We start from the raw sequence: 461,373 nt of genomic DNA on the forward strand, positions 1-461,373 counted from the left end.
GCTGGCCGGTTACACCCGGACCATGCACGACAACCGGTTCACCCATAACGATTTGAAGTGGCGCAACCTGCTGATCGACGATGACGCCAAGCTGTTCCTGATCGATTGCCCCAACGGCGATTTCTGGCGCGGCTTCTGGCTCAAGTACCGGATTACGAAGGACCTGGCCTGCCTCGACAAAGTGGCGAAATATCACCTGTCGGCGACCCAGCGCCTGCGCTTTTACCTGCAATACCGCCAGCGTGACCGGCTGAATGCCGACGACAAGAAACGCATCCGGCACGTGGTGAGATTTTTCGAGGGACGCGAATGACTGATTTCCTGGCCGCTGAAGACCGTGCGCTGCTTGAGCGTCATGGCCTCGGCACGTTCGACGCACTGTGGGCCAAGCAGCTCGACGCGGTGGATGAGCCCAACACCGTCGGTGGTGGCTGGAGCAGCGTGTTTCGGCTGGATTTGGAAGGTCATGGCTACTACCTCAAGCGCCAGAGCAACTACCTGACGCGCACCTTCCATGCGCCGTTCGGCGAGCCAAGTTTTGCCCGCGAGTTTCGTAACATCAGTCGTTATCAGAAGCTGGGCATACCGGCGCTGCAGGCGGCGTTTTTTGGTGAGCGCAAAGTCGACGGGGAAGTGCGGGCGGTTCTGCTGACCCGTGCGCTGGACGGTTGGGATGACCTGGATTCGCTGTTGCAGCGCTGGTCGGACCTGAGCGAAGCGCAGCACGTGGCCATTATGAAAGCCTGTGGCGAACTGGCGCGGCGCCTGCACGGCGTGCGCCAGCTTCACGGGTGTTTCTACCCCAAACACATTTTTCTGCAGGCCACGGGCGACGGTTATCAGGCGCAGTTGATCGACCTGGAAAAAACCCGGCCGTTGCTGTTCGGTCAGCGTGACCGGATCAAGGATCTGGAACCGTTGCTGCGTCGTGCGCCGGAGTGGACCGAAGCGCAGTTGCGCGAATTGCTGGCGGTCTACGTGGATCAGCCACGGGACAGTTCGCTGGTGGACAGTTGGGTTTCGCGCCTGACCGCGCGACGCAGTCGCAAGGAGACGCGCTGATGCGCTTGTCTGAACTGAAAAACGCCGGTCGCAGCCCGAGCCTGCCGCTGAGCATTTCGCTGGCCGATGCCGCCGGTCCCGCCGAGTTGCAGTTGCTGAGTCTGCTGCGCGTGTTGCCGGGGCAGCGTTACGTTGGTGCAGGCGTATGGCGCGGCCGTCCGGTGCTGGCCAAGTTGTTGGTCGGCAGCAAAGCGGCGCGGCATTTTCAGCGTGAGCGGGACGGCGTGCGTTTGCTCGCCGATCAAGGCCTGACCACGCCACAGCTGCTGGCGGACGGTTTGAACGAGGGCGAGGGCGGCTGGCTGCTGTTCGATTTCCTTGAAGGCGCCGAGAGCCTGGGGGATACCTGGAAAAAAGTCGAACATCTGCCGGTGCTGGCGGATATGCAAGGCGCTGTGCTGGCCGAGGCGCTGGGCGCCATTGGCCAAATGCATCGCAAGGGGCTCTGGCAGGAGGACCTGCACCTGGACAATCTTTTGCGCCAGCGCGGTCGGTTGTACTTGATCGATGGCGGCGGTGTCTGTGCTGAAACCCCGGGCCAGCCGCTGTCACGGCAGAAAGTCCTGGAAAACCTCGGCGTATTTTTCGCCCAGTTGCCCAAATCGCTGGAGCCGTTCACCGAAGAATTGCTGGTGTATTACCTGCTGAGCAATGGCGAACACGCGTTGCCGATGGAAGCGTTGCAGAAGCAGATCGACAAGGTTCGCAGCTGGCGCTTGAAGGACTACCTGATCAAGGCGGGCCGTGAATGCACGTTGTTCAGCGTTCAGCGCGGGGCGTTTGGCCTGCGGGCTATTCGTCGCGAGGAAGAAGCAGCGATGCTGCCGGTGCTGGAGCAGGCCGATGCCTTGCTCGACCAGGGCCATCTGTATAAGACCGGCGGCGCGGCGAGCGTAGGAAAAGTCGAGGTTGATGGTCGGACGCTGGTGATCAAGCGCTACAACATCAAAGGCTTTGCGCACTGGCTCAAACGCTTCTGGCGCCCGAGTCGTGCCTGGCACTCGTGGCGCGAAGGCAATCGCCTGGAATTTCTCGGTATCGCCACGCCAAAACCGCTGGCGTTGCTGGAGAAGCGTTTTCTCTGGTTGCGCAGCCGGGCGTACTTGATCACCGAGTATCTGCCGGGGCCGGACATCATCGAACGCTTTGCGCCGTACGTTGAAAGGGGGGATGCGCCCGAGGCCGAGCTGGTGGCGCTGGATCATTTGTTTGCCGAGCTGATTCGCGAGCGCATCAGTCATGGGGATTTCAAGGGCCATAACCTGTTCTGGCAGCAGGATCGCTGGGCGCTGATCGATCTGGATTCGATGTGTCAGCATGGCACTGTGGGCAGCTTTGCCCCGGCGTATGCACGGGACCGGGCGCGGTTCATGCGTAACTGGCCTGAGAGCAGCGCGCTGTATCAGGTCATTGACCAGCGTCTGCCCAAAGACATCTCTGGCGCTGGCTGAATCGGGTCTTCGACCCTATCGCGAGCAGGCTCGCTCCTACATTGGTTCGGTGTTCGCCGCAGATCAAATGTAGGAGCGAGCCTGCTCGCGATGGGGCCAGAACAGACACCCGAGATTAAGAGGACAAGTTCTTGTGAATCGTCCTACATGATCCACAGACCCCATGAACTGTGCCCTGAATAGCCATGATGCTAGTTTGCCTGACGTTCACGGAGGGCAAATCTTGACCATAAAAATGGCTGTTGCGATCGGTACTTTCTCATTGGCTTTATCCGGCTGCGGCACCGCTCTGACGGTGCTGCAGGATGACGAAGACGCCGCTCGCGGCCTGCGCAAGCAAAAAACCTACTGCCAGTCCATCCCCCGCATCTACAGCGGCCTGGCCTACGACTTCTGCATCCTGAACGCCCCGCCCGATCCCACCGGCGTTCTCGTCCCCTTCGTATTGCTGGACCTGACCTTATCGGGTGTCATGGACACCGTTTCCTTGCCCTATACGATTTACCGCCAGGCTATCGACGGCAATCTGAGTATTTACTGGCGAGCAGGCCGCGGGTAGCGCTTTTGTAATCCGGCGGGTGATGTGTCTAGTCCTGAAACAGGTTTTCCCTGTTTCAGAAAGCGAAAAGCCCCGATGAACTCACCGAGGCTATAGCGCCGACCGGGATCTCCCAGTCCATTTGAGCAGGAGCCTATGTCGACGTCTTTCTGCTGTCAACGCGTGAGCTTGCTGCTTGCCACTTCCCGCTAGAGGCTTGCCGCCGCTTTTACGCTATAATCCCGCCCTTTAGCTGTCTCTCGCCCCTTGCGAGGGGCACATCAATTTTTGAGGCGCTTGTCGCCTGCATGCAGACAAAAGAGGCTAGACCCCTGTGGCATTGACGATTCTTGGCCTGTCCGGCGCCCTTAGCCATGATCCTTCCGCAGCCTTGTACATCGACGGCAAGCTGGTCGCGGCGGCTGAGGAAGAGCGCTTCGTACGCGATAAACATGCAAAGAACCGCATGCCCTACGAATCGGCGAAGTTCTGCCTTGAACAGGCAGGCATCAAGCCGTCCGACGTTGACGTGGTGGCGATTCCCTTCGCGCCGATCAGCCTGTTCGGCAAGGCGCGCTGGCACTACGCCAAGCGTTACTGGTACGCCCCGGACCGCGCCCTCGATGCGATCCTGATGGGCAACCGTCGCTACAAGCGCTATCGCAACAAGATTGTCTGGTGCCTCGAGCAACTGGGCTTCGATCCGAAAAAAATCAAGATCGAGCCGGTCGAGCATCACCTGGCCCACGCCTCCAGCGCTTACCACTGCTCCGGTTTCAAAGAGAAAACCGCGATCCTCGGGATCGACGGCAAGGGTGAGTACGCCACGACCTTCTTCGGTTACGGCGAAAATGGCAAGATTCACAAGATCAAGGAATTCTTCGATCCGGACTCCCTCGGCGGCCTGTACGGCGCGATCACCGAGTTCCTCGGTTTCGAGATGCTCGACGGTGAGTTCAAGGTCATGGGCATGGCGCCGTACGGCGACGCCAGCAAATACGATTTCTCGCGCCTGGCTTCGTTCGAGAACGGCGAGCTGGTGATCAACACCGACTACGCCAACGTCATCGGCCTGCGTCGTTATAAAGAGAAGGGCAAGGGTTTCTACTTCTCGCCGAAGTTGATCGAGTGGCTGGGGCCGAAGCGCGAAGGCGATATCGCCGACGAGCCGTACATCCACTACGCCGCGAGCATGCAAGCGCTGTTCGAAAAGATTGCGCTGCAGATGATCGACTTCTACCTGGGCGACGTGCTCAAGGAAACCGGCAAGCTGGCCTACGCCGGCGGCTGTGCCTTGAACGTCAAACTTAACCAGAAAATCATCGCGCGCGATGACGTGAAAGAATTGTTCGTGCAGCCTGCGTCCGGCGATGCCGGCACCGCTGTCGGTGCAGCAGCCTACGTGTCTCACGCCCGTGGCGTGCCGGTCGAGAAGATGGAACACGTCTATCTCGGCCCGTCGTACAGCAACGAAGACGTGGTCGCTGCGTGCGCCCGTCACCCGAGCAAGCCGGTCTGGCGCAAGCTCGAAAACATGCCGGAAAACATCGCCAAAATCATGGTCGACGGCAACCCGGTGGCCTGGTTCCAGGGCCGCATGGAGTTCGGTCCGCGGGCCTTGGGCGGTCGTTCGATCATCGGTTGCCCGAGCGCTGTCGGCGTGGCTGACCGGATCAACCACCAGATCAAGTTCCGCGAGCGCTGGAGGCCTTTCTGCCCGTCGATGCTCGACACCGTCGCACCGCAGATGATCAAGATCGATCACCCGGCGCCGTTCATGACCTTCACCTTCGAAGTGGCGGAAGAGTGGAAGACCCGCGTGCCGGAAGTCGTTCACGAAGACGGCACGTCCCGGGCCCAGGTGCTCAAGCGCGAATACAACCCGCGCTACTACGACATGATGAAGGCGCTGGAAGTGCTGACCGGCAACGGCGTGTCGCTGAACACCTCGCTCAACCGTCGTGGCGAGCCGATGATCTGCTCGCCGACCGACGCACTGAACATGTTCTTCGGTTCGGATCTACAGTATCTGATCATGGAAGACATCCTGGTGGTCAAAGAGGGCGCCAACGCTTATGACACGCTCGGCTGAACGCCATGTGTTGCAGTTCTGCCACGGCTATGACGGGCCGTTCCTGGACTGCGCCCGGCAGTACGCCAGCCTCTTCGCGGGGACTGGTTATCGAGTGACCACGGTCTTTTTGACCGGGGCCGCCGATAGCGAAGTGGCCGCGAACTGTGCTTCCGATGAAGTGCTGTTCATGGAATACAGCTCCAAGGCCATTCGAGGCCTGAAGCTGGGCGCCATCAGCGATCTGCGCAAGATCGCCGCCTCGCGCAACTTCAGTTTCTGCATTGCTCACCGCTTCAAGCCGATCTACATCGCCTTGCTCGGCACTTCGCTGCCGGTGATCGGTGTGCATCACGCCTTTGGCGATTACAAGCGCGGCACCCGCAAACTGTTCGCGCATATTTTCCGCAAGCGCCTGAGCCTGCTCGGGGTCTCCGATGCGGTGCGCGACGACATGCGCCGTTGCCTGCCGAAATGGCCGGCCGGGCGGATTCAGACGCTCTATAACCGTGTCGATGTGCCGGCGTTGCAAACCAGCCAGGTGTCGGTGCGCGAGGCCCGGGAAACCCTCGGCCTGTCGGCGGATGCCTGGATTGTCGGCAACGTCGGACGGCTGCACCCAGACAAAGACCAGACCACGCTGCTGCAAGGTTTTGCCGAGGCATTGCCGGGCCTGCCGGCCAACAGCCAACTGGTGATTCTTGGCAGCGGTCGTCTGGAAGAGGACCTCAAGGCCCTGGCCCGGGAGCTCGGTATCGGCGATCGCGTGCTGTTTCTCGGTCAAGTACCGGATGCCCGTCGCTACTTCCGGGCCTTCGATGTGTTTGCCCTGAGTTCGGATCACGAACCCTTCGGCATGGTGCTGCTGGAAGCCATGGCTGCCGGTGTACCATTGCTCGCCACTGCGTGCGGTGGGGCCAAGGAAGTCGTCGAGGGCGTGGGTATTCTGTTCCCGCTGGGCGATGCCGAACACCTGGCCCAAGGGCTGCAACACCTGGCCGCGATGGACGACCAGCAACGTCACCAATGTGCGGAGCTGATGCTCGATCGCCTGCGTGAGCGTTTCTCCGACCGCGCGGTACGTGATGCTTTCTGGCATTTGCCGCACGTCACCGAACTGGCACCGAGGGGCTGATGCTCAACCGATTTCAAGGCTGGCGCGAACGGGGCTGGGCGGTGGTCGATGCCTCGACTTATGCACAGGCCTGGCAGCGTTTCGGCGGCAGCGTCGCGACCCATCCCCTGGTAGTTGAACGCCTGGCACAGTTGGCCGAGATCCCGGTGCGTTACCTGGCCTGGGAGCAAAACGGTGAAGTGAAAGCCGCCATCCCGACCTGGGGGCGCGACCTGGCACTGTCCAAAGACGTGCTCAAACGCCGCGGTAAAAAAGGCTTGTTCGACCTCGGCAATGCCGAGTTGATCCTGCCGGCCGCCGCTGATGCCCAGGCGCCACTGCGCCATCGTGGACGATATTTGTCGGCGCTCAGTGAAGGCCGTTTCACCGACATCAAGTTGCAGACCGAACAACTGGCCATGGCCCGCACGCCTGAAGAGTTGTCGAAGAAGTTTCGCTATAACCAGCGCCGTGAATTGCGTCTGCTGGAAGAGGCGGGCGGGGTGGTGCGGCCGGTCGCCGAGTTTTCCAGCGCTGAGCTGGGCGCGATCTATTGCGACCTGTTCCAGCGTCGCTGGGGCTTCCCGGCCACCGGTGCCGAACGCATGGCGGAGGTGATCGAGCTGCTGCAAGACTTGTTGATCGGCTCGGTGATTTTCCTCAACGATGCGCCGATTGCGATTCAACTGGTGTACCGCGTCGAGGCGCCAGAATGGATCAGCGTCGAGTACATCAACGGCGGCGTCGATCCTGAAACGCGCGAATTCAGTCCCGGCAGCGTGCTGAGTTTCCTCAACACCCAAAGTGCCTGGGAACACGCCCGTGCCCTGGGTAAACCCTTGCGGTTTTCCTTCGGCCGCGCCGACCGGGAATATAAGGACCGCTGGTGCAATCCTGTGCCGGTCTTCACTGTGTGAGTGAACCCATGAGCCGCAAACAGCAACTGCTCAAGCGCCATCGGCGCAACAAACGCATCGGCTTGTTGATCGCGCTGGTGCTGTTGATTGCCATCGGCCTGCTGGTGGCCTGGTGGTTGCCGCTGGTGCTGGCGGTGCTGGGCTGGATTGCCCACGAAGCCTGGTTCGCCGATCACCTGTTCTACTCGCCCAAAGACGATTACCAATACAGTTTCCCGCCGTACACCCCGCAGCCCAAGGTGCATCTGGACGGGGAGCGTTTGCGCCTGGACGAAGGCGTGATGCTGGTCGACGACGCAACGCTGGTGTTGGCGCTGCGGGTAAAAAGCACGTGGCTGGGGCGCTTTATCGATCCGGTGGTCGAATTGCTGGGTGGCGAAAATCCGGATCAACAGACGTTTGAGCGCGGTGTGAACGGCCTTCGCTACCTGAACCTCAGCGGTCAGGCGCAAGTGTTGTCGCGGGGCGAGTTACGCCTCCAGGGACGCTTCTGCCGCTTAGTCGGCGAGCCGGTGCTGTGGGCGCTGGAGCAACCGGATTATCGCCGTCAGCGAGTGATGGTGATCGCGCCCCACGCCGACGACGCCGAACTGGCCGCCTATGGGTTGTACAGTCAGGCCGATGAGGCCTGGATCGTGACCCTCACCGCCGGTGAAATCGAAGCCGAACATTATCAGCAGATCGGTTTGAGCAAGGTCGAGGCGGCCCGACTCAAGGGCCGTTTGCGCGCCTGGGACAGCATCGCTGTGCCGCGCTGGGCGGGCGTGCCTGAAGCGCATTGCGTGCAGCTGGGATATTTCTGCCTGCAGCTGGCGGCGATGCAGGCTGCACCGACGAAGCCGATGGGTTCCCGTGAAGCCGAGTTGAGCGACACCCGCGTGTATCGCCAGTTGAATCCATTTGCCCTGCCGGGCGACGTCGACGGTGCGCCGACCTGGAACAATCTGCTGGCCGATCTGCGTGAGCTTTTGTTGCGCGCGCGTCCCGAAGTGATCGTGCTGCCACACCCGACGCTCGATCCGCATCCCGATCATCTCTGCGCCCAGCAAGCGGTCCTCGAAGCCTTGAGCGGTCTTGAGTGGCAGCCGACCACCTTGCTCGGCTACGCCAATCATCTGCACGATAACGATCGCTGGCCGATGGGCGATGCGGGGCATGGCATCGCGCTGCCGCCGGCCTTCGACCCGGCGACGCCAATGCAGCCTTGCTGCCTGCCGCTGTCGCTGGACCTTCAACGTGACAAAGCCATGGCGCTGGGCATGATGCACGACCTGCAACCGCCGATGCCGTTCAAGCGACGTTTGCGTCGGTTGATACAACGGTTGCTGGCCCGTAGAGTGCCGCCCCTTTATGGCGAGAACGAATTTTTTCGAAAAGCGGTCAGACGCCATGAATTGTTGTGGCTTTTGAAGCATGGTGAAACATCTCGACAGCAGAAATGAAGCACTTCGCGGCCTAGCATGGCCGCGTCTTAAACAACTGCAGTGATTCTTCTGTGATCAACCCACGCCCGCGCATTGTTTTTCTGATCCCGTATTTCGGCCAATGGCCGTTCTGGGTGCCGTTTTTCCTGGAGAGTTGCCGTCGCAACGCCGATATCGACTGGTTGCTGTTCAGCGATTGCGGCAGGCCTGAGAATCTGCCACCCAACGTCACCGTCGAGTGCATGACGTTCAAAGATTACTGCGGGTTGGTCTCACAACGGCTGGATATCGACTTTGCACCGGATGCGGCTTACAAGCTCTGCGACATCAAGCCGGCGTTGGGGCATATTCATGCCGACCGGTTGCAAGGCTATGATTTCTGGGGGTTCGGCGATATTGATCTGGTGTATGGTGACCTGCGAAGTTATTTCACCCCTGATCGGCTGGCCGGTTATGACCTGTTCTCGACTCACGAGCGACGAGTAGCAGGGCATCTCTGCCTGATGCGCAACAACGCCCGCAAGCGTGAGTTGTTCATGCAGATGAAGAATTGGCGAAAGCGCTTCACCGATCAGGAGCATCATGCGCTGGACGAGGGCGCATTCAGCCGGATCTTCCTCTGGCGCAAGAATTTCCCCGAGCCGTTGTTCACCTTGGTGGGCAAGCTCAATCCGTGGCGTCGGCGCAGCGAGTTCACCGAAGCGTTCAGCACGCCGGGTGGCTGCATCAAGTGGCACGACGGCACGGATGATTTTCCGCATCACTGGTATTGGCGTAATGGCTGTTTGAGTAATGATCGCGATGGCGATCGCCGGTTTCCGTACTTCCACTTCGTTTGCTGGAAACGCAACGAGTGGTCACGGTTGCCTCCACCCGATCCAGCCGAGGTCAGGCGTATCGCCGCCGAACCGGCCTGGGTCATCGATGCGACAGGTTTTCACCGAGGAGCGTTATGAGTCAACGGTCAAAGGTTCTGCAATTGCAGCCTGACTACAATGTCAAAGCCCATGATTTTGCCGACCTCGCGGAGCAGATCGTCAAGGCGCTGCCAAATGATCGCTACGAAGTCACTGCAGCGTTCCTGCGGGGCAAGCCCGGGCCGGGCGAGGCTGTGAGCCGGGCCGACCGTTCGGTGTATTTCGAGTTTTCCGACAAGTCTCTCAAGGGCATGCGCCTGCGCGCGATGTGGACGTTGTACAAGTTTTGCCGTGCGGAAAAGTTCGATGTGGTGATTTGTAATCGCTTCAAGCCAGTGAACATGATGCTGACGCTCAACCGCTGGTTGAAGGTGCCGCTGTGCATCGGCATTTCCCACGGTTTTGGCGAGTACGACCGGTTTTACCGGCGCCGCCAGACCCAGCGTCTGATCGATCGTCACTGGCGCTTCGTCGGCGTGTCGCCGGCGGTCAAACAGTACCTGCTGGATTGCGACTGCGGTTTCACTGACCAGAATACCTACGCCATTACCAATGCCATCGACATCGAGCAGGCGGAAGGCTTGCAGCACAGCCGCGAGCGCGCCCGCGAATTGTTGGGTATCGATCCGTCGGTGCGCTTGATCGGGGCGCTGGGTCGCCTGGTGCCGGTCAAGGGCCACACCTATCTGTTGCAGGCGTTTGCCGCCCTCAAGGACAAATACCCGAACACCCAGTTGGCGATCATCGGTGCCGGTCGCGAAGAGTCGCGCCTGAAAGCCGAGATCGAAAGCCTGGGGCTGACCGGTCGCGCACACCTGCTGGGCTTCAAGGAAATTGCCTTGCAGTACATCCGCGCGTTCGACGTCTGGACCATGCCGTCCCTGGCTGAAGGCCTGGGACTGGCGCTGCTCGAAGGCATGAGCGGTCATCTGCCGGTGATCGCCTCCAACGTGCCGGCCATGCTGCCGCTGATCGAAGGTGCGGGCGGGCTGGCGATTACGCCGAAGGATGTGCCGAGCCTGGTCGCGGCGCTGGATAATTACCTCGGGCTGTCGGATGACGAGCTCAAGGCCAAGGGCGAGCAGTCCTTCCGTTATCTCCAGAAAGAACATGACATCGAGGTGTTCCGTCAGGAATACCTGAACCTGATCGACTCCGGCCTGGAACAGGCCCGCAAGGAACAACCATGAGCGACGCGCAACCTCTCGTCACTGTCATCATCGCGTCGTATAACCACGCACCCTACATTGAGGAAAGCATTCTCAGCGTCCTCGACCAGACCTATCCGAACATCGAGTTGCTGGTGGTCGATGATGGTTCAAAGGACGACAGCGTTGAGCGCATCAAGGCATTGCAGGAGAAGCACGGTTTTGATTTCCGGGTTCAACAGAACCAGGGGCTGACCAACACTCTCAATGCTGCCATTGCCCGTTCAAAGGGCAGCCTGATCGCTCCATTCGGTTCTGACGACATCATGCTGCCGGAGCGCATTGCGACGCAGGTGGCGTACATGGATGGCAAGCCCGAGGTCGGTATCTGCGCCGGCAACATCGAGCTGATCGACGCCGACGGCAATCTGTATCCCGAGAAGCGTCAACGCCGTGATGTGCCGTTCCGTCGTCTGGATTTCGATGACATGTTCCTGGAGCGCAAACCCTATCCACCTGCGCCAACTCTGATGATCCGCCGGGAAGCGCTGGACAAGGTGGGTGGATTCGATCCGAACATTCGCCTGGAAGACTTGCTGATCGAGCTGAAGGTGACGCGTGCCGGTTACTTTATCGATGGCCTGAATGTGCTGATGGCGCGCTATCGCAAGCACGCCACCAACTCTTACAAGAACCACCGTTTCATGGTCGATAACATCCTGCGCTCCTACGCGCTGTTCAGCGATCATCCGCTGTACGACGAGGTGCGTTACAAGTTCCTCAGTTCGATGTTCCTCAAGACCGCCAACCGTGATCGCAAGCTGGCCCGCGAGCTGCTGGCGCAGATCCCGTTCAAGGCCTGGAACAAAAAGACCTGGCGTGGTCTGGGGCGACTGTACTTCTCGCCGCTGGAAAAAGACTAAGGCCTAACGCGATCGGTGTAGCAGCTGGCGCAGCCTGCGTTCGGCTGCGCAGCAGTCGTAAACCCTGAGTGCACGGTCTTCCTGATACACCGCGTGCTCTGGTTTTACGACTGCTGCGCAGCCGAACGCAGGCTGCGCCAGCTGCTACATAGGGCGTTATCAGCTTCAGTTCAGCGAGCGATCTTCTCCGCCAGGCCCTTGTCGGCCTTTTTGCCTTGGCGCAGCCACTGCAAGACTTTCTGGCCCGCTGCCATGCCCGGCTTCTCTACGTACAAGAACGTCAGGCTGCTGATGACAATCAGCAGGCACGTGCACACGGCAATCAGCGACAGATAGGTCCAGGTGTCACGAGCGTCCAGGTGCAGCACCAGCGGCAGGCGTTGCACCATCACCCAAAGCACGAAACCGTGCAGTAAATAGGTGCTGTAGCTGATTTCCCCAAGCCAGCGGATGCTGCGCGGTTTGAGTGCGCCGAACAGGGTGTTTCCGGAGGCCACGATGACAAAAAACAAGGAAAGCAGCAGCAGTGGCAACAGGTTGAACGCGCGGTTGAATGCCGTAAATGCAATCGTCACCGCCAGCAACGCGATAATCCCCGCCAGTCGCGTCTGACCCCAGGTCTTCAAGTGTGGCCGGCGTATCCAGTACGCCGCACCAATGCCGCCCAGGAAGCTCGCCAGAAAGTGCTTCTTCAGCGAGTGTTCCCAGCCGACCAATTGGTACAGAGCGTAAATGCCGATCAGGCACAGCACCACTTGCAGCCAGCTGCCGCGATAGATGAAGACCATGCCGGCCAATGGCAACGCCAGATAGAAAAACACCTCGTAGCCCAACGTCCAGGTGACGTTGGAGATCAGCATGCCGGTCTGGTGGTACTGGTTGACGTCCGGCCGGTCGAAGGTCAGCCATGCCAGAATCTGCCCGGCCAGGCGGATGCCGGGCTCCTTGAGTTCCCAGTTCTGCAGATAGAACACCGTGACAAATACAATCAGCATCAACGGCAAGTACAAAGGATAGAGGCGGAACACCCGGGAAACGGCGAAGGCCAGCCAGTCGTGTTGACGTCCCTGGGTGAGCAATCGGTTCCAGAACAGGAAGCCGGTGATCATGAAAAACAGCGCGACGCTGCCTTGACCAAGCTGTGAGTAGAGATTGCTCGGCGGAAATTCGATAACGCCGGTGCGCAGGAAGATCCAGGTAATGACCGAATGGTGCACGAACACACCAAACGCCAGATAGCCACGCAGCCCATCAATGCTGGCATAGCGGCTTTCGCCGGAATGCTCCAGGTGCCGGGCGATTTTCGGAACGGCGCGCAACAACAGGGCGGCGGTCACGATGGCCAGCAGGTAGGCTGCCAGCGCAATGAACGGGTTGGTTTCAGTCATCAATGAGCCCGGGCCGGGGAACTCCCGGCCAGTACTTGCCTGTGCAGGTTATCGACAGCGGATTTCGACGCCGTCATGGCGTATCCCTGGAGCAGCGCTTCGAAATGGTCTTCGAACAACCAGCGCTTATCCACCGTGTAGCGCTGCATATGGCGCAGATTACGCTTACGCAGGGACAGACTCAGCGAGGAAGGATAGATGCGCAAGTCGGCCACATCGATCAGGCCGAACTCGCCATCCTCCAACACCAGCACGTTACCCAGATGCAGCGAGCGGAAATAGACACCTTGCTCATGCAGTTGAGCCATGAACTTGCCGAAACGCTCCACCAGCGCCTGACGCACTGCTGGCGCGGTAATGCCTTGCAGCACCTGGCGCAGCGTGTTGCCTGGCAGTGGGGAATAGTGCACGGCGCTGCTGCCATCGTCGAGCCGGTACAGGTCAAGGATCTGCGGCGTTGGAATACCCAGGTCGCGCAGTTGAATGCTGTTAGTGGCGAAACGCTCGGAATACGGATTGAAGCTGCCCGAGGTGTACCAGCGACGGCGGCGGAACAGCTTGAGGAAGCTGCCATCGACCAGACGCAGCACTTTGGGGCCCAGGCCATCCTCTTCAATCACCTGCGCATTGGCAGTCATCGTGTGCATGACGGTCGATTTCAGTGACTTGACCGGCATCGCCAATAAACGTTTGGCACGCTGGTTAATGCTTAGCGCGGCGATCAGCGCCAGCGGAATCCACAGCAGGAACCAGTGTTCCTTCGGTCGGGAAATGATCCCGCCACCTTCAGTCAAACCTGCGCCGATGCCGAATATCAGCCAGGTGGACGCAATGATGAACAGCGGTTGCACGCGATTGCGCCAGCTGCTCAATAATCCCCAAGCCTGGAAAAACAACCACGGCAACAAACCGAAAATACCGACGTAATAGAGCACGCCCAAGGCAAAACTGTGCGGCTCCTGCAAAGAGTAGCCAATGCCGGGGTCGAGGGTCAGATCGGCGTTGTAGCCATGACCGATCCATGGGTGGTCGGCAATTTTTTGCAGGGCCAACTGCCAGATTTCGATGCGATAGGAATCGCCGCGTTCGATGATCATATGTGAAAACAGTACCGCCACGGCCGCACTGCTGACGATCAGGGTGCCCAACAACACAACGGAGCGGCGGTTCCAGCAGATGAAACCCAGCCATAGCGCAGCCAGTGTCAGGGCAACCAGAGGGGTTCTGGAGCCGGTGGCGATCACGGCAGCGAACATGATGGCCATTGCGGGGATGCTCAGCCAGAGCATCTGTCGGCGCTTGCAGCTCATGCTCAGGCTCAGCCAGTAAGCACAGAAAAAGCCGTACATGTGGGAGGCAAGCAGCGGGTTATCGAACGCACCGCCGCCGATGAGCCGCAAGTTTGGCTCGTAAATGCGGGCGTACATGAACAGGTTAACGACCGTACCGATCAGCCCGACCATCGCTGCGCTGAACAGCAAAGGCTGGACGATTTCGCTGCGATAACGCACCAGCAAGTAACAGCCGGCGAACAGCAACAGCGTATGAAGCGGTGGTTTGAACTGGGCGGCAATGCGGTCGCTGCCAGGCCCCCAGCACAAACTGAGCAGCGCCCAGGCGGCAAACAGTAGCACCGCAATGAAGATCGGCTCTCGGAGCAACTCCTTGAGCTCGCGAGGGCGCAGGCAAAGTGCAATCAGCGACGGAATGCTGAACAGGCCATAAAAAAGCTTGTGATGCAGACTTCGACCCGGCAGGAAAAACAACGCGCACAGGAGCAAGAGATAGCCGAGTGGAAGAATCCAGAGGCAAATGAAATCGAAGACTCGATTGGACACGCTATTGAAACCGCTGAGTTGCATGCTGAGAGATTCAATCCTGAAGTTGGTCGGCCATTTTGGGGTGATGGCTATTTGATGCTTAATCTGACGCGTAACAATAACAGCCTTTATGCGATTGCCAGAACCCTGAGGAAGCTGTGCTAAAGTCAGCGTCCTTTTTATCGACATTCGCGTGATATGACCGACTCCAGTCTCTCCGCAAGCCCTTCGAGCTTGAAAATCTACTTCCGCCTGCTCGGCTATGTCCGGCCCTACATCAGTCTGTTTCTGATCAGCATCGTCGGATTTCTGATTTTCGCTTCGACGCAGCCAATGCTCGGCTACATCCTCAAGTACTTCGTCGACGGCTTGTCCAACCCCGAGGCGGTGCTGTTTCCAACCGTGCCTTACCTGCGTGACCTGCAACTGCTGCAGGCGGTGCCGCTGCTGATCATCCTGATCGCCGCATGGCAGGGGCTGGGATCTTATCTGGGCAACTACTTTCTGGCCAAGGTTTCCCTCGGGCTGGTGCATGATTTGCGTGTGCAGTTGTTCAACAACCTGCTGGTTTTGCCTAATCGGTATTTCGACAAGCATAACTCGGGTCATCTGATTTCGCGTATCACCTTCAACGTGACGATGGTCACCGGGGCGGCCACAGATGCGATCAAGGTCGTAATCCGTGAAGGCATGACAGTGATCTTCCTGTTCGCCTCGCTGCTGTTCATGAACTGGAAGCTGACCCTGGTGATGGTTGCGATCCTGCCGTTGATCGCCGTGATGGTGCGTACCGCCAGCAAGAAATTCCGCAAGCAGAGCAAGAAAATCCAGCTGGCCATGGGCGATGTGACGCATGTGGCGTCGGAAACCATCCAGGGTTATCGCGTTGTGCGCAGCTTCGGCGGCGAAGTCTACGAAGAAAAACGCTTCTACGATGCCAGTCAGGGCAACACTGACAAGCAACTGCGCATGACCCGTACCGGCGCCATCTACACGCCGTTGCTGCAACTGGTGATCTACAGCGCCATGGCGGTGCTGATGTTCCTGGTGCTGTACCTGCGCGGCGATGCGTCGGCCGGTGACATGGTCGCCTACATCACCCTGGCCGGTCTGCTGCCCAAGCCAATCCGTCAATTGTCCGAAGTCAGCTCGACCATCCAGAAAGGTGTGGCGGGTGCCGAGAGCATCTTCGAGCAACTGGACGTCGCGCCTGAAATCGATACGGGCACCGTCGAGCGCGATGCCGTCAGTGGTCGTCTGGACGTGCGCAACTTGAGCTTCACTTACCCTGATACCGATCGCCAGGTGCTCGATGACATCAGTTTCTCGGTCGAGCCGGGGCAAATGGTCGCGCTGGTCGGGCGTTCGGGCAGCGGCAAGTCGACGCTGGCCAACCTGATTCCGCGCTTCTATCACCACGACAAGGGCGAGATCCTGATCGATGGCGTTGAAGTGGAGCAGTACAAACTGCTGAACCTGCGCAAGCACATCGCCCAGGTGACCCAGCACGTGACCCTGTTCAGCGACACCGTGGCCAACAACATCGCCTACGGCGACCTGGCTGGCGCACCCCGTGAAGACATCGAAAAAGCGGCGAGAGACGCTTATGCGATGGACTTCATCGAGCAGTTGCCCGAAGGCCTGGATACTCAGGTCGGCGAGAACGGGGTGTTGCTGTCCGGCGGTCAGCGCCAGCGTCTGGCGATTGCACGGGCCCTGTTGAAGAACGCTCCGTTGCTGATTCTCGACGAGGCCACTTCAGCCCTCGATACCGAGTCCGAGCGGCATATTCAGGCCGCACTGGACCAGGTCATGAAAGGCCGGACCACCCTGGTGATCGCTCACCGGTTGTCGACCATCGAGAAGGCGGACCTGATTCTGGTCATGGACCAGGGGCGGATCGTCGAGCGCGGCACCCATGCCGAACTCCTGGCGCACAACGGTTACTACGCCCGGCTGAATGCCATGGGCCTGGACGCCCCGGCGGAAGACATCGCCTGACCTTTGTTCACCGGGCGTGCAATGCGCCCGGTGATTTGTATCAAGTCCCTTACCCTTCTTGACCAAACCTGAATAAAACTGCGCACCCTGCTTGTTAAGGTTCCTGAACGAACTTTGACTTCAATCGAGAGGGTCATCCCTTTCGCGCGGGTGCTGCCATGTTGCAACGTTATCTCTGGAAACTCCTGCCCAAACCGCAACGTGCCTTCCTGTTGGGGCGTCTGTCGGTGGTGGACCGTCAGGTGGTGAACAAGTCTATGTCGGCCAATCTGCGTTTTCCCCTAGCCTTCGAGCAACGTTCCTGCCTGTTCATCCACGTCCCCAAGTGTGCCGGAAGCAGCGTCTGTGCGGCGCTGTTCGATGACTGGAGCCCGGGACATTTGCCGTTGTACTGGTACGAGCAGCAATTCCCCGAGCAGTTCGCCGCCAGTTTCAAATTCGCTTTCGTTCGCGATCCTTTGGAAAGGGCTTACTCGGCCTACGCTTTTCTGCGGGGCAACGAGTTGGGGCGGCGCGATCACGCGGCGCAGAAACTGGTCAGCCACTACCGCGACTTCGACGACTTTGTCGGGCGCTGGCTGCACCCGGAAACGATCCAGCGGCAACTGCATTTCGCCGCGCAAACGGATTTCCTCACCGATTCCCTGGGGCGCCTTGCCTTGGACTTCATGGGATACCAGGAACATCTGGAGCGGGATTTCCAGCTGGCCTGCGAACAGTTGGGCCACTCGGCGGTGCTGCCGCACGTCAACAGTTCCCGGCAGCGGCAGACAATGCAGGCCCGCGACTTCTGCTCGGTTCGTACCCGTCGGCTCGTGCGGCGCGCGTACCAGCGTGATTACGAGATGCTCGGTTATGAATGAGGCGCTGTCGATGCCGGTTTGCGCGATCAGACCCTATGCTTTGTCGCTGCCGAATGAAGCCAGGGCCTCGATCAAATCCCAACGACCGCGTTGCCTCTGGCTGACGGGGTTGTCCGGGGCGGGCAAATCGACGTTGGCCAATGCCCTTGAGGTGCTGCTCAATCAGCACGGGCTGCACACATTTCTTCTCGATGGCGACAACCTGCGCGATGGGCTGTGCCGTGATCTGGGAATGGGAGCGGACTGCCGCCGGGAAAACATCCGGCGCATGGCCGAGGTGGCGCGGCTGATGGTCGATGCCGGTCTGATTGTGATCGTTGCGGCGATCTCTCCCTTTCGCGCCGAGCGTGAGGCCGCACGCCGGTTGTTCGCCGAGGGCGATTTCATTGAAGTGTATGTCAGCACGCCGTTCGCGGTGTGTGCGCAACGCGACCCGAAAGGTTTGTATCAAGCGGCACGGGAGGGGCGCATCAAGGACTTCACTGGCATCGACAGCCCATACGAGGCGCCGCTGTCGGCCGAATGCGAGATCGATACCGAGGAGCTGGACTTGGCAGACGCTTGCCTTCGGCTAACGGCATTTTTGCTCAATAAATGAACAGTTTTGCCCGGCGAATCATCCCGTTGCAGCCGTCGCGCAAGCCAGCGCCAACCCTGTGGTAATATCGCGCCCCTGTTCATTTTGTATGTGGGTTGCTCCATGAAGTTGTCCATGCCGCGATTCGATCAAGCCCCTGTCTTGGTGGTCGGCGATGTCATGCTCGACCGTTACTGGCATGGTGGTACCTCACGGATTTCCCCTGAGGCGCCGGTACCGGTAGTCAAGGTCGAGCAAATCGAGGACCGCCCGGGCGGTGCCGCCAACGTTGCGTTGAACATTGCCGCTCTCGGCGCACCAGCTTCGCTGGTCGGCGTGACGGGCGACGATGAAGCTGCCGACAGCCTGGCCAATAGCCTTAAGGGCGCTGGCGTACGGGCGTTGTTCCAACGCATCGCGCACCAGCCGACCATCGTCAAGCTGCGGGTCATGAGTCGTCACCAGCAACTGCTGCGTATCGACTTCGAAGAACCCTTCGCCACTGACGCCCTCGCGCTTGGCGAGCAAGTCGACGAACTGCTCGAAGGCATCAAGGTGCTGGTGCTGTCCGACTACGGCAAAGGCGCGCTGAAAAACCATCAGGTGCTGATCCAGGCCGCCCGTGCCCGTGGCATTCCGGTGCTGGCCGATCCAAAAGGCAAGGATTTCTCGATTTATCGTGGTGCAAGCCTGATCACGCCGAACCTCAGCGAGTTCGAAACCATCGTCGGCGGCTGCGCCGATGAGCACGAACTGGTGAGCAAGGGCGCGCAGTTGATGCACGACCTCGACCTCGGCGCGTTGCTGGTGACCCGTGGCGAACACGGCATGACTTTGCTGCGCCCGGATCATCCGGCGCTGCACCTGCCTGCCCGTGCACGTGAAGTGTTCGACGTGACCGGTGCTGGCGACACGGTGATTTCCACCTTGGCGGCGGCGATTGCCGCAGGCGAAGAACTGCCCCACGCGGTGGCCCTGGCGAACCTGGCGGCGGGCATCGTCGTCGGCAAACTCGGTACGGCAGCGATCAGCGCCCCGGAACTGCGTCGTGCCATCCAGCGTGAAGAAGGCTCCGAGCGCGGTGTGCTGGGCCTTGAGCAGTTGTTGCTGGCGGTCGACGATGCGCGTGCGCATAAAGAGAAGATTGTCTTCACCAACGGCTGCTTCGACATCCTGCACGCCGGCCATGTGACCTACCTCGAGCAGGCGCGCGCCCAAGGAGATCGACTGATTGTCGCGGTCAACGACGATGCGTCGGTCAGCCGCCTGAAAGGGCCGGGTCGTCCGATCAACAGCGTCGACCGTCGCATGGCTGTATTGGCGGGTCTGGGTGCTGTGGATTGGGTCATCAGCTTCCCTGAAGGCACGCCGGAAAACCTGCTGCGCGAGGTCAAGCCGGACGTGCTGGTCAAGGGCGGGGATTACGGGATCGACCAGGTGGTCGGCGCGGACATCGTGACCGCTTACGGCGGAACCGTGAAAGTGCTGGGGCTGGTGGCAAACAGCTCGACCACCGCGATTGTCGAGAAAATCCGCAAGTCTGAGTGATGCCATAAAAGATCGCAGCCTCGTTTCACTCGACAGCTCCTACAGGGAATCGGATCTCATGTAGGAGCTGTCGAGTGAAACGAGGCTGCGATTTCTTGCTTCTAAGAGCTGACTTTCTTGCGCGGCACAATTTTCTTCAGCAGTAGCTTCGCCTTCCCACGCAACCGCGCTAAACTGGAATCCTTCCCCGGCAAGCTCAACCCCTGCTGCCGTACCCAATCCTTCCAGCGTATCCGTTCATCGCGCACCAGCCAGCCTTCCTGCTGGGAAAAGCTCTCCGCCAGATACAACCCGCGCGTACTCGCCGGGTACAGCTGATCCTTTTTCAAGGTGTACAGCTCGGCCATCGGCTGGCCGTCCTGCAGTGGCATCAAATACAGATCGGGGCGTTTGCGATCGAGCCGGGCCACCAGTTGATCGCCTTCCAGCCGCTCATCGACATGAAACAAGCTCAGGGACTTGGCTTCCTTGGGCACGTCCAGGCGCAAGTCATAGATCAATTGCAGTGACGCCGTTGGCAAATGCACGTAGGCCCGAGGACGTTCGATCAACTGCATCTTGGCGCAACGCACCGGCCGCGCCGAGCCAGACAGCGGCGTCAGGCGAAAGGGCAGCGCCTCGCGATAATGCAGCGCGGACGAGTAGGGCGCCGGCAGCCAAGTGTCATTGAAACGTCCGCCGAGCCAGCCTTCCGGGGTTTCCAGCAGGCACTCTTCGGCAATTTCCTGGATCGCCGTGTGCAGCGGCAGGTTCAGCTCGTGGGCCGGCACGTAACCGGAGATCAGCTTGAGCACCACATCGCCGCGGTCTTGGCGGCGCTGACGCACCAACACCCAGTAATCGCGATTTTGCCAATGCAGGGTCAGGCGCACCGAGACCCCGAGGTTGGCCAGTTCCAGGGCGAAGCGCTCAGTGTCGGGCACCGTCACCGGGCGGCGACGTTGCAGGGTCTGGGAGAAATTGAGCGGCATCCCGACGCTCTGGTAACTCAAGCCTTCGGGAGTCGCTTCGACGTACAACGGCAGGGTCTTGAAGTTGCTCGGGTTCTTTCTTATGAGCGTACGCGGCATGTCGGCTCCTGCTTAAGGCCGCGTGGGCGGCATCAGTTTCTACGTAGGACCTGGGCAACGGTCGCGACGTTATGGGCGAGGTGCAGCGGATTGATGGTCCCGACAATAGCACTGGCAACGCCCGGATGTTCAAACAACAACTCGAAGCTGGCGCGCACCGGGTCCACACCCGGACTCAGGCAGACGTGACCGCTGGCGAGGGCTTTCTTGACCAGAATGGCTTTACCGTGAGCAGCAGCATAGTCAATGACCGGCTTCTCGCTCTGTTCGTTCAGATTGTAGGTGACCATGGCGCAATCACCTTGTTCTAGAGCCTTCAAACCGCCTTCGACGGTTTTCCCGGAAAAACCGAAGCCGCGGATCTTGCCTTCGGCCTTGAGCGCGGCGAGGGTCGCGTAGACCTCGCTGTCATTGAGGATCGCCAGGTCGTTGCCGTCGGAGTGCACAAGCACCAGGTCGATAACATCCGTTTCCAGGCGTTGCAGGCTGCGCTCCACTGAACGTCGGGTGTGGGCGGCGCTGAAATCGTGGCTCGACTGGCCGTCGGCAAACTCTTCGCCGACCTTGCTGACGATCACCCACTCCTGACGCTGCCCTCGCAGCAATGGGCCGAGGCGCTCTTCGCTGCGGCCATAAGCCGGGGCGGTGTCGATCAGGTTGATGCCCATGTCACGTGCGAGTTTGAGCAGCATGCGTGCTTCGTCGTCGCCGGGAATCTGGAAGCCGTTGGGGTATTTCACCCCTTGATCGCGGCCCAGTTTTACCGTGCCCAGGCCCAGAGGCGAAACCAGCAGGCCAGTGCTACCCAGGGGGCGATGCAGGTCGTGCAGGGTCTTTACGCTCATGGCAGCAGTTGCTCCCAGGCCGGAATGCAAATAGGTGGTTTTGGCAGATCGGGCAACGGCGCCGGATGGCTTGGCTGGATGCCGTCGCGCTGCAAAGACGTGATAACCCGGTCGGCAAAGTCCGGCGCCAGCGCCAGTTTGGTCGGCCAACCGACCAGCAGCCGGCCTTCTTCGGCAAGGAATGCATTGTCGGGACGGGTCAGTCCCGATTGCAGCGGTTCGGCGCGATCCACGCGCAAAGTCGCCCATTGCGCGGTGCTCAGGTCGATCCATGGCAGCAGCTGGCCGAGTTCTTTCTGCGCGGTGGCGATTTGCTCGGCCGGTTCGCGGGCAACCCCTTCGGCTTCGGCGATATCGCCGCCCATGTACCAGACCCATTGGCCATCGGCAGCAGGATGGGTGGTCACGGTCAGGCGCGGTTTGGTGCCGCCGCCCAGGCAGTGCGCGTACAGCGGTTTGAGACCTGGGCCTTTGGCGATGATCATGTGCAATGGCCGGCGCTGCATGGCCGGCTGGCTCAACCCCAGGGCTTCGAGCAGCGCCGCCGTGCCGGCACCGGCGCTGAGCACGATGCGCTGGGCGCGGATCTCGCGCTCGTCGACCTTCAGGCCCACCAGCACGCCGCCTTCCAGCAACGGTTCGATCGTCTGACCGGCGAGCAGGCCATCACCGGCCAGATCGGCCAGGCGCTGAATCAGGCTCGGCACGTCGATCACCAGTTCTGCCAATCGGTAAACCTTGCCCTTGAAGCGCTTGTCCTGCAGGGCCGGCGGCAGTTGGTCGCCCTTGACCTGATCGACACGGCCGCGCACCGCTTTGCTGGCGAAGAAGCTGGTGAGGTTGCCGGCGAGGGTGCCCGGGGACCAGAGGTAATGCGCTTCGGAGAGCAGGCGCACGCCGGACAGATCCAGCTCGCCGTCACCGGCCAACGCTTCACGCCAGCGGCGCGGCATGTCGGCGATGGCTTCCGAGGCGCCGGTCAAGGCGCCATGCAGCGCGTACTTGGCGCCGCCGTGGATGATGCCCTGGGACTTCACACTCTGCCCGCCGCCCAGGCTGGCGCTTTCCACCAGCACGGTCGAAAAACCCTGGCGGCGCAGGCGCGCATTCAGCCAGAGGCCGGCGACACCAGCGCCGACAATCAGAACGTCGGTGGAAATAACGGATGGCATGCAGCGACCTCAGTGTTCAAGACGAGGGCGCAGTATACAGACTCGAAGATTGGAGGTTTTATTGCTGATCAACAGAGGCTATACGCAGGACCTGTGGCGAGGGAGCTTGCTCCCGTTGGGTCGCGAAGCGGCCCCAAAATCTAACGATGCGGTTATTCAGATAAACCGCATCAGGCTATTTACGACTGCTTCGCAGCCGAGCGGGAGCAAGCTCCCTCGCCACAGGGGATTGGTGGTGCCAGTTAGTGCCCCGCGGTTTTGGAGAAGAGCTGGATGACCACGACACCCAGCACGATGAGCGCCATTCCGAGCATCGCAGGCACATCCAGTTTCTGCCCATAGATAAACAGCGCCGCGACGCTGACCATCACAATCCCCATGCCCGCCCATACCGCGTAAGCCACACCCACCGGAACGCTGCGCACCACCAGGGTCAGCATCCAGAAGGCAATCCCGTAACCGACAATCACCAGAATCAGCGGCAGCGGGGTGCTGAAGCCTTTGACGGCTTTCATCGAAACGGTCGCGATCACTTCGGCGCAGATGGCAATGGCCAGGTAGTAGTAAGCGGTCATAGGTGCATCCTCATGTGAAGTGTTGCTCTCTGAGGTCGGCATTTTAGAGATTCTCCAGATGCGGTAAAGTCATTACCTATCTGTTTTGAAGATGGGTTGTCTCATGAGTACGCAATGGAATCTGGAACAGCTGCGCTTGTTTGTCAGCGTAGCGGAGCAGCGTTCGTTTTCCGCCGTGGCGCGGGATCAGCGCAAGGCGCAGTCGGCGGTCAGCAGTTCGATTGCGCTGCTGGAGGAGGACCTCGGCGTCTGCCTGTTCGATCGCAGCAGCGGTCGTCAGCCGAAACTCACCGAGGCCGGCAATGCCTTGCTGGAAGAGGCGCGCGAGGTCTTGCGCCAGTGCGAACGCCTGAACGGTCGGGCACTGGCGATGATGCGCGGGCAGGAAGCGCGTTTGCGCGTGGCTCAGGATGAGGCGATGCCCTATCAGCCGATCATCGAAAGCTTCGAGGCTCTGGCAGAGAAATTTCCCAGCCTCGAAGTGCAGCTGACCAGCGCCGCCCAAGGTGATGTGGCGCGCAAACTGGTGGAGCGTCGGGCCGATCTGGGGCTGCTGTTTTATCACGACCAGATTCCCGAAGCGCTTGAGCGCCGGGTGCTGGGCAGCGTCGAGATGGTCACCGTGTGCGGCGTCGGTCATCCGCTGGCGAAACAGGCGCAAGTTGATTGTCAGCAACTGGCGCAGCATCGTCAGTTGCTGATGTCCACGCAGTCCAGTGTTTATCCCGGCAGCGAGCCGGCCAGCCCGCAGGTCTGGCGGGCCGACAGTTTCTACGTGATGGCTGAATGGCTGGTGCGCGGCCTCGGTTGGGCCTGGCTACCGCGCCACGTGGTGCAATACCCGGCGTATCAGGACCTGATGATCGAGCTGGACAGCGAATGGACCCCGCCGGCGCTGGTCGTGGAACTGGTCTGGCGTCGCGACGAACCCCTCGGCCCGGCGGCTCGCTGGCTGGCTGAACGTTTTGCCGTGCACTTGCAGGCGATTGGTGAAAAAACCGATAAACTCCGCCGCCATGAATAGAACTCTCTACACCGCGCTGTTTTACCTGGGGCTGCCATTGGTAGCGATTCGGCTGTGGCTGCGTTCGCGCAAGGCGCCGGCGTATGCCAAACGCATTGGCGAACGTTTTTCCCTTGGCTTGCCGGTGATGAAACCGGGCGGCATTTGGGTGCACGCGGTGTCCGTGGGCGAGAGCATTGCCGCGGCGCCGATGATTCGCGCCTTGCTGCAACGTTATCCACAGCTGCCGATTACCGTGACCTGCATGACCCCGACCGGTTCGGAGCGCATCCACGCTCTGTTTGCCAACGAGCCGCGCATCCAGCACTGCTATTTGCCTTACGACTTGCCGTGCGCGGCGGCGCGGTTTCTTGAGCGGGTCCAGCCGAAACTGGCGGTGATCATGGAGACCGAACTGTGGCCGAACCACATCCATCAGTGCGCCAGACGCGGGATTCCGGTGGCGTTGGCCAATGCGCGATTGTCCGAGCGTTCGGCCAAGGGTTATGGCCGCTTCCGCAAACTCACCCAGCCGATGCTGGCCGAGATGAGCCTGTTCGCCGTGCAGACCGAAACCGAGGCCCAGCGTTTCCGTGACTTGGGTGCGCGTACGGACACCGTCGAAGTGACCGGCTCGATCAAGTTCGACCTGACCATCGACCCTGCATTGCTCCAGCGTGCCACCGAGTTGCGTGAGCAATGGCAGACGCAGGAACGCCCGGTGTGGGTCGCCGCGAGCACTCACGAAGGTGAAGACGACGTAGTGCTGGCGGCCCATCGTCAGTTGCTGGCCAATCATCCTGATGCCTTGCTGATCCTGGTGCCGCGGCATCCGGAGCGCTTCAATTCGGTGTTCGAGTTGTGCCGGCAGCAGGGATTCGCCACGGTGCGTCGTTCTTCCGGCGAGCCGGTCACGGCAAATACTTCGGTGCTGCTGGGCGACACCATGGGTGAGTTGCTGTTTCTTTACGCCCTGGCGGACAGCGCATTTGTCGGCGGCAGCCTGGTACCGAACGGCGGGCATAACCTGCTGGAACCGGCGGCGCTGGCCAAACCGGTACTGAGCGGCCCGCACCTGTTCAACTTCCTCGAAATCGCCGCGCAATTGCGCAGCGCCGGGGCGTTGCAGGAAGTGGAAGATGCCGAAGGCCTGGCGCTGGCGGTGCAGCGGCTGTTCGAATTGCCGCGCGATGCGCAGCGGATGGCGGAAGCAGGGTTGAAAGTGATGCGCACCAATCAGGGCGCGTTGCAGCGGTTGCTGGATGGGTTGGGGCGGTTGATCAACTGACTGACTCCTGTGGCGAGGGAGCTTGCTCCCGCTCGGCTGCGAAGCAGTCGTCAGTCCGGATTTCTCGGTGTGTCAGGAAACTCTGAGTTGCCGGAGTTGGGGCCGCTTCGCAGCCCAGCGGGAGCAAGCTCCCTCGCCACAGAACTGCTGTCTATTGCGTTGGATTAGCCTTCAACTGCGCCGCCGCAGCCTTGGCCAGATCCGGCGGCAAGAAGTCCTTGTCCGGGTTGTAGTCGGCCTTGAGATAACGCGCCAGGTCCTGCAAATCCCCCGGGTTCAACGTGCCGGCGGCCTGCTTCAGGCGCAGGTTGTCGAGGATGTAGTCGTAGCGCGTGTTGTTGTAGTTGCGCACTGAGGTGTACAGCTGGCGCTGGGCGTCCAGCACATCGACGATGTTTCGTGTGCCCACCTGATAACCGATTTCGGTCGCTTCCACCGCGCTCTGGTTGGAGATGATCGACTGCTTGCGCGCCTGCACCTGTTCAACGTCAGTGTTCACCGCGCGATGCAGGTTACGGGTGTTTTCCACCACCTGGCGACGCAGGGATTCACGCTGCTGCTCGGACTGATCCAGCTGTGCATACGATTGGCGCACCTGGGAGTTGATCAGGCCACCGCTGTAGATCGGGATGTTCAGTTGCAGGCCCACCGTCGTTTGCTCGACGTTGCCACCATAAGGTTGGCCAAAGGCATTCGGGTTGCTGAAGCCCAAGGCGTCGTTATCACCTTTCTCGTACTTGGCCACGGCGTCGACGGTGGGTGCGTGTCCAGCCTTGCGCTGCTTGAGCGTTTCCTCGGCAGCACTGACGGCGTAGTTGCTGGCCAGCAGGTTGAGGTTCTGTCTCGCCGCCGTGTCGACCCAGGACTTGGCGTCGTTCGGCGCCGGCGGCAGGATCGGCAGGGTGTGGACGATGCCCTGGATCGAGTTGTACTGACGGTTGGTCAGGGTGATCAGCGCTTCGAACGCGTCATCCACCTGGCGCTGGGCGACGATCCGGTTGGCCCGTGCAGTGTCGTAGCTGGCTTGCGATTGCAGCACATCGGTCTTGTCCGACAAGCCGACATCGAAGCGTTCGTTGGACTGATCGAGCTGGCGTTTGAACGCGGCTTCTTCGGCCTTGGTCGAGGCCAGGTTGTCCTGGCTGCGCAGCACGTTGAAGTAGCTTTCGGCGGTTTGCAGGATCAGGTTCTGTTCAGTTGCCGAGAGTTGCAACGCGGCCTGTTCGTTGACGTCCTTCGCGGCCTGGAACTGGAACCAGCGGTCGGCACGGAACAGCGGTTGAGCCAACGTCGCTTGATAGGAATGAGCGTTACGGTTGGCGGTGGCCGAAGGCTGATCGATCGAGGTGCGCACGTTGGCGAGTTCGGCACCGCCCGAGAGATTGGGCAGCAGCCCGGCACGGGCCTGGGGCACCACTTCTTTCTGGGCGCCGTATTGGGCGCGGGCGGCAGCCAGGTCGGCGTTGTTGTCCACCGCTTCCTGGTAGACGCTGACCAGATCAGTCTTGGTCGATAAGGGCGCTTCTGCTGCCCAGGCCATTCCATTGGACGCACAAGACACGGCAAGGGCCAGTGAGAGTTTGCGCAGCATGAGGCCATCCCTAAAAATTACGCTGATAATTTGAGCGCCAAGGCTACGGCGCGGCCCATACAGCGTCAAGGCGCAGCATGGCTTGGCGAGTGTAGTTGTCGCCACGCACGGCAACAATCCTGTAATTGCGCCATTCATCATGGTGTTTGCCGCGGTGTTGGCGTTCTTTGCCAGTTGTGTCTAGACTGGCCGGGTTCTTGTCGGGGTGCCTTGCTATGAGGCTGAGATCGAATAATTTCGGATCCCGTTGAACCTGATCAGGTTAGCGCCTGCGTAGGGAACAAGATTTCTCGTCACCCGGCGAGTCCTCTTGTGCTTCGTCCGGGATGTTGTTCGACAATCGAACACCCCTCGAGTACTGAGCACAGCACCAACGGCTTCGTTATGGCTGATTGGTCGCGTCCATTCGTTACAGGTTCGCTCCGACAAAATTCCACTGCCTGGATGCTGTCTGGAGAGCCCGTGATGACGATAAAACTAAAAAACACTACGAACCTGAGTGACTCGGCCCAAGTCGATCAACAATCGGTTCAACCGTTTACCCGCTCGCAAAAAATCTATGTCCAGGGTTCTCGCCCGGACATCCTCGTGCCGATGCGCGAAATCAGCCTCGACGTGACCCCGACCGACTTCGGCGGCGAGATCAACGCGCCCGTAGTTGTGTACGACACCTCGGGTCCGTACACCGACCCCAACGTCATCATCGACGTGCGCAAAGGCTTGGCCGATGTGCGTTCGCCGTGGATCGAGTCCCGTGGCGACACCGAGCGCCTGCCCGGCCTGAGTTCGAACTTCGGCCAGGAACGTCTTGCCGATGCCGAGCTGACCAAGCTGCGTTTCGCCCACGTGAACAACCCGCGCCGCGCCAAGGCCGGGGCCAACGTCAGCCAGATGCACTACGCCCGCAAAGGCATCATCACCGCCGAGATGGAATACGTCGCCATCCGCGAAAACATGAAGCTCGAAGTGGCTCGCGCTGCCGGGCTGCTGGACCAGCAACACGCCGGTCACAGCTTCGGCGCCAGCGTGCCGAAAATCATCACCCCTGAATTTGTCCGTGACGAGATCGCTCGTGGTCGCGCGATCATTCCGGCCAACATCAACCACACCGAACTGGAACCGATGATCATCGGCCGTAACTTCCTGGTGAAGATCAACGGCAACATCGGCAACAGCGCTTTGGGTTCGTCCATCGAAGAAGAAGTGGCGAAACTGACCTGGGGCATTCGCTGGGGTTCGGACACGGTCATGGACTTGTCCACCGGCAAGCACATCCACGAAACCCGCGAGTGGATCATCCGCAACTCGCCGGTGCCGATCGGTACGGTGCCGATTTATCAGGCCCTGGAAAAAGTCGGCGGCGCAGCCGAAGACCTGACCTGGGAGCTGTTCCGCGACACGCTGATCGAACAGGCGGAGCAGGGCGTCGACTACTTCACCATCCACGCCGGTGTGTTGCTGCGCTACGTGCCGCTGACCGCCAAACGCGTGACCGGCATCGTCTCCCGCGGTGGTTCGATCATGGCCAAGTGGTGCCTGGCGCATCACAAGGAAAACTTCCTCTACACCCATTTCGAAGACATCTGCGAAATCATGAAGGCCTACGACGTCAGCTTCTCGCTGGGCGATGGCCTGCGTCCGGGCTCGATTGCCGACGCCAACGACGCCGCGCAATTCGGTGAGCTGGAAACCCTCGGCGAGCTGACCAAGATTGCCTGGAAGCACGACGTGCAATGCATGATCGAAGGCCCGGGCCACGTGCCGATGCAGTTGATCAAAGAGAACATGGACAAGCAGCTGGAATGCTGCGACGAGGCGCCGTTCTACACCCTCGGCCCGCTGACCACCGACATCGCGCCGGGCTACGATCACATCACCTCCGGTATCGGTGCGGCGATGATCGGCTGGTTCGGTTGCGCCATGCTCTGCTACGTCACGCCGAAGGAACACTTGGGCCTGCCGAACAAGGATGACGTGAAGACCGGGATCATCACCTACAAGATCGCCGCGCATGCCGCCGATCTGGCCAAGGGGCATCCGGGCGCGCAGATTCGCGACAATGCCTTGAGCAAGGCGCGTTTCGAATTTCGTTGGGAAGACCAGTTCAACCTGGGCCTTGATCCGGATACCGCGCGTTCGTATCACGATGAAACCCTGCCGAAGGATTCGGCCAAGGTCGCGCATTTCTGTTCCATGTGCGGGCCGAAATTCTGCTCGATGAAGATCACCCAGGAAGTCCGCGAATATGCGGCCAACCAGCGCATCGAAACCGTCGACGCCGAAGTCGCCCAGGGATTGGCGGAACAGGCCGAGCGGTTCAAGCAGGAAGGCAGTCAGCTGTACAAGAAGGTTTGATCTGACCTGAAAAGGTGGGGCCTGCACAGGCCCCATCGCCAGCAGGCTGGCTCCCACATTGGATCTGTGGCGCTCACAAGTCCCCTGTGGGAGCCAGCCTGCTGGCGATAGCGATCAACACAACAAAAAATGTCCCTCTGAGATAACACCCTTGAGCATTCAACCCAGCACTTATTCCCCTGACATCGCGGTGCCAATCGACAAACGTGTCTTCGGCGGTCGCGATCTGTTTTCCCTGTGGTTCTCCCTCGGCATCGGCCTGATGGTGCTGCAGACCGGCGCCTTGCTCGCGCCAGGTCTGGGCCTGTCGGGCTCGTTGCTGGCGATCTTCCTCGGCACGCTGGTCGGCGTTCTGCTGCTGGCCGCTGTCGGCGTGATCGGCAGCGACACCGGCTTGTCGTCGATGGCCGCGCTCAAACTCAGCCTCGGCAAACATGGCGCAAGCCTGCCGGCGGTGCTGAACCTGTTGCAACTGATCGGTTGGGGCTCGTTCGAAATCATCGTGATGCGCGACGCCGCCAGCCTGCTCGGCGCGCGGGCGTTCAGCGAAGGCAGCCTGCTGTCGAATCCGCTGCTCTGGACTCTGTTCTTCGGTGGTCTGGCGACTTTGCTGGCTGTGAGCGGTCCGTTGACATTCGTCCGTCAGATCCTGCGCAAGTGGGGCATCTGGCTGCTGCTGGCCGCGTGCATCTGGCTGACCTGGAACCTGTTCGCCAAAGCCGATCTCGCCGCATTGTGGGCGCAGGCCGGTGACGGTTCGATGCCGTTCGCCGTGGGCTTCGACATTGCCATCGCCATGCCGCTGTCGTGGCTGCCGCTGATTGCCGACTACTCGCGTTTCGGCAAGCGTGCGAAAAACGTCTTCGGCGGCACGGCGATTGGTTTCTTTATCGGTAACTTCTGGCTGATGAGCCTTGGCGTGGCTTACACCCTGGCGTTCGCGCCGAGCGGTGAAGTGAATGCCTTGCTGTTGGCATTGGCCGGTGCCGGCCTGGGGATTCCGCTGCTGCTGATTCTGCTGGACGAGTCGGAAAACGCCTTCGCCGATATTCATTCGGCGGCGGTTTCCAGCGGGATTCTGTTGCGCTTGAAAGTCGAGCATCTGGCATTGGCGATTGGTGTGATCTGCACTCTGATCGCTTGCCTGGCGCCGTTGGCCCAGTACCAGAACTTTCTGCTGTTGATCGGTTCGGTGTTCGCGCCGCTGTTCGGCGTGGTGCTGGTGGATCACTTCATCCTGCGCAAACGCAGTGCTCAGGTGGCGTCAGCCGCATTGCGCTGGCCGGCGCTGCTCGCCTGGTTGGGCGGGGTGAGCACTTATCACTTGCTGGCGAATCTGTATCCGGACATCGGCGCAACCCTGCCGTCGTTGATTCTGGCAGGGTTGCTCCAGCTGGTGCTGGGCCGGGCCTTCAGTTACGGCCGGGAAACAGCTCGGGCTTGAGAATGCCATTCAGGCGTGGGTAGGGGATCTTCAGTTCGACGTGGCCCAGCGCGTAAGGCGCCATGGTGCTGGTTTCGTACTTGAGGATCACCCCGCCGTAGGTCAGCGCCACGTTCTGGGTTTTCTGGAAATGCCATTCCTTCAGGAACTCCGGTTCCTGATCGAGCTTGGTGCTGATCAGCCAGCTGTTGTGCGCCACTTGCGCGGCTTTCCAGAACGCCTCTTCCTGCCCCGGCACCAACATGTCGGACAAGGTCAGCACTTTATGCTGCTGGCGCGAATAGTTGATGAAACTGCGGCCCGGTGTGCCATGCGCGCCGCCGGTGTCCAGGTAGCTGGAAAATTCGACGATCACCAAGCCGTCATGCTGCTCACGTACCTTGGCTTGCAGGTAGCTGCTGTTGCGTGGGCCGGCGGTACGCAAAAACTCATCGCGATAGGCCGCCAGCGTCGGTGCCGCAGGGGCGTCGGGCGAGGTGCGGGTCATTTGCAGCAGGCGTTTTTCGATAATGCCGTCCAGTTGAGGCTCGTCCGGGAAGCGTAGCGTATCGATATTCACCAGTGGGCATTCAGGTGTCGTGCAACCCGGTTTCAGTGTTTCGGTGGCGTCGCGGGTGGTTTCCAGCGGCGCCCGGTAGTTGGGTTGGAACAAGCTCTGGCAGGCGCCCAGGGTCAGGGCGATTGCGGCCACGGAGGCGATTTTAAAAAGCGACATGGGCGTCCTTCATAAAACAGGGAAAGGCAAAAAGTTATCCGCTTCGACTCTCAACGAAGCAGTCAGTTCGCCACTAAGCTAATTAGAGTTGGTTTCGCCCTCACCGTCTATCTCGCTGACGGAAAGGGGCTGCATCAAACGGCGCGAGCGCGTTAGGATGGCGCGAAGTCGAGGTTGCAAGTAACAAAAAGCAACCTCCTCACGGATTTGCAGTAAACGAGGATTGTCATGACTGATTTTGCCAACGCCATTCCGACCGCCGTTGATATCGTTCGGCGCGAAAAGTGCTACGAGGGCTTCTACAAGCTCGATCGTGTGCACTTGCGCCACGAGTTGTTCGCCGGTGGCATGAGTCGCGAGATCAATCGTGAAGTGTTTGTTCGCCATGATGCGGTGTGCGTGCTGCCGTACGATCCGCAGCGCGATGAAGTGGTGCTGATCGAGCAGTTTCGCGTCGGCGCCATGGGCAAGACCGACAACCCGTGGCTGATCGAGCTGGTCGCCGGTCTGATCGACAAGGATGAAGTACCGGAAGAAGTTGCTCACCGCGAAGCGCAGGAGGAAGCTGGGCTTGTGTTCGGGGCGCTCTGGCCGATGACCAAATACTTTCCATCGCCGGGCGGCAGCAACGAATTTGTGCACTTGTACCTGGGGCGTTGCGACAGCACCGGAGTCGGCGGCCTGCATGGGCTGGAGGAAGAAGCTGAAGATATCCGCGTCACGGTCTGGGCGTTCGAAGATGCCCTGCAGGCCGTACGCGACGGACGAATTGCCAACGCGCCAAGCATCATTGCCTTGCAATGGTTGGCCTTGAACCGCGCTGAAGTGAGGGGGCTATGGTCGTAAACAAGTTGCGCGATCGGTACAGGGTGGACCTTGTGGGGCTGCAAGCCTCTTGCGAGGCCAACTACGCGCGCCTGATGCGACTGCTGCCGGACATGCGCAACGAACCGGAGGCTCGGCGCATTGCCGTGACCCACGGTGACCAGATGCTTGGCGTACTGGCCCTCGAAGTACTGCAAGTCTGCCCGTACACAACGACCCTGCAGGTGCGCCAGGAACACAGCTTGCCGTGGCTGCCGGTGCCGCAACTGGAAGTGCAGGTCTATCACGATGCGTGCATGGCCGAAGTGGTCAGCGCCGAACATGCGCGACGCTTTCGCGGCATCTATCCTTACCCGAATGCCTCGATGCATCAGCCCGATGAAAAGGCCCAGTTGAATATGTTCCTGGGTGAATGGCTGAGCCATTGTCTGGCGTGTGGGCATGAGTACGCCGTCGTCCGTTAACCGTTCATGCCTGACAGTCTTGTTTTTGACTTCTGTAGGAGTATTCCGCATGCATTGTGGGAATGGTCTCCGAGTTTTGTAGCACCTGTAATTAACCCCTGACTCTTTCCTCTAGCGGCTACGTCCATCGCACATCGCGAGGCGCTAGTCAGGGGAATGGGTGTATGAAAATCGGGATTGTCGGGGCTGGCTGGAACGGTTCCCACTGTGCACTGGAATTGATGAGCGCGGGCCATCAAGTCGTATTGCTGGAGAAGCACCCGGACATTTTTCAGGGCGTTTCCGGCGACTTCGGGATCCGCTTGCACAAGGGGCCACATTACCCTCGCTCGAAGACCACAAGGGACAGTTGCCTGGAGGCGTTTGATCGTTTCTGTGCGGCGTATCCCGAGTTGGTGGTCGCTCACGAGTCTGCGATCTATGCGCAAGGCACGACGGATGCGCTGGGTTTGCGCTCCAAGGTGAGCAACGACACCTTTGCCAAGGTGTGCCATGAATCCCCCGAGTGTCGCGAAGTGGACATGAGTGCCAATGGCTTGGAGGCACTGGAAGCCGCGTTCAATCTCGATGAGCCGAGCGTGGTATTGGGCGATCGACTTCGCCGCTTTTTCCGCGACAAACTGGCTGCGGCGGGCGTTGAGGTGCAGACGGGTTTCAGTGTCGAGAAAATCATCCGTAGCGCAGGCCAGAGCCTCGTATACAGGGATGACGGGAGTTGCCTGGCGTTTGATCTGGTGATCAACACGACGGGGTTCCAATCGTTGCTTCCTGCCTTCTTTGAACGGGATTTCCCGTTTGATGTGGAGGTGGTTTACCAGCCTTGCCTCGCGCTGTGCTACGAAGACCAACAGCCGAGTGAAAAACCGCTTTCATTTATCGTGATGGACGGATGGTTTCCGTGCCTGATGCCCGCCGTCACGACCCATGAACCTTATCCCGCCGACTACATTCTTACGCATGGCAGCTACACCATCATGGGCTCGTTCTCCACGGCCAGGGAGGCAGATGCGCTGCTTGAAGAACTGACCGAAGACTTCATCGAGTCGACGGTCAAGGCATTGACCGAGGCTCAGATGTGTCGATTCTGGCCCGGTTTTCTCCAGCGCTTCCACTACACCGGCTGGAAGGGGGCCGTGCTGGCGAAACTGAAAACCCGGTCCGAGTTCCGCAGCGCCATTACGTTCGAGCAGGACGGCGTGATTTACGTTTTTCCGGGCAAGGTCAGCAACGTGTTCAATGCTGCTGACGAGGTACTGGCCCTGATTGCCAATCAACGGTGTATCGATCAGAACGGATTCAGGTATGTGGAGGAGGGCGTTCTGGACATCGCGCGCCGGGAAATCCAGCACAAACCCGGAGCCGGCGAGGAGAGCACCTGTAACTTGCAAACGTACTCACTGTTGCGTGGACAGAAAGACGCGTGTTGATGACAGACGGCAAAAAATAAAGTGTCATATGTGTGAACTCTCCCGCGTCTCCGGTTTGCCGATACGCTGGCCTGCCACCATAATCCACCTACTTTTATCTGACGAACATTGTGCCGAGCATGCCTGATCTTCCCGCTGATGCCCCGGTTTTGCTGGTGCAGCTCTCTGACAGCCATCTGTTTGCCGAAGCGGACGGGACGTTGCTGGGCATGAATACACGGGACAGCCTGCAAAAGGTCATTGAGCTGGTGCGCGTTCAGCAGCCGCAGATTGATTTGATCGTTGCCAGCGGTGATTTGTCTCAGGACGGGACGCTGGAGTCTTATCAGTTGTTTCGTGACCTGACCCGTCAGCTCGATGCGCCGGCGCGCTGGATTCCTGGCAATCATGATGAGCCGCGGATCATGGCCGAGGCGGCTGTGCAAAGCGCGCTGCTGGAGCCGGTGGTGGATCTCGGTAACTGGCGGGTCACTTTGCTGGATTCGGCGGTGCCGGGGTCGGTGCCGGGGTTTTTGCTGGATGAGCAGTTGCAGTTGCTGGCGCGTTCGTTGAGTGAGGCGCCGGAGCGGCATCATCTGGTGTGTTTTCACCATCATCCGGTGTCGATCGGCTGCTTGTGGATGGAGCCGATCGGGTTGCGTAATCCTGAGGCCTTGTTTGCGGTGCTGGATCGCTTTCCGCAGGTGCGTGCTGTTTTGTGGGGGCATGTGCATCAGGAGGTTGATCAGGAGCGCAATGGGGTGCGGTTGATTGCTTCGCCTTCGACGTGCATTCAGTTTGAGCCTGGGAGTGATGATTTCAAGGTTGGGGAGCAGGCGCCCGGCTACCGCTGGCTGCGGCTTTTGCCTGATGGGCGGTTGGAGACTGGCGTGGAGCGTGTTGTCGGGTTCGATTTTCAGGTTGATTACGGCTCGAACGGGTATTGATCGTTGTGGTCTTGGCGGCCTTCGGGCCGACCAGGTTGTTGTTGATCGGGTACATATCCATTTCTGCGGTAACGGCGGCTGGCGGTTTCGCCCTTACGGCGAGGCACTTTTTTCAAACGCCAAAAAAGTACCCAAAAAGGCTCGCCCCAAACGTCCGGCCCCTCGCCTGGGCTCGGCGTACCTTCGCTCCGGTATCCATCCGGGGACACTGCCCTCCGGTCTGCTTCGCGACCTACATGCAGCGTGTTCGACTGCGTCGAACGGCGCTGCGCGCCACTCCCCGGATGAACACCTCCACTCAGCCTCCCGAAAGGGGCGGGTGGATCAAGATCAAAAGCTGCAGGCGAGCTAACGCTCGGCCTGATGAGTGGTGAAAAGCGAAGCGTATACGCCGGTCCATTGTGGGAGCTGGCCTGCCAGCGATGGCGGCCTGACAGCCGACCAATACTTGCTGATGTAAACCAAACCCTTGTGGGAGTTGGCCTGCCAGCGATGGCGGCCTGACAGCCGACCAGTCTCTTGCTGATGTACACCGAACCCCTGTGGGAGCTGGCCTGCCAGCGGCCTGACAGCCGACCAGTCTCTTGCAGATGTACCCCAACCCTTGTGGGAGCTGGCCTGCCAGCGATGGCGGCCTGACAGCCGACCAGTCTCTTGCAGATGTACCCCGAACCCCTGTGGGAGCTGGCCTGCCAGCGATGACGGCCTGACAGCCGACCGATTTCTTGCAGATGTACACCAACCCCCTGTGGGAGCTGGCCTGCCAGCGATGGCGGCCTGACAGCCGACCAGTCTCTTGCAGATGTACCCCGAACCCCTGTGGGAGCTGGCCTGCCAGCGATGACGGCCTGACAGCCGACCAGTCTCTTGCAGATGTACCCCGAACCCCTGTGGGAGCTGGCCTGCCAGCGATGACGGCCTGAAAGCCGACCAATTTCTTGCAGATGTACACCAACCCCCTGTGGGAGCTGGCCTGCCAGCGATGGCGGCCTGACAGCCGACCAATATCTTGCTGATGTACAAATTCCCTGTGGGAGCGAGCCTGCTCGCGAAGACGGCCTCACTGACGACGCTGTTTAATGGTCAGCAAAAATTTCAGAACCTTCCCACGAAGTTTTCAGGTTGCCCGTCAGACGTGGCTTCACTAGCCTTTTCCCTGTCGCTGACACATTCAGCGATCGGGCTTCGCGGCCCGTTTTCTCAGGCATAATCGCCCCCGCCTAACGACAGCGCTTTCGGCTGACTGTCGTTTCGTGTCATGGCGGCTGTGCGCGGGATACCTTCGGGTATGCCGAGTTGCCAGAGGATCGGTCCGCGAACCTGCGTACAGCTGCCACCCAAATTGCTTCGCGGTAATTTGCAAGTGGCTCCACTCTTCCTCTGGAGTACTACCATGTTCAAACCAACCCCCAATCCCCCCGCCCGCAAACCCAGCACGATGTACATGATCGTCCCCGACATGGACACGGAAAGCCTATTGGCCCATTCCTGTGAGTCACTGGCTTCGGCGAGTGTCATGGCCAGCGATTTTGCGGCGCGCCTGCTTGGGCCTGACCGGCATGCGGCGATGGCGATTCAGCAGTTGGTCATGCTGGCCGAACTGGCGGTGAATCGGGCGCTGGATAATGTCGATCCGGCGTAATTTTTTCAGATAGACCGCGTTATCGTTCATCGCGAGCAAGCTCGCTCCCACATTGGGCCGCGTCCGTCTGGACAACTCGTTTACCTGTGGGAGCGAGCTTGCTCGCGATGGCGCTCGTTCGGGCAACCTGATTCCTGCCTATATCCCCGATCCCCCCGACTCCCTGTAAACTCCGCCTTCTTTACCCGACGCACAGGGAGCCAAAATGTCTGGTTCGATCCTTTATATCCACGGTTTCAACAGCGCGCCGGCGTCTAAAAAGGCCACGCAGTTGATGCAAGTGATGGAGCGGCTGGGCTTGAGCGATCAATTGCGTGTCCCGGCCCTGCATCACCATCCGCGTGAGGCCATCGGTCAGCTGGACAAGGCGATTGAAGAGCTGGGGCGGCCACTGCTGGTCGGCAGCTCACTCGGCGGCTACTATGCGACTCACTTGGCCGAGCGCCATGGCCTCAAGGCCCTGTTGATCAACCCTGCCGTCAGTCCGCACCGGATGTTCGACGGGTATCTGGGGACGCAGAAAAACCTGTATACCGATGAGGCCTGGGAATTGACCCACGACCATGTGACGGCCCTGGCCGAGCTGGAAGTGCCGGCGCCCCAGGATCCGCAGCGGTATCAGGTGTGGTTGCAGACCGGCGATGAAACGCTGGACTATCGCCTCGCCCAGCAGTATTACCGCGCCTGTGCCTTGCGTATCCAGGCCGGCGGCGACCATAGTTTCCAGGGTTTTGCCGCACAACTGCCGGCAATGCTGAGTTTTGCCGGTATCGGCGCAGATTTGTACCAGGCGATCGATTTCACAGCACTGTGAATGCTCGCCTCTTTTTCACAGAACACTTTTTATACAGGCGGACGACGAGACCCCATGGCCACTCCCAGCGCTAGCTCTTATAACGCAGACGCCATCGAAGTCCTCTCGGGCCTCGACCCGGTGCGTAAACGCCCCGGCATGTACACCGACACCAGTCGGCCGAACCACCTCGCCCAGGAAGTCATCGACAACAGCGTCGACGAAGCCTTGGCCGGGCACGCGACGTCGGTGCAGGTCATCCTGCACGCCGATCACTCCCTGGAAGTCAGCGATGACGGCCGTGGCATGCCGGTGGACATTCACCCGGAAGAGGGTGTTTCCGGGGTCGAGCTGATCCTCACCAAGCTTCATGCGGGTGGCAAGTTTTCCAACAAGAACTACCAGTTCTCCGGCGGTCTGCACGGGGTGGGTATTTCCGTGGTCAACGCCTTGTCGACTGAAGTCCGGGTGCGCGTAAAGCGTGACGGCAACGAATACCAGATGACGTTCGGTGACGGTTACAAGAAAACCGAGCTGGAAGTGGTCGGCACCGTCGGCAAGCGCAACACCGGCACCAGCGTATTCTTCGCACCGGACCCGAAATACTTCGATTCACCGAAATTTTCCATCAGCCGCCTCAAGCACGTGCTCAAGGCCAAGGCCGTTCTGTGCCCGGGGCTGCTGGTCAGTTTTGAAGACAAGGCCACCGGCGAGAAAGTCGAATGGCATTACGAAGACGGTCTGCGCTCCTATCTGGTCGACGCGGTCAGCGAATTCGAGCGCCTGCCGGACGAGCCGTTCTGCGGCAGCCTGGCCGGTAACAAGGAAGCGGTCGACTGGGCGCTGCTGTGGTTGCCGGAAGGTGGTGACAGCGTGCAGGAAAGCTACGTCAACCTGATCCCGACGGCCCAGGGCGGTACTCACGTCAACGGCTTGCGCCAGGGCTTGCTCGACGCCATGCGCGAATTCTGCGAATTCCGCAGCCTGCTGCCTCGCGGCGTGAAGCTGGCGCCGGAAGACGTCTGGGAACGCATCGCCTTTGTCCTGTCGATGAAAATGCAGGAGCCGCAGTTCTCCGGCCAGACCAAAGAGCGTCTGTCGTCCCGCGAAGCAGCGGCCTTCGTGTCCGGCGTGGTCAAGGACGCGTTCAGCCTGTGGCTCAACGCTCACCCGGAAACCGGCATGCTGCTGGCGGAACTGGCGATCAACAACGCCGGTCGTCGCCTGAAGGCCAGCAAGAAGGTCGAGCGCAAACGCATCACTGCCGGGCCGGCGCTGCCGGGCAAACTTGCCGACTGCGCCGGGCAGGACCCGATGCGTTCCGAGCTGTTTCTGGTGGAAGGTGATTCCGCCGGCGGTTCCGCCAAACAAGCGCGGGACAAAGAGTTTCAGGCGATCCTGCCGTTGCGCGGCAAGATTCTGAACACCTGGGAAGTCGACGGCAGCGAAGTGCTGGCCAGCCAGGAAGTGCACAACATCGCCGTGGCTATCGGTGTCGATCCGGGCGCGGCGGACATGAGCCAGCTGCGCTACGGAAAAATCTGCATCCTCGCCGACGCCGACTCCGACGGTCTGCACATCGCCACCTTGCTCTGCGCCTTGTTCGTCCAGCATTTCCGTCCGCTGGTGGATGCCGGTCACGTCTACGTCGCGATGCCGCCGCTGTACCGCATCGACCTGGGCAAAGAGATTTACTACGCCCTGGACGAAGCCGAGCGCGATGGCATTCTCGATCGCCTGGTGGCCGAGAAGAAACGCGGTAAGCCGCAGGTCACCCGATTCAAAGGCCTGGGTGAAATGAACCCGCCGCAGCTGCGCGAAACCACCATGGACCCGAACACTCGGCGTCTGGTGCAGTTGACGCTGGACGATTTCGAAGCAACCTCGGAAATGATGGACATGCTGCTGGCGAAGAAACGCGCCGGTGACCGCAAATCCTGGCTGGAATCCAAAGGCAACCTCGCCGAGGTCCTTGGCTGATGCGGGTTGGCTTTGCCCTGGCGTGTGCGTTACTCCTGACCTCCGTTTCGGCGCTTGCCGAACCGGCACCGGAGTTGCGCCTGTTGTCCGAGCATCCCGTCGACGGCATGCGCGGCGGCAACCTGTCGGGGCTGGCCCAGTGCGGCAAGGACCTGTGGACGATCTCCGATCGCGATGATGATCAGATCTACCGCCTCGATACCCGTGACACGGTCTGGCAGGCCGAAACCGTGGGCATCGGCGTTCCTCCGGTGCCGGACAGCGGTTTGCCCTGGGGCTTGCGCTCCCGGGCCTGGGTCGCGGCGTTTGTACGGGGCGGCGACCTGGACTTTGAAGGCATCACCTGCGACAGCGCCGGTAATCGCTACATCGTCAGCGAGTCCCATGCCGCGGTCCTGCAAGTGCCGCCTGTTGGGCCTTCGTCCTGGCTGAAAATCTCGCCCATGCTGGTTCGCGAAGCGCGGGCCAGCGGCATGCTGTTGCAATTCAATGGACTCTTTGAGGGCCTGGCAATCAATCCGGCGGGCGATCAAATGTGGCTCGCCGCCGAGCGTCAAAGCCGTGGCTTGCTGCTGATCAAGCGCAAACAGACGGTGTGGGATTGCGACGGTGGCTGCGTGCTGCTGAGCGAGGCGGGGAAAGAAATGCAGCCGGCACAGTTTCCACGGGCCAAAGCCGTTACTCGGGACTTCGCCGATGTATCGCTGTTCAACGGCAAGCTGTTTACCCTTGAGCGCAACGCTTACCAGATCTGCCGCCGCGACCCGGTGACGGCCAAGGTCGAGCGCTGCTGGTCGTTTGCCGATGAAGCCTTGCAGGAACACCGGCGCTACCAAAATCCGTTTGGCCTGACTGAAGCGTTGATTGTCGATGCCGAGGGTGCCTGGGTCGGCACCGACAACAACAACGATGCACGCGCCGATGGCGAGGTTCGCCCGGTGGTCTGGCGCTTCGCCGCGCCTGAAGGTGGCTGGAGTGCCAAGCCGTGAGCCAGCAAACGCCGGGAAAGCGCGCCGGACGGGTGTTCATGGTGCTGGCCTGGTGCGCGGCGCTGTTTCTGGCGACACGGTTTTTCGGGCAGTGGGAAGATCGGCAGCAAAATCCCAATGTGGTCGTCAGCTCGGAACAGGGCGACGGTTTTATTGAAGTGAAACTGGCCAGCAACACCCAGGGGCACTTCGTCGCCAGCGGCCAGATCAACGGCCAGCCGGTGGATTTCATGGTCGATACCGGGGCGACCGATGTGGCGATCCCGGCGGAAATGGCAGAACGGTTCAAACTGGAAAAAGGCTTCGGGGTGACCCTGAGCACCGCCAATGGTCGCACCGAGGGTTATCGAACCCGCGTCGACCGGCTGCAACTGGGCGACATTGTGCTGCGTGATGTGCGCGCCATCGTCGTGCCAGGCCTGGATGGCAAGCAAGTGCTGCTCGGTATGAGCGCGCTGAACAAACTTGAATTTACCCAGCGCGGTGGCACCATGCTGCTGCGCCAGACAACGAACCGATGAGGCCCGCATGAGCGACTCCCTTGATCTCAGCCTGGACGGTGTAGAACGCCGGTCATTGGCTGACTTCACCGAAAATGCCTACCTCAACTACTCCATGTACGTGATCATGGACCGTGCCTTGCCGCATATCGGCGACGGCCTGAAACCGGTACAGCGGCGCATCATCTATGCGATGAGCGAGTTGGGGCTGGACGCCGATTCCAAGCACAAGAAATCGGCGCGTACCGTCGGTGACGTGCTCGGTAAGTTCCACCCGCACGGCGACTCGGCGTGCTACGAAGCCATGGTCCTGATGGCCCAGCCGTTCAGCTACCGCTACACGCTGGTCGACGGCCAGGGTAACTGGGGTGCGCCGGATGATCCCAAGTCCTTCGCCGCCATGCGTTACACCGAGGCGCGGCTGTCGCGTTATTCCGAAGTACTGCTCAGCGAACTGGGCCAGGGCACGGCGGACTGGGGCCCGAACTTCGACGGCACGCTCGACGAGCCGCTGGTGTTGCCGGCACGTTTGCCGAACATCCTGCTCAACGGCACCACTGGCATCGCCGTTGGCATGGCCACCGACGTACCGCCACACAACCTGCGCGAAGTCGCGACAGCGTGCGTGCGTTTGCTCGATGAGCCCAAAGCCACGGTCGAACAGCTCTGCGAGCACATCCAGGGTCCGGATTACCCGACCGAAGCGGAAATCATCACGCCCCGCGCCGATCTGCTGAAGATGTACGAAACCGGCAAGGGTTCGGTACGCATGCGCGCCGTGTACCACATCGAAGACGGCGACATCATCGTCACCGCGCTGCCGCATCAGGTGTCCGGTGCCAAGGTGCTGGAGCAGATTGCTGCGATGATGCAGGCCAAACCGTCTAAAGCCCCGCAGATCGCTGACCTGCGCGACGAGTCCGACCACGAGAACCCGTGCAGGATCGTGATCATTCCGGGCGCGCGGAAGAACTTCGACCACGATGCACTGATGCAGCACCTGTTCGCCAGCACCGAGCTGGAGTCGAGCTACCGGGTCAACATCAACATCATTGGTCTTGACGGCAAGCCCCAGCTGAAAAACCTGCGTGCGCTGCTGGTCGAGTGGCTGGAATTCCGGGTTCAGACCGTACGTCGTCGTCTGCAATTTCGCCTCGACAAGGTCGAGCGTCGCTTGCACCTGTTGGACGGTTTGTTGATTGCCTACCTCAACCTGGATGAAGTGATCCACATCATCCGCACCGAGGAGCACCCGAAAGCCGCGCTGATCGAGCGTTTCGCCCTGAGCGAAATCCAGGCCGATTACATCCTCGATACCCGTTTGCGTCAGTTGGCGCGACTGGAAGAAATGAAGCTGCGCACCGAGCAGGATGAACTGCTCAAGGAACAAGCCAAGCTGCAAGCCCTGCTGGGCAGCGAAGCCAAGCTGAAAAAACTGGTGCGCACCGAGCTGATCAAGGACGCCGAGACCTATGGCGACGACCGTCGCTCGCCAATCGTCGAGCGCACCGAAGCCAAGGCCTTGACCGAGCACGATCTGCTGCCGAACGAGAAAGTCACCGTCGTGCTGTCGGAAAAAGGCTGGGTCCGTTCCGCCAAAGGCCACGAGATCGACGCCACCGGGCTTTCCTACAAGGCCGGGGACGGATTCAAGGCGCTGGCGCCGGGTCGCTCAAACCAGTTTGCGGTGTTTATCGACTCCACCGGTCGCAGTTATTCGGTGGCCGCGCACACGTTGCCATCGGCCCGTGGCCAGGGCGAGCCGTTGACCGGCCGTCTTACGCCGCCGCCAGGGGCGACTTTTGAATGCGTGCTGATGCCGGAAGACGATTCGCTGTACGTGATCGCCTCCGACGCCGGTTACGGCTTCGTGGTCAAGGGTGAAGACCTGCAAGCCAAGAACAAGGCCGGCAAGGCGCTGTTGAGCTTGCCGAACAACTCGAAGGTCATCCTTCCGCGTCCGGTAACGGATCGCGAGAATAACTGGCTGGCCTCGGTGACCACCGAAGGTCGCCTGCTGATCTTCAAGATCAGTGATCTGCCACAATTAGGTAAGGGCAAAGGCAACAAGATCATCGGGATCAACGGTGAGCGTGTGGCCAGTCGCGAAGAATATGTCACGGACATCGCCGTACTGCCGGATGGCGCCACCTTGGTGCTTCAGGCCGGAAAACGTACGTTGTCGCTGAAAGCGGACGACCTCGAACACTACAAAGGTGAGCGTGGACGTCGTGGTAACAAACTGCCACGTGGCTTCCAGCGGGTCGATGCGCTGCTCGTCGAAAACCTCAATTAAGCGTCCTAGAGCGCTCGATCTACGATTTAACGCGTAGATCGACGCTTTGGCGCTGGAGTCGGAACGCATATTCACGGATGATATGGCCTTTCAAGCGCCGGCGTGGCCGAGCGTTCTTCATATTTATTGAGTATTTTCACTGTGGTGAGCCTTGTGGCAACCACCTGGATGGGACGATGACTGCTCTGCGCCTTCCTTTTATTTTGATGCTCGCCGGCGTTCTTGGCCTGGCGGGTTGCAGCGTTCACCAACCGGTGTCGCTGTATCAGCTGGACAGCGGAAGTCCGGCTCAGCCTGCGCAAAGTGCGGGTATGGCGGTTTTGCTGGGCCCGGTAACGGTTGCGGATTACCTGCAGCGCGAAACCCTGTTGCAGCGACAACCCGATGGCAGCCTTCAAGCATCGCAGGACGGTCGTTGGGCGGGGAGCCTGTCTTCCGACATCGATCAGCTGTTGCTGCGTCAGGTAGCGGGCCATCTGGACAGCCAGCGCGTGGTGCTGGCACCGGCAACATTGGGCTTCACACCGGATGTTCAGGTGCTGCTGACGATTACTCGCCTGGACTCGGGCGAATCGCAGCCGGCGATCCTCGATGCGCAATGGCGTCTGATCGATCGTCGTGGTCAAGTTCGCGATAACCGCATCATTCACCTGCAGGAACAGCATGCAGGCGGCACGGCCGCCCAGGTTCAGGCTCAGGGCGTTTTGCTCCAGCGTCTGGCCGAGCAGTTGTCGGTGGCGCTCAAGCCGCTGGCTAATCAGCCGCCGATTGCAGAAGCGCCGAAGAAGCCTGCTCCGAAGCCTGTTGCACCCGCGGCCGAGCAAGAGAAGCAGCCGAAAATCCCGATGGCTTCGCCGATCCGGACCGATATGGAAGTGTTCAGGTTCTAAGCCTGGATTGATTCAACACAAAGCCCGCCGTGATGCGGGCTTTGTTGTTTCTGGAGGTTGGAGATCTCTGGTGCTGCTGATGGCCTCTTCGCGGGCAAGCCCGCTCCCACAGGTCCGGCGTCGTTCGCGCGATAGGTGTACGACACAAAACCTGTGGGAGCGGGCTTGCCCGCGAAGAGGCCGGAACAGCAACAAAAAAGCCCGCAGACGAGTGATCATCTGCGGGCTTCTCTTTACATCAGGGGCTAAGGCTTACGCCCGACGCTCATGCATCCGCGCCAGTTGCCGCTCCAGCATCGACGGATAAGGCTCCATCAACCGCTCCACACAACACGCGCCCTCAGGACTCGCAATCGGGCGAATCCGCGCACGCTGACGAATCAGCGCGTCGTCACTGATCTTGCGCTCCACCAGCAGCAGGTTGCGGCTGTGTTGCGAAAGGGCTAAGGCATCCTGAGCGGCTTCGGTCAGCAGCAGGTCGATCTGGCTCAGACCGAACAACTCGTCGCCCAGCGTCAGGCCCAGCTGCAATTGCAGAGTGATGCCACTGTCCGCGACTTCGATCTGCAACTGATGGCCCAAGGCTCGCAGCAACTCACCGCAGCAGATCGCGTTAGTCAGGTAATCGTCGCCGCTGTCTTCGGTGTGGAACAGCATCAGCGTGCTGCCATCGTTCAGGGTGTGCAGTTCGCTCTGATAGAGCGAAGCCGCCTGATCGAGGCAATCGCGATAGCGTTTCAGCAATTCTTCCAGGCGGGTGCGAGGCAGACGACGCAGCTGATCCTGAGCGCCCAGTTGCACGGCCAGGACGGCGCTGTGTTGTGGCACGTTCGAGATCACCGGTTTTGCGATCGGTTTAGGCGCAACGTCGGCCGATTCATCGCGCAAGTCGGCAAACGCATCATCGTCATCGTCGTCTTCAACGGTGCTGACACTGCGCCGCGGTGCAGGCTTGAGGCCGGCCACCGGCTTGCTTTCATCGAAACTCGGATCCCGCAGGTTGCGCACTTCGAAGGTCGGCTCGTTATCGTCGGCCTCTTCGTAGTCGCTTTCGTCGTATTCCGGCTCCGGCACAGGTTCCGGCTCGGCCGGCTCCGGCGCGAAGTTGGCGTGCAGCTGACGGGCCAGGTCGCCGATCTCGTCCTGGCGCTCGGTGGCCGGGGTGTATTCGTCGATATTGCGCAGCCACACCCGCAGTTGCAGCAGCGGCGTGGAGATGTGCCGACCCAGGCGCAGGCTCAAGGCCAGGGACAGGGCTAGCAGGATTGCACTCAAAATGCCCATGCTTTGCAGGCTGATGGTCATCGGCTGCTGGAACTGATCCATGTCCAGACTGATGCGCAGTTGCCCGGCGGTCACGTCCTGGAAGGTGATCTTGCTCTGGTACATGCCCTCGGCTTCGCCCAGCAGGCTGTGCTTGGGGCGCTGACCGGCTTCGGCGAGGATGCGGTTATCCACGCTATAAATCGCGGCGTGGGCCACCAGCTTGTTTTTGGTCAGGTTGTTGAGCAGCACGTTGAGGCTGAGGATGTCGTTGGACACCAACAGCTCCGTGGCGGAGGTGGCGGTCTGCGTGGTCAGGCTTTCGCCCAGCGCATCGGCCTGCTCGTGCATGGCCTGCTTGAACTGCAAACCCATCACACAGGCGTAGATCACCAGGGCCAGAGCGACCAGGATCACGTTATGGCTGGCGATGCGCAATGCAATCGGTACACGGCGGTGGCGCAGTGCACGGAAGATCAGCAGAAAGAAGTTATCGGTTTTTACTGGCGTGGGCCGGTTCACTTGAGCTCGGCTCTTTTGTCCGTGAAGTTGACGCGCAGTATAGCGACAGGCCCTAGACCGGCAAAGCGCTCACGGTGCCCGATGGTCACTGAAAGTGGGTAGAATGCGGTTTTTTTCCACTTGCGGGGGTGCGCCTTGCGCGAAATCGTCCTGATAAACATCACGGGAGTCGACCGACCGGGTCTGACTGCGGCCATTACCGGCGTTCTGGCCCAGGGTGGTGTGAACATTCTCGACATCGGTCAGGCGGTGATCCACGACACCTTGTCGTTCGGCATCCTGGTTGAAATTCCTGATACCGAGCAAGGCAAGTCGGTGCTCAAGGACATCCTGTTCAAGGGTTACGAGCTCGATCAACAAGTGCGGTTCACCCCGGTTTCCGAAGAGGATTACCAGCAGTGGGTGGGCAACCAAGGCAAAAAGCGCCACATCGTGACGCTATTGACCCGCAAAGTGACCGCCGGGCAATTGCAGGCCGTGAGCTCCATTACCGCAAAATATGGCCTGAACATCGATCACATCGATCGTTTGTCCGGGCGCATGCCATTGGACACCCCGGCCGACAAGGGCAAGGGCTGCATCGAGTTTTCCGTGCGCGGCGAAGCGGCTGATCCGCAAGCGTTGCGGGCCGAATTCCTCAGCGTCGCCCAGGAACTGAACGTCGACATCGCCTTCCAGGAAGATTCGCTGTTCCGCCGTAACCGTCGCTTGGCGGTATTCGACATGGACTCGACGCTGATCGAAGCCGAAGTGATCGACGAACTGGCCAAGGCCGCGGGCGTGGGCGATCAGGTGTCGGAAATCACCGAGCGAGCGATGGCCGGTGAGCTGGATTTTCGCGCCAGCTTCAAGGAGCGTCTGGCCTTGCTCAAGGGGCTGGACGTCAGCGTGCTGGATTCCATCGGTGCTTCGTTGCGTCTGACTGAGGGCGCTGAAACCCTGTTCGCCGAGCTCAAGCGTCTGGGCTACAAGACCGCGATCCTGTCAGGTGGCTTTACCTACTTCGCCAAGCAATTGCAGGCCAAGCTGGGTATCGATTACGTGTTTGCCAACGAACTGGAAGTGGTCGACGGCAAGGTCACTGGCGTGGCGGTCGAGCCGATTGTCGATGCGCAACGCAAGGCGGATCTGCTGAAGGAATTGGCGCACAAGGAAGGTTTGCGCCTGGAGCAGACCATTGCAGTCGGTGACGGTGCCAACGATTTGCCGATGCTGGCGATTGCCGGGTTGGGCGTGGCGTTCCGGGCCAAACCGTTGGTGAAGCAATCGGCGAAGCAGGCGATTTCCACCCTCGGGCTGGATGGCGTGCTTTATCTGCTGGGCTTTCGGGATCGTGACGGGCAGCTCTGAAGCCTGACTGGGCCCTCGCCACAGGTATTGGATTCACCTTCAAAGCGACTTCCACAACGAATCAAAATCCTCCTCAGCGCCGCTCCCTGCGGCGTTGTCGTTTCTGCTTGCCTCCAGCGAGCGATAAGCAAACTGATTAAAGCTGTTGGTGCTTGCCACCCGCCGATCCAGCCCGGCGCGGCGTTCCTGGCCGTTGGTGTTGATCAGCACTTTGTTGCCTTCCTGAAAGGGCAGGCGCGGGGCGAGTAGCGTGGCGGGCAGGTCGATGGCGCTGATTTCCGGCAGTAACAGGCCACGTAAATACTGACTATGATCGTCCCGCGTTCGCACCAGTTGCAGTCCGCAAGGCTCCGCGTACGGCGCGACCTGTTCGATCCCCATTTGCGTACCACCGCCCCGCACCTGACGAATCCAGCGCACCACCGCAATACTCCAGCCCAGATTGACAGAATCCTGGATGCCGACCATCTCGCCAGCCTGCAACTCCGCGGGCACTGCGTTGGGCCACGCCAGGCAATAACCGCCGGGGCTGTGGTTGATGACCGGCAGCGCGTACGTTGGAAAATGCCGATTGCTATCAGCCGCTTCATTGCTGTCGTCGTTCTGAAGGTGCGGGTATTCGATTTCTTCGTAGGGCAGCAAGGCATCGGCGGTGGCGTGGGGCGCCGCGTCGAACGCCTTGCTCCATTGATCGCTTTCCCGCCCTGTCGGAGACGTTGCCGAGAACTGCGCGATCCGGGTGCCGGGGTTTTTCAGAATATCGCTGAACGAACGCTCCCCGCCCAGATAGAAGTGCAGCGCGCTCATGCCCACGCACAGGGTCAAGGTGCCGTGGCCGACGGTGCGTTGAAAACTGCGCTCGGCCGCCTGTCCCCAGGCGGCATGCAGATGTTGCAGCGTATCCAGGCTGAGCCCGGACGGCACGGGCAGCGGCGGTGTGCCGACAGCGCCTTGCAAATGCGCTTCGATGGCGTCGACCAGTGGCTGCGGATCAATCCCCAGCAAACTGTCCTGCTGCTCGGCCCTGAACTTCGAACGATAGCGCGGCCCGGTGTCGAGGTCCGGCGCGACGGCAAACAATCCGTCAGCGGGCTGGCCGGGCTGCAACTTGATCCATCGGCTCCAGGGCTCCAGTACCTCGGCGAGCCGGGCGATCTGGTTCTGGCGCAGCTGATTGCAGCGTGAGGCGCCCAGCAGCAGGGCGGTCACGTACGTCTGTTCGATGCTCAGGGTTTGCGTCTGGCTGGCCAGTTCATCGCGCAGGCTCAGGTGCTGGAGTTTATGTGCGCAAGCGATCCGATACAGCTGATGCAGCTCCAGCCACAGGCCTTCCGGCACCGGGCAATACAGTTGAGTCGAGCGAATCAGCGGGCCGTTGAGGCAATGGATCGCCCGCTGCAGCGCTTGGGTAAGCAACGAGGCTCGATCCTTGCTGAAGCGCGGAGTGATGCGTACGACGATCTGTTTGTAGCCAATCGCCAAGTGGCTTTGCAGGGCCTGGCAGAGGTTGGCGATCTTGCGCGAACGCTCGTCGAGCACAATCGCCTGATGCAGGAAATGCCGCTCCAGGTGTTTGCAGACGTAATACACCTCGGGTCGCAACAGTTCGAGCAGTTGCAGGCGATTGTCGCTGGGGGTGAGCAGTTGGTTGAGTTCGCTCAAGCCTTGATAGAGCAGGCGAGCGGTTTCGCCGATGTTGGCTTTGGGCAGGTTGGCGATCCAGCGCTTGAGGTCGCGTGGCGTCGGTTCACAGAATGTCAGGCGCAACTGCGTCGGGATCGGCGCACGCAGCAGCAGGTGAGGACTGGTCTCATTCATGCCGTGGAAAACTCCAACCGGGAAATGGGCAGTGAATGACCTGACTGTAGCACCTACGGATGTCGACCGTTTGTCTGTCAGCCGAGTCCCGCTCGTGCGTACTACTAATCTGACACACGTGCGACTGGATACGCACGGTCGTGCGGCCTGCTGCCTACGCAGGGCAGGTCTCTTGTAACTTCAAGGAGATGAAGTTTATGTCTAGATACGTAGTGGCAAATCAATGGGGCGGTAGTTCGGCACCCTGGCATCCGGGCGGAGACTGGACGTTAGGCGCGCGGGACAACCAGAACGTGGTCGCGATCGAGATCAAATCGGGCGATGGCGGGAAGAGCTTCACCGGCACCATGACTTACGCGGGTGAAGGTCCCATTGGCTTCAAGGCTCAGCGCACGGGCCAGAACCAGTACAACGTGGAAAATCAGTGGGGCGGCAACGACGCTCCATGGCATCCGGGTGGCAAGTGGGTCATCGGCGGCCGTGATAATCAGAACGTTGTCGCGTTGAGCGTCACCTCCAATGATGGAGGGAAAAACCTCAGTGGCACCAATACCTACGCCAACGAAGGGCCGATCGGCTTCCGTGGACAGATAGAGTAACGGCGCTACCGAAATGTCCGCCCCTTCGAAGACGTTCGACGGGGCGGATTAGCCAGATCAGGCGTTCGGCAGGCCCAGCGCCTGGCCCATTTGCACGGGCGACAGGGCGCCAAGCCCTTCAACCCATTTCACCTGGTCCGGCCCGAACAGCACGACAGCGGTCGAACCCAGTTTGAAGCGACCCAATTCCGCACCTTTTTCCAAATGGATCGGCGCGCGGGCGGCTTCGTCGTAACGGAAGGTTTTCAGCTCGCGTTTCGGCGGCGTCACCAGCCCGGCCCACACGGTTTCGATCGACGCCACGATCATCGCGCCCACCAGCACCACGGCCATCGGCCCGCGCTCGGTGTCGAAAATGCACGCCACACGCTCGTTGCGAGCGAACAGTTCCGGCACGTTTTCGGCGGTGGTCTGGTTGACCGAGAAAATCCGGCCCGGGATGTAGACCATCTCGCGCAAGGTGCCGGCCAGCGGCATATGCACGCGGTGGTAGTCCTTCGGCGACAGGTAAATCGTCGCGAAATCGCCGCCCATGAACGGCGCCGCATTCGCGGCATCACCGCCGAGCAACTCCAGGACGCTGAAGCTGTGGCCCTTGGCCTGGAACACACGGCCGTGTTCGATCGGGCCGAGCTGGCTGACCGCGCCGTCGGCCGGGCTGAGGATCGCGCCCGGGGTTTCGTCCAGTGGGCGAGCGCCGTCTTTCAAGGCGCGAGTAAAGAATGCGTTGAAGTGCTCGTAAGCCGTCAGGTCTTCGACCAGCGCCTGGGACATGTCCACCTGGTAGCGCTTGGCGAACCAGGCGGTGAAGGCGTTCTTGAACCAGCGCACGCGGCATTCGGCAATGCAGCCGGCCAGTCGCGAGAGCAAGTGGTGAGGCAGCAGGTATTGGCTGAGGATAAACAGACGCTTATTCATTAACTGTCCTTAAAAACCTTAAATCTCTACGGGCGTGTCGGGATGGTTGCCCCATTCGCCCCAGGAACCGGCGTAGCCTTTGACCCGCGGATAACCGAGGGACTTGGCCACCAGATAAGTGAAGCCAGAGCGATGGTGAGTCTGGCAGTGGGTAATGACTTCTTTGTCTTTGGTGATGCCGAGTTGTTCCAGGATCTGCGGCATGTCCGTGCGGATGCGCAAGTTGCGCGCCTGATCCATGCCGGCCGTCCATTCGAAATTCACTGCGCCGGGAATGTGCCCGGCCTTGGCTGCCAGGACTTTCTCGCCGGAGTATTCCAGTGGGCCGCGCGCGTCCCATACTGCGAGGTCGGCGGCACCGAGACGGCTTTGCAGGTATTCACGGGTGGCGGTCGGTTCGTCGTGCAGGGTCAACGCAACCGGGCCGCCAACGGGGGCCGGGATCTGGATCGACATGGGCATGCCTTCTGCCAGCCAGGCCGTCAGGCCACCGTCGAGATAGTGGTAGTTGCGGTGGCCGATGACATCGAGCAGCCAGATAAAGCGCCCGGCCCAGCCGCCACCTTCGTCGTCATAGACCACGTAGGTCGCATTGGCGTTATGTCCCAACTCACCGAACAATGCTTCGAGTGCCGCTTGCGGCGGCATCAGCCCCGGCGCGGGCGCTTGCCCGAGTTGCGTGCGCTTGGGGTCGACAAAGCGCGCGCCGGGTAGATGCCCTTCGGCATAGCGGGCGCTGCTGGTCAGGTCTACCAGAATCAGTTCGCGGGACTCAAGGCGAGGGAGCAAGTCGCTCGGCTCGATGACCAGCGCCAAGCCAGAGAAGTCAGACATGTGAGGTCTCCAGAGCACAAAGGGGAGGATTGTAGCGCAGCATTCATTGACCGCGTTGGCTAAAGCTATGGAGTGCCTTTTCAATGCACTGCGCGGTTTTGCCAAAGGCTTGTACGGTAATTTCCGAAAAGGGCCCGCCGCCCTGATCCGCCACAACCACCATGATCACCCGACCGTTGTTGACCAGCGAGCGCAGCAGCAGGTGTTCGCCGCGAAACTGTGCGCGCAGGCTGGCGGGTAGCAACGCCGAGAACTGGGCGTTGTTGGCCGGGGTCAATCGCACCTGGGCCTGTTGCGAGAGCAATCGTTGCAGCACGGTGCTCTGACTCACGACCAGGTTCAGCCCCGCCGCTTCCTTCGGCAGTCCGGCGGTTTGATGAGCGCGCAAATTGGCGTGGGTGCGGTCGGCCATCAAAATCATCACCCGCCGCATGCCGCAGGCGACCAGCGCGTCCCGGGCCGAGGTGGTCAAGTGCATGGCGTTGGTGAAGCGGCTCGGCTCGACCAGCAGCTCGGCACATTGTTTACGCCATGCCGTCAGATCTTCGGCGGTCGGTGCCGCTGCCGGCAGCAAACCGGCGTGAATACGGTTCATGCCCGAAGGCCAGATCAGCGATACGGCGGGGTGCCAGATGTCCGGCATTGCATGTTGGCGTGCGCTGTTGGCAGCTTGTTGGTGCAATTGCTGCTGCACGTCGCTCATCGGCATTTGCAGGTAAAGGCTGGTCAGGTATTGCCAGCGCTCACTGTGCGGGCTGTCCCAGGCCTGTTGCGCCGACAGTGCCAGGCCGTTGGCCAGCAGCACGGTATTGGCCGGCTGATTGAGCCAGCGACGCAGGGTCGGATCGTCATCGAGACGGTTTTGCTGGCGCAGAGGGTGCTCGCTGTCCCGGGCAATGCGCAGCACTTTGACCAGTTCGCGCTGCTCGTTGAGCAGCAGTCGATAACCTTGTTGCACCCAGATCGGCAGGCGCCAGACATCCACCAGCGCCTGGCAGATGTCCAGCAGGCGAACACCGAACAATTCCTTTTCGACTTTGCGTGCTGACTCGCCTTTATGAATGACCCGCAGCTCCCACTCTTCGAGCAATTGCGGATGAGTCAATGCCATCGGCCACAGCGGCGAGAGGAACAACAGGCTGCCCCAATGGATGTCCTGCCAGAGCCGCGCCAGGCGACCGGCGAAAAAGCCGTTGGCCTGTTGGGTTGCATGCTGGCTGATCAGCTGGAGCTGACGCAGCGCCACGGGTATCTGTGATTGGGGTTCGGCAGGCAGCCGGGCGAGCAATTCTTCGGTGCGTTTCAACCCGAGGCGATTGATCGCCACCTCAAGGTTCTCCGCCGGCTCGGTCATGCTGCCGTGGGTGTGGCGATTGGCTTCGCGAATCACGCTCAAGGCCAGGGCCGGGCTGTCCTGCAACAATTCGGCGATGTCGCGCAGTGAGCTGCGGTTGTCGCCGAGGGCTTTGCAGACACGGTCGTGACTGTCTTGTGGAACCGGCAGGCGCACGCCGTCGAGAAGCTTTACCCAGCCTTCAAGCGTGGTCGGTTTTGGGGTTGGGGTGTTCGTTTCGTTAGCCATGGTTGGACGTGATCATCGTCTGCATTACCTATGCCCCCAGAGGGCTAAATTAGCTTTTCGCTTGAACGGGCTATAGTCTGGCGCAGTTTTGCCGATAAGTAGAAGAAGAGATTTTTTAACTTCCGAATATGACCTTGAACCCGACTCAGTAAGTGCTCTCCTACCTATGGCTAAAATAATCGGCATCATCGTCGTATTCGCGAGCGTGCTCGGCGGATACGTGCTCTCCCACGGCAAGATTGCCGCCCTGATTCAACCTTTCGAGGTGATGATTATCGGTGGTGCGGCCCTCGGTGCATTCCTGCAGGCCAACCCTGGTCACATGTTCAAACTCGTTCTCAAGAAAGCCCTGGGAATGTTCAGCTCGCGGTTCAACCACACGTTCTATCTGGAAGTGCTGGGCCTGATCTACGAGATCCTCAACAAGAGCCGCCGCGAAGGCATGATGGCGATCGAAGGCGACATTGAAGACGCCGCCGCGAGCCCGATCTTCGCCAAGTACCCGGCGGTCCTGAAAGATGACCGCATGACCGCGTACATCTGCGATTACCTGCGCATCATGTCCTCCGGCAACATGGCTCCCCACGAGCTCGAAGGCCTGTTCGACATGGAGCTGACCAGTCTCAAGGAAGATTTGGATCATCCTTCCCATGCGGTGAACGGCATCGCCGACGCCATGCCCGGCTTCGGTATCGTCGCGGCCGTATTGGGTATCGTGGTGACCATGGCCTCCCTGGGTGAAAGCGATCAGAAAATGATCGGCCTGCACGTGGGGGCGGCACTGGTGGGTACCTTCTTCGGTATTCTCGCCGCCTACGGTTTCTTTGGCCCATTGGCCCATGCCCTGGCCCACGATGCCAAGGAAGAACTGAACGTCTACGAAGCCATCAAGGCCTCGCTGGTCGCTTCGGCTTCCGGCATGCCGCCATCGCTGGCGGTGGAATTCGGCCGCAAGGTTCTGTACCCGGCGCACCGTCCTAGCTTCGCTGAGCTGGAACAAGCGGTTCGCGGTCGCTAAGTCATGGAAAATAACCAGCCGATAATCATCAAGCGCGTAAAAAAATACGCGGCCGGGCATCACGGGGGCTCATGGAAAATCGCCTTCGCTGACTTCGCGACGGCGATGATGGCGTTCTTCCTGGTGCTGTGGCTGCTGTCCACCGCCACGCCGGAACAGAAGATCGCCATCGCCGGTTACTTCAAGGACCCGGTCGGTTTTTCCGAAAGCGGCACGCCGTACATCATCGATTTGGGCGGCTCCCCGACCCTGGCACCGGAGAACACCCTCAACCCCGAGGTGAAGTCTCAGCCGCAGCCGGACCGAGTCACCGTCGACACCGACCAGGTCGAAGGCATGGCCGAGCAGGTGGAGAAGGAGCGCTTGGAACTGTTGCTGCAAGAGTTGCAGAACAAGGTCGATGAAAACCCGCTGCTGCAAAAATTCAAGGACCAGATCCAGTTCGAAATCACACAGGACGGCTTGCGCATCCAGATCATGGACGCGGAAAACCGGCCGATGTTCGATTCCGGCAGTGCGCGCCTGAAACCGTATTTCGAAGACATCCTGCTGGCCATGGCCGACACCATCAAAGCGGTGCCGAACAAGATCAGCATCAGCGGCCACACCGATGCCAAGCCGTACTCGGGCACCGGTGATTTCGGTAACTGGGAACTCTCGGCCAACCGTGCCAACGCCGCCCGCCGCGCGCTGGTCGCCGGCAGCTATCCGGATCAGCAAGTGGCGCGGGTGGTCGGTTATGCCTCGTCCGCGCTGTTCGACCGCGAGAACCCGTTCAACCCGGTCAACCGCCGGATCGACATCGTGGTGCTGACCAAAAAAGCCCAACGCGCCATCGAAGGTTCGCAAGGCGCTGAACCTGCGCCGGAGCCAACGCCAGCGCAAGGCCAGGGTGGACCGGGCGAAGTGCCGCCAACACCAGTCGATCCAAACGCATTGCCGGCGGATAAACAACCGCTGCCGGCGCATGAGCTTCGTGAGCGTTTGAATATCTTCGAAGACCCGGCGCCGAAACCGGGTGAGCCGCCGAAGCAGTGATCCACAACAATCAAGCCGACAGAGATGTCGGCTTTTTTGTGCGGCTTTCACAGGATTGGACGTCACTGCATTTTTAGCGTGGGCATGGTCCCTGTGGGAGCGAGCCTGCTCGCGAAGGCTTTGTGTCAGGCGACGGGGGGAGGGCGGTGTACATATCCATTTCTGCGGTAACGGCCGCCTATGGTTTCGCTCTTACAGCGAGTCACTTGGAAAAGCCCCAAGTAACCAAGGGCTCTTGCCCCTGACGTTCGGTGCCTCGCTCCGGTCCTGCTCCGTGGGCCCGCCGCCATCGGCCATCCATGGCCGGGGGCGGCTAACCCGGCATCCATGCCGGGTTGCCCACTGCGCAGAACCTCCACTCGGCCTCTCGAGGGGGCGTGCAACGCAACAGCATCCCGAGGCGGCCTAATAGCCGACCTGACTTTCTGGGGGTGTTTCCCTGTTGGAACCGGTTTGCTGGTGAGATTAGAAGTTGTAGGAACGGTCTGAAATTTTGTGGCGGGGTTCTCAGACTTGCAGGCATCTGCCTATAGTTTCGCTGTCGCCGACAAATCGGTGATCGACTTTAGCCGGTCGTATCAGATGATGCACAAGCGCCCGTATAATCGCGGCGTTTTTGCTGCCTGGCATCTATGTCTATGGTGGCTGTGCGTGGGACACCTCAGGGTGTGCCGGGTTCATCTGTCCGGTCGGCTAACCCGCGCACAGCTACCACCCCAATTCGTTTAGCCGCGAAAGGGTGGGAGTTTCACCTATCAGATGAGATTCAAGTCATGTCCAAATATCACCCGCTCCAAGGCAATTTCAGCGTCGGCCCGACGCTGTTCATCGACACCGAAGCCAAAGTTTCCGACCTTCTTGAAACCGCTACTCACCGAATCAAAGCCGCCCGTAACCTGCTCAACAGCGTCGTGTGCCTGTGTATAAAAGACGCCGAAGGTCACGACCTGGAGCATTTCGCCAATGCTGCGCACATGTTGATTCAAGACGGCTGTGACGCCTTGGATGCCTTAGGCTGGAAGCTGGAAAAAGCCGTACTCTGAAGAACAGAAAGCCGCGAGATGATCGCGGCTTTTTTGTGCCTGTCAGAAGCCGCGACGAATGCGGTTCTTGAGCTGGTCGTGAAATAGGTCGGCATCACTCTTGTAGGTGCCGCGAACGGATTCGCTGAAGGACTCCATTCCTATTGAACGTTTGGACATGGACTCTTTGCGGTAGGCATCGATGAAAAAGTTGAGGTCGACATCGTTGCTCAGTTTCGGCCATTTATCGAGGTACAGCGGCAGCGCGCTGGCCCCGATCTTGTAGGAGCAGATCCGTCGATCACTGATGGTCGCTTCTCCGATTTCGAACGGCACCCACCAGGACATGGCCGTCTCCTGCGAGACCACCGCCAGCAAGTGCGTGCATTCGGTAATGTTGCGGGTGATGACGGCGGTAATGTCGTCGGTCTGCTGGGATTCGGTGTCCAGCACATCGAGATAGGTTTTGATGTTTGCCTGTTTCAAGCGCGCATTGATGACCATTGCCTGGGCTCGGTCGGTGTGGCGATAGCTGATAAACACAGGCATCAGAAATGTCCCTTGATCGCGAGTTCGCGGTAATAGGTGCCGAGGGCCGTGAGGCGGCAGCCGGTGGAATGGAGGGCGGCGTAGTACATGTGCTCGGCGTCCACCGGTTCGATCAGGCTGTGGCGATTGCACTTTTGCAGCTGAGCGAAGACTTCGCCGTGGTCCGGGTCGAACGATGTTTCGGTGGGTTCGTAGCTGGGGTCGAGCGCAAAGACATGGCTGGGCTCCGGGAACCAGTCTTTGAGTTTGCGCAGAGTCTCTTCGGCGATCAGTGGCGTGACCTCGCGCAAGGGGACAAATTGCGAGACGTTGGTCTTGAACACTGGCCGTTGTTCCCACGCGCCCAACGCATTGTCGACGAACGAATACACGCTGCCGGGGGTGACCTTGCCCAATACGTTGGCGGCCCCGCCATGCAGCGCTTGCAGCAGCAGATCGGTAAACACACCGTGGCCGCGACCTTCGAGTGCAACCTGATCTTTTTTGCAGGCGGTGAGAATGGTCATGCCTTCGCCGATCACGCTGCTGCCGCCGCGTAACCCGCGCATCGCGGCGGCTGCGCCGGCCTGGCAACAGTCGAGGATGATGATTTTGTTCTTGATGTGTGGGGCGTTGTCCGCCCAACTCAATATGTCGCTGATGCGAATGCCGTCGCCACCCGGTGCAAAGTCCTGAGGGATCAGCAGCCCCTCGTCGATGCTGGTATCGAACTGGCCATGGCCGGCGAAATACAGCAGCGCCACATCACAATCGCCGGAAAACAGGCTTTGGATGTGCTGCTTCATCGCCGTCAGCGAAAGGTCATCTTCGGCTGAGGTCAGCACCTTGCTGCTGAAGTTCGGCCGCCCGTTGGCGTGACGCTCCAGCACCGAGGCCATGGCCATCGCGTCGTTGTTGCATCCGCTCAATGGGGAAACGTGGGCGTAATGGTTGATCCCGATGAACAATCCCTTGCGCATGACTTACCCCGCCGCGTGAGTGCGAATGGCACTGATGATGCTGTTGGTGTTCCAGGCGCATTCGGCATGTGCGGCCTGGCGCACTACGGCAGAAATCCGCTCTGCACCAAAGGGTTTGACCGCAATGATCACCTTGCCCATTCGTTTGGCGATCTCGATTTCCTTGTTGATCCACTTGCTGTAGGTGGAATACATGCCCGCCATGATCAGCACCGCCGAGCACGGCCGGATCTTGTTTTCGATGGCTTCTTCCAGTTGTTTGTCGGTCTGGGCGCCGATGATCGGGTTATGCGGCGGTACGGAGAAATTCTTGAAGGTGAACGTTGGGTGCGCTGTCAGTAGCTTTACCAGATTGTCGTGGGCATCGGAGTAGTTCCACGAATGGCTGATGAACAAATGATAGGTTTGCATGGATATCCCTCGGTATCGCCGGAGTGCGAAGAGGGCTTGAATGTATGCACTTGGATGGCCGCAACAAGGGCTGCGCGGTTAAAGAGACGGGTCCTTCAAACAGGCGCGAAAATGCCCTACAGATCAGTCTGACGTTTAATCGGCGGGGGATTTGCAGGAAGCAACGAACAACCCGCCGCCCCGTCTGCATCGGAGCGGCTGGAGTGTCTGTTTAGTAGCTGGTTTCGGGCAGGCTGGCGATGATCGAGCGGTAGCTGTTCATCCGTTGCTGCTGCACGCGGCCCTCTTCCAGCGCCTTGAGCAATGCACAACCCGGTTCGCGGTCGTGTTTACAGTCGCGGAAGCGGCAGGTGCCAATCAGGTCGTTGAACTCGATGAAACCGGCTTCGACGTCGGCGCGGCTGACGTGGCCAAGGCCGAATTCGCGGATACCCGGGGAGTCGATCAACTCACCGCCACCGGGGAAGTGGAACAACCGCGCGGTCGTGGTGGTGTGGGTGCCCTGGCCGGACAGCTCGGACAACGGACCTACCCGCGCTTCGACTTCCGGCAGCAGGCTGTTGACCAGCGAGGACTTGCCGACGCCGGACTGGCCGACAAAGACGCTGATGCGTCCGTCCAATTGTTTTTGAAGTTGCTCCATGCCGTTGCCGTGGTGCGCCGAGACTTCCAGCACCGGGTAACCCAGCGTGCGGTAAACCGCCAGCAAGGCATTCAGGGCGGGGGCGTTCTGCTCGTCGATCAGGTCGAACTTGTTGAGCAGCAGCAGTGGACGAATCCCTGCGTGCTCGGCGGCGACCAGATAACGGTCGATCAGGTTCGCGTGAGGCTCGGGCAGCGGGGCGAAGACGATGACAATCATGTCGACGTTGGCCGCGACAGGCTTGAGCTGGCCCCGGCTGTCCGGACGGCAGAGTTCGGTTTTACGCGGCAGTTGCGCCACGATCACACCGATGCCCTGGTTGCCGGCACGCCAGACCACCTGATCGCCGGTCACCAGCGCAGGCAGGTTGGCGCGCAAGTGACAACGGAACACTTCGCCGGCCAGTTCGCCTTCAAGGGCTTCGACTTCGACCTGCACACCGAAGTGAGCGATCACCAGGCCGGTCTGTTCCGGACCCAGGTCGCCGCCCTCAAGTGCCTCGACAGCCGAGGACTCGCGTTTGGCGGCGCGGGCAGCGCGTTCGCCTTGAATCTTTTCGATGCGCCAGTTTTGACGACGATTGAGTTGGCGTTTGGCCATGGGTGTTCCGTATCAAGAATGCAGCGATTAGGTAAAACGGCCGCGAGTTTAGCACGCCCGGGCGCCGCCCTAGGCTAAACTGCGCAGCATTGCCTAGGAGCCGACACATGCAAAACCCACAGAATCTGATCTGGATCGACCTGGAAATGACCGGTCTGAACCCGGATACCGACGTCATCATCGAGATGGCCACCATCGTCACCGACAGTGACCTGAACACCTTGGCCGAAGGGCCGGTGATCGCCATTCACCACAGCGACGAGATCCTCGCCGGCATGGACGAGTGGAACACCCGTCAACACGGCGGCTCGGGCCTGACCCAGCGAGTTCGCGACAGCCGTATCAGCATGGCTGAAGCGGAAGCCGAGACCATCGCCTTCCTGGAACAATGGGTGCCGAAGGGCAAGTCGCCGATCTGTGGCAACAGCATCTGCCAGGACCGTCGCTTCCTTTATACCCACATGAAATCCCTGGAGAGCTTCTTCCACTACCGCAACCTCGACGTGTCGACGCTCAAAGAGCTGGCCGCACGCTGGGCGCCGGACGTGCGCGACAGCTTCAAAAAAGGCAGCACCCACTTGGCGCTGGACGACATCCGCGAATCCATCGCCGAGCTGCAGCACTACCGCAAGCACTTCATCAAGTTCTGACCCGGCGGCGCCTTTGTGGCGAGGGGATTTATCCCCGTTGGATCGCGTAGCGGTCCAAAAACCTGCAACTGCGGTGTATCAGACGTACCGCAGGCTATGGATTTACGACTGCTACGCAGCCGAACGGGGATAAATCCCCTCGCCACGGGTTGCGTGTAGTGCTTTCTGTTGCCCTCTTTTGGTGCCGGGACTAAATGGCTAGACTGCGCGCCTTCCTGCAAGGACCGCCACCATGTTGCTGATGCTTTACCTGATCGCCATCACCGCCGAAGCCATGACCGGTGCCCTGTCCGCCGGACGTCGCGGTATGGACTGGTTTGGCGTGGTGCTGATCGCGTGCATCACGGCGCTCGGCGGCGGTTCGGTGCGTGACGTGTTGCTCGGTCACTACCCGCTGACTTGGGTCAAACACCCGGAATACCTGGTGCTGACCTCGATAGCGGCGATGTTCACCGTCTTCGCTGCACGTTGGATGCGCCACCTGCGGTCACTGTTTCTGGTGCTCGACGCCGTGGGTCTGGTGGCGTTTACCCTGATCGGTTGCATGACCGCCCTGGAAATGGGCCACGGCATGTTGGTGGCGTCGGTCAGCGGCGTGATCACCGGGGTGTTCGGCGGCATCCTGCGCGACATCTTCTGCAACGACATCCCGCTGATCTTCCGCCGCGAGCTCTATGCCAGCGTCTCGTTCGCTGCGGCGTGGTGCTACATGCTTTGCATTTATCTGCAATTACCCGGCGAACAGGCGATTCTGATCACCTTGTTTGGCGGTTTCCTGCTGCGGTTACTCGCGATTCGTTTTCACTGGGAAATGCCGAAGTTCGTTTATAACGACGAGGCCTGATTTACGCACGGGCCCTGTAGCAGCTGCCGAAGGCTGCGTTCGAGGCCGCAGGACTCGCTTTGCAGGATGACGACTGCTCCGCAGCCGAACGCAGCCTTCGGCAGCTGCTACAGGAGTCCGTGTTGTTTCAGAGCCCATTCGACGTGTTCGCGGACTAACTCTGATGGGGAGTCGCGGCGCGCCTTCAACGCTTCCAGCACCGGAATGCTCGACGGCGCATTCCCCAATCCCACCGCCAGATTGCGCAACCACCGCTCGTAACCGGCGCGGCGCAGCGGTGAACCTTCGGTGCTGCTGAGGAATTTATCCTCGTCCCACATGAACAGTTCGGCCAACTCGGCGTTGTCCAGGTTATGCCGTGGCTTGAAGTCGCTTTCGCCGGACGGGCGGGCGAAGCGGTTCCATGGGCAGACGATCTGGCAGTCGTCGCAGCCGAACACCCTATTACCGATCAGCGGCCGCAAGTCTTCGGGGATCGCGCTTTTCAGTTCAATGGTCAGGTAAGAGATGCAGCGCCGGGCGTCCAGCACGTACGGGCCGACGAAGGCGTTGGTCGGGCAGATGTCCAGGCACGCCGTGCAGCGTCCGCAATGTTCGGTGCTGTGCGGCGGATCGACAGGCAGCGGCAGATCAACAAAGAGCTCGCTGAGAAAGAAGTAACTGCCAGCCTTGCGATTCAAGACCAGGGTGTTTTTGCCGATCCAGCCCAGGCCGGCCTTTTCCGCAATGGCCTTTTCCAGCACCGGCGCGCTGTCGACGAAGGCGCGGTAACCGAACGGCCCGATGACCGCCTGAATTTTTTCTGCCAGTTGTTGCACACGTTTACGGATCAATTTGTGGTAATCGCGGCCCAAGGCATAACGCGATACGTAGGCTTTTTCCGGTTGGGCCAGCAATTGCGCCATTTGGGTGTCGCCGGGCAGGTAGTCCATGCGCAGGGAAACCACGCGCAGCGTGCCGGGGACAAGCTCTTCGGGATGCGAGCGTTTGCTGCCGTGGGCGCCCATGTACTCCATTTCGCCGTGGTAGCCGGCCGCCAGCCAGCGCTCCAGGTGCTGTTCATGCTCAGCCAGGTCGAGGCCGCTGATGCCGACTTGCTGAAAGCCCAGCTCGCGGCCCCAGTCCTTGATGGATTGGGCGAGGGCGGGCAGGTCTGTGGTAATAGCGGGCATGAGGCGAGAGAAACCGGAGCTGAGGTGCGTATAATTCTGCCAGACATCGGAGCCCGAAGACGCATGCCGCACACTAAAGATGATTTACCCGACGCGCTGTACAGCGCCGCGCACGTGCGAGCCCTCGATGCGAACCTGATCGCGGCCGGCACGCCGGGCTTCGAATTGATGCAGCGCGCAGCGCGGGCGACTTGGCGCGCGTTGGTCCGTCAGTGGCCGTCGGCGAATGAATTGACGGTGGTCGCCGGTCATGGCAACAACGCCGGAGACGGCTATCTGGTGGCGGTATTGGCCCGGCGAGCCGGATGGCATGTGCGGGTGTTGGCGGCGGGTGATCCCCAACATTTGCAGGGCGATGCGGCATTGGCCCATGCCAAGGCCCTTTCTGAAGGCGTTGCCGTTCAGGGTTGGAGCGCGCAGTCCGAGTTGCGTGGAATTGTTCTGGACGCCTTACTGGGCACCGGTTTGACAGGCGAAGTGCGAGAACCTTACGCGAGCGTGATCAAAGCGATCAATGCCAGTGGCCTTCCGGTGGCGGCGGTGGATATCCCGTCGGGTTTGTCTGCCGATACAGGTCGCGTGCTTGGTTCGTCAGTTCGAGCTGATCTGACCGTGACCTTCATTGGTCTGAAGCTAGGGCTGTTCACGGGCGACGCTGCGGATGTGGTCGGCGAGTTGGTGTTCAACGATCTGCAAGCCTCCCCCGAGTCCTTTAACGGGGTCGACATTGATGCTCTCCGTCTGACGGCCGGTAACCTGCCGCGTCTGGCAGGCCGCGCGCCGACGTCTCATAAAGGTAAATTCGGCCACGTCTTGCTGATCGGCGGTGACCGTGGCTTCGGCGGCGCCATTCTGCTGAGTGCACAAAGTGCCCTGCGCAGCGGTGCGGGCATGGTGTCCGTGGCAACCCGCAGTGAACATGTGCCTGCGGCACTGGCGAGAATCCCCGAAGCCATGGTGCTGGGCACTTCCTCGGCCAATCAGTTGATGGAACTGCTGCAAAAGGTTTCCGTACTGGTGGTCGGCCCAGGCCTCGGGCAGGCTGCCTGGGGGCGCGGTCTTTTGTCGGCGGCGGCCAACGCACCGTTGCCGCAAGTCTGGGACGCCGATGCATTGAATTTGCTGGCTTCAAACCACGTCAGCTTGCCCAAGGACAGCGTAATCACGCCGCATCCGGGTGAAGCGGCGCGTTTGCTGGGGATATGCACTGCCGAGGTTCAGGCTGATCGCCCGGCTGCCGCTCACGCTTTGAGCAAAAAATATACAGCTGTCGTGGTGCTGAAAGGCGCCGGCAGCCTGATCGCCAGCCCCGATGGGCGGTTGTCGTTGTGTCATCAGGGCCATCCGGCCATGGCCACCGCCGGTTTGGGTGATGTGCTGGCCGGTCTGGTCGGCGCATTACTGGCCCAGGGCATGGACGCGTTCGACGCCGCCTGCCTGGCGGTCTGGTTGCACGCCAATGCCGGCGCGCAAGAAGGTAAATCGGGCCGTGGGCTGGCGGCCAGTGATCTGATCCCTGCCATTCGTCAGTTGTTGGAGGAGCAAACACCGTGTCTGAAGTAACCCTGTACCTGGCCGATGAAGAGGCGATGACCGCATTTGGCGCGCGCATCGCACAAACCACCCAAGGGCACGGTCTGATTTTTCTGGAAGGTGATCTGGGGGCAGGGAAAACCACGCTGTCGCGGGGCATCATCCGTGGCCTGGGGCATGTCGGGGCAGTGAAAAGTCCGACGTTCACCCTGGTCGAGCCCTACGAGATCGGCGACATCCGGGCCTTCCATTTCGACCTCTATCGACTGGTCGATCCGGAGGAGCTGGAGTTCCTCGGCATCCGCGATTACTTCGAGGACGACGCGTTGTGCCTGATCGAATGGCCCCAGAAGGGTGCAGGCTTTTTGCCAAAGCCCGACCTGACCATTACCATTAGCCCGCAAGACAGCGGGCGTTCGCTGAAAATTTTGTCCCAAGGCTCGCGCGGCGAGTCCTGGTGTGCCGCTTTGGCATTGGAAACCAATTAAATGATGGGGTCAGGTATGCGCTTTCGCGCGATGGTAGCTGCCGTAGGAATGTTGTTTTTGGCGGTGACCGTCGACGCTGTGGCCGAGACTAAGGTCAACAGCGTTCGCCTGTGGCGGGCGCCGGACAACACACGGTTGGTGTTCGACTTGACCGGGCCGGTGCAACACAGTGTTTTCACCCTGACCTCCCCGGATCGGCTGGTGATCGACATCAATGGCGCCACCCTTGGCGCGCCGCTGAACGTCAACAGCGCCAATACCCCGATCACCGCCATGCGCTCGGCTCAACGCACGCCGACCGACCTGCGGGTGGTCATCGACCTGAAAAAAGCCGTCACACCAAAAAGTTTTACCCTGGCGCCAAACGCCCAATATGGCAATCGCCTGGTGGTCGACTTGTTCGATAACGCCGCCGATGCCGCGCCGATACCGCCGCCGACCAACGTCGCGACGGTGGCCCCGGTGCCGGTGACTCCGGTCGAACCCGCCGTTAAGCTGCCGCCTGCGCCTGCCGGCAAGCGCGACATCATCGTGGTGATCGACGCCGGCCACGGCGGCGAAGACCCGGGTGCCTCCGGCTCTCGCGGTCAGCGTGAAAAAGACGTGGTGCTGGCCATCGCCCGCGAACTGCAACGCCAGGTCAACGGCATGAAAGGCTTCCGCGCCGAACTGACCCGCACCGGCGACTACTTCATTCCGTTGCGCGGCCGTACCGAAATCGCCCGCAAGAAGGGCGCCGACCTGTTCGTCTCGATCCACGCCGATGCCGCGCCTTCGGCGGCTGCGTTCGGTGCGTCGGTGTTTGCCCTGTCTGATCGCGGCGCTACATCGGAGACGGCGCGTTGGCTGGCCGATAGCGAAAACCGCTCCGACTTGATCGGCGGTGCCGGCAACGTCAGCCTCGACGACAAGGACCGCATGCTCGCGGGCGTGCTCCTCGACTTGTCGATGACTGCGTCCCTCACGTCCAGCCTGAACGTTGGCCAGAAAGTCTTGAGCAACATCGGTCGCGTCACGCCGCTGCACAAACAGCGCGTGGAGCAGGCCGGGTTCATGGTGCTGAAGTCGCCGGACATCCCGTCGATCCTGGTGGAAACCGGGTTCATCTCCAACGCCAACGAAGCCTCCAAACTGGCCGCAGCGAACCACCAGCAAGCGCTGGCGCGTTCGATCAGCAGCGGCGTGCGCCAGTTCTTCCAGCAGAACCCGCCACCGGGCACCTACATTGCCTGGCTGCGTGATTCCGGCAAGATCGCCCAGGGTCCACGTGACCATCGGGTGAATCCGGGCGAGACGCTGGCGATGATTGCCGTGCGTTATCAAGTGTCTCCGGCCACCTTGCGCAGCGCCAATAACCTGAAAAGTGACGAGCTGAAGATCGGTCAGACCCTGACCATTCCCGGCACAGAACTGGCGTCCAAAGAATGAACCAGGTGGTGACCCATACGGCTCGCATCGAGCTGCTCAGCCCGCGACTGGCGAACCAGATTGCTGCCGGTGAGGTGGTTGAGCGTCCGGCTTCGGTGATCAAGGAATTGCTGGAGAACAGCCTCGACTCGGGCGCCAAGCGTATTGATGTCGATGTGGAGCAGGGCGGCGTCAAGCTGCTGCGGGTGCGCGATGACGGCAGCGGCATTTCTGCCGATGACCTGCCGCTGGCCCTGGCGCGACACGCTACCAGCAAGATCCGCAACCTCGAAGACCTTGAACAGGTGATGAGCCTCGGGTTTCGCGGTGAAGCCCTCGCCTCGATCAGCTCCGTGGCGCGTCTGACCCTGACGTCCCGCACCAAGGATGCGGATCAGGCCTGGCAGGTCGAAACCGAAGGCCGGGACATGGCGCCTCGCGTCCAGCCCGCGGCCCATCCGGTCGGCACCTCGGTGGAAGTGCGCGACCTGTTCTTCAACACCCCGGCGCGGCGCAAATTCCTCAAGACCGAAAAAACCGAATTCGATCACCTGCAAGAAGTGATCAAGCGTCTGGCGCTGGCACGTTTCGACGTGGCGTTCCATTTGCGCCACAACGGCAAGACCATCCTCAGCCTGCACGAAGCCCATGACGACGCGGCCCGCGCCCGGCGAGTGGCGGCCATCTGCGGTTCGGGTTTCCTCGAGCAGGCCATGCCGATCGAAATCGAGCGCAATGGCCTGCACTTGTGGGGATGGGTCGGGTTGCCGACGTTTAACCGCAGCCAGGCGGACTTGCAGTATTTCTTTGTGAACGGCCGTGCCGTGCGCGACAAACTGGTGGCCCACGCGGTGCGCCAGGCGTATCGCGACGTGCTGTTCAATGGTCGGCACCCGACGTTCGTGCTGTTTTTCGAAGTCGATCCGGCCGGTGTCGACGTCAACGTGCACCCGACCAAGCACGAAGTGCGCTTCCGTGACGGGCGCATGGTTCACGATTTCCTCTACGGCACCTTGCACCGTGCCTTGGGCGATGTCCGTCCGGATGATCACCTGGCTGCACCGGTGGCGACGGCGATCGTTCGACCGAGCGGTATCGATGCGGGCGAGTTCGGTCCGCAGGGTGAAATGCGTCTGGCGGCCAACGCGTTGCTGGAGCAGCCGCAGGCGCAACCTTCGTTCAATACGCCGGCAGGCTCAGGCGCAGGCGCCGGTTATCAGTATCAATACACGCCGCGTCCTCAGTCCGGCGTACCGGCGGCTGAGGCTCAGGCGGCGTACAAGGAGTTTTTTGCGCCGCTGCCAGAAGCCAACGCTGCTGCACTTCCAGCCGGACAGGACGATATTCCACCACTGGGCTACGCCTTGGCGCAGCTCAAAGGGATCTACATTCTCTCGGAAAACGCCCAAGGGCTGGTGCTGGTGGACATGCACGCCGCCCACGAACGGATCATGTACGAGCGCCTGAAAATCGCCATGGCCAGCGAAGGCCTGAGCGGCCAACCGCTGTTGGTGCCGGAATCGTTGGCGGTGAGCGAGCGCGAAGGCGATTGCGCGGAGGAAAACGTCGCGTGGTTCCAGCGTCTGGGCTTTGAGTTGCAGCGACTCGGCCCGGAAACACTGGCGATCCGGCAGATTCCGGCCTTGCTCAAGCAAGCCGAAGCCAATCGCTTGGTGAGTGATGTGCTGGCGGACCTGATGGAATACGGCACCAGTGACCGCATCCAGGCGCACCTGAACGAATTGCTCGGCACCATGGCCTGCCACGGCGCGATTCGGGCGAACCGGCGTCTGGCGCTGCCGGAAATGAACGGTCTGCTGCGTGACATGGAAAACACCGAGCGCAGCGGTCAATGCAACCATGGCCGACCGACCTGGACCCAACTGGGCCTGGACGATCTGGACAAACTGTTCCTGCGCGGTCGTTGATGAGCCAGCTCCCACCTGCGATTTTCCTGATGGGCCCGACCGCAGCGGGCAAGACTGATCTGGCGATCGAGCTGACCAAGGTCCTGCCGTGCGAGCTGATCAGTGTCGATTCGGCACTGGTCTATCGCGGCATGGACATCGGCACCGCCAAGCCTTCGAAAGAGATTCTGGCCGAATTTCCGCACCGGTTGATCGATATTCTCGACCCGGCGGAGAGCTATTCGGCGGCGGATTTTCGTCGTGATGCGCTTGAGGCGATGGCCGAGATCACTTCTCGGGGCAAAATTCCGCTGCTTGTAGGCGGCACGATGCTCTACTACAAGGCTTTGGTCGAAGGACTGGCGGAAATGCCGGCGGCCGATCCCGAGGTTCGCGCGCAGATCGAAGAAGAGGCTGCACGCCTTGGCTGGCAAGCCCTGCACGAACAATTGGCGCTCGTTGATCCAGTATCGGCGGCGCGAATTCATCCGAACGATCCCCAGCGACTCAGTCGAGCACTGGAAGTTTATCGCGTCAGCGGTCAGAGCATGACCGAGCTGCGACTGAGACAAAGTGCGCAAAGTACTGAAGCAGCCGCTTCGGGACTGCAACAATTGCCCTATACTGTCGCGAACTTGGCCATTGCTCCGGCAAATCGCCAGGTACTGCACGAGCGAATTAAACAAAGATTCACAGTTATGTTGGAACAGGGATTCATTGACGAGGTCGTAGCCCTGCGTAAGCGCAGTGACCTGCATTCAGGGTTGCCGTCGATACGTGCGGTAGGCTACCGACAAGTCTGGGACTACCTGGATGGCAAGCTGACACAAGCCGAGATGCAGGAGCGTGGAATCATTGCCACGCGCCAATTGGCAAAACGTCAGTTCACCTGGCTGCGCAGTTGGGCTGATTTACACTGGCTGGACAGCTTGGATTGCGACAATCTGCCGCGCGCCTTGAAATACCTTGGGACCATCTCCATATTGAGCTGAGTCCTTGCAATTGCCGTCTATCCTTGGGGGTGTGACGGCCACAAGCCATCTGTTTACCTATTTTTTATATTGAATCCTTAAAGGAGTGCGGCACATGTCAAAAGGGCATTCGCTACAAGACCCTTACTTGAATACTTTACGTAAAGAGAAAGTTGGGGTGTCCATCTACCTGGTCAACGGGATCAAACTGCAAGGCACGATCGAGTCTTTCGACCAGTTCGTTATCCTGCTGAAAAACACCGTCAGCCAGATGGTTTACAAACACGCTATCTCTACAGTGGTGCCGGTTCGTCCAATTCGTCTGCCTAGCGCAACCGAATCCGAAGCAGGTGACGCTGAGCCAGGTAACGCCTGATAGGAGTCTCCTTTGTTCTTTGAGCGCCACGGTGGTGGTGAGCGAGTGATCCTCGTTCACTTGGATGGACAGGACCCTGAGGCGCGCGAAGATCCGCAGGAGTTTCAGGAATTGGCTAATTCGGCCGGCGCCGAGACCGTTGCGTTTTTTAACGTGCCGCGTCATCGGCCAACCGCCAAATTCCTGATCGGTAGCGGCAAGGTCGAGGAACTGCGCGACCTGGTCCATGCCGAAAAGGCCGATCTGGTGATCTTCAATCACATCCTCACGCCCAGTCAGGAACGTAACCTCGAACGTGTTTTCGAGTGTCGCGTGATCGACCGCACCGGTCTGATTCTCGATATTTTCGCCCAGCGCGCCCGTACCCATGAAGGCAAGCTCCAGGTCGAACTGGCCCAGCTTGACCACATGAGCACCCGGCTGGTTCGTGGCTGGACTCACCTTGAGCGTCAAGGTGGCGGTATCGGCATGCGTGGCCCGGGTGAAACCCAGCTGGAAACCGACCGCCGCTTGCTGCGGGTTCGCCTGCGACAGATCAAAGGTCGGCTGGAAAAAGTGCGCAGCCAGCGCGAACAGTCGCGACGTGGCCGTATGCGTGCGGATATCCCTACCGTGTCTTTGGTGGGGTATACCAACGCCGGTAAATCCACGCTCTTCAATAACGTGACGAAATCCGACGTTTACGCGGCTGACCAGCTGTTTGCCACGCTCGACCCGACCTTGCGCCGTCTGGAACTGGACGACCTGGGGCCGATTGTCCTGGCCGACACGGTGGGCTTCATTCGCCACTTGCCCCACAAGCTGGTCGAGGCATTTCGGTCTACCCTCGAAGAGTCGAGCAACTCCGATCTGTTGTTGCATGTGATTGATGCGGCCGAACCAGATCGGATGTTGCAGATCGAGCAGGTGATGGTGGTGCTGGGCGAGATTGGTGCCCAGGACTTGCCGATCCTCGAGGTCTATAACAAACTCGATTTGCTTGAAGGCGTTGAGCCACAAATCCAGCGCGACGAAAACGGCAAGCCTCAACGGGTTTGGCTGTCGGCGCGTGATGGCAGTGGTCTGGAATTGCTTGAGCAAGCCATTGCCGAGTTGCTGGGCAGTGAGTTGTTTATCGGTACCTTGCGCTTGCCTCAGCGTTTTGCGCGACTGCGTGCACAGTTTTTCGAGCTGGGCGCGGTTCAGAAAGAAGAACACGACGAAGAAGGTGTCAGCTTGCTGGCCGTTAGATTGCCGCGCTCAGAGCTCAATCGACTGGTCAGCCGTGAAGGCGTTGTGCCGACGGAGTTTATCGAGCAACACACTTTGCAATAAAAGCCTGAGAAAGCGGTTGTGCCGCGGTGACAGGCATTCTGTAGCATTGGTCGGCGCGCCGTGGGTGCGTCTTTGCTTTATCAGATGGAGAGCGCTATGGCTTGGAATGAGCCGGGTGGCAACTCGAATAATCAGGATCCTTGGGGTGGCAAGCGCCGCAATAACGGCGACCGCAAGGGGCCACCGGATCTCGACGAGGCCTTCCGAAAGCTGCAGGAAAGCCTGAATGGGTTGTTCGGTGGTGGTAAGAAACGTGGTGATGACGGTGGTGGATCGGGCAAGAGTGGCGGCTTCGGCGGCCTGCTCGGCATCGGCCTGGTCGTGTTGGCGGCCGTGTGGCTGTACAGCGCGGTCTATGTAGTCGACGAGCAGGAGCAAGCTGTGGTGCTGCGCTTCGGCAAGTACTACGAAACCGTCGGCCCGGGCCTGAACATCTATTTCCCGCCGATCGATCGAAAGTACCTGGAAAACGTCACGCGTGAGCGTGCGTACACCAAGCAGGGTCAAATGCTCACTGAGGACGAGAACATCGTCGAAGTGCCGCTGACCGTGCAGTACAAGATCAGCAACCTGCAGGACTTCGTGCTGAGCGTCGATCAGCCGGAAATCAGCCTGCAACACGCGACTGAAAGTGCCTTGCGCCATGTGGTGGGTTCCACCGCGATGGACCAGGTGCTGACCGAAGGTCGTGAATTGATGGCCAGCGAAATCAAGGAGCGTCTGCAACGCTTCATGGATACGTATCGCACCGGCATCACCGTCACTCAGGTCAACGTACAGAACGCAGCTGCGCCGCGCGAAGTTCAGGAAGCCTTCGATGACGTGATTCGTGCCCGTGAAGACGAGCAGCGTTCGCGCAACCAGGCTGAAACCTACGCCAACGGTGTCGTGCCGGAAGCCCGTGGCCAGGCCCAGCGTATCCTTGAAGATGCCAATGGTTACCGCGACGAAACGGTATCGCGCGCCAAGGGTGAGGCCGATCGTTTCACCAAGCTGGTGAGCGAGTATCGCAAGGCACCTGAAGTCACCCGCGAGCGTCTGTATCTGGACACGATGCAGGAAGTCTTCAGCAATACCAGCAAGGTGCTCGTGACCGGCAACAAGAATGGCCAGAGCAATCTGCTGTACTTGCCGCTGGACAAGATGGTCGAAAGTGGTCGCAGCACCAGCGCTCCGGTGACCGGTGCGGCAGCCACCAGCAATGAAGCGAATGCGCGTGCGGCAGCTGATCTGCAGCAACAGCCATCTCGTACCAGGGAGAGTCGCTGATGAGCAATAAATCGCTGATCGCCCTTATTGTCGGCGTCGTCGTGGCCATCGCTGCCTGGAACTGCTTCTACATCGTGGCTCAGACCGAGCGTGCGGTGTTGCTGCAGTTCGGTCGCGTGGTTCAGGCCGATGTTCAGCCGGGCCTGCATGTGAAAGTGCCTTACGTTAACCAGGTGCGCAAGTTCGACGCCCGCCTGATGACACTGGATGCGCCAACACAGCGCTTCCTGACGCTGGAAAAGAAGGCCGTCATGGTCGATGCCTACGCCAAGTGGCGCGTGAAAGATGCCGAGCGCTTCTACACCGCAACTTCCGGTCTGAAGCAGATTGCCGATGAGCGTCTTTCCCGTCGTCTGGAATCGGGTCTACGTGACCAATTCGGTAAGCGCACGCTGCACGAGGTGGTTTCTGGTGAACGTGACGCGTTGATGTCCGATATCACTGCTTCGTTAAACTCGATGGCGGAAAAAGAGCTGGGCATCGAAGTTGTCGATGTCCGGGTCAAGGCCATCGATCTGCCGAAGGAAGTGAACCGCAGTGTGTTCGAGCGTATGAGCTCCGAGCGTGAGCGTGAAGCTCGCGAGCACCGCGCCAAGGGTAACGAGCTGGCGGAAGGCATCCGTGCCGACGCCGATCGTCAACGCCGCGTGCTGCTGGCTGAAGCCTATCGTGAATCTGAAGAGGTTCGCGGTGACGGTGATGCCCAGGCTGCTGCGATCTACTCCAAGGCCTACGGCCAGGACCAGGAGTTCTACGGTTTCTACCGTAGCCTGCGCGCCTACCGTGAAAGCTTCGCGAACAAATCCGACGTCATGGTCCTGGACCCAAGCAGCGACTTCTTCCGTTACCTGGAAAAAGCCAAGCCTTGATACGGCGTTGACCTGAATCATCCCCCGCCTGGCGGCTAAAGCCTCGGGCGGGGTGATCCTTTGGGAAAACGTGTGTATGATGCGGCAGCCGGGAAATTCCCGGCTTTTTTGCGTCTGCACGTTTGATTGCTGTTTTTAAGCGGGCGCCCGAGTTGAATGACTCGACAGGTTTTTCGAGGAAGGTGGTTGGCGAAGCCGGTTTCAGGCTTTTCGCCACGTTGTTTATGCGCGTGGTTTGCACATGAGCCGATCATTTTCTGCTTCACTCAAGGCTCGCCCAACGGCTGGCCGCCCGGATCATAGGGGAATGGCGTAATGGCAACGGTAGACCGCTGGCTGCTGCCAGATGGCATCGAAGAAGTACTGCCACCAGAGGCGGCGCGCATTGAAGTCGCGCGTCGTCAGGTGTTGGATCTGTTCCAGAGCTGGGGTTACGAGTTTGTCGTGACTCCCCATATCGAGTACCTGGAATCCCTGCTGACCGGCGCGGGCTCGGACCTCGATCTGCGTACCTTCAAGGTCATCGACCCGCAATCGGGCCGGCAGATGGGTTTCCGTGCTGACATCACGCCGCAAGTGGCGCGCATTGACGCGCACACCCTGCGTCGCGAAGGCCCGAGCCGCCTGTGCTATGCCGGCAGCGTGCTGCATGCCCAGCCGCGCGCCCTGTCGTCCTCACGCAGCCCGATCCAGCTGGGCGCCGAGTTGTACGGCGATGCCAGTCCGAGCAGCGACGTGGAAGTCATCAGCCTGATGCTGGCCATGCTGCAACTGGCCGATGTGCCGGATGTGCACATGGACCTCGGTCATGTCGGCATCTACCGCGGCCTGGCCCGTGCGGCCGGTTTGTCCGGTGAAGTTGAACAACAGTTATTCGATGCGTTGCAACGCAAGGCAATCGACGAGGTCATTACCTTGACCGAAGGCTTGCCTGCCGATCTGTCGGGCATGCTGCGCGCGTTGGTCGATTTGTGTGGCGGTCGTGAAGTATTGACCGCTGCCCGCGAGCGTCTGGCGAATGCGCCGGCGCCGGTTCTGGCGGCGCTGGACGATTTGCTGGCGATTGCCGAGCGTCTGTCAACGCGTTTCCCGGAATTACCGCTTTACTTCGACCTGGGCGAGTTGCGCGGCTACCACTACCACACCGGTGTCGTGTTTGCGGTGTTCGTGCCGGGTGTTGGCCAGTCCATTGCCCAGGGCGGTCGTTACGACGACATCGGCGCCGACTTCGGTCGCGCTCGTCCGGCAACCGGCTTCTCCACCGATTTGAAAACCCTGGTGACCCTGGGGCGTGCTGAGATCGAGCTACCGTCTGGCGGTATCTGGATGCCTGACAGTACGGATGCGGCACTCTGGCAGCAGGTTTGCCAGTTGCGCAGTGAGGGTCAGCGTGTCGTTCAGGCATTGCCTGGGCAACCTTTGGCCGCCGCCCGTGAAGCGGACTGCGACCGGCAATTGATCCAGCAGAACGGGCTTTGGCAAGTATCGCCACTGGCTTCTTGAGTTTTCCTGCCGGCCGCGGCCGGCACCAAGTTTGCGCGAATGAGGACAAGTGTTATGGGTAAGAATGTCGTAGTCCTGGGCACCCAATGGGGTGATGAGGGCAAAGGCAAGATCGTTGATCTGCTGACCGAACATGCTGCCGCCGTAGTGCGCTACCAGGGTGGCCACAACGCTGGTCACACCCTGGTGATCGATGGCGAAAAAACCGTTTTGCACCTGATCCCGTCGGGCGTGCTGCGCGAAGGCGTGCAGTGCCTGATCGGCAACGGCGTGGTGGTTGCACCCGACGCTCTGCTGCGGGAAATCATCAAGCTGGAAGAGAAAGGCGTACCGGTGCGTGAGCGCCTGCGTATCAGCCCGTCCTGCCCGCTGATCCTGTCCTACCACGTAGCGCTGGACCAGGCCCGTGAAAAGGCCCGTGGCGAGCTGAAGATCGGTACCACCGGTCGCGGCATCGGCCCGGCGTACGAAGACAAGGTTGCACGTCGTGGCCTGCGCATCGGTGACCTGTTCCACCGTGAGCGTTTCGCCGCCAAGCTGGGCGAGTTGCTGGACTACCACAACTTCGTCCTGGTCAATTACTACAAAGAACCTGCGATCGACTTCCAGAAGACTCTCGACGAGTGCATGGAATACGCCGAGCTGCTCAAGCCGATGATGCTCGACGTCACCGCCGAGCTGCACGAGCTGCGTCGCGCTGGCAAAGACATCATGTTCGAAGGCGCCCAGGGCTCCCTGCTGGACATCGATCACGGGACCTACCCGTACGTCACCAGCTCCAACACCACCGCGGGCGGCATTGCCACCGGTTCGGGTTTCGGTCCGATGTACCTGGATTACATCCTGGGTATCACCAAGGCCTACACCACTCGCGTCGGTTCGGGTCCGTTCCCGACTGAGCTGTTCGACGACGTTGGTGCATTCCTGGCCAAGCGTGGCCACGAGTTCGGCGCTACCACTGGCCGTGCCCGTCGTTGCGGCTGGTTCGATGCCGTCATCCTGCGTCGCGCTATCGACGTCAACAGCATCTCGGGCCTGTGCCTGACCAAGCTGGACGTGCTGGACGGTCTGGAAACCATCAACATCTGCGTTGGCTACAAGAACCAGGATGGTGCAGTGATTGACGCACCGACTGACGCCGACAGCTACATCGGCCTGGAGCCGGTGTACGAAGAGATGCCAGGCTGGACCGAATCCACCGTCGGCGCCAAGACGCTGGAAGAGCTGCCGCAAGCTGCTCGCAACTACATCAAGCGCGTTGAAGAGTTGGTCGGTGCGCCGATTGACATTATTTCGACGGGCCCGGATCGCAACGAAACCATCGTTTTGCGTCATCCGTTCGCTTAATAAGTCGTTGATGTAAAAAGCAAAGGGTCCTTGATTGGACCCTTTGTCGTTTCTGTCTGCCGGACGGCATGACCTTTGCTGTGATGTTGAATAAAAGCATCGCTTCCAGTGCGCCATCAATTTAATGGCGCCAAAGCAGAGGGATTCCAAGTGTCGGCCGTTCTCTCATTGTTACAAAGCCGTTTGTTGCGGCCTGTGTTCGTTACCCTTGGTATCGCCCTTTTGGTGCAGGTGCTGGTGGCTGTTGCCCTGACTCGGAGCACGGTGACTGCGCTTGAAGCCGATTTGGCTGCTCGCCTGGGTGCTGACAGTCAAAAGCTGTCTGGCGAACTTGAGCAGGCAGGGCGTGAAGTCACGTCGAGCCTGGACAATCTGTCCACCAGTACCCGCCAGCGACTCACCGCTGGCCTTTCTACGCGATTGAAAGACGAGCAGATGCAATTGCGTGCGACGTTGGAGAAGGATCTCAAGGATTCGGCCAACGACATGGCGCAACTGCTGGCGTCGGTCGCCCCGCGTGCCATGTGGGACAGCGACGTTCCAACCCTGTCCGAATTCGCCCGTCGGGCCCAGCGCAATCCCAACGTGTTGTTCGTGGTGTATGACGACGCGACGGGTCAGCACCTGACTCGCTACCTCAATCGCGAAAACCCGATCAACAAGGCGCTCCTCGAGAAAGGCCAGGGCGAGCGTGCGCTGGACAAAGTGCTGGATGCGGCGAAGAACGATCCGTCGGTCTACTACCTCGAAGCCTCGATCAACCCCAACGGCGTGGAAATTGGCAAAGTCTTGATGGGCGTCTCGACCGCCTCGGTGGAAACCGATCTCGCGGCCCTGGATAAACGGTTTGCGGCGCTGATCGCCAGCGGTGATCAGCTGGTCGGCGACAGCCTCAAAGGCGCGGCTGCCGACAGTGCCACCGCAATGCGTGCTCGTCTGACGTCCGCGCAGGCCACGGCTTCTGAAATGAAAGCCAATACCACCAGCACCGTGCAGGAAGCGGCGTCGACGTTGCGCTGGCGCATCGGGATGTTCCTGGCGCTGGTCGGTTGCGGTGTGCTGCTGTTGCTCGCTGTTGTGCTGGGCCGTCGAGTGGTCAATCGCTTGAAGATGCTCATCGCTGCAATGGATGATCTGGCTGCGGGCGAGGGCGACCTGACCAAGCGTGTGCAGATCAACAGCAAGGACGAAATCGGCGACATGGCCGCGGCGGTCAATCGCTTTGTGGATAAGTTGCAGCCGATCGTGCGCGAAGCGGGTGATGTGGCCCAGCGCACTGGCGTGGAAATCGGCGCCATGACCCTGCGCAATGCCGGTGCCGATGCGGCGGCGGGCATGCAGCGCGATGAAGTGGCCGAGAGCCTGCGCGCGTTGTCGCAGATGGCGGATGAAGCGCAGTCAGAAAGCCATGCCATGCAGGCCGCCTTGCAGCAGGTGGTGGACATTCGTTCGGCCACCGATGAGAACACCCGGACCTCGGCGAAAGTCGGCAGCCTGATCGAGGCGTTGGCCGGGCAGGTCGATACCGGATCGAAAGTCATCGAGCGGCTGGCGCAGCAAAGTGAACAGATTGAAGTGGTACTGACAGTGATCCACGGGATCGCCGAACAAACCAACCTGCTGGCACTGAACGCCGCCATCGAAGCGGCGCGTGCCGGCGAAACCGGTCGCGGCTTTGCGGTGGTGGCGGACGAAGTCCGGGCGCTGGCGAGCAAGACCCAGAGTTCGACCGGCGACATCCAGGCGCACATCGTGGCCTTGCAGCAAGGTGCGCGAGAAGCGGTGGCTGCGATTGGTCAGGCCGGGCGTCAGGCCAATGAAGGCTTGCTGGTGTTGCGTGACAGTGCGCGGTTGCAGCAATCGGTGCAGGCGTCGGTCGAGCAGGTGCATGCGGCGATTGGTCTGGCGACGCAGGCAGCAGCGCATCAGGCGCAAGGCGCGCAGGCGGTGCGCGGTCGGGTTGAGACCATTCATGCGCAGGCCGAGAAAGCGGCTCAGGCGGTGGTAGAGACCACGGCCAGCGGCAAGGTGCTGGATGGGTTGGCAGCGCAGTTGAAGGCTAGCCTGGGGCAGTTCAGGGCGTAAGACTTGTGTTGGTTGAGCTGACGTCATCGCGAGCAGGCTCGCTCTCACAGGATTGTGGGTGGGCACAGAATTTGTGACCACCTCAGATCAAATGTGGGAGTGAGCCTGCTCGCGATGGCGGTCTTAACGGCTCAAATACATCCGTGTCGTCAGTAAATAAACCGGCAACCCCGACACCAGAATCAACAACGCTGCATAGGGCGCCGCCGCCGCAAACTCCACGTTCGCGGTATGCGCCCAAACCTCCGTTGCCAACGTGTTGAGTCCGGTCGGACTCAACAACAGCGTCGCCGTCAGTTCCTTCATCGCATCCAGAAACACCAGCGCGAACGCTGCACCCAGCGCCGGGAAGATGATCGGCAGCGTCACTCGACAAAACGCACTGAACGACGACGCCCCGAGCGTGCGTGCAGCCTCTTCCAGTTGCGGTGCCGCCTTGTTCAGTGCTGTGCGAATCGGCGCTTGGGCCAATGGCAAAAACAGCAACGCATAAGCGATCAACAGCAACGCCGAAGTCTGGTAAAGCGCAGGCACGTAGTGCAGGGCGAAATACACCAGCGTCAGCGCAATCACCAGGCCTGGCAGCGCGTGCAGCAGATACGGCAAGCGCTCGGCCCAGATCGCCAGTCGGCCTTTATGGCGCACCACCAGCAAACCCACCGGCACCGCCAAAACCAGGCATAGCGCAGCGCCGCCCAGGGACAACGCCAAGGAAGACAGCAGTGCTTCGCTGATCGCCGCCATCGGAAATGCCGCCGAAGAACCTACTGCCAGCCAGTACGCCAACATCCCCAGCGGAATGCCGCTGCCGATGAGCGCCAGTGCCAGACAGTAAACCTGTCCGGCGACCGTCCAAGGCCCCAGTCGAACCTGCTCCGCACGCCGCGCGGCACCCTGGCCGGTGCGCACATGCCGACCTTTGCCGCGTACTCGCAGCTCAAGCCACAACAACACCAGGCACAGCGCCAGAAGCACCGCCGACAGCATCGCCGCATTGGCGTTGCTGAATTCCAGTTCGAATTGCTGATAGATCGCGGTGGTGAAGGTTTGCAAGCCGATGATCGACAGGGCACCGAATTCAACCAGCATGTGCAGGGCGATCAGCAGCGAGCCGGCCAACAATGAAGGCCAGAGCAGCGGCAGGGTGACTCTGAAAAACACACCCCAGCGATTCTGCCCAAGGGTCCGTGCGGACTCCTCCAGGGATGGATCAAGATTGCGCAGGGTTGCCGCGACCGGCAGGAATATCAGTGGATACTTGGACAGGGTCATCACCAGGATCGCCCCACCCAAGCCTTCGAAATGCGCGCTCAGGGACACCCAGGTAAAACTGCTGACGAACGCGGGCACGGCGAACGGCAAACACAGAATTACGCCCCACAAACGCCGGCCCGGCAGATTGCTGCGCTCCAGCAGCCAGGCAAGGGATAGGCCGATCACGCCGCACGCAACGGTCACGCCGATCATCAGCGCCAGCGTATTGCGCAGCAGCCCGAACACATAAGGCCGCCACAGCAGGTGCAGTGCCTCGGCCCAGCCGGCTTGCCAGGTCTTGATCCCGACATACGCCAGCGGCAAAAGGCTGAGCACCACCAGCAGCAACACCGGCAGCAGCAGCCAGATAGACGGGCGCTTGCGCCGTGGTACGTAACCCCCGCGCGAGGCGGGGGCGGATAACGATGCGCTCATCAGTTCAAGCCAACGTCACGTTCCAGGTCCAGGGCTTCTTCGGCATTGCCGAGGTCGGCCGGGGTGACTTTCGGCGCTTGCAGTTCGCTGAACGGCTTGAGGCCGCGATCCGATTCCATGCCTTTGTGCAGTGGGTATTCGGCGGTGGTCTGAGTGATCACGCGCTGACCTTCTTCGCTGGCCATGTAAGCGAGGAATTGCTGGGCTTCTTTTGGATGTTTGCTGGATTTCAGCACGGCGGCGCTGGAAACAGTGATCAGCCCGCCGACGTCGCCGCCGGTGAAGTAATGCAGTTTCGAATCGAGCTGGCCTTTTTCCCGCTGCAAGGCGAACCAGTAGTAGTTGTTCACCAAGACAGTGGCGACTTCGCCATTTTCCACTGCTTTCAGCGCAACCATGTTGTTGCTGTAAGTCTTGCCGAATGCGCGCAGGCCAGTCAGCCATTCTTCAGCCGCGTCCATGCCATGCACTTTGATGATAGCCACGGCCTGTTCCTGGAACGCGCCGCTGGTAGGCACAAAGCCGACCTTTCCTTGCCATTTCGGGTCGGAGAATTCCATCACCGATTTCGGCAGATCTTTTTCATCGATCAGTTTCGGGTTGAACGCGACCACGCGAACCCGGGCGGTGATGCCGATCCAGGTGTCATTGCCGGCAACGTAGTCTTTCGGCAGGACGGCGAGGGTGGCGGCGTCGGTCTGGGCCAGCAGGCCTTGTTCGCCGAGTTTGTTGAGAGGTGGCGATTCTTCGGTGTAGATCACATCGGCAGGGGAGCGATCGCCTTCTTCGACGACCTGGCTGGCGAGCTGGTTACTGCTGCCTTTGCGCACGTTGACGTGAATGCCTGTCTTGGCTTCGAAGGCTTTGGCGATGGCGTCGCCGACTTCCTTGTGTTGGCCGTTGTAGAGGGTCAGGGAAACTGGATCAGCAGCCTGGGTGAGGGGAGTGGCGAGTGCCAGGCCGAGCAGGGTAAAGGTCAGGCCTCGGCGCAGGGTATTTCGAAACATCATTCGCAGGGTTCCTCACTGTCGCATTGCAAAAACTTGAAACAATGATAAACGATATTGTTTCTCAAGTGCGCCTTGCGGGGCGCTGAGGGTTTTGCTAGAGGGGGTGCGAACTCTGTGGCGAGGGAGCTTGCTCCCGTTCGGCTGCAAAGCAGTCGCAGGTCTGACAAGGTGTTGCCGGGAAGAGTGAAGAGGGCTGCTTCGCACCCCAGCGGGAGCAAGCTCCCTCGCCACAGGAGAAGTAATGGCTTGAGGTCTTGAAAGCCAGAAACGCAAAAACCCGCTTTCGCGGGTTTTTGTGAAATTCAAGATCGTGACCTTGAATTTGAATTGGTGCCCAGAAGAAGACTCGAACTTCCACGACCTTGCGGTCACCAGCACCTGAAGCTGGCGTGTCTACCAATTTCACCATCTGGGCATAATCTTCAGCGTCTCCGCTGTTGATGTGGCGCACTATACGGAGCGAGTTTTGATCTGTAAACCCCTGATTTAGATTTAATAAATCAGATGCTCGGAATGCAAAAAACCCGCTTTCGCGGGTTTTTGTGTGAGCCTTGAAATTGATCTAATCTCAAGCTCGAAATTGGTGCCCAGAAGAAGACTCGAACTTCCACGACCTTGCGGTCACCAGCACCTGAAGCTGGCGTGTCTACCAATTTCACCATCTGGGCAGTATCGGCAACGCTAGTGCGTCGTCGATGGCGCGCACTATACGGAGCGTCTTTTTAACTGTAAACCCCTGGCATCAAAAAAACCTGGGAAATTTTACCAGCGGCATTTAAATCAGCTTTGCGCTGTCGATATAAGGCTTCAGATAGGCTGTCATAGCCTGAAATTTCCCGTTTCATTACGCCTATGCCAAACTAACCCGCATATAGACAAGGTGAAAACTCTCTAATGGCCGATTGGCAGTCCCTCGATCCCGAGGCCGCTCGTGAAGCGGAAAAATATGAAAACCCTATTCCTAGCCGCGAACTGATCCTTCAGCATCTTGCTGATCGGGGTTCGCCTGCTAACCGCGAGCAGTTGGTGGAAGAGTTTGGTCTGACCACAGAAGACCAGATCGAAGCCCTGCGTCGCCGCCTGCGCGCCATGGAGCGCGATGCCCAGCTTATTTACACGCGTCGCGGCACGTATGCGCCGGTGGACAAGCTCGACCTGATCCTCGGCCGCATCAGTGGTCACCGTGACGGCTTCGGCTTCCTGGTCCCGGACGACGGCAGCGACGACCTGTTCATGAGCCCGGCGCAAATGCGTCTGGTGTTCGATGGTGACCGTGCCCTGGCGCGTGTTTCCGGCCTCGACCGTCGCGGTCGCCGCGAAGGCATGATCGTCGAAGTGGTGTCCCGTGCCCACGAGACCATCGTCGGCCGTTACTTCGAAGAGGGCGGTATCGGCTTCGTGGTAGCAGACAATCCGAAGATCCAGCAAGAAGTGCTGGTCACCCCGGGTCGCAACGCCAACGCGCAGATCGGTCAATTCGTCGAAGTGAAGATCACTCACTGGCCGACGCCACGCTTCCAGCCGCAAGGCGACGTGGTCGAAGTCGTGGGCAACTACATGGCGCCGGGCATGGAAATCGATGTCGCCCTCCGCGCGTACGATATCCCGCACGTCTGGCCTGAAGCGGTCTTGAAAGAAGCCGCCAAGCTCAAGCCTGAAGTCGAAGAGAAAGACAAAGAGAAGCGCATTGACCTGCGTCATCTGCCGTTCGTGACCATCGACGGCGAAGACGCGCGCGATTTCGATGACGCCGTTTACTGTGAAGCCAAGCCCGGCAAGCTGCGCCTGTTCTCCGGCGGCTGGAAGTTGTACGTGGCGATCGCCGACGTTTCCAGTTACGTGAAGATTGGTTCGGCCCTGGACAACGAATCCCAGGTTCGCGGCAACTCGGTGTACTTCCCCGAGCGCGTCGTGCCGATGTTGCCCGAGCAACTGTCCAACGGCCTGTGCTCGCTGAACCCGCACGTCGATCGCCTGGCCATGGTTTGCGAGATGACCATCTCCAAATCCGGCGAGATGACCGACTACTGCTTCTACGAAGCGGTGATTCATTCCCACGCCCGCCTGACCTACAACAAAGTCAGCGCGATGCTGGAAACGCCGAAACTCACCGAGGCGCGTCAGCTTCGCGGCGAGTACAACGATGTTCTGCCGCACCTGAAGCAGCTTTACGCTCTGTACAAAGTGCTGCTCGGCGCTCGTCACGTGCGTGGCGCGATCGATTTCGAAACGCAGGAAACCCGGATCATCTTCGGTACCGAGCGCAAGATTGCCGAAATCCGTCCGACCGTTCGTAACGATGCGCACAAGCTGATCGAGGAATGCATGCTGGCGGCCAACGTGGCCACCGCCGAATTCCTGAAAAAGCACGAAATCCCTGCGCTGTATCGCGTCCACAACGGCCCGCCACCGGAGCGTCTGGAAAAACTGCGCGCCTTCCTCGGCGAGCTCGGCCTGTCCCTGCACAAAGGCAAGGACGGCCCGTCGCCGAAGGATTACCAGGCGTTGCTGGCCAGCATCAAGGACCGTCCGGATTTCCACCTGATCCAGACCGTCATGCTGCGTTCGTTGAGCCAGGCTGTGTACAGCGCCGATAACCAGGGCCACTTCGGCCTGAATTACGAAGCCTATACCCACTTCACCTCGCCGATCCGCCGTTACCCGGACTTGCTCACGCACCGGGCGATCCGCAGCGTGATCCATTCGAAACAGGACACCCCGCACGTTCGCCGTGCTGGCGCGATGACCATTCCGAAAGCGCGCATCTATCCGTACGACGAAGCAGCGCTGGAACAGCTCGGCGAGCAATGCTCGATGAGCGAACGCCGTGCCGACGAAGCGACCCGCGACGTCGTGAACTGGCTCAAGTGCGAGTTCATGAAAGACCGCGTGGGCGAATCGTTCCCGGGTGTGATCACCGCCGTGACCGGTTTTGGCCTGTTCGTCGAATTGACCGACATCTACGTCGAAGGCTTGGTGCACGTCACCGCGCTGCCGGGCGATTACTACCACTTCGATCCAGTGCATCACCGCCTCGCCGGTGAGCGCACCGGTCGCAGCTTCCGCCTTGGCGACACCGTTGAAGTGCGCGTCATGCGCGTTGACCTCGACGAACGCAAGATCGACTTCGAGATGGCTGAAAAAACCATCAGCGCGCCGATCGGTCGCAAGAAGCGCGGGACTGAAAAAACTGAACCAGCCGCCAAGACGACGGCTGCTAAAACCGCGGCTAAAACCGCTGTAGAACCCGCTCCGGCGAAAACCGGTCGTCGTCCTGCCAAGGAAAAGGCTGCCGAAGCCTATCGCCCAAGCGATGCGGCGGCGAAAAATGCCGAGCTGCGTAAGAGCCGTGAATTGAAGCAGGCGTTGCTGTCTGAAGCGAAAAGCGGCGGTAAAGCGGCGTCTGGGGGAAAGACCGGACGGTCGGCGCCTGACAAGGCCCCCGGCAGCAAGCCAAGCAAACACCGTAAAGGCCCGCCAAAAGCGGGTTCGGCCCCAGCCAAAAGCGGCGGGGCGCGTAAACCTAAGGCCAAGCCATGAGTCAGTTAGAAAAGATCTACGGCGTGCATGCTGTAGAAGCGTTGCTGCGTCACCACCCGAAACGCGTCAAGCAGATCTGGCTGGCTGAAGGCCGCAGTGATCCGCGGGTTCAGACGCTCATCGAACTGGCTGCGGAAAATCGCGTAGCCGTCGGCAACGCCGAGCGCCGTGAGCTGGATGCCTGGGTTGAGGGCGTACACCAGGGCGTAGTGGCGGACGTGAGTCCGAGCCAGGTCTGGGGCGAGGCGATGCTCGACGAGCTGCTCGATCGCACCGAAGGCGCACCGCTGTTGCTGGTGCTCGACGGCGTGACCGATCCGCACAACCTCGGTGCTTGCCTGCGTTCGGCCGATGCAGCAGGCGCGCTGGCAGTGATCGTTCCGAAGGACAAGTCGGCTACCCTGACTCCTACGGTACGTAAAGTGGCCTGCGGCGCGGCGGAAGTGATTCCGTTGGTTGCCGTGACCAACCTGGCGCGCACCCTGGAAAAGCTCAAGCAGCGTGGCTTGTGGGTCGTCGGTACGGCGGGCGAGGCTGAGCAGAGTTTGTATCAGCATGACATGACCGGCCCGACCATCCTGATCATGGGGGCGGAAGGCAGTGGCATGCGTCGCCTCACCCGTGATCTGTGTGACTACCTGGTGCACTTGCCGATGGCCGGTAGCGTCAGCAGTCTCAACGTGTCCGTGGCGACTGGCGTTTGCCTGTTCGAAGCCTTGCGCCAGCGCGGCGTAAAAGCCGCCGGAACCGCGAAGAAGTCCTGATCTGCACGCGATTCAAATGTGGGAGCGGGCTTGCTCGCGAAGAGGGAGTGTCAGTGAGCATCAATGTTGACTGATGCACCGCTTTCGCGAGCAAGCCCGCTCCCACAGTGGTTTGTGGTGTGGTGAAATCAGGTGTTTGAACGAACTGTTCAAATATTCACCAATTGCCTTGCACCTCTCCTGTCCCTTCTCTACAATTGCGCCCCTTGCTGTGACGGCAGGCACGCATGTGTCTATCGCAAGCAAGTCCATAAGTGTCATTCACTCCTTGTCTGACCGCTTTTGAGCGGCAGGCTACAACCCGTAAGGAGCATTCATGCGTCATTACGAAATCATCTTTTTGGTCCACCCGGATCAAAGCGAGCAAGTCGGCGGCATGGTTGAGCGTTACACCAAGCTGATCGAAGAAGACGGCGGCAAAATCCACCGTCTGGAAGATTGGGGCCGTCGTCAACTGGCCTACGCAATCAACAATGTTCACAAGGCTCACTACGTGATGCTGAACGTTGAGTGCACTGGCAAGGCCCTGGCCGAGCTGGAAGACAACTTCCGCTACAACGATGCAGTGATCCGTAACCTGGTCATCCGTCGCGAAGAAGCCGTTACCGGCCAATCCGAGATGCTCAAGGCTGAAGAAAACCGCAGTGAGCGCCGTGAGCGTCGCGACCGTCCTGAGCACGAAGGCGCTGAAAGCGCTGATAGTGATGACAGCGACAACAGCGATAACGCTGACGAGTAATCCACGGACCTTTTAAGGAGCCTATCAAATGGCACGTTTCTTCCGTCGTCGTAAATTCTGCCGCTTCACCGCTGAAGACGTGAAAGAGATCGATTACAAAGATCTCAACACTCTGAAAGCCTACGTATCCGAGACCGGCAAAATCGTTCCAAGCCGCATCACCGGTACCAAAGCTCGTTATCAGCGTCAGCTGGCCACCGCTATCAAGCGCGCCCGCTTCCTGGCCCTGCTGGCCTACACCGACAGCCACGGCCGCTGAGACCGGGCAGTCGACACGTAGCAAAGGATTGAATGCATGCGCGCCTTAGCTGAGTTCATCATGCGCGGCCGTATGCAGGCCACTCTGGTAGTGGCCGGATGCGCAATATTGCCGTTGTTGTATTGGTTGGGTGCTGCCGCTGGATGCCTTGTGCTCCTGCGGCGTGGATTGAAGGACGCCATTGGCGTACTTGCTCTGGGACTGCTGCCGGCGTTGATCTGGTGGCTTTACTCCGATGACCCACGGGCACTTCTGGTGCTGCTGGGGTCTTCGAGCCTTGCGTTGGTTTTGCGCGCAAGCGAGTCCTGGAACCGCGTGCTGCTGGTCAGCATAGCGATGGGAGTGGTGTTTGCAGTGGTGCTGGGGACAGTTTTTGCTCCCCAAATCGAGATGCTGGCGCAGGCTTTGATAAAAGTCATGCCGTCGCTACTCGGTGATGTCTACCAGAAGTTGTCGGTAGACGAGCAAGCGCATTTTGCGTCCCTGATTGCACCGGTCCTGACCGGCCTGATTGCGGCCTTGTTGCAAATCGTCAGTGTGCTGAGCCTGATTGTCGGGCGCTACTGGCAGGCGTTGTTGTACAACCCGGGTGGTTTTGGTCGCGAGTTTCGCGCCATCCGATTCCCGCTTTTACCAGCGATGTTGCTGCTGGCGTTCATGCTTCTGGGGCCGAACATCGGTCCACAGATGGCCATGTTGACGCCGTTGTGCAGCGTACCGCTGGTGTTCGCCGGGCTGGCCCTGATTCACGGGCTGGTGGCGCAAAAGCGACTGGGCAGATTCTGGCTGGTGGGGTTGTACGTCACGCTGTTGCTGTTCATGCAGCTGATCTATCCGTTGCTGGTGGTCTTGGCCATCGTCGACAGCCTGATTGATTTTCGCGGTCGTTCGACGCCGAAAGACGTCGATAGCGCGAACGGTGAAGGTTAAAAGTTAAGAGGATTTTCACATGCAACTGATCCTTCTGGAAAAAGTCACCAACCTGGGCAACCTGGGTGACAAAGTAAACGTCAAGGCTGGTTACGGTCGTAACTACCTGCTGCCTTACGGCAAAGCTACCGCTGCGACCGCTGCCAACCTGGCTGCGTTCGAAGAGCGTCGCGCTGAGCTGGAAAAAGCCGCAGCAGACCGTAAGACTTCGGCTGAAAGCCGTGCCGCCCAACTGGCTGAGCTGGAAGTGACTATCACTGCCACCGCTGGTGACGAAGGCAAGCTGTTCGGTTCGATCGGTACTCACGACATCGCTGATGCACTGACCGCCTCTGGCGTTGAAGTGGCAAAAAGCGAAGTTCGTCTGCCGAACGGCACCATCCGCAACGTAGGCGAATTCGACGTAGCCGTGCACCTGCACGCCGAAGTTGAAGCCACCGTACGCGTTGTCGTGGTAGCAGCTTAAGCAGCACTTGTCGGCTGGCACCCTCGGGTGCTTGCCGGTAACATCGGGCACGATCCTGTTTACAGGTCGTGCCCTTTGTCTTTCTGAAACCCCTGCTTTTCATAAAATAACCAAGTGGCCATGAACGATATCTCCGCTCCCGAGCAATACGATCTGCAAACCGCTGCCCTGAAGGTGCCGCCGCATTCCATCGAGGCCGAACAGGCCGTGCTCGGTGGTCTGATGCTGGACAACAACGCCTGGGAGCGCGTGCTGGATCAAGTCTCCGACGGCGATTTCTATCGACATGACCACCGTTTGATCTTCCGTGCGATCGCCAAGCTCGCCGACCAGAACTCCCCCATCGACGTCGTGACCCTTGCCGAGCAATTGGACAAGGAAGGTCAGACCTCGCAAGTGGGTGGCCTCGGTTACCTCGGTGAGCTGGCGAAAAACACCCCGTCCGTCGCCAACATCAAGGCCTATGCGCAGATCGTCCGCGCGCGGGCGACCTTGCGACAGTTGATCGGCATCGCCACCGAAATCGCCGACAGCGCTTTCAACCCGGAAGGGCGCACGGCTGAAGAGATTCTCGACGAAGCCGAACGGCAGATCTTCCAGATCGCCGAGGCCCGGCCAAAAACCGGCGGCCCGGTCAGCGTCAACGATCTGCTGACCAAGGCGATCGACCGCATCGACACCTTGTTCAACACCGACAACGCCATCACCGGCCTGTCCACCGGCTACACCGACCTCGACGAGAAGACCAGCGGCTTGCAGCCCTCTGACTTGATCATCGTCGCCGGCCGTCCATCCATGGGTAAAACCACCTTTGCGATGAACCTGGTGGAAAACGCCGTGTTGCGCAGCGACAAGTGCGTTCTGGTCTACTCGCTGGAGATGCCAGGTGAATCGCTGATCATGCGTATGTTGTCGTCCCTTGGCCGTATCGACCAGACCAAGGTCCGTGCCGGTCGCCTGGACGACGACGATTGGCCGCGCCTGACCTCGGCGGTCAACCTGCTCAACGATCGCAAGCTGTTCATCGACGATACGGCCGGTATCAGCCCGTCGGAAATGCGTGCACGGACCCGGCGTCTGGTGCGTGAGCACGGCGATGTCGCCCTGATCATGATCGACTACCTGCAATTGATGCAGATCCCGGGTTCTGGCGGCGACAACCGGACCAACGAGATTTCCGAGATCTCCCGTTCCTTGAAAGCCCTGGCCAAGGAATTCAACTGCCCGGTGGTGGCGTTGTCCCAGCTCAACCGCTCCCTGGAGCAACGACCGAACAAACGCCCGATCAACTCCGACCTCCGGGAATCCGGAGCGATCGAGCAGGATGCTGACGTGATCATGTTCGTGTACCGGGATGAGGTGTATCACCCGGAAACCGAGCACAAAGGCATCGCCGAGATCATCATCGGCAAGCAGCGGAACGGCCCGATCGGTACGTCGCGACTGGCGTTCATCGGCAAGTACACCCGCTTCGAAAACCTCGCACCGGGCAGTTACAACTTCGACGACGAATAACCCAGAAGAAACCTGTGGCGAGGGAGCTTTTGTGGCGAGGGAGCTTGCTCCCGCTTGAGTGCGCAGCGCTCACAAAATTTTGGGGCTGCTTCGCAACCCAGCGGGAGCAAGCTCCCTCGCCACAAGGGTGATGGTGCCTCCAGGTTTTCAAACAGGCGGTGTCGCAATTTCCGACCATAGCCGTCGGAATTGGTTATTTTTTGTGCTATATTCCGCGCCCGCGATTTTTCATCTCAACACCGGTCATCGTCATGCAAACAGCCAAGCCGTTATTTGACTATCCCAAGTACTGGGCCGAATGTTTCGGTCCGGCGCCATTCCTGCCGATGAGCAGGGAGGAGATGGATCAGCTTGGCTGGGATTCCTGCGACATCATCATCGTCACCGGTGATGCTTACGTTGATCACCCGTCTTTCGGCATGGCAATCATTGGCCGGCTGCTGGAGTCCCAAGGCTTCCGCGTCGGGATCATTGCCCAGCCAAACTGGCAGTCCAAAGACGACTTCATGAAGCTCGGCGAGCCGAACCTGTTCTTCGGCGTCGCGGCCGGCAACATGGATTCGATGATCAATCGCTACACCGCCGACAAGAAAATCCGTTCCGATGACGCCTACACCCCCGGTGGCCTGGCGGGCAAACGTCCGGACCGCGCAAGCCTGGTTTACAGCCAGCGCTGCAAGGAAGCCTACAATCACGTGCCGATCGTTCTCGGTGGCATCGAAGCGTCCCTGCGCCGCATCGCCCACTACGATTACTGGCAGGACCGGGTGCGCAACTCGATCCTGATCGACGCCTGCGCCGACATCCTGCTCTACGGCAATGCCGAGCGCGCGATCGTCGAAGTCGCCCAGCGTCTGTCCTACGGTCACAAGATCGAAGACATCACCGACGTGCGTGGCACCGCGTTCATCCGTCGTGATACACCGAAAGACTGGTACGAAGTCGATTCCACGCGCATCGACCGTCCGGGCAAGGTCGACAAGATCATCAACCCGTACGTCAATACCCAGGACACCCAGGCCTGCGCCATCGAGCAGGAAAAGGGTCCGCTTGAAGATCCGGAAGAAGCCAAGGTCGTGCAGATCCTGGCCAGCCCGAAGATGACCCGCGACAAGACTGTGATCCGTCTGCCGTCGGTTGAAAAAGTCCGTGGCGACGCCGTTCTTTACGCTCACGCCAACCGCGTGCTGCACCTGGAAACCAACCCGGGCAACGCCCGTGCACTGGTTCAGAAGCACGGCGAAGTCGACGTCTGGTTCAACCCGCCGCCGATTCCGATGACCACCGAAGAAATGGACTACGTGTTCGGCATGCCTTACGCGCGCATTCCGCACCCGGCGTACGGCAAGGAAAAAATCCCGGCCTACGACATGATCCGCTTCTCGGTGAACATCATGCGTGGCTGCTTCGGTGGCTGCACGTTCTGCTCGATCACCGAGCACGAAGGCCGGATCATCCAGAACCGTTCCGAAGAGTCGATCATTCGCGAGATCGAAGAGATTCGCGACAAGGTCCCGGGCTTCACCGGCGTCATTTCCGACCTCGGCGGCCCGACCGCGAACATGTACCGCATCGCCTGCAAGAGCCCGGAAATCGAATCCGCGTGCCGCAAGCCGTCGTGCGTGTTCCCCGGCATCTGCCCGAATTTGAATACCGACCACTCGTCGCTGATCCAGCTCTATCGCAGCGCCCGTGCCTTGCCGGGTGTGAAGAAGATCCTGATCGCTTCCGGCCTGCGCTACGACCTCGCGGTCGAGTCGCCGGAATACGTCAAGGAACTGGTCACCCACCACGTCGGTGGTTACCTGAAGATCGCCCCGGAACACACCGAGGAAGGTCCGCTCAACCAGATGATGAAACCGGGCATCGGCAGCTATGACAAGTTCAAGCGCATGTTCGAGAAGTACTCCAAGGAAGCCGGGAAAGAGCAGTACCTGATTCCGTACTTCATCGCCGCCCACCCGGGCACCACCGATGAAGACATGATGAACCTGGCCTTGTGGCTCAAGGGCAACGGCTTCCGTGCCGACCAGGTGCAGGCGTTCTACCCGTCGCCGATGGCCACCGCCACCGCCATGTACCATTCGGGCAAGAACCCGTTGCGTAAGGTCACTTACAAGAGCGACGCCGTGACCATCGTCAAGAGCGAAGAGCAGCGTCGTCTGCACAAGGCGTTCTTGCGTTATCACGACCCGAAAGGCTGGCCGATGCTGCGTGAAGCGCTGACCCGTATGGGCCGCGCCGATCTGATCGGGCCGGGCAAGAACCAGTTGATTCCGCTGCATCAGCCGGCGACCGACAGCTACCAGAGCGCCCGTCGCAAGAACTCGACGCCGGCCGGCAGCCACAAGGTTGCAGGGGAAAAGACCACCAAGATCCTGACCCAGCACACCGGCCTGCCACCGCGTGCCAGCGATGGCGGTAATCCGTGGGACAAGCGTGAACAGGCCAAGGCAGCGGCGTTCGCCCGCAACCAGCAGGCGGCCAAGGAGCGCAAGGACGCGGCCAAAGGCAAAGGGCCCAAGCCTGCGCGCAAGCCGGTTGTGCCGCGTTAAACCTCGCTTGAACTGAACAGAACGCCAACCTTCGGGTTGGCGTTTTTGTGTCTGCGGCTAGGTGAGCGGATGTGTACCTGAGCCAGATCAGTTGTGGCTACTGGCGCTATCGCGAGCAGGCTCGCTCCCACAGTGATTTAGTGTTTTCCAGCAAAATTGCATTTCGCCGCAGATCCCTGTGGGAGCGAGCCTGCTCGCGATGGGGCAGGTGCAGCCGCTGCAAATTCAGTTTGTCCGCAACATTTGCGTGCAACTCCCTCGAACCAATTTCCCGCATCGCCCGATTTTGGTGCTGTACTGCCTCAAGCAACCAAAGAAAGCGCCGTTGCCGCTGGATGGCATAAGTCTTGCGCGCTTTCCCGATACGCTTAAGGCTCGCAGGAGGCACGCCGTGTCGATTCATGTCGCATTGCACCACGTCACGCATTACCGCTACGACCGCGCCGTCGAGCTCGGTCCGCAGATCGTTCGTCTGCGCCCGGCTGCCCACAGTCGCACGCGGATACTCTCCTATGCGCTGAAAGTCTCTCCCGAGCAGCATTTCATCAACTGGCAGCAGGACCCTCAGGGCAATTACCTGGCGCGGTTGGTGTTCCCGGAGAAAACCAATGAGCTGCGGATCGAGGTCGATCTGCTCGCGGAGATGGCGGTCTTCAACCCGTTCGACTTTTTCCTCGAGCCATACGCCGAAAAGATCCCGTTCACCTACGCCCCGGACGAGCGCAAGGAACTGGCACCGTACCTGGAAACCTTGCCCCTGACGCCGAAGTTCAAGGCCTATCTGGATGGCATCGACCGCACACCGCTGCCGAGTGTGGATTTCCTCGTGGCGCTCAATCAGCGCCTGAGCGAAGACATCGGCTACCTGATCCGTATGGAGCCCGGCGTACAAACCCCCGAGCACACCCTCGAACACGCCTCCGGTTCCTGCCGCGACTCGGCGTGGTTGCTGGTGCAACTGCTGCGCAACCTCGGGCTGGCGGCACGTTTCGTCTCCGGCTACCTGATTCAACTCACCGCCGACGTCAAAAGCCTCGACGGCCCCTCGGGCACGGAAGTGGATTTCACCGACCTGCACGCCTGGTGCGAGGTCTATTTGCCCGGTGCCGGCTGGATTGGCCTGGACGCGACGTCAGGGCTGTTTGCCGGTGAAGGACATATTCCGTTGGCGTGCAGTCCCGATCCGGGCTCAGCGGCACCGATCAGTGGCCTGGTGGAACCGTGCGAGTGCGAGTTCAGCCACGAAATGTCCGTGGAGCGAATTTGGGAAGCGCCGCGAGTCACCAAGCCTTACACCGAAGACCAGTGGCTGGCGATCCAGGCGCTGGGCCGGCAGATCGATGCCGACCTGCTGGAAGGCGACGTGCGCCTGACCATGGGCGGCGAGCCGACCTTCGTGTCCATCGATGACCCGGACGGCGCCGAATGGAACACCGCCGCGCTAGGGCCGGACAAACGTCGCCTGTCCGCTGAGCTGTTCCAGCGCATGCGCAAACACTACGCGCCCAAAGGCCTGGTGCATTTCGGTCAGGGCAAGTGGTACCCCGGCGAGCAACTGCCGCGCTGGTCACTCAACTGCTACTGGCGCCGCGATGGCGTGCCGATCTGGCACAACAGCGCGCTGATTGCCGATGAACAGGAAGACTACGGCGCCGATGGCGAGCTGGCCGGGCGTTTTCTCTCGAGTGTTGCCGAACGCCTGAAAATTCCGACACGCTTTGTGTTCCCGGCCTACGAAGACAATTTCTATTACCTCTGGCGCGAAGGTACGTTGCCGCTGAACGTCAGCGCCGAAGACTCTCGTCTCGAAGAACCGCTGGAACGGGCGCGCCTGCGTAAAGTCTTCAGCCAGGGGCTGGACAAGGTGATCGGCCAGGTCCTGCCGCTGGCACGCACCGCCAGGGGTGATCAGTGGCAAAGCGGTCGCTGGTACCTGCGTGACGAGCATTGTCGATTGGTGCCGGGGGACTCGCCTCTGGGTTATCGCTTGCCGTTGGCTTCGCAGCCCTGGGTGAAGGCGGCCGAGTATCCGTTCATCTACCCGAACGACCCGAACCAGGAATTCCCCGCGCTTCCGGACACTCAGCAGTTGAACAGCCCGGGTGCAGCGGCCGAAGCGGTCGAGCGGAATCTGGAGGTCGATGAGTCCGCCGATTGGCTGACCCGCACCGCGTTCTGCGCCGAGGCTCGGGAAGGCCGGTTGTACCTGTTCATGCCGCCGCTGGAACGGGTCGAGGATTATCTGGAACTGGTCACTGCGATCGAGGCCACGGCGCAGGAACTGCATTGCCCGGTGTTGCTGGAAGGCTACGAGCCGCCGAGCGATCCGCGCCTGAGCAACTTCCGCATCACCCCGGATCCGGGCGTGATCGAGGTCAACGTGCAGCCGTCCGCCACCTGGGATGAGCTGGTCGAGCGCACCGAGTTTCTCTACGAAGAAGCACGCCAGACCCGACTGACCACCGAGAAATTCATGATCGACGGCCGGCACACCGGCACCGGCGGCGGCAACCATTTCGTTCTGGGTGGCGCGACACCGGCTGACTCACCATTCCTGCGCCGTCCCGACCTGCTGCGCAGCCTGATCAGTTACTGGCATAACCACCCGTCCTTGTCCTACCTGTTTTCCGGATTGTTCATCGGCCCGACGTCCCAGGCGCCGCGCGTCGATGAAGCGCGCAACGATGCGTTGTACGAACTGGAAATCGCTTTTGCGCAGATGCCCGAGCCGGGCGAGGAGTGCGCGCCATGGCTGGTCGATCGATTGCTGCGCAACTTGCTGATCGACGTGACCGGCAACACGCACCGCTCTGAGTTCTGCATCGACAAGCTCTATTCGCCGGATGGCGCCACAGGCCGCCTTGGATTGCTCGAGTTGCGTGCCTTTGAAATGCCACCGCATGCGCGGATGAGCCTGGCGCAGCAGTTGTTGCTGCGGGCACTGGTCGCCCGGTTCTGGCGCGAGCCTTATGCGCCGCCGAAACTGGCGCGCTGGGGCACTGAGCTGCATGACCGATTCCTGTTGCCGCACTTTATCGAGCAGGATTTCGCGGATGTGATCGTCGATCTCAATGCCGCCGGTTATCCCGTGCGGGCGGAGTGGTTTGCCGCGCACCTGGAATTTCGCTTTCCCAAGGTCGGCGATTACGCCGTCAGCGGCATCGAGCTGGAAGTGCGGCAGGCGCTGGAGCCTTGGCATGTTTTGGGTGAAGAGGGCGCTGTCGGCGGCACGGTGCGCTACGTGGATTCATCGCTGGAACGCTTGCAGGTCAAACTCACCGGCCTGGCGCCGCAGCGTTATTTGCTGACGTGCAACGGCGTTCCGGTGCCCTTGCAGCCGACTGGGCGAGTCGGCGAGTTCGTCGCTGGCGTGCGTTTCCGTGCCTGGCAACCGGCGAACTGCCTGCAACCGACCATTCCGGTCCACGCGCCGTTGGTGTTCGACCTGCTCGACACCTGGATGCAGCGCTCGCTGGGAGGTTGTCAGTACCACGTCGCCCATCCCGGCGGGCGCAACTACGACAGCCTGCCGGTGAACGCCAATGAGGCCGAAAGCCGTCGAATGGCTCGTTTCTTCCGCATCGGACACAGCCCGGGGAAACTTCCTGTACCGATCCTGGAAATTAACGACGAGCTACCGATGACGCTCGATTTACGACGTTTCTAAACCGTACGCGACGCTCGGATTTTTCGTCTATCCGGGCGTCATGAGCCTGCGTTAGTCTGACCGTTCTTTGCTGTCTGCCGAGCTTTCCATGCCTGACCTGCTTGACCGCTACCCGCTGACGGCGGGCACTTATCACGAACTGCTCGACGACAGCGGCGCGGTGCGCCCGCACTGGCGCCGGTTGTTCGACCAATTGCAACGCAGCACGCCAGCGCAATTGGTGCAGCGTCAGGCACTGTTGACCCGGCAGATCCAGGAAAACGGCGTCACCTACAACGTCTACGCCGACCCCAAGGGCGCCGATCGGCCGTGGGAACTGGACTTGCTGCCGCATGTGATTGCTGCGGATGAGTGGCAACAGTTATCGGCCGGAATAGCTCAGCGGGCGCGGCTGTTGAACGCCGTGTTGGCTGATCTGTATGGCCCGCAACGTTTGATTGCCGAAGGGCTGCTGCCGGCTGAACTGGTGTTTGGTCACAACAATTTCCTCTGGCCCTGTCAGGGCATTACGCCGCCGGACGGGGCCTTTCTGCATTTGTACGCCGTCGATCTGGCGCGTACGCCGGACGGCCGTTGGTGGGTGACGGCAGATCGGACTCAAGCACCCTCCGGTGCCGGTTATGCGCTGGAAAACCGCACCATCGTGTCCCGGGCCTTTCCCGAGTTGTACCGCGACCTGAAGGTGCAGCACTTGGCCGGATTCTTCCGAACGCTGCAGGAAACCCTTGCCCGTCAGGCACCAAGCGATGACGACGCGCCGCTGATCGTGCTGTTGACGCCGGGGCGTTTCAACGAAAGCTATTTCGAACATCTCTATCTGGCGCGCCAGCTCGGTTATCCACTGGTGGAAGGCGGCGACCTCACGGTGCGTGATGCCACGGTCTACCTGAAAACCCTCAGTGGCCTGCGCCGGGTCCACGCGATCATGCGGCGGCTCGACGATGACTTCTGCGATCCGCTGGAGCTGCGTACCGATTCCGCCCTTGGCGTGCCGGGCTTGCTCGAAGCCGTGCGGCAGGGGCGGGTGCTGGTCGCCAATGCTCTCGGCAGCGGTGTGCTGGAGTCGCCGGGGCTGCTGGGATTCTTGCCGAAGATCAATCAATTCCTGTTTGGCGAAGAACTGATCCTGCCATCCATTGCGACCTGGTGGTGCGGCGAGGCGCCGGTGCTGGCACAGGCACTGGAGAAGCTGCCGGAGTTGCTGATCAAACCAGCCTTCCCGTCGCAAAGCTTCGCCCCTGTCTTTGGACGCGATCTGAGTGAAAAACAGCGCCAGGCTTTGGCTGAACGCATGCAGGCGCGACCTTACGCCTATGTGGCGCAAGAATTGGCGCAATTGTCCCAGGCACCGATCTGGCAGCCCGAGGACGGTCAGCTGCAACCGCGCGCTATCGGAATGAGGGTGTATGCGGTGGCCAGTCGCGACGGCTATCGAGTTCTGCCCGGCGGTTTGACTCGAGTTGCCGCTGAAGCAGACGCCGAAGTGGTGTCGATGCAGCGCGGCGGTGCGAGCAAGGACACCTGGGTGTTGGGGGATCGTCCGCCCAGCGGCGAGCAATGGAAAACTCAACGCACAATCGGCGTGCATGACCTGGTTCGACGCGATCCGTACCTGCCGTCGCGGGTGGTGGAGAACCTGTTCTGGTTTGGCCGCTATTGCGAGCGTTGTGATGACAGCGCGCGACTGCTTCGGATCATGCTGGCGCGCTACGTCGATGGCGATGACCCGCAGGCGCTGGAAGCGGCGGTCGATCTCGGCGAGCGCCTGAACCTGTTGCCGGACGAAGGCGAGTTGGCCGAGCGGTTGTTGGCCGCGTTACTCGGCGATGATTGGCCCTTCAGCCTGCGTTCCAACCTGCAGCGCTTGCAGTGGGCCGCCTCGCAAGTACGCGGCAAGCTCTCGCGGGAAAACTGGCAGGCGCTGGTGGAATTGCAGCGCGAAGCCATGGAGCTGGAAACCGAAGAGCCGGATTTCGGCGAGTTGCTGGATTTCCTCAACCGTCTGGTGATGTCACTGGCGGCGCTGTCCGGTTTCGCTCTGGACGACATGACCCGGGATGAAGGCTGGCGTTTCCTGATGATTGGCCGGCGGATCGAGCGCCTGCAATTTCTCAGTGCCAGCCTGGCGGCGTTTCTGCGCGGTGCCGGTGCTTTTGATCAGGCCGGGCTGGAATGGCTGCTGGAACTGGGTAACAGCAGCATCACTTACCGCTCGCGGTATCTGGCGGTAGCGCAGTTGATTCCGGTGCTGGACCTTTTGCTGCTCGACGAGCAAAACCCGCATGCGGTGCTGTTCCAGTTGAAACTGGTGACCCGCACGTTGAAACGCTTGAACGATGATTTTGGTGCACCTCGGGAAGCGGGTCTGCCGCAATTGGTGGAGCGCCTGGCGCGTTTCGATCTGGGCTGCCTGGAGAATTCGCTGTTCGGCGAAGCCAGCGTACGCGCGGCCATCGAGGGGCTGGCCGATTTGCTGCAAGAGATCGCCGATGCCAGCGGGCAAGTGTCGGATCGTCTGGCCCTGCGCCATTTCGCCCATGTCGATGATGTCAGCCAGCGCACGGTGTCCGTCTGATGAGCGCCCATTACCAGATTCTCCACGACACCCATTATCACTACGACAGTCCGGTGTCCCTGGCCCAGCAACTCGCGCACCTGTGGCCGCGGGCCTGTGCCTGGCAGCGCTGCACCGAGCAGCACTTGCAGATCAGCCCCGACCCGACCTCGCGCCGGGATGAGCTGGATGTGTTTGGCAATCCGCTCACCCGGTTGGCGTTTGAGCGGCCGCACGACGAATTGCTGGTCAACGCCCGGCTCACCGTCGATGTGCTGGCCCGGCCAGCGCTGGATTTCAATCAATCCACCGCATGGGAAGAAACCCGCAACGCGCTGACCTATAGCAGTCAGCCACTTTCACCCGAGTTGCTGGAAGCCTGCCGTTACCGCTTCGAATCGCCCTACGTGCATTTGAAACGCAACTTTGTCGATTTTTCGGAAAGTTGTTTCCCCGCAGGGCGGCCTTTGTTGCTGGGCGTCCAGGCGTTGATGGAGAAGATTTTCAGCGAATTCACCTTCGACGCCGAAGCAACCCAAGTGGCAACGCCGCTGGTGGAGGTGCTGGAGCGGCGGCGCGGAGTTTGTCAGGATTTCGCTCACCTGATGCTCGCTTGCGTGCGTTCACGTGGACTGGCAGCGCGTTACGTCAGTGGCTACCTGCTGACCCAACCGCCGCCCGGCCAACCGCGACTGATCGGCGCCGATGCGTCTCATGCCTGGGTTTCAGTGTTTTGCCCGGCGCTGGGCTGGGTGGACTTCGATCCGACCAACAATGTGCAGCCCGCGCTCGAACACATCACTTTGGCCTGGGGGAGGGATTTCTCCGATGTTTCGCCGTTGCGTGGGGTGATTCTGGGGGGCGGCAGTCATGATCCCGAGGTGCGCGTCACCGTGATGCCATTGGATTGACGAAAATCCCCTGTGGGAGCGAGCCTGCTCGCGATTACGGTGTGTCAGTCGATATTAATGTTGAAGACACACCGCAATCGCGAGCAGGCTCGCTCCCACAGGGGGCTGTGCAAAGTCAGTTCGGGATGGGGTATTTCAGATTGGCCTGTGAGGGTCAGCAAGGAACTGCTGACCCTGGACACAGATCCGGTGGGCCTGATCAGATCATCGGGCCCTGAGGGTCTCAGGCGTCGGGCGCCTGATCTTTCGGTGCTTCAGTTTCGTCTGTAGCCACTTCGCCTTCGGCATCCGGGTTCAGTGCTGCTGCTTCTTCTTCAGCTGTAGCTTTCTTGCGCTGAAGCTTTTCCTCTTTCTTCTGCTCCTTGGCCAAGTCTCTCTGACGTTTGGCGAAGGAATAATTAGGTTTAGCCATGGGCGATCCTCTGGGGTCGAAGGTGAGGTTGAGCGGCGCATATTCTGCCCTGTATCGGTACCGAGCCGTTAGCTGGGTTTTTGCTCTGTCCATTTGGGCACCACTGTCGGCTGCCAGGCGTCCAGAGCATCGAGCAGGGTTTGCGGCGATTCGCTCACTTGCAGCATGTCACGGTGCGCTTCGCGAACGAAGCCTTCGCCGACGATATGATCAAGAAAACCGGTCAATTTGCTGTAGAAACCGTTCACTTCCAGCAATCCGAGCGGTTTGCCGTGATAACCGAGCTGGCCCCAGGTCCAGACTTCGAACAATTCTTCCAGAGTGCCCAGGCCGCCGGGCAGCGCGATGAAGGCGTCGCTGAGCTCTGCCATCCGCGCCTTGCGCGCATGCATGCCGTCGACCACTTCGAGGCGAGTCAGGCCGCAGTGGCCGATTTCCTTATCTTTCAAGCTTTGCGGGATGATCCCGATCACTTCACCGCCGGCCGCCAGTGCCGCATCGGCGACGATGCCCATCAGCCCGACGGCGCCACCGCCATAGACCAGGGTCAGCTTGCGCTCGGCCAATGCTCTCCCGAGGGCGACAGCCGCTTCACGATAAGCCGGGTTGGTGCCGGTGCTGGCACCGCAAAATACACAAACGGACGTTAAAGACATGCCTTACTCCATGGTCAGGATGGCCACAGAGTAAAGGCAGGCGCGCGGCGCTCCAAGGTCTAAACTTCGCGTTCAGGTGCTTCGTAGCTGCCGCTGGCGCCACAGGCATAAGCGGCGAGCAAGCTGCACAAAAAGCTGTTGATGGACATGACAGGCGCTCCAGATGAGGGTTGACGCCCTGATGATAGGGCCGGGCCAGACGTCTGGCTGGTAGATTGTTTCGATAGGTGTCATAGCCCGAAAGTTGTATACAATTTTTGATTCAGGTCATAGGAACTTGCGTAGTTTTCAGGCAGTCTTCTGTCCATTCGCACTTTTGTTAACCCTGCCTTGGAGATTCACCATGTTTGCCAAACTTGTTGCGGTATCCCTGCTGACACTGGCCAGCAGCCAACTGATGGCTGCCGAATGCAAGGTCACTGTCGACTCCACCGATCAGATGTCCTTCAACACCAAGGCCATCGAAATCGACAAAAGCTGCAAGACGTTCACCGTCGAGCTGACTCACTCCGGCAGCTTGCCGAAAAACGTCATGGGCCATAACTGGGTGCTGAGTAAAGAAGCTGACATGCAGCCGATCGCCACCGATGGCCTGGCTGCCGGCATCGACAAGAACTACCTGAAAGAAGGTGATGCACGCGTCATCGCCCACACCAAAATCATCGGTGCCAAGGAAACCGACTCGGTGACCTTCGACGTGTCGAAGCTCGATGCCAACGAGAAGTACGGTTTCTTCTGCTCGTTCCCGGGCCACATCTCGATGATGAAAGGTACGGTTACGCTGAAGTAATTAAATCGCGCTCATAAAAAAGCGTCCTGCGAGGGACGCTTTTTTTGTGCCTGACATTTGACCGAGTCATCGTTCATCGCGGGCAAGCCACGCTCCCACAGGTATTGTGCCGGATGCCGATAATGGGTCCGACCACAATACCTGTGGGAGCGTGGCTTGCCCGCGAAGGCGTCGGTACAGGCGCAGACGTCCTTATGGCGCGAACGGCATCACGCGCTTGTGATGAGTCTTTTTGTACGTATCGCAAATGATCTTGAACGCTTCCTCACGCACCGACTGGCCGTGCAGGAATGCGTCGATCTCGGCATAGGTCACGCCGTGGGACGCTTCGTCCGGTTTACCCGGCGACAGGTCTTCAAGGTCGGCCGTAGGGATTTTTTCCACCAGCGATTCCGGCGCGCCGAAACTGCGGGCGATGTCTCGAACCTGGTTTTTCACCAGGCCACTCAGTGGTGCCAGGTCGCAGGCGCCATCACCGAACTTGGTGAAGAAACCCATCACCGCTTCCGCCGCGTGGTCGGTGCCGATCACCAAGCCCTGCGCCGCACCGGCGATGGTGTACTGGGCGACCATGCGCATCCGCGCCTTGGTGTTGCCGAGCACGAAATCCACCGAGACCGCGTGCTTGCCTTCGAAGGCGGCCACTTCGTTGGCCAGGGATTTCACTGCCGGACCGATGTTCACGGTGTGGCGTTCGTCCGGGGCGATGAAATCCACCGAGGCCTGGGCGTCGTGTTCATCGAACTGGGTTTCGTACGGCAGGCGCACGGCGATGAACTTGTAGCTTTTGTCGCTGGTTTGCTCGCGCAGCTCACGCATGGCGCGTTGGGCCAGCAGGCCGGCGGTCAGGGAATCGACGCCGCCGCTGATGCCGAGCACCAGGGTCTTGAGCCCGGAATTGACCAGGCACTCCTGAATGAAGCTGACCCGTCGGGCGACCTCGGCCTCGAGGGCGGCATGGTCGGCGAACGGCGGTTGAACGTTGAGCTGCTCAGCAATCTCACGCTGTACGGCTTGCATGAATTCACTCCTTGCTAGTGGTGCCAGATGGACTGGAAAGGGCGGCAGGTACTTTGAAAACATGTCGCAAATAGGCGACGAAATTCGGGTCTTTGCAGTGAGTCTTGCCAGGCTCATCGGAAATCTTTGCCACGGGCTGGCCGTTGCAGGCTGCCATTTTAAGCACGATGCTCATCGGTTCGACACCCGGAATATCGCACGTCAGGTTGGTGCCGATCCCGAAACTGACATTGATCCGACCGCGTAACGCCCGGAATATTTCCAGGGATTTTGGCAACGTCAGGCTGTCGGAGAACGTCAGGGTCTTGCTCATCGGGTCGATGCCCAGCTTTTGATAGTGGGCGATCGCCTTTTCTGCCCAGATCACCGGATCCCCGGAGTCATGGCGCAGGCCGTCGAAGAGCTTGGCAAAGAACAGGTCGAAGTCGTTGAGGAAGGCATCCATGGTGATGCAGTCGGTGAGAGCGATCCCCAGCAGGCCCCGGTATTCGCGCACCCAGCAATCGAGTGCGGCAATCTGGCTGTCAATCAGCCGTGGACCGAGTTGCTGGTGCGCCATGATCCATTCGTGGGCCATGGTGCCCAAAGGCTTCATGTCCAATTCCCGTGACAGATGCACGTTGCTTGTGCCGACGAAACGCCCGGGGAAATCGTGCTTGAGCACGTTCACCACTTCTTCCTGCACGCGGAACGAGAAGCGACGGCGTGTGCCGAAATCGGCTACCTGCAATTCGGACAGTTCGTCGCTGCTGGCGTTGGCGGTCAACCAGTCGAATTTGCGGTAGAGCTGCTCGCGAGCCTGTTCCAGAACGATTTCGCGGTAGCGATAGCGGTTGCGCACTTCGCTGACGATGGACAGCAGCGGCACTTCAAACAGGATCACATGCAACCACGGCCCGCGCAGGCGGATGAACAGTTCGCCGTTTTCAATGCCGGTGTGGACGTAGCGCAGGTTGAAGCGGAAAAGCCCGAGAAAGCGCAGGAAATCCGGCTTCATGAAGCTGATGCGTTCCATGAAGCTCAACTGGTCGGCACTCAGACTCAACTCCGCCAGACGTTCGATCTGGAAGCGGATCTCTGCCAGATACGGGCGCAAATCCTCGCTGTTACGGCAACGAAACTCCCATTCGACTTCCACGTTCGGGTAGTTGTGCAGCACCGCCTGCATCATCGTCAGTTTGTAGAAATCGGTGTCGAGCAGGTTCTGCACGATGCGATCGCCAAACACGCTCTCGCTCATAACGGGGTTCTCCAGGCTTGACGCGGCCCGTGGTCGCGACGTTTCAGCTGTTCAATGAATGGGCTAGTGGCGCATATCAGCAGTAAGGATTGCCAGCAATTTTTTTATCGCCGCATAACCTTGTGCGGAGCTTCAAAGGGGGGACGTGTCAGGGCTATCAATCTGCTCCAGCATCCACTTCACAAAATCCCGCACCTTGGGCACTTCCGCCGAATGCTCGGGGTACGCCAGGTAATAGGCATCGGTGCTGGGCATCGCGTGCTGCCAGGGTATGACCAGTTTGCCGTCGGCCAATTCCTCTTCCACCAGAAAACGCGGGAGCAGTGCCACGCCGCAGCCGACCTGGGCGGCGCGGATGCACATGTAAAAGGTTTCGAAGCGCGGGCCGTGGTAGCTGTGTTCGGTGTGGTAGCCCTGGCTGTCGAACCAGTCGTGCCAGGCCTGGGGCCGCGAGGCGTTTTGTAGCAGGACGAGGTCGGTGAGCTGTGTCGGATCGGTGAATGGTGTGTCCGGCTGGCTGCCCGGTGCGCACACAGGAACAAGCTCCTCGCCAAACAGCTTCAGGCATTCGGTGCCGGGACGGGAGCCTTGGCCGAAATAGAACGCCAGGTCGCTGCGACCTTGCAGCAGGTCGTCGGCTTCCTGTTCGCTGCACAGGTCCAGATGGATCGAGGGATGGCGCAGGCGCCAGCCTTTCAAGCGTGGCACAAGCCAGCGCGCGCCGAAGGTCGGCGGCGTCGAGACGCGCAGGACTTCGGTTTCGCCGCCGTAGGAACGCAGGTAATGGGTCGACATCTCGACCTGCGTGAGGATTTTTCGTACTTCCACCAGGTACAAATCACCAGCCGGGGTCATTTGCAGGCGTCGGCGCACCCGGCGGAACAGCAGGTGCTGCAGCAACTCTTCAAGTTGCGCGACCTGTTTGCTGACGGCGCTCTGGGTCAGGTTCAGCTCTTCGGCGGCCCGGGTGAAGCTCAAATGTCGGGTGACGGCCTCGAAACACTGGAGGGCAGTGATCGACGGCAAGTAGCGTTTATTCAGCATGGACGGTCCTTTTTCTTGTTTCTTTTACTGCCAGCAATTCAAAGCATGAATAAACGGAATGATATCTCTCTTAAAGGTCGTTTGTTGGGTAACCTCCGGGGAGCTAAAACTACAGGTCTGATCAGCCGTGAATATCCGGCTGCACGTTTTCTGTTTTTTGCTTGAGGAGTGACCCATGGTTGCCGCATTGCTTGATCGTCTTGGTGTGAACCCGGCCCTGTACCAGAACGGCAAAGTGCCGGTGCATTCGCCGATCGATGGCAGCCAGATTGCCGCCGTGAACTGGGAAGGTGCCGCTGAAGTCGAGCAGCACATCAGTCGTGCAGATCATGCGTTCGAATTGTGGCGCAAGGTCCCGGCCCCGCGCCGTGGCGAACTGGTGCGTCAACTGGGCGACATCCTGCGTGAATACAAAGCGGATCTCGGTGAGCTGGTCTCCTGGGAAGCCGGCAAGATCACTCAGGAAGGCCTGGGTGAAGTTCAGGAAATGATCGACATCTGCGACTTCGCCGTCGGCCTGTCCCGTCAGTTGTACGGCTTGACCATCGCTTCCGAGCGTCCTGGCCACCATATGCGCGAAACCTGGCACCCGCTGGGCATCGTCGGCGTCATCAGCGCCTTCAACTTCCCGGTCGCGGTCTGGGCCTGGAACACTACGCTGGCGCTGGTTTGCGGTAACCCGGTGATCTGGAAACCTTCGGAAAAAACCCCGCTGACCGCACTGGCCTGCCAGGCGCTGTTCGACCGCGTACTGAAGAATTTCAGCGACGCACCTCCACACCTGAGCCAAGTGATTATCGGCGGCCGCGATGCCGGCGAAGCCTTGGTCGATGACCCGCGTGTAGCGCTGATCAGCGCCACCGGCAGCACCCGCATGGGCCGTGAAGTGGCGCCGAAAATCGCCGCACGTTTCGCCCGCAGCATTCTGGAACTGGGCGGCAACAACGCCATGATCCTCGCCCCGAGCGCCGACCTGGACATGGCCGTTCGCGCCATCCTGTTCAGCGCCGTCGGCACCGCCGGTCAGCGTTGCACCACGTTGCGTCGCTTGATTGCCCATGAGTCGGTGAAGGAAGAAATCGTCACCCGCCTCAAGGCTGCCTACTCCAAGGTTCGCATCGGCAATCCGCTTGAGGGCAACCTGATCGGTCCGCTGATCGACAAGCACAGTTTCGAAAACATGCAGGACGCGTTGGAACAGGCCTTGAGCGAAGGCGGCCGGGTGTTCGGCGGCAAACGTCAGCTGGAAGACAAATTCCCTAACGCTTATTACGTCTCGCCGGCCATCGTTGAAATGCCGGAGCAGAGCGATGTGGTCTGCAACGAAACCTTCGCGCCGATCCTGTATGTGGTTGGTTACAAGGACTTCGACGAAGCGCTGCGCCTGAACAACTCGGTGCCACAAGGCCTGTCCTCGTGCATCTTCACCACCGACGTGCGTGAAGCCGAGCAGTTCATGTCAGCGGTTGGCAGCGACTGCGGCATCGCCAACGTCAACATCGGCCCGAGCGGCGCGGAAATCGGTGGCGCGTTTGGTGGCGAGAAAGAAACCGGCGGTGGCCGTGAGTCGGGCTCCGATGCATGGCGCGGATACATGCGTCGCCAGACAAACACCGTGAACTATTCGCTGGAGTTGCCGTTGGCTCAGGGCATCACGTTCGACTGATAGGCCCCTTCGCGGGCAAGCCTCGCTCCTACAGGATCACTCAACACCTGTAGGAGCGAGGCTTGCCCGCGAAGCTTTTGCTTTGTTGTTTGTTAGGTTTCTGTTGGAGTCTGGCAATGCCGTTACGCGAAGAGTGTCTGTGGGAAAAACTGACGCCGCAAAGGCCTGACAACGCGGCGCTCAAGGGCGAAGTGAAGGTCGATGTCTGCGTCATCGGCGCCGGTTTCACCGGTCTGTCGGCGGCCGTGCATCTGCTGGAAAAAGGCAAAACGGTGTGCGTGCTCGAAGCCCATCGCGCTGGTCACGGCGGTTCGGGGCGCAACGTCGGGCTGGTCAATGCCGGGATGTGGATTCCACCGGACGAGATCGAAGCCGGGTTTGGCGAAGTGGTTGGCAGTCAGCTCAATCGCATGCTGGGTGCCGCGCCGTCCCTGGTGTTCAGCCTGGTCGACAAATACAACATCGATTGCCAGTTACGCCGCGAAGGCACGCTGCACATGGCGCACAACGCCCGTGGCGAAGCCGATCTGCGCAGTCGTGAAGCACAATGGAAACGTCGCGGTGCGCCGGTCGAACTGCTGACCGGACAAGCCTGCGAACAAGCGACGGGCACCAAAAAAATCGCCGCCGCGTTGCTCGACAAGCGTGCCGGCACGATCAATCCGATGGCCTACACCACGGGGCTGGCCAAAGCGGCCATCAGCCTCGGCGGTCAGTTGTTCGATCATTCGCCGGTTACCCGACTCGAACGGCAGGGCCAACGCTGGTCGGTACAAACCGCTCAGGGTTCGGTGCTCGCCGAGCAAGTGGTCATCGCGTCCAACGCCTACACCGAAGGCGACTGGACGGAGCTGCGGCGCAATTTCTTCCCCGGCTATTACTATCAAGTGGCTTCGGTTCCTCTGACCGAAGACTTCGCGCAGCAAATCCTGCCCGGTGGCCAGGGTTCCTGGGATACACGCCAGGTACTGAGCAGTATTCGTCGCGATAAGGACGGTCGCCTGTTGCTCGGCAGCCTCGGCAATGGAAATCAGAAACCGACCTGGTTCCTCAAGGCATGGGCCGATCGGGTGCAGCAGCACTATTTCCCTTACCTCAAACCTGTGGAATGGGAATGCACCTGGACCGGTTGCATTGCGTTTACCCCCGATCACTTGATGCGTTTATTCGAGCCAGCGCCCGGTTTAGTGGCAGTCACCGGGTATAACGGCCGGGGCGTAACGACGGGAACGGTGGTAGGCAAAGCTTTTGCCGATTATCTGTGTAACGGAAATCCTCAGGCGCTACCGATTCCCTTCGCTCCCATGCAGCCACTGGCGGGGGTGGGTTTGCGCAGCTGTCTGTACGAGGCCGGTTTCTCGCTGTATCACGCAGGCCAGTGCTTGCGGATCGTTATTTGATTGTTGAAATTTGTTGCTGGAAGCGGCGCTTTTTCGCGCAGCGACTAGCCTGTAAAAGGTGCGGGTTGTAGCAGTACCGCACCAGCAGTGTGCACTTCGGTGACGCACGTTGTTACAGGCTGGTTGCACGTCGTTTGGCGCCGCGGTTGCAATGATGGCGCGTGCGGGTTGCGCCTTTATAAATAAATGGTTTCACCTTCCGCGGTTTAGACGGTTGCACGCCCAATGAAAATGGGATCGAAACAGTCGAAATAACAATAAAGCAGCGACTTTTCTCAGAATAAAAAACCGATGGCACGGCCCTTGCTCTGAGCATTTAGAGAAGTCGCAGTGCCAACTAAAAAAAAACCTTGGAGCACCACCTCATGTCCCAGACGTTTTACAAGAAAGGCTTTCTGGCCCTCGCAGTGGCAACTGCGTTGGGTGTTTCTGCGTTTGCACAGGCTGATGTGAAAATCGGTGTGGCGGGTCCGATGACAGGTGCCAACGCGGCATTTGGCGAGCAGTACATGAAGGGTGCACAGGCTGCAGCCGACGCGGTCAACGCGGCGGGCGGCGTCAACGGGGAAAAAATCGTACTGGTGAAGGGCGATGACGCCTGCGAACCGAAACAGGCTGTGACGGTCGCCAAGGACCTGACCAACCAGAAAGTCGCCGGCGTGGTCGGTCACTTCTGCTCCTCGTCGACCATCCCGGCCTCCGAGATCTACGACGAAGCGGGCATCATTGCAATCACCCCTGGTTCCACCAACCCGGCAGTCACCGAACGCGGCCTGAGCGCCATGTTCCGTATGTGCGGGCGTGACGACCAGCAAGGCATCGTGGCCGGTGACTACATCGTCGACGTGCTCAAGGGCAAAAAAGTCGTCGTCCTGCACGACAAGGACACCTACGGTCAGGGTCTGGCGGACGCTACCAAGGCCCAGCTGGAAAAACGCGGCGTGAAGCCTGTGTTGTATGAAGGCCTGACCCGTGGCGAGAAAGACTTCAGCACCATCGTCACCAAAATCCGCGGCGCTGGCGCCGACGTCGTCTACTTCGGCGGTCTGCACCCGGAAGCCGGTCCTCTGGTTCGTCAACTGCGTGAGCAAGGTCTCAAAGACGTCAAGTTCATGTCCGATGACGGCATCGTGACCGACGAACTGGTAACCACCGCTGGCGGCCCGCAATTCGTTGACGGCGTGCTGATGACCTTCGGCGCCGACCCACGCCTGCTGCCAGACAGCAAGACCGTGGTGGACGAGTTCCGCAAAAAAGGCACCGAGCCTGAAGGCTACACCCTGTACGCCTACGCTTCGGTTCAGACCCTGGCTGCAGCTTTCAACGGCGCCAAGTCCAACAGCGGCGAAAAAGCTGCCGAGTGGCTGAAGAAAAACCCGGTCAAAACCGTGATGGGCGAGAAGACCTGGGACGCCAAGGGCGACCTGAAAGTCTCCGACTACGTGGTTTATCAGTGGGACAAGGATGGCAAATACCACCAACTGGAAAAGCAGAAGTGATATGAACTGCTGATTTGCCCGGTGCCCTGTGCGCCGGGCAATCAAACAACATGTCCGTGCAGTACCTGTCTTTTCTCGTAGAGCTGCACACAACCGAGTTGCTTCGGCGGCTGAACCCCGGTCCGTTGCACCCGGCTTCTGTGCAGTCTCTCAAATGCGTGAGATTGCGTTATGGATGGTATTTTCCTGCAGCAACTGGTCAACGGCCTGACCCTCGGGTCGGTCTATGGCCTGATCGCCATCGGCTACACAATGGTCTATGGCATCATCGGCATGATCAACTTCGCCCACGGCGAGGTTTACATGATTTCCGCTTACCTCGCGGCAATCAGTCTGGCTCTGCTGGCATACTTCGGTATTGAATCCTTCCCGCTACTGATGCTCGGCACCTTGATCTTCACCATCGTGGTTACGGCGGTGTATGGCTGGGTCATCGAGCGCGTCGCCTACAAGCCCCTGCGTAACTCCACCCGGTTGGCACCGCTGATCAGTGCCATCGGGATTTCGTTGATCCTGCAGAACTATGCCCAGATCGCCCAAGGTGCCAAACAACAAGGTGTTCCGACCTTGCTGACGGGAGCCTGGCGCGTCGAAATCGGCACCGGTTTCGTGCAGTTGACCTACACCAAGGTCTTCATCCTGATTGCTGCATTCGCCGGTATGGCGCTGCTGACCTACATCATCAAGTACACCAAGCTCGGCCGCATGTGCCGCGCCACCCAGCAAGACCGCAAGATGGCCTCGATCCTGGGGATCAACACCGACCGCGTGATTTCCTACGTGTTCATCATCGGTGCAGCGATGGCGGCCCTGGCCGGCGTGCTGATCACCATGAACTACGGCACGTTCGACTTCTATGCCGGCTTCATCATCGGCATCAAGGCGTTTACTGCGGCGGTACTCGGCGGCATCGGTTCGCTGCCTGGCGCGATGCTCGGCGGGATCATTCTCGGGATTTCCGAGTCGCTGTTCTCCGGTTTGGTCAACTCGGACTACAAAGACGTCTTCAGCTTCTCGCTGCTCGTTCTCGTTCTGGTCTTTCGGCCCCAAGGCCTGCTCGGCCGTCCTCTTGTGTCGAAGGTGTAAGCGATGTCTTCAACCACTAAAAAAACCATTGATCTCAAAAGAAGCCTGGTTGACGCGATTCTTGCCGGCCTTGTCGCCCTGATTGTGTTCGGCCCGATTGTCGGCGTGGTCCTCGACGGCTACGGCTTCAATATGGAAACGACCCGGGTGGCGTGGATTGTCGCCATCGTCATGGCTGGCCGATTTGCCCTGAGCCTGTTCCTGCAAACGCCCAAGGGCCTGAAGATTCTTGAAGGCTTTGAAAGCACCGGCTCCGGGGTTCATGTACTGCCGCCTGATTACAAATCCCGGTTGCGCTGGATCATCCCGCTGGTGATCCTCGTTGCTGTGGTGTTCCCGTTTTTCTCCAACTCTTACCTGCTGGGCGTGGTGATCCTCGGGCTGATCTACGTATTGCTGGGCCTGGGCCTGAATATCGTGGTCGGCCTGGCCGGTCTGCTCGACCTGGGTTATGTGGCGTTCTACGCCATCGGTGCCTACGGCCTGGCGCTGGGTTATCAATACCTCGGGCTGGGTTTCTGGACGGTGCTGCCGCTGGCAGCGATCACCGCGGGCCTGGCCGGTTGCATCCTCGGGTTCCCGGTGTTGCGGCTGCACGGTGATTACCTGGCGATCGTGACCCTCGGTTTCGGTGAAATCATTCGCCTGGTGCTCAACAACTGGCTGTCCCTGACCGGCGGCCCGAATGGCATGGCAGCTCCGTTGCCGACGTTCTTCGGCCTCGAGTTCGGCAAGCGTGCGAAGGAGGGCGGTGTCCCGTTCCATGAGTTCTTCGGCATCGCCTATAACCCGGACGTGAAGTACTACTTCATCTACGCGGTGTTGTTCCTGGTGGTGCTGGCCGTGCTGTACATCAAGCATCGTCTGGTCAAGATGCCGGTCGGCCGCGCCTGGGAAGCCCTGCGTGAAGACGAAATTGCCTGCCGCTCCATGGGCCTGAACCACGTACTGGTCAAGCTCTCGGCGTTCACCATTGGTGCATCGACTGCCGGCCTGGCCGGAGTGTTCTTCGCCACCTATCAAGGCTTCGTCAACCCGACCTCGTTTACCTTCTTTGAATCGGCCCTGATCCTCGCCATCGTGGTACTCGGCGGCATGGGCTCGACCATCGGCGTGGTGATTGCAGCCTTCGTGCTGACGGTTGCCCCGGAACTGCTGCGCGGCTTTGCGGAATATCGCGTGCTGCTGTTCGGCGTGTTGATGGTGTTGATGATGATCTGGCGACCGCGCGGCCTGATTCGGATCAGCCGTACCGGTGTGACCCCGCGTAAAGGAGTAGCGCCATGAGCGAAGTCGTACTCTCGGTCGAGAAGCTGATGATGCACTTCGGCGGCATCAAGGCGTTGAGCGATGTCAGCCTCAAGGTGCATCGCAACTCGATCTTCGCCCTGATCGGCCCCAACGGCGCCGGCAAGACCACCGTGTTCAACTGCCTGACCGGGTTCTACAAGGCCTCCGGCGGCAAGATCGAACTCAATACCCGTGGCGAGCGCACCGATGTCATCCAGCTGTTGGGCGAATCGTTCAAAGCCACGGATTTCGTTTCGCCGAAAAGCTTCATCACCCGGATGCGCTACAAGATGTTCGGTGGCACCCACCTGGTGAACCGTGCCGGGCTGGCGCGTACGTTCCAGAACATTCGCCTGTTCAAGGAAATGTCGGTACTGGAAAACCTGCTGGTGGCCCAGCACATGTGGGTCAACCGCAACATGCTGGCCGGCATCCTCAATACCAAGGGCTACCGCAAAGCCGAAAGCGATGCGCTGGACCACGCCTTCTACTGGCTGGAAGTGGTGGATCTGGTGGACTGCGCCAACCGTCTGGCCGGTGAACTGTCCTACGGCCAACAGCGTCGTCTGGAAATCGCCCGGGCCATGTGCACCCGGCCGCAGATCATCTGCCTCGACGAACCGGCTGCCGGCCTCAACCCTCAGGAAACCGAAGCGCTGAGCGCGATGATCCGGCTGCTGCGCGACGAGCACGATCTGACCGTGGTACTGATCGAACATGACATGGGCATGGTAATGAGCATTTCCGACCACATCGTGGTGCTGGACCACGGCATCGTGATCGCTGAGGGCGGACCTGATGCGATTCGCAACGACCCGAAAGTGATTGCGGCCTACCTGGGCGCTGATGAAGAGGAAGTGGTGCTATGAGCCAACCCATCCTCGAACTCAAGGATCTGGATGTATTTTACGGGCCGATCCAGGCCCTGAAAAAAGTCTCGCTGCATATCGAAGAAGGTGAAACCGTCAGTCTGATCGGCTCCAACGGCGCCGGTAAGTCGACCCTGCTGATGTCGATCTTCGGCCAGCCGCGGGCGGCTGACGGGCAGATCATTTATCAGGGCGTGGACATCACCCACAAGTCGTCGCACTACATCGCGTCCAACGGCATCGCTCAGTCGCCTGAAGGCCGGCGGGTGTTCCCCGACATGACCGTCGAGGAGAACCTGCTGATGGGCACCATCCCGATCGGTGACAAGTACGCTTCCGAGGACATGCAGCGCATGTTCGAGCTGTTTCCGCGGCTCAAGGAACGCCGTAACCAGCGCGCCATGACCATGTCCGGCGGCGAGCAACAGATGCTCGCCATCGCCCGTGCATTGATGAGCCGACCCAAGCTGCTGTTGCTTGATGAGCCGAGCCTGGGGCTGGCGCCGATCGTGGTGAAACAGATCTTCGCGACCCTGCGGGAACTGGCGAGTACCGGCATGACCATTTTCCTGGTCGAGCAAAACGCCAACCACGCGTTGAAACTGTCGGACCGGGCGTACGTGATGGTCAACGGTGAGATCCGCATCACCGGCACCGGCAAGGAGCTGCTGGTCAACGAGGAGGTGCGTAACGCTTATCTCGGCGGGCACTGAAACGCTGCCGGAATATCCACAGCCCCGACGAGCAATCGCCGGGGCTTTTTACATCCTCTATACACCTCAATTCCCATGTGGGAGCGGGCTTCTCGCGAAGGTGGCTTATCAGTCACATTGATGCCAGATGTGCCGCCGCTTTCGCGAGCAAGCCCGCTCCCACAGGTGTCCACGGTGTGCTTTCCGGAAATTGTGGAAAACAATATTCACAAGCTCTCAAAGCGCGACATAAAGCCGCTGCAAATAGTTGTTTTGTCACGGTTTTGACTTGTCCCCGTTTACTGTGGAACTGGCTGTGAATAACGTGGGAGTAGCTGCTTGAGAGCCTTTGAATCCGTGGCTTGCAGCGATGTGGTTGTTTTTTGATCAGGCGTTTTTGCTTGACCCGGAGCAGGCTTTGTCAACCTTTTTGTTGGTGACTAAAGTGGCCCGAAATGTGCTCAGCCTGCCTGTGGATAAGTCTGTGGTTAAACTCTGGAAAGACTCGGCTGAGGGCCGTAGTTACTGGCTTGGCGCCATCGTCGGTTTGATCGGCCCATCGTGCAAAATGCCATGGGCTACACCGCTGGCACCTGAGGGTCAAGCGAAAAACTTTGTAATCTGCCCGCAAAGCCTTGTGGATAGCGGCTCCCAGCTTTTCCACTTGCCCCCGGAAATTGTGGACCTGCCTGTGGATAACGTGCGCGTACATAGCTGCAGGCCACGCCGGGCAAGGCGTTGCCATGATTGATTACTTTTCATACAAAAATACGATGGTTGCCCGTGAGAGCGGGGCCGGGCATGCTGCCAGCTGATTTTCTATTCCAATGGCTGACCGTCAGCCGAAGCAAGGAGAACACGATGTCCAACACCCTGTTTATTACCGGCGCGACTTCCGGTTTTGGTGAAGCCTGTGCCCGTCGTTTTGCCGATGCCGGCTGGAAACTGGTGCTGACTGGGCGTCGTGAAGAGCGTCTCAACGCCCTGTGCGCCGAGTTGTCGAAGCAGACCGAGGTGCATGGCCTTGTGCTCGACGTGCGTGATCGCAAGGCCATGGAGGAGGCGATCGCCAACCTGCCGCCGTCCTTCGCCAAGCTGCGCGGGCTGATCAACAACGCCGGCCTGGCACTGGGCGCTGACCCGGCGCCGAAGTGCGACCTCGACGATTGGGACACCATGGTCGACACCAACATCAAAGGCCTGATGTACGCCACTCGCCTGCTGTTGCCACGCCTGATTGCCCACGGTCGCGGTGCCGGTATCGTCAACCTCGGCTCCGTCGCCGGCAACTATCCGTATCCGGGCAGCCATGTTTATGGTGGGACCAAGGCATTCGTTGGACAGTTCTCGCTGAACCTGCGTTGCGACCTGCAAGGCACTGGTGTGCGCGTCAGCAATATTGAGCCGGGCCTGTGCGAGAGTGAGTTCTCGCTGGTGCGTTTCGCCGGTGACCAAGAGCGCTACAACGCGACCTACGCCGGTGCCGAGCCGATCCAGCCGCAGGACATCGCCGAGACCATTTTCTGGGTGCTCAATGCGCCGGCGCACATCAACATCAACAGCCTGGAGCTGATGCCGGTGAGCCAGACGTGGGCCGGGTTTGCGATTGAGCGTAATAACAAGGCTTAATTGTGGCGAGGGGGCTTGCCCCCGTTGGGCTGCGCCGCAGCCCTAAAACCTATTGGCCGCATGCTTTCCGGCAGATTTTGATGGCTGAATTGCGGCTGCTTCGCAGCCGAACGGGGCGATGCTGCGTTCCGACAAGCCCCCTCGCCACAGAGTCAACCGAGATAATCGACCAGCCCGCGATAGCAAGTCGCCAAGTGATAAGGCGTGGTCGACGGCATGTCCTTGCGGCTGACTTCGCCCTGCTCATCACGACACTCATACCAGCCGCCCACATGCAGAAAGCGCTGTTGCAACGCCTGCAATTGGCGTTGCACGGAGGCTTCGCTGTCCGGTCGCAAAGTCAGCGCACGCAGGTATTCAGCCTGGGCCCAGATGCGTTGGGTGGCATCCTTCGCCGAGCCATTCAGATCGAGCATCGCTGCCACTGCACCCGTTTGCGGATCGACGCCCGATTGTTCGGTCAGCACAAACGCACGCTCCAGCGAAGCATGCAGTTTTGAGCCGCGCAGCAACGACGAAGACTCCAGCAGGAAATACCACTCGAACTGATGACCCGGCTCAAACCAGTTATCCACAGCACCCAGCGGTTTCTCCATTAACACGCTGTGTTGCGGGTCGATAAAACGCTTTTGCATGGCTGTGCATAACTCGACCAGCGCCCGTTGCACGGCGGTGTCTTCGCGCACCGACAGGGTTGCGAGGAACGCTTCCGCCAGATGCATCAAGGGATTTTGCAGGGGGCCGGAGTCGAGCGAGGACCAGTCACGGTCGAGGCAGGCTTCATACAGGCCGTCGCCCGTGGCGAAGCGCTGCGCCAGCACTTCCAGCGTGGCATTGAGCACCGATTCCACCAGCGGATCGCGAACCTTTTCCCAGTAATGGGCGCACGCGAACAGGATGAAGGCATGGGTGTAGAGGTCTTTGCGCTGATCCAGCGGCGCACCTTGCGGGTCGATGCTGTAGAACCAGCCGCCGTGCTCGGCGTCGTGGAAATGCTGTTGCAAGGAACGGAACAGCGCCGCGGCGCGCTCCTCGGCGGCCGGCACCTGGCCGATCAGACTGGAAAACAGATACAGCTGCCGCGCGCACGCCATGGCCCGGTAACGCTGAGGGGGCAGCGGCTGGTGCCCGGCGTCCAGCGCTTCATAAGGCAACGCCATGTCGGCATTCCAGCCGGGGCCTTGCCAGAGCGGCACGATCACGTCCTGGAAATGCTGCTGCACCGAGGCGAACAGGGCGGTCAATTCAGGCTGGGAGGCGGAGCGGGAAACAGGCGGCATTGGCTGGCGTCGTCACGGCAGGGTTGATTGCGCGACATGTTAGCAGGCCTGAGAGAGGCGGTGTCTGTTCGGACGATATCGCGGGCAAGCCCGCTCCCACAAGGATCATCGGTATTCACACGAGCTGTGCTGGCGGCGAATATCCTGTGGGAGCGGGCTTGCCCGCGATGAGGCCGGTTCAAGCCTTAGAGAATCAGCCCGCCAACAACCACACACCAGTCGCCGCCGAAGCCGCCCCCGCCAATCGAACCAACGGCGCCGCCGCTTGCGGCAGCACGCGCACCACCGCATAACCCGCTGCATGCAACGCCGCCGTCGCCGCCACAAAACCTGCGGCATAGGCCCAAGGACTCGACATGTCCGGCAGCTCCAGCCCATGCGCCACCCCATGGAACAGCGCAAACAACGCAGTCGCACCGACCGCCACGCTCAATGGCGGGCGCACCGCCAAGGCAACGGCCAGGCCCAACGCCAGCACCGACGCCGCGATGCCGCTTTCCAGCGCTGGCAGGTTAAGTCCTTCAAAACCCAGCAACCCGCCAATCAGCATGATGCCAACGAACGTGCACGGCAGCGCCCAGCGCGCGGCGCCTTTCTGCTGCGCCGCCCACAAACCCACCGCCACCATCGCCAGCAAGTGATCGAGGCCGCCAATCGGGTGGCTGATGCCGGCGAGCAAACCGTTATCGCCATGGCCTGGGTGAGCGAAGGCGATGGCCGGGGTCAGCAGCAGCGCCATGGCGCCCAGGATGCGTTTCAGTGTCATGGATAAGCTTCCTTGTTGATAAGTCGTCATCAGGCTGCGGTCAGCAGGCCTTGGCGTTCGATGAAGGCGATGATTGCTTCCAGGCCCAAACCGGTTTTTTGGTTGCTGAAGACAAACGGCTTGCCGTTGCGCATGCGTTGAGTGTCGCTGTCCATCATCTCCAGCGACGCGCCCACTAGCGGCGCGAGGTCGACTTTGTTGATCACCAGCAGGTCGGATTTGCAGATCCCCGGCCCACCCTTGCGCGGCAGTTTGTCGCCGGCCGAGACGTCGATCACGTAGATAGTCAGGTCGGACAGTTCCGGGCTGAAGGTCGCCGAGAGGTTATCGCCGCCGGACTCCACCAGAATCAGATCCAGGCCCGGAAAACGGCGGTTCAGTTGATCCACCGCTTCGAGGTTGATCGAGGCGTCTTCGCGGATCGCCGTGTGCGGGCAGCCGCCGGTTTCCACGCCGATGATGCGCTCAGGCGCCAGGGCTTCATTGCGCACCAGGAAATCGGCGTCTTCGCGGGTGTAGATGTCGTTGGTGACGACGGCCAGGTTGTAGCGGTCGCGCAGGGCCAGGCAAAGCGCCAGCGTCAGGGCGGTTTTGCCGGAGCCGACCGGGCCGCCAATGCCGACGCGCAGGGGTTGTGTGTTCATGTGGTTCTCCAAATTGAAAGGGCCTAGGAACGGAACAGACGGCTGTACTGGCGCTCATGGGCCATGCACGCCAGGGACAGGCCGAACGCAGCGCTGCCGTAGTGTTCGGGATTGATTCGGGTGGCGTCTTGCTGGGCTTGTTGCAGCAGCGGCAGCAATTCGCTGGTCAGGCGCTGCGCGGCTTGCTGGCCGAGCGGCAGGGTTTTCATCAGCACCGCCAGCTGGTTTTCCAGCCAGCTCCAGAGCCACGCGGCCAGCGCGTCCTGGGGGCTGATTTGCCAGGCGCGAGCGGCCAATGCCCAGCCGAGCGCCAGGTGCGGTTCGGTGCGCTGTTCGAGAAAGGCGCGGGCCGGCGCATCGAGTTCCGGCAAGCCGTTGAGCAGTTGTTGCAACGAATAGCCCATCTGCCGGCTCTCCTGATGCAACTCGCGGGTTTCCCGGCTGGCGCGGTGTTCTTCGCAGCGTTGCAGCAACTCAGCCCAGTTCTCATCAACGGCGGCGGTGCAATGGGCGAGCAGCAGCGGCGCTTCGAAACGAGCCAGGTTCAGCAACAACTGATCACTGATCCAGCGTCGCGCGCTGTCTGCATCGTTCACCCGGCCGTTATCCACAGCCATTTCCAGGCCTTGCGAGTAGCTGTAGCCGCCAATCGGCAGTTGTGGGCTGGCCAGGCGCAGCAGCGCCCAGGCCGGGTTCATAAACGGACGCCGAACTGGTGCAGTTTCGGCGGGTAGTTGAAATCATCGTCGCCGTGGCGGGAATGGTGATGGCCGCCGCCATAGGCGCCGTGTTCCGGCTGGAACGGGGCCTCGATGTGTTCGACCCTGGCTTCCAGCTGTTCGAGCATCGCCTTGAGCACGTAATCGTCGAGCAGGCGCAGCCAGCGATCACCGACTTGCAGGGCGACGTGGCGATTACCCAAGTGATAGGCGGCGCGGGTCAGTTCGAAGGCGTTGGCGCAGGTGACATGCAGCAGTTGTTCGGGCCGCGCGCAGACACGGACGATACGCCCGTCTTCGGCTTGCAGGCATTCGCCGTCATACAGCGGCGGCTGGCCGCGCTCCAGAAACAAACCGACGTCCTCGCCTTCGGCACTGAAACAGCGCAAACGGCTTTTGCTCCGGGCTTCGAAGGTCAGGTGCAACTCGGCGGCCCAGACGGGTTGAGGGTCGATTCTGCGATGAATCACCAGCATCGGGAGGCTTCCAGCAATGGACAATGCTCAGGCTAGAGCAAGGGGCTTGCCAATCGGGCGATACGTAGGAAATACCTGTCGGAGCGTAGTGGATGTTTCAGAATGTTGCAGGATTTTGAACTGGAATGGTGCGGGGATTTTTCTGTAGCACCAAATTGATGCTTTGCCTTGTTTTGTGTGGGAGCGCGCTTGCTCGCGAAGGCGTCGTGTCAGTCAACAGATGCGTTGAATGTATCGACTTGTTCGCGAGCAAGCCCGCTCCCACATTTTTATTCGGTGCTGCCCAGGCCTTGCCAGTGCTTGAGGCCGATGAAGATAAAGCGCAGTTGCTGAGTGATTTTCGCCTGGGGCGTCAGGTGCTCGGGCAGAGCCTCGGCTGGCGGATCGATAATGTCCGGCAAGGTCGCAAACACGCTTTTGACGATCAGATCCGCCATCACGCTCAGGCCGGCGATGTCCAGATGCTGCAGTTTTGGCATCAGGGACAAGTCAGCTGCGAGGTCCGAGCTGATGTCTTCGCGCAGACGTCCGATTGCCTGGCGCACCGGCAGCGATCCGCCGTACTGTTCGCGGGCCAGAAACAGAAACTGCGAGCGATTGGCTGAGACGACGTCGAGAAAGATTCGTACCGAAGCGTCAATGATGCCGCCCATGACGAACTCGTTATGGCGCACCAGGCGAATGGTTTCGCGAAAGGTCTGGCCGACTTCGCTCACCAGCACCAGGCCCAGTTCATCCATATCGGCAAAATGCCGGTAGAAACCGGTGGGCACGATCCCGGCGGTTTTCGCGACTTCGCGCAGGCTCAGGCTGCCGAATCCTCGGCCGCATTCCATCAGGTGACGGGCAGCGTCCATCAGGGCGTTGCGGGTTTGTTGTTTCTGTTCGGCGCGGGGCAGCATCGCAAGGGTGTTTTCTGGACAGGGACAGCGGCGCACTCTAGCAAATCGGCTTCGCTGGCGTCGAACGACTATCGGGGGATCAAGCGGGAGGATGTGCAACTTCTAAGGGTCAAACCCTATAAAGTCAAAAGCCCAATCCGGGGATTGGGCTTTTTTTCAGGGCCACCATGGGCTCAGCTCACAGCGCTGTTGCGTTCGATTACACGGTCACCACCACCTTCGGCAAGTGTTTGACCTTGTGGAGTGCGGTCGGAACCACCTTCGGCAAGTGTTTGACCTTGTGGAGTGCGATCAGAACCACCTTCGGCCAGGGTTTGACCTTGTGGGGTGCGATCAGAACCACCTTCGGCCAGGGTTTGACCTTGTGGAGTGCGGTCGGAACCACCTTCGGCCAGGGTTTGGCCTTGTGGGGTACGATCCGAGCCGTCCTGAGTGATCAGGCCTTTTTCTTTCAGGCGATCGTTACCACCTTCGGCAAGGGTCTGGCCTTGTGGGGTGCGGTCCGAACCATCGGCAGCGACGGTTTGGCTGAACACCGAGCGGCTGTCTTTGACTTGTGGAGTGGCCTGGTCAGCAGCAGGCAGAGCGAAAGCGGTGCTGGCCAGCATTGAGAGGGTAAGGCTAAGCAGTAATTGGCGTTTCATGATGGGTTGCTCCTTGGGAGGGCGATAAAGTGGGTACGAGGGCAATGCTACTCTCGATAAGTCGATATAAAAGTTCATAAACGCAATGGTAATAATCAACGGAATTGATTGTTCTGCCGCAGCGCTCTAGAACGGGCGTTTCCGGCGAACGTTTTTGCCCTGTGGTGGGTATTTTCGACCCACTCGTGCCGCACAAAAGTGCGGGGCCGGTAACGCCGGATTCGGGGGCAGTCTCTCCCCGGTCGATTATTTGAGGATTAATCGGCGTTTCGGTTAAACCTGCGGGCGGTTTTTCAGTCGTAGATTTCATGGCAGGCCGGTTCTGGCCTAACGTTTCACACGTGCGTCGCAGTCAGGGCGCTCAGTCGTATCAGGAGCCCTGTGCAATGACGCGCACTCGTAAAATTGTTACCTGGACCTTCGCCAGCCTGATTGTCTTGCTGGCGGTATTGGTTCTGATCATCGTGTTCTTCGATTGGAACCGGATCAAACCGCCCCTTAATGCCAAAGTCTCCGAAGAGCTGCATCGCCCGTTCGCCATCAATGGCAACCTTGCGGTGGTCTGGCAGCGCGAGCCCGACGAGGGCGGTTGGCGGGCCTGGGTGCCGTGGCCGCACGTGGTGGCCGAAGACTTGAGCCTGGGCAACCCGGACTGGTCGAAGAAGCCGCAGATGGTCACCCTCAAACGCGTCGAACTGCGCATTTCGCCTTTGGCTCTGCTGGCGCAGCGGGTGGTCATCCCGCGTATCGACCTGACTGAGCCAAATGCAGACCTGCAACGCCTCGCCGATGGCCGCGCGAACTGGACGTTCAAATTCGATCCGAAAGACCCGGACGCCGAACCTTCCAGCTGGGTGGTGGACATCGGTGCCATCGGCTTCGACAAGGGCCACGTCACTCTTGACGACCAGAACCTCAAGACGCAGCTCGATGTGTTGATCGATCCGCTGGGCAAACCCATCCCGTTCAGCGATATCGTCGGCGACAAAGCCGCAAAAACCGCGCAGGAGAAAGGCGCAGCCCCGCAGGATTACGCGTTCGCGCTGAAGGTCAAAGGCCAGTACCACGATCAGAAACTCGCAGGCGAAGGCAAGATCGGCGGGTTGCTGGCGTTGCAAGACGCGGCCAGGCCGTTCCCGCTTCAGGCGCAAGTGAAGATCGCCGATACCAGCGTCGAACTGGCCGGTACGCTGACCGATCCGCTGAACCTCGGCGCTTTGGACCTGCGTCTGAAACTGGCCGGCACCAGCCTGGCCAATCTCTACCCGCTGACCGGTGTGACGCTGCCGGATACGCCGCCGTACGCGACCGACGGGCATTTGATCGCCAAGCTGCATGAGCCCGGTGGCGCGGTGTTCCGCTATGAGGAATTCAACGGCAAGATCGGCGAAAGCGACATTCATGGCAGCCTGGCCTATGTCGCCAGCCAGCCGCGACCGAAACTCAGTGGCTCGCTGGTTTCCAATCAACTTTTGTTTGCCGACCTGGCGCCGCTGATCGGTGCCGACTCCAACGCCAAGCAAAAGGCCCGTGGTGGCGAAAGCAAGCAGCCGACGGACAAGGTGTTGCCGGTCGAGGAGTTCAAGACCGAGCGCTGGCGCGACATGGACGCCGACGTCGAATTCACCGGCAAGCGCATCGTCCACAGCGAAAAACTGCCGTTCAAGGACCTCTACACGCACCTGGTGCTGACCGACGGTGTTCTGAGCCTCGAACCCCTGCGATTCGGCGTGGCGGGCGGCACCCTGGATGCACAGATTCGCCTCAATGGCCGCACGGAACCGTTGGAAGGCCGGGCCAAGCTGACCGCACGCAAGTTCAAGCTCAAACAGTTGTTCCCGACCTTTGAGCCAATGAAAACCAGTTTCGGCGAGCTCAATGGCGATGCCGACATCACCGGCCGTGGCAACTCGGTGGCCAAGCTGTTGGGCAGTGCCGATGGCAATCTGAAAATGCTGATCAACGATGGCGCCATCAGTCGCGAGTTGATGGAACTGGCGGGGCTCAACGTCGGCAACTATGTGGTGGGCAAAATCTTTGGCGACAAGGAAGTGAAGATCAATTGCGCGGCCGCCGACTTCGACATCAAGACCGGTTTGGCCACCACTCGACTGTTTGTCTTCGATACCGAGAACGCGATTATCTATATCGATGGCACCGCGAACATGGCGACGGAGCAACTGGACCTGACCATTACCCCGGAATCCAAGGGCTGGCGGTTGATTTCATTGCGGTCGCCGCTGTACGTGCGAGGCAAGTTCATCAAGCCGGATGCAGGTGTGAAGGCGGTGCCGCTGATTTTGCGTGGCGCGGGGATGGTGGCGCTGGGTGTGATTGCCGCGCCGGCTGCAGGGCTGCTGGCATTGGTGGCGCCGAGTGGGGGTGAACCGAATCAGTGCGCGCCGTTGCTGGAGCAGATGAAGGCGGGCAAGGCGCCGGTGACCGTCAAGCCTACAAAATAATCGGGGTGTTAGTGAGGGCGCCTTCGCGGGCAAGCCTCGCACCTACAGGGGAATACTGATCCCATGTAGGAGCGAGGCTTGCCCGCGAAAGCAATTTAACAGGCGCTAAAGATCTTTCAGAATGTCAGCCATGTCGTCCGCATGCTCTTCTTCCTGAGCCAGAATGTCTTCGAAGATGCGTCGGGTCGTCGGGTCTTTTTCGCCGATGTACTGAATGATCTCGCGGTAGCTGTCGATGGCGATCCGTTCGGCGACCAGGTCTTCGTACACCATCTCTTTGAGTGAATTGCCGGCCACGTACTGTGCGTGGGAGTTTTTGGATAGCAGGTCGGGGTTGAACTCCGGCTCACCGCCCAGTTGCACGATACGCTCCGCCAGGCGGTCGGCGTGCTCGGCTTCCTGGGTCGCGTGCTCGAGGAATTCATCGGCGGCGACGTTGGCTTTCAAGCCGCTGGCCATGAAGTAGTGGCGCTTGTAGCGCAACACACAGACCAGTTCAGTGGCCAGCGATTCGTTGAGCAGGCGCAGCACTTCTTCACGGTCGGCGCTGTAGCTTTCGGTCACCGCGCCGTTCTCGACGTTCTTGCGGGCCCGTTCTCGAAGGGTGGTTACATCAGACAAATGCATGTCACTCATCTCGTTCTCCTGGAGACTAATTCGGTTTGCGTCACCTTCTAGGGAAGTGATCGGTACTTAAGGTGTGAGTGACGGGCGTTGCGAAAAGTTTTATGTAATTTGCCAATCGCTAAAAGTGTCAAAACGATCACGCCAGCACATGTCCGGACAGCAACGCCTCCTCGCGCAACCACGCAAAAAACGCCCGCACCGGCGGATGTCGTTCACGTCCCGGCACGCAGAGCGCGCTGTAGCCGGCGCCATCCACCTGAATGTCGCCCCGGTAAGGCACCAGCAAACCGCTGGCCACGCTTTCCGACACCAGAATGTTGCTCGCCAGCACCAGGCCTTGCCCGGCGATCGCCGCTTGCAGGGCGTAATGCTCTTCGTCGTATTCACGGACCGCCGGTTGACCCGTTAGCCAGGTCTCGCCGGACTGCGCGCACCAGGCTTCCCAGCCATGGGCGTACAGTTTGGAGTTGTGCCAGCGCACGCTGATCAGCGTGGGCACCCGGTCAGCCGCCAGGGCAACCTGCTCGGGCGACCCGTAGACGCCGAACGATTCGTCGAACAGGCACAGCCCATAAAGGTTCGGGTAGTCATCAAGGCTGTAGCGCACCACCAGATCGACACTGGCGTCCTGATGCAAATCGATGACTTCGCAATGGGTATCCAGGCGCAGGCTGATGTTCGGATGACGGGCGTAGAACCGACCCAGGCGCGGCACCAGCCATAGCGCGGCGAAGGCGGCCGTGGTGGAAATCGTCAGGCTCGCGCCGCTGCGTTGCGGGCGCAGGGTGTCGACGCTTTGGGCCACTTCCAGCAAGGCGCCGTGCAAGCTGCGGAACAGACGTTCGCCGCAGTCGGTCAGGCGTACTTGCCGCGGCAGGCGCTCGAACAGCGGCACGCCGAGCCAGCTCTCCAGCGAGCGGATCTGATGGGACACCGCCGTCGGCGTCACCGAAAGCTCTTCGGCGGCCGCCTTGAAACTCAACAAACGCGAGGCGGATTCGAAAGCGCGCAGGGCGGTCAGCGGCAACGAGGCAAACATTGGAAACTCCATAGATGAAATGGATTCATCCAGACTGATTTCTGCTCATTTGAAGAGTGGCGCTTGCAGGCTTCAATCTGCAGGCCACAAGCAGTTTAGCCCTTAAGGAGATTCAGATGAGTAAGATTCTTGCTATCCACGCCAGCCCGCGCGGCGAGCGTTCTCACTCCCGGCGTCTGGCCGAGGTGTTTCTTTCAGCCTGGCAGGCGCGTAACCCTCAGTCGCAGCTGACCCGTCGCGAAATCGGGCGGGCGCTGATTCCGCCGGTCAACGAAGCCTTCGTCGCCGCTGCGTTTTACCCCGAGCCCCATGCCCGCCCGTTATCGATGCAGGCCGACCTGGCGTTCAGCGATGAACTGGTCGGCGAGTTGCTCGGCCACGATCTGCTGGTGATTTCCACGCCGATGCACAACTTCAGTGTCCCCAGCGGCCTCAAGGCCTGGATCGATCAGATTGTGCGGCTCGGACTGACCTTCAATCACACCCTGGACAACGGCGTGGCCCAGTACGAGCCGCTGGTGCACGGCAAAAAAGCCCTGATCGTCACCAGTCGCGGTGGCTTCGGTTTCGGGCCGGGTGGCGAACTGGAGGCGATGAACCATGCCGATCCATTACTGCGTACGGCGCTGGGGTTCATCGGCATCACCGACATCACCGTGGTGGCGGCTGAAGGCGAAGAGTCTGCCGCACGAACCTTCGAGATTTCGGCGGCCGAGGCTGAACAGCAACTGCTCGCGCTGGCCCGGGAGTTCTAGATGGCCTGGCTGTTTCTGCTGATCGCCGCCGGGTTCGAAGTCACCTTCGCCATGGGCATGAAGTACGCCGAAGGCTTTACCCGGCTCTGGCCATCGCTGATCACGGTGGTGGCCGCCGTCGGCGGGATTTACTTCCTGACCCTGGCCATGCGCGAGTTGCCAGTGAGCATCGCCTACCCGATCTGGACCGCCATCGGTTCACTGGGCACGGTGTTTCTCGGCTTTGCGCTGCTGGGTGAAAGCCTGACGGCGCTTAAGCTGGTGTCGGTGGGGCTGATCGTGGCGGGCGTGGTGGGGCTGAAGTAGGGCGGATGCCATAGACTGGTCGTCGAGTTGTCATCTTGGGTGGCGATGCTTGGCTGACGTCTTGCATCGCGCCTTGCTTCATCTCACCGATCACAAGGATGTTCGCCCATGTCGCAAGGTTCCGCTACGCGTTACCCGTTGGTGCTGGTCCCGGGAATGCTCGGGTTTATTCGTCTGGTGCTGTATCCCTACTGGTACGGGATCATTTCGGCGTTGCGCCGGGGTGGGGCGACGGTGTTTGCGGTGCAGGTCTCGCCGCTCAATTCCAGCGAGGTGCGCGGCGAGCAGTTGCTGGCGCGGATCGAGGAGATCCTGCGGGAAACCGGGGCCGAGAAGGTCAATCTGATTGGCCACAGCCAAGGCTCGCTGACGGCGCGTTATGCGGCCGCCAAACGCCCGGATCGCGTTGCGTCCGTGACTTCGGTCGCAGGGCCGAATCATGGCTCGGAGCTGGCGGATTATCTGGAAAAACACTATCCGGCGGACACCGCCAAAGGTCGTCTGTTGGCGGTATTGCTGCGGTTTATCGGCGCGTTGATGAGCCTGTTGGAAACCGGTTATCGCGGGCCGAAATTGCCGGTGGATATCCACGCTTCCCACGAGTCCCTGACGAGCGTCGGCGTGGCGGCGTTCAATCAGCGTTATCCACAGGGCTTGCCTGAAACCTGGGGCGGTCACGGGCCGGAAGAGGTCAACGGCGTGCGCTATTACTCCTGGTCCGGGACCTTGCAGCCGGGCAAGACGGATCGCGGCGGTAATCTGTTCGACGGGACGAACCGCAGTTGCCGGCTGTTTGCCAGGACTTTTGTGCGCGAAACCGGGCATTGCGACGGGATGGTCGGGCGCTACAGCTCGCACCTGGGGACGGTGATTGGCGATGAATATCCGATGGATCACTTCGACATCGTCAATCAGTCGCTGGGGCTGGTGGGGAAGGGGGCTGATCCGGTGCGGTTGTTTGTCGAGCATGCGGCCAGATTGAAAGCGGCTGGCGTGTAAACGTCCTGTGGCGAGGGGGCAAACCCCTCGCCACAAAGGATTACGCCCGGCCCAACACGGTAGTCCACCGCTCCGAGAGCACTACCCCGCCCAACGTCAACAGCCCGCCCACCAGGTGATACATCGCCAGCTGTTCATGCAGCACCAGCGCCGCAATCAGCGCGGTAATCAACGGCAGCAAATTGAAAAACAGCGTGGTCCGGCTCGGCCCCAGGCGCACCACGGCCTGCATCCACGCCAGCGGCGCGACCATCGAAGCCAGCAGACAGGCGTAAAGCACCAGCGGAATATTCTGCAAGGTCGGCCCGACCTTCGGTGAAGCGACAAACAATGGAAACAGCACCACCACCGCCACCAGCACCTGCAAATACAACAACACCAGCGGCGGCAGGCGCAGCTGCCATTTCTTCAGCAGGGTGCTGTAGATCGCGTAGGCCAGGGTGGCGATCAGCATCATCGCATCGCCAAGGTTTATCCCGTGCTCGAGCAATGCGCCCAGGCTGCCGGTCGACACCACCACCAACACCCCGGCAAACGACAGCACCGCGCCAGCCAATGCACCCGCTGTCAGGCGTTGACCGAGGCTGACAATCGCCATGGCCAGCGACATCAACGGCATCAGCGACAGAATGATCCCCATGTTGGTGGCCGACGTCAGCGTCGCGGCGAAGTACGCCAGGCTCTGATAGACCGCCATGCCCAGCACGCCAAGGATGAAAATCCTGCCCAGGTTCGGGCGGATCTGCGGCCAATGCGCGATCACTGGTTTGAGCATGAACGGCGTGAACAGAATCCCGGCCAGCAGCCAGCGGTAGAAACCAATCTCGGCGGGGAAGATCGCCCCGGCTGACATCTTGGTGATCACGGTATTGCCGGCCCAAATGAAAATGGCCAGCAGGGGATAAGCGTATTGCATCAGAAAAAACCGGAAACGTTAGTGAGGAACGATTATCCGCTTGTCTGGATGCAAGCCTATACTTCAATCCAGACAACCTGCCCCTGATGACGGACAGCATGACCAGTAAACACATCGACCTGCTCGATTTCGCGGAGTTGCCGTCCCCGGTCTATTTCCGTTATGCCGACTTCGACACCCATGAATACGCCTCGGCCCACCGTCACCCGTGGGGCACTCTTGAATATTCGGCCAACGGTGTATTGCACATGGAAATCGGCAGCAGCCGCTTCATGTCGCCGCCGCAATACGCGGTGTGGGTGCCGCCACACACCGAGCACAGTTTCTACAGCAATCAACCGATCAACTATCGCGCGGTCTGCCTCGCACCGGCGCTGTGCCATGCGTTGCCGCAGCAAGCGTGCACCCTGGCGATCAGCGACATTCTCAAGGCGATCCTCAAGGATTTCGCCGCCCGCGACGTGAAAATTCCCGAACACGATGCGGACCAACGTCTGGCGCAAGTGTTGGTGGACCAGTTGCAACAGGCGCCCATCCAAGAGTGTTATTTGCCTTATGCCAGCAGTTCGGGATTGCTCGTCATACTTGAAGCCCTGCAAGCCGAGCCTGGGGACAATCGGCCGTTGGCGCACTGGGCCGCGCAGATCCATGTCAGCGAACGCACCTTGGCGCGGCAGTTTGTCCGTGAGCTGGGCATGAGTTTCGGCGAGTGGCGGCAACGCTTGCGTTTCCTCGCGGCGATCGAAGCGCTGGACAGTCAGCGCAGCATTCAAAACATTGCCTTCGACATGGGTTACAGCACGGGCTCGGCATTTATTGCGATGTTTCAACGTCAGGCCGGGTGTACGCCAGAGCAGTATCGGCGGCAACGAATTGCCTGAGTTGAAGAAGTAAGTGGGTGTTAGAAATTTTAAGTGGTGAAGTTTCTTACAGGCTAATCGGAATTGCACTTCATTTGATCGACTGATTAACGTTGTACGCTAGTTGCATAAGCCGTTCCTGTTTAGCTTACTTATGCAGAGTATAAATGTGACCACTTTAATTCAGATCGATGAAATATCAGCAACCGCAACACAACAAAAAAGCATACATCAAGAACTTATAGAGAACGCTATCCCGGAATGGATGCGCCAGACTTCACCCCACAGGATCAGTGCGTTAAAAAGCGCGATAGCCCCTCTTCCAGAATGGATTCTCGCCGCTTCACCGATGCAGCTCGCGGCCCTGCAGCGCGCCTCGGAGGAAAGCTGGCGCGCACAAAACGACGTCGATCAGATGCTGAGCGAGGCACAAGATGTCTACACCTTTGCTGAACCTCTGCTGCGTCAGGCGTTGAAAGACCAATACGGTGTGGACGTCGATGTGAAAGAAACTTTTTTGCAGTTGTTTTCTCCGCCTCACTTATCGCCATGGGCCAATAATTTCAATAACGGCGTGGAGTCGCGCATTGTTTCGATGCTGGATGCGGCATTGCATAATTTTTCGGACAAAGAAGTATTAACGTCTGATTCGCAGTTTATTTCCCTGCCCGACAATTCGAATCGATTCGACATCACCGGAGTTCGCAACAATATGAGTATCGATCAGTTCAAGACGCTTTGCCGCCGTCTGGATCTCGGTGCTCAATATAAAGTGCATCTTGAAGACTATGTGCGTCCGGTCGATGGGCTGGCGCGTGGTGTGGTGCAGCAAAAAGTTATTAAAAGCCAAAAGGCTGCGTTGAAAGCAGCCCTGTATCTGGCCAGCCTTAAAAATGACATCTCGGCAAGTGGCTACCTGGCCGTACAAAGCCTGCTCAAGGATATTAAAGAATGGAAGATGGATGGCCTTCCCGTCCATTACTATCAGCTGAAAATCCTCGATGTTCAGTTGAGAGGCATCGTACTGATCGCCCCTGATCTGCATATCCACGACGGCGCTGCCCGGCGAGTCATTGCCTATGTACCGCACGATCCGGAACACCCACTGAAAGAGTATGCCTCGAAGGCCGAGTTCGCCCGCGAGCTCACTCGCCAATTGCGTGACACCCCCAAGGATTCGGCAAACAGCTATCAGCAATTCTTCAGCCGTTTTGTCGATCATCAACAACGGGGGCGCTTCTTCGCCGCACTCAACGCCGCGCTGGTAGAAATCACTCAGCACGACAAAGTCCCGGGCGTCGATCAGCCGGTATGGCGCGAAACGCCCATCGAAAATCCGCGCCTGCACCTTGACCACATCCGGTTCGAGAACGATACCCATACATTGTTTACGGGCGATCCTTGGCTTTATCTCTACCAGCAACAGCAAAACAAAATCCTGAACGATTCCCGGGAGATGGTCATCTCGACGCAAGATGCCGATCGCATGGAGCGCTGGGCGTGGTTCGACAACCTGGAAAAAATGCTTTCCGACATCTTCAATGCCGCGTTAATGGTTGTGGGGCCATTCATACCCTTCGTTGGCGAGATCATGATGGGTTACATGGTTTATCAGTTGGTCAATGAAGTCGTCGAAGGCATCGTCGATCTGGCTGAGGGGCTTTATCTGGAAGGGGCCGAGCACATCATTGGCTTTTTCGAAAGCGTGATCCAGTTGGTGGCCTTCGCCGGTGGGATGAAAATAGGCAAGAAGGTCGTACTGCCCAAGCTGTCATCGTTCATCGAGTCGACTACACCGGTCACGCTTGCCAACGGCGCCAAACGCCTTTGGAGCGGGGACCTGGAACCCTATCAGAAAAAGAACCTGACCCTGGCTGCGGATTCGAAGCCGGATGAAACCTGGATGCACCAGCATGAGGGCAAACCGATTCTCAAGCTGGACACCCGGCACTTCGAACTGACGAAAGATCCACAGAGCGGTAAACACAGGGTTAAACATCCGACCCGCCCCGATGCCTATCAACCCGTGGTGGACAGCAACGGCGAAGGTGCCTTCGTGATTGAAGGCGAGCAGCCTCACACCTGGGATCACACGACCCTGATGGCACGACTCGGGCCAGACTTGGGTGAGCTGGCCGAATCCTACGGGGACATCCGCACGGTCAGCCAGACCGACGCCAGCGCGATCCGCCGAATGTATGCCGACAATGAGCGGCCTCTGCCTTTACTCAGCGACACGGTGACCCGGTTCCGCATCGACCGCGACATTCAGACCTTCATCGAGCAGATGGGCAGCGAACGTGCGCAAGATTACTCAAGCGCCGATCCCGAGATGCAATTTCAGCTGCTCGACGGTCTGTGGCCCGGCAATGCGATTGAGCTGGTAGACGCCAGGGGTGAAGTGCTCCGGGTCGTCGGTCATGCGGGTGCGCCGCGTGTCCGGATAAACAGCAATCGTCTGGCTGACGTCGATCTGCTCAAGACCCTGCTATCGCACCTGGATGACGCACAACTGAACACCTTGTTGAACGTCGAATTTCGGATTGCGCCCAGCACGCTGGAAATGAACGTCAAAAATCTGCGGGCCGAGTTGGCGAAACTGGGCAGGAGCAAGCGCACGTCGCTGTTCGACACACGTTATCGTCGTATCGAGGCCGCCATGAGTGACAGCGCAAAAGCCATCCAGGCCAAAGTGCCGGGCCTGCCTGGCACTGTCGCCCGCGAGTTGCTGTCCATCGCCACACCCTCCGAAGTCCAGGCGATTGAGCGCGGGCAGTTGCCCGCAAGGCTGGAGAACCTTGCGCGTTGGGCGCTTCGAGACGTGCGCATTAGTCGTGCTTATGAAGGTTTTTATCTGGACTCGGTCGAGAATCCTGACCTGGACAGACTGGCGCTGCACTCCCTTGAGCATCTTCGCGGCTGGAATCCCGATGTGCGCATTGAAGTCCGACGGTTCGAGTCTGACGGTCAACTGCTCGACAGTATCGGCAAGGACGACGCGGGGATTCGGCGCACGCTCGTCGAGCTTCACGACTCGACGTTCGTCGCTTATGACGAAGACGGTAACGCCCTGCATTCAGGCATGGATTTGTTTTCCGCTATTTTGCAGGCGTTGCCGGATGCCGAGCGTAATGCGCTGGACATCCACATCGGCCAGGGGCCCAAACTGAAGCTGGCCCTGCGCGACAATGCATTGAAGCCCTATCAGTTGCTGAAGGTTCTGGACGCTCTCCCGATCCTTGACCTGCTCACTTACGATCCTCAATTAATGCGCCTGCGTGGCGGCGCGCCGGGTGCTGGCGGCGAACGTGCAGCCCTTGAAGAAATCCGCGGCCAATACAGCGACCTGGTCACGGTAGCGTTCCATCCTTCTGTTTCAGCGTTCAAGCAATTCGATTATCTGCGTGGCCTGAAACTGATTCACGACAGCTTTCCACAGGATTATCTCTTCGATCTGTTCGAGGCTCTGAACGCAGCCAATGCGACCGGCGAGGCCGGGCCAGGCCAGGAAATCGTCCAAAGTATCGAGGCGTTGCCCGATCTGCAGACGCTGATGCTGCCAGAGCAGTTCAACGCGTTGACCGGGCGCCTGTTCACCGAAGAGGGCCTGGTGCCGCTCACGGAACTGGAACGAAACCTGGGTTTGAATGCGCGCAATCTGGAACAGACCGGGCGGGCCAATGCCTACCAGGCGCTGTTACGTTCAGTCCGGGAAAACGGTGTAACGCCAAGTCCGGAGCTGACGGATTTAAGTGAATATGGAGAGTTGCTGTCCGCAGATGTCATCACGCCCGGGGAACCGATTCAGGTGACGACTCAAACTATGGCCAACCTGAAAATGGCACAGGAAGCGATCTACCGCGCCAAGGAGCTCTTGCCGATGTCGGGGAATCAGTTGCCGAGCATGTGGGAAAAGGGCGGTTCGGCCATTGCGAAAATCAAAGGCCTCAGAGGCATGGACCTTGAGGAGGGCGGATTCTCCGCCAAACTGACCACCGCCGAGGCCGCTCGTAAAGCCATTGATATCAAGGGGGGCAATTGCTCTGAGAACTCGAAAGTGACGTTTTCGATCCTCGCCAGCCAGCCCCGGGCGTCCAGCATTCATATCGTCAAAGTCACCGATTTTGATCATCAATATGTGGTGATGGGTGATGATTTGAACAATCCCGATGGACTGGTCGTTGCTGACTCCTGGCCGGAATTCCCCGCTGCGCACCTGGCCAGCAAAGGGTACTTCCAGTTTGACCGGTCGCCATTGATGACACTGCCTCCCGGACCCGCCCTGGCCGAGTACAACTTTATCAATGAAGCACCCCCCGGCCCGGCGACATTGCCGGCGGTTTCCGAGACGAACACGTACCGGCAGATAAAAATCAACAAGCTCTATGAGGAGGGGGCGGCATACGCTCAATGGACGTCATTGAGTGAGCTTGGCCAGACTTATGCTGTCCAGGGGGGCACGCCGGTCTTGTTCGAGCGGGTGCCCGCATCGGTCATTGATAACCGGATTGATGCCTATCAGCGATACCGGGAAGCCTTCAAGGATCTTCTGGAATCGGAGGTTGATTGAGGGTCATCTGTTACGTCGCTGGATGAAGGTGTAACAGGGGTTGTCTACACTCCAGATTGAGGCCGCACCCCTCGGTGCGGCAACAAGGAGAAAACTCCATGAAGATGTTGCGTGTCCCTTTGTTGATGATCGGTTTGCTGCTTTGCGCCCAGGGCTTCGCCGCCACTGAGCAACAGAACAAGATGACCACCTGCAATGCCGACGCCACTGCCAAAAGCCTCAAGGGCGACGAGCGCAAAGCCTTCATGAGCACCTGCCTCAAGGCGGCCCCGGCCGCCAATGACGCCAAGACCCTGACCCCTCAGCAAGAGAAAATGAAAACCTGCAACGCCGATGCTGCGACTAAAGCGCTCAAGGGTGACGAGCGCAAAGCATTCATGAGTGATTGCCTGAAGAAAAAATAGATAACTGAGTCATAGGGGGCGGCAGATTGTGGCGGCTGTGAGGGCCCCTTCGCGAGCAAGCCCGCTCCCACATCAGCCCTGCGAACACCGCGCCATTGTGGGAGCGGGCTTGCTCTCGAAGGGGCCAGCATGGCCGCTACAAAAATTCACCCACGCCCCACGAAGGTCGACCTATACAATCCCTAGTGCTGGCCTCCGAACGCTGGCAGACTGCCAATCCTTTTACGCCGTTCGTTTTGAGGCTGTATGCCAACGTTTTCTCAACGCCAAGTTTTGCTGCTGATCAGTTGGGTCATCATCTTTGGTGGTTTGCTGCTGGTGATCCCGCTGCGACTGCTGCCCAGCCTGCTGGCCGGGTTGCTGGTGTTCGAACTGGTCAACATGCTCACCCCGCAATTGCAGCGACTGATCGAAGGCCGGCGCGCGCGCTGGTTGGCGGTGGCGCTGTTGGGGACTCTGGTGGTCAGTGTGTTGACGCTGATCTTCGCCGGTGCCATCAGCTTTCTATTGCACGAAGCGGAAAACCCCGGGGCGTCCCTCGACAAATTCATGCATGTGGTTGACCGCGCGCGCGGGCAACTGCCGCCGTTCATCGATGCCTATCTGCCCGCCAGTGCCGCCGAGTTCCGCGTGGCCATCGGCGAGTGGATGAGCAAACACCTGAGCGACTTGCAACTGGTCGGCAAGGACGCGGCGCACATGTTTGTGACGCTGCTGATCGGCATGGTGCTCGGGGCGATCATCGCCTTGCAGCGCATACCGGACCTGACCAAGCGCAAGCCGCTGGCCGCCGCGTTGTTCGACCGCCTGCACCTGCTGGTCCAGGCGTTTCGCAACATCGTGTTCGCGCAGATCAAGATTTCCCTGCTCAACACCTTCTTCACCGGGATTTTCCTGGCGGTAATCCTGCCGATGTTCGGCATCAAGCTGCCGCTGACCAAGACCCTGATCGTGCTGACCTTCCTGCTCGGCCTGTTGCCGGTGATCGGCAACCTGATGTCGAACACGCTGATCACCATTGTCGGGTTGTCGCTGTCGATCTGGGTCGCCATGGCGGCGCTGGGTTATCTGATTTTTATCCACAAGCTCGAATACTTCCTCAACGCGCGCATTGTCGGCGGGCAGATCAGCGCCAAGTCGTGGGAGTTGCTGTTGGCAATGCTGGTGTTCGAGGCCGCGTTCGGCCTGCCGGGGGTGGTGGCGGGGCCGATTTATTACGCGTACCTGAAGAGCGAGCTGAAGCAGGTGGGGATGGTTTGATCCGAGAGATGTGTTGCCTGATCTGACGCCATCGCTAGCAGGCTAGCTCCCACACTGGTTTTGTGAACACCACAGATCCGATGTGGGAGCTAGCCTGCTAGCGATGGGTGCACCCCGGTTTCGGGTCAGTCCATCGGGCCGTAACGCTTGGCCGCCTCGATCGCCAAGCCACTGCCAATACTGCCAAAGATGTTCCCTTCCACATGCCGAGCATTCGGCAACATCGCTGAGACGCTGTGGCGCAGTGCCGGAATCCCGCTCGAACCTCCGGTGAAGAACACCGTGTCGACCTGGTCGACGCGCACGTTGGCGTCGTTCAGCAGTTGGGTAACGCTGTTGCGCACCCGCTCCAGCAAATTGTCGATGGCCGATTCGAACAGCGCCCGGCTCAGCTCCACGCTCAATCCCGGTTCGATGCGGTCCAGCGGCACGTGGCGGCTGTCGGCGTGGGTCAGCTGGATCTTGGTTTCTTCGACTTCCATGGCCAGCCAGTGGCCGGCGCGCTGGTCGATCAGCTTGAACAGACGATCGATCCCGCCGGTGTCTTCGATGTCGTAACGCATGCTGCCCAGGGCCAAAGTCGACTTCTGCGAGTACACCGAGTTGATGGTGTGCCAGGTCGCCAGGTTCATGTGGTGGCTGGTCGGCATGTAGGCGCCGCTCTTCATGCGGCTGCCGTAGCCGAACAGCGGCATCAGGCCTTGCAGGCTCAGCTGCTTGTCGAAATCGGTCCCGCCGATGTGCACGCCGCCGGTGGCGAGGATGTCATCGTGACGGTTGTCGTGGGTGCGGCGCTCCGGGGACAGGCGCACCAGCGAGAAGTCGGAGGTACCACCGCCGATGTCGACGATCAGCACCAGCTCTTCTTTTTCGATGGTTGACTCGTAATCGAACGCCGCTGCGATTGGTTCGTACTGGAACGACACATCCTTGAAGCCGATGGCGCGGGCCACGTCCACCAAGGTGTTCTCGGCTTCCTGGTCGGCCATTTCATCGTCGTCGACGAAGAACACCGGCCGACCCAGCACCACTTCCTCGAATTCCCGACCAGCGGCCGTCTCGGCGCGCTTCTTCAACTGGCCGATGAACAGGCCGAGCAGGTCCTTGAACGGCATCGCCGTCCCGAGGACGCTGGTGTCGTGCTTGATCAGCTTGGAACCCAGCAGGCTCTTGAGCGAGCGCATCAGCCGGCCTTCATAGCCTTCCAGGTACTCGTGCAGCGCCAGACGGCCGTATACCGGGCGGCGTTCTTCCATATTGAAGAAGACCACCGAGGGCAGGGTGATCTTGTCGTCCTCCAGCGCGATCAGCGTTTCCATGCCGGGGCGCAGCCAGCCGACGGTGGAGTTGGACGTGCCGAAGTCGATACCACAGGCACGGGCTGGAGATGCGTTTTTCATGTCTTTCGAGTTCCGGTTAAAAAACGGCCGCGCAGTGTATGTCAGTGCGGCGAATATTCGAAGGCCGACTATCCGCTAAATCTCGTTGATTGGCGCCTTGTAAAGACGGCGAGATGCCCCAAACTTGTCTGCATTGCACTTGGCAGCCATCGGACGGTCGCAAGAACCATCCTGCGCTGCCGATAAACTTCTGATGCGCTACCCGGTCACAACCTTGAGATCGGTCAACCCGCCGTCTGCCAATGAGCGCAGACTGCCGGTAGTGGCGCGATTTTGATAACGGATGGTGATGCCCTCGATGGACTTCAAAGACTATTACAAGATTCTCGGTGTGGAGCCGACTGCGGACGATAAGACCATCAAGGCGGCTTATCGCAAGCTGGCGCGCAAATACCACCCCGATGTCAGCAAGGAAAAGGATGCCGAGGCCAAGTTCAAGGACGCCTCGGAGGCCTATGAAGCGCTGAAAAGCGCCGACAAACGCGCCGAGTATGACGACTTGCGCAAATACGGCCAGCACGGCCAACCGTTCCAGGGCCCGCCGGGTTGGCAGGGTCGTGGCGGCGGTGGTTTCGGTGGCGGTCAGGACACGGGCGATTTCTCGGACTTCTTCAGTTCGATCTTCGGCAACCGTGGTCCTGGTTTTGGTGGTGGACAGTCGGGCCGCAGCGCCGGGCGTCGAGGGCAAGACGTGGAAATGGAACTTGGGATTTTCCTGGAAGAAACCCTCTCGAACGAGTCGAAGAAGGTCACTTTCCAGGTGCCGCAGTACAACGCTGCCGGCCAGCATGTCAGCAACACCAGCAAAAGCCTGAACGTGAAAATTCCGGCCGGCGTGACCGACGGCGAGCGCATCCGCCTCAAGGGCCAGGGGGCACCGGGCACCGGTGGTGGCGCCAATGGCGACCTGTTCCTGATCATTCGCTTTGCGCCGCACCCCAAGTTCGACGTTGAAGGCGAGAACCTGATCATTACCTTGCCGCTGGCGCCGTGGGAATTGGCACTGGGCACCGAAGTGGCAGTGCCTACACTGACAGGCAAGATCAACCTCAAGGTGCCGGCCGGTAGCCAGAACGGCCAGCGCATGCGCGCCAAGGGGCACGGTCTGCTGAACAAGGCGGGCGAACGCGGCTTCCTGTTCGTGCAATTGAAGGCGGTCATGCCCAAGACCTCGAGCGATGAGGTCAAGGCGTTGTGGCAGCAGTTGGCAGAAAAAGCTGCGTTCAACCCGAGAGAAAACTTCTGATCCAAGAGACGGAGTAGCCCATCATGAGCAACCCCCTGATCGTTCAACTGGACATGGCAGAATTCTGTGAGGCGACCGACCTGTCGGACGTCTACGTGATCGAAATCGTCGAGCACGGCATCCTCGAACCTCAGGGCAAGCAGCCCAAGGATTGGCGTTTCAACGATTACGAACTGGCCCTGGCCAAGCGCGCCGCCAAGCTGCGGCGTGATCTGGAGCTGGAGTGGGAAGGCGTCGCCCTGGCGCTAGACCTGCTGGAAGAGGTCCAGCAACTGCGGGCCGAGAACCGGATGCTCAAGCAGCGGTTGGGGCGGTTGGTGGTCGAGTAGCTGGCCTGAGGTTTTGTGTCGTTTGACATGGGCCATTCGCGAGCAAGCCTGCTCTCACATTATTCGACTGCATTCCACCTGAAGGACTCGGTTCAATGTGGGAGCGGGCTTGCCCGCGATGAACGATGACGCGGTCTCATGCCGTCAGATCTTGCGTGGCAACACCACGGTAAACAACGTGCCATCCGCCTCACTGGAACTGACCTCGATCGTTCCTCTGTGCGCATCGACCACTTCCTTGACGATAAACAATCCCAGGCCAAGGCTCGTGGAGGGCTGGCCGAGTTCCTCGTCAGCGCTGCGTACCAGCGGATCGAAAATCGTGCCGATCGCGTCTTCGGAAATCGGCGCGCCGTAGTTATGCACCGTCAGGCGAACCGTGTCTGGCTCGCCTGTCAGGGTCAGCGTCACATCACGTGTGTTCAAGCCATGCTGCAAGGCGTTGCCGATCAGGTTCTGCAGCAGTTGAGCCACCCGCCCGGCATCCCAGGCACCTCGGGTATCGCCCTTTACGTTGACCGTCGGATCGCACTCCGGATTACCGGCGCAGGCTTCGGCAATCGCCGCCTGTACGGCATCGGCCAAGTCCATCGGCGCCGGTTCGATCGGCAGGCTTTTACCCAGGCGACTGCGCACCAGTTCCAGCAAATCACTGACCATCGCCGCCATGTGTCGCGCGCCATGCTTGATATTGACCGCGCAGGCCAGTGCATCGCCTTCAAGCGTGGTTTTGCGTAGCAGCAATTCGGTGGACATGCTCACCGCTTGCAACGGTGCCCGAAGGTCGTGCCCAAGGATCGCCAGAAAGATGTCCCGTGAGCGATTGACCTGTTCGGCATAAGCGGCGGTCGATTCGGCAAGGGCTTCGTCGATCGCTTCGTTGAAACGGATCATGTCCTGGAAGTAAGTCAGGTCCGGCGACTCCAGGCTGCCGACCCACAACCGAATCACACAGGCCCGCAGATGACGGAATTCGCTGGTCATCTGCACAAGGTCGAAGCCCACGGTGTGCCGCAATTCGCCATGGCTGGCGCCCGCTTCATCCAGGCTCGGGGTTTTTTCCGGGCCTTCGCCCTTGGCCTTGGCCATCTGTTCGCTGGTGGTTTGCGCGGTGGTCATGTCTCGCGCCGCGGCCAACAAAATGGCCTTGGCGTGATCGCGCAAGGCGACCCGGTCCATGGTTTCGGCGGCCGGGGTGATCGTTCTGGCGAATTGTTCCCATTCATCGACGATACGGTCCACGTGTTGCCTGATGAATTCGGATAAGCGCATGGCCGTTACCTGGCTGGAAATTCTGGGCATCTTATCCCCTTTACCGACGGGTAAGAACTACCGCTGACAAACCGGATCATGCCTGCGCTTTGTGCGGGTGGTATTTAGTTGTTTTTTAGATTCTGAACCTGGATGTTGTTGTATGTTTTGTCGCTGTTTTTCAGCAGTAATTTAAACTTTTGTTTTTGTTGGTATTGACTAAGCTGGGTGCTCTTTTGGCCGCATAAGGATATGCGCAATGAATGAGTTATCAGAAGATCCACTTGTTGATGTTTATCCGGAAGTAAACACCAGAGAGAACGTTTATGCGAATTATCTTGCAACTAAAGTTCCCGGTGTCATTAAAAAACCGTCCATAGCGAGACAGGTATTGATTGCAGATCTGAAGCCGGTCTTTCCCGAGTGGTACGTAAAGGCCAGCGCTATCGATCGTCACTATCTCAAGGAACTCATCGGTGAGCGTTGGCGATTGCAAGACACTCTGGATGACACCCTGGGAGATTTACAAAAGGACATCAATGCCTTCGCTGAACCCTTACTCGTCAAGGCGCTGAAAGAAAAGCTGAACCTGACACTGGATGTCCACGCAACGACGGTGCGGCTTTATATTCCCGCGCTGCTGGGTTTTGGCATCGACACCCATGCCAGCCGGCTCAGGCAGTCCACCCTGCTGGAGGCTGCGCTGCACAACTTCGAGGAGGCCGAAACCCGTGCAGGCGCCTTTCGCGATGGCTCCGGTGTTTTCACCACCGATGCCGAAGGGGCCCTGAAGCGCCATCCGTTGACCATCGAGCGCTTTGCGAGCCTCTGCCGGAGTCTGGATCTCGGTGCGCAGTATCAGCGGCACATTAGCGGTTTGCTGGACCCTGCCGGGGTTGATGCAAAGGCGTCCCTCGAGCGGCATTTCATCGGCACCGAAAAGGCCGCGTTCAATGAGTCAGCGATGATTGCGTATTTGAAGGGCGATATCACTTCTTATGCGTATGGCAAATTACAGCAACTGCGGGATAACCAGGCGAACATCACGCTGAACAATCGCCCGTTACACACTCATCGATTGTCCCTGTTGGGTGTGAAACTGTCGGGAGTTGTGTTGTTCAGTGCGGTGGCTGATCCATCGCGAATCAAACAAATCTACGATGACCTGGTTCCGGCACATCAACAAACCATGCTGGAGTGGTCGCGCAAACTGGCTGTTTTGCCCGGGCAGGAGTTTGATCAGTTCAAACTGCTCAAGGCGTTTTTTTCCAACGGTCCTTCCGGTGTCGTCGAAGAGATGCTGCGCAGGGACGATATCGACAAACAAAGTCGACTAGACGGAACCTTGATCGCCTACGTGCCCGACGACCCCGATCATCCCTTGAAAGAATATGCCTCCTTCACCGATTTCATGAAGGCGCTGACGAGCCAGCTTCGCTCGGCGGACTATCAACAATTTTTCAGCCGATTCGTACCGCAAAAAGACAAGGGCGTGTTTTTCGCTCGCGTCAGAGAGCGCTTCACTACCTTTACCTGGCATCAGCGCGAACCGTTGAGCATGGGGCCCTGGTGGCGGGAAACTGCAGTTGAAAACCCCCATGCGGAGCCGATCACCAATGTGATTGATGGCGCGCTGTGGCCTCAGCTCAGTCGATGGCGCTGCGACAAGGCCATCGCGGATGCGCGACACATTGCCGTTCCCACTGATGATGAAGATGCCAATGCTCGCTGGAGGCGACTGAGCAGCTATCTGAACATCGGCTGGAACGTGTTCAACTTCGGCGCGATGCTGGTGCCGGGCCTGGGAGAGGCCATGCTGGGCATCATGGTCGGGCAAATGCTGCTTGAAACCATGGAGGGCATTGAAGACTGGAGCAAAGGTGACAAGGAAGAGGCGGCGGCACTCCTGACCGGTGTCCTGATCAATGCTGCCCAGTTGGCAATCATGGCGGCAGGGCATGTGTTGCCGACGGGCGCAGCGGCAGCGGTCAAGCCTTCGCCTTTTGTCGACCAGTTGAAGCCGGTCGTGCTCTCTGACGGCAACCCCCGTCTCTGGAACCCGGACCTGAGCGCTTACGAGCATCCCGTCAATTTGAGCCCTGATTCGAAGCCAAACGAACGCGGCCTTCACCTGCACAATAACCAGGAGTTTCTGTCGCGCGACGGCAAGGCCTTCGCGGTGCAAGACGATCCACTCACGGGCGAACCGCGAATCCGTCATCCACAGCGCCCGACCGCTTATCAGCCGAAACTCGAGCACAACAATGCCGGTACCTGGCACACCGAACTCGACCGTCCTTTTGAATGGACCACTGCCGAACTCATGCGCCGATTGAGTGCGAAGGGCGAAACGTTCGATGAGGCGACGCTTGAACGCATCCGCATCACCAGCGGGGTCGAGGCCGACGTATTGCGGCGCCTGCACGTCGAAAACGAAGTGCCACCGGCGTTGCTGGTCGACACAATCGATCGGTTCAAGGCCTGGGCGGATACGGGGAAGCTGCCTGAGAACGGTGTGCCGCGTTCAAACAACGCCGGCGTGCTGGTGCTTCAGAATGCTTTTGCGCAACTGCCCACCCGCGTTGCCGAGGAGCTGCTGGCCACCGCTGATCCGGCTGATTTGCGAGTACTTGCCGAACACAAGCGTATTGGCCTGCACCTCAGGCAACAGGTACGCACCGCCTTACTGGAGGTGCGCCTGGCGCGTGCCTATGAAGGGCTGTTCCTTGATTCCCTGCGGGCAGCGGATACGCAAAGGCTGGCGCTGCACACCCTGGAAACCTTGCCAAACTGGCCCAGCGATGTGCGCATCGAAATTCGCGAACATTCGTTCACTGGCCACCTGCGTGACAGCATTGGTGCCGAAGACGCGCCCATACGCAAAATCCTGGTCAGCACGGATGAGGGTTATGAAGCGCGCAATGCTGAAGACCATCACCTGCATGGTGTCGACGACCTGTTTTCCTCGGTTTTGCATGCCCTGCCTGACGCCGAACGCAAAGCGCTGGGGTATGAAATCAATCAAGGCGCGACACTCAAGCGCACCGTTCAAGATGCACCGTTGGCGCGAGACACGCTGCGCCCGCTGCTGGCGGACAACCCTTTGCGCAAGCCCGTCTATGATCCCGATACTATGAAGTTGCGCGGCGGTATGCCGTTAACTCAAGGCATTCGACAGCTCACCGGACGACTGACGCCACAGGAGCGGGTCAGGAGTGTGCGGCCTGGGTGGACGGAGACTGAGGCCCAGGCTTATCTGGACGGCGGTGGCAGCGAAGCTGATCCGGAACAGCGGGCAAGCGCACTGGAAGCGGAATTCAACCGCCTCAACGCCAACTTCCAGCGCTGGCTGAAACTGCCGACCGACGCGTTCAGGTTCAGCTCTGCCGGCATTGCCGAATGGCAGTCCAGAAACAAACTCTACAAGGCCATTCGGCAGTGCTGGCAGCACACCGGGCCAAGAGACGTGGACTCTTTCGGAAATCTGCAAGGTGCGGCACTGGACCTGAGCAATATCCCCCTGGACAGGCATCTGGGGACCCTGCCCACTCTTGAAGCCAATTTCGAACATGTCACCAGCCTGAACCTGCTTGACACCGGACTGATCGATGTACAGGTGTCTTTTCTTGATCATTTCCCAAAGCTCCGTTTGCTGAATCTCACCCGTAACAAGCTGACGAGATTTCCTCGTGCAGTGGGAAAAATGCGGGGGTTGACGGAGTTGTATCTTGGCGATAACCGGATTGTGCTGGATATGCAGGGCGCTTCGTACTTGAGATGGCTTACCCAACTTCAAAGTCTCGATTTGCAGGGAAACCCGTTAGGGCGAGTGCCGGATATCGGCGGTATGCGCATGCTGCATACGGTGATGCTGGGTGAGACCGGTATCAATACCTGGCCGGCCGGACTGTTTTCTCAACCCCGATTCAGACATTTTTACTTGAACCTGCAGCGCAATAAGCTGACGGTCATCCCCCAGGTTACGGCCGGCTCTGTGGAGGCGGAGCTGGTCGCGCGAACGGTATTGAGTCGTGACCCGCAATGGCTGTCGCCCGAGAATCTAGACACGCTAAGAGACCATATCAGGTCCGTCGGTCTGGACCCTGATCGACCTTATCCACCCCGAGGCGTGCGTGACAGTCTTGACTGGGAGGAAGGATTGACGCGGCCCGAATGGGTTGCCCGGCAGCGGATATGGAATGAGGTGGAGGACGAGTTCGGCTCGGTGCCCTTTTTCAATCAGATCAGGAAGCTCACTCAATCAACCCATTTCATGACCGACAGAGTCTTCAGGGTGGACATGACCCAAAAGCTCTGGCGAATGCTGGAAGCCATGTCCAAGGACAGTGAGCTGCGACGCAATCTGTTTGTCATGGGCAGGGATGAGGTCACCCAATGCGTTGATGCCGGGGCGCAGTTGTTCAATGCGATGGGCGTAGAAGTGCTGATCCATGAGGCCTACGCGTTGGCCAACCCGGGCCTGGTGGAGACCGAACTGGTGCAGTTGGCCAGAGGCAAATCCCGGCTTGATGAGTTGAGCCGGATCGCCCGTAAAGTGGTCGCCGAGCGCTTGGCGAGCGGTGAGCAATTCAGGGTTGTCGATGCCAACGGCCGAGTCTCGGGAAGCATCGATGAGGTCGAGGTCCACCTGGCTTACATGACGGATCTGGCAGAACGACTCGACCTGCCCTGGCAGTCTCGTGACTTGCAGTTTCGTACACACACGGGCGTCACCTCGCAGATGATCGAAAGTGCCTATCGGCGGGTACTGGATCTGGAAGCCGGCGATTTACTGCGTGACTCGATCATCGAACAGCCGTTCTGGGAGACTTACATCCAGGGCTCGAATCGAAGCGCGCTCAAGGTTTTCAGGCGCCGAATCAATGCGACAACGGAGTTTTACATGGCGCTTGAGAGGCGAGCGACCGAACCGGATCTGTCGCTTGAGGCGAAGGCCGATCTCAAGCAGGAACTCAGGGTACTCGCCGCCGAACTGGGTAAACCTGAAAGCGCGATTGCCCCGGGGCAGGTCATGACCGACGAGGCTTATGCTGCCGAGTTGAACGTGATCGACACCGAGATGAAAACGCTGCTGAAAACCCTGACCCAGCAGGCGATGGATCGGGCGAAACTGCAAAGGGTGGAGATTCCCTTTACGGTCGAAACAGCAACTGATTGACCTGACAATACAACCGTCCCGGCACGAAGATTGATGACCTTCGTGCCGGATTTTTTATGCCTGGCCGGGTATCAGAACAGGAAGTAACGCTGGGCCATCGGCAGCACATCCGCTGGCTCACACCAGAGCAAAACCCCATCAGCCTTGACCTGATAAGTCTGCGGGTCGACATCAATGTTCGGCAGATAGTCGTTGTGAATCAGGTCGGTTTTCTGCACCTCGCGACACCCTTTGACCACAGCGATTTTCTTCTTCAAACCCAACGCTTCAGGCAAGCCAGCCTCCTGCGCCGCCTGGCTGATAAAAGTCAGGCTGGTGGCGTGCAACGAGCCGCCGTAGCTGGCAAACATCGGTCGGTAGTGCACCGGTTGCGGCGTTGGAATCGAGGCGTTGGCATCGCCCATCAGGCTGGCGGCGATGGCGCCACCCTTGAGGATGAGCGTCGGTTTGACACCGAAAAACGCTGGACGCCAGAGCACCAGATCGGCCCATTTGCCCACTTCGACCGAACCCACTTCATGGCTGATGCCGTGGGTGATCGCCGGGTTGATCGTGTACTTGGCGATGTAGCGTTTGGCGCGGAAGTTGTCGTTGCCTTCGCCATCGCCCGGCAGTGGGCCGCGCTGTTTTTTCATCTTGTCAGCGGTCTGCCAGGTGCGCGTGATGACTTCGCCGACACGGCCCATGGCCTGGCTGTCGGAGCTGATCATCGAGAACGCGCCGAGGTCGTGCAGGATGTCTTCGGCGGCGATGGTTTCGCGGCGGATGCGGCTTTCGGCGAAGGCCACGTCTTCGGCGATGCTCGGGTCCAGGTGGTGGCAGACCATGAGCATGTCGAGGTGTTCGTCGATGGTGTTGCGGGTGAACGGCCGGGTCGGATTGGTCGAGCTCGGCAGCACATTGGCAAAACCGCACGCCTTGATGATGTCCGGGGCATGACCACCGCCCGCACCTTCGGTGTGATAGGTGTGAATGGTGCGGCCCTTGAAGGCGGCGAGGGTGGTTTCGACGAAGCCCGACTCGTTGAGCGTGTCGGTGTGGATCGCGACCTGCACGTCGTATTGGTCGGCGACGTTCAGGCAGTTGTCGATGCTCGCCGGGGTGGTGCCCCAGTCTTCATGTAGCTTGAGGCCGATCGCGCCGGCCTTGACCTGCTCGATCAACGGCTGCGGCAGGCTGGCGTTGCCCTTGCCGGTGAAGCCGATGTTCATCGGGAAGGCATCGGCTGCTTGAAGCATGCGCGCCAGGTGCCACGGCCCGGAGGTGCAGGTGGTGGCGTTGGTGCCGGTGGCCGGGCCGGTGCCGCCACCGATCATGGTGGTGACGCCGCTCATCAGCGCTTCTTCGATCTGCTGCGGGCAGATGAAGTGGATGTGCGTGTCGATGCCGCCGGCGGTGAGGATCATGCCTTCCCCGGCAATGACTTCGGTGCTGGCGCCGACCGCGATGGTCACGTTCGGCTGGATGTCCGGATTGCCGGCCTTGCCGATCGCGGCGATGCGCCCGTCCTTGAGGCCGACGTCGGCCTTGACGATGCCCCAGTGGTCGATGATCAGCGCGTTGGTGATCAGGGTGTCGACGACCTCTGCGGCTAAAAGCTGGCTCTGGCCCTGGCCATCACGGATGACTTTGCCGCCGCCGAATTTCACTTCTTCGCCGTAGGTGGTGAAGTCTTTTTCCACTTCGATCCACAGCTCGGTATCGGCCAGACGGACCTTGTCACCGACGGTGGGGCCGAACATGTCGGCGTAGGCCTGACGGGAAATCTTCATCACAATTCCTTGCACAAATTTATTGTGGCGAGGGGATTTATCCCCGTTCGGCCGCGTAGCGGTCGTAAATCTGCCACTTCGGTTTATCCGCAATACTTCGTTGGCTGGATGGCGGGTGCTTCGCACCCGAACGGGGATAAATCCCCTCGCCACAGGGGTCGATCAGTCAAGGTCACCCATGATCCTGCCGGCAAACCCGAACACCCGGCGATGCCCGGCCAGGTCCACCAGTTCGACCTCGCGACTCTGCCCCGGCTCGAAGCGCACGGCGGTGCCGGCGGGGATGTTCAGGCGCATGCCGCGACTGGCCGCACGGTCGAAAGTCAGGGCGTCGTTGGTTTCGAAGAAGTGGTAATGCGAGCCGACCTGGATTGGCCGGTCACCGCTGTTGGCCACTTTCAGGCTGACCGTGCGGCGGCCCACATTGAGTTCGATGTCGCCGGGCTGGATCTGGTATTCACCGGGAATCATCAATGGGCCCCCTGAAGAATCTTGTAGTAGAGGGCGGTCGGTTTGTACTGGCCGCTCGGGTCGCAGGCGTAGTCGGGGATTTGACCGGCCTTGGTGTAACCCAATGCCTTGTAGAAATCCTCGGCCGGTGAGCCGGCCTCCGTGTCGAGATAAAGCATGCCGCGCTTGTGCTGGAGCGCGGCCTGTTCCAGCGCGCTCATCAACTGTTGGCCCAGGCCACGACGGCGCGCATGCTCGCGCACCAGCAGTTTCTGCACTTCAGCGCGGTTCAGGCCATTGGCTTTCTGGCACAGGGTCAACTGCACGCTGGCCTGCACTTGCTCGTCCTTGACCACCACCCACAGCAGCACGTTGCCTTTGTTCAGGTTGTCCTGAACGTCATCGAAATAGGCGCGGGCCGCAGCGGCGTCCAGATTGGCCATGAACCCGACACTGGCGCCATAACCGACGGCGTCGAGCAGCAGATCAATCAAACCCTGACGATAGTGCGCAAAGCTTTCAACATTGACGCGGCGTAGTTGGGCAGCGTTCATCGGCAATTACTCCTTGTGGGCGGGCGGCGGCTCCGCGCCAGGATTGAGGGTCAGTTGCATGAAAGTCAGGTCCAGCCAGCGGCCGAATTTGGTGCCCACTTGCGGCATCTCTCCAGTGATCACGAAACCGGCCCGTTCATGCAAACGGATGGAAGCGGCATTGCCGCTTTCGATGGCCGCGACCATGACGTGTTTGTCACAGCCTTTGGCGCGTTCGATCAGCGCCGTCATCAGTAGCGGGCCGAGACCGTTGCCTCGTTGATCGCTGCGCACGTAGACAGAATGCTCGACGGTATGGCGGAAACCGTCGAACGGCCGCCAGTCACCAAATGAAGCGTAGCCCAGCACCGTGTTATCACCGTCGACAATCACCAGGATCGGATAAGCCTGGGCTTGCCGGGCACTGAACCAGGCCTGACGGTTGCCCAGGTCCACGGCCTGTTCGTTCCAGATCGCCGTGGTGTTGAGCACGGCGTCGTTGTAGATGTCGCGGATCGCCGGCAGGTCGGCGTGCAGCGCATCACGGATTTGATAGGTCATGACGCGTCCTCAGGCGATGGGTTGGTGAACGGTGACCAGTTTGGTGCCGTCGGGGAACGTCGCTTCGACCTGGATCTCCGGGATCATTTCCGGGATGCCTTCCATCACTTGTTCGCGGTTGAGCAGGGTGGTGCCGAAGTGCATCAGCTCGGCCACGGTCTGGCCGTCACGGGCGCCTTCGAGCAGCGCCGCGGAGATGTAGGCCATGGCTTCCGGATAATTGAGTTTCACGCCGCGCGCCAAACGCCGCTCGGCCACGAGGCCGGCAGTGAAGATCAGCAGCTTGTCTTTTTCGCGTGGGGTCAGGTCCATCGTTTGGAATCCATCTGGGCAGATAAAAAGTATTCGGATCTGTAAATACAAAACCCTGTGGGAGTGAGCCTGCTCGCGATGGCGGTGTGTCAGGCAACTGATGTGTTGAATGTGCCGACGCTATCGCGAACAGGCTCGCTCCCACATTGGATTGCATTTCAGGTGCTCCATATTCGGGGTGGGACGGCTTCTCGGCCGAGTAACGCAGGCCGGAGCAATCGCCATAAATCTATCAACCAACCTCTCGCCAACAACGCCTCACCGGCCAGGCAACGGGCGACGAGCAAACCAGGCAATTGGGTAAGATCCCCGCGCACTGCATTGGGTAGCGAGCGGCAGGTTTCCAGCAGTTCGCTATCAATCTCCCCCGTCACCAGCAACGTCGCAAACACCGGCTGCCCATCCAGGCCAATCGGCGAGTCGAGCAAACCATCATCCCCGACAATGCGCTGGCGTTCGTGCCAGAGCAACTGGCCGTCGCGGCGGATGTCCAGCTGCGCCTGAAAATGACCGAGGTCGAAGCGCTCGCCGCTGGCTGGGCGACCCAGGGCCACAACGTCCCAGTAAAACAAACGGGCGTCGCCCTCCAGATCAATGGCGGTGCTGAGCTCGGCCTGAGCGTCGCTGAAAATAATCGTCTCTTGCGGCAGCCATTCCAGTGTCGCACCGCTCGCCACTTTAAGATTCAGGTGCTGATAGGCGGGCCCTGCGGCGCGATACCACTTGGCCGCACCCGGGCTGGTGATTTGTGCCCAGGCCTGGCTGCCGACGCTGGCGCTGATATCCAGCCGATCACCGCCGGCAATGCCGCCCGGCGGGTGGACGATGATGTGTTGGCACACCTCGGGCCCTTCGGCATACAGGTGCTTCTGCACCCGCAGCGGGCCTTTATGCCGGCGCAGGACCGGGCGCGTGCTATCGCCGAAACGGGCGTAGCCGAGCTCCAGTTCAGCGTGCCAGCTCGGGGTAAACAGGGCAGTGGGGAGAGGTAAATTCATATTTTCTGATTATCGTCAGGACGCTGCAGATTAGATCGTAACCAGGCCACGCACACCCTCGGCTTCCATGTTTTCGCCGCGACCTTGCTGCACGATCTCGCCCCTGGACATCACCAGGTACTGGTCGGCCAGTTCGGCGGCGAAATCGTAGAACTGCTCGACCAACAGAATCGCCATGTCGCCCCGGGCGGCGAGCTTCTTGATGACCGCACCAATCTCCTTGATCACCGACGGCTGGATGCCTTCGGTAGGCTCATCGAGAATCAGCAGCCGTGGACGACTGGCCAATGCGCGACCGATCGCCAATTGTTGTTGTTGGCCGCCGGACAAGTCACCGCCGCGTCGTTGCTTCATTTGCAGCAACACCGGGAACAGCTCGTAGATGAATGCCGGGACTTCCTTGGCTTCAGAGCCAGGAAATCGCGACAGGCCCATCAGCAGGTTTTCTTCGACGGTCAGCCGGCCGAAAATCTCGCGTCCCTGTGGCACATAAGCGATCCCGGCATGCACTCGCTGGTGTGGTTTGAACGTGGTGATCGGTTTGCCTTCCCAGTTCACCGCGCCTTCCTTGGCCGGCAGCAAACCCATCAGGCATTTGAGCAGGGTGGTCTTGCCGACACCGTTGCGCCCCAGCAGGCACGTGACTTCACCGACCTTCACGTCAAACGTCAGGCCCCGCAGGATGTGGCTACCGCCGTAATACTGGTGCAGCTTGTCGACTTGCAGCATGTCCAGATTCCTTAAATTTCAAACAGAACCCCTGTGGGAGCTGGCCTGCCAGCGATGGGGGCGGCACATTCAGCATTGATGTTGTCTGACCTACTGCTATCGCTGGCAGGCCAGCTCCCACAGTGACCGTGTTGGCAGGTTCATCGACCGAGATAAACCTCGATCACCCGCTCGTTTTCCTGCACCTGCTCCAGCGACCCTTCGGCCAGCACGCTGCCCTGGTGCAACACGGTGACGTGGTCGGCAATGGAGCCGACAAAACCCATGTCGTGCTCCACCACCATCAGCGAATGCTTGCCCGCGAGGCTCTTGAACAGCTCGGCGGTGAACTCGGTTTCGGCATCGGTCATGCCCGCTACGGGCTCGTCGAGCAGCAGCAGTTGCGGGTCTTGCATGAGCAGCATGCCGATCTCCAGAAACTGCTTCTGACCGTGGGACAACAACCCCGCCGGGCGATTGACCGAGCTGGTCAGGCGAATGGTTTCCAGCACTTCGCTGATGCGGTCTTTCTGTTCGCCACTGAGGCGAGCCCGCAGGCTGGCCCACACCGACTTGTCGGTTTTCTGCGCGAGTTCCAGGTTCTCGAACACGCTCAAGGCTTCGAACACCGTCGGCTTCTGGAACTTGCGGCCGATACCGGCCTGGGCGATCTGCACTTCACTCATCGACGTCAGATCGAGGGTTTCACCGAACCAGGCTTTGCCGTGACTGGGGCGAGTCTTGCCGGTGATGACGTCCATCAACGTGGTCTTGCCAGCGCCGTTGGGACCGATGATGCAGCGCAGTTCGCCGACGCCGATGTACAGGTTCAGATCGTTTAGCGCCTTGAAGCCATCGAAGCTGACGCTGATGTCTTCCAGGGTCAGGATCGTGCCGTGGCGCGTATTCAGGCCGGGACCGACTCGTTGCCCGAGGCCGATGGCGTCGCGGCTACTGCCGGCGTCCTTGTTGGGCTCCACTGGGAAAAACGCCGGTTCGAGCATGAATTCAGCCGTCGCAGTGACTCTCATTGTTCACCTCTTTTTTTCAGCAGGCCGATCACGCCTTTGGGCAAGTACAGGGTCACGACAATGAACAGCGCGCCGAGGAAGAACAGCCAGTATTCGGGGAACGCCACGGTGAACCAGCTCTTCATTCCGTTGACCACACCGGCGCCGAGCAGTGGGCCGATCAGCGTACCGCGCCCACCCAGTGCGACCCAGACGGCGGCTTCAATGGAGTTGGTCGGCGACATCTCACTCGGGTTGATGATCCCGACTTGCGGCACATAGAGCGCGCCCGCGAGTCCGCACAACACCGCGCTCAACACCCAGACAAACAGCTTGAAACCTCGCGGGTCGTAGCCACAAAACATCAGGCGGTTTTCCGCATCCCTTAGCGCCGTCAGCACGCGACCGAACTTGCTTTGCGCCAGTCGCCAACCGATAAACAGACTCGCCACCAGCAACACCACCGTGGCAAAAAACAACACCGCGCGTGTGCCCGGTTCGGTGATGCCAAAGCCGAGAATGGTGCGAAAGTTGGTGAAGCCGTTGTTGCCGCCAAACCCGGTTTCGTTGCGGAAAAACAGCAGCATTCCGGCGAAGGTCAGGGCTTGGGTCATGATCGAGAAATACACGCCCTTGATCCGCGAACGGAAGGCGAAGAACCCGAAGACCAGCGCCAGCAACCCCGGGGCCAACACCACCAGGCACATCGACCACAGGAAGCTGCTGGTGCCGGTCCAGTACCACGGCAGTTCGGTCCACGACAGGAAGGTCATGAACGCCGGCAAGCCATCGCCCGACGCCTGGCGCATCAGGTACATGCCCATCGCGTAACCGCCGAGGGCGAAGAACAGACCGTGGCCGAGTGACAACAGACCGGCGTAACCCCAGACCAGGTCCAGGGCCAGGGCGACGATGGCGTAGCACAGGATCTTGCCCACCAGCGTCAACGTGTAGGCCGAGACGTGAAACGCGCTGTCCGGCGGCAACAACGACAGGAGCGGCAACGCCAGCAGCAGAACCAGAATCACCGCGCCGACAGCGATGGTGACTTTGGGGCCGGCCTTTTGCGTGGCCGTGAGCATCAGGGGCTGGTTCATCAGTCGATCACCCGTCCTTTCAGTGCGAAGAGGCCTTGCGGACGCTTCTGGATGAACAGAATGATCAGCGCGAGGATCAGGATCTTGCCGAGCACGGCGCCGATCTGCGGTTCGAGAATCTTGTTGGCGATACCGAGGCCGAACGCGGCCAGGACGCTACCGGCCAACTGTCCGACACCGCCGAGCACCACCACCAGGAACGAGTCGATGATGTAGCTCTGGCCAAGGTCCGGGCCGACGTTGCCGATCTGGCTGAGGGCCACGCCGCCGAGCCCGGCGATGCCTGAGCCGAGGCCAAACGCGAGCATGTCCACGCGCCCGGTCGGGACGCCGCAGCAGGCGGCCATGTTGCGGTTCTGGGTGACGGCGCGCACGTTCAAACCCAGGCGCGTCTTGTTCAGCAGCAGCCAGGTCAGCACCACCACAAACAGCGCGAAGGCGATGATCACGATGCGGTTGTACGGCAGCACCAGATTCGGCAACACCTGAATCCCGCCCGAGAGCCACGCGGGGTTGGCCACTTCAACGTTCTGCGCGCCGAACACCAGTCGCACCAGCTGAATCAGCATGAGGCTGATGCCCCAGGTTGCGAGCAAGGTTTCCAGCGGGCGGCCGTAGAGGTGACGAATCACCGTGCGTTCCAGCGCCATGCCGATCGCGGCGGTGACGAAAAACGCCACCGGCAAGGCGATCAATGGGTAGAACTCGATGGCTTGCGGGGCGTAGCGCTGGAACATCAGCTGCACCACGTAGGTTGAGTACGCGCCGAGCATCAGCATCTCGCCGTGGGCCATGTTGATTACGCCGAGCAGGCCGAAGGTGATCGCCAGGCCCAGTGCCGCGAGCAGCAGAATCGAGCCCAATGACATGCCACTGAAAGCCTGACCGAGCATCTCGCCGATCAGCAGTTTGCGTTTGACTTGCGCCAGGCTGGTTTCGGCGGCGGTGCGCACGTTGGCGTCGGCTTCGGTGCCCGGTTCCAGCAAGCTTTCGAGGCGGGTGCGGGCCAGCGGATCGCCGGTTTCGCCGAGCAGACGCACCGCAGCAAGGCGCACAGCCGGGTCGGTGTCGACCAGTTGCAGGTTGGCCAGGGCCAGGCTCAATGCGGCATGGACGCTTTCATCTGTTTCGCCAGCCAGTTGCTGGTCGAGGAATTTCAGCTGCGCGGGTTTGGCGCTTTTCTGCAATTGCTGCGCGGCGGCCAGACGGATTTTGGCGTCGGCGGCGAGCAATTGGTGGCTGGCCAGTGCGGTGTCGATCAGACCCCGCAGGCGGTTATTCAGGCGCAGGGTTTTCGGTTGGCCGTCGACGGTCAGCTCGCCTTGTTGCAGGGCGTTGATCAGTTCGATGCGGGCTGGATCGGGCTGCGCGGCCCAGGATTCGAGAAGCTTGGCTTGCTGCATGGGATTGGTGGCGACGAAGTCTTCGGCGTCGCCTGAATGCGCGGCCATCGGCAGCAAAAGCGCGATGGCGAGGATGACGCGGTAGAGGGCAGTGGGCATTGGTGGTGTTCCTGTTAAATCGACCCTTCACCCCAACCCTCTCCCCAAAGGGGCGAGGGGACTGACCGAGGTGTTTGGCCAATTTGCTGCGACCTGCAAAATCGAGTCGAACTCAGGCTTTGAAAAGCATGAAGATCGGCTCCCTTTCCCCCTCTCCCCATTGGGGAGAGGGCTGGGGTGAGGGGTGGATCTCAGACCCACCCCAAACCCCAGATCCGCCTCAGTTGCTCTTCACCGCATAATCCGGCTTCTTGTCGTTACCCGAAATGAACGGGCTCCAAGGCTGGGCGCGGATCGGCCCTTCGGTCTGCCACACCACGTTGAACTGACCATCGGCCTGGATCTCGCCGATCATCACCGGTTTGTGCAGGTGGTGGTTGGTCTTGTCCATGGTCAGCGTGTAACCCGACGGCGCGGCAAAGGTCTGGCCGGCGAGGGCTTCGCGGACTTTGTCGACGTCGGTGGACTTGGCTTTCTCCGCCGCTTGCGCCCACATGTGGATGCCCACGTACGTGGCTTCCATCGGGTCGTTGGTCACCGCTTTGTCGGCGCCCGGCAGGTTGTGTTTCTTGGCGTAGGCTTTCCAGTCGGCGACGAACTTCTTATTCGCCGGGTTTTCCACCGACTCAAAGTAGTTCCAGGCCGCGAGGTTGCCCACCAGCGGTTTGGTGTCGATGCCGCGCAGTTCTTCTTCGCCGACCGAGAACGCCACGACCGGAACGTCAGTGGCTTTCAGGCCCTGGTTGGCCAGCTCTTTATAGAACGGCACGTTGGAGTCGCCGTTGACGGTGGAGATGACCGCCGTTTTGCCACCGGCCGAGAATTTTTTGATGTTGGCCACGATGGTCTGGTAGTCGCTGTGACCGAACGGGGTGTAGACCTCTTCGATGTCTTTGTCCGCCACGCCTTTGGAGTGCAGGAACGAGCGCAGAATCTTGTTGGTGGTGCGCGGGTAAACGTAGTCGGTGCCGAGCAGGAAGTAGCGTTTGGCGCTGCCGCCTTCTTCACTCATCAGGTACTCGACGGCTGGGATCGCTTGCTGGTTCGGCGCGGCACCGGTGTAGAACACGTTCGGCGACATCTCTTCGCCTTCGTATTGCACCGGGTAGAACAGCAGGCCATTGAGTTCTTCGAACACCGGCAACACCGATTTGCGCGACACCGATGTCCAGCAACCGAACACCACCGCAACCTTGTCCTGAGTCAGCAGCTGACGACCCTTTTCCGCGAACAGCGGCCAGTTCGACGCAGGGTCCACAACCACCGGTTCCAGCATCTTGCCGTTCACGCCGCCCTTGGCGTTGATTTCGTCGATGGTCATCAACGCCATGTCTTTGAGCGAGGTTTCGGAGATCGCCATGGTGCCGGACAACGAATGCAGAATACCGACCTTGATGGTCTCGGCGGCCTGGACGGTCCAGGTCATGCCCATCGCGGCAATGCTTGCCGTGAGTGTGAAAGCCTTGATCAAACTGCGACGCTTCATTGTGCGATCTCCATGAACTTATGAGTTTTCTTGGTTGGCAGATGCGGACTACTGAAGGCTGTTTTGCAAAGGCTGTGCCCGGTCGGTAAAAGGCACGGAAATGTCGTGTTAGAGCGGTTGCGCAGAGGGGGCGGCGCACCATGAAGGATCGTGTCTGGCGCGTTGGTGCGTAGGGGTGCGCCACATTGGGGCGCAGAAAATCTCTAGTGAACACAAAGCCTGTGGCGAGGGAGCTTGCTCCCGCTGGGGCGCGAAGCGGCCCCAAAACCTGCAAGCACGGTGCATCAGGTGTACCGCGCGCAATGGTTTACGACTGCTTCGCAGCCGAGCGGGAGCAAGCTCCGTCGCCACAGAGGCTCATTCCCACAATTTTTTGCAAGGTTTCTAGGTGGGAACGACGTTATCCACCGCGCGGTTCACCGCCAGTTCCGCGAGCATGATGATTTGCTGGATTGCCATCGCCTTGTGACGTTGCGGGCCGATCAGGTCGGCGGCGAAATCGCTGGCCATCACACTGGCGGATGCCAAGGATTCACAGGCATTGACCAACAGGCTTTCGGTGTCGTTGTCGGGGGCAATCATGAACATGGTGCTGGGGCGGCGGGGTTTTTCGGCGTAGTGGGTCGCGGGATCGAGGTAGTAGTCGAGGGCGCGGTTGATGGCTTCGCGGTCTCGAAGCAGGTCGTCGTCGCGTGATGTTTCGGGTTCGGGCGTGGTGGTGTCGATGGGTGGATCGGGTACGATTTTCTTAGTCATGGCAATGATTCCCTTGAAGCAATTGGAGCCATCACTTGTCGTTTCTCACGCGACGAAGGGGTGGCAGCTATGTGCGGAGTGAGAAACCGGTAGGAATCAACCCGGCCGAACCGAAGTCCGCCCGCACACAGCCGCCATAGAACATTGCAGGCAGCGAATAAGCTGGCGGCAATTATGGTGGTGCTTGCGATAGATTGAAACCTGGCCGGGTTCTCACACCCGATCACTGAGTCTTCAGTGACACCCCCAGACTAGACAGCCCACGTCCGACGAACAACCTGAAAAAGTCGTGGGAAACGTCCGGTTTTTTTGCATTCGTATAAACACACCTAAACAACCCCAGAATCACGCTCCCACAGTGGGTTTGTGTCGGACACGGAGCCTGTGGACAACGATAAACCCCTGTGGGAGCGAGCCTGCTCGCGATAGCGGCATTTCAGGCGAAGTGATGCTGGATGTGCCGCCGTCATCGCCAGCAGGCTAGCTCCCACAAGGTTCGGTGGTGTGCTGACAGGCTCAGCGGCGGCGCATGAGGCCGATGAAGAACAGGCCGCCGATGGCCGCGGTGGCGACGCCGATGGGCAGGTCTTCCGGGGCGATCAGGGTGCGGGCGGCGACATCGACCCAGACGAGGAAAATGCTGCCCAGCAACACGCACACCGGCAGCAACCGACGGTGTTCGGCGCCGACCAATCGTCGCGCTATGTGCGGCACCATCAGCCCGACAAACCCGATGGAACCACTGATCGACACCAGTACCCCGGTCATCAGCGATGCAATCAAAAACACCCGCAACCGAACGGTTCGAGCATTCAAACCGAGGGTCACGGCGGTCTGTTCACCAGCCATCAGCGCATTCAACGGTCGGGCCATGCCTAGCAGCAAGACCAATCCCAGCAACACGCTGGCGGCCGGCACCGCAAGCAACTCCCAACGCGCCAACCCGAGCCCGCCGAGCATCCAGAACATCACCGCGGAACTCGCCCTGTGATCGCCGAGAAACAGCAGCAAATTGGCAATCGCCATCATCACGAACGACACGGCCACGCCGCACAGCAGGAGGCGGTCACTGTCCAGTCGGCCGTTGCGATTGGCGATCATCAGCACGATCACCATGCTCAGCAGTGCGCCGATGAACGCTGCGATCGGCAAGGTCAGCAGACCGACGATTTCACCGACATGCAGCACCACGATTACCGCGCCAAGGGTCGCGCCGGAAGTGACCCCGAGCAGATGCGGGTCAGCCAACGGATTGCGCGTCACCGCTTGCAACACGGCGCCGATCAGCGCCAGCCCAGCACCCACCAACGCACCGAGCAGCATGCGCGGCACACGGATCAACCACACGATGTGTTCCTGCCCGGCGGTCCAGTCCGCAACGCCGACACCCAAAATCTTGTGCAGCAAGATCCGCCACACCACGTCCACCGGAACCCGCGCCGGGCCGAAGCCCAGCGACACCACGCACGACACCAGCAACAGCGCGCCGAGCATCACCAGCAGCAAGACATAGCGACGATCCATCATTCGCCGTGGAAACCTTTGGCCAGGGTTTCAACCGCCAGCACGTTGTCGATGCCCGGCGTGGCCTGCACGTAGGGAATCACGATGAAGCGCTGGTGCTTGATCGCGTCCACCGATTCCAGCGCCTTGTTGTCGAGCAGGAATTGCTCCTTCTGTTCGGCGGTGACGTCGCCGTAGTCGACGATCACGATCACCTGCGGGTTGCGCTCGACCACATTTTCCCAGTTCACGCGGGTCCAGCTCGCCTCGACGTCGTCCAGAATGTTGCGCCCGCCTGCGGCGTCGATCAGTGCCTGCGGCATGCCGAGGCGGCCGGAAGTCATGGCGCGGTCTTCACCGCTGTCGTAGAGAAACACGCGCGGTTTGTCGGCAGGCAGATCCTTGCGCACCTCGGCGACTTGCGCCTGCATTTGGGCGATGAGTGCATTGGCGCGATCCTGCACGTCGAAGATTTTGCCGAGGTTGCGCAGGTCGTTGTAGGTGTCTTCCAGGCTGGCCGGCGGACGCTTCATGACGAAGGCGCAGGACTCGGTCAGCTCATAGACATTGATGCCCAGTGGTTGCAACGTTTGCGGCGTGAGGTCGCCGCCTACGCGCATGCCGTAATCCCAGCCGGCGAAGAAGAAATCGACATTGGCGTTGAGCAGTGTTTCCACCGACGGGTATTTGGCTGCCAGTTCGGGCAAGCCGTCGAGGATGGTCTGCATCTCGGGCGTGACCGACTTCCAACCCGTGACGCCGCTGTAGCCGGCCATGCTCGGTTTGAGGCCGAGGGCGAGCATCATCTGGGTCATGTTGATGTCGTGGCTGACCGCGTGTTTCGGCGCTTGCTTGAACGTCACTTCGCGGTTGCAGCTGTGGATCGTCAGTGGGTATTTCGTGGCTTCGGCAAAGGCTTGGGCACTGCCCAGCAACAGAGCGACGCAGAGCAGGGAACGCAAATTCATCATTGGGTTATCCAGGTGATTCGTGGGTAGCCGTGCAAGGGGTGTTCATCGATCAGCGCTTCGACGCCGAACACGTCGCGCAGCAGCGGGGCGGTCAGGACTTCTTTCGGGGTGCCGCTGACGACGATGCGACCGTGATTGATCACGTACAAACGATCGCAGAAAGCGGCGGCCAGATTGAGGTCGTGGATGCTGGCCAGGGTGCCGATTTTCAGGCGTTTGACTAGCTGTAAAAGCTCAAGCTGAAAGCGCGGGTCGAGGTGGTTGGTCGGCTCGTCGAGGATCAGCAATTGTGGTTGTTGCGCCAGTGCGCGGGCGAGGATCACGCGCTGTTTTTCACCGCCGGAGAGCGTGGCGAAGGCGTGGTCTTCAAAGCCTCTGAGACCGACAGATTCCAATGCTTGAGTCGCCAGATTTCGGTCTTCAAGCGTGACGCCGTCGAACAGGCCTTTGTGCGGCGTGCGGCCCATGGCGACCACCTCGTCGACGGTCAGGCCGAAGGCATCCGGGAACTCCTGCAGCACCACGGCGATGCGTTGCGCGCACCAGCGTGAGGATTGCTTCCAGACGTTGTGGTGGTCGAGCCGGACCTCGCCGCTCTCGGGCTTGCTGAAGCGATAAGCGCAACGCAGCAGGCTGGTTTTGCCGCTGCCGTTGGGACCGATCAACCCGACGAACTCACCGGCGGACACCTGCAGGGACGCGTCGCGCAGCTGGAACTGGTGATGGCAGTGGCCGTGGCCCTGGGGTGTCCAGGCGAGGGTTGTGAGGTTCAGCGAGGTCATGCATTGGCTCTGAGATCATGGGTGATGCTGATGACGCAATCGCGGGCAAGCCCGCTCCCACAGGGATCGCGAAAATCCTGTGGGAGCGGGCTTGCCCGCGATGGGGCCTGCTGATTAAAACGGTACGCTTGAGTTATACAGTAACGCTAAGAATGATGCTGAGCCAAGCGCGGAAAGTCTACAGGGCTCTCTGATCCGCGCATCTCGCCTGTTTCACGATGAAGATGAGGCCGATTCAGTTGGTCGGGTGAAGCGCGACAACAACACGCGATCCAATACCCAGACCACCACCAAGGATGCACCTACCAGCGGAAATATCACCGCCAATGCAAACATGATCACCATGGCGGTTTTCCATTTCGGCAGGTCGTGACGCAGCGGCGGCACACCGATTTTTCCCTGTGGCCGACGCTTCCACCAGATCACCACGCCGCTGACCGCGCTAAGCAAAATCATCAGGCAGATCAGTAGCACGATGATCTGGTTGAACACGCCGAACATCTTGCCTTCGTGCAGCATCACGCCGATTTCCGTGGCGCGGGCGACGGTGCCGTATTGCTCGAAGCGCACGTCGGCGAGGACATCGCCGGTGTACTGATCGACATGCAGCGTGGCGTCGTTGCGCGGGTCGTCGGCAAACACGGCGATGGTGAACACGCCGGTGTCTGTGGTCGGGAAGGTGATGCTGTAACCCGGCTCGACCTGGCGTTGCACGGCGATGTTCTGCACGTCTTGCAGGCTGATGGTTGGCGCCGCTGGGCCGGATTTCGCGCCGTCGTGGGCCATGTGTTCGGCGTGGTCACCGGACATTGGCATCGGCGTGTTTTCCATGGCCCACGGCACAGTCTGGCGAGTGGCGGAGTTGAGGCTGCGGGCCTCGACGTCGGACTTGGGCACGTTGTCCCACATCGCCGCCGGGAACACGTTCCACACTTGCGCGTATTTCTGGCCCCAGAACCCGGTCCAGGTCATGCCGCTAAGCAGCATCACCAGCAGCAACGAAGCGCCCCAGAAGCCGGTAACAGCATGCAAATCACGCCACAACACTCGACCGCGACTGGTCAGGCGCGGCCACAAAATGCCGGCCGCCTGGCCACGCGGCCACCACAGGAACATGCCGGAAACCACCAGTACCACGCCCCATCCAGCGGCCAGTTCGACCAGCCGATCACCGACGGTGCCGATCATCAATTCACCGTGAATCGCTCGCGCCACCGCTTGCAGATTCTTCTTGGCGTCTTGCTCGCCGAGGATGTCGCCCTGGTAGGGATCGATGAATACGTTGAGCTCGGTGCCGCCATTGATCACGACAAACTGCGCGCTGCGCTCGGCGTTGACCGGCGGCAGGTACTGTTTGATCGTGGCGTGTGGATACGCCTGTTTCACCCGCTTGAGCAGGTCCTCGGCCGGGACGCTGTGATGCCCGGCCGGGACGTTCATCAGGCTGCCGTACATCAACGGATCGAGTTGCGGCTTGAACAGGTAAATGATGCCGGTCAGGGCCAGCATCACCATGAATGGCGCGACGAACAGACCGGCATAAAAATGCCAGCGCCAGGCCAGGTTGTAGAAATTTACTTTGGGTTGTTTCATCACATGTGCTCCGCTTTGGCATGGATCTTTTAGTTGTTTGTTTTGCGGTTGCTGCGCAACCGATCGCGAGCAGGCTCGCTCCCACAGGTTCTCCACGTCCATGTGGGAGCGGGCTTGCCCGCGATGCTCTTAGAAGCTCATGTCCACCTTGGTCCAGAGCGTTCGCCCCGGTTCTTTAATGGCCTGCGGGTCGTTGGCCGGGTAGCCAAAACCGGCGTTGCCGGCCAGGTTCAAATGCTCGGCGTACGCCTTGCCGAACAGGTTGTCGACGCCACTGCTGACCTTCCAGTTTTTGTTGATGCGATAGGCGCCATTGAGCGAGAACACGCCAAAACCGGAGGTCTTATCGAAGTCCTTGCCCACCACGTTGCCCTTGTTCTGGTCGATGCGGTTTTGCGCCGCGACCACGCGCCACAAGGCCCCGGCGCTCCAGTTGTCTTCGCTGTAGGTCAGGCCGAAACGCGCATCCAGCGGCGGCATTTGCGGCAAGGCGTTGCCATCGCTGCTGTTCTTGCCCCAGGCGTAAGCCAGGGTCGCGTCGGCTTTCCAGTTGGAGGTCAACTGATAGGCCGCGCCGAGTTCGCCGCCCATGATTCGCGCGTCGATGTTCTGAGCTTGGGACGTGGTGCCCATCATCGTCGGGGTGTAGTTGAACAGGATGTAATCGCGCACCTGGCCGACGTAACCCGAGGCCCAGGCTTCGAGGTCTTCGGTCTTGTATTGCAGGCCGACATCGAGCTGGGTGGTTTTTTCAGGCTTGATCGAATCGAAGGCATTCACCGACCCGGCGGGGCCGGATTTGGGTGAAAACAGTTCCCAGTAATCCGGGAAGCGCTGGGTATGACCGAGGCCGGCATACAGCGTGGTCGGGCTGTCGGCGAGGTCATGCTCGTAGCGCACGAAACCGCTTGGCAAGGTGTCAGCGCGGGTGTCGTCGGCGGTCGGGTTGGGGCGGGTCATCATCCCGGAACCGGTGGTCTGCCGATAATCTTTGGCCGAGGCGCGGTCCAGGCGCGCACCGGTAATCAGCCGGTCACGGTCGGCGGCGTACCAGGTCAGCTCGCTGAACACACCGTAGTTATGGAAGTCGGCATCCTTGGTGTACGGCAGGTCCTTGTAGGTATCGATGCCCATGCTGCCGCGTTGGCGATGCTCGTTGGTCTGCGCATCGAGGCCGCTGATCAACTGCACATCAGCCCAGCGCCATGTGGCCTTGATTCGCCCGCCGAGGGTGCGGCGGTCGACGTTGGAGGCCATCGGGCCGGCCATCATCCCGGTGCCGGACGGTGTGCGCAGGGTGTAGTTGTCCATCACGTGGTCGGCGTAGTTGTAGTAGATCTGCGCTTCAACCTTGTCCAGCACCTCGCCGATGTTGGACTTCTCGAACCGCAAGCCCAGGCTTTCACGCTTGAACTGTGAACCGTCCATGCCGCGCCCGGCGTAACGCGCTTCGCCATCGCCCTTGCCGGCGGTCAGCTCCAGCAGGGTGTCGGCGTCCGGCGTCCAGCCGAGTGCCACGTCGCCGTTCCATTTGTCGTAGCGCGAGGGCACGGTGTCGTTGTTGCCATCCCGGTAGTCGTCGGAATGTGCGGTGTTGCCGATCACGCGCACGTAACCCAGCGGTCCGCCGGCAGCGGCGTCCACCACTTTGTCAAAGCGGCCGTTGGAGCCGGCCAATACGCTGGCGTTCACGCGCGTACCGAGTTCGCCGAAGCTTTCCGGCTCTCGTTCGAAAAGGATCGTCCCGGCCGATGCGCCCGGTCCCCAGAGCACGGTTTGCGGGCCTTTGATGACCGTGAGTTTGTCGTAGGTTTCCGGTGAAATATAGGAGGTGGGCGCGTCCATCCGACCGGGGCAGGCACCGAGCAATTGGCCGCCGTTGGTGAGGATGTTCAGTCGCGAACCGAACATGCCGCGCAGCACCGGATCACCGTTGGTGCCGCCGTTGCGTACGAGGGCGAAGCCGGGGATGGTTTTCAGGTAGTCGCCACCGTCGCTGGCCGGCACCGGTTGGCGCGGGTCCTTGGGGTTGGTGACGATGGTCAGCGGCGAACTTGGCGCGATGGCGGTGATCACCGTCGGGCTCAGTTCTTCACTGTGGCCCGCGTGTTCGTCGGCCAGCACCGTGGGTGCCAGTAATGCGCCGCAAAGGATGGCGGTGGCGCGCCTGAAACGAATACTCGATTCGTTCTGGGCAAAAGAAGCTTGGGCAGGGCTCAAGCGTGTGTCAGCAGCAAACCTGGACATGACAATTTCCATCGAACAGTCGTAAACGACACGGCCGGCAACCAACGCAATCCCTTGTGGGAGCGAACTTGTGTGGCGAGCGAGCTTGCTCGCGCTGGGCTGCGTAGCGGCCCCTTTTGTGAGTGCTGCGCACTCAAGCGGGAGCAAGCTCCCTCGCCACACTAGTCCACCGCCACAGGTTGCTATGGTTGTCTTCGAAACCGTGTGAAATCAGAGGTGGGTGTTTACGCGACGACAGGTGGGGCGCGGGTGCGGGCGCCGGGGAAAAAGGTTTGCCGGGCATGGCCCAGGCGGGGGGAGGGAGAGGTGAAGGTGGTGGCTGTTGGTGTATCGAACGCGACGAAGGTCTGGCCACCGGTCAGCGCCGGGCAATTGAACAGCAGACTGCAATAGCCGCATTTTTCCCAGAGCGCGTGGTGCGAGGCTTTGGGCGGGCAGTGTTCGGCGGTGGGTTGCGCGCCGTGGCCGGCGTGCTCCATGGCCGACATGTCCATGCTCATGTCCATCGACATGCTCATCGACATCGACGAGGCGCGTTGATCCATCGGCATCGACTGAGAAATCAGCGGGCCGATAAAGATCATCAGCATGGCGAACAGGCTGATCCAGCTGCCGCGCGTCAGGCCAGACGACTGACGACGGTGTGCGGATGACCTGGCGCTAAGCGGGCGCATGGCGTGTACTGCTCAGGCGATTACTGGGCGTGGACGTGCATCTGCATGTCTTCCGGCGGCTTCTTCTGCACCGAGACTTCGACCGTCACATCACCGGCCTTTTCGAAGTGCATCGTCAGCGGGAAGCGTTTGCCGTCGCTCAGCAGGCTACGGTCTTTCAGGTTCACCAGCATCACGTGATAGGCCATTGGCGCAAAGGTGACGTTGCCACCGGCAGGAATCTCGACACTCGGCACTTGTTGCATTTTCATCAGATCTTTTTGCATGACGTGCTCATGCAATTGCGCTTCACCGGCAATCGGCGAGTCGACGCTTAGCAGGCGGTCGGCCGTTTTGCCTGGGTTCTGAATGACAAAATAGGCCGCTACGGTTGGCGCGTTGGGCGGCAACTCTTGCGACCAAGGGTGAGCGATCTCCAGTTCGCCAGCCTTGTATTCGTGGGCATTGGCAAAGCAGGCAGGCAGCAGCAACGCAGCCAGAACGATGAGTTTGTTCAACATGGCAGTTCTCCAGAGCGATTCAAGACGCAGGTCAATTGCGAGAAAGAATCACACCAGAGGGGACGCTCGAGGGTTGAGGCTCGGCCATTGCTGGCGCGGGGTGGGTGTATCGAGAGAGGTGGCAGGCACGCTTCGATTGGCCTCGAAACGGGCGAAATACAGCTGCGGCACATGCCCGGGCAACGCCACCAGCGGAGCGGAACCTGAGCAGCACCAGCAATGCTGCATGTTGGAATGATCGTCGCTCTGCGGAGCTTTCTGCTCGAGGTCGCCCAGGGAAATCGCCACCATCTTGGTGCCGCTGGACGTGCAGAAACTGCCCCACAACAATTGCTCGGCGGGTGACTTCGCCGATTGCGCCATGGCTCCAGTCATCGGCATGGCGAGCATGTTGAACAGCACTGCGAAGCAGGCGATCCAGGCAATTGCGAGCCGTTGTCGGGACATGGGACAAAATCCGTTGGGTGGGCGATCAGGCGCGGCTATTTAGCCTGATCAGGGCCGATAAGTAAAAAAGCGGCGTGCGGTGTGGTGTCGCAGTGCGATCAGAGAGCCGTGGCATGCAAGCGCAGGCCCAAGGCTTTCATAACCTTCATGATAGTCGCGAATTCCGGATTGCCAGTGCTTCCCAATGCTTTGTACAAACTTTCACGACCCAGGCCTGCGTCACGGGCAACCTGGGTCATACCCTGTGCGCGGGCAATGTCGTTGAGTGCGGCACGTATGAGCACTCCATCGCCTGCATCTTCGTCAAAGCATGCATCCAGATAAGCGGCCATTTCCTCAGGTGTTTTGAGAAATTCGGCAGCGTCGAAACGGGTGAATTGTTCGGTCATGATGACTCCCCATTACCGATGTTTTGCGCTAGTTGAATGGCGCGTTTGATATCTCGTTTTTGTGTCGACTTGTCACCGCCCATCAGCAGCAGATAAACCACTTCACCTCGTCGGGTGAAATAGATCCTGTAACCGGGACCGTAATGCACGCGCATTTCATAAACAGTGCCGCCTACGGGTTCGCAATCTCCGAAATTCTCATGTTCGGCTGCTCGAAGCCTCGCGATGATCCGAGCTTTGCCAATGACGTCTCTCAGTGAATCAAGCCAATCACCAAATGCTCGGGATCGTTCAAAGTCGATCATGTTCGATCGTATTCCTTGGGATACAGGTTGGCAAGCCGCACTTTCCTCGGGCCGAATTTGATCGTCCCTAAGATGTTGGGTTGGTGTGCTTGTTAGAATTTGAGAACCCGGACTATAGGATTGAAGCCATAGCGTGAATAGCCAGCTCCGTCCGAGAGTGTTGCCGGCAGATTCGCAGGGTTAGGCAGAAATCAGGATTCGTCTGACACCGACAGGGCTTTCAGCACTTCACCCACCGACCCAAACTCCCGATCCACCCCCGGCAACACCGGCCGCCGCAACACAATCACCGGCACCCCGCGTTCCCGCGCCACTTCCAGCTTCGGCTCGGTCGCGGTGCTGCCGCTGTTCTTGCTGATTAGCACATCAATCTGTCGCCGCTCAAACAACGCCCGTTCATCCTCGATCAGGAACGGCCCGCGCGCGCCGATGACTTCGCAGCGGTCGTTGCCGGGGTAAACGTCCAGTGCGCGCAAGGTCCAGAATTGCTCCGGCGGGATTTCATGCAGGTGTTGCAAGGGCTCGCGGCCGAGGGTGAACAGCGGTCGGTGGAAGGGTTGGAGGGCGGCGATCAGTTCGGCCCAATCGCTGACGTCCCGCCAGTCATCGCCGGTCTGTGGTTGCCAGGCCGGGCGCCGCAATGCCCAGCATGCGATGCCGGTCAGCTTCGCGGCGGTGGCGGCGTTGTGGCTGATTTGTGCGGCGTAGGGATGGGTCGCGTCCAGCAGCAAGTCGATGCCTTCATCGCGAATGAACTGCGCCAGGCCTTCGGCGCCGCCGTAACCGCCAACGCGCACCTGGCAGGTCAGATCCGTCGGCACGCGACCGACGCCGGCCAGGCTGTAGATGTGTTCCGGCCCGAGGGTGCGGGCGATGGCCAAGGCTTCGGTGACGCCGCCCAGCAGCAAAATACGCTTCATTGAAAAGCTCCCGCGTGGCCGACAATCCCGCCCTGGCGATCGATGGCAAACACTTCAACCTGAACCTGCGCCGGCACCACGCTGCGGGCAAAATCCAACGCGTGCTGACATACCGCATCACCAAGGGCGATGCCCGCCGCGCTGGCCATCGCCAGGGCTTGCTGGCTGGTATTGGCTTCGCGAATGCCTTGCTGTAACACCTCGTCGGCGCCGATCGCGGCGGCCCATTCGGCCAGTTGCGGCAGGTCGATGCTGGAGTGCCGACTGTGCAAATCCATGTGCCCGGCCGCCAGTTTGCTGATCTTGCCGAAGCCGCCGCACAGGCTGAGTTTTTCTACCGGCACTTTGCGCAAGTGTTTAAGGACCGCGCCGACGAAGTCGCCCATTTCGATCAGGGCGATTTCCGGCAGGTCGTAGACACGGCGCATGGTGTCTTCGCTGGCGTTGCCGGTACACGCGGCGATGTGCAGGTAACCGTTGGTTTTGGCGACGTCGATGCCCTGGTGGATCGAGGCGATGTAGGCTGCGCAGGAAAACGGCCGGACGATGCCGCTGGTACCGAGGATCGACAGTCCGCCGAGAATGCCCAGGCGCGAGTTCATGGTTTTCAGCGCCAGCGCCTCGCCGTCCTCGACGTTTATCGTGACCTCAAAGCCGCCGCCGTAGCCGAGCTCTGTGGCCAGCAACGTCAGGTGCTCGCTGATCATTTTGCGCGGCACCGGGTTGATCGCCGGCTCGCCAACACCCAACACCAGCCCCGGCCGGGTCACCGTGCCGACGCCGCGACCGGCGTTGAAACGGATGCCCGGCGCGGCACTCAATCGCACCTGGGAATACAACAAAGCGCCATGGGTCACGTCCGGGTCATCCCCGGCATCCTTGATCGTCCCGGCTTCGGCGCCGTCGTCGATCAGTCGGCAGAACTCCAGGCGCATCTGCACCTGCTTGCCCTTGGGCAATACGATTTCGACGGCGTCCGCAGTCATCCCGCTCAACAACAAACGCGCCGCCGCGAGACTGGTCGCGGTGGCACAACTGCCGGTGGTCAGGCCGCTGCGCAGTGGGGCGGGTTGTTCGGCGGTTTCGTCACGCATCGAGAGGCTTCGTCACGTCCAGCAAGGTGATTGGCAACGCCTGGCGCCAGGTGTCGAACTCCCCGAGTGGCTGGGCCTGGGCGACGTGAATGCGGGTCAGCTCACCGCCGTGGCGCTCGCGCCAGGCCATCAGGGTCACTTCGCTTTGCAGCGTGACCGCGTTGGCGATCAGTCGGCCGCCGGGTTTGAGTTGCGTCCAACAGGCGTCGAGCACGCCCTTGCGGGTAACGCCGCCACCGATGAATATTGCATCCGGACGTTCAAGCCCGACCAAGGCTTGCGGCGCACTGCCGCGAATCAGCTGTAAACCCGGCACGCCGAGGGCATCGCGATTGTGTTCGATTAACAGCTGCCGGCATTCATCGGCTTCGATCGCCAGCGCGCGGCAACCGGGGTGAGCGCGCATCCATTCGATGCCGATCGAGCCGCTGCCGGCGCCGACATCCCACAGCAGTTCGCCGGGCACTGGGGCGAGGCGCGCAAGGGTGATCGCGCGGACGTCGCGTTTGGTCAGTTGACCGTCGTGCTGGAAGGCCGAGTCTGGCAGGCCGGCCAGTCGCGAGAGACGCGGTGAGTTCGGCTCGGCGATGCACTCGATGGCGATCAGGTTCAGGGCGGCGACTGCTGGATTGTTCCAGTCATTGGCCACCCCATCGATGCGCCGTTCGGCGGTTCCGCCCAGATGTTCCAGCACGCTGAGACGGCTCGGACCGAAACCGCGCTCACGCAGCAACGCAGCGATGGCGGCCGGGCTTTGGCCATCGTTGCTCAGCACCAGCAAACGCACGCCGCTGAACAACTGCGCGTTGAGTGCGGCGAGGGGACGGGCGACCACCGAAAGCGTCACCACCTCCTGCAACGGCCAGCCCATTCGCGCCGCTGCGAGCGAGCAGGAAGAGGGCGCGGGCAGGATCAGCATTTCAGCGTTGGGCACTTGCCGGGCCAGGCTGGCACCGACGCCGAAGAACATCGGGTCACCGCTGGCCAGTACGCAGACCGGTTCGCCACGCAGCGTCAGGACCGGTTCAAGGGAAAAAGGGCTGGGCCACAACTGCCGCTCGCCACGGATGCAGGCCGGCAGCAAATCCAGTTGGCGCTGACCGCCAACGATCCGCGAAGCGCGCAGCAGGGCGTGCCGGGCGTTTTTGCCCAGGCCCTTGAAGCCGTCTTCGCCGATTCCCACTACTGTCAGCCAGGGTGACATCTGTAGCCCTCAAAAATAGTCTTCAAACGCGCTGTTCCGACGGGCAGGCTTTTCATGCCGCCTGACAAAGCAGGCATAATACCGCGCCTTCGCCCGCGAAGCGTCTTTCCCCATTGCCGGTCGCCCCCTTGAACGAACGCCCGATGTCCTCAGCCTTACGCCCCTCGGCCTGCCCGGGGTTGCTGCGTATTGTCCAGGCACTGGATGGCGGCATCTGCCGGATCAAATTGACAGGCGGTTCCATCAGCGCGGTTCAGGCGGAAGCGGTGGCCGATGCGGCCGAGCGTTTTGCAGGCGGAGTGATCGAGGCCACCAACCGCGCCAACCTGCAGATTCGCGGGATCGGCAGTGAGCACGACGCGTTGATCGACAGCCTGATGGCCGCCGGGCTCGGCCCGACCAGCGCGGCGGGCGATGATGTGCGCAATCTGATGCTCAGCCCCGGCGCCGGCTTTGATCCGCAGATGCTGATCGATACGCGCCCGCTGGCTGAACAGATCCTCGTCACGCTGCAAATCGATGAACGCTTCCACGACCTCAGCGCCAAGTTCGCCGTGCAACTGGATGGCGGTGAAGGGTTGGCGATGCTCGAACACCCTCATGATCTTTGGTTGTCCGCCACTGAACGAGACGGTGAGCGAGTGTATGTGTTCGGCCTGGCGGGTTGCCTTGTCGACTCGCCCGTAGGTGCGGTATCGCTGGAGCGGGGGCATACACTGGTGGTCGCAGTGCTCGAGTTGTTCCTTGAACTGGCGCGCCCCGAGCAGACCCGCATGCGGCATCTGCTTGCCGAATGCTCACTCGACGGGTTTGTCGCGCTACTCGCCGAACGTGTGCCGTTAATGCCCATTGAGGGTTGGCAACGCCGGGCTAATCCAGATGTGCTGCACATCGGCGCTCATCCGCAGCGTGGTGCCAATCGTGTGTACATCGGCGCAGTGCCACCGCTGGGCCGCCTGAATCCGGCGATGCTCCGGGGCGCCGCACACCTGGCCCGCGAACAGGGCGACGGCTCTTTGCGTTTCACGCCCTGGCAAAGCCTGTTGATCCCCGGCGTTCATGCCGACGACGCGGCTCACGTTATCCACAGCCTCGAACATCTCGGCCTGCGCTGCTCAGCCGACGATGCCCTGGCGCATCTCATCGCCTGCACCGGCGCGACCGGATGCGCCAAAGGCCTGGCCGACACCAAGGGCGATGCCCGGCAACTGGCGGCACTGCTGCAACGCCACGGTCAGACGCTGAATGTGCATTTGTCCGGCTGCCCGCGTTCCTGCGCGGCCGCACACGTTGCGCCAGTGACCTTGCTGGCGGTTTCTTCCGGTCACTACGACCTCTATTTTCGCGATGCAGCGCAGCCGGGTTTCGGCACGCTGCACGCACGCAACCTTACTATTGAAGCGGTCGCGGCCTTGCTCGACGCCCGCTCACGGAGCCCCTTAGATGCTTGATTACATCCGCGACGGTCAGGAGATCTATCGCAACTCCTTCGCGATCATTCGTGCCGAGGCCAACCTTGAGCGCATCCCGGCCGATCTGGAAAAACTCGCGGTGCGAGTGATACACGCCTGCGGCATGGTCGATGCCATCGACGGTCTGCAGTTTTCCGAAGGCGCGGGCAAGGCCGGGCGCGATGCGCTGGCCGCCGGTGCGCCGATCCTGTGCGACGCGCGAATGGTCAGCGAGGGCGTGACCCGCACGCGCTTGCCGGCCAACAATCAAGTGATTTGCACCCTGCGCGATGAAAGCGTTCCGGAGCTGGCCCGTGAGCTGGGCAACACCCGTTCCGCCGCCGCGCTGGAGCTGTGGCGTCCGCATCTGGAAGGCAGCGTGGTGGTGATTGGCAACGCGCCGACCGCGTTGTTCTATCTGTTGGAAATGCTCGACGCCGGCGCACCGAAACCGGCACTGATCCTCGGCTTCCCGGTCGGCTTCGTCGGCGCCGCCGAATCCAAGGCAGCGCTCGCGGCAGACAGCCGCGGCGTGCCGTTTGTCATCATGCAAGGCCGGCTGGGCGGTAGCGCCATGGCCGCCGCCGCCGTCAACGCCCTCGCCACGGAGATCGAATGATGCAGTCACCTGGACGCTTGATCGGCCTGGGCGTCGGCCCCGGTGATCCGGAGCTGATTACCGTCAAAGCCCTGCGCCTGCTGCGCGAATCGCCGGTGGTGGCGTACTTCGTCGCCAAGGGCAAGAAGGGCAACGCTTTCGGCATCATCGAAGCGCATTTGCAGGACGCACAAACGCTGCTGCCGCTGGTGTATCCGGTGACCACCGAAGCGCTGCCGGCGCCGCTGTCGTACGAGCAAGTGATCAGCGATTTCTACGATGCGGCCGGTGAAGAACTTGCCGCACACCTCGACGCTGGCCGTGACGTGGCGGTGATCTGCGAAGGCGATCCGTTCTTCTACGGCTCCTACATGTACCTGCACGATCGCCTGGCCGAACGCTACGAAGCCGAAGTGGTGCCGGGCGTGTGCTCGATGCTGGGCGGCGCTTCGGTGCTGGGCGCGCCGTTGGTCTATCGCAATCAGAGTTTGTCGGTGTTGTCCGGCGTTCTGCCGCACGAGGACCTCAAGCGTCGACTGGCCGATGCCGATGCGGCGGTGATCATGAAGCTGGGGCGCAACTTCCCCAAGGTCCGTCAGGTGCTCGAAGAGCTTGGTCTGGCGGAGCGTGCGCTGTACGTCGAGCGCGCGACCATGGCCAATCAGAAAATCGTTCCGCTGGATCAGGTCGAGCCGATGTCCTCGCCGTACTTCTCGCTGATCATCGTTCCCGGTGAAAGGTGGCAAGGCTGATGGCCCGTCCAGTTCCGGCGATTGTCATTCTTGGCAATGGCAGCCTCGCGACCGCACGCAAGATCCAGCAGATTTACCCCGGTGCCTTGATCCATGGCCTGGACGAGCGGGTTGAGGGCGCGGACCGTGTCTATCACGAGTTCGGCGCGACCTTGCGTGAGTTGTATCTGCACGACACACCGATCATTGCCCTGTGCGCTGCCGGGATCGTGATTCGCACCCTGGCGCCATTGCTGCTGGAAAAGGGCGCCGAACCAGCGGTGCTGGCCGTCGCCGAAGACGGCAGCGCCGTGGTGCCGCTGCTGGGCGGACTCGGTGGCGTGAACGTCATGGCTCGGGAAATTGCTGCCGGTCTCGAAGTGGGTGCGGCGATCACCACCAGCGGTGAATTGCGCTTCGGCACTTGCCTGCTCAATCCACCCAGCGGCTACGCCCTCGGCGATCTGGAACTGGGCAAGCGCTTCGTCTCGGATTTGCTCGCCGGACAAAGCGTGCGCATCGAAGGCGCCGCGCCGTGGCTGGCGCAAGCGCAGTTACCGGAAGACCCACTGGCGTCGTTGTCGATCCATGTCGGCAGTGCCGAGCGCACGCCGGCAGCCAATGAATTGCTGATCTATTCGCGCAACGTGCTGGTGGCGGTGAACGCCGAGGTGACGGATCTGCCGGACGCGATTCGCACGTCGCTGCATCAGGCGAACATCGCCGTGCAGTCGCTGGCGTGTTTGTTGGCCAGCGAACTGCACATGGTCAATCCTGCGTTGCGTGAAGCGGCACTGGAGCTGGGCGTGCCGCTGCGATTTGCCTCGGTCAGCGGCGACGTCAGCGAGTTGGCCCGCCACACTGTGCCGAACGCTGCCGTCGTGTCGGCTGAAACCGGCATTGCCGTCGCGGTGGCCAACCAGCCACTGGAGGTTGCGCAGATCGGTCGTGCGCGTGGTCGCTTGGCCGTGATCGGCCTGGGCCCTGGCGCCGCCGAACTGATGGTGCCGGCGGTCAAGGCCGAACTGGCGCGTGCCAATGACGTGCTGGGTTATGAAACCTACGTGCGCATGGCCGGGCCGTTTCGCGAGGATCAAGTACTGCATTGCACCGACAATCGCGAGGAAATGCAGCGCGCTCGCCACGCCTTCGAGCTGGCGGCCCAAGGGCGGTCGGTGGTGGTGGTGTCGTCGGGGGATCCGGGCGTGTTTGCCATGGCTGCGGCGGTGCTTGAAGCATTGCACGAGTCGAGTGAGCCGGGTTGGCACAGCGTTGATCTGGAGATTCTTCCGGGCGTCTCTGCCTCCCTGGCAACGGCGGCTCAGGCCGGTGCGCCACTGGGTCACGACTTCTGCGTGATGTCCCTGTCGGACAATCTCAAGCCATGGTCGATCATCGAGAAACGGCTGGACCTGGCGTCGCAGGCTGACCTGGCGCTGGCGTTCTACAACCCGATTTCGCGGTCGCGTCCCTGGCAATTGGGGCGAGCACTGGAGATCGTCGCGCAGCACCGCACCGCTGAAACGCCGGTGGTGTTGGGGCGCGACATTGGTCGTCCGGGCCAGACGTTGCGTGTCACCACGCTCGGTGAACTGACCCCTGATCAAGTCGACATGCGCACCATGGTGTTGATCGGCTCTTCCACCACCTGCGTGTTCCCTCGCGCGGAGGGTGGCCAGTGGGTGTATACGCCACGCTGGTACGGCGACAAGCCTGCCGGGTAAGCCATCGCGGCCAGATCTGCTGGCCGCAGTCCCCCCTTCCGGAGCGTAAGATTTTTCACCGCGCATCCGCAGAAAAACGTCCGCATGCCCGCAGTACATTGACCGGACACGCGTGGAAAGTGCTCGCGGACGTATCAGACAATTCGCGATCCGGCTCCTCATGTTCTGAAACAACCCACGCAGGCCGTTTGGTTTGCGGCCGCGCGCGGTTTGTTAATAAGCGTTTCCGTCAAATATAAAAGTTACACTTGTTTGGCGAGCTTAAGTGTAATTATTTAATTGGCTGGTTGTTCGATTGAGGTTGTTAATTTTATCGCTTAGTATTTTTTGGGTCTTATAGCTTAATTAGTGTTTGTTGTGTCTTGTGTTCGATAGAGGCCTCGTTAGAGCAACTGTTCAGGTTGTTTGGAGTGCCATCACCGCCAGAGCCTTCAGCGCTGGTTTTCAAAGTTAGTTCAGGGTCGCAAACGTCGACGGATGGACCGTGCGCGACGCTGCTGACGGCGCGTATTTAAAAATTCTTATAAGGACATGGATGTTATGAATCAATCTCAGGTACCAGCCTTGGCGGGTAAGTCGTTTCTTCAGCATTTCCAGTCAGACGATGTTCAAACACTCGCGAGAGAGTTTCACGCCGCGCCTGAATATGACGCGTTGGTTGGCTATTACACAGCGTGCGTAAAGGATCAGCGATGGACTGACCTGATGGCGCCGTTGTTATTGTTCAAAGACACGCTGGACGCTCTGATTGGCCAGCGAACCGCGCCGATATCGCCAGCGTTGGCCGACCTCTCTGCGCGGCTCGAGAACTATTCAAACCGACTCGTCCAGACTGTTCGGATGTTGAATCCGGTTGCATCGCCAGTGCCGAAAATAATGCACTTCGTCTGGGTGGGCGGGAGCGCAGTAGGCGCTATTCAGCGAGACTACATCAACATCTGGAAAGAGGTCATGGTCAAGGAAGGCCATACGTTCAACCTGTGGTACGACAGTGACGCAGTGCTGGCGTTCGAGATGAATCGAGTGATTCTGGAAAGTGCCAGGGCGCATGCCATGGAGTCGGGGGGAGCGACAATCGCCACGCCGGCAGAACTGGCCCGGATGATCGAGCATCGGGCCCGGGTGCTGAAGGTGCAGATGGCGGCCCATCTCAGTCAGGAACGCTGGGCTGGCAAGGCAGATGAGGCGCGTATTGATCTGATGGTCCGTGCCTATGGCAAGGATGAGGCCACCCTCATCGCGTTCAGACAAAAATGCCTGGACAGTCACTTGGCGATGATTGATGAGCATCTGAGGCTGCGCGACGTTCGTGAGGTGTTCAAAGAACACCTTTTATGGGACGTGTATGAGCGCGAGGTGGCAGGACGAGGGAACTTTGCAGCCGCCAGCGATGTGGTTCGTTTGCAGGTCGAAGCGCTGGAGGGCGGCCGCTACAGTGATGTGGACTACTTGCCGCAATTGAAGAACAGACTGGGCGGTGTCGATATCACGTCCTTCGACGAACGTGCGCGAATTGGCGTATTGCAACTCCTGCTCAATCACAATGAGTCGTTGATGCCCGGCCGCGACCCCGGTCGATACCCTGACCGCACGATGATTATTCCTGAACAACACAGGAAAGCATTAACCGAGTTTGCGCTGCAGCGTCCGGGTGTTAACGACATATTCTCGGTACCGGTAAATAGTGAAACGCCCATGGACGGTATTCGCATGGCGATTCAGAACAACGGTGAAATGAATTCCCATATCGTGGCGCATGCCGGCGCTGGCTCGATCCAGGCAATTATCGAATTTATCAGGTTCAACTACGATTTCCTGTCAGCGTTTGAATCTCGATTGAGCACGGAGGGTGCAGACTGGAACAGTAACGCGGCCGTAGAAGATATTCTCGTGGCGATGGTGAATGAAAAAAATGCCGAGGTGCCTGCGCTGTCACAAACGCGCCGAGAGTATTTAGGCAAATTGGTTGCTGCCATTGGTACTTACTACCGTGACGGTATTCGTTATGACTCCCGAGGGACCATTGATTTAACCGGGCCCGGGGCTGCTATTAAAGGGCTTGAGGAGTACGTGGAGAAGCATCTCCTGTTTGAGGGGAAAGACGAAGTTCGAGATCGGTTGAAATTATCGGATGGCTACAACGTGGCCACCGAAGAAGAGAAGGTTTCTGGCTGGACGATCAATGCAACACCGCAAGAATGGTTGCAAAAGGAGCAAGCAAACTGGGCCGAAGGGAAACTGAAAACACGCTACAAGGGGAATTTTTCCGAGCTGTTGAGAGGGCAAACCCTAAGCTTCGAAAAGGGCTGGCCGCTCATCGAGGGACGACCGGTTTTGCTGACTGGAACCCTGCAGCGGTTGATGGATGAGCTGGGGGAACCCTTCATCCGTGCGATGAACGAAAAGCTCAGCGGTGAGTTGAGTTTTGATAAACCTTTTTCCCTGGACTTCGATGAACGTCAACGAATTCTGAACCAGCCCCTTGCAGAACTGCCGGTTTCCCTTGGTTTCGATCCGATTGGCAATCTGAATGAAATGATCGTTCGCATTGCCCGTGGGTCTCTGCCGCTCGAACAATTGAGTCCGGTACATCGGGTGGTGTTCGGCGGTCTGTTCGGCGCTCCGACCCTGGACAATGCCGGTTTCACCACCGCCTGGCAGCAGCTTGGCGCGCTCGCGCAAAATACGTCTGACCGGGGCCTGTCCGAGCGTTACATGGCGATCGAACAGGTGTTGCTCACGCAGAAAAGCCCCGCGTTCGAAGCGGCGTTTGCCGCTGTCAAAGCGCCGTTTGAACCCTCCAGGGAAAGCGCTCAGGTACTTAAGGTTCTTTCATTCGAGAAACCGCTGACGCTTCGGCAATGGGGCGAGAGTGTGGCTCGCATCAGACATCAGACTGAGTACGAGCTGCGCACCTACATTCTTCAGCGCAGTGCCTCGGTGCGTAAAACACTCCTGGAGGCGGGTGCGTCGATGGCTCGGTTAATGCCGCAGGGTTTGCTGGTCCGGGGCGACGGCGACCCCGGCAGGCGCTGTTATCCACTGGCCTTGCTGATGGCGGCGGCGACTCATCAGGGCCGCGAAGCCGTACAGGCACTGAGCGGCAGATTGGCCAATGCGCATTTCTCGCCCAGTGAAAGTGATACCCATGCCTTTCTTCAGGCGCTCGACGATTTACGCGCCATCCCCCAGTCCGATTTTGGCGACAAGCTCGGCGCGTTGAGTTTCGACGGAATCTTCGAGACGTTGGCGGCTAAATCCGCACCTTGCACGTTGATGCTCAATACCGAAAACCATTCGATGATGGTGGCCAGGACCGGGACGGCCGAACACAGTAGCTGGTCTTTCTACGATCCCAATTTTGGTGTCTTCGGTTTTGATCGGTTAGACCATCTCAAGCTTGGCATGAAGACACTGTTCAGCACGTCCGACCTGGCCAGGCAGTATGCGATCGAGTCAACGAATCGCTCACCTTTCAATGTGATTGAACTGGATGGCAAGCGCCTTGCCAGCAAGCACCTGCCATCGAAACTGCAAGTATCGACGCTGTTGGGCAATGAATCCTTGAGCTCGGGAAAAAGCGTCGCGCCGTGGTCTCATCACGCCCAATTGCGCACGCGCGCGCTGTCCGAAAACGCTCGATTGGGACGTGGCCTGTCCGAAAGGGATGCCAGCGTCTGGGCGACGAAGATGGATCAGGTCACAAACCGAGTGAGAGCGGCGAATGAGCTGGGGAGTGAGTACGTGCCCGTATTCGCCACCCTGCAAGCCCAACCGGATGACGGCTACACACTGTCGTTCATGGATGTCAAAACGCAACGAATCCGCGAGGTGACAACCAAAGAGCCGTTCCTCAAGCAGATCAAATCGTTTCTGGACAAGAGTATCGAGTACCTGGCGGGCCCCGGCGATGGACATAAACCTGTCGATCCGACGGATGTTTCCGAGGGTAGCCGGCTGAGTTTTGCGTTTGGTTTCCAGGCGTTGATCACCGAACTTCGCAATCGCGACCACAATGCGTCGCCTGGAACAGAGTCGAACCTGGCCGTCGCCGTTCGTCTTCATGGCTACCTGGGTTACGCGCAGTTAGCCCACGGTATCGCGCTCGACACGCTGCAAATGGCGAACCTGATTCGCCAGCTGGTGACTGCCGAGCGAGCGATCGCCGTCAGGACGGCTTCGGCGGGCGGGCGGCTGCTGACGCGTGTCGCCGGCCCGGGGTTGGGGCAGGTGTTGGGCGTGGTCAATATCGGTTTTGATATTTATGAGCTCTACAACGCAGAAAACCACGAACAAAAAGCGCGTTTCGGCACTCAGCTGTTGTTCGATGTCAGTGCGGTTGTGCTCGATGGCGTCGCGCTGGTGGTCGGCGGGACAGCAGGTGCAGTCGCAGGGTTCTTGTCGGTGCCGCTGCTGGGTATCGGCATCGGCGTCACGGCGATTGCCGGCAATCTCGGACAAATCATGGACAAGGCCGAGAAAGTGGCCGAACTGTTTACCCGGTTCAAAACGGCGTATAGCCCGCAGGCGTTTTCGGTCAAGGAGGGGGTTGTATCGATAACGCCCGAGTCGGTGGTGGAGATGCTTGATCTTCGCGAAGGGGTGATGGTGTTCGGCAGTCAGGGGCTCTTTCGCTCTTTGGGTGGCTCAGGGCTCCCGCGGCCCGATGGCAACAAACAGAACGCCATTATTGTTCGCGAAAGCATGGGGCTGCCAAAACAGGTCGCGATTCCCGGTCCGCGCGTTCATGGTCGATTCAACGCTGTCACGGCAGATTCGGCCTTGCTGCTTCCGGGTACACCCACGTGCTATTACGGTTATGAGTATCAGCTGGGTTCCGATCCGGAAGTCTTTGAGTGGAGCGACCTGCTCTTGAGCGTGGTCGGCAGCTTATCCCTCCTGCCCCGTAAATCGTATCCACAATATGACGTTTTACGGGATCTTGAGGCCAGGGAAGAAGGTTTCTACTTCACCCACGCCAGACCTTTCCCGCACATCCTCTACAAACTCAATCCTGTTTATGAGCCCACGATCATTACCGTGCGCGTAGGAAATGAAACGCGGGCGCTGTACGTTCCTGAATTACCGCGAGAGATGAGGGGCAAGGTTTCTTACCGTATCGACACGATGAGGGGGGCTTACTCACTCGCACTCAGGCCAGGACTCGTGGCGGTCCAACTCAGTGCGCGCCCGGGTGACGAGGCGGTGAGCTGGGTGTTGATCGCCGACTGGATCACACCACAACAAGTCAGTATCGGCGACGCGGGATTGAACATCGACGGTATTGAGCTGAGCATCGATACCGGCACCGAAGTGTATGTTCGAACAAAAAACCTCGAAACCTACCGCGTTGACCGCGAACACCGGCAACTGAATCTGGCATCACTTCAGGCGGCCGACGGACGTTACTCGCAGGCTGAACTTGACCGTTTGAAAGTGCTTCACCGGCAGCAGCGCATAACCAATGCTCTGATACCTGCGGGCAAGTTTTTGCTGCCTTTTGGCAATCTGGAAAAACCGCAATACACCGTGGGTTGGTACGAAGTGGCTAAAGAGCGGTTCGTTTATGGCCGCCAATTCCAGGGCTCCGTCAGCGACAAACTGCAACTGGCCGGGGTGCAAGACGATCACGCTTATTTCTATCACCCGGACCAGTCCCTGATATGGCGAGTCAATGCCATCACGGGTTTGACCACCTGGCGCTACAGCGTCTTCAACCGGGGAAGTGAGGAGGCACAGATCATCGGTTGCCTGGATCGGGGGGCCGGCGTCGTTCAAGTGACCCAACGGGTGCGCCTGACCAAGACCCAGCGTTACCTGGTGGTTTATCTGATTCATGGCCTGGAAATCACATTGGTATCGGTGTCGAGCGAGCCACCTGACTATTTCGATACTTTGAAAGATGTCGTTGCGCTGTTACAGCAGCTCGATATGCCGGTCGCCGCTGATGTCGGCGGCGCCGAAGGGCAAGCGTCCTGGAAACCTGCGTCCTTTGTGACGGTGACGTCAGGCGACCTCGACAAGCCGTCGCTGCCAAGATGGATCAACGGTCAGAGCCGCCAGGTGTTGACGCCGCACCTGCCCGTTAGCGAAACCGCTGCGGCGCAACCCCAATTGAGCCTGCTACCACTGAATGACCCGGACGCTACAGCGTTCCTTTTTCACGATGCGCTCAGTCAACACCTCTATCACCAAGCCTTTACCGGCACTGAAGCGCAACGGGTTCCAATTCCAGGCAACGTCATGCTCAGGATCAGCGACGGCGGGTATCTGGTCGTCAACGAGTCCGGGTTGATGTTTGACGTTCGCCAGGACGCGAGCTTTTTCCTTAACGGCGTAACGGGGGAGTGGCTGGATGCTCACCCGATGTGGATGAGCGATCTGGAAACCCTTGGCAAGGAATATGCGGTTTCGCTGATGTCGCTCTCCGGACTGTCGGACATCACCGGCCAGTTGCCTGTCTTCGCGCGTTATCTGAGCAACAAGCTGTTGATAGCGGATATCGCGGCTGAAAAGGGTTGCCGTCTGCTGTCCGTCACTCGTGATGGCAAGCACGCCTGGTTACTCGGCCTGAGCACCGGCCACCTCTACCGTCAGGCGTTCATCGAACCCGAGCAGTTGAGCCGCGCGTTTGGCAGCGGCAGGCGGTTGATCAATGCTGACGCGCTACCGCGACCGGAAAAAGTGTGGGGGCCATGGACATTTTCGCAAGTGCTGCCCTATGGCACCGGTTTGCGTGGCCGTACCCGTGAGGGGGTCAATCTCGAACTGATTGAAGGCGAACCGGCCCGGATTGTCAGTGTCGAGAACGCCTGGTCCTATCGTTACATGGAGTCGACGGAAGCGCTGACAGAACGCCTGAAAAACCTGGTGTCCGGTCAGGCCCATGCACCTTACCTGCCGATCGGGTACTCGACCGGCCGTTATGCTTATTACGTGCCTGAACTCAATCGTGTATTTGAGGTTTCCGGCAGGGCCGACGGACAGTGGGCGAACTTCCTCGGAACCCAGCGAGGGAGTGTTCCGCTGCTGTTTGATCCGGTGGAGGGCTTGATCTTCAACCGCAATACCAAAGAGGTTCTGTGGGTTGCAGCGAACAAGGCCAGCCGTGAGGGGGATGTCATGACACTGGAGGTGGCGGGAGAGGTGAAAGACCTTCTGGCCCTGGTGCCCGACGGTGTCAGCACAGTGATTCTGGGAGGCGCGGTCACGGGGTCGATTTATCACGTGTCGGACGCGGTCTGGCAGCACTTCGATTGCATTGTGGTTGATTGCACTGACTGGCCTGGCGTTGACGCAATGTCCACGCGCCTGATTCTGGCAACCGGGGCGCAGGATGACTGGCGTGTCGACAGGGCGGACACGCACCTGCTGTTCACCGATCCGGACAACGGCAGCAGCCTTGTTTTCCGATCGGCTCAATCTGAGGATTGGGCATTGACCCAGTCGCTGAAACTGAGTGTGCAAGTCCTTGGCGGTACGCTTGAGGTCGGCGTCCATGAGCTGTGGCAAACCCTGTTCGATCAGGGCGAAAGCAGCCTTGAACTCAAGGTGCTCGTCGAGAAGTTGAACTCGGTCTGAACAAACCGGGTGCGGCCATTGGGTCAATACACTCGTTGATACGCGACACGCCATTTCCGTGAGTGTTTTGCGGCCTCCTCTTGAGGCCGCTTTTATAACGGCCGGTCATTTTTTATTTTTACAGGGAAGTCTCTTTATGGGTGAGCAAGCAGCTCGTCACGTGCACGGCTACGTCAATTTTATTGATCTGTTTAAACTGTCCGAGCTTGAACAGGCGTTACAGGAACATAAAGGTACAAACGAATACGACGCGGTATTTCGATATTACTTCGCGTGTATCGCGGTACTCGATTTCCCGAGAATGCTTGCGCCGCTGAGTTTGCTGCGCGAAGCCCTCGGGTCTTTTGTTGAACCCGGACGCCGGCGTCGACGCGCCGCGGAAATGGAACGGCCAACGGCACAGCCAAGCGACGTTGTTCCGGGTCTGACCGAGATCCGAAACAGGGTCGAAGGCTTTCAGGAACGCCTGTCCAGCAGCGTTGAACAGCTGAGTGCCGCGGCCATCGAAGTGCCGAAAAATCTACACTTCGTCTGGCTTGGCGGTGGCATCGGCGCTATCCAGCGCGACTACATCAATGTCTGGAACAAGGTGCTGGCCGGGCAGGGCTATACCGTCAAACTCTGGTACGACAACGACGCCTTACTGGCCTATGAGACCAACCGGATCATTGTCGAGGCTGCCAAGGCCGATGCGATGGTTAATGGCGGGCATGGCAGCGAATCGTATCTTGATCTTGTTGATAAGTATGAGGAACGGGCGATTGTTCTCAAACAACAAATGTTCGCCCATATCAACAAAGCGGTAGAGCGCGGTGTTAGCGCTGATGAGGCGCGAATTGATCTTCTGGTCCGTGGGTATGGCCAGAATGAAACGACCTTGAAAGCGTTGTGGGAAAAGAATCGCCAGAGTCTCTCGGCCATGGGCGAGGCCGGCGTGGAACTCCGTGATCTTGCAGCGAATGAAACACCGTTGCACATGCAGGCCATTTACCAACGGGAAATCAGTCTGCGAGGCAACTTTGCTGCGGCCTCCGATGTGGTGCGCATTGAGGCCTTGATGGCCGAAGGCGGAAGCTATGCGGATGTCGATAACCTGCCACCGCTTCTGGAGAAGCTGGGTGATGTGGATATCAGTCAATTCGGCACTGATGCGCGCCTGGGCATAATGCAGTTGTTGCTGGATAAAAACCCGCAATGGATGCCGGGTCGTGAGGCATCAAGAAGCAAGTACACCGATTACTTTGGGCGCATTCCTGTCGAACATCGCCCGGCGCTGGAGCGTTTCGCTAAAAGTCGCCCACAGTTGAATAATGTCTTTCGCACGCCTTCAGAACGCCTTGTTCGTCCGGATGGACTGCGAGCGGTTGCCGAGCGGAGCAGCCTGAGTAATGCGTTTCTCATGGCTCATCCCGGATCGACAATGTTGAGGGCCGTGATCGACCGCTACAAACTCAACTATGAGATTGTCGACGCTACGGCCCGCTTGGCCATCGAGAACCAGATCGCGTTGATCGATGCCGAGACCATGAGTGGTTTTGCACGGGAGGTGGTTGAGAGAACATTTGGCCCGCTGGATGTTCTTTCGCCGGAAGAAGAAATCGCCCTCACTTTTTTGATTCAAGCCGCAGCGACTTACTACAGTGACGGCATTCGCCCCCAAAGCGAAGTGACCATCTATCTGACCGGGCCCGCCGCGATGCGTGATGCGCTCGGGGATTACGCCAAACTGCACTTCACCCCTCGTGCCGCGGTTGCCTGGCGTGCGGACGTGGCTATTGACTCCACCACCACGGTGAACCTTGCCACCGAGGAGGAGCAGGATCACTCCTGGAAAGAAAACGAAAGTGACACCGTCGAATGGCTCAAGAACGAAAAAAAACGTTGGGAGGCCGGACAATTCAAAGCGCGTTACGTAGGTAAAGTGGATCAGTTGTTAAAGAGTCAGACGATCCATTTCGACCAAGGCTGGCCAATCATCGAAGGTCGACATGTGTTGTCGACCGAGTTGCTGCAATCCCTGGCGCACCACCTTGGCGAACCCTTTTGGCGAGCGATGAGTCGGCGGACCACGGGTGAGGTGACGTTCGACAAGCCGTTGCCGCTGGGTTTTGACGAGCGTCAATCCATCCTTGCGCAGGAGATCGCGCTACCGTCGTCGTTGGTCGGTGAGCCGGCCACCGGGGATTTGCCTCTGGATGAGTTGCTTCACCGCATTGGCCGAGGGACTTTGCAGGTTGAGCAGCTTGACCCCCGGCAACGGTTGCTGATCGGCTCGATACTGGGGGCGCGAGCCATGGATCAACGCAGCTTTGATCAGGTTCGCGCACGGCTGGAGAACCTTGCCAACAACGTGTCTGAACTGGGCGTGTCACACCGTTACGGAGCCATTGAGCGGGAGCTGTTCAAAGAAAATCCCCCAACGTTCGTTGCCGGTCTGGCCAGTGCCTCGATTCCCACTGTAGCGTTGTCCGAGAGCAGTATCGAGCTGAAGAAACAGGCGTTGGAGCAATCTCTGACCTTGCGGCAGTGGGGGCGCCAGGTCGCCCGGATTCAGCAGGTGGCAAAACTCGAATTCCGCGACCGCATCAGCGAGCGCATGACCGACGTGTTGGAAAGCTTCGATCAAGGCAGCTTCAAGCTGGTGCCACAGGACTTGTTGCTGATGGGCACCGGTGACCGGATCGCCGGGCGTTGCTACCCATTGGCATTGGCCATGGCGGCGGCGATCAGCAAGGGGCGCGATGCGGGCAACATTCTTCGTGAGCGGTTTTACCTGGCGGTCATTGAACCCGAGAGCCGCGATTCGAATGCATTCGTCAGTACGCTCGAAGAGCTTCGCGATGTCGACGTGCATGAGCTCGGCGGGCCGGTGGTGCGCTCCGATCTGGCACAGGTGATCACGGCGCTTGAAAGGAAAACCGGCAGCGGCACGTTGATGCTCAACTCGGATAACCACTCGATGCTGCTGGCTAAAAGTTTCGTAGGCGAGCGCAGTACCTTTCATTTCTATGATCCGAATTTTGGCGTTTTCGAGTTCGATACTGCTCAAGCGCTCAGCGCAGCGTTGACCCATTTTTTCGTTCATCAAGAAATGGCAGGGCCTTACGCTGCTTACGGCGAGCCAGCTCGTCCGACCTTTGATTTGATTGAACTCGACGCCGCTCGACTCAATGCAAAGGTACTGTCATCGGGTGTCCGAGTGTCGAGTCTTTCCGACTCGGGCAGCCTGCCAGAACAAGCGCCCCGGACAAGGCAGCGACTGGCCAGCGCGCGAGGGCAGTCGCTGGTCAATAACGGGGTGCTGGGCAGTTCGTTACTGGAACTGGACGCCCACTGGTGGGGCGGACAGATCGCGCAGGCAACACGCCAGTTGCAGGAGCAACACGGACTGTCGTCGGGTGCCGTTGCGTTGTTCGAGACATTGGAGATCACTCCGGCAGGCGAGTACAAAATCAGTCTGGTCGATACCGATCCAGCGCAGACCCTTGTGCATGTCACCACCGAGGATCCGCGGTTCCTGAGGATCAAGAACTACCTCTCGGACACCTTCCATGCGTTCGCAGCGCAACCGCATGAGACGGTCGGCTCGCCTGACCCCACGGACGCCGGTAGCATCCATACGCTCAATGCCGGTTTCACCGTGCAAGCCTTGATGAACGCACTGCGCCATCATGAAGGCGCGGCCAGCGGTGGTGACAAGGCCCTGACCACTGCCATTCGCTTGCATGCCTACGTCAACTACGCCCAGCTGGTACACGGCAACGTAGTGGATGTGATTGGTGTGGTGACACTGGTGCGTCAGGCACTGGACGATGAAAAGCTGATCGCCCGCACCAGTGCGCCGTTGGTACAAAAGGCGTTGGGTCATGTGGCCAATGAAGGCGTCGGTACGGTGTTGGGGATGGTGAATGTCGGGTTTGATATTTACCAGTTGAGCCATGCCACCAATGACATTGAAAAGGCGCAGTTCGGGACGCAACTGGCGTTCGACTCCGCAAGCGTCGTGTTGGGTGCCGCCGGGCTGGGTGCGGCATTGGCGGGCGCGGGTACTGTGTCTGCGGTGTTGGGCGGTGTCGGGGTGATTCTGGGTGGGTTGGCGGTGGGCGTCGCTGCGCTGGCCGAAGGGTTTGCCACCATTGCCGGGGAAGCCAAAGAGGTTGCCCTGTTTTTTGAGGGGCTGGAAAAGGCTTATCTACAGGGCGGTTATCGTCTGGACACGGTCTCGAATGCCTGGATTGCGCATCCCCTGCTGGTCTTCGCCGATCTTGATCTGCGCGCATCGACAGTCCGTTTTGACAGCCCGAAACTGTTCCCGCTTCGCGACCATTTAGGGGTTCCGGATTTCGATGTGGATTACAACCGCGCCATCGATATTCGTGTCGGCCTTGGCTTACCCGACTCGGCGTCTTTTTCACCGCGGCCTGGGCAGCCGATCGTTTTGCCCGGCACCCCAAAAACCTGGTACGGCTATGAGTACAAGCTGCTGCCGTTTGTCACGTTCCGTCATGCCGGCGGCTTCGATACGGCACGTCGGCTGGAGAAAAAGAATGAGCAGGGGCAATGGCAGTTCCTGTTTTCGTTCTACTCGTTTCCCGGCGAGTACGTGGTCAACCGGCTGAACCCTGTCTACAAACCCACGGTGTTCAAGGTTCGTCTCGACAACATCAAACGCTCGCTGGTCGTGCCGGCTCTGCCGAAGTCATGGCACGGCCTGATTTCCTACCGGATAGAAGGGGCCGGTGCCCACTGTTCCGTGCTGCTCAATCCCGGGGTGAACGTTGAGCTCAATGCGCCCGGTCACGTAGCCATGCGCTGGGTACTGCAGGCTCCGTGGATGGCGGAGTCAGACATTCTGGTAGCCCCTGAGGGTAGCCTCGTTTCGGCTACGTTGGGTGTGAAGTTCACCGGTAGCGGCGTTCACGAGGTGTTGCTCAAGCTTGCGGGGAACACAATCATGCGCGTTGATCTTGTTGCGCTGAAACTGGAGGTGGTCGAAGTAGAGGCCGATCCGCAGCTCGGGGAGCAAGCGTTGCTGGATCACTTCAAGTCATTGGCCCGTGAACATCGACTGGCGATGCCTTATACCCCCGTTCACAACTTTGTGGTGCCATTTGAAAAGCCGGACGAACCGAGGACGGTGGCCGCGTATTACGACTCGGCTCAGGACCGTTTTCTGTATATCCGTGACCCGAATGTCCTGTTGGCCGATGAGGCAGTGCTGGGAGCCGTGGTCAACGGCTCGGCCTATTTCTATCACCCCGACGGTTTCGATGTCTGGCAGGTCGACGCGATCACCGGCACGCTGGTTCAACGCTATCGTTTGCTTGTCAGAGAGGGGTTGAACATTGTCCGCTGTGAGGCTGTGGCCAGCGGCGGCATTCAGGTTGTTCAGCAGTCCACTCCAAACGACGGCCGGCACGATGAGCTGACCTTCCTTATCCATGAGCGTGCAGTGATACTCGGCTCGATCACTCTCGGTCAGGATCCTGCTTTGCAGGCTGCTTTGGAGGTCGACACGCTGACGGACTGGACGCAGGTACTGGGCAATTATGTGTTGCCGGCCAATTCCATCGATACCGTGAATTGGCGCCCCGGTGCGCTGGTTTCGATTTGTTGGCAGTTGGAAGACAAACAGCGTGATCTGGTCTGGGTCCGCGATGTTGACGGGTTGATCATCCGTGCAGCTGCCCGGCGTCACCATGCGCGGGGATGGAAGGATTCGATCAAGGCCCTGAACTCTCTTTTGCTGATAGCTCCCTCAGGTGCCGAGGGCGAAGTGTTCGTGACTTATGACAAGGACATTAACAGCCTTGTGCGACAGCAAAGGTCGATGGTCGAAGGGCTTGTGCAATGGTCTTCCAGAGAAATATCACCCGCGGGACTGAAAAATGTTGTCGCCGTTGAGCACGGGCATCTCGCCCTGACCGATTCCGGCCTGTTCTTCAATATGACGCCGGACGGGTCTCTGCGCCTGGGCGGATTGACCGAAACCTGGTTCAAGGATCGAGCCCGGTGGTGGTCCGACCTGCCAGCGGTGTCGACGCAGTACCCGGTGTCGAGTTTCGCCCTCGTTGGGTTGACCAACTTTACCGGGGACGCCGGTTTGTGCGCCTGGTACCTGGAGGATCGGCTGTTGCTCGCGGATCTTGGCCATGGCAAAGAAGTGCGGTTGCTGAGTATCGCCCCAGACAATCAGGCCGCTTGGTTGTTCGATCTTTCTACGGGCAAGATTTTCAGCCAGCGCTTTATCGATACGAAACACTTGAACGCTGCATTCGGCCAGGGCACCAGGCTTTTGCAACCGCAGGCATTGCCCGCCCCGGTGCAGGAGTGGGCGCCCTGGGTCTTTTCCGACGTGAAGCCGGAGGGCGCGGGCCTGAGGGCAACGACGCTTGATGGTATCGAAGTGGATTTACAGCACAACCAACCGGTGCAGATGACGGGTGTGGACAGCCGCTGGGTCACGACATTGGTGGGCCCATTGAGTGAGGGGTTGGCGGCGCTGGCGAACGAACATCGATGCGCCGATTTTCTGTCCGTCAAAGACCCTGAGAGCCTTCAATGGTATGTGGTCCGGACCGGGCGATTGATCCGGATTCCTAAAGCCGCCATTACGGCGCAATACACGCTGGTGGGCACCCGGAATCAAACCAGTGTGATGCTGCACGAAAGCGAGGATGGTCTGTTGCATACCTATCCGCAGAATAGCTCGGTCGGGCCGCTCGACTATGTCCAGCGAAATGCCGAAGTGCTGGTGGTCGAGGGACCGAAGACTGCCAACGACCTTCTGCCGTTGATTGCCGATGATGTCAGCATCCTGGTGCTCAAAATGGGGCAAGGGGCAACGACCAGCCGGTTGACCCGAGCGGCCTGGATGAAACTTGAATCGGTCATCGTCGATTGTCGTTATCCGCTTGAGCGTCCACCCTTGATTCCGGGGAAACTGATTCTGGACGCCTCAGTCATGGATCAGCTATGGGTCAGCCTGGTTGAAGAACATTTGGTGATGAACGGCCTGGACAGCGGGCACAGCCTGATCTTTCGCGGCGTTTGCTCAAAGGATGTCGGGCTGCGTGGTGATGTGTTCCTTACGCTCAATGGCTATCGATCGTGTGCGGTTTCGCAAATAGTGAGCGAGTTGCTGAGGCAAAAGGGCGCTGCCGGCAGTGCAACGTTAACGGAGCTGATGTCGAATTATCAGGTCGAGGTGATCGCAGAGCCGGCTATTTAGAACACGTGTTCGCTGGCGGGCTACGGCACCAGATAACCTTTCACGCCCGTGAAGATAATCTGTGCCGCCAGCGCGCACACAAACAATCCCATCAATCGGCTGACAATCTGCAGGCCCTGGTCACCCAGAATCCGTTCGATGCGGTTGGACAGATAAAGGACGACGCCAACCGTAAAACTGGCCAGGGCAATACTGAGAATGGCTGTGAGTTTGTCGTCCCAATGCGGTTGGCTCACGCCCATCACCAGCAAGGCACCGATGGTGCCGGGGCCGACCGTCAATGGAATAGTCAGCGGGACGATGGTCACGTCCTGCTGCACATTGTCGGTCTGCACCGCCGACTTGCCTTGTGCCATGCCCAGCGCCGAGATGAACAGCACGCTGCCGGCGCCGATGCGGAATGCATCCACGGTAATGCCGAAGACGCTGAAAATCACTCGCCCGAACAGGTACAGCAATACGCTGGACACCAGGGTGGCGGTGGCCACTTTCCAGGCCAGGCGTCGCTGTTCCTTGCGTGAATAACCGCGGGTCAGGCTGATGAAGCAGGACAACACGAAAAACGGGCTGTAAAGCACCAGCATTTTCAGGTAAACGCTGAACAACACGTGGAGCATGGTGGTCGCTCTTGGGTCAGGGAAGTCCAGGGGAGTCTATCAGGCACTACGGGGCCTGTCGGCTAACAGGTGTGGAGTTGTTAAGCGTTTTTTCAATCGCAGGAGAAGATTCTGCGCAGCTTCAAATCAATCAATGGAATGTAAAAAGGAGCATCAAAATGGAATTTGCATCACAAGAAAAAACTCAGGGCATTACGCCGCAAAATGGCGCCGCGGTTTTGCACAACAGTTTGCTGGGTTTAAGCGCTCAGCTGTCGAGTCAGGACAGGCAGTTCGTCAAAAACAGCATTCGATACGCCAAAGCCCGGGCAGACCAAAAATACAACAGCGTCAAACAGGCGGCTGACTGGTTCGAATACTACTCCGGGGTAATGTGGTCTATCGGCTGGGGGCTTGATCAACCCCTGGTTCAGGTGATTGACAAAAAATTCTCTGGAAGTGTGACGCGTGCGTATCTGGATGTCATGTCCAGCAGCGTTGCGCGCAGCAAGCTTGCGTCGCTTGAGAGTGCTTTAAACATGCTGCAGAGCGATGAAGTGTTGCAAGGAACGTTCGCCGCTAGAGTAAGAGCCTCCGGCGAGTTTGAAGTATTGCCCGCCGACCGTGAGCCGGACGGCGCCTTGGGGATATTTTTGAGCCATGTTCGCCTGCTAAAACTGGATTGGTCGACGGGCTTCTGGAGCGTGGGGCATTCGATGGCACAATTAGATATCCGTGTTCGACAATTTACCATTCGACAGCGGGTCATTGAGCAAAACCGGAAGGAACTGCAGGACGCGATAACCGAGTTAGAGGATAAGGAATTTATCGATTTATTATCTCATGGCTAACTCATCAAGCGAGTGGGTTGGGTTTGTGTTGAGTTGCTTGTGTGTTGTTGGGTGGTTGTAATTATTTGTACGTGTTCCGAGTTGAGTCGCGAGGTTGGATTGGGTAGTGTTGTCTTTGAGCTGGATTGGCTCTTATTAATAACAGGAAGTTGAATTGTGAATGAAGTTCAAGTGTTGACTGAGTCGGAACAAGTTGCGTTTATTTCTGATTTGGTAAAAAGTTACCCTGCTTCAAAGGCGAAGCTACGTGTCGCCGGTTTTTCCGCGCGTTCTGGGTCGAGCATTATCAATCTCGACGATATTCAAGCGGTTGTCGACGGCCCTAACGTCATTGGCATGTTTGACGGGATGAGTCGGCGCAACAAACGAATCGCGCTCAATACTTATCGGTTTGCCGAAATCATGGCAACTAACAAGTACCCTGCCAAGCATCAGATCGAGCAACGTTTTCAGTTTTTGATCAGTGTGCTTACAACGATGAAGTGGGCTAAAGTCGTTCAGGTGTCGAAAGCGTATGAAAAGAAGACGCAAAGTCTGACCATGGCTAATGTAGCGGTCGATATTATTAGCGGCGTAGTGAAGGGTGTCGCTGGAGGTGTTGGTATCCCCTCGCTTGTCGCTGACACACTTGGATCCCTTAAACAGGATGAAAAGGCGCTCAATCTTTTCCATCGCTCTGTAGAGAAAGATCAGGGCCGTCGCTTTGGCATGGCATCCTGCGCACAGGACAAGGATGGTTCCATCAACATGGCTGTCGCAGCAGTCAACTATTCCAAAGAGCCTGGTAAGGATGGCGGTGTGCTGTTCTTTGAATGGAAAAGTTCCGAGGTGGAGGTTTACCAGGATACGGCGTATTTGGTCATTCATGAGGAAGATTACCCTAGTGCAAGGGAGGCGACGGTGAATGCCTATCTGGACGAGCTTGATGAACGTGCATTTCAAGCCATTTTAGCCAGTAAGTAACAATAAAGCCGGAGGTATTTATCTCCGGTTTTTATTCCGGAAGTGAATTTTATGCTGGGTTTTAATTACGCCATTTATATTGATGGTGGGAGCGTTTTACTTCTATCGCATGAACTCGATGCGCCTGTACGTGCTGATCTGCTGGACTCAACGTTATTTATGCAGCTTGCTGCGGCAGCCAAGCAGCCTGGGTTGGTCGGGTATGAGCAATGGTGGGGGTTTTATCGATCGCAGCTCAATCAATTCGGCTGGTCGCGTGTTCAGGACTTTGAAGGCTCGTTCGGGTCTGATCCAGACCACTTGTCCCAAAAGATCGCCCTAGTTGTGGCGTCCAAAGTCCGTCGTTTTCTTTCCGCTGAATATGTCGATGCTGTTGATCGCGCGTTTATCGAACTGTCCAGACTTTCACCGCAGCACTTGGCTCGTACGTTACTTCGACATTATTCGATAGCCGAGGATCCGGCCTCTAAACTGACCACGGTTCGGTTGCAGGTTGGAATTGTTGTGACTGGTGCTCGGTTAATCTATCTGACGGTAAGTTTCATTACCCGTGAAGCGCTTTCGAACTCGATCATCGAGCAAAACTTTCAAACCGATGGCATCGTTGGGGAAATCGAGTTTAAAGGGTGTGTAGCTGTGCTGGATTCGGCTGCTTTTGACTCGTGGCGAGAACGGATTGCGATGGCGGTGGCTCCTTTTCGCGAGGAGCAGATACGGGTGGTGTCCTCGTCAAATACCGGGTGGTAAGGCAAGCCTGCTGACGAAAGAGGTTTTGTCACTCGGCACTGCACTGACTGATCAGGGCGTATTAACGGCTACCCGGTTCTGTTGATCTCGCTGCGCTACCCAATGCTCAATCAAATCACGCAACTGCGAAAGCTCGACCGGTTTGGCCATGTGCCCGTCCATGCCGGCCTGGCGCGCGCGCTCTTTGTGCTCGGCAAGGATGTGTGCGGTCAATGCCACCACCGGGGTGCGAATCCGCTGATTGCCGACTTCCCAGGCACGTAACTGCTGGGTGGCAGAGAAGCCATCGAGGATCGGCATTTCACAGTCCATCAGGACCAGGTCGTAACGCTGGGCTTTCATCGCCTGCAAGGCTTCTTCGCCATTGCTGGCGGTGTCTGGTTGCAGGTTGAGCTTGCCGAGCATGCCGCGAATCACCTTGGTCGAGATATTGTTGTCCTCGGCCACCAGGATACGGAAATCACTCGGGACCTTGACCGGAAGTGTCGGGCCTGTGGGCAGGTGCGGCGAGACGGCCGGGCCCTTGTTGCGTTGGTTCAGCTCGTCGGCCAGGGTGGTCTTGAGGGTGTAGCCGGCCACCGGTTTGGCGAGGATGCGCTTGATCCCGGAATTGCGCGCGATGATCTTGCTCGGCGCGTTGCTGATGCCGGTGAGCATGATCAGCAGGATGTCGTGGTTCAGGCTCGGGTCTTCCTTGATCTTGGCCGCCAGTTGCATGCCGGTCATGCCGGGCATGTTCTGGTCCAGCAGGACCACGTCGAAATAGTCACGCAGGTGAGCCTTGGTGCGCAGCAGCGCCAAAGCCTCTTTGCCGGATGGCACGGCGCTGACGTTCAGGCCCCAGGCGCTGCACTGTTGCACCAGCACTTTGCGGCAGGTGTCGTTATCGTCCACCACCAGCACCCGCGCACCTTGCAGCGGCCCATCGAGGTCGGAGGTCGGGTGTTCGAGACGATCAGGGTCCAGGGGCAGGGTCAGCCACAAGGTGCTGCCCTGGTTGGCGCCGCTCTTGATACCGAACTCCCCTTGCATCAAGCGGATCAACTGACGGGCAATCACCAGCCCCAGATTGCCGCCCAGGCTGGTCGCCGAGAGGAAGTGTTTGCTGTGCAGTTCGGCGTGCATCAGGGCGTCGCGTTCTTCGGCCTCCATCGGCACGCCGCTGTCCTGCACGGCGATGCGCAGGCGCGGTTTGGCGCTGCGTTCGTCGAGGGCGACGACGATCAGGATTTCGCCCTCGTCGGTTTTTTTCAGGGCGTTTTCCAGCAGGCTCAGCAAGGTCTGGCGCAGGCGCGTCGGGTCACCGCTGATGACACGCGGCACTTGCGGCTGGATGAAGCTGATCAGCTCGACGTTCTGCTGTTCGGCCTTGGCGCGGAAGATGCTCAGGCAGTCTTCGATCAAGGCGTTGAGATCGAACTGCACGTCGTCCAGTTCGATCTGCCCGGACTCGAGCTTGGAGATGTCGAGAATCTCGTTGATCAGGGTCAGCAGTTCATTGCCGGCGCTGTGGATGGTCTGCACGTAGTCACGCTGCTTGACCGACAGTGGCGTGCCCAACAACAGCTCGGTCATGCCCAGCACGCCGTTCATCGGGGTGCGGATTTCGTGGCTGATTTTCGCCAGGAATTCGGCCTTGGCGTTGATCTCGGCATTGCTGGCCGCCAGGTCGCGGCTGACACTGAAGCGGTCTTCGGTGATGCTGCGTTGACGTTCGCCCAGCGCAATGCTCATCAACAGGCCACTGATGCAGATGAACGCCAGCAGCGTCATGATCAAGCCTTGAGGCGCGACCAGGGTCAGCCCCAACAGCGCCGGCAGGATGATCAGCGTGCCGATGTTGAACACCACCATCGCCGCCACGAACAGGCGCGCCGGGCGATAGCCTTTTTGCCAATGATAGGCGCCGACGAACAACATGCTCAGGCCCGCCAGGGCGACCAGGGCATAGGTAATGATGTTCAGCGGCAGCGTGTTGACGAACAACAGCAGCAAGCCGCAGACCACGATGAACAGAATGTCGCCCAGCAACAGCTTGTTCAGCGGGTGCGAGCCGAGCGGGGCGAAGAAACGATAGGCGAACATCAGGCCGCACGGCGCCGTCATCAGCAAGGCGAGATACGCGCCGGGCGTCTGCACCGCGTGCCAGTTGGGTAGCCAGGGCCCTGCCAGATTCAGCAACAGCAACAGGCTGAGCATCAACAAGGCTTCGCATCCGGCCAGCCAGAGGCTGCTGCGCGAGCGGGTGTAGGCATAGCGGACGAGGTTGTGCAGGATCAGCATGCCGATACAACCGAACAGCAGGCCGTAGATCAGCATCTGGTTCTGATTGGCCGCGGTCATGATCGCCGATTGCAGGGTGATATACGGCCGCAACTGGTGATCGGACACCAGCCGCAGGTAGACGTCGAGGGGTTTGTCGCTTTGCGGCAGCGGCAACATGAAATCGCTGCTGGGCAGGGGGCGGTCAGCTTGGGGCTGCCCGGTGCCAGTGTTCAATTGATCGATCAGCGTGTCGCCATCGAGCACATACAGATTGAGGTGCGACAGGTCGGGGGCAAACACTCGCAGCAGTTGCTCGTGCTTGCCGGGCGCCAACCTGAAACGCAGCCACAAGGCACCTTCAGGCTCGGCTGCGGTGAGGCGGTCGAGTTCGATGGGGCTGAATTGATTGGTGTAGCGAGTCGAGCGGATGTCGCTCAGCTGCAGGTCGCCCTGTTCGTCAAGCAATACCGCCCAGCCACTGCCTTGCGCGGCCTGGGCCGGTAGCATGCAGAGCAAGGTCAACAGCGTGACTGTGAAACCTATGGCAATCCTGAGCCAGCGCACGGCGAAATCCCTTCGTAGGTTGATGCCAGATTATTACTATGCGCGGCGCCGGAACAGTCCGGCAAGGGCCTGAAGCCCAAGCCCTGCCGAACGGATCGCTTATTCCTGATTTTCGCCGCGCTCACGGGCAATGGCACGGTAGCCAATGTCCTTGCGATAGAAACAGCCTTCCCAATCAATCTTTGCCGCCAGTTTGTAAGCCTGCTGCTGTGCCGCATCAACGCTGGCACCCATGGCGGTTGCGCAAAGCACCCGTCCACCGGCCGTTACTACGTTACCGTCCTTGAGCGCCGTGCCGGCGTGGAAGACTTTGCCTTCCAGTGCCGCGGCTGCATCCAGACCGTTGATGGCAACGCCTTTAGCGTAGTCGCCAGGATAACCGCCCGCAGCCAACACAATGCCGACGCTCGGACGTGGATCCCATTGCGCCTCGACCTTGTCCAGGGCTTGCGCCAGGGCCGCTTCGACCAGCAACACCAGGCTCGACTGCAAACGCAGCATCACCGGTTGGGTCTCAGGATCACCGAAACGGCAGTTGAACTCGATAACTTTTGGGTTACCAGCCTTGTCGATCATCAGGCCGGCATACAGGAAACCGGTGTAGACATTGCCTTCATCGGCCATGCCGCGCACGGTCGGCCAGATCACCAGGTCCATGACCCGTTGATGGACGTCAGCGGTGACCACCGGGGCAGGGGAGTAAGCGCCCATGCCGCCGGTGTTCGGACCGGTGTCGCCGTCGCCGACGCGTTTGTGGTCCTGGCTGGTGGCCATCGGCAGCACGTTCTTGCCGTCGACCATGACGATGAAGCTGGCTTCTTCGCCGTCGAGGAACTCTTCAATCACCACGCGCGAACCGGCGTCGCCGAACGCATTGCCCGCGAGCATGTCGCGCACGGCGTCTTCGGCTTCGGCCAGGGTCATGGCAACGATCACGCCTTTACCGGCGGCCAGGCCGTCGGCCTTGATCACGATCGGTGCGCCTTTTTCACGCAGATAAGCCAGGGCCGGCTCGATCTCGGTGAAGTTCTGGTAGTCGGCGGTCGGGATCTTGTGGCGCGCCAGGAAATCCTTGGTGAAGGCTTTCGAACCTTCCAGCTGGGCAGCGCCGGCCGTCGGACCGAAGCAATCCAGGCCACGGGAGCGGAACAGATCGACGACGCCTGCGACCAGCGGCACTTCCGGACCGACGATGGTCAGGGAAACGTTCTTCTCGGCAAAATCTGCCAGCTGCTCAAGGGCCAGCACGTCGATAGCGACGTTCTCGCACTTGGCTTCAATGGCGGTGCCGGCGTTGCCCGGGGCAACGAACACTTTCTGCACACGCGGATCCTGAGCCACTTTCCAGGCCAGTGCGTGTTCACGGCCACCGCTGCCAATGATCAAAACATTCATTTCAAAAACCTCGGATGACGCTAATTCTGTTGAGCGCCGCAGGGACGCTTTTCTGTGGGAGCTGGCCTGCCGGCGATGCAAACAACTCGGTTTATCAGCTAAGCCGAGGGGATGCTATCGCTGGCAGGCCAGCTCCCACAGTTGATCGTCGTATCAGTGACGGAAGTGGCGCATGCCGGTGAAGACCATGGCGATGCCGGCTTCATCAGCCGCAGCAATCACTTCCGCATCACGCATCGAGCCGCCCGGCTGGATCACTGCGGTAATGCCAACCTTGGCCGCGTTGTCCAGGCCGTCGCGGAACGGGAAGAACGCATCGGAGGCCATCACCGAGCCTGCCACCTGCAAACCGGCGTGTTCAGCCTTGATCGCGGCGATACGCGCAGAGTTCACACGGCTCATCTGGCCAGCGCCGACGCCGATGGTCTGACGGTTCTTGGCGTAGACAATGGCGTTGGATTTAACGTACTTGGCGACTTTCCAGGCGAAGATCAGGTCGTTGATTTCCTGTTCGGTCGGCGCTCGTTTGGTCACGACTTTCAGGTCTTCGCTGCCGATCATGCCGATGTCGCGGCTCTGTACCAGCAAGCCGCCGTTGACGCGCTTGTAGTCCCAGGCAGCGGCGCGATCCGCCGACCATTCGCCGCAGGCCAGCAGGCGCACGTTGGCTTTGGCGGCCACAATGGCGCGGGCTTCTTCGCTCACGGACGGGGCGATGATCACTTCGACGAACTGACGCTCGACGATGGCCTTGGCGGTTTCAGCATCCAGTTCGCGGTTGAACGCGATGATGCCGCCGAATGCCGATTCAGTGTCGGTGGCATAAGCCAGTTCGTAAGCCTGACGAATGCCGCCTTCGGCGTCCGGGCTGACCGCAACGCCGCACGGGTTGGCGTGCTTGACGATCACGCAAGCCGGTTTGACGAAGCTTTTCACGCATTCCAGCGCGGCGTCGGTGTCGGCCACGTTGTTGTACGACAGTTCTTTGCCTTGCAGTTGGGTCGCGGTGGCGATGCCGACTTCGGCAGGCTTGGCTTCAACGTAGAACGCCGCGCTCTGGTGCGGGTTCTCGCCGTAGCGCATTTCCTGGGCCTTGACGAACTGGCTGTTGAAGGTGCGCGGGAACTCGCTGCGACCTTCAGTGCTGAGGGTCTCGGCAGCCTGGTTCACGGTGCCCATGTAGTTGGCGATCATGCCGTCGTAGGCGGCGGTGTGTTCGAAGGCCTTGAGCATCAGGTCGAAACGCTGAGCGTAGGTCAGGCCGCCGGCCTTCAGGCTTTCCAGCACGCTGGCGTAGTCGCTGGCGTTGACCACGATGGCCACATCTTTATGGTTTTTTGCGGCCGAACGGACCATGGTCGGGCCGCCGATGTCGATGTTTTCGATAGCGGTCGGCAGGTCGCAGCCTGGCTTGTTGATGGTGGCTTCGAACGGGTACAGGTTGACCGCAACCAGATCGATCGGCTTGATGCCGTGCTCGTTCATGATGGCGTCATCGATACCGCGACGACCGAGGATCCCGCCGTGGATTTTCGGGTGCAGGGTTTTCACCCGACCGTCCATCATTTCTGCGAAACCGGTGTAATCCGCGACTTCCACTGCGGCAACACCGTTGTCGCGCAGCAGCTTGAACGTTCCGCCGGTGGAGAGGATCTCGACGCCCAGGGCTTCAAGCTCTTTGGCGAATTCGAGGATCCCGGTCTTGTCGGAAACGCTGATCAAGGCGCGGCGGATCGGCAGGCGGGTAGTCTGGTCGGTCATTTCAATTTCCATCAAAAGCAAAGGAGTCAGCAAAAAAGGCGACCGTTTTTACGCGGGCGCCTTTCTGGTTTGATTGAATGCTTACAGCAAATCGTACTGCTTGAGTTTCTTGCGCAGCGTGCCTCGGTTCAGCCCGAGCAGCTCGCTGGCCTTGGTCTGGTTGCCCTTGACGTAGTTCATCACGCACTCGAGCAGGGGCGCCTCGACTTCGGAGAGCACCAGGTTGTACACATCCGTGACGGCAGCGCCCTCAAGGTGGGCGAAATAATTGTGCAGCGCCTTCTCGACACTCCCGCGAAGGGTCTGACCTTCTTCGCTCGGCGTATTGAGGTGCTGTTTCAAATTCACGTTGTCGCTCACGGGTGTTGTTCCACTCACTAAAGTCTCGGTCATCATCGTCATGCGGCCACCCCTTCTCCGTCCCCTGTCAGGCTCTTGTAACGTTCGGCGAAGAAGCCCTGAACGTTGGCGCATTGTGCTTCCGTATCTTCCAAACGATTGAAGTGGGCGCGAAACTCCCTGGCGCCCGGCAAGGTTGCGAGATACCAGCCCACATGCTTTCGAGCGATACGGACGCCCATGACGTCTCCATAGAAGACGTGCAGCGCAGCCAGATGCTCTAGCAGAATGCGTTCCACCTCGATCAATTCCAGCGCCGGGAGTTTTTCGCCGGTACGCAGGAAGTGATCGATCTCACGAAAAATCCACGGCCGCCCCTGAGCGGCCCGGCCTACCAGCAGGCCATCGGCACCGGTCGCGTCGAGCACGTACCGGGCCTTCTCAGGGGAATCGATGTCGCCGTTGGCGAAGACCGGCATCGACACCGCCTGCTTGATCGCAGCGATGGTGTCGTACTCGGCTTCACCGGTGTACAGGTCGGCTCGGGTACGGCCATGGACCGCCAACGCCGTAATGCCCGCCTGCTCGGCGATCTTCGCCACCGTCAAACCATTCTTGTTGTCCCGGTCCCAGCCGGTACGGATCTTCAAGGTAACCGGCACATCGACTGCGGCCACTACGGCCTGCAGGATCTCGGTCACCAATGCTTCATCCTTCAACAGTGCGGACCCGGCGGCCTTGTTGCAGACCTTCTTCGCCGGACAGCCCATGTTGATGTCAATAATCTGTGCGCCCAGTTCAACGTTGGCCCGGGCCGCATCCGCCAGCATCTGTGCATCACCCCCGGCGATCTGGACCGAGCGCGGCTCGGGATCACCTTCGTGGATCATGCGCATCCGCGATTTGCGGGTGTTCCACAAACTCATGTCGCTGGTAACCATTTCCGAGACTACAAGCCCTGCGCCCAGTCGCTTGCACAGCTGACGAAAGGGCTGGTCGGTGACTCCCGCCATGGGGGCGAGAATCAAACCGTTGTGCAATGTATATGGACCGATGCGTACCGCCGACATAGGACTTCCCTGTTGTGGGGCCGGATCATGAGAGTTCGAAAAAGGGTTGGCATGATACCCGCTCTCGATGACTGGATAAAGGCTGAATTGAACAAAATCTGAACAGTAATTCTGTTATCGCCAGCGGTTTGGTATGAGCGGTCAAAGTCAGAAATATGCCGTCAACGCTGTAACACTGAACCGTTTCACTCGGGCGAATGGAAGCTCAGGCTGTAATTCACCGCTTTGGCGCCTGGATCGAGGATATCCAGTGCGATGTGGATCGGCGTCTGCGGCGGCATCTCCGCCATGCCTTCGAGATCGCCGTTGAGGTACTCGCCGGGCTTGAAGCGACGGCTGGCGATCAGGTGGCCGTTAAGGTCGGCGAAGCGCAGTTCCAGCAGCGGAAAAGGCTGGGAGAAGGGTGCTCGGTTGTAGATGATCGCATCGACCACCAGCGCACCGTTGAATTCAGGGTGACTGCGAACCACCAGGTTGCTGCTTTTGATTTTCGCGATGTCGACTTTCGATGGCACCGTGCAGCCGACCTGCGGGCACAGTTGCTGGAACCATGGACGGTATTGGTCCTGGCGCGCCAGTTCGTCGAAGTGGTACGCGACGTATTGGCCGGCGAGTGCGGCGGCACCGAGCAGCACCAGCAGCAGCCAGAAAAGCCGCCGTCCCCAAGGGGAGCGACGTCTTTGCCAGTCCAGTTGCAGCGGATCGTCGGTCAGGTCATGCAAGGCGTCGGCACGTTCGGTCGCCTCGCTGCGTTCGTGTCGCTTGCGCAAGGGGGCAATCGGGGGCAGGTCGTCGTCAGGTGCATCGGTTGCCGACAGACGATCATGGCGCAGGGGCATGTCCAGCGGATCATTCAGGCGTAGTTGCGGCACCTGGGGCTCGTCGTCCAGATCAACCGGTTCCAGCGAGAATGAAGGTTCGGTGCGCGAGGGCTTGACCGGATCTGGCTGCGTTTCCCGTGGGTCGGCTTCGACCGCCTGGGCGCGATCGGCTGCCGATTCGCTGAAGAGGCTGTCGGACCAGGGTTCATCCTCGTGCTCGGCGGAGTCGCGCCGAGCGCTGATGCCGTTTTCGCGGTGCCGGCCGAATTCCGTGGTCGGCTGGATTTCCCGCTGTTCGAGCCGGGCGAGTTCTTCGTCCAGGTCCAGGCTGTCCAGATCCAGTTCAGTGGCGGACCACTGCTTTTGGCTGATGGCGCGCGGGGCCGGCGGTTCGACAATGGCCGGGGCAACCGGTGTGACGGCTTCGTTGCCGCCCCGTTGCTCAAGCAACTGCTTGGCGGCGTTGAACACCTGCAAGCAGGAGCCGCAACGAACCACTCCACGGGCCACGCTCAATTGAGCATGGCTGACGCGGAAGCTGGTTTGGCAATGCGGGCACTGGGTGACGAAGCTGTCGGTCATGCGGCGATCCGGTTTGTGCAGGCGCTCATTCTAGCGCCGACGGCCAGTGATGCGCACCCAGCCATCGCGATTGGCGATCGGGTCCAGATCGAAGTCTTGAGCATAGGCTTTTGCGACGTCTTCACCTTGCTCGGCGAGGATGCCCGACAACGCCAGACGACCACCGGGTTTGACCAGACTGGACAATTGCGGCGCCAGGGAAACCAGCGGGCCGGCAAGAATGTTGGCCACCAGCACGTCGGCTTTAACCTGCGGCAGATCTTCCGGCAGATACAGCGGGAAGAGTGCGTCGGCGATGTTGTTGCGCCCGGCGTTGTCGCGGGAGGCTTCCAGCGCCTGCACGTCGATGTCGGTGCCGACCGCTTCCTTGGCCCCCAGCAGCAGGGCGGCAATCGCCAGAATCCCCGAGCCGCAACCGAAGTCGAGCACATTGCAGCCTTTGAGGTCCTGGCCGTCGAGCCATTCCAGGCACAGCGCGGTGGTCGGGTGGGTACCGGTGCCGAACGCCAGGCCCGGGTCCAGCAGAATGTTCACGGCGTCGGGTTCAGGGGCCGCGTGCCAGCTTGGAACGATCCAAAGGCGTTGACCGAAGCGCATTGGCTGGAAATCGTCCATCCAGCTGCGTTCCCAGTCCTGGTCTTCGATCACTTCGCTGTGATGCTCGGGCAGCGGGCTGCCAGTCAGCAACTCAAGGTGGGCCAGCACGCTGGCGGCTTCGGTGCCACCTTCGAACAGGGCCAGCAGGTGCGTGTGCGACCACAGCGGCGTGGTGTTGAGTTCAGGTTCGAAGATCGGCTGGTCTTCGGCGTCCATGAAGGTCACCGACACGGCGCCCACTTCAAGGAAAGCGTCTTCGTAGGTTTCGGCTTGTTCTGGGCTGATGGCGAGACGGACTTGCAGCCAAGGCATGGCGGGCACCTTTGAAAAATATTGATTGCAGCCTAGCGGGCTGCGAGAAGCGCGCAAGTTTACGCGAGCGGGGAGGGTTTGTGGGAGTGGCTTGCCCTGCATCCATCACACGGCTCCAGAATGACACCGACCCTGTGGGAGCGAGCCTGCTCGCGATGAGGCCATCACATTCAGAATCAATGTTGACTGTCATGCCGCCATCGCGAGCAGGCTCGCTCCCACAGGGGTATGGCAGCAACTCGGATGAAATGTCCAGATACAACAAAGCCGCCCAAAGGCGGCTTTGTTGATCAGGCTAAAGCTTAGTGCTTTTCGCCAGCCAGCTTGTGTTCCAGGTAGTGGATGTTGATACCACCTTTGCAGAAGCCTTCGTCGCGGACCAGGTCGCGGTGCAGCGGGATGTTGGTCTTGATCCCGTCGACAACGATTTCGTCCAGTGCATTACGCATGCGCGCCAATGCTTCGTCACGGGTTGCGCCGTAGGTGATCAGCTTGCCGATCAACGAATCATAGTTCGGCGGAACGGCATAACCGCTGTACAGGTGCGAATCGACGCGAACGCCGTTGCCGCCTGGAGCGTGGAAATGCTTGACCGTGCCCGGGCTTGGCATGAAGGTTTTCGGGTCTTCGGCGTTGATCCGGCATTCCAGTGCATGACCGCGGATAACCACGTCTTCCTGGGTGTACGACAGCTTGTTGCCAGCGGCGATGCTGAGCATCTCCTTGACGATGTCGATGCCGGTGACCATTTCCGAAACCGGGTGCTCAACCTGAACGCGGGTGTTCATTTCGATGAAATAGAACGCGCCGTTCTCGTACAGGAACTCGAAAGTGCCTGCGCCACGGTAGTTGATGTCGATGCACGCCTTGACGCAGCGAGCGAGGACTTCAGCGCGAGCCTTCTCGTCGATGCCCGGTGCCGGCGCTTCTTCGAGAACCTTCTGGTGACGACGTTGCAGCGAGCAATCGCGGTCGCCCAGATGGATGGCGTGGCCCTGGCCATCGGAAAGCACCTGGACTTCCACGTGACGTGGGTTGGTCAGGAATTTTTCCAGATAGACCATCGGGTTGCCGAACGCCGCGCCAGCTTCGGTGCGGGTCAGTTTGGCGAAGGAGATCAGGTCTTCTTCTTTATGCACAACGCGCATGCCGCGACCACCACCGCCACCAGCGGCTTTGATGATCACCGGGTAACCGACTTCGCGACCGATGCGCAGAGCGGTTTCTTCGTCTTCAGGCAACGGCCCGTCGGAACCCGGAACGGTTGGAACGCCTGCAGCGATCATGGCGTGCTTGGCCGAAACCTTGTCGCCCATCAGGCGAATGGTGTCGGCTTTCGGGCCAATGAACGCGAAGCCGGAGTTTTCGACCTGTTCAGCGAAATCAGCGTTTTCCGCCAGGAAACCGTAGCCTGGGTGGATGGCGGTGGCGCCGGTCACTTCAGCCGCGGCGATGATGGCCGGAATGTGCAGGTAAGAATGGGCGGCCGAGGCCGGACCAATGCAGACGGACTCGTCTGCCAGGCCCAGGTGCATCAGCTCTTTGTCGGCCTTGGAGTAAACGGCGACAGTCTTGATGCCCATCTCTTTGCAGGCACGCAGGATCCGCAGGGCAATCTCACCGCGGTTGGCGATCAGAACTTTTTCCAACTTCGCAGTCATCAAAGTTTCTCCGCGGTTCAAACGATGGTGAACAGCGGTTGGTCGTACTCAACCGGCTGGCCGTCTTCGACGAGGATGGATTCGATCACACCGCTGGTTTCAGCTTCGATGTGGTTCATCATCTTCATGGCTTCGACGATGCACAGAGTGTCGCCTTTCTTCACGGTCTGGCCGACTTCAACGAAGGACGGCGAGCTTGGCGAAGACTTGCGATAGAAGGTGCCGACCATCGGCGAACGGGCAACGGTGCCGTTCAGCACTGGCGCGGCCGGAGCAGCAGGTGCTGCAGCGGCAACCGGAGCGGCAGCAACTGGCGCTGGAGCCGGAGCGTGCATTGGAGCCGGTGCGTAGTACTGCTGAGCCGGGGTCTTGCTATGACGGCTGATGCGTACGGACTCTTCGCCTTCCTTGATCTCGAGCTCGTCGATGCCGGACTCTTCCAGCAATTCGATCAGTTTCTTAACTTTACGGATATCCATGAATCATCAACTCCCAAGGGTCGGTCAGGGGCGTTACGCTTGTTGTTCAAGCCGTTGCCGGTCTTTCAAGCTGTTCCAGGGCGGCCTCCAGGGCCAGTCGATAACCGCTGGCGCCAAGGCCGCAGATCACTCCCACCGCTACGTCGGAGAAGTAAGAGTGATGGCGGAAAGGTTCGCGTTTGTGCACGTTAGACAAATGCACTTCGATGAATGGGATGCTCACCGCCAGCAGCGCGTCACGTAATGCGACACTTGTGTGCGTAAAAGCTGCTGGGTTGATCAGAATGAAGTCCACACCTTCGCCTTTTGCGGCGTGGATGCGGTCAATCAATTCGTACTCGGCATTGCTTTGCAGGTACAGCAAATGATGGCCGGCTTCACGGGCACGGCGTTCCAGGTCCTGGTTGATCTGCGCCAGCGTCGTAGCGCCATAGGTGCCCGGTTCACGGGTGCCGAGCAAGTTCAGGTTGGGGCCGTGCAGAACCAATAGCGTCGCCATCTGCTGTTCCTTGTTATCTGTGTGCAATTGTCAGAACCCGGCGACTATGCCGCAAAGCCTTTGTGACTGTCCAGTTCTATGCAATAGCCAGCACGATGGCCGATGTTTGCGCGAAATATGTGACCGGGTGATTAAATCCGGTCATTTGCTATGGCAACACGTTCGGCGAAGTCTTTCGCGTTGATCTCGCCGATTACTCGCACATTGGCGCGTTCGACGCCGTCCTTGCCGAAAAACATCAGGGCCGGAGGGCCGAACAGTTTGTAGCGATCGAGCAGCGCGCGTTGCTCGGCGTTGCTGGCGGTGATATCGAAGCGGACGAGGCGATAGCCTTTCAGGCGATCGACGACGGTGGGGTCGTTGAGCACTTCGCGTTCGATGACTTTGCAGCTGATGCACCAGTCCGCGTACCAGTCGAGCAGCAGCGGAGTGCCAGCGGATTTGGCCTCGGCGAGGGCGCGATCGAGGTCGGTCGGGGAGCTGATGGTTTGCCAGGCGCTAGTATTTTGCGGCTGTTCGTTGCTGGCGGTGATGCGTGGTTGGCCGATCGGGTTGAACGGGTCGGTCTGACCGCTGAACGCCCCGAACCAGCAAGCCAGTGCGTAAAACAGCAAGAACATCCCTAGCAGTTGGCTGAGGCGTTTTCGAGGAGGTTTGTAGACGAATTCCAGCGCGCCCATGAACAAGCCCACGCCACCGGCCAGCAGACCAATCAGCAACAAGGTGATCTGCCCCGGCAATACGCGACTGACCAGCCCGATGGCCAATCCCAGCAACAACACGCCAATCGCGTTTTTCACATAGACCAGCCACGGCCCGCTTTTCGGCAGCCAGGCCGCGCCGCCGGTGGCCACGAGCAGCAGCGGTGCGCCCATGCCCAGGCCAAGCATGAACAGTTTCAATCCACCCCCCAGCGCATCGCCGCTGGCGCTGATATAAAGCAGCGCACCGGCCAGCGGCGCCGAAACGCAGGGCGATACCAGCAAGCTCGAAACCACGCCCAGCACTGCGGCGCCCCACAACGATCCGCCTTCGGTGCGCCCGGCGATCCGGTCAAGGCGACTGCTGATGGCCTGGGGCAACTTGAGTTCGAACACCCCGAACATTGCCAGGGCAAACAGCGCAAAAAACATCGCGAACGGTACCAGCACCCACGCCGATTGCAGGCGCGCCTGAAGGTTGAGCTGAGCGCCGAACATCCCCATCAACGCCCCCAGCAGAGCGAAGCAGGCAGCCATTGGCAGCACGTAAGCGAGCGACAGATTGAAGCCGCGCAACCCGCCGACCTGGCCGCGCAATACCACGCCGGAGAGAATCGGCAGCATCGGCAGCACGCAAGGGGTGAAGGTCAAGCCCAACCCGGCGAGAAAGAACAAGGCGAGCTCGCGCCAGCTCCAGCTCTGGGCCGTGGTGGGTGTCTGTGCGCCGATGCCATCAATGTTCAGGCGTTCGGTTTCGGGTGGATAACACAGGCCTTTGTCGGCGCAGCCCTGATAGGTCACAGCCAGCGTGAAGGCGCGCGGATCGGTGCGCGGTACTTCGACGTCGAGAATGCCGTGATAGACCTCGACATCGCCAAAGTATTCATCGTGCTTTTGCTCGCCCTTGGGCAATTGCGCCGCGCTCAGGACAACCTCGGCCGGATCGGCACGAAACTGAAAGCGATGCCGATAGAGGTAGTAACCCTCTGTGGCGACAAAACGCAGCTTGATCGATTGCGGCGTGCTGTCGACCAGACTCAGCTGAAACGCCTCGCGCACCGGCAGGAAGTCGGCGCTGTTGTTGATCGAGCCCAAGGAGGAACTGGGTCGACTCTCCAGCAACCCGGCGGCGTTGGCCGGCAGGGCGAGCACTAAAAGCAGCAGGCAAAGCAAACGGCGCATGACAATCTCGCGTATCGGAATTGGGGGCATGATAGCGGACGTCGGGCGGCAGTGCAGGGCGGGGAATGTGTGGTGATTGTTCTGGCGTCTTCGCGAGCAAGCCCGCTCCCACAAGGACCGCGAAAAACCTGTGGGAGCGGGCTTGCCCGCGATGGCGATTTGTCAGACGCGGAAAGCCTGAACGGCTGTATGCAATCGCCCGCCCAACACCAAGAGATTCTCCCCCTGCACACGTCCCTCGCCGATACGCAGCAAGTTATCCCCACCCAGCTTGTGAATCCGCTCACTGTGATCACGGATTTCACTGACCGCGCCACTCTGCTGAGCGGTGACATCGGCAATGCGCACCGCGGTGTCGGAAATGGTCTGGATCGCCCCGACGATTTTATCCAAAGCGCCGTCGGCAGCCTGAGCCTGATTGGCTGTGGCTTCGGCGTGTTCGACCTGGGCGCGCATGCCTTCCACCGATTGCCGCGCGGCAGTTTGCAGGCCGGCGATCAAGGTCTGGATCTCCGCCGTGGCGCCGGCCGTGCGTTGCGCCAGTGAGCGAACCTCTTCCGCCACCACCGCAAACCCGCGGCCCATTTCACCGGCGCGGGCGGCTTCGATGGCGGCGTTCAGGGCCAGCAGGTTGGTCTGGTCGGCAATCGAGCGGATCACCGTCAGCACGCCGCCGATAGTCGCCGACTCTTCAGCCAGGTGCTCGATCATCTGCGCATTGCCTTGCACTTCACCCACCAGCGCGTGCAGGCCGGTGAGGCTCAGGCCGATGACTTTCTGTCCGTGCTCAACCGCCAGTCCGGCATGGCGACTGGCGTCGGCCGCCTGGCTGGCATCGCCGGCGACTTGTTGAATCGTCGCCTCCAGTTCACCGAGGGAATCGCGGATCAGCGCGGTATCGCCGGCCTGGTGTTCGGCGCCGCTGTGCAAGTCGTTGCTCAACTCGGCCAGGGTGCGGCTGCTGCCGGCCACCTGCTCGGCATTGAGGCGAATGGTGCCGACGAGGTCCACCAAGTACGCGCGCAAGCGATTGAGCGACGCTTCAATGTCGTGCAGTTCGCGGTTGGTTTTGCCCAGTTGAATGTCCTGGCTGAAGTCGCCTTCGGCCCAGGTCGACAGGGCGGGGGCGAGATTGGTCAACGTCCGGGCCAGTTTCCTTTGCAAGGTGTCGATCAGCAACGCGATCAGCAGAATCAGGCCGATCATCACGCCTTGCATCAAGCGCACTTCGCCCTGGATCTGCCCATGCTGGGCGCGGACTACCGGCTCCAGCCCGGCGATGGCTTGCTGCACGTCGGCGATTTTCAGGTGCGTCGCGGTGCTGAGGTCGGTGCGTTTCTGGATCTGATCCCGAGTCCGCGCCAGTTCAGCCGGGTAACGCGTCAGCAGACTGTTGAGTTCCCGTTTGAGGCCGACGCCGGCATCTTCGGCGACGGCTTTTTCGGTGTTCTCCAGCCCCATCATCGCCGCGAAATCATCCGTGCCGGATTCGTTGCTGGCGGCCACGCCGAGCAGTGGCAAGGCGCCGATCAGATCGGACTGGGCGCGGATGCTGGCGACTTCGCGCTCGACATCGGCGGCCAGTTCACTGCGCCCGCTGCTGACCAGTTTGTTCCGGGCCAACGACAGTTTGCCCAGGTGCTGGGATGCGGCGAGCAAGGGCGCGAGGTACGCCGCGTTGCCGCTGGCATATTGGCTGAGTTGGTCGAGGCTGGCGCCGAGCTCGCGTTCGGCTTGCAGCAACAGCGCCTGAGGATCACCGGCGAGTTTGCCGGCGGCCAGCAGGTCGGTTTTGCTGAATTCATCGAGGTTCGACAGGCTTGGGCGCAAGGTGTCGGCCAGCTCCGGCGGCAATTCACCCAGTTGCTTTTGCAAGCCGTCGATGGCCTGGCTGGCGCTGCTCAGGCGCAGGGCATCGCCGCTGGCGAGGTAATCCTCAACGTTGCGCGCCACTTCATTCTGAAATTGCTGGGACAACCCCAGGTAACGCTCCATCAGCAGATAAGGGCGTTCGAGGGCTTTTTGCGACCACCAGAGCGTCGCGCCAAGGGCCACGCACACGGCGACTAAAAGGAGGGTATTGAGATTGGTCAGCAGCTTCAGGCGCATCGCGGGTCTACCAACGGCAGAATGGTAAGCGCCTGAAGTTATTGCGTTTCTATTACAGGGTTATGACCGAATGGGTCCATTCCGATGAAAAAGTGGCACTTTGCTTTGACGTCCGCGCAGCCTGCACGCGGTTGCGTCCACCGTCCTTGGCGCGGTACAGCGCTTCGTCGGCCTGGCTGGCCATCATCAGGCTGTCGGAGTGGTCACACAGCTCAACCACCCCGGCGCTGAACGTGCACCACAGATCCTGAGGCTGGGCGGGATAGTGGATTTCGGCAAAGCGTTGGCGGATCTCATCGAGCACTTTATGGGCCGCTTCGAGATCGGTGTCCGGCATGACAATGGCGAATTCTTCACCGCCGTAGCGGCCGATGAAGTCGGTCTTGCGCAACCGCTGCTTGAGGAACAGCGCCAGGCTCTTGATGACCCGGTCGCCCATGGGGTGGCCGTGGCTGTCGTTGACCCGTTTGAAGTGGTCGATGTCGAGCATCGCAAAGCTCAGCGGCTTGCTCTCGCGGCGGGCGCGGAAGCTGCAGTCTTCGAGCAATTGCAGAATGTGAGTGTGGTTATACAGGCCGGTCAGGCTGTCGCGGACCATTCGCGCCTTCAGATTGCGTGCCCGCGCCGCGCGGTTGCGCACGGTGGTGATCAGGTGCCGCGGCTTGATCGGTTTGGTCAGGAAATCGTCGCCGCCTTCGCTCATGGCGTCGAGTTGCTTGTCCAGGTCATCTTCGGCAGACAGGTAAATGATCGGTACGCTGACATAACGGTCGTTGTGCCGGATCACCTTGGCCAGTTCCGTGCCGGTGCAGGTCGGCATGTACATGTCGAGGATGATCAGGTCCGGCTGAAAGTCCGCCAGTTCGGCCATGGCCTGAATCGGGTCGATCAAGGTTCGGGTGACGATCCCGGCGCTGTTCAGCAGGCGCTCGGTGTGCAGGGCCTGGGCGCGCGAGTCGTCGATGATCAGCACTTTATAAGGTTCGTACTGGGCGACGCAGGTCAGGACTTCGATCTTCTCCAGCAAGCTCGAGGCTTCGAGGGTGCCGGTGAGGAATTCCTGGCCACCGGCACGCACGGCGGCGAGGCGGGTAGGGGTGTCGGTTTCGTGCAGACTGAAGAACAGCAGCGGTAACGGTTCGTCCAGTCCGACCTGGGCTTCGGCGGCCAGTTTCAGGCCGATGCCGGTGCCACTGAAGTCCACGTCCATGACGATCGCCGCCGGCAGGCGCTCGACCATCGAGGAGCGAAACGCCGCGACGCTGTCCAGGGATTGGGCGCTGAGGCCGAAAAATTCCAGCTGTTTGGCCAGGCGCTCGGCGCGGTCGTGATCCTGCAACATCACGTAGATCGGCTTGCGCAGCGGCGGCAGGAAAGTTTGTTCGAGTTGATCGCCGTGGCGCAGGCCGGTGCGCGACAGGCGCTGCATCAAGCGATTGAGGTCGGTGATCAGGCCGCTGCTCAGGCGTCCGCGATTGGCGTCGACAGCCTCCAGCGACAGGCCGATGTGGCGCGCCAGTTGCGTGTGTTCCGGTTGTTCGAAACGCTCGGCAAAGCGCAGCAGGCGCAGGTTGGCCTCGCTCAGTTCGGACAAATCTGTGGTGGACCACTCGCTGCGTTGCAGGCGCTGCCATATCTCAAGAATCTGACGTGCCTGATGAATTACCCGCTGGGCAAAGTGGTGCTTGAGGCGCTCACGGCTGGGGTCTTCTGGCTCGGTCATATCCTGACTACTAGTTAGGGTGCATGCTGAGATCGACTGGTGGCTCTATGCTAGCACCTCTTTTCAATCCCATGAGCGTCGTGTGTCAATAATCTGCAAAGCGGCCTCATTCAGTTACTGACTGGTTGGTCGCATAGGCTCGCCGCTGTGCTTCATTTATAGTGGCCCCTGATCGCGGCCATTGTAAGTCCCTCCGTTTCGCGCAGGATTTAATGCGCGGCAAACGAGGCACGATGGCGTAGGGTTGTGGTCGAACCGATGAACTCAAGTGATTGAAAGGATATCGCCATGCTGGACTGGAAGAATCGCGCGGGCAGCGCGCCTGAACGTGCCGCTGAACCGAAATCGGCCACCCGCAGCTACGTCGGCGGCCTGTTGTTCAGCCGGGCGCTGGCCACGCTGATTGGCCTTTACCTGCTGGTCGCGATTGCGCTGGGTTGGTATTGGAGCCAGGAGCCTGCGCTGTTCCCGGTTCAACAAAATGCCCAGGCGGCGGCCGAGAAAGAAGGCAAGCAGATGGTCATCGGGTACACCACGGTGGAAACCCTCAAGACCGTCGCCGGCACGTTGCTGAGCAAGCCAGGTGGCTATATTTCCAACGACCGGTTCCCGCCGGGCCTGTGGATGGACAACACGCCGAGCTGGGAATATGGCGTGCTGGTCCAGGTTCGCGACCTGAGTCGTGCCATGCGTAAAGACTTCGCGCGTTCCCAGTCGCAGTCCACCGAAGACGCCGACCTGGCCAAGGCCGAGCCGCGTTTCAACTTCGACAACAAGAGCTGGGTGCTGCCCTCCAGTGAGTCCGAATACCAGGAAGGTATCAATTCCCTGAGCCGTTATCAGGCTCGCCTCTCCGATCCAAGTCAGAAAAGCGCGCTGTTCTATGCCCGCGCCGACAACCTGAACAACTGGCTGGGCGATGTCGGCACCCGTTTGGGTTCGCTGTCGCAACGGCTGTCGGCCAGTGTTGGCCGGGTCAAACTCAACACCGCGCTGAAAACCGAGGTGCTGGCCCCGGGTCAGGTGCCACAGGTCGATGAAGAAATCGTCGAGACCCCGTGGATGCAGATCGACAATGTGTTCTACGAAGCTCGCGGCCAGGCTTGGGCTTTGTCCCATCTGCTGCGCGCCATCGAAGTCGACTTCGCCGATGTCTTGGCGAAGAAGAACGCCACGGTCAGCGTGCGCCAGATCATTCGCGAGCTGGAAGCTTCGCAAGAGCCGGTGTGGAGCCCGATGATCCTCAACGGCAGCGGCTTCGGTGTGCTGGCCAACCACTCGCTGGTCATGGCCAATTACATCTCCCGGGCCAACGCCGCAGTGATCGATCTGCGTCAATTGCTCAATCAGGGCTGAGTCATGGGTGATAACGCCAAAGAGGTCGCCCATCGTGCGGCCTCGGATGCCGAACAGATCGCCTGGGTCGACGAGCAGGACAACCTGCTCGGCGCCCTGGTCCGTTCCGACCTGCGCGAGCGCGGGCTGATTGGGCGGGGCACCTACATCATGCTGTTCAATTCCGCTGGTGAACTGTGCGTTCACCGTCGAACCCTGAGCAAAGCCATTTACCCCGGTTACTGGGACGTGGCGGCAGGCGGCATGGTGCTCGCCACCGAGACGTATGCCGAATCGGCGGCCCGTGAACTGGAAGAAGAGCTGGGTGTGAGCGGTGTGGAATTGAGCGCCCATGACCACTTTTTCTTCGAGGACACCGGCAATCGTCTCTGGTGTTCGGCGTTTTCGGCGGTGTGGGACGGCCCGTTGATCCTGCAGCCGGAAGAGGTGCTGGAAGCGCGCTTCATCCCTGTCGATCAGGTCCTGCTGGAAATCCAGCAAAAGCCTTATTGCCCGGACTCTCTGGCCGCGTTGAAGCGCTATCTGCGCGCGCGTGGCGAGGACGTCGCAAAAGAGCTATAAATTGGCGCCGATTGGCTCTTAGCAAGTCGGCTTTTTGCCGTTACACTGCGCGACCTTTTCAAACTGAACCAGCGTGCCTGGCTCAGTAGCGCTGCCCCTGCCTGAGTGGGGCTTCGCGGTCGATGGCAGCTTCCCAAGTTGCCGCGACCAGTCTTTGTCCTCCCAAGAGGATTGCCGGTGGCCAAAAAAGCCGCATCCTTCGCCGCCCTTGGTGGCCTGGTATTTTCCACCGACGCAGGTCGTCATTGCCCCGAGTGCAGTAAACCGGTGGACGCCTGCATCTGCAAACAGACCGTTATCCCGGCCGGCGACGGCATCGCTCGCGTGCGTCGCGAAAGCAAGGGCCGTGGCGGCAAGACGGTGACCACCATCACCGGCGTGCCGTTGGCGGAAGAAGCGCTCAAGGACCTGGCCACCACGTTGAAGAAACGCTGTGGCACCGGTGGAGCGTTGAAAGACGGAATCATCGAAATCCAGGGCGATCATGTCGAGCTACTCTTGGCTGAGCTGATCAAGCTGGGTTTCAAGGCGAAGAAGTCCGGCGGCTAGCAGCCTCTGTGAAAACCACCCTCGGCTTGATCCAGTCCCGATTCAACTCTGGCCTGGCGCCGTCTACATGGTTTTCACAGAGCCTGTTCTGACCGGTTTCTAAACTCAGCGCTGAATGTGAGGTCTATGGCCCTTGCATGCAGGCTAATCGTCATTTTCATTCTTTAGACTGCGCCGGCCTGAACCCAGGCGACGCTCTATGACTTCTTTATAGGGGACTTCAATGTCCGTACGACGCACACGCAAAGACGATGGCAGCCAATGGACAGTTGCGGACAGCCGCAGTGTTTACGGGATTCGCCATTGGGGGGCCGGGTACTTCGCGATCAATGACGCCGGTCGCGTCGAAGTTCGTCCGAACGGTCCGACCAGTTCGCCTATCGACCTATTCGAGCAAGTCGACCAGCTGCGTAAAAGCGGCCTGTCCTTGCCGTTGCTGGTGCGTTTCCCTGACATTCTGCAAGACCGCGTGCGTCAGCTGACCGGCGCCTTCGATTCCAATATCGAGCGTCTGGAATACCAGAGCAAGTACACCGCGCTGTACCCGATCAAGGTGAACCAGCAAGAAGCGGTGATCGAAAACATCATCGCCACCCAGGACGTTTCCATCGGCCTGGAAGCCGGCTCCAAGCCCGAGTTGCTGGCCGTATTGGCCCTGGCACCGAAGGGCGGCACCATCGTCTGCAACGGTTACAAGGACCGCGAGTTCATCCGTCTGGCGCTGATGGGCCAGAAGCTGGGTCACAACGTGTTCATCGTGATCGAGAAAGAATCCGAAGTTGAGCTGGTGATCGAAGAAGCCGCGTCGCTGAAGGTCAAGCCTCAAGTCGGCCTGCGCGTGCGCCTGTCGTCCCTGGCGTCTTCGAAGTGGGCGGACACCGGCGGCGAGAAATCCAAGTTCGGCCTGTCGGCGGCGCAGCTACTGTCGGTGGTCGAGCGTTTCCGCGCGGCCGGCCTGGATCAGGGCATTCGCCTGTTGCACTTCCACATGGGCTCGCAGATCGCCAACCTGGCGGATTACCAGCACGGTTTCAAGGAAGCGATTCGTTACTATGGCGAACTGCGCAACCTCGGCCTGCCGGTTGACCACATCGACGTCGGTGGCGGTCTGGGCGTCGACTACGACGGTACGCACTCGCGCAACGCCAGTTCGATCAACTACGACATGGACGATTACGCGGGTGTCGTGGTCGGGATGCTCAAGGAATTCTGCGACGCGCAGAGCCTGCCGCACCCGAACATCTTCTCCGAAAGCGGCCGCTCGCTGACCGCTCACCACGCCATGCTGGTAGTGCAGGTGACCGACGTCGAGAAGCACAACGACGACGTGCCGAAGATCGAGAATAAGGAAGAACTGCCGGAAACCGTGCAGTGGCTGGTTGACCTGTTGGGCCCGACCGACATCGAGATGGTCACCGAAACCTACTGGCGCGCCACGCACTACATGAGCGACGTGGCCACCCAGTACGCCGATGGCAAGCTGACCCTGGCCGAAAAAGCCCTGGCCGAGCAATGCTACTTCGCCGTGTGCCGTCGCCTGCACAACTCGTTGAAGGCGCGTCAGCGTTCGCACCGTCAGGTGCTCGACGAACTCAACGACAAGCTGGCCGACAAGTACATCTGCAACTTCTCGGTATTCCAGAGCCTGCCGGACACCTGGGCCATCGGCCAGGTCCTGCCGATTCTGCCGCTGCACCGTCTCGACGAAGAGCCGCTGCGCCGCGCCGTGCTGCAAGATCTGACCTGCGACTCCGACGGCAAGATCAAGCAATACGTCGACGAGCAGAGCATCGAAACCAGCCTGCCGGTTCACGGTTTGAACGAAGGCGAGGACTACCTGCTGGGTATCTTCCTGGTCGGCGCCTACCAGGAAATTCTCGGCGACATGCACAACCTGTTTGGTGACACCGACTCGGTAAACATCTACCAGAACGCCGATGGCAGCGTGTACCACGCCGGTATCGAGACCCACGACACCATCGAAGACATGCTGCGTTACGTGCACTTGTCGCCGGAAGAGCTGATGACCCACTACCGCGACAAATGCGCCAGTGCACGCATCACTGCCGCCGAGCGTACCCAGTTCCTCGATGCACTGCGCCTGGGCCTGACCCGTTCGTCTTACCTGTCTTCTTGAGGTAAGGCACCGCTCTCAGCAGGTTGTCTGAAAACTTTCCGCACGCTGCGGGAAATTTCAGATGACCTGGTGGGACGCTCCTCTGATTTAAAGCGAAATGACTCACATCCCCAGCTATCCAAGCGATGTGGTCCTCTTTTCGCGTAGGTCATTTCCTAAGTTGTACTTCGGCACTCTACTCGGCCAACTCTCTCGGAGAGAATCCCCGGCCGCCCCTCCTGTAGAGAATCGCCGATGTTCGATCCAGTCAACGAGCCGTCATTTCGTCTGGATGTAGAGGGTCTGCCCGACCCTGTTGAAGTCTTGGCTTTTACCGGCAGTGAAGCAATCAGCGAACCCTTCGTGTTCGACGTGGATCTGCTGATCGATGACCCGACATTGGACCTGGCAAGCCTGCTGTACCGCCCGGCCTTTTTGCATCTCGGGCCGCCGGGGACCGGTTTTCACGGGCAATTGCATGAGCTTGTCCAGGCTGGCCACGGTGCTGCGCCCAGGCTTTGTCGTGTACGTCTGAAGCCGAAACTGGCGTGCCTGGCCCAGCGTTTCAGCCAGCGCATCTTCAGCAACCGGTCTGTACCCGAGATCCTCGCGCAGGTGCTCAAGGAGCATGGCATTGACGGTAAGGATCTGCGCCTTGACCTGAGCTGCGATTACCCGCCGCGTGATTTCTGCACGCAGTACCGGGAATCGGACCTGCAGTTCCTCCAGCGTCTGTGTGCGCAGGAACGACTTCATTACCACTTCGAGCATCGCCAGCGCGGTCACTGTCTCGTCTTTGGTGATGCGCGAGGACAATTTCCTCGGGAAGCCGAGATGGTTTTTGAGCCCTGTACCGAACAGCCCGGCGTGCAGCAGTTCAAGGTTCAAGGCAACGCGCAGGCTGGCGAAGGTCAGACAAATCTGACGACGTTACGCAGCGGTCAGCGCGTTCTGCTGTCCGGCCATCCATGTGCCGACTGGAATCGTGTCTGGCTGCTGATCCATGTCGAGCATCAGGGGGGGCAGACGCCGGGGGTTGCGTATGGCAACCGGATCCGCGCTGTTGCCGGGGCGTTACCGCTCGCAGTGCCTCATTTGGTCATGAGCCCACGGATGCACAGCCTGCAGCGGGCTTGGGTCGTTGATGTCGATGAGCCGCAACCCGATTCATCCAGGCCCGTTGCTGTGCAGTTCGACTGGGTCTATCAGGGTGAAGGCGCCAAGCCCAGCCACTGCTGGCTGCCGTTGGCACCGGAATTGGGCGATGCGCACACCCTGTCGTTGAGTGAAGGCGCGCAGGTGCTGGTGAGTTTTATCGAGGGGGATCCTGATCAACCGATAATCACCGGGTTTCTTCCCGGACAACCCTGCACCCAGGCGTCGGTCTTGCCCGAACTTCCACCCACCGTGGTGACAGAAGACAACGCTACCGTCGACGGATTAATGCGTTTATTGCAATCCAGCGAACCGGTCGTGTTGCTGTGTCTGATGCCCGGTGGGGGCAGTTTCAGGCATTGCGCACAAGCCTTCTGCACCTGCCGGGCAGCGACGCAGCTTGGCCAGAGCGGTGCGGCATGATCGTCGCCCAGACGCCGGACTCAACCGCGCAGTGGCTGTTGCTCGACGTACCGGGGGAGCCTGGGGCCGGTGCAATGCTGCGTGAGCAGTTTGCGCTGGCCCGAAGGTTCTGGCTTTTTGACGGCACAGAATTGCAACCGTTACGCGAGCACGGTCCGGTGCTGGTCGAGCTTAAGGGCTGCCCAGCGCTGACCGAGTTGTGCCTGCGCGAACCGCACAGCTGGAGTGGTTTGTTACTGGTCAGTGAGGCCTCGCCGTCGCAGTTGCTCGAGCATTTACGCCGCATGCTCACGGTCACCTTTGGCCTGCACCACCGCGCGTTGTTGAGTTACTACAACCCCCACACCGCCAGTTACTTTTTCGATGCCTGCGATGCCCTGGAACTGAGTCGCTGGCTGGGGCCGATCAGGCAGTTGCGCTGGTTCGGCGGCACCTGGGCCGACAGGGCAATCGGCAGCCGGGGTTGGCAACAGTTGTTCAATCCTGGGCTTGCCGTCAGCCCATTGGCCATCGAAGAAAACCTGACGCCTCGTCAGCGGGACACCTTGCAAACCTGCCTGCTTGAACAGCACGCCTGGCATTGGAGCCAGTCCACCGGCACCGACTACACCCGCCTGTGGTCCCATATGCAGGAAGGGCTGGCGCTGGGTTTCAGCGAACGCCCGGTGCTCGATGGCTGGATATGGCTGCGCTTGCAATACCCTGACGCTACGCCCGTGCAGCCATTGTCGGGGATGACCCAGCAGGAGCGTCTCGATAGCCTGCGCAACCTGTGGCAGAACGATCAATCCTGAACACGGGGTTCGACATTAATGTGCGACCCCTGGCCGCAGCAGGCTGACTCAATGAGCCCTGCCTGTAAACCAGCCGTCGTTCTTGCGCAGGAACCAGGCAAACGCCCCGAGGGTCAGGCTGCGCAATGCCATGAACAACAGGAACGTTATCCACAGTCCATGGTTGCCCAAGCCCTGCAGTGCCCAGGCGAACGGCAGCAGCAGAATGACCGTCAGCAGCATGCCGTTGCGCATTTCACGGGCGCGGGTGGCGCCGATGAACAGCCCGTCGAGCAGGTAACTCCAGACGGCGATCAGCGGCAGTGCGGCGAGGTAGGGCAGGTAGATAAACGCGGTGTCGCGCACGCTCTGGATGTCGGTCTGCATCTCGATGAACAGATGTCCGGCGAAGGCGAACAGCACGGCAAAGCCCACACTCGCCAGCAATGACCAGCCGCAGGCAACCACCAAGGAGCGACGCAGCGCCTCTCGATCACGCGCGCCGATGGCATGCCCGCACAGGGCTTCCACGGCATGGGCCAGGCCATCCAGCGCGTGGGCGGTCAGCAGCAAGCCGTTGAGCAGCAGGGCGTTCGCGGCGACGGTGGCATCACCGAGCCGCGCGCCTTGAACGGTGATCAGGAAAAACACCGATTGCAGCGCCAGGCTGCGGATGAAAATGTCGCGGTTGACCGCCAGCAATGGTCGCCAGCTCCGCCACAGCGCCAGTGCGGCCCAGGCGATATGGCCGGGATAGGCGCGCAGGGCTTTGCGGGTCATGAACAAGCCGATCAGGGCCCCGGTCCATTCGGCGATCACCGACGCCCGGGCTGCCCCGACCACGCCCCAGTCCAGTCCGAGGACGAACCACAGGTTCAGCGCGATGTTCACCAGATTGGTGCTCAGCAGAATTGCCAGCGGTGCCCGTGCGTTCTGGGTGCCAAGGAACCAGCCGACCAGCGCATAACTGGCCAGCGCCGCGGGCAAGCCGAAGAGCCTTGTGTGGAAAAATTCGCGGGTGAGCTGGTCGAGTTCGGCCGAGGGTTGCATGAAGTGCAGCGCGACACCACTCAACGGGACGCCCAATGCGCCCAGGAAAATCGCCAGCCCCATCGCCAGCAACAAACCCTGCAACAAAATCTGCCGCAACGCCGCGCCATCTCCGCGCCCGGCGGCCTGGGCCGCGAAACCGGTCGTGCCCATGCGCAGAAAGCCCATGCCCCAGGCCAGAAAGGTATACAGGCTGGCCCCGACTGCGACGGCACCCAACTGATGGGCGTGGGGCAGGTGGCCGATGACGGTACTGTCGACCAGTGCCACCAGCGGAACGGAAATGTTCGAAAGAATCATCGGCGCAGCCAGCGCCCAGACCCGACGATGGGTTGTGCGGTCGCGCCAGTCGGCGATCAGGTTGGACATGCAGGCTCCTTGGGGGAGCGGGCATTGTAGCGGGAGGTGTCGTACTAATGTGGGAGCGGGCTTGCTCGCGAATACGGATTGTCAGGCGACATCAATATCGACTGTAAGGCCGCCTTCGCGAGCAAGCCCGCTCCCACAGGGGATGCTGGTGTCAGTGGATGATCCAGCTCAGCAACCACAGCCCCAACAGCAACCAGATAATCCCCATGATGATCGACGCATTCATAAACGCCCGGATCGCCGACCACAACAGCATCAACCCCAGGATCAGCGCAATGATGCTGATAATCGAAGTATCCATCCCCAACGCACGGGACAAGCCTTCGACAAAATTGCTGCCGGCGTGGCTCAACAGGTTGAACAAGCCGCTGAGGCCGTCAACGATAAAACGGATAACCGAACCGAGTGCCTGGCCGAGCCATTCGAAAAAACTTTCTACCTGCATGTCGTGAACGTCCTGATGTAAGTGGTGGCGTGCTTGCCGGACTTGAGCCTTGGGCCATGGATTGCGGCGGCGAGTTCCCCACAAGCATAGAGGGTTGCATGGGCCCTGTGGGAGCGGGCTTGCTCGCGATGGCGGTCTGTCAGTCAACATCGGTGGTGGATTTCAGCCCGCTTTCGCGAGCAAGCCCGCTCCCACAGGAAAAGCACCCTTGCCATCCCCGGCCATCCCCCCGAAGCTATACGCCTTCAGGAGAGCCCGATGAACCTTGTTGAACTGACCGAACGCCTGCACGCCATCCGTGACCGCAATGACTGGCGGCAATTTCACAGCCCAAAAAACCTGGCCATGGCCGCGAGCGTGGAAATGTCCGAGCTGGTGGAGATTTTCCAGTGGCTGACCGAAGACCAGTCGCGCCAGTTGCCGGCGGACAAACTGGCCCACGCCGGGCAGGAAATCGGCGACATCGTCCACTATCTACTGCTGCTGTGCGGCGAGCTGGGCTTGGACATGAATGAAGTGGTGCGCAGCAAACTCGCAGACAGCGAAAAGAGGTTCAGCTGATGAGCGATCGTCATTTCGATCAACTGGCGACCCGATTCGCCGAGAAAATCTATGGCGGTGCCAAAGGCGCGATCCGTCTGGCGGTGCTTCAGGCCGACCTGGCCGAAACCCTGCCGGACCGTCCGCTGCGAGTACTGGATATCGGCGCGGGCCTGGGCCACATGTCGTTGTGGCTGGCCCAGCGCGGTCATGACGTCACGCTGGCCGAACCCGCCGAACCGATGCTCGAAGGCGCCCGCCAGCGTTTCGCCGACGCCGGACAGACCGCCACGTTCATTCAGGCACCGTGGCAGGATTTGCTCGGTCAGCTCACCGAGCCCTACGACCTGGTGCTGTGCCATGCGGTGCTGGAATGGCTGGCCGAACCCCACGCGATCCTGCCGGTGCTGCATCAGTTGACCCAGCAGGATGGCTGGCTGTCACTGGCCTTCTACAACCGCGATGCGCTGATTTACCGCAACTTGCTCAAAGGTCATTTCCGCAAGATGCGCAAGAACGACATGGCCGGCGAGAAGCAGAGCCTGACCCCGCAGCAGCCCCTTGATCCGCGCGAACTGGCGGCGCAACTTGAGGGCCTGTGGCAGGTCGAAACCCAGAGCGGGGTGCGGGTTTTTCACGACTACATGCCAGTGGAATTCCAGGCCCGCGCCGAACTCGTGGACTTGCTCGAAATGGAGCTGGCCCACCGCCGCCACCCAAGCTTTGCCGGGCTTGGGCGCTATTTACACTGGATCTGTCGGCCGGTCTGATCGGAGCGCAGCATGAAAAGTCGTTCAGGGTTACTGGTGATCTGTCTCGGGTTGGCGGCCTGCCAGGGCAGCAACCCTTATGTGGCGACCTCCAATCCCTTGCCGCCGGCCCCGCCTCAGGCAGCCAACACCTTCGACCGCAGCGCCTACCCGGCACCGCCGCGTGACTACGGGCGTTACCGCAGCTGGGCCTGGCTCGACGGGCAACTGCCACCGGGCAGCGCCTGGGCGGACTCGGCCCAGGTCGCCGAAGCCGTCAGCAACGCCCTCGATCAGCGCGGCTTGCGCCCGTTGCACGATAACAACCGTCCGGCTGACCTGTTTGTCAGCGCCAATCTGCATCTGGAAACCCGTTTACGCCAGGTTCGGGATGACTACGGTTATTACGGCGGTGGTTATGGCGGCTACAACCGCTACGGCAACGGCTATGGCATGTACAACACGGTGCCGATTGTGCGCACGTATCAGGAACAGGTCGTGGTGGTGCGGGTCGATTTGTTCGACGCTCAGAACGGCCAACCGGTGTGGAGCGCCAGTGCCGAAACCGGCAATCGCGGCAGTCAGAGCGAGCGTGCCGACGCGATCAGGGAAGCTGTAGAAAAGGCCATGTCGGCGTATCCTCCCAGTTAGCTTTTGCTGTCTGGAAGACTTTCACAGGTTCATGTCTTCAACCGGAGAACCATCATGATCCGCCGTTTTGCTTTACTGGCCGTCGCCGCGCTGCTCAGTGCCTGCGCCGCCAACCAGGTCAACAATGACTTCGATGCCAGCCGCGACTTCGCCGCCTATCGCAGCTGGTCCTGGAAAGAACCGGCCCTGCAATATCGCCCCGATGATCCACGGATCAAGAGCGACCTGACCGAACAGCGCATCCGCCAATCGGTGGCCGACCAGCTGGATCAGCGTGGCCTGCGCCCGGCCGCCGCTGGCAGCAAGGGAAATCTTGACGTACAGACCTACCTGATCGTCGAAGAACGCCAGCAACAGGTGACCACCAACTATGGCGGTGGTTGGGGTAATCCATGGAACGGTTATTGGGGTGGGCCGATGTACAACGAAACCCGCAACGTGACTTACAAAGTGGCGACCATCCAGATCGACCTGCTCGATGGAAAGGACGGCAAACTGGTATGGCGTGGCAGCGATGAGCAAATGCTCGGCCGCACGACGAATCCATCGGATCGCAGCACGGCGATACGTGAAACGGTGGGGCGGATCCTCGCCAACTATCCACCGCACTAATCCTCAAACGACACCCCCCCTGTGGGAGCGAGCCTGCTCGCGATAGCGGTCGTTCAGGCACAAGAGATTAATCAGGCAATCGGCCGCCAATGCCCCACCATATGCTCCAGATCCCCCGCGCCCACTAACTGAAAATCCCCACTGGACCCTGCCGCACTCGCCAGCAATGTCACCTCGCTCGGTAACCGCACCGGTTTCCGGAACTGCACCGCAATCTCGACATTCGCCGCGGGCAGATGCTCACTCAACGCCGCCAATGTCCGGGCCTTGTTCCACAGTCCATGAGCAATGGCTGTGGGAAAACCAAACAGCTTGGCGCTCGCCGCACTCAGGTGAATCGGGTTGTAGTCCCCGGACACTTTCGCGTACTGGCGGCCAATGTCGGTCGGCGCTTCCCAGCGAGTCACTTCGGTCAGCGCCGTTGTCGATGCCAGGACTTCCTCGACCGGTTCCCCTTCAAGCTTGACCCCGCGGCACAGCATCTGGCTTTCAGCCTCCCACAGCGGCCCCAACTGATCGTCGAGCGACGTCACCAGGTCGAATGTCGCCCCCTTGGCGTGGGGTTGCAAATTCTGCACCTGCACACTGACCCGCACGCGGTGCACGCCGCCCATAGGGCGCAAGACGCGAATGCGATTGCTCAGGTGAATCAACCCCAGCAGCGGGAACGGAAAGTCCTTGGCCGTGAGCAATTGCATCTGCAAGGCAAACGCCAGAATGTGTGGATAGGTCGGCGGCAGCAAGCCGTTGTCGGCAAAACCGCAGACCTTGCGATACGCCGCCAGGCGTTGCGGATCGACTTCGACCGAGCAGCGCAAACCCGTGTCGGGCAATGTGGTGCCGGTGATTTTGCGCCGTGTCGCCGCCCGTACATACAGACCGGTCAGGCTCGGTTCGCGGTTGAGTGTGTGCCAATCGGTGATCATCTTTATGCCCCCAAGACACTTTGCCCGCAGACTCGCAGCGCTTGCCCGGTGAACGCGCCGGTGCCCGGTTGAGCGAGCCACGCGACCGCTTCGGCGACGTCTTGTGGCAGGCCGCCCTGGCCCAATGAACTCATGCGCCGCCCGGCCTCGCGAATACCGAATGGCAGGTGCGCGGTCATCTGGGTTTCGATGAATCCCGGCGCCACCGCGTTGATGCTGATACCGCGCTGATCCAGCAGCGGCGCCCAGGCCTGGGCCAGACCGATCAGCCCGGCTTTGCTCGCGGCGTAGTTGGTTTGTCCGCGATTGCCGGCGATGCCGCTGATGGACGCCAACAGAACCACCCGCCCGTTGTCATGCAAGGTGCCGCTGTCGAGCAGAGCCTTGGTCAGCACTTGCGGCGCATTCAGGTTGACCGCGAGCACCGCGTCCCAGAATTCCGGGGTCATGTTGGCCAGGGTTTTATCGCGGGTAATGCCGGCGTTGTGAACCACGATGTCGACACCGTCGGGCAGCAGTTCGATCAACTGCGCTGCGGCGTCTTCGGCGCAAATGTCCAGGGTGATGCTGCGCCCGCCGAGGCGTGCGGCGAGCGCGTCGAGATCGGTCTTGGCCGGTGGCACGTCGAGCAGAATCACCTCGGCGCCGTCACGGGCCAGGGTTTCTGCGATGGAGGCACCAATGCCGCGCGCGGCTCCCGTGACCAGCGCTTTGCGCCCCGCCAGTGGACGAGTCCAGTCCGACACCTGCGTATCGCAGGCCTTCAAGCGAATCACTTGCCCGGACACGAACGCACTTTTGGGCGAGAGGAAAAACCGCAGCGGCCCTTCGAGTTGATCTTCGACGCCTTCACCGACATAGATCAGCTGCAAGGTGCCGCCGCTGCGCAATTCCTTGGCCAGGGAACGACTGAACCCTTCCACCGCACGCTGTGCGCTGGCGGCGAACGGGTCGCTCAATGTCTCTGGTGCACGCCCCAGAATCACCAGGTGCGCGCTGTGGTCGAGGTTTTTTATCAGCGGCTGGAAGAACTCGCGCAGCTGTTTGAGCTGATCGGTCTGCACCAGGTCGCTGGCGTCGAACACCACGGCCTTGAGTTTGGGACCATGGCCGGGAATCCACGCGGTGGCCAGGGACGGCTCGGTACCATAGCTGTAGATCGCGTCGGTCAGGCGGTTGGCGAAGGCGCTGACTTTCTCCGTCAGCGGGCCGCCGCCAATCAACAGCGCCCCTTCGACAGGCCGCAGCCGGCCTGCTTGCCAACGCTCCAGGCGCACCGGAGACGGCAGTCCCATGGCCCCGACCAGACGATGGCCGATGGAGGAATTGGCGAAGTCGATATAACGGTCAGACATGGAACGCACTCCGGCAGCTGGGGTTCAAAGTGTGGACCACGAATGGCAATCAGTCGTTCGATCCACGAGATTAGGCCTACGCTTGAACAGTGTAGGAGCGAAGCTTGCTCGCGAAGGCGATGTTTCATTCAGAGGAGATATTGAATGTCCCAGCGCGTTCGCGAGCAAGCTTCGCTCCTACAGGGCTGGTGTTTACATTGGATTTTTTGACAGGAGCTTTTCATGACTCAGCTGCGCCGCGTCGCGATTATCGGCGGTAACCGTATTCCCTTCGCCCGCTCCAATGGGCCGTACGCCACCGCCAGTAACCAGGCGATGCTCACCGCAGCGCTCGAAGGCCTGATCGAACGCTACAACCTGCATGGCCTGCGTATCGGCGAAGTGGTCGCGGGGGCGGTCCTCAAGCTGTCCCGCGACATGAACCTGACGCGCGAGTGTGTGCTCGGTTCACGGTTGTCCCCTTATACGCCGGCCTATGACATTCAACAGGCGTGCGGCACGGGTCTGGAAGCGGCGTTGCTGGTCGCGAACAAGATTGCCCTGGGACAGATTGATTGCGGCATTGCCGGTGGCGTCGATACCACCTCGGATGCGCCGATCAGTGTCAGTGAAGGTTTGCGCCGGGTGTTGCTTCAAGCCAATCGCGCCAAGACCACCGGCGACAAACTGAAAACGTTTCTGCAGCTGCGTCCCCGGGACTTGATCCCGGAGTTCCCGCGCAACGGTGAGCCGCGCACAGGGTTGTCCATGGGCCAACACTGCGAATTGATGGCCCAGACCTGGAACATCCCCCGCGAAGAACAGGATCAACTGGCACTGGAGAGTCACCAAAAACTCGCCGCCTCTTACACCGAAGGCTGGCACAACGACCTGATGACGCCGTTCCTCGGCCTGACCCGCGACAACAACCTGCGTCCGGACCTGACCCTGGAAAAACTCGCCACCTTGAAACCGGCCTTCGAGAAAAGCGCCAAGGGCACGATGACGGCGGGCAACTCCACGCCGCTCACCGATGGCGCGTCGCTGGTGCTGCTTGGCAGTGAAGAATGGGCGAAGGAACGTGGCTTGCCGATCCTTGCATATTTGCGTGACGGCGAGGCTGCGGCGGTGGATTTCGTCAACGGTGCCGAAGGGCTGTTGATGGCGCCGGTGTACGCGGTGCCACGCTTGCTGGCGCGCAACGGACTGACCATGCAGGACTTCGACTATTACGAAATCCACGAAGCCTTCGCGGCGCAGGTGCTTTGCACGTTGAAGGCCTGGGAGGATCCGGAGTATTGCAAAACCCGCCTCGGTCTCGACGCGCCGCTGGGCTCCATCGACCGCAGCCGTCTCAACGTCAAAGGCAGCTCACTGGCGGCCGGGCATCCGTTTGCCGCGACCGGCGGGCGCATCGTCGCCAACCTGGCGAAGTTGCTCGACGCGGCGGGCAAGGGCCGAGGCTTGATCTCGATCTGCGCCGCTGGCGGTCAAGGCGTGACGGCGATTATCGAGCGCTGATCAGCTCGGCATTCTGCTGCGCGACGCGTTCGCGGTTGCGGTTGGCGTAACTCTCGGCCATCACCGAGCAGACGATCAGCTGCAACGGGTGATAAATCATGATCGGCAGCAGAATCAAACCAAGGCCCGGGTTGGCACCGAAGATCAACGCGGCCATCGGCGCACCGGCGGCCAGAGATTTTTTGCTGGCGCAGAACACCGCCGCGATCTCATCCGCCGGGCTGAATTTCAAGGCGCGGGCGGTGCGGGTGGTCATCCACAGGATGACCGCCAGCAGGATCGCGCTGCCGAGCAATGCCGTGAGAATCACGCTGTTGCCCTGTTGTTGCCACATCCCCGAGACCATCGAGTTGCAGAACGCCGAGTACACCAGCAACAGGATTACCAGCTTGTCGACGATGTTGGTGTAGCGCTTGTGCCGGGCAAAGAATTTGCCGCACAACGGCCGCATCAGTTGGCCGAGCACCAGCGGCAACAGCAACATGGCGCAGAGGTCGAGCAGGGTTGAGCCCAGATCGATGCCGCCGGCACCGCTGCCGACTACCAGACTCACCAGCAACGGCGTCAGGAAAATCCCCAGCACACTGGACAGGCTTGCGTTGAGAATCGCCGCCGGCACGTTGCCGCCTGCGCTGCCGGTCAGGGCCACGGAAGAGGAGATGGTCGAGGGCAGGGCGCACAGGTAGAAGAAACCGAGCATCAGCAGCGACGGAATGTGCGAACCCAACAGCTTGTCACTCAGCCACCAGATCAGCGGGAACACCGCAAAGGTGAAGCCCTGAACCATCACGTGCAGCTTCCTGTTCTTCAGGCCATGGCTGATCTGCTCGCTGGACAGGTTGACGCCGTGCAGGAAGAACACCAGGAACACGCCGATGTTGATCACGTATTCGGCGTGCATCCCGCCGCCCGTGGCGCCGAAGACCGGAAAGAAATACGACAGCAGCGTGGCGATCAGCATGCCGCACAAGAACCAGTCGGTGGACACGCGTTTGAGGTGTTTGAAGGCATGCATAACGGCCACCGAATACATTTGTAAGAATTGATGACTTAGCCTAACGTTGGCCCTGTCTGCTGTCTTGCGACATAAGGCCAATCAATGCCGAGTAACGGACAACTTTCCCTCGAACGAGCGATTCCGACGCTGAAAGCGTTGCCGCGTCCGCTGTTCGCGAGGGCGGAAAGTCTGAATGCCGGGTCGTGGACGCCGCCTCATCGCCACGACTGGGTGCAGTTTTCCTACGCCATCAGCGGTGTTCTCGGCGTGCACACTGCGGAAGGCAGCTTCTTTGCGCCGCCGCAGTGGGGAATCTGGATTCCGGCGGATCTCGAGCATCAGGTGGTGACCTCGATGCGCGCCGAGATGCGCAGCCTCTACGTGCGCCGTGAGGATTGCGAATGGGCCGACGGTCGTTGCCGGGTGCTGGAAGTCACGCCGCTGGCCCGGGAGCTGATCAAGAGTTTCTGCCTGCTGCCGGTGGAATATCCACAGGGCGACAGCCAGGAAGCACGGCTGGTGAATGTGCTGCTGGATCAGTTGGCGAATCTGCCGGAGGTGGGGTTTTCCCTGCCGTTACCGCGACATGAGCGGTTGCTCGGGTTGTGCAATGAGCTGATCGAAAGCCCGGAGCGCAACGTGATGTTGCCGGAATGGGCGCAGCGGTTGGGGATGTCGCAGAAGACGCTGATGCGCTTGTTCCAGCGCGAGACCGGGTTGAGTTTCCGCGGTTGGCGGCAGCGGATGCGGTTGCTGTCGTCGTTGAGTTTGCTGGAGGAGGGCAACAGCGTGACCAATGCGGCGCTGTCTTGCGGGTATGACTCGACGTCGGCGTTTATTGCGGCGTTCAAGGGGTTGTTTGGGTTTACACCGGGGGAGTTGTTTCGGCAGTGAGATCCAGCCCCTCACCCCAGCCCTCTCCCCACGGGGGAGAGGGGAAAGGGAGCCGATCTTCATGGTTTTCGACAACTGAGTTCGACTCGGTTTCTCAGGTCGATAATTTTCTTAAGAAAACATCAATTAGTCCCCTCGCCCCTCTGGGGAGAGGGTTAGGGTGAGGGGTGGATCTAAAACCACCCCCCATTCTCAAGTCCTGAAGCGGCGAACCAAACCATCCAGTTCATTCGACAACCCGGCCAGGCTCTGCGAATCCAGTCGCGCGGAGTTCGCCAGTTCTGCCACTAATTGCGCATCGCCATGGATCTGGCTGATGTGCCGATTGATGTCTTCCGCCACCTGATGCTGTTCTTCCGCCGCCGTGGCGATCTGCGTGTTCATGTCGCGAATCACGTCCACCGACTCACGAATCAGCCCGAAACTGCTGCGCGCTTCGCCGATGCGGGTCACCGATTGTTGCGACACTTCCAGGCTCGCATGCATCTGCTGAGTCACTTGGCTGGTGCGCTTAGCCAGGTTGCCCAGCAAGCCATCGATTTCGGCTGTGGAGTCGGCCGTGCGTTTGGCCAGCGCCCGGACTTCATCCGCCACCACCGCAAACCCACGACCTTGCTCACCGGCCCGGGCCGCTTCGATGGCTGCGTTCAGTGCCAGCAGGTTGGTCTGTTCGGCAATCGAGCGAATGGTCCCCAGGATCGACTGAATGTCGTTGCTGTCGCGTTCCAGCTGCTGCATCGACTGCGCCGACTGTTCGATTTCCTGGCTCAGGCGATCAACGCTGGTCACGGCCGCATCAATCTGTTGCTGACCTTGGCGCGCCTGGCGCTGGCCACTGTCGGCGGATTCCGCCGCCTGGCTGCAAGAGCGCGCGACTTCGTTGGCGGTGGCGACCATTTCGTGGAACGCCGTGGACACCATGTCCACCGCTTCACGCTGGCGCCCGGCGGCTTCAGCCATGTCGCTGGAAACCTGGGTCGAGCTCTTGGAGGTGGCGAGGATTTTGGTTGCGGCGCCGCCGATGCTTTGGATCAGGTTGCGAATCGCCGTCAGAAACTGGTTGAACCAGTTGGCCAACTGCGCGGTTTCGTCGCTGCCACGGATTTCCAGGTTCTTGGTCAGGTCACCTTCACCTTGGGCGATGCCCTCCAGGCCGCTGGCCACGCTGCGGATCGGCCGCACGATGACACTGGCGAAACTGGCGCCGAGGACGGCGAAGACCACCGCCAGCACGGCGGCGATGATTGCGATCAGCCAGGTCAGTTGGGTCGCGGAGCTCATCACGTCGTTTTGCTTGATCAGGCCGATGAAGGTCCAGCCCAGTTGCTCCGACGGCCAGACGTTGGCCATGTAGCGTTCGCCGTTCAACTCGACTTCCACCAGGCCTTTGCCGGCCTTGGCCAGTTGCGCGTAACCCTCGCCCAGGCTGCTCAAAGCCTTGAAGTTATGTTCCGGTTGCTTCGGATCGACCAAAACGGTGCCGGTGTTCTCCAGCAACATCAGGTAGCCGGTTTCACCGAGCTTGATCTGTTTGACGATTTCGGTGAGTTGCTTGAGCGTCACGTCGATGCTGACCACGCCGCCATTGCTGCCCAATTTGTTGTCGATGGTGCGCACGGTGCTGACGTAAGTTGCATCGTCCTGAGCCCAGTAATAGGCCTCGGTGCGAAACGGCTTGCCCGGTTTGGCCTGGGCCGCCTTGTACCAGGGGCGTTGGCGCGGGTCGTAATTGTTCAGCTTGGCATCGTCCGGCCAGGACACATAACCGCCGGCCGCGGTGCCGAGGATGGCGTAGGCGTAGGACGGATGGCTGTTACCCAGGTCCTGCAGGAGGCTGAAGACTTTTTTGTCCATCTCGCCCTGGGGAATGCTCTCGGCGTTGGCGCTCATGTAGGTCTTGAGGCTGTCGTCGGAGTCCTTGATCAGCGGTTGCTTGGCCAGGTAATCGACGTTCTGGCTGATGCCGTCGAAGAAAAGTTGCATGGCGTTGCTGACCTGACGAATTTCGCGGCCACTGCCGTCGACGAAATCCTCCTTGGCGTCACTGCGCAAGTTCAGCACGACGAGGGTGGCGACCAGCACCACGGGCAGGCAGGCGATAATTGCAAACGCCCAGGTCAACTTCTGTTTGATGTTCATCCGCGCTCCAGATTTTTCTTGTAGGCCCACGCAGTGCAGATGACTCGCGGATTTTGGCAGCCGTAAACGTTGTTGATCAACCCGGATCCTTGAGCGCGCCATCGTTTTTTTGGTCGGAACGATTGTCGGACAAATCACTCTGTCACTGAGGACTTCGGCTGAATGAAGGGGAAATTGAGGCCGGTTGAGAAAAATCCTACGAAGGGTTTGAACTTCGGTGTCAGCTTCTGTCGTAAATGCCCTCACACCCCTTCGTCACCAAGTGGCGCAGGCTCAGCTATGATCTCGGGCGGCCAATGGCGACCGGCTATGATTGACCGATTTATCCGGCACATTGTGTGCATCTCGACGTTCATAGGTCGGCAACCCCTCCCCCGAACGAGTGGATTGCCGTATAACGAATGACTTTCGCGTGTTTGGTAATAAAGGACCCACAATAAAAGCTGATGAAGACTCCAAAACGCATTGAACCCCTGATCGAGGACGGTCTGGTCGACGAGGTGCTGCGCCCACTCATGAGTGGTAAAGAAGCAGCTGTTTATGTGGTGCGCTGCGGTAACGAGTTACGTTGCGCGAAGGTCTACAAGGAGGCGAATAAACGCAGTTTCCGTCAGGCGGCCGAATATCAGGAAGGCCGCAAGGTGCGCAACAGCCGTCAGGCGCGAGCGATGGCCAAAGGCTCGAAATTCGGCAAGAAAGAAACCGAAGACGCCTGGCAGAACGCCGAAGTGGCGGCTTTGTTCCGTTTGGCCGGTGCGGGTGTCCGGGTGCCCAAGCCGTATGACTTCCTCGAAGGCGTACTGCTGATGGAACTGGTGGCCGATGAGTACGGCGATGCCGCGCCGCGTCTGAACGACGTGGTGCTGGAGCCGGACCAGGCGCGCGAATATCACGCGTTCCTGATTTCGCAGATCGTTCTGATGTTGTGTACCGGTCTGGTGCACGGTGACCTGTCCGAGTTCAATGTGCTGTTGACCCCGACGGGCCCGGTGATCATCGACTTGCCGCAAGCGGTTGACGCGGCGGGCAACAACCACGCGTTCAGCATGCTGGAGCGGGACGTGGGCAACATGGCCTCCTACTTTGGCCGGTTTGCGCCAGAGTTGAAAAAGACCAAGTACGCCAAGGAAATGTGGGCACTGTACGAAGCTGGCACCTTGCACCCGGCCAGTATCTTGACCGGCGAGTTCGACGAGCCGGAAGAGTTGGCCGATGTTGGCGGGATCATGCGCGAGATCGAGGCGGCACGCCTGGATGAAGAGCGCAAACAAGCGGTGCGCGCGGCAGATGACGCGCCACCGGGCAAAACCGAAGAACCGCCTCCACCGTGGATGCAGTGATCGGTTAACGAAAAACCCGGCTTCGGCCGGGTTTTTTGCTTCAGCGCCCGGTTCAGGACCGAGTCGTCTGGTTCGCGGGCAAGCCTCGCTCCTACAGGTTTTGTGTCGCCCCGGATTCCATGGTCGACACAAAACCTGTAGGAGCGTGGCTTGCCCGCGATGGGGCCGTCACATTCCAAATCAATCCGCCTGACACTCCGCTTTGGCGATCAGGCGCGAACAGGTTGCGCGCAGCAGCCCGACTCCAGGTTTTTGAGAATCGGGCAGTCGGGACGATGGTCGCCCTGGCAGTGTTCGACCAGGTCCTGCAAGGTGTCGCGCAACTGACCGAGTTCGAGAATTTTCTGGTTCAGTTCATCGATATGCTGGCGGGCCAGGGCCTTTACGTCGGCACTGGCCCGCTGGCGGTCCTGCCAGAGGGTCAGCAGTTTGCCGACCTCTTCCAGTGAAAACCCCAGGTCCCGGGAGCGCTTGATGAACGCCAGCGTGTGCAGGTCGTCGTCGCCATAAACGCGGTAGCCGCTGTCGGTGCGATGGGCGGCCTTGAGCAAGCCGATGGACTCGTAATAACGAATCATCTTCGCGCTCAGGCCGCTATGCCGGGCTGCTTGGCCGATGTTCATCGATTGTCCTCCAGGTCCTTGGGTTTCCAGGTTTTCAACAGTAGCGCATTGCTCACCACGCTGACGCTCGACAACGCCATCGCCGCGCCGGCCAGCACCGGGTTGAGGAAGCCGAACGCGGCCAGCGGAATGCCGATCAGGTTATAGACGAACGCCCAGAACAGGTTTTGCCGGATCTTCGCGTAGGTCTTGCGGCTGATGTCCAGCGCGGCAGGCACCAGCCGTGGATCACCGCGCATCAGGGTGATCCCTGCAGCGTGCATGGCCACGTCGGTGCCACCACCCATGGCGATGCCGATGTCGGCGGCCGCCAGGGCCGGGGCGTCGTTGATGCCATCGCCGACCATAGCCACCACGCCGGTTTTCTTCAGTTCGGCGACCGTAGCGGCTTTGTCTGCCGGCAAGACTTCGGCGTGGACATCGGTAATGCCCAGCGCTTCGGCAACCACCTTGGCGCTGCCACGGTTATCGCCGGTCAGCAGGTGGCTGCTGATGTGGCGTGCGCTGAGCTGTTGCACCGCCTGCAACGCACCGGGTTTGAGCGTGTCACCGAACGCGAACAGGCCCAGTACGGTTGGCTTGGGGCTTTGTTCGATCAGCCAGGAGAGGGTGCGGCCTTCGGTTTCCCAAGCGGTTGCGGAGTCACCCAGTTTCCCTGCGCTCAAACCGCTTTCTTCCAACAGCCTGCGATTACCCAAGGCCAAACGACGACCGTCGAGGGTGCCGGCGATGCCCCGACCGGTCAGCGATTGGCTGTCGCTGACATCGGCCACGGTCAAGCCGCGTTCGGTGCATGCGTCCAGAACGGCCTTGGCCAGCGGGTGTTCACTGCCGCGCTGCAGGGCGCCGGCCATTTGCAGCAGGGCGGCTTCATCACCGTTGATGGCACTCAGATGAGCGATGCGCGGGGTACCCGAGGTCAGCGTGCCGGTCTTGTCGAACACCACGGCGCTGACTTCATGAGCACGTTCCAGTGCTTCGGCGTCCTTGATCAGAATCCCGTAGCGTGCGGCGACGCCGGTGCCGGCCATGATCGCGGTCGGCGTGGCCAACCCGAGTGCGCAAGGGCAGGCGATGACCAGCACGGCGACGGCGTTGATCAACGCGGTTTCCATCGGCGCGCCGTACAACCACCAGCCGATCAACGTCGCCAGCGCGATCAACAGAACGGTCGGCACAAACACCTGGCTGACTTTATCCACCAGCTTCTGGATCGGCGCCTTCGCGGCCTGTGCGTCTTCGACCAGGCGGATGATCCGCGCCAGCACCGTTTCTGCGCCCAAGGCCAAGGTGCGAACCAACAGCCGACCTTCGCCATTGATCGCGCCGCCGGTCACTTTGTCACCGGGTTGCTTGGGCACTGGCAGGCTTTCGCCGCTGATCAGCGCTTCGTCGGCGTGGCTCTGGCCTTCGACCACTTCACCGTCCACCGGGAAGCGTTCGCCGGGCTTGACCATGACCAGGTCATTGAGGCGCAAGGCGCTGATGGCGACGTCCTGCTCGCGGCCGTCGATCACCTGAATGGCGCGCTCCGGGCGCAAGGCTTCGAGGGCGCGGATGGCGCTGGCGGTCTGGCGTTTGGCGCGGCTTTCGAGGTATTTGCCCAGCAACACCAAGGCGATCACCACCGCCGAGGCTTCGAAATACAAGTGCGGCATGCTCCCGGCCGCGGTGGCCCATTCATAAAGACTCAAGCCATAGCCGGCGCTGGTGCCCAGAGCGACCAGCAAATCCATGTTGCCGGCCCCGGCGCGCACGGCTTTCCAGGCGGCGACATAAAAACGTGCGCCAAAAATGAACTGCACCGGCGTGGCCAACGCGAATTGCACCCAGGCCGGAAGCATCCAGTGCACGCCAAACGGTTGCAGCAGCATCGGCAACACCAGCGGCAAGGAGAGAGCGATCGCCATGATCAGCGCCCAACGCTCGCGGTGCAGACGCTGCTGTTGCTGATCGGTTTGCGGGTGTTCGACTTCCCAGACGCTGGCGCCGTAACCGGCCTTGGTCACCGCGGCGATCAGGGTTTGCGGATCGATGTGTCCGAGCAGTTCGAGGTGGGCACGTTCGTTGGCGAGGTTGACGCTGACGCTTTTCACCCCAGGCACTTTGGCCAGCGCCCGTTCGACACGGCCGACGCAGGAGGCGCAGGTCATGCCGTCGATGCTCAATTCCAGACTTTGCTGCGGCACGCTGTAACCGGCCTGCTGCACTGCATCCATCAACGCCGGCAGGCTGTCGCTGGGCGCCTGGACCCGGGCCTGCTCGGTGGCGAGGTTGACGCTGACGGCAGAGGCGCCGATGACTTTGCTCAAGGCACGCTCGACACGCCCGGCGCAACTGGCGCAGGTCATGCCGGCAATCGGCAGATCGAACGTAATGGATTCGGACATCGGTCGCGCTCCCTGTAGAAGATGCCTACAGGATCAACCTTGCCATGCGGGCAAGGTCAAGCGCCAGTCTACAAATCGCCGCAGACCCAATGTGGGGGCGGGCTTTTGTGGTGAGGGGATTTATCCCCGTTGGGTGGCGAAGCCGCCCAAAAACCTGCGACCTCGCCGTATCAGTTACACCGAGTGCACTGGTTTACGACTGCTTCGCAGTCGAACGGGGATAAATCCCCTCACCACAAAAGCTCGCTCCCGCAGGGATTGGCGTCAGTAGTCGAGAGCGGTGGATTTCAGGTACATCCCTTCCTGCGTCATCGCAATCCGGTACTTCAGCACATCCCCGGCCTTGAGCGTGATGTTCTGCGAGCCCGGGGCGAGCATGCCCGGGTTGCAACCCGGTGCCTGGCCCGGCAACAGTTTGAGGCGCAGGGACACATTGCCCGGCGGCAGGTTGAACGAGGTGCTTTGCTCCTGGAACAGCCGCGCCGACAGTTGGTCCTGGATGTACACGCCGATCTCGCAGGAGGTCGCGACTTCCAGGCGCTCGCGGGAAATGATCAGTACGCCATAGTCCTCCCCGGCGGCTTGAACCGAAGGTGTCGCGGCAAATAGGCTGAGGAAGCCAAACAGGCTGAGAGCTGACCAGCGCATGGCTGAATCTCCTGAAGTCGAGTCATTGATGCACGCAGCTTGGCCGAGCGCGCCGCCGATTGCCAGCCCGGCAGATTTCTGCAGAACTTGACCTTGCCATGGTGGCAAGCTCGAGACTGATCGCAACCTCATCAAAGGAGCCACACCATGCAAGTGTTCAACGTTCAAGGCATGTCCTGCGGTCACTGCGTCAAAGCCATTACCCAGGCGCTGCAAGCCAAGGATCCTGCGGCCAGCGTGCGGATCGATCTGGCGACAAAAGAAGTCGGTGTTGAAAGCGCGCTGACGACCGAGCAAGTGATTGCTGCGATCACCGAAGAAGGCTACGACGCCAAACTCGCCTGAATGATGGATGCAGTTCCCTGTGGGAGCGGGTTTTTGTGGTGAGGGGATTTATCCCCGTTCGACTGCGAAGCAGTCGTAAAACCAGTGCACTCGGTGTAACTGATGCTCCGAGGTTGCAAGTATTGCGGGTGGCTTCGCCACCCAACGGGGATAAATCCCCTCACCACAAAAGCTTTCTCCCACACAGGTTCTCTCCACACTGGGTTGCTCCCAGAGGTTTTGTATCTCCAGTGATATTTAATAGTTAGCGAGCTATCGGAATGTTCAAGGCGTCCATGCGCGGCTAGACTGTCGGGCTGCCGACTTACGCCCAACTGGATGCCTGATGAACTTCCGTACCATTTTGATTCTTGGCGCCCTCAGCGCTTTCGGTCCTTTGGCGATCGATTTCTACCTGCCGGCGTTCCCGGCGATGGCACTCGCGTTCGGCACTGACGAAAAACACGTGCAGCTGACACTCGCCGCGTATTTCCTGGGCCTGTCCCTCGGTCAACTGGCGTACGGCCCGGTGGCGGATCGCTTCGGGCGGCGGATTCCGTTGTTGACGGGCGTCGGGTTGTTCACCGCCGCCTCCCTGGCCTGCGCGTTTGCGCCGAACCTGGAATGGCTGATCGGTGCGCGATTCATTCAGGCCCTCGGTGGTTGCGCCGGGATGGTGATCGCCCGTGCGGTGGTCAGTGACAAATGCGATGCGGTGGGTTCGGCGAAAGTCTTTTCGCAACTGATGCTGGTCATGGGCCTGGCACCGATTCTCGCGCCCATGCTGGGTGGACTGCTGGTCAACACCACGGGCTGGCAGTCGATCTTCCTGGTGCTGACCGGGTTCAGTGCCCTGGCGGGGCTGGCTGTGGCGATCGGCTTGCCGGAAAGTCTGCCGGCCCACGTGCCGCGTCAACCGTTGTCGGGGGCGTTGCGTCAGTACGGTCGGCTGTTGGCGGATCCGGTTTACCTCGGCCACGCCTTGACCGGCGGTATCGCCATTGCCGGGATGTTTGCCTACATCGCCGGTTCACCGTTCGTCTTCATCAAACTCTACGGCGTACCCGCCGAGCATTTCGGCTGGCTGTTCGGGACCAACGCGGCGGGGTTCATTCTGGTGGCGCAGGTCAACGCGCGACTGCTGGCCAAGCGTGGCCCGGCGTTCCTGCTGGTACGTACCGTGTGGATCTACCTGGGTGCCGGCCTGACGCTGCTCGCCGTCAGTACGTTGCACACCGAACAGTTATGGCCGCTGCTGATTCCGTTGTTCATCTGCATCGCCAGCCTCGGTTGCATCCTGCCCAACGCCTCGGCCTGCGCCATGAACGGGCAGGGCGCCCGCGCCGGCAGTGCGTCGGCGATGCTCGGTTGCCTGCAATTCAGTGTTGCCGCCGCAGCGGCAGCGTTGGTCGGTGTGTTACACGATGGCAGCGCCGTGCCGATGGCAATAGTCATCAGCCTGTGCGGGATTCTGGTGGTGAGCGCGGCGATGCTCACCCGGCGTCTGCAAAATGCCCGGGCATTGGCGCAAGCCCAGGTCTGAGGACGGACTCAGCCAGCGGCGCGCTGCTGGCGGTCGGGAATTTGATGAGGCGCGAGCAATCGCGCTTCAAGGGTTCTGGTGAAGGCGAGTGCTTCAGCTTCGCTGCGGAACGTTACCGCATGTTGGTCCAGACGGACCTGCCACTGGGATTTAGCCACTTCTTTTATCAGGATCTTCATTGCTGAACTCTCCTCTCTTAAAAGATGTTACGTAAAAGAATGCATCGCAGAGGTTTCGATTGTAGACCCGAATACGATCGCAATTGTGACAAGGATCAACTCTCAGACTGACGGTGTCGTCCAGAGGGACGACACCTGTTTCAGCTTGTTTCAGAACCCTTCGAGCACAATCTTGCCCTTGGACTTACCGCTCTCCAGCAGCTCGTGGGCACGACGCAGGTTGGCCGCGTTGATGGTCCCGAAGTGCTCGCCGACCGTGGTCTTCAACGTCCCGGCGTCGATCAGCCCGGCCACGCGGTTGAGCAGTTTGTGCTGCTCGATCATGTCCGCCGTTTCGAACAGCGAGCGGGTGTACATGAACTCCCAGTGCAGCGACAGGCTCTTGCGCTTGAGCTTGGTCACGTCCAGCGCTTTGGGATCATCGATCAACGCCAGTTTGCCTTGCGGGGCCAACGCCTCGACCAGTTGATCCAGGTGATGATCGGTCTGGGTCAGGCTGGCGACGTGGGTCACCTGGTTCACACCGGCGCGTTTGAGTTCTTCGCTCAACGGCTGGCTGTGATCGATCACCAGATCGGCGCCCAACTCGCGCACCCAGCTCTGGGTTTGCGGGCGGGAAGCAGTGCCGATGACGTTAAGCCCGGTGAGCTGGCTGGCCAGTTGCGTGAGGATCGACCCCACACCGCCCGCCGCGCCGACGATCAGCAGGCTCTGGCCTTCATCGGTTTTACCTTCGCGCACTTGCAGGCGTTCGAAGAGCAATTCCCAGGCCGTGATGGCGGTCAGCGGCAGCGCGGCGGCTTCGGCGAAACCGAGGGTTTTCGGCATATGGCCGACGATGCGTTCGTCCACCACGTGCAATTCGCTATTGCCCCCCGCTCGGGCGATGGAGCCGGCGTAAAACACCTTGTCGCCCGCCTTGAACAGCGTGACTTCGCTGCCGACGGCCTTGACCACACCGGCCACATCCCAACCCAGCACTTTCGCCGCGCCACCTTCGGGCTGGACGTTCTGGCGGACCTTGGTGTCGACCGGGTTCACCGAGATAGCTTTGACTTCCACCAGCAGGTCGCGCGGACCGGCCACCGGTTCTGGCAGTTCGATGTCTTGCAGGGAATTGGCGTCGCTGATCGGTAAAGAGGCGTAGTAGGCGATGGCTTTCATGTAGGGCTCCTGAACAGTAATCGAAGAAGGGATCAAGCCACGGTGCGCAGGCGCTTGAGTTCGAAGTGTTCGAGAAAGTCGCCGGCCTTGGCGCGGAAGTTCTGGACATGGGCGCTGGCGTCATGGGCTTGCAGGGCTTCGTCGCTGCTCCAGTGCTCGATCATGTAGAAAGCCAGCGGATTGGCCAGGTCCTGGTGCAGGTCGTATTGGCCGCAACCGGCCTCGGCGCGGGTCGGTTCCACCAGCGCACGCAGGTGCTGTTCGAGGTTGTCTTGCTGGCCGGGTTTGGCAATGAGGGTGGCAATGGCGGTGAAAGGCTGGGACATGGGTGACTCCGCAAATGGGGTGATTTCGATGGGACAGATGATTGGCTATTTCTCAACAAGATAAAACCCGCTAAAAGAGCAGTCTCTTTCAATATTTTTTTGATAATCGGGGCTGGAAATGCTGCGTTTCGATGACTTGCAGTTGTTTGTCCGGGCTGCCGACCTCGGGAGTTTGTCGGCCGCAGCTCGGGTGATGGACATGTCGGCGGCGGTGGCCAGTGCGGCATTGAAGCGCATCGAACAGCAACTCGGCGCGCGTTTGCTGGCGCGTTCCACCCGCAGTTTGCGCCTGACCGCCGAAGGTGAGGGCTTCCTGGAATATGCCCGGGCCGCCCTGAGCAACCTCGATGAAGGCCGTCGTTTGTTGGCCAGCGGTCAGGACCAGGTCAGCGGGATTTTGCAGTTGTCGGCGCCGTCGGACTTTGGCCGCAACCTGTTGCTGCCATGGCTCGACGAGTTCCAGCGCGAACACCCCAAACTGACCGTGCGCCTTTTGCTGGGCGACCGCATCGCCGACCTGTTCCGCCAACCGGTGGACATTGCCCTGCGTTATGGGGAGCCGGAAGACTCAAGCCTGGTGGCACTGCCCATCGCTCCGCAAAACCGCCGTGTGCTCTGCGCCGCACCGAGTTATCTGGCCAGGCATGGCGAGCCGCGGCATCTGGAGCAACTGGCGCAGCACAATTGCCTGTTGTTCATGCTCGGCAGCCGGGTCCATGACCACTGGAGTTTCCACGACGGCAAACGCGAAGTCGGCCTGACCGTCAGCGGTGATCGCTTCAGTGACGATGCCGATGTCGTACGGCTGTGGGCAGTGGCAGGGGCGGGGATTGCTTACAAGTCCTGGCTCGATGTCGCCGCCGATGTACTCGCCGGCCGATTGAAAGTGCTGATGCCGGAGCTGCTGTGTGAGCGCGCACCGCTGAATTTGCTGTGCGCCCATCGCGCACAATTGAGTAAGCCGGTGAACCTTTTGCGGGAAATGCTTGCCAGCCGATGCGCTCATTTGGGCAGCCAATTTCCGACGATATCGGGCATGGATCATTAGTCGCAGGCAAATAGCGAAATTTCTGTCAGGAAGTATCACCACCCACGCTTTCCCAAGGGCAGGAACCGGCGGTTAACCCGCTTATACTAGCGCCCGCCTCATGTGCGCACCGTCGATCTTGCGATGGCGAGTCCGCGTTCCAGTCGGCCCGGCCACTCGGCCAGGCACCCGACCTTCGCAATACCTGCGAAGCAAAGGCACAGGTGTGTGGGTGGCTTTGCCCGGCTTATGGCGGTTTCCGCGTCTTGGCCGACGACACATTACTGGTCAAGATGTCTCTGAGCAGCAGACGAAACGATTCAACAGGGAGTGAATACATGGAACATGCACCTTGCATCAGCCAGATCGCCACGTTGCTGGCTGACCCCAAGCGCAGCGCAATGATGTGGGCCTTGATGGACGGCTCGGCGCGGCAGACCGAAGAGCTGGCTCTATTGGCCGGCCTGTCACCGTCTTCGGCCAGTGCACACCTGGGACGTTTGTCCGCCGGAGGTCTGTTGAAAGTCGAGATCCGTGGGCGCAAACGCTTTTTCCGCCTGGCCGCGCCTGAAGTCGGCGCGGCAATCGAAGCACTGGCCAGCGCGACGCTGGCCAGTGCCCCGCAGCCAATCCCGGACGTTTTCAAACGCACCAGCCCCATCGCCAAACCTCAGGCGGCCCCATCGTCGTTGTTGCGGGCCCGACTGTGTGATGACCATTTGGGAGGCACCCTGGCGGCCGATCTTTACCAGCGGTTGCTAGATGCCGGCTGGATCGAGCAGTTCGAGCAGCGGGTCATGATCACCCACAAGGGTTCGACGCAACTGGCCTCGCGGGGCGTGTATATCCAGGCCCTGGCCCATCGCAACAGCAAAGTCGCCTGCGCGTGTCCCGACTGGAGCGAAAGACGCCCGCACATGGGCGGGTCTTTGGGCGCTGCGTTGTTGCAGCTGTTCATGCAATCCGGCTGGCTTAGCCTGCCCAACGATTCGCGAGCCTTGCAGATCACGGCCGCGGGGCAACGGGAAATTCATCGTTTCGCCAAGGAAACCGAGCTGGAAATGGCGCTTTAGCGCTGTTTGACGGACCGAACCGGTAGCGGGCTGAATACAGAACCTGCGGGAGCGGGCCCTTTGTGGCGAGGGGATTTATCCCCGTTCGGCTGCGAAGCAGTCGCAAAACCAGAGCATGCGGTGTATCTGATACTCCGATATTGCAGGTTTGGGGCCGCTGCGCGACCCAGCGGGGATAAATCCCCTCACCACAAGGCCCGCTCCCACAAAGGGTTATGCAGTGTTGCTTACGGTTTTACCAACCGCGCATCCAGGCTGTTCTGCGCCAAACGCTTGGCCTGATCCTGAGTCATGCCCAGATCGGTATAGAGCGCATGGAAGTTCTCGGTCACATACCCGCCAAAGTACGCCGGGTCATCCGAGTTCACGGTCACTTTCACACCACGCTCAAGCATGTCGAGGATGTTGTGCTGGGACATGTGATCGAACACGCAGAGCTTGGTGTTGGACAACGGGCACACGGTCAGCGGGATCTGCTCGTCGATGATCCGCTGCATCAAGCGCTCGTCTTCGATGGCGCGTACGCCATGGTCGATGCGCTGGATTTTCAGCAGGTCGAGGGCTTCCCAGATGTACTCGGGGGGGCCTTCTTCACCGGCGTGGGCGACGGTCAGGAAGCCTTCGTGACGGGCACGATCAAACACGCGCTGGAACTTGCTCGGCGGGTGGCCCATCTCCGAACTGTCCAGGCCGACGGCCACAAACGCCTCGCGGAACGGCAGCGCCTGGTCGAGGGTTTTCTGGGCTTCGTCTTCGCTCAAGTGACGCAGGAAGCTCAGGATCAAGCCGCTGGTGATGCCCAGTTGCTGCTCGCCATCCTTGAGCGCCGCCGCGATACCGTTGAGGACCACCTCGAACGGGATGCCGCGATCGGTGTGGGTCTGCGGGTCGAAGAACGGTTCGGTGTGAATCACGTTCTGCGCCTTGCAACGCAACAGGTAGGCCCAGGTCAGGTCGTAGAAATCCTGCGAGGTGCGCAACACGTCGGCGCCCTGGTAATACAGGTCGAGAAACTCTTGCAGGTTGTTGAAGGCGTACGCCTTGCGCAGGGTGTCGACATCGCTCCACGGCAGGGCGATCTTGTTGCGTTCGGCCAGGGCGAACAGCAACTCAGGCTCCAGCGAACCCTCCAGGTGCAAGTGCAGTTCTGCCTTGGGCAGGGCGTTCAGCCAGTCGTACATAGTCTTTTCTCATCAGGTGCAGATGGCGAGCATTCTACAGATGCCCGTGGAAACAATTAGCAAAACCTGACCAGGCGGTTCATCACACGGCGGCCTGTTCCCTTCGATAGGCGTAAGTGTCGGCGAATCGCGAGAGCAGGAATTCGGCGCAGGTGGTGGCCGGGTACTTCGCCGGGTGCGATGCGTCCTGGCAACCGGGCAGGCATTCAATCGGCGTGTCCGGGTGCGGTTCGGCGAAGAACGGCATCGAGTAACGATCGACGCCCAGCGGGCTGATCACCCGGTGCGGCGTCGACAGGTAACGGTCATTGCTCCAGCGCGCCATCATGTCGCCGAGGTTGACCACGAAGGTTCCTTCTATCGGCGGCGCGTCGATCCATTCGCCTTTGACGTTGCGCACTTGCAGGCCACCGGCGGCGTCCTGGTACAGCAGGGTGATGCAGCCGTAGTCGGTGTGGGCGCCGGCGCCTTGCTGCTTTTCGGAGCTGGCGGTGTGGCGCGGCGGGTAGTGGATCATCCGCAGGACGCTAACTGGCTCATTGAAGCGTTTGTCGAAAAAATCGTGCTCAATGTTCAACGCCATGGTCATGGCACGCAGCAGGGTTTGAGCCAAGGCCTGCATGTCGACGTAGTGTTGTTCCATCAGCGCTTCCCATCCCGGGATTGCTGGATGACGGTTGGGGCCGCGCAACGGTTTTTCCGCCAGCACCTCAGGATGGTCGGCCGGCAGGTGCAGGCCCATGTCGAAGGTTTCTTTCAGGTCGCTGGGTTTGCTCGGGTCGAGTTGCTCGGTGGCGATGGCGCCGTAGCCGCGGTGATGGCGGGTCTGGGTGATGTCGATCTTGAGCTTTTCGGCGGTGGGCAGGGTGAAGAAACGTTGGGCGTGCTCGAGCACGGCGTTGATGCGCGATGCGGAGATTGGGTGACCCTTGATGTAGAAAAAGCCCCATTCGCGGCAGGCTTGGTCGATCTCTCCGGCAACGGATTTCCAAGTGTGCTGGTCTTCGCTGTAAAGCGGGGTGATGTCGATGATGGGAAGGCTGTTCATGCGCAGTCCTTAAAAACGCTGAAGATCCATTGTGGGAGCGAGCCTGCTCGCGATGAGGCCGGAACATTCAGCATCTATGTTGAATGTCAGTACGCTATCGCGAGCAGGCTCGCACCCACAGGGTTTTATGTTCGGCGCGGGATTCACTTGGGGATGTCGGCCTTCATTCCTTCAACGTAGTAGTTCATCGACGCCAGTTCCGCATTGCTCGCCGTCGCGCCCGCCGGGATTTTCTCGGTGCCGGCCTGATCCTTGATCGGCCCGGTGAACGGGTGGAAGGCGCCGCTCTTGATGTCCGCAATGATCTGCTCGGCCTCGGTCTTCACCGCCGCTGGCACCAGATCGCTGATCGGCAATTCAACCGTGCCTTCCTTCAAACCACCCCAGTAATCCTGCGACTTCCACGCGTGATCGAGCACGCTTTGGGTCGCTTGAATGTAATGCGGGCCCCAGTCGTTGACGATCGACGTCAACACCGCTTTCGGCCCGAAGTGCGCCATGTCCGAAGCGTAGCCCACGGCGTACACACCGCGACGTTCGGCGGCCTGGATCGGCGCCGGGCTGTCGGTGTGCTGGAACACCACGTCCACACCCTGGTCGATCAGCGCATTGGCGGCGTCGGCTTCCTTGCCCGGATCGAACCAGGAGTTGACCCACACCACCTTGATCTCGGTGCCGGGGTTGTACTTGTTCAGGGCCAGTTGAATGGCGTTGATGTCGCGGATCACTTCCGGGATCGGGAAGGACGCGACGTAACCGATCTTTTTGGTCTTGGTCATCTTCGCCGCGAGGAAACCGCCAACGTAGCGACCTTCATAGGTGCGCGCCAGGTAAGTGCCGAGGTTCTTGTCCTGCTTGTAGCCGGTGGCGTGTTCGAAGGTCACCTTGGGAAATTGTTTGGCGACTTTCAGGGTCGGGTTCATGTAGCCGAAAGACGTGGTGAAAATCAGGTCGTAGTTGTCCTTGGCCATGTTGCGGATCACCCGCTCGGCATCCGCACCTTCGGCGACGTTCTCCACATAGTTGGTGGTGATCTGATTGCCGAACTTCTCGGCCAGCGCCTTGCGCCCCTGTTCATGCTGATACGTCCAGCCGTGGTCACCGATCGGACCGATGTAGACGAAGCCGACTTTCAGCGGGTCGGCGGCACTGGCGGTCAGGCTCGCGCTCAGACCGATGGCCGCGGCGACGGCGCAAAGCAGCTTCTTCAACGGACGTTTGTGCATGAATTCGAACTCCATGTTGTTGTGAGGTTGGCAGGGGCAATGCAAATTGCTGACCAACAGGACAACAAAAGATCCGAAACCGTGTCGCGCCCTTCGCGGGCAAGCCCGCTCCCACAGGATTTGCGCAAAACCTGTGGGAGCGGGCTTGCCCGCGAGGAGGCCCGCAAGGCCAATAAAGTGCACATGCCAAACCTGCTGCCATCCACTGGTGCGCTAAGGTGTAACGAAACGTTAGCGCCGCCCCGCAGTCAGTAGCTCATCACTCTGTTCGCTCCACTCGGCAAAAAAGGCTCGCGATGCTCTCACTCCTCAAGCAAGAAAAGTTTCTGCTGCTGGCCGTCATTGCCGCCGTCGTTGCTTATCCGATGGAACACTGGATGCTGCACAGCGGCCAGCCCATCGCGCTGACCGCCGGGCTGGTGTTGATTGCGTTCATCGTTGCTGCGTCCATGCGCGTCGCCCATCACGCTGAACTGCTCGCCGAAAAAGTCGGTGACCCTTACGGCACGATGATCCTGACCCTGGCCGCCGTGCTGGTCGAAGTGGTGATCCTGGCGATCATGATGAGCAACGAGGCCTCGCCCACATTGGTGCGCGACACGATATATTCGGCGGTGATGCTCGACATCAACGGCATCCTCGGCCTGGCTGCGTTGATGGGCGGGATCAAGCACGGTGAACAGTCTTACAACGATGACTCGGCCCGCAGTTACAGCGTGATGATCCTCACCGCCATGGGCGTTTCCATGGTGGTGCCGGAGTTCATTCCCGAGGCCAACTGGAAGCTGTATTCGGCGTTCACGATTGGCGCGATGGTCGTGCTCTACACCTTGTTCCTGCGTATGCAGGTCGGGCCGCACAGTTACTTCTTCAGCTACAGCTACCCGGAAAAACGCCGCAAGAAAGTCCCGGAGGAAGAATCTGAACCGGTCAATCTGGCGCTGAGTATCGGTACGTTGGTGTTTGGCGTGGTGGTGATCGGCGCACTGGCCGAAGTGATGTCCAAGACCCTCGATCTGGGGCTGGAAGGCACGGGCGCACCGCCGGTGATTACGGCGATCCTGGTGGCGGCCATTTCCGCCGCGCCGGAGATTCTGACCGCGTTGCGCGCGGCCCTGGCCAACCGCATGCAGTCGGTGGTCAACATCGCCATGGGCGCGTCACTGTCGACGGTGATCCTGACGGTGCCGGTGATGGAAGCGATGGCGCTCTACACGGGCCAGCCATTCCAGATGGCGATGACCCCGGTGCAAACGGTGATGATCTTCCTCACCCTGATCGTCAGCGCGATCAACCTCAACGACGGCGAAACCAATGCCATCGAAGGCATGACCCATTTTGTGTTGTTTGCGACGTTCATCATGTTGTCGCTGCTGGGCCTCTAAGACCCCCACAAAACATTGTGGGAGCGGGCTTGCCCGCGATGAGGCCGTCACATTCAACACATTTGTTGGCTGACAGGCCGCCATCGCGGGCAAGCCCGCTCCCACAGGGTTGGTGGTGTGTCAGGTGCCGGCGATCAGTTGTCGAGCCGCCTGGCTGTGATCAGCGATCAATCCTTTGAGATCCAGCCCCTCAACCTGCCCATCAATCACTCGCCACTTGCCGCCAATCATCACCCGATCCGCCCGGTCTGCCCCACACAGCAGCAACGCCGACACCGGATCATGACTGCCGGAGAAGCGCAGCTCATCCAGCTTGAACAGCGCCAGGTCCGCCTGCTTGCCCACCGCCAGCTCACCGATATCGGTCCGCCCCAACAAGCTGGCCGAGCCCTTGGTCGCCCAACCCAGCACCAGCTCCGGCGTGATCTTTTCAGCGCCATAACGCAGCCGCTGAATGTAAAGCGCCTGACGGGTTTCGAGCATCATGTTCGACGCATCGTTGGACGCCGATCCATCCACGCCCAGACCCAGCAACGCACCTGCAGCCGTCAGGTCCAGCGTCGGGCAAATGCCGGAAGCCAGGCGCATGTTCGAACTCGGGCAATGGCAGATCCCGGTGCCTGCAGCGCCGAGGCGGGCGATTTCATCCGGGTTGAAGTGGATGCCATGGGCCAGCCAGGTACGTGGGCCGAGCCAGCCGACGCTGTCCAGATAATCCACGGTGCGCAGGCCAAAGCGTTGCAGGCAGAAGTCTTCTTCGTCGAGGGTTTCGGCCAGATGTGTGTGCAGGCGCACGTCGAGTTTGTTGGCCAGTTCGGCGCTGGCGGACATGATTTGCGGCGTCACCGAAAACGGCGAGCACGGCGCCAGGGCGATCTGGATTTGCGCACCGTCGCCACGCTCATGGTATTCGGCAATCAAGCGTTGGCTGTCAGCGAGGATCACTTCGCCTTCCTGGACGGTCTGCTGCGGCGGCAGGCCGCCGTCCTTTTCGCCAAGGCTCATGGAGCCGCGGGTCAGCATGGCGCGCATGCCCAGTTCGCGGACACTCTCGACTTGCACATCGATCGCATTTTCCAGGCCTTCCGGAAACAGGTAATGGTGATCGGCGGCGGTGGTGCAGCCGGACAGCAGCAATTCAGCCAGCGCGACTTTGGTGGCGAGGGCGAGTTTTTCAGGGGTGAGGCGTGCCCAGACCGGGTAGAGGGTCTTCAGCCACGGGAACAACGGCTGATTGACCACCGGCGCCCAGGCGCGGGTCAGGGTTTGATAGAAGTGGTGATGGGTGTTGATCAGCCCCGGCAGAATCACATGCTCGCGGGCATCGAAGACGTGTCCACAGGGCGCGGACGGTTGCTGACCAGCGGCAAGCACTTCGACGATCACACCGTCTTGCACTACCAGGCCGCCACGGGCATCGAGGCTGTTGGCAGTGAAAATGGCGAGGGGATTTTTTAACCAGGTACGGGTCGCAGGCATGTTGGCCGGCTCCTCTGAAAGTGGGGTTCAGGTTAGCCAGCTCAGTGATTACCCTGTCTGCTGATCCAGGGTCGCCGCGGGGGCGAGGTGCGGAGTTTCGAACAAAACCGCCTGGCGGGCAAGCCCGGCCCGACAGAACAACCCCGATCCCTGTGGGAGCTGGCTTGCCTGCGATAGCATCGCCTCGGTATCACTGACAGTCCGAGGTGTCTGCATCGCGGGCAAGCCCGGCTCCCACAGGTTTTGTGTTTGTTACCAGGGAATGGTTTCGCCTCTGTAGTTCACGAAGTGATGCCCACCCTTGCCGACATAAGCATTCACCTGATCAACCAACCCGCGTGTACTGGTTTCCACATCGATATCGGCGCCTTCACCGCCCATGTCGGTCTTCACCCAACCCGGATGCAACGACAACACGGTGAGCTTCTGATCGCCCAACTGAGTGACGAAACTGTTGGTCATCGAGTTCAACGCAGCCTTGCTCGCCTTGTACAACGCCAGCTCCGGCGCGTCCGGCATGGTCACGCTACCGAGTACCGAACTCATGAACGCCAGCACGCCGGTATCCGGACGAATCTGCCCGGCAAAACGCTGCGCCAGGTTGATCGGCGCCACGGCGTTGGTGAAGAACAATTGACCGACCTCGGCCAACGTCGCACCGCCCGGCGTCTGCACCTCCGGCCCCTTGACCCCGGCATTCACGAACAGCAAATCAAACACTTCGCCCTTTAGCTGTTGGCTCAAGGCGATGACGGCCTGCTGATCGTCCATGTCGAGTTTCTCGATCCGCACCTTGCCCAACGCTTGCAGCGGCTCGGCGTTCTGCGGGTTGCGCACGGTGGCGGTGACTTGCCAGCCGTCGGCCAACAGGGTTTTCACCAGGCCGAGGCCCAGGCCCCGAGAGGCGCCGATGATGAGTGCGGTTTTTGCCTTGGACATGAGTGGCTTCCTTAATAAATGAGGATCATGGACTCAGTGGACAGCGTTGCCCGAGCCGTTGTTGCAATTCGTGGTGCAATGCACCGAGTTCGTCCATACGGGTTTCAATCAACTTGAGTTTGTCTTGCAGCAATTGCGTGACGGCGCTGTCAGGATCCGGCGATTGCCAGATGGTGGCGACGCTGTTGCCGATCTCGCCGAGGGTAAAGCCCAACCGCTGAGCCGTCTTGATGTACAGCACCAGTTGCACCATGTCTGGCGGATAGTCGCGGTAGCCGTTGGCACTGCGTTGCGCCGCGATCAATCCGCGCTGCTCGTAGAAGCGCAGCGTGTCGCGGCTGACGGCGCTGGCCTGGGCTAATTCACCGATGCGCATCATGACGTCTCGAGAGGGGCTTGACCCTGGAGCATACTCCAGGCTTTAGCCTTGTTGCTCCCTGAATTTATGGAGCAAGGCTGATGTGGACTTCAACGCAATATCGCCGGTTGGTGCGCGGTAGCGCCTGGTATGACTTGATCGTGACGGCGGCGTTTATCACGCCATGGAGTTTTGCCGCGTTGCACGGAGTGTTGATGAGCGTGAACCAGGCGTTCGATCTGCCTGGGGAGCTGCCGCCGTTCGAGCCGATGCACATGTTGATGGCGAATTTGCTGGGGTCGATTGTGTGCGTGTGGGCGGTGCTGCGGATTCGTGATCCGCAGCAGGTGTTTGGGCGGTATGACGCAGTCGGCAGATTCCTGTTTTCTACGTGGCAGCTTTATGCCTTGCTGCATGGTGCCAGTTCATTGTTGGTGATTTTCCTGGTCTTTGAACTTGGGTGGGGCGTGGTTCAGGTGTTGCCTGTTCGGACGCCTTCGCGGGCAAGCCCGCTCCCACAGTGACCGGGTTGCCTGCAGAATGATTGGCCGACACAGAATCCTGTGGGAGTGGGCTTGCCCGCGAGGGGCCAGTCCAGGCGACCACTAATGCCCAGCCCGCCACGGCTGCCCCAACGACACCGGCGCATACAACCGCGTGCGCACCGCATCCCGCGACAACAGCACCAACACCACAATCGTCGCGACATACGGCAGCATCGCCAGCAGACTCGACGGAATCGCCAGCCCCAATCCCTGCGCCACCAGGTGCAGGATGCTGGCGAGCCCGAACAGGTACGCCCCGAGCAACAATCGCCACACCCGCCAACTGGCAAACACCACCAGCGCCAAGGCAATCCAGCCACGCCCGGCGCTCATGTTTTCTGCCCACATCGGCGTATAGGCCAGCGACAAATACGCGCCCGCCAAACCCGCCATCGCGCCGCCAAACAGCACCGCCAAGGTGCGCACGCCCAACACCGGCAAACCCATGGCGCTGGCCGCCTCCGGGCTTTCCCCGACGGCCTGAATGATCAGCCCGACCCGACTTTTCAGGATCACCCACGCCACCAGCGCAAACAACGCGAACGACAGATACACCAGCAAATCCTGCGCAAACAGCATCCGCCCGATCAGCGGAATCTCACTCAACCAGGGAATCGCCACCGGCTCGAAACCCGCCAGCGGTTTACCGACCCATGCCGCGCCGACAAACGTCGACAGGCCCACACCAAAAATCGTCAACGCCAATCCGGTGGCCACCTGATTGGCGTTGAACACCAGTGCCACCAAGGCAAACAACGACGACAACAGCATTCCGGCAAGCATCGCCAGCAATACGCCGAGCCACAGGTTGCCGCTGTTCAGTGCGACGATAAAACCGATCACCGCGCCAAACAGCATCATGCCTTCCTGACCCAGATTCAGGACGCCGCTTTTCTCACAGATTAATTCACCGAGAGCCACCAACAGCAACGGCGTGCCGCAACGGACCATGGCGTAGAAAATGTTACTCAGCAGATCGATATCCATCACAGCGCTCCTGCGTGTACGGCGGTGGCTTGCGCGCGGCGAGTCCAGCGCAGGTTCAAACGTGGCCGGTAGAGAATCAGTACGTCACTGGCCAGCAGGAAAAACAGCATCATTCCCTGGAACAATTGCGTGATCGCTTGCGGCAAGTTCATGCTCATCTGCGCGCTCTCGCCGCCGATGTACAGCAACGCCATCAACAGGCTGGAAAACAGAATGCCGATGGGGTTGAGTCGCCCGAGAAACGCCACCGTGATCGCGGCATAGCCATAACCCGGCGAGACTTGCGGCACCAGTTGGCCGATCGGCCCGGTGACTTCACACACCCCGGCCAGCCCCGCCAATCCGCCGCTGATCAGCAGCGCCAGCCAGATCAGCCGCTTCTCGCGAAACCCGACAAAACCTGCCGCGCGCTTGTCGAGTCCGAGCACTTTGATCTGGAAGCCGACAAAGCTTTTCTGCAACAGAACCCAGACCGCTACCAACGCCAGCAGAGCGAAATACACCCCGGCGTGAACCCGGCCGCCCTCCATCAGAAGCGGCAAGCGGCTGGCATCGCCGAACATCGCAGACTCCGGAAAGTTGAACCCGGCCGGGTCCTTCAGCGGCCCATGCACGCAGAACAGCAGCAGGTTCAGCGCGATGTAATTGAGCATGATGCTGGTAAGGATTTCGTTGGCATTGAAACGCGTGCGCAACCACGCCGTCAGCCCGGCCCACGCGGCACCGGCCAGGCTGCCGACGAGCAGGATCAACACCAGCGCCCAGCGACTTTGCATATCGATGATGTTCACCGCCAGCGCACTACCGGCCAGTGCGCCGAGCAGCAACTGGCCTTCGGCGCCGATGTTCCAGATCCGTGCCTGATACGCCACGGCGAGACCCAGCGCGCAAAGCAGAATCGGCAACGCTTTGACCAGTAACTCGGAGACGCCATACAAGTCGCTGACCGGTGCGATCAGCAAGGTGTGCAACGTGAGCAGTGGATCATGGCCCAGCGCGATAAACAGCAGCGAGCCACAGCCCAATGTCAGGACCGCCGCCAGCAACGGCGAGCACCACAGCATCAGGCGCGATTGCTGGCCACGGGGTTCGAGAGAAAGCAGCATGTAAAACTCCGTTAAACCGTTGCGGATGCGAGTGGTTGAGGGCTATCGAACTGGCCGGCCATCCAGCCACCGACATCGATCAGGCGCGTGTCGACCGTGGCCCTGAGTGGCGACAGGCGTCCGCTGCACAAGGCGCCGAGCCGGTCGCTGATCTGGAACAATTCGTCGAGGTCTTCGCTGATCACCAGGATCGCCGCGCCGGCATCGCGCAAGGCAATCAACGCACGGTGAATGGTGGCGGCGGCGCCGACGTCCACACCCCAGGTCGGGTGCGCGGCCACCAGCAATTTCGGTTGCTGAAGGATCTCGCGGCCGAGGATGAATTTCTGCAAATTGCCGCCGGACAGGCTGCGGGCCGGCGCTTGGGTGTCGGGTGTTTTCACGCCAAAGCGGCGGATGATTTCTGCCGCCAGCGCCTCGACTTTGGCGCGCTGAATCAGCCCGTTGCTGATCAGTCCTTGTTGAAATGCGGTGAGCAGGGCGTTGTCGGCGAGGCTCAACTCAGGCACCGCGCCGTGGCCCAGTCGCTCGGCGGGAACGAAGGCGAGGCCGAGTTTGCGTCGTGCATCGGGGCGTAAATCGGCGACCGGTTGCCCGCCGAAACGAATAGTCGCGCTGTCATTTCGGATCAGTCGTTCTTCGCCGCTGAGCAATGCCAGCAACTCATCCTGGCCATTGCCTGCAACGCCGGCGATACCGACGATTTCGCCGCTGCGTACTTCGAGGTCAATGTCCGTCAGGGAGCAGCCGAACGGGTCCGGGTTGTGCCAGGACAACCCGTTCACGTTTAGAAACGCATCACCGCCGATCACCTTCGGATAGTCGGTAATCAGCTCGGCAGCTTCCCCAACCATCAACCTCGCCAATTGCTGATCCGAACACTCGGCCGGCACGCAATGCCCGGCTACGCGACCGCCGCGCAGCACCGTGGCGCTGTGGCATAACGCGCGCACCTCGCCGAGCTTGTGGCTGATGAACAGAATGCTGCAGCCTTCGGCCGCGAGTCGGCGCAAGGTGGTGAAGAGGTCGTCGGCCTCCTGCGGGGTCAGCACCGAAGTCGGCTCATCGAGAATCAGCAGGCGGATGTCTTGCATCAGGCAGCGAATGATTTCCACCCGCTGCCGCTCGCCGATCGACAGGCTGTGGACAAGTCGCTCCGGTTCCAGCGCCATGCCATAGCGCCGGGAGACTTCACGGATCTTCGGCTCAAGCTGTTTCGGCGTGCCGGCTGCCGCGCCCATTGCCAGGGCGATGTTCTGCGCCACGCTGAGGGTGTCGAACAGCGAGAAATGCTGGAACACCATGCCGATCCCCAGCGCGCGAGCCTGCGCCGGATTGCGCATGTTCACGCGCTGGCCTTGCCAGATCATTTCGCCAGAATCGGCGTGGGTAACGCCGTAGATGATTTTCATCAACGTGCTTTTGCCCGCGCCGTTTTCGCCAAGCAGGGCGTGGATTTCGCCGGGAGCAATGTTCAGGTCGATGGCGTCGTTAGCCAGGCAACCGGGATAACGTTTGCTGATTCTGTGCAGTTGCAGGCGGGGTGTTTGATCGGGGATCGGCACGGGGTTGGGCATGACTGACTCGGGTCGACAGGAGTTATGCCTGTGGATAAAGCAATTTCCTGGCCATTGAGTCAGGAAAACTGCAAATCCCTGTAGGCAAAGGCATTGAGGACGTGACCTCCCCATCTTTCGATTTCCGATCAGGCACTACTTGGGGGCAAAGTCCTTGATCAGGCTCTGATTTTGCTCGCCGGTTACTGGTCAAAAAACGAGCAACATGCGGCAGCCTATGCCGGATATAGGGCTGCGCCAGCCATGAACGGGTTATCCACAGGTTGTTCCACAGTATTTGTGCGCAAGCTGAAAGCACGGGCATAAGCACTGTGTGGCTATCTTCTAAAGGTGATAACCGCCGCTAACTGGTTGTTTTTTAGTGGAAAAAGTCGTCGGCGTGGAAAATTGGACGAAAAATGAGCAAAGCCCGCAAAGCCGCATGACAGAAGGGTTACAGCTGGATATGCGCAGGTTATCCACAGCCGGGTGCACAGCAGATGTGGGCAAGTGAACAGGCTCGACGAAAGGGCAGTGAACGTTGTTGGTGCGATCAGTGCTGCAACACAATGCGCCCGCGACTCAAGTCTGCCAGCTGCGTTTGCAAGGTCGTGATCTGCTCTTTGCCGATCGCCAATTGCAACTCCACGCCATTGGCGGTGAAGGTTTCTTCCACCACCAAACCGCCCGCTTCCACGACGCGCAGTTTCACCAGCGCCAACTCGCCAAACGCACAGGCACAGCTCACCGGCACACGGCTGATCAGCTCGACTTTCGCCGCGCCTTGCAGGCACTTGTTCGCGCCGCCGCCGTAGGCCCGGGCGAGGCCGCCGGTGCCCAGTTGAATGCCGCCGTACCAACGAATCACCAATACCGCGACCTGATCGCAATCCTGCGCTTCGATGGCCGCCAGAATCGGTCGCCCTGCGGTGCCACCCGGTTCACCATCATCATTGCTGCGGTATTGGTCGCCGAGCTTCCAGGCCCAGCAGTTGTGCGAGGCGTTCAAGTCGCTGTGTTCATCGATGAACGCCTGGGCTTCAGCGGGGCTGGAGATCGGCGCGGCGAAGGTGATGAAGCGGCTTTTGCGAATCTCTTCGCGGTATTCGCAAAAACCGCTGAGGGTAAAAGGCATAAGAGTCTTAGATAGCTGGCGTGAGGCCGCAGCCCTTGAGGATGATGCGGATCAGGTTGTTGCCGGCGTCTTCCATGTCTTGCTTGGTCAGCTTGGTGCGGCCGCTGACACGGCAGATCTGCGTGGCGAAATCGGCGTAGTGCTGGGTGCTGCCCCACAGCAGGAAAATCAGGTTCACCGGGTCGACCGGGTCCATCTTGCCGGCGTCGATCCAGGCCTGGAACACGGCCGCACGGCCCTGGAACCAGGCGCGATAGTCCTGGTTGAAATACTCGGTCAGGCATTCTCCACCACTGATCACTTCCATGGCGAAGATTCGCGAGGCTTGCGGCTGGCGACGAGAGAATTCCATTTTGGCGCGGATGTAACGCGTCAGCGCTTCGGCCGGATCATCCTCGGCGGTCAGGGTGTTGAAGGTGCTGTCCCACAACTGGAGGATGTTGCTCAACACCGCCACGTACAAACCGAGTTTGTTGGTGAAGTAATAATGCAGGTTGGCCTTGGGCAACCCCGCATTCAGGGCGATGGTGTTCATGCTGGTGCCTTTGAATCCGTGACGGGCGAACTCGTCTTCGGCGGCTTTGATGATGGTCTCTTCGTTCTTCTGACGAATGCGGCTGGCAGGTTTGCCGCCGTGAGCGGGGACTTCAAAGGTCATAGGCACTTCCGAACAGGATAGGTGGGTGCAAGCAATGCGTTGATAGCGCACCCACAGGCATCAGACAAGTCCCGACACGATAAAACCTAGCGTGTCGCCGCCAGACTCTCCAGAAAACTTTCCAGCACCAAATGCGGGCGACGGCCCTTGCGCGTGACCGATGCGAGGCTCAGGTCATAAAAGCGCGCCTTGGGTTTCAGCGCACGCAATCGACCTTGCTGCACCCAAAGGCTGGCGTAGTGGTCCGGCAAGTAGCCGATGTAGCGCCCGGTGAGGATCAGAAACGCCATGCCTTCGCGGTCCGAGGCACTGGCGGTGCAATTGAGCGCCTGGTAATGCGCCTGGATTTCCGCAGGCAAACGGAAGGTCGGCGCAATGGCGTCCTGGCTGTTGAGGCGTTCGTCGTCCAGTTGCTTGTCATCGACATAAAACAACGGATGGCCGACCGCGCAATACAGCAGCGAACGTTCGCTGTAGAGCGGCTGGTATTCCAGCCCCGACAGTGCGCTGGCCTGCGGCACCACGCCGACGTGCAAGCGACCGTCGAGCACGCCTTGTTCCACTTCATTGGGCGCGATCATGCGGATCTGAATCTGCACGTCCGGCCCGCGTTCCTTCAATTGCGCGAGGGCATGAGTGATGCGCATGTGGGGCAGGGTGACGAGGTTGTCGGTCAGGCCGATGGTCAGCTCGCCGCGCAAATGCTGGTGCAGGCCGTTGACCTCGGTGCGAAAGCTTTCCAGTGCACTTAATAGCTGTAACGCCGAGTGGTAAACCTCACGTCCTTCTTCCGTCAGGGAAAAACCGGCGCGACCGCGTTGGCATAACCGCAGGCCGAGGCGTTGTTCCAGATCGCTCATCTGCTGGCTGATGGCTGAGCGGCCGATCCCCAGGACCGATTCCGCCGCGGAGAAGCCGCCGCATTCCACCACGCTGCGGAAAATCCGCAGCAGGCGGATATCAAAGTCGCTGACTTGTGCCAGTGGATCGGGACGACGAGTGCTCATGCGCAAATGCTCAAAGTTTAGTGTTTGGCAGACTGAACGTTAGAAGAGTTGGATTTCACCGACTTTATCCCCGTGGCAATTTAGCTGCAAGAACGCTTTTGATCTCTATGCCGCTTATTGCCCTGCGAGGTTTTGCCCATGAACTTGCCCGAAAACGCCCAGTCTCCTTTGGCCAGCCAGCTCAAGCTCGATGCCCACTGGATGCCCTACACCGCCAACCGCAATTTCCAGCGCGATCCGCGACTGATCGTGGCGGCCCAAGGCAGTTGGCTGACGGACGACAAAGGACGCAAGGTCTACGATTCGCTCTCGGGTCTGTGGACCTGCGGCGCCGGGCACACTCGCAAGGAAATCCAGGAAGCCGTCGCCAAGCAATTGGGCACCCTCGATTACTCGCCGGGCTTCCAGTACGGTCACCCGTTGTCGTTTCAACTGGCCGAAAAAATCACTGACCTGACGCCGGGCAATCTGAACCACGTGTTCTTCACCGACTCGGGTTCCGAGTGCGCCGACACCGCGGTGAAGATGGTCCGCGCTTACTGGCGCCTGAAAGGCCAGGCGACCAAAACCAAGATGATCGGCCGTGCCCGTGGCTACCACGGTGTGAACATCGCCGGCACCAGCCTCGGCGGTGTGAACGGCAACCGGAAAATGTTCGGTCAGGCGATGATGGACGTCGATCACCTGCCGCACACCTTGCTGGCGAGCAATGCCTACTCCCGTGGGATGCCGGCAGAGGGCGGTATCGCGCTGGCGGATGAACTGCTGAAGCTGATCGAACTGCATGACGCTTCAAACATCGCCGCTGTATTCGTCGAGCCAATGGCCGGTTCCGCTGGCGTGCTCGTTCCGCCGCAGGGTTACCTGAAGCGTCTGCGAGAAATCTGCGATCAGCACAACATCCTGTTGGTGTTCGACGAAGTGATCACCGGTTTCGGCCGTACCGGCTCGATGTTCGGTGCCGACAGCTTCGGCGTGACCCCGGACCTGATGTGCATCGCCAAGCAAGTCACCAACGGTGCGATTCCGATGGGCGCGGTGATTGCCAGCTCCGAGATCTACCAGACCTTCATGAACCAGGCGACGCCGGAATACGCGGTGGAATTCCCGCACGGTTACACCTACTCCGCGCACCCGGTGGCTTGCGCCGCTGGCCTGGCGGCACTCGACCTGCTGCAAAAGGAAAACCTGGTGCAGAGCGTGGCCGAAGTCGCGCCGCATTTCGAAAATGCGCTGCATGGCCTGAAGGGCTCGAAAAATATTATCGACATCCGCAACTACGGTCTGGCTGGCGCGATCCAGATCGCACCGCGTGACGGCGATGCCATTGTGCGTCCGTTCGAGGCGGGCATGGCGTTGTGGAAAGCCGGGTTCTACGTGCGCTTTGGCGGCGACACCCTGCAGTTCGGCCCGACCTTCAACAGCAAGCCGCAAGACCTTGATCGCCTGTTCGACGCGGTCGGCGAAGTGCTGAACAAAATCGACTGATATTCCTTTCTATATAGAGGCGCTCTTCGAAGGGCGTCTCGTGGACAACTTTTCAGGAGCCCCGCATGAGCCTTATCCCGCATTTGATCAATGGCGAACTAGTGACCGAAGACGGTCGCACGGCCGACGTGTTCAACCCGTCCACCGGTCAGGCCATCCACAAGCTGCCGTTGGCCAGCCGCGAAACCATTCAGAAAGCCATCGACTCGGCCAAGGCTGCGTTCCCGGCGTGGCGTAACACGCCGCCGGCCAAACGTGCCCAGGTGATGTTTCGCTTCAAGCAACTGCTGGAGCAGAACGAGGCGCGTATTGCTCAGTTGATCAGTGAAGAACATGGCAAGACCCTGGAAGATGCTGCCGGTGAACTGAAGCGCGGTATCGAGAACGTCGAGTTCGCTTGCGCCGCACCGGAAATCCTCAAGGGCGAGTACAGCCGTAACGTCGGCCCGAACATTGATGCCTGGTCGGACTTCCAGCCGCTGGGCGTGGTGGCGGGTATCACGCCGTTCAACTTCCCTGCGATGGTGCCGCTTTGGATGTATCCGCTGGCGATCGTCTGCGGCAACTGCTTCATCCTCAAACCGTCCGAGCGTGATCCAAGCTCGACGTTGCTGATCGCTCAACTGTTGCTGGAAGCCGGTCTGCCGAAAGGTGTGCTGAGTGTGGTGCATGGCGACAAGGCGGCAGTGGACGCGCTGATCGAAGCGCCGGAAGTCAAGGCGCTGAGCTTCGTGGGTTCGACGCCGATTGCTGAATACATTTATGCCGAAGGTACCAAGCGCGGCAAACGCGTCCAGGCACTGGGCGGCGCGAAGAACCATGCGGTGCTGATGCCGGATGCGGATCTGGATAACGCGGTCAGCGCACTGATGGGCGCTGCATACGGTTCTTGCGGTGAGCGTTGCATGGCGATCTCGGTGGCCGTGTGCGTGGGCGACCAGGTGGCGGATGCGTTGGTGGCCAAGTTGGTACCGCAAATCAAGGCGCTGAAGATCGGTGCGGGTACTTCTTGCGGGCTGGACATGGGGCCGCTGGTTTCCGGTCAGGCTCGCGACAAAGTCAGTGGCTATATAGAAGACGGCGTTTCTTCGGGTGCGTCCCTGGTGGTGGACGGTCGTGGTTTGAGCGTGGCCGGTCATGAGGAAGGTTTCTTCCTGGGCGGCTGCCTGTTCGATAACGTCACGCCAGAGATGCGCATCTATAAAGAAGAGATCTTCGGGCCGGTGCTGTGTGTGGTTCGGGTCAACAGCCTGGAAGAGGCGATGCAGCTGATCAACGATCACGAATATGGCAACGGCACCTGCATCTTCACCCGTGATGGGGAAGCGGCCCGGTTGTTCTGTGACGAGATCGAAGTCGGCATGGTCGGCGTGAACGTGCCGTTGCCGGTGCCAGTGGCTTATCACAGCTTTGGTGGCTGGAAGCGTTCGCTGTTTGGTGATCTGCATGCTTATGGGCCGGATGGTGTGCGTTTCTACACCCGTCGCAAGGCCATTACCCAGCGCTGGCCACAGCGTGCGAGCCATGAAGCGTCGCAATTCGCATTCCCTAGCTTGTAAGTAGAAGGGCAGAAGGCCGAGCCCTTTGGGGCTCGGCCTTCGCGTTTTCGGGCTTTTTTGACCTATATGACAGAAATGTGAAGATAGGAGTTGACGGCAGATTCTGGAAGTCTATAATTCGCCCCACTTCCGGCGCAGTCGAAACGGAAAACTCCTTGGTAAACAAAGAGTTACGCAGTTTTCGACAGTGAGTTGCTTCAGGTCATCGAAGCCCAGAAGGAGTTGATCAAGCGGGTTTGTGTGGCTTGATTGACGGTTCGATCTTCTCGGTCGAAAGCGGAGAAAAAGAGGTGTTGACAGCAGCGAGTAACGCTGTAGAATTCGCCTCCCGCTAACGAGAGATCGGAAGCGCAAGTGGTTGAAGTTGCAAAGGAAACTTTGAAAACTTCTGAAAATAACCGCTTGACAGCAACAGAGGCTGCTGTAGAATGCGCGCCTCGGTTGAGACGAAAGATCTTAACCAACCGCTCTTTAACAACTGAATCAAGCAATTCGTGTGGGTGCTTGTGGAGTCAGACTGATAGTCAACAAGATTATCAGCATCACAAGTTACTCCGCGAGAAATCAAAGATGTAACCAACGATTGCTGAGCCAAGTTTAGGGTTTCTTAAAAACCCAAAGATGTTTGAACTGAAGAGTTTGATCATGGCTCAGATTGAACGCTGGCGGCAGGCCTAACACATGCAAGTCGAGCGGCAGCACGGGTACTTGTACCTGGTGGCGAGCGGCGGACGGGTGAGTAATGCCTAGGAATCTGCCTGGTAGTGGGGGATAACGCTCGGAAACGGACGCTAATACCGCATACGTCCTACGGGAGAAAGCAGGGGACCTTCGGGCCTTGCGCTATCAGATGAGCCTAGGTCGGATTAGCTAGTTGGTGAGGTAATGGCTCACCAAGGCGACGATCCGTAACTGGTCTGAGAGGATGATCAGTCACACTGGAACTGAGACACGGTCCAGACTCCTACGGGAGGCAGCAGTGGGGAATATTGGACAATGGGCGAAAGCCTGATCCAGCCATGCCGCGTGTGTGAAGAAGGTCTTCGGATTGTAAAGCACTTTAAGTTGGGAGGAAGGGCATTTACCTAATACGTAAGTGTTTTGACGTTACCGACAGAATAAGCACCGGCTAACTCTGTGCCAGCAGCCGCGGTAATACAGAGGGTGCAAGCGTTAATCGGAATTACTGGGCGTAAAGCGCGCGTAGGTGGTTTGTTAAGTTGGATGTGAAATCCCCGGGCTCAACCTGGGAACTGCATTCAAAACTGACAAGCTAGAGTATGGTAGAGGGTGGTGGAATTTCCTGTGTAGCGGTGAAATGCGTAGATATAGGAAGGAACACCAGTGGCGAAGGCGACCACCTGGACTGATACTGACACTGAGGTGCGAAAGCGTGGGGAGCAAACAGGATTAGATACCCTGGTAGTCCACGCCGTAAACGATGTCAACTAGCCGTTGGGAGCCTTGAGCTCTTAGTGGCGCAGCTAACGCATTAAGTTGACCGCCTGGGGAGTACGGCCGCAAGGTTAAAACTCAAATGAATTGACGGGGGCCCGCACAAGCGGTGGAGCATGTGGTTTAATTCGAAGCAACGCGAAGAACCTTACCAGGCCTTGACATCCAATGAACTTTCCAGAGATGGATTGGTGCCTTCGGGAACATTGAGACAGGTGCTGCATGGCTGTCGTCAGCTCGTGTCGTGAGATGTTGGGTTAAGTCCCGTAACGAGCGCAACCCTTGTCCTTAGTTACCAGCACGTAATGGTGGGCACTCTAAGGAGACTGCCGGTGACAAACCGGAGGAAGGTGGGGATGACGTCAAGTCATCATGGCCCTTACGGCCTGGGCTACACACGTGCTACAATGGTCGGTACAGAGGGTTGCCAAGCCGCGAGGTGGAGCTAATCCCAGAAAACCGATCGTAGTCCGGATCGCAGTCTGCAACTCGACTGCGTGAAGTCGGAATCGCTAGTAATCGCGAATCAGAATGTCGCGGTGAATACGTTCCCGGGCCTTGTACACACCGCCCGTCACACCATGGGAGTGGGTTGCACCAGAAGTAGCTAGTCTAACCTTCGGGAGGACGGTTACCACGGTGTGATTCATGACTGGGGTGAAGTCGTAACAAGGTAGCCGTAGGGGAACCTGCGGCTGGATCACCTCCTTAATCGACGACATCAGCTGCTCCATAAGTTCCCACACGAATTGCTTGATTCATTGAAGAAGACGATAAAGAAGCAGCCCGAAATTGGGTCTGTAGCTCAGTTGGTTAGAGCGCACCCCTGATAAGGGTGAGGTCGGCAGTTCGAATCTGCCCAGACCCACCAATTTTGTGTGGGAACCTGTAGAAATACGGGGCCATAGCTCAGCTGGGAGAGCGCCTGCCTTGCACGCAGGAGGTCAACGGTTCGATCCCGTTTGGCTCCACCACTACTGCTTCTGTTTGTTGAAAGCTTAGAAATGAGCATTCCATTGTGATGATGGTGAATGTTGATTTCTAGTCTTTGGATTAGATCGTTCTTTAAAAATTTGGGTATGTGATAGAAAGATAGACTGAGCGTTACTTTCACTGGTAACGGATCAGGCTAAGGTAAAATTTGTGAGTTGCTCTTAATTGAGTATTATCGAATTTTCGGCGAATGTCGTCTTCACAGTATAACCAGATTGCTTGGGGTTATATGGTCAAGTGAAGAAGCGCATACGGTGGATGCCTTGGCAGTCAGAGGCGATGAAAGACGTGGTAGCCTGCGAAAAGCTTCGGGGAGTCGGCAAACAGACTTTGATCCGGAGATGTCTGAATGGGGGAACCCAGCCATCATAAGATGGTTATCTTAAGCTGAATACATAGGCTTAAGAGGCGAACCAGGGGAACTGAAACATCTAAGTACCCTGAGGAAAAGAAATCAACCGAGATTCCCTTAGTAGTGGCGAGCGAACGGGGACTAGCCCTTAAGTGGCTTTGAGATTAGCGGAACGCTCTGGAAAGTGCGGCCATAGTGGGTGATAGCCCTGTACGCGAAAATCTCTTGGTCATGAAATCGAGTAGGACGGAGCACGAGAAACTTTGTCTGAATATGGGGGGACCATCCTCCAAGGCTAAATACTACTGACTGACCGATAGTGAACTAGTACCGTGAGGGAAAGGCGAAAAGAACCCCGGAGAGGGGAGTGAAATAGATCCTGAAACCGTATGCGTACAAGCAGTGGGAGCCCACTTTGTTGGGTGACTGCGTACCTTTTGTATAATGGGTCAGCGACTTATTTTCAGTGGCGAGCTTAACCGAATAGGGGAGGCGTAGCGAAAGCGAGTCTTAATAGGGCGTCTAGTCGCTGGGAATAGACCCGAAACCGGGCGATCTATCCATGGGCAGGTTGAAGGTTGGGTAACACTAACTGGAGGACCGAACCGACTACCGTTGAAAAGTTAGCGGATGACCTGTGGATCGGAGTGAAAGGCTAATCAAGCTCGGAGATAGCTGGTTCTCCTCGAAAGCTATTTAGGTAGCGCCTCATGTATCACTGTAGGGGGTAGAGCACTGTTTCGGCTAGGGGGTCATCCCGACTTACCAAACCGATGCAAACTCCGAATACCTACAAGTGCCGAGCATGGGAGACACACGGCGGGTGCTAACGTCCGTCGTGAAAAGGGAAACAACCCAGACCGTCAGCTAAGGTCCCAAAGTTATGGTTAAGTGGGAAACGATGTGGGAAGGCTTAGACAGCTAGGAGGTTGGCTTAGAAGCAGCCACCCTTTAAAGAAAGCGTAATAGCTCACTAGTCGAGTCGGCCTGCGCGGAAGATGTAACGGGGCTCAAACCATACACCGAAGCTACGGGTATCACTTAGGTGATGCGGTAGAGGAGCGTTCTGTAAGCCTGTGAAGGTGAGTTGAGAAGCTTGCTGGAGGTATCAGAAGTGCGAATGCTGACATGAGTAACGACAATGGGTGTGAAAAACACCCACGCCGAAAGACCAAGGTTTCCTGCGCAACGTTAATCGACGCAGGGTTAGTCGGTCCCTAAGGCGAGGCTGAAAAGCGTAGTCGATGGAAAACAGGTTAATATTCCTGTACTTCTGGTTATTGCGATGGAGGGACGGAGAAGGCTAGGCCAGCTTGGCGTTGGTTGTCCAAGTTTAAGGTGGTAGGCTGGAATCTTAGGTAAATCCGGGATTCTAAGGCCGAGAGCTGATGACGAGTGTTCTTTTAGAACACGAAGTGGTTGATGCCATGCTTCCAAGAAAAGCTTCTAAGCTTCAGGTAACCAGGAACCGTACCCCAAACCGACACAGGTGGTTGGGTAGAGAATACCAAGGCGCTTGAGAGAACTCGGGTGAAGGAACTAGGCAAAATGGCACCGTAACTTCGGGAGAAGGTGCGCCGGTGAGGGTGAAGCATTTACTGCGTAAGCCCATGCCGGTCGAAGATACCAGGCCGCTGCGACTGTTTATTAAAAACACAGCACTCTGCAAACACGAAAGTGGACGTATAGGGTGTGACGCCTGCCCGGTGCCGGAAGGTTAATTGATGGGGTTAGCTAACGCGAAGCTCTTGATCGAAGCCCCGGTAAACGGCGGCCGTAACTATAACGGTCCTAAGGTAGCGAAATTCCTTGTCGGGTAAGTTCCGACCTGCACGAATGGCGTAACGATGGCGGCGCTGTCTCCACCCGAGACTCAGTGAAATTGAAATCGCTGTGAAGATGCAGTGTATCCGCGGCTAGACGGAAAGACCCCGTGAACCTTTACTATAGCTTTGCACTGGACTTTGAATTTGCTTGTGTAGGATAGGTGGGAGGCTTTGAAGCGTGGACGCCAGTTCGCGTGGAGCCAACCTTGAAATACCACCCTGGCAACTTTGAGGTTCTAACTCAGGTCCGTTATCCGGATCGAGGACAGTGTATGGTGGGTAGTTTGACTGGGGCGGTCTCCTCCTAAAGAGTAACGGAGGAGTACGAAGGTGCGCTCAGACCGGTCGGAAATCGGTCGTAGAGTATAAAGGCAAAAGCGCGCTTGACTGCGAGACAGACACGTCGAGCAGGTACGAAAGTAGGTCTTAGTGATCCGGTGGTTCTGTATGGAAGGGCCATCGCTCAACGGATAAAAGGTACTCCGGGGATAACAGGCTGATACCGCCCAAGAGTTCATATCGACGGCGGTGTTTGGCACCTCGATGTCGGCTCATCACATCCTGGGGCTGAAGCCGGTCCCAAGGGTATGGCTGTTCGCCATTTAAAGTGGTACGCGAGCTGGGTTTAGAACGTCGTGAGACAGTTCGGTCCCTATCTGCCGTGGACGTTTGAGATTTGAGAGGGGCTGCTCCTAGTACGAGAGGACCGGAGTGGACGAACCTCTGGTGTTCCGGTTGTCACGCCAGTGGCATTGCCGGGTAGCTATGTTCGGAATAGATAACCGCTGAAAGCATCTAAGCGGGAAACTAGCCTCAAGATGAGATCTCACTGGGACCTTGAGTCCCCTGAAGGGCCGTCGAAGACTACGACGTTGATAGGTTGGGTGTGTAAGCGCTGTGAGGCGTTGAGCTAACCAATACTAATTGCCCGTGAGGCTTGACCATATAACACCCAAGCAATTTGCTTGCTTCGAGCCCAAAGGCGAAAGAGCACCAGATTGCGGTGTGTGAAGACGAAACGAACCGAAAGTTCGAGATACTCACAAAACACCAAGCTGTCACATACCCATTCGCTGGAGCGTGAACCCGCAAGGGCCCACGACCTGGCTACCGAATTTCTTGACGACCATAGAGCATTGGAACCACCTGATCCCATCCCGAACTCAGCAGTGAAACGATGCATCGCCGATGGTAGTGTGGGGTTTCCCCATGTGAGAGTAGGTCATCGTCAAGATTAAATTCCGAAACCCCAATTGCGAAAGCAGTTGGGGTTTTGTTTTGCCCGCAGGAAAGTTCGTACAGCAACATCGGACGGCTCCCGGCTGTCACAGTCTCCCGACAATGCTAAGGTTCGGCCCTAGATTTTGTATTTTCCCAAGGAAGCCTTTATGCCGGACGCGACGTCCCTCAGTGCTGGTTTTATGGTTGTTCACGGTAACCGCCTGGACGAGCTGCGCAGCCTGGTGGTCAGCTGGATGCGGCGCTACCCGCTGGCTCCCTTGGAAAATGAAATCGCCCTGGTACAGAGCAACGGCATCGCCCAGTGGCTGAAGCTGGCTCTGGCTGACGACCCTGAAGAAGACGACATGGGCGGCTGCGGAATTGCGGCAGCGATCGACGTTCAACTTCCGGGCAGCTTCATGTGGCAGCTCTATCGCATGGTTTTGGGGCGTGATGAAATTCCGGTCAAATCCCTGCTCGATAAGGCTCCACTGACCTGGCGCCTGATGCGTCTGCTTCCACAGTTGATCAATCAACCGCATTTCGAACCGCTGCAACGCTTCCTGACCAATGACACCGATCTGCGCAAGCGTTACCAGTTGTCTGAGCGGCTGGCGGATCTGTTCGACCAATACCAGGTGTACCGGGCCGATTGGCTCGAAGACTGGGCAGAAGGTCGTCATCAATTGCGAAACGGCAGAGGCGAGGCCAAACCCCTCACTCCGGCCAACTGTTGGCAAGCAGAGTTGTGGCGGGCTCTGTTGCTGGATGTGGGTGAGCAAGGCATGGCGCAAAGCCGCGCCGGTGTTCATCAGCGGTTCATCGAACGTATCAACAGCCTCGACGTGGCGCCCGTTGGATTACCTTCCCGGGTGATCGTTTTCGGCATCTCCTCTCTCCCGGCGCAAGCGCTGGAAGCACTTGCCGGACTGGCCCGATTCAGCCAGGTTCTGCTTTGCGTGCACAACCCATGTCGCCACCATTGGGCAGACATCGTCGCCGATAAAGACCTGTTACGACATCAATACAAACGCCAGGCTCGCAAGAACGGCATGCCTGTCGTGCTCGATCCGCAAACCCTTCACCAACATGCTCACCCGCTATTGGCGGCATGGGGTAAGCAGGGGCGGGACTACATCAATCTGCTCGACAGCTACGACGATCCCAACAGCTACCGTTCGGCATTCCGTGATGGGCGCATCGACTTGTTCAGCGATAGCCAGCCAAGAAGCATGCTCAACCAGTTGCAGGACGACATCCTTGAGCTACGCCCCCTCAACGAGACTCGCGAGCGTTGGCCGGCTATCGATCTTAACCAAGACGAATCCATTCGTTTCCACATCGCCCATAGCGCCCAGCGCGAAGTGGAGATCCTCCACGATCAGTTGCTCGCACGCTTCAGTGCTGATCCAGACCTGAAACCTCGCGACGTGATCGTGATGGTCCCGGACATCGACAGCTACGCACCGCACATCCGTGCAGTATTCGGTCAACTTGATCGCTTCGATCCGCGCTTCATTCCCTTCACACTGACGGACCAAGGCCAGCGCGGTCGCGATCCATTGCTGATTGCTGTCGAGCATCTACTCAAACTGCCCGACAGCCGCTTCCCCGTCAGCGAGATCCTCGATTTGCTGGACGTACCTTCACTGCGCGCTCGCTTCGGTGTAGAGGAACGTGACCTGCCAACCCTGCACCGCTGGATCGAAGGCGCCGGTATTCGCTGGGGAATGAATGCCGAGCAGCGTGCAGGTCTGGGCTTGCCACAAGAACTGGAGCAAAACAGTTGGCGTTTCGGCCTGCGCCGGATGCTGCTCGGTTATGCCGTCGGCAGCGCCACTGCCTGCGAAGGCATTGAGCCATACGACGAAATTGGCGGCCTGGACGCTGCGCTGATCGGACCTTTGGTCGCACTGCTGGACGCGCTGGAGATTGCCCATCAGGAACTGACTCGCCCCGCACCGCCCACGCAATGGGGCGCTCGGTTGCAAGCGTTGGTGCTACTGTTTTTCCAGGCCAGCAATGAGCATGACGACTACTTGCTGGCCCAACTCGAAGAGCTGCGAGAAACCTGGCTGGAGACCTGCGAGTCAGTGGGCTTGCATGATGAACTGCCGTTGACCGTGGTCCGTGAAGCCTGGCTGGCAGGCCTAGACCAAGGCCGCCTTTCCCAGCGCTTCCTGGCCGGGGCGGTCAACTTCTGTACCTTGATGCCGATGCGAGCGATCCCGTTCAAACTGGTCTGCCTGCTTGGGATGAATGACGGCGATTACCCTAGAGCGCAACCGCCGCTGGACTTCGATCTCATGGGCAGCGACTACCGCCCGGGTGACCGTTCCCGGCGCGAAGATGACCGCTATCTCTTGTTGGAAGCCCTGTTGTCGGCACGTGATCAACTCTATATCAGCTGGGTCGGCCGCAGCATTCGGGACAACAGTGAACGCCCGGCTTCGGTACTGATTGGCCAACTGCGCGATCACCTCGCCGGCGGCTGGCGATTACAGTCCGACAGTGAAAAGCTGCTTGAGTCCATGACTCAGGAACACCCGCTGCAACCCTTCAGCGCCCGCTATTTTCATGAAGGCGACGCCCTGTTCAGCTATGCCAGCGAGTGGCAGGTGCTTCATCAGACCGGTGAACAGGCAACGGAAATCAAGGCCCTTGACGCCTATGTTCAAGAAGAGCCGCTAAGTCTCGGTCAACTGCAGGACTTCCTGCGCAATCCCGTGCGACATTTTTTCAGTCAGCGACTCAAGGTGTTCTTCGAAGCGGCTGAAGCACCTCTGGCGGATGAAGAGCCCTTTGTACTTGACGCTCTCCAACGCTATAGCCTCAGTGACAGTCTGCTCCAAGCGGCGCTCGGACAACTGGATCGCGCCGATCATGCGCTTGAGGCCCAGGCAAAGCGTCTGCAGAACAGTGGTCTCTTGCCCATGGCCGGTTTCGGCGAATGTCTGCAGCGAGAGTTGATCGAGCCATTGCCGGATCTGTTGCAGCGTTACCAACAGCTCTTGGCGTTGTGGCCGACACCGCTGACCAGTGCGTTGCCAGTCAACCTGGAGCTGGAAGGCCTGCGCCTTGAAGGCTGGCTCAGTGGTCTGCATCAACGTGCGGATGGCGGCCTGCTGTCGGTCACCACGATTCCCAACAGCATCGGTTCGATCAAGACCCGCAAGTGGCATCGACTGACGCGACCGTGGGTCAATCATTTGGTCGCTTGCGCCAGCGGCATGTCGATGACCACCGCGTTAGTGGCCAGTGATGACACTCTTCTACTCGCCCCTTTGGAGGAGGACGCTGCACGTCATGCCCTCAGTAACCTGTTGCAAGCATGGCAAACAGGCATGCGCCAACCCCTTCCGATCGCGGTGAAAACAGCCTTCGCGTGGCTCTCTCAAACTGACCCACTCAAAGCCGACGCCGCCGCGCGCAAGGCCTATGAAGGCGACGGTCAAACCACCGGCGGCGAGCGCCGCGAAAGCCCTGCACTCGCCCGACAGTTCGCCGATTACGACGCTCTGACCGCTGACGAGACCTTCCCCGATTGGTGCAACGCTTTGTACAAACCGATGCTCGAAGCCCCCTGGCGTTCATTGACCAGCGAGGAGGCGCGCTCATGACCACGAAAACACCGCTGGCCCTGGCGTTCCCCCTGAGCGGCAGCCAACTGATCGAAGCGAGCGCCGGTACCGGCAAGACCTTCACCATTTCTGCACTTTACCTGCGTCTGGTCCTCGGCCACGGCGGCGAATCGACTGGTTTTGGGCGTGAACTGTTGCCGCCGCAAATCCTCGTTGTGACGTTCACCGATGCCGCAACCAAAGAGCTGCGTGAACGTATTCGCACCCGTCTTGCCGAAGCGGCCCGATACTTTCGTGATGAGACCCAGGCTCCCGATAGCCTCATCGCTGAACTGCGTGACGAGTACCTGCCCGAACAGTGGTCTGGCTGCGCAAACCGTCTGGACATCGCCGCGCAGTGGATGGATGAAGCCGCCGTCTCGACCATCCACAGTTGGTGCCAGCGCATGTTGCGCGAGCACGCCTTCGACAGTGGCAGCCTGTTTACCCAGACCCTGGAAACCGATCACAGCGATTTGCTGGGCGAAGTCTTGCGTGATTACTGGCGGCTGTTCTGCTACCCGATGCAGGGTGATGCACTGAACTGGGTGCGGGGTAATTGGGGGGGGCCGGCAGCGCTGTTGCCGCGCGTACGCAGCTTGTTCGCCAGCGAGCGTGACAGCGTTGAAGGCAAGGCACCTGCCGAGCTGATCACCGAGTGCTTGCAGGAACGACGATTAGCTTTGCTTGAACTCAAGATGCCATGGCGCCAGTGGGCAGATGAGTTGCTCGGCATCTGCCACCAAGGTGTTGCGAGCAAGAGCGTCGACGGCCGAAAGATGCAGGCACGTTATTTCGAACCCTGGTTCGAAAAGTTGAAAGCCTGGGCCGAAGATGAGTCCCTCGAGCAGTTGGATATTGGCACTGGCTTCACTCGCCTGACGCCTGACGGCATGGCCGAAGCCTGGAAGGGCGACGCACCCCGTCATCCGGGGCTGGACGCCATGCCCGGGCTCAAGGCCAGCCTTGACGGCTTGCCAACCCCCGACGCTGCCGTTCTGCAACATGCTGCTCAGTGGGTCGGAGCACGGTTCGAGGAAGAAAAACGACGCCGCGCGGAGATGGGCTTCGATGACATGCTGTTGCGCCTCGATGCGGCGTTGCAATCTGATGGCGGTGAACGGCTGGCGACCCTGATTCGCGAACAGTTTCCGGTGGCGCTGATTGATGAGTTCCAGGACACCGACCCGGTGCAGTATCGGATTTTCGAAAGTATCTATCGCATCGAAGACAACAACCCCGAATGCGGCCTGTTTCTGATCGGCGACCCCAAGCAAGCGATCTACGCTTTTCGCGGTGCCGACATCTACACCTACCTGCGCGCCCGCCAGGCCACCGCCGGCCGTCTGCATACACTCGGTACGAACTTCCGCTCCAGCCATGGCATGGTCAATGCGGTGAACCATGTGTTCGAGCGCGCCGAGTCTCGTGAGCTGGGGCGCGGCGCGTTCCTGTTTCGTGAAAAGAACGGCGACAACCCGGTGCCGTTTCTGCCCGTCGAATCCCAAGGGCGAAAAGAAGTTCTGCACATCGACGGCCAGCTTGTGCCAGCGCTGAACATCTGGCACCTGTCCGCCGATCAGCCACTGTCCGGCGTGGAATACCGACAAAAACTCGCCGCCGCCTGCGCCAGTGAAATCACCGCATTACTCAATGGCGGCCAACCAGGCCGGGCAGGGTTCATAGAGAAGGACAAGGAATTCAGGGGCCTGCTACCAGCCGACATCGCGATCCTGGTCCGCGACGGCAAAGAGGCCCAGGCCGTGCGTGGCGAATTGTCCGCCAGAGGTGTGCGCAGCGTTTATCTGTCGGACAAGGATTCGGTATTCGCCGCTCAAGAAGCCCACGACCTGTTGACCTGGCTCAAAGCCTGCGCCGAGCCGGATGTCGAGCGGCCACTGCGAGCCGCGTTGGCCTGCATCACGCTCAACCTGTCCCTGGCGGAACTGGAGCGGCTGAATCAGGATGAACTGGCTTGGGAAGCGCGGGTCATGCAGTTCCGCGGTTATCGCGAGTTGTGGCGCAAGCAAGGCGTGCTGCCCATGTTGCGGCGCTTGCTGCATGACTTCCAGCTACCGCGGTCGTTGATCGCGCGCAGCGATGGCGAACGGGTACTGACTAACTTGTTGCACCTCTCCGAGCTGTTGCAACAGGCCGCTGCCGAACTCGATGGCGAGCAGGCGCTGATTCGTCATCTGTCCGAGCATCTGGCTTTGTCCGGTCAGGCCGGCGAAGAACAAATCCTGCGTCTGGAAAGCGACGAGCAGCTGGTCAAGGTCGTGACCATTCACAAATCCAAGGGCCTTGAGTATCCCTTGGTGTTTCTGCCGTTTATCTGCTCGGCAAAACCCGTGGATGGCAGCCGTTTGCCGCTGCATTACCACGATGCAAACGGCAAGGCCCAGGTGACTTTGAAGCCGACTGCCGAGTTGATCGCCCTGGCCGATGATGAGCGTCTAGCCGAGGATTTGCGTCTGCTCTATGTCGCCCTGACCCGGGCGCAACATGCCTGCTGGCTCGGTGTGACCGATCTCAAGCGAGGCAATAACAACGGCTCGGTGCTGCACCTTTCTGCCTTGGGTTACTTGCTGGGTGGTGGAGCTCCACTGGTCGAGTCCGCAGGTTTGAAACGCTGGCTCGAAGACCTTCAACTGGACTGCCCGGCACTTCTGTACGGTGACATGCCGCCAGCAACGGCCGAGCATTACCATCCTCCCCGCAATGACGCGACGTTGCTCGCGCCGCTGATACCCAAACGCAAGGCCAGCGAAAACTGGTGGATTGCCTCGTACAGCGCTTTGCGCATCGGCGACAGTTTGAGCGTGGGCAGTGACGAAGCGCCGGAGAGCCCGCAAGCGCAAAAGCTCTTCGATGACGAACGCCTCGATCCGGACGCACCGCGAGAAGTGGTCGCCGGCGGTGCTGATATCCATCGATTCCCCCGCGGTCCAAACCCTGGCACCTTTCTCCATGGTTTGCTGGAATGGGCCGGTGATGAAGGTTTCACTGCCGCACCACAAGTCGTTGAAGACGCCATTGCCCGTCGCTGCAATCGCCGTGGCTGGGAAGGCTGGATCACCACCCTGAGCGATTGGCTGCAACACTTGCTCAAATCTCCGTTGCACCTCGGCGGAAGCCAGGCTCCGGTCGTGTTCGAGCAGCTCACCCAATACCGTGTCGAGATGGAATTCTGGTTCGCCAGTCACAAAGTCGACGTGCTCAAGCTGGATGAACTGGTGCGCCAATACACCCACAATGGCGTCGCCCGTGTGGCCGCCGAACCGGTTTTGCTCAACGGCATGTTCAAAGGGTTTATCGACCTGACGTTCGAGCACGATGGCCGATATTACGTCGCCGACTACAAATCCAATTGGCTCGGCCCCGATGACGCGGCCTACACCGAACAGGCCATGGAACAGTCGATCCTCGACAATCGCTACGACCTGCAATACGTGTTGTACCTGCTGGCCCTGCATCGCCAGCTCAAGGCGCGGCTTGTCGACTACGATTACGACCGGCATGTCGGTGGCGCGCTGTATCTGTTCCTGCGCGGTACGCGGGCATCCACCCAGGGCGTGTGTTTCGCCCGTCCGCCCAGAGAGCTGATCGAGCGTCTGGATCGTCTGTTTCAGGGCAAAGCAGAACCGAAGGCCGAACCCGCCTGGGAACAGGGAGTACTGCTATGAGTCGCACCTTCGCCGATTTACTGCCCACGCCATTGGCAGCCGGAAGCCTGGCGGATCTCGCGCCCCTGAGTCGCGCCGATGATTTGTTGCTGTTGCTGACGCGCTGGGTTGAACGCGGCTGGCTGCGAGCGCTGGACAAGGCCTTTGTGGCCTTCCTCCACGAACTTGCCCCCGACGACGATCCGCTGGTGTTGCTCGCTGCCGCATTGACCAGTCACCAACTGGGTCACGGCCATGTCTGCCTGGATCTGTTCGAGACGCTCAAAGAGCCGGATTTCGCCCTGTCGCTGCCACCCGAAGGCGATCTGCAAAGTGGCGCGATGTTGTTGCCCTCGCAACTGCTTGAAGCGCTGGACGGCGCCCATTGGTGCAAGGTTCTGGCGTCCAGCCGTCTGGTGGCGCTGGCCGTCGATGGTCGTGAGGCGGCGCAATCCCGGCCCTTGGTTTTGTCGGGCAAGCGCCTGTACCTGCGTCGCTACTGGGTTTACGAAAGACGCATCGACAACGCCCTGCGCCTGCGCCTGGCTGAGCATGAAACAACGCCGAATGATTTACCTCAACGCCTGACAGGTTTGTTCGGTCCAGCCAAATCCGGCGAAGTGATCGACTGGCAGAAACTCGCCTGTGCTCTGGCGACTCGTAGTCCTTTCAGTATTGTCACCGGCGGCCCGGGGACCGGCAAAACCACCACGGTCGTGAGGTTGTTGGCATTGCTTCAGGCTCCCGCAGTGGAGGCTGGTAAACCATTGCGCATCCGTCTGGCCGCACCCACCGGCAAAGCGGCGGCACGGCTGACGGAGTCCATCAGCCAGCAAGTCCGGACGCTGGACGTCGCGCAAACCGTTAGAGAAAAGATTCCGTCTGACGTGACCACCGTGCACCGCTTGCTTGGCAGTCGGCCTGGCACCCGGCACTTCCGTCACCATGCCGGCAATCGCTTGCCGCTGGATGTACTGGTGGTGGACGAAGCCTCGATGATCGACCTGGAAATGATGGCCAACCTGCTCGACGCGATGCCCGCTCATGCCCGGTTGGTGCTGCTCGGCGACAAAGATCAACTGGCATCGGTGGAGGCCGGCGCTGTGCTGGGAGATCTATGCCGCGACGCCGAGGCTGGTTGGTACAGCTCGCAAACTCGCCAGTGGCTGGAAACGGTCAGTGGTGAAAATCTGGACGCCAGCGGTTTGCAGGAAGACGCTGACGGAACTCACCCTTTGGCCCAGCAAGTGGTGATGTTGCGCCACTCGCGCCGGTTCGGTGAGGGCAGCGGCATCGGCCAGTTGGCGCGTTGGGTCAACCAGCAACAACCGGAAGAAGCGCACACGTTGCTGGCGGCTCAAAGTCATGACGACGTGTTTTCCTTGCCCCTCAAAGGTGAGCAAGACCGGGCGCTGGAGCGCTTGCTGCTCGAAGGCCATGGCGACGGACCGCAAGGTTATCGCCACTACTTGAATCTTATTCGCAGCCAACGGCCACCGCTCGACAGCCAACTCGATGATCCATGCTGGACCGATTGGGCACGTCAGGTGTTGCAAGCCTTCGACGCCTTCCAGTTGTTGTGCGCCGTACGCAAAGGGCCGTGGGGCGTGGAGGGTTTGAATCAGCGTGTGACCGCCGCCCTGCTCAAGGCTCGACTGATCGACAGCGACCAGCAGTGGTACGAAGGTCGGCCCGTTTTGATGACGCGCAACGACTATGGCCTGGGGTTGATGAACGGCGACATCGGCATTGCGCTCAAACTGCCGGAACGTGATGGACTCGAGTCAGGCAAACACGTCCTGCGTGTCGCGTTTCCGCGTAATGATGGCCAGGGGGGCGTGCGATTCGTTCTTCCGAGTCGGCTCAACGATGTCGAAACGGTTTACGCCATGACCGTACACAAATCCCAGGGCTCGGAGTTTGCCCATACGGCGTTGATTCTGCCGGATGCCTTGAACCCGGTACTGACCAAGGAACTGATCTATACCGGGATCACCCGGGCCAAAAACTGGTTCACCCTGATCGAACCTCGTGCCGGGGTTTTTGAAGAGGCCGTACGACGCAAGGTCAAGCGCTTGAGCGGGCTGATGCTGGAGTTGGAAGATGGGATCGATTCGAGCCATTGAAAGGGGGGCGCTGGATGACGAAAACTGTCCGAAGTGCCGTAGTGCGTCGCCTCGCTGGGGGTTCAACCCTATGCTATCGTTGCGGCATCATTCCGTAACATCGAAGAGAATCCCTGCATGAAGGTGGCTGTCTGGACGACAGGGCGCGTCGTTGGCCGCAAGCAAGTGCTGCTCGCGGGGTTTCTCTACTTGCTGAGCGGTGTTGTGTTCGCTCAATCGGAAACCCCGATGAGCATGGCCGACCAACGCGCCAAATCGGTCACGCAGGTTGTCCTCGGGATTCTCAGTTACGCGCGCTGGCCTGTTGAGCCTGCACAGCTGCGCCTCTGCGTGGTCGGCCCCACCGAATACACTGACGACCTGGTCAAGGGCACGACCCAGGCCACCGGCCGGCCCGTCACCGTGCGCCGGCTGTTGGCCGACAACCCCTCGATTGTCAGTGAGTGCGATGCGGTGTACATCGGCAAGTTGACCGGTGACGAGCGCAGCCAACTCTTCTCTTCGTTGACAGGACGTCCGGTGCTGAGCATCAGCGAAAGCGACGATCAATGCACCGTCGGCAGCCTGTTTTGCCTCAGGGTCACTGATGATCAGGTGTCCTTCGAGGTCAACCTCGACTCCGTCGCCCGCAGTGGTGTGCGCATTCACCCCAGCGTGCTGCAACTGTCGCGCCGCAAGTCGACGGCGCCATGAGGCTATTCAAACCAGGTAGTCGCCCCACCTTGCGTTCGGTCATTGGCCGCGGGCACTTGATCGTTGCCCTGGTGGGCGTGGCCATGGCCAGCGTCTCGCTGACACTGCTGGGTGTGTTGGCCTTGCGGGTGTATGCCGACCACAACCTGCACCTGATTGCGCGTTCGATCAATTACACGGTGGAAGCCGCAGTGGTGTTCAATGACAAAGCCGCGGCCAAGGAAGCGCTGGCATTGATCGCCTCCACTGAAGAGGTCGCCGACGCTCAGGTGCTGGACCAAAAAGGCACGTTGCTCGCGCGTTGGCAGCGACCGGAAACCGGGCTGTTCTCCGAGCTCGAAATGCAGATTGCCAAGGCTTTCCTCGAAAAACCCATCGACATGCCGATCGTTCATCAAGGTCGGGAAATCGGCAGCATCCAGCTCACCGGTCATGGCGGCAGCCTGCTGCGCTTCCTTCTCAGCGGTTTGGTGGGAATCGTCCTGTGCACAGCCATCAGCGCCTGGGTCGCCCTCTATCTGGCGCGTCGACAACTTCGCGGCATAACGGGTCCACTGCGCAGCCTCGCCACCGTTGCCCACGCCGCCCGTAGCGATCGAGCCTTCGACCGCCGTGTGCCGCCCGCTGACATCGCCGAACTCGATAACCTGGGCAACGACTTCAATGCCTTGCTCGATGAACTCGAGTCCTGGCAGACCCACCTTCAAAGCGAAAACGAAACGCTGGCGCATCAGGCCAGCCACGACAGCCTCACCGGGTTGCCGAACCGGGCGTTCTTCGAAGGCCGCCTGATTCGCGCGCTGCGCAATGCCCACAAACTCAATGAGCGTGTGGCCGTGTTGTTTCTCGACAGCGACCGGTTCAAGGAAATCAACGATGGTTTCGGGCATGCCGCCGGCGATGCCGTGCTGGTTGCGGTGGCCAGCAGGGTCCGGGCGCAGTTGCGCGAAGAGGATCTGGTGGCGCGTCTGGGCGGTGACGAGTTTGCGGTATTGCTGACGCCGCTGCATAAAACCGAAGACGCTGAGCGGATTGCCGACAAGATCCTCGCCAGCATGGAAGTGCCCATCCCGTTACCGGGTCATACTCAGGTCCTGACCTCACTCAGTATCGGCATTGCCGTGTACCCGGATCATGGCGCCACACCGGGCGCGCTGCTCAATGCCGCCGACGCGGCCATGTACCAGGCCAAACGCCTTTCCCGAGGTGCACAACACACGTCCGGGTCGGAGCACCCGGTCGCCCACGTTCAAACCAGGAGCTAATTGTTGTGTTCTCAATCACCCCGCGTTCCCTGCGATTTTTCACGATCACCTTGTTCATGGCCGTGCTGGCATTGGCCGGATGCCAGACCGCACCGCAAAAGGGCCTGACCCCGGCGCAAATCGCTGTGCTCAAACAGCAAGGCTTCGAGCTGACCGATGAGGGCTGGGCGTTTGGTTTGTCCGGCAAAGTGCTGTTTGGCAGTGACGACGACAGCCTGAACGCCGCCAGTACCGAGATCGTCCAAAAGATCGGCAAGGCATTGCTCGGTGTCGGTATCGAGCGAGTGCGGGTCGACGGTCACACCGATGCTTCGGGCAAAGAATCCTACAACGAACAACTCTCCCTGCGTCGCGCGAAAAGCGTCGGCAAGGTGCTGACCACGGTCGGCATGAAAGACGAAAACATCCAGCTGCGCGGTCTCGGCAGCAGTCAGCCGGTGACGTCGAACGACACTGCTGCTGGCCGCACCGAAAACCGCCGGGTGTCGATCGTGGTAAGCGCTGATTAGTCGGCGAACAGCATTTCCCGGCTTTCACCCATCAACAGACCCTGATTCTGCTCAGTGACGGCGCGAATGTAATCCCACAACAGGGTAATCCGCTTGAGCTTCCTCAGGTCCTCGCGGCAGTACATCCAGAATTGCCGGGTGATGTTGATCTCTTCCGGTAACACCGGCAGCAAACGCGGGTCCTGAGCCGCGAGGAAGCACGGCAAAATCGCCAGCGAGCGTCCTTGCTGCGCCGCCACGAATTGCGCGATCACACTGGTGCTGCGCAAGTTGGCGCTGGCGCCGGGCAATACGTTCGCCAGGTACAACAGCTCCGAGCTGAACGCCAGATCATCCACATAACTGATGAATGAATGCTTGCCCAAATCTGCCGGGCGGCGGATCGGCGGGTGTTTGTCCAGATAATCCTGAGTCGCGTACAGCTGCAGTTTGTAGTCGCAGAGTTTGCAGCAGACGTACGGGCCATGCTCCGGGCGCTCCAGGGCAATGACGATGTCGGCCTCGCGCTTGGACAGGCTTATGAAGTGTGGCAGCGGCAGGATGTCCACGGAGATCGCCGGGTAGGCGTCGACGAAATGGCTCAGCTGTGGGGTGATGAAAAAGCTGCCGAAACCTTCGGTGCAACCCATGCGCACATGCCCCGACAGCGCCACGCCGGAACCTGAAACCTGCTCGCAGGCCATGTGCAGTGTGCTTTCTATCGACTCGGCGTAACCGAGCAAACGCTGGCCTTCGGCGGTCAGGACAAAACCGCTGGTCCGGGATTTCTCGAACAGCAATGTACCCAGTGCCGCTTCCAGCGAGCTGATGCGCCGCGACACGGTGGTGTAGTCCACCGCCAGGCGCTTGGCCGCGGTGCTGGCCTTGCGGGTGCGGGCGACTTCGAGGAAAAACTTGAGGTCATCCCAGTTCAACGAGCCTAAGGACGTGATGTTTTTTTGCATGATGGACCGGCTTTTATGTGCGTTCTTATTAGAAGTTTGCACATCTATACTCCAAAAACAGTCCGACAACCAATTCGCGACACACGTCTCATCTCAAGGCTGCTTCTCGCCTTGGCTCCCAAGATAGTTCTCTAGATAACAACAACGTCCCGGAGACCCAACATGAACGCATCGCTTACGCCAAACGAAACCACTGTCCAAAAGGTCAAGCTGTTGATCGATGGCGAGTGGGTCGAGTCCCAGACCACCGAGTGGCACGACATCGTCAACCCGGCGACCCAGCAAGTGCTGGCCAAGGTTCCGTTCGCCACCGCGCAGGAAGTGGACGCCGCGATCAGCGCCGCCCATCGCGCCTTCCAGACCTGGAAGCTGACGCCGATCGGCGCGCGGATGCGCATCATGCTCAAGCTCCAGGCGTTGATTCGCGAACACTCCAAGCGCATCGCCGTGGTACTCAGCAACGAGCAAGGCAAAACCATCGCCGACGCTGAAGGCGATATCTTCCGCGGCCTGGAAGTGGTCGAACACGCTTGCTCCATCGGCAGCTTGCAAATGGGCGAGTTTGCCGAGAACGTCGCGGGCGGCGTTGATACCTACACCCTGCGTCAGCCCATCGGCGTTTGCGCCGGCATCACCCCGTTCAACTTCCCGGCGATGATTCCGCTGTGGATGTTCCCGATGGCGATCGCCTGCGGCAACACCTTTGTGCTCAAGCCGTCCGAACAGGACCCGATGTCGACCATGCTGCTGGTGGAACTGGCGATCGAGGCCGGCGTTCCGGCGGGCGTGCTCAACGTGGTCCATGGCGGCAAGGATGTGGTGGATGCGCTCTGCACACACAAGGACATCAAGGCTGTGTCCTTCGTCGGTTCGACCGCGGTCGGTACTCACGTCTACGACCTGGCCGGTAAACACGGCAAGCGCGTGCAATCGATGATGGGCGCGAAAAACCACGCTGTGGTGCTGCCGGATGCCAATCGCGTACAAGCGCTCAATGCCCTGGTCGGTGCCGGTTTCGGTGCCGCGGGGCAACGTTGCATGGCCACTTCGGTGGTGGTGTTGGTGGGCGCGGCCAAACAATGGTTGCCTGACCTGAAAGCGCTGGCGCAAAAGCTCACCGTGAATGCCGGCAGCGAGCCGGGCACTGACGTTGGCCCGGTGATCTCGAAAAAAGCCAAACAGCGGATTCTCGATCTGATCGAAAGCGGCATCAAGGAAGGCGCCAAGCTGGAGCTGGATGGTCGCGACGTCACCGTTCCAGGCTTTGAGAAAGGCAATTTTGTCGGCCCGACTCTGTTCTCCGGCGTGACGCCCGAGATGCAAATCTACACCCAGGAAATCTTCGGCCCGGTGCTGGTGGTTCTGGAAGTCGACACCCTCGACGAGGCCATCGCGCTGGTCAACGCCAACCCGTTCGGCAACGGCACGGGCCTGTTCACTCAGAGCGGTGCGGCGGCGCGTAAATTCCAGACCGAAATCGACGTTGGCCAGGTCGGCATCAACATCCCGATTCCGGTGCCGGTCCCGTTCTTCAGCTTCACCGGTTCCCGTGGTTCGAAGCTCGGCGACCTCGGTCCGTATGGCAAGCAAGTGGTGCAGTTCTACACTCAGACCAAGACGGTCACCAGTCGCTGGTTCGATGACGACAGCGTCAACGATGGTGTGAACACCACCATCAACTTGCGTTAAGGAGCCAGGCATGAAAATCGCTTTTATCGGTCTCGGCAACATGGGCGCGCCGATGGCGCGCAACCTGATCAAGGCCGGCCACGCGCTGAGCCTGGTCGATCTTAACAAAACCGTTCTGGCCGAACTGGAGCAGTTGGGCGGCAGCGTCAGTGCTTCGGCCCGTGAAGCGGCGCAAGGTGCGGAACTGGTGATCACCATGCTGCCCGCCGCTGTGCATGTGCGCAGCGTATGGCTGGGTGAAGATGGCGTGCTCGCCGGTATCGGCAAAGGCGTGCCGGCCGTGGATTGCAGCACCATCGATCCGCAGACTGCGCGTGATGTGGCGGCTGCTGCTGCCAAGCAAGGCGTGGCCATGGCCGATGCACCAGTCTCTGGCGGGACTGGCGGTGCGGCGGCCGGGACGCTGACCTTCATGGTCGGCGCCACGCCTGAACTGTTCGCCACTCTGCAACCGGTGCTGGCGCAAATGGGCCGCAACATCGTCCATTGCGGTGAAGTCGGCACCGGGCAAATCGCCAAGATCTGCAACAACCTGCTGCTGGCGATTTCCATGGTCGGCGTGAGCGAAGCCATGGCGTTGGGTGATGCACTGGGGATCGACACCACCGTGCTGGCCGGGATCATCAACAGTTCTACCGGGCGTTGCTGGAGTTCGGAGATGTACAACCCGTGGCCGGGCATCGTCGAAACGGCGCCGGCCTCGCGCGGTTATACCGGTGGTTTCGGTGCCGAACTAATGCTCAAGGATCTGGGGCTGGCCACTGAGGCGGCACGTCAGGCGCACCAGCCGGTGGTGCTCGGTGCGGTGGCCCAGCAGTTGTATCAGGCGATGAGCCAGCGTGGAGAGGGTGGTAAAGACTTCTCGGCGATCATCAACAGCTATCGCAAACCGCAGTAAGTAATTTTTCCAGGGATCGCGTTTAAAAGCTTTTGTGGCGAGGGAGCTTGCTCCCGCTGGTTCGCGAAGCGAAGCCAATGTGGCGATGCGGTTTCGAGATAAAACGCGTTTGCTGATTTGCGACTGCTACGCAGCCGAGCGGGAGCAAGCTCCCTCACCACAGATGATGTTTGTTTACCGGGAGACCACGTCGGGTGGTCTTCCGGTTTTTTGCATCAGGCAAACACGAAATACTTGCGCACGGTTTCAACCACTTCCCACGTGCCTTTCATGCCCGGCTCGATCACGAAAATATCACCGGCACGCAGATGGATCGGCTCTTTGCCTTCCGGCGTGATGATGCAATACCCCTCGCGGAAATCGCAGTATTCCCACTTCACGTATTCCACATACCACTTGCCCGGCGTGCAGATCCAGGTGCCCATGATCTTGCTGCCGTCTTCGCTGGTATAGGCGTTGAGGTTGACGGTGTGCGGGTCGCCTTCGAGTTTTTCCCATTTGCAGGCATCAAGCACCGGCAGAGGGTGAGTGTCGCGAAGAACGGTAATGGGTGCGGTCATGTGGACTCCGGGCAGTGGATTAGAGAACTGAAGCCGCACCCTATAGCGCCGCGCATTCGGTCAGTTGTCTGTGCTCGACACTCAGTTACCCAGAAGCGCTGTGGCGATTTGCCTGATCGGCTTCTAAATCCTCAAGACGCATTGTTTAACGGCTACGCTGATAGTTATGAAGTTATAACTATTTTCTTATCCGGTTTTTATTATTTGTACGTCAGCGCTGTCAGCCAGAAGTTAATACTTCCGAGCCGCTCTCTATCTTGCCGGCAATACAGTGTGCTCCCCCCCCACCATACGCAGCCTTTGTTAAGTAAATAAGTCGACTGACAGGGGGCTTCGCATCAATCGGGTGCGGTGCGCAGGCCTGTTAGTACGTCTGTCTCAAGTTGTTAAAAAACTTTGAATAGTTCGTTGACTCTCCCCTTAAGGGCAGAGTTTAGATTTCCGCCGCGTGAGAAGTTGCTGTGGGAATAGTTACTTCTCACATACGGAATTCATGAAGCATTCACGATATAGGGAGATAGAGATGAACAATCCATTGGAGTTGGAAAACGTCATTGCCAGCACCCGCGAGATCCTCGCGCAACTGTTGGTGATGAGCGCCGATGATATCGATGAGAACAGCAGTATCGTCGAGGACCTCAGCGCCGATTCGCTGGACATCGTCGACCTGAGTTTTCAACTGGGCCGTCAGTATGGCTGCACCTTGCCCAAAACCAGCGTGCTCGATCACGCCGTCGCTGTCTGCGGCGACGCCAGCGAGTTCCTCGCCAGCGGTCGCATCACTGAAAACGGCAAGGCCTTGCTTGAACAGAGCCTCAGCGCCTACTCCCCGGATCAACTCCAGTCCGGTATGCAACCGGCGCAGGTATTTGCCGCCACCACCGTGCGCAACTGGGCGCAACAGTGCCGCAACCTCTTCAACTATCTGCCGCAGAACTGCCCCGATTGCGGCGCTCATCAAGCCGTGCTGAACGAACGTCAGCAAGTGGTCTGTGACGCGTGCAGTGCGAGGCTGGTGCCGGTCGACGGCGACGAGGTTTCACGCCGACTGGTGGAGCAATTTGTGGCCACTCACGTCAAAGAGACGGTGTAGGAGTTCTCATGCGGGCACGAGAAGTCTATGTGACCGGATTCGGTCTGGTGGCGCCCATGGCACTGGACGCCGCCACGTTGTTCGAGCGGATCTGCCAGAAGCAGTCCTGTGTTCGCGAACATCCACGGTTCAAGGCGCTGGGCTTCAACAACAGCGCTGCCGGGTTTATCGATGACGGCCAGTGGCAGCAGATCGCCGCGGGTTTCGGCGGCAATGCTGCGCTGCATCCACGGCAAAGCGTGCTGGCCGAGTTCGTCGCTCGACAAGCCATTCAGCACGCCGGTCTGACCCCGACAGCCTTTGCTCACACCCGCAGTGGATTGTTCCTGGGGGCTAACAAGTACTGCGCGGACAGTCACGATCTGCATCGGGCCAGTCGCTGCATGGATGAGGCCGGGCGTGTCGATCTGGATCAACTGCTGGATAACCCGGCGGCGTCGAGCGCGGTCTTCGGGCGCCGGGTCGATCAGCAGACCCAGCACCTGGCCGAGACGCTCGGTATCCGCGATCACATTTCGACCCACTCCGATGCCTGCGCCGCCGGCACCATGGCGATCGGCAGCGCCTACCGGGCGATCGAGCGCGGCGAAATCGACCTGGCCATTTGCGGTGCCGTCGAACTGATGGCCAACGAGTTGCCGTATTACATGTTCAACAGCCTCGGCGCGCTGTGTCAGGCCGACCTGCCGGCAAGCGAGCAGAGTCGACCGTTCATGCCGGATCGCTGCGGCTTCGTGATCAGCGAGGGCGCGGCCATGATCATTCTCGAATCCGCCGAGCATGCGCAACGTCGCAAAGCAACGCCGTTGGGGCGTGTGCTGGGTTACGCGAATGTGTGCGAGGCGCAAAAAATGACCTCCAGCAGTCGGGATGGCCGCAAATACGAGGAATGCATGGAAGCCGCAATCGAAGACGCCGGGTTGCTCAGCAGCGCCGTGCAACACGTCAACACCCATGGCACGTCTACCCAGGCCAACGACAGCTGCGAAGCCTTGGCTCTGCAGCGAGTGTTCGGCGAGTGCCAGGAACACGTGACGTTCACCGCCAACAAATCGGCCATCGGTCATTCCCTGGCGGGCAGCGGCGCGATTGAAGCGGTGCTGTCATTGATCAGCCTGCGGGATGGCGTGCTGTTGCCGACCTTGAACTACGATCACGACCGCGCCGAATACCCCTCGCTGAAGTTTCTCAGTGAGCCGATGCGCCAGTCGATCAATGTGGTGATGTCCAACTCGTTCGGGTTCGGCGGCGTCAACAGCTCGCTGGTTCTGGGGAGGGCATGACATGAGCATTGCCGTTTTCATCCATTCGGCCGCGGTGCTGAACTCTGCCGGCAGCGAATGTGCCGACCTGCTCGCAACGCCACCTTCGCCGCAACCGCTGGCATTTGACGCGACGCGCCGGGCATACCCGCTGCCGACACCGCGCCTGGCCAGCGATCTGTTCGACCGCAAGATCCAGCGCAGCGTCGAACCACAAGGCCTGCGGCTGTTGCATTGCGCGGCGCGCCTGGCGCCCGCGCTGGCGGCCCTGAATCTGCCGCCGGCACGGATCGCCCTGACGGCAGCCATTCCAGAAGTCGACGCGCCAAGCCCTTGCTGGGACGCGGTGCAAGCGATCGGCGAGCAGCCGCAAAAGCCACTGACGCAACTGTTGGCCAACACACCGCCGCTGCATGCCCTGACGCTGCTCAACAGCAGCGTGATGGCCTACGTCGCCGAAGCATTGCAATGCCATGGGCCGATGGGTGGGTTCTGTTCCCAGGAGAACGCCGGGCTCGATGCTTTGATCGAGGCCTGTCAGCAAATTGTCGAGCAACGCGCCGATGCGGCACTGGTGGTCAGCAGCAGTCCGAACCTGACGCCGGCCCTGTATCTGCGTGAGTCCCATCCGGCAGACGAGCCGATTTATGGCGAGGGCGCTGCGGCGCTGCTGCTCGGCTCGGCGCCTTCGCGCACCACCCCGAACGCCTTGCGCATTGCCGGGTTCGCCCGGGGTTACAGCGCTGATCCGCAACGGGGCGCAGCGGTTGCCCGGCGGGTGATCGACCAGGCACTGAGCCTGGAAAAACTGTGCCTCGGTGACGTCCGGCAAATCGTCGCCAATCCCGAGGACGCGCAATTGATGAGCCTGTTCGCCGACCGGCCACGGGACGTTCGCAGCACTCGTGCCATGACCGGCGATCTTGGCGCCAGCGCCTTGCTGACCGAAATCGCGCTGGCCTTGCACCACAGCCACGACGCATCGGCGACACCGGGCTACACGCTGTTGGTCAGCCATAGCCGCGCCGGTCATTGGGGCGCCTTGCTGCTGGCCAGTGAAACCATGGAGAAGCACACATGAGTGCGACACGGATTGTGATTACCGGCATGGGCGCCGTGACCGGGTTCGGTTTCGAATGGCAGACCCTCTGGGAAAAAATGCTCGGCGCCGAACATTGCGTGCGTCCATGGCAACCCGACGGGGTGGAGGACGGCACGTTCCCGGTGCGCTACGCCGCGGCCGTGGATATGAGCCTGTTGCCCGAGGCCCTGCAGGACCACCCGGCCTGGACCGTTGCCCTGGAAAAACGCAGCCGCTTTGGCTGGGTAGCCGCCACCCAAGCGGTGAAAGACAGCGGACTTGCTCCTGAGCAGCTACGTGAAGCCGCGGTGCTCTGCGCTTCGGGCGCGCCCCAACACATGCTGGCCGACATGCTGTTGACCCAGTCACCGGATGGACACGCCCCAGGCTGGCAACACCTGATGCTCCGTGCCGGACAGGTCAATGCAGAAGGCTCGCTACGTCAGAGTAATGATCGACTGGCGCGGGTGATTGCCGACGGCTTGGGTTGCGAAGGCCCGGTGATCAATATCAGCAGCGCATGCGCCGGAGCCTCCCAGGCCATCGGCAATGCCTTTCAGATGATTCGTCGCGGTGAAGTGAACGTGGCGATTGCCGGTGGCGCCGATTCGGTGCTGAACCTCGACACCATGGCCGCGCTGTACCTGCTCGGCGCGGCATCGAGCGAACAGCGCTGGGGTGTCGATGTGTGCCGGCCGTTCGACCGTGATCGCAGTGGCCTGATTGCCGGCGAGGGCGGTGGTTTCGTGGTGCTGGAAAGCCTTGAGCATGCGCTGGCGCGAGGAGCGACGCCGTATGCCGAAGTGCTCGGTTTCGGCAGTAGCCTGGACGCCTACAAAGTCACCGCTCCGCAACCCGAAGGCCGGGGCGCAGCGTTGGCGATGCAAGCCGCGCTGGACGACGCCGGCCTGCGTGCGCAACAGATCGATCTGATCAACGCCCACGGCACTTCGACGCCGCTCAATGACGTCGCCGAAACCCTGGCGATCAAAAGTGTGTTCGCCGGGCACAAGCACTACCGGTCCCTGGCCATCAGCGCCAACAAGTCGCAGTTCGGGCATTTGATTGCCGCCGCCGGCGCACCCGAATGCATGGTCACGGCGCTGGCGTGCCTGAACGATCTGGTCACGCCGACAGTGAACCTGCATGAGGTTGATGAGCAATGCGACCTGGACTATTGCGCCGGGCAAGCGGTCAGCCGCCGGGTGGATTTTGCCTTGAGCAACTCTTTCGGTTTTGGCGGGCTCAACACCTCGCTGGCCCTTGGCAAATATCGGGAGCACTCACAATGACTGGCGCAACCTTGCGTGTTGTGATCGCCGGCAGCGGTTGCGTATTACCCAGCGGCTGGGGCGTGCAGCGCTTCTGGTCAGCGGCCAGTGAAGCCCGCAGCGGCATCGCTTTGCTGCAGTCGAAACTGTTCCACAGTGAGCGCGTGACGGCCTTCGGGCATGTCAGTGATGAAGACCATCAAACCAGTCGCCAGGACGTGGCCCAGAACCTCCAGCGTTACTGCCCGCCGGCCGTGATCTGGGGCGTCAGCGCGGTGCGTCAGGCGTTGGCTGAAGCCGGGCTTGAACCGGGCAACGACGGGCTGCGCTACGGCCTCTATTGCTGCCAGGGCGGTTATACCCATCCGTCGTTGGCGGCCTATGGCGAGTTGCTCCACGAGTGCCGCGATGAGTCCGGTGCCGACATGCGGCGCCTCGCTCAACGGGTGTTGCGGGAGCGCGCGCTCGACCCGTTCCTGGTGCTCAAGAGCCTGAGCAACGGCTTGCTCGGAGTTGTCAGTCTGGCGCTGAAACTGGAGTGCGAATGCAACGCCTACATGCAAGGCGTGGCCGGCAATCTGGCGGCGTTGCGCGAGGCGTGCGCGGCGTTGCAAAGCGGTCGTATCGATGCGGCGATTGTGGTCGGCGCCGGCAGTGAACTCGATCCGTTGGCGCTGGCCGCACTGGCCGAGGCTGGCGTGATCAGCACCGACGGTTCGCAAACCTTGCGTGCATTCGATCGCCAAGGCTCGGGCGGGATTGCCGGTGAAGGCGCGGCGGCTTTGATATTGCGCCGGGCCGACGATCTATCGGATGGGCCGCAGACCTGCCTGTCGGGACTCACCGCCCATCCACGACTGGGGTCGTTGAGCCTGCCGGACAAGCAGGTCGATTTGCTGGTCAGTAGCGCCAGCGGCGATCCGCACAAGGACGCCGATCTGGCCCGGACGCTGGCCCGCACCGGTGCCGCGCACATCACCAGTAGCGTGCCGGTGACCGGCATTCTCAGCGGCGCGCCGAGCCTGGTCGACCTGATCCTGGCCCGCAACGCACTGCTGGCCCAGCGTGTGCCGCCGATCATCGGCTTGCAGCAACCGGTGGAACCGCACCTGCCGTTTGTGCTCGGTGAGACACGGAACGCGGTGCTGCACGACTGCCTGATCATCAACCGTGACGACAACGGTTTCAGCGCCTGTTACCAGCTCGATTATCAGGCGGCCGGCCAGCCGTTATGAACGCAATGAATCGCTTCTATTTTTTTGATCATGGGATATGACTGTCATGGATTACCGCGATTACGTACGACCTAAATTCGTTGAATTGATGCAGGCCCTGGGCCTGGAATGCCAGTTCCATCGGGCGCTGGGCAGCAAGCTGTTTTACCGCGACAAACAAGGCGCCGAGGTGACCGTCACCGACTTTCTCGGCGGTTACGGCGCGGCGTTATTTGGCCACAATGACCCGCAGTTCGTCGATCAACTCTGCGGCCTGTTGCGCGCCGATGTGCCGTTCAATGCGCAGATGTCCGTGCGTGGCGCCGCCGGTATGCTGGGGCGCGAACTCAGCGAGGCGTTCAACCGGGAGTTGAACAACAACGAGCGCTACATTTCGACCTTCTCCAACAGTGGCGCCGAGTCGGTGGAAATCGCCGTCAAGCATGCTGAATACCGTCGTCAGAAAACCTTGCAGAAGCAGTTCGATGAGCGGGACTTCGCCCTGGCCAACCTGACCGCCAGCGACAAGGCCTACGTTGAACTGGACGTTGATGACCTTGATCTGCCCGCCGGATTGCTGCCGGAAAATCTGACTTATGTGACCGTGCGCCAAGTCGTGGAAGCAGTGCGTCAACACAACCTCGCGCAGTTGCATGTCGAGCCGGTGTTCGTCGCCCTGCGCGGCAGCTTCCACGGCAAACTGGTGAACACCGTCCAGCTGACTTACGGCAAACAGTACCGCCAGCCGTTCGCCCGTTTTGGCCTTAACGTCGAGTTCATCGATCCGCAGCAACCCCAGCAACTCAAGGACTTGCCGGCCCGTCACACAAGGCATTGGCTGAGCCTTGAGTGGAGCGGCGAGACCTTGCAGGTACGCCGTGACGCTTTCAGCGCGATCACGGCGGTGTTGCTCGAACCGATCCAGGGCGAGGGCGGCATCAACGAGTTCGCCAGCGAGTTCTACCTGGGCCTGCGTCGCTTGTGCAACGAGCAGCAATGCCCGCTGATCATCGACGAAGTGCAGTCGGGTTTCGGCCGCACCGGCACTTTGCTCGGCGCCAGCCATTTCAACTTGCAGGGTGATTACTACTGTCTGTCCAAAGCGTTGGGCGGCGGACTGATGAAAATTGCCGCGACAGTCATCCGCGCCAGCCACTACGAAAACGATTTCAGCTACATCCACAGCTCGACCTTCGCTGAAGACGATGCCTCGTGCCATATCGCCCTGTCGGCATTGCGCCGCTTGTTTGCGAATGACAGCGCGATGCTCAAGGACGTGAACAGGAAAGGCGAATACCTCAAGTCGTCGTTGCTCGAACTCAAAGCCGCGTACCCGGACGTGATCGCCGATGTGCGTGGTCGCGGGTTGCTGCTGGGGTTTGAACTGCACGACCTGACCGGCACCAGTTCGCTGGTGCAGGCGTCGGCGCAGTACAACGATGCGCTGGGTTACATCATCGCCGGCTACCTGCTGCAATTCGAATCGCTGCGGGTCGCGCCGTCGGGCAGCAACGCCAACGTGATTCGCCTGGAGCCGCCGGTGTGCATCACTTTCGAGGAAATCGACGGCTTGATCGGCTCGTTGCAAAAGGTCTGCGACATGCTGCGTCGCCGCGATGCCTTCCCGCTGGCGGCGGGTGTGTGCGCCGACAGCATCCCTGAAGTGCCGGCCCGCGAGGTGAGCTTCAAGGAGCCTGAAAACCTCCCAAAGCCTGACGAAAGCGTCCGCGTGGTGGCGCGCGTGGCGTTCATCAATCACCTGATCGATTCGGACATGCTCAGTGATGTCGATCCGTCGCTGTCCACCCTCAGCGCCGAACAGAAGCGCGAGTTCATCAAGCGCATGGCCCCGGAGCGGCGTGCTGCGCCAATCGGCCCGGTGCTGATTCGTTCGAAACTCGGCACCGCCGTGGAATTCACCCTGTACCCGTTGTGCATGGACTCCGATGCCATGGCCGCGTACATCGCCAGTGGCGACCTGGACACCATCCGCGACGAAGTCGGCAATCGCATCCGTGATGCCCGGGCCGATGGTTACAGCGTGGCCGGTCTGGGCATGTACACATCGATCGTCACTAACAACTGCCAGGCGCTGAAAATCCCCGACATGGCGCTGACTTCCGGCAATGCGCTGACCATCGGCATGGGCCTGGAAGCGATCGAGCAAGGCTGCAAGCAGCAAGGCTTGGAACTGAGCCAACAGACGGCGGCGGTGGTCGGCGCGGCGGGCAACATTGCTTCGACTTACGCCTCGTTGCTGTCCACCAGTGTCGAACACCTGATCCTCATCGGCAGCGGTCGCGACGGCTCACTGCGGCGCCTGGAGAAGACCGCCCAACTGATTTACGCCGAGGCCGCCCGCGCGATTCTAAAAGGTGTCGCCGAGCACGATCGCCTCGCCAGTCGCTTGCAGAAACTCAACGGTATCGACGCGTTGTTGCAGGCCCACGGCGCTGGCGCCGACCTCGGTTTGCGAGTGCAGCGCCTGGTCGAAGAGCGCTTGGGCGCGAATGCATTCATCACCGTCAGCAATGACCTTGATGTGCTGAAACAAGCGCGCATCGTGCTCTGTGCGGCGAACGCCCCTCAACCGTTTCTCGGTGCCGATCACTTTGCTGAAAACAGCGTGATCTGCGACATCGCGGTGCCGCTGAACGTCGATCAGAACCTCTCGAGTCAACGGGCCGACGTGTTGTACATGCACGGCGGGATTGTCCAGACACCGTTGGGCGATGGCCTGATCCGCAACGTTCGGGCCTACCTCAAGGAAGGCCAGCTGTATGCCTGCATGGCGGAGTCGGTGTTGATGGGTTTGTCCGGGATGAAACAGCACTACTCGTACGGCGATATCAGCCGCGAGCAAGTGCAGCAGATTCGTGCCCTGGCCGCGACCCACGGCTTCAGCCTCGCGCAGTTCAAGACTGACAACTCACTCTAAGGAACGGTCATGCCGAATAAAGTAGCAGTGGTGACCGGTGGCAGTCGTGGCATCGGCCGGGCGATTGTCCTGGCCTTGGCCGGCGCGGGCTACCAGATCGCATTCAGTTATGTACGCGACGAAATGGCCGCCATGTCCTTGCGTGACGAGGTTCAGGCACTGGGCCTCGAGTGCCTGGCGCTGCAATGCGATGTCAGCAGTGGCGACAGCATCAAAGGCTTTTTCGAACGGGTCGACGCGCATTTCCAGCGCGTCGATCTGCTGGTCAACAACGCCGGCATCACCCGTGACGGGTTGCTGGCGACGATGCCAAGCCGCGACATCATCGAGGTGATCCAGACCAACCTGATCGGCACCTTGCTCTGCTGTCAGCAAGTGGTGCCGGGCATGATGCGCCAGCGCAGCGGTTGCATCGTCAACATCAGTTCGGTGGCGGCGCAGAAGCCCGGCAAGGGCCAAAGCAACTATGCCGCGGCCAAGGGCGGCGTCGAAGCGCTGACCCGTGCCCTGGCAGTGGAGCTGGCGCCGCGCAACATTCGGGTGAATGCGGTGGCTCCCGGCATCGTCAACACCGAAATGAGCACGGCGCTGATTGGCAGTCAGGAACAGGAAATCCAGTCACGGTTGCTGATCAAGCGTTACGCCGAACCCCATGAAATTGCCGAGGCGGTGCTGTACATCGCCGATCGCGGTCTGTACCTGACGGGTGAGGTCCTGCCGGTCAACGGCGGGTTGAAAATGCCATGAGCCGGACCATTCTGATTACCGGTGCCGCCAAAGGCATCGGCCGCGCGGTGGCAGAGAATTTTGCCGCCGACGCCGGGCACCGTTTGATCCTGCTGGACCTGGATTTGTCGGAACTGCAACGCTGGGTCGACGAGCAACACGGGCAGATCAAGGCCCGGGTCGAAACCCATGCGGCGAACATTGCTGACCTGGAGGGCATGGAAGCGTTCTTCAAAATGCTCGCCAAACAGGTGGATTACGTCGATGTACTGGTCAACAGCGCCGGCATCTGCAACGAGAACGAACCGGAAGACTTGCACAACTGGCACAAGGTGATTTCGGTCAACCTCAACGGTACGTTCTACGTCACCTCGTTGTGCCTGCCATTGATGCCGGATCGCGGGCGGATCATCAACATGTCGTCGATCCTCGGCCGCGCCGGCAAGGTCCGCAACACCGCGTACTGCGCCTCCAAGCACGGCATCGTCGGTATGACCAAAGCCTTGGCGATGGACCTGGCACCACGGCTGATCACGGTGAATGCGATTTTGCCCGCGTGGATCGATACACCCATGCTGCAAGGTGAACTGGCGGCGCAAGCGGCCATTGCCGGGTTGACCCAGGAACAGATCCTGCGCAACGCCAAGAAGAAATTGCCGATGCGCCGTTTCATTCAAAGCGAGGAAGTCGCGGCGATGGTTCGTTACCTGGCCAGCCCCGAAGCAGGAGGGGTCACCGCGCAGAGCCTGGTGATCGACGGCGGTGTCGGGTTGGGAATGTAACCATGCCGGGATCACACATTAACCGCGTCGGGTGCGCGGTATTGGCCTGCATGGTCGCGCCGCTGGCGTTGGCTGAATTGACGGTCGACGACCTCAAGCCGGATTACGCCGACGCCGAAGTCGGCGTAGCCACCGCGTTGCGCCTGCACGGTGACGACCAGGTCACCCAGAAGGCGATGTATTTCAAGGCCAACCTCGAAGACAACTGGGACGGCGGTTACTACAAGGCCAAAGGCCGAGTGCGTTACGACGCCCGGTATGACGGCAACAATCCGTACAGCGAACGGGCGCGGGACAAATACCGCTTCGACGCCGACTGGCGGCATTTGTACTGGGGTCAGTCGGTGGGCGACGGCGAGGTGACCATCGGCTGGCAGCAAGTGGTCTGGGGCCGTGCCGATGAGTTACGGGTGCTCGATCAGATCAACCCGGTGGACTATCGCGATGGCCTGACCCCGCTACTGGAAGACAGCCGGATCGCGGTGCCCATGGTGCGATTTGCGCAACCGGTGGGCGAGTGGGAACTGGAAGCGCTGTGGGTCACCGATTTTGTGAAGAACCAGCCTCCGGTGGCGGGCAGCGAGTTCGACGCACCGCTGTTTGCCGCGCCAGACCCGCAGTATTTCCTGCTCGATTCCAAGCCCGGTTACGACGGTGACAAAGGCTTTTCGTATGGCCTGAGCGCCAACGGCCGGATCGGTTCGGTGGACACCAGTTTCGTCGCACTGAACGCGCGCCAGCAGGATCCGGTGTACGCCGTCGAAGGCCTGGCCGATGACGGTCGCACGCGACTGGAGCGCCAGTTTCCCCGTTACACCATGGGTGGCGCGGGGCTGGCGATCGACGCCGGTCACAGCATCGTGGTGCGCAGCGAAATTGCCTGGTTCGACAACTGGCGGGTGACCAATCCGACTCGCGCCTACGGCGCTGACAGCACCTCGATGGTCAAGTCATTACTGGGCGTCGATTACCTGCTGCGTGACTGGCTGATTTCCGTGCAATGGCAACAACAACAATTGCTCGACTGGCAGGACGGCATGTTGCAAGACAAGCGCGAGCACCTGTTCACCTTATCGGCCGAAGGCACCCACTGGCAGGACCGACTCAAGAGCCGGCTGGTGGTCGCCGCCTCGCCACCGTTCAACGACGATGCGCTGTTGCAAGGCATCTTCACTTACAAACCGGTGGACTGGATCAAGCTCGGGCTGGAAGTGGATGTGTTCTTCGGCAAGCCCGACAAACCCTTCGGCGAGTACGACAACCGCGATCAAGTGCGGTTGTCCGCCGGCTACCTGTTTTAACCCCATGACGCCTGCGTGCCTCTGGCGCATTGGCTCGACCATATTCATCTGACGAAAAGGGAAGTTCCCATGTTGCCGCTATTCAAAAGTCTGACCGCCGCCGCATTGATCCTGAGCGGCGCTTGCGCCACCGCCGCCGACGGCCAGAATGCCGATGAAATCATCCGCCAGGTGCGGGATCGAAATGACGGTAAAAGCTTCATGTCCCAAGTGTCGCTGATCCTCCACGACAAGAAGGGCAATACCCGGGTTCGCGAGTTCACTTACCTGCAAAAGGATTACCCGGACAGCGACAAATTCAGCATGTATTTCTCCGCCCCCACCGACGTGCGCGACGTGGCCTTTCATATCGAAAACCCCCACGAAACCCTGGGCCAGGAAGACAGCCAGTGGATGTACTTGCCGGTCAGCCGCCAGACGCGGCGGATCTCCACCACCGACAAGCGCGGCTCGTTCATGGGCAGCGAGTACTCCTACGCCGACCTGGACAAGATCCGGGTCAAGGATTACACCCAGACGCTGGTCGGCGAAGAGCAGGTCAAGGGTCGCGATTGCTACGTAATCGAGCGTGAGCCGGCGTCGCCCGAGGTGCTGGCCAAGACGGGATACAACAAACTGAAAGTGTGGATCGACAAGCAGAATTTCCTGGTCATGCGTCAGGACTTCTTCGACGTCAAAGGCGTGCTGGTCAAGCAGATGCGCACGCAAAAGGTCGACACCATCGACTCGATCGACAGCATCGTGTTGAGCGAAACGGAACACTTCATTGACGGCACGCGTTCAGAGATGCGCTTTAACCACCTGCAGTACAACGTGCAACTGGAAGACCGTTTGTTCACCCAGACCGCGATCAAGCGCGGGCTGAAAACCGGCGACGTGCCGGACTTTGCCGTGTCTGCCCGCTAAGCACCGACCCCGACGACCCTGGAACGCATGATCATGGAAAGATACCTGAACTTCGTCGAGCGCTATGCGCGGGCGATCGTTTTCCTGCTGGTGGCGGTCACGGCGTATTTCACCTATACGCTGGGCGCGCTGATCTCCGACACCAACCCTTACTTGCTCAAGGAAACCCATCCGGCGCGCAAGACCATCATCGACTTGCAAAGCGAGTTCACCGGCACGTTCGACTCGGTGATGGTGGCAATCAACAACCCGCAGACGGTGTTCAACAAGCCGACCCTCAACGCACTGTTTTCGATGTCGCAATCGGTGCGCAAGATGATCCTGGCCAACGACGCCGACAAGGAGCAGTTGACGCAAATCGTCGCCAGGCATCCGGACGACAGCCGTGCACAGTTGCTGGCGCGGGACATTCTGGAGAACGGTTTTTCCCAGAACGATTACGCCCAGGCCAAGGCCCTGCGTGATTACGCCCAGAGCCAGAACTGGGATACCCATGATCAACTGTTCCTGACTTTTCTCGCCGAGCGAATCAACCCGATTCGCGAAATGGCGTCGATGGGCGATCTGGAAAACATCGTGCTGACCGACGATGGCGAGTTGCTGATCCACAAGACCCTCAACGCCTACGACATGGATCCGGCGCTGGTCGAGTCGCAGATCATGGGCAACGAGCTGATGGTGGACGGGGTGGTCTCCAAGGACAAGAAAGTCGCGATGCTGGTGGCCGAGCTGGGCACCAAGCAAGACGACGCCCAGGCACAACTGCGCGCCTACCAGATCGTGCGCGGCATCGTCGCGGACTATCAGGCGGCGCACCCGGAGTTCAAGGATGAGATCTTCATTGCCGGCATGCCGATCTTCATCGCGGCCCAGCAGGAGATCATCGACCATGACCTGGCGGTGCTGTTTCCGATTGTCTTTTTGCTGATCACCCTGCTGTTGATTTTCTTCTTCCGCAAACCGCTGGGCGTATTGTTGCCGCTGTTCAATATTCTGTTCTGCACCATCTGGACACTGGGCCTGATGGCCTTGTTGCGGGTGCCGTTCGACTTGCTGACCAGCGTATTGCCAGTGTTTCTGTTCACCATTTGCTGCTCGGATGCGATCCATGTGATGGCCGAGTATTACGAGCAGAAAAACGCCGGTAAGAGTAACCGTGAAGCCAATCGCGAGACGCAACGGCTGATGGTGGTGCCGGTTGTGTTGACGACGGTGACCACCATCGCCACTTTCATGATTTCCACCACCAACAACATTGTCAGCATCCGCAATTTCGGCGTGTTCATGTCCATTGGCTTGACGGCGGCGCTGATCATTTCACTGTTGCTGATTCCGGCATGGATCTCGATCTGGGGCAAGGATCAAACCCCGAAAACCCTCGCAGCCGTGCACAAGGAGTCGATCATTTCGCGTTATCTGGTGGCGTTCTGCGCGCGGTTGATCCAGTGGCGCAAACCGATCTTGATCGTGACACTGCCGCTGTTGGTCTTGATGACGGTGTTCACCTTTCGCGTCGATATCGAAGACTCGGGCATCGCCTACTTCAAGCCCGAGAGCCATATTCGCGTTTCGGACGAGTTCATCAACCAGGCCGGGGTCGCGGGCACGGCACCGGGCTGGATCGCCATCGACAGCAAAGAGCCGCGCGGGGTGCTGACCACGGAGGTGGTGCAGTTCATCGACAAGCTCGACCACTTCATCAAGCAGCAACCGGATGTCAGTTACGGCTATTCCCTGGCGACTTACGTCAAGCGCATGAACCTGGTGCTCAACGACATGAACCCCGACTACTTGCGCGTGCCCCAGGCGCTGGAGCAGGTGACGTCGGTTAATGACGAGGGGCAGGTCGAGCGGTTCGAGGTGCCGGGCAACTCACTGATCGAGCAGCACGTGATGCTGTTCGAGAACGGCGGCGGCTCGGACCTCAACAACGTGCTCAACGCTGATTATTCCAAGGCGCTGACGCTGTACACCATGACGTCGTCGGTGGCCAGCGACTACCAGGCCATGCTGGATCGGCTCGATGCCTGGTTGCTGGTGAACAAACCGGCCAACCTCGAAGTGACACACGCCGGCACGCCGTTGATCTGGACCGGCGTATTGCAGGAAATCACCCAGGGCCAGGTGCTGAGTTTTTCTTTGGCGTTGCTGGTGGTCACGCTGATGATGATGTATTGGCTCAAATCGGTACGTCTGGGCGTACTCGGCATGCTGACCCTGTTGACCACCTCGGTGACGGTCTATGGCTTCATGTTCCTGTTCGGCATCGAGCTGAACATCGGCACGACGCTGGTGACCTTCCTGGTGGTCGGCGTGGTCGATTACGCGGTGCACCTGCTGTCACGGATCAAATTGCTGGTGCAGCAAGGGATTCATATCGACGCAGCCATTTTGCAGGCGATGCACAGCGTCGGCCGTTCGACCGTGGTCAACGTGGTGATTTTCTCCGTGGGTTTCATGGCGCTGCTGTTTTCCGACTTCAAGCCGATTGTCGATCTGGGCGCACTGGTGGCGATGGCGCTGTTTTCCAGCGGTGTCATGACCATTCTGCTGGTGACACTGGTGTCGCCATGGTTCTTCGCGGCGATTGTTCCGGTGGCGCCGCTGCCGGAAAAAGATCGAGCCGTAGGGAAGCCCGTCTTGAGCTGACCTGACGACCGGCACCGCAGGCGCGCAAGTGGCCTGCGAGCCGGGTCATCCAGCGCAGGAGGCTAGTCAGTTCAGCGTATTGCCCGGGTTTTTTTCGCCATAGCGGGCGATACGCTCGAACTGACATTCTTCTCGGGCATCGTTGAGGTTGTGTTCGAATTCTTCGAGGCCGTTGTGCAGTTGCTGTAGAGCGCCGATCTGGGAGACCAGCTCGGCTTTTTTTTCGGCGATCGCTTTTTGCGCCATGTCCCACGGGAATTCGTCACCGTGGTAGTTGTTCAGCATCACCTGCAGCTCTTTGAGCTTGAAACCCAGTTGCTGGGCGCACTTGATGAACGTCAACACCTCGACACTCTGCTGGCTGTAGATGCGGTATTTGCCTTCACGCTTGGGTTCGGGCAACAGGCCGATTTCTTCGTAATGGCGAATGCTTTTGACTGTGGTGCCCGACAGTTGGGCGGCTTTGCCGATATACATAAAGATCCGTCTCGATGATCAAACAGGGCGTAGCGCGACCAGGCCTCAAGCCTGATCGGGGCGAATAATATAGTGAATAACATTCAAAGGTTGCAGCGGCGTGTAAATGACGCGCACAGCCGACGAACGACCGCTTGAGGGGGGACGTGGGGACGGGCTGACGGCGAGGGCGCGCCGTCAGCAAACAGCGAAGGGTGCGTCAGCTACCGGCGGTAACCCGGGCCTGTTCCAGCCAGGCGTCACGCTGGGTCGACTTCGAACCCAGGATCGGCCCGAAAGTCAGGGTCTTCAACGGCTTGATGCCGCAGAACTCCAGGGTCGTCTTGCGCATCTGGTGCAGGCCGGGCATGCGATAGACCCATTTGTAATACCAGGGCGGCGTGTCCATGGTCACCAGCAGATGCGCGGTCCGGCCCTTGAGCAGTTTGTCAGGGAAGGCCTTGCCCTCACGGTATTTGAAAGCAAAACCGGGCAGGAAAATGCGGTCGAGGAAGCCCTTCATCAACGCCGGTATGCCGCCCCACCAGATCGGATAAACGAACGTCAGGTGTTCGGCCCAGGTGATATCGGCCTGGGCTCGCAACAGGTCCGGCTCCAGCGGCTGGATAGTGTTATAGCCGTCGTGCAAGACCGGATCAAAGTCCAGCGCATCCAGACGCAGCAGGCGCACGTCGTGACCGGCATCCTTGGCGGCCTGGACGTACGTTTCGCTCAGCGCACCGCAGAAACTGTCGGTGGAGGGGTGCCCCAGAATCACGAGCATTCGTTTGCTCATCGCGTGTACTCCTGAAATGAAGCCCGCAGCATAGAGTCTGCCCCTAACGGTAGAGTCAAGGTGTTCCCGGCGTCAGCGCCTCCAGCAAGGCCCGGGCGTAACCGGGCAGGCTGTCGACGTCGCGGGCACAGATTTTCAAGGTACGGTTGGCCCAATCTTCGGGAAGAGCGCGGGTCGTGACTGCTTGCAGCAGCGGCCAGCGCTCGATGGCGCCCCGCGGCACGATGGCCAGTCCTGCGCCGCGCGCAACCATGCGGATAACCCCGTCGAAGCCGTCGGCACGAATGCGGATCGGCATGCGCTGGCCAATGTGCAAGGCTTGTTCTTCCAGGTGGATGGCCAAGGCACTGCTGGCGCCCAGGGCCACATAGTCGTGGCTCAAGGTGTCGGCGAAGGTCAGTGACGGTTTTTCGGTCAGGGGATGTTTCGGGGGCAGGATCAACACCAGCGGGTCATCGCGAAACGGCCGGGTGTGCAGGTCATCGGTGTCCACCGCGTCGGACACGATCCCGAGGTCTGCCGCCCCCTGACGCAACGCATGGGTGATGCGGGCGCTGGGCAACTCTTGCAGGTCGATGTCGAGGTTCGGATGTTCGCGCAGAAAGTCAGCGAGCAACTCCGGCAGGTATTCGGTGATCGCCGTTGTGTTGCACAGCAACCGCACCTGACCTTTGACGCCTTTGGCGTATTCGGCCAGGTCCTGCTGCATACGTTCGGCTTGTTGCAGCAGGGCCCGGGCGTGTTTCGCCAGGGCTTTGCCGGCCGCTGTGGGAGTGACACCGCGACGGCCGCGGTCGAGGAAGTCGATGCCTAGCGAGGCTTCCATGGCGCGGATTCGTGCGCTCGCGGCTGCCAGGGATAAATGGCTGCGGGCGGCACCGGCGGTGATGTTGCCGGTGTCGAGGATGTTCAGGTAGAGGCGCAAGTCGGTCAGGTCGAAGTGCATGGTTACTGCCTCTGGATGTGTGTTGTCTGGGCGGACGCTTTCGCGGGCAAGCCTCGCTCCTACAGGGTTTGATGGCGTCCGGATCAACACCACAATCCCTGTAGGAGCGAGGCTTGCCCGCGAAGGCGTCAGTGGCATCGATACATGGTTTCAGCCTCTGCCAAAACAAGAGGCAACTTCAGTATATGGCAGATTTTCAACCAGCCAATCCAGGCTCACCATTGCCCCATGAATACTCTCGCCGCGTTCTATCAAAACCTTGGCCTGGCCCTGTCCTTGCTGGTGATCGGCACATTCCTGCTGGCCGGCATGATCAAGGGCATGATCGGCCTCGGCTTGCCCACCATCGCGATGGGCCTGCTCGGCCTGGCTATGGCGCCGTCGCAGGCTGCCGCGCTGTTGATCATTCCCGCAACCCTCACCAATGTCTGGCAACTGGCATTCGGCGGGCATTTACTCGGCTTGATCAAACGGTTGTGGCCGATGTTGCTGGCGATCTTCATCGGCACCGGGGCGGGCACGGTGTGGATCGGCATGGCCGGAGGGCATTGGGTGGTGCAGGGCTTGGGCGGGGCGTTGTTGCTTTACGCGCTGAGCGGTTTGTTCCTGCCGACCTTGCGCGTCGAGGGGCGAACCGAACGTTGGCTTGGTCCGCTGTGTGGCGTGTTGACGGGTGTCATCACCTCGGCCACCGGCGTCTTCGTGATTCCGGCGGTGCCGTATCTGCAAGCATTGGGTTTGAGCAAGGATGAACTGGTGCAGGCGCTGGGCCTGTCTTTCACCGTCTCGACCCTCGCCCTGGCCGCCGGCCTGTTATGGCGCGGCGCCCTCGGTGGTGGCGAGTTAAGTGCGTCGTTGCTGGCGCTGATCCCGGCAGTGCTCGGCATGTTGCTCGGCCAATGGCTGCGCCAGCGAATCAGCGCCGTGCTGTTCAAGCGTGTGTTCTTCATCGGCCTGGGCGTACTCGGCGGCCACTTGCTGATCAGCGGGTAGCGGAAGACGGGCTGAGCATCTCGATGGCGCGAATGTCGAAATCGCGCTCCAGGTATTCCATGCGCATGTCGCGAAATTGCTGCATGTGCGGCAGGTTCGAGTGCACGTCGAGGTGGGCCTGGGACTGCCAGATCTCATAGAAGATAAACAGGGTCGGGTCCTGTTTGTCGCGCAGCATGTGGTATTCGATGCAGCCGGGCTCGGCGCGACTCGCTTCTACATGGCCGCTGAAAAACGCTTCGAAGGCGTCGGATTTTTCCGGGCGGGTCTTGGCGTGCAGGATGAAGCCTTGAATTTCACTCATCAGAAATCTCCTCAAGTTCAGAATCGGCGCAAGTGTATGGCAACAATCGCGTGTCGATTCGTGCGTATTGGTCAAATGAATTTTGCGAATTCGTCGCTTATTCCGCGCGAGGCGGATCGTTACTCTGCCGCCATCGAATTCCAGCTTTCCGAGATTTCTCATGAAAAAAGTCCTGTTGCTCAATGGCGGCAAAAAGTTCGCCCATTCCGATGGCCGCTACAACACCACTCTGCATGAAGCCGCGCTGAGCGTGCTGGATCGCGGCGGTGTCGACGTGAAAGCCACTTTTATCGACGAGGGTTACGACGTCGCCGAAGAAGTCGCCAAATTCCTTTGGGCTGACGTGATCATTTATCAGATGCCCGGCTGGTGGATGGGCGCGCCGTGGACCGTGAAGAAGTACATCGACGAAGTCTTCACTGAAGGCCACGGCAGCCTCTACGCCAGCGACGGCCGCACCCGTTCCGACGCCTCGCAAAAGTACGGCAGCGGTGGATTGGTGCACGGCAAGCAATACATGTTATCGCTGACCTGGAACGCGCCGCAGCAAGCCTTCGACGACCCGACCGACTTCTTCGAAGGCAAGGGCGTGGACGCGGTGTACTTCCCGTTTCACAAGGCCAACGAATTCCTCGGCATGACCGGTTTGCCGACCTTCCTGGCGGTCGATGTGATGAAACGTCCGAATATCGAGGGTGACGTGGCGCGCTATGAACAGCATTTGACCGAAGTGTTCGGCCTTAAGGCGTGAGGCTCGGCTACTATCGATAGCTGACGAGGTACGAACCTGTGGCTAGGAAGCTTTTGTGGCGAGGGGATTTATCCCCGTTGGGCTGCGAAGCGGCCCCCCAAAAATGGGACTGCTACGCAGTCCAACGGGGATAAATCCCCTCGCCACATTGGTCCCCGTTAACACAGTAGTATTGCGCCGGACTATCGATAAGGGACACACGTGAAAGCCAGATCCGATGAGTTGCAGATCTTCGTCTGCGTAATTGAGTGCGGGTCGATTTCAGCTGCGGCCGAACAAGTCGGGCAAACGCCTTCGGCGGTCAGTCGCACACTGTCGCGGCTGGAGTCCAAGCTCGATACCACGCTGATCAACCGCACCACGCGGCGCATGGACCTGACAGAAGAGGGCAAGTATTTCTTCGAACATGCCAAGCTGATTCTCGATCAGATGGACGAGCTCGAAGAACGCCTGACTTCGCGCCAGCAAACCCCGTCCGGGCGTCTGCGGATCAACGCCGCGTCGCCGTTCATGCTGCATGCCATCGTGCCGTACATCGACGAGTTCCGCCGCCTCTACCCCGACATCCAGCTCGAACTCAACAGCAACGACCTGATCATCGACTTGCTCGAGCAAAGCACCGACATCGCCATCCGCATCGGCACACTGGCCGATTCGACGTTGCACGCCCGCTCATTGGGTTGCAGCCCGCTGCACATCGTCGCCAGCCCGGCGTACCTTGAGCGACACGGCACGCCGGAGGCGGTTGCCGACCTGACGGGGCATGCGTTGCTGGGCTTTACCCAGAACGAAGGCCTCAACCAGTGGCCGCTGCGGTATGTGCATGGTGATCGTTGGCCGATTCAGGCGTCGATCAGTGCTTCCAGCGGCGAGACGATCCGGCACCTGGCGCTGGAAGGCCAGGGCATCGCCTGCCTGTCGCACTTCATGACGATCGACGACATTCGCGCGGGTCGCTTGCAGGTGCTGCTGGCGGATTTCAACAGCGGCTATCGCCAGCCGATCAACGCGGTGTACTACCGCAACTCGCAACTTGCCCTGCGCATCCAGTGCTTCCTGGACTTCATCCAGGGCAAATTGGCGGCGTATGCAAATGCGGACTTCAAAGGCTGATTCGTGACGCCTGCGCAAGAGTGATTTGGGGCAGCGGGTCTGTTTCGCCAGGGGACGGTCCTCGATACTCAATGCATCACTTATTCACGCAGGGAGTTTCTCCATGAACGTATTCGTTACCGGCGCCGCTGGATTCATCGGCGGCTCCATCGCCACCGGTCTTGTCCGGGCGGGCCATAAGGTTACCGGCCTGGTTCGCAACGCCGACCAAGCCACTGAACTGAGCGCACTGGGCATCATCCCGGTGATCGGCACTCTTGACGACAGCGCACTACTGGCCGAACAGGCCCGCGCCGCCGATGCCGTGATCAACGCCGCCAGCAGCGACCATCGCGGCGCGGTGGAAGCCTTGCTCAATGCCTTGCGCGGCTCCAACAAAGTGTTCCTGCACACCAGCGGTTCGAGCATCGTCGGCGATGCGTCAGGCGGCAAATCCAGCGACGTCATCTACTTCGAAGACAGCCTGCCGGAACCGACCGTCGACAAGGCCGCCCGCGTGGCCATCGACAACCTGATCCTCGCCGCGGCGAAAGACGGCGTGAATTCGGCCGTGATCTGCAACACCCTGATTTACGGCCACAGCCTGGGCGTCAATCGCGACAGCGTTCAATTGCCGCGCTTGCTGAAACAAGCGCGTAAAAGCGGCGTGGTGCGCCATGTCGGCACCGGCCAGAACATCTGGTCGAATGTGCACATTGAAGACGTGGTGTCCTTGTATCTGCTGGCGCTGACCAAAAACGTACCTGGCACGTTCTACTTCGTCGAAAGCGGTGAGGCGTCGTTCATCGACATGACCACTGCCATGGCTGCAGCCCTGAAGCTCGGCGAGGCGCAAGACTGGCCGTTGAAAGACGCCGAAGCCGAGTGGGGTTATGAAATGGCCAACTATGGTCTGGGTTCCAACAGCCGGGTGCGCGGCAAGCATGCGCGTGAATGGCTGGGCTGGGTGCCGAAGCGGACGTCGGTGGTTGAATGGATTCGGGACGAGATGGTTTGAGTTCGCTTTAGACCGCGTCATCGTTCATCGCGAGCAGGCTCGCTCCCACATTTGATCTTCACTGGACGCAGATTTTGTGTCCGACGAAGATCCCCTGTGGGAGCGAGCCTGCTCGCGATGGCGTATTCAGCCGCCCTATAACTGGCCGGGCTGTACTCAATTCCGTAACATCCGCTCCCTCTTTCCCTGTTGTGTCCGACCCTCCATGAAACCAAAACGTCTGCGCGCCGATGTCCTGGCCGGACTCACCACCTCTTTCGCCCTGCTACCCGAATGCATTGCCTTCGCGCTGGTGGCCCATCTCAATCCGCTGATGGGGCTTTACGGAGCGTTCATCATTTGCACCCTCACCGCGCTTTTCGGCGGGCGGCCGGGCATGGTGTCCGGTGCGGCGGGTTCGATGGCGGTGGTGATCGTTGCGCTGGTGGTGCAGCACGGCGTGCAATATCTGCTCGCGACCGTGTTGCTCGGCGGCCTGATCATGCTGGCGTTCGGGCTGCTGAGGCTGGGCAAACTGGTGCGCATGGTGCCGCACCCGGTGATGCTCGGCTTCGTCAACGGCCTGGCGATCATCATTGCCTTGGCGCAACTTGAACACTTCAAGAGCGGCGAAACCTGGCTCAGCGGCACGCCGTTGTACATGATGACCGGGTTGGTGCTGCTGACGATGGCGATCGTGTACCTGCTGCCGCGCCTGACCCGTGCCGTGCCGCCGGCGCTGGTGGCGATCCTGAGTGTCGGGTTGGCGGTGTATCTGCTTGGTCTGCCGACCCGCACCTTGGGCGACATGGCCCACATCGCCGGCGGCTTGCCGGCGTTCGCGCTGCCGGACATTGCGTGGAGTCTGGAGACCCTGCGCATCATCGCGCCTTACGCGATCTTGATGGCGCTGGTCGGTCTGCTGGAAACCCTGCTGACCCTGAACCTCACCGACGAGATCACCGAGAGCCGTGGCTTCCCGGATCGCGAGTGCGTGGCGTTGGGCGCGGCCAACATGGTCTCCGGCGTGTTTGGCGGCATGGGTGGTTGCGCGATGATCGGTCAGACCGTCATCAACCTCAGCTCTGGCGGTCGTGGCCGGCTATCCGGCGTGGTGGCCGGGGTGCTGATTCTGCTGTTCATTCTGTTTCTGTCGCCGCTGATCGAGCGCATCCCGTTGGCTGCACTGGTCGGCGTGATGTTCGTGGTGTCGCAACAGACGTTCGCCTGGGCGTCGTTGCGGGTGGTGAACAAGGTGCCGCTCAACGATGTATTGGTGATTGTTGCAGTGACGGTCATCACCGTGTTCACCGACCTGGCGACCGCCGTGCTCTGCGGGATCATCATCGCGGCGCTTAACTTTGCCTGGCAGCAGGCCCGCGAGTTGTATGCCGACGCTCATCTCGAAGCCGACGGCAGCAAGCTCTATCACCTGCATGGCACGCTGTTTTTTGCCTCGACTACGCCGTTTCTCAATCAGTTCGATCCCGCCAACGATCCGTCTGTCGTGACCATCGACTGCCGCCACCTGAGCTTCGTCGACTACTCGGCTATCGCCGCGCTCAAGACCCTGCGTGAACGCTACGCCAAGGCCGGCAAGCATTTGCGCGTGCTGCATTTATCCGAGCGCTGCAAGAAGTTGCTCAAACGCGCTCGGGTGAATCACGACTGAGATCAACGCAGGCGCGATGTAAATCCGCCTGCCTGATTTTCATATCCACCGACCTTGCATACCTCTGTGCGACATCCCTTACCTCTGTACGAAAATTAGTTTCACCTCGTTTGAGTATCGCGCCTCGAAATGTTTTAAGAGTTTCACAAGACTTTCGACGTGACCCTTTCGAGGAGTACCGCATGACCCTGTCCTTCGGCTATTGGCTGCTGGTGTACGCCGCCATCGCCATCATTGCCCTGATCGTTCTGATCGCCCGTTACCGGCTTAATCCGTTCATTGTCATCACCCTGGTTTCCATCGGCCTCGCGCTGCTGGCGGGCATGCCGCCGTCCGGCGTGGTCGGCGCCTACGAGGCCGGAGTCGGCAAGACTCTGGGACACATCGCGCTGGTGGTGGCGCTGGGCACCATGCTCGGCAAGATGATGGCCGAGTCCGGCGGCGCCGAGCAGGTGGCGCGGACCTTGATCGACCGGTTCGGCGAGAAGAACGCGCATTGGGCCATGGTGTGCATCGCCTTTCTGGTCGGGCTGCCGCTGTTCTTCGAGGTCGGTTTTGTGTTGCTGGTGCCGATCGCCTTTACCGTGGCCCGCCGCGTGGGCGTGTCAATTCTGATGGTCGGCTTGCCGATGGTCGCCGGCCTGTCGGTGGTGCATGCGCTGGTGCCACCGCACCCGGCAGCAATGCTCGCGGTGCAGGTGTATGGGGCGTCGGTGGGGCAGACCTTGATGTACGCGATTCTGATCGGCATTCCGACCGCAATCATCGCCGGTCCGTTGTACGCCAAGTTCATCGTGCCGCGCATTCAACTGCCGGCGGAGAACCCGCTGGAACGCCAGTTTCTCGACCGCGAACCGCGTGACAGCCTGCCGGGGTTCGGCATCACCATGGCGACCATTTTGCTGCCGGTGGTGCTGATGCTGATCGGCGGCTGGGCCAACCTGATTTCCACACCAGGCAGCGGCTTTAACCAGTTTCTGCTGTTCATCGGCAACTCGGTGATTGCGCTGCTGCTGGCGACCTTGCTGAGCTTCTGGACCCTCGGCATCGCCCAGGGCTTCAACCGCGAATCGATCCTCAAGTTCACCAACGAATGCCTGGCGCCGACCGCCAGCATCACCTTGCTGGTCGGCGCCGGCGGTGGTTTGAACCGGATTCTGGTGGACGCCGGCGTGACCAGCCAGATCGTCAGCCTGGCCGATGAATTCCACCTGTCACCGCTGATCATGGGCTGGCTGTTTGCGGCGTTGATGAGGATCGCTACCGGGTCCGCCACGGTGGCGATGACCACCGCCTCGGGCATCGTCGCGCCGGTGGCCATCGGTCTGGGGTATCCACATCCGGAGTTGCTGGTGCTGGCGACGGGCGCCGGGTCGGTGATTTTTTCCCACGTCAACGACGGTGGCTTCTGGTTGATCAAGGAATACTTCAACATGACCGTTGCCCAGACCTTCAAGACCTGGACCGTGCTTGAGACCATTATTTCGGTGGTGGCTTTCGCGCTGACCGTGGGTCTTTCTTACCTGATTTAACCGGAGCCGCCTGCCATGGACATCCTCTATCAGATCCGCGCCCGCCAGGATTCCTTCAGCGCCGGTGAAGGGCGCATCGCACGGCTGATGCTCGACGACGTCGGCTTTGCCTCCGCCGCCAGTCTCGATGAGCTGGCGCAGCGGGCTGAAGTCAGCACTGCCACGCTGTCGCGGTTTGCCCGAACCGTCGGCTGCCGCGACTTGCGCGATCTGCGCCTGCAACTGGCTCAGGCCAGCGGCGTCGGCAGCCGTTTCCTCGACCCGGCAGGCACGCCCGACCAGTCGGCGTTTTACGGGCAGATCGTCGGCGATATTGAGTCGACGCTGCGTCAGCATCTGTCGGCGTTCGACGAGTCGCGGTTCGCCGATGCGGTGAAACTGCTGGGCAAGGCGCGGATGATTCATGCGTTCGGCATGGGCGGTTGTTCGACCTTGTGCAGCGATGAACTGCAAGTGCGGCTGGTGCGCTTCGGCTACCCGATTGCGGCGTGCCACGACCCGGTGATGATGCGCGTTACCGCGGCCAGCCTCGATGCCGAACGCGCGGTCATTGTCTGCTCGCTGACCGGCATCACCCCCGAACTGATCGAAGCCGTCGAACTGGCACGCAACTACGGCGCTCGGATTATCGCCATCACCCGCGCCGATTCGCCCCTGGCGCAGTTGGCCGATGTGCTGCTGCCGCTGCAAGGCGTCGAGACCTCGTTCATCTATAAACCCACGGCGGCGCGCTACGGCATGCTGCTGGCCATCGACGTGCTTGCCACCGAGCTGGCGCTGGCCAATCCTGAAAACAATCAAGAACGTCTGCGGCGGATCAAACTCGCCCTCGACGATTACCGCGGCGGCGACGATCACTTGCCGCTGGGAGACTGACATGATGTACGACACGCTGATCCGCAACGCCCTGATCATCGACGGCAGCAACCGCCCCGGATACTCCGCCGATGTGGCGTTTCTGAATGGCCGCATCGCGCGCGTCGGCGACCTGTGCGATGACACCGCCCACGAAGAAGTTGACGCCGCCGGCCGCGTGCTGGCGCCCGGTTTTATCGATGTGCACACCCACGACGACACCGTGGTAATCCGCCAGCCGCAGATGCTGCCCAAGCTCAGCCAGGGCGTGACCACGGTGATTGTTGGCAACTGCGGGATCAGCGCGTCACCGGTGAGTCTGCGCGGCGATCCGCCAGACCCGATGAACTTGCTCGGCACTTCGGCAGCCTTTGTTTATCCGACGTTCCGCGATTACCGCACAGCGGTCGAAGCCGCTAACACCACGCTGAACGTGGCGGCGCTGGTCGGCCATACCGCATTGCGCAGCAACCACCTCGACGACCTGTTTCGCACTGCCACGGCGGATGAAATCAGCGCAATGCGCGAGCAACTGCGCGAAAGCCTTGAGGCCGGCGCCTTGGGGTTATCCAGCGGTCTGGCCTACGCCAGCGCGTTTTCGGCATCCACCGATGAAGTGATGCAGCTGACCGAAGAACTGACGGCCTTCGGCGCGGTGTACACCACCCATTTGCGCAGCGAATTCGAACCGGTGCTGGAGGCTATGGACGAAGCCTTCCAGATCGGCCGCCATGCGAAATCCCCGGTGATCATTTCCCACCTCAAATGCGCGGGGGCCGGTAACTGGGGTCGCAGTCCGCAACTGTTGGCCTCGCTTGAGGAAGCGGCGAAAACTCACCCGGTGGGCTGCGATTGTTATCCCTACGCGGCGAGTTCTTCGACCCTGGACCTTAAGCAAGTCACCGACGCCCATCGCATCACCATTACCTGGTCCACGCCGCACCCGGAACTGGGCGGTCGCGACCTGATGGACATTGCCGCCGAGTGGAACGTGCCCCTGCTCGACGCTGCCCGCCGCCTGCAACCGGCCGGCGCGGTGTACTACGGAATGGACGAGGCCGATGTACGAAGAATCCTCGCTCATCCATTGTCGATGGTCGGCTCTGACGGATTGCCGGAAGACCCGTTCCCGCATCCGCGCTTGTGGGGCGCTTTCCCACGGGTGCTCGGGCATTTCAGTCGCGACGTCGGGCTGTTTCCGCTGCACACCGCCGTACACAAAATGACCGGGCTGTCGGCGGCGCGTTTTGGCTTGAAGGAGCGCGGCGAAATCCGCGAAGGGCATTGGGCTGATTTGGTGTTGTTCAATCCAGTGACCATTCGCGACGTGGCGGACTTCAACGACCCGCAACGGGCAGCAGAAGGAATTGACGGGGTATGGGTCAACGGCGTGTTGAGTTACAGCGAAGGCCAGGCGAACGGAAAGCGGGAAGGGCGGTTTCTTGCGCGGGAAGGGGATTTGCGTGGCGGGTTTCAGTAAAGATTCCGAGGAGTCCGTCACAGTGGTGGCACATTGCAATTAAAGAAAGCCATCGCCAAGCCGAAGCGCTGACATCCAGCCCAACTACAATGGGTGTCTTTTCAGTCAGGGAGCAACCCAATGAGCTTCGGCAAAACTACCCCGATCCTGCGGATTTTCGACGAAGCCAAGGCATTGGAGTTCTACGTCGACTTCTTGGGATTTACGGTCGACTGGCAACATCGATTTGAAGCCAACTTCCCGCTGTACCTGCAAGTCTCCCGGGGCGAATGCGTGCTGCACTTGTCCGAGCACCATGGCGACAGCACGCCGGGTTCGGCATTGCGGATCGAGACGGATGAACTCGAGGCGTTCCAGCAGCAATTGTTGGCCAAGGAATACACGTTTGCGCATCCACAGATTCAGGCCATGCCGTGGGGCAGCCAGGACATGACTATTGCCGACCCGTTCGGGAACCGGTTGGTGTTTACCAATGCGATTAGTGCGTAAGGCCGTTCGGCAGCTAAGCAAGTGTTGATCGGACAAGGTGTGATAGCCTCAATCAATGATTTCATTGATTGCAGGAGGCGTCATGGCCAGCATCACGATTAGAAACCTGGATGATCAGATTAAGGAACAGTTGCGTATAGCCGCGGCCCACAATGGGCATTCGATGGAGGAGGAGGCTCGTCTGATTCTTGGAAGAGCCTTGGCAACCGTTGATCGCGCGGGAGGGCTTGGTAGCCGAATCCGTAACAGGTTCAACGCTGTCGGTGGGGTTGAGCTTGATCTTCCTTCTCGTCACGAGAAAGCGACAGCGGTGGATTTCTCCGAATGATAGTGCTCGATACCAATGTTCTTTCAGAGTTCATGCGGGTTGAACCCAATACACAAGTGCTTGCCTGGGTTGATGCACAGCCAGCGATGGAATTGGCTATCAGTGCTGTCACCGTGGCGGAAATTCTCCATGGCATCGCCCGACTCCCGTTTGGCAAGCGCAAACAGAAACTTGAAGCTCATGCCATGGCGATGTTTGAAGAGGACTTTGTCGGAAGGATTTTGCCTTTTGACGCCCACGCCGCCGTGGAGTACGCGACGTTGGTAGCCGGCTGTGAAGCTAATGGTCGGACGGCGTCGATGGCCGATGCGCAGATTGCCGCCATCTGCCGAAGCCACGGAGCTCCTATTGCCACCCGTAATGTCCGGGACTTTGAATTCCCCGGCATAGAGGTGATCAATCCTTGGCAGACCTGAGCGCTTTTGGTGACGGGTAGATAACGATCGCGGGTAAGCCCGCACCCACAGGTTACTGATTGAACGTGTGGGAGCGGGCTTGCTCGCGAATGGTTCTTTCATTCACCGCAAAGCGGATGTCAGACGCGGAAGTGGCTCACCATTTGCTGCAACTGACCACCCAGCCGCGCCAGTTCAACACTGGACGCCGCGGTTTCGTCGCTGGCGGCGGCGGTCTGTTCCGACACGTCGCGCACGTTGATGATGCTGCGGCTGATTTCTTCGGCCACGGCGCTTTGTTGCTCGGCAGCGGCAGCGATCTGCTGGTTCATCGACTGGATGTTGGACACCGTGCGGGTGATGTTTTCCAGCGACACGCCGGCCTTGCGAGTCAGGGCGACGCTGCTGTCGGTGAGGGCGCGGCTGTTGTTCATCACGGTCGACACTTGTTGAGTGCCATTTTGCAGACCGGCCACCAGACCTTCGATTTCTTCGGTGGATTTCTGTGTGCGCTGGGCCAGGCCACGGACTTCGTCGGCCACCACCGCAAAACCACGACCGGCTTCACCGGCACGCGCGGCTTCAATCGCAGCGTTGAGGGCCAGCAGGTTGGTCTGTTCGGCGACGGCTTTGATCACGTCCATGACGCTGCCGATCTTGTCGCTTTCCTGTTGCAACACGCTCATGGCTTCGGTGGAACGCGCCACTTCGCTGGCCAGACGCTCTATCTGGGCGATGGCTTCGTTGACCACTTTGTCGCCTTCGCGAGCTTCGCCATCAGCGGCGGCTGCGGCCTGGGAGGCTTCTTCGGCGTTGCGCGCGACTTCCTGCACGGTGGCGGTCATCTCGTGCATGGCGGTGGCCACCTGATCGGTCTCGATCTTCTGGCTGTTGACGCCGGCGCTGGTTTGCTCGGTGACGGCGGACAATTCTTCGGCGGCGCTGGCGATCTGAGTGACGCCGTCGCGGATGCCGCTGATCAAGTCACGCAGGGTCACGCCCATGCGCGCGATGCCTTGCTGCAACACGCCAAGTTCGTCGCGGCGCGTCACCTTGACGTCTTGGGACAAGTCGCCGCTGGCGATGCGTTCGACCACCGCTAATGTGTCGCGCAACGGGCCGGTGATCTGACGGGTGATGATCACGGCAGCAATGATGCCCACCAACAACGCCAGCAATGTGCTGATCAGCTGCAGGGTGCGCGCCTGGGCGCTTTCGGCATCACGACGATCGAGCTGGATCTGATACAGCTGATCGCTCAGGGTCACGATGGCGGCGCCCTGCTCGGTCATTTCCTTGCGTGCCTGCACGGCATCGGTGTTGGCCGCTTTATAAGCATGCAAGGCGCTGCGGTAGTTGCCGAGCGCGGTTTCCAGCTGACGCAGTGCGTCTTGCTGGGTGTCGGCAAACTGAACGTTGAGCGGCTTCAGGCTGGCAATCGCCGAATCCAGTTGGACGACGGCTTTTTGCTCGGTTTCGGCATTGGTGGTGGCGGTGTAGCCGCGCACTTCGTAGCGCGCCAGGATGAACGCTTCCTTGGCTGCGGTGACGGCCTGGAACTGTTCGAAACGCTGATCGCCAAGAGGCATTTGTTGCACGCGGGTGCCGATGGCATCGATCAGCGTGCTGGCCGTTTCGGCATTGGCGGCCATGGTGTCGCGGGCGCTGTTGCCGGTGCGGTAGGCGCTGCGCATTTTGTTCAGCGACGTCTTGTAGGCGTCGATGTAAGTGCCTTGTTCTTTGAGCAGCTTGAGGTTTTCCGGGCTCTTGAACTTCGACAACAGCGATTGTTGCTGAGCGGAAAAGGCGTCAAGGGTGGTCTGTACGTTCTGAGCGGCGGTTTCATCGCCGTTGGTCAGCATGTATTGCAGGCGCACCACACGAAGTTTGGTCAGACCAGAGTTGAGCTGGGTGATGTCGCTCATCCAATTGCTGCGGTCAATCAACCCGCCCAGGCTCGTCCAGCCGGTCAGGGCCAGTATGCAGGTCAGTGCCAGGACCAGGCCGAACCCCAGGCCCAGTTTCATGTTCACGCTGATGTTGCCGAACCAGCTATTCATCAAATTCCTCCAGGAACGTTGCGCTTTCGATCGTCGGTTGGCTGGAAGATTGTTGTTTTTAAGTGCCAGCAAGGGTGTGTAGCAGGTATGTATCGGCAGCAATCACTAGAGCTGAAAGGATTTTGTAGGAGGGAATCTGTAACAAGGTTTTTGTGGGCGGCTTAAGCTTTTTTTCACATGGGTTTCACCGGCCGCCGACGCGCGCCTCCCTACCCTCGCGGCATCGAATGACAAGGGTGCACGCGGGTGAGGCCGTTTGATGTGGAATTGAGACTGAGTCTGTTCGGGATCAAACGCTCGATCAATCTGAGCGTTTTGGCCCGGCATCGAAATATCGCGGTGGTACTTGCCTCGGCATTGCTGGTGGTTCCGCTGACGGGATGGCTGTTGCAGCCGGCCGCAGTGCCGGACCTGGCCCATGGCAATGTGGCGGGCGCACGAATGTTGGAAGCCGAATGGGCCAAAGGCGACGTCATTGTGCTGGTCCGCCACGTCGAGCGTTGCGATCACTCGAAAGCCGCGTGCCTGAGTGGCAACGATGGCATCACCGATCGTTCGCGCAGCGTTGCGGTGAATGTCGGTGCGCGGTTCGAACAGTTGGGGCTGGACAAGACCGATATCTACAACAGCCCGATGGTTCGCACGTCACAGACGGCTGGCTACATGTTCAACAAGGTCGGTGTCGGCGAGGACTGGTTGGTGAGCTGCAAGGGCACGATGCTGCGTGATGCCCTGGCGCACAAAGTGGCGGGCCGCAATTTGATTCTGGTCACCCACAGCGAATGCATGGCGCAACTTGAAAAAGACCTCAAGGTGTCGACCTCCACCCTCGGTTATGGCGCTTCGTTGTTTATCTCCGCCAAAAAACCTCTGACACCGCGCATGCTCGGTTTCATTGAAGCTTCCGACTGGCGCTCGGTGACCACCCAATGAATTTTCCTCTGGATCAGGACGCACCATGCTGACTTCTTCCCGCAGCCGCTTTTATTGGGCGAACTTCGGTATCCCGCTGGCCTGCGCGGCCGTGGTTTTCCTGATGTTCGACATGACCAACATCGACATCGCCTTCAGCAATCTGCTGTTTGATCCCGTCGCCCAGATCTTTCCCCTCGACAAGGTTCACTTCTTCGAGAAGTTGACCCACAAGTGGGCGCGGATCATTCCGAACTGGACCGGGGAAATCGCCGTGATCGGCGCGATGCTGTCGTTTGTCTGGCCGTTGCTAAACGTTCAAAGGCATCCGCGTCTCGGCAGCTTCCTGGAACGCAGCAAAGCCACCCCGGTGCTCCGGTTTGCCTACGAGCATCGTCGCGATTTCCTGTTTGTGGTTGTCGCGTTCGCCATTTGCACCGGCGTGATCCATTTTCTCAAGGCGCACACCAGCGTGTACTGCCCGATCGAAACGACCCTCTACGGCGGGAAAATGGCCCACATAGAGTGGTACGAAAACTTCCAGCTGTTCAAGGAAGCCGGTGACGGCCGTTGCTGGCCGGGCGGCCATGCTTCCGGCGGCTTCACCATGCTCGCGTTGTACTTCGTGGCTCGCCGCTACCGCTGGCTATATTCCAAAGCGCTGATGTACGGCGCGTTGCTGCTCGGTTTCGTCTACGGCACGACACGGGTCCTGCAAGGCTGGCACTACATGTCCCACACTTTCTGGGCCGGGATCTTCGTGTGGCTGGCGTGTTTGCTGACGGCGCTGGCATTTTACGGTCGAGCGCGGCTGGAAGTGCCGGTGCTGCAAAAGTCAGGCGCGCAGACCGCTGAGCCGCTTACTGGTTTACAAAGTAGTAAGCCTGACGCCCCACCTTCATGGTCTTGAGCACTTTCAAGGGCGCGGTTGGTTCGGTTTCACCGGACATGACCGCCACGTTGGAGGGCGAGGCCGCCAGAAACTCATGCAGCTGCGCCTTGGTGTCCAGGCCCTTGAGCACTTGTCGGGTGTAGAACACGCTGGCGCCGCCGACCCGTTCGTTGGCCTGGAACAGGGCGACGTGTTGTCCGTTGGCTTGCATCGTTTGAATCTGCTCGGTCAACGGCAGGAACGACAACTTGCGGTCCGCGTGGGGCAGCGCCCATTGAGCGGCGGCCAGGTAGCTGCCGATCACCAGCGTGATCATGCCAATCGCCACGCCGCGTCGATGCCGTGCGATGAGCCCCAACAGGTTCGAAACCCCTTCGCGCACGTTGAGCCGCTCGTATAGAACGCTTGCATACTCAGCAGCAATCACCGCCGCCGCGGGCGTCATCGACATGAGGTACACCGTGCGCTTGCTCGACGCCAACGTCAGCATCACACACTGCGCCACGATCCACAGGGTGAAAAACAGCAAGTAACGATTGGCCATCAGGCTTTTTCGGAAATGCCACAACCCCAGGTAAACCAGAATATTCCACGGCAGGAACGCTTGGGGCAGCTTGGTCAGGTAGTAGTAGAACGGTTCGTAATGTCCGGCCTCGACGAAGGATCCGCTGAAGCGTCCGACGCTGTTGGTCAGCAGCACTTCTCCCACGGCTTGCGCTCCATCGCGCTGATACAGCACGGCGAGCCAGATCATCAACGGGATCAACCCTGCAAGCGTCAGTAAACCGGGGCGCAACCAGTCGGAGATTTTCAGGCGCCTGTCCATCAAGGTCTCGGCCAGCAGATACGCGAAAATCACCACGCCCGGCATCGCCAGGCCGAGGACGCCTTTGCTCAGTGTGGCGATAGCGATTCCCGAGGCGAACAGCAGCGCGTTGCCGGGCGTCGATTGACGTTGCCCCTGAAAGAACGCCAGCAACGCCAGGGTCACGCCGAGGGCGAGTAACGCGTCTTCACCGACGCCGCGCACGTTGCTCCAATAACTGGCCATGGTTGCCAGAAAGATTCCCGCCGTCCAGGCAATCGCCTTGGGCCGGCCGAACCGCCGCAGCATCGCGTACAACAGCATCACGCTGAACAGCCCGGCGAACGCCGAGGCCAGTCGCACCGCCCACGGCGTGCCGCCAAATGCACGGATGGCGCCGGCATCGAGCCACAAGCTCAAAGGTGGTTTTTCCAGAAACGGTTCGCCGAACAAACGGGGCGTTACCCAGTCGTTGTCCAGGTGCATCTGCATGGCGATCCCGGCCACCCGGGCCTCGGTGGACCCTTGCAGTTGATGATTGCCCAAGGCAAAGAAAAACAGCATAGCGGCAAGCAGAAACAGTGAAGTGGCGGGACGCGACATAGACTTCTGGCTTCCGGGAAGGTGGACCGGGAAGCCCGAGCATAAGGGGCAAATGCTTAATGAATTGTGAACAGCCGCGAAGTATTACGAGAGACGTCTGGACCAGCGCTGTTCCGGGGCTTCAAAGCGATCATTGATCAACGCCGTCAACACGTGATCCTGCCAGCGCCCGGCGATACTCAGGTAAGCCTTGGCGTAGCCTTCACGTTCAAATCCCAGACGCTCCAGCAACCGTGCGCTGCGTTCATTGCCGGGGATGTAATTGGCCATGATCCGGTGCAGTTTCTGCTCATCGAACATGTAGCCGATGGCCGCTTCCAGCGCTTCCTGCATCAAGCCCTGACCTTGATGGGATTCGTCGATGTGGTAACCCAGATAACACGCTTGAAACGCCCCGCGAGTGATGCCGCTGAAATTGCAGGCGCCGATCATCTGGCCGTTGTCCGCGTCCAACAGCGCGAAGTGCACCGCGAGGCCTGCCTGGAACGCGCTGGCTTGCACTTCAAGGCGCGGACGAATGTTTTCAGGGCTGTGGTAATCGGTGGGGCGAATCGGCGACCAGCGGGCGAGATGCCTTTGGTTGCGCCGGTAGAAGTCGCTTTCCAGTGCTGCCTGTTCAGGGTCGAGCACCGCCAGCGTCAAGCGTTTACAGGGCATGGACAACAGCGGCATAGGGCGCTCCGTTTCGGGGGGATCGTCGCGCAAGCATTGCGTGGTCAGCGGGAAAACTCAAATCGCCAAGGGCAATGTCACGATAAAGGTGCTGCCTTTGCCGTCGCCGCCGCTATTGCCAATCACCGTGCCGCCATGGGCTTCCACCAGTTCGCGAACCACCGTCAGGCCAATGCCCAGGCCTGCACCGTTGAAGCCGACGGCGTGTACGTCTTGCACAAACGGCTCGAAGATAAACGGTAAGGCCTGGGCGGAAATGCCGATGCCGTCATCGCAAATGCTCATCTCCAGCACGTTGTCATTGGCCCTGGCCGACAACGTGACATGGCCCCCCGCAGGTGTGTACTTGGCCGCATTGCCCAGCAGGTTGCCGAGAATCTGCGTGAGCCGCACCGGGTCGCCGTTCACCGACAACGCGCAGGTGGGCAGTTCGGCGGTGAAATGCAGCTGCCGGGTGTTCAACAAAGGGCGGCACACCTCGATGGCCTCGTGGATAATCTGCACGATGTCGACGATCCGGCAATCGAGGCGCAGCTTGCCGGTGCTGGCGCGGGACACGTCGAGCAAGTCATCCACCAGCCGCGTCATGTGCCGCACCTGGCCCTCGATCAATGCCTGCATGCGCGGCAATTCTTCACTGGGCACCCGCACCAGGCGGCCGGCGATCATGCTGATGGGCGTCAGCGGGTTGCGCAGTTCATGGGCGACCAGCGTGAGGAGGTTGCGTTGCTGCTCCAGCGTGTGTTCCGCCGAAGCTTGCAGATTTTGCGCGCTGAGGGCGGCGATCACCAATTGCGCGTTAGCCTCGCGCATCTCCAGGAACAGCCGCTGCTCTTCTTGTGAGCGATGGGGTTTTTCCGCATCCGATTGCGCCAGCAGAATAGCCAACACCAGTTGCTGGTTGGCTTCGACCAATTGTTCGATTTGCTGGGCGTCCACCAGGCGGTTATTGGTATCGTTCAATTCCTTTTTCAGCGCCGCCAGCACCGCACGCGCTTCCACGGTCTTCTGGCCGAGCAGGAACAACTCACGAGCGGCGGTGGCCATCGTTTGTGCGTTCGTGCCATTGGCCTCGGTCATGGTCCTGGTTTACACCTCGTCCTTGTTGATCTGCCGGGTAGGCCGGCCCCCTAGTAACCCTTCCTGATCCGGCAACATCTCGCCGATCTGCAGGCCTTTATCGTCGATGCGGTACAGGCGCAACTCATCGGAATGGGCGCTGGCCCGAACCTTGACCACCGCCATGATGCGCAACAAGCGACTCTCTACTTCAATATAGCGTTGGACGATGATGGCGTCGGTGAGAAATGCCGTGCCATATGGGCTGAAGCGCAGGTCGGTGTAGCGGTCTTCCAGTTCCGAGGTCATCAAGACACTGACGCCGATGCTGGTCAGTGCCGTGACCATACGCGACAGCGATTCGCGAAAGTCTTCGCGGAAGGTCGGTGCCAGCGCCAGTTCGAAGCCCGACAACGAATCGATCACCACCCGGGTGGCTTTCAGTCGGCGAATCTCGCTGAGCAGCAATTGCACGATCTCGTCGATGGACAGGTCCGGCGCGCGGCTGTCCACCAGGCCGACTTGCCCACTCTCGATCAGTCCCGCAAGGGCTGCGTTCTGGGAGTGATTAGGCCGTTGCTCGAACACCGCGATCACGCCGGTCTCGCCGTTGCGCGCGCCTTCGGCGAGGAAGGTTGACGCCAGGATGCTTTTGCCCGAGCCCGACGGCCCGGCCACCAGCAAGGAATAGCCACGGGGCAGGCCACCACCGAGCATTTCATCGAGCTGCGGTACGCCCATTTTCAGGCGCTGAATCGGAAACTTCAGTGGCGCTTCAACCCGGTTGAGTGGGGGCGGCGCGAAGACCTTGATGCCGGAGGCGGCGATACGGAAGGTGTGCAGCCCCGGCAACGTCGGCTGGCCGCGCATCTTCATGATTTCCATCTTGCGCACCATGGAGTTGCGCTGGACGCTCTGGCGCAGCCAGATCAGGCCATCGGCCACGGTGAAAATCGGGTTGGTGTCGGTTTCGGTGAAATATTCGCCAATCAGGAAGGTTGTCGCCTGCCAGGTGGTCATCAACATGCCCAGTTGCTGAACGAACTGCGGCAGGTTGTTGTTGGGGTTGTCTTGGGTCTGGCTGGCCAGCACCACGGAGCGGAACGAGTCGACGAACACCAGCGCCGGTGAGTGAGCCTCTACCTCGCTGATAATCCGTCGCAGCACCTCGTCCAGATTCCCGGCCAGGGTGTCGGTGGACAGGTTGATATAGCGAATCGACTGATTGATCGCTTCGCTGTCGAAAAAATCGAATTGCTGCTGATAGCGCAGCATCTTCAGCGGCGGTTCCCCCAGCACGGTGAAGAACAGCGCCGGACGTTCAGGCGTTGCCAGGGCGAACATCATCTGGTGCGCGAGGGTGGTTTTGCCGCAACCGGGAGGGCCTGCGATCAGGTTGAACGAAAACTCCGGCAAACCTCCGCCCAGCACCTCGTCCAGTCCTGGCACGCCGGTGGCCAGACGGTTGATAGTCACTTTGGTGCTCATGGCGAATTTTCCTGCGAAGGGGTGTCGCTCAAAGAAGGTTCCCACATGCCACGAAGCAAGCGTTCGGTGAGCGAGGGCCCGATGAGCGTGGACAGCAGTTCGTAAAAGGTCGTCAGCAACACTTCACCGAAAAACAGCGCATCGGCGTCGCTTTGCTCAACAATTACGGACTTGAGGGCCGCCATGTCCATGCCGGCCGGCACTTTGTCGCGGGTGCTGGCTAAACGCGGATGAGTAATGGCGCACAGGTGGAGGCTGCGGCGATAAAGCGCGGCAACCCCTTGCTGGCCGATGATGGGCGTGAGGGCTACTTCCATATCCCGCAAGGTTGAAATGATCGCTTGGGCGATCCTTGCGATGTCAGCGTCGGGGCCAACACGGTGCGCCAGAGAAGCAACGATCTGACGGCTCTCTTCGCTTTGCGTGGACATGGCTAACTGATATCTGATGAACAGACATCGATGGTACACCCAATAAGGTGGCTGGACGTGATTTGCAACAGTTCCGGGGAAGGTATTGGGTTATGGGCCGCCGCTCATCAATCAAAAGGCAAAAAAAAGCCCGCGGGAGGGCGGGCAAACCGTAGTTTCTTGAATGAGCGAGGGCAATGTACCGGCTGGAGAGGGTTGATGGGGTGAAGAAAAATTCATATGGATGGACCCGCGTTGCCCGCTCAGGGCAAATGATCTGCCGCAAAGTCTGCCTCGGAGCGAGCTTGTAACCGGCCCGTACGGCAGGCTTGCTGGAATCGCTCAAAGTCTTGCTCATTCTGCGTTGCATAACTTTTCGCATACTTGAACAGCGCGTCCGCCAGTGCATCGCTCTTGCCGATGTAACCGCTGATCTGCGCGGCCTGCCCGGACGATTTGGCATGTGCGCGGGCGAGGGCGCGACCACAGACGCGTCCATACGCGGCGAAGGTGCCCGCATCGAAAGTCTCGAGTTCGGCCGAGATTTTCATGTCGCGCAACTGCCGCACGTAGAAGTGTCGACCGCCGGGGCCGGTGGTCCAGCCGAGAAACAGGTCACTGGCCGACTGCATCAACCGTTGACCCTCGACCACCCGCTGACCGTTATGCCGCACTGTTGATTTTGTCTTCACGTAGTCGGCCAGTACCGAGCGCCGTGCTTCCTTGAATTGCAGGAACAGCGGGAACGCCTGATCATCAGTCAGCAAGGCCACCAGACAACGGGTGCCAACACTGCCGACGCCCACCACTTTGAACGCCATGTCCTGAACGTGAAAACGTGAAAACAACGCTCGACGGTCAGCCTGCAGCGTGCCTGGATACTTGCGCATGAAGGCGTCGTAGATCGGTCGCCAATCCGAGTGGAGCAGCCAGTCATCGTCGGCATTCAGCAATGTGGTTTTTTTGTGCAGGTGGAAAATTTCCGGCAGGTCATCGCGAATGATCAGACAGCCATCAGCGTCACGCTCGCTGATTTTCGGCAGCAGTTCGGCGTGGGAGCGGCCCTCGGCTTTTTCGATGGCGCGTTCGATATGCTCGAGCGTTTTTTTGTTCGCCTGCTTGCGCAGGTCGTCGTAACGGATGGATTCGTACCAGGTTTCCAGGGCGCTTTGTTCGGCGCACTCGAGCATGGTTTTCTGATAGGCGCTGACCACGTCGCGGCAGACCGATTCTTCGACCGTTTCCCCATGACGCAGATCGCGGGCAGCCACCACGATACTTGTCACCAGCCGTTTGATATCCCACTCCCAGGGGCCGGGATGGACCTCGTCGAAGTCGTGGACGCCAAACAACAGATTGCGTTCGGGCGTGGCGAACCCGCCGAAATTCATCAGGTGGCAATCGCCGCAGATCGGCGAGGTCAGGCCCATATTCGGCGTGGAGGCCAAGTCGTGGGCCTGCAAAAGCGCGGTGCCGCGATAGAAGCTGAAGGGGGAGACGAGCATGCGGCCGTAGCGGAGCTCTACAAGGGATTTGATTCGGCCTTCGCTGGAGGCTTTGATCAGCGGGAGTGGGTCGCGGTTTGTTTTGCCCGTGGACGCTTGAGCATTGCGGGGGCAATTCTTGCGGGCATTTTTGCCTTGCTTCAAGCGGTCTTTTAGGGTGGTCATGGGAGCTCTTTTGGAAAGTGTTTTGGGCGTATGCGGATTGAGTGTAGAAGGAGCCTACTGAGTCGACAGAAAGTTACAGTTTATGAAACCTTCTGTTGAGTCATCAGCCCAAGGATGTTCTGTTTACGTAACATTCGGCTCCCAATGTCACGTATACGGAACATTGCACTCTTTAAATTCAAAAAAGGCACCCGCGATATTCTCGTCAGGTGCCTTTTTCGTTACATCGACGAAACCTGCGCCTGCAATCTTCGCCCAACGACATCCATCAAATCGCAGCCATCGCGCAACGAAGTCACCAACACCCGCGCCAATTCACTGTGAACACCTTCGCTTACAGCAAAGCTCTCCAGCAATTGAGTCGCTGTGCGGATGCGGTAAGCCGCGGTTTCATGCAGTACGTCCAGCGGTGCTTCGGTGTCGATCAGCAGCGACACTATGGTGCAGTCGATGCCTATGACAGGCATGTATCGATCCATGACAAAACCTCCATTCGGTAAAAGAACGCGAACACTCAGGGGTGGCTGGCGGACGGAGCTTCGGATACGCCATCGGGCGGATCGAGGTTGTCCAGCGCCCGGTTTACCAACAGTTCACCCAGCACCGCCAACTGCTGAATCGCCAGTGCCACGTTGCGGCGCGAGCCTTCGAGATCGCAGGCTAGGTCGGTGGTCATGACATTGAGCGAGGCGAGGGTTTCGCAGGCATGAGCGAGCAGGGTTGGCGTGTCGACGTCGGGGAGGATGGGGAAAACGTGGCTGATTGGATCGGGGTGGTTTGGGTTTCGGAGGCTGGCGCTGATGATGCGTTCGGTGGTTTCGGAGAGCTTGGATAAATTGAGGGGTTCTGACTCAGAAAGAGTCGGGTCTTCAGGTTGATTCGGGTTGGTCTTTTTCATAAAAGGAACTCCAGTCGTGTCAGGATTCCCACGTTTTTCGGCCTGTCAAAACCGTTCGCTGTTTTGCAGCGAAGTGCCGAGATTATCTGCCAGGAGTGACGCCCGCAAGCTCATGAAAGTCGATACGAATCGCGGGAATTTTCCTAGGACATGGACTACGCGCTGACCCAAGACATTGAAGCGTTGTTTTTTTTGAGAAAGATACAGAAGGATCTATCTCTCAGAACTGAACTACGGTTACCGAGGTGTAATTCCTACGCATTGTGACGGTTGACGGTTAGGAAGGGTAAAGACCAAAGTTTGTCCATTCGCTCACTGCCGGGATAGTCGACAGTCAAGTTTATCTGGTAGTCCTGAGCTCCCGGAGAATTTGCAAACTGCTCAGGCGTGTCTCACCAATCGAGCCATTCGCTAACACCAATTTTCGGAGAGGAAAGCATGACAGCTGAGATCGCAATTATGAGCCGTACTGCCGTTGTACTGGCTGCCGATAGCGCTGTTACCGTCACATCGTGGAAGGATGGAAATCAAGAGCGCAGGTATTTCAAAGGTGCCAACAAGCTGTACGAGCTGTCTCGGGGAGGGCCAGTAGGGTTGATGATTTACGGATCAGCCGGGCTGCAAGGTGTTCCTTGGGAGCTACCTATCAAAGCGTTTCGAGAAACCCTCGGTAGCGACCAGTTTGACCGACTGGAAACGTACCCAGAGCGTTTTTTTGAGTTTCTACAGCACAACGACAAGCTCTTTTCTGAGGAGACCAAAAATAAAGCGCTTATTAATTTAGTCGGTGCGGCAGTGTTCCGGCTTCAGATGCTAATCGCTGTCTATGCAGAAGTGGATAAGGTTGAAGGCCTTGCCGATAAAACTGACGGAGAAATTGAGGCTGCGCTCACTCTTGCAGAAGCCCAAGTCGATGCAATGGAGCTGCCTCTACTTCTGACAGAAGCAGACATTGCGAATGCGACAGCTAAGACGACAGAGGAGCTTACGAAGGAAGCGCCCACCGCAATTCCGCTATTTATACAGTCAGCATCGCGTGTATTTCTGGTTCCACGATTCATCGTTACGCTGGTTAAACTTGCAGTAAAACAATTCATCCAATACGCAGACCAAACAGGTGTGGTAATTGCTGGTTATGGTAAGGAAGAATATTTTCCGGCGCTCGAGGTTTACGATTGCTACGGCTTCCTCGGCGACAGGCTAATCCTTCTTCGTAATGAGCCAAGGATGATGGATGCCAATTCGCCTGCAGTGATTCAGCCCTTCGCTACTACTCACATGATCGATACGTTCCGCACAGGGGTAGCTCCGGATGTACTTGGCTCAATTTACGGCTCGACCAACCAAGCCTTGACGGACTTAGGTACACGAGTGATGGCTGAGTGCGGTGCCCAGGTGCCGTTAACCGAGGAGCGCTTGAGTATCCTCGTGCAAGAGGCTCATACCGAACACACCGACCGGTGGTATCAGCAGATACGAAACCAGCATGTATTTCCACTTTCCAATATTATACATTCGCTCCCTCTGCCGGATATGGCAGGCTTGGCAAAGAGCTTAATTGAGCTAGAGTCACTGAAAGAGAGGGTGACGCGGCCTAGCGAGTCTGTTTCTGGCCCGATTGACGTTGCCGTCATTAGTAAACATGACGGGTTCGTATGGATCGATAGGAAGCATTATTTTAGACCTGAATTGAACCCTCGATTCTTCAAGCGAGCAGAATAATGGAGTCAGATATGATCTTCTCAGCGCCACAACCATCGAAACCTTCGGCGTCGGCTGACGCAAGGGATGCGTTGAGCATCGAGAATCAGCAGATCCGCCCCGCTCGGCAGCTAAAGGGTGTCAGTCAATACGATCTGATGATGCGTAAGCTGGATAGCAAACCTAGCGTACATGAGATTCTTGTGGCTTATTCGCAAACGTAAACTCGTTCGATTGTCTAAATCCGTGCATAGCGCGGGTTTTTATGTTTTACAGTCGTCAGTAATCTGACTCACCGAAGGACCGAATCATTCATCTCTAACCAAGGGGCGAAGGGAGGGTTTTAACTTTCTGAGCTACGCCTAATCTGAATGTTCCTAATACTCCGCAACCCCATCCCCCCGCAAAACCCACCCAGCCTCCCCAGCTACCAACCGATACCGAACCTCCCGCATCTTCCCCGTCCGTCCCGCGCCCTCATCCGCACTTTCATACACCGGAAACCGCCGCACCAACACACCCTCCACCACCGCAAACTCGTCCTCCCCCTGATACCCCTCCGCTGCTTTCGCATTCTCACTAACAACCGGTAGATAAATCTCGCTCAGCGATTTCTTGCGATTGGCTGCATAAGCAACCAACTCCCCCGGCAACCCACGCCCAGGCGACCTGGCGAAAACGTAAATCTCCGGCGAGCCATCCCGATCAAGGTCTGCCACCTCCGCCCGAACGATGTTGCCGGTCAGCGACCGGGTAATCTCTGCGTTATCGATCTCCAGCCCTTGGGGCGAGATGCGTACGGCAGGGTTGCCGTCGACCCATTTCCCCGTCACATGAAAACGAATGCCCTGCAATTCAAGCGTCTGGTCAAATGGCTGACTGCTGTCCGAGGTGTCGGAGGGGCTGAGGTTCAAGGAAAGGTTGTAGTTCGCCACTTCATTGCGCCGGGCGGCGTTGCGCATGAGGTACACCTGAACCGTGTATTCGCCATCGGTGGGCAACGGCCCCATGAAGTGGTTGCCCATGATCGAGCCGTTGAACAGCGCATAGTCCGCGCCTTTGGCGGTGATGTTGAAGTAGGCCGAGGTGTTGGAAGGCTTGAGGTCGACGGTCAGTATCTGGCCTGCTTTCGCACTCACACGGTATTGCGCCGTGAGCCGGCCCTGGATGGACTGTTTGATCTCGACGGCATTGTTGCCTTTGTCAAAAGGGACTTGCTCTACACGAGGCGCGACGTCGGTGGCGGCCTGTGCCGACAGGGAAACCATGACTGTCAGGGCGGCAGTGATCCAGATGTTCATATTTATCTTCCTTAGAACAGCGCACCCAATTGATTACAGCTCATCCGACCTCACCGTGCGCTTGAAATGATGCTCCCAAAGCTTCATCCGGGGCAGGTTTTTGATGAGTTTTTGAACGCCGTTAAGGAGCCATTGCGGCGGATCGAAGTTGGGTTGGACATCGATGATAAGCAAGGCGTGATGCATGGCGTAGGCTCCGGTCTAGACGAGTCTGTGGGTCGCGCGTGGCAATTGTATGACAGCCTGTAGCTAATAAATGCCGCCAAATAAATGACTGTTTTCTGGCGGAATAACCGTTCGGCGACAAAGCAGACAAACTATTGACACTCTCTTTCTGATCTCCCATTATCGGCGGCGTTTTGATGGCCTTGCGCCATAGATCAGCGGACTTTAACCACTCGTATCCGCTCTACTGTTCAGGGAGAGATTTCATGTTTGTTGAGCGAATACTGGTGACTGGCGGTGCCGGATTTATTGGGTCGCACCTCGTAGAAGCGTTGCTTGACAAGGGCTACAAGGTTCGTGTGCTGGATAATTTGTCGACCGGCAAGGTCAGCAATTTGCCGATGGATAATGCCAATCTGAACCTGGTCATTGGTGATGTCGCGGACGGCGCAGTAGTGGCACAAGCCATGCGCGATTGCGGTGCTGTCGTTCACCTGGCCGCAGTGGCCTCGGTGCAAGCGTCGGTGGATGATCCGGTCAGCACCCATCAAAGCAACTTCGTCGGCACCCTCAACGTGTGCGAAAGCATGGTGAAGGCCGGCATCAAGCGCGTGGTATTCGCGTCCAGCGCCGCTATCTACGGCAACAACGGCGAAGGCACGGCGATTCACGAAGACACGCCAAAATCCCCGCTCACGCCGTATGCCAGCGACAAACTGGCGAGCGAGCAATACCTCGATTTCTATCGCCGCGAGCATGGCCTGGAACCGATGATCTTTCGGTTCTTCAACATCTTCGGCCCGCGCCAGGATCCGTCATCGCCGTACTCCGGCGTGATCAGCATCTTTACCAAGCTGGCCTTGGCCGAGCAGTCGGTGGCGATTTTCGGTGACGGTTCGCAGACCCGCGACTTTGTCTATGTCCAGGACTTGGTGAGCATTCTCGTGCAGTCCCTGGAAGTCAGTGAACCGAGCCCCGGCGCGGTGAACGTTGGCCTGAGTCGTTCCACCAGCCTCAACGATCTGATCGCCGAATTGGGCACCGTCACCGGCAGCCCGTTGAAGGTGATTCATCACGCGCCACGTCAAGGCGACATTCGCCATTCGCGCGCCAACAACAGTCGCCTGCTGGAGCGTTTCAAGCTCCCGGAACCGACCGCCATCGGCAAGGGGCTGTCGCAGCTTATTCGCAGCCTGTAACCCGGCCGGTTCCACTGTCCGACATCCAAGCAGTATCGGTTCAGTCCATTCAAGAGTGAGTTATGGAAATCGTTTTTCGCAGGACGCGTGTCCGCGCGGCCGCTAAACGGCTGCTCGCCGCTTTAGCGTTGTTCGTGAGCGGGCCCGCCGTCCAGGCCGCAGCATTACCGCAACCCGCCAGCGTGGTTTTCTGGTACGCCGATCAACCACCCATTTCCGAGTTGGCTCAGTTCGACTGGTCGGTGGTCGAGCCGGGGCATATGACCGCGGGCGACGTCAAAACCCTGCGCAAGTTGGGCAGTCAGCCGTTCGCCTATCTGTCGGTGGGCGAGTTCCATGGTGGCAAGGCCGAACTCGAAAAGGCATCCCTCACGGGAGCGGTCAGCCCGGTGCGAAACGGCGCGTGGGACAGCCAGGTCATGGACCTCGCGGCACCCGCCTGGCGCGAACATTTGTTCGGCCGAGCCAAGGCGTTGCAGGCTGAAGGCTACGCCGGGTTGTTCCTCGACACCCTCGACAGCTTCCAGTTGTTGCCGGAGTCGTCGCGAGAAACACAGCGTGTGGCACTCGCCGGTTTCCTGCGGGAATTGCACCAGCGTCAGCCGAACCTGAAGCTGTTTTTCAACCGTGGCTTCGAAGTGTTGCCCGACCTCGATGGCGTCGCTGCCGCCGTGGCAATCGAATCGATTCACGCCGGTTGGGACGCTACCGCCAAGCGCTATCGCCCGGTGCCTGAAGCCGACCGCGAATGGCTGGAAACCCAGATCCAGCCATTGCGCACCAAAGGCATCCCGCTGGTAGCCATCGACTACCTGCCACCGGAGCGTCGCGATGAAGCGCGCAAACTGGCCAAGCGTCTGCGCGAAGAGGGCTTCATTCCCTACATCGGCACGCCTGAGCTGGACTCGATGGGCATCAGCAGCATCGAAATCCAGCCGCGCCGAATCGCGCTGCTTTACGATCCGCGCGAAGGTGACCTGGTGCGCAACGCCGGGCACACCTTGCTCGGCGGTTTGCTCGAATACCTCGGCTACCGGGTGGATTACTTGCCCGTCGACGGCTCCCTGCCGCAACACCGTTTCAGTGGTTTGTACGCCGGGATCGTGACCTGGATGACCAGCGGCCCGCCGCAGGACGCAGCGGCTTTCAATAGCTGGATCGGCAAGCGTCTGGACGAACAGGTGCCGGTGGTGTTCTTTTCCGGCCTGCCGATTCAAGACCCGCTGCTGCTCAAGCGTCTGGGCCTGAATCGCTCGGCGCCAATCGGCACTCAAGCGTTGACCATCAGCTATCAGGACAAGGCGCTGATCGGCGCCTTCGAAGCCCCGGTGCAGCCCCGCTCCCGTGACCTGACCGCAATTTCCCTGCTGCCCAAAGGTCCGAAAGCCGCGTTGCTGCTGACCGCTGCCGACGGCCAGACATTTGCCCCAGTGGCGACGGCCGAGTGGGGCGGTGTAGCCCTTGCGCCGTACATTCTCGAAACGAACAACGAGCGCAGCCGCTGGATTCTCGATCCGTTCGCCTTCCTCCAGGCCAGCTTGCGCCTGCCGGTTCAGCCGCGTCCGGACACCACCACCGAAAACGGCCGCCGCATCGCCACCGTGCACATCGATGGCGATGGTTTCCCGTCGCGCGCCGAAGTGCGTGGCACGCCCTATGCCGGCAAGCAGGTACTCGACGATTTCATTCAGCCCAATCCGTTCCTGACCTCGGTATCGATTGTCGAAGGCGAGATTTCACCGCGCGGCATGTTCCCGTTCCTGGCCCGCGAACTGGAACCCATTGCCCGTGAGTTGTTTGCCAACCCGAAAGTCGAAGTCGCCAGCCACACCTTCAGCCATCCGTTTTTCATGCAGCCGGAAGTGGCGCAGAAACGTGAGAATTTCAACCCGGAATACGGCTTGAAAATGGCCATCCCGGGCTACGACAAAATCGATTTCCGCCGCGAGATTTTTGGCTCGCGCGACTACATCAACCAGCAGCTCACCACCCCGGAAAAACCGGTGAAGTTGATCTTCTGGCCGGGCGATGCCTTGCCCTCGGCAGCCACCCTGAAGCTGGCCTATGACGCGGGCCTGAAAAACGTCAACGGCGCGGAGACCATGCTGACCAAGGCCAACCCGTCGCTGACCGGCCTCAATCCATTACTGCGCCCCACTGAAGGCGGCTTGCAGTACTACGCGCCGATCATCAACGAGAACCTCTACACCAACCTGTGGAAGGGGCCGTATTACGGTTTCCGCGATGTGATCGACACTTTCGAACTCACCGACAACCCACGGCGTTTGCGCGGCCTGCACCTGTATTACCACTTCTATTCGAGCACCAAGCAGGCCTCGATCAAGGCGATGAACGAGATCTACGGCTACATGAAGGACCAGCAACCGATGTCGCTGTGGATGAGCGACTACCTCGATCGTGTGCACGGCTTGTATCAAGCCAGTCTGGCGCGCACCGCCGAGGGCGACTGGCAGGTTCGCGGCATGGACGCGCTGCGCACCCTGCGACTCGACCCGCAAATGGGCTGGCCGGACCTGCTGCGTTCGCAAGGCGTCGCCGGTGTTCGCGACTTGCCGCAAGGCCGTTATGTGGCGTTGAGCAGTGACAAGGCATTGCTGGTGTTGCGTCCCGACCGGGATCAACGGCCGGCGCTGGAGGAGGCCAATCTGCCGTTAGTGGACTGGAAGTATGTAGACGAAAAACAGGTGAGCTTTTCGTTTGCCGGGCAGGTCGACCTGACCTTCTCCGTGCGCTCGGCGAGCAGCTGCCGGGTGGAAGTGGACGGGCAACCTTTTGCAGGCAAGGCATCCGCCGGCCTGTGGACTTTTCAATTACCAATGAAGCAGGTGAGTCATGGTCAGCTCTACTGCATCTAACTCCTCAGCAACTAAAAGCCGACGCCTGCTCAATCCCTGGGCATTGGCGGTGGTGGCGGTCGCCGTGGGCGGCCTGCTGTGGCTGACGTTCCAGCGCGAAGAAGTGTTCCAGCCTGACGGCCGCGAGCCGGATGCGGTCTCGGCCAATTACGCCGAATTGCTGCTGGCAGCGCACCCGGATGACGATCGCCTGCGTTTGCAACTGGTCGATTTGCTGATCCGCCTCGGCGACTACCCGAAGGCACGCCAGCACCTTGAGAACTGGCCGAAACCGGTCGTCGAGTTGCAGGCCTATTACCGGCTCGAACTCGACGCGCTGGAAGCGGCGAAGGCCGACGATCCAGTGGCGCAGAAAGCCTTGATCGAACGCCTGAAAAGCTTCGATCACCGCCTGTTGCCGCTGCCGCAATTGCAGAACCTGGCCAAGCTGGCGCTGACGTTACAGGCACCGGCCTTCGCTGCCAGCGTCTACGAAGAAATCGCCGATCGCGATCCGGCTCAGCGCATTGCTGCACTCAAGTCCGCCGCGCAGTGGTACCTGGCCGGTGAGCAACCTGGCCGTGCCGCCGACATTTATCTGCTGCTCAAGCAAGACAGCCAACAAGCATCCGAGCGTCGTGAATACGCGCAACTGGCGTTCAACAGTCTGTTGGCCGCCGGTCGCGGTGAACAGGCTGCGCGTGTGCTGGCCGATGAACTGGATCAGCTCAAGGATCCGCAAACCGATTCGCCGTGGCTGGAGCAGGGCGTCGACGTTGCCGTCGGCAGCAAGCGCTTCGATCTGGCCCAGCGTTTTCTGGATCAGTGGCGCGTGTTGCAGCCGGACAACCCGCAAATCCTGCGCAAGGAATTCAACATGCGCCTGGCCCTCGGCGACCTGGCCGGTGCGTGGGACAGTGGCGAGCAGCTTGTAGCTGAGCACCCGGATGACCTGGCGTTGCTCGAACAAATGGGGCATCTGGGCGAATGGCGTGGCGACATTCAGGCCGCGCTGAGCTACTGGATTCGTCTGCTGAAACTGCACGAAGACCCGCAAACCCGTGAACACGCTTGGCGTCTGGCCAGCCAGCAGTTCGATTTCGACCGGGCGATCCCTTTGCTCGCCGACATCATGGAGCAGCGTGCGCTGACCGATATCGAACTCGACGCGCTGAACTACGCTCACGAATCCCGTGGCACACCGACCCAAGCCGAAGCCTGGTTGCACGCATACTTGCGCAAGTACCCGGCGCATCGTCTGGCCTGGACACGCCTGCTGCAAAACCTCGAAAACACTGGGCAGTTTGCGCAGAAAACAGAAGTCTACAAGCGCTACTCGAAACGCTTCGCACTGACCACGACCGAGCGCATTGACTGGGCCAATACCGACCTCAAGCTGTTTGATAATCAGGCGGCGTGGGACGTGTTGCAGGTCGATAACCGCAAGATCACCGATGAGGGTTACTGGCGCCTGCGCGCCGCCTTGGCGTGGGACCTGGAACTCGACGACGAGCTGCAGGTTTCGCTGGAGCGACTCCTCGCGCTCAAAGGTTCGCTCAACAGTGGCGACGAGAGCCAACTGATCACGATGTATCGCACCAGCGATCCGAAGCGCGCGCTGACCATGATGGTCGGCAGCTGGAAGCGCACCCGTGATCCGCAGCGTCTGGTCGAATCCTTGCAGCAAGCCCAGGAGTTGCAGGACTGGCCGCAAGTGGTTGCGCTGCTCAAAGACGCCGAGCAGTTCCCGGAAGCCAACGAGCAAGCACAAGTGCTGGCGATACGTGGTGCCTTGGCGGTGCAGCAGGGCAACATTGACGAGGCGCAGCGTTTGTACCTGCTGGGCCTGTCGCGTTTCCCGGATGACAACCTGTTCCGCGAACGTCTGATGTGGCTGTACGTCGACCAAGGCAACACCGCTGCGCTCAAGCCTTTGCTGACGGAATGGAAACCCCAGGCGCGGCAGGACCGAATCCTCTGGCTGCCGTTCGCCAGTGCCAGTCAGATGCTCGGTCGCGATACCGAAGCGTTGGCCTGGTATCGCCTGTACCTCAAGACCAGTCCGCAGGATTGGCTGGTGCGCGCGGCCTATGCCGATGCCCTCGAAAGCGCCGGTTATCAGGACGCGGCGCAACGCTTGCGCTTGAAGCTGCTGCGCAGCCCTGAAGGCGAAAACATTCAACCGTCGTCCCAACGTTACGCGATCTGGTTACGCTTGATGGCCAGCAGCTACTCGCCGGGCAAGGCGCAGCAGGAAGTGGCGAAGTGGAAGGACGGCTCGCCGGCGATGCTGCAATTGTGGTTCGAGCGGTTGCTGGCGCGTCTCGACGCGACCAACCAGGAATCGCAGAAAGACCAGTGGCTTGATTGGGCGCGCAGTCAGGGCTTGAAGGTCCAGCGTTATGAAGAAATTCAGCAAGCCTTGCGCAGCCGTAACAAGGCGCAAGTCGAAACGCTGTTGGCCAGTAGCGACCTCAACCCGGCACAACGCGCTCAGGCGCTGAGTCGTCTCGGCCGCTTCGACGAGGCCCTCGACCTCAGCCAGTCCGCACTGGGTGACGACCAACCGGCCGCCGTGCGCGAGCAACTGCGCCGTCAGGCTGTTGAACTCCAGGAACTGACCCCGCAAGGCGCGCAGCTGTCCTGGCATCAACAGGATTTCGGTGGCCTGGAATTCAACGCCCCGCGCCTGCAAATCGCGCACAACATTGGCGCTCAGTGGTACGCCAACCTTGAGCTTGAAAACGGCACCTACAACAGCGATCAACTGATCGAATCACGCATGGGCGATGAGCGCAACGCCGCGCTGACCCTGCAACGTTCGGTGGAGGACGGCGGCTACAAACTGTTCGCCGACACCAGCCAGCGCAAGGACGATGACCGTACCGGTCTGGGCCTGTCCCGGACCTGGCAGTTGAGCGCCAGCGACCAGATCGAGACCGGTGTGGACTGGCATCGCAAAAGCGAAAACAGCGGCCTGATGCGCGCTTTCGGCCAGCACGACAGCGTGTGGGTCGGCGGTCGTCACGGGCTCTCGGCGCGGGATCAGATCAGCTGGGAAGTGGCGCAGAAATCGTTCTCCACCCGTGCGGGCGATTCCCTGGGCAACGGCCAGGCGCTGAAGATGGAATACAACCACACGCTGGAATTCGCCGGGCCGAACTGGACCGTGCGCAGCGGTGTGGATTATCAGCACAACAACGTCAAGGACCGCACCCTGGACTACCTGTCCAGCGCCAACGGCGGCCCGGTGAAAAGCGTCGATGACTCGGACGACCCCGCGGTGGTGACGGCCGACGATTTGCTGCAAAGCCGTTACGGCCAACTGTATGTCGGCAGCTCATGGCGTCGCGGTTTGCCGGGCGCGCTGGTGCGCACTCGCCCGCAATACACCTGGCTGGTGGACGTGACGGCGGGCTGGCAATGGCTGGATCAAACCTTCAACTACGGCATCAACACCGGGATCGGCGTCGAGGTGCTGGGCGGTGACGAATTGGCCCTCACCGTCGGCTACCAATCCGCGCCACAAGGCGGGGATGGTCAGGCAGGCGGAACACTGGGTGTGAGCTACGGCGTGCGATTCGGACGCTGATCATGAAATGTTTACAGGAGAAAAACTGATGCAAGCAATTCGTAATCTGAGCCTGGCTCTGGCAGTCCTGTTCGTCGCCGGTTGCGCGAGCTTCACCGGCGACACCAGCCCGAACCTTGCGCGTAATGCGAAGTGGGGCACCGTGCCGATGATCAACTATTCGCAAACCCCGCAAGCCGGTGAACGCGCCGAGCAGATTTTGCTCAGCGTGCTCAGCAGCCATGGTCTGCAACCACGGGTTTACCCGGTCAGCACTCAGGGCGAACAAGCGCTGATGGACGACAACGAACGCCTGGCCGGCGCCCTCGACTGGGCACGGGATCAGAAGCTTGATTACGTGGTCGCCGGCAGCGTTGAAGAGTGGCAGTACAAGAACGGTCTGGACGGCGAACCGGCCGTGGGCATCAGCCTGCGCGTGCTCGAAGCCAGCAGCGGTCGTGTGCTCTGGAGCAAAAGCGGCGCGCGTGCGGGCTGGTCCCGTGAAAGCCTCGCCGGCACCGCGCAAACGGTGCTCGACACACTTGTTGGCGCCCTTCGGTTCGAGTGAATGCAATGAATTCTCCTCACATGGATTACACCCTCGCGCCGCGTGCCAGCGGCCCGGTGTCTTGGCTGGAAACACTGTTGGTCACCGGCGCGGCGATCGGCCTGGGCTTGTGGCTGACCCCGCAAGACCCGTTGCAAATGCACGCCGGTTTCCCTTGGCCGGTGCTGGCGCCGCTGCTGTTGGGTGTGCGTTATGGTTTTGTGCGTGGCCTGCTCAGCGCCAGCCTGTTGGTGGCGGCACTGTTTGCGCTGCGCTATAGCGGGCATGAAGCCTACGCGCAGCTTGATCCGTCGTTTATTGTCGGCGTGCTGGTCAGCGGCATGCTGGTGGGCGAGGTTCGCGATCTGTGGGAGCGGCGCTTGCAGCGTCTGCAGATGGCCAACGATTACCGCCAGTATCGACTCGACGAATTCACCCGAGCGCACCAGATTTTGCGGGTCTCCCACGACCTGCTGGAGCAGCGCGTGGCGGGCAGCGATCAGAGCCTGCGCAGTTCGTTGCTGGGTTTGCGCGACAAGCTGCGGGTGATGCCGGATGAAGGTGATGCACTGGCCGTGTTGGCCGATCCGATCGTGGCCATGCTGGGTCAGTACGGCGCGTTGCGTGTGGCCGGTCTGTATCGCGTCGATGAGCGCGAAGAAAACGTGTTGCCCGAAGCCTTGGCGACCATCGGCGTCATGGGGCCTTTGGGCACCGAAGACGGTCTGGTCAAGCTGTGCCTGGAGCGCGGTGAACTGGTCAGCGTGCGTCAGGAACTGATTGATGCCGGCAGCTCGGCGCAGTTCTCGTCGTTGCAGGCCTGCATTCCGCTGATCGATGCCGAAGGCCGTTTGCTGGCGATCCTGGCGGTGCGGCAGATGCCGTTCTTCGCGTTTCAGGATCGTACGCTGAGCCTGTTGGCGTTGCTCGCTGGGCACATTGCCGATCTGCTGCGCCGCGACCCGCAAGTGCTGCAACTGGCCGACGCCGATGCGCAGCAGTTCACCCTGCAACTCAAGCGTTCGCTGGTGGATGTCGAGCAGCACAAACTGGCGGCCGGCCTTTTCGCCTTTGAGATGACCCGTCCCAACGATGAGCTGTCGCGTCTGTTCGAACGCAGCCAGCGTGGCCTCGACCTGCAATTGCCGCTGCGTAACAACCGCGATCATCAGCTGTTGCTGGTGCTGTTGCCGTTGACCAGTCCGCAAGGCACCGAAGGTTATCTGGCGCGGATGAACCTGATGCTGCACGAACACTTTGGCATTGAAAGCAGCCTCGACAGCCTCGGCGTGCGCGTGTTGCCGTTCAACCTGGAGCCTGGCTGTGAACGCAACGGGCTGCGTAATTTCCTGTTCAACGAGTGTGGCCTGAATGATCAGCAAGTGGCTGTTTAGCGGAGCCTTGTTGTTAGAGGCGGGCAGTTGGGCCAGCTTGTGGCTCGCGGCGCCTGAGTTACAACAATTGCTGGTGTTCACCCTCAGCCATGGCTTGGCGTGCGTGATGTTGTGCGCGGCCGTGTGGCTGTTGCTGCCGGCGCGCTACCGTTCGCCGCTGCCGTGGAGCCCGCTGTTTATCTTCAGTCTGGCGTTCTTCGTGCCGGTGCTCGGCGCGGTCGGCGTGGTGGCGGCGATCTTCCCGGCGCTGTACCTGCCGCGCAAACGCGACAAGCAAGCGTGGCAAGCGGTCGGCATCCCGAAACTGCCGTTCCGGGCGCAGTTGCAACTGCACTCGCCGATCTTCGCCGATGGCGGTTTGCAGGACGTGTTGCGTCATGCGCCCGATCCGGATCAGCGTCTGGCCGCCCTGTTGGCGACGCGCCGCATGCCCGGCAAAGAAGCGGTGCCGATCCTCAAACTGGCCCTCGGTGACCCGAGTGACGATGTGCGCCTGCTCGCGTATTCGATGCTCGACAAGCAGGAAAGCGACATCAACCTGCACATCCAGATCGCGCTCGGCGAACTGGCCGGTGCCACTGCCAAAGCGGCGGGTGCGCTGCACGGCCGACTGGCGCGCTGGTATTGGGAGCTGGCGTATCTGGGCCTGGCGCAAGGCAGTGTGCTCGATCACGTGCTCACCCAGGCCAGCGAACATGCAGAGCTTGGCTTGAAAGCGGGCGAGGGTGGCGAGCTGTTCTTGCTGGCCGGGCGCATCGCGCTGGAACGTGGTGACGTCGAGCGTGCCGAAGTGCTGCTCAGTCAGGCGCAAGAGAACGGCATGGGCGCCGCGCAGGTGCTGCCATTTCGCGCCGAGCTGGCGTTTGAGGCCGGTCGTTACCACGAAATTCCCGGACTGCTCGCACGCCTTCCCGAGGAAACCCGTCAGCGGCCGCCATTCGCCGCATTGGTCAGGAGCTGGACATGAGTCACAAGGAACAGGCACCGGTTGCCGACATCTGTCTGCTGCTCGAAGGCACCTGGCCTTACGTGCGCGGCGGCGTTTCCAGTTGGATTCACCAGATGATCCTCGGCCTGCCGGAACTGACCTTTTCGGTGATGTTCATCGGCGGCCAGCGTCAGGCCTATCCGTCTCGGCGCTACGAAGTGCCGGCGAACGTGCTGCACATCGAAGAAGTCTTCCTTGAAGATGCGACCCATCCGACCGACAGGCTGGTGGAGCCCCGCGAGGCTGATGAACAGCAGTTGCAGGATTTGTATCGCTTCCTGCATCACCCGGACGCGCCAGACCCGGCACTGGGCGAGCGCTTGCTCGACTGCATCGCCCAGGGCCGCATGACCCTCGACGATGTGCTGCGCAGTCGCGCCAGTTGGGAGTCGTTGAGCGAAGGCTATCGTCAGCATTGCGCCGACCCGTCCTTCGTCAATTATTTCTGGACCCTGCGCGCGATGCAGTCGCCGTTGCTGATGCTCGCCGAAGCCGCGCAACGGATGCCGAAAGCGCGGGTGCTGCATTCGATTTCTACCGGGTATGCGGGTTTCCTCGGCTGCATCCTCAAGCAGCGCTGGAACTGCACCTATTTGCTCAGCGAGCACGGAATCTACACCAAGGAACGCAAGATCGACCTGGCCCAGGCCAGTTGGATCGCCGAGAGTTCCGGCCAGGCGCTGAACCGCAGCCTCGACGCCGGCTCGGGTTACATCCGCACGTTGTGGGTACGTTTCTTCGAGCGCATCGGCCAGCTGACGTACAACAGCGCCGACAACATCATCGCGCTCTACGACGGTAACCGTCAGCGCCAGATCAAGGATGGCGCCCTCGCGGCCCGCACCCAAGTCATTCCGAACGGCATCGACTTGCCGGTGTGGACCGCAGCGCTGGAATCCCGCGCCCACGGCATTGCGCCTGTGGTCGGTTTGATCGGCCGCGTAGTGCCGATCAAGGACGTAAAAACCTTTCTGCGGGCGATGCGCGGCGTGATCAGCGCCATGCCGCAAGCCGAAGGCTGGATCGTCGGCCCGGAAGAGGAAGACCCGGAATACGTCAGCGAATGCCGCAGCCTGATGGCCAGTCTGGGCCTGGAAGGCAAGGTGCATTTCCTCGGCTTCCAGCGCATTCAGGACATCCTGCCGAAACTCGGCCTGATGGTGCTGACCTCGATCAGTGAAGCGCAGCCGCTGGTGATCCTCGAAGCCTGGGCCGCCGGTACACCGGTGGTCAGCAGCGACGTGGGGTCATGCCGCGAGTTGATCGAAGGCGGCAGCGCCGAAGACCGCGACCTCGGGCACGCCGGCAAAGTGGTGGCGATTGCCGATCCACAAGCCACGTGCGCCGCGATCCTTGAACTGTTGCGCAGCCCGCGACGCTGGCAGGCCGCCCAGGCCAGTGGCTTGTTGCGGGTCAATCGTTATTACACCGAAGCCTTGATGCTGCAGCGTTACCGCGACCTGTATCAAGCCGCCATGGAGAACAGCTAAATGGCCGGTATTGGCTTTGAACTGCGAAAAATCCTTTCGCGCGACTCCTACACGGCGACCTTGCACGCCTACGTCTACGCCGGGCTGATCAGCTCCGGGCCGTGGGTCTTGTCGATCATCAGCGTGATGCTGGTGGGCATCATCAGCATCGGCCTGCTGCTGCCGAACATGCTGGTCGGGCAGTTCCTGGTGACGGTGACGTACCTGATGGCCTCCTCGTTGATCCTGACGGGCGGCTTGCAGTTGTTCTTCACGCGCTTCGTCTCCGACCGCTTGTTCGAGCACAAGTACGATCAGATCCTGCCCAACCTCTTGGGCGTGTTGTTGCTGGTCACCCTCGGTGCCGGGGTGTTGGGCATTGTGGTGCTGGGCTTGCTGTTCGACGAGCCGCTGATTTACCGCGTGCTGGTGTTGGCGAACTTTGTGGTGTTGTGCAACTTGTGGCTGGTGATCATCTTCCTCTCGGGGATGAAGGCCTATAACCGCATTCTGCTGGTGATGCTGGTGGGTTACACGCTGATGGTCGCGAGCGCCTACCTGCTGAGCTTTTTGCAGATGCCGGGCTTGCTGCTGGCGCTGTTGATCGGGCACAGCACGCTGCTGTTCCTGTTCCTCTACGATATCCTGCGCGAGTACCGCGCCGAGAAACTGATCGCCTTCGATTTCCTCGACCGGCGCAACGTTTTCCTCAGCCTGCTGGCCACCGGTTTCTTCTACAACCTGGGGATCTGGATCGACAAATTCATGTTCTGGTTCAACCCCGGCACCTCCAACGAAATCGTCGGCCCGCTGCGCGCCTCGATCCTTTACGACCTGCCGATCTTCCTCGCGTACCTGGCGATCATCCCCGGCATGGCGGTGTTCCTGGTGCGCATCGAGACTGATTTTGCGGAGTGGTACGACCGCTTGTTCCGGGCGATCCGCGAAGGCGAAACCCTGCAACACATCGGGCAATTGAAAACCGAAATGACCTTGTCGATCCGCCAAGGTCTGCTGGAAATCTGTAAGGTCCAGGGGCTGACGGCGGTGCTGTTATTCCTGTTCGCACCGCGCCTGCTGGAATGGCTGGGCATCTCCAGTTATTACCTGCCGCTGTTCTACATCGACCTGATCGGTGTGAGCATTCAAGTGGTGTTCATGGCGTTGCTCAACGTGTTCTTCTACCTCGACAAACGCACCGTGGTGCTGGAGCTGTGCGTGCTGTTCGCGGTGTTGAACGCGATGCTGACGCTATTCAGCATGTACTTGGGGCCAAGCTTCTTCGGGTATGGGTTTACGCTGTCGTTGCTGATTTGTGTATTGCTGGGTTTACACAGGCTTTCGACGGCGCTGGAAGATCTGGAGTACGACACGTTCATGTTGTCTCGCTGACGTTACGGTCAGACAAAAAAGGCACTGGCGATGATCGCCAGTGCCTTTTTTTTGTCCGACTGACGTCACTTGTGAGTCGAATTTACGCTGCTAGGCTTGTTCAGTCGGTCCATTTCGGCATGCTCAAAAACTGCTTCAGACTGTAGAACGTTGTACGCGGGAACCCATGTTTTTCTACTGGAGGTTTTCCCATGAGACTGCAGCTATTCAACGCAGCGATCATTGTCGCCAGCATGGCGGCCACCGGCTTGTCTCTCGTCGGTGAAGCAGCGTCCACATCCGCTTCACAACCCGACAAGACACAACCCGTCAACGCGGTAAAACAGCAGATCAAGCTCACCCGCATCACCCCCGAGTATTGGCGCGTCACCTTCCACAATCCGCCGTACAACATCTACGGCCCCGAGACCATGCCGCAGCTGAATGAGGTCGTCACGGCCATCGAGACCGATCCGAAAGTGGTGGTCGTAGTCTTCGACAGTGATGTTCCGGACTTCTTCCTCACTCACTACGACTTTGTCCCGCCGCTGACCGACACCACCAGCCTGCCCAACGGCCCGACCGGCCTGCCGCCATTGCCTGACATGCTGGTTCGTTTGAGCAAGGCGCCGGTGGTCTCGATCGTGTCGATCCGCGGTCGTGCCACTGGCGTTGGCAGCGAGTTGGCACTGGCCAGCGACATGCGCTTCGCCAGCCGCGAAAAAGCCATCCTCTCGCAATGGGAAATCGGCGCCGCCCTGGTGCCGGGCGGCGGCCCGATGGCGCGCCTGCCACGGCTGATGGGCCGCGGGCGCGCGCTGGAAGTGCTGCTCACCGGCAACGACATCAATGGCGAACTCGCCGAGCGTTACGGCTACGTCAATCGCGCGCTACCTGACGCCGAACTCGATAAATTCGTCGACACCATGGCGCGACGCATCGCCCGGTTCGACAAACAATCGATCACCGACATCAAGCGTCTGGTCGACGCCGCCAGTCTGCCACCCAATGAAGCCATCGCCGCCGAATGGGAGGGTTTCATCGGCTCGGTCAAACGCCCGGCAGCGCAGCAACGCATCACCCAACTGATGGAGCTTGGCCTGCAGAAAAAAGCCGACGTCGAAAAACGCCTGGCGCACTACACCGGCACCTTGGGCGAGGCCTCGAAATGACCTCGCGGTTGTTCAATCCTTATCAGGAGTCACTGTCATGAGTGCAGCACTGGAAACCGTTCTCTACACCGCCAAAACCCACACCGTCGGCGGCCGCACCGGCACCGGCAAATCCAGCGACGGCGAGCTGGACGTCAAATTCAGCTCCCCCGGCTCGGGCAAACCCGGCACCAATCCGGAGCAACTGTTTGCGCTGGGCTATTCAGCGTGTTTCATCGGCGCGATACAGGTCGCGGCAGGCAAGATGAAGATCAAATTGCCGGAGGACACGTCGGTGGATGCCGAAGTGGACTTGGGTAAAACCGCCAGCGGGGACTTTCAGCTGGCGGTCAGGTTAAACGTCAACTTTCCTGGATTGGAGGAGGGCGTGAAACGGGAGCTGGCTGACGCGGCGCATCAGCTCTGCCCGTATTCGCGGATGACGCGGGGGCATGTGTCGGTGGATTTGAAAGTGCTTTAAATCCCAGCCATAAACCGGAGTGCTTTTGTGGGAGCGAGCCTGCTCGCGATAGCGATTGTTCATTCAACATGGATGTCGACTGACACACCGCCATCGCGAGCAGGCTCGCTCCCACAAGGGATCAACTGTGTGGCGCAGATTTCGGCACGACAACGTTATCCAGCATCCGATTCGCCGCCAGTTCCGCCAGCATCACAATCTGCTGGATCGCCATCGCCGTATGCCGATGCGGACCTTCCAGATACCCCGCAAAATCACCCGCCATCACACTGGCCTGGGCCAGTGATTCACAGGTGTGGGCGAGCAGGTCTTCGTCCTTGATATCCGGCGCAATGAGAAACATCGTGCTCGGTTTGCGGGAAACGGGGGATTTCAGGGCGGAGGGATTGAGGTAGTGATCGAGCGCGCGGTCGGCGGCGTCGTGGAGTTTTTTGGAGTCGAGGGATTCGTAGGGGGAAACGTCGTCCGGGGCGGGCGGGTTTGGTGTTTCTTTGATCATGGCAATCGTCCTTTTAAGTCATTGGAGCTGCCACTCTTCCGATTCCACTCGAATAGGTGGCAACTGTGCGCGGGGTGGAAAAACCGAGATAAACGGACAAAACCCGGCAGACCCGAAGGCCTCCCACGCACAGCCGCCATAACTTGAACCTGCGGCCGAAAAAAAGCGCCACAGTATGCCATGGGGGCATGTTTGTTTATCTTCGGGTTTCCACACCCGATCGCTGATGTGCAGCGACCGCCAAAGACTATCTACTCAGCTTCCTACCCGACAACCGCCGGGACTTGTCGGAAACCTCCCCGGAAATCATGGCGTCTGTAGGATCAGGGCGAGATTTGTTGTTTAAAAGAACCCCTTCAATCCCGGCGCTTCTTACAAGACCAGAACCTAGTTCGAAGCCCCAACCCCAAACTTCAACCCTCCCCAATTCCAGCCCTTCGACTGCTTCGTATAGCAGCCGGCCTGATTCCTGGGCTCGGCATCACAGGCAATCCGCCCGTTTTTGTTGGTGTCAGTGGTGCGGTCGTTGTAGTGCGCACAACCGGACGTCAGGGAAAGGGTCAACGCGGCAATCAGTACTTTGAATTTCATGGCGGCATCCTTGCGGGTAGATCGCCAGCATAGGTCTGGTTGTGTTTAACCACAAATCACCAACCCCCAGATGCAACAAAACCCGCACTTGGCGGGTTTTGTCTTGCTTCGTATTTGGTGGAGCCGGGGGGATTTGAACCCCCGTCCGCCAGTACTCCGCTGTCGGTACTACATGCGTAGCCGTTTCTATTAAGTTAACCCTCAGCGACCCGAAGGGCAGGGTGCTTTGGGCGAGTTGTGTAAGTTTTAGCCGCTTCGTCCACAACGTACTGCACGGCGATTCTGTTCTATATGACAATCACTTTGGGTTTACAGACATCCCCTGATGATTGCTGGACCCGAAGGTACCAGGAGGGAAGGGCTAAGGCTGCTTACGCAGCGAGAGCGTATTCCCCGTAGGTTTCGTCATTGGCAACTATAGAAAGTTGCAACAGTGGATTTACGAGTTCTGTTACCAACTCGGCATGCACCTAAAGTTTCGCAACCGGCGTCGAATCCTAAACGGCCCCGAGCCTGTTGCTCGGTGAATCATAGTGAGCAACAAGCACGCGCAGTGTACGCCAACACGCGTGAGAAGGCCAACCCGAAGGTTGGCCACCGCAGATTATGGCGTGGTTTGGTTGCTTAGGTTGTTAGCGAGGGCTAATCCTTGGGTGGCCTCGGTGACGCATTTTTTGTCGTCCCCGGAGGCTTTGGACGCTTCGGCGCTGGCCATCAGTCTTTTGATCTCCACTGTGGCGCTGCTGGAACTCGCCGGCAGCGAACTCACTTTGTTTTTGAGTTCCTGCAGCTTGCTCGTACAAAGGTCGTTGTCCGCCGCAAGTACGGGAGAGGCCAACATTGCAGCAGAGATGAACAGACCAGCGAGTGCGGTACGTTTCATGGATATCTCCTAGTACTGATGGTCTCGGTGCTGCCGTATGAGCGGGCGGCTCGGCCGAGGTCGCAACATAAGCCACGATTGATGGGGCCTACTTAAAAGACTGCGACATTGGGCAGGAATTCGGTTTTTGCAAAAAAGGCTATGAAAAATCTGTTTTATAGAGGGAATGGCAGTAAAGAAGGGCGAAAGTGCGGAGCGGTTCATGCATTACCAAACCCTGGTGCAACAAAACCCGCACTTGGCGGGTTTTGGTTCACTTTGAATCTTGCTAAGCAACAAGCCAGCGCGGTGTACACCAACAAGGCCCAGAAGGCCAACCCGAAGGATGGCCTTTGCGGGGACTATTGTTTGCCACCGTCACTTAACTTCTGAATTTCCTGAATGGTCTGGGTAGTCTCGGCGATGCAATCATCAGTCCCTTTCTTTGTACCCAAGGCGTGATCGTCTTTGGCTTTTTTGACGGAGGCCGCCACCTGTTCAGTCATCTCCGGAGGAATCTGTGTCTTGGCATTTTCGATGGTTTTCAAGTTGACCGCACAGAGGTCTTCGGCGGCAAACGAGGTGGACGCCATCAGTGAGGCAGTAACGAACAGACCTAACAGTACAGAACGTTTCATGTTTATCTCCTTGAACTGAGGGTCCAGGCATTGCTGGCCGTCAGGACGGGCTGCCGAGTTTGGGTAAAAGCCCGGTACGTCCGGGCTTATTCTGTGGACTACGCCAGCGCATCAGGGTTCTATTTTTCTTGCATGACCCTCGCCTGCGTTACCCGATCCACCAGATAGACCAGCCCGTGGTAGTCAATTCCCCCGTGCTGCGTCAAACCGATCTCACAAGTGCGGCTGGTAGAAATCCCTTCGCTGCACTGCTGCACCGCATCCTTCAACGTCCTTAAAGAATGAGCGTTAAGCTCCGGCGTGGTGAAGCCCTTGTCCCCGGCAAACCCGCAACAGTGAATGCCCTCGGGAATGACCACGTTGTTGCTGCACTTACGCGCCAGATCAATCAGCGCCTGACTCTCGCCAAGGTGCTGGGTGCTGCAAGTGACGTGCACCGCGATCGGCGCTTCCTGCGGTGTGAAATCCAGGCGATCCATCAAATGCGTACGGATGAATCGCACCGGGTCGTAAAGGTCGAGTCGGACTTCGCCCAAATCCTGAACCAGCCGTAACGTGCACGGGCTGGTGTCGCAATAGATCGGGTCAAGCCCACCGCGACTGGCGTGCAGCAACGCGCCGATCAGTTCCTGGCGTTTGTGTTCGGCCTGTTCGGCGTAGCCCTTGGAGGCAAACGGCTGACCGCAGCAGAGGCTGTCCTGATTGTCCGGAAAGACTACCTGGTAACCGGCCTTTTCCAGCAGCCCACGGGTTTTGTCGTACAACGACATCTGCTCTTTATCACCCGCCGCCGGGCCCATGACTCGCGAGACACAGGCCGCCAGATAGACCACGCGGGGGCGCTCGTCCGATACGACCGGGCTGAAGCGAATGGCTTTTTCCGGCTGCGGCATGGCGTTGGTCCATTGCGGGACCTGGCCTTTGGACAACTTGGTCAGCGTTGCCGACAGCTTGGCCAGACGCGGCGCGCCCAGCAGCATCCGCGCGCCGTTGGCCACATGCAGGGTGAAGCGCGCGCCTTGCAATGCGGTGGCGAAATTTCCTTCAAGCCAGTTGGCGGTTTTCGTATGCGTCGCCTTACGGCTGCGGAGCTTTTTCACCAGCTCGCCGGTGTTGATGCCTACAGGGCAACGTTGCGCACATAACCCTGTGGCGGCACAGGTGTCGATGCCTTGATATTCGTAAGCAGCTTCAAGCTCGGAGGTGTCGACGCCTGCGCGTTTCTTCGCCTGGATATCCCGCCAGATCACGATGCGCTGGCGCGGGCTCAGGGTCAGTCCTTTCGACGGGCACACCGGTTCGCAGAAACCGCACTCGATGCACTTATCCACAATCTCATCGGCGGCCGGCAGCGGTTTCAGGTGCTTGAGGTGGATCTGCGGATCCTCGCTGAGCACCACGTCCGGGTTGAGAATGCCGTTTGGGTCCAGCAGGCGTTTGAGCTGCCACATCAACTGGTAGGCATCGCTGCCCCATTCCAGTTCGACGAAGGGCGCCATGTTGCGGCCGGTGCCGTGTTCGGCCTTCAGCGAACCGCCGAATTCCACTGCCACCAATTGCGCCACGTCGTCCATGAACGCCTGGTAGCGTGCGACTTCATCCGGGTTGTTGAAGCCTTGGGTGAAGACGAAGTGCAGATTGCCTTCCAGCGCGTGTCCGAAAAGAATCGCTTCGTCGTAGTGATGTTTGTCGAACAGCTCGATCAGGCGATTCACGCCGATGGCCAGTTGTTCCACCGGGAAGGTCACGTCTTCGATGATCACCGTGGTGCCGGTTTTGCGCACCGCGCCGACAGCGGGGAAGGTGTCTTTGCGGATCGCCCAAAGCCGTGCGTTTTCTACCGGGTCCTCGGTGAAGTCGACTTGTTTCTCCACGGGGAACGAGGTCAACGACGCCATGATCTGCGCCAGTTGTTCCTGTAGCAAAGTGGACGATGCGGCGCGGGACTCGATCAGCAGCGCGCAGGCATTGTTCGACAGCTGTTGTACGAAAGCCGGCATGCCGGGTTTGTCCTGCACCGAACGCAGGCTGCGACGGTCCAGCAGTTCGACGGCGGACACCGGCTGGCTTTTCAGCACGGTGACGGCGTTGCAGCAGGTTTCCACATCCGGGAATACGATCAGTGCCGAAGCCTTGTTCGGGTGGTCGATGACCGTGTCGTAGGTCACCGCGCTGATGAAGCCGAGCGTGCCTTCGGAACCCACCAACAAGTGGCTCAAGATATCCACAGGCTCGTCGAAATCCACCAAGGCATTGAGAGACAGGCCGGTGGTATTTTTCAGACGGTATTTGTGGCGGATTCTTGCGGCCAGTTCGGCATTGGCGCGGGTTTCGCGACCCAAGGTCGCCAGACGCTCGAGCAGCGAAGCATGGCTCTGGCGAAAGGCTGCGACGCTCGCTGGATCCTCGGTATCGAGACGGCTGCCATCAGCCAGCACCAGGCGAATGCCGGCCAGCGTGTGGTAGGTGTTCTGCGCGGTGCCGCAGCACATGCCGCTGGCATTGTTGGCAACGATGCCGCCGATTTTGCAGGCGTTGATCGAGGCCGGGTCCGGGCCGATCTTGCGCCCAAAAGGCGCCAGCCAAGCGTTGGCCTGCGCGCCGATCACGCCCGGTTGCAGGCGGATTTGCGTGCCTTGGCCGCGGATGTCGCGACCGTTCCAGTTATCCCCAAGCACGATCAGCACCGAGTCGCTGATGGCTTGGCCGGACAGGCTGGTGCCGGCAGCGCGGAAGGTCACCGGGACCTGATCCCGTTGCGCCAGTTTGAGCAGCGCGACCACTTCGTCTTCGGACTCGACGCGGATCACCAGTTTCGGAATCAGCCGATAAAAACTGGCGTCGGTGCCGAAGGCCAATGTCGACAGCGGGTCGTCGAAACGTCGCTCTTGGGGAATCAATTGCTGCGCATCTCGCAGGAAAGCCGCGGGTAGACTCATTGGTCCTCCAGAATCAAAACCACCAGGTCTTTCGGACCGTGCGCGCCGTAGGCCAGGACTTGCTCGATGTCAGCGGTTTTCGACGGACCGGACACCAGCAAGGCGTTGGTGGGCATGCCCTGGGCCCAGTCGTATTCCTGTTGCACTTGATAGAAGTTGTCGCGGATTTCACTGGCCTTGAGCAGGGCAAAATGCACCGGCGGTACCAGGCTCATCAGGCGCGGTTCTTCCCGCGTCGGCCAGAGAATCAGGCTACCTGTCGCGGCGATGGCGCCGAGGGTGGTGGTCAGGCTGGCTGGGGTGTCGTTGAACAGCTCGGCTTTCCATTCTTCAACCGGGCGGTCGTAGGACTTGAGTGTCGGCAGACCCGGATTGTTCGCCCAGTGTTGAGTGACACATTGCCCATGAGGCGTCGTCGGTGCGATCAACAGACTCGGCAATTGGCGGTCCCACAGCAACTGTGCGAGCAGCGCCGGCCAATCTGCGCCGGACGTCAGATGGATTTCGGTGTGCACCGCTTCCATCAGCTTGCGCAGTTGCGGGATGCGTTGTTCGGCGGTGTAGGTATAAGGCGCAGTCACCAGCTCGACGTCGAATTCATCGGGCACGGGCGTGGTGCCTGTCAGACTTTTCCGTAACTTGGCGAGGATGTTTTGCTTGGCGCTCATCAACGATCTCCCTGTTTGGCCAGATGCTCGCGGGCCATGTCATGCAGTGAGCGGGCAGCGGGTTTCGGTGCGCTGTGGTTTTGCGTCCACGGGCCAACATTACTCGGTGCCAGGGCGCGCAGCCGTGTGGCGAAAAAGCCGAACAGACGATACAGCGTCGGCGAGCTGTTGAGCCTGGCCCAGGCGTTCCAGATAAAACGTTCCTTGCGCGAATACTTGCTGCCCTGGCCGCGCATGACTTGATGCGGACTGTCCGGGGCTTTGACGTTCTCTTCCCGCAGGCGACGCAGCAGGGCCGGGATCGGAATTTTTACCGGGCACACTTCACCGCAAGCACCGCACAGCGACGACGCGCTCGGATGGTCCGGGACGTTCGCCAGGCCGACCATGTGCGGGGTGATGATTTTTCCGATAGGCCCAGGGTAAACCTCCCCATAGGCGTGACCGCCGATTCGAGTGTAGACCGGGCAATGATTCATACACGCGCCGCAGCGGATGCAGTTCAGGGTCTGGCGCAATTCACTGTCGGCGAAGGCCTGACTGCGACCGTTGTCGAGCAATACCAGGTGCACTTCCTGAGGGCCGTCGAGTTCATGTTCCTTGCGCGGGCCGGAGATCATGTTGACGTAGGTGGTGATCGGCTGGCCGAGGGCCGAGCGGGTCAACAGTGATAGCAGCGGCACCACGTCGCGCAGGTTTTCCACGACTTTTTCGATGCCGGTGACGGCGATATGAACCGGCGGCACCGTGGTGGTCATGCGGCCGTTGCCTTCGTTTTCCACCAGCAGCAGGGTGCCGGTTTCGGCCACGGCGAAGTTGACGCCGGAGACGCCGATGTCCGCTTCGAAGAATTTCTGTCGCAAGACTTTGCGACCGATCTGAATGAGTTGGTCAACGTCCTTGGTGTACTCCACGCCAAGTTTGTCGTGGAACAAGGACGCGACCTGACCGGCATTCTTGTGGATCGCCGGCATAATAATGTGTGAAGGCTTCTCGTGGTCGAGCTGGACGATGTACTCCCCCATGTCCGACTCCAGGCATTCAATGCCTTGAGCCTCGAGGACATGGTTCATCTCCATCTCTTCGCTGACCATCGATTTGCCCTTGATCACTTGCCGCCCCTCGTGAGCGCGGATGATCGAGAGGACGATGCCATTGGCTTCGTCCACCGTTTCCGCCCAGTGCACTGTCACACCGTTGCGGGTCAGGTTCTGTTCAAGCTGCTCGAGCAGGTCGGGCAGCTTGGATAACGCTCGGGCGCGGACAGCATTGCCCAGCGCGCGCAAATGTTCTCTTTCGTGGGCATCGCTGAAGGACGCTGCCCGTTTGGTCATCAGAGAATCCATCGCAGTGCGAAAGTTATTTCGCAGTTGCTGGTCACCCAACGCCTTGTGGGCCCGGGTGCGAAAATCTTCCTCCACGGCAACCGTAGGAATAATCGCGGAAGCGTTCATAGAACACCTCCGGTTCGCCGCCAAAGGAAACTGGCCAGGTGTTGGCCGCGCAACGCTTCCTTCTGTTTCTCCAGCGAGCCGTTGATGTTCATCAGGCAACCGCAATCGGCACTGAGTACCTTGTGCGCGCCGGATTCCTTCAACGAGCGGGTCTTGTCAGCCACCATCGCGCCGGAAATGTCTGGCATACGGACGCTGAAAGTCCCACCGAAGCCACAGCATTCACTTTCATGATTGTGGTCGACTCGCTCCACGTTACGCAGCTGCGCCAACAACTCGCGACCATGCAAGTGGGTGTTCATCTCACGGCGTGCCGAGCACGACGTGTGCAACGCCACTTTCACCGGCTCGCCGCTGTCCTTGAGCTGCACCTTGCAGACAAACAACAGAAACTCGGCCAGTTCATAAGTCCGTGCAGCCAGCGCCTGAACCTGTTTCAGCGTATCCGGCTCGTCCTTGAACAAGTCGGCATAGTGTTCGCGCAACATCCCGGCACACGATCCCGACGGCACCACCACCGGGTAATCCCCGGCGAATAGCGCCAGTTGGGAGCGCGCCACGGTCCTTGCTTGCTCGGTGTAACCCGAGGTGTAGGCTGGTTGTCCGCAGCAGCTCTGCCCTTGCGGGTACTCGACACGAATGCCTTCACGTTCCAGCAAGTGGATCGCATCCATCCCGGCTTCGGGGTAGAACAGATCCACCACGCAGGTCCCGAACAGGTAGACCCGTGACGGTTTCTCGCTGGGGTATTGCCGAGGCTCAGGCAGTGGCGGGGCCACGCGGGTCGCGTTCGGCACAGCGTTGTAAAAAAGCTCGCTCATCAGGCGTGTCTCCGGGTGGTCCCGGTTATCCGTCCGTTGAGGCTGCTGAATATAAAGAGGGAAGCTTTCAGCAGCCTTACAGACCGGGTTGTGAATAGCTGACGCCGGAATCGTGGTCCGGCGTCGGTTTTTTCGATGCTGCTTTTAGTTCTTAGTGCACCAGCATGCCGGTGAGCCAGTAGGCCTGGATGTAGGTGATCAGGCCGACGATCGTTGCAAAGAACAGGCTGTGCTTGAGGGTGAAGCGGAACAGATCCGATTCCTTGCCCACCAGCCCGGTCGCGGCGCAGGCCACGGCGATCGATTGCGGCGAGATCATCTTGCCGGTCACGCCGCCGCTGGTGTTTGCCGCGACCAGCAGCACATCGCTCACGCCGATCTGGTGCGCGGTGGTCGCTTGCAACGAACTGAATAGCGCGTTGGACGAGGTATCGGAACCGGTCAGGAATACGCCCAGCCAGCCGAGGAATGGCGAGAAGAACGGGAATGCCGCACCGGTGCCTGCCAATACCAGCGCCATGGTCGAAGACATGCCCGAGTAGTTGGTGACGAAGGCGAACGCCAAGACCATGCCGATGGACAGAATCGGCCAGCGCAGTTCGTAGAAGGTCTCTTTAAAAGTGGTCAGACCAGTTTTGATATTGATCTTCAGCACCAGCATCGAGATCAGTGCGGAGAAGAAAATCGCCGTGCCGGTTGCGGAAATCGGGTCGAGCTTGAACACCGCTGGAATGGCGGTCGGCGCGGTCACGATCGGCGCGACCTTGATCACCATCTGATCCAGGTGCGGGATGGCGAAGTTAAACACCCAGCTGTACATCGAACCGCCGGCAGCGAACATTGCCTTGAACGGTTTCAGGGTCCAGATGGTGACCAGCACGGTGAGAATCAGGAACGGCGACCAGGCTTTGATGATTTCGAACAGGCTGTAAGGCGACGCCACGCTGGTGCGCGGCTGGCCGAAACCACCGGCGCTGGCGGTCACCACCGAGGCCGAGACGGCACCGACGATGTGTTGACCGGCGGCGCGTTTCGGCTGCCAGACTTTCAAGAACAGCGTCAGGGAAATCAGGCTGGCCAGGGCCGAGGTGATGTCCGGCAACTCAGGACCGATGAAGTTCGACGTGAAGTATTGGGTGATGGCAAAGCTCAAACCGGCCACCAGCGCAGCAGGCCAGGTCTCACGAACGCCGCGCAGGCCGTCCATCATGAACACCAGCCAGAACGGCACGAACAGCGACAGCAGCGGCAGTTGACGACCGGTCATGGCGCCGATCTTGAACGCGTCGATGCCGGTCACTTGCCCGGCCACGATGATCGGAATCCCCAAGGCACCGAAGGCCACTGGCGCGGTGTTGGCGATCAGGCACAGACCTGCTGCATACAGTGGGTTGAAGCCCAGTCCTACCAGCAATGCGGCGGTAATCGCTACCGGCGCACCGAAACCGGCGGCACCTTCAAGGAACGCACCGAAGCAGAAGCCGATCAGCAGCACCTGCAAACGCTGGTCGTCGGTGATTGACAACACCGAGCTGCGGATGACCTCGAACTGACCACTCTTGACCGTCAGTTTGTAGAGGAACACGGCCGCGACAATGATCCACGCAATCGGCCACAGACCGTAGGCGAAGCCATACCCGGCGGCGGCGAACGCCATGTCGACTGGCATCTGGAAGGCGAAGATTGCGACGGCGATGGACAACGCCAGCGTGATACTGCCGGCCACGTGCCCTTTGAGGCGGAACACCGCCAACGCCAGGAAGAAAAACACGATGGGGATAACGGCGGCGAGCGCGGAGAAGCCAAGGCTGCCGAGCGGGGTATAGAGCTGTTGCCAGGTTTGCATATGGGGTGGCCCCTAATTGTTGTTGGTCAGGCACTGGTCAGCGTTCTTGGATAATTGGTAATACCAATTTACAATCGCTGTTGGCTAGGGTAAAAGCGTTGTGTGTGGCGTGTCAATTTGTCGCCCTAGAACTTTTGTCGAATAAGCGCTGTGACGCGTGCTTGATCCGCTTTAACAAATGCCGTCTGGTAGGTGCTGGCACAGCGCCGATAGGCCAGAATAGAGAGCCCGGCGAGCCGTCGGGACCGTGGAGAATTGAGTTATGGGGTTTGATCAGATTCGTCAGCGCCGTTTGTCTGACGATATTGTCGAGCAGCTCGAGGGCATGATCCTCGAAGGTACGTTGAAGTCTGGCGAGCGCTTGCCGGCCGAACGCGCGTTGGCCGAGCAGTTCGGCGTGTCACGCCCTTCGTTGCGTGAAGCGATTCAGAAACTGGCGGCCAAGGGCTTGCTGGTCAGTCGCCAGGGCGGCGGCAATTATGTGGTGGAGTCGCTGGGTTCGACCTTTAGTGATCCGCTGTTGCATCTGCTGGAAAGCAACCCTGAAGCGCAGCGCGATCTGCTGGAGTTTCGCCATACGCTGGAAGCGTCCTGCGCCTATTACGCGGCATTGCGCGCGACGGATGTCGATCGCGAGCGTCTGACGGCAGCTTTCAATGAATTACAGGACTGCTACACGCGTCACGATGAAGTGAGCCGGGCGGAAGAGGGCGCGGCGGACGCGAAATTTCACTTGGCGATTGCCGAAGCCAGTCACAACGCCGTGTTGCTGCACACCATTCGTGGGCTGTTCGATCTGCTCAAGCGCAACGTGGTGACCAACATTGGCGGCATGTATAAACAGCGTACGGAAACCCGCGACATGCTGATCACGCAGCACCGGGAGTTGTACATGGCAATTATCGAGGGGCGGGCAGAGCAGGCGCGGGAAGTGTCCAGCCGACACATTCTGTATGTGCAAGAAGTGCTGGAAGAGGTGCGTCAGGAAGTGCAGCGCGTGGCCCGGGCGGAACGGCGCAAGGGGATGTAGTCAGGTGACCTGATGACCTGTGGCGAGGGAGCTTGCTCCCGCTGGGGCACTAAGCGGCCCTCGCTAGTCGCCGCTGTCATGAAGACTGCTGGCGACTGCTGCGCAGCCGAACGGGAGCAAGCTCCCTCGCCACAATCGGGTGGAAGATTATTCTTCCTTGCCCTTGTTGCGCACCGCACGCTGCAACTCGCGACCGGCATCGCGTTCGCGTTCGGTATCACGCTTGTCGTATTCCTTCTTGCCCTTGCCCAGAGCGATCTCGCACTTGACCATGTGCTTGCTCCAGTACCAGGACAGGCACACGCAGGCATAGCCTTTTTGCTGCACGGCGGCGGCCAGCTTTTCCAGCTCGCGGCGGTTGAGCAGCAATTTGCGGGTGCGGGTCGGATCGGCGATGACGTGGGTGCTGGCGGTCATCAGCGGCGTAATGTGGCTGCCGAGCAGCCAGGCTTCGCCATCTTTGAGCAGCACGTAACTGTCAACCAGTTGCAGCTTGCTTGCCCGCAGACTTTTTACTTCCCAGCCGGCCAGGACCAGACCAGCCTCGAACTTATGCTCGATGAAGTAATCGTGTCGCGCCTTTTTATTTTGCGCGATGGTCCCTGTAGGGTGTTTCTTCTGTTTAGCCATAGGGGCGGCATTATAGGGAGTTGCAAGCAAGTCGGCTACGGTATCGCTACGTGCTTGAGCAGGTTGATTGAATCCCGGACAATGCGGCCTCTTTTTTGAACGCTTGGGCGTGATAACGATGTCGACAGACAAGGTTTCTGTCCACGGCAGTTGGGCTAGCCGCTGGGTCTTCATACTCGCCGCGACCGGTTCGGCCGTGGGCCTGGGTAGTATCTGGAAATTCCCGTACATGGTCGGCGTCTACGGCGGCGGCGCCTTCGTGCTGATGTTCCTGGCCTGTATCGCGCTGATCGGTGTGCCGGTCATGCTGGCCGAAACCCTGATCGGCCGCCGTGCGCGGCAGAGCCCGGCCAACGCCTTGAAGGTGCTGGCACAGGAAGCAGGGCATTCGGGCAAGTGGTCCTGGGGCGCATTCGCCGGGATGATCACGGCGTTGCTGATCCTGTCTTTCTATAGTGTGGTCGGCGGCTGGTCGCTGGATTACATCATCGACATGGGTCGTGGCGACTTCCAGGGGGCGACGCCTGATCAGGTCGGCGCGTACTTTGGCAATGTGATCGCCGATCCGTGGCGCCTGACACTTTGGCACACGATTTTCATGCTGCTGTCTGCCGTCGTCATCGCCAAAGGCGTGGTCGCCGGGCTTGAACGCAGTCTGCGGATCATGATGCCGCTGCTCTTTGTGATGATTCTGGTGCTGCTGGGCTATAGCATGACCACCGGGCATTTCATGGAAGGCGTGCATTTCATGTTCGACTTCCACCCGGAAAAAGTCCTCGACGGCTTGTTGCCGGCCATGGGGCACGCGTTCTTCTCCCTGAGCGTGGGTGTTGGTTCGATCATGATTTACGGCGCTTACATGCCGAAGCATTCATCCATCTCCGGCACCGTGGTCGGTGTGGCGCTGCTCGATACCTTCGTTTCGCTGGTGGCCGGTCTGGCATTGTTTCCGATTGTGTTCGCTGCAGGCCTCAACCCGAGCGAAGGCCCGGGCCTGATGTTCGTCAGCCTGCCGTTTGCCTTCGGTAACGTAGCGTTCGGCCAGTTGATGGGCGTAGTGTTCTTCGTACTGGTCGCGGTGGCAGCCTGGAGCTCGGCGATTTCCCTGCTTGAGCCGATGGTGGCTTACCTGGTCGAGCGCACGAAAATCAGCCGCGCCTGGGTGACTTTCTGGCTGGCGTTTATCTGCTGGTTCGTGGGGCTGGGCACGGTGTTTTCCTTCAATATCTGGAAGGAAGCCAAATTTTTCGTGAACGAAGGCGGGATGTTCCATCTCTATCAATGGGGTGCGGCCAGTGGCTTGGACTTCTTTGGCGTGATCGATTTCTTCACTTCGCGGATCATGTTGCCACTGGGTGGTTTGTGTTTCGTGGTCTTTGCAGGTTGGATCATGGGCCGTGAAGCAGTACGCGATGAGCTATCGATCCGCAGCCCCATATTGTTCGGTCTGTCCCTGTTCTTGATGCGCTATGTGGCGCCCATCGGCATTCTCGTAGTGTTTGCCGCACAGCTGTGGAAGTGACGCTTACATGACGACACACATTCAACGTTCGGCGTTGCTGCCATATCCGGCGCAAGCGCTTTATGACCTGGTCAATGACGTGGCGCGTTACCCGGAATTCCTGCCGTGGTGTTCGACCGCCGAAGTGCTGGAAAGCACACCCGAGCACATGCGCGCGAGCGTCGGAGTGGCCAAGGGCGGGTTGAGTCAGCATTTCGTCACCAGAAACACGTTAGTGCCCGGTCATTCGATCGAGATGAACCTTGAGGAAGGTCCTTTCACCCAGCTGCATGGCATTTGGGTGTTCAAGCCGTTGGGCGAAAAGGCCTGCAAGATCAGTCTGGACCTGTCGTTCGATTACGCCGGGCCGATTGTCCGCGCGACCTTGGGGCCGCTGTTCAATCAGGCAGCGAATACGTTGGTGGATGCGTTTTGCCAGCGCGCCAAACAAATGCATGGTTGAGTCGATGGTTGACGTCGAGGTGGTCTACGCCGCGGTTGATCGTCAGGTGCTTCTCTCGGTGACGGTGCCAGAAGGAACGACCGTGCGCGCGGCTTTGCTGAAATCGGGTGTCGGCGAGGCTTTTTCGGAGCTGAATCTGTCCGATTGTCCGGTGGGAATTTTCGGTAAAGTGATCACTGATGCAAACGATCGTCCTGTCCAGGCGGGTGATCGCATCGAGATATACCGGCCATTGCTGGCCGATCCGAAAGAGGTTCGTCGGCTGCGTGCCGCCAAGGCTGCCGAGGCCAAAGCCCGGAATCAGTGAATCGCCCAAACGCCAGACAATAAAATGTATGGTCAGCCCATCTCCTGCAACCTCATGGGCTGTTTTCGGTAAAGCTGGCTTGCGCTAATGTATCCGGGCTCATTGTGAGCGTTGCTGCAACAACGCTCGGCCCTCGATGAGTAGCCGCTCCCGACTGTCCTGAAAAAACCCTCAGCCTCTAAAGCTGATTTTATTGCCAGGTTCTCAGTCGGGCCGTTTGCCGTTTACTGTCATCAGTCAGTGACGTCGCAAAAGCCGGTAGTAAAGCTGTACGTTCAAGCGTTCGGATGTGGGTCGTACTGGCCGCCTTTGGCCAGTACCGCCCACACGATGCGCGCCAGTTTGTTCGCCAGCGCGCACGCGACAACATTGGAGTGGCGACGCGTCAGCAGCTCTCGAACCCAGGGCCCCAAGGCGTCTTCCCGCTTATCGATATGCTGCATGATGGATCGCGCGCCCTGCACCAGCAGTTGGCGGATGTGCTTGTCGCCGCGCTTGCTGATCCCCAGTAGTACTGTTTTTCCGCCCGTCGAATACTGCCTCGGCACCAGCCCTAGCGAAGCGGCAAAATCGCGTCCACTTCGATAGTTCGACGCATCGCCCACATCCGCCAATACCGCGCTGGCGGTGATCGGGCCGATGCCAGGAATACTCTGCAAACGACTCCCGGCATCGTCTTCTTTCAGCTGCTGCTTCAGATCGGACTCGATGTCCTTGATTTCATCATTCAGCTGTTGAATTTGATGATGGAGACGCATCACTACGCCCTTTAGGCGCAACGGAACCGGGTGCTGCGGGTCGTCCAACAGCGCCGGCACGCGGTGCAACGCAGCGGCACCTATAGGCAGGCTGATCCCGAACTCCAGCAGAAAGCCATGAATCTGGTTGGTCGCGACGGTTCGCTGGCCAATCAAAGATTTACGGACACGATGCAGGGCTGAAAGCGTTTGTTGCTCTGCGGTTTTGATCGAGCAGAAGCGCATCGCGGGGCGGCTCGCCGCCTCGCAAATCGCTTCGGCATCAATGAAGTCGTTTTTGTTGCCTTTGACGAATGGTTTGACGTACTGCGGGGCGATCAGCTTCACCTCGTGGCCCAATGCACCAATCTGTCGAGCCAGCCAATGGGCGCCGCCGCAGGACTCCATTACCACCGTACAGGACGGTACCTGCGCCAATGTGCTGAGCAATTGGCCGCGGTTGGTTTTCTTGCGCAATACCTGATGACCTTTGGCATCCTGGCCATGCAGGTGGAAACTGTGTTTGCCAATGTCGATACCGAGAAGCGTCATCGTATTCATGAGAGATCCTCCGCCGAAAACGAGAAAAGCCCTGCAAGCGTAAACCTGCAGGGCTTCTCGGTCAGGCTGACCATCTCATTAAACCCGGAAATTCCGGGTTTTTTATTGCGTCGCAAATTATTGCGGCGAAGTATCCAGCGGTTCTGGCGTCGGGACCGGAACGGTTTCTACACCGTCTACGTCCTTCTGGATCTGGTCCAGCAACGAACCTGGCTTGACCGGTTTTTCCGGTTTCGGCTTCTCGGCATTTTCTGCCGGTGCAGTGACTGTCGTGCCACTGTCCTTGCCGAGAATGGCTTCGTCGCGGCTCACGCCTGGCATGAAATCACCAGAGAGGCTGACAAGCTGGTCATTTGGGTTGAAGATAACGCTAATGCGTTCCTGTTGGCGTTCACCGCCACCCGGTTGCAGGCTGTACAGATAATCCCAGCGATCGGCATGGAACGTGTCAGTCAGCAGGGGATTGCCCATGATAAACCGTACTTGCTTACGGGTCATTCCCGGGCGTAACTGGTTTATCATGTCCTGCGTGACGACATTGCCCTGCTGGATGTCGATTTTGTAAACCCCGGGGAATGAACAACCGGCGAGTGCGAGCAGTCCCACAAAGGTGAAACTGGTTAGCAAGAGCTTGGTGTTTTGCATCGGTGGGCGACTTCCACTATCTTGGCTGGGACAACGTAAACGCCGATCATACCCGCATTAAGAGAAGCTGCGAAGCAGCATCGCGAGAAAGCTGACCATGGTTGAAAATAGCGAACTACGCAAAGCCGGCCTCAAAGTGACCCTTCCACGGGTCAAAATTCTGCAAATGCTCGATTCCGCCGAGCAACGCCACATGAGTGCCGAGGATGTTTACAAGGCGCTGATGGAGGCTGGTGAGGACGTCGGTCTGGCCACGGTTTACCGTGTACTGACTCAGTTCGAGGCAGCTGGCCTTGTGGTGCGGCACAACTTCGACGGAGGCCATGCGGTCTTCGAGCTGGATGACGGCAAGCATCACGACCATATGGTCAACGTCGAAACCAGCGAAGTGATCGAATTCTTCGACGAAGAAATCGAGCGCCTGCAGAAAGCCATCGTCGACAAGTACGGCTTCGAGATGGTTGATCACAATCTGGTGCTGTACGTGCGCAAGAAAAAGTAAGCATGTCGCGCGAATTTCACATTCGCGAAACGAGCGAAGGCGACCCCGTGGTCGCCTTCGTGCTTTCTGCCGTTCTCAAATTTTTGCGGTGACGACCATTTTTTTCGCGTGAGCCAGGGATTCCTTGGTCAGGTCGATGCCGCCCAGCATCCGCGCCACTTCTTCGACGCGATCATTCTTGCTCAACTTGGAGACAGCCGTGTGGGTGGCCTCTTCGCCGCGCACCTTGTGCACGAACAGATGTTGATGGCCCTGAGCGGCCACTTGCGGCAAGTGAGTCACCGTCAGCACCTGTCCGCGCTCACCAAGGCGACGCAGCAATTGGCCAACGATTTCGGCAGTTGGGCCGCCGATGCCCACGTCCACTTCGTCGAACACCAGCGTCGGTACGCGCGAGGTCTGCGCGGTGATCACCTGGATAGCCAGGCTGATCCGCGACAACTCACCGCCTGAAGCGACTTTGGCCAAGGCTTTCAATGGCTGGCCGGGGTTAGCGCTGACCAGCAACTCTACCTGCTCAAGTCCATTAGGCAGCAGTTCATCGCTGCTGTTTGGGCGTAATTCGATGGTGAAGCGCCCACCGGGCATGCCCAGGCGCTGGATTTCCTGCTCCACTGCACTGGCCAGGCTGTTCGAGGCTTGATGACGCAAATCACTTAGCTCCCGAGCCTTCTCCTGATAATGACGGGCATAAGAAGCCAGCTCATCGCTCAGTCGCTCGATGGATTCGTCGTTGGCGTTCAGGGTTTCGATTTCATCCAGCAAACGCTGCTGCATCTCCGCGACCTCGGTCGGCCGGATGCGATGCTTGCGCGCCATGGTGTAGATCGCGTCCAGGCGTTCTTCCAGGTACTGGAGTCGTGCCGGGTCGGCGTCGAAATTGTCGAGGAAGCGGTTCAGTTCACCGACGGCTTCTTCAACCTGTATCTGTGCGCTGGTCAGCAGGCTGCTGGCTTCGCCCAGTGCGCCGATCGAGTTATTGACGCTCGATAGACGATTAAGGCTGGCGGTCAGCGCGTTCAGGACATTCCCGGAATCACTTTCGCTGCATTGCTCGACCACTTGCCGGCAGATGCCCAGCAGGGTTTCGGCGTTGGTGAGGTTTTTGTGTTCCTGTTCCAGTTGCTCCAGCTCGTTTTCGCCGAGGCCAAGGTTTTCCAGCTCTTCGAGTTGATAGCTGAGCAATTGATGGCGAGCGCGCTGCTCGTCGCCGGAATTGGAGAGGCGCTCCAGCTCCTGGCGAGTCTGGCGCCAGCGTTGGGCCGCCAGATGCACCTGGCGGGCAAGGTCGGTGGCGCCGGCGTATTCGTCGAGCAGGCGGCGGTGAGTGTCGGTCTTGAGCAGGGATTGGTGTTCGTGCTGGCTGTGAATATCGATCAGCAGTTCGCCGAGGGCCTTGAGGTCGCCGAGCGGGCAAGGCGTGCCGTTGATATAGCCGCGCGAGCGTCCTTCAGCGGTGATCACCCGGCGCAGGATGCAGGGGCCATCGCTTTCCAGGTCGCGCTCGGCCAGCCAGGCGCTGGCTTCCGGGATGTCGACCAGGTCGAAGGTGGCCAGGATGTCGGCCTTGTCGGCGCCGGGACGGACCACTCCGCTGTCGGCGCGATCGCCGAGGGTCAGGCCGAGGGCGTCGAGCATGATCGACTTGCCGGCGCCGGTTTCCCCGGTTATCACGCTCATCCCGCGATCGAGTTCGAGATCGAGATGTTCAACGATGGCGTAGTTATGTACGGACAGGTGCACCAGCATAAAGGCCGCTCCCAGGCTTTAGGTCTGGTTATTTATACAGTGTTTTATTTGCGGCTGACAATGCCCCCTCTTAGCTCGATTTGCTCGGTCTGACGAAATGCTTGGTCCGTCGAGCAATCGCAACGCAGCGTTTTTTGTAGGGTTAATCGCAGTCCACCCCTTGAAGCTGATTTTTGCGGCCCCATATACCGGGACAGAAGCGCGAGTTGAGCTCGCGGACGTTATTGAAAGGAGAATTCTATGGCTGACGAACAGACAGTGGATACGCAAAATCTAGACGCCGATCAGGCTGCCCAGGATTCGGGTGATGAACTGGCGGCTCGTGTACAAGTGCTCGAAGAGCAGTTGGCTGGCGCTCATGATCAAGCTTTGCGTGTAGCGGCTGATCTGCAGAACGTCCGCCGTCGCGCTGAGCAAGATGTAGAAAAAGCGCACAAATTCGCCCTGGAAAAATTTGCGGGCGATTTGTTGCCGATTATCGACAGCCTGGAGCGCGGTCTGGAATTGTCCAACCCGGATGACGAAAGCATCCGTCCAATGCGCGAAGGCATCGAGCTGACTCTGAAAATGTTCCAGGACACCCTGAAGCGTTATCAGCTGGAAGCGATCGATCCGCATGGCGAACCGTTCAACGCCGTTCTTCACCAAGCGATGGCCATGCAGGAAAGCGCTGACGTAGAGCCGAACAGCGTGCTCAAGGTGTTCCAGAAGGGCTACCAGCTCAACGGTCGCCTGCTGCGCCCGGCCATGGTCGTGGTCAGCAAGGCGCCTGCGCCAGTTTCGCCTTCTATTGATGAGCAGGCTTGAAATTAGCCGCAAGGCCCCCATTTAGAAGTCAAGCGTTTAAGTGCTACCGCAGTTAGCCACCACTGCTGCGGCAACCAAATCCAAAGTTTCGGGAGAGTGAACATGGGCAAAATTATCGGTATCGACCTGGGGACTACCAACTCCTGCGTCTCCGTGATGGAAAACGGCAAAGCCAAGGTTATTGAAAACGCTGAAGGCGCGCGTACCACGCCGTCTATCATCGCTTACGCCAACGACGGCGAAATCCTGGTTGGCCAGTCGGCCAAGCGTCAGGCTGTGACCAATCCGCATAACACCCTGTACGCGGTGAAGCGTCTGATCGGTCGTAAGTTCGACGAAGAAGTCGTTCAGAAAGACATCAAGATGGTGCCTTACAAAATCGCCAAGGCTGACAACGGCGACGCGTGGGTAGAAGTGAACGGCCAGAAAATGTCGCCGCCACAGATCTCGGCTGAAATTCTGAAGAAAATGAAGAAGACCGCCGAAGACTACCTCGGCGAGCCAGTGACCGAAGCGGTGATCACCGTTCCGGCCTACTTCAACGACAGCCAGCGTCAAGCCACCAAAGACGCTGGCCGTATTGCTGGCCTGGACGTAAAACGCATCATCAACGAACCAACCGCAGCCGCTCTGGCTTACGGTATGGACAAGGCGAAGGGCGATCACACTGTGATCGTTTACGACCTGGGCGGCGGTACTTTCGACGTTTCCGTGATCGAAATCGCTGAAGTCGATGGCGAGCACCAGTTCGAAGTGTTGGCCACCAACGGCGACACGTTCCTGGGCGGTGAAGACTTTGACATTCGTCTGATCGACTACCTCGTTGACGAATTCAAGAAAGAAAGCGGCATGAACCTCAAGGGTGACCCGCTGGCCATGCAGCGGCTGAAAGAAGCCGCTGAAAAAGCCAAGATCGAACTGTCCTCGAGCATGTCGACCGACGTGAACCTGCCGTACATCACTGCAGACGCCACCGGTCCTAAGCACTTGAACGTGAAAATCTCCCGCGCCAAGCTTGAAGCGCTGGTAGAAGACCTGGTTCAGCGCACCATCGAACCTTGCCGCATCGCTCTGAAAGATTCCGGTATCGACGTTGGCGCCATCAACGATGTGATCCTGGTCGGCGGTCAGACCCGTATGCCACTGGTTCAGAAACTGGTGACCGAGTTCTTCGGTAAAGAAGCTCGTAAAGACGTGAACCCGGACGAAGCCGTTGCCATGGGTGCTGCCATTCAGGGCGCCGTACTGGCTGGTGACGTGAAAGACGTTCTGCTGCTCGACGTCAGCCCGCTGACCCTGGGTATCGAAACCATGGGTGGCGTGATGACCGCGCTGATCGAGAAAAACACCACGATTCCTACCAAGAAATCGCAAGTGTTCTCGACTGCCGACGACAACCAGGGCGCCGTGACCATTCACGTACTGCAGGGCGAGCGTAAGCAAGCCGCTCAGAACAAGTCCCTGGGCAAGTTCGACCTGGCCGAGATTCCACCAGCACCACGTGGCGTGCCACAAATTGAAGTGACCTTTGACATCGACGCCAACGGCATCCTGCACGTAGGCGCCAAAGACAAGGCCACCGGCAAGACTCAGTCGATCGTGATCAAGGCCAACTCGGGTCTGTCCGAGGAAGAGATTCAGCAGATGATTCGCGATGCTGAAGCCAACGCCGAGGAAGACAGCAAGTTCGCAGAGCTGGCCGCTGCCCGTAACCAGGGTGATGCACTGGTTCACTCGACGCGCAAAATGGTCGCTGATGCTGGCGATAAGGTGACTGCTGAAGAGAAGACTGCAATCGAAGCCGCTGTTGTTGCCCTGGAAGCCGCTGTCAAAGGCGACGACAAGGCTGCAATCGAAGCCAAGGTTGAAGAGCTGTCGAAAGTCTCCGCTCCAGTGGCGCAGAAGATGTACGCCGAACAGGCTCAGCCTGCTGAAGGCGCGGCACCGCAGGACGACAAGGCTGAAAAGGCTGACGACGTTGTCGATGCCGAGTTCGAAGAAGTCAAAGACCACAAGTAAGTTGTTGGTCGCCCGGTTGACTGCCTTCAGGCGGTGACTGGTAGGATGTCGCCGCGCGGGAGCTTGCTCCCGCGTTGGCGTGTCTGGAGTTAGCGAATTTTTACAGCATGCGACAACGCTCGGATGCTGATGGTATGGCCGGGAATGCTCCTGCTTTTCGAGCCGAAAGTACCGCATTGAATCAAAGACCAGGATCGTTGAATTGACGTGAGTTGGGTCCGGGCCTGTATTGGGGCTCAACGAGTTTGGCGAGGCTCAGGAGGGGTTTGCCGAACGTCCTTAAGAGTGCAAAGACTTATGGCAAAGCGTGACTATTACGAAGTATTGGGTGTTGAGCGTGGCTCAAGCGAAGCGGACCTGAAAAAGGCCTACCGTCGCCTGGCGATGAAGCACCACCCGGACCGTAATCCTGACGACAAAGCGTCGGAAGAGATGTTCAAAGAGGCCAACGAGGCCTACGAAGTGCTGTCCGATTCCAGCAAGCGCGCGGCGTACGACCAGTACGGTCATGCCGGCGTCGACCCGAGCATGGGTGGCGGCGGTGCCGGGTTTGGCGGTCAGAACTTCTCCGACATCTTTGGTGATGTCTTCAGCGACTTCTTCGGTGGCGGTCGCGGCGGTTCTCGTGGCGGCGCCCAGCGCGGCAGCGACTTGCGCTACACCCTGGAGCTGAACCTGGAAGAGGCGGTGCGCGGCACGACCGTGAATATCCGCGTTCCGACACTGGTCAACTGCAAGCCATGCGACGGCTCGGGCGCCAAGAAGGGCTCCTCGCCGGTCACCTGCCCGACGTGCGGCGGTATCGGCCAGGTGCGCATGCAGCAGGGCTTCTTCTCGGTGCAGCAGACCTGCCCGCGTTGCCATGGCCAAGGCAAAATCATTTCCGACCCGTGCAACTCCTGCAACGGCGAAGGCCGTGTAGAAGAGTACAAAACCCTCTCGGTGAAAGTGCCGGCCGGTGTCGATACCGGTGACCGCATTCGTCTGTCCGGCGAAGGCGAGGCGGGTGCGCAGGGCGGTCCGACGGGCGACCTGTACGTGGTGATCAATGTGCGCGAGCACGCGATCTTCCAGCGCGACGGCAAGCATCTGTTCTGCGAAGTGCCGATCAGTTTTGTTGATGCTGCGCTGGGCGGCGAGCTGGAGATTCCGACCCTTGATGGTCGAGTCAAACTGAAAATCCCTGAGGGTACTCAAACCGGCAAGCAGTTCCGTGTTCGTGGCAAAGGCGTTGCGCCCGTGCGTGGCGGCGGTGCCGGTGACTTGATGTGCCGTGTGGCGGTCGAAACCCCGGTCAACCTGGGCCGTCGTCAGCGCGAGTTACTGGAAGAGTTCCGCAGCTCGCTGGCGGACGACAACAGCCATTCGCCGAAAACCACCGGTTGGTTCGAAGGCGTGAAGCGCTTCTTCGGCGATTTGTAAGGAGACAGGCATGCGACGTATTGCAGTGATGGGCGCCGCCGGGCGCATGGGCAAAACCCTGATCGAAGCCGTGCAGCAGCAGCCGGGCGCGGGTCTTACGGCGGCCATTGATCGTCCGGACAGTTCGCTGGTCGGTGCGGATGCTGGCGAACTGGCTGCGCTGGGTCGTATCGGTGTGCCGTTGTCGGGTGATCTGGATCGCGTGGTCGACGAGTTCGACGTGCTGATCGACTTCACGCACCCGACGGTGACCCTGAAGAACCTCGCGTTCTGCCGCAAGCATCATAAAGCGATGATCATCGGTACCACCGGTTTCAGCGTTGAAGAGAAGCAGCTGCTGGCGGAAGCGGGCAAGGACATTCCGATCGTCTTTGCGGCCAACTTCAGTGTCGGCGTCAATCTGTGCCTGAAGCTGCTCGACACCGCTGCTCGCGTGCTGGGTGATGATGTCGATATCGAAATCACTGAAGCCCACCACCGGCATAAAGTCGATGCGCCGTCCGGTACGGCCGTGCGCATGGGTGAAGTGATTGCCGATGCGCTGGGGCGTGATTTGAAGAAGGTGGCGGTCTACGGTCGTGAAGGTCAGACCGGTGCCCGTGCTCGCGAAACCATCGGCTTCGCCACGGTGCGTGCCGGTGACATCGTCGGTGATCACACCGTGCTGTTCGCCGCCGAAGGTGAGCGTGTCGAGATCACGCACAAGGCGTCCAGTCGCATGACCTTCGCCAAGGGTGCGGTACGTGCCGCTTTGTGGCTGGACGGTCGCGAGCCTGGCCTTTATGACATGCAAGACGTGCTCGACCTTCGTTAAGAAGTGCCTGAAATCGGGTTCAAACACAGCGTTTGAGCCCGGTTTTACTCCGCCAAGCGACGTCCTGTCGCATTCTCCGGCCTTTAAGGCTCATTGGCGGTAGACCAAAAATGCCTTTTTCTGTAAGCTACAGCTTTAGTGTGTTCACTAAAAGCGCGCAGAATAATTCAGTGAATGAGCGGGGTGACGTGTCCATACGTCACTCCGCTTTTTTACACCTGCGATCGCCCTTTCAGGCTTTATTTACGGGAGGTCTTCTTGACTAAGCCAGCCATACTCGCCCTTGCTGATGGCAGCATTTTTCGCGGCGAAGCAATTGGAGCCGACGGTCAAACCGTTGGTGAGGTGGTGTTCAACACCGCCATGACCGGCTATCAGGAAATCCTTACCGATCCTTCCTACGCCCAACAGATCGTTACCCTGACTTACCCGCACATCGGCAACACCGGCACCACGCCGGAAGACGCCGAGTCCGACCGCGTATGGTCCGCTGGCCTGGTCATCCGTGACCTGCCGCTGGTTGCGAGCAACTGGCGTAACACGATGTCCCTGTCCGATTACCTGAAAGCCAACAACGTTGTGGCCATCGCCGGTATCGACACCCGTCGCCTGACACGCATCCTGCGTGAGAAAGGCGCGCAGAACGGCTGCATCATGGCCGGTGACAACATCTCCGAAGAAGCCGCCATCGCCGCAGCCCAGGGTTTCCCTGGTCTCAAAGGCATGGACCTGGCGAAAGTCGTCAGCACCAAAGAGCAGTACGAATGGCGCTCAACTGTCTGGGACCTGAAAACCGACAGCCACGCGACCATCGACGCGTCCGAGCTGCCATACCACGTGGTGGCCTACGACTACGGCGTCAAGCTGAACATTTTGCGCATGCTGGTCGAGCGCGGTTGCCGCGTGACCGTGGTGCCGGCGCAAACCCCGGCCGCCGATGTCCTGGCGATGAAGCCGGATGGCGTGTTCTTGTCCAACGGCCCTGGTGACCCGGAGCCTTGCGACTACGCGATCCAGGCGATCAAGGACGTGCTCGAAACCGAGATTCCGGTATTCGGCATCTGCCTCGGCCACCAACTGCTGGCCCTGGCCTCCGGCGCCAAGACCCTGAAAATGGGCCATGGCCACCACGGTGCCAACCACCCGGTCCAGGATCTGGACAGCGGTGTGGTAATGATCACCAGCCAGAACCACGGTTTTGCGGTAGACGAGGCGACCTTGCCAGCCAACGTTCGCGCGATTCACAAATCGCTGTTCGACGGCACCCTGCAAGGCATCGAGCGCACCGACAAGAGCGCCTTCAGCTTCCAGGGTCACCCTGAAGCCAGCCCTGGCCCGAACGACGTAGCGCCATTGTTCGATCGCTTCATCAACGAAATGGCCAAGCGACGCTAATCGCTCGCCTTGATGTTGCATAGCTTGAGGGGCGGTCCCGAAAACCGGCGGCCCCCCTCAAGGCTTCACAGATAGAACAAGACGGCTTGCCGACTGACCTGCGGATTTGAGTGACAAACCCATGCCAAAACGTACAGACATAAAAAGCATCCTGATTCTCGGCGCTGGCCCGATCGTGATCGGCCAGGCCTGCGAATTCGACTACTCCGGCGCCCAGGCCTGCAAAGCCCTGCGCGAAGAGGGTTACCGCGTCATCCTGGTGAACTCCAACCCGGCGACCATCATGACCGACCCGGACATGGCCGACGCCACCTACATCGAGCCGATCAAGTGGCAGACCGTTGCCAAGATCATCGAGAAAGAGCGTCCGGACGCGCTGCTGCCGACCATGGGTGGTCAGACCGCTCTGAACTGCGCACTGGATCTGGAGCGCGAAGGCGTTCTGGAGAAGTTCGGCGTAGAGATGATCGGCGCCAACGCTGACACCATCGACAAAGCTGAAGACCGCTCGCGTTTCGACAAGGCGATGAAATCCATCGGCCTGGACTGCCCGCGTTCGGGTATCGCCCACAGCATGGAAGAGGCTAACGCGGTCCTCGAAAAGCTCGGCTTCCCATGCATCATCCGTCCTTCCTTCACGATGGGCGGCACCGGTGGCGGTATCGCTTACAACCGCGAAGAGTTCGAAGAAATCTGCGCCCGTGGTCTCGATCTGTCGCCGACCAAAGAGCTGCTGATCGACGAATCCCTGATCGGCTGGAAAGAGTACGAGATGGAGGTTGTCCGCGATAAGAAGGACAACTGCATCATCGTCTGCTCCATCGAAAACTTTGACCCGATGGGCGTGCACACCGGTGACTCGATCACCGTTGCTCCGGCACAAACCCTGACGGACAAGGAATACCAGATCATGCGTAACGCCTCCCTGGCGGTGCTGCGTGAGATCGGCGTGGAAACCGGCGGCTCCAACGTCCAGTTCGGCATCTGCCCGGACACTGGTCGCATGGTGGTCATCGAGATGAACCCGCGGGTATCCCGCTCTTCGGCACTGGCCTCGAAAGCCACTGGTTTCCCGATTGCGCGTATCGCTGCCAAGCTGGCGATCGGCTACACCCTGGACGAACTGCAGAACGAAATCACCGGCGGCGCCACTCCGGCCTCCTTCGAGCCGTCGATCGACTACGTCGTGACCAAGCTGCCACGCTTCGCCTTCGAGAAATTCCCGAAAGCCGACGCGCGCCTGACCACTCAAATGAAGTCGGTCGGTGAAGTCATGGCCATCGGCCGGACCTTCCAGGAGTCCCTGCAGAAAGCCCTGCGCGGTCTGGAAGTAGGCGTTTGCGGCCTGGACGAGAAGCTCGACCTGAGCAATCCGGAAAGCATGAGCATCCTCAAGCGCGAGCTGACCGTGCCGGGCGCCGAGCGTATCTGGTACGTGGCTGACGCGTTCCGCGCGGGCCTGTCGGTCGAAGACATCTTCGGCATGAACATGATCGACCCGTGGTTCCTGGTGCAGATCGAAGATCTGATCAAGGACGAAGAGAAGGTCAAGACCCTGGGTCTGGCCAGCATCGACCGCGACCTGATGTTCAAGCTCAAGCGCAAAGGCTTCTCCGACATGCGTCTGGCCAAGCTGCTGGGCGTGACCGAGAAAGCTCTGCGTCGCCACCGTCACAAGCTCGAGATCTTCCCGGTCTACAAGCGCGTTGACACCTGCGCGGCCGAGTTCGCCACCGACACCGCCTACATGTACTCGACTTACGAGGAAGAGTGCGAAGCAGCGCCGTCGGGTCGCGACAAGATCATGATCCTCGGCGGCGGTCCAAACCGTATCGGCCAGGGCATCGAGTTCGACTACTGCTGCGTACACGCGGCACTGGCCCTGCGCGAAGACGGTTACGAGACCATCATGGTCAACTGCAACCCGGAAACCGTTTCCACCGACTACGACACCTCTGATCGCCTGTACTTCGAGCCAGTGACCCTGGAAGACGTGCTGGAAATCTGCCGAGTCGAGAAGCCAAAAGGTGTGATCGTCCAGTATGGCGGCCAAACCCCGCTGAAACTGGCGCGTGCCCTGGAAGAAGCCGGCGTACCGATCATCGGCACCAGCCCTGACGCCATCGACCGAGCCGAAGACCGTGAGCGCTTCCAGCAAATGGTTGAGCGCCTGAACCTGCGTCAGCCGCCAAACGCCACCGTGCGCAGCGAAGACGAAGCAATTCGTGCCGCTGCCAAGATCGGTTACCCGCTGGTGGTTCGTCCGTCCTACGTACTGGGCGGCCGCGCGATGGAAATCGTCTACGAAGAAGAAGAGCTCAAGCGCTACCTGCGTGACGCGGTGAAAGTATCCAACGACAGCCCGGTGCTGCTTGACCACTTCCTCAACTGCGCCATCGAAATGGACGTGGATGCGGTCTGCGACGGCACCGACGTGGTGATCGGCGCGATCATGCAGCACATCGAGCAGGCCGGCGTTCACTCAGGTGACTCCGCATGCTCCCTGCCGCCGTACTCGCTGCCGGCGCACATCCAGGACGAAATGCGCGAACAGGTCAAGAAAATGGCCCTGGAACTGGGCGTTGTCGGCCTGATGAACGTTCAGTTGGCGCTGCAAGGCGAAGACATCTACGTCATCGAAGTCAACCCGCGCGCTTCCCGTACCGTACCGTTCGTGTCCAAGTGCATCGGTGTTTCCCTGGCAATGATCGCGGCTCGCGTCATGGCCGGTAAAACCCTGAAAGAAATCGGCTTCACCAAAGAAATCATTCCGAACTTCTACAGCGTGAAAGAGGCGGTGTTCCCATTCGCCAAATTCCCTGGTGTGGACCCGATCCTGGGCCCAGAGATGAAGTCCACCGGTGAAGTGATGGGCGTGGGCGACACCTTCGGCGAAGCGTTCGCCAAGGCCCAGATGGGCGCCAGCGAAGTGCTGCCGACCGGCGGCACCGCGTTCATCAGCGTGCGCGATGATGACAAGCCACTGGTTGCAGGCGTGGCCCGTGATCTGATCAACTTGGGCTTCGAAGTGGTCGCCACTGCCGGGACTGCCAAGCTGATCGAAGCGGCAGGCCTGAAAGTGCGTCGTGTGAACAAGGTGACTGAAGGTCGTCCGCACGTGGTCGACATGATCAAGAATGACGAAGTCACCCTGATCATCAACACCACCGAAGGTCGTCAGTCGATCGCCGACTCGTACTCCATTCGTCGTAATGCCTTGCAGCACAAGATCTACTGCACCACCACCATTGCTGCTGGCGAAGCCATCTGCGAAGCGCTGAAGTTCGGTCCCGAGAAGACCGTGCGCCGCTTGCAGGATCTACACGCAGGATTGAAGGCATGATCAAGTACCCAATGACCGTCCAGGGCGCGAAAGCCCTGGAAGAAGAACACGCTCACCTGACCAAGGTCGTCCGTCCGAAGCTCAGCCAGGATATCGGCACGGCCCGCGAGTTGGGTGACTTGAAGGAAAACGCCGAATACCACGCGGCCCGCGAGCAGCAGGGGATGGTTGAGGCGCGGATTCGTGACATCGAGGGCCGGATTCAGAATCAGGTCATCATCGACGTCACGACCATTCCTCACACCGGCAAAGTGATTTTCGGCACTACCGTTGAAATCGCCAACGTCGAGACTGATGAAAGCGTCACTTACCACATCGTGGGTGAGGATGAGGCTGACTTCAAACTCGGCAAGATTTCGGTCGGCTCTCCACTGGCCCGCGCCTTGATCGCCAAGGAAGAGGGTGATGTGGTTGCCGTGAAAACGCCGGGTGGCGTTATCGAGTACGAGATTGTCGAAGTCCGCCACATCTGAAAGACGGCGCCCGCTCCGTGCGGGCGCCATGCTTTGGCAGCTGGCCCAGATGTTATGGGTGGGTGGCTTGTGGCTGTTACACATTGGTCTGCTGCCGGTGCTGGGCCAGATAGGCCTGGCGCCGCTGCTGATCGACGAAATTGCAGGCGTGCTGAATACGCTGATGGTGGGATTCGCCACAGCGTGCGTGATTTTTCAGGCTTTGGTGCTGGTTCAGGCCGAGGGCCTTGCCAGTCTATGGCGCGATATTCGCGGGCAAATGCTGCTGATGGCACTGTATGCGTGCGGGATGTTTTTCGCGGTGCGAGTCGGTTGGCCGGATGCAGTGCGTTGGCAGGTGTTCAGCTATCTGGTTCTGGGGCTTTCCGGGCTGGTGCTGGTGTTGCAGCCGGTGCCTGGATGGAGTGGCAGGGTGCGCGAAGCACACCCTTGACCCTTGCCATCACTTGAAGCGATGAACGTTCGACAGCTGCTTGTTGACGCTGAAGTTCTTGCGATAAATCAGTGCCATCTTGCCGATGACCTGAACCAGGTCCGCTTTGCCGACCTTGCACAGTTCTGCAATGTTCGCCAGGCGCGACTCGCGATCGAGGATGTTGAGCTTGATTTTAATCAGCTCGTGATCCGCCAAAGCGCGTTCAAGTTCGGCTAACACACCTTCAGTCAAACCGTTGTCAGCCACAATCAAAACTGGTTTCAGATGGTGGCCAATGGATTTGTACTGTTTCTTCTGCTCTTGAGTGAGCGGCATAATCTGACCCCTGCGTCTGATCTTGTAAAAAGCGGCGGCCAGTTTACCCGAGCGAGTCCCGGACCGCCCAGTTAATCACGACCCGTTTTATTTTCGAGGTGGCCCGTGGCCCGTTCCAAGACAAGCCTTAAATGGCTGCAAAGACATGTCAATGATCCCTATGTGAAGCAGGCGCAGAAGGATGGTTATCGTTCGCGTGCGAGTTACAAGCTTCTGGAGGTCCAGGAGAAATACAAACTGATCCGTCCGGGTATGAGCGTTGTCGATCTGGGAGCGGCGCCCGGCGGCTGGTCGCAGGTCACTAGTCGGCTGATCGGTGGTCAGGGGCGTCTAATCGCCTCGGACATCCTGGAAATGGACAGCATTCCGGACGTGACTTTCATCCAGGGTGACTTCACCCAGGACGAAGTGCTCGCTCAGATCCTCGAAGCCGTGGGTAATTCGCAGGTGGACCTTGTGATTTCCGATATGGCCCCCAATATGAGTGGTACGCCTGAGGTGGACATGCCAAAGGCCATGTTTCTATGTGAGCTGGCTCTTGATCTGGCGGCTCGGATACTCAAGCCGGGTGGTAATTTCGTGATCAAGGTGTTTCAGGGCGAAGGGTTTGATGCTTACGTGAAGGACGCTCGTCAGAAATTCGACAAGGTCCAGATGATCAAGCCGGACTCTTCCCGTGGCAGTTCCCGCGAGCAATACATGCTGGCTTGGGGCTACCGCGGCCGTAGTGAGTAAATCGAGGTTTTTTTGCGGGTCGATAGGTTTTTCGTATTTCGCCCCGTGAGCATTAGCGAATATTGTGTAGAAAGTGTTTCACAAAGGGTTACAGACGGCGCCTGCCAGAGTCGTAGGTAATGTAGTAAGTTAGGCCGGTGAATATCATGCGAAGCGCGCGCCATTAGCGGAGCTTGCTTCAGAGGGTAGTTAATTGAACGATATGGCAAAGAATCTGATCCTGTGGTTGATCATCGCGGCTGTCCTGGTGACAGTGATGAACAACTTCTCCAGCCCTAACGAGCCGCAGACCCTCAACTATTCCGACTTCATCCAGCAGGTCAAGGATGGCAAGGTCGAGCGCGTAGCGGTTGACGGCTATGTGATTACCGGCAAACGCAACGATGGCGACAGCTTCAAGACCATTCGTCCTGCCATCCAGGATAACGGTCTGATCGGCGACCTCGTGGATAACCACGTTGTGGTCGAAGGCAAGCAGCCTGAGCAGCAAAGCATCTGGACTCAACTCCTCGTTGCAAGCTTCCCGATCCTGGTGATCATCGCCGTGTTCATGTTCTTCATGCGGCAGATGCAGGGCGGTGCAGGCGGCAAGGGCGGGCCGATGAGCTTCGGCAAGAGCAAGGCGCGCCTGCTCTCCGAAGATCAGGTGAAAACCACCTTGGGTGACGTTGCCGGTTGCGACGAAGCCAAGGAAGAAGTGGGTGAGCTGGTCGAGTTCCTGCGTGATCCGGGCAAGTTCCAGCGCCTGGGCGGCCGCATTCCACGCGGCGTGCTGATGGTGGGGCCTCCGGGTACCGGTAAAACCTTGCTGGCCAAGGCGATTGCCGGCGAAGCCAAAGTGCCGTTCTTTACCATTTCCGGTTCCGATTTCGTCGAGATGTTCGTCGGTGTCGGTGCCAGTCGTGTTCGCGACATGTTCGAGCAGGCTAAGAAACACGCGCCATGCATCATCTTCATCGATGAAATCGACGCCGTCGGTCGCCACCGTGGCGCCGGCATGGGTGGCGGTCACGACGAGCGCGAGCAGACGCTCAACCAATTGCTGGTTGAGATGGATGGCTTTGAAATGAATGACGGCATCATCGTCATCGCCGCAACCAACCGTCCTGACGTACTGGATCCTGCGTTGCTGCGTCCAGGCCGTTTCGACCGTCAGGTTGTGGTCGGGCTGCCGGATATTCGTGGTCGTGAACAGATTCTCAAGGTTCACATGCGCAAAGTGCCAATGGGTGACGACGTCGCTCCTGCAGTGATCGCACGTGGTACCCCTGGTTTCTCCGGTGCGGACCTGGCTAACCTGGTGAACGAAGCTTCATTGTTCGCAGCCCGTACCGGCAAGCGCATCGTCGAAATGAAAGAATTCGAGCTGGCCAAGGACAAGATCATGATGGGCGCTGAGCGCAAATCCATGGTCATGTCCGAAAAAGAGAAACAGAACACCGCTTATCACGAAGCAGGCCACGCTATCGTCGGTCGTGTCGTGCCAGAGCATGATCCGGTCTACAAGGTGTCGATTATCCCGCGTGGTCGTGCGCTGGGTGTGACCATGTTCCTGCCGGAAGAAGATCGCTACAGCCTGTCCAAGCGTGCACTGATCAGCCAGATCTGCTCGCTGTACGGTGGCCGTATCGCTGAAGAAATGACCTTGGGCTTCGACGGTGTTACCACCGGCGCGTCCAACGACATCATGCGCGCCAGCCAGATTGCGCGGAACATGGTGACCAAGTGGGGGCTGTCGGAAAAACTCGGTCCGTTGATGTATGCCGAAGAAGAGGGCGAAGTGTTCCTCGGTCGCGGCGGCGGTGGTCAGGGTGCGAGCTTCTCCGGTGAGACAGCCAAGCTGATCGACTCCGAAGTGCGCAGCATCATTGACCAGTGCTACGGCACGGCCAAACAGATCCTCACGGATAACCGTGACAAGCTCGACGCCATGGCTGACGCCTTGATGAAATACGAGACGATCGATGCCGATCAGATCGATGACATCATGGCCGGTCGTACGCCTCGCGAACCACGCGATTGGTCGGGCGGTGGCACCGGTACTTCCGGGACACCTCCGGTGGTGCAGGATGAGCGTCCGGAAACACCGATCGGCGGTCCGGCTGCTGACGTCTAAGGTTTGAAATGACTTCTGTTCAGTCCTCAACCCGGTTGCCTTGCGGCAACCGGGTTCTTGATTTGGCCCAGACGCATGTCATGGGCATTCTCAATGTCACTCCCGATTCCTTTTCTGATGGCGGCCGATACAGCCAGCTCGATGCGGCCTTGCGCCACGCCGAGTCGATGGTTGCGGCGGGCGCCACGCTGATAGATGTCGGTGGCGAATCGACGCGGCCCGGAGCAAGGGCGGTTTCGCCTCTTGAGGAGCTGGAGCGCGTAGCGCCTATCGTTGAACGCATCAGTCGCGAGTTGGATGTCATTATTTCGGTCGATACTTCCACTCCCGCAGTCATGCGCGAAACCGCACGGCTCGGGGCGGGTTTGATCAATGATGTGCGCTCGCTACGTCGAGACGGTGCTCTGGATGCGGCAGCCGCCACCGGATTGCCGGTGTGTCTGATGCATATGCTCGGTGAACCGGGTGACATGCAGGATAATCCGCACTACGGGGACGTGACCAAAGAGGTCGGCGAGTTTCTCTCTGAGCGCATGGCCCAATGTGCGTTAGCGGGAATTCCGGCCGAGCGGATTATTCTTGATCCTGGCTTTGGATTCGCGAAAACCTTGCAGCACAATCTAAGCTTGTTCAAACATATGGAAGCCCTGCATCTCTTGGGGCGGCCCCTCTTGGTCGGGGTTTCGCGAAAGAGCATGATAGGTCAGGCCTTGAATCGCCCGGTTGGAGAACGCCTGTTTGGCGGTCTGGCGCTCGCGGCGCTGGCTTCGGCCAAGGGTGCGCGTATATTGCGCGTCCATGATGTAGCCGAAACAGTGGACGTGGTGCGGATGATCGCCGCAGTGGAATCAGCCGAATAAGAATGATGGAGCACTTATGAGCAAAAAATATTTTGGCACCGACGGTATTCGTGGTCGGGTCGGCGAATACCCGATTACTCCTGATTTCATGCTCAAGCTTGGTTGGGCCGCAGGCATGGCGTTCCGAAAAATGGGCGCCTGCAAGGTGTTGGTTGGCAAGGACACCCGGATTTCCGGTTACATGTTCGAGTCCGCGCTCGAGGCCGGGCTGACGTCGGCAGGTGCTGACGTGATGCTGTTGGGCCCGATGCCGACGCCGGCGATCGCCTACCTGACGCGCACCTTTCATGCTGAAGCCGGTATCGTGATCAGTGCCTCGCACAATCCTCACGACGACAACGGCATCAAGTTCTTTTCCGGAAAGGGCACCAAGCTGCCGGACGAAGTCGAACTGATGATCGAAGAGTTGCTCGACACCCCGATGACCGTCGTTGAGTCGAGCAAGATAGGTAAAGTGTCGCGAATCAACGACGCCTCTGGCCGCTATATCGAATTTTGCAAGAGCAGCGTACCGACCGGTACCAACTTCTCTGGCCTGAAGATAGTGATCGACTGCGCTCATGGCGCGACCTACAAGGTTGCACCTAGCGTTTTCCGCGAGCTGGGTGCCGAAGTCGTTGTGCTTTCCGCCCAGCCTGACGGCCTGAACATCAATGACAATTGTGGTTCGACCCATATGGGCCCATTGCAGGCTGCCGTATTGGCCGAGCACGCCGATCTGGGTATTGGCTTCGATGGTGACGGTGATCGCGTCCTGATGGTCGATCACACTGGCGCCATTGTTGATGGTGACGAGCTGCTGTACATCATTGCCCGCGATCTGCATGAGCGCGACAAACTGCAAGGCGGTGTGGTCGGCACATTGATGAGTAACCTGGGGCTGGAATTGGCTCTGGCGGATCTATCGATTCCTTTTGTGCGTGCCAACGTCGGCGACCGTTATGTGATCGCCGACCTGCTGGAGCGCAACTGGTTGGTAGGTGGTGAGAACTCGGGTCATATCGTCTGCTTCAATCACACCACCACAGGTGATGCGATCATCGCTGCACTCCAGGTGCTGATGGCGCTGAAGACTCGTTCCGAAGGTCTGGCGCAGGCTCGTCAAGCGTTGCGCAAGTGCCCTCAGGTGCTGATCAATGTCCGTTTCGGCGGTGGTGCGAGTCCGCTCGACCATCCGGCAGTCAAGGAAGCCAGCGCCCGTGTCACCGAGGCTATGGCTGGTCGTGGGCGCGTGCTGTTGCGCAAGTCCGGGACAGAGCCACTGGTGCGGGTGATGGTTGAAGGCGAGGACGAAACACAGGTTCGCGGTTACGCCGAAGAGCTGGCAAAACTGGTTACTGAAGTTTCTGCCTGAATTCGGCTTGCCAGCCATGATTGTGTTGGGTAACATCTGCGCCCACTTTGACCGACGAGGTACAGCATGCGTCGCCCTATGGTAGCTGGTAACTGGAAGATGCACGGTACCCGCGCCAGCGTCGCTGAGCTGATCAATGGCCTTCGTCATCTGGCCTTGCCGAGCGGTGTTGATGTAGCGGTATTCCCGCCTTTCTTGCATATCAATCAAGTGATTGATGGTTTGGACGGTAAGTCGATTTCGATCGGCGCGCAGAACTCTGCGGTGGAATCCATGCAAGGCGCTTTGACCGGTGAAGTTGCACCGAGTCAGTTGGTGGATGCAGGTTGTTCCCTGGTTCTTGTCGGGCACTCCGAACGCCGCCAGATTATGGGCGAGCAGGACGGTGTGCTGATTCGCAAGTTCGCGGCGGCACAGGCATGTGGCTTGATTCCGGTGTTGTGCATAGGGGAAACCCTTGAGCAGCGCGAAGCCGGGAAAACTCTTGAGGTTGTCGGGCGTCAGCTAGGCAGTATCATAGAAGAGCTGGGTGTCGGTGCCTTTGCAAATGCAGTGATTGCTTACGAGCCGGTCTGGGCCATTGGCACCGGGCTGACTGCTTCGCCGCAACAAGCGCAGGATGTGCATGCAGCCATCCGCGCTCAGTTGGCGGCAGAGAATTCTGAAGTCGCACAAGGTGTGCGGCTTCTATACGGCGGCAGCGTGAAGGCGGCCAATGCGGTCGAACTGTTCGGCATGCCGGATATCGATGGGGGGCTCATTGGTGGAGCTTCCCTGAATGCAGATGAGTTCGGTGCGATCTGTCGCGCCGCGGGAAACTGAAAAAATGCTGGAAACAGTCGTAGTCGTTTTTCATCTGCTGGGTGCATTGGGCGTAGTTGCTCTGGTATTGCTGCAGCAGGGTAAAGGTGCGGATGCTGGCGCGTCTTTCGGAGCAGGTGCTTCAAATACTGTGTTCGGAAGCCAAGGTTCCTCTACCTTTCTTAGTAAGTTTACTGCTATACTTGCCGCCGGTTTCTTCATAACCAGCTTGGGGTTAGGTTACTTTGCTAAAGAGAAAGCTCAACAGCTGACTCAGGTAGGTTTGCCAAACCCGGCAGTGTTGGAAGTTCCAAAGCAACAACCGGCTTCTGATGATGTACCGGTGCTTCAAGAGCAAAAGTCGGCTACTCCAGCGACTGACGTGCCTCCAGCTCAAGAGCAAAAGTAAGAAGGGTTTCAAACGTAGTATTGCCGAGGTGGTGGAATTGGTAGACACGCAACCTTGAGGTGGTTGTGCCCATAGGGTGTAGGGGTTCGAGTCCCCTTCTCGGTACCAATTATCAGGAGAGCCCGCTGTTGCGGGCTTTCTTGTAGGTGGAAGGTTACATTGACCCTGTCAGGGATCGGTCGTATACTTCCGCCCCAGCTTTGTCGCGGGGTGGAGCAGTCTGGTAGCTCGTCGGGCTCATAACCCGAAGGTCGTCGGTTCAAATCCGGCCCCCGCAACCAGTTTAAGGAGCCCCTTTTAAGGGGCTTTTTGTTAGCTGGACACTTTCTACGCCGCTGTTCGACGGCGTTTCAAGGATGGGCGTTTCGCCCATTTTTTTATTTTGCATAGCATGCACATACATGCACGAGGGGGTTCAGGTGTCGAGCAAGCTAGAAGAGTTGCAGGCCTTGTTGGCCCCGGTGGTCGTGGCCCTGGGCTATGAATGCTGGGGTATTGAGTTTTCGGCTCAAGGTCGCCACTCAATGTTGCGCGTTTATATTGATAAAGAGGGCGGTGTGCTGGTGGACGATTGTGCCATCGTCAGCCGTCAGATCAGCGGTGTCCTGGATGTTGAAGATCCAATCGCCGTTGAATACACCCTTGAAGTTTCCTCGCCTGGCATGGAACGCCCACTGTTCACTATTGAGCAGTTTGCAAAATTTGCCGGTGAACAAGTGAAGATCAAGCTGCGCTCGCCTTTTGAAGGACGACGCAACTTTCAGGGCCTTCTGCGCGGTGTAGAAGAGCAGGACGTCGTGGTGCAGGTAGAAGACCATGAGTTCCTGTTGCCGATCGATATGATCGACAAGGCCAACATTATTCCCAGTTTTGACTGAGACGCGGATCCCGCGGATCCAATGGCTTGCGAAAGGCGAGGCGTACGATGAGCAAAGAAGTACTGCTGGTTGTTGAGTCGGTATCCAATGAAAAGGGCGTACCGGCAAACGTAATTTTTGAAGCGCTGGAGCTGGCTCTGGCCACTGCTACCAAAAAGCGTTTCGAGGACGAAGTCGATCTGCGTGTGGAAATCAATCGCCACACCGGTGCTTACGAGACCTTCCGTCGCTGGACGGTCGTCGAAGAAGCAGACCTGGATGATCCGGCCATCGAAACCTGGCCGAGCAAGGTTGCGGAAACGCACCCGGGTGCCCAGGTAGGTGATGTAGTCGAAGAGAAAATCGAATCCATCGAGTTCGGCCGCATTGCTGCACAGACTGCCAAGCAAGTCATCGTGCAGAAAGTTCGCGAAGCCGAGCGCGCTCAAGTCGTTGATGCCTATCGCGAGCGCCTGGGGGAAATCATCTCCGGCACCGTGAAGAAAGTCACCCGCGACAACGTGATCGTCGACCTGGGCAACAACGCTGAAGCGTTGCTGGCTCGTGAAGACATCATTTCTCGCGAAACCTTCCGGGTTGGCGTGCGTTTGCGTGCGCTGCTCAAGGAAATCCGCACCGAGAACCGCGGCCCGCAGCTGATCCTGTCGCGTACCGCGCCGGAAATGCTGATCGAGTTGTTCCGCATCGAAGTGCCGGAAATCGCTGAAGGCCTGATCGAAGTAATGGCTGCGTCCCGTGATCCGGGTTCGCGCGCCAAGATCGCGGTCCGCTCGAAAGACAAACGCATCGACCCGCAAGGCGCTTGCATCGGTATGCGCGGTTCGCGCGTCCAGGCAGTGTCGGGTGAGTTGGGCGGTGAGCGTGTTGATATCGTCCTGTGGGACGACAACCCGGCTCAGTTCGTAATCAACGCCATGTCCCCGGCTGAGGTTGCGGCAATTATCGTTGACGAAGATGCCCATGCAATGGACATCGCCGTTGGCGCAGACAATCTGGCTCAGGCCATCGGTCGCGGTGGTCAGAACGTGCGTCTGGCTAGCCAATTGACTGGCTGGACCCTGAACGTGATGACCGAATCGGACATCCAGGCTAAGCAGCAAGCAGAAACCGGCGACATCCTGCGCAACTTCATCGACGAGCTGGAAGTCGACGAAGACCTGGCACAGGTGCTGGTAGATGAAGGCTTCACCAGCCTGGAAGAGATTGCCTACGTACCGTTGGAAGAAATGCTCAACATCGACGGCTTTGACGAAGAAACCGTCAACGAGCTTCGCGCTCGCGCCAAGGATCGTTTGTTGACCAAAGCCATCGCTACTGAGGAAAAGCTGGCAGACGCCCATCCGGCCGAAGACCTGCTCTCGCTTGAGGGTATGGACAAGGATCTGGCGATGGAACTGGCGGTGCGCGGCGTAATTACCCGCGAAGACCTGGCCGAGCAGTCTATTGACGATCTGCTCGACATCGACGGCATTGACGATGATCGTGCCGGCAAGTTGATCATGGCCGCCCGAGCCCACTGGTTCGAGTAATTAGGCGCGGCCTGAGGAGAGAAGTGCATGACGCAAGTCACGGTGAAACAACTGGCCGATGAGGTCAAAACACCGGTAGAGCGCCTGTTGCAGCAGATGCGTGAGGCAGGTCTGCCGCACACCGCCGCCGAAGAACATGTGACTGACAGTGAGAAGCAATCTTTGCTGACTCACTTGAAAAGCAGCCACAAGGCGAAAGTGGAAGAACCACGCAAGATCACACTGCAGCGTAAAACCACCAGCACCCTGCGTGTTGCTGGCAGCAAAAGCATCAGTGTTGAAGTCCGTAAAAAGAAAGTTTTCGTACAGCGCAGCCCGGAAGAAATCGAAGCCGAGCGCAAACGCGAACTGGACGAACGTCGCGCAGTAGAAAATGCTGCTCGTCAGAAGGCTGAAGAAGAAGCCAAGCGTCGCGCCGAAGAAGAAGCGCGTCGCCAGCCTGCTGCTGCGCAATCCGCTACTAACGACGCCGTTGCAGCGCCTGCTGCAGTTGCCGAACCAGTACGCGAAAGCGCACCGGTTGTAGCCGCTGCTCCAGCTCCGTCTGCTGACGTTCGCAACAAGCAGAACGAACAGCGCCGTCCGGACAAACCACGTGCCGACGATAACAATCGTCGTGGCAGTGGCGATGGTGAGCGCAAAAACGCTCCACATCGTGCTTCGGTTAAAGAGAAAGCGCCTGCTCCACGTGTTGCGCCACGTACTACCGACGAAGAAAGCGATGGCTTCCGTCGTGGTGGTCGCGGCAAGGCCAAGCTGAAGAAACGCAACGCTCACGGTTTCCAGAACCCAACCGGTCCTGTCGTGCGTGATGTGCAGATCGGCGAGACCATCACTGTTGGCGATCTCGCCCAGCAGATGTCGGTCAAGGCTGCTGAAATCATCAAGTTCATGTTCAAACTGGGTACCCCGGCGACCATCAACCAGGTACTGGATCAGGAAACTGCCCAACTGGTTGCTGAAGAGCTGGGCCACAAAGTGACCCTGGTTAGTGACACTGCCCTGGAAGATTCCCTGGCCGAGTCCCTGAAGTTTGAAGGTGAGTCGTTCTCCCGTGCACCGGTTGTGACCGTAATGGGCCACGTTGACCACGGTAAGACCTCGCTGCTCGACTACATCCGTCGTGCCAAGGTAGCTGCTGGCGAAGCCGGCGGTATCACCCAGCACATCGGTGCGTACCACGTTGAAACTGATCGCGGCATGGTCACTTTCCTCGATACCCCGGGTCACGCTGCGTTTACCGCAATGCGTGCCCGTGGTGCCAAGGCGACTGACATCGTGATCCTGGTAGTTGCAGCGGACGACGGCGTGATGCCGCAGACCATTGAAGCTGTCCAGCACGCCAAGGCCGCCGGTGTTCCACTGGTAGTTGCTGTGAACAAAATCGACAAGCCGGGCGCCGATCTCGATCGCATCCGTAGCGAACTGTCGGTTCACGGCGTGACTTCTGAAGAGTGGGGTGGTGACACCCCGTTCGTATCGGTTTCGGCGAAAGTCGGTACCGGCGTGGACGAGTTGCTCGAAGCTGTTCTGCTGCAAGCCGAAGTTTTGGAACTGAAAGCGACGCCTTCGGCTCCTGGCCGTGGTGTTGTAGTTGAATCGCGTCTCGACAAAGGTCGTGGCCCGGTTGCAACCGTTCTGGTTCAAGACGGTACCCTGCGCCAAGGCGACATGGTGCTGGTCGGTTCGAACTATGGCCGTGTACGTGCCATGCTCGACGAGAACGGCAAGCCAATCAAAGAAGCCGGTCCTTCCATCCCTGTCGAGATCCTCGGCCTGGACGGTACTCCGGACGCTGGCGACGAGATGAGCGTGCTGTCGGACGAGAAGAAAGCCCGTGAAGTGGCTCTGTTCCGTCAAGGCAAGTTCCGCGAAGTCAAACTGGCTCGCGCTCACGCCGGCAAGCTGGAAAACATCTTCGAAAACATGGGCCAGGCAGAGAAGAAGACGCTCAACATCGTCCTCAAATCTGACGTCCGTGGTTCGCTGGAAGCGTTGAACGGTGCCTTGAACGGCCTGGGTAACGACGAAGTGCAAGTGCGTGTTGTCGGTGGCGGTGTCGGTGGTATCACCGAGTCCGACGCTAACCTGGCACTGGCCTCCAATGCTGTACTGTTTGGCTTCAACGTGCGTGCCGATGCTGGCGCTCGCAAGATCGTCGAGCAGGAAGGTCTGGATATGCGTTACTACAACGTGATCTACGACATCATCGAAGACGTCAAGAAAGCCCTCACCGGTATGCTGGGCAGCGATGTTCGCGAGAACATCCTGGGTACCGCTGAAGTGCGTGACGTGTTCCGTTCGCCGAAGTTTGGCGCGATCGCCGGTTGCATGGTTATCGAAGGTGTTGTTCACCGTAACCGTCCAATCCGTGTACTGCGTGAAGACATCGTTATCTTCGAAGGCGAGCTGGAATCTCTGCGCCGCTTCAAGGATGACGCTTCCGAAGTACGTGCCGGCATGGAATGCGGTATCGGCGTGAAGAGCTACAACGACGTCAAAGTCGGTGACAAGATCGAAGTCTTCGAGAAGGTTCAGGTTGCTCGCAGCCTCTAACTCGCGCACTTCAAGGGCCACGCCAAGCCGCCGCATGCAAATGCGCGGCACAGCGTCAGGACTCTAAACGCAACGCCCGGTCTGGCTTTTGTCAGGCCGGGCGTTTGCCGCTTTCAGACCCCTCGGGTTTCACCGTGGGGCAGTAACAGGTAACAAGACATGGCAAAAGAATACAGCCGTACCCAACGTATTGGCGATCAGATGCAGCGTGAGCTGGCACAGCTGATCCGTCGTGAAGTCAAAGACCCGCGCGTCGGCCTGGTCACCATTACAGCTGTTGAAGTCAGCCGTGACGTCGGTCACGCCAAGATCTTCATCACCGTGATGGGGCAGGACAACGCCGAAGACATCGCACAAAGCATCAAGGTGCTCAACTCCGCCGCCGGTTTCCTGCGTATGCAGTTAGCTCGCGAAATGAAGTTGCGCAGCGTTCCTCAGCTGCACTTCCACTACGACGAAAGCGTCGTGCGTGGTGCGCATCTGTCGGCCCTGATCGAGCGTGCGGTGGCTGAAGACAATCAGCACCCGGTAGCGGCTGAACCCGAAGACGCCAAGGAGTAATCGGTGGCTCAGGTCAAACGTATCCGTCGTAACGTCAGCGGTATCATTCTGCTCGACAAGCCGTTGGGGTTTACCTCCAATGCCGCGTTGCAGAAGGTTCGCTGGTTGCTGAACGCCGAGAAGGCCGGTCACACCGGCAGTCTCGATCCGCTGGCCACCGGCGTGTTGCCGTTGTGCTTCGGTGAGGCCACCAAGTTTTCGCAATACTTGCTCGATTCCGACAAGGGTTACGAAACCGTGGCGCAACTGGGCAAGACCACCACCACGGCCGATGCCGAGGGTGAAGTTTTGCAGGAACGCCCGGTGACCGTTGGTCGCGCCGACGTCGAAGCTGTATTGCCGAATTTTCGCGGGCAAATCAGTCAGATACCGCCGATGTACTCGGCGCTCAAGCGTGATGGCCAGCCGCTGTACAAGCTGGCCCGTGCAGGCGAAGTAGTGGAGCGCGAACCGCGTTCTGTTACTATTGCGCGCTTGGAATTGCTGGCCTTTGAGGGTGATACTGCGCGGCTTGCGGTGGATTGCAGCAAAGGCACCTATATTCGCACCCTGGTGGAGGATATCGGTGAGCAACTCGGTTGTGGCGCTTACGTGGCAGAATTGCGACGTACCCAGGCCGGGCCTTTCACGCTGGCGCAGACGGTCACGCTTGAAGAGTTGGAAGCTGTACATGCCGAAGGCGGCAACGAAGCGGTCGACCGCTTCCTGATGCCATCGGACAGCGGCCTGCTGGATTGGCCGCTGTTGCAGTTCTCGGAGCACAGCTCGTTCTACTGGCTTAACGGCCAACCGGTACGAGCCCCGGATGCACCGAAGTTCGGCATGGTACGGGTACAGGATCACAACGGTCGCTTCATCGGTATCGGTGAAGTGAGCGAAGACGGGCGCATCGCGCCGCGTCGACTGATTCGGTCAGAATGACCGGACGAGGGTGGCTGTCAACAGGCACGGTCACTACTCATTTTTAGATACAGGGATTTGTCCCTGGCCTGTTGAAACCGTCCTCTGGATGGTTTCCTGATAAAAGGATTGCCTCATGGCTCTCGACGTTCAAGAAAAAGCTCAAATCGTAGCTGACTACCAGCAAGCTGTTGGTGACACTGGTTCGCCAGAAGTGCAAGTTGCACTGCTGACCCACAACATCAACAAGCTGCAAGGTCACTTCAAGGCCAACGGTAAAGATCACCACTCCCGTCGTGGTCTGATCCGCATGGTAAACCAGCGCCGTAAGCTGCTGGACTACCTGAAAGGCAAGGATCTGGGCCGTTACCAGGCTCTGATCGGTCGCCTGGGTCTGCGTCGCTAATAAGCGATTGCGCTAGAGGTTGGTTGTTTGCTGTGTGTCAGCGGGTTTCCCGCAGGCACATGGCAGGCTCCCAGCCTCAAGTTTTATCTGGATAGTCGTTTTACCCTGGACAGGCGTTGGGCCGATTCCCGACATTGCCCAAGAATTTCGCAAGAAGACAAGTTCCCCAAGAGCCACAAAAGAAGGTAGGACACCGTGAACCCGGTAATCAAAAAATTCCAGTTCGGTCAGTCGACCGTTACCCTCGAGACTGGCCGTATCGCCCGTCAGGCCTCCGGCGCAGTATTGGTCACCGTTGACGATGACGTCAGCGTATTGGTGACTGTGGTCGGCGCCAAGCAAGCCGATCCAGGCAAGGGCTTCTTCCCTCTGTCCGTTCACTACCAGGAAAAGACTTACGCTGCCGGTAAGATCCCTGGCGGTTTCTTCAAGCGTGAAGGCCGTCCTTCCGAGAAAGAAACCCTGACTTCCCGACTGATCGACCGTCCGATCCGTCCGCTGTTCCCAGAAGGCTTCATGAACGAAGTGCAGGTTGTCTGCACCGTCGTTTCCACCAGCAAGAAGACCGATCCGGACATCGCTGCGATGATCGGTACCTCGGCTGCGCTGGCCATCTCCGGCATTCCTTTCGATGGCCCGATCGGCGCTGCCCGCGTTGCGTTCCACGAAAGCACCGGCTACCTGCTGAACCCGACTTACGAACAACAGAAAGCTTCGAGCCTGGACATGGTCGTTGCCGGTACTTCGGAAGCTGTTCTGATGGTTGAATCGGAAGCCAAAGAGCTGACCGAAGACCAGATGCTGGGCGCGGTACTGTTTGCTCACGACGAGTTCCAGGTTGTGATCAACGCCGTGAAAGAACTGGCCGCTGAAGCTGCCAAGCCGACCTGGACCTGGGCTCCACAGCCAGAAGCCACTGCTCTGCTGGGCGCCATCCGTGCCGAGTTCGGCGACGCGATCTCCCAGGCTTACACCATCACCATCAAGGCTGACCGTTACGCTCGTCTGGGCGAACTGAAAGACCAGGTGGTTGCCAAGTTGTCCGGTGAAGAAGGCCAGCCTTCCTCCAGCGAAGTCAAAGCTGCTTTCGGCGAAATCGAATACCGCACCGTTCGCGAAAACATCGTAAACGGCAAGCCGCGTATCGACGGCCGCGACACCAAGACCGTACGTCCGCTGAACATCGAAGTTGGCGTTCTGCCGAAGACTCACGGTTCGGCTCTGTTCACCCGTGGCGAAACCCAGGCTCTGGTCGTTGCAACACTGGGCACCGCCCGTGACGCACAGCTGCTGGACACCCTGGAAGGCGAGAAAAAAGACCCGTTCATGCTGCACTACAACTTCCCTCCGTTCTCGGTAGGTGAGTGTGGTCGCATGGGTGGCGCTGGTCGTCGCGAAATCGGTCACGGCCGTCTGGCTCGTCGTTCGATTGCAGCCATGCTGCCTGCCGCTGACGTGTTCCCGTACACCATCCGTGTTGTATCGGAAATCACCGAATCCAACGGTTCGAGCTCCATGGCTTCGGTCTGCGGCGCTTCTCTGGCACTGATGGACGCCGGCGTTCCGATGAAAGCTCCGGTTGCCGGCATCGCGATGGGTCTGGTTAAAGAAGGCGAGAAATTCGCCGTCCTGACCGACATCCTGGGTGACGAAGACCACCTCGGCGACATGGACTTCAAAGTAGCCGGTACCGCCAAAGGTGTGACCGCGCTGCAGATGGACATCAAGATCAAGGGCATCACCGAAGAAATCATGGAAATCGCTCTGGGCCAAGCCCTGGAAGCGCGCCTGAACATCCTCGGTCAGATGAACCAGATCATTGGCCAGTCGCGTACCGAACTGTCGGAAAACGCTCCGACCATGATCGCGATGAAAATCGACACCGACAAAATCCGTGACGTCATCGGTAAAGGCGGCGCGACCATTCGTGCGATCTGTGAAGAGACCAAGGCTTCGATCGACATCGAAGACGACGGCTCGATCAAGATCTTCGGCGAAACCAAGGAAGCGGCTGAAGCAGCACGTCAGCGCGTTCTGGGCATCACCGCAGAAGCTGAAATCGGCAAGATCTACGTCGGCAAGGTTGAGCGCATCGTCGACTTCGGCGCATTCGTCAACATCCTGCCAGGCAAGGACGGTCTGGTTCACATCTCGATGCTGAGCGATGCTCGCGTTGAAAAAGTGACCGACATCCTGAAAGAAGGCCAGGAAGTGGAAGTTCTGGTACTGGACGTGGACAACCGCGGCCGTATCAAGCTGTCCATCAAAGACGTAGCAGCGGCCAAGGCTTCGGGCGTTTAATCACCCCAGCCTGACCGTTTCGACGTTATAAAAAATGCCCCGCAGTGAAAACTGCGGGGCATTTTTTTATCTGCCATTAACCGAAACGGACTTGCGGTTGCGACTCGTGAAAGCTGTGCTAGGTTTAGCTCACCGCCCGTGTAGCTCAGTTGGTAGAGCAGCGCACTCGTAACGCGAAGGTCGCAGGTTCGATTCCTGTCTCGGGCAAAAATTATCTGTTACTTCACCTTTCTGCTTAAGTCTTCCACGGTGCGTTTGAGCTGATCCAGTTGATTGTCCTGATCGCTGACTTCCCGCTTAAGGCTGGACAGGTCGCTGGAGCTCGAGCTGGAGTTCGAACCGGCGCTGCGCTTGAGGTCTTCCACTTGGCTGGCAAGCCGTTTCAGGTCGTTTTCCTGTTCGTTGACAGTGCGCTTGAGGTCGTTCACTTCGCTGGAGCTGGAGCTTGAACTGGAGTTCGAACCGCTGCTGCGTTTCAGTTCGTCCATCTGACTGGCGAGCTTCTTCAGTCCGCTTTCCTGTTCACTCACCGTACGCTTGAGATCGCTCACTTCGCTGGAGTTAGAACTCGAGCTGGAACTCGGGTTGCTGCTGCGCTTGAGATCGTCCATCTGGCTGGCGAGTTTTTTCAGTCCGTTGTCCTGTTCGCTGACCGTGCGCTTGAGATCGCTGACTTCGCTGGAACTGGAGCTGGAATTCGAGGTGCTATTGCGTTTGAGTTCGTCCACGGCCTTGGCGAGGTTTACCAAACCGGTGTTCTGATCACTGACCGTGCGTTTGAGGTCATTAACTTCGCCGGCGCTGGCGCTGGCGCTGGAACTCGAGCCGCTGCTGCGTTTGAGTTCGTCCATGGCCTTGGCGAGGTTTTTCAGCGCCGTTTCCTGGTCACTGACGGTGCGCTTGAGTTTGTCCACTTCGCTGGCTGTCGAGCTCGAACCGGACACCGTGTTCTTTTTCAACTCTTCGATGAGCCGCGCCTGTGCAGTGACGGTTTTCTTCAGCTCTTCCAGATCAGCCGTACTGGTTTTTACAACTCTTTGTAATGTTTCCACCTCCTCGATACTGACGTCGGATCTGACCATCACGTTTGTGCCGTAATAGTTGTGGAAAACGAGGAATTTATCGGAAGAATTAGCGCTGTCGGGTTTGTATTCCAGACTGGCTTGAGCGGTGTTGGGCAGTGCCAGGCTGCCGAGAAGAAGGGCAGCCATGCCGGTTGCAGACAGGATGGACGAAAGCTTGGAAAAATTGCGCATCACCGGGTTCCTTGTGAAGTGCCTAGATGGCACATCGCTATGACTTTACCTTTTGAACGTTGTTCCCGGGTAGCGACTGGAAATTTTCAGAAAGCCCGATCAAAGGTTTTTTTGTAGATTTGATGTAAAAGTCCATATAAATCGTCGAGCAAACGTCCTATATTCGAACGTTGCACACGTACCACTTTGCAGTTTTCAGATGATCCCCGAATGGTTCTGAAGGCCAGACAAACCGGGCTTCAAACGGTTTTTTGCGTCAGAGAGATCCTTGATGATCCAGATCCATCTTCCATTCCCCAGATCAGCGAGAACGCCATGACCGTTAAAGAATTGACTCAAGAAGCCAGACACGAAGAAGCGCTGAAAAAGTACCTGCTGGATACACCCCAGCTTGCTGAAGAGATCAAGGACCTGCCCGTCGACGATCAGAAAGACCAGATCCAGTGGGCGTTCGAGGATGAGGCGGAATCCCAGGGCTTGCAGCCGTGGGAGCTGACGCTCAAGTACACCTCGACCCCTGAAGAGTTCGAGGCTGCGCGCCTGGTGCTGCACAAGGAGGCGGCCGAGGTGTTGGGCGTCGAGTGGGAAGAATACTGCGAGATGAACAATCTGGTGGTGTGACAAAAACGCCAGCCTCAATGAGGCTGGCGTTTTTTCATTCTCAGAGGCTCAGAGCTCAGAGCTCAGAGGCTCAGACGCATCGACAGGTCGACAGCCTTCACATCCTTGGTCATTGCACCAATCGAAATGTAATCCACCCCGGTTTCGGCGATCGGCAGCAGCGTGCTTTCGTTGATACCGCCGCTGGCTTCCAGTTTTGCCTTGCCGCCGTTGAGGCGCACCGCTTCACGCATGTCCTCCAGGCTCAGCTCATCGAGCATGATGATGTCTGCACCCGCCGCCAGGGCTTCCTTGAGCTCATCCAGGCTTTCCACTTCAATCTCCACCGGCTTGCCCGGGGCGATCTTGTGCGCAGCGTTAATGGCTTCAGGAATGCCACCGCTGGCGGCGATGTGGTTTTCCTTGATCAGGAAGGCGTCGTACAGACCGATGCGGTGGTTGTGGCAACCGCCGCAGGTCACGGCGTACTTCTGCGCCAGACGCAGCCCTGGCAGGGTTTTACGGGTGTCGAGCAGCTTCACCTGAGTCTCGGCGACAAAGTCCGCCAGGTATTGCGCGCGAGTGGCCACGCCCGAGAGCAATTGCAGGAAATTCAGTGCGCAGCGTTCACCGGTCAGCAGTGACCGTGCCGGGCCTTCGAGGTGGAACAGCGCCTGATTGGGATTCACTCGTTCGCCATCGCGCACCTGCCAGTGCACCGCGACCCGTGGATCAAGCTGCCGGAAAACGGCATCGACCCATGCGGTGCCGGCAATGACCGCGGCATCGCGGGTGATGATGGTGGCTTTGGCCAGGCGTTCGGCGGGGATGAGCTGCGCGGTGATGTCGCCGCTGCCGATGTCTTCGAGCAACGCACGGCGCACGTTGGCTTCGATTTCGGCGGTCAAATCGGCGAGACGTAGATTCGGCATAACGGGCTCCACAAACAAAGTGGCCCGATTATAGGGCCATGGCGTGAGGCAACCCAAGGCATCAAAGGCGTTCCCGTCACCCGCACACCTGCATTTGGTCGATTCCCTTGAATCATCGGCCTAAGTCGGCGTCTTTCCTACGCGTCTATTTCAATGTGAAGCGCAGAGTCTGCTGGCACATGGGAGCTCTTTTGCCAGATAATCCGCCTTGCTTTTGACGTCATGGCTTTGACGTGCTCTTGGGTTTACGACTATTCGCAGAATCACCGTTTCAGGAGGCTTGGATGCACAATGACGGGAATGTAGTGCCTTTGCACAAGGCGACTACCGAACAGGCGACGCAATCGCCGCTCGCCCGCCTGCCGGTGATTCTGCTTCAGGTTCGCGACAAGGCCACTCAACAGCTCAGGCACGGTTTACAGGAACTGTTTGATAACGCTGACGACACGCTGTTCGAAATGGCCGATCGCGCCCGCAACGACGTCGAGCAGAACCTCTTCTTCGAAGCCATGCGCGACTTGCGCCTCAAGCGAAAAAGCATCGAGCGCGGTTTTCTCGAACAATTCTTCGAGGCGTTCGTCAGCCTCTCGCAGTACGACAACACGCAAGTCGCCTTGCCACAGGCGTTGACGTTCGATGCCGATGCTCTGCCCAATGACGACCTGGAGCGTAGCGTCGCGGTGGAGGCCATGGTCAGCAAGGTGCTGAATCGCGACGGCTTTGCCCTTGACCAACTGACGGCCCGACTCAGCGCTCTGCTGGGCAAGGCGCTGGACAATCAGCACAACCCGTTGGGACCGGAAAGGCTCTGCGAGTATTTCTTGCAGGCCTGGCGCAACCTGGGGGTGGAGATCAAGGTCAAGTTGATCATCCTCAAGCTGTTCGACCGCTACGTGCTCAGCAGCGCAGATCAGTTGTACGCCGAAGCCAATCAACTGCTCATCGCTACCGGCGTGTTGCCCGAGCTCAAGCCTGCTCCCACGCGGCGAGCCAGCGATCATGCAGCCGCCAGCGCGCATGCCGAACCAATCGAAGTCGGCATCCATTCAGGCGAGACGCCGATCGACGACGGCGTGCAGGAAGTCTTTGCCGCGTTGCAGGAACTGTTGTTGCATGTGCGCGGCAGCGTCGCACCGACCCTCGACGCCAGCACCCAGACCCAACCCATTTCCACCCGCGACCTGTTGCGCCTGCTCTCGCACTTGCAGCAATACGTGCCGGCGCTGGCGACCCAGGACGACTTCGATCTGCGCAATCAGCTCGAACAACTGCTGACCCGGGTCAGCGTCAAAAGCGGCAAATCGCGCGTGGTCGGTGTAGCTGACGAAGACGTGATCAACCTTATTGCGATGCTCTTCGAATGCATCCTTGATGACCGCAACTTGCCGGACTCTCTCAAGGCGCTGATCGGTCGATTGCAGATCCCGATGCTCAAGGTTGCGGTGCTCGACAAGAGCTTCTTTAGCCGCGCCAGCCACCCGGCCCGGCGCCTGCTCAACGAAATCGCCGCTGCCGCAATGGGCTGGGGAGCGTGCGACGACCATGAGCGTGACAGCCTGTACGTGCGCATTGAACAAGTAGTGCAGCGCCTGTTGAACGACTTTGCTGACGATCCGGCGATCTTTTCCGAGTTGCTCGCGGATTTTCTCACGTTCACCAGTGATGAGCGTCGCCGCAGTGAATTGCTGGAGCAGCGCACCCGTGACGCCGAAGAAGGCCGAGCTCGGACCGAACTGGCGCGCCAGCGTGTCGAGCAGGCGCTGAATCAGGCGTTGTTGGGCAAAGTGCTACCCCAAGGAGTAGTGGTTTTCGTCCAGGACGCCTGGGGCAAAGTGCTGTTGTTGACCTGCCTCAAACACGGTGATGCGTCGACGCAATGGCAGGCCGATGTGCAGACCATGGAGCAATTGATCTGGAGCGTGCAGCGCCATGACGAGCCCGATGCCGGCCTGCGTTTGTTGGCGCTGGTGCCCGGATTGCTTAAGGCCTTGCGCGACGGGTTGAGCCGCTCGGCGTTCGATCCGTTCGCCACCAGTGAATTTTTCAGTGAGCTGGAAACCTTGCACGTGCAACTGTTCGAGCGTCCGGGCCAGGCGGTTGCACAGTCCATCGAGCCGCCGGTGATGGTCGAAGTGCTGCAGCACATCGTGCTGCGAACCGCCGACGAGGGCCCGGTAGATGTTGTGTCGGTGCGGTTGCCGGCAGACGATGCCGGATTGCTTCAGGTCGATCGACTGCGTCCGGGCAGTTGGGTCGAGTTCCAGGAAGACGATGAAAACACCCTGCGCTGCAAGCTGGCTGCAATCATAGAAGCCACCGGGAAATACATCTTCGTCGACCGCACCGGCATGAAAGTGCTGGAGCGCAGCCGCACCGGCCTGGCCCTGGAGTTTCGCCGTGGCGCGGTGCGGGCGTTGGACGACACGTTGCTGTTCGACCGGGCGCTGGAATCGGTGCTGGGTAATCTGCGGCGTCTCAATCGCGGCAAGTGATCGCGCCCCGAGGGTCTATCGCGGCATACTGGGCGCCAACACAGTCGTCGTTGAAGGAACCTGTATGCAGTTGGACCCCGCGAGCGGTTGGTGTCAGGGCGTGCGTGTATGCCCATCGCCCAACTTCAATGCGCGCCCCTCGAACGAAATTTCCCTGCTGGTGATCCACAACATCAGCCTGCCGCCAGCGCAGTTTGCCACCGGCAAGGTGCAGGAATTTTTCCAGAATCGTCTGGATGTCACGGAGCATCCCTACTTTGAAGGGATTGTTGACCTGCGGGTGTCTGCGCACTTTCTGATCGAACGTGACGGTACCGTCACTCAGTTTGTCTCTTGTCTGGAGCGCGCCTGGCACGCCGGTGTCTCGAGTTTCGAGGGGCGGGACACCTGTAATGACTTTTCCGTGGGCATCGAGCTTGAAGGCACGGATGATTTGCCTTTTACCGATGCTCAGTATCAAGCGTTGACCAAGCTGACCCGACAGCTGCAAAGCACGTTTACGGCGATCACACCGCAGCGCATCTGTGGGCATAGCGACATCGCACCGGGGCGCAAGACGGACCCGGGACCCGCGTTCGACTGGGCACGCTATCGCGCCGCCCTGGCAAAAGCCGCTTTGGAACAAGAGGAAGGACAATGAGTTTTCTGGTGTTGCTGTTGGCTGTCTGGATCGAGAAGTTCTCGGCCCTGCGCCATCGGGTTCAACGTGACGGCGGTTGGGTGCGTGAGCTGAACAAGCTGGAAGTCAGCCCGCGTCTGATCGATCGGCCATGGCTGATATTGGTGGTGCTGGTGTTGCTGCCGGTGGCGCTGTTGGGTTTGTTGTTGGTGGTGCTGGAACCAGTGGCCTATGGGTTGCTGGCGTTGCCGGTGCACTTGCTGGTGGTGATTTACAGTCTGGGTCGCGGCGATCTGCTGGCCGGCCTTGGGCCGTTTCGTGATGCCTGGCGCCGGGAAGACCTGCAAGCGGCTGCCCATGTGGCGAAGCGCGACCTGGACATCTGCGCCGATAGCGGCGAGCAACTGCTTGAGCGGGTTGAAGGCCATCTGCTGTGGGAGGCTTACCAGAGCTTTTTTGCGGTGATTTTCTGGTACTTCGTGCTGGGCCCGGTCGCCGCCCTTAGCTACCGGCTGCTGGCGCTGGCCGAAGAACACGGGCAGAACCCGGCCGTGGTCGAACGCGCGGTGCAGTTGCGTCACGCGTTTGATTGGGTGCCGGTGCGTCTACTGGCGGCCAGTTTCGCGCTGGTCGGAAACTTTGTGGCGGTCAGCCGGGTGATGTTGCATGAACTGCTGAACTGGGACATCAGCGCCGCTCAGTTGATCGAGAAGGTCGGGCTGGTGGCCGGTGAAATTCCCGCACCGGTCGTCGGACCGGATGGCATCAACAGCCTCGACCGGATCTGGGAGTTACTGCTGCGTGCGGCGGTGCTCTGGTATGCAGGTTTTGCGTTGTGGACCGTGTTGCCGTAGCGCTGAAGTGAACACCATTGTGGCGAGGGGGCTTGCCCCCGTTCGGCTGCGGAGCAGTCGTAAAACCTGCGATTCGGTTTCACAGAACGAACGCTGGGGGACGCTTCGCGACCCAACGGGGGCAAGCCCCCTCGCCACAGGGATATCAATCGTCCCAAGTGTGCATCCTGCCGTTAACCTTAAGTTACAAAACCCCCTGCCGATTTAAGCTATACAGGGATAGCGCTGAATAGTGGCTATCTGCCGTCGACCTGCGCCTGCCAATAAAAATAAGAATCAAAAGGGAGACTTCCAGTGAAGAGCTTGCTCTATCCCGCCGTCGCGCTGATGAATCGCCTGAGCTTCGGCATGAAGTTCAGCCTGATCAGTGTGCTGTTCCTCGTGCCGATGCTGGTGACCAACTTCTATCTGGTGCGCGATTCCTATCGTGAATTCCAGGGTACCCAGGTTGAGCTGCAAAGCCTCGACCTGCTCGGCAGCAGCCTGACCCTGCGGCGTGATCTGGAAACCCTGAACAACCTGGTGCAGATCAACGTCACCCTCGGCCAGTCCGGCAAGGCCGGCAATGTCGAGACCAAGATCAGCGCCCTGGAACAAAGTGTTCTGGCTCGCCTGCAAGGGCTGACGGCGATGACCACGGAGCCGGAGCAGATCACGGTGTTCGATGGCAAGCGCGATGAAATGATCGCGGCGTTCAAGGCCCAGCAAGCGGAAACATCCCTGCAAAGTAAAAGTGCGCTGATCGGCAAACTGCTCGGCAACGCGCAGATTTTCAGCCAGATCATCGCCACTCAAGCCGGTCTGAGTCGCGACAGTCAAAGCGACATGCGTCAGCTCAGCGAGCTCATTACCAACGTCACTCCACCTGTTACTCAGCTTCTGGGCGACGGTCGGGCGATGGGTTCCTATTCGCTGGGGCAAGGTTTTCTGAATTCGTCGTCGAGCACCCGATTCGATGAGCTGCTGGCGCAAATCGAAAAGCTCCAGGGTGAGTACAGTCTCAAGCTCAATGACGCATTGGGCTCCAGCAAGGCTGCGCGTGAAACCCTGGCGGCACAGGCCGAAAGCAGCAAGGCCTCGCTGAAAAAGGCCAGTGAACTGTTCGAAGAACAGGTGGTGATGGCCGACACCCTCGATGCGCCGTGGCAGGCTTTTTACGACCAAGTCACCAGCCTGATGGAACAGACCTACCAACTCAACGAAGCCACCCTGACTTTTCTCGGCACTCAGTTGCAGCAGCGACTGGAGCAGAATCGCACCCATATGGTCTTGCAGGCCGTGGCGCTGTCGGTGGTGTTTGTGTTGATTTTCTACCTCTACGGCGGCTTCTACGCCTCGACCCGCACCACCCTCAAACGCCTCGGCGCGACGCTGGACAAAGTCGCAGCGGGCGACATGACCGTCACGTTCCGCGCCGAAAGCCGCGATGAGTTGGGCGAGTTGGGCGAGGTGTTCAACGGCACCGTGAAGAAAATCCATGACCTGATCGAACGCGTTGGCCAAACCGTGAATGAGGTCGAGCGCCAGGCTGGGCAGGTCGAAAGTGTGTCTGCCCAGAGCAACCAGGCGGTGGCGGGGCAGCGCTCGCAGATTGAGCAGGTCGCCACAGCCATGAACCAGATGTCGGCCACTTCACTTGAGGTGGCGCGCAGTGCCGCCGCGGCGGTCAGCAGCGCTCACAGTGTCAACGACGAGACCATCAGCGGTCGCGGCCTGGTGGCGTCCCAGCAGGGCAGCATCGCGCAACTGGCCAGTGAGATCGATCAGTCGGTGCGGGTGGTCAACCAATTGGCCAGCGACAGCCAATCCATCAGCCGCGTGCTTGAAGTGATCAAAAGCATCGCCGAGCAGACCAACCTGCTGGCGCTCAACGCCGCGATCGAAGCTGCTCGGGCCGGTGAACAGGGGCGTGGTTTTGCGGTGGTGGCCGATGAGGTCCGGACCCTGGCCAAGCGCACCCAGCAATCGACCGAAGAAATCGAGCAGATGATCACCAAGCTTCAAAATGGTGTCGGCGCGGCGGTGAAAGCCATGGGCGTCAGCCACCAAGTGGCGGATGGCACCGTCGGGCAGTCGGAAAAGGTCCAGCAGGCGCTGGAAAACATCCTCGGCGCGGTCGGCATGATCGTCGACCAGAACCAACAGATCGCCGCAGCCGTGGAGCAGCAGACCGCAGTGGCCCACGACATCGACCAGAACATCGTCGAGATCAACCGCGCGGGTGAACGCACCGCCGAAGGGGCGCATCAGACCGAGGATGCCAGCCGTGCGCTGTCGGCCCAGGTGGTGGAACTCAAACAGCTGATCAGCGCGTTCCGGGTCTGAAAACACACAGGAATCAATGTGGGAGCGGGCTTGCTCGCGAAGGCGGTGTATCAGTCGACCTCATGAGTGACTGATACACCGTCTTCGCGAGCAAGCCCGCTCCCACAGGGTTTTGTGCAGGGCGGATTACCAGTTGAACAACTCACAGGCATTGGCCGTGCTGGCGGCAGCCAATTGTTCAGGGCTGATCGACATGATCCCGGCCAGTGCCGAGCAGATTGCCGGCAAATGCGCCGGGCTGTTGCGTTGGCCGGGAAACATGGCAGGCGCCATGTCCGGTGAGTCGGTTTCCAGCACCACCGACTCAAGGGGCAACTCGGCGAGCACACGGTGCATGCGCAACGCCTGCGGCCAGGTCGCGGCACCGCCCAGGCCCAGTTTGAAACCAAGCTTGATGTACTCGCGCGCCTCTTCCTTGCTGCCAGCGAAGGCATGAATGATGCCCGCGCGTTTCAATCGAAACCGTTTGAGCGTGGCAATCACCGCGGCATGGCTGCGCCGCACATGAATCAGCGCCGGAAGATTGAAGTCCACCGCCAGTTGCAGTTGCGCGTCGAACAACGCTTGCTGGCGCTCACGGTCGAGGGTTTCGATGAAGTAATCCAGACCGATTTCGCCCACGGCACACAATTGCCGATGACCCGCCAAGCGGGTCAGCCAGGCACCGAGTTCGGACAAGTCTTCAGGACGATGCTGATCCAGATACACCGGATGCAACCCGAACGCCGCGTGCAGATCGGGATCGCTCTGCACCAGGTCCCAGACCCGCTGCCAATTCCCCTGATACACCCCCAGCACCACCATCCGCCGCACCCCGAGGGCGCGGCTTTCGGCGAGCAGCGCCGGGCGGTCCTCGTCGAAGTCCGGAAAATCCAGATGAGTGTGGCTGTCGATCAGCTCCACGGTTCAATCCTGGCGAATACGCTGCTTGAAGGTCCGCGCGATGGCTTGCACGCCGGGTTGGTAATCGGACTGCTCGATGGCGGCCAATGCCAAGGCCAGCGCCTTGTCGGCAATCAACTGATGCTGCTGGGCCATGGCGTTGACCGGCAGCGGCAGGAAGTCCAGTAACTGCGTGTCGCCGAAGGTGCCGAGGTGCAGCGGACGGGTTTTCAGCGGGTAATCGTGCAAGGCATCGAACACGCCTTGAAGCAGCACGTAGGACGTAGTCACCAGCGCATCCGGCAAATGCCCCAGGCGCTGCAGCAACTCTTCCATCAACTGTTTGCCGCACTCGCGGCTGAACGACTCACCGTGCTCGATCAGCACCTCGCCTTTGAACCCGGTCAACGCTTCCTTGAACCCGGCGGCCCGTTCCTGGCTGATGCTCAGCTCGGGACGGGCGCCGATCAGAGCGATTTGCTTGGGCAGTGGATCGAGCAGACTGCGGGTCAGTTGCAGGCTGGCCTCGCGATCATCGCTGATCACCGAGCAGAAATGCTCAGGTTCCATCACCCGGTCGATGGCGATGATCGGAATGCCTTTGGCTTGCAGCTGACGGTAGCTGTCGTCACCGGCCGGCAGGCAACTGGCGACGATCAACGCATCACAACGCCGGGCGCGGAACAGTTGCAACAATTGCCGTTCGCTGTCCGGCGCATCGTCGGAACTGGCGATCAGCAATTGATAACCGCGAGCCCGGGCACCTTGTTCCAGCAGTTTGGCAATGCGGGCGTAACTGGGGTTTTCCAGGTCCGGCAGAATGAAGCCCAAGGTGCGGGTGTGCCGACTGCGCAGCCCGGCCGCCTGGGGGTTAGGTGTGAAACCATGTTGTTCGACGACCGCACGAACGCGCTCGACGGTGGCACTGCTGATACGTTGCTGTTCGGCCTTGCCATTAATGACATAACTGGCGGTGGTAACGGACACACCGGCCAACTGTGCGATATCACTGAGTTTCAACTCGGGATTTCCTTGTTTTTTCGAGCTTGCCCCGACATTTTCGCCAATCCTACCCGATTCGGGCAGACGACCATCGTCACAACGCTTCCGACAAGTTGGACTTCAAGGATGGGACATAATCGAGTAACGTGCCAATCATTCTAGATTAAACGTTTCAGCAAGCGTATTTTCTACGTTATAAGCGCATTTGGCCGGTTCTGCCGCGAAACCGCCAAAAGTGATGACTAAGCGCCTAAGCTGGAATCATTCAAAACAATACCTGGCGCCAACAGACGCCAAAAAGGAGAAAGCATGCTCGAGCTCACCATAGAGCAGATATCCATGGGCCAGTCGGCTGTGGATAAGTCCGACGCGTTGCAATTGCTGGCCCGGCATCTGGTCACCGATGGCTTGGTGGCCGAGGGTTATCTCGCCGGTTTGCAGGCGCGCGAAGCCCAGGGCTCGACCTTTCTCGGTCAAGGTATTGCCATCCCCCACGGCACGCCGGAAACCCGCGATCAGGTTTTTTCCACCGGTGTGCGGTTGATGCAATTCCCCGAAGGCGTGGACTGGGGCGACGGTCAGATCGTCTACCTGGCGATTGGTATCGCCGCCAAATCCGATGAACACTTGCGACTGCTGCAACTGCTGACCCGTGCCCTCGGTGAAACCGACCTGGGCCAGGCCCTGCGTCGCGCCGGTTCCGCCGAAGCCTTGTTGAAACTGCTGCAAGGCGCACCGCAGGAACTGGCGCTGGATGCACAGATGATCGGCCTCGGTGTTTCCGCCGACGACTTCGAAGAACTGGTCTGGCGTGGTGCGCGTTTGCTGCGTCAGGCCGATTGCGTCAGCAACGGGTTCTCCGCCGTGTTGCAGCAAGTCGAAGCGCTGCCGCTGGGCGATGGCTTGTGGTGGCTGCACAGCGAGCAAACCGTGAAACGCCCGGGTCTGGCCTTCGTCACGCCGGATAAACCGATGCGCTACCTCGGCCAGCCCCTCAGCGGCCTGTTCTGCCTGGCCAGCCTCGGCGAGGCGCATCAGGCTCTGCTCGAACGCCTTTGCGCGTTGCTGATTGAAGGTCGTGGCCACGAACTGGGCCGCGCCACCAGCAGCCGTAAAGTCCTCGAAGTGCTGGGCGGTGAACTGCCGGCGGATTGGCCGAGCGCACGCATTGCGTTGGCCAATGCCCACGGTTTGCATGCTCGCCCGGCGAAGATCCTCGCGCAGTTGGCGAAAAGTTTTGAAGGCGAAATCCGCGTGCGCATCGTCGATGGCCAGGACAGCGCCGTGTCGGTGAAGAGCTTGAGCAAACTGCTCAGCCTCGGCGCCCGTCGCGGCCAGGTGCTGGAATTCGTCGCCGAGCCGAGCATCGCCGCCGATGCGTTGCCGGCCTTGCTGGCGGCCATCGAAGAAGGCCTCGGTGAAGAAGTCGAACCGTTGCCCGCCGTGAGCCAGCAGCGCGAAATGTTTGCTGATGTGGCGCAAGTGCTTCTCGCGCCAGCGTCCGGCAGCCAGGTCCAGGCGATTGCCGCTGCACCGGGCATCGCCATCGGCCCGGCACATATTCAAGTGCTGCAAACCATCGATTATCCGCTGCGAGGCGAATCTGCGGCGATCGAGCGCGAGCGTCTCAAACTAGCGCTGGAGCACGTGCGTCGCGACATTGAAGGCCTGATTGAACGCAGCAAATCCAAGGCCATTCGCGAGATTTTCATCACACACCAGGAAATGCTCGACGACCCGGAATTGACCGATGAAGTCGACACCCGCCTCAAGCAAGGCGAAAGCGCCGAAGCAGCGTGGATGGCGGTGATCGAAGCGGCGGCCAAACAACAGGAATCGTTGCAGGACGCCTTGCTCGCCGAACGTGCCGCCGACTTGCGCGACATCGGCCGTCGGGTGCTGGCGCAACTCTGTGGCGTCGAAACCCCGAGTGAACCCGATCAGCCGTACATTCTGGTGATGGATGAAGTCGGTCCGTCCGACGTCGCCCGTCTCGACCCGGCTCGCGTGGCCGGCATTCTCACGGCCCGTGGCGGCGCGACCGCTCACAGCGCGATTGTCGCCCGGGCGCTGGGCATTCCGGCCTTGGTTGGCGCCGGTGCGGCGGTGTTGCTGCTGGCGCCGGGCACGCCGCTGCTGATTGACGGACAGCGCGGTCGCCTGCACGTGGACGCCGACGCGGCGACCCTGCAGCGCGCCACCGAAGAACGAGACAGCCGCGAGCAACGCCTCAAAGCCGCCGCCGAACAACGCCATCAACCGGCACTAACCACTGACGGCCACGCGGTCGAAGTGTTCGCCAACATCGGCGAAAGTGCAGGCGTGACCAGCGCGGTGGAGCAGGGTGCCGAAGGCATCGGCTTGCTGCGCACCGAACTGATTTTCATGGCCCATTCCCAGGCGCCGGACGAGGCCACCCAGGAAGTCGAATACCGCCGCGTCCTCGATGGCCTGGCCGGGCGTCCCCTGGTGGTTCGCACCCTCGACGTCGGTGGCGACAAACCGCTGCCGTACTGGCCGATCGCGAAAGAAGAAAACCCGTTCCTCGGCGTGCGTGGCATTCGCCTGACCTTGCAGCGTCCGCAGGTCATGGAAGCGCAGTTGCGCGCCTTGCTGCGCGCTGCGGATAACCGCCCGCTGCGGATCATGTTCCCCATGGTCGGCAGCGTCGATGAGTGGCGACAGGCCCGGGACATGACCGAACGCCTGCGTCTGGAGATCCCGGTTGCCGACCTGCAACTGGGGATCATGATCGAGGTGCCATCGGCGGCTTTGCTGGCGCCAGTGCTGGCCAAGGAAGTCGACTTCTTCAGCGTCGGCACCAACGACCTGACCCAATACACCCTGGCCATCGACCGGGGGCATCCAACGCTGTCGGCCCAGGCTGACGGCTTGCACCCGGCGGTGCTGCAACTGATCGACATCACCGTGCGCGCGGCCCATGCCAACGGCAAGTGGGTCGGCGTGTGCGGCGAGCTGGCGGCCGATCCGCTGGCAGTGCCAGTGCTGGTCGGCCTCGGCGTGGATGAATTGAGCGTGTCGGGCCGCAGCATTGCCGAGGTCAAGGCGCGCATCCGCGAACTCAGCCTCAGCCAAACCAAAATTCTCGCCCAACAGGCCCTGGCCGTTGGCAGCGCCAATGAAGTGCGCGCATTAGTGGAGGCCCTGTAATGGCCAGGATATTGACCCTGACGCTCAACCCGGCGCTGGACCTGACGGTGCAATTGCCGCGTCTTGAGCCCGGCCAAGTCAATCGCAGCGACGAGATGCACACCCACGCCGCCGGTAAAGGCGTGAACGTCGCGCAGGTGCTGGCCGACCTCGGGCATCAGTTGACGGTCAGCGGGTTCCTCGGTGAGGACAACCTTCAAGCGTTCGAAACCCTGTTCGCCAAACGCGGTTTTGTCGATGCGTTCATCCGGGTGCCCGGCGAGACGCGCAGCAACATCAAACTCGCGGAAAACGATGGTCGGATCACCGACATCAACGGTCCGGGGCCGATGGTCAATGAGGCGGCGCAGCAGGCGTTGCTGGATCGACTTGATCAGATTGCCCCCGGCCATGACGCCGTCGTCGTGGCGGGCAGCCTGCCGCAAGGGATCAGCCCGCAGTGGTTGCAGGCGTTGATTGAACGTTTGAAAAGCCTCGGTCTGAACGTCGCCCTCGACAGCAGCGGTGAAGCGTTGCGCGCCGCACTTAAGGCCGGCCCGTGGCTGATCAAACCGAACACTGAAGAGCTGGCTGACGCGCTGGGCTGCGAGGTGGTATCGGTGGCGGCGCAAGCCGAAGCGGCGAGCCGTTTGCACGCTCAAGGCATCGAGCATGTGGTGATCTCCCACGGTGCCGACGGCGTGAACTGGTTCAGTGTCGGCGCGGCGATGCACGCAACGCCACCCAAGGTCAGCGTCGTCAGCACCGTGGGCGCGGGCGATTCGTTGCTGGCCGGCATGCTTCACGGTTTGCTCAGTGCCGACACGCCTGAACAGACCTTGCGCACCGCCACGGCGATTGCCGCGATGGCGGTCACGCAGATCGGTTTCGGTATTGGCGATGTCGCGCAATTGGCACGGCTCGAACAGGGCGTGCGCATCCGCACCCTGACAGAACAATAAGAGGGTTTGTCATGAAGTTAGCCATTGTTACGGCCTGCCCGAACGGCATGGTCACCAGTGTGCTGTGCGCCCGCTTGCTTGATGCAGCGGCCCAGCGTCAGGGTTGGAGCACCAGCGTCGAAGTGGTGGATGCCGCGCATCCGGAACGTCAGCTGTCGGCGGCCACGATTGAAACCGCCGAGTGGGTGTTGCTGGTCACCAGCACGCCGGTGGACATGTCGCGGTTTGTTGGCAAACGCGTGTTCCAGAGTACGCCAGCCCAGGCGTTGCAGGATGTCGAAGCGGTGCTGCGCCGAGGTGCTGAAGAGGCTCAGGTGTATGTCGCGACCGAAGCTGTCGCGCAACCTGCGGCCACCGTTCAAAACGCGCCACGTCTGGTGGCGATCACGGCGTGTCCGACCGGTGTCGCCCACACGTTCATGGCTGCCGAAGCCTTGCAGCAAGCGGCCAAGCGTCTGGGTTACGACCTGCAAGTGGAAACCCAGGGCTCGGTCGGTGCGCGCAATCCACTCAGTGCCGCAGCGATTGCCGATGCTGATGTGGTGCTGTTGGCCTGCGATATCGAAGTCGCCACCGAACGTTTTGCGGGCAAGAAGATTTACCGTTGCGGCACTGGCATTGCGTTGAAACAAGCCGAGGCGACGCTGAACAAAGCGCTGGCCGAAGGCAAGCAGGAAACCGCTGCGACCGGTGCCAAGGGGCCGGCCAAGCAAGAGAAAACCGGCATCTATAAACACTTGCTGACGGGGGTGTCGTACATGCTGCCGATGGTAGTGGCGGGCGGTCTGATGATCGCCTTGTCCTTCGTGTTCGGCATCACTGCCTTCAAGGAGGAAGGCACACTCGCCGCCGCCCTGATGCAGATCGGCGGCGAGACCGCGTTCAAGTTGATGGTGCCGCTGCTGGCGGGTTACATCGCCTATTCGATCGCCGACCGTCCGGGCTTGGCACCGGGGATGATCGGTGGTCTGCTGGCGAGCACTTTGGGCGCCGGTTTTATTGGCGGGATCATTGCCGGTTTCATCGCCGGTTACGCGGCGCAGGCGATCAATCGATACGCGCGTCTGCCGCAAAGTCTTGAGGCGCTGAAACCGATCCTGATCATCCCGTTGCTGGCGAGCCTGTTCACTGGCCTGGTGATGATTTACATCGTCGGCAAACCGGTGGCCGGGATGCTCGAAGGGCTCACGCACTTCCTCGACAGCATGGGCACCACCAACGCGATTTTGCTCGGAGTGCTGCTCGGCGGGATGATGTGCGTCGACCTTGGCGGGCCGATCAACAAGGCCGCGTATGCGTTCTCGGTCGGGCTGCTGGCCTCGCAAAGTTATGCACCGATGGCCGCGACCATGGCCGCCGGCATGGTGCCGCCGATTGGCTTGGGCATCGCCACGTTTATCGCCCGCCGCAAGTTTGCCCAGACTGAGCGCGAGGCCGGTAAGGCAGCGTTGGTGTTGGGGCTGTGTTTTATCTCCGAAGGCGCGATTCCGTTTGCCGCCAAGGATCCGTTGCGGGTGATTCCGGCGAGCATTGCCGGCGGCGCGCTGACCGGTGCGCTGTCGATGTATTTCGGCTGCAAACTGATGGCGCCGCACGGTGGGTTGTTTGTGCTGGCGATCCCGAATGCGATCAACCATGCGCTGTTGTATTTGCTGGCGATTGTGGCCGGGAGTTTGCTGACGGCGGTGGCGTATGCGCTGCTCAAGCGGCCTGAAGTTGTGGAGATGGCACTCGAACCCGCCAAGGCCTGACACATAACCTGTGGGAGCGGGCTTGCTCGCGAAGGCGGTGGATCAGTCAACATCATCGTTGAATGACACACCGCCTTCGCGAGCAAGCCCGCTCCCACAGGGGATCAGTGGTGTTGAGATTTTGGTGTCACACCGGTTTCATGCGCACGTGCTTTAGTTTTTCCTTTTCAGGGAGAACACCATGAGCGAATTCGACCTCGGTCGCCGCCGTGTCATGCAAGTTGTCGGCGCCGGGCTTCTGCTTCCCAGTCTGGCGCCGGCCGTCATCGCCTCGGTCAAGGACCGTCCGCAACTCACCGATGGTGTGCAGTCCGGCGATTTGCAGGGCGACCGGGCGATGATCTGGAGCCGCAGCGACCGGCCGGCGCGGATGGTGGTGGAATGGGACACCCGCAGCCTGTTCGGCAACCCTCGTCGATTCGTCTCGCCATTGGCGGATGCGCGCACTGACTTCACCGCGCGGGTCGAACTCACCGGCCTGCCCGTCGATCAGGCGATTTTCTACCGCGTTTATTTCGAAGACGCCCAAAGCGGCGTCGCCAGCGAGCCCTGGTTCGGCCACTTGCGCAGCGTGCCGCAAACCCGGCGCGACCTTCGTTTCGTCTGGAGCGGCGACACCGTCGGCCAGGGCTTCGGCATCAACCCGGACATCGGCGGCATGCGCATCTACGAAGCCATGCGTTTGCGCCTGCCGGACTTCTTTATCCACAGCGGCGACACCATCTACGCCGACGGCCCGGTGCCGGCGCAACTGACCACCGAAAGCGGCCGGGTGTGGCGCAATATCACCAGCGAAGCCAAGAGCAAAGTCGCCGAGACCCTCGACGATTATCGCGGCAACTACCGCTACAACCTGATGGACGAAAACGTCCGCCGCTTCAACGCCGAGGTCCCGCAGATCTGGCAGTGGGACGACCACGAAGTGGTGAACAACTGGTCGCCGGGCAAGCAGTTGGATGAGCGCTACACGAGCAAAGATATCCACAGTCTGGTGGGCCGTGCCCGGCAGGCGTGGCTCGAATATGCGCCCATGCGTTTGCAGAGGGCGGACGGCGGCGGGCGGATTTATCGCCAGCTCGGCTATGGGCCGATGCTGGATGTGTTTGTGCTGGACATGCGCAGCTATCGCGAAGCCAATGACGACAACCTCGGCGCTGCCAAACCCTTTCTCGGTCGTGAGCAACTCGACTGGCTGAAGGCGTCGTTAAAAGCCTCCAGTGCCCAATGGAAAGTTATCGCCGCTGACATGCCGATCGGCCTTGGCGTCCCCGACGGTGAAGTCAGCCCCGGTGTGGCGCGCTGGGAGGCGGTGGCCAATGGTGATCCCGGACCGGCCCAGGGACGTGAACTGGAAATCGCCGAGCTACTGGGCTTTTTGCGGGCGCAGCAGGTGCGCAATTTTGTTTTCCTGACGGCGGATGTGCATTACTGCGCGGCCCATCATTACCACCCGGATCGTGCTGCGTTCCAGGACTTTGAACCGTTCTGGGAGTTTGTGGCCGGGCCGTTGAATGCTGGTAGCTTCGGGCCCAATCCGCTGGACAAGACGTTCGGGCCCGAAGTGGTTTTCGAGAAGGCACCGCCGGCGCAGAACACCTCACCGTTTGCCGGGTTTCAGTTTTTTGGCGAGGTGAATATCGATGGGCAGACGGGGGAGATGAGTGTGGTGTTGCGGGATCTGGATGGGGTGGCGGTGTTTGAGCAGAAGCTGCAGCCAATATAGGGGGAGGACTGTGCCGGGATATAGCTAATCAATATATTGATCTGTCATTTCTTACAGGTGTTTTTTGGTGGGTTTTCTTTAGGCTAAATGTGAAACCAACCAGGATCACCACTCATGAAACTTAGTAATGGACATTCAAGATCATCATGGAAGACAGTCGTATCCTTGATCTTCTGTACTTTTTTTCTCTCCGCCTGCAAAGATGCCAATGAAACCAATGCTGGTTTATGTGATGGGGATTGGGGATTGGCCGGCGCGCACATCTGCGATCTTCTCCCGATTGGTGGGCCAGTGATGTGTGTTTTTTGGGGGAAAGACAATGATCGTAATGGAGCATATCGAAGTGGGACCAGCGATCAATGCATCATCGACGGTCCAGAAGTCATGGCGCCAATTGACTGCAACAGGATGTGCAGCCTGAACAACAACTGTTCGAATGTTCAATGCAAAAGCAAGGAGCAGCTCGATGAACTCGAGAAGCGTCTCAGGACTAAACGTCTGCTTCCGGCAAGCGATCCAGTGAAGTCGTCTTGAACTTCCCCTCCGCCCCCCTCATCAACCCTGACGTCATGTTGAGAGTGACGTCAGGTTTTTCATCGGATGTTTTGCTTTTTCAATAGACGTCGCGGCGGTAGCGGCCCTGTTCGATCAGGCGGTCGACTTCTTCAATGCCGAGCACTTCGTTGAGCACGTGATCCACGCCTGAAGCCATTCCCTGCAAGCTGCCGCAGATGTAAATCACCGCACCGTCGGCCAACCATTGCTTCAGGAGAACGGCCGACTCGCGAAGTCGATCCTGCACATAAATCTTCTCGGCCTGATCCCGCGAGAACGCCAGGTCCAGTCGCTCCAGGTCGCCTGACGTCAGCCACTCTTCAAGCTCATCGCGACACAGGTAGTCGAATTCCCGATTACGCTCGCCAAACAGCAGCCAATGCCGTTGCTGCCCATCGGTAATGCGCGCCTTGAGCAAACTGCGCAGCCCGGCCAGCCCGGTGCCGTTACCCAGCAGGATCATCGGTACCGGCTCGGTCGGCAGGTGGAAACTACTGTTGCGCCGCACCCGCAGGCTGATGGTGCCACCCACCGGCGCGTGTTCGGTCAGCCAGCCGGAGCCGATGCCGAGGCTGCCGTCGGCGTGCAGCTCCTGACGCACGATCAACTCCAGCATGCCGTCGGCGGCGATCGACGCGATGGAGTATTCGCGCATGGCCAACGGCACCAGAGCGTCGACCAGCGCTTGCGCGTGCAGGCCGACCAGATGCGCTCTGTTCTCGGGCAGTTGGCGACTGGCGAGGGCGTGCTCCAGCGGTTGCGACAGGCCATCGAAGGTCACCATCGCCCGGCCTTCAATGCCCAGGCCATCAAGGAAATGCTCGATCGCCCACGGGCAATTGCGTGGCAGCACTTCCACCAGATCCCCGGCCAGCCAGCTGCTGGTCGTCGGGGCGGTGAGGCCCAGCAAGTACACCGACGAGCCGCTGCTGTCCGGGTTCATCAACTCGCGGCGGGTCAGGGTCCAGTTGTCGAAGTTCGGTGCTTGCCAGGTGTCGACCGGCGCTTGCCCGGTCAACAGGCCGAGTTGCTGCTGCCAGTGGCGCAAAGCGTAAGGGTCGCCGCTGTCGACTTCCACCGGGGCGAACAAGGTCGTGCCGCCATGCTCGCCCAGCCAGGTGTGCAAGCGTCGGGCGAAGCCGCAGAAGTGTTGATACTGGCGATCACCGAGACCCAGGACTGCGTAGTTCAGGCTTTCCAGGTTCGACGCATGGCCCAGCACCTTGCGTTCGAAACCCCGGGCGCTGTCCGGTGCTTCGCCATCGCCGAAGGTGCTGACCACGAAGAGCGCGTTGCTGGATTCGCGCAAATCCTGTTCGCTGACATTCGCCAGCGGCTGAACCTTCACCGGCAGGCCGGCCGCCTGCAATTGCCCGGCGGTCTGCCACGCCAGCTGCTCGGCAAACCCGCTTTGGCTGGCGAAACCGATCAACCAGGCGGGGGCATTGTTGCCCGTTTGCGCGAAGTCTTTGCGGGCGTCCCTGATCTGCTTTTTCTTGCGCCGACGATCGAGATACAGCAACCAGCCAGTGACGAAAAACAGCGGCATGGTCAACGCGGTGATCGTCAGGATGATCCGCCCGACGATGCCGAAGTAGCTGCCGACGTGCAGCGCGTAGAGGCTGGTCAGCAGCTGCGCCTTGAGGCTCTTGTCGCTGTAACGGTCATGCCGTTTGACGAGGCCGGTGGCCGGATCGAGGGTGATCTGGTTCAGCGCCCGATCATGGGGCGAGGTGTTCAACAGGTAGAAAACAGTCGCCGGTTGCCCGGCCACTGGTGGCATGCGGATGTTGTAGGCGCTGAGTGCCGGACCTGCGGCGCTGTAAATGCTGCTCCACATGGCGGCGTAATCCGCGGTCGGCGCCGGGCCGCTCGGTGCAGGGCCACGACCGCCGCGAACGCGCTCGTTTTGCGGTGAGTCGGAAAGCAGTCGGGTCAGGCCCTTGTTGTACCACTCATAGGACCAGGACAACCCGGTCAGCGCTGACAGGAGGTAAAACACCAGGCACCAGGTGCCGGCCACGGAGTGCAGGTCCCAGTTGAAGCTGCGGCCCTTTTTCTTCCAGTCGAGGGTCAGCCAGGCGCGCCAGTTTTTCCATTGGCGCGGCCACCGCAGGTACAGGCCGGACAGGCAGAAAAACACCAGGATCAGCGTGCAGGCCCCGGTGATCTGCCGACCGGTATCGCCCATGGCGAGGAAGCGGTGCAGTCGCAGCATCAGGCCGAAGAAATCCTGGCCGGTGGCCTCACCCATGAACTCGGCGGTGTACGGATCGAAGTAGCGCATCTCGCCCCGGCGTTCACCCGGTGGCGGCGTGAAGCTCACCCGCGCGGCGTTGCCGCTGTCGGTATCGACCCAGAGCATCGCGACTTTCTTGCCGGAGGCACCCTCGATTTTTTCCACCAGTTCGGCAGGCGGCAAGACGCCGGCAACCTGCTTCTCGACCTGCAGCACGGAAGGATTGAGCACGCTGAGGATTTCATCCTCAAACGAGACCATCGCCCCGGTGATGCCCATCAGGGCCAGGACCAGCCCGGCACTGATGCCGAAAAACCAGTGCAACTGGAACAGGGTTTTCTTCAACACGTCGCTCGCCTTGTTCGTTCGAAATAATCATCACGGCGCGCATTATGCCGTGGGTTGCTGAGAAACATTCTTTTTACGCACAAAAGCCCCGTTCATATGGATGAACGGGGCCTGACTCTGATTTCAGCCTTCACCACTTTCCATGTGGGAGCGGTGTGGCTGGCAATCAGAAATGGAAGTTGGTGCTCAGCAATGCCGTGCGGCCCGCCGCCTGGTTGGCGAAGTGGGTCGAGAAGGCTTTGTCGTAGTAGGTTTCGTCAGTCAGGTTCTGCACGTTCAGTTGCAGGTCCACGTTTTTGCTCAACTTGTACGCAGCCATTGCGTCGTAGCGAACGTAGGAGTCCACCATGGTGGTGTTGGCTACGCTGCCGAATACGTCGTCGACATAGAACGCACCGCCACCGATGGTCAGCTTCGGCGTGACCTGATAGGTCGTCCACAGGCTGGCACTGTTTTTCGGCGTGTTCGGCAGTTCGTTGCCATCGTTGGCCGCGCCCAGCGGGCCGCCATCGACTTGCTCGCTGTCCATGTAGGCGTAACCGGCGAAGACCTGCCATTTCTCGGTGATCTTGCCGCTGGCCGACAATTCGATACCTTGAACCCGGGTTTTGCCGGCGTTTTCATAGGACGTGGTATCGACCTGAACGCGGGCGTTGTCTTTCTCGGTGCGGAAGATATCGGCGGTCAGGGACAGGCGATCGTTGAGCAAGTCCCACTTGGTGCCGATTTCGTAGTTCTTGGTGGTTTCCGGCTCCATGTCGCTGCTCAGCAGATTGCCGTTGCGATCCGGAGTGCCGCCCAACGGATTGCCTTCCTGGCCTTCGCCCAGGGTGTTGCCCGGCGGCGTGGCGGAGGTGGCGTAGGACGCGTAGATGCTGCCGTTTTCGGCCGGTTTGTAGACCACGCCGAACTGGCCGGTCACGAACTCGCTGACGTCATCGCCCTTGGACGTGGTCACGCTGGAGGCGTTGTAGGTTTTGTACTTCGTATCGAAATGGTCGTAACGCAGGCCCATGTTCACCAGCCATTGCTCGGACAATTCCAGGGTGTCGAACACGTACAGCGCGTAGGTGTCGGCCTGGGTGTCGGTGCCGGCGTAGTTACGCGAGATGGCACCGTTCCACGGATCGTTCGGGTTCGGGTTGGCCAGCGAGGTGCAGTTGTAGCCGCTTGGCGCGCCGATCAATGCCGGTGAGCAGTTGGTGGTCGCTGCCGCCGTTCTCGGGGTGGTGTCGACGTTGACGTTGTACGAGGATTTCTGGCTCTCCTCGCGGCTCAACTCGATGCCGGTGGCGAAGCTGTTCTTGAAGCCGGCGATGTAGACGTCACCAAACAGGTCGGTCTGGTTGGTGGTGGTTTCGGTGTTGCTGACGCGGGTGTTGGCCCGGCGCCAGACGCTGCCGTTATTGACGTTGCCCTTGCTGTCGTCCGGCTGGGTCAGGATGTAATCCTGCATGCTGCTGCCGTGGCGCAAGGTGTTCTTGACGGTCAGCGCGTCGCTCAGGTCATGCTCGATGGCGAAGGTTGCCGTGTCGGTGCGGCCCTTGCGGAAATCGCGATCCAACCCGTAGAAATTGCTGTGATCGCCGCCGGCGAACGGCTTGTCCGGGTTCGACTTGGTGCGTGCGGCCGAACCGGCGACAGGGATGGTGTACGGAATGCCCGAGTCTGGCGTGTCGTTACTTTCCAGATGGTAGTAATCGAGGTTGACCCGGGTGTCGGTGCCCAGGCCGAACGCCAGCGACGGCGCGATGCCCCAGCGGTCGTAGTCGACGCTGTCACGGCCGGCGACGTTGCTTTCGTGGCTCATCAGGTTCAGTCGGCCGGCAGCGGTGTCGGTGAACTGGTAGTTGCCGTCCAGGGTGTAGCGCTGGGTCTGGTCCGAACCCCAGGTGAAACCACCGTCAAACGAGTCGCCCAAGTGCGCCTTTTTGCTCATCAGGTTAATGCTGCCACCCGCCGCGCCACGGCCGCCAATGGCCGAGTTCGGGCCTTTGCTGACTTCGATCGACTCGACGGCGAAGATCTCGCGGCTCTGCGAACCGGTGTCGCGCACGCCGTCCAGGTACGTATCGCCCTGAGCGTCGAAACCACGAATGAACGGACGATCACCTTGAGGGTTGCCACCTTCACCGGCACCGAAGGTGATGCCCGGAACGGTGCGCAGCGCGTCCTGCATATTGAGGGCGCCGGTGTCCTTGAGCACCTGCTGCGGGATGACGGTGACCGAACGCGGTGTGTCCACCAGCGGTGCGGTGTACTTGGGAGAGGAGGCTTTTTCGACGTTGTATGCCGTCGCATCCTGAGCTTCGCCAGTGATGGCGGTAGCGCCCAGGGAAATCGCGTTACTCGGCGCTTTTTCCTCGGTCTTTTCAGCCGCGAAAACCATGTGGCCAGCAGAGCCGGCAGTGATCGCCACGCCAATTGCAGACGCGAGCAAACGCGGTGAACTAACCGGTAATTGTGAGTGTTGGCGTGACATGTGAATTCCCCTCCCCAAGGATTTGAGGCCGCGGAATATAGGGTAGACGCGTATTTGTATCAATTGCGAAACGTTACTATTCGCGAGGAATTTACATTCTTTACAATTTAACCTTACGGTTTTTGCTGATTCGTTCGTCGTGGGGGTTTTACACAGTCAATAAGAATCAATACCATTAGCGCCTCTTTACCCTCAGGTGTCCTCCATGCTGCTGCACATTCCCGGCGTGTTCGCGAAAGAAGAAGTGCAGCGCATCCGCGAGGCTCTGGAACAGGCGGATTGGGCCGACGGCAAAATCACCGCCGGCTACCAGTCGGCCAAAGCCAAGCACAATCTGCAGTTGCCCGAAGGTCATCCGCTGGCCAAGGAAGTGGCCGCGGCGATGCTTGAGCGGCTGTGGAAAAATCCGCTGTTCATGTCCGCGGCGTTACCGCACAAAGTCTTCCCTCCGTTGCTGAACTGTTACACGGCAGGCGGCAGTTTCGACTTCCACATCGACAACGCCGTGCGTCAGCCCAAAGGTGGTATCGAGCGGGTTCGCACCGATCTGTCGGCGACGCTGTTCTTCAGCGAACCGGAGGACTATGACGGCGGCGAACTGGAAATCCAGGACACCTTCGGCACTCAGCGCGTGAAGCTGCCGGCCGGGGACATGGTCCTGTACCCGGGCACCAGCCTGCACAAGGTCAATGCCGTCACCCGCGGCACCCGGTTCGCGTCATTCTTCTGGACCCAAAGCCTGGTGCGAGAAGACAGTCAGCGAGCGTTGCTGTTCGAGATGGATGGGGCGATCCAGCAGCTGACTCAGGACATGCCGGATCACCCATCGCTGATCCGCCTCACCGGCACCTATCACAACCTGTTGCGTCGCTGGGTCGAGGTATGAGCTATCAATTGCGCCGCGAGGAAATCCTCGACGGCGATGCGCTAAAGGCGATGCTCGACGAAAGTCCGGCTCGCGCGGCTCAGGCGATTCTGATCGCCGCCCGCGAAAACATCCTCGATGCTCAGGCCTTGCTCGGGCAGATTCTGCTGGACGGGCAGGGCATCGGGCAGGATCAGCCGCTGGCGGTGCGCTGGTTCGAGATTGCCGCCCGGCGCGGGCATCTGATGGCGCGCAACATGCTCGGTCGTTGTCATGAACATGGCTGGGGGTGTGCGGCGCAGGCTTCGGTTGCCGCGCAGCATTATCGAGTCGCGGCAGAAGCCGGGCTGGATTGGTCGATGTACAACTACGCCAACCTGCTGGCGACCGGGCGTGGCGTGACAGTGAATCAGCTGCAAGCCTTGAGTCTGTATCGACAGGCGGCCGAACTGGGCCATGCAAAGTCCATGAACCTGCTGGGACGTTATTTGGAAGACGGCAAGGTGTGCATCGCCGATCCACTCGCGGCACAGCAGTGGTATCAACGCTCTGCCGAAGGCGGGGACTTTCGGGGGCAGTTCAGTTACGCGGCGGTGCTGGCCGATGAGGGGCGAGTCGATGAAGCGCTTGGCTGGTTGCGCAAGGCACTGGTCGGGGGGAGCGCGAACTTCTTGCGGGTGAGTTGTGAGTCATTACTAAGTTCAGATCATCCACAAATCCGCAGGATGGCTGATGCTTATCGGCTACGGCTATCGCAGTTGGTTGCGTTGTAATCGTTTATGCCATTGATTTATTCCACCCATATAACACTCACTCTGCTAACGCATTAAACTTTGTCAGGTAATGCTATCGCACCCTGCGACGTTTTGACTGAAAAACGTTACTTCACCAGGTTGGTTGATGGTGTTGATGGGGCTATTGCGTCAAATATAGGGGGTGGATATTGCAGTGTGGAGTGTGTGAGTCGTATTGAATTTTAATATTTAAAGGCTTGTGAGTAGTTGTCGTTGTGCTCTAAGTTTCGTTTGTCGATATCTGTAATTGGGTTGCATGAAGCGACTTATCAGTATTGATGGGAACTTAAATAATATTAACGTCTGGAATGACAAGGAGTCTCTAATGACGTTCAAGGTAGATGATAAGGTAATCGAGGCCGCTGCCAAAGCGCCAAAAATATTTGTGGACGCATCGCTTGGTGAGGGTGATGAATATAATCGGGATCCTGGCCTGCAAGTGACCAAGGCTCAGATTATTAGTCTGAGGAAGTACGAGACCCTGGGACTTTCTCTTCCCGTTCGTCTGCAAGACGTAGTTGCGTACTTGAACTACGGCGCCGGAGAAACAGGCGGCACGGGCCTTGGCGCTCAGGATTTTCTACGTACGTTCACCATGACATATGAACATGCCAGTCGCTGGTCGCCATTGCGCGAAAAAATAATGCTGACAGGCACCGATCTTAAAGTTTTCGCCGGTAGCATTATCAGAACGGGTAATGAAATTGTAGAGGTCTATGCACAACACAGAGCATCGAAGTATCTGGAAGAAAACAATATCAATACACCCGAGGAGTTTTTGAAACTCCCGTTCACGGATCTTCCCGATATTGAGTTGCACCCGGATGATGTAACGGATATCAGATCCTCCCTCAATGACTTGCTTGGAAAAGTTAAGTTTTGTCATGATAAGGCGGAGGTTGTAAGGTCAGAGCTGGATAGTTTTGGTTCTGATATGCGCAAGGTCGTATTGCCGGAAATAAAACTGCGATTGGAATTTGTTAAAAAGAATACCTATCAGAAAGATGTTCAGGACCTGCAAGATGAAATTGACCAGCATTCCCAACAAATCGATGAGCTCAGTAAACAGTACGATCAGTTGGTTCAGGAAGCGATCAAGGCTGCAGCGACTTTAAATGTTGGCGGGTTGATTCTCGGCATCTATCAAGGGGTCAAGGCTGAAAAGATTCGCCGCGAACGAAATCAACTGAAAGAAGCACAGCACGTCGCCAACCAAAAGATGGCTGGCAAAAACCAGACGCTGGCCGCCTTGAACAAAGTGCGTGATGATCTGCAGAACCTCACCGACGTCGCAATTGAAGCTGAAGTTGCCACTCAAAATCTCATGCTGGTATGGAATGCGCTGAGTTTATACATTACGGCGTCCTATGATGAGGTCGGCAAGCTGGATGAAGCGGCTTCTTTGAGACGGTTCAAAAATCAGATCATCAGTATCGTTGAACCGTGGGTGCAAATTCGGGGCAGTTCGGATCAATTGCTTCGAGTGTTCGCAGAGGCGGACGCAGAGTATGAAAATAATCGGTTGGTTTTCAAGAGTAAGATGGCCATGCATTCGTTATTTAATAGTTCGGAAAGCCCTGCTTTCAATATCGCAGACTTACGTAATCATAATGCCGCGTTACAAGCAGTAAATACCACCGCGCAAATGCTTGTGGAGCAATATAAATATTTGCCTGGCACCGTGGGGACTATGAATAATCTGGCGGTCGCTATCAATAAGACAACGTTTGATCTGCGTAACCAGGCCCAGACAAATATTATCGCTTTGGACCGTGCGAAGAGAGAACTGGAGATCCTACAGTCAGATCTTGGAAGTCCAGACGAGTTGGAGGAGATTCGTGAGGATATGGAGAAGCAACTCAATAGTGTGCGCAACACAATATCCACACAAGCGGTGGATCTAAAAAGTGTCCATAAAAGTATTAGCGCCCCCTATGACAGGGCTAATTCGGAAGCGTTGATTGTTGCGTTGCAGCAGGATCGGACACTTGCTGAAGAGCTGAAAAGCAAATCCGAAGAGAAACTGACTGAGCTGAACGAGCAGATAAAGTCCGTGTCCGAAGCAATTGATTTGATCGTGAAGGCCGGAGTTGAAAAAATCGGGGAAGAGGCTCAGTTGTCGCTGGATAATCTGAAAGCATTGGGTTTGGCGCCGCCGCAGGTTCAAATCGCATTGTTGGCCATTGATACGCTTAAAAAGTTGATCTCTGGTATTGGGGAGGCTGTTAACTATCTAAACATGCTGGCGGCGTATAACAGGCTCAGGCAGAAAGCTGTCGATCTGAAAGCGCAGGCGCAAATGCAAATCAACCATATCACCCAAATTGATGGGAAGATTGAATTGCTAAAGACTCTGGACGAGCTGGACGATGGGCGCTGGGGTTTCGTGAGTGAGTTTTCGAATCTGGTTGCCGACGTTGAAAAGTTCTCTAGCGAATTCAAACAAGATGAATCGCTGTCCGTTGAAGAACAAGCTGATTCTGCGATTTCCCGGATTTCAGAAGTTATCACGTACTTGAATTCCATTAAGCAGCTATAAAGAGCAGAGGGAGTGGGCGCATGCCTACTCCCTCTAAGAGGGAATATGAATATTCTTGCCTATGAATTCACCGCGGCTCAGCGGCGTGTGTTAGACCGTTACACCCGTTTTCTTGGTTACTTGCAGCCGACGTTCAATAATATACCGATTGTGTTCGAGCGCCGTAGAAACAGCGGCCATCAACTCGCGGTTTTATCCTCCGATTCACGCTTGAATAACGCCATGTTTAATGAGCGATATTTGCAAGAGTTCTGGAAGCGTACTGAAGAAACCACACGAGTATGCAACGGTTATGTTGAAGATCTCGCGATGTTTGTCTGTGAGTCTCTTGAGCTGACTAAGCTAACCTCCAGGAACGAACCTATGGGTCAGGTGGATTTTAACGCGTATACGTTATCCAGATCCTCGACATGGATGTTGTTTCCACCGAAGAATGTGCAGGATCTGGTTCACGAACTGTACCTTCGCTTTGATAATCTGAAATCTGCTGTGCGGCAACTGAAATTCACCAATACCGAGTTGTATCGGGAGTCGTTCGGGCTGAACTCGGTATTCACTGGGGCCATGAACCATAAATCCTGTAACTGCCATTCACAACCGGCTGTGGTGGAGGAGTTGTTTCGTGAGAATGGCACCACACCTGTGTGGGACATCGCTTACTCTTCCAGGGATGCGTTGGTGAGGGCGACCGAATATAAAGCCGATATTGCTGCGTTGTTTAACGGATTCGCTTCTGTGAATTCCCAGATGGGGTTATTTATCGAGGAAATACATCAGCGCATGAATAGCGTAATCAACGAACTGTTCAGTGCAAAGCGAGCCTCCAGACTCGGAGAGTTGAATTTCAAGTTGGAAGCGGCTATGGAGGGCGCACATGAGTGCATGGCGATGATGAACCACCTTGAGGGATGGTTACGCAAATAAAAAAAGGTCCATGTTTCCATGGACCTTTTACTTCATGAGATCGCTTACACGTAGAAGGATTTCAGCGGCGGAAAGCCATTGAACTCAACCGCGCTGTAACTGGTGGTATACGCACCGGTGGAAAGCCAGTACAAACGATCACCAATCGCCAGGTTCAGCGGCAAACCGTACTTGTAGTTTTCATACATGATGTCGGCGCTGTCGCAGGTCGGGCCGGCGATGACCACTTCTTCCATTTCGCCTTTCTTCTCGGTCCAGATCGGGAACTTGATGGCTTCGTCCATGGTTTCGATCAGGCCGGAGAATTTGCCCACATCCGTGTACACCCATCGCTCTACAGCGGTACGGGATTTACGCGCAACCAACACCACTTCGCTGACCAGGATGCCGGCGTTGGCGATCAACGAACGGCCTGGCTCGAGGATGATTTCCGGCAGCTCGTCGCCAAAGTCTTCCTTGAGGAAACGGATGATTTCTTCAGCGTAGGTTTCCAGGCTGTTGGTGCGGGTGATGTAGTTGGCCGGGAAGCCGCCGCCCATGTTGATCAGCTTGAGGTGGATGCCGTCTTCTTCTTTCAGACGCTCGAAGATCACTTTGACCTTGGCGATCGCCGCGTCCCAGACGCTGATGTCGCGCTGTTGCGAGCCGACGTGGAACGAGATGCCGTAAGGCACCAGGCCCAGGTCGCGAGCGAGGATCAGCAGGTCCATGGCCATGTCGGTCTGGCAGCCAAATTTACGCGACAAAGGCCAGTCAGCGGTGGTCGAGCCTTCGGTGAGGATGCGCACGTAGACTTTCGAACCCGGTGCTGCCTTGGCGATGTTGCGCAGGTCGGCTTCGGAGTCGGTGGCATACAGACGCACGCCCTTCTCGTAGAAGTAGCGAATGTCTTTGGATTTCTTGATGGTGTTGCCGTAGCTGATGCGATCCGGGCCGACGCCCTGGTTCATCACTTTGTCGAGCTCGTAGATCGACGCGATGTCGAAGTTCGAGCCTTTCTCTTTGAGCAGGTCGATGATTTCGACGGCCGGGTTGGCCTTGACCGCGTAGTAGACCTTGGCGAATTCGAAACCGGCGCGCAGGTCGTCATAGGCCTGGCTGATCATCGCGGTATCGATCACCACGAACGGGGTTTCTTGTTTGTCGGCGAAGGCCTTCATTTTGTTGAAGGTATCGCGCGCGAAATAGTCTTCGACGTTGATCGACATGCTGGGAACTCCTACTGGCAAACTAGATTAATCAATGGGTGCAAATGAACGTCCTCCGTATCCCCACTTTGGTTCGCCTACTTCCCAAGGCATGTCGCCGAAAGCAAAAAGGCCCCGGGAGGCGGTGCTTCCCTTGGCCTTGCTGTCTCGTCGTCAGTACTTGAGCCGGATGGATCGTTTCCAGCATGGACGTTCGGCGCGAACTTTAGGGCGTGAGGGGCTCGAGATCAACAAAAAATGTCGCGTTTTTGCACGCATCCGTCGTGCGGTCCCTGACAGCTACTGATGTAACCGACCTGCATGACAGTGTGATGTTCCCCGGATGAGGAATTCTGAAGGGATTTACACATAGCCTTTGTGGTGAGGGAGCAAGCTCCCTCGCCACAAAAGCACTGGAGTCTCAGAAAGAGATCAGGCCATTGCAACTTCGGCCGGCGAAACAATGCTGGTCTTGCCCCCACGGGACTTGCCGGAGCTCAGATACTCGGCAATCGATTCCTGCGTCACTTCCCCCAGGAACACCCGCTCGGCATCCATCACCGGCAGCCACGAGCGGTTGAACTCGTACATGCGCGACAGCAGGATACGCAAATGCTCGTCGAACGCCGCGGTGGCGTTGAACTCGCGCAGGTACTGTGCGCAAGTCCCTGTCTGACGGTGCAGGTCGCGACGTCGTACATAACCGAGCGCCTTGTTCTCACCGTCCGTGACCACCACATAACGACGGTCCAGTTCGTCCATCAACTCCAGGGCTTCAGCCACTGGAGTTCCCGGGCTCACCGACGGTGCGTTGTCCGCCGCGTCTTCGGCTTTCACCAGCAACAGTCGCTTGAGGGTGCTGTCCTGGCCGACGAAGTTGCTGACAAAGTCGTCCGCCGGGTGCGCCAGCAGCGTGTCCGGGTGATCGATCTGCAGCAGCTTGCCGGCGCGGAAGATTGCAATCTTGTCGCCCAGCTTGATCGCTTCGTCGATATCGTGGCTGACCATGATCACGGTCTTGTTCAGCGCGCGCTGCATCTCGAAGAACTCGTTCTGGATCATCTCGCGGTTGATCGGGTCGACCGCGCCGAACGGTTCGTCCATCAACAACAGCGGCGCATCCGCCGCCAGCGCACGAATCACGCCGATCCGCTGTTGCTGACCGCCGGACAATTCACGCGGGTAGCGATTCAGGTACTGCTTGGGTTCGAGCTTGATCATGCTCATCAACTCGCGGGCGCGGTCGTGGCATTTCTGTTTGTCCCAGCCCAGCAGGCGCGGAACGATGGTGATGTTTTCCTCGATGGTCATGTTCGGGAACAGGCCGATCTGCTGGATCACATAACCGATGTTGCGACGCAGGGTTACGGCGTCGAGGTCGGTGGTGTCTTCGCCGTTGATCAGGATCTTGCCCGAGGTCGGCTTGATCAGGCGGTTGATCATTTTCAGCGTGGTGCTTTTGCCGCAGCCCGATGGCCCGAGGAATACGCAGATTTCGCCTTCATTGACGGTCAGGCTTACCGAGTCCACGGCTTTCACATCTTTGCCGTTGCTTTGGAAGGTCTTGCTGAGGTTTTGAAGTTCGATCATTTGAGCAGTCCTTTTGGAGTCAGCGTGCGTTGCAGCCATTGCAGAAGCAGGTCGGCGAAGATGGCCAGGAGACTGACCAGCACGGCGCCGACGATCAGCATCGACATATCGCTGCGGCTGATTGAAGCGAGAATAAGTACACCGAGGCCACCGGCACCGATGGTCGCGGCGATGGTCATGACACCGATGTTCATGACCACGGCGGTGCGGACACCGGCGAGAATCACCGGCACGGCGATTGGCAGCTCGACCATGCGCAGGCGCTGGCCGAAGGTCATGCCGATGCCGCGCGCGGCTTCGCGAATACCCGGTTCGACGCCGGTCAACGCCAGGTAGGTGTTACGCATGATCGGCAGCAGCGAGTACAGAAACACAGCGGTAATCGCCGGCATCGGCCCCAGGCCCTGGCCAAACTTGGAGTAGAACGGCAGCAACAGACCGAACAGTGCAATCGACGGAACCGTCAGCAGCACCGTGGCGCTGGCTTGCAACGGGCCGGCGAGGGTCGGGAAGCGTGTCATCAGCACGCCCAACGGCACGCCAACGAGGATCGCCAATGTCACGGCGATGCCGACCAGAGTGATGTGCTGCCAGGTCAGGTGCAGCACCAGCGGCCAGTCGAGATGGGAAAAGGCGTTCAGAAATTCCATGTCTTCTCCTCCTCAGTTCAGGGGATGCTGGCGCAGGAAATCTGCGGCAACGGATGAAGGGCTTTCGTGATCGACATCGACCCGCGCATTGAGCTGGCGCATGGTGGCATCGTCGAACAGTTCAGCCAGCGGCTTTATTTCTTCCGCCAGTTTTGGATGGGCGTCGAGGTAGTCCTGACGCACCACAGGCGCGGCGGTGTAGTCGGGGAAGTAGTGCTTGTCGTCTTCCAGCAGTTTGAGCTTGAAGGCATTCAAACGACCGTCGGTGGTGTAGACCAGACCGGCAAACACCTGGCCATTGCGCAGGGCGGTATAGACTAGCCCGGCGTCCATCTGCCGGATGTTCTTACGGGTCAGGTTCATGCCGTAGAGGTCGACCATGCCGTCCAGACCGTCGGAACGGTTGGCGAACTCGGTGTCCAGTGCGACGAGGTGATTGGTCTTCGCTTCAGCCTGCAGCACCGTGTTCAGCTCGCTGATGGTGTTGATCTGCGGGTAAGCCTTCGCGGTGCTTTCCGGCAAGGCCAGGGCGTAGGTGTTGCTGAACTTCGACGGGGTCAGCCAGATCAGGCCTTTTTTCGCGTCGAGTTCTTTCACCTTGGCGTAGGACTGAGCGCTGTCGAGTTTCTCGGTAATGTGGTTGTAAGCCACCAGCGAGACGCCGGTGTATTCCCACATCAAATCCAGCTGGCCACTTTCGTGGGCGCTGCGGGCCAGGTTGCTGCCCAGTCCGCCGGTCACCTGGGTGTCGTAACCCTTGGTGCGCAGGTATTGGGAAGTGATTTCCGCCAGCAGGGTTTGTTCGGTGAACACCCGGGCGCCGATGCGGATCACCGGTTTTTCAGCGGCTTGGGCCAATCCTGCGAACAGCAGGGCGCAGCCTATTAATAAGCTAAGTTTTTTCATAAATATTCCTTTGCCGAGGCTTAAGACGGGCGCAAGCCGCGTTCGAGCCAGAGGCGGCTGGCGAGTGTCACCAGACCGTCGAGCAGCAAGGCCAGCAGGGCGGTGCAGGCCGCGCCGAGCAGCAGTTGCGGCTGATTGTTCAGGGCGATGCCAGGGAAAATCAGGCTGCCCAGGCTGTTGGCGCCGATCAGGAACGCCAGCGGTGCCGTCCCGACGTTGATCGCCAGGGCCACGCGCACGCCACCGATGATGATCGGTACAGCGTTCGGCAGCTCGACTCGCCACAGCACCTGAGTCGGTGTCATGCCAATGCCGACGGCCGCTTCCTTGAGCGATCCCTGAACGTTTTTCAGGCCTTCATAGGTGTTGCGCACGATCGGCAACAGCGAGGCGAGGAACAGGGCGAAGATCGCGGGGCCGCTGCCGATGCCGAGGATCCCCAGGGCGATGGCCAGTACGGCAAGAGGCGGCACAGTGTTGCCGATGTTGAAGATCTGCATGAAGCGTTCAGCGCGGCCCACCATGGTCGGGCGGCTGAGGAAAATACCGGCGGGGATGCCCACAACAAGGGCGGCCAGCATGGAAGCGAGGACGAGAATCAGGTGAGCTTGCAGGTAAAACAACAAATCGTCGCGGTAATGTTCGATCGTGTTGATGCCAATCCAGTGGACCAGCAGGGCCAGGAGAGCGACGACAACCGCACCTCCTATCAGCCCCTTGCCATAGCGAATAGCCACAGGCGGACTCCTTTTTTCTTTGTCGGCGAACGCAGTCCCGAGTGGCAACGCCATTCCTGGCTGCCGGGATTATCAACGTTCGCGAGAAGCAGCTCTTCATGCTGATGCAACCGCATGAGATCGAGCCATAAGCGCAGCCTCGTCAGGCTAACTTGCAGGTTTTTCAAACCCTGCTACGAGAGCTGTAACAGGGGAGTGGACGCCTCCACCTTTTAAAAGGTTCCATATTTAGCAGCAATTAGCTACCACGCATCTCATCTTGCCTTTTGTAGCAGCTGTCGAGCCTGCGAGGCTGCGTCCGGCGGCGAAGCCGTCGTAGAGTCGATACTCGCGGTCGGTCTGATACACCGCAGCGTCAGGTTTTACGACGGCTTCGCCGCCGGACGCAGCCTCGCAGGCTCGGCAGCTGCGACAGGGCGAACGGTGGTCCGTAAGACTCGGTTTGCGCTATACTCGCCGCCCTTTTTTGAATCACCTGCCAGGCGATTTCCCATGACCAAACAGGCCGCCGAAGTCGCGAAACGCCGCACTTTCGCCATTATTTCCCACCCCGATGCCGGTAAAACCACCATCACCGAGAAGCTCTTGCTGATGGGCAAGGCGATTGCGATTGCGGGCACGGTGAAATCCCGCAAGTCCGACCGCCATGCCACCTCCGACTGGATGGAAATGGAAAAGCAGCGTGGTATCTCGATTACCACGTCGGTCATGCAGTTCCCGTATCGCGATCACATGATCAACCTGCTCGACACCCCGGGCCACGAAGACTTCTCCGAAGATACCTACCGTACCCTGACGGCAGTGGACTCGGCATTGATGGTCCTCGACGGCGGTAAGGGTGTAGAGCCACGGACCATCGCGCTGATGGACGTCTGCCGTCTGCGTGATACGCCGATCGTCAGCTTCATCAACAAACTCGACCGCGACATCCGCGACCCGATCGAACTGCTCGACGAAATCGAAGCCGTCCTGAAAATCAAGGCAGCGCCGATCACCTGGCCGATCGGCTGCTACCGCGATTTCAAAGGCGTTTATCACCTCGCCGACGACTACATCATCGTGTACACCGCGGGCCACGGCCACGAGCGCACCGATGTCAAAATCATCGAGAAGCTCGATTCCGATGAAGCTCGCGCGCACTTGGGCGACGAGTACGATCGCTTCGTCGATCAGCTGGAACTGGTGCAGGGCGCCTGTCACGAATTCAATCAACAGGAATTCCTCGACGGCCAACTGACCCCGGTGTTCTTCGGTACTGCATTGGGCAACTTTGGTGTCGATCACGTGCTCGACGCCGTGGTCAACTGGGCGCCGAAACCGCTGGCCCGTGTCGCCAACGAGCGCACCGTTGAGCCGGTCGAAGAAAAGTTTGCAGGCTTCGTGTTCAAGATCCAGGCGAACATGGACCCGAAACACCGCGACCGCATCGCCTTCATGCGTATCTGCTCCGGCAAATACGAAAAAGGCATGAAGATGCGCCATGTGCGCACCGGCAAGGACGTACGGATCGGCGATGCCCTGACGTTTTTCTCCTCCGAGCGTGAGCAACTGGAAGAAGCGTTTGCCGGCGACATCATCGGCCTGCACAACCACGGCACCATCCAGATCGGCGACACGTTCACCGAAGGCGAAGTCCTGGGCTTCACCGGTATTCCGCACTTCGCCCCGGAACTGTTCCGCCGCGTGCGTCTGCGTGATCCGCTGAAATCCAAGCAACTGCGCCAAGGCTTGCAGCAGTTGGCGGAAGAGGGCGCGACCCAGGTGTTCTTCCCTGAGCGCAGCAACGACATCATCCTCGGCGCCGTTGGTGTGCTGCAGTTCGATGTGGTCGCCAGCCGCTTGAAAGAGGAATACAAGGTCGAGTGCTCCTACGAGCCGATCACCGTGTATTCCGCGCGCTGGATCGATTGCGACGATAAGAAGAAGCTCGAGGAGTTTCGGGTCAAGGCCGTGGAAAACCTGGCGGTCGACGGCGGTGGTCACCTGACCTACCTGGCCCCGACACGGGTCAACCTGGCGCTGATGGAAGAACGCTGGCCGGACGTGAAATTCCGTGCGACGCGTGAGCATCACTAAGCGTTGAGTTGCAAAATCAAAAGCCCCGGTCGCGAAAGCACCGGGGCTTTTTCATGCCCGACCCAACTCCCTGTGGGAGCCAGCCTGCTGGCGATAGCGGAGTGACATTCAACACATTCATTGAATGAAAGACTGCCATCGCCAGCAGGCTGGCTCCCACAGGGATCAGTGTTGTTGATGGGTTTGGTTATATACATTATTCCAAACCAGTCTCCCCACTCATGGCATTTCCCGCGCATCGTCAGGGTCCTATCTGGAGAACCCGCCCCATCGGAACCGGTTGTCTATCAGTGCCGTCGGGCTTTCACGTTTCACCTGCAAAAGGATGGAATCGGCCATGAGTATTTTTCAACGCATTGTGTTGTTGCTGAAGGTTTTCGTAATGCTGTCCGTAGGCCTGTCGTCGGCAGCGTGGGCTGAGTGTCCGGATCATGATGAACAAGCGTCGAGCGGGCAGGTGACGCACACCGGGCTGATGATCGCCGCGTCCGAGTCGGAGCCAGGCGACCAGGGGCAGGGCGGCAGCGCGGACGATGACGACTCGACCACCGAGGATCCGGATGCCGATACCGATGAAGATGAAGGGGCTTAAGGAACAGGCAAAAGAAAACCCCTTCTCCCCCGGACTGATGCGCAGCCGGGGCAGAAGAGGTTATTGAACAGCTCAGATATCCCTATGGGAGCGGCGGTGCGACGATTCGACTTGCTCGCGAAAGCGGTGTGTCATTCACATAAATGGTGACTGACACACCCTCTTCGCGAGCAAGCCCGCTCCCACATTTTTACGCGGCGCCGTCGAGGAACTGCTCGGCGTAGTGGCACGCCACTTGGCGGCTGTCGAGCAGGCGCAGGGCCGGCTCTTCAGTGCTGCAACGCTCGGTCGCGTACGGGCAGCGCTTGTGGAAAGCGCATCCCGACGGCGGGTTCAACGGATTGGGCAACTCGCCGACGATCTTGATTTTCGGCTTGTTCGGGTCCGGGTGAATGGTCGGGGTAGCCGACAGCAGCGCCTGGGTGTAGGGGTGCAAAGGACGTTCGTAGATGTCGTTCTTCGGGCCCATTTCCACCGGGCGGCCGAGGTACATCACCATCACGTCATCGGCAACGTGTTGCACCACGGCCAGGTTATGCGAGATGAACACGTAGGCGGTGTTGAACTCTTGCTGCAAATCCATGAACAGGTTCAGCACCTGGGCTTGAATCGACACGTCCAGCGCCGAAGTCGGTTCGTCCGCGACCAGGACTTTCGGTTGCAGCATCATCGCGCGGGCGAGGGCGATCCGCTGGCGCTGACCGCCGGAGAACATGTGCGGATAACGCTGATAGTGCTCAGGACGCAAGCCTACCTGTTTCATCATTGCCTGAACTTTCTCGCGACGTTCGGCCGCGCTCAGGCTGGTGTTGATCAGCAATGGCTCGGCCAGTTGATCACCGACTTTCTGCCGTGGGTTCAACGACGCGTACGGGCTCTGGAACACCATCTGCACGTCTTTGCGCAGTTGCTTGCGCTGAGCCTTGTCCGCTCCGGCGACTTCTTGCCCGGCGATTTTCAAGGAACCGGAGGATGGATCTTCGATCAGCGTCAGGGCACGGGCCAGAGTGGATTTTCCGCAGCCCGATTCGCCTACGACGGCGAGGGTCTTGCCGGCTTCCAGTTCGAATGACACACCGTTGAGGGCGCGCACGGTCGCATGACCCTTGAACAGGCCGCGGGACACTTCGTAGTGACGGGTCAGGTCGCGGGCGGTAAGTACGACGGCCATTACGCCACCTCCTGATTCAGCGGGTAGAAGCAGCGGGCAAGGCTGTTGCTTTTCGGATCGAGGGCCGGACGCTGGGCACGGCAATTCTCTTGCACATACGGGCAGCGCGGCGACAGCAGGCAACCCTGCGGGCGGTCGTAACGACCGGGAACGATGCCCGGCAGCGTGGCCAGGCGTGTGGCGCCCAGGCTGTGTTCCGGAATCGCCTTGAGCAGCGCTTCGCTGTAAGGGTGTGCCGGAATGTCGAACAGCTGTGGCACTTGACCCACTTCTACCGCTTGGCCGGCGTACATCACGCACACGCGCTGAGCGGTTTCGGCCACGACTGCGAGGTCGTGAGTGATCAGCACCAGGCCCATGTTCTGCTCTTTCTGCAACGCCAGCAGCAGGTCCATGATCTGCGCCTGAATCGTTACGTCCAGTGCGGTGGTCGGCTCGTCGGCGATCAGCAGTTTCGGTTCGCCGGCAATCGCCATGGCGATTGCAACACGCTGGCTCATACCGCCAGAGAGTTGATGCGGGTAAGCGTCCATACGACTGGCGGCGCCCGGGATTTCAACTTTTTCCAGCAGTTCGATGGCGCGTGCGCGGGCTTGCTTGCCGGACATTTTCAGGTGCAAGCGCAGCACTTCTTCGATCTGGAAGCCAACGGTGTAGCTCGGGTTCAGCGCGGTCATCGGGTCCTGGAAGACCATGGCCAGGTCTTTGCCGACGATTTGCCGACGTTGACGGTTGCTGAGCTTGAGCATGTTCTTGCCGTCGAAATTCAGCGCGTCGGCGGTGACGATCCCTGGATGCTCGATCAGGCCCATCAGCGCCATCATGGTCACGGATTTACCGGAACCCGACTCGCCAACGATGGCCAGCACTTCGCCCTTGTCCACGGTAATGTCGAGACCGTCGACCACCGGAACGGCGTTCTTGTCGCCGAAGCGAACGTTGAGATTCTTGATTTCTAACAGTGACATTTGAATCTCCTCAGGCGGCGTTCTTGAGTTTCGGGTCCAGCGCATCGCGCAGGCCGTCGCCCATCAAGTTGATTGCCAGCACGCTGAGCAAAATGGTCAAACCAGGCAGACTGACGACCCACCAGGCGCGTTCGATGTAGTCGCGAGCCGAAGCCAGCATGGTGCCCCACTCAGGGGTTGGCGGTTGTACGCCAAGGCCGAGGAAGCCCAGTGCCGCGGCATCGAGGATCGCCGAGGAGAAGCTCAGGGTGGCCTGAACGATCAGCGGCGCCATGCAGTTGGGCAGCACGGTGACGAACATCAGGCGTGGCAGACCGGCACCAGCCAGGCGCGCGGCGGTCACGTAGTCGCGGTTCAATTCGCCCATTACCGCGGCGCGGGTCAGACGAACATAGGACGGCAACGAAACCACGGCGATGGCAATGATGGTGTTGATCAGGCCAGGGCCGAGGATGGCGACAATCGCCACGGCCAGCAGCAGCGACGGCAGGGCCAGCATGATGTCCATCAGACGCATGATGGTCGGGCCGAGCAGTTTCGGGAAGAAGCCGGCGAACAGACCCAAAAGGATGCCCGGAATCAGCGACATCACCACCGACGACAAGCCGATCAGCAGGGACAGGCGCGAACCGTTGATCAGTCGCGACAGCAGGTCGCGACCCAGTTCATCGGTGCCGAGCAGGAACTGGATCTGCCCGCCTTCCAGCCAGGACGGCGGGGTCAGCAGGAAGTCACGGTATTGTTCGCTCGGGTTATGCGGGGCAACCCACGGCGCGAAAATTGCGCAGAAAATCACCAGCAGCATGAACATCAGGCCGGCAACGGCGCCTTTGTTCTTGGAAAACGCTTGCCAGAATTCTTTGTAAGGGGACGGGTACAGCAGGCTTTGATCGACTGTTACCGCTTGATTTGTAGTTGAAGCTGGAGTGGTCATGGTCATGATGATCTCAGCGCTGGTGACGAATGCGTGGGTTGGCAAAGCCGTAGAGGATGTCCACCACGAAGTTGACCAGAATCACCAGGCAGGCGATTAACAGGATGCCGTTCTGCACCACGGGATAGTCCCGTGCGCCAATGGCTTCGATCAGCCATTTGCCGATGCCGGGCCAGGAGAAGATGGTTTCGGTCAGGACCGCACCGGCCAGCAATGTGCCGACTTGCAGGCCAACCACAGTCAGTACCGGAATCAGCGCGTTGCGCAAACCGTGCACGAACACCACGCGCGACGGCGACAGGCCTTTGGCGCGGGCGGTACGGATGTAGTCTTCGCGCAGCACTTCGAGCATCGAAGAACGGGTCATCCGCGCAATAACGGCCAGCGGGATGGTGCCGAGCACGATGGCCGGCAGGATCAGGTGATGCAGGGCATCGAAGAACGCACCGACGTCATCGGCCAGCAGCGTGTCGATGAGCATGAAGCCGGTCCGCGGCTCGATGTCGTAAAGCAGGTCGATCCGCCCGGACACCGGGGTCCAGCCCAGGGATACCGAGAAGAACATGATCAGGATCAGGCCCCACCAGAAGATCGGCATCGAATATCCCGCCAGGGAGATGCCCATCACCCCGTGGTCGAACAAGGATCCTCGCTTGAGTGCCGCGATCACCCCGGCCAACAGGCCCAGGATGCCGGCGAACAACAGGGCGGCCATGGACAGTTCCAGGGTCGCCGGGAAGAGGGAGGTGAACTCGGTCCATACGCTTTCACGGGTACGCAGGGATTCACCAAGGTCGCCGTGGGCCAACTTGCCGATGTAATCCAGGTATTGGGCATACAGGGGTTTGTTCAGACCTAGGCGTTCCATTGCCTGAGCGTGCATTTCGGGGTCGACCCGACGTTCGCCCATCATTACTTCCACGGGGTCGCCCGGAATCATGCGAATCAACGCGAAAGTCAGCAAGGTGATGCCGAAGAATGTGGGGATCAATAACCCCAATCGGCGGGCAATAAAACTAAACATCTTGTGGTGTACCTCATCAGCCGGTTAGGCGTGCCCGGCATTCCTGGGTCAGGAATGCCGGTAGTTTCTTATCTACTTCACCTGGGTGGTGGCGAAGTTATTAGTGGTGAGGGGGCTAATGTGGTAGCCCTCTACGTTGTTGCGCATTGCGGTGAACATTCTAGTGTGCGCCATGCTGATCCATGGCTGGTCTTGGTTAAAAATAACCTGAGCCTGTTCGTACAGCGCTGCCCGCTCGGCCGGATCGGTTTTTTCCCGAGCCTGGTCGATCAGCGTCTGGAACTTGTCATTGCACCAGCGCGCATAGTTTTCGCCGTTCTTCGCGGCTTCGCAACTGAGCATAGGCGTCAGGAAGTTATCCGGGTCGCCGTTATCGCCCGCCCATCCGGCGGAAACCATATCGTGCTCGCCGTTTTTCGCGCGTTTGAGCATTTCGCCCCATTCCATTACGCGGATGTCGATCTTGATCCCGACCTTGGCCAGATCCGCCTGCATCATCTGTGCGCCGAGCATCGGGTTCGGGTTGGTCGGACCGCCACCGTTGCGAGTGAACAGGGTGAAAGTGGTGCCTTCCGGTACGCCGGCTTCCTTGAGCAAGGCGCGGGCTTTGTCCAGGTCACGAGGCGGGTTCTTCAGGTCGTGGTTGTAGCCCAGCAGCGTGTCCGGGAACGGGTTGACCGCCACCGTCGCATTGCCTTTGCCGAACAGCGCATTGACATAAGCGGCCTTGTCGAAGGCGATGTCGATGGCTTTACGCACACGCACATCACTCATGTATTTGTGCGTAGTGTTCATGGCGATGTACGAAACGGTCATCGCGTTCAGCTCATCGACCTTCAGCTTGTCGTCTTTCTTGATGCTCGGAATGTCATCCGGTTTCGGGTAGAGCGCGATCTGGCATTCGTTGGCTTTGAGCTTCTGCAGGCGCACGTTGTTGTCGGTGGCGATGGCCAGGATCAACGCGTCAGCCGGCGCCTTGCCGCGGAAGTAGTCCGGGTTGGCCTTGAAACGGACCTGGGCATCCTTGTTGTAACGCTGGAAGATGAACGGGCCGGTACCGACTGGCTTGTTGTTCAGATCGCCGGTCTTGTTGGCCTTGAGCAGCTGATCGGCATACTCGGCGGAGTAGATCGAGGAGAAGGCCATGGCGATGTCGGCCAGGAACGGCGCTTCGCGGCGGGTCAGGGTGAATTTGACGGTGTTGTCGTCAACTTTCTCGACGCTTTTCAGCAGTTCCTTGAAACCCATGCTTTCAAAGTACGGGAAGCCCACGCTCGACAGTTTGTGCCATGGGTGGTTCGGGTCCAGCTGACGCTGGAAACTCCAGACCACGTCGTCGGCGTTCATGTCGCGCGTCGGTTTGAAGTATTCGGTGGTGTGGAACTTGACGCCTTTGCGCAGGTGGAACGTGTAGGTCAGACCGTCTTCGCTGATGTCCCAGGAGTCGGCCAGTGCCGGAATCACTTCAGTGGTGCCGGGCTTGAAGTCCGCCAGACGATTGAAGATGGTTTCGGCCACCGCATCGGCTGTGACTGCAGTCGTGTACTGGACCATATCGAAGCCTTCCGGACTGGCTTCGGTGCAGACCACCAAGGGTTTGGCCGAGACGCCAACAGCGACACTGAGCAACGCGGCTGCAATGGCCGCACGTAGGGGAAGCATTTTCATCAAGAACCCTCTGCAATCGGTTAAAGGACAAAAGCCGAACGGCCGATTCGTCACTGAATCAGCCGTTCGGCAGGTGTGTTACAGAATGTTGAACGGGATGGTGGTCACGAGACGGAACTCGTTGAGGCTGCCATCCGCCTGGTTATCGCTGGCGCGGTGAGCGGTGTAGGTCGCGCGGATAGCGGTGGCCTTGAGCGGGCCACTTTGTACGGCGTACGAAGTACCGATGCCGTACTCATAGTGGTTTTCGCCGTCCATCGCCTGCACGCCGTCGTAACCGCCGCCGGCATAGTGAGTACCGTCGATGCCCCAGCCACGAGCTTGGTAGATGTTGAACTTCAGACCTGGAATGCCGTATTCAGCCATGTTCAGACCGTAGGCGATCTGGAACGATTTTTCGTTCGGGCCGTTGAAGTCCGACAGCAGGGAGTTGGCCAGGTAGATGCCGTTGGTTTCGTGCAGGTAGTCGAAGTACTCGTTACCGTTCACTTCCTGGTAGGAGAAGGTCAGGCTGTGGGCCTGGTGAGTCAGGCCCAACGACAGGGAGTAGGTGTCGTTGTCGATTTCGCCCAGCAGCTTTTTGCCTTCGTCGACGGTTTTGTAGTAGTTCAGGCCGGTGGTCAGGCTCAGGACCGAGCTGTCACCCAGAACGTGGGTGGCGCCGAAGTAGTACTGGTTCCACAGGTCTTCGGCCTGGGTGCCCCACAGGCTGGTGGTCAGGCTGGCGAACGGCGTGTAAGTGATACCGGCGGTATTGACGTGATCGGCTTCAGCGGTACCGTCGCCGTATTCGGAACGGAACTTGCGCTGGCTCTGTTCGGTACGCGGTGAGTTACGGTCAAAGGTGGCGATGTCGAAAGTCAGGTTTTCCAACTCTTCGCTGTGCAGACTGACACCCTCGAAGCTCGAAGGCAGTGGACGGTTACCGATGACATCCACTTGCGGGCTGCTGAAGTTCTGGCGACCGGCAGTCAGTGTGGTGTTGGAGAAACGTGCCTTGACGTTGGCCAGGCCCAGTTTGCTCCACTGATCAACAGCGTCACCGCCACTTTCGGTCAGCGTACGGTTGTTGCCACGGCCGCCCCGACCTGGCTCGGGAGCACCACCGTTACCGGATGCGAGGTCTTTGCGATCGCGGTCCAGAGCAATGGCATTGTATGCCGCCACTTCGGTGCTGAAACCGACAGTGCCCTCGGTGAAGCCCGAGTTGTACTTGATGATCGTGCCTTGAACCCAGTTGATGCGACGGTCAGTCGTACGAGTCTCACCATTTTTACGATAGTTGAGCGTCGCGCCCCGCTTGAACGACTCATTCGCATACCAGTTACGCGTGGAACCGGTGATCGATTGGCCTTCAACAAAGCCGGTGGCTTCGCTTTGGGCGCTTTTCTCTTTCACGGTAACCGGGGTGAAAGCCTGGCTTTGGGTTTCTGCGTATGCCGTGGCGGTTACGCTGCTGATGGCCAGGGCCAATAACGCGGTGCTGCTCAGTTTCATGGGTGAAGCTCCTTACTTTCTTTTTTTAATGCCGGTCTTTTTTGGTGATCCGGCTATTTGGTTTAGAACTCATACAAGGCTTCGCAAACGTTTGCTGTAGGCCTTATCGGCGAATTAAGGCAATACGCTTGCGTGAGGGCGCAATGCGCCCCCAGCGTTCTGGCTAATCGGTTATTGGTCGATACTGACGCCCGAGAACACGTTGCGACCGAATGGACTCACCTTGAATCCTTCGATTTTGGCGCTCAACGGCTGGTTAACCGTCGAATGGGCGATAGGCGTGATCGGCACTTGTTGCTTGAGGTAGTGCTGCGCCTGTTTGTAGAGCACGGTGCGCTGGTCGCGGTCGGTGACGACCTTGGCCTGCTTGATGAACTTGTCGTAAGCCGGATCGCACCACATGGAGTAGTTGTTGCCACCAATGGCGTCGCAGCTGTAAAGCGTGCCGAGCCAGTTGTCCGGATCCCCATTGTCCCCGGTCCAGCCAATCAGGCTGACGTCGTGCTCGCCATTCTTGGTGCGCTTGATGTACTCGCCCCATTCATAACTGACGATCTTCACTTTGAGGCCGATTTTTGCCCAGTCAGCCTGGAGCATCTCGGCCATCAACTTGGCGTTCGGGTTGTAAGGGCGCTGCACGGGCATCGCCCACAAGGTGATTTCGGTGCCTTCTTTCACGCCGGCAGCCTTGAGCAATTCCTTGGCTTTTTCCGGGTTGTAGGCGACGTCTTTGATGGTGTCGTCGTAAGACCACTGGGTCGGCGGCATGGCGTTGACCGCCAGCTGACCGGCGCCTTGGTAAACGGCGTTGAGAATGCCTTGCTTGTTCACCGCCATGTCCAGAGCCTGACGCACTTCGAGCTGGTCGAACGGTTTGTGCCGAACGTTGTAGGCGATGTAGCCAAGGTTGAAACCCGGTTTCTCAATGAGCTTGAGTGCCGGATCGTTCTTCAACGCGGGTACGTCGGCGGGGCGCGGGCTCAAGGTGATCTGGCACTCATTGGCCTTGAGTTTCTGAACGCGCACCGAAGCGTCGGTGTTGATCGAGAAGATCAGGTTGTCGAGCTTGACCCGGCTCGGGTCCCAGTACTGCTTGTTGCCGGTGTAACGGATGTTGGAGTCTTTCTGATAGCTCTTGAACGCGAACGGGCCAGTGCCGATCGGCTTCTGGTTGATGTCGCTCGGCTTGCCTTCTGCCAGCAACTTGTCGGCGTATTCGGCGGACAGGATGGCGGCGAAGCTCATGGCGATGTTCTGGATGAACGCGGCGTCGACGCTGTTGAGCGTCATGACCACGGTCAGCGGCCCGGTCTTTTCTACCTTGGCGATGTTCTTGTTCAGGCTCATCCCGTTGAAATACGGGAACTCGGTCGGATAAGCCTTACGGAAAGGTTGCTGCGGATCGAGCATGCGATTGAACGTGAACAGCACGTCATCGGCGTTGAAATCACGGGTCGGCGTGAAGTATTTGGTCGTGTGAAATTTCACCCCTTCGCGCAGGTGAAAGGTGTACTTGAGGCCGTCCTCGGAAATATCCCAGCTTGTTGCCAGGCCCGGTACGACGTTGGTCGCGCCTTTTTCAAACTCTGCCAATCGGTTGTACAACGGCTCGGCGGCATCGTTGTCGGTCGATGTCGTGTACTGCGCAGTGTCGAAGCCAGCGGGGCTGCCCTCGGAGCAGAACACCAGGCTGTTGTTGGCGGCCTGGCTGATGGAAGTGGCGGCCAACAGGCCGGTGCCCAGCAATGCGGATAAAACCAAGGTATGGCGCATGACGCTCCCTTTTCTTGTTCTCTAAGTGTGTTCAATGAGCCGCCGTCCCGTCCGCGGACGTGGAGGCATCACTGAGTTCAAACCATGACGTGCAGCAAAACCGAGAGCCCACGCATGCACTGGTCAGATCCCGACGGTATGAGCCGTGGGTCTGGCAGTAAATGCGTAGAGTCCGAAAGACTTGTGGGAAAAGGCAACGCATCCGACGCCCCGGCGGTCATCCGCGACGGAATTGGATGTAGGCGGTTTCCTACTTTCTCGGCAGATAAAGCAACGGCGACGTTAAACACGTCGCCGTTGCAAAACCTTATTTGCTGACGCTGACGCCGTAGAAGGAGTTCAAGCCAAACGGGCTGATCTTGAAGTCCTGCACGTTGTCGCGCATGGGTTGGAACACCGTCGAGTGAGCGATAGGTGTCATTGGAACAGCGTCTTTGAGGACGTGTTGCGCCTGTTGGTACAGTTCGGTGCGCTTGCCCTGGTCGGTTGTGCGCTTGGCTTCTTTGACGAGACCGTCGAACTTCTTGTCGCACCACTTGGAGAAGTTGTTGCCGCTCAGCGAGTCGCAGCCGAACAGGACGTTGAGCCAGTTGTCCGGATCACCATTGTCACCGCTCCAGCCAATGATCATCGCCTGGTTTTCACCACCCTTGGAGCGCTTGATGTACTCGCCCCATTCGTAGCTGGTGATCTTGACGTTCAGGCCGATCTTCTTCCAGTCGGACTGCAGCATCTCAGCCATCAGTTTGGCGTTCGGGTTGTACGGACGCTGTACCGGCATCGCCCACAGGACGATCTCGGTACCTTCCTTGACGCCGGCTTCCTTGAGCAGCTCCTTGGCTTTCTCAGGGTTGAACGGCGCATCCTTGATCGTGGTGTCGTAAGACCACTGGGTTGGCGGCATTGCGTTGACGGCCAGTTGGCCAGCGCCCTGGTACACCGACTTGATGATCTCTGGCTTGTTGACGGCCATGTCCAGTGCTTGACGGACTTTAAGGTTGGCCAGCGGGTTTGGCTCGTTGCTGCCCTTGACCTTGTCCATCACGTTGTAGGCGATGTAGCCCAGGTTGAAACCAGCCTGATCAGGCATCTTCAGGGTTTTGTCGGCCTTGAGCGCTGCCAGGTCGGCCGGGCGCGGGAACAGAGTGACTTGGCACTCGTTCTTTTTCAGCTTCTGAATACGCACCGACGGGTCGGTGGTGATTGCGAAGATCAGGTTGTCGATCTTGACATCTTCAGGCTTCCAGTAGTCCTTGTTCCCGGTGTAGCGGATGTTGGAATCTTTCTGGTAGCTCTTGAACACGAACGGGCCAGTGCCGACCGGCTTCTGGTTGATGTCGGCGGCTTTGCCTTCTTTCAGCAGCTGGGCCGCGTACTCGGCGGACTGCACCGACGCGAAGCTCATGGCCATGTTCTGGATGAACGCGGCATCAACTTCTTTGAGGGTGAACTTGACGGTGTGGTCGTCGACTTTATCGATCTTGGTGATGTTGGTGTCCATCGCCATGTCGGTGAAGTACGGGAATTCGGTCGGGTACGCCTTACGGAACGGATCATCCTTGTTAATCATGCGATTAAAGGTGAACAGCACGTCGTCGGCGTTGAACTCACGAGTCGGCTTGAAGTACGGCGTGGTGTGGAATTTGACGCCTTCACGCAGGTGGAAGGTGTAAGTCAGGCCATCATCGGAGATGTCCCACTTGGTCGCCAGACCAGGAATCACGGCGGTGCCGCCGCGCTCGAACTGGGTCAGGCGGTTGAACATGGTTTCTGCAGAGGCGTCGAAGTCGGTTCCGGTGGTGTACTGACCAGGATCGAAACCGGCCGGGCTCCCTTCGGAGCAAAACACCAGGTTAGTCGCCGCTTGGGCGAAAGGTGCGGAGGCTAACAAGCCTGCGCCGACTAAAAACGGAATGACCGCGTGTTTAAGCATGTTGGCCTCATGATTTGTTGTCATTTTTGGAATTAGAGGACGACCTCGTGAGTCGTGCCTGCGGATACTTATGCAGGGGCCATACCCATTGCAAGATCCTGAGCGACCACAAGCGTTAAACGGTGGCACGAACGTACCTTAATGTCGCATATGTATAAATTCATGCGCATTTGACCGTTTGCGTAGGGTTTTTTCGGTGCATAGGGCGCACCTGCGCGGGGCGATTTGGACGTCATGCGCACCCGATTGGAGCGCGGTGTTACTTATTTATACCCCTCATTGAGGGGCGTGCGGGCGTGAATGAGATTGAGTTCCGCTTTGGTGGGTAGGTGATTGTTGTTTAAAGGGTTGTTGTGTCTGTGGAGGCAGATTGTTTCGTTACTGTTTGTCCGTGGACATCTGGGGGGATGCTTTGGATTCGGGATTGGGTGGGTGCCGCCCGTGCGTGGTGGTAGTACCCGAGGGTGCAACCGTTTGCTGGGTGCGGTAGCGCTTTTGGCTTTTTCAAAGTGTTGAACGTCTTGTAAATGAGCATTGTTGACGGATGCGCAGTGGTCCGGAAGGGAGCCTGAAGTCGACTCATTACTGTCAGGTGTACCCTGTCCCATTGTGGGAGCGGGCTTGCTCGCGAAGGCGGCCTGGTAGCCGACCTGTTTCTCTCAGGTGTACATATCCATTCCTGCGGTAACGGCGGCTGGCGGTTTCGCCCTTACGGCGAGGCACTTTTTTCAAACGCCAAAAAAGTACCCAAAAAGGCTCGCCCCAAACGTCCGGCCCCTCGCTAAGGCTCGGCGTACCTTCGCTCCGGTATCCATCCGGGGACACTGCCCTCCGGTCTGCTTCGCGACGACCTACATGCAGCGTGTTCGACTGCGTCGAACGGCGCTGCGCGCCACTCCCCGGATGAACACCTCCACTCAGCCTCCCGACGGGGCGGGTGAATCAAGATCAAAAGCTGCAGGCGAGCTAACGCTCGGCCTGTTGAGTGGTGAGAATCAAAAGCTGTACGCCGAATCCTTGTAGGAGCGAGGCTTGCCCGCGAAGGCGGCCTGACAGCCGACCAATCTCTTGCAGGTGTACACCGAACCCTGTGGGAGCTGGCTTGCCAGCGAAGGCGGCCTGACAGCGGACCAATCTCTTACTGTTACCTGCAATTGATCGTTCCCGCGCTCCCGCGTGGGAATGCCGCCCGGGACGCTCCGCGTTCCATTTTTGTGTTGAACGATGTGTAAAAAACACAGCGATTTCCCACGCATTTTTCAGGTTGCCGGGTAGGAAGCAGTGTCTCTAATCTCGTTCCTGTCGCTGCTAAATCAGCGGCCAGGAGTGGAAACCTGAATCAGTAGGGCGAAGGCCCTCACGACCATAACGGCAAGTGATGGCTCCAATTAAGATTAGGAGCTGCAAATGGACAACGATAATTCCGATTCGAATTTCAATAAAACCAACCCAAACGCCGACGCCTTGCGCGATGAAGAATTACTCAAAGACCGCGAAGCCATAAAACGCGCCCTCGATTACTACCTCGATCCCCCCGATCAATACGCCCCCAAACCCCGCCATCCCAGCACCATGTTCATGATTGCCCCGGACATGGATACCGAAAGTCTCCTGGCCCAAGCCTGCGAGTCCTTAGCGTCCGCGAGTGTCATGACCAGTGATTTCGCGGCGAACCTGATCGGCCCGCAGCGCAATACGGTGTTGGCGATTCAGCAGGTCATCATGCTGGCGGAGTTGGCGGTGAATCGGGCGTTGGATAACGTTGATCCGCAAAGCTAGAGCGGATTCAGTCTGGTTGACCGCGTTATCGTTCTTCGCGAGCAAGCCCGCTCCCACAGGTGATTTGTGCTGGCACCGGAATGTGTGAACGACCATGAATCCTGTGGGAGCGGGCTTGCTCGCGAAGGCGATGGATCAACCACCACAACAGTCAGACAGGTTCACAACGAGCAATAAAAAACGGCGATCACTTAAGTGACCGCCGTTCCTGTGTCCGGGTTATCGAATCAAGGCATCAACACTTCAATCGCGCCATCCGCCGTCATGCCGACCTGGCTCGTGCCCGCCTCAACCTCTGGCGTCACTGGCGCGCCGTCCATGCCGGCCGCTTTCATCATCATTGGCCCGCGCAGATAAGGTTGTGGATAACCGCTGCTGTTCAGGTTCAGGCTGACGATTTTGTAACCCTTGCCACCCAACGCGTCGGTCGCCAGTTGCGCGCGGGCCTTGAACGCGGTGACGGCTTCTTTAAGCAGTGCGTCTTCGCTGGCCTTGCGGGTTGGTGTGGCGATGGCGAAGTCCATGCCGCCCATTTTCAGGTCGGTCAGCAGTTCGCCAGTCAACTTCGACAGCGCGGCGAAGTCGGAGCTTTCCAGGCGCAGTTCGGCGCGTTCACGCCAGCCGGTGATTTTCTGGCCTTTGGTGTCGTAGATCGGGTAGCTGTTGCGGCTGCCTTGGCGCAGGGTGACTTCCTTGACCTGTTTGGCCTGGGCCAGCGCTGTGTTCATGGTGGTGCTGACATCGGCCGCGAGTTTGGCCGGGTCGGCGTTTTGTTCTTCGGTGTAGAGCGTCACGATCATCAGGTCGCGGGCCACTTCCTGGCTGACTTCGGCGCGCAGGGCGATCTGGTTGTAATGAAGCTCGTCGGCGGCCAGGGCCGGGAGGCTGGCGACGGTGCCAACGCTTAAGGCAAGAAGGGCGGCGCTGCGGCGGAAACTGTGCATGAAAACTCCTTGGACGGTGCGCAGGGGTTAAGGTCCGAGCCTGCGTGAAACCATCAGACTCTAGCTTTAATGATCCGGTTCGCACAGTTACAACTTCTATACAGATGTCGGTGATCCAGTGGTGAGGGGATTTATCCCCGTTGGGTGGCGAAGCCGCCCCGAAAGCTGCACCTCGGTGCGTCAGATATACCGCGTGTGTCGTATTGACGACTGCTTCGCAGCCGAACGGGGATAAATCCCCTCGCCACAGGGGGACTGGAAGCTTTCCTGCCATGTGGCTGTTTGCCGCACTTTTGCCTGTCAGCCCCCGTGCTTGGTTATACTCCGTGCGATCCGCCTGGAGCGCTCATCAGGAGAGCTCATGCTCGCCCCCGTTCAAATCACTTCCGCCACGCGCCAGAATCTCTGGCGGCTGACATTCATCCGCACCTTGGTGCTCGCCGCTCAGGCCGGTTCCGTAGGCCTGGCCTACTGGTTCGACCTGTTGCCGTTGCCGTGGGTGCAACTGGCGATGACCCTCGGCTGCTCGACGCTGTTGTGCGCGTTCACGGCCGTTCGCCTGCGCACTTCGTGGCCGGTGACCGAGCTGGAATATGCCCTGCAACTGGCCTGCGATCTGTTTATACACAGTGCCTTGCTGTATTTCTCCGGCGGCTCGACCAACCCCTTCGTCTCCTATTACCTGGTGCCGCTGACCATCGCTGCCGTGACCTTGCCGTGGCGCTATTCGGTGATTCTGTCCGGTATTGCGCTGGCGCTTTATACCTTGTTGCTGGCGCAGTTCTATCCGCTGGAAACCTTCCCCATCGCCCGGGAAAACCTGCAGATCTACGGCATGTGGCTGAGTTTTGCCCTCGCCGCCGCCGTCATCACCTTCTTCGCCGCGCGCATGGCCGAAGAGCTGCGCCGTCAGGAAGAACTGCGCGCCATTCGTCGTGAAGAAGGCCTGCGCGACCAGCAATTGCTGGCCGTTGCGACCCAGGCCGCTGGCGCCGCCCATGAGCTGGGCACGCCGTTGGCGACCATGAGCGTGCTGCTCAAGGAAATGCGTCAGGACCATCCCGACCCGCTGTTGCAGGACGATTTGAGCGTGTTGCAGGATCAGGTCAAACTCTGCAAAGAGACCTTGCAGCAACTGGTACGCGCCGCTGAGGCCAATCGTCGTTTGGCAGTGGAGATGCAGGACGTCACCGACTGGCTAGACGAAGCATTGAACCGCTGGCACCTCATGCGCCCGGAAGCCAGTTACCGCTTCCAGCGCCTGGGCCAGGGCACCGTGCCGCGCATGGCGCCGCCGCCAGATCTGACGCAGGCGCTGCTGAATTTGCTGAACAACGCCGCCGATGCCTGTCCCGAAGGGTTGCAGGTGACGCTGGACTGGAATGCCGAAGACCTGACCATCAGCATTCGCGACCACGGCGCCGGTGTGCCGCTGGCCATTGCCGAACAGATCGGCAAACCGTTTTTTACCACCAAGGGCAAAGGTTTCGGCCTGGGCCTGTTTTTGAGCAAGGCCAGCGTGACACGCGCCGGCGGCTCAGTGAAACTCTACAGTCATGAGGAAGGCGGCACGCTCACCGAGCTGCGCCTGCCCCGTGTCGCCCGAGGAGACGAACATGAGTGACGAGATCCAAGTTGAAGGCGAAGAACTGCCGCATTTGCTGCTGGTAGACGACGATGCAACCTTTACCCGCGTGATGGCCCGCGCCATGGCCCGCCGTGGTTTTCGCGTCAGCACCGCCGGCTCTGCCGAAGAAGGGCTGGTCATCGCTCAGGCTGATATCCCGGACTACGCCGCACTGGACCTGAAAATGGACGGCGACTCGGGCCTGGTGTTGCTGCCCAAACTGCTCGAACTCGACCCGGAAATGCGCGTGGTGATCCTCACCGGTTATTCGAGCATCGCCACCGCCGTCGAGGCGATCAAACGCGGCGCCTGCAACTACCTGTGCAAACCGGCAGACGCCGACGACGTGTTGGCCGCGCTGCTCTCCGAGCACGCCGACCTCGACACCCTGGTACCGGAAAACCCGATGTCGGTGGACCGCCTGCAGTGGGAACACATCCAGCGCGTGCTCACCGAGCACGAAGGCAACATCTCCGCCACTGCCCGCGCCCTGGGCATGCACCGCCGGACCCTGCAGCGCAAACTGCAGAAGCGCCCGGTGCGCCGCTGAACGGTTGCTGAACGATTATCGCCAGCCCTCGCGATAACCCGAACCGATCATCTATGATCGGTTCGTGTGTGTTCTTTTCTTTATTGAGCCTTTTCCATGAATCAGAACGCTGAGTATTCCGCGGTCAACGATGCTGTGCGCGGGCAGTTTTTTCGAAAAGTCTGGGCGATGATCACGCCTTACTGGCGCAGCGAGGAGAAGGTCAAGGCCTGGACGTTGCTGATCGCGGTGATTGCGTTATCGTTGATCAGCGTGGGCATCTCGGTGTGGTTCAACACCTGGTACAAGGATTTTTACAACGCGCTGCAGCAAAAAGACGAAGCGGCGTTCTGGCGGCTGATTCTGTATTTCTGCGGGATTGCGGCGGTGGCGATTGTCGGTGCCGTGTACCGGCTCTACCTGACCCAGATGCTGACCATTCGCTGGCGTGCCTGGCTCACGGAAAAGCATTTCGCCCGCTGGCTCGGCAACAAGAATTACTACCAGCTGGAGCAGGGCGGTTACACCGATAACCCGGACCAGCGGATTTCCGAAGACCTCAACAATTTCACCTCCAATACCCTGGAGTTGGGCATCGGTTTGCTGCGCAATATTGTCAGCCTGGTGTCGTTCTCGATCATTCTGTGGGGCGTGTCGGGCAGTATCGAAGTGCTTGGTTTTACCATACCCGGCTACATGTTCTGGTGTGTGCTGGTGTATGCCGTGATCGGCAGCTGGCTGACGCATTTGATCGGTCGCCGCTTGATCGGCCTCAACAACAAACAACAACGCTTCGAAGCCGACCTGCGTTTCTCCATGGTGCGGATTCGCGAAAATGCCGAGAGCATTGCGCTGTACAACGGCGAGCCCAATGAAAACCGTCGCTTGAGCAACCGCTTCGGGATGGTCTGGCACAATTTCTGGGACATCATGAAGGTGTCCAAGCGTCTGACGTTCTTTACCGCCGGTTACCAACAGGCAGCCATTATCTTTCCGTTCATCGTCGCTTCGCCGCGTTACTTGTCCGGCAAGATCGAACTCGGCGAGCTGATGCAAATCAGTTCGGCGTTCGGCAATGTGCAGGAGAGTTTCAGCTGGTTTATCAGTGCGTACCAGAACCTCGCGTCGTGGCGCGCCACTTGCGATCGTCTGCTGAGTTTCCGTCAGGCCATGACCGACAACGAAGAGCGTGCGCCGGCGATCGATGTGCAGAATTCGGGCTCGGCACTGAAGGTGCACAACCTGGGCCTCGATCTGGCTGACGGTCGTCATTTGCTGACCAACGCCGACATGACCTTGGAGGAGGGCGAGCGCGTAATGATCAGCGGCCGTTCCGGCAGTGGCAAGTCCACGTTGTTTCGGGCGATGGGGCATCTGTGGCCGACGGGCCACGGCAGCATTCGTCTGCCGACGGCGCGCTATCTGTTCCTGCCGCAGAAACCGTATCTGCCGATTGGCACGTTGCGCGAGGCCTTGAGTTATCCACAGGCCGGCGAGACGTATCCGCACGAGCGTTATGTGCATGTGCTGGAAACTTGCCGCTTGCCGCACCTCGTTGCGCGGCTCGACGAAGCCAATCACTGGCAGCGCATGCTGTCGCCGGGTGAACAACAACGGCTGGCCTTCGCCCGTGCGCTGCTTTATGCACCGCAGTGGTTGTACATGGACGAAGCGACGTCGGCGATGGATGAAGAAGATGAAGCGTCGCTGTATCAGGCGTTGATCGATGAGATTCCGGGGCTGAGCATTGTCAGCGTCGGGCATCGCAGCAGTCTGAAGCGTTTCCACCCACGGCATGTGCGCATTGAAAATGGCCATCTGGTGGACCAGACCGTGATCGCATAAACACCTCCGCCCCATCTGTGGGGCGGATTCTGTGGTGAGGGGATTTATCCCCGTTGGATGGCGCAGCCATCCCAAGCCAGCAGCCTTGGTACATCCGGTACATCGAGTGCAGAGGTTTTGCGACGGCTGCGCCGCCGAACGGGGATAAATCCCCTCGCCACAGGTCGCGCCTGCCGGGGCGGGGTGATCGTACAACCGCGTTGAGCTATGATGCGGTTTCAGCCGCAATTTTCGAGACAGACGTTCACCATGGAAAACCCGATCGACGCACCACGCCTCCCTCGCAAGCGCCGCAGCCTCGCACAGGAATTGGTGACGGTGCTGTCCGAGCAGATCCGCGACGGTCACCTCAAGCGCGGCGACAAATTGCCCACCGAGTCGGCGATCATGGATGCCCATGGCGTCAGCCGCACCGTGGTGCGCGAGGCGATTTCCCGTTTGCAGGCGGCTGGCCAGGTGGAAACCCGCCACGGCATCGGCACCTTCGTGCTCGACACTCCAAGTCCAAGCGGCTTTCGCATCGACCCGGCGACCGTGGTCACCCTGCGTGACGTATTGGCAATTCTGGAATTGCGCATCAGCCTCGAAGTGGAATCCGCCGGCCTCGCCGCCCAACGCCGCAGCCCGGAACAGCTGGCCTTGATGCGCGCAGCACTGGACGCCTTGAATGAAAGTGCCGCCCACGCCAGCGATGCCGTAGCGTCGGATTTCCAGTTTCACCTGCAAATCGCCCTGTCGACAGGCAACCGCTACTTCACCGACATCATGACCCACCTGGGCACCAGCATCATTCCGCGCACACGGCTGAACTCCGCGCGCCTGGCCCATGACGACCAGCAGCACTACATGAGTCGTCTGAGCCGTGAGCACGAAGAGATTTACGACGCGATCGCGCGCCAGGATTCGGATGCCGCGCGGGCGGCGATGCGTTTGCATCTGACCAATAGCCGCGAGCGGCTGCGCCATGCGCATGAAGAGGCTGAGGCGCAGCGGGGGTAGGTTTCCAGGCTGGAGGATGGTTGCCTGACAGATAGCCATCGCTAGCAGGCTAGCTCCCACAGGGGATCTCCAGTGAACCCACTATGGGTGTTCACCCTTGATTAAATGTGGGAGCTAGCCTGCTAGCGATTGGGCCGGCAGCTTTAATACTAAATTATCAGCCAGAGCGCAGAATCGAACGATCCACCCGCACGGCCAATTCAGCCACCCCGGGCTTGGCATCAAACGTCACATCCCCACGCTCATCTACCATCGCCCGAGCAATCGGCACGCCCTTGGACAACAACTCCAACGGCGCCCCCTCCAGCGATTGCCCCGAAGCCAGTTCCAGTTTCAATTTGATAGTCATCATCGATCTCCTTATCAAGCGACATTGCCAGTGGGTTTGTAATCCTTGAGCAGCAGGTAAGTGCTCCATCCCCACCAGTCATCGACGGTGGCGGTGTCGTTCAGGTTGTTGACGTCCTTGCGCCGCAGCACTTTGTTGCCTTCAACCCGGAACAGCGGTGAAAAGTTGTTCGCCAGGTTCAGCACGGCTTGCAGATCCGGCGTCTTTTGCAAGGCGCCGAAGTTGCCGGGCGCCGAGGCGGTGCCGCTGAGATACGCCGCAAACACTTCGTCCGCCGACACTTGTACCGCCTGATTCACCTGGACGCGATTGGCGCTGGAGAGGGCGTCGAAGTAACGTTTGTCGCCATACGCGCGCCATTGATCGCCATTGCCATTGCGCACATTGAGGCCGAACTTGCTGTCTTCGTCGTGCATGAAGCGGGTAATCAGCGAGCCCAGATCACTTGGTGTCACCACAGACGCGAGTTGTTTTCGTGGCACGCGCAAATGGCCGGCGGAAAACAGGTCGGTCAGGTAGTGATCGGCAAACGCATTCATCGCGTAGGCCAGTTCGAGCTGCTTTTCATCACCGCTGGCATGAGCCTTCACTGCTTGTTGCAGCGCTGCGGCATGCCCGGCGATGTACGCCAGCAGCGCCCACTCGGCAAAGTGATCGGCATTGTTGGCGGCCAGTTTCAGATAGCGCCCCAATGGAAACAGCGCCGAGACGAAACTGCCGCCGCCGGTGATTCTGTTCCACTCTTCGGACAACGTATCTCCGAGGGCGTCATACGCCTCATGAGGCTGTTTACCGTCCTTGATCGCCTGTTTAACGGCGGCGATTTCCTTCTGCATGACGCCGAGGATCAACTTGGCTTCGGCATTGGATGCCGACAGCACCGCCAGCGAATTGAACGCGTTGGTAAAGCGCTGGACGCGGTCGGCAGGCGTGGCGCCTTCGCTGACCGGTTGATCGGGAATGCCATAAAAATCGCCGCCCAGGGCAACGATCTGGCCGTAAGTAAGCGCCAATCCATTCGGTAAATGCAGTTCTACCTGCGAGGCCGGGACAGCCGGCGCGTCCTTGATGAAACGCAGCAGGGTGCTGTCGCCAATGGCAGTGTGTTCGCCGCCCTCGAACTTCAGCTGAGGCTTGCCTTTCAAGGCTTTGCCGGTCGGGGTGTTAGGTGTTTTAGGTGCGTCGTTATGTTCGCCTAGCTGCAGAATCAGCGAACTGTTGGCGGTGACGGCGATGCCGTCTTCGGTAAAAAGATCATCCAGATTCGCGATGATCTGTTCGGGTTTTTCCTGCGGTTGAGTGTGTAGACCTGACATTTCTGGCTCCTTGATATGTCGTCGGTATGAATCCAAATTAACTGTATGTATATACAGTTGTTCAGAGCATAGAAGAGAAATTTCCCACGTCAAGAAAATCCCTTTCCGACACAAATTCCAGGCCTAGCGATGAAATGCAGTTGACGGTTATTATTTAAGTTGTACGATGACCTACAACTCGGCCACAGGCTGAATGCTTTTCTCACACAAACGTCGCTACCCAGGGTGTTCGAATAATGAATCCACAAGAACTGAAGTCCATCCTCTCTTCCGGCCTGCTGTCTTTCCCGGTCACCGATTTCAATGCCCAGGGCGATTTCCATCGCTCTGGTTACATCAAGCGTCTCGAATGGTTGGCCCCATACGGCGCCACGGCGTTGTTCGCCGCGGGCGGCACCGGTGAGTTCTTCTCTCTGGCGGCCAGCGAATATTCGGAAATCATCAAGACCGCCGTCGACACCTGCGAAACCAGCGTGCCGATTCTGGCCGGCGTGGGCGGTTCGACCCGTCAAGCCATCGAATACGCACAGGAAGCCGAGCGTCTGGGCGCCAAAGGTTTGCTGTTGCTGCCGCACTACCTGACCGAAGCCAGCCAGGACGGCGTTGCCGCCCACGTTGAAGCCGTGTGCAAATCGGTGAAAATTGGCGTGGTGGTTTACAACCGCAACGTCTGCCGCCTGACCGCGCCGCTGCTGGAACGCCTGGCCGAGCGCTGCCCGAACCTGATCGGCTACAAGGATGGCTTGGGTGATATCGAGTTGATGGTGTCGATCCGTCGCCGCCTCGGTGATCGTTTCAGCTACCTGGGTGGTTTGCCGACCGCCGAAGTTTACGCCGCTGCTTATAAGGCGCTGGGCGTGCCGGTCTACTCGTCGGCGGTGTTCAACTTCATCCCGAAAACCGCGATGGATTTCTACCACGCCATTGCCCGCGAAGATCACGCCACCGTCGGCAAGATCATCGACGACTTCTTCCTGCCGTACCTGGACATCCGTAACCGCAAAGCCGGTTACGCGGTGAGCATCGTCAAGGCCGGGGCAAAAATTGCCGGCTATGACGCAGGTCCTGTGCGTGCGCCGCTGACCGATCTGACCGGCGAAGAGTACGAGATGCTCGCCGCGCTGATCGACAAGCAAGGTGCGCAGTAACACCCGACATAACCAAGGCCGCTGAGCAATCAGCGGCTTTTTGCGTGAGGAGATCTCCTAGTGGCAGATACAAAGCGTTTCGATAACTACATCAACGGTGAATGGGTCGCGGGCAGTGATTACTGCGCCAACATCAACCCGTCAGAACTGACCGATACCATCGGCGACTACGCCAAGGCTGACCTCGCTCAAGTCCAGGCCGCCATCGACGCCGCGCGCGCCGCGTTCCCGGCCTGGTCCACTTCGGGCATTCAGGCTCGTCACGATTCGCTGGATAAAGTCGGCAGCGAAATCCTCGCCCGCCGCGAAGAACTCGGCAACTTGCTGGCCCGGGAAGAGGGCAAGACCCTGCCCGAAGCCATCGGCGAAGTGACCCGCGCCGGCAACATCTTCAAGTTCTTCGCCGGTGAATGCCTGCGCCTCTCCGGCGACTACTTGCCGTCGGTGCGCCCGGGTGTGAACGTCGAAGTCACCCGCGAAGCATTGGGCGTAGTGGGCCTGATCACGCCGTGGAACTTCCCGATCGCGATCCCTTCGTGGAAAATCGCCCCGGCCCTGGCCTATGGCAACTGCGTGGTGCTGAAGCCGGCCGATCTGGTGCCGGGTTGCGCCTGGGCGCTGGCCGAAATCATCTCCCGCGCAGGCTTCCCGGCCGGCGTGTTCAACCTGGTGATGGGCAGCGGTCGTGTGGTGGGCGATGCGTTGGTGCAGAGCCCGAAAGTCGACGGCATCAGCTTCACCGGTTCGGTCGGTGTCGGTCGTCAGATCGCGGTCAGCTGCGTCTCGCGCCAGGCCAAGGTTCAGCTGGAAATGGGCGGCAAGAACCCGCAGATCATTCTCGACGACGCCGACCTGAAACAAGCGGTCGAGCTTTCGGTACAAAGCGCGTTCTACTCCACCGGCCAGCGTTGCACGGCGTCGAGCCGCTTCGTCGTCACCGCCGGGATTCACGACAAATTCGTTGAAGCCATGGCCGAGCGCATGAAGTCGATCAAGGTCGGCCACGCGCTGAAAACCGGCACCGACATCGGTCCGGTCGTCTCGCAAGCCCAGCTTGAACAGGATTTGAAGTACATCGACATCGGCCAGTCCGAAGGTGCACGTCTGGTCAGCGGCGGCGGCTTGGTGACGTGCGACACCGAAGGCTACTACCTCGCGCCAACGCTGTTTGCCGACAGTGAAGCGGCGATGCGCATCAGCCGTGAAGAGATCTTTGGTCCGGTGGCCAACATCGTTCGCGTTGCCGATTACGACGCTGCGCTGGCCATGGCCAACGACACCGAATTCGGTCTGTCGGCGGGCATCGCCACCACGTCGCTGAAGTACGCCAACCACTTCAAGCGCCACTCCCAGGCCGGGATGGTGATGGTCAACCTGCCGACGGCGGGCGTGGATTACCACGTTCCATTCGGTGGGCGTAAAGGTTCATCCTATGGTTCCCGCGAGCAAGGTCGCTACGCGCAAGAGTTCTACACGGTCGTGAAGACCAGCTACATCGGTTCCTGATACACGCAATACCTGTGGGAGCTGGCCTGCCAGCGATGGCATCACCTTGGTGTGACTGACATACCGAGGTGCCCGCATCGCTGGCAGGCCAGCTCCCACATAAACTACATCGTTATTACCCGCATAAAAATAATCAGTGGGAGTACATCTACATGCAAGCGACCAAGCCGACTCACGTCCGCTATTTGATTCTGCTCATGCTTTTCCTGGTGACCACGATCAACTACGCCGACCGGGCCACTATCGCCATCGCGGGCTCCAGCCTGCAAAAAGACCTCGGTATCGACGCTGTCACCCTCGGCTACATCTTCTCTGCATTCGGTTGGGCCTACGTGGCCGGGCAAATTCCCGGTGGCTGGTTGCTGGACCGTTTCGGTTCGAAAAAAATCTACGCATTGAGCATCTTCACCTGGTCGCTGTTCACCGTGCTGCAGGGCTATGTCGGCGAGTTCGGCATGTCCACGGCAGTGGTTGCGCTGTTCATGCTGCGCTTCCTGGTAGGCCTGGCCGAAGCGCCATCCTTCCCTGGTAACGCACGCATCGTGGCGGCCTGGTTCCCGACGGCTGAACGCGGTACGGCCTCGGCGATCTTCAACTCGGCGCAATACTTCGCCACCGTGTTGTTTGCACCGCTGATGGGCTGGATCGTCTACAGCTTCGGCTGGCAGCACGTGTTCATCGTCATGGGCGTGATCGGCATCATCTTCTCGGGGATCTGGCTGAAGGTGATCTACAGCCCGCGCCAGCACCCGATGATCAACGACGCCGAGTTCAAACACATCGCCGACAACGGCGGCATGGTCGACATGGACCAGGACAAAGGCAAAGGCAAAAAAGGTGACGGTCCGAAGTGGGACTACATCCGCCAGCTGCTGACCAACCGCATGATGCTCGGCGTGTATCTGGGCCAGTACTGCATCAACGGCATCACTTACTTCTTCCTCACCTGGTTCCCGGTCTACCTGGTGCAGGAGCGCGGCATGACCATCCTCAAGGCCGGTTTCATTGCCTCGTTGCCGGCGATCTGCGGGTTTATCGGTGGTGTACTCGGCGGGGTGATTTCCGATTACCTGCTGCGCAAAGGGCACTCCCTGACCTTCGCCCGCAAGGCGCCGATCATTGCCGGCCTGCTGGTCTCCAGCAGCATCGTGGCCTGCAATTATGTTGATGTTGAGTGGATGGTTGTCGGCTTCATGGCCCTGGCATTCTTCGGCAAAGGTGTGGGTGCGCTGGGTTGGGCCGTGGTGTCCGACACCTCGCCAAAACAGATCGCCGGTCTCAGCGGCGGCTTGTTCAACACCTTCGGCAACATCGCTTCGATCACCACCCCGATCGTCATCGGTTACATCATCAGCTCCACCGGTTCGTTCAAATGGGCGCTGGTGTTTGTCGGTTGCAACGCACTGGTCGCAGTGTTCAGCTACCTGGTGATCGTTGGCCCGATCAAGCGTGTGGTGCTTAAAGAGCCGCCCGTCAGCGGCCCTGAAACCAACAACAAATTGTCTCAAGCGCATTCCTGAGGAGCGGCGTCATGCAGTTGATTGAACATTCCGACTCGCCGCGCTACATCCGCCTGCACGAGCGGGACAATGTGGTGATCGTGGTCAATGACCAGGGCGTACCGGCCGGCACCGAGTTTCCCGATGGCCTGGTGACGGTGGACTTCGTGCCGCAGAGCCATAAAGTCACCCTGGAAGACATTCCCGAGGGTGGTCAGGTGATTCGTTACGGCCAGACCATCGGCTACGCGTTGCAGCCGATTCCGCGTGGCAGCTGGGTCAAGGAAGATCAACTGCGCATGCCCACCGCGCCACCGCTGGACAGCCTGCCGCTGTCCACCGAAGTACCGGCGGCGCAGGCACCGCTGGAAGGCTTCACGTTCGAGGGTTATCGCAACGCCGACGGCACCGTCGGCACACGCAACATTCTGGGGATTACCACGACCGTTCAGTGTGTCACTGGCGTGCTGGATCATGCGGTCAAACGCATCAAGGACGAGTTGCTGCCGCTTTATCCGAACGTCGATGACGTGGTGGCGCTGACCCATAGCTACGGCTGCGGCGTGGCCATTACGGCCACCGACGCGTACATCCCGATTCGCACCGTGCGCAACCTGGCGCGCAACCCGAACCTGGGAGGTGAAGCCTTGGTCATCAGCCTGGGCTGCGAGAAATTGCAGGCCGGGCAGGTGATGCACGAGAACGACAGCTCGGTGGATCTGAGCGATCCGTGGCTGTACCGCTTGCAGGATTCCAGTCACGGTTTCACCGAGATGATCGAGCAGATCATGGCGCTGGCCGAGACCCGTTTGAAGAAGCTCGACCAGCGTCGCCGGGAAACCGTGCCGGCGTCCGAGCTGATTCTGGGCATGCAGTGCGGCGGCAGCGATGCGTTTTCCGGCATCACTGCCAACCCGGCGCTGGGCTACGCTTCGGACCTGTTGCTGCGGGCTGGCGCGACGGTGATGTTTTCCGAAGTCACCGAAGTGCGCGATGCGATTTATCTGCTGACTTCTCGCGCGGAGACTGAGGAAGTTGCTCAGGAACTGGTGCGGGAAATGGACTGGTACGACCGTTACCTGGCCAAGGGCGAAGCGGACCGCAGCGCCAACACGACGCCGGGCAACAAGAAGGGCGGGTTGTCGAACATTGTCGAGAAGTCGTTGGGCTCAATCGTCAAATCCGGCAGCAGCGCGATCAACGGGGTGCTTGGCCCTGGTGAGCGGTTCAAGCGCAAAGGGCTGATTTTCTGCGCGACCCCGGCCAGTGATTTTGTCTGCGGGACGTTGCAGTTGGCGGCGGGGATGAACCTGCATGTGTTCACCACCGGGCGTGGTACGCCATATGGTTTGGCGATGGCGCCCGTGGTGAAGGTGTCGACCCGGACCGAACTGGCGCAGCGCTGGCCGGACCTGATCGACATCGATGCCGGGCGGATTGCCACCGGGCGCGCTTCGATAGAAGACCTCGGCTGGGAGTTGTTCCACTACTACCTTGACGTGGCCAGCGGCAAGAAACAGACGTGGGCGGAGCAGCATAAGCTGCATAACGACATCACCCTGTTTAACCCGGCGCCGATCACCTGATCCTGTGGCGAGGGAGCTTGCTCCCGCTGGGGCGCGAAGCGTCCCCCAAAATGGGCCTGCTGCGCAGTCCAGCGGGAGCAAGCTCCCTCGCCACAGGTTACTCATCGCCTGCTCGACCAGACGCCAACGTCGTGGGTGGCTTATCATTAGCCCCCTAACGACGCTCACCCAAGGTTCCCCCCGGCATGCTGGCTATCTTCCTCGAAACCCTGAACATCACCGCGCCGGTGTTTGCCATGCTGTTTCTGGGGGTGGTGCTCAAGCGCATCGGATGGATCAACGACAACTTCATTCATACCGCGTCGGCCCTGGTGTTCAACGTCACCATGCCGGCGTTGCTGTTCCTGGGCATCCTGCATGCCGACTTGCACGCCGCGCTGCAACCGGCGCTGCTGATCTACTTCTCGCTCGCCACCCTGGCGTCTTTCGCCATCGCCTGGGGCTGGGCGATCTTGAAGTGCCCGCGGGAAGACCGGGGGATTTATACCCAGGGCGCGTTTCGCGGCAACAACGGTGTCATCGGCCTTGCGTTGGCGGCGAGCATGTACGGCGATTACGGGATTTCCCTCGGAGCGATTCTCGCGGCGCTTGTGATCCTGTTCTACAACACGCTCTCGACCATCGTGCTGGCGGTGTACAGCCCGGTGATCAAATCCGATCCGTGGAGCATCTGCAAAAGCGTGATGGTCAACCCACTGATCATCAGCGTGTTTGCGGCAGCGCCGTTTGCTTATTTCCAGATTGGCTTACCGGGCTGGCTGGAAACCTCCGGCCAATACCTGGCGCAAACCACTCTGCCGTTGGCACTGATCTGCATCGGCGGCACGCTGTCGCTGGCGGCATTGCGCAAAAGCGGCAACATGGCGCTCAGCTCAAGCCTGGTGAAGATGATTGGCTTGCCGGTGCTGGCGACGTTGGGGGCGTGGCTTTGGGGGTTTCGCGGGGCGGAGTTGGGAATTCTGTTTCTGTACTTTGGCAGCCCGACCGCAGCGGCCAGTTTTGTCATGGCCCGTCAGGCCGATGGCAATCACGAACTGGCGGCGGCGATCATCGTCATCACCACGTTGATGGCGGCGGTGACCACCAACATCGGGATCTTTTTGTTGCAGTGGGGTGGGTGGATCTAGCTTCGGGATTTGTGGTGTTCTTCAGGGCCTCATCGCGGGCAAGCCCGCTCCCACAGGGTTCCGTTTTGTTGCACACATTGCATGTACACCAACGTCCACTGTGGGAGCGGGCTTGCCCGCGATAGCGATCTCACTGTCACTGCAAAAGCCAGGTTATTACTCCGGCTTCTGATAGGTATCGATCACTTCCTGCGCCGCGCGAAACGCATCGATCGCTGCCGGCACACCGGCATACACCGCGCAATGCAGCAGCGCCTCACGAATCTCTTCCACCGTGCAGCCGTTGTTCAGCGCCCCGCGCACGTGACCTTTCAATTCCTGCGGGCACTTCAACGCCGTCAGCGCGGCGAGGGTGATCAGGCTGCGGGTCTTCAGCGGCAGACCCTCGCGATTCCACACGCTGCCCCACGCGTGTTCATTGACGAAATCCTGCAGCGGCTGGGTGAACTCGGTGGCATTGCCCAGTGCGCGGTCGACGAACGCATCGCCCATCACTTGGCGGCGGACTTCAACGCCAGGTTTCTTATTGTCGGTCACGGCATTTCCCTCTTGTGGTGTTGGCGACGCCAGGCGCGCAGCGACGTGAACAGCAGATAGGCCACCAGCGCCGGCAGGACGTAAAACAGCATCAGGTGTTCAAGCTTGCCAGCCAGTGGCATGCCGGTGGTAAACGACACCACGTGCAGACCGTAAGCCAGATACAAACCCAAAAACAGCAGACCTTCGGCGCGGGTCACCCGGTAGCCGGTGTAGAACAGCGGCAGGCACAGCACCGCAACACCAAGCATCACCGGCAAGTCGAAATCCAGGGCATTGGGCGAGACCGACAGCGGCGAGGGCGCGACGAGCGCGGTCAGGCCGAGCACGCCCAGGAGGTTGAACAGGTTGCTGCCAATCACGTTGCCCACGGCAATGTCCCGTTGACCGCGCAACGCGGCGATCAATGAGGTGGCCAGCTCCGGCAGGGACGTGCTGATGGCGACGATGGTCAGGCCGATGACCCGCTCCGACAGCCCCAGATCGGTCGCAACCGCTACGGCGGCGCCAAGCAACAAGTGGCCGGCGTAGACCAGCATCGCCAGTCCTGCGACGGTCATCAGCACGCTGCTGAACCACGGTGCCCGGGGTGTTCCGTCATGGGAGGGCGGACGGGCGGAATGGCGCGACTGGTGCAGCAGCAAGCCCAGATACAGCGCCAGGGCGGCCAGCAGAATCATGCCGTCTACGCGGGTCAGCTCTTCATTCCACGCCAGTAAAAACACCAGCAGGCTGGCGCCGATCATCAGCGGAATATCCAGGCGCACCAGTTGCCGCGATACCCGTAGCGGAATGATCAGCGCCGAAAGCCCAAGGGTGACGAGGATGTTGAAGATGCTGCTGCCGATCACGCTGCCGACGGCGATGTCAGCGTTTTGCGCCAGGGTGGCTTGCAGGCTGACCGCCATTTGCGGCGCGCTGCTGCCCAAGGCGACGATGGTCAGGCCGATGATCAGCGGGCGCACTTGCAACCGCGCGGCAAGCCGGACGGCGCCGCGCACCATCAGCTCGGCGCCAGCGATCAGCAACAGCAGGCCACCGAGCAATTCAATCACGCTGATCAGGGGTAAATCGGCAAGTCCGAAAATGGTCGGGGCTCCGTCTGTTAATCGTCGAGGGCTTGCACGCGAACACGTGCGGTGCCGCTACGGAGCATACCCAGTTGTTCGGCGGCCTCGTGGGAAAGATCAATCAGGCGCCCACGGGTATGCGGCCCACGGTCGTTGATACGCACCACGCAGGACTTGTCGTTATTCAGATTGGTGACCTTCACCCGCGTGCCGAACGGCAACTGGCGATGGGCGGCGGTCAGGGAGTTCTTGTTGAAACGTTCGCCACTGGCGGTGCGTTTACCTTGGTGTTTGGCGCCGTAATACGAAGCTACGCCGGTCTTGTCGTAGCCATGTGGATCGACGATGTCGTTGCTGGCGCAACCGGCCAGCAGAGAGAGCAGGGCGCAGGCACTGAGCAGACGCTTCATTCAAAGGCTTCCAAAAACAAAAGTGGGAGCGAGCTTGCTCGCGAATGCATTCTGACAATCAACTTTGTGTTGAGTGCCGGACCACTATCGCGAGCAAGCTCGCTCCCACAGGGAATAGAGCCAGTGTTTAGAGCTGGCTCCATTCCGGTCAGCCTTCGAGCTTGCTTTTCAGCAGTTCGTTGACCTGTTGCGGGTTGGCCTTGCCTTTGGAGGCTTTCATGGCCTGGCCGACGAAGAAGCCGAACATCTTGCCGCGTTTGGCTTCGTCTGCCGCGCGGTATTGCTCGACCTGCTCGGCATTGGCCGCGAGCATTTCGTCCAGCACCGCCGAGATCGCGCCGCTGTCGGTCACTTGCTTGAGGCCGCGCTTGTCGATGATCTCGTCCGCGCTGCCTTCGCCGTTGGCCATCGCTTCAAACACCACCTTGGCAATTTTGCCGGAGATGGTGTTGTCCTTGATGCGCAGCAGCATGCCGCCCAGTTGCTCGGCCGAGACCGGCGACTGGTCGATTTCCACGCCTTGCTTGTTCAGCAGGCTGCCCAGTTCCACCATCACCCAGTTGGCCGCCAGCTTGGCGTCGCCGCTGATGCTTACGACTTTTTCGAAGTAATCGGCTTGCTCGCGGCTGGTGGCCAGGACGCTGGCGTCATACACCGACAGGCCGAATTGTTCCTGGAAACGCTCGCGTTTCTGCGGTGGCAATTCCGGCAGCGTGGCGCGCACCTCGTCCAGGAACGAGTTCTCGATGACCACCGGCAGCAGGTCCGGATCGGGGAAGTAACGGTAGTCGTTGGCTTCCTCTTTGCTGCGCATCGGACGGGTTTCGTCCTTGTTCGGATCGTACAGGCGAGTCTGCTGGATCACTTTGCCGCCGTCTTCGATCAGCTCGATCTGACGACGCACTTCGCTGTTGATCGCCTTCTCGATGAAGCGGAACGAGTTGACGTTCTTGATCTCGCAGCGCGTACCGAACTCAACCTGGCCTTTCGGGCGGATCGACACGTTGCAGTCGCAACGCAGCGAACCTTCGGCCATGTTGCCGTCGCAAATGCCCAGGTAACGCACCAGCGCGTGGATGGTCTTGACGTAGGCGACGGCTTCCTTGGCGCTGCGCATGTCCGGCTCGGAAACGATTTCCAGCAGCGGCGTGCCGGCACGGTTCAGGTCGATGCCGGTGGCACCGTTGAACTCTTCGTGCAGGCTTTTGCCGGCGTCTTCTTCCAGGTGCGCACGGGTGACGCCGACACGTTTGATCGTGCCGTCTTCCATGGCGATGTCCAGGTGGCCCTTGCCGACGATCGGCAATTCCATCTGGCTGATCTGGTAGCCCTTCGGCAGGTCCGGGTAGAAATAGTTTTTACGGGCGAACACGTTGTGCTGGCCGATTTCGGCATCGATGGCCAGGCCGAACATCACCGCCATGCGCACCGCTTCCTGGTTCAGCACCGGCAGTACGCCGGGCATGCCGAGGTCAACCAGGCTGGCCTGGGTGTTCGGCTCGGAACCGAAAGTGGTGGAACTACCGGAAAAGATTTTCGACCGGGTGGTGAGCTGGGTATGAATCTCCAGCCCGATCACGACTTCCCATTGCATGTGTTTCTCCTCAGAAGCCGGTTGGGGTGCGGGTGTGCCAGTCAGTGTTCAGCTGATACTGATGGGCAACGTTCAACAGGCGACCTTCCTGGAAATACGGGGCGAGCAGTTGCACGCCGACCGGCAGGCCATCGACAAAACCGGCGGGCATGGACAAGCCCGGCAAGCCAGCGAGGTTGGCGGTGATGGTGTAGACGTCTTCCAGGTACGCAGCGACCGGGTCGCTGTTCTTGGCGCCGAGCTTCCAGGCCGGGTTCGGCGTGGTTGGGCCGAGGATGATGTCGACTTCATTAAAGGCTGCCATGAAGTCGTTCTTGATCAAGCGACGGATCTTCTGCGCCTTCAGGTAATAGGCGTCGTAGTAACCGGCCGACAGCGCATAGGCGCCGACCATGATCCGGCGTTGCACTTCCGGGCCGAAACCTTCGCCGCGGGAACGCTTGTACAGGTCTTCCAGGTTTTTCGGGTCTTCGCAGCGGTGGCCGAAACGCACGCCGTCGAAACGCGACAGGTTGGAAGAGGCTTCTGCCGGGGCGATCACGTAATACGCCGGGATCGCGTGCTGCATGTTCGGCAGGCTGATTTCCTTGATCACGGCGCCGAGCTTTTCCAGCTCCTTGACGCTGTTGTGGATCAGCTCGGCAATGCGCGGGTCGAGGCCGGCGCTGAAATATTCCTTCGGCACGCCGATGCGCAGACCCTTCAGCGAACCGTTGAGGCTGGCGCTGTAATCAGGCACTGGCTCGTCGATGCTGGTGGAGTCTTGCGGGTCGAAACCGGCCATGCCTTGCAGCAGGATTGCGCAGTCTTCGGCAGTGCGAGCCAGAGGGCCGCCCTGATCGAGGCTGGACGCGTAAGCGATCATGCCCCAGCGCGAAACGCGACCGTACGTCGGTTTCAGGCCGGTGAGGTTGGTCAGTGCAGCGGGCTGACGGATCGAGCCGCCGGTGTCGGTGCCGGTGGCCGCAGGCAACAGACGAGCGGCAACGGCTGCGGCCGAACCGCCGGACGAACCACCCGGAACGTGTTCCAGGTTCCACGGGTTTTTCACCGGGCCGTAGTAGCTCGACTCGTTGGCCGAACCCATGGCGAACTCGTCCATGTTGGTTTTGCCCAGGGTCACGGCGCCGGCAGCGGCCAGCTTGGCGACCACGGTGGCGTCGTACGGTGCTTTAAAGTTGTCGAGCATCTTCGAACCGCAGCTGGTGCGGATGCCTTGGGTGCAGAACAGGTCTTTGTGGGCGATCGGCGCGCCGAGCAGGGCGCCGCTCTCACCGTTGGCGCGGCGTGCGTCGGCGGCTTTCGCCTGCTGGAGCGCCAGGTCTTCGGTGAGGCTGATGAAGCTGTTGAGCTGAGGATCGAGCTGGGCGATACGCGCCAGCAGGGTTTTGGTCAGCTCTTCGGAAGAAAACTTTTTATCGGCGAGTCCGCGGGCGATCTCGGCCAGAGTCAATTGATGCATTGCAGGCTCTTTCCCTTTAGTCGATGACTTTCGGAACCAGGTACAGGCCGTTTTCGACCGCTGGTGCGATGGACTGGTAGGCCTCGCGATGATTGGTCTCGGTCACGACGTCTGCACGCAGGCGCTGGCTGGCTTCCAGTGGGTGGGCGAGCGGCTCGATACCGTCGGTATTGACCGCCTGCATTTCGTCGACCAGCCCGAGAATGCTGTTCAGGGCTGAAGTAATGTGTGGAAGATCGGCATCATTGAGGCCAAGGCAGGCCAGATGAGCGATTTTTTCCACGTCGGAGCGTTCAAGCGCCATGGGAATCTCCAGTGGAAAACAGAACGGACGGCGTCCGTGTGTTAGATTGTCGGAACACTACCGCATTTCTACGGTCATAAGGCCGCGATTGTGGGGGTTGGTGCACAGAAAAGCGGCCAATTTAACATATTGGCGCCTTGCCCAAAATCCCTGTCGTTGTTAGAGTTTGCCGCACTTTTTTACCCACGCGTTGCCTAGGGTCCCTTTCCCATGTTCAAGAAACTGCGTGGCATGTTTTCCAGCGATCTTTCCATTGACCTGGGCACTGCCAACACCCTTATTTACGTGCGCGAGCGCGGTATCGTCCTGAATGAGCCATCGGTTGTGGCTATTCGGACACACGGTAACCAGAAAAGTGTCGTTGCTGTCGGCACCGAGGCGAAGCGCATGCTCGGCCGTACGCCGGGCAACATTGCTGCCATTCGTCCGATGAAGGATGGCGTAATCGCCGACTTCAGCGTCTGCGAAAAGATGCTGCAATACTTTATCAACAAGGTTCACGAAAACAGCTTCCTGCAGCCAAGCCCTCGTGTGCTGATCTGCGTTCCGTGCAAATCCACCCAGGTTGAGCGTCGCGCCATCCGTGAGTCGGCCCTGGGTGCCGGTGCTCGCGAAGTGTTCCTGATCGAAGAGCCAATGGCTGCTGCGATCGGTGCCGGCCTGCCAGTTGAAGAAGCACGCGGTTCGATGGTCGTCGATATCGGTGGCGGTACCACTGAAATCGCCCTGATCTCCCTCAATGGTGTGGTTTACGCCGAATCCGTACGGGTTGGCGGCGACCGCTTCGACGAAGCGATCATCACCTACGTGCGTCGCAACTACGGCAGCCTGATCGGCGAATCCACCGCCGAGCGCATCAAGCAGGAAATCGGTACGGCCTACCCGGGCGGCGAAGTGCGTGAAGTCGACGTTCGTGGCCGTAACCTGGCCGAAGGTGTTCCACGTGCCTTCACCCTGAACTCCAATGAAGTGCTGGAAGCTCTGCAAGAGTCCCTGGCTACCATCGTTCAGGCTGTGAAAAGTGCGCTGGAGCAATCGCCTCCGGAACTGGCTTCCGATATCGCCGAGCGTGGCCTGGTGCTGACCGGTGGTGGCGCCTTGCTGCGTGACCTCGATAAGTTGCTGGCCCAGGAAACAGGTCTGCCGGTGATCGTTGCCGAAGACCCGCTGACCTGCGTTGCTCGCGGCGGTGGCCGTGCACTGGAAATGATGGATAAACACACCATGGACCTGCTGTCGAGCGAGTGATCTCGCCCGATGCATCTATGCTGTTGAGCGCGCAGGCGGCCCTTTGCAGTGCCGCCTGTTGGCGTTTATCTTCTGTCAGTCTGCATCCAGGCCGGTCTGCCGTATGAATAAACAAAACATTTGCCTGGGAGGAGCGGCTTATTAAACCGCTTTTCACCAAAGGGCCTTCACTGGGCGTGCGCTTGTTGGTGCTGGTCGTGCTATCGGTCGCGCTGATGGTGGTCGATGCCCGCTTCACACTGCTCAAGCCAGTGCGTAGCCAGATGTCGCTGGTGCTGATGCAGTCTTACTGGATCACCGACCTGCCGCAGCGGTTATGGCAGGGTGTGGCCAGTCAATTCGGCAGTCGTACCGAGCTTGTCGCCGAAAACGAAAAACTCAAGACCGAAAACCTGCTGTTGCAGGGCCGCATGCAAAAGCTTGCCGCCCTCACCGAGCAGAACGTTCGGCTGCGCGAGCTGCTCAATTCCTCTGCGCTGGTCAACGAGAAGGTCGAAGTGGCCGAGCTGATCGGCATGGACCCCAACCCCTTCACCCACCGCATCATCATCAATAAAGGTGAGCGCGACGGTGTGGTCCTCGGTCAGCCGGTGCTCGATGCCCGCGGCCTGATGGGCCAGGTGGTCGAGTTAATGCCGTACACCTCCCGCGTGCTGTTGCTGACCGACACCACCCACAGCATTCCGGTGCAGGTGAACCGTAACGGGTTGCGCGCGATTGCCAGCGGCACCGGCAACCCGGAACGCCTGGAACTGCGTCATGTCGCCGACACAGCTGACATTAAAGAAGGTGATCTGCTGGTCAGTTCCGGCCTCGGTCAGCGCTTCCCGGCCGGTTACCCGGTGGCGACAGTCAAGGAAGTGATCCACGATTCCGGCCAGCCGTTTGCCATCGTTCGTGCCGTGCCGACAGCCGCGTTGAACCGCAGCCGTTACTTGCTGCTGGTGTTCACCGACGGTCGTACCGCCGAAGAGCGCGCCAACGATGCTGCCCAAGCGCAGGAAGCGCTGGACCAGCACGGTGGTGGGCCGATCATTCCGGCGACCGTACCAAAACCAGTGCCTGCGAACGTGGTGGTACCCGCCGCAGCCGCTGCGCCTGTTGCCGCTCCGGCGACACCGGCACCGGCACCGGCACCGGCGGCAACCCCGGTCAAACCTGCGCATCCCGCAGCTGCCAAGCCGCCCGCATCGCAACCTGCCGCAACCAAACCGCCAGCCACTCAACCGGCTGCGGTGAAGCCTGCCGCCAAACCGCCTGTCTCTGCGCCGGCTTCCACTGGGGGACGAGAATAATGGTCGGTGCTACCGCATCCCGAAATGGCTGGATGATCTGGCTGACGTTTGCCATTGGCCTGCTGCTCAGCGTTTCGCCGCTGCCGCAATTCATGGAAATCCTCCGCCCGCTCTGGCTGGCCTTGCTGCTGGCGTTCTGGGCGCTGTATTTGCCGCAGAAAGTCGGCATGGTCACGGCCTGGTGCCTGGGTCTGGCCGAAGACGTGCTGTACGGCACGTTGCTGGGTCAGAACGCGTTGATCCTGTGCCTGATCACCTTTCTGGTGCTGTCGCTGCAACAGCGCCTGCGCATGTTCCCAATGTGGCAACAGAGCCTGGTGATCCTGGTGATCTTCGGCCTCGCGCAGCTTGTTCAACTATGGCTGAGTGCCCTGACCGGCAACCGTCAGCCAACCCTGGCACTGGTGCTGCCGGCCTTGGTCAGCGCATTGCTCTGGCCATGGATCAGCTACGGTTTGCGCGGGTTGCGTCGTCGCTACAAAATTAATTAATTCGGTCAGGCATTGGCCCGCACCTCGACAGGGAGATGTCTTGATGAAGCTTTACCTCGCCTCAGGCTCACCGCGTCGGCGTGAACTGCTCACGCAGATCGGCGTGCCGTTCTCCGCCATCAGCGCGGACATCGATGAAACCCCTTTAAAAGATGAATCCCCGTCGGCCTATGTCGAGCGCCTGGCGCGCGGCAAAGCCGAGGCCGGGCGCGGCGCGGTCGTGTCCGACCAGGATTTTTGCGTGCTGGGCGCTGACACCGCTGTCGTGCTCAACGGGAAAATTCTCGGCAAACCGGTGGACGAAGCTGACGCGTGCGCCATGCTTATGATGTTGGCCGGTCAGGAACACGAAGTATTGACCGCCATTGCGGTGCTCGACGGTGAGCGTTGTGAGTCGCGGGTGGTGCGCAGTCTGGTGCGTTTTCGCAACATCGATCGCGATGAAGCGGCGGCCTACTGGGCCAGTGGCGAACCCCGGGACAAGGCTGGTGGCTATGGCATTCAAGGACTGGGCGCGGTGTTTGTCGCCCAGCTGATTGGAAGCTACTCGGCGGTGGTCGGACTGCCGCTGTGCGAAACCGCTGAGCTGCTCGGCCATTTCGGCATACCCTGTTGGCAAACCCTTAACGCGCGCTGAGCGTCGTACTGACAAGATGCGGCCATTATCGTGAACATGCCTGAACGAGACCCTGCCATGAGTGAAGAGATCCTGATCAACATCACGCCGATGGAATCGCGCGTGGCGGTGGTCGAAAACGGTGTCCTGCAAGAGGTCCATGTCGAGCGCACGCAGAAGCGCGGGATCGTCGGCAACATCTATAAAGGCAAGGTCGTGCGGGTATTGCCGGGCATGCAGGCGGCCTTCGTCGACATCGGCCTGGACCGCGCCGCGTTCATTCACGCCTCGGAAATTTCCCTGCGCGAAGGCCCGGCGGTGGAGAGCATCAGCGCGCTGGTTCACGAAGGCCAGAGCCTGGTCGTCCAGGTCACCAAGGACCCGATCGGCTCCAAAGGCGCACGCCTGACCACCCAGCTGTCGATCCCGTCGCGCTATCTGGTGTACATGCCGCGCACAGCCCACGTCGGCATTTCGCTGAAAATCGAAGACGAAGCAGAGCGCGAGCGCCTCAAGCAAGTCGTCACCGATTGCGTGGCCAAAGAAGGCATAAAAGAGGCGGGCGGTTTTATCCTGCGTACCGCCGCAGAAGGGGCTGGCGCCGATGAAATCCTCATGGACATCCGCTACCTGCGCCGTCTCTGGGACCAGATCAACGAACAGATCAAAACCATCGGTGCACCGAGCGTCATCTACGAAGACCTCGGCCTGGCGTTGCGCACCTTGCGCGACCTGGTGAGCCCGAAGATCGAGAAGATCCGCATCGATTCCCGGGAAACCTTTCAGAAAACCACGCAGTTCGTCGCCGAACTGATGCCGGAAATTGCCGATCGTCTTGAGCATTACCCGGGCGAGCGGCCGATTTTCGACCTGTACGGCGTCGAAGACGAAATCCAGAAAGCCCTGGAGCGCAAAGTGCCGCTCAAGTCCGGCGGTTATCTGGTGGTCGATCCGGCGGAAGCCATGAGCACCATCGACGTCAATACTGGTGCATTCGTCGGCCATCGCAACCTCGAAGAAACCATCTTCAAGACCAACCTCGAAGCCGCGACCGCCATCGCCCGCCAGCTGCGCCTGCGCAACCTCGGCGGGATCATCATCATCGACTTCATCGACATGGAAGACGAAGAGCACCAGCGCCAGGTGCTGCGTACCCTCGAGAAACAGCTGGAACGCGATCACGCCAAGACCAACATCATCGGCATCACCGAGTTGGGCCTGGTGCAGATGACCCGCAAGCGCACCCGCGAAAGTCTCGAACAGGTGCTGTGCGAACCGTGCAGCAGCTGTCAGGGTCGCGGCAAGCTGAAGACCCCGGAAACGGTCTGCTACGAAATTTTCCGCGAAATCCTCCGCGAGGCGCGAGCCTATCAAGCGGAAGGCTATCGTGTATTGGCGAATCAGAAAGTCGTCGACCGTTTGCTCGATGAGGAGTCGGGTAATGTCGCCGAACTGGAAGGATTTATCGGACGCACCATTCGGTTCCAGGTGGAAACCATGTATTCCCAGGAACAATACGACGTGGTGCTGCTCTGAATCGCTGTGTTTCACCCTTACTAGAACGGCTGGCCTCAGCTTTTTGCAGTATTTTCGCTATGGGAGCCAACTGACATGGAACGTCTGACACGCATTTTGGCCGCACTGACCCGCTGGGGTCTTGGCCTGTGCGCGTTGGTTCTGGTGTTGATGGCGTTGTACGTCAGCCTCGGCCGGGAGCTGACGCCCCTGGTGGCCGAATACCGTGCCGACGTCGAAACCAAAGCCAGCGCCGCCTTGGGCATGCCGTTGCAAATCGGCAAGCTGGAAGGCAACTGGAGCGGTTTTGCGCCGATTTTGCTGGCGCATGACGTGACGGTGGGCGAGGGCGCCAACGCCCTGCACCTGGATCAGGTGCGAGCCGTACCGGACCTTTGGGAAAGCCTGCTGGCTCGCGACGTTCGCATCGCCCATCTGGAACTCAATGGCCTGAAGATCAGCCTCAAGGAAGGCGCGGACGGTCACTGGGCACTGGAAGGGTTGCCGGTACAACAGGACCAGCCGCTGGATCCGGAGCAACTGCTCAATCGTATGCAAATGGTCCAGCAACTGTCGGTGATCGACAGCCAGGTGACCTTGCAGCCTCTGGACCACCCGCCGCTGACCCTGACCTACGTCGGCCTGAATCTGAAAACCGGCGTCTCCCGCCAGCGCCTCGATGCCCGTCTGACCCTGCCCGACGGTCAGCCGGTGGCCATGAGTGTGCGCACCCGTCTGCGCGCCAGCCAGTGGAAGGACGGCGAGGCCGAGGCCTACCTGAGCCTGCCGCAGAGCGACTGGTCGAAATGGCTGCCCGAGCGCGTGACCCGGCAGTGGAATTTCTCCGAGCTCAAGGCCGGTGGCGAGCTCTGGGTGAACTGGGGCAAGGGTGCGCTGCAAAGCGGCGCCATTCGCCTGAACGCGCCGCAACTCAAGGGCGCCTACGCTGAGCGCAAGCCGATCCAGATCAACAATCTGGCGCTCAACGGTTATTTCCAGCGCAGCAGCGAAGGCATGCTGGTGACCCTGGATTCCCTGGCGATGAACTTTGGCGAGACCCGTTGGGAATCGCACCTGCAACTTCGACAGACCGCCGCCACCGACAAGTCGGAAGAACTCTGGCACCTGCAAGCCGACCGCCTCGACCTCACCCCGCTGACCCCATTGATAAACGCCCTGGGGCCGCTGCCCGAAGGCGTTGCCACGGCGGTCGAGCGACTCAAGGTGACCGGTGGGCTGCGCAACGTGCTGATCGATCTGCGCCCCAATGCCACCGATGACAGCAAGTTCAGCTTTGCCGCCAACCTCGATCAGGTTGGCTTCGACGCCTATCACGGCGCGCCAGCAGCACGAAATGTCAGCGGCAGCATCAGCGGTGACCTCGGCCAGGGGGAACTGCGGATGGACAGCAAGGATTTTGTCCTGCACCTGGACCCGATTTTCGCCAAGCCATGGCAATACATTCAGGCCAACGCCCGGCTGACCTGGAAGCTCGACAAAGAAAGTTTCACCCTGATCGCGCCGTACCTGAAGGTGCTGGGCGAAGAGGGCAAGATTGCCGGTGACTTCCTGATCCGCCTGCATTTCGACCACACCCAGGAAGACTACATGGACCTGCGGGTCGGCCTGGTCGACGGCGACGGTCGCTACACCGCCAAGTACCTGCCGACCATGCTCAGCCCTGCGCTGGACGAATGGCTGCGCACGGCGATTCTCAAAGGTGCCGTGGATCAGGGCTTCTTCCAGTATCAGGGCTCGCTGAACCACGGCGCCGCCGAGACGGCGCGCAGCATCAGCCTGTTCTTCAAGGTTCACGATGCCGAACTGGCCTTCCAGCCGGGTTGGCCGCATGTCAGCAAGGTCAGTGGTGATGTGTTCGTTGAAGACAGTGGCGTGCGGATCCTGGCCAGCAAGGGTCAGTTGCTCGACACGCAGGTCCGCGACATTTACGTCAATATTCCCCATGCGCCGGAGGGCCAAAGTGTTCACCTGTTCCTCGACGGTGGGTTCTCCGGCGGGTTGGGCGATGGCCTGAAGATACTTCAGGAAGCGCCGATCGGCACCGCTGAAACCTTTGCCGGATGGGAAGGCGAGGGTGATCTGCAAGGCAAGCTGAAGCTGGACATTCCGCTGGTCAAAGGCGAGCAGCCGAAGATTCTCGTCGACTTCAAGACCGCCAAGGCGCGTTTGAAGCTGGCCGAGCCTTCCCTGGAGCTGACGCAGCTCAAGGGTGATTTCCGCTTCGACAGCACCAAGGGCTTGAGCGGACAGAACATCACCGCGCGGGCCTTCGACAAACCGGTCACTGCGCAGATTTTTGCCGATGGCAGCGCGGGTAATCTCAAGACCCGTGTCACCGCTTCCGGTCAGGTCGAGGTCAAGAAGCTCACTGACTGGCTGAGCGTCACCCAGCCATTGCCGGTGTCCGGTTTGATCCCGTATCAGCTGCAACTGAGCCTGGATGGCGCCGACAGCCAGTTAATGGTCAATTCCAGCCTCAAAGGTGTGGCGATCGATTTGCCGGCACCGTTTGGCATGACCGCCGATGCCGGCCGCGACACCACGTTCCGCATGACCCTGCAAGGGCAGGAACGGCGCTACTGGGTCAACTATGGGGAGCTCGCAGACTTCACGTTTGCGGCGCCGAGCGGCAATTTTGCCGACGGTCGTGGCGAATTGTTCCTGGGCGGTGGCAGTGCCGTGCTGCCCGGCGCCAAAGGGCTGCGAGTGCGCGGCGTGCTGTCGGAGCTGGATGTCGGCCCGTGGAAGGATCTGTTGGACAAGTACGCCGGCCAGGATCCGGGCGGCAATGCCAAGCAGTTGCTCAGCAGTGCGGACTTCAAGGTTGGCAAGCTCAGCGGTATCGGCACGACGCTTGATCAGGCGTCGGTGCAGTTGAACCGCAAGGCCGCGGCGTGGGCCTTGCAACTCGACAGTCAGCAGGTCAAGGGCAGCGCGAGCATCCCTGATGCGAAAGGCGCGCCGATTGCGATCAATCTGCAAACCGTGCGATTGCCGGCACCAGACCCGACAGTGCTGGCCGACGAAAACTCGCCGGATCCACTGGCCTCGGTGGACCCGACCAAGATTCCGGCGCTGGATATCACTATCAATCAGCTGTTTCAGGGCCAGGACCTCGTTGGTGCCTGGTACCTGAAAGTCCGTCCGACCGCCAGGGGCATTGCGCTCAATACGCTGGATCTGGGCCTCAAGGGCATTTTGTTGCAGGGCACTGGCGGCTGGGAGGGCATCCCCGGCAGCTCCAGCAGTTGGTACAAAGGGCGGATCAGCGGCAAGAATCTCGCTGACGTGCTCAAAGGCTGGGGCTTTGCGCCGAGCGTCACCAGCGAAGAGTTTCACATGGATGTCGACGGTCGCTGGCCGGGTTCACCGGCGTGGCTGGCCACCAAACGTTTCTCCGGCACCCTCGATGCTTCTTTGAATAAAGGCCAGTTCGTTGAGGTCGAGGGCAGCGCCCAGGCCCTGCGAGTCTTCGGCCTGCTCAACTTCAACTCCATTGGTCGCCGTCTGCGCCTGGACTTCTCCGACCTGTTTGGCAAAGGCTTGAGTTATGACCGGGTCAAAGGTCTGCTGGTTGCGACCAACGGGGTTTATGTGACGAAGGAGCCGATCCTGCTGACCGGCCCGTCGAGCAACATTGAACTGAACGGGACCCTGAACCTGGTAGGTGACCAGATTGACGCCAAGCTGCTGGTGACCTTGCCGGTGACCAACAACCTGCCAATTGCCGCATTGATCGTCGGCGCCCCGGCCATCGGCGGTGCGCTGTTCCTGATCGACAAGCTGATCGGTGACCGCGTGGCACGTTTCGCCAGCGTCAAATACACGGTCAAAGGCCCTTGGAAAGAGCCGAAAATCACCTTCGACAAGCCTTTTTGAGTTCTTTTTTGAAAAGGCACTCCCCCAGCCTATGGAGTAGCATGGCGGCTTGTCCTTATAAAAAGCGACCCAGGAGCGCGCCATGACTTTTGCGGTGATTCAAATGGTCAGCCAGAGCGATGTGCTGGCCAACCTGGCCCAGGCCCGGCGTCTGCTCGAGCAGGCGGCGGCCGGTGGCGCGAAGCTGGCAGTGCTCCCGGAAAACTTCGCCGCCATGGGCCGTCGCGACATTGCCGACATCGGCCGCGCCGAGGCGTTGGGTGAAGGTCCGATCCTGCCATGGTTGAAACAGACCGCCCGCGACCTCAAGTTATGGATAGTGGCCGGCACGTTGCCGTTGCCACCAGTGGACTATCCGACGTCCAAAGCCCATGCCTGCTCGTTGCTGGTCAATGATCAGGGCGAGACGGTGGCGCGCTACGACAAGCTGCACCTGTTCGACGTGGACGTGGCGGACAATCGCGGACGTTATCGCGAATCCGATGACTATGCTTATGGCAGTGGGGTTGTGGTGGCGGACACGCCCGTCGGCCGGGTCGGCCTGACGGTGTGTTACGACCTGCGCTTCCCGGAGTTGTATAGCGAACTGCGCGCTGCGGGCGCGCAATTGATTACCGCGCCGTCGGCATTTACCGCGGTGACCGGCGCGGCGCATTGGGATGTGCTGATTCGTGCGCGGGCCATCGAGACGCAGTGTTATGTGCTCGCGGCCGCCCAAGGCGGAACGCACCCGGGGCCGCGGGAAACCTGGGGGCATGCGGCGATCGTCGACCCTTGGGGACGCGTGCTGGCCCAGCAGGATCAAGGCGAGGCCGTGCTGCTGGCCGAACGCGATAGCAGCGAACAGGCGTCCATCAGGGCGCGGATGCCGGTGTCCAGTCACCGGCGCTTTTTCTCGCAGGGCGCGCAGCGACCTGCCCGGAACGACGAATTTAAGGCGTAAACATATGAGCGAGTTGTTGTCCTCCGTCAGTGAACACCTCCTGGCGCCCGGTGGCGTAACGATCGAGAGCCTGCAAGGTGTGCTCGGCGATCTGGCCGGCCCGGGCATCGATGCCGCGGACCTGTATTTCCAGGGGCAGATTTCCGAGTCCTGGGCGCTGGAAGACGGGATCGTCAAGGAAGGCAGCTTCAACCTCGACCAAGGTGTGGGCGTGCGGGCGCAATCGGGTGAAAAAACCGGTTTCGCCTACAGCAATGCCATCACCCTTGAAGCCCTCGGCGCAGCGGCCCGTGCGGCGCGGTCGATCTCCCGCGCCGGGCAGAACGGCTCGGTGCAGGCCTTCACTACCGCGGACGTCGCCCAGTTATACGGGCCGGATAACCCGCTGGAAGTGATGACCCGTGCGGAAAAAGTCGAACTGCTCAAGCGCATCGACGTCGCGACTCGCGCCCTTGACCCGCGTATCCAGCAAGTCACCGTGAGCATGGCCGGTGTCTGGGAACGGATTCTTGTCGCTTCGACCGATGGCAGCCTGGCCGCTGATGTGCGGCCATTGGTGCGCTTCAACGTCAGCGTGATCGTCGAGCAAAACGGTCGCCGCGAGCGCGGTGGTCATGGCGGTGGCGGTCGTACCGATTACCGTTACTTCCTCGCCGAAGACCGCGCCATGAGCTACGCACGTGAAGCACTGCGTCAGGCGTTGGTGAACCTGGAAGCTATTCCCGCGCCGGCCGGTACGTTGCCGGTGGTGTTGGGTTCGGGCTGGTCCGGCGTGCTGTTGCACGAAGCGGTCGGCCATGGTCTGGAAGGTGACTTCAACCGCAAGGGCAGCTCCGCTTACAGCGGACGCATGGGCGAGATGGTTGCGTCCAAGCTGTGCACCATTGTCGATGACGGTACGTTGGCCGGGCGTCGCGGTTCCCTGAGCGTCGACGACGAAGGTACTCCGACCGAATGCACCACGCTGATCGAAAACGGCGTACTCAAAGGCTACATGCAGGACAAGCTCAACGCGCGCCTGATGGGCGTGGCCCGCACCGGCAACGGTCGTCGTGAATCCTACGCGCACTTGCCGATGCCACGGATGACCAACACCTACATGCTGGCGGGTGAAAGCGACCCGGCGGAAATCATCGCCTCGGTGAAGCGCGGCATCTATTGCGCCAACCTCGGCGGCGGGCAGGTGGACATCACCAGCGGCAAATTCGTGTTCTCCACCAGCGAGGCATACTTGATCGAAGACGGCAAAATCACCGCCCCGGTCAAAGGCGCGACGTTGATCGGCAACGGCCCGGAAGCCATGAGCAAGGTGTCGATGGTCGGTAACGACCTGGCGCTGGACAGCGGAGTGGGGACGTGTGGCAAGGATGGGCAGTCGGTGCCGGTGGGTGTCGGCCAGCCAACGCTGAAAATCGATGCGATCACTGTGGGTGGCACAGGATCGTAAAAGGATGGAGCTTCGGGTGAGCCGCTTTGGCGACTCACCCGACTCGGGACTTAACGCAGACCGCGTTGAGTCTCGTCCAGCTCACGGATGTACTTGAAGATTTTACGGCTCGATGCCGGTGGCTTGTTAGTCGCCAGTTCGTGCTGGGCCTGACGGATCAGGGAGCGCAACTGCTGACGATCAGCCTCCGGGTAGTCGAGCACGAACTTCTCCAGGACCGCATCGTCGCCCGCGATCAAGCGATCGCGCCAGCGTTCCAGGCCATGGAAACGTTCGTTGTACTGCCGGGTGGAGGCATCGAGTTGATCGAGCAACGTCAGAATGGCGTCAGTGTCCTGATCGCGCATCAGTTTGCCGATGAACATGAGGTGCCGTTTACGCGCGATATTCGCGGTGTGCTTGGGCGCATCGGCCAGTGCCCGGCGCATAGCGTCGGTCAACGGCAGTTTTGCCAGCAAGTCAGGCTTGAGCGTTGTAAGGCGCTCGCCGAGGTCAACCAGAGCATGAAGCTCGCGTTTAACCTGGGATTTGCTTTTTTCTCCCGTATCGAGGGAGTCGTCGTAAGAATCAACCATGGTGGCCGTCCGCAAAGAAACGCCGCCATGATAACCAGTCGGGGGCCGCTTGTCCGGCCCGGTCGCTCGAAGGCCCCAGCCGAAAGCAGAATTTGAGTGGAGAACAGCATGAGTGCAGTTGAAAGCGTCGGCCCACAAGCGTTGCCGGCACTGCAAGAACAAGTCGAGCAGATCATCGCTGAAGCCAAGCGTCAGGGTGCCAGTGCCTGTGAAGTGGCCGTGTCCCTGGAGCAGGGCCTGTCCACCTCGGTGCGCCAGCGTGAAGTCGAAACCGTCGAGTTCAACCGCGACCAGGGCTTTGGCATCACTTTGTATGTCGGTCAGCGCAAAGGCTCGGCCAGCACCTCGGCCAGTGGTCCTGAGGCGATTCGTGAAACCGTCGCCGCCGCACTGGCCATCGCCAAGCACACTTCCGAAGACGAAGCTTCAGGCCTGGCAGATGCCGCGCTGATGGCCAGGGATCTGCAGGATTTCGACCTGTTCCATGAATGGGACATTACCCCGGAGCAAGCCATCGAGCAGGCGCTGACCTGTGAAGCCGCGGCATTTGCTGCCGACAGCCGGATCAAGAACGCCGACGGCACTACCCTCAGTACCCATCAAGGCTGCCGCGTCTATGGCAACAGTCACGGTTTCATCGGCGGTTATGCGTCGACCCGTCACAGCCTCAGCTGCGTGATGATCGCCGAGGCTGATGGCCAGATGCAGCGCGATTACTGGTACGACGTAAACCGTCAGGGCAACTTGCTGGCCGACCCGGTAAGCATCGGCCAACGCGCCGCGCAACGTGCCGCGAGTCGATTGGGCGCGCGTCCGGTGCCGACCTGCGAAGTGCCGGTGCTGTTTTCTGCGGAGCTGGCCGGTGGTTTGTTCGGCAGCTTCCTTTCGGCGATTTCCGGCGGCAGTCTGTAT

General features: G+C 59.7%; 374 protein-coding genes, 7 tRNA genes, 3 rRNA genes, 1 other RNA gene, 3 pseudogenes and 1 riboswitch (2 of these 389 cut by a window edge). Of the genes and pseudogenes, 223 read left to right on the top strand and 165 right to left on the bottom strand.

Annotation, left to right across the window (positions count from 1 at the left end):
• The 11 genes from ACA053_RS02300 to ACA053_RS02350 form a co-directional block, all read left to right on the top strand.
• On the top strand, positions 1-313 hold the end of the coding sequence (locus tag ACA053_RS02300; protein ID WP_497394455.1) for a lipopolysaccharide kinase InaA family protein. Its footprint begins 422 nt before the window's first position; the window shows 313 of its 735 coding nt (coding positions 423-735); its start codon lies off the left edge, out of view; it ends in the stop codon at positions 311-313.
• Entirely contained in the window at positions 310-1,062 is a 753-nt protein-coding gene (locus ACA053_RS02305) for a lipopolysaccharide kinase InaA family protein (protein WP_109627659.1), read from the top strand. Before ACA053_RS02300 ends, ACA053_RS02305 begins: the two co-directional genes overlap by 4 nt.
• A complete protein-coding gene (locus ACA053_RS02310) occupies positions 1,062-2,513 on the top strand; it encodes a lipopolysaccharide kinase InaA family protein (protein ID WP_109627660.1) in 1,452 nt (483 codons plus the stop codon). The genes ACA053_RS02305 and ACA053_RS02310 overlap by 1 nt, the downstream gene beginning before the upstream one ends.
• 223 nt (positions 2,514-2,736) lie before the next feature.
• The gene (locus tag ACA053_RS02315; protein ID WP_497394456.1) at positions 2,737-3,072 is read left to right on the top strand and encodes a YceK/YidQ family lipoprotein; all 336 of its coding nucleotides are present in this window, start codon (positions 2,737-2,739) and stop codon (positions 3,070-3,072) included.
• Positions 3,073-3,385: 313 nt separating this feature from the next.
• Complete coding sequence (locus ACA053_RS02320) at positions 3,386-5,143, top strand: carbamoyltransferase family protein (RefSeq protein ID WP_131058761.1); 1,758 nt, start codon at positions 3,386-3,388, stop codon at positions 5,141-5,143.
• On the top strand, positions 5,127-6,257 hold the full coding sequence (locus ACA053_RS02325; protein ID WP_497394457.1) for a glycosyltransferase: 1,131 nt from the start codon (positions 5,127-5,129) through the stop codon (positions 6,255-6,257). Before ACA053_RS02320 ends, ACA053_RS02325 begins: the two co-directional genes overlap by 17 nt.
• Entirely contained in the window at positions 6,257-7,153 is an 897-nt protein-coding gene (locus ACA053_RS02330) for an antimicrobial resistance protein Mig-14 (RefSeq protein ID WP_497394458.1), read from the top strand. Before ACA053_RS02325 ends, ACA053_RS02330 begins: the two co-directional genes overlap by 1 nt.
• Before the next feature lie 8 nt (positions 7,154-7,161).
• Complete coding sequence (locus ACA053_RS02335; RefSeq protein ID WP_497394459.1) at positions 7,162-8,595, top strand: PIG-L deacetylase family protein; 1,434 nt, start codon at positions 7,162-7,164, stop codon at positions 8,593-8,595.
• Between the two features lie 53 nt (positions 8,596-8,648).
• A complete protein-coding gene (locus tag ACA053_RS02340) occupies positions 8,649-9,533 on the top strand; it encodes a DUF6625 family protein (protein ID WP_497394460.1) in 885 nt (294 codons plus the stop codon).
• Positions 9,530-10,684, top strand: a complete 1,155-nt coding sequence (locus ACA053_RS02345) for a glycosyltransferase family 4 protein (RefSeq protein ID WP_497315156.1) — start codon at positions 9,530-9,532, stop codon at positions 10,682-10,684. The genes ACA053_RS02340 and ACA053_RS02345 overlap by 4 nt, the downstream gene beginning before the upstream one ends.
• Positions 10,681-11,565 carry a glycosyltransferase gene (locus tag ACA053_RS02350; RefSeq protein ID WP_497315158.1) on the top strand — a complete coding sequence of 295 codons (885 nt, stop codon included), beginning with the start codon at positions 10,681-10,683 and terminating at the stop codon, positions 11,563-11,565. Before ACA053_RS02345 ends, ACA053_RS02350 begins: the two co-directional genes overlap by 4 nt.
• A gap of 170 nt (positions 11,566-11,735) precedes the next feature.
• On the opposite strand, the gene ACA053_RS02355 is transcribed toward ACA053_RS02350, so the two are convergent.
• The gene (locus tag ACA053_RS02355) at positions 11,736-12,953 is read right to left on the bottom strand and encodes an acyltransferase family protein (RefSeq protein WP_497394461.1); all 1,218 of its coding nucleotides are present in this window, start codon (positions 12,951-12,953) and stop codon (positions 11,736-11,738) included.
• Positions 12,953-14,815 carry an O-antigen ligase family protein gene (locus tag ACA053_RS02360; RefSeq protein ID WP_497394462.1) on the bottom strand — a complete coding sequence of 621 codons (1,863 nt, stop codon included), beginning with the start codon at positions 14,813-14,815 and terminating at the stop codon, positions 12,953-12,955. The genes ACA053_RS02355 and ACA053_RS02360 overlap by 1 nt, the downstream gene beginning before the upstream one ends.
• A 156-nt stretch (positions 14,816-14,971) precedes the next feature.
• Between ACA053_RS02360 and msbA the strand changes: the two genes are divergently transcribed.
• The 4 genes from msbA to hldE all read left to right on the top strand — a co-directional run bounded on the left by msbA (position 14,972) and on the right by hldE (position 19,762).
• Positions 14,972-16,774, top strand: coding sequence for a lipid A export permease/ATP-binding protein MsbA (gene msbA / locus ACA053_RS02365; RefSeq protein ID WP_109627670.1), 1,803 nt, complete (start codon positions 14,972-14,974; stop codon positions 16,772-16,774).
• A gap of 158 nt (positions 16,775-16,932) precedes the next feature.
• Positions 16,933-17,637 (top strand): sulfotransferase family 2 domain-containing protein, encoded by a 705-nt coding sequence (locus ACA053_RS02370; protein WP_497394463.1) that lies wholly within the window; start codon positions 16,933-16,935, stop codon positions 17,635-17,637.
• Positions 17,630-18,235 (top strand): adenylyl-sulfate kinase, encoded by a 606-nt coding sequence (cysC, locus tag ACA053_RS02375; protein WP_497315166.1) that lies wholly within the window; start codon positions 17,630-17,632, stop codon positions 18,233-18,235. The genes ACA053_RS02370 and cysC overlap by 8 nt, the downstream gene beginning before the upstream one ends.
• A 102-nt stretch (positions 18,236-18,337) precedes the next feature.
• A complete protein-coding gene (hldE, locus tag ACA053_RS02380) occupies positions 18,338-19,762 on the top strand; it encodes a bifunctional D-glycero-beta-D-manno-heptose-7-phosphate kinase/D-glycero-beta-D-manno-heptose 1-phosphate adenylyltransferase HldE (protein ID WP_131058771.1) in 1,425 nt (474 codons plus the stop codon).
• Positions 19,763-19,863: 101 nt separating this feature from the next.
• Here hldE and ACA053_RS02385 read toward each other — a convergent pair whose 3' ends face one another.
• The 4 genes from ACA053_RS02385 to ACA053_RS02400 all read right to left on the bottom strand — a co-directional run bounded on the left by ACA053_RS02385 (position 19,864) and on the right by ACA053_RS02400 (position 23,424).
• On the bottom strand, positions 19,864-20,832 hold the full coding sequence (locus ACA053_RS02385; RefSeq protein WP_497394464.1) for a metal ABC transporter ATPase: 969 nt from the start codon (positions 20,830-20,832) through the stop codon (positions 19,864-19,866).
• A 32-nt stretch (positions 20,833-20,864) separates the two neighbouring features.
• Positions 20,865-21,677 carry an aldo/keto reductase gene (locus ACA053_RS02390; RefSeq protein ID WP_497315170.1) on the bottom strand — a complete coding sequence of 271 codons (813 nt, stop codon included), beginning with the start codon at positions 21,675-21,677 and terminating at the stop codon, positions 20,865-20,867.
• Positions 21,674-22,849, bottom strand: a complete 1,176-nt coding sequence (locus ACA053_RS02395) for an NAD(P)/FAD-dependent oxidoreductase (protein ID WP_497394465.1) — start codon at positions 22,847-22,849, stop codon at positions 21,674-21,676. The genes ACA053_RS02390 and ACA053_RS02395 overlap by 4 nt, the downstream gene beginning before the upstream one ends.
• 242 nt (positions 22,850-23,091) lie before the next feature.
• The gene (locus tag ACA053_RS02400) at positions 23,092-23,424 is read right to left on the bottom strand and encodes a DMT family transporter (RefSeq protein WP_008027887.1); all 333 of its coding nucleotides are present in this window, start codon (positions 23,422-23,424) and stop codon (positions 23,092-23,094) included.
• A gap of 103 nt (positions 23,425-23,527) precedes the next feature.
• Here ACA053_RS02400 and ACA053_RS02405 point away from each other — a divergent pair, with 103 nt between their 5' ends.
• Both ACA053_RS02405 and waaA read left to right on the top strand, forming a co-directional pair.
• The gene (locus ACA053_RS02405) at positions 23,528-24,448 is read left to right on the top strand and encodes a LysR family transcriptional regulator (RefSeq protein ID WP_497315174.1); all 921 of its coding nucleotides are present in this window, start codon (positions 23,528-23,530) and stop codon (positions 24,446-24,448) included.
• Complete coding sequence (gene waaA, locus ACA053_RS02410; RefSeq protein ID WP_497394466.1) at positions 24,441-25,715, top strand: lipid IV(A) 3-deoxy-D-manno-octulosonic acid transferase; 1,275 nt, start codon at positions 24,441-24,443, stop codon at positions 25,713-25,715. Before ACA053_RS02405 ends, waaA begins: the two co-directional genes overlap by 8 nt.
• 151 nt (positions 25,716-25,866) lie before the next feature.
• On the opposite strand, the gene ACA053_RS02415 is transcribed toward waaA, so the two are convergent.
• Positions 25,867-27,306: a TolC family outer membrane protein gene (locus ACA053_RS02415; protein WP_109627676.1), complete on the bottom strand. Its 1,440-nt coding sequence runs from the start codon at positions 27,304-27,306 to the stop codon at positions 25,867-25,869.
• 191 nt (positions 27,307-27,497) lie between these two features.
• Positions 27,498-27,603, top strand: a riboswitch (TPP riboswitch).
• A 168-nt stretch (positions 27,604-27,771) separates the two neighbouring features.
• Here ACA053_RS02415 and thiC point away from each other — a divergent pair.
• The gene (gene thiC, locus ACA053_RS02420; RefSeq protein WP_416740561.1) at positions 27,772-29,661 is read left to right on the top strand and encodes a phosphomethylpyrimidine synthase ThiC; all 1,890 of its coding nucleotides are present in this window, start codon (positions 27,772-27,774) and stop codon (positions 29,659-29,661) included.
• 151 nt (positions 29,662-29,812) lie between these two features.
• Entirely contained in the window at positions 29,813-31,105 is a 1,293-nt protein-coding gene (cytX, locus tag ACA053_RS02425; RefSeq protein WP_497394467.1) for a putative hydroxymethylpyrimidine transporter CytX, read from the top strand.
• Here cytX and ACA053_RS02430 read toward each other — a convergent pair.
• On the bottom strand, positions 31,074-31,820 hold the full coding sequence (locus ACA053_RS02430) for an RsiV family protein (RefSeq protein WP_497394468.1): 747 nt from the start codon (positions 31,818-31,820) through the stop codon (positions 31,074-31,076). The two genes, cytX and ACA053_RS02430, sit on opposite strands and share 32 nt — an antisense overlap.
• Before the next feature lie 228 nt (positions 31,821-32,048).
• Between ACA053_RS02430 and ACA053_RS02435 the strand changes: the two genes are divergently transcribed.
• The 11 genes and pseudogenes from ACA053_RS02435 to ACA053_RS02485 all read left to right on the top strand — a co-directional run bounded on the left by ACA053_RS02435 (position 32,049) and on the right by ACA053_RS02485 (position 44,552).
• The gene (locus tag ACA053_RS02435; protein WP_010464243.1) at positions 32,049-32,666 is read left to right on the top strand and encodes an NUDIX domain-containing protein; all 618 of its coding nucleotides are present in this window, start codon (positions 32,049-32,051) and stop codon (positions 32,664-32,666) included.
• Complete coding sequence (locus tag ACA053_RS02440) at positions 32,657-33,109, top strand: DUF1249 domain-containing protein (RefSeq protein WP_008153350.1); 453 nt, start codon at positions 32,657-32,659, stop codon at positions 33,107-33,109. The genes ACA053_RS02435 and ACA053_RS02440 overlap by 10 nt, the downstream gene beginning before the upstream one ends.
• Before the next feature lie 164 nt (positions 33,110-33,273).
• A complete protein-coding gene (locus ACA053_RS02445) occupies positions 33,274-34,536 on the top strand; it encodes an FAD-dependent oxidoreductase (protein ID WP_497315181.1) in 1,263 nt (420 codons plus the stop codon).
• A 119-nt stretch (positions 34,537-34,655) separates the two neighbouring features.
• Positions 34,656-35,462 carry a 3',5'-cyclic-AMP phosphodiesterase gene (gene cpdA, locus ACA053_RS02450; RefSeq protein WP_497394469.1) on the top strand — a complete coding sequence of 269 codons (807 nt, stop codon included), beginning with the start codon at positions 34,656-34,658 and terminating at the stop codon, positions 35,460-35,462.
• A gap of 1,423 nt (positions 35,463-36,885) precedes the next feature.
• Positions 36,886-37,104, top strand: a pseudogene (locus ACA053_RS02455) (DUF6124 family protein); the annotation flags it as partial.
• Positions 37,105-37,309: 205 nt separating this feature from the next.
• Positions 37,310-37,918 carry a YqiA/YcfP family alpha/beta fold hydrolase gene (locus ACA053_RS02460; RefSeq protein WP_497315185.1) on the top strand — a complete coding sequence of 203 codons (609 nt, stop codon included), beginning with the start codon at positions 37,310-37,312 and terminating at the stop codon, positions 37,916-37,918.
• Between the two features lie 54 nt (positions 37,919-37,972).
• Positions 37,973-39,877, top strand: coding sequence for a DNA topoisomerase IV subunit B (gene parE, locus ACA053_RS02465; RefSeq protein ID WP_253435498.1), 1,905 nt, complete (start codon positions 37,973-37,975; stop codon positions 39,875-39,877).
• Positions 39,877-40,866 carry an esterase-like activity of phytase family protein gene (locus ACA053_RS02470; protein WP_109627683.1) on the top strand — a complete coding sequence of 330 codons (990 nt, stop codon included), beginning with the start codon at positions 39,877-39,879 and terminating at the stop codon, positions 40,864-40,866. Before parE ends, ACA053_RS02470 begins: the two co-directional genes overlap by 1 nt.
• Complete coding sequence (locus ACA053_RS02475) at positions 40,863-41,387, top strand: retropepsin-like aspartic protease family protein (RefSeq protein WP_497394470.1); 525 nt, start codon at positions 40,863-40,865, stop codon at positions 41,385-41,387. The genes ACA053_RS02470 and ACA053_RS02475 overlap by 4 nt, the downstream gene beginning before the upstream one ends.
• A 7-nt stretch (positions 41,388-41,394) precedes the next feature.
• Positions 41,395-43,662 carry a DNA topoisomerase IV subunit A gene (gene parC, locus ACA053_RS02480; protein ID WP_109627685.1) on the top strand — a complete coding sequence of 756 codons (2,268 nt, stop codon included), beginning with the start codon at positions 41,395-41,397 and terminating at the stop codon, positions 43,660-43,662.
• Positions 43,663-43,838: 176 nt separating this feature from the next.
• The gene (locus ACA053_RS02485; RefSeq protein ID WP_497315190.1) at positions 43,839-44,552 is read left to right on the top strand and encodes a PqiC family protein; all 714 of its coding nucleotides are present in this window, start codon (positions 43,839-43,841) and stop codon (positions 44,550-44,552) included.
• A 252-nt stretch (positions 44,553-44,804) separates the two neighbouring features.
• Here ACA053_RS02485 and ACA053_RS02490 read toward each other — a convergent pair whose 3' ends face one another.
• Positions 44,805-46,337 (bottom strand): AhpA/YtjB family protein, encoded by a 1,533-nt coding sequence (locus ACA053_RS02490; RefSeq protein ID WP_497394471.1) that lies wholly within the window; start codon positions 46,335-46,337, stop codon positions 44,805-44,807.
• 135 nt (positions 46,338-46,472) lie between these two features.
• Here ACA053_RS02490 and serB point away from each other — a divergent pair, with 135 nt between their 5' ends.
• On the top strand, positions 46,473-47,687 hold the full coding sequence (gene serB, locus ACA053_RS02495; protein WP_054053330.1) for a phosphoserine phosphatase SerB: 1,215 nt from the start codon (positions 46,473-46,475) through the stop codon (positions 47,685-47,687).
• 39 nt (positions 47,688-47,726) lie between these two features.
• On the opposite strand, the gene ACA053_RS02500 is transcribed toward serB, so the two are convergent.
• Positions 47,727-49,505 carry a cyclic-di-GMP receptor FimW-related protein gene (locus tag ACA053_RS02500; RefSeq protein ID WP_497394472.1) on the bottom strand — a complete coding sequence of 593 codons (1,779 nt, stop codon included), beginning with the start codon at positions 49,503-49,505 and terminating at the stop codon, positions 47,727-47,729.
• A 197-nt stretch (positions 49,506-49,702) separates the two neighbouring features.
• Here ACA053_RS02500 and ACA053_RS02505 point away from each other — a divergent pair, with 197 nt between their 5' ends.
• On the top strand, positions 49,703-50,104 hold the full coding sequence (locus tag ACA053_RS02505; protein WP_094469425.1) for a lectin OAA family protein: 402 nt from the start codon (positions 49,703-49,705) through the stop codon (positions 50,102-50,104).
• A gap of 57 nt (positions 50,105-50,161) precedes the next feature.
• Here the strand turns inward: ACA053_RS02505 and asd are convergent, their stop codons facing one another.
• From asd to ACA053_RS02520, 3 genes are read right to left on the bottom strand one after another with little or no spacing between them, the layout of a single operon-like run.
• The gene (asd, locus tag ACA053_RS02510) at positions 50,162-51,022 is read right to left on the bottom strand and encodes an archaetidylserine decarboxylase (RefSeq protein ID WP_497307402.1); all 861 of its coding nucleotides are present in this window, start codon (positions 51,020-51,022) and stop codon (positions 50,162-50,164) included.
• Positions 51,023-51,040: 18 nt separating this feature from the next.
• On the bottom strand, positions 51,041-51,856 hold the full coding sequence (gene rhdA / locus ACA053_RS02515) for a thiosulfate sulfurtransferase (protein ID WP_497394473.1): 816 nt from the start codon (positions 51,854-51,856) through the stop codon (positions 51,041-51,043).
• Between the two features lie 43 nt (positions 51,857-51,899).
• Positions 51,900-53,438 (bottom strand): HDOD domain-containing protein, encoded by a 1,539-nt coding sequence (locus tag ACA053_RS02520; protein ID WP_497394474.1) that lies wholly within the window; start codon positions 53,436-53,438, stop codon positions 51,900-51,902.
• Between the two features lie 166 nt (positions 53,439-53,604).
• On the opposite strand from ACA053_RS02520, the gene motA reads away from it, so the two are divergent.
• The 3 genes from motA to ACA053_RS02535 all read left to right on the top strand — a co-directional run bounded on the left by motA (position 53,605) and on the right by ACA053_RS02535 (position 56,537).
• Positions 53,605-54,456, top strand: coding sequence for a flagellar motor stator protein MotA (motA, locus tag ACA053_RS02525; protein WP_497394475.1), 852 nt, complete (start codon positions 53,605-53,607; stop codon positions 54,454-54,456).
• 3 nt (positions 54,457-54,459) lie between these two features.
• The gene (gene motB, locus ACA053_RS02530) at positions 54,460-55,494 is read left to right on the top strand and encodes a flagellar motor protein MotB (protein ID WP_497394476.1); all 1,035 of its coding nucleotides are present in this window, start codon (positions 54,460-54,462) and stop codon (positions 55,492-55,494) included.
• 773 nt (positions 55,495-56,267) lie between these two features.
• The gene (locus tag ACA053_RS02535) at positions 56,268-56,537 is read left to right on the top strand and encodes a hypothetical protein (protein WP_497394477.1); all 270 of its coding nucleotides are present in this window, start codon (positions 56,268-56,270) and stop codon (positions 56,535-56,537) included.
• Positions 56,538-56,579: 42 nt separating this feature from the next.
• Here the strand turns inward: ACA053_RS02535 and ACA053_RS02540 are convergent, their stop codons facing one another.
• The 4 genes from ACA053_RS02540 to rsgA all read right to left on the bottom strand — a co-directional run bounded on the left by ACA053_RS02540 (position 56,580) and on the right by rsgA (position 59,678).
• Positions 56,580-57,065: a toll/interleukin-1 receptor domain-containing protein gene (locus ACA053_RS02540; protein WP_497394478.1), complete on the bottom strand. Its 486-nt coding sequence runs from the start codon at positions 57,063-57,065 to the stop codon at positions 56,580-56,582.
• Entirely contained in the window at positions 57,065-58,024 is a 960-nt protein-coding gene (locus ACA053_RS02545) for a caspase family protein (protein WP_497394479.1), read from the bottom strand. The genes ACA053_RS02540 and ACA053_RS02545 overlap by 1 nt, the downstream gene beginning before the upstream one ends.
• Positions 58,025-58,027: 3 nt before the next feature.
• Positions 58,028-58,435 carry a TIR domain-containing protein gene (locus ACA053_RS02550; RefSeq protein ID WP_131058803.1) on the bottom strand — a complete coding sequence of 136 codons (408 nt, stop codon included), beginning with the start codon at positions 58,433-58,435 and terminating at the stop codon, positions 58,028-58,030.
• A gap of 211 nt (positions 58,436-58,646) precedes the next feature.
• On the bottom strand, positions 58,647-59,678 hold the full coding sequence (rsgA, locus tag ACA053_RS02555) for a small ribosomal subunit biogenesis GTPase RsgA (protein WP_010464204.1): 1,032 nt from the start codon (positions 59,676-59,678) through the stop codon (positions 58,647-58,649).
• Between the two features lie 107 nt (positions 59,679-59,785).
• Between rsgA and orn the strand changes: the two genes are divergently transcribed.
• On the top strand, positions 59,786-60,328 hold the full coding sequence (gene orn, locus ACA053_RS02560) for an oligoribonuclease (protein WP_056746367.1): 543 nt from the start codon (positions 59,786-59,788) through the stop codon (positions 60,326-60,328).
• A gap of 232 nt (positions 60,329-60,560) precedes the next feature.
• Positions 60,561-61,172, top strand: a complete 612-nt coding sequence (locus ACA053_RS02565) for a trimeric intracellular cation channel family protein (RefSeq protein WP_007945604.1) — start codon at positions 60,561-60,563, stop codon at positions 61,170-61,172.
• 107 nt (positions 61,173-61,279) lie between these two features.
• Here the strand turns inward: ACA053_RS02565 and queG are convergent, their stop codons facing one another.
• The gene (gene queG, locus ACA053_RS02570; RefSeq protein WP_497315223.1) at positions 61,280-62,344 is read right to left on the bottom strand and encodes a tRNA epoxyqueuosine(34) reductase QueG; all 1,065 of its coding nucleotides are present in this window, start codon (positions 62,342-62,344) and stop codon (positions 61,280-61,282) included.
• A 63-nt stretch (positions 62,345-62,407) separates the two neighbouring features.
• Between queG and ACA053_RS02575 the strand changes: the two genes are divergently transcribed.
• The 12 genes from ACA053_RS02575 to ACA053_RS02630 all read left to right on the top strand — a co-directional run bounded on the left by ACA053_RS02575 (position 62,408) and on the right by ACA053_RS02630 (position 77,413).
• Positions 62,408-63,907 (top strand): NAD(P)H-hydrate dehydratase, encoded by a 1,500-nt coding sequence (locus ACA053_RS02575; protein ID WP_497394480.1) that lies wholly within the window; start codon positions 62,408-62,410, stop codon positions 63,905-63,907.
• On the top strand, positions 63,895-64,365 hold the full coding sequence (gene tsaE, locus ACA053_RS02580) for a tRNA (adenosine(37)-N6)-threonylcarbamoyltransferase complex ATPase subunit type 1 TsaE (RefSeq protein ID WP_109627699.1): 471 nt from the start codon (positions 63,895-63,897) through the stop codon (positions 64,363-64,365). Before ACA053_RS02575 ends, tsaE begins: the two co-directional genes overlap by 13 nt.
• A 48-nt stretch (positions 64,366-64,413) precedes the next feature.
• Positions 64,414-65,793, top strand: coding sequence for an N-acetylmuramoyl-L-alanine amidase (locus ACA053_RS02585; RefSeq protein ID WP_371922072.1), 1,380 nt, complete (start codon positions 64,414-64,416; stop codon positions 65,791-65,793).
• Positions 65,790-67,700 carry a DNA mismatch repair endonuclease MutL gene (gene mutL, locus ACA053_RS02590; protein WP_497394481.1) on the top strand — a complete coding sequence of 637 codons (1,911 nt, stop codon included), beginning with the start codon at positions 65,790-65,792 and terminating at the stop codon, positions 67,698-67,700. Before ACA053_RS02585 ends, mutL begins: the two co-directional genes overlap by 4 nt.
• Complete coding sequence (gene miaA / locus ACA053_RS02595) at positions 67,700-68,671, top strand: tRNA (adenosine(37)-N6)-dimethylallyltransferase MiaA (RefSeq protein ID WP_010464198.1); 972 nt, start codon at positions 67,700-67,702, stop codon at positions 68,669-68,671. Before mutL ends, miaA begins: the two co-directional genes overlap by 1 nt.
• A gap of 94 nt (positions 68,672-68,765) precedes the next feature.
• The gene (hfq, locus tag ACA053_RS02600; RefSeq protein ID WP_007902656.1) at positions 68,766-69,026 is read left to right on the top strand and encodes an RNA chaperone Hfq; all 261 of its coding nucleotides are present in this window, start codon (positions 68,766-68,768) and stop codon (positions 69,024-69,026) included.
• A gap of 12 nt (positions 69,027-69,038) precedes the next feature.
• Positions 69,039-70,340 (top strand): ribosome rescue GTPase HflX, encoded by a 1,302-nt coding sequence (hflX, locus tag ACA053_RS02605; RefSeq protein ID WP_033055543.1) that lies wholly within the window; start codon positions 69,039-69,041, stop codon positions 70,338-70,340.
• Positions 70,341-70,436: 96 nt separating this feature from the next.
• The gene (gene hflK, locus ACA053_RS02610; protein ID WP_109627702.1) at positions 70,437-71,609 is read left to right on the top strand and encodes an FtsH protease activity modulator HflK; all 1,173 of its coding nucleotides are present in this window, start codon (positions 70,437-70,439) and stop codon (positions 71,607-71,609) included.
• Complete coding sequence (hflC, locus tag ACA053_RS02615; RefSeq protein ID WP_109627703.1) at positions 71,609-72,478, top strand: protease modulator HflC; 870 nt, start codon at positions 71,609-71,611, stop codon at positions 72,476-72,478. The genes hflK and hflC overlap by 1 nt, the downstream gene beginning before the upstream one ends.
• A 315-nt stretch (positions 72,479-72,793) precedes the next feature.
• On the top strand, positions 72,794-73,981 hold the full coding sequence (locus ACA053_RS02620; protein WP_497315232.1) for an ATP phosphoribosyltransferase regulatory subunit: 1,188 nt from the start codon (positions 72,794-72,796) through the stop codon (positions 73,979-73,981).
• Positions 73,982-74,035: 54 nt separating this feature from the next.
• Positions 74,036-75,328 carry an adenylosuccinate synthase gene (locus tag ACA053_RS02625; protein WP_010464193.1) on the top strand — a complete coding sequence of 431 codons (1,293 nt, stop codon included), beginning with the start codon at positions 74,036-74,038 and terminating at the stop codon, positions 75,326-75,328.
• Positions 75,329-75,478: 150 nt separating this feature from the next.
• Positions 75,479-77,413: a methyl-accepting chemotaxis protein gene (locus ACA053_RS02630; protein ID WP_109627705.1), complete on the top strand. Its 1,935-nt coding sequence runs from the start codon at positions 75,479-75,481 to the stop codon at positions 77,411-77,413.
• A gap of 123 nt (positions 77,414-77,536) precedes the next feature.
• On the opposite strand, the gene ACA053_RS02635 is transcribed toward ACA053_RS02630, so the two are convergent.
• From ACA053_RS02635 to ACA053_RS02650, 4 genes are all read right to left on the bottom strand, one after another.
• The gene (locus ACA053_RS02635; protein WP_497394482.1) at positions 77,537-79,102 is read right to left on the bottom strand and encodes an ABC transporter permease; all 1,566 of its coding nucleotides are present in this window, start codon (positions 79,100-79,102) and stop codon (positions 77,537-77,539) included.
• Entirely contained in the window at positions 79,102-80,112 is a 1,011-nt protein-coding gene (locus ACA053_RS02640) for an extracellular solute-binding protein (protein ID WP_497394483.1), read from the bottom strand. Before ACA053_RS02640 ends, ACA053_RS02635 begins: the two co-directional genes overlap by 1 nt.
• A gap of 328 nt (positions 80,113-80,440) precedes the next feature.
• Positions 80,441-80,527 (bottom strand) — tRNA-Leu (locus ACA053_RS02645).
• A 166-nt stretch (positions 80,528-80,693) separates the two neighbouring features.
• A tRNA-Leu gene (locus tag ACA053_RS02650) sits at positions 80,694-80,780 on the bottom strand.
• 226 nt (positions 80,781-81,006) lie between these two features.
• On the opposite strand from ACA053_RS02650, the gene rnr reads away from it, so the two are divergent.
• The 11 genes from rnr (at position 81,007) to ACA053_RS02705 (ending at position 98,012) form a co-directional block, all read left to right on the top strand.
• Complete coding sequence (rnr, locus tag ACA053_RS02655; protein ID WP_497394484.1) at positions 81,007-83,652, top strand: ribonuclease R; 2,646 nt, start codon at positions 81,007-81,009, stop codon at positions 83,650-83,652.
• Positions 83,649-84,416, top strand: coding sequence for a 23S rRNA (guanosine(2251)-2'-O)-methyltransferase RlmB (rlmB, locus tag ACA053_RS02660; protein WP_497315240.1), 768 nt, complete (start codon positions 83,649-83,651; stop codon positions 84,414-84,416). The genes rnr and rlmB overlap by 4 nt, the downstream gene beginning before the upstream one ends.
• Positions 84,417-84,732: 316 nt before the next feature.
• Positions 84,733-85,155, top strand: a complete 423-nt coding sequence (gene rpsF / locus ACA053_RS02665; RefSeq protein WP_003217491.1) for a 30S ribosomal protein S6 — start codon at positions 84,733-84,735, stop codon at positions 85,153-85,155.
• Positions 85,156-85,183: 28 nt separating this feature from the next.
• Positions 85,184-85,414: a 30S ribosomal protein S18 gene (rpsR, locus tag ACA053_RS02670; RefSeq protein WP_002551829.1), complete on the top strand. Its 231-nt coding sequence runs from the start codon at positions 85,184-85,186 to the stop codon at positions 85,412-85,414.
• A 36-nt stretch (positions 85,415-85,450) separates the two neighbouring features.
• The gene (locus ACA053_RS02675) at positions 85,451-86,344 is read left to right on the top strand and encodes a hypothetical protein (RefSeq protein WP_497315242.1); all 894 of its coding nucleotides are present in this window, start codon (positions 85,451-85,453) and stop codon (positions 86,342-86,344) included.
• 19 nt (positions 86,345-86,363) lie between these two features.
• The gene (rplI, locus tag ACA053_RS02680) at positions 86,364-86,810 is read left to right on the top strand and encodes a 50S ribosomal protein L9 (protein ID WP_003197251.1); all 447 of its coding nucleotides are present in this window, start codon (positions 86,364-86,366) and stop codon (positions 86,808-86,810) included.
• A gap of 120 nt (positions 86,811-86,930) precedes the next feature.
• Positions 86,931-88,325, top strand: coding sequence for a replicative DNA helicase (gene dnaB, locus ACA053_RS02685; protein WP_109627711.1), 1,395 nt, complete (start codon positions 86,931-86,933; stop codon positions 88,323-88,325).
• Positions 88,326-88,576: 251 nt separating this feature from the next.
• Positions 88,577-90,880, top strand: a complete 2,304-nt coding sequence (locus tag ACA053_RS02690) for a YgiQ family radical SAM protein (RefSeq protein WP_109627712.1) — start codon at positions 88,577-88,579, stop codon at positions 90,878-90,880.
• A 391-nt stretch (positions 90,881-91,271) separates the two neighbouring features.
• Complete coding sequence (locus ACA053_RS02695) at positions 91,272-94,547, top strand: transglutaminase family protein (RefSeq protein WP_497394485.1); 3,276 nt, start codon at positions 91,272-91,274, stop codon at positions 94,545-94,547.
• A gap of 88 nt (positions 94,548-94,635) precedes the next feature.
• Complete coding sequence (locus ACA053_RS02700; protein ID WP_497394486.1) at positions 94,636-97,122, top strand: circularly permuted type 2 ATP-grasp protein; 2,487 nt, start codon at positions 94,636-94,638, stop codon at positions 97,120-97,122.
• Positions 97,122-98,012 carry a transglutaminase family protein gene (locus ACA053_RS02705; protein ID WP_497394487.1) on the top strand — a complete coding sequence of 297 codons (891 nt, stop codon included), beginning with the start codon at positions 97,122-97,124 and terminating at the stop codon, positions 98,010-98,012. The genes ACA053_RS02700 and ACA053_RS02705 overlap by 1 nt, the downstream gene beginning before the upstream one ends.
• A 223-nt stretch (positions 98,013-98,235) precedes the next feature.
• On the opposite strand, the gene ACA053_RS02710 is transcribed toward ACA053_RS02705, so the two are convergent.
• On the bottom strand, positions 98,236-98,424 hold the full coding sequence (locus tag ACA053_RS02710) for a hypothetical protein (RefSeq protein WP_007947526.1): 189 nt from the start codon (positions 98,422-98,424) through the stop codon (positions 98,236-98,238).
• Positions 98,425-98,492: 68 nt separating this feature from the next.
• Positions 98,493-99,080 (bottom strand): cytokinin riboside 5'-monophosphate phosphoribohydrolase, encoded by a 588-nt coding sequence (locus ACA053_RS02715; RefSeq protein WP_497315250.1) that lies wholly within the window; start codon positions 99,078-99,080, stop codon positions 98,493-98,495.
• Between the two features lie 343 nt (positions 99,081-99,423).
• Between ACA053_RS02715 and azu the strand changes: the two genes are divergently transcribed.
• Positions 99,424-99,870 (top strand): azurin, encoded by a 447-nt coding sequence (gene azu, locus ACA053_RS02720; RefSeq protein WP_109627717.1) that lies wholly within the window; start codon positions 99,424-99,426, stop codon positions 99,868-99,870.
• 192 nt (positions 99,871-100,062) lie between these two features.
• On the opposite strand, the gene nadE is transcribed toward azu, so the two are convergent.
• From nadE to ACA053_RS02735, 3 genes are all read right to left on the bottom strand, one after another.
• Entirely contained in the window at positions 100,063-100,890 is an 828-nt protein-coding gene (nadE, locus tag ACA053_RS02725) for an NAD(+) synthase (protein WP_109627718.1), read from the bottom strand.
• A 4-nt stretch (positions 100,891-100,894) separates the two neighbouring features.
• Positions 100,895-102,130 (bottom strand): nicotinate phosphoribosyltransferase, encoded by a 1,236-nt coding sequence (gene pncB, locus ACA053_RS02730; protein WP_109627719.1) that lies wholly within the window; start codon positions 102,128-102,130, stop codon positions 100,895-100,897.
• Between the two features lie 132 nt (positions 102,131-102,262).
• Positions 102,263-103,174, bottom strand: coding sequence for a LysR family transcriptional regulator (locus ACA053_RS02735; RefSeq protein ID WP_497315255.1), 912 nt, complete (start codon positions 103,172-103,174; stop codon positions 102,263-102,265).
• 175 nt (positions 103,175-103,349) lie between these two features.
• Here ACA053_RS02735 and amaB point away from each other — a divergent pair, with 175 nt between their 5' ends.
• The 9 genes from amaB (at position 103,350) to ACA053_RS02780 (ending at position 113,305) form a co-directional block, all read left to right on the top strand.
• Positions 103,350-104,840, top strand: a complete 1,491-nt coding sequence (gene amaB, locus ACA053_RS02740; protein ID WP_461956999.1) for an L-piperidine-6-carboxylate dehydrogenase — start codon at positions 103,350-103,352, stop codon at positions 104,838-104,840.
• Positions 104,841-104,956: 116 nt separating this feature from the next.
• Positions 104,957-106,240 (top strand): L-pipecolate oxidase, encoded by a 1,284-nt coding sequence (gene amaA, locus ACA053_RS02745; RefSeq protein ID WP_497394488.1) that lies wholly within the window; start codon positions 104,957-104,959, stop codon positions 106,238-106,240.
• Positions 106,241-106,605: 365 nt separating this feature from the next.
• Positions 106,606-107,739 (top strand): ABC transporter substrate-binding protein, encoded by a 1,134-nt coding sequence (locus ACA053_RS02750; protein WP_438659795.1) that lies wholly within the window; start codon positions 106,606-106,608, stop codon positions 107,737-107,739.
• Between the two features lie 171 nt (positions 107,740-107,910).
• On the top strand, positions 107,911-108,825 hold the full coding sequence (locus ACA053_RS02755; protein ID WP_010464150.1) for an ABC transporter permease subunit: 915 nt from the start codon (positions 107,911-107,913) through the stop codon (positions 108,823-108,825).
• 3 nt (positions 108,826-108,828) lie between these two features.
• Positions 108,829-110,112: a high-affinity branched-chain amino acid ABC transporter permease LivM gene (gene livM, locus ACA053_RS02760; protein ID WP_109627726.1), complete on the top strand. Its 1,284-nt coding sequence runs from the start codon at positions 108,829-108,831 to the stop codon at positions 110,110-110,112.
• The gene (locus ACA053_RS02765) at positions 110,109-110,984 is read left to right on the top strand and encodes an ABC transporter ATP-binding protein (RefSeq protein ID WP_497315260.1); all 876 of its coding nucleotides are present in this window, start codon (positions 110,109-110,111) and stop codon (positions 110,982-110,984) included. The genes livM and ACA053_RS02765 overlap by 4 nt, the downstream gene beginning before the upstream one ends.
• On the top strand, positions 110,981-111,697 hold the full coding sequence (locus ACA053_RS02770) for an ABC transporter ATP-binding protein (RefSeq protein WP_497315262.1): 717 nt from the start codon (positions 110,981-110,983) through the stop codon (positions 111,695-111,697). The genes ACA053_RS02765 and ACA053_RS02770 overlap by 4 nt, the downstream gene beginning before the upstream one ends.
• Positions 111,698-112,025: 328 nt before the next feature.
• On the top strand, positions 112,026-112,427 hold the full coding sequence (locus ACA053_RS02775) for a hypothetical protein (protein WP_497394489.1): 402 nt from the start codon (positions 112,026-112,028) through the stop codon (positions 112,425-112,427).
• A 110-nt stretch (positions 112,428-112,537) separates the two neighbouring features.
• The gene (locus tag ACA053_RS02780) at positions 112,538-113,305 is read left to right on the top strand and encodes an SDR family oxidoreductase (protein WP_109627729.1); all 768 of its coding nucleotides are present in this window, start codon (positions 112,538-112,540) and stop codon (positions 113,303-113,305) included.
• A gap of 152 nt (positions 113,306-113,457) precedes the next feature.
• Here the strand turns inward: ACA053_RS02780 and ACA053_RS02785 are convergent, their stop codons facing one another.
• The 7 genes from ACA053_RS02785 to ACA053_RS02815 all read right to left on the bottom strand — a co-directional run bounded on the left by ACA053_RS02785 (position 113,458) and on the right by ACA053_RS02815 (position 118,736).
• Positions 113,458-114,585: an AGE family epimerase/isomerase gene (locus ACA053_RS02785; protein ID WP_497394490.1), complete on the bottom strand. Its 1,128-nt coding sequence runs from the start codon at positions 114,583-114,585 to the stop codon at positions 113,458-113,460.
• A gap of 193 nt (positions 114,586-114,778) precedes the next feature.
• Positions 114,779-115,351 (bottom strand): HupE/UreJ family protein, encoded by a 573-nt coding sequence (locus ACA053_RS02790; RefSeq protein WP_497394491.1) that lies wholly within the window; start codon positions 115,349-115,351, stop codon positions 114,779-114,781.
• A 29-nt stretch (positions 115,352-115,380) separates the two neighbouring features.
• The gene (gene ureG / locus ACA053_RS02795; RefSeq protein ID WP_109627732.1) at positions 115,381-115,995 is read right to left on the bottom strand and encodes an urease accessory protein UreG; all 615 of its coding nucleotides are present in this window, start codon (positions 115,993-115,995) and stop codon (positions 115,381-115,383) included.
• A gap of 23 nt (positions 115,996-116,018) precedes the next feature.
• The gene (locus ACA053_RS02800; RefSeq protein WP_497394492.1) at positions 116,019-116,693 is read right to left on the bottom strand and encodes an urease accessory protein UreF; all 675 of its coding nucleotides are present in this window, start codon (positions 116,691-116,693) and stop codon (positions 116,019-116,021) included.
• Positions 116,690-117,190 carry an urease accessory protein UreE gene (gene ureE, locus ACA053_RS02805; RefSeq protein WP_497394493.1) on the bottom strand — a complete coding sequence of 167 codons (501 nt, stop codon included), beginning with the start codon at positions 117,188-117,190 and terminating at the stop codon, positions 116,690-116,692. The genes ACA053_RS02800 and ureE overlap by 4 nt, the downstream gene beginning before the upstream one ends.
• A gap of 269 nt (positions 117,191-117,459) precedes the next feature.
• Positions 117,460-118,092, bottom strand: coding sequence for a TetR family transcriptional regulator (locus ACA053_RS02810; RefSeq protein WP_010464134.1), 633 nt, complete (start codon positions 118,090-118,092; stop codon positions 117,460-117,462).
• A 173-nt stretch (positions 118,093-118,265) separates the two neighbouring features.
• The gene (locus ACA053_RS02815) at positions 118,266-118,736 is read right to left on the bottom strand and encodes a hypothetical protein (protein ID WP_497394494.1); all 471 of its coding nucleotides are present in this window, start codon (positions 118,734-118,736) and stop codon (positions 118,266-118,268) included.
• A gap of 386 nt (positions 118,737-119,122) precedes the next feature.
• On the opposite strand from ACA053_RS02815, the gene ACA053_RS02820 reads away from it, so the two are divergent.
• Positions 119,123-121,198, top strand: coding sequence for an AsmA family protein (locus ACA053_RS02820; RefSeq protein WP_497315274.1), 2,076 nt, complete (start codon positions 119,123-119,125; stop codon positions 121,196-121,198).
• A gap of 105 nt (positions 121,199-121,303) precedes the next feature.
• Here ACA053_RS02820 and ACA053_RS02825 read toward each other — a convergent pair whose 3' ends face one another.
• Together ACA053_RS02825 and ACA053_RS02830 are read right to left on the bottom strand one after the other, a co-directional pair.
• On the bottom strand, positions 121,304-121,834 hold the full coding sequence (locus ACA053_RS02825) for a ferritin-like domain-containing protein (protein WP_010464129.1): 531 nt from the start codon (positions 121,832-121,834) through the stop codon (positions 121,304-121,306).
• A 127-nt stretch (positions 121,835-121,961) separates the two neighbouring features.
• Entirely contained in the window at positions 121,962-122,876 is a 915-nt protein-coding gene (locus tag ACA053_RS02830) for a LysR substrate-binding domain-containing protein (protein ID WP_162556167.1), read from the bottom strand.
• Positions 122,877-122,980: 104 nt separating this feature from the next.
• Here ACA053_RS02830 and ACA053_RS02835 point away from each other — a divergent pair, with 104 nt between their 5' ends.
• The 3 genes from ACA053_RS02835 to ACA053_RS02845 all read left to right on the top strand — a co-directional run bounded on the left by ACA053_RS02835 (position 122,981) and on the right by ACA053_RS02845 (position 124,924).
• Positions 122,981-123,619 (top strand): FMN-dependent NADH-azoreductase, encoded by a 639-nt coding sequence (locus tag ACA053_RS02835; RefSeq protein ID WP_497394495.1) that lies wholly within the window; start codon positions 122,981-122,983, stop codon positions 123,617-123,619.
• Positions 123,620-123,925, top strand: a complete 306-nt coding sequence (locus tag ACA053_RS02840) for a DMT family transporter (protein ID WP_109627739.1) — start codon at positions 123,620-123,622, stop codon at positions 123,923-123,925.
• Between the two features lie 108 nt (positions 123,926-124,033).
• On the top strand, positions 124,034-124,924 hold the full coding sequence (locus ACA053_RS02845) for an esterase/lipase family protein (protein WP_109627740.1): 891 nt from the start codon (positions 124,034-124,036) through the stop codon (positions 124,922-124,924).
• Between the two features lie 40 nt (positions 124,925-124,964).
• Here the strand turns inward: ACA053_RS02845 and ACA053_RS02850 are convergent, their stop codons facing one another.
• Complete coding sequence (locus ACA053_RS02850; RefSeq protein WP_497394496.1) at positions 124,965-125,840, bottom strand: DMT family transporter; 876 nt, start codon at positions 125,838-125,840, stop codon at positions 124,965-124,967.
• 98 nt (positions 125,841-125,938) lie between these two features.
• On the opposite strand from ACA053_RS02850, the gene ACA053_RS02855 reads away from it, so the two are divergent.
• The 4 genes from ACA053_RS02855 to ACA053_RS02870 all read left to right on the top strand — a co-directional run bounded on the left by ACA053_RS02855 (position 125,939) and on the right by ACA053_RS02870 (position 132,934).
• On the top strand, positions 125,939-126,721 hold the full coding sequence (locus ACA053_RS02855; RefSeq protein ID WP_497315280.1) for an AraC family transcriptional regulator: 783 nt from the start codon (positions 125,939-125,941) through the stop codon (positions 126,719-126,721).
• Positions 126,722-126,869: 148 nt separating this feature from the next.
• Positions 126,870-131,270, top strand: a complete 4,401-nt coding sequence (locus ACA053_RS02860) for a dermonecrotic toxin domain-containing protein (protein ID WP_497394497.1) — start codon at positions 126,870-126,872, stop codon at positions 131,268-131,270.
• 98 nt (positions 131,271-131,368) lie between these two features.
• Positions 131,369-131,674, top strand: a complete 306-nt coding sequence (locus tag ACA053_RS02865) for a PsiF family protein (protein ID WP_497315284.1) — start codon at positions 131,369-131,371, stop codon at positions 131,672-131,674.
• A 246-nt stretch (positions 131,675-131,920) separates the two neighbouring features.
• On the top strand, positions 131,921-132,934 hold the full coding sequence (locus ACA053_RS02870; protein WP_109627744.1) for an AI-2E family transporter: 1,014 nt from the start codon (positions 131,921-131,923) through the stop codon (positions 132,932-132,934).
• Between the two features lie 125 nt (positions 132,935-133,059).
• Here the strand turns inward: ACA053_RS02870 and ACA053_RS02875 are convergent, their stop codons facing one another.
• Positions 133,060-134,334 carry an Hsp70 family protein gene (locus tag ACA053_RS02875; protein ID WP_497315286.1) on the bottom strand — a complete coding sequence of 425 codons (1,275 nt, stop codon included), beginning with the start codon at positions 134,332-134,334 and terminating at the stop codon, positions 133,060-133,062.
• A gap of 298 nt (positions 134,335-134,632) precedes the next feature.
• Between ACA053_RS02875 and ACA053_RS02880 the strand changes: the two genes are divergently transcribed.
• Together ACA053_RS02880 and ACA053_RS02885 are read left to right on the top strand one after the other, a co-directional pair.
• Positions 134,633-135,580 carry a DnaJ C-terminal domain-containing protein gene (locus ACA053_RS02880; RefSeq protein ID WP_497394498.1) on the top strand — a complete coding sequence of 316 codons (948 nt, stop codon included), beginning with the start codon at positions 134,633-134,635 and terminating at the stop codon, positions 135,578-135,580.
• Positions 135,581-135,603: 23 nt separating this feature from the next.
• The gene (locus ACA053_RS02885) at positions 135,604-135,909 is read left to right on the top strand and encodes a chaperone modulator CbpM (protein WP_109627747.1); all 306 of its coding nucleotides are present in this window, start codon (positions 135,604-135,606) and stop codon (positions 135,907-135,909) included.
• A gap of 144 nt (positions 135,910-136,053) precedes the next feature.
• On the opposite strand, the gene ACA053_RS02890 is transcribed toward ACA053_RS02885, so the two are convergent.
• Positions 136,054-137,181: a sensor histidine kinase gene (locus ACA053_RS02890; protein WP_497315291.1), complete on the bottom strand. Its 1,128-nt coding sequence runs from the start codon at positions 137,179-137,181 to the stop codon at positions 136,054-136,056.
• A 238-nt stretch (positions 137,182-137,419) separates the two neighbouring features.
• Here ACA053_RS02890 and ACA053_RS02895 point away from each other — a divergent pair, with 238 nt between their 5' ends.
• Positions 137,420-142,339: a dermonecrotic toxin domain-containing protein gene (locus ACA053_RS02895; RefSeq protein ID WP_497394499.1), complete on the top strand. Its 4,920-nt coding sequence runs from the start codon at positions 137,420-137,422 to the stop codon at positions 142,337-142,339.
• Between the two features lie 71 nt (positions 142,340-142,410).
• Here the strand turns inward: ACA053_RS02895 and ureC are convergent, their stop codons facing one another.
• The 25 genes from ureC to cbiE all read right to left on the bottom strand — a co-directional run bounded on the left by ureC (position 142,411) and on the right by cbiE (position 166,153).
• Positions 142,411-144,111: an urease subunit alpha gene (gene ureC / locus ACA053_RS02900; protein ID WP_497394500.1), complete on the bottom strand. Its 1,701-nt coding sequence runs from the start codon at positions 144,109-144,111 to the stop codon at positions 142,411-142,413.
• A gap of 162 nt (positions 144,112-144,273) precedes the next feature.
• Entirely contained in the window at positions 144,274-144,582 is a 309-nt protein-coding gene (locus ACA053_RS02905; RefSeq protein WP_109627750.1) for an urease subunit beta, read from the bottom strand.
• Complete coding sequence (locus ACA053_RS02910; RefSeq protein WP_497315297.1) at positions 144,582-145,115, bottom strand: GNAT family N-acetyltransferase; 534 nt, start codon at positions 145,113-145,115, stop codon at positions 144,582-144,584. Before ACA053_RS02910 ends, ACA053_RS02905 begins: the two co-directional genes overlap by 1 nt.
• A gap of 6 nt (positions 145,116-145,121) precedes the next feature.
• Positions 145,122-145,655 (bottom strand): GNAT family N-acetyltransferase, encoded by a 534-nt coding sequence (locus tag ACA053_RS02915; protein WP_497315299.1) that lies wholly within the window; start codon positions 145,653-145,655, stop codon positions 145,122-145,124.
• 9 nt (positions 145,656-145,664) lie between these two features.
• Positions 145,665-145,967 (bottom strand): urease subunit gamma, encoded by a 303-nt coding sequence (gene ureA / locus ACA053_RS02920; protein WP_109627753.1) that lies wholly within the window; start codon positions 145,965-145,967, stop codon positions 145,665-145,667.
• A gap of 158 nt (positions 145,968-146,125) precedes the next feature.
• A complete protein-coding gene (locus ACA053_RS02925; RefSeq protein ID WP_497394501.1) occupies positions 146,126-146,965 on the bottom strand; it encodes an urease accessory protein UreD in 840 nt (279 codons plus the stop codon).
• A 30-nt stretch (positions 146,966-146,995) separates the two neighbouring features.
• The gene (gene urtE, locus ACA053_RS02930; protein ID WP_008031204.1) at positions 146,996-147,694 is read right to left on the bottom strand and encodes an urea ABC transporter ATP-binding subunit UrtE; all 699 of its coding nucleotides are present in this window, start codon (positions 147,692-147,694) and stop codon (positions 146,996-146,998) included.
• A gap of 140 nt (positions 147,695-147,834) precedes the next feature.
• The gene (gene urtD, locus ACA053_RS02935) at positions 147,835-148,704 is read right to left on the bottom strand and encodes an urea ABC transporter ATP-binding protein UrtD (protein WP_497394502.1); all 870 of its coding nucleotides are present in this window, start codon (positions 148,702-148,704) and stop codon (positions 147,835-147,837) included.
• Positions 148,701-149,780, bottom strand: coding sequence for an urea ABC transporter permease subunit UrtC (gene urtC, locus ACA053_RS02940; RefSeq protein ID WP_109627756.1), 1,080 nt, complete (start codon positions 149,778-149,780; stop codon positions 148,701-148,703). Before urtC ends, urtD begins: the two co-directional genes overlap by 4 nt.
• Positions 149,780-151,282, bottom strand: a complete 1,503-nt coding sequence (urtB, locus tag ACA053_RS02945; RefSeq protein ID WP_497394503.1) for an urea ABC transporter permease subunit UrtB — start codon at positions 151,280-151,282, stop codon at positions 149,780-149,782. Before urtB ends, urtC begins: the two co-directional genes overlap by 1 nt.
• Positions 151,283-151,502: 220 nt before the next feature.
• Positions 151,503-152,768, bottom strand: a complete 1,266-nt coding sequence (gene urtA / locus ACA053_RS02950) for an urea ABC transporter substrate-binding protein (RefSeq protein WP_010463931.1) — start codon at positions 152,766-152,768, stop codon at positions 151,503-151,505.
• Between the two features lie 384 nt (positions 152,769-153,152).
• Positions 153,153-153,524 (bottom strand): DUF6124 family protein, encoded by a 372-nt coding sequence (locus ACA053_RS02955; RefSeq protein WP_109627758.1) that lies wholly within the window; start codon positions 153,522-153,524, stop codon positions 153,153-153,155.
• 516 nt (positions 153,525-154,040) lie between these two features.
• The gene (locus tag ACA053_RS02960; protein WP_497394504.1) at positions 154,041-155,051 is read right to left on the bottom strand and encodes a FecCD family ABC transporter permease; all 1,011 of its coding nucleotides are present in this window, start codon (positions 155,049-155,051) and stop codon (positions 154,041-154,043) included.
• A complete protein-coding gene (locus ACA053_RS02965) occupies positions 155,048-155,995 on the bottom strand; it encodes an ABC transporter substrate-binding protein (RefSeq protein ID WP_497394505.1) in 948 nt (315 codons plus the stop codon). Before ACA053_RS02965 ends, ACA053_RS02960 begins: the two co-directional genes overlap by 4 nt.
• Positions 155,995-156,780 (bottom strand): ABC transporter ATP-binding protein, encoded by a 786-nt coding sequence (locus ACA053_RS02970; RefSeq protein ID WP_497394506.1) that lies wholly within the window; start codon positions 156,778-156,780, stop codon positions 155,995-155,997. The genes ACA053_RS02965 and ACA053_RS02970 overlap by 1 nt, the downstream gene beginning before the upstream one ends.
• A 213-nt stretch (positions 156,781-156,993) precedes the next feature.
• Positions 156,994-158,373: a PepSY-associated TM helix domain-containing protein gene (locus ACA053_RS02975; protein ID WP_497394507.1), complete on the bottom strand. Its 1,380-nt coding sequence runs from the start codon at positions 158,371-158,373 to the stop codon at positions 156,994-156,996.
• Between the two features lie 129 nt (positions 158,374-158,502).
• Positions 158,503-160,620: a TonB-dependent copper receptor gene (locus ACA053_RS02980; protein ID WP_497394508.1), complete on the bottom strand. Its 2,118-nt coding sequence runs from the start codon at positions 160,618-160,620 to the stop codon at positions 158,503-158,505.
• Between the two features lie 224 nt (positions 160,621-160,844).
• The gene (locus ACA053_RS02985; RefSeq protein WP_497394509.1) at positions 160,845-161,294 is read right to left on the bottom strand and encodes a DUF2946 domain-containing protein; all 450 of its coding nucleotides are present in this window, start codon (positions 161,292-161,294) and stop codon (positions 160,845-160,847) included.
• A gap of 20 nt (positions 161,295-161,314) precedes the next feature.
• Positions 161,315-161,794, bottom strand: coding sequence for a copper chaperone PCu(A)C (locus ACA053_RS02990; protein ID WP_497394510.1), 480 nt, complete (start codon positions 161,792-161,794; stop codon positions 161,315-161,317).
• Positions 161,795-161,842: 48 nt separating this feature from the next.
• Entirely contained in the window at positions 161,843-162,241 is a 399-nt protein-coding gene (locus tag ACA053_RS02995; RefSeq protein ID WP_109627765.1) for a DUF2946 domain-containing protein, read from the bottom strand.
• 98 nt (positions 162,242-162,339) lie between these two features.
• Positions 162,340-162,630, bottom strand: a complete 291-nt coding sequence (locus tag ACA053_RS03000) for an addiction module antidote protein (protein WP_109627766.1) — start codon at positions 162,628-162,630, stop codon at positions 162,340-162,342.
• Complete coding sequence (locus tag ACA053_RS03005; protein ID WP_219093764.1) at positions 162,627-162,935, bottom strand: type II toxin-antitoxin system RelE/ParE family toxin; 309 nt, start codon at positions 162,933-162,935, stop codon at positions 162,627-162,629. The genes ACA053_RS03000 and ACA053_RS03005 overlap by 4 nt, the downstream gene beginning before the upstream one ends.
• Positions 162,936-163,126: 191 nt before the next feature.
• Entirely contained in the window at positions 163,127-163,855 is a 729-nt protein-coding gene (locus ACA053_RS03010; protein ID WP_497315324.1) for a cobalt-precorrin-6A reductase, read from the bottom strand.
• Entirely contained in the window at positions 163,852-164,949 is a 1,098-nt protein-coding gene (locus ACA053_RS03015) for a cobalt-precorrin-5B (C(1))-methyltransferase (protein ID WP_497394511.1), read from the bottom strand. Before ACA053_RS03015 ends, ACA053_RS03010 begins: the two co-directional genes overlap by 4 nt.
• Entirely contained in the window at positions 164,942-166,153 is a 1,212-nt protein-coding gene (gene cbiE, locus ACA053_RS03020) for a precorrin-6y C5,15-methyltransferase (decarboxylating) subunit CbiE (protein ID WP_497394512.1), read from the bottom strand. Before cbiE ends, ACA053_RS03015 begins: the two co-directional genes overlap by 8 nt.
• A gap of 143 nt (positions 166,154-166,296) precedes the next feature.
• Between cbiE and cobG the strand changes: the two genes are divergently transcribed.
• The 6 genes from cobG (at position 166,297) to ACA053_RS03050 (ending at position 185,469) form a co-directional block, all read left to right on the top strand.
• Positions 166,297-167,604, top strand: a complete 1,308-nt coding sequence (gene cobG, locus ACA053_RS03025; protein ID WP_497394513.1) for a precorrin-3B synthase — start codon at positions 166,297-166,299, stop codon at positions 167,602-167,604.
• Positions 167,597-168,223: a precorrin-8X methylmutase gene (locus ACA053_RS03030; protein WP_046054534.1), complete on the top strand. Its 627-nt coding sequence runs from the start codon at positions 167,597-167,599 to the stop codon at positions 168,221-168,223. The genes cobG and ACA053_RS03030 overlap by 8 nt, the downstream gene beginning before the upstream one ends.
• Positions 168,223-168,954 (top strand): precorrin-2 C(20)-methyltransferase, encoded by a 732-nt coding sequence (locus ACA053_RS03035; protein ID WP_497396116.1) that lies wholly within the window; start codon positions 168,223-168,225, stop codon positions 168,952-168,954. The genes ACA053_RS03030 and ACA053_RS03035 overlap by 1 nt, the downstream gene beginning before the upstream one ends.
• Positions 168,954-170,657 (top strand): precorrin-3B C(17)-methyltransferase, encoded by a 1,704-nt coding sequence (cobJ, locus tag ACA053_RS03040; protein WP_497394514.1) that lies wholly within the window; start codon positions 168,954-168,956, stop codon positions 170,655-170,657. Before ACA053_RS03035 ends, cobJ begins: the two co-directional genes overlap by 1 nt.
• A 540-nt stretch (positions 170,658-171,197) precedes the next feature.
• Complete coding sequence (locus tag ACA053_RS03045; RefSeq protein WP_497394515.1) at positions 171,198-178,238, top strand: TcdA/TcdB pore-forming domain-containing protein; 7,041 nt, start codon at positions 171,198-171,200, stop codon at positions 178,236-178,238.
• Positions 178,239-178,374: 136 nt separating this feature from the next.
• On the top strand, positions 178,375-185,469 hold the full coding sequence (locus ACA053_RS03050) for a TcdA/TcdB pore-forming domain-containing protein (protein WP_497394516.1): 7,095 nt from the start codon (positions 178,375-178,377) through the stop codon (positions 185,467-185,469).
• A gap of 20 nt (positions 185,470-185,489) precedes the next feature.
• Here the strand turns inward: ACA053_RS03050 and ACA053_RS03055 are convergent, their stop codons facing one another.
• Positions 185,490-186,086 carry a MarC family protein gene (locus ACA053_RS03055; RefSeq protein WP_007937197.1) on the bottom strand — a complete coding sequence of 199 codons (597 nt, stop codon included), beginning with the start codon at positions 186,084-186,086 and terminating at the stop codon, positions 185,490-185,492.
• Positions 186,087-186,244: 158 nt separating this feature from the next.
• Between ACA053_RS03055 and ACA053_RS03060 the strand changes: the two genes are divergently transcribed.
• From ACA053_RS03060 to ACA053_RS03070, 3 genes are all read left to right on the top strand, one after another.
• The gene (locus ACA053_RS03060) at positions 186,245-186,916 is read left to right on the top strand and encodes a hypothetical protein (RefSeq protein ID WP_497394517.1); all 672 of its coding nucleotides are present in this window, start codon (positions 186,245-186,247) and stop codon (positions 186,914-186,916) included.
• Between the two features lie 156 nt (positions 186,917-187,072).
• Positions 187,073-187,879, top strand: a complete 807-nt coding sequence (locus ACA053_RS03065) for a hypothetical protein (protein ID WP_497394518.1) — start codon at positions 187,073-187,075, stop codon at positions 187,877-187,879.
• A 51-nt stretch (positions 187,880-187,930) separates the two neighbouring features.
• On the top strand, positions 187,931-188,626 hold the full coding sequence (locus ACA053_RS03070) for a hypothetical protein (RefSeq protein WP_497394519.1): 696 nt from the start codon (positions 187,931-187,933) through the stop codon (positions 188,624-188,626).
• Between the two features lie 51 nt (positions 188,627-188,677).
• Here ACA053_RS03070 and ACA053_RS03075 read toward each other — a convergent pair whose 3' ends face one another.
• The 13 genes from ACA053_RS03075 to gcbA all read right to left on the bottom strand — a co-directional run bounded on the left by ACA053_RS03075 (position 188,678) and on the right by gcbA (position 206,686).
• Positions 188,678-191,455 carry a hybrid sensor histidine kinase/response regulator gene (locus ACA053_RS03075; RefSeq protein ID WP_497394520.1) on the bottom strand — a complete coding sequence of 926 codons (2,778 nt, stop codon included), beginning with the start codon at positions 191,453-191,455 and terminating at the stop codon, positions 188,678-188,680.
• A 99-nt stretch (positions 191,456-191,554) separates the two neighbouring features.
• Positions 191,555-192,850, bottom strand: a complete 1,296-nt coding sequence (purD, locus tag ACA053_RS03080; RefSeq protein ID WP_109627779.1) for a phosphoribosylamine--glycine ligase — start codon at positions 192,848-192,850, stop codon at positions 191,555-191,557.
• A 153-nt stretch (positions 192,851-193,003) separates the two neighbouring features.
• Positions 193,004-194,611: a bifunctional phosphoribosylaminoimidazolecarboxamide formyltransferase/IMP cyclohydrolase gene (gene purH / locus ACA053_RS03085; protein WP_109627780.1), complete on the bottom strand. Its 1,608-nt coding sequence runs from the start codon at positions 194,609-194,611 to the stop codon at positions 193,004-193,006.
• Positions 194,612-194,692: 81 nt separating this feature from the next.
• Entirely contained in the window at positions 194,693-195,013 is a 321-nt protein-coding gene (gene fis / locus ACA053_RS03090; protein WP_007907419.1) for a DNA-binding transcriptional regulator Fis, read from the bottom strand.
• Entirely contained in the window at positions 195,010-196,020 is a 1,011-nt protein-coding gene (dusB, locus tag ACA053_RS03095) for a tRNA dihydrouridine synthase DusB (protein ID WP_010463890.1), read from the bottom strand. Before dusB ends, fis begins: the two co-directional genes overlap by 4 nt.
• A 185-nt stretch (positions 196,021-196,205) precedes the next feature.
• Positions 196,206-197,423 carry a DUF3426 domain-containing protein gene (locus ACA053_RS03100; RefSeq protein WP_497394521.1) on the bottom strand — a complete coding sequence of 406 codons (1,218 nt, stop codon included), beginning with the start codon at positions 197,421-197,423 and terminating at the stop codon, positions 196,206-196,208.
• A 30-nt stretch (positions 197,424-197,453) separates the two neighbouring features.
• Positions 197,454-198,332, bottom strand: coding sequence for a 50S ribosomal protein L11 methyltransferase (prmA, locus tag ACA053_RS03105; RefSeq protein ID WP_109627782.1), 879 nt, complete (start codon positions 198,330-198,332; stop codon positions 197,454-197,456).
• A gap of 302 nt (positions 198,333-198,634) precedes the next feature.
• Entirely contained in the window at positions 198,635-199,993 is a 1,359-nt protein-coding gene (gene accC / locus ACA053_RS03110; RefSeq protein WP_008153754.1) for an acetyl-CoA carboxylase biotin carboxylase subunit, read from the bottom strand.
• Between the two features lie 17 nt (positions 199,994-200,010).
• A complete protein-coding gene (gene accB / locus ACA053_RS03115) occupies positions 200,011-200,472 on the bottom strand; it encodes an acetyl-CoA carboxylase biotin carboxyl carrier protein (RefSeq protein WP_054044024.1) in 462 nt (153 codons plus the stop codon).
• Between the two features lie 46 nt (positions 200,473-200,518).
• Positions 200,519-200,971, bottom strand: coding sequence for a type II 3-dehydroquinate dehydratase (gene aroQ, locus ACA053_RS03120; RefSeq protein WP_109627783.1), 453 nt, complete (start codon positions 200,969-200,971; stop codon positions 200,519-200,521).
• 131 nt (positions 200,972-201,102) lie between these two features.
• Positions 201,103-202,854: a protein-disulfide reductase DsbD gene (locus ACA053_RS03125; protein ID WP_497394522.1), complete on the bottom strand. Its 1,752-nt coding sequence runs from the start codon at positions 202,852-202,854 to the stop codon at positions 201,103-201,105.
• Between the two features lie 162 nt (positions 202,855-203,016).
• Positions 203,017-204,963: a methyl-accepting chemotaxis protein gene (locus tag ACA053_RS03130; protein WP_497315352.1), complete on the bottom strand. Its 1,947-nt coding sequence runs from the start codon at positions 204,961-204,963 to the stop codon at positions 203,017-203,019.
• Between the two features lie 52 nt (positions 204,964-205,015).
• Complete coding sequence (gene gcbA / locus ACA053_RS03135) at positions 205,016-206,686, bottom strand: diguanylate cyclase GcbA (RefSeq protein WP_109627786.1); 1,671 nt, start codon at positions 206,684-206,686, stop codon at positions 205,016-205,018.
• A 288-nt stretch (positions 206,687-206,974) separates the two neighbouring features.
• On the opposite strand from gcbA, the gene ACA053_RS03140 reads away from it, so the two are divergent.
• The 6 genes from ACA053_RS03140 (at position 206,975) to ACA053_RS03165 (ending at position 213,640) form a co-directional block, all read left to right on the top strand.
• Positions 206,975-208,042: a DUF2333 family protein gene (locus tag ACA053_RS03140; protein ID WP_497394523.1), complete on the top strand. Its 1,068-nt coding sequence runs from the start codon at positions 206,975-206,977 to the stop codon at positions 208,040-208,042.
• Between the two features lie 3 nt (positions 208,043-208,045).
• The gene (locus ACA053_RS03145) at positions 208,046-208,603 is read left to right on the top strand and encodes an NUDIX hydrolase (protein WP_497394524.1); all 558 of its coding nucleotides are present in this window, start codon (positions 208,046-208,048) and stop codon (positions 208,601-208,603) included.
• Positions 208,604-208,780: 177 nt separating this feature from the next.
• The gene (locus ACA053_RS03150; RefSeq protein ID WP_109627789.1) at positions 208,781-209,152 is read left to right on the top strand and encodes a translation initiation factor Sui1; all 372 of its coding nucleotides are present in this window, start codon (positions 208,781-208,783) and stop codon (positions 209,150-209,152) included.
• A gap of 223 nt (positions 209,153-209,375) precedes the next feature.
• A complete protein-coding gene (speA, locus tag ACA053_RS03155; RefSeq protein ID WP_109627790.1) occupies positions 209,376-211,289 on the top strand; it encodes an arginine decarboxylase in 1,914 nt (637 codons plus the stop codon).
• A gap of 234 nt (positions 211,290-211,523) precedes the next feature.
• Entirely contained in the window at positions 211,524-212,846 is a 1,323-nt protein-coding gene (locus tag ACA053_RS03160) for a type VI secretion system Vgr family protein (RefSeq protein ID WP_497394525.1), read from the top strand.
• Complete coding sequence (locus ACA053_RS03165) at positions 212,843-213,640, top strand: DUF4123 domain-containing protein (protein WP_497394526.1); 798 nt, start codon at positions 212,843-212,845, stop codon at positions 213,638-213,640. The genes ACA053_RS03160 and ACA053_RS03165 overlap by 4 nt, the downstream gene beginning before the upstream one ends.
• A 48-nt stretch (positions 213,641-213,688) precedes the next feature.
• Here the strand turns inward: ACA053_RS03165 and ACA053_RS03170 are convergent, their stop codons facing one another.
• Entirely contained in the window at positions 213,689-215,038 is a 1,350-nt protein-coding gene (locus tag ACA053_RS03170; protein WP_497315364.1) for an MATE family efflux transporter, read from the bottom strand.
• Between the two features lie 151 nt (positions 215,039-215,189).
• Positions 215,190-215,483: a hypothetical protein gene (locus tag ACA053_RS03175; RefSeq protein WP_109627794.1), complete on the bottom strand. Its 294-nt coding sequence runs from the start codon at positions 215,481-215,483 to the stop codon at positions 215,190-215,192.
• Between the two features lie 258 nt (positions 215,484-215,741).
• Between ACA053_RS03175 and ACA053_RS03180 the strand changes: the two genes are divergently transcribed.
• From ACA053_RS03180 to ACA053_RS03195, 4 genes are read left to right on the top strand one after another with little or no spacing between them, the layout of a single operon-like run.
• The gene (locus ACA053_RS03180) at positions 215,742-216,044 is read left to right on the top strand and encodes a nucleotide pyrophosphohydrolase (protein WP_497394527.1); all 303 of its coding nucleotides are present in this window, start codon (positions 215,742-215,744) and stop codon (positions 216,042-216,044) included.
• On the top strand, positions 216,044-216,793 hold the full coding sequence (locus ACA053_RS03185; protein WP_109627797.1) for a methyltransferase domain-containing protein: 750 nt from the start codon (positions 216,044-216,046) through the stop codon (positions 216,791-216,793). The genes ACA053_RS03180 and ACA053_RS03185 overlap by 1 nt, the downstream gene beginning before the upstream one ends.
• A 12-nt stretch (positions 216,794-216,805) precedes the next feature.
• The gene (locus ACA053_RS03190) at positions 216,806-217,423 is read left to right on the top strand and encodes a DUF4136 domain-containing protein (protein ID WP_497394528.1); all 618 of its coding nucleotides are present in this window, start codon (positions 216,806-216,808) and stop codon (positions 217,421-217,423) included.
• Between the two features lie 54 nt (positions 217,424-217,477).
• Positions 217,478-218,035, top strand: coding sequence for a DUF4136 domain-containing protein (locus tag ACA053_RS03195; protein WP_497394529.1), 558 nt, complete (start codon positions 217,478-217,480; stop codon positions 218,033-218,035).
• Between the two features lie 71 nt (positions 218,036-218,106).
• Here the strand turns inward: ACA053_RS03195 and ACA053_RS03200 are convergent, their stop codons facing one another.
• Positions 218,107-218,961: a MaoC family dehydratase gene (locus ACA053_RS03200; RefSeq protein ID WP_497394530.1), complete on the bottom strand. Its 855-nt coding sequence runs from the start codon at positions 218,959-218,961 to the stop codon at positions 218,107-218,109.
• Positions 218,962-218,963: 2 nt separating this feature from the next.
• A complete protein-coding gene (locus ACA053_RS03205; RefSeq protein WP_497394531.1) occupies positions 218,964-220,316 on the bottom strand; it encodes a 3-oxoacyl-ACP reductase in 1,353 nt (450 codons plus the stop codon).
• A 222-nt stretch (positions 220,317-220,538) separates the two neighbouring features.
• Between ACA053_RS03205 and ACA053_RS03210 the strand changes: the two genes are divergently transcribed.
• The gene (locus ACA053_RS03210) at positions 220,539-221,816 is read left to right on the top strand and encodes an acetyl-CoA C-acetyltransferase (RefSeq protein WP_497315375.1); all 1,278 of its coding nucleotides are present in this window, start codon (positions 220,539-220,541) and stop codon (positions 221,814-221,816) included.
• Here ACA053_RS03210 and ACA053_RS03215 read toward each other — a convergent pair.
• Positions 221,803-222,831, bottom strand: coding sequence for a bile acid:sodium symporter family protein (locus ACA053_RS03215; RefSeq protein ID WP_497394532.1), 1,029 nt, complete (start codon positions 222,829-222,831; stop codon positions 221,803-221,805). The two genes, ACA053_RS03210 and ACA053_RS03215, sit on opposite strands and share 14 nt — an antisense overlap.
• A gap of 84 nt (positions 222,832-222,915) precedes the next feature.
• Here ACA053_RS03215 and ACA053_RS03220 point away from each other — a divergent pair, with 84 nt between their 5' ends.
• Positions 222,916-223,707 (top strand): AraC family transcriptional regulator, encoded by a 792-nt coding sequence (locus ACA053_RS03220; protein ID WP_497394533.1) that lies wholly within the window; start codon positions 222,916-222,918, stop codon positions 223,705-223,707.
• A 192-nt stretch (positions 223,708-223,899) separates the two neighbouring features.
• Here ACA053_RS03220 and ACA053_RS03225 read toward each other — a convergent pair whose 3' ends face one another.
• Both ACA053_RS03225 and ACA053_RS03230 read right to left on the bottom strand, forming a co-directional pair.
• A complete protein-coding gene (locus tag ACA053_RS03225; RefSeq protein WP_370655161.1) occupies positions 223,900-224,667 on the bottom strand; it encodes a methyl-accepting chemotaxis protein in 768 nt (255 codons plus the stop codon).
• Between the two features lie 90 nt (positions 224,668-224,757).
• Positions 224,758-225,948, bottom strand: a pseudogene (locus tag ACA053_RS03230) (HAMP domain-containing protein); the annotation flags it as partial.
• A 344-nt stretch (positions 225,949-226,292) separates the two neighbouring features.
• On the opposite strand from ACA053_RS03230, the gene ACA053_RS03235 reads away from it, so the two are divergent.
• Complete coding sequence (locus ACA053_RS03235) at positions 226,293-227,186, top strand: PA4780 family RIO1-like protein kinase (protein ID WP_109627806.1); 894 nt, start codon at positions 226,293-226,295, stop codon at positions 227,184-227,186.
• A 209-nt stretch (positions 227,187-227,395) separates the two neighbouring features.
• On the opposite strand, the gene cueR is transcribed toward ACA053_RS03235, so the two are convergent.
• From cueR to ACA053_RS03250, 3 genes are all read right to left on the bottom strand, one after another.
• Complete coding sequence (gene cueR / locus ACA053_RS03240) at positions 227,396-227,809, bottom strand: Cu(I)-responsive transcriptional regulator (protein ID WP_497315382.1); 414 nt, start codon at positions 227,807-227,809, stop codon at positions 227,396-227,398.
• Complete coding sequence (locus ACA053_RS03245; protein ID WP_497394534.1) at positions 227,806-230,199, bottom strand: heavy metal translocating P-type ATPase; 2,394 nt, start codon at positions 230,197-230,199, stop codon at positions 227,806-227,808. Before ACA053_RS03245 ends, cueR begins: the two co-directional genes overlap by 4 nt.
• 264 nt (positions 230,200-230,463) lie before the next feature.
• Positions 230,464-230,847, bottom strand: a complete 384-nt coding sequence (locus ACA053_RS03250; protein WP_109627809.1) for a hypothetical protein — start codon at positions 230,845-230,847, stop codon at positions 230,464-230,466.
• A gap of 147 nt (positions 230,848-230,994) precedes the next feature.
• On the opposite strand from ACA053_RS03250, the gene ACA053_RS03255 reads away from it, so the two are divergent.
• Together ACA053_RS03255 and ACA053_RS03260 are read left to right on the top strand one after the other, a co-directional pair.
• On the top strand, positions 230,995-231,192 hold the full coding sequence (locus ACA053_RS03255; RefSeq protein ID WP_109627810.1) for a heavy-metal-associated domain-containing protein: 198 nt from the start codon (positions 230,995-230,997) through the stop codon (positions 231,190-231,192).
• Between the two features lie 325 nt (positions 231,193-231,517).
• A complete protein-coding gene (locus ACA053_RS03260; RefSeq protein ID WP_497394535.1) occupies positions 231,518-232,714 on the top strand; it encodes a multidrug effflux MFS transporter in 1,197 nt (398 codons plus the stop codon).
• A gap of 8 nt (positions 232,715-232,722) precedes the next feature.
• Here the strand turns inward: ACA053_RS03260 and ACA053_RS03265 are convergent, their stop codons facing one another.
• From ACA053_RS03265 to ACA053_RS03275, 3 genes are all read right to left on the bottom strand, one after another.
• Positions 232,723-232,893 (bottom strand): hypothetical protein, encoded by a 171-nt coding sequence (locus ACA053_RS03265; protein WP_208670165.1) that lies wholly within the window; start codon positions 232,891-232,893, stop codon positions 232,723-232,725.
• A 150-nt stretch (positions 232,894-233,043) separates the two neighbouring features.
• On the bottom strand, positions 233,044-234,057 hold the full coding sequence (locus ACA053_RS03270) for a zinc-binding alcohol dehydrogenase family protein (RefSeq protein WP_497394536.1): 1,014 nt from the start codon (positions 234,055-234,057) through the stop codon (positions 233,044-233,046).
• A gap of 32 nt (positions 234,058-234,089) precedes the next feature.
• Positions 234,090-234,383 (bottom strand): putative quinol monooxygenase, encoded by a 294-nt coding sequence (locus tag ACA053_RS03275; RefSeq protein WP_497394537.1) that lies wholly within the window; start codon positions 234,381-234,383, stop codon positions 234,090-234,092.
• A gap of 118 nt (positions 234,384-234,501) precedes the next feature.
• Between ACA053_RS03275 and vimR the strand changes: the two genes are divergently transcribed.
• Both vimR and ACA053_RS03285 read left to right on the top strand, forming a co-directional pair.
• Positions 234,502-235,431, top strand: a complete 930-nt coding sequence (gene vimR / locus ACA053_RS03280) for a transcription regulator VimR (protein ID WP_497315393.1) — start codon at positions 234,502-234,504, stop codon at positions 235,429-235,431.
• 317 nt (positions 235,432-235,748) lie between these two features.
• Positions 235,749-236,483 carry an ArsR/SmtB family transcription factor gene (locus ACA053_RS03285; RefSeq protein ID WP_497394538.1) on the top strand — a complete coding sequence of 245 codons (735 nt, stop codon included), beginning with the start codon at positions 235,749-235,751 and terminating at the stop codon, positions 236,481-236,483.
• A gap of 227 nt (positions 236,484-236,710) precedes the next feature.
• Here ACA053_RS03285 and ACA053_RS03290 read toward each other — a convergent pair whose 3' ends face one another.
• The 3 genes from ACA053_RS03290 to ACA053_RS03300 form a co-directional block, all read right to left on the bottom strand.
• A complete protein-coding gene (locus tag ACA053_RS03290) occupies positions 236,711-237,664 on the bottom strand; it encodes an adenosine deaminase (protein WP_497315397.1) in 954 nt (317 codons plus the stop codon).
• Between the two features lie 82 nt (positions 237,665-237,746).
• Positions 237,747-238,712 carry a 2-oxoglutarate and iron-dependent oxygenase domain-containing protein gene (locus ACA053_RS03295; protein ID WP_497394539.1) on the bottom strand — a complete coding sequence of 322 codons (966 nt, stop codon included), beginning with the start codon at positions 238,710-238,712 and terminating at the stop codon, positions 237,747-237,749.
• A gap of 143 nt (positions 238,713-238,855) precedes the next feature.
• Positions 238,856-239,938, bottom strand: a complete 1,083-nt coding sequence (locus ACA053_RS03300) for a BMP family ABC transporter substrate-binding protein (protein WP_497394540.1) — start codon at positions 239,936-239,938, stop codon at positions 238,856-238,858.
• 296 nt (positions 239,939-240,234) lie between these two features.
• Here ACA053_RS03300 and ACA053_RS03305 point away from each other — a divergent pair, with 296 nt between their 5' ends.
• Positions 240,235-241,323 carry a calcium:cation antiporter gene (locus ACA053_RS03305; protein WP_497315403.1) on the top strand — a complete coding sequence of 363 codons (1,089 nt, stop codon included), beginning with the start codon at positions 240,235-240,237 and terminating at the stop codon, positions 241,321-241,323.
• A 120-nt stretch (positions 241,324-241,443) separates the two neighbouring features.
• On the opposite strand, the gene ACA053_RS03310 is transcribed toward ACA053_RS03305, so the two are convergent.
• The 3 genes from ACA053_RS03310 to ACA053_RS03320 all read right to left on the bottom strand — a co-directional run bounded on the left by ACA053_RS03310 (position 241,444) and on the right by ACA053_RS03320 (position 244,117).
• The gene (locus ACA053_RS03310; RefSeq protein WP_497394541.1) at positions 241,444-242,802 is read right to left on the bottom strand and encodes an 8-oxoguanine deaminase; all 1,359 of its coding nucleotides are present in this window, start codon (positions 242,800-242,802) and stop codon (positions 241,444-241,446) included.
• Positions 242,803-243,054: 252 nt separating this feature from the next.
• Complete coding sequence (locus ACA053_RS03315; protein WP_497394542.1) at positions 243,055-243,741, bottom strand: SDR family oxidoreductase; 687 nt, start codon at positions 243,739-243,741, stop codon at positions 243,055-243,057.
• 25 nt (positions 243,742-243,766) lie between these two features.
• Positions 243,767-244,117 carry a MerR family transcriptional regulator gene (locus ACA053_RS03320; RefSeq protein ID WP_497396118.1) on the bottom strand — a complete coding sequence of 117 codons (351 nt, stop codon included), beginning with the start codon at positions 244,115-244,117 and terminating at the stop codon, positions 243,767-243,769.
• Between the two features lie 83 nt (positions 244,118-244,200).
• On the opposite strand from ACA053_RS03320, the gene ACA053_RS03325 reads away from it, so the two are divergent.
• Positions 244,201-244,623 (top strand): hypothetical protein, encoded by a 423-nt coding sequence (locus ACA053_RS03325; protein WP_497394543.1) that lies wholly within the window; start codon positions 244,201-244,203, stop codon positions 244,621-244,623.
• A gap of 81 nt (positions 244,624-244,704) precedes the next feature.
• On the opposite strand, the gene ACA053_RS03330 is transcribed toward ACA053_RS03325, so the two are convergent.
• The 6 genes from ACA053_RS03330 to ACA053_RS03355 all read right to left on the bottom strand — a co-directional run bounded on the left by ACA053_RS03330 (position 244,705) and on the right by ACA053_RS03355 (position 251,093).
• On the bottom strand, positions 244,705-245,631 hold the full coding sequence (locus ACA053_RS03330) for an ABC transporter permease (RefSeq protein ID WP_109627825.1): 927 nt from the start codon (positions 245,629-245,631) through the stop codon (positions 244,705-244,707).
• The gene (locus ACA053_RS03335; protein WP_497394544.1) at positions 245,631-246,737 is read right to left on the bottom strand and encodes an ABC transporter permease; all 1,107 of its coding nucleotides are present in this window, start codon (positions 246,735-246,737) and stop codon (positions 245,631-245,633) included. The genes ACA053_RS03330 and ACA053_RS03335 overlap by 1 nt, the downstream gene beginning before the upstream one ends.
• 11 nt (positions 246,738-246,748) lie before the next feature.
• Positions 246,749-248,314 (bottom strand): ABC transporter ATP-binding protein, encoded by a 1,566-nt coding sequence (locus ACA053_RS03340; protein WP_497394545.1) that lies wholly within the window; start codon positions 248,312-248,314, stop codon positions 246,749-246,751.
• Positions 248,315-248,846: 532 nt separating this feature from the next.
• Positions 248,847-249,428, bottom strand: coding sequence for an IMPACT family protein (locus ACA053_RS03345; RefSeq protein WP_497394546.1), 582 nt, complete (start codon positions 249,426-249,428; stop codon positions 248,847-248,849).
• Positions 249,429-249,435: 7 nt separating this feature from the next.
• Positions 249,436-250,086 (bottom strand): TetR/AcrR family transcriptional regulator, encoded by a 651-nt coding sequence (locus tag ACA053_RS03350; RefSeq protein WP_109627829.1) that lies wholly within the window; start codon positions 250,084-250,086, stop codon positions 249,436-249,438.
• Between the two features lie 86 nt (positions 250,087-250,172).
• On the bottom strand, positions 250,173-251,093 hold the full coding sequence (locus tag ACA053_RS03355) for a LysR family transcriptional regulator (RefSeq protein WP_109627830.1): 921 nt from the start codon (positions 251,091-251,093) through the stop codon (positions 250,173-250,175).
• Positions 251,094-251,231: 138 nt separating this feature from the next.
• Between ACA053_RS03355 and aptA the strand changes: the two genes are divergently transcribed.
• The 13 genes from aptA (at position 251,232) to yfiB (ending at position 271,865) form a co-directional block, all read left to right on the top strand.
• The gene (gene aptA, locus ACA053_RS03360) at positions 251,232-252,581 is read left to right on the top strand and encodes an omega-aminotransferase AptA (RefSeq protein ID WP_109627831.1); all 1,350 of its coding nucleotides are present in this window, start codon (positions 251,232-251,234) and stop codon (positions 252,579-252,581) included.
• Positions 252,582-252,646: 65 nt separating this feature from the next.
• On the top strand, positions 252,647-254,140 hold the full coding sequence (locus tag ACA053_RS03365; protein ID WP_109627832.1) for a CoA-acylating methylmalonate-semialdehyde dehydrogenase: 1,494 nt from the start codon (positions 252,647-252,649) through the stop codon (positions 254,138-254,140).
• A gap of 627 nt (positions 254,141-254,767) precedes the next feature.
• Positions 254,768-256,306, top strand: a 16S ribosomal RNA gene (locus tag ACA053_RS03370).
• Between the two features lie 83 nt (positions 256,307-256,389).
• Positions 256,390-256,466 (top strand) — tRNA-Ile (locus tag ACA053_RS03375).
• Positions 256,467-256,493: 27 nt separating this feature from the next.
• Positions 256,494-256,569: transfer RNA gene (locus ACA053_RS03380), tRNA-Ala, on the top strand.
• 250 nt (positions 256,570-256,819) lie between these two features.
• Positions 256,820-259,711, top strand: a 23S ribosomal RNA gene (locus tag ACA053_RS03385).
• A gap of 173 nt (positions 259,712-259,884) precedes the next feature.
• Positions 259,885-260,000 (top strand): 5S ribosomal RNA (gene rrf, locus ACA053_RS03390).
• The 16S, 23S and 5S rRNA genes sit together here with 2 tRNA genes alongside, the layout of an rRNA operon.
• Before the next feature lie 154 nt (positions 260,001-260,154).
• The gene (gene recC / locus ACA053_RS03395) at positions 260,155-263,607 is read left to right on the top strand and encodes an exodeoxyribonuclease V subunit gamma (RefSeq protein WP_497394547.1); all 3,453 of its coding nucleotides are present in this window, start codon (positions 260,155-260,157) and stop codon (positions 263,605-263,607) included.
• Positions 263,604-267,293, top strand: a complete 3,690-nt coding sequence (recB, locus tag ACA053_RS03400; protein WP_497394548.1) for an exodeoxyribonuclease V subunit beta — start codon at positions 263,604-263,606, stop codon at positions 267,291-267,293. The genes recC and recB overlap by 4 nt, the downstream gene beginning before the upstream one ends.
• Complete coding sequence (recD, locus tag ACA053_RS03405) at positions 267,290-269,398, top strand: exodeoxyribonuclease V subunit alpha (protein WP_497394549.1); 2,109 nt, start codon at positions 267,290-267,292, stop codon at positions 269,396-269,398. Before recB ends, recD begins: the two co-directional genes overlap by 4 nt.
• 117 nt (positions 269,399-269,515) lie before the next feature.
• Positions 269,516-270,091: a regulatory sequestration protein YfiR gene (gene yfiR / locus ACA053_RS03410; protein WP_497394550.1), complete on the top strand. Its 576-nt coding sequence runs from the start codon at positions 269,516-269,518 to the stop codon at positions 270,089-270,091.
• Entirely contained in the window at positions 270,088-271,356 is a 1,269-nt protein-coding gene (dgcN, locus tag ACA053_RS03415; RefSeq protein ID WP_497315426.1) for a diguanylate cyclase DgcN/YfiN, read from the top strand. Before yfiR ends, dgcN begins: the two co-directional genes overlap by 4 nt.
• A gap of 5 nt (positions 271,357-271,361) precedes the next feature.
• Complete coding sequence (gene yfiB / locus ACA053_RS03420; protein ID WP_497315428.1) at positions 271,362-271,865, top strand: outer membrane lipoprotein YfiB; 504 nt, start codon at positions 271,362-271,364, stop codon at positions 271,863-271,865.
• On the opposite strand, the gene ACA053_RS03425 is transcribed toward yfiB, so the two are convergent.
• Positions 271,862-272,809, bottom strand: a complete 948-nt coding sequence (locus tag ACA053_RS03425) for a LysR family transcriptional regulator (protein ID WP_109627838.1) — start codon at positions 272,807-272,809, stop codon at positions 271,862-271,864. The genes yfiB and ACA053_RS03425 overlap by 4 nt on opposite strands.
• 162 nt (positions 272,810-272,971) lie before the next feature.
• On the opposite strand from ACA053_RS03425, the gene ACA053_RS03430 reads away from it, so the two are divergent.
• Both ACA053_RS03430 and mmsB read left to right on the top strand, forming a co-directional pair.
• Positions 272,972-274,498, top strand: coding sequence for a CoA-acylating methylmalonate-semialdehyde dehydrogenase (locus tag ACA053_RS03430; protein WP_109627839.1), 1,527 nt, complete (start codon positions 272,972-272,974; stop codon positions 274,496-274,498).
• A 10-nt stretch (positions 274,499-274,508) separates the two neighbouring features.
• The gene (gene mmsB, locus ACA053_RS03435) at positions 274,509-275,396 is read left to right on the top strand and encodes a 3-hydroxyisobutyrate dehydrogenase (protein ID WP_109627840.1); all 888 of its coding nucleotides are present in this window, start codon (positions 274,509-274,511) and stop codon (positions 275,394-275,396) included.
• Positions 275,397-275,611: 215 nt separating this feature from the next.
• On the opposite strand, the gene ACA053_RS03440 is transcribed toward mmsB, so the two are convergent.
• The gene (locus ACA053_RS03440; RefSeq protein ID WP_007946320.1) at positions 275,612-275,956 is read right to left on the bottom strand and encodes a cupin domain-containing protein; all 345 of its coding nucleotides are present in this window, start codon (positions 275,954-275,956) and stop codon (positions 275,612-275,614) included.
• Positions 275,957-276,479: 523 nt separating this feature from the next.
• Here ACA053_RS03440 and ACA053_RS03445 point away from each other — a divergent pair.
• The 11 genes from ACA053_RS03445 (at position 276,480) to ACA053_RS03495 (ending at position 291,179) form a co-directional block, all read left to right on the top strand.
• On the top strand, positions 276,480-277,049 hold the full coding sequence (locus ACA053_RS03445; RefSeq protein WP_109627841.1) for an acyl carrier protein: 570 nt from the start codon (positions 276,480-276,482) through the stop codon (positions 277,047-277,049).
• An 8-nt stretch (positions 277,050-277,057) separates the two neighbouring features.
• A complete protein-coding gene (locus ACA053_RS03450; RefSeq protein ID WP_109627842.1) occupies positions 277,058-278,332 on the top strand; it encodes a beta-ketoacyl-[acyl-carrier-protein] synthase family protein in 1,275 nt (424 codons plus the stop codon).
• Between the two features lies 1 nt (position 278,333).
• Positions 278,334-279,392: a beta-ketoacyl synthase gene (locus tag ACA053_RS03455; protein ID WP_497394551.1), complete on the top strand. Its 1,059-nt coding sequence runs from the start codon at positions 278,334-278,336 to the stop codon at positions 279,390-279,392.
• On the top strand, positions 279,389-280,684 hold the full coding sequence (locus tag ACA053_RS03460) for a beta-ketoacyl-[acyl-carrier-protein] synthase family protein (RefSeq protein WP_497394552.1): 1,296 nt from the start codon (positions 279,389-279,391) through the stop codon (positions 280,682-280,684). The genes ACA053_RS03455 and ACA053_RS03460 overlap by 4 nt, the downstream gene beginning before the upstream one ends.
• The gene (locus ACA053_RS03465) at positions 280,681-281,898 is read left to right on the top strand and encodes a beta-ketoacyl synthase N-terminal-like domain-containing protein (RefSeq protein WP_497394553.1); all 1,218 of its coding nucleotides are present in this window, start codon (positions 280,681-280,683) and stop codon (positions 281,896-281,898) included. The genes ACA053_RS03460 and ACA053_RS03465 overlap by 4 nt, the downstream gene beginning before the upstream one ends.
• Before the next feature lie 46 nt (positions 281,899-281,944).
• The gene (locus tag ACA053_RS03470) at positions 281,945-284,815 is read left to right on the top strand and encodes an aminotransferase class III-fold pyridoxal phosphate-dependent enzyme (protein WP_497396120.1); all 2,871 of its coding nucleotides are present in this window, start codon (positions 281,945-281,947) and stop codon (positions 284,813-284,815) included.
• A gap of 9 nt (positions 284,816-284,824) precedes the next feature.
• On the top strand, positions 284,825-285,562 hold the full coding sequence (locus ACA053_RS03475; RefSeq protein ID WP_497394554.1) for a 3-oxoacyl-ACP reductase family protein: 738 nt from the start codon (positions 284,825-284,827) through the stop codon (positions 285,560-285,562).
• Entirely contained in the window at positions 285,559-286,323 is a 765-nt protein-coding gene (locus ACA053_RS03480; protein ID WP_497394555.1) for an SDR family NAD(P)-dependent oxidoreductase, read from the top strand. The genes ACA053_RS03475 and ACA053_RS03480 overlap by 4 nt, the downstream gene beginning before the upstream one ends.
• 2 nt (positions 286,324-286,325) lie before the next feature.
• Positions 286,326-287,624: a DUF1302 domain-containing protein gene (locus tag ACA053_RS03485; protein ID WP_497394556.1), complete on the top strand. Its 1,299-nt coding sequence runs from the start codon at positions 286,326-286,328 to the stop codon at positions 287,622-287,624.
• 69 nt (positions 287,625-287,693) lie between these two features.
• Complete coding sequence (locus ACA053_RS03490; protein WP_140895556.1) at positions 287,694-288,530, top strand: outer membrane lipoprotein-sorting protein; 837 nt, start codon at positions 287,694-287,696, stop codon at positions 288,528-288,530.
• 33 nt (positions 288,531-288,563) lie between these two features.
• Entirely contained in the window at positions 288,564-291,179 is a 2,616-nt protein-coding gene (locus ACA053_RS03495) for an efflux RND transporter permease subunit (protein ID WP_497394557.1), read from the top strand.
• A gap of 66 nt (positions 291,180-291,245) precedes the next feature.
• On the opposite strand, the gene ACA053_RS03500 is transcribed toward ACA053_RS03495, so the two are convergent.
• From ACA053_RS03500 to ACA053_RS03510, 3 genes are all read right to left on the bottom strand, one after another.
• The gene (locus tag ACA053_RS03500) at positions 291,246-291,656 is read right to left on the bottom strand and encodes a MerR family transcriptional regulator (RefSeq protein WP_109627850.1); all 411 of its coding nucleotides are present in this window, start codon (positions 291,654-291,656) and stop codon (positions 291,246-291,248) included.
• 199 nt (positions 291,657-291,855) lie between these two features.
• Positions 291,856-292,431, bottom strand: coding sequence for an NAD(P)H-dependent oxidoreductase (locus ACA053_RS03505; protein ID WP_109627851.1), 576 nt, complete (start codon positions 292,429-292,431; stop codon positions 291,856-291,858).
• A gap of 55 nt (positions 292,432-292,486) precedes the next feature.
• On the bottom strand, positions 292,487-293,377 hold the full coding sequence (locus ACA053_RS03510) for a LysR family transcriptional regulator (RefSeq protein WP_497394558.1): 891 nt from the start codon (positions 293,375-293,377) through the stop codon (positions 292,487-292,489).
• 228 nt (positions 293,378-293,605) lie between these two features.
• Here ACA053_RS03510 and ACA053_RS03515 point away from each other — a divergent pair, with 228 nt between their 5' ends.
• A complete protein-coding gene (locus ACA053_RS03515) occupies positions 293,606-294,370 on the top strand; it encodes a sulfite exporter TauE/SafE family protein (protein ID WP_497394559.1) in 765 nt (254 codons plus the stop codon).
• Here ACA053_RS03515 and ACA053_RS03520 read toward each other — a convergent pair.
• A complete protein-coding gene (locus ACA053_RS03520) occupies positions 294,360-294,674 on the bottom strand; it encodes a putative quinol monooxygenase (RefSeq protein ID WP_109627854.1) in 315 nt (104 codons plus the stop codon). The genes ACA053_RS03515 and ACA053_RS03520 overlap by 11 nt on opposite strands.
• A gap of 160 nt (positions 294,675-294,834) precedes the next feature.
• On the opposite strand from ACA053_RS03520, the gene mdaB reads away from it, so the two are divergent.
• From mdaB to ACA053_RS03570, 10 genes are all read left to right on the top strand, one after another.
• Complete coding sequence (mdaB, locus tag ACA053_RS03525) at positions 294,835-295,425, top strand: NADPH:quinone oxidoreductase MdaB (RefSeq protein ID WP_131060844.1); 591 nt, start codon at positions 294,835-294,837, stop codon at positions 295,423-295,425.
• Between the two features lie 201 nt (positions 295,426-295,626).
• Positions 295,627-296,538: a LysR substrate-binding domain-containing protein gene (locus ACA053_RS03530; protein WP_497394560.1), complete on the top strand. Its 912-nt coding sequence runs from the start codon at positions 295,627-295,629 to the stop codon at positions 296,536-296,538.
• A 103-nt stretch (positions 296,539-296,641) separates the two neighbouring features.
• Entirely contained in the window at positions 296,642-297,535 is an 894-nt protein-coding gene (locus ACA053_RS03535) for an NAD-dependent epimerase/dehydratase family protein (RefSeq protein ID WP_497394561.1), read from the top strand.
• Positions 297,536-297,740: 205 nt separating this feature from the next.
• Complete coding sequence (locus tag ACA053_RS03540; RefSeq protein WP_497394562.1) at positions 297,741-299,186, top strand: SulP family inorganic anion transporter; 1,446 nt, start codon at positions 297,741-297,743, stop codon at positions 299,184-299,186.
• A 182-nt stretch (positions 299,187-299,368) separates the two neighbouring features.
• The gene (locus ACA053_RS03545) at positions 299,369-300,718 is read left to right on the top strand and encodes a GntT/GntP/DsdX family permease (protein WP_497394563.1); all 1,350 of its coding nucleotides are present in this window, start codon (positions 299,369-299,371) and stop codon (positions 300,716-300,718) included.
• Between the two features lie 15 nt (positions 300,719-300,733).
• Positions 300,734-301,594, top strand: a complete 861-nt coding sequence (locus tag ACA053_RS03550; protein WP_497394564.1) for a MurR/RpiR family transcriptional regulator — start codon at positions 300,734-300,736, stop codon at positions 301,592-301,594.
• 1 nt (position 301,595) lies between these two features.
• Positions 301,596-303,053, top strand: a complete 1,458-nt coding sequence (locus tag ACA053_RS03555; protein ID WP_497394565.1) for an N-acyl-D-amino-acid deacylase family protein — start codon at positions 301,596-301,598, stop codon at positions 303,051-303,053.
• Between the two features lie 120 nt (positions 303,054-303,173).
• A complete protein-coding gene (locus ACA053_RS03560; RefSeq protein WP_109627862.1) occupies positions 303,174-303,542 on the top strand; it encodes a glyoxalase superfamily protein in 369 nt (122 codons plus the stop codon).
• Positions 303,543-303,624: 82 nt separating this feature from the next.
• A complete protein-coding gene (locus ACA053_RS03565; protein ID WP_109627863.1) occupies positions 303,625-303,870 on the top strand; it encodes a FitA-like ribbon-helix-helix domain-containing protein in 246 nt (81 codons plus the stop codon).
• Positions 303,867-304,286 carry a type II toxin-antitoxin system VapC family toxin gene (locus ACA053_RS03570; RefSeq protein WP_109627864.1) on the top strand — a complete coding sequence of 140 codons (420 nt, stop codon included), beginning with the start codon at positions 303,867-303,869 and terminating at the stop codon, positions 304,284-304,286. The genes ACA053_RS03565 and ACA053_RS03570 overlap by 4 nt, the downstream gene beginning before the upstream one ends.
• A 119-nt stretch (positions 304,287-304,405) precedes the next feature.
• Here the strand turns inward: ACA053_RS03570 and ACA053_RS03575 are convergent, their stop codons facing one another.
• Both ACA053_RS03575 and ACA053_RS03580 read right to left on the bottom strand, forming a co-directional pair.
• On the bottom strand, positions 304,406-305,269 hold the full coding sequence (locus tag ACA053_RS03575; RefSeq protein WP_497318169.1) for a methyl-accepting chemotaxis protein: 864 nt from the start codon (positions 305,267-305,269) through the stop codon (positions 304,406-304,408).
• Between the two features lie 42 nt (positions 305,270-305,311).
• Positions 305,312-306,325 (bottom strand): annotated as a pseudogene (locus ACA053_RS03580) (methyl-accepting chemotaxis protein); the annotation flags it as partial.
• A gap of 261 nt (positions 306,326-306,586) precedes the next feature.
• On the opposite strand from ACA053_RS03580, the gene pmrG reads away from it, so the two are divergent.
• The gene (gene pmrG / locus ACA053_RS03585; RefSeq protein ID WP_497394566.1) at positions 306,587-307,258 is read left to right on the top strand and encodes a lipopolysaccharide core heptose(II)-phosphate phosphatase PmrG; all 672 of its coding nucleotides are present in this window, start codon (positions 306,587-306,589) and stop codon (positions 307,256-307,258) included.
• Between the two features lie 25 nt (positions 307,259-307,283).
• On the top strand, positions 307,284-308,147 hold the full coding sequence (locus tag ACA053_RS03590) for a phosphatase PAP2 family protein (RefSeq protein ID WP_497394567.1): 864 nt from the start codon (positions 307,284-307,286) through the stop codon (positions 308,145-308,147).
• Here the strand turns inward: ACA053_RS03590 and ACA053_RS03595 are convergent.
• From ACA053_RS03595 to ACA053_RS03630, 8 genes are all read right to left on the bottom strand, one after another.
• Complete coding sequence (locus ACA053_RS03595) at positions 308,098-309,537, bottom strand: ArnT family glycosyltransferase (RefSeq protein WP_497394568.1); 1,440 nt, start codon at positions 309,535-309,537, stop codon at positions 308,098-308,100. The genes ACA053_RS03590 and ACA053_RS03595 overlap by 50 nt on opposite strands.
• 84 nt (positions 309,538-309,621) lie before the next feature.
• Positions 309,622-310,209: a ribosomal protein S5-alanine N-acetyltransferase gene (gene rimJ / locus ACA053_RS03600; RefSeq protein WP_497394569.1), complete on the bottom strand. Its 588-nt coding sequence runs from the start codon at positions 310,207-310,209 to the stop codon at positions 309,622-309,624.
• A gap of 57 nt (positions 310,210-310,266) precedes the next feature.
• Complete coding sequence (locus ACA053_RS03605; protein ID WP_497394570.1) at positions 310,267-311,289, bottom strand: sensor histidine kinase; 1,023 nt, start codon at positions 311,287-311,289, stop codon at positions 310,267-310,269.
• A gap of 9 nt (positions 311,290-311,298) precedes the next feature.
• Positions 311,299-312,756: an ATPase domain-containing protein gene (locus tag ACA053_RS03610; RefSeq protein ID WP_497315469.1), complete on the bottom strand. Its 1,458-nt coding sequence runs from the start codon at positions 312,754-312,756 to the stop codon at positions 311,299-311,301.
• On the bottom strand, positions 312,753-313,187 hold the full coding sequence (locus tag ACA053_RS03615; RefSeq protein WP_256597469.1) for a hypothetical protein: 435 nt from the start codon (positions 313,185-313,187) through the stop codon (positions 312,753-312,755). Before ACA053_RS03615 ends, ACA053_RS03610 begins: the two co-directional genes overlap by 4 nt.
• A gap of 242 nt (positions 313,188-313,429) precedes the next feature.
• The gene (locus ACA053_RS03620) at positions 313,430-314,836 is read right to left on the bottom strand and encodes a DUF2252 domain-containing protein (RefSeq protein ID WP_497394571.1); all 1,407 of its coding nucleotides are present in this window, start codon (positions 314,834-314,836) and stop codon (positions 313,430-313,432) included.
• Between the two features lie 221 nt (positions 314,837-315,057).
• On the bottom strand, positions 315,058-315,315 hold the full coding sequence (locus ACA053_RS03625) for a hypothetical protein (RefSeq protein ID WP_497315473.1): 258 nt from the start codon (positions 315,313-315,315) through the stop codon (positions 315,058-315,060).
• 35 nt (positions 315,316-315,350) lie between these two features.
• Complete coding sequence (locus tag ACA053_RS03630) at positions 315,351-315,734, bottom strand: DUF6124 family protein (RefSeq protein ID WP_497394572.1); 384 nt, start codon at positions 315,732-315,734, stop codon at positions 315,351-315,353.
• A gap of 438 nt (positions 315,735-316,172) precedes the next feature.
• Here ACA053_RS03630 and ACA053_RS03635 point away from each other — a divergent pair, with 438 nt between their 5' ends.
• Entirely contained in the window at positions 316,173-317,456 is a 1,284-nt protein-coding gene (locus ACA053_RS03635) for a hypothetical protein (protein WP_497394573.1), read from the top strand.
• Between the two features lie 356 nt (positions 317,457-317,812).
• Here the strand turns inward: ACA053_RS03635 and ACA053_RS03640 are convergent, their stop codons facing one another.
• Together ACA053_RS03640 and ACA053_RS03645 are read right to left on the bottom strand one after the other, a co-directional pair.
• Positions 317,813-318,736, bottom strand: a complete 924-nt coding sequence (locus tag ACA053_RS03640; protein WP_497394574.1) for a hypothetical protein — start codon at positions 318,734-318,736, stop codon at positions 317,813-317,815.
• A gap of 33 nt (positions 318,737-318,769) precedes the next feature.
• Complete coding sequence (locus ACA053_RS03645) at positions 318,770-318,922, bottom strand: hypothetical protein (RefSeq protein WP_162556171.1); 153 nt, start codon at positions 318,920-318,922, stop codon at positions 318,770-318,772.
• Positions 318,923-319,167: 245 nt separating this feature from the next.
• Between ACA053_RS03645 and ACA053_RS03650 the strand changes: the two genes are divergently transcribed.
• The 10 genes from ACA053_RS03650 to ACA053_RS03695 all read left to right on the top strand — a co-directional run bounded on the left by ACA053_RS03650 (position 319,168) and on the right by ACA053_RS03695 (position 333,927).
• A complete protein-coding gene (locus ACA053_RS03650; RefSeq protein WP_109627881.1) occupies positions 319,168-320,100 on the top strand; it encodes an NAD-dependent epimerase/dehydratase family protein in 933 nt (310 codons plus the stop codon).
• Positions 320,101-320,162: 62 nt separating this feature from the next.
• Positions 320,163-322,976: a bifunctional glycoside hydrolase/polysaccharide deacetylase family protein gene (locus ACA053_RS03655; protein WP_497394575.1), complete on the top strand. Its 2,814-nt coding sequence runs from the start codon at positions 320,163-320,165 to the stop codon at positions 322,974-322,976.
• Positions 322,954-326,547: a tetratricopeptide repeat protein gene (locus tag ACA053_RS03660; RefSeq protein WP_497394576.1), complete on the top strand. Its 3,594-nt coding sequence runs from the start codon at positions 322,954-322,956 to the stop codon at positions 326,545-326,547. Before ACA053_RS03655 ends, ACA053_RS03660 begins: the two co-directional genes overlap by 23 nt.
• A gap of 28 nt (positions 326,548-326,575) precedes the next feature.
• Positions 326,576-327,094: a penicillin-binding protein activator LpoB gene (locus tag ACA053_RS03665; protein WP_109627884.1), complete on the top strand. Its 519-nt coding sequence runs from the start codon at positions 326,576-326,578 to the stop codon at positions 327,092-327,094.
• A 5-nt stretch (positions 327,095-327,099) separates the two neighbouring features.
• A complete protein-coding gene (locus tag ACA053_RS03670) occupies positions 327,100-328,467 on the top strand; it encodes a PelD GGDEF domain-containing protein (RefSeq protein WP_497315487.1) in 1,368 nt (455 codons plus the stop codon).
• Positions 328,445-329,434 (top strand): HEAT repeat domain-containing protein, encoded by a 990-nt coding sequence (locus tag ACA053_RS03675; protein WP_497394577.1) that lies wholly within the window; start codon positions 328,445-328,447, stop codon positions 329,432-329,434. The genes ACA053_RS03670 and ACA053_RS03675 overlap by 23 nt, the downstream gene beginning before the upstream one ends.
• Positions 329,431-330,945, top strand: coding sequence for a GT4 family glycosyltransferase PelF (pelF, locus tag ACA053_RS03680; protein WP_497394578.1), 1,515 nt, complete (start codon positions 329,431-329,433; stop codon positions 330,943-330,945). Before ACA053_RS03675 ends, pelF begins: the two co-directional genes overlap by 4 nt.
• Positions 330,946-332,316, top strand: a complete 1,371-nt coding sequence (gene pelG, locus ACA053_RS03685; RefSeq protein WP_497315491.1) for an exopolysaccharide Pel transporter PelG — start codon at positions 330,946-330,948, stop codon at positions 332,314-332,316. It abuts the gene before it with no gap.
• Between the two features lie 191 nt (positions 332,317-332,507).
• Positions 332,508-333,467 carry an enoyl-CoA hydratase/isomerase family protein gene (locus ACA053_RS03690; protein WP_497315493.1) on the top strand — a complete coding sequence of 320 codons (960 nt, stop codon included), beginning with the start codon at positions 332,508-332,510 and terminating at the stop codon, positions 333,465-333,467.
• A 37-nt stretch (positions 333,468-333,504) separates the two neighbouring features.
• Positions 333,505-333,927, top strand: coding sequence for an organic hydroperoxide resistance protein (locus ACA053_RS03695; RefSeq protein WP_094469208.1), 423 nt, complete (start codon positions 333,505-333,507; stop codon positions 333,925-333,927).
• 121 nt (positions 333,928-334,048) lie between these two features.
• Here ACA053_RS03695 and ACA053_RS03700 read toward each other — a convergent pair whose 3' ends face one another.
• From ACA053_RS03700 to ACA053_RS03745, 10 genes are all read right to left on the bottom strand, one after another.
• Entirely contained in the window at positions 334,049-334,426 is a 378-nt protein-coding gene (locus tag ACA053_RS03700; protein ID WP_497394579.1) for a DUF6124 family protein, read from the bottom strand.
• Between the two features lie 387 nt (positions 334,427-334,813).
• Positions 334,814-335,017: a hypothetical protein gene (locus ACA053_RS03705; protein WP_497394580.1), complete on the bottom strand. Its 204-nt coding sequence runs from the start codon at positions 335,015-335,017 to the stop codon at positions 334,814-334,816.
• 115 nt (positions 335,018-335,132) lie between these two features.
• Positions 335,133-335,526, bottom strand: a transfer-messenger RNA (tmRNA) gene (gene ssrA, locus ACA053_RS03710).
• Between the two features lie 95 nt (positions 335,527-335,621).
• Positions 335,622-335,900 (bottom strand): PA2433 domain-containing protein, encoded by a 279-nt coding sequence (locus ACA053_RS03715; protein ID WP_497394581.1) that lies wholly within the window; start codon positions 335,898-335,900, stop codon positions 335,622-335,624.
• A 341-nt stretch (positions 335,901-336,241) separates the two neighbouring features.
• The gene (locus ACA053_RS03720; RefSeq protein WP_497394582.1) at positions 336,242-336,517 is read right to left on the bottom strand and encodes a PA2433 domain-containing protein; all 276 of its coding nucleotides are present in this window, start codon (positions 336,515-336,517) and stop codon (positions 336,242-336,244) included.
• A gap of 119 nt (positions 336,518-336,636) precedes the next feature.
• Entirely contained in the window at positions 336,637-339,456 is a 2,820-nt protein-coding gene (locus ACA053_RS03725; protein ID WP_497394583.1) for an FAD-binding and (Fe-S)-binding domain-containing protein, read from the bottom strand.
• A complete protein-coding gene (locus ACA053_RS03730; protein ID WP_497315508.1) occupies positions 339,453-340,124 on the bottom strand; it encodes a LutC/YkgG family protein in 672 nt (223 codons plus the stop codon). Before ACA053_RS03730 ends, ACA053_RS03725 begins: the two co-directional genes overlap by 4 nt.
• Positions 340,124-341,578, bottom strand: a complete 1,455-nt coding sequence (locus tag ACA053_RS03735) for a LutB/LldF family L-lactate oxidation iron-sulfur protein (protein ID WP_497394584.1) — start codon at positions 341,576-341,578, stop codon at positions 340,124-340,126. The genes ACA053_RS03730 and ACA053_RS03735 overlap by 1 nt, the downstream gene beginning before the upstream one ends.
• Entirely contained in the window at positions 341,575-342,399 is an 825-nt protein-coding gene (locus tag ACA053_RS03740) for a (Fe-S)-binding protein (protein WP_497394585.1), read from the bottom strand. The genes ACA053_RS03735 and ACA053_RS03740 overlap by 4 nt, the downstream gene beginning before the upstream one ends.
• 151 nt (positions 342,400-342,550) lie before the next feature.
• The gene (locus ACA053_RS03745) at positions 342,551-344,245 is read right to left on the bottom strand and encodes a lactate permease LctP family transporter (protein WP_497394586.1); all 1,695 of its coding nucleotides are present in this window, start codon (positions 344,243-344,245) and stop codon (positions 342,551-342,553) included.
• A gap of 262 nt (positions 344,246-344,507) precedes the next feature.
• On the opposite strand from ACA053_RS03745, the gene ACA053_RS03750 reads away from it, so the two are divergent.
• Positions 344,508-345,275, top strand: a complete 768-nt coding sequence (locus tag ACA053_RS03750) for a GntR family transcriptional regulator (RefSeq protein ID WP_109627897.1) — start codon at positions 344,508-344,510, stop codon at positions 345,273-345,275.
• A 147-nt stretch (positions 345,276-345,422) separates the two neighbouring features.
• Here the strand turns inward: ACA053_RS03750 and smpB are convergent, their stop codons facing one another.
• Positions 345,423-345,905 (bottom strand): SsrA-binding protein SmpB, encoded by a 483-nt coding sequence (gene smpB, locus ACA053_RS03755; protein WP_109627898.1) that lies wholly within the window; start codon positions 345,903-345,905, stop codon positions 345,423-345,425.
• A gap of 118 nt (positions 345,906-346,023) precedes the next feature.
• On the opposite strand from smpB, the gene ACA053_RS03760 reads away from it, so the two are divergent.
• Genes ACA053_RS03760 through ACA053_RS03770 form a run of 3 tightly spaced genes read left to right on the top strand, consistent with a single transcriptional unit; the run spans position 346,024 to position 348,176 of the window.
• Positions 346,024-347,427 carry a sodium-dependent transporter gene (locus ACA053_RS03760; RefSeq protein ID WP_109627899.1) on the top strand — a complete coding sequence of 468 codons (1,404 nt, stop codon included), beginning with the start codon at positions 346,024-346,026 and terminating at the stop codon, positions 347,425-347,427.
• Between the two features lie 7 nt (positions 347,428-347,434).
• The gene (locus ACA053_RS03765) at positions 347,435-347,869 is read left to right on the top strand and encodes a type II toxin-antitoxin system RatA family toxin (protein ID WP_010463538.1); all 435 of its coding nucleotides are present in this window, start codon (positions 347,435-347,437) and stop codon (positions 347,867-347,869) included.
• A complete protein-coding gene (locus ACA053_RS03770; protein WP_497396122.1) occupies positions 347,862-348,176 on the top strand; it encodes an RnfH family protein in 315 nt (104 codons plus the stop codon). The genes ACA053_RS03765 and ACA053_RS03770 overlap by 8 nt, the downstream gene beginning before the upstream one ends.
• A gap of 275 nt (positions 348,177-348,451) precedes the next feature.
• Here the strand turns inward: ACA053_RS03770 and ACA053_RS03775 are convergent, their stop codons facing one another.
• Together ACA053_RS03775 and ACA053_RS03780 are read right to left on the bottom strand one after the other, a co-directional pair.
• Positions 348,452-349,474 carry an IS110 family RNA-guided transposase gene (locus tag ACA053_RS03775; protein WP_015093115.1) on the bottom strand — a complete coding sequence of 341 codons (1,023 nt, stop codon included), beginning with the start codon at positions 349,472-349,474 and terminating at the stop codon, positions 348,452-348,454.
• 117 nt (positions 349,475-349,591) lie between these two features.
• Positions 349,592-350,119 (bottom strand): outer membrane protein assembly factor BamE, encoded by a 528-nt coding sequence (locus tag ACA053_RS03780; protein WP_109627901.1) that lies wholly within the window; start codon positions 350,117-350,119, stop codon positions 349,592-349,594.
• A 97-nt stretch (positions 350,120-350,216) separates the two neighbouring features.
• Between ACA053_RS03780 and fur the strand changes: the two genes are divergently transcribed.
• Positions 350,217-350,621: a ferric iron uptake transcriptional regulator gene (gene fur, locus ACA053_RS03785; RefSeq protein WP_003197684.1), complete on the top strand. Its 405-nt coding sequence runs from the start codon at positions 350,217-350,219 to the stop codon at positions 350,619-350,621.
• 75 nt (positions 350,622-350,696) lie between these two features.
• On the opposite strand, the gene recN is transcribed toward fur, so the two are convergent.
• Complete coding sequence (recN, locus tag ACA053_RS03790) at positions 350,697-352,370, bottom strand: DNA repair protein RecN (RefSeq protein ID WP_497394587.1); 1,674 nt, start codon at positions 352,368-352,370, stop codon at positions 350,697-350,699.
• A 240-nt stretch (positions 352,371-352,610) separates the two neighbouring features.
• Between recN and grpE the strand changes: the two genes are divergently transcribed.
• The 8 genes from grpE (at position 352,611) to ACA053_RS03830 (ending at position 363,076) form a co-directional block, all read left to right on the top strand.
• Positions 352,611-353,177, top strand: a complete 567-nt coding sequence (grpE, locus tag ACA053_RS03795; RefSeq protein ID WP_109627904.1) for a nucleotide exchange factor GrpE — start codon at positions 352,611-352,613, stop codon at positions 353,175-353,177.
• A gap of 102 nt (positions 353,178-353,279) precedes the next feature.
• Positions 353,280-355,196, top strand: a complete 1,917-nt coding sequence (gene dnaK, locus ACA053_RS03800; protein ID WP_109627905.1) for a molecular chaperone DnaK — start codon at positions 353,280-353,282, stop codon at positions 355,194-355,196.
• Between the two features lie 297 nt (positions 355,197-355,493).
• A complete protein-coding gene (gene dnaJ / locus ACA053_RS03805; protein WP_109627906.1) occupies positions 355,494-356,618 on the top strand; it encodes a molecular chaperone DnaJ in 1,125 nt (374 codons plus the stop codon).
• 10 nt (positions 356,619-356,628) lie between these two features.
• Complete coding sequence (dapB, locus tag ACA053_RS03810) at positions 356,629-357,432, top strand: 4-hydroxy-tetrahydrodipicolinate reductase (RefSeq protein ID WP_497394588.1); 804 nt, start codon at positions 356,629-356,631, stop codon at positions 357,430-357,432.
• Between the two features lie 258 nt (positions 357,433-357,690).
• The gene (carA, locus tag ACA053_RS03815) at positions 357,691-358,827 is read left to right on the top strand and encodes a glutamine-hydrolyzing carbamoyl-phosphate synthase small subunit (RefSeq protein WP_045060050.1); all 1,137 of its coding nucleotides are present in this window, start codon (positions 357,691-357,693) and stop codon (positions 358,825-358,827) included.
• Between the two features lie 121 nt (positions 358,828-358,948).
• A complete protein-coding gene (gene carB / locus ACA053_RS03820) occupies positions 358,949-362,170 on the top strand; it encodes a carbamoyl-phosphate synthase large subunit (RefSeq protein WP_497315519.1) in 3,222 nt (1,073 codons plus the stop codon).
• A complete protein-coding gene (greA, locus tag ACA053_RS03825; protein ID WP_010463507.1) occupies positions 362,167-362,643 on the top strand; it encodes a transcription elongation factor GreA in 477 nt (158 codons plus the stop codon). The genes carB and greA overlap by 4 nt, the downstream gene beginning before the upstream one ends.
• 28 nt (positions 362,644-362,671) lie before the next feature.
• Entirely contained in the window at positions 362,672-363,076 is a 405-nt protein-coding gene (locus ACA053_RS03830; protein WP_497318173.1) for an MFS transporter, read from the top strand.
• A gap of 9 nt (positions 363,077-363,085) precedes the next feature.
• On the opposite strand, the gene ACA053_RS03835 is transcribed toward ACA053_RS03830, so the two are convergent.
• The gene (locus ACA053_RS03835; protein WP_008057408.1) at positions 363,086-363,394 is read right to left on the bottom strand and encodes a YhbY family RNA-binding protein; all 309 of its coding nucleotides are present in this window, start codon (positions 363,392-363,394) and stop codon (positions 363,086-363,088) included.
• A gap of 105 nt (positions 363,395-363,499) precedes the next feature.
• Here ACA053_RS03835 and rlmE point away from each other — a divergent pair, with 105 nt between their 5' ends.
• The 16 genes from rlmE to ACA053_RS03915 all read left to right on the top strand — a co-directional run bounded on the left by rlmE (position 363,500) and on the right by ACA053_RS03915 (position 379,007).
• Complete coding sequence (rlmE, locus tag ACA053_RS03840; protein ID WP_008005470.1) at positions 363,500-364,129, top strand: 23S rRNA (uridine(2552)-2'-O)-methyltransferase RlmE; 630 nt, start codon at positions 363,500-363,502, stop codon at positions 364,127-364,129.
• Between the two features lie 202 nt (positions 364,130-364,331).
• On the top strand, positions 364,332-366,245 hold the full coding sequence (gene ftsH / locus ACA053_RS03845; RefSeq protein ID WP_109627910.1) for an ATP-dependent zinc metalloprotease FtsH: 1,914 nt from the start codon (positions 364,332-364,334) through the stop codon (positions 366,243-366,245).
• Between the two features lie 8 nt (positions 366,246-366,253).
• Positions 366,254-367,105, top strand: coding sequence for a dihydropteroate synthase (gene folP, locus ACA053_RS03850; RefSeq protein ID WP_497394589.1), 852 nt, complete (start codon positions 366,254-366,256; stop codon positions 367,103-367,105).
• Between the two features lie 16 nt (positions 367,106-367,121).
• Entirely contained in the window at positions 367,122-368,459 is a 1,338-nt protein-coding gene (gene glmM / locus ACA053_RS03855; protein ID WP_109627912.1) for a phosphoglucosamine mutase, read from the top strand.
• 66 nt (positions 368,460-368,525) lie between these two features.
• Positions 368,526-369,281, top strand: coding sequence for a triose-phosphate isomerase (gene tpiA / locus ACA053_RS03860; RefSeq protein WP_497394590.1), 756 nt, complete (start codon positions 368,526-368,528; stop codon positions 369,279-369,281).
• A gap of 4 nt (positions 369,282-369,285) precedes the next feature.
• Positions 369,286-369,669, top strand: coding sequence for a preprotein translocase subunit SecG (gene secG, locus ACA053_RS03865; protein WP_010463489.1), 384 nt, complete (start codon positions 369,286-369,288; stop codon positions 369,667-369,669).
• A 22-nt stretch (positions 369,670-369,691) separates the two neighbouring features.
• Positions 369,692-369,777: transfer RNA gene (locus ACA053_RS03870), tRNA-Leu, on the top strand.
• A gap of 96 nt (positions 369,778-369,873) precedes the next feature.
• Positions 369,874-369,950: transfer RNA gene (locus ACA053_RS03875), tRNA-Met, on the top strand.
• 138 nt (positions 369,951-370,088) lie between these two features.
• Positions 370,089-370,547, top strand: coding sequence for a ribosome maturation factor RimP (gene rimP, locus ACA053_RS03880; protein ID WP_010463487.1), 459 nt, complete (start codon positions 370,089-370,091; stop codon positions 370,545-370,547).
• A gap of 47 nt (positions 370,548-370,594) precedes the next feature.
• Positions 370,595-372,076, top strand: a complete 1,482-nt coding sequence (gene nusA / locus ACA053_RS03885; RefSeq protein ID WP_008024459.1) for a transcription termination factor NusA — start codon at positions 370,595-370,597, stop codon at positions 372,074-372,076.
• Positions 372,077-372,103: 27 nt separating this feature from the next.
• Positions 372,104-374,632, top strand: coding sequence for a translation initiation factor IF-2 (gene infB, locus ACA053_RS03890; RefSeq protein ID WP_109627914.1), 2,529 nt, complete (start codon positions 372,104-372,106; stop codon positions 374,630-374,632).
• Between the two features lie 159 nt (positions 374,633-374,791).
• Entirely contained in the window at positions 374,792-375,193 is a 402-nt protein-coding gene (rbfA, locus tag ACA053_RS03895; RefSeq protein ID WP_007942872.1) for a 30S ribosome-binding factor RbfA, read from the top strand.
• Between the two features lie 3 nt (positions 375,194-375,196).
• Complete coding sequence (gene truB, locus ACA053_RS03900; RefSeq protein WP_109627915.1) at positions 375,197-376,114, top strand: tRNA pseudouridine(55) synthase TruB; 918 nt, start codon at positions 375,197-375,199, stop codon at positions 376,112-376,114.
• 115 nt (positions 376,115-376,229) lie between these two features.
• Positions 376,230-376,499: a 30S ribosomal protein S15 gene (gene rpsO, locus ACA053_RS03905; protein WP_003176135.1), complete on the top strand. Its 270-nt coding sequence runs from the start codon at positions 376,230-376,232 to the stop codon at positions 376,497-376,499.
• 195 nt (positions 376,500-376,694) lie between these two features.
• The gene (gene pnp, locus ACA053_RS03910; protein ID WP_010463478.1) at positions 376,695-378,800 is read left to right on the top strand and encodes a polyribonucleotide nucleotidyltransferase; all 2,106 of its coding nucleotides are present in this window, start codon (positions 376,695-376,697) and stop codon (positions 378,798-378,800) included.
• A 134-nt stretch (positions 378,801-378,934) separates the two neighbouring features.
• Positions 378,935-379,007 (top strand) — tRNA-Thr (locus ACA053_RS03915).
• 11 nt (positions 379,008-379,018) lie between these two features.
• Here ACA053_RS03915 and ACA053_RS03920 read toward each other — a convergent pair.
• Positions 379,019-380,056 (bottom strand): hypothetical protein, encoded by a 1,038-nt coding sequence (locus ACA053_RS03920; protein WP_497394591.1) that lies wholly within the window; start codon positions 380,054-380,056, stop codon positions 379,019-379,021.
• Positions 380,057-380,371: 315 nt separating this feature from the next.
• Between ACA053_RS03920 and ACA053_RS03925 the strand changes: the two genes are divergently transcribed.
• The gene (locus ACA053_RS03925; RefSeq protein ID WP_497315530.1) at positions 380,372-380,677 is read left to right on the top strand and encodes a DUF6388 family protein; all 306 of its coding nucleotides are present in this window, start codon (positions 380,372-380,374) and stop codon (positions 380,675-380,677) included.
• A 62-nt stretch (positions 380,678-380,739) separates the two neighbouring features.
• Here ACA053_RS03925 and nadC read toward each other — a convergent pair whose 3' ends face one another.
• Positions 380,740-381,588 carry a carboxylating nicotinate-nucleotide diphosphorylase gene (nadC, locus tag ACA053_RS03930; RefSeq protein WP_497315532.1) on the bottom strand — a complete coding sequence of 283 codons (849 nt, stop codon included), beginning with the start codon at positions 381,586-381,588 and terminating at the stop codon, positions 380,740-380,742.
• 284 nt (positions 381,589-381,872) lie between these two features.
• On the opposite strand from nadC, the gene ACA053_RS03935 reads away from it, so the two are divergent.
• From ACA053_RS03935 to ACA053_RS03950, 4 genes are all read left to right on the top strand, one after another.
• Positions 381,873-384,080 carry a DUF1631 domain-containing protein gene (locus ACA053_RS03935; RefSeq protein ID WP_497394592.1) on the top strand — a complete coding sequence of 736 codons (2,208 nt, stop codon included), beginning with the start codon at positions 381,873-381,875 and terminating at the stop codon, positions 384,078-384,080.
• A gap of 64 nt (positions 384,081-384,144) precedes the next feature.
• The gene (ampD, locus tag ACA053_RS03940; RefSeq protein WP_109627919.1) at positions 384,145-384,720 is read left to right on the top strand and encodes a 1,6-anhydro-N-acetylmuramyl-L-alanine amidase AmpD; all 576 of its coding nucleotides are present in this window, start codon (positions 384,145-384,147) and stop codon (positions 384,718-384,720) included.
• Complete coding sequence (gene ampE, locus ACA053_RS03945) at positions 384,717-385,553, top strand: regulatory signaling modulator protein AmpE (protein ID WP_497394593.1); 837 nt, start codon at positions 384,717-384,719, stop codon at positions 385,551-385,553. Before ampD ends, ampE begins: the two co-directional genes overlap by 4 nt.
• A 1,620-nt stretch (positions 385,554-387,173) precedes the next feature.
• On the top strand, positions 387,174-387,878 hold the full coding sequence (locus ACA053_RS03950; RefSeq protein ID WP_371922074.1) for a methyl-accepting chemotaxis protein: 705 nt from the start codon (positions 387,174-387,176) through the stop codon (positions 387,876-387,878).
• A gap of 126 nt (positions 387,879-388,004) precedes the next feature.
• Here the strand turns inward: ACA053_RS03950 and ACA053_RS03955 are convergent, their stop codons facing one another.
• Both ACA053_RS03955 and cra read right to left on the bottom strand, forming a co-directional pair.
• The gene (locus tag ACA053_RS03955; RefSeq protein WP_109627922.1) at positions 388,005-388,781 is read right to left on the bottom strand and encodes a TatD family hydrolase; all 777 of its coding nucleotides are present in this window, start codon (positions 388,779-388,781) and stop codon (positions 388,005-388,007) included.
• A 3-nt stretch (positions 388,782-388,784) separates the two neighbouring features.
• Entirely contained in the window at positions 388,785-389,780 is a 996-nt protein-coding gene (gene cra, locus ACA053_RS03960; RefSeq protein WP_497394594.1) for a catabolite repressor/activator, read from the bottom strand.
• A 291-nt stretch (positions 389,781-390,071) separates the two neighbouring features.
• Here cra and ptsP point away from each other — a divergent pair, with 291 nt between their 5' ends.
• From ptsP to ACA053_RS03985, 5 genes are all read left to right on the top strand, one after another.
• The gene (ptsP, locus tag ACA053_RS03965) at positions 390,072-392,933 is read left to right on the top strand and encodes a phosphoenolpyruvate--protein phosphotransferase (protein ID WP_497394595.1); all 2,862 of its coding nucleotides are present in this window, start codon (positions 390,072-390,074) and stop codon (positions 392,931-392,933) included.
• Entirely contained in the window at positions 392,933-393,874 is a 942-nt protein-coding gene (pfkB, locus tag ACA053_RS03970; protein WP_497394596.1) for a 1-phosphofructokinase, read from the top strand. Before ptsP ends, pfkB begins: the two co-directional genes overlap by 1 nt.
• 11 nt (positions 393,875-393,885) lie before the next feature.
• Positions 393,886-395,625 (top strand): PTS fructose-like transporter subunit IIB, encoded by a 1,740-nt coding sequence (locus ACA053_RS03975; RefSeq protein ID WP_497394597.1) that lies wholly within the window; start codon positions 393,886-393,888, stop codon positions 395,623-395,625.
• A 181-nt stretch (positions 395,626-395,806) separates the two neighbouring features.
• Positions 395,807-397,348 (top strand): alkaline phosphatase D family protein, encoded by a 1,542-nt coding sequence (locus tag ACA053_RS03980; protein WP_497394598.1) that lies wholly within the window; start codon positions 395,807-395,809, stop codon positions 397,346-397,348.
• 114 nt (positions 397,349-397,462) lie between these two features.
• Positions 397,463-397,882 (top strand): hypothetical protein, encoded by a 420-nt coding sequence (locus ACA053_RS03985; protein ID WP_497394599.1) that lies wholly within the window; start codon positions 397,463-397,465, stop codon positions 397,880-397,882.
• Between the two features lie 79 nt (positions 397,883-397,961).
• On the opposite strand, the gene ACA053_RS03990 is transcribed toward ACA053_RS03985, so the two are convergent.
• Positions 397,962-400,490, bottom strand: coding sequence for a PepSY domain-containing protein (locus ACA053_RS03990; RefSeq protein WP_497315550.1), 2,529 nt, complete (start codon positions 400,488-400,490; stop codon positions 397,962-397,964).
• Positions 400,491-400,656: 166 nt separating this feature from the next.
• Positions 400,657-402,972, bottom strand: coding sequence for a TonB-dependent receptor (locus ACA053_RS03995; protein WP_497394600.1), 2,316 nt, complete (start codon positions 402,970-402,972; stop codon positions 400,657-400,659).
• 205 nt (positions 402,973-403,177) lie between these two features.
• Here ACA053_RS03995 and ACA053_RS04000 point away from each other — a divergent pair, with 205 nt between their 5' ends.
• From ACA053_RS04000 to ACA053_RS04015, 4 genes are all read left to right on the top strand, one after another.
• Entirely contained in the window at positions 403,178-403,858 is a 681-nt protein-coding gene (locus tag ACA053_RS04000; RefSeq protein ID WP_497394601.1) for a Fe2+-dependent dioxygenase, read from the top strand.
• A complete protein-coding gene (locus ACA053_RS04005) occupies positions 403,855-404,610 on the top strand; it encodes a tetratricopeptide repeat protein (protein WP_497394602.1) in 756 nt (251 codons plus the stop codon). The genes ACA053_RS04000 and ACA053_RS04005 overlap by 4 nt, the downstream gene beginning before the upstream one ends.
• Before the next feature lie 346 nt (positions 404,611-404,956).
• Entirely contained in the window at positions 404,957-407,170 is a 2,214-nt protein-coding gene (locus ACA053_RS04010) for an alpha-xenorhabdolysin family binary toxin subunit A (RefSeq protein ID WP_497394603.1), read from the top strand.
• Positions 407,171-407,215: 45 nt separating this feature from the next.
• A complete protein-coding gene (locus ACA053_RS04015; protein WP_497394604.1) occupies positions 407,216-408,094 on the top strand; it encodes a hypothetical protein in 879 nt (292 codons plus the stop codon).
• Between the two features lie 44 nt (positions 408,095-408,138).
• On the opposite strand, the gene ACA053_RS04020 is transcribed toward ACA053_RS04015, so the two are convergent.
• The 5 genes from ACA053_RS04020 to ACA053_RS04040 form a co-directional block, all read right to left on the bottom strand.
• On the bottom strand, positions 408,139-409,302 hold the full coding sequence (locus ACA053_RS04020; protein WP_033058084.1) for a type III PLP-dependent enzyme: 1,164 nt from the start codon (positions 409,300-409,302) through the stop codon (positions 408,139-408,141).
• A gap of 411 nt (positions 409,303-409,713) precedes the next feature.
• Entirely contained in the window at positions 409,714-410,871 is a 1,158-nt protein-coding gene (locus tag ACA053_RS04025) for an osmoprotectant ABC transporter ATP-binding protein OsmV (RefSeq protein ID WP_497315562.1), read from the bottom strand.
• Positions 410,868-411,521, bottom strand: a complete 654-nt coding sequence (locus ACA053_RS04030) for an ABC transporter permease (protein ID WP_010463438.1) — start codon at positions 411,519-411,521, stop codon at positions 410,868-410,870. Before ACA053_RS04030 ends, ACA053_RS04025 begins: the two co-directional genes overlap by 4 nt.
• 12 nt (positions 411,522-411,533) lie before the next feature.
• The gene (locus ACA053_RS04035; RefSeq protein ID WP_497394605.1) at positions 411,534-412,427 is read right to left on the bottom strand and encodes a glycine betaine ABC transporter substrate-binding protein; all 894 of its coding nucleotides are present in this window, start codon (positions 412,425-412,427) and stop codon (positions 411,534-411,536) included.
• A 20-nt stretch (positions 412,428-412,447) separates the two neighbouring features.
• Positions 412,448-413,164, bottom strand: coding sequence for an ABC transporter permease (locus tag ACA053_RS04040; RefSeq protein WP_008148956.1), 717 nt, complete (start codon positions 413,162-413,164; stop codon positions 412,448-412,450).
• Positions 413,165-413,656: 492 nt separating this feature from the next.
• Here ACA053_RS04040 and ACA053_RS04045 point away from each other — a divergent pair, with 492 nt between their 5' ends.
• Both ACA053_RS04045 and ACA053_RS04050 read left to right on the top strand, forming a co-directional pair.
• A complete protein-coding gene (locus tag ACA053_RS04045; RefSeq protein ID WP_007942808.1) occupies positions 413,657-415,240 on the top strand; it encodes a peptide chain release factor 3 in 1,584 nt (527 codons plus the stop codon).
• A 337-nt stretch (positions 415,241-415,577) separates the two neighbouring features.
• Positions 415,578-415,832, top strand: coding sequence for a hypothetical protein (locus tag ACA053_RS04050; RefSeq protein ID WP_109627937.1), 255 nt, complete (start codon positions 415,578-415,580; stop codon positions 415,830-415,832).
• A gap of 190 nt (positions 415,833-416,022) precedes the next feature.
• Here ACA053_RS04050 and ACA053_RS04055 read toward each other — a convergent pair whose 3' ends face one another.
• The 8 genes from ACA053_RS04055 to ACA053_RS04090 all read right to left on the bottom strand — a co-directional run bounded on the left by ACA053_RS04055 (position 416,023) and on the right by ACA053_RS04090 (position 426,800).
• Positions 416,023-417,003: a peptide ABC transporter ATP-binding protein gene (locus ACA053_RS04055; protein ID WP_497394606.1), complete on the bottom strand. Its 981-nt coding sequence runs from the start codon at positions 417,001-417,003 to the stop codon at positions 416,023-416,025.
• On the bottom strand, positions 417,003-417,971 hold the full coding sequence (locus tag ACA053_RS04060) for an ABC transporter ATP-binding protein (RefSeq protein WP_109627939.1): 969 nt from the start codon (positions 417,969-417,971) through the stop codon (positions 417,003-417,005). Before ACA053_RS04060 ends, ACA053_RS04055 begins: the two co-directional genes overlap by 1 nt.
• 10 nt (positions 417,972-417,981) lie before the next feature.
• Positions 417,982-418,911 (bottom strand): ABC transporter permease subunit, encoded by a 930-nt coding sequence (locus tag ACA053_RS04065; RefSeq protein ID WP_371922044.1) that lies wholly within the window; start codon positions 418,909-418,911, stop codon positions 417,982-417,984.
• 7 nt (positions 418,912-418,918) lie between these two features.
• Complete coding sequence (locus tag ACA053_RS04070) at positions 418,919-419,929, bottom strand: ABC transporter permease subunit (protein WP_075947650.1); 1,011 nt, start codon at positions 419,927-419,929, stop codon at positions 418,919-418,921.
• Positions 419,930-420,001: 72 nt separating this feature from the next.
• Complete coding sequence (locus tag ACA053_RS04075) at positions 420,002-421,597, bottom strand: ABC transporter substrate-binding protein (protein ID WP_497394607.1); 1,596 nt, start codon at positions 421,595-421,597, stop codon at positions 420,002-420,004.
• Between the two features lie 78 nt (positions 421,598-421,675).
• Positions 421,676-423,094 carry an OprD family porin gene (locus tag ACA053_RS04080; protein ID WP_109627941.1) on the bottom strand — a complete coding sequence of 473 codons (1,419 nt, stop codon included), beginning with the start codon at positions 423,092-423,094 and terminating at the stop codon, positions 421,676-421,678.
• Between the two features lie 171 nt (positions 423,095-423,265).
• Entirely contained in the window at positions 423,266-424,867 is a 1,602-nt protein-coding gene (locus ACA053_RS04085; RefSeq protein WP_497315569.1) for an ABC transporter substrate-binding protein, read from the bottom strand.
• Positions 424,868-425,174: 307 nt separating this feature from the next.
• Positions 425,175-426,800, bottom strand: a complete 1,626-nt coding sequence (locus ACA053_RS04090) for an ABC transporter substrate-binding protein (protein ID WP_497315571.1) — start codon at positions 426,798-426,800, stop codon at positions 425,175-425,177.
• A gap of 1,407 nt (positions 426,801-428,207) precedes the next feature.
• On the opposite strand from ACA053_RS04090, the gene ACA053_RS04095 reads away from it, so the two are divergent.
• Positions 428,208-428,579 carry a DUF6124 family protein gene (locus tag ACA053_RS04095; protein WP_497394608.1) on the top strand — a complete coding sequence of 124 codons (372 nt, stop codon included), beginning with the start codon at positions 428,208-428,210 and terminating at the stop codon, positions 428,577-428,579.
• 227 nt (positions 428,580-428,806) lie between these two features.
• Here ACA053_RS04095 and ACA053_RS04100 read toward each other — a convergent pair whose 3' ends face one another.
• The gene (locus ACA053_RS04100; protein WP_497315575.1) at positions 428,807-429,523 is read right to left on the bottom strand and encodes an SIMPL domain-containing protein; all 717 of its coding nucleotides are present in this window, start codon (positions 429,521-429,523) and stop codon (positions 428,807-428,809) included.
• Between the two features lie 361 nt (positions 429,524-429,884).
• Here ACA053_RS04100 and ACA053_RS04105 point away from each other — a divergent pair, with 361 nt between their 5' ends.
• The 4 genes from ACA053_RS04105 to ACA053_RS04120 all read left to right on the top strand — a co-directional run bounded on the left by ACA053_RS04105 (position 429,885) and on the right by ACA053_RS04120 (position 434,523).
• On the top strand, positions 429,885-431,147 hold the full coding sequence (locus ACA053_RS04105) for an ATP-binding protein (protein ID WP_109627954.1): 1,263 nt from the start codon (positions 429,885-429,887) through the stop codon (positions 431,145-431,147).
• The gene (locus tag ACA053_RS04110) at positions 431,140-431,700 is read left to right on the top strand and encodes a response regulator transcription factor (RefSeq protein WP_109627955.1); all 561 of its coding nucleotides are present in this window, start codon (positions 431,140-431,142) and stop codon (positions 431,698-431,700) included. Before ACA053_RS04105 ends, ACA053_RS04110 begins: the two co-directional genes overlap by 8 nt.
• A gap of 96 nt (positions 431,701-431,796) precedes the next feature.
• Positions 431,797-433,524 (top strand): ABC transporter ATP-binding protein/permease, encoded by a 1,728-nt coding sequence (locus ACA053_RS04115; RefSeq protein WP_497394609.1) that lies wholly within the window; start codon positions 431,797-431,799, stop codon positions 433,522-433,524.
• Between the two features lie 249 nt (positions 433,525-433,773).
• Positions 433,774-434,523 (top strand): FadR/GntR family transcriptional regulator, encoded by a 750-nt coding sequence (locus tag ACA053_RS04120; RefSeq protein WP_031318393.1) that lies wholly within the window; start codon positions 433,774-433,776, stop codon positions 434,521-434,523.
• A gap of 157 nt (positions 434,524-434,680) precedes the next feature.
• Here the strand turns inward: ACA053_RS04120 and ACA053_RS04125 are convergent, their stop codons facing one another.
• Positions 434,681-434,872, bottom strand: a complete 192-nt coding sequence (locus tag ACA053_RS04125) for a hypothetical protein (protein ID WP_109627958.1) — start codon at positions 434,870-434,872, stop codon at positions 434,681-434,683.
• Between the two features lie 14 nt (positions 434,873-434,886).
• Entirely contained in the window at positions 434,887-436,188 is a 1,302-nt protein-coding gene (locus ACA053_RS04130) for a phospholipase (protein WP_497394610.1), read from the bottom strand.
• A gap of 236 nt (positions 436,189-436,424) precedes the next feature.
• On the opposite strand from ACA053_RS04130, the gene kdgD reads away from it, so the two are divergent.
• The 5 genes from kdgD (at position 436,425) to ACA053_RS04155 (ending at position 443,054) form a co-directional block, all read left to right on the top strand.
• On the top strand, positions 436,425-437,336 hold the full coding sequence (gene kdgD / locus ACA053_RS04135; RefSeq protein WP_497394611.1) for a 5-dehydro-4-deoxyglucarate dehydratase: 912 nt from the start codon (positions 436,425-436,427) through the stop codon (positions 437,334-437,336).
• A 60-nt stretch (positions 437,337-437,396) separates the two neighbouring features.
• Positions 437,397-438,842 (top strand): aldehyde dehydrogenase family protein, encoded by a 1,446-nt coding sequence (locus ACA053_RS04140; protein ID WP_497394612.1) that lies wholly within the window; start codon positions 437,397-437,399, stop codon positions 438,840-438,842.
• A 152-nt stretch (positions 438,843-438,994) separates the two neighbouring features.
• On the top strand, positions 438,995-440,362 hold the full coding sequence (locus ACA053_RS04145; protein ID WP_010463380.1) for an MFS transporter: 1,368 nt from the start codon (positions 438,995-438,997) through the stop codon (positions 440,360-440,362).
• A gap of 11 nt (positions 440,363-440,373) precedes the next feature.
• Positions 440,374-441,927 carry a galactarate dehydratase gene (gene garD / locus ACA053_RS04150; protein WP_438659451.1) on the top strand — a complete coding sequence of 518 codons (1,554 nt, stop codon included), beginning with the start codon at positions 440,374-440,376 and terminating at the stop codon, positions 441,925-441,927.
• Positions 441,928-442,112: 185 nt separating this feature from the next.
• Complete coding sequence (locus ACA053_RS04155; protein ID WP_497315587.1) at positions 442,113-443,054, top strand: AEC family transporter; 942 nt, start codon at positions 442,113-442,115, stop codon at positions 443,052-443,054.
• A gap of 156 nt (positions 443,055-443,210) precedes the next feature.
• On the opposite strand, the gene ACA053_RS04160 is transcribed toward ACA053_RS04155, so the two are convergent.
• The 6 genes from ACA053_RS04160 to gatC form a co-directional block, all read right to left on the bottom strand.
• Positions 443,211-443,546 carry a carboxymuconolactone decarboxylase family protein gene (locus ACA053_RS04160; RefSeq protein WP_371922076.1) on the bottom strand — a complete coding sequence of 112 codons (336 nt, stop codon included), beginning with the start codon at positions 443,544-443,546 and terminating at the stop codon, positions 443,211-443,213.
• Positions 443,547-443,587: 41 nt separating this feature from the next.
• Entirely contained in the window at positions 443,588-444,646 is a 1,059-nt protein-coding gene (locus ACA053_RS04165) for a calcium/sodium antiporter (RefSeq protein WP_497315588.1), read from the bottom strand.
• 50 nt (positions 444,647-444,696) lie between these two features.
• Positions 444,697-445,071: a septal ring lytic transglycosylase RlpA family protein gene (locus ACA053_RS04170; protein WP_497315589.1), complete on the bottom strand. Its 375-nt coding sequence runs from the start codon at positions 445,069-445,071 to the stop codon at positions 444,697-444,699.
• A gap of 148 nt (positions 445,072-445,219) precedes the next feature.
• Positions 445,220-446,665 carry an Asp-tRNA(Asn)/Glu-tRNA(Gln) amidotransferase subunit GatB gene (gatB, locus tag ACA053_RS04175; RefSeq protein ID WP_109627968.1) on the bottom strand — a complete coding sequence of 482 codons (1,446 nt, stop codon included), beginning with the start codon at positions 446,663-446,665 and terminating at the stop codon, positions 445,220-445,222.
• Between the two features lie 10 nt (positions 446,666-446,675).
• The gene (gene gatA / locus ACA053_RS04180; RefSeq protein WP_497315591.1) at positions 446,676-448,127 is read right to left on the bottom strand and encodes an Asp-tRNA(Asn)/Glu-tRNA(Gln) amidotransferase subunit GatA; all 1,452 of its coding nucleotides are present in this window, start codon (positions 448,125-448,127) and stop codon (positions 446,676-446,678) included.
• Positions 448,128-448,143: 16 nt separating this feature from the next.
• A complete protein-coding gene (gene gatC / locus ACA053_RS04185) occupies positions 448,144-448,431 on the bottom strand; it encodes an Asp-tRNA(Asn)/Glu-tRNA(Gln) amidotransferase subunit GatC (protein WP_007901429.1) in 288 nt (95 codons plus the stop codon).
• 210 nt (positions 448,432-448,641) lie between these two features.
• Between gatC and mreB the strand changes: the two genes are divergently transcribed.
• The 8 genes from mreB to tldD all read left to right on the top strand — a co-directional run bounded on the left by mreB (position 448,642) and on the right by tldD (position 459,886).
• Positions 448,642-449,679, top strand: a complete 1,038-nt coding sequence (gene mreB, locus ACA053_RS04190) for a rod shape-determining protein MreB (RefSeq protein WP_002555108.1) — start codon at positions 448,642-448,644, stop codon at positions 449,677-449,679.
• Between the two features lie 140 nt (positions 449,680-449,819).
• Positions 449,820-450,974: a rod shape-determining protein MreC gene (gene mreC, locus ACA053_RS04195; protein WP_497396124.1), complete on the top strand. Its 1,155-nt coding sequence runs from the start codon at positions 449,820-449,822 to the stop codon at positions 450,972-450,974.
• The gene (gene mreD / locus ACA053_RS04200) at positions 450,974-451,465 is read left to right on the top strand and encodes a rod shape-determining protein MreD (protein WP_109627971.1); all 492 of its coding nucleotides are present in this window, start codon (positions 450,974-450,976) and stop codon (positions 451,463-451,465) included. The genes mreC and mreD overlap by 1 nt, the downstream gene beginning before the upstream one ends.
• 40 nt (positions 451,466-451,505) lie before the next feature.
• Positions 451,506-452,102 carry a Maf family protein gene (locus ACA053_RS04205; RefSeq protein WP_497315593.1) on the top strand — a complete coding sequence of 199 codons (597 nt, stop codon included), beginning with the start codon at positions 451,506-451,508 and terminating at the stop codon, positions 452,100-452,102.
• Positions 452,103-452,159: 57 nt separating this feature from the next.
• Entirely contained in the window at positions 452,160-453,617 is a 1,458-nt protein-coding gene (rng, locus tag ACA053_RS04210) for a ribonuclease G (protein ID WP_010463355.1), read from the top strand.
• 75 nt (positions 453,618-453,692) lie between these two features.
• Positions 453,693-457,496: a YhdP family protein gene (locus ACA053_RS04215; protein ID WP_497394613.1), complete on the top strand. Its 3,804-nt coding sequence runs from the start codon at positions 453,693-453,695 to the stop codon at positions 457,494-457,496.
• A gap of 82 nt (positions 457,497-457,578) precedes the next feature.
• A complete protein-coding gene (locus ACA053_RS04220) occupies positions 457,579-458,439 on the top strand; it encodes a carbon-nitrogen hydrolase family protein (protein ID WP_497315597.1) in 861 nt (286 codons plus the stop codon).
• Between the two features lie 4 nt (positions 458,440-458,443).
• Positions 458,444-459,886: a metalloprotease TldD gene (tldD, locus tag ACA053_RS04225; protein ID WP_109627975.1), complete on the top strand. Its 1,443-nt coding sequence runs from the start codon at positions 458,444-458,446 to the stop codon at positions 459,884-459,886.
• 50 nt (positions 459,887-459,936) lie between these two features.
• Here the strand turns inward: tldD and yjgA are convergent, their stop codons facing one another.
• Complete coding sequence (gene yjgA, locus ACA053_RS04230; protein WP_007901505.1) at positions 459,937-460,461, bottom strand: ribosome biogenesis factor YjgA; 525 nt, start codon at positions 460,459-460,461, stop codon at positions 459,937-459,939.
• 108 nt (positions 460,462-460,569) lie between these two features.
• On the opposite strand from yjgA, the gene pmbA reads away from it, so the two are divergent.
• Positions 460,570-461,373 carry the 5' portion of a metalloprotease PmbA gene (pmbA, locus tag ACA053_RS04235; RefSeq protein WP_010463346.1) on the top strand. 543 nt of this gene lie beyond the right edge of the window, so 804 of the gene's 1,347 nt are visible here — the first part of the coding sequence; its start codon is at positions 460,570-460,572; its stop codon lies off the right edge, out of view.

This window comes from Pseudomonas sp. LBUM1672, from assembly GCF_059695655.1.

Coding starts and splice junctions, on each gene's coding strand:
- ACA053_RS02305 (WP_109627659.1), top strand. CDS start 310: ATGACTGATTTCCTGGCCGCTGAAGACCGTGCGCTGCTTGAGCGTCAT.
- ACA053_RS02310 (WP_109627660.1), top strand. CDS start 1,062: ATGCGCTTGTCTGAACTGAAAAACGCCGGTCGCAGCCCGAGCCTGCCG.
- ACA053_RS02325 (WP_497394457.1), top strand. CDS start 5,127: ATGACACGCTCGGCTGAACGCCATGTGTTGCAGTTCTGCCACGGCTAT.
- ACA053_RS02330 (WP_497394458.1), top strand. CDS start 6,257: ATGCTCAACCGATTTCAAGGCTGGCGCGAACGGGGCTGGGCGGTGGTC.
- ACA053_RS02335 (WP_497394459.1), top strand. CDS start 7,162: ATGAGCCGCAAACAGCAACTGCTCAAGCGCCATCGGCGCAACAAACGC.
- ACA053_RS02345 (WP_497315156.1), top strand. CDS start 9,530: ATGAGTCAACGGTCAAAGGTTCTGCAATTGCAGCCTGACTACAATGTC.
- ACA053_RS02350 (WP_497315158.1), top strand. CDS start 10,681: ATGAGCGACGCGCAACCTCTCGTCACTGTCATCATCGCGTCGTATAAC.
- ACA053_RS02355 (WP_497394461.1), bottom strand. CDS start 12,953: ATGACTGAAACCAACCCGTTCATTGCGCTGGCAGCCTACCTGCTGGCC.
- ACA053_RS02360 (WP_497394462.1), bottom strand. CDS start 14,815: ATGCAACTCAGCGGTTTCAATAGCGTGTCCAATCGAGTCTTCGATTTC.
- msbA (WP_109627670.1), top strand. CDS start 14,972: ATGACCGACTCCAGTCTCTCCGCAAGCCCTTCGAGCTTGAAAATCTAC.
- ACA053_RS02370 (WP_497394463.1), top strand. CDS start 16,933: ATGTTGCAACGTTATCTCTGGAAACTCCTGCCCAAACCGCAACGTGCC.
- cysC (WP_497315166.1), top strand. CDS start 17,630: ATGAATGAGGCGCTGTCGATGCCGGTTTGCGCGATCAGACCCTATGCT.
- hldE (WP_131058771.1), top strand. CDS start 18,338: ATGAAGTTGTCCATGCCGCGATTCGATCAAGCCCCTGTCTTGGTGGTC.
- ACA053_RS02385 (WP_497394464.1), bottom strand. CDS start 20,832: ATGCCGCGTACGCTCATAAGAAAGAACCCGAGCAACTTCAAGACCCTG.
- ACA053_RS02390 (WP_497315170.1), bottom strand. CDS start 21,677: ATGAGCGTAAAGACCCTGCACGACCTGCATCGCCCCCTGGGTAGCACT.
- ACA053_RS02395 (WP_497394465.1), bottom strand. CDS start 22,849: ATGCCATCCGTTATTTCCACCGACGTTCTGATTGTCGGCGCTGGTGTC.
- ACA053_RS02400 (WP_008027887.1), bottom strand. CDS start 23,424: ATGACCGCTTACTACTACCTGGCCATTGCCATCTGCGCCGAAGTGATC.
- ACA053_RS02405 (WP_497315174.1), top strand. CDS start 23,528: ATGAGTACGCAATGGAATCTGGAACAGCTGCGCTTGTTTGTCAGCGTA.
- waaA (WP_497394466.1), top strand. CDS start 24,441: ATGAATAGAACTCTCTACACCGCGCTGTTTTACCTGGGGCTGCCATTG.
- ACA053_RS02415 (WP_109627676.1), bottom strand. CDS start 27,306: ATGCTGCGCAAACTCTCACTGGCCCTTGCCGTGTCTTGTGCGTCCAAT.
- thiC (WP_416740561.1), top strand. CDS start 27,772: ATGACGATAAAACTAAAAAACACTACGAACCTGAGTGACTCGGCCCAA.
- ACA053_RS02430 (WP_497394468.1), bottom strand. CDS start 31,820: ATGTCGCTTTTTAAAATCGCCTCCGTGGCCGCAATCGCCCTGACCCTG.
- ACA053_RS02435 (WP_010464243.1), top strand. CDS start 32,049: ATGACTGATTTTGCCAACGCCATTCCGACCGCCGTTGATATCGTTCGG.
- ACA053_RS02440 (WP_008153350.1), top strand. CDS start 32,657: ATGGTCGTAAACAAGTTGCGCGATCGGTACAGGGTGGACCTTGTGGGG.
- ACA053_RS02445 (WP_497315181.1), top strand. CDS start 33,274: ATGAAAATCGGGATTGTCGGGGCTGGCTGGAACGGTTCCCACTGTGCA.
- cpdA (WP_497394469.1), top strand. CDS start 34,656: ATGCCTGATCTTCCCGCTGATGCCCCGGTTTTGCTGGTGCAGCTCTCT.
- ACA053_RS02460 (WP_497315185.1), top strand. CDS start 37,310: ATGTCTGGTTCGATCCTTTATATCCACGGTTTCAACAGCGCGCCGGCG.
- parE (WP_253435498.1), top strand. CDS start 37,973: ATGGCCACTCCCAGCGCTAGCTCTTATAACGCAGACGCCATCGAAGTC.
- ACA053_RS02470 (WP_109627683.1), top strand. CDS start 39,877: ATGCGGGTTGGCTTTGCCCTGGCGTGTGCGTTACTCCTGACCTCCGTT.
- parC (WP_109627685.1), top strand. CDS start 41,395: ATGAGCGACTCCCTTGATCTCAGCCTGGACGGTGTAGAACGCCGGTCA.
- ACA053_RS02485 (WP_497315190.1), top strand. CDS start 43,839: ATGACTGCTCTGCGCCTTCCTTTTATTTTGATGCTCGCCGGCGTTCTT.
- ACA053_RS02500 (WP_497394472.1), bottom strand. CDS start 49,505: ATGAATGAGACCAGTCCTCACCTGCTGCTGCGTGCGCCGATCCCGACG.
- ACA053_RS02505 (WP_094469425.1), top strand. CDS start 49,703: ATGTCTAGATACGTAGTGGCAAATCAATGGGGCGGTAGTTCGGCACCC.
- asd (WP_497307402.1), bottom strand. CDS start 51,022: ATGAATAAGCGTCTGTTTATCCTCAGCCAATACCTGCTGCCTCACCAC.
- rhdA (WP_497394473.1), bottom strand. CDS start 51,856: ATGTCTGACTTCTCTGGCTTGGCGCTGGTCATCGAGCCGAGCGACTTG.
- ACA053_RS02520 (WP_497394474.1), bottom strand. CDS start 53,438: ATGGCTAACGAAACGAACACCCCAACCCCAAAACCGACCACGCTTGAA.
- motA (WP_497394475.1), top strand. CDS start 53,605: ATGGCTAAAATAATCGGCATCATCGTCGTATTCGCGAGCGTGCTCGGC.
- motB (WP_497394476.1), top strand. CDS start 54,460: ATGGAAAATAACCAGCCGATAATCATCAAGCGCGTAAAAAAATACGCG.
- ACA053_RS02535 (WP_497394477.1), top strand. CDS start 56,268: ATGTCCAAATATCACCCGCTCCAAGGCAATTTCAGCGTCGGCCCGACG.
- ACA053_RS02540 (WP_497394478.1), bottom strand. CDS start 57,065: ATGCCTGTGTTTATCAGCTATCGCCACACCGACCGAGCCCAGGCAATG.
- ACA053_RS02545 (WP_497394479.1), bottom strand. CDS start 58,024: ATGCGCAAGGGATTGTTCATCGGGATCAACCATTACGCCCACGTTTCC.
- ACA053_RS02550 (WP_131058803.1), bottom strand. CDS start 58,435: ATGCAAACCTATCATTTGTTCATCAGCCATTCGTGGAACTACTCCGAT.
- rsgA (WP_010464204.1), bottom strand. CDS start 59,678: ATGGCCAAACGCCAACTCAATCGTCGTCAAAACTGGCGCATCGAAAAG.
- orn (WP_056746367.1), top strand. CDS start 59,786: ATGCAAAACCCACAGAATCTGATCTGGATCGACCTGGAAATGACCGGT.
- ACA053_RS02565 (WP_007945604.1), top strand. CDS start 60,561: ATGTTGCTGATGCTTTACCTGATCGCCATCACCGCCGAAGCCATGACC.
- queG (WP_497315223.1), bottom strand. CDS start 62,344: ATGCCCGCTATTACCACAGACCTGCCCGCCCTCGCCCAATCCATCAAG.
- ACA053_RS02575 (WP_497394480.1), top strand. CDS start 62,408: ATGCCGCACACTAAAGATGATTTACCCGACGCGCTGTACAGCGCCGCG.
- ACA053_RS02585 (WP_371922072.1), top strand. CDS start 64,414: ATGTTGTTTTTGGCGGTGACCGTCGACGCTGTGGCCGAGACTAAGGTC.
- mutL (WP_497394481.1), top strand. CDS start 65,790: ATGAACCAGGTGGTGACCCATACGGCTCGCATCGAGCTGCTCAGCCCG.
- miaA (WP_010464198.1), top strand. CDS start 67,700: ATGAGCCAGCTCCCACCTGCGATTTTCCTGATGGGCCCGACCGCAGCG.
- hfq (WP_007902656.1), top strand. CDS start 68,766: ATGTCAAAAGGGCATTCGCTACAAGACCCTTACTTGAATACTTTACGT.
- hflK (WP_109627702.1), top strand. CDS start 70,437: ATGGCTTGGAATGAGCCGGGTGGCAACTCGAATAATCAGGATCCTTGG.
- hflC (WP_109627703.1), top strand. CDS start 71,609: ATGAGCAATAAATCGCTGATCGCCCTTATTGTCGGCGTCGTCGTGGCC.
- ACA053_RS02620 (WP_497315232.1), top strand. CDS start 72,794: ATGGCAACGGTAGACCGCTGGCTGCTGCCAGATGGCATCGAAGAAGTA.
- ACA053_RS02625 (WP_010464193.1), top strand. CDS start 74,036: ATGGGTAAGAATGTCGTAGTCCTGGGCACCCAATGGGGTGATGAGGGC.
- ACA053_RS02635 (WP_497394482.1), bottom strand. CDS start 79,102: ATGAGCGCATCGTTATCCGCCCCCGCCTCGCGCGGGGGTTACGTACCA.
- ACA053_RS02640 (WP_497394483.1), bottom strand. CDS start 80,112: ATGATGTTTCGAAATACCCTGCGCCGAGGCCTGACCTTTACCCTGCTC.
- rnr (WP_497394484.1), top strand. CDS start 81,007: ATGGCCGATTGGCAGTCCCTCGATCCCGAGGCCGCTCGTGAAGCGGAA.
- rlmB (WP_497315240.1), top strand. CDS start 83,649: ATGAGTCAGTTAGAAAAGATCTACGGCGTGCATGCTGTAGAAGCGTTG.
- rpsF (WP_003217491.1), top strand. CDS start 84,733: ATGCGTCATTACGAAATCATCTTTTTGGTCCACCCGGATCAAAGCGAG.
- rpsR (WP_002551829.1), top strand. CDS start 85,184: ATGGCACGTTTCTTCCGTCGTCGTAAATTCTGCCGCTTCACCGCTGAA.
- ACA053_RS02675 (WP_497315242.1), top strand. CDS start 85,451: ATGCGCGCCTTAGCTGAGTTCATCATGCGCGGCCGTATGCAGGCCACT.
- rplI (WP_003197251.1), top strand. CDS start 86,364: ATGCAACTGATCCTTCTGGAAAAAGTCACCAACCTGGGCAACCTGGGT.
- dnaB (WP_109627711.1), top strand. CDS start 86,931: ATGAACGATATCTCCGCTCCCGAGCAATACGATCTGCAAACCGCTGCC.
- ACA053_RS02690 (WP_109627712.1), top strand. CDS start 88,577: ATGCAAACAGCCAAGCCGTTATTTGACTATCCCAAGTACTGGGCCGAA.
- ACA053_RS02700 (WP_497394486.1), top strand. CDS start 94,636: ATGCCTGACCTGCTTGACCGCTACCCGCTGACGGCGGGCACTTATCAC.
- ACA053_RS02705 (WP_497394487.1), top strand. CDS start 97,122: ATGAGCGCCCATTACCAGATTCTCCACGACACCCATTATCACTACGAC.
- ACA053_RS02710 (WP_007947526.1), bottom strand. CDS start 98,424: ATGGCTAAACCTAATTATTCCTTCGCCAAACGTCAGAGAGACTTGGCC.
- ACA053_RS02715 (WP_497315250.1), bottom strand. CDS start 99,080: ATGTCTTTAACGTCCGTTTGTGTATTTTGCGGTGCCAGCACCGGCACC.
- azu (WP_109627717.1), top strand. CDS start 99,424: ATGTTTGCCAAACTTGTTGCGGTATCCCTGCTGACACTGGCCAGCAGC.
- nadE (WP_109627718.1), bottom strand. CDS start 100,890: ATGCAAGCCGTACAGCGTGAGATTGCTGAGCAGCTCAACGTTCAACCG.
- pncB (WP_109627719.1), bottom strand. CDS start 102,130: ATGAGCGAGAGCGTGTTTGGCGATCGCATCGTGCAGAACCTGCTCGAC.
- ACA053_RS02735 (WP_497315255.1), bottom strand. CDS start 103,174: ATGCTGAATAAACGCTACTTGCCGTCGATCACTGCCCTCCAGTGTTTC.
- amaB (WP_461956999.1), top strand. CDS start 103,350: ATGGTTGCCGCATTGCTTGATCGTCTTGGTGTGAACCCGGCCCTGTAC.
- amaA (WP_497394488.1), top strand. CDS start 104,957: ATGCCGTTACGCGAAGAGTGTCTGTGGGAAAAACTGACGCCGCAAAGG.
- ACA053_RS02750 (WP_438659795.1), top strand. CDS start 106,606: ATGTCCCAGACGTTTTACAAGAAAGGCTTTCTGGCCCTCGCAGTGGCA.
- ACA053_RS02755 (WP_010464150.1), top strand. CDS start 107,911: ATGGATGGTATTTTCCTGCAGCAACTGGTCAACGGCCTGACCCTCGGG.
- livM (WP_109627726.1), top strand. CDS start 108,829: ATGTCTTCAACCACTAAAAAAACCATTGATCTCAAAAGAAGCCTGGTT.
- ACA053_RS02765 (WP_497315260.1), top strand. CDS start 110,109: ATGAGCGAAGTCGTACTCTCGGTCGAGAAGCTGATGATGCACTTCGGC.
- ACA053_RS02770 (WP_497315262.1), top strand. CDS start 110,981: ATGAGCCAACCCATCCTCGAACTCAAGGATCTGGATGTATTTTACGGG.
- ACA053_RS02780 (WP_109627729.1), top strand. CDS start 112,538: ATGTCCAACACCCTGTTTATTACCGGCGCGACTTCCGGTTTTGGTGAA.
- ACA053_RS02785 (WP_497394490.1), bottom strand. CDS start 114,585: ATGCCGCCTGTTTCCCGCTCCGCCTCCCAGCCTGAATTGACCGCCCTG.
- ACA053_RS02790 (WP_497394491.1), bottom strand. CDS start 115,351: ATGACACTGAAACGCATCCTGGGCGCCATGGCGCTGCTGCTGACCCCG.
- ureG (WP_109627732.1), bottom strand. CDS start 115,995: ATGAACACACAACCCCTGCGCGTCGGCATTGGCGGCCCGGTCGGCTCC.
- ACA053_RS02800 (WP_497394492.1), bottom strand. CDS start 116,693: ATGAACCCGGCCTGGGCGCTGCTGCGCCTGGCCAGCCCACAACTGCCG.
- ureE (WP_497394493.1), bottom strand. CDS start 117,190: ATGCTGGTGATTCATCGCAGAATCGACCCTCAACCCGTCTGGGCCGCC.
- ACA053_RS02810 (WP_010464134.1), bottom strand. CDS start 118,092: ATGCTGCCCCGCGCCGAACAGAAACAACAAACCCGCAACGCCCTGATG.
- ACA053_RS02815 (WP_497394494.1), bottom strand. CDS start 118,736: ATGAAACGCCAATTACTGCTTAGCCTTACCCTCTCAATGCTGGCCAGC.
- ACA053_RS02820 (WP_497315274.1), top strand. CDS start 119,123: ATGACGCGCACTCGTAAAATTGTTACCTGGACCTTCGCCAGCCTGATT.
- ACA053_RS02825 (WP_010464129.1), bottom strand. CDS start 121,834: ATGAGTGACATGCATTTGTCTGATGTAACCACCCTTCGAGAACGGGCC.
- ACA053_RS02830 (WP_162556167.1), bottom strand. CDS start 122,876: ATGGAGTTTCCAATGTTTGCCTCGTTGCCGCTGACCGCCCTGCGCGCT.
- ACA053_RS02835 (WP_497394495.1), top strand. CDS start 122,981: ATGAGTAAGATTCTTGCTATCCACGCCAGCCCGCGCGGCGAGCGTTCT.
- ACA053_RS02840 (WP_109627739.1), top strand. CDS start 123,620: ATGGCCTGGCTGTTTCTGCTGATCGCCGCCGGGTTCGAAGTCACCTTC.
- ACA053_RS02845 (WP_109627740.1), top strand. CDS start 124,034: ATGTCGCAAGGTTCCGCTACGCGTTACCCGTTGGTGCTGGTCCCGGGA.
- ACA053_RS02850 (WP_497394496.1), bottom strand. CDS start 125,840: ATGCAATACGCTTATCCCCTGCTGGCCATTTTCATTTGGGCCGGCAAT.
- ACA053_RS02855 (WP_497315280.1), top strand. CDS start 125,939: ATGACCAGTAAACACATCGACCTGCTCGATTTCGCGGAGTTGCCGTCC.
- ACA053_RS02865 (WP_497315284.1), top strand. CDS start 131,369: ATGAAGATGTTGCGTGTCCCTTTGTTGATGATCGGTTTGCTGCTTTGC.
- ACA053_RS02870 (WP_109627744.1), top strand. CDS start 131,921: ATGCCAACGTTTTCTCAACGCCAAGTTTTGCTGCTGATCAGTTGGGTC.
- ACA053_RS02875 (WP_497315286.1), bottom strand. CDS start 134,334: ATGAAAAACGCATCTCCAGCCCGTGCCTGTGGTATCGACTTCGGCACG.
- ACA053_RS02880 (WP_497394498.1), top strand. CDS start 134,633: ATGGACTTCAAAGACTATTACAAGATTCTCGGTGTGGAGCCGACTGCG.
- ACA053_RS02885 (WP_109627747.1), top strand. CDS start 135,604: ATGAGCAACCCCCTGATCGTTCAACTGGACATGGCAGAATTCTGTGAG.
- ACA053_RS02890 (WP_497315291.1), bottom strand. CDS start 137,181: ATGCGCTTATCCGAATTCATCAGGCAACACGTGGACCGTATCGTCGAT.
- ACA053_RS02895 (WP_497394499.1), top strand. CDS start 137,420: ATGAATGAGTTATCAGAAGATCCACTTGTTGATGTTTATCCGGAAGTA.
- ureC (WP_497394500.1), bottom strand. CDS start 144,111: ATGAAGATTTCCCGTCAGGCCTACGCCGACATGTTCGGCCCCACCGTC.
- ACA053_RS02905 (WP_109627750.1), bottom strand. CDS start 144,582: ATGATTCCCGGTGAATACCAGATCCAGCCCGGCGACATCGAACTCAAT.
- ACA053_RS02910 (WP_497315297.1), bottom strand. CDS start 145,115: ATGAACGCTGCCCAACTACGCCGCGTCAATGTTGAAAGCTTTGCGCAC.
- ACA053_RS02915 (WP_497315299.1), bottom strand. CDS start 145,655: ATGACCTATCAAATCCGTGATGCGCTGCACGCCGACCTGCCGGCGATC.
- ureA (WP_109627753.1), bottom strand. CDS start 145,967: ATGGACCTGACCCCACGCGAAAAAGACAAGCTGCTGATCTTCACTGCC.
- ACA053_RS02925 (WP_497394501.1), bottom strand. CDS start 146,965: ATGAATTTACCTCTCCCCACTGCCCTGTTTACCCCGAGCTGGCACGCT.
- urtE (WP_008031204.1), bottom strand. CDS start 147,694: ATGCTGCAAGTCGACAAGCTGCACCAGTATTACGGCGGTAGCCACATC.
- urtD (WP_497394502.1), bottom strand. CDS start 148,704: ATGAGAGTCACTGCGACGGCTGAATTCATGCTCGAACCGGCGTTTTTC.
- urtC (WP_109627756.1), bottom strand. CDS start 149,780: ATGAACCAGCCCCTGATGCTCACGGCCACGCAAAAGGCCGGCCCCAAA.
- urtB (WP_497394503.1), bottom strand. CDS start 151,282: ATGCCCACTGCCCTCTACCGCGTCATCCTCGCCATCGCGCTTTTGCTG.
- urtA (WP_010463931.1), bottom strand. CDS start 152,768: ATGAAGCGTCGCAGTTTGATCAAGGCTTTCACACTCACGGCAAGCATT.
- ACA053_RS02955 (WP_109627758.1), bottom strand. CDS start 153,524: ATGACTAAGAAAATCGTACCCGATCCACCCATCGACACCACCACGCCC.
- ACA053_RS02960 (WP_497394504.1), bottom strand. CDS start 155,051: ATGATGGATCGTCGCTATGTCTTGCTGCTGGTGATGCTCGGCGCGCTG.
- ACA053_RS02965 (WP_497394505.1), bottom strand. CDS start 155,995: ATGAATTTGCGTTCCCTGCTCTGCGTCGCTCTGTTGCTGGGCAGTGCC.
- ACA053_RS02970 (WP_497394506.1), bottom strand. CDS start 156,780: ATGACCTCGCTGAACCTCACAACCCTCGCCTGGACACCCCAGGGCCAC.
- ACA053_RS02975 (WP_497394507.1), bottom strand. CDS start 158,373: ATGAAACAACCCAAAGTAAATTTCTACAACCTGGCCTGGCGCTGGCAT.
- ACA053_RS02980 (WP_497394508.1), bottom strand. CDS start 160,620: ATGTCCAGGTTTGCTGCTGACACACGCTTGAGCCCTGCCCAAGCTTCT.
- ACA053_RS02985 (WP_497394509.1), bottom strand. CDS start 161,294: ATGCGCCCGCTTAGCGCCAGGTCATCCGCACACCGTCGTCAGTCGTCT.
- ACA053_RS02990 (WP_497394510.1), bottom strand. CDS start 161,794: ATGTTGAACAAACTCATCGTTCTGGCTGCGTTGCTGCTGCCTGCCTGC.
- ACA053_RS02995 (WP_109627765.1), bottom strand. CDS start 162,241: ATGTCCCGACAACGGCTCGCAATTGCCTGGATCGCCTGCTTCGCAGTG.
- ACA053_RS03000 (WP_109627766.1), bottom strand. CDS start 162,630: ATGACCGAACAATTCACCCGTTTCGACGCTGCCGAATTTCTCAAAACA.
- ACA053_RS03005 (WP_219093764.1), bottom strand. CDS start 162,935: ATGATCGACTTTGAACGATCCCGAGCATTTGGTGATTGGCTTGATTCA.
- ACA053_RS03010 (WP_497315324.1), bottom strand. CDS start 163,855: ATGAAGCGTATTTTGCTGCTGGGCGGCGTCACCGAAGCCTTGGCCATC.
- ACA053_RS03015 (WP_497394511.1), bottom strand. CDS start 164,949: ATGCGTGACGAAACCGCCGAACAACCCGCCCCACTGCGCAGCGGCCTG.
- cbiE (WP_497394512.1), bottom strand. CDS start 166,153: ATGTCACCCTGGCTGACAGTAGTGGGAATCGGCGAAGACGGCTTCAAG.
- cobG (WP_497394513.1), top strand. CDS start 166,297: ATGTCCTCAGCCTTACGCCCCTCGGCCTGCCCGGGGTTGCTGCGTATT.
- ACA053_RS03030 (WP_046054534.1), top strand. CDS start 167,597: ATGCTTGATTACATCCGCGACGGTCAGGAGATCTATCGCAACTCCTTC.
- ACA053_RS03035 (WP_497396116.1), top strand. CDS start 168,223: ATGCAGTCACCTGGACGCTTGATCGGCCTGGGCGTCGGCCCCGGTGAT.
- cobJ (WP_497394514.1), top strand. CDS start 168,954: ATGGCCCGTCCAGTTCCGGCGATTGTCATTCTTGGCAATGGCAGCCTC.
- ACA053_RS03045 (WP_497394515.1), top strand. CDS start 171,198: ATGAATCAATCTCAGGTACCAGCCTTGGCGGGTAAGTCGTTTCTTCAG.
- ACA053_RS03050 (WP_497394516.1), top strand. CDS start 178,375: ATGGGTGAGCAAGCAGCTCGTCACGTGCACGGCTACGTCAATTTTATT.
- ACA053_RS03055 (WP_007937197.1), bottom strand. CDS start 186,086: ATGCTCCACGTGTTGTTCAGCGTTTACCTGAAAATGCTGGTGCTTTAC.
- ACA053_RS03060 (WP_497394517.1), top strand. CDS start 186,245: ATGGAATTTGCATCACAAGAAAAAACTCAGGGCATTACGCCGCAAAAT.
- ACA053_RS03070 (WP_497394519.1), top strand. CDS start 187,931: ATGCTGGGTTTTAATTACGCCATTTATATTGATGGTGGGAGCGTTTTA.
- purD (WP_109627779.1), bottom strand. CDS start 192,850: ATGAATGTTTTGATCATTGGCAGCGGTGGCCGTGAACACGCACTGGCC.
- purH (WP_109627780.1), bottom strand. CDS start 194,611: ATGACCGACCAGACTACCCGCCTGCCGATCCGCCGCGCCTTGATCAGC.
- fis (WP_007907419.1), bottom strand. CDS start 195,013: ATGACGATGATGACCGAGACTTTAGTGAGTGGAACAACACCCGTGAGC.
- dusB (WP_010463890.1), bottom strand. CDS start 196,020: ATGTCGGCGGTACGCATCGGTCCATATACATTGCACAACGGTTTGATT.
- ACA053_RS03100 (WP_497394521.1), bottom strand. CDS start 197,423: ATGACCGACAGCTTCGTCACCCAGTGCCCGCATTGCCAAACCAGCTTC.
- prmA (WP_109627782.1), bottom strand. CDS start 198,332: ATGCCTTGGCTGCAAGTCCGTCTCGCCATCAGCCCAGAACAAGCCGAA.
- accC (WP_008153754.1), bottom strand. CDS start 199,993: ATGACTGCGAAGTTGGAAAAAGTTCTGATCGCCAACCGCGGTGAGATT.
- accB (WP_054044024.1), bottom strand. CDS start 200,472: ATGGATATCCGTAAAGTTAAGAAACTGATCGAATTGCTGGAAGAGTCC.
- aroQ (WP_109627783.1), bottom strand. CDS start 200,971: ATGGCGACGCTATTGGTTCTGCACGGCCCCAACCTGAACTTGCTCGGC.
- ACA053_RS03125 (WP_497394522.1), bottom strand. CDS start 202,854: ATGCGCCGTTTGCTTTGCCTGCTGCTTTTAGTGCTCGCCCTGCCGGCC.
- ACA053_RS03130 (WP_497315352.1), bottom strand. CDS start 204,963: ATGCGCCTGAAGCTGCTGACCAATCTCAATACCCTCCTTTTAGTCGCC.
- gcbA (WP_109627786.1), bottom strand. CDS start 206,686: ATGACCGAGCCAGAAGACCCCAGCCGTGAGCGCCTCAAGCACCACTTT.
- ACA053_RS03140 (WP_497394523.1), top strand. CDS start 206,975: ATGCTGGACTGGAAGAATCGCGCGGGCAGCGCGCCTGAACGTGCCGCT.
- ACA053_RS03145 (WP_497394524.1), top strand. CDS start 208,046: ATGGGTGATAACGCCAAAGAGGTCGCCCATCGTGCGGCCTCGGATGCC.
- speA (WP_109627790.1), top strand. CDS start 209,376: ATGTCCGTACGACGCACACGCAAAGACGATGGCAGCCAATGGACAGTT.
- ACA053_RS03160 (WP_497394525.1), top strand. CDS start 211,524: ATGTTCGATCCAGTCAACGAGCCGTCATTTCGTCTGGATGTAGAGGGT.
- ACA053_RS03165 (WP_497394526.1), top strand. CDS start 212,843: ATGATCGTCGCCCAGACGCCGGACTCAACCGCGCAGTGGCTGTTGCTC.
- ACA053_RS03170 (WP_497315364.1), bottom strand. CDS start 215,038: ATGTCCAACCTGATCGCCGACTGGCGCGACCGCACAACCCATCGTCGG.
- ACA053_RS03175 (WP_109627794.1), bottom strand. CDS start 215,483: ATGCAGGTAGAAAGTTTTTTCGAATGGCTCGGCCAGGCACTCGGTTCG.
- ACA053_RS03180 (WP_497394527.1), top strand. CDS start 215,742: ATGAACCTTGTTGAACTGACCGAACGCCTGCACGCCATCCGTGACCGC.
- ACA053_RS03185 (WP_109627797.1), top strand. CDS start 216,044: ATGAGCGATCGTCATTTCGATCAACTGGCGACCCGATTCGCCGAGAAA.
- ACA053_RS03190 (WP_497394528.1), top strand. CDS start 216,806: ATGAAAAGTCGTTCAGGGTTACTGGTGATCTGTCTCGGGTTGGCGGCC.
- ACA053_RS03195 (WP_497394529.1), top strand. CDS start 217,478: ATGATCCGCCGTTTTGCTTTACTGGCCGTCGCCGCGCTGCTCAGTGCC.
- ACA053_RS03200 (WP_497394530.1), bottom strand. CDS start 218,961: ATGATCACCGATTGGCACACACTCAACCGCGAACCGAGCCTGACCGGT.
- ACA053_RS03205 (WP_497394531.1), bottom strand. CDS start 220,316: ATGTCTGACCGTTATATCGACTTCGCCAATTCCTCCATCGGCCATCGT.
- ACA053_RS03210 (WP_497315375.1), top strand. CDS start 220,539: ATGACTCAGCTGCGCCGCGTCGCGATTATCGGCGGTAACCGTATTCCC.
- ACA053_RS03215 (WP_497394532.1), bottom strand. CDS start 222,831: ATGCATGCCTTCAAACACCTCAAACGCGTGTCCACCGACTGGTTCTTG.
- ACA053_RS03220 (WP_497394533.1), top strand. CDS start 222,916: ATGCCGAGTAACGGACAACTTTCCCTCGAACGAGCGATTCCGACGCTG.
- ACA053_RS03225 (WP_370655161.1), bottom strand. CDS start 224,667: ATGGCTGAAGCCGCCGGGCGCCAGCGTGAAGCGGTGGACATGGTGTCC.
- ACA053_RS03235 (WP_109627806.1), top strand. CDS start 226,293: ATGAAGACTCCAAAACGCATTGAACCCCTGATCGAGGACGGTCTGGTC.
- cueR (WP_497315382.1), bottom strand. CDS start 227,809: ATGAACATCGGCCAAGCAGCCCGGCATAGCGGCCTGAGCGCGAAGATG.
- ACA053_RS03245 (WP_497394534.1), bottom strand. CDS start 230,199: ATGTCCGAATCCATTACGTTCGATCTGCCGATTGCCGGCATGACCTGC.
- ACA053_RS03250 (WP_109627809.1), bottom strand. CDS start 230,847: ATGCGCTGGTCAGCTCTCAGCCTGTTTGGCTTCCTCAGCCTATTTGCC.
- ACA053_RS03255 (WP_109627810.1), top strand. CDS start 230,995: ATGCAAGTGTTCAACGTTCAAGGCATGTCCTGCGGTCACTGCGTCAAA.
- ACA053_RS03260 (WP_497394535.1), top strand. CDS start 231,518: ATGAACTTCCGTACCATTTTGATTCTTGGCGCCCTCAGCGCTTTCGGT.
- ACA053_RS03265 (WP_208670165.1), bottom strand. CDS start 232,893: ATGAAGATCCTGATAAAAGAAGTGGCTAAATCCCAGTGGCAGGTCCGT.
- ACA053_RS03270 (WP_497394536.1), bottom strand. CDS start 234,057: ATGAAAGCCATCGCCTACTACGCCTCTTTACCGATCAGCGACGCCAAT.
- ACA053_RS03275 (WP_497394537.1), bottom strand. CDS start 234,383: ATGTCCCAGCCTTTCACCGCCATTGCCACCCTCATTGCCAAACCCGGC.
- vimR (WP_497315393.1), top strand. CDS start 234,502: ATGCTGCGTTTCGATGACTTGCAGTTGTTTGTCCGGGCTGCCGACCTC.
- ACA053_RS03285 (WP_497394538.1), top strand. CDS start 235,749: ATGGAACATGCACCTTGCATCAGCCAGATCGCCACGTTGCTGGCTGAC.
- ACA053_RS03290 (WP_497315397.1), bottom strand. CDS start 237,664: ATGTACGACTGGCTGAACGCCCTGCCCAAGGCAGAACTGCACTTGCAC.
- ACA053_RS03295 (WP_497394539.1), bottom strand. CDS start 238,712: ATGAACAGCCTTCCCATCATCGACATCACCCCGCTTTACAGCGAAGAC.
- ACA053_RS03300 (WP_497394540.1), bottom strand. CDS start 239,938: ATGCACAAACGTCCGTTGAAGAAGCTGCTTTGCGCCGTCGCCGCGGCC.
- ACA053_RS03305 (WP_497315403.1), top strand. CDS start 240,235: ATGCTCTCACTCCTCAAGCAAGAAAAGTTTCTGCTGCTGGCCGTCATT.
- ACA053_RS03310 (WP_497394541.1), bottom strand. CDS start 242,802: ATGCCTGCGACCCGTACCTGGTTAAAAAATCCCCTCGCCATTTTCACT.
- ACA053_RS03315 (WP_497394542.1), bottom strand. CDS start 243,741: ATGTCCAAGGCAAAAACCGCACTCATCATCGGCGCCTCTCGGGGCCTG.
- ACA053_RS03320 (WP_497396118.1), bottom strand. CDS start 244,117: ATGCGCATCGGTGAATTAGCCCAGGCCAGCGCCGTCAGCCGCGACACG.
- ACA053_RS03325 (WP_497394543.1), top strand. CDS start 244,201: ATGTGGACTTCAACGCAATATCGCCGGTTGGTGCGCGGTAGCGCCTGG.
- ACA053_RS03330 (WP_109627825.1), bottom strand. CDS start 245,631: ATGGATATCGATCTGCTGAGTAACATTTTCTACGCCATGGTCCGTTGC.
- ACA053_RS03335 (WP_497394544.1), bottom strand. CDS start 246,737: ATGCTGCTTTCTCTCGAACCCCGTGGCCAGCAATCGCGCCTGATGCTG.
- ACA053_RS03340 (WP_497394545.1), bottom strand. CDS start 248,314: ATGCCCAACCCCGTGCCGATCCCCGATCAAACACCCCGCCTGCAACTG.
- ACA053_RS03345 (WP_497394546.1), bottom strand. CDS start 249,428: ATGCCTTTTACCCTCAGCGGTTTTTGCGAATACCGCGAAGAGATTCGC.
- ACA053_RS03350 (WP_109627829.1), bottom strand. CDS start 250,086: ATGACCTTTGAAGTCCCCGCTCACGGCGGCAAACCTGCCAGCCGCATT.
- ACA053_RS03355 (WP_109627830.1), bottom strand. CDS start 251,093: ATGAGCACTCGTCGTCCCGATCCACTGGCACAAGTCAGCGACTTTGAT.
- aptA (WP_109627831.1), top strand. CDS start 251,232: ATGAACTTGCCCGAAAACGCCCAGTCTCCTTTGGCCAGCCAGCTCAAG.
- ACA053_RS03365 (WP_109627832.1), top strand. CDS start 252,647: ATGAGCCTTATCCCGCATTTGATCAATGGCGAACTAGTGACCGAAGAC.
- recC (WP_497394547.1), top strand. CDS start 260,155: ATGCCGGACGCGACGTCCCTCAGTGCTGGTTTTATGGTTGTTCACGGT.
- recB (WP_497394548.1), top strand. CDS start 263,604: ATGACCACGAAAACACCGCTGGCCCTGGCGTTCCCCCTGAGCGGCAGC.
- recD (WP_497394549.1), top strand. CDS start 267,290: ATGAGTCGCACCTTCGCCGATTTACTGCCCACGCCATTGGCAGCCGGA.
- yfiR (WP_497394550.1), top strand. CDS start 269,516: ATGAAGGTGGCTGTCTGGACGACAGGGCGCGTCGTTGGCCGCAAGCAA.
- dgcN (WP_497315426.1), top strand. CDS start 270,088: ATGAGGCTATTCAAACCAGGTAGTCGCCCCACCTTGCGTTCGGTCATT.
- ACA053_RS03425 (WP_109627838.1), bottom strand. CDS start 272,809: ATGCAAAAAAACATCACGTCCTTAGGCTCGTTGAACTGGGATGACCTC.
- ACA053_RS03430 (WP_109627839.1), top strand. CDS start 272,972: ATGAACGCATCGCTTACGCCAAACGAAACCACTGTCCAAAAGGTCAAG.
- mmsB (WP_109627840.1), top strand. CDS start 274,509: ATGAAAATCGCTTTTATCGGTCTCGGCAACATGGGCGCGCCGATGGCG.
- ACA053_RS03440 (WP_007946320.1), bottom strand. CDS start 275,956: ATGACCGCACCCATTACCGTTCTTCGCGACACTCACCCTCTGCCGGTG.
- ACA053_RS03445 (WP_109627841.1), top strand. CDS start 276,480: ATGAACAATCCATTGGAGTTGGAAAACGTCATTGCCAGCACCCGCGAG.
- ACA053_RS03450 (WP_109627842.1), top strand. CDS start 277,058: ATGCGGGCACGAGAAGTCTATGTGACCGGATTCGGTCTGGTGGCGCCC.
- ACA053_RS03455 (WP_497394551.1), top strand. CDS start 278,334: ATGAGCATTGCCGTTTTCATCCATTCGGCCGCGGTGCTGAACTCTGCC.
- ACA053_RS03460 (WP_497394552.1), top strand. CDS start 279,389: ATGAGTGCGACACGGATTGTGATTACCGGCATGGGCGCCGTGACCGGG.
- ACA053_RS03465 (WP_497394553.1), top strand. CDS start 280,681: ATGACTGGCGCAACCTTGCGTGTTGTGATCGCCGGCAGCGGTTGCGTA.
- ACA053_RS03470 (WP_497396120.1), top strand. CDS start 281,945: ATGGATTACCGCGATTACGTACGACCTAAATTCGTTGAATTGATGCAG.
- ACA053_RS03475 (WP_497394554.1), top strand. CDS start 284,825: ATGCCGAATAAAGTAGCAGTGGTGACCGGTGGCAGTCGTGGCATCGGC.
- ACA053_RS03480 (WP_497394555.1), top strand. CDS start 285,559: ATGAGCCGGACCATTCTGATTACCGGTGCCGCCAAAGGCATCGGCCGC.
- ACA053_RS03485 (WP_497394556.1), top strand. CDS start 286,326: ATGCCGGGATCACACATTAACCGCGTCGGGTGCGCGGTATTGGCCTGC.
- ACA053_RS03490 (WP_140895556.1), top strand. CDS start 287,694: ATGTTGCCGCTATTCAAAAGTCTGACCGCCGCCGCATTGATCCTGAGC.
- ACA053_RS03495 (WP_497394557.1), top strand. CDS start 288,564: ATGGAAAGATACCTGAACTTCGTCGAGCGCTATGCGCGGGCGATCGTT.
- ACA053_RS03500 (WP_109627850.1), bottom strand. CDS start 291,656: ATGTATATCGGCAAAGCCGCCCAACTGTCGGGCACCACAGTCAAAAGC.
- ACA053_RS03505 (WP_109627851.1), bottom strand. CDS start 292,431: ATGAGCAAACGAATGCTCGTGATTCTGGGGCACCCCTCCACCGACAGT.
- ACA053_RS03510 (WP_497394558.1), bottom strand. CDS start 293,377: ATGCACTTCGACCTGACCGACTTGCGCCTCTACCTGAACATCCTCGAC.
- ACA053_RS03515 (WP_497394559.1), top strand. CDS start 293,606: ATGAATACTCTCGCCGCGTTCTATCAAAACCTTGGCCTGGCCCTGTCC.
- ACA053_RS03520 (WP_109627854.1), bottom strand. CDS start 294,674: ATGAGTGAAATTCAAGGCTTCATCCTGCACGCCAAGACCCGCCCGGAA.
- mdaB (WP_131060844.1), top strand. CDS start 294,835: ATGAAAAAAGTCCTGTTGCTCAATGGCGGCAAAAAGTTCGCCCATTCC.
- ACA053_RS03535 (WP_497394561.1), top strand. CDS start 296,642: ATGAACGTATTCGTTACCGGCGCCGCTGGATTCATCGGCGGCTCCATC.
- ACA053_RS03540 (WP_497394562.1), top strand. CDS start 297,741: ATGAAACCAAAACGTCTGCGCGCCGATGTCCTGGCCGGACTCACCACC.
- ACA053_RS03545 (WP_497394563.1), top strand. CDS start 299,369: ATGACCCTGTCCTTCGGCTATTGGCTGCTGGTGTACGCCGCCATCGCC.
- ACA053_RS03550 (WP_497394564.1), top strand. CDS start 300,734: ATGGACATCCTCTATCAGATCCGCGCCCGCCAGGATTCCTTCAGCGCC.
- ACA053_RS03555 (WP_497394565.1), top strand. CDS start 301,596: ATGATGTACGACACGCTGATCCGCAACGCCCTGATCATCGACGGCAGC.
- ACA053_RS03560 (WP_109627862.1), top strand. CDS start 303,174: ATGAGCTTCGGCAAAACTACCCCGATCCTGCGGATTTTCGACGAAGCC.
- ACA053_RS03565 (WP_109627863.1), top strand. CDS start 303,625: ATGGCCAGCATCACGATTAGAAACCTGGATGATCAGATTAAGGAACAG.
- ACA053_RS03570 (WP_109627864.1), top strand. CDS start 303,867: ATGATAGTGCTCGATACCAATGTTCTTTCAGAGTTCATGCGGGTTGAA.
- ACA053_RS03575 (WP_497318169.1), bottom strand. CDS start 305,269: ATGGGCGTGACCCTGCGTGACTTGATCAGCGGCATCCGCGACGGCGTC.
- ACA053_RS03590 (WP_497394567.1), top strand. CDS start 307,284: ATGCTGACTTCTTCCCGCAGCCGCTTTTATTGGGCGAACTTCGGTATC.
- ACA053_RS03595 (WP_497394568.1), bottom strand. CDS start 309,537: ATGTCGCGTCCCGCCACTTCACTGTTTCTGCTTGCCGCTATGCTGTTT.
- rimJ (WP_497394569.1), bottom strand. CDS start 310,209: ATGCCGCTGTTGTCCATGCCCTGTAAACGCTTGACGCTGGCGGTGCTC.
- ACA053_RS03605 (WP_497394570.1), bottom strand. CDS start 311,289: ATGACCGAGGCCAATGGCACGAACGCACAAACGATGGCCACCGCCGCT.
- ACA053_RS03610 (WP_497315469.1), bottom strand. CDS start 312,756: ATGAGCACCAAAGTGACTATCAACCGTCTGGCCACCGGCGTGCCAGGA.
- ACA053_RS03615 (WP_256597469.1), bottom strand. CDS start 313,187: ATGTCCACGCAAAGCGAAGAGAGCCGTCAGATCGTTGCTTCTCTGGCG.
- ACA053_RS03620 (WP_497394571.1), bottom strand. CDS start 314,836: ATGACCACCCTAAAAGACCGCTTGAAGCAAGGCAAAAATGCCCGCAAG.
- ACA053_RS03625 (WP_497315473.1), bottom strand. CDS start 315,315: ATGGATCGATACATGCCTGTCATAGGCATCGACTGCACCATAGTGTCG.
- ACA053_RS03630 (WP_497394572.1), bottom strand. CDS start 315,734: ATGAAAAAGACCAACCCGAATCAACCTGAAGACCCGACTCTTTCTGAG.
- ACA053_RS03635 (WP_497394573.1), top strand. CDS start 316,173: ATGACAGCTGAGATCGCAATTATGAGCCGTACTGCCGTTGTACTGGCT.
- ACA053_RS03640 (WP_497394574.1), bottom strand. CDS start 318,736: ATGAACATCTGGATCACTGCCGCCCTGACAGTCATGGTTTCCCTGTCG.
- ACA053_RS03645 (WP_162556171.1), bottom strand. CDS start 318,922: ATGCATCACGCCTTGCTTATCATCGATGTCCAACCCAACTTCGATCCG.
- ACA053_RS03650 (WP_109627881.1), top strand. CDS start 319,168: ATGTTTGTTGAGCGAATACTGGTGACTGGCGGTGCCGGATTTATTGGG.
- ACA053_RS03655 (WP_497394575.1), top strand. CDS start 320,163: ATGGAAATCGTTTTTCGCAGGACGCGTGTCCGCGCGGCCGCTAAACGG.
- ACA053_RS03660 (WP_497394576.1), top strand. CDS start 322,954: ATGGTCAGCTCTACTGCATCTAACTCCTCAGCAACTAAAAGCCGACGC.
- ACA053_RS03665 (WP_109627884.1), top strand. CDS start 326,576: ATGCAAGCAATTCGTAATCTGAGCCTGGCTCTGGCAGTCCTGTTCGTC.
- ACA053_RS03670 (WP_497315487.1), top strand. CDS start 327,100: ATGAATTCTCCTCACATGGATTACACCCTCGCGCCGCGTGCCAGCGGC.
- ACA053_RS03675 (WP_497394577.1), top strand. CDS start 328,445: ATGATCAGCAAGTGGCTGTTTAGCGGAGCCTTGTTGTTAGAGGCGGGC.
- pelF (WP_497394578.1), top strand. CDS start 329,431: ATGAGTCACAAGGAACAGGCACCGGTTGCCGACATCTGTCTGCTGCTC.
- pelG (WP_497315491.1), top strand. CDS start 330,946: ATGGCCGGTATTGGCTTTGAACTGCGAAAAATCCTTTCGCGCGACTCC.
- ACA053_RS03690 (WP_497315493.1), top strand. CDS start 332,508: ATGAGACTGCAGCTATTCAACGCAGCGATCATTGTCGCCAGCATGGCG.
- ACA053_RS03695 (WP_094469208.1), top strand. CDS start 333,505: ATGAGTGCAGCACTGGAAACCGTTCTCTACACCGCCAAAACCCACACC.
- ACA053_RS03700 (WP_497394579.1), bottom strand. CDS start 334,426: ATGATCAAAGAAACACCAAACCCGCCCGCCCCGGACGACGTTTCCCCC.
- ACA053_RS03705 (WP_497394580.1), bottom strand. CDS start 335,017: ATGAAATTCAAAGTACTGATTGCCGCGTTGACCCTTTCCCTGACGTCC.
- ACA053_RS03715 (WP_497394581.1), bottom strand. CDS start 335,900: ATGAAACGTACCGCACTCGCTGGTCTGTTCATCTCTGCTGCAATGTTG.
- ACA053_RS03720 (WP_497394582.1), bottom strand. CDS start 336,517: ATGAAACGTTCTGTACTGTTAGGTCTGTTCGTTACTGCCTCACTGATG.
- ACA053_RS03725 (WP_497394583.1), bottom strand. CDS start 339,456: ATGAGTCTACCCGCGGCTTTCCTGCGAGATGCGCAGCAATTGATTCCC.
- ACA053_RS03730 (WP_497315508.1), bottom strand. CDS start 340,124: ATGAGCGCCAAGCAAAACATCCTCGCCAAGTTACGGAAAAGTCTGACA.
- ACA053_RS03735 (WP_497394584.1), bottom strand. CDS start 341,578: ATGAACGCTTCCGCGATTATTCCTACGGTTGCCGTGGAGGAAGATTTT.
- ACA053_RS03740 (WP_497394585.1), bottom strand. CDS start 342,399: ATGAGCGAGCTTTTTTACAACGCTGTGCCGAACGCGACCCGCGTGGCC.
- ACA053_RS03745 (WP_497394586.1), bottom strand. CDS start 344,245: ATGCAAACCTGGCAACAGCTCTATACCCCGCTCGGCAGCCTTGGCTTC.
- ACA053_RS03750 (WP_109627897.1), top strand. CDS start 344,508: ATGGGGTTTGATCAGATTCGTCAGCGCCGTTTGTCTGACGATATTGTC.
- smpB (WP_109627898.1), bottom strand. CDS start 345,905: ATGGCTAAACAGAAGAAACACCCTACAGGGACCATCGCGCAAAATAAA.
- ACA053_RS03760 (WP_109627899.1), top strand. CDS start 346,024: ATGTCGACAGACAAGGTTTCTGTCCACGGCAGTTGGGCTAGCCGCTGG.
- ACA053_RS03765 (WP_010463538.1), top strand. CDS start 347,435: ATGACGACACACATTCAACGTTCGGCGTTGCTGCCATATCCGGCGCAA.
- ACA053_RS03770 (WP_497396122.1), top strand. CDS start 347,862: ATGGTTGAGTCGATGGTTGACGTCGAGGTGGTCTACGCCGCGGTTGAT.
- ACA053_RS03775 (WP_015093115.1), bottom strand. CDS start 349,474: ATGAATACGATGACGCTTCTCGGTATCGACATTGGCAAACACAGTTTC.
- ACA053_RS03780 (WP_109627901.1), bottom strand. CDS start 350,119: ATGCAAAACACCAAGCTCTTGCTAACCAGTTTCACCTTTGTGGGACTG.
- fur (WP_003197684.1), top strand. CDS start 350,217: ATGGTTGAAAATAGCGAACTACGCAAAGCCGGCCTCAAAGTGACCCTT.
- recN (WP_497394587.1), bottom strand. CDS start 352,370: ATGCTGGTGCACCTGTCCGTACATAACTACGCCATCGTTGAACATCTC.
- grpE (WP_109627904.1), top strand. CDS start 352,611: ATGGCTGACGAACAGACAGTGGATACGCAAAATCTAGACGCCGATCAG.
- dnaK (WP_109627905.1), top strand. CDS start 353,280: ATGGGCAAAATTATCGGTATCGACCTGGGGACTACCAACTCCTGCGTC.
- dnaJ (WP_109627906.1), top strand. CDS start 355,494: ATGGCAAAGCGTGACTATTACGAAGTATTGGGTGTTGAGCGTGGCTCA.
- dapB (WP_497394588.1), top strand. CDS start 356,629: ATGCGACGTATTGCAGTGATGGGCGCCGCCGGGCGCATGGGCAAAACC.
- carB (WP_497315519.1), top strand. CDS start 358,949: ATGCCAAAACGTACAGACATAAAAAGCATCCTGATTCTCGGCGCTGGC.
- greA (WP_010463507.1), top strand. CDS start 362,167: ATGATCAAGTACCCAATGACCGTCCAGGGCGCGAAAGCCCTGGAAGAA.
- ACA053_RS03830 (WP_497318173.1), top strand. CDS start 362,672: ATGCTTTGGCAGCTGGCCCAGATGTTATGGGTGGGTGGCTTGTGGCTG.
- ACA053_RS03835 (WP_008057408.1), bottom strand. CDS start 363,394: ATGCCGCTCACTCAAGAGCAGAAGAAACAGTACAAATCCATTGGCCAC.
- ftsH (WP_109627910.1), top strand. CDS start 364,332: ATGGCAAAGAATCTGATCCTGTGGTTGATCATCGCGGCTGTCCTGGTG.
- folP (WP_497394589.1), top strand. CDS start 366,254: ATGACTTCTGTTCAGTCCTCAACCCGGTTGCCTTGCGGCAACCGGGTT.
- glmM (WP_109627912.1), top strand. CDS start 367,122: ATGAGCAAAAAATATTTTGGCACCGACGGTATTCGTGGTCGGGTCGGC.
- tpiA (WP_497394590.1), top strand. CDS start 368,526: ATGCGTCGCCCTATGGTAGCTGGTAACTGGAAGATGCACGGTACCCGC.
- secG (WP_010463489.1), top strand. CDS start 369,286: ATGCTGGAAACAGTCGTAGTCGTTTTTCATCTGCTGGGTGCATTGGGC.
- nusA (WP_008024459.1), top strand. CDS start 370,595: ATGAGCAAAGAAGTACTGCTGGTTGTTGAGTCGGTATCCAATGAAAAG.
- infB (WP_109627914.1), top strand. CDS start 372,104: ATGACGCAAGTCACGGTGAAACAACTGGCCGATGAGGTCAAAACACCG.
- rbfA (WP_007942872.1), top strand. CDS start 374,792: ATGGCAAAAGAATACAGCCGTACCCAACGTATTGGCGATCAGATGCAG.
- rpsO (WP_003176135.1), top strand. CDS start 376,230: ATGGCTCTCGACGTTCAAGAAAAAGCTCAAATCGTAGCTGACTACCAG.
- ACA053_RS03920 (WP_497394591.1), bottom strand. CDS start 380,056: ATGCGCAATTTTTCCAAGCTTTCGTCCATCCTGTCTGCAACCGGCATG.
- ACA053_RS03925 (WP_497315530.1), top strand. CDS start 380,372: ATGACCGTTAAAGAATTGACTCAAGAAGCCAGACACGAAGAAGCGCTG.
- nadC (WP_497315532.1), bottom strand. CDS start 381,588: ATGCCGAATCTACGTCTCGCCGATTTGACCGCCGAAATCGAAGCCAAC.
- ACA053_RS03935 (WP_497394592.1), top strand. CDS start 381,873: ATGCACAATGACGGGAATGTAGTGCCTTTGCACAAGGCGACTACCGAA.
- ampD (WP_109627919.1), top strand. CDS start 384,145: ATGCAGTTGGACCCCGCGAGCGGTTGGTGTCAGGGCGTGCGTGTATGC.
- ampE (WP_497394593.1), top strand. CDS start 384,717: ATGAGTTTTCTGGTGTTGCTGTTGGCTGTCTGGATCGAGAAGTTCTCG.
- ACA053_RS03950 (WP_371922074.1), top strand. CDS start 387,174: ATGTCGGCCACTTCACTTGAGGTGGCGCGCAGTGCCGCCGCGGCGGTC.
- ptsP (WP_497394595.1), top strand. CDS start 390,072: ATGCTCGAGCTCACCATAGAGCAGATATCCATGGGCCAGTCGGCTGTG.
- pfkB (WP_497394596.1), top strand. CDS start 392,933: ATGGCCAGGATATTGACCCTGACGCTCAACCCGGCGCTGGACCTGACG.
- ACA053_RS03975 (WP_497394597.1), top strand. CDS start 393,886: ATGAAGTTAGCCATTGTTACGGCCTGCCCGAACGGCATGGTCACCAGT.
- ACA053_RS03980 (WP_497394598.1), top strand. CDS start 395,807: ATGAGCGAATTCGACCTCGGTCGCCGCCGTGTCATGCAAGTTGTCGGC.
- ACA053_RS03985 (WP_497394599.1), top strand. CDS start 397,463: ATGAAACTTAGTAATGGACATTCAAGATCATCATGGAAGACAGTCGTA.
- ACA053_RS03995 (WP_497394600.1), bottom strand. CDS start 402,972: ATGTCACGCCAACACTCACAATTACCGGTTAGTTCACCGCGTTTGCTC.
- ACA053_RS04000 (WP_497394601.1), top strand. CDS start 403,178: ATGCTGCTGCACATTCCCGGCGTGTTCGCGAAAGAAGAAGTGCAGCGC.
- ACA053_RS04005 (WP_497394602.1), top strand. CDS start 403,855: ATGAGCTATCAATTGCGCCGCGAGGAAATCCTCGACGGCGATGCGCTA.
- ACA053_RS04010 (WP_497394603.1), top strand. CDS start 404,957: ATGACGTTCAAGGTAGATGATAAGGTAATCGAGGCCGCTGCCAAAGCG.
- ACA053_RS04015 (WP_497394604.1), top strand. CDS start 407,216: ATGAATATTCTTGCCTATGAATTCACCGCGGCTCAGCGGCGTGTGTTA.
- ACA053_RS04020 (WP_033058084.1), bottom strand. CDS start 409,302: ATGTCGATCAACGTCGAAGACTATTTCGCGCGCGATACCTTCAACAAA.
- ACA053_RS04025 (WP_497315562.1), bottom strand. CDS start 410,871: ATGATCGAACTTCAAAACCTCAGCAAGACCTTCCAAAGCAACGGCAAA.
- ACA053_RS04030 (WP_010463438.1), bottom strand. CDS start 411,521: ATGGAATTTCTGAACGCCTTTTCCCATCTCGACTGGCCGCTGGTGCTG.
- ACA053_RS04035 (WP_497394605.1), bottom strand. CDS start 412,427: ATGAAAAAACTTAGCTTATTAATAGGCTGCGCCCTGCTGTTCGCAGGA.
- ACA053_RS04045 (WP_007942808.1), top strand. CDS start 413,657: ATGACCAAACAGGCCGCCGAAGTCGCGAAACGCCGCACTTTCGCCATT.
- ACA053_RS04050 (WP_109627937.1), top strand. CDS start 415,578: ATGAGTATTTTTCAACGCATTGTGTTGTTGCTGAAGGTTTTCGTAATG.
- ACA053_RS04055 (WP_497394606.1), bottom strand. CDS start 417,003: ATGGCCGTCGTACTTACCGCCCGCGACCTGACCCGTCACTACGAAGTG.
- ACA053_RS04060 (WP_109627939.1), bottom strand. CDS start 417,971: ATGTCACTGTTAGAAATCAAGAATCTCAACGTTCGCTTCGGCGACAAG.
- ACA053_RS04065 (WP_371922044.1), bottom strand. CDS start 418,911: ATGACCATGACCACTCCAGCTTCAACTACAAATCAAGCGGTAACAGTC.
- ACA053_RS04070 (WP_075947650.1), bottom strand. CDS start 419,929: ATGTTTAGTTTTATTGCCCGCCGATTGGGGTTATTGATCCCCACATTC.
- ACA053_RS04075 (WP_497394607.1), bottom strand. CDS start 421,597: ATGAAAATGCTTCCCCTACGTGCGGCCATTGCAGCCGCGTTGCTCAGT.
- ACA053_RS04080 (WP_109627941.1), bottom strand. CDS start 423,094: ATGAAACTGAGCAGCACCGCGTTATTGGCCCTGGCCATCAGCAGCGTA.
- ACA053_RS04085 (WP_497315569.1), bottom strand. CDS start 424,867: ATGCGCCATACCTTGGTTTTATCCGCATTGCTGGGCACCGGCCTGTTG.
- ACA053_RS04090 (WP_497315571.1), bottom strand. CDS start 426,800: ATGCTTAAACACGCGGTCATTCCGTTTTTAGTCGGCGCAGGCTTGTTA.
- ACA053_RS04095 (WP_497394608.1), top strand. CDS start 428,208: ATGGACAACGATAATTCCGATTCGAATTTCAATAAAACCAACCCAAAC.
- ACA053_RS04100 (WP_497315575.1), bottom strand. CDS start 429,523: ATGCACAGTTTCCGCCGCAGCGCCGCCCTTCTTGCCTTAAGCGTTGGC.
- ACA053_RS04105 (WP_109627954.1), top strand. CDS start 429,885: ATGCTCGCCCCCGTTCAAATCACTTCCGCCACGCGCCAGAATCTCTGG.
- ACA053_RS04110 (WP_109627955.1), top strand. CDS start 431,140: ATGAGTGACGAGATCCAAGTTGAAGGCGAAGAACTGCCGCATTTGCTG.
- ACA053_RS04115 (WP_497394609.1), top strand. CDS start 431,797: ATGAATCAGAACGCTGAGTATTCCGCGGTCAACGATGCTGTGCGCGGG.
- ACA053_RS04120 (WP_031318393.1), top strand. CDS start 433,774: ATGGAAAACCCGATCGACGCACCACGCCTCCCTCGCAAGCGCCGCAGC.
- ACA053_RS04125 (WP_109627958.1), bottom strand. CDS start 434,872: ATGACTATCAAATTGAAACTGGAACTGGCTTCGGGGCAATCGCTGGAG.
- ACA053_RS04130 (WP_497394610.1), bottom strand. CDS start 436,188: ATGTCAGGTCTACACACTCAACCGCAGGAAAAACCCGAACAGATCATC.
- kdgD (WP_497394611.1), top strand. CDS start 436,425: ATGAATCCACAAGAACTGAAGTCCATCCTCTCTTCCGGCCTGCTGTCT.
- ACA053_RS04145 (WP_010463380.1), top strand. CDS start 438,995: ATGCAAGCGACCAAGCCGACTCACGTCCGCTATTTGATTCTGCTCATG.
- garD (WP_438659451.1), top strand. CDS start 440,374: ATGCAGTTGATTGAACATTCCGACTCGCCGCGCTACATCCGCCTGCAC.
- ACA053_RS04155 (WP_497315587.1), top strand. CDS start 442,113: ATGCTGGCTATCTTCCTCGAAACCCTGAACATCACCGCGCCGGTGTTT.
- ACA053_RS04160 (WP_371922076.1), bottom strand. CDS start 443,546: ATGGGCGATGCGTTCGTCGACCGCGCACTGGGCAATGCCACCGAGTTC.
- ACA053_RS04170 (WP_497315589.1), bottom strand. CDS start 445,071: ATGAAGCGTCTGCTCAGTGCCTGCGCCCTGCTCTCTCTGCTGGCCGGT.
- gatB (WP_109627968.1), bottom strand. CDS start 446,665: ATGCAATGGGAAGTCGTGATCGGGCTGGAGATTCATACCCAGCTCACC.
- gatA (WP_497315591.1), bottom strand. CDS start 448,127: ATGCATCAATTGACTCTGGCCGAGATCGCCCGCGGACTCGCCGATAAA.
- gatC (WP_007901429.1), bottom strand. CDS start 448,431: ATGGCGCTTGAACGCTCCGACGTGGAAAAAATCGCTCATCTGGCCTGC.
- mreB (WP_002555108.1), top strand. CDS start 448,642: ATGTTCAAGAAACTGCGTGGCATGTTTTCCAGCGATCTTTCCATTGAC.
- mreD (WP_109627971.1), top strand. CDS start 450,974: ATGGTCGGTGCTACCGCATCCCGAAATGGCTGGATGATCTGGCTGACG.
- rng (WP_010463355.1), top strand. CDS start 452,160: ATGAGTGAAGAGATCCTGATCAACATCACGCCGATGGAATCGCGCGTG.
- ACA053_RS04215 (WP_497394613.1), top strand. CDS start 453,693: ATGGAACGTCTGACACGCATTTTGGCCGCACTGACCCGCTGGGGTCTT.
- ACA053_RS04220 (WP_497315597.1), top strand. CDS start 457,579: ATGACTTTTGCGGTGATTCAAATGGTCAGCCAGAGCGATGTGCTGGCC.
- tldD (WP_109627975.1), top strand. CDS start 458,444: ATGAGCGAGTTGTTGTCCTCCGTCAGTGAACACCTCCTGGCGCCCGGT.
- yjgA (WP_007901505.1), bottom strand. CDS start 460,461: ATGGTTGATTCTTACGACGACTCCCTCGATACGGGAGAAAAAAGCAAA.